Annotated in this window: 317 protein-coding genes, 4 tRNA genes, 1 pseudogene and 1 riboswitch; of the genes and pseudogenes, 265 read left to right on the forward strand and 57 right to left on the reverse strand. The window is 46.3% G+C overall.

From position 1 onward, the window contains the following. The 10 genes from QP794_RS33190 to QP794_RS19395 form a co-directional block, all read left to right on the forward strand. Positions 1–93 (forward strand): IS3 family transposase (locus tag QP794_RS33190; RefSeq protein ID WP_350338885.1); only part of this gene is annotated, 93 nt, incomplete at its 5' end. Between the two features lie 170 nt (positions 94–263). Then, positions 264–428 carry a hypothetical protein gene (locus QP794_RS19355; protein ID WP_167666091.1) on the forward strand — a complete coding sequence of 55 codons (165 nt, stop codon included), beginning with the start codon at positions 264–266 and terminating at the stop codon, positions 426–428. 71 nt (positions 429–499) lie between these two features. Further along, positions 500–573: transfer RNA gene (locus QP794_RS19360), tRNA-Met, on the forward strand. Between the two features lie 56 nt (positions 574–629). Further along, positions 630–703, forward strand: a tRNA-Ile gene (locus tag QP794_RS19365). Between the two features lie 256 nt (positions 704–959). Next, positions 960–1,160 (forward strand): hypothetical protein, encoded by a 201-nt coding sequence (locus tag QP794_RS19370; protein ID WP_094939053.1) that lies wholly within the window; start codon positions 960–962, stop codon positions 1,158–1,160. A gap of 215 nt (positions 1,161–1,375) precedes the next feature. Then, on the forward strand, positions 1,376–2,935 hold the full coding sequence (locus QP794_RS19375; RefSeq protein WP_285078706.1) for a tetratricopeptide repeat protein: 1,560 nt from the start codon (positions 1,376–1,378) through the stop codon (positions 2,933–2,935). An 86-nt stretch (positions 2,936–3,021) separates the two neighbouring features. Next, on the forward strand, positions 3,022–3,192 hold the full coding sequence (locus tag QP794_RS19380; protein WP_285078533.1) for a hypothetical protein: 171 nt from the start codon (positions 3,022–3,024) through the stop codon (positions 3,190–3,192). 169 nt (positions 3,193–3,361) lie between these two features. Beyond that, a complete protein-coding gene (locus tag QP794_RS19385) occupies positions 3,362–4,036 on the forward strand; it encodes a hypothetical protein (RefSeq protein WP_285078534.1) in 675 nt (224 codons plus the stop codon). Between the two features lie 116 nt (positions 4,037–4,152). Continuing rightward, positions 4,153–4,275: a sporulation protein YjcZ gene (locus QP794_RS19390; RefSeq protein ID WP_079696179.1), complete on the forward strand. Its 123-nt coding sequence runs from the start codon at positions 4,153–4,155 to the stop codon at positions 4,273–4,275. A 171-nt stretch (positions 4,276–4,446) separates the two neighbouring features. Further along, entirely contained in the window at positions 4,447–4,776 is a 330-nt protein-coding gene (locus QP794_RS19395) for a DUF1904 family protein (protein ID WP_024631208.1), read from the forward strand. A gap of 106 nt (positions 4,777–4,882) precedes the next feature. Here QP794_RS19395 and QP794_RS19400 read toward each other — a convergent pair whose 3' ends face one another. Together QP794_RS19400 and QP794_RS19405 are read right to left on the reverse strand one after the other, a co-directional pair. Continuing rightward, positions 4,883–6,079 (reverse strand): MFS transporter, encoded by a 1,197-nt coding sequence (locus QP794_RS19400; RefSeq protein ID WP_285078535.1) that lies wholly within the window; start codon positions 6,077–6,079, stop codon positions 4,883–4,885. A 144-nt stretch (positions 6,080–6,223) separates the two neighbouring features. After that, positions 6,224–6,412, reverse strand: coding sequence for a DUF6199 family natural product biosynthesis protein (locus QP794_RS19405; protein ID WP_024631206.1), 189 nt, complete (start codon positions 6,410–6,412; stop codon positions 6,224–6,226). A gap of 291 nt (positions 6,413–6,703) precedes the next feature. Between QP794_RS19405 and QP794_RS19410 the strand changes: the two genes are divergently transcribed. Beyond that, the gene (locus QP794_RS19410; RefSeq protein ID WP_285078536.1) at positions 6,704–7,852 is read left to right on the forward strand and encodes a sensor histidine kinase; all 1,149 of its coding nucleotides are present in this window, start codon (positions 6,704–6,706) and stop codon (positions 7,850–7,852) included. 142 nt (positions 7,853–7,994) lie between these two features. Further along, positions 7,995–8,441 carry a NucA/NucB deoxyribonuclease domain-containing protein gene (locus tag QP794_RS19415; protein WP_285078537.1) on the forward strand — a complete coding sequence of 149 codons (447 nt, stop codon included), beginning with the start codon at positions 7,995–7,997 and terminating at the stop codon, positions 8,439–8,441. A gap of 177 nt (positions 8,442–8,618) precedes the next feature. Here the strand turns inward: QP794_RS19415 and QP794_RS19420 are convergent, their stop codons facing one another. After that, positions 8,619–8,855: a hypothetical protein gene (locus QP794_RS19420; RefSeq protein WP_285078538.1), complete on the reverse strand. Its 237-nt coding sequence runs from the start codon at positions 8,853–8,855 to the stop codon at positions 8,619–8,621. Between the two features lie 206 nt (positions 8,856–9,061). Here QP794_RS19420 and QP794_RS19425 point away from each other — a divergent pair, with 206 nt between their 5' ends. Together QP794_RS19425 and QP794_RS19430 are read left to right on the forward strand one after the other, a co-directional pair. After that, complete coding sequence (locus QP794_RS19425) at positions 9,062–9,511, forward strand: general stress protein (protein ID WP_285078539.1); 450 nt, start codon at positions 9,062–9,064, stop codon at positions 9,509–9,511. Positions 9,512–9,758: 247 nt separating this feature from the next. Beyond that, positions 9,759–9,844 (forward strand) — tRNA-Leu (locus QP794_RS19430). A 139-nt stretch (positions 9,845–9,983) separates the two neighbouring features. Here the strand turns inward: QP794_RS19430 and QP794_RS19435 are convergent. Genes QP794_RS19435 through QP794_RS19450 form a run of 4 tightly spaced genes read right to left on the reverse strand, consistent with a single transcriptional unit; the run spans position 9,984 to position 14,258 of the window. Next, positions 9,984–10,169 carry a hypothetical protein gene (locus QP794_RS19435; protein WP_285078540.1) on the reverse strand — a complete coding sequence of 62 codons (186 nt, stop codon included), beginning with the start codon at positions 10,167–10,169 and terminating at the stop codon, positions 9,984–9,986. Next, positions 10,166–11,467 carry a Ger(x)C family spore germination protein gene (locus QP794_RS19440; RefSeq protein WP_285078541.1) on the reverse strand — a complete coding sequence of 434 codons (1,302 nt, stop codon included), beginning with the start codon at positions 11,465–11,467 and terminating at the stop codon, positions 10,166–10,168. The genes QP794_RS19435 and QP794_RS19440 overlap by 4 nt, the downstream gene beginning before the upstream one ends. Then, on the reverse strand, positions 11,464–12,564 hold the full coding sequence (locus tag QP794_RS19445; protein ID WP_285078542.1) for a GerAB/ArcD/ProY family transporter: 1,101 nt from the start codon (positions 12,562–12,564) through the stop codon (positions 11,464–11,466). The genes QP794_RS19440 and QP794_RS19445 overlap by 4 nt, the downstream gene beginning before the upstream one ends. Next, positions 12,561–14,258, reverse strand: coding sequence for a spore germination protein (locus QP794_RS19450; RefSeq protein ID WP_285078543.1), 1,698 nt, complete (start codon positions 14,256–14,258; stop codon positions 12,561–12,563). The genes QP794_RS19445 and QP794_RS19450 overlap by 4 nt, the downstream gene beginning before the upstream one ends. 357 nt (positions 14,259–14,615) lie before the next feature. Between QP794_RS19450 and QP794_RS19455 the strand changes: the two genes are divergently transcribed. After that, positions 14,616–17,537 (forward strand): insulinase family protein, encoded by a 2,922-nt coding sequence (locus QP794_RS19455; RefSeq protein WP_285078544.1) that lies wholly within the window; start codon positions 14,616–14,618, stop codon positions 17,535–17,537. A 163-nt stretch (positions 17,538–17,700) separates the two neighbouring features. Here QP794_RS19455 and QP794_RS19460 read toward each other — a convergent pair whose 3' ends face one another. Continuing rightward, positions 17,701–18,408 carry a helix-turn-helix domain-containing protein gene (locus tag QP794_RS19460; protein WP_285078545.1) on the reverse strand — a complete coding sequence of 236 codons (708 nt, stop codon included), beginning with the start codon at positions 18,406–18,408 and terminating at the stop codon, positions 17,701–17,703. A 248-nt stretch (positions 18,409–18,656) separates the two neighbouring features. Between QP794_RS19460 and QP794_RS19465 the strand changes: the two genes are divergently transcribed. From QP794_RS19465 to QP794_RS19485, 5 genes are all read left to right on the forward strand, one after another. Next, positions 18,657–19,877 (forward strand): MalY/PatB family protein, encoded by a 1,221-nt coding sequence (locus tag QP794_RS19465; protein WP_285078546.1) that lies wholly within the window; start codon positions 18,657–18,659, stop codon positions 19,875–19,877. Positions 19,878–20,107: 230 nt separating this feature from the next. Then, positions 20,108–20,776 carry a uracil-DNA glycosylase gene (ung, locus tag QP794_RS19470; protein ID WP_285078547.1) on the forward strand — a complete coding sequence of 223 codons (669 nt, stop codon included), beginning with the start codon at positions 20,108–20,110 and terminating at the stop codon, positions 20,774–20,776. A gap of 20 nt (positions 20,777–20,796) precedes the next feature. Beyond that, positions 20,797–21,216 carry a hypothetical protein gene (locus tag QP794_RS19475; RefSeq protein ID WP_024631192.1) on the forward strand — a complete coding sequence of 140 codons (420 nt, stop codon included), beginning with the start codon at positions 20,797–20,799 and terminating at the stop codon, positions 21,214–21,216. A gap of 234 nt (positions 21,217–21,450) precedes the next feature. Beyond that, complete coding sequence (locus QP794_RS19480) at positions 21,451–22,035, forward strand: LOG family protein (RefSeq protein WP_079349582.1); 585 nt, start codon at positions 21,451–21,453, stop codon at positions 22,033–22,035. 97 nt (positions 22,036–22,132) lie between these two features. Beyond that, entirely contained in the window at positions 22,133–22,264 is a 132-nt protein-coding gene (locus QP794_RS19485) for a YjcZ family sporulation protein (protein ID WP_217506391.1), read from the forward strand. 174 nt (positions 22,265–22,438) lie between these two features. On the opposite strand, the gene QP794_RS19490 is transcribed toward QP794_RS19485, so the two are convergent. Beyond that, positions 22,439–22,633, reverse strand: coding sequence for a hypothetical protein (locus QP794_RS19490; RefSeq protein WP_285078548.1), 195 nt, complete (start codon positions 22,631–22,633; stop codon positions 22,439–22,441). Positions 22,634–22,981: 348 nt separating this feature from the next. On the opposite strand from QP794_RS19490, the pseudogene QP794_RS19495 reads away from it, so the two are divergent. The 8 genes and pseudogenes from QP794_RS19495 (at position 22,982) to QP794_RS19530 (ending at position 29,982) form a co-directional block, all read left to right on the forward strand. After that, positions 22,982–23,718, forward strand: a pseudogene (locus tag QP794_RS19495) (glycerophosphodiester phosphodiesterase). Positions 23,719–24,013: 295 nt separating this feature from the next. Next, on the forward strand, positions 24,014–25,069 hold the full coding sequence (locus QP794_RS19500; protein ID WP_285078549.1) for a FecCD family ABC transporter permease: 1,056 nt from the start codon (positions 24,014–24,016) through the stop codon (positions 25,067–25,069). Positions 25,070–25,071: 2 nt separating this feature from the next. After that, the gene (locus tag QP794_RS19505) at positions 25,072–26,103 is read left to right on the forward strand and encodes a FecCD family ABC transporter permease (protein WP_285078550.1); all 1,032 of its coding nucleotides are present in this window, start codon (positions 25,072–25,074) and stop codon (positions 26,101–26,103) included. 44 nt (positions 26,104–26,147) lie between these two features. Continuing rightward, complete coding sequence (locus QP794_RS19510; RefSeq protein WP_285078551.1) at positions 26,148–27,863, forward strand: ABC transporter ATP-binding protein; 1,716 nt, start codon at positions 26,148–26,150, stop codon at positions 27,861–27,863. A gap of 325 nt (positions 27,864–28,188) precedes the next feature. After that, positions 28,189–28,503 carry a hypothetical protein gene (locus QP794_RS19515; protein WP_285078552.1) on the forward strand — a complete coding sequence of 105 codons (315 nt, stop codon included), beginning with the start codon at positions 28,189–28,191 and terminating at the stop codon, positions 28,501–28,503. Between the two features lie 179 nt (positions 28,504–28,682). Further along, positions 28,683–29,117: a DUF5071 domain-containing protein gene (locus tag QP794_RS19520; RefSeq protein WP_285078553.1), complete on the forward strand. Its 435-nt coding sequence runs from the start codon at positions 28,683–28,685 to the stop codon at positions 29,115–29,117. Between the two features lie 248 nt (positions 29,118–29,365). Then, complete coding sequence (locus tag QP794_RS19525) at positions 29,366–29,545, forward strand: CopG family transcriptional regulator (protein WP_079349576.1); 180 nt, start codon at positions 29,366–29,368, stop codon at positions 29,543–29,545. A gap of 143 nt (positions 29,546–29,688) precedes the next feature. Further along, positions 29,689–29,982 (forward strand): DUF6809 family protein, encoded by a 294-nt coding sequence (locus tag QP794_RS19530; RefSeq protein WP_285078554.1) that lies wholly within the window; start codon positions 29,689–29,691, stop codon positions 29,980–29,982. A 153-nt stretch (positions 29,983–30,135) separates the two neighbouring features. On the opposite strand, the gene QP794_RS19535 is transcribed toward QP794_RS19530, so the two are convergent. Then, positions 30,136–31,038, reverse strand: a complete 903-nt coding sequence (locus QP794_RS19535; RefSeq protein WP_285078555.1) for a manganese catalase family protein — start codon at positions 31,036–31,038, stop codon at positions 30,136–30,138. A 231-nt stretch (positions 31,039–31,269) separates the two neighbouring features. Between QP794_RS19535 and QP794_RS19540 the strand changes: the two genes are divergently transcribed. From QP794_RS19540 to QP794_RS19555, 4 genes are all read left to right on the forward strand, one after another. Continuing rightward, positions 31,270–31,563 (forward strand): hypothetical protein, encoded by a 294-nt coding sequence (locus tag QP794_RS19540; protein ID WP_285078556.1) that lies wholly within the window; start codon positions 31,270–31,272, stop codon positions 31,561–31,563. Positions 31,564–31,616: 53 nt separating this feature from the next. After that, the gene (locus QP794_RS19545) at positions 31,617–31,937 is read left to right on the forward strand and encodes a DUF3889 domain-containing protein (protein WP_285078557.1); all 321 of its coding nucleotides are present in this window, start codon (positions 31,617–31,619) and stop codon (positions 31,935–31,937) included. 216 nt (positions 31,938–32,153) lie between these two features. Beyond that, positions 32,154–32,366: a hypothetical protein gene (locus tag QP794_RS19550; protein WP_053784259.1), complete on the forward strand. Its 213-nt coding sequence runs from the start codon at positions 32,154–32,156 to the stop codon at positions 32,364–32,366. Beyond that, positions 32,360–32,638 carry a hypothetical protein gene (locus QP794_RS19555; RefSeq protein ID WP_285078558.1) on the forward strand — a complete coding sequence of 93 codons (279 nt, stop codon included), beginning with the start codon at positions 32,360–32,362 and terminating at the stop codon, positions 32,636–32,638. The genes QP794_RS19550 and QP794_RS19555 overlap by 7 nt, the downstream gene beginning before the upstream one ends. 65 nt (positions 32,639–32,703) lie before the next feature. On the opposite strand, the gene QP794_RS19560 is transcribed toward QP794_RS19555, so the two are convergent. The 3 genes from QP794_RS19560 to QP794_RS19570 form a co-directional block, all read right to left on the reverse strand. Continuing rightward, positions 32,704–32,940, reverse strand: coding sequence for a DUF3892 domain-containing protein (locus tag QP794_RS19560; RefSeq protein ID WP_024631175.1), 237 nt, complete (start codon positions 32,938–32,940; stop codon positions 32,704–32,706). A gap of 111 nt (positions 32,941–33,051) precedes the next feature. After that, positions 33,052–33,495 carry a GNAT family N-acetyltransferase gene (locus QP794_RS19565; protein WP_285078707.1) on the reverse strand — a complete coding sequence of 148 codons (444 nt, stop codon included), beginning with the start codon at positions 33,493–33,495 and terminating at the stop codon, positions 33,052–33,054. Positions 33,496–33,731: 236 nt separating this feature from the next. Beyond that, the gene (locus QP794_RS19570) at positions 33,732–33,986 is read right to left on the reverse strand and encodes a hypothetical protein (RefSeq protein WP_285078559.1); all 255 of its coding nucleotides are present in this window, start codon (positions 33,984–33,986) and stop codon (positions 33,732–33,734) included. A 144-nt stretch (positions 33,987–34,130) separates the two neighbouring features. Between QP794_RS19570 and QP794_RS19575 the strand changes: the two genes are divergently transcribed. Next, positions 34,131–34,203, forward strand: a tRNA-Val gene (locus QP794_RS19575). Positions 34,204–34,330: 127 nt separating this feature from the next. Here QP794_RS19575 and QP794_RS19580 read toward each other — a convergent pair. Further along, entirely contained in the window at positions 34,331–34,669 is a 339-nt protein-coding gene (locus tag QP794_RS19580; RefSeq protein WP_218831771.1) for a winged helix-turn-helix transcriptional regulator, read from the reverse strand. Between the two features lie 126 nt (positions 34,670–34,795). On the opposite strand from QP794_RS19580, the gene QP794_RS19585 reads away from it, so the two are divergent. The 9 genes from QP794_RS19585 (at position 34,796) to QP794_RS19625 (ending at position 40,859) form a co-directional block, all read left to right on the forward strand. After that, a complete protein-coding gene (locus QP794_RS19585) occupies positions 34,796–35,992 on the forward strand; it encodes an NADH-dependent flavin oxidoreductase (protein ID WP_285078560.1) in 1,197 nt (398 codons plus the stop codon). Between the two features lie 224 nt (positions 35,993–36,216). Then, positions 36,217–36,636 (forward strand): organic hydroperoxide resistance protein, encoded by a 420-nt coding sequence (locus tag QP794_RS19590; RefSeq protein ID WP_024631170.1) that lies wholly within the window; start codon positions 36,217–36,219, stop codon positions 36,634–36,636. Positions 36,637–36,865: 229 nt separating this feature from the next. Further along, positions 36,866–37,426 carry a DUF1541 domain-containing protein gene (locus QP794_RS19595; RefSeq protein ID WP_285078561.1) on the forward strand — a complete coding sequence of 187 codons (561 nt, stop codon included), beginning with the start codon at positions 36,866–36,868 and terminating at the stop codon, positions 37,424–37,426. A 126-nt stretch (positions 37,427–37,552) separates the two neighbouring features. Next, entirely contained in the window at positions 37,553–37,732 is a 180-nt protein-coding gene (locus QP794_RS19600) for a hypothetical protein (RefSeq protein ID WP_024631168.1), read from the forward strand. 275 nt (positions 37,733–38,007) lie between these two features. Further along, positions 38,008–38,622 (forward strand): TetR/AcrR family transcriptional regulator, encoded by a 615-nt coding sequence (locus tag QP794_RS19605; RefSeq protein ID WP_285078562.1) that lies wholly within the window; start codon positions 38,008–38,010, stop codon positions 38,620–38,622. Between the two features lie 6 nt (positions 38,623–38,628). Beyond that, positions 38,629–39,369 carry an SDR family oxidoreductase gene (locus tag QP794_RS19610; RefSeq protein WP_285078563.1) on the forward strand — a complete coding sequence of 247 codons (741 nt, stop codon included), beginning with the start codon at positions 38,629–38,631 and terminating at the stop codon, positions 39,367–39,369. 100 nt (positions 39,370–39,469) lie between these two features. Beyond that, positions 39,470–39,667 (forward strand): hypothetical protein, encoded by a 198-nt coding sequence (locus QP794_RS19615; RefSeq protein ID WP_285078564.1) that lies wholly within the window; start codon positions 39,470–39,472, stop codon positions 39,665–39,667. Between the two features lie 228 nt (positions 39,668–39,895). Next, positions 39,896–40,450, forward strand: a complete 555-nt coding sequence (locus tag QP794_RS19620) for a stalk domain-containing protein (protein WP_285078565.1) — start codon at positions 39,896–39,898, stop codon at positions 40,448–40,450. Positions 40,451–40,547: 97 nt separating this feature from the next. Further along, complete coding sequence (locus QP794_RS19625) at positions 40,548–40,859, forward strand: DUF1292 domain-containing protein (RefSeq protein WP_094939065.1); 312 nt, start codon at positions 40,548–40,550, stop codon at positions 40,857–40,859. Positions 40,860–41,099: 240 nt separating this feature from the next. On the opposite strand, the gene QP794_RS19630 is transcribed toward QP794_RS19625, so the two are convergent. Beyond that, positions 41,100–42,575, reverse strand: coding sequence for an aminotransferase class I/II-fold pyridoxal phosphate-dependent enzyme (locus tag QP794_RS19630; protein WP_094939068.1), 1,476 nt, complete (start codon positions 42,573–42,575; stop codon positions 41,100–41,102). Positions 42,576–42,873: 298 nt separating this feature from the next. Here QP794_RS19630 and QP794_RS19635 point away from each other — a divergent pair, with 298 nt between their 5' ends. From QP794_RS19635 to QP794_RS19650, 4 genes are all read left to right on the forward strand, one after another. Beyond that, the gene (locus tag QP794_RS19635; RefSeq protein ID WP_285078566.1) at positions 42,874–44,166 is read left to right on the forward strand and encodes an MFS transporter; all 1,293 of its coding nucleotides are present in this window, start codon (positions 42,874–42,876) and stop codon (positions 44,164–44,166) included. Positions 44,167–44,509: 343 nt separating this feature from the next. Then, complete coding sequence (locus tag QP794_RS19640; RefSeq protein ID WP_024631160.1) at positions 44,510–45,109, forward strand: hypothetical protein; 600 nt, start codon at positions 44,510–44,512, stop codon at positions 45,107–45,109. A 171-nt stretch (positions 45,110–45,280) separates the two neighbouring features. Then, positions 45,281–46,690, forward strand: a complete 1,410-nt coding sequence (gene gndA, locus QP794_RS19645) for an NADP-dependent phosphogluconate dehydrogenase (RefSeq protein ID WP_079349566.1) — start codon at positions 45,281–45,283, stop codon at positions 46,688–46,690. A gap of 520 nt (positions 46,691–47,210) precedes the next feature. Beyond that, a complete protein-coding gene (locus QP794_RS19650) occupies positions 47,211–47,720 on the forward strand; it encodes a shikimate kinase (protein WP_024631158.1) in 510 nt (169 codons plus the stop codon). Positions 47,721–47,904: 184 nt separating this feature from the next. Here QP794_RS19650 and QP794_RS19655 read toward each other — a convergent pair whose 3' ends face one another. After that, entirely contained in the window at positions 47,905–48,210 is a 306-nt protein-coding gene (locus QP794_RS19655; protein ID WP_024631157.1) for a rhodanese-like domain-containing protein, read from the reverse strand. 164 nt (positions 48,211–48,374) lie between these two features. On the opposite strand from QP794_RS19655, the gene aroA reads away from it, so the two are divergent. The 4 genes from aroA to ptsP all read left to right on the forward strand — a co-directional run bounded on the left by aroA (position 48,375) and on the right by ptsP (position 53,975). Next, positions 48,375–49,670: a 3-phosphoshikimate 1-carboxyvinyltransferase gene (gene aroA, locus QP794_RS19660; protein WP_285078567.1), complete on the forward strand. Its 1,296-nt coding sequence runs from the start codon at positions 48,375–48,377 to the stop codon at positions 49,668–49,670. Positions 49,671–49,706: 36 nt separating this feature from the next. Next, positions 49,707–50,141: a CoA-binding protein gene (locus QP794_RS19665; RefSeq protein ID WP_024631155.1), complete on the forward strand. Its 435-nt coding sequence runs from the start codon at positions 49,707–49,709 to the stop codon at positions 50,139–50,141. A 196-nt stretch (positions 50,142–50,337) separates the two neighbouring features. Beyond that, complete coding sequence (locus tag QP794_RS19670) at positions 50,338–52,218, forward strand: glucose PTS transporter subunit IIA (RefSeq protein ID WP_024631154.1); 1,881 nt, start codon at positions 50,338–50,340, stop codon at positions 52,216–52,218. Next, positions 52,215–53,975, forward strand: a complete 1,761-nt coding sequence (gene ptsP / locus QP794_RS19675) for a phosphoenolpyruvate--protein phosphotransferase (protein ID WP_079349563.1) — start codon at positions 52,215–52,217, stop codon at positions 53,973–53,975. Before QP794_RS19670 ends, ptsP begins: the two co-directional genes overlap by 4 nt. Before the next feature lie 116 nt (positions 53,976–54,091). Here the strand turns inward: ptsP and QP794_RS19680 are convergent, their stop codons facing one another. After that, entirely contained in the window at positions 54,092–54,616 is a 525-nt protein-coding gene (locus QP794_RS19680) for a type 1 glutamine amidotransferase domain-containing protein (protein ID WP_079349562.1), read from the reverse strand. Positions 54,617–54,891: 275 nt separating this feature from the next. On the opposite strand from QP794_RS19680, the gene QP794_RS19685 reads away from it, so the two are divergent. The 4 genes from QP794_RS19685 (at position 54,892) to QP794_RS19700 (ending at position 57,738) form a co-directional block, all read left to right on the forward strand. Then, the gene (locus QP794_RS19685; RefSeq protein WP_052016637.1) at positions 54,892–55,305 is read left to right on the forward strand and encodes a hypothetical protein; all 414 of its coding nucleotides are present in this window, start codon (positions 54,892–54,894) and stop codon (positions 55,303–55,305) included. A 122-nt stretch (positions 55,306–55,427) separates the two neighbouring features. Next, complete coding sequence (gene ytxJ / locus QP794_RS19690; RefSeq protein ID WP_024631150.1) at positions 55,428–55,775, forward strand: bacillithiol system redox-active protein YtxJ; 348 nt, start codon at positions 55,428–55,430, stop codon at positions 55,773–55,775. 92 nt (positions 55,776–55,867) lie between these two features. Continuing rightward, positions 55,868–56,881 carry a catabolite control protein A gene (gene ccpA / locus QP794_RS19695; protein ID WP_024631149.1) on the forward strand — a complete coding sequence of 338 codons (1,014 nt, stop codon included), beginning with the start codon at positions 55,868–55,870 and terminating at the stop codon, positions 56,879–56,881. Positions 56,882–57,042: 161 nt separating this feature from the next. Beyond that, positions 57,043–57,738, forward strand: coding sequence for a 5'-methylthioadenosine/adenosylhomocysteine nucleosidase (locus QP794_RS19700; RefSeq protein WP_285078568.1), 696 nt, complete (start codon positions 57,043–57,045; stop codon positions 57,736–57,738). Between the two features lie 152 nt (positions 57,739–57,890). Here QP794_RS19700 and QP794_RS19705 read toward each other — a convergent pair whose 3' ends face one another. Next, complete coding sequence (locus QP794_RS19705; RefSeq protein ID WP_285078569.1) at positions 57,891–58,523, reverse strand: GNAT family N-acetyltransferase; 633 nt, start codon at positions 58,521–58,523, stop codon at positions 57,891–57,893. Between the two features lie 270 nt (positions 58,524–58,793). Here QP794_RS19705 and acsA point away from each other — a divergent pair, with 270 nt between their 5' ends. Continuing rightward, positions 58,794–60,518: an acetate--CoA ligase gene (gene acsA / locus QP794_RS19710; RefSeq protein ID WP_285078570.1), complete on the forward strand. Its 1,725-nt coding sequence runs from the start codon at positions 58,794–58,796 to the stop codon at positions 60,516–60,518. A gap of 193 nt (positions 60,519–60,711) precedes the next feature. On the opposite strand, the gene QP794_RS19715 is transcribed toward acsA, so the two are convergent. Beyond that, entirely contained in the window at positions 60,712–63,831 is a 3,120-nt protein-coding gene (locus tag QP794_RS19715; protein ID WP_285078571.1) for a transglycosylase domain-containing protein, read from the reverse strand. Between the two features lie 359 nt (positions 63,832–64,190). After that, positions 64,191–64,790, reverse strand: coding sequence for a 30S ribosomal protein S4 (gene rpsD, locus QP794_RS19720; protein WP_024631144.1), 600 nt, complete (start codon positions 64,788–64,790; stop codon positions 64,191–64,193). A 463-nt stretch (positions 64,791–65,253) separates the two neighbouring features. Between rpsD and QP794_RS19725 the strand changes: the two genes are divergently transcribed. From QP794_RS19725 to QP794_RS19750, 6 genes are all read left to right on the forward strand, one after another. After that, positions 65,254–66,153: a hypothetical protein gene (locus QP794_RS19725; protein ID WP_285078572.1), complete on the forward strand. Its 900-nt coding sequence runs from the start codon at positions 65,254–65,256 to the stop codon at positions 66,151–66,153. Then, complete coding sequence (locus QP794_RS19730; protein ID WP_285078573.1) at positions 66,153–67,223, forward strand: sensor domain-containing diguanylate cyclase; 1,071 nt, start codon at positions 66,153–66,155, stop codon at positions 67,221–67,223. Before QP794_RS19725 ends, QP794_RS19730 begins: the two co-directional genes overlap by 1 nt. A 130-nt stretch (positions 67,224–67,353) precedes the next feature. Then, positions 67,354–68,220, forward strand: coding sequence for a hypothetical protein (locus tag QP794_RS19735; RefSeq protein ID WP_285078574.1), 867 nt, complete (start codon positions 67,354–67,356; stop codon positions 68,218–68,220). Between the two features lie 109 nt (positions 68,221–68,329). Beyond that, the gene (locus QP794_RS19740; RefSeq protein ID WP_285078575.1) at positions 68,330–69,445 is read left to right on the forward strand and encodes an aminopeptidase; all 1,116 of its coding nucleotides are present in this window, start codon (positions 68,330–68,332) and stop codon (positions 69,443–69,445) included. A gap of 96 nt (positions 69,446–69,541) precedes the next feature. Next, a complete protein-coding gene (locus QP794_RS19745; RefSeq protein WP_024631140.1) occupies positions 69,542–69,787 on the forward strand; it encodes an HPr family phosphocarrier protein in 246 nt (81 codons plus the stop codon). 225 nt (positions 69,788–70,012) lie between these two features. Next, a complete protein-coding gene (locus QP794_RS19750) occupies positions 70,013–70,306 on the forward strand; it encodes an Fpa/YlaN family protein (RefSeq protein WP_024631139.1) in 294 nt (97 codons plus the stop codon). Positions 70,307–70,492: 186 nt separating this feature from the next. Here the strand turns inward: QP794_RS19750 and cax are convergent, their stop codons facing one another. Next, positions 70,493–71,563, reverse strand: coding sequence for a calcium/proton exchanger (gene cax / locus QP794_RS19755; protein ID WP_285078576.1), 1,071 nt, complete (start codon positions 71,561–71,563; stop codon positions 70,493–70,495). A 185-nt stretch (positions 71,564–71,748) separates the two neighbouring features. Here cax and QP794_RS19760 point away from each other — a divergent pair, with 185 nt between their 5' ends. Continuing rightward, on the forward strand, positions 71,749–72,111 hold the full coding sequence (locus QP794_RS19760) for an Asp23/Gls24 family envelope stress response protein (protein WP_024631137.1): 363 nt from the start codon (positions 71,749–71,751) through the stop codon (positions 72,109–72,111). Between the two features lie 156 nt (positions 72,112–72,267). On the opposite strand, the gene ftsW is transcribed toward QP794_RS19760, so the two are convergent. Both ftsW and QP794_RS19770 read right to left on the reverse strand, forming a co-directional pair. After that, the gene (ftsW, locus tag QP794_RS19765; RefSeq protein WP_024631136.1) at positions 72,268–73,554 is read right to left on the reverse strand and encodes a putative lipid II flippase FtsW; all 1,287 of its coding nucleotides are present in this window, start codon (positions 73,552–73,554) and stop codon (positions 72,268–72,270) included. Positions 73,555–73,567: 13 nt separating this feature from the next. Then, on the reverse strand, positions 73,568–73,915 hold the full coding sequence (locus tag QP794_RS19770) for a YugN family protein (protein ID WP_024631135.1): 348 nt from the start codon (positions 73,913–73,915) through the stop codon (positions 73,568–73,570). Between the two features lie 213 nt (positions 73,916–74,128). Here QP794_RS19770 and QP794_RS19775 point away from each other — a divergent pair, with 213 nt between their 5' ends. The 8 genes from QP794_RS19775 (at position 74,129) to QP794_RS19810 (ending at position 82,745) form a co-directional block, all read left to right on the forward strand. Next, positions 74,129–75,298, forward strand: coding sequence for a M20 family metallopeptidase (locus QP794_RS19775; RefSeq protein WP_285078577.1), 1,170 nt, complete (start codon positions 74,129–74,131; stop codon positions 75,296–75,298). A 198-nt stretch (positions 75,299–75,496) separates the two neighbouring features. Further along, positions 75,497–77,173 carry a DNA repair helicase XPB gene (locus tag QP794_RS19780; protein WP_285078578.1) on the forward strand — a complete coding sequence of 559 codons (1,677 nt, stop codon included), beginning with the start codon at positions 75,497–75,499 and terminating at the stop codon, positions 77,171–77,173. Between the two features lie 162 nt (positions 77,174–77,335). Beyond that, entirely contained in the window at positions 77,336–79,147 is a 1,812-nt protein-coding gene (locus QP794_RS19785) for a helicase-associated domain-containing protein (RefSeq protein WP_285078579.1), read from the forward strand. 136 nt (positions 79,148–79,283) lie between these two features. After that, entirely contained in the window at positions 79,284–79,721 is a 438-nt protein-coding gene (locus QP794_RS19790; RefSeq protein WP_285078580.1) for a YlbF/YmcA family competence regulator, read from the forward strand. Between the two features lie 80 nt (positions 79,722–79,801). After that, complete coding sequence (locus tag QP794_RS19795) at positions 79,802–80,065, forward strand: YlbG family protein (protein ID WP_024631130.1); 264 nt, start codon at positions 79,802–79,804, stop codon at positions 80,063–80,065. A 221-nt stretch (positions 80,066–80,286) separates the two neighbouring features. Next, on the forward strand, positions 80,287–80,724 hold the full coding sequence (locus QP794_RS19800; RefSeq protein ID WP_285078581.1) for a hypothetical protein: 438 nt from the start codon (positions 80,287–80,289) through the stop codon (positions 80,722–80,724). Positions 80,725–80,855: 131 nt separating this feature from the next. Then, the gene (locus QP794_RS19805; RefSeq protein WP_285078582.1) at positions 80,856–81,773 is read left to right on the forward strand and encodes a selenium metabolism-associated LysR family transcriptional regulator; all 918 of its coding nucleotides are present in this window, start codon (positions 80,856–80,858) and stop codon (positions 81,771–81,773) included. A 111-nt stretch (positions 81,774–81,884) separates the two neighbouring features. Then, complete coding sequence (locus QP794_RS19810; protein WP_285078583.1) at positions 81,885–82,745, forward strand: PHP domain-containing protein; 861 nt, start codon at positions 81,885–81,887, stop codon at positions 82,743–82,745. 345 nt (positions 82,746–83,090) lie between these two features. Here the strand turns inward: QP794_RS19810 and QP794_RS19815 are convergent, their stop codons facing one another. Beyond that, entirely contained in the window at positions 83,091–84,857 is a 1,767-nt protein-coding gene (locus QP794_RS19815; protein WP_285078584.1) for an Rqc2 family fibronectin-binding protein, read from the reverse strand. Positions 84,858–85,170: 313 nt separating this feature from the next. Here QP794_RS19815 and QP794_RS19820 point away from each other — a divergent pair, with 313 nt between their 5' ends. From QP794_RS19820 to QP794_RS19915, 20 genes are all read left to right on the forward strand, one after another. Next, a complete protein-coding gene (locus QP794_RS19820; protein ID WP_285078585.1) occupies positions 85,171–88,095 on the forward strand; it encodes a cation-translocating P-type ATPase in 2,925 nt (974 codons plus the stop codon). A 187-nt stretch (positions 88,096–88,282) separates the two neighbouring features. Next, a complete protein-coding gene (gene dapF, locus QP794_RS19825; RefSeq protein WP_285078708.1) occupies positions 88,283–89,116 on the forward strand; it encodes a diaminopimelate epimerase in 834 nt (277 codons plus the stop codon). A 177-nt stretch (positions 89,117–89,293) separates the two neighbouring features. Further along, positions 89,294–91,183: a bifunctional homocysteine S-methyltransferase/methylenetetrahydrofolate reductase gene (locus QP794_RS19830; RefSeq protein ID WP_285078586.1), complete on the forward strand. Its 1,890-nt coding sequence runs from the start codon at positions 89,294–89,296 to the stop codon at positions 91,181–91,183. A 19-nt stretch (positions 91,184–91,202) separates the two neighbouring features. Then, positions 91,203–92,102 carry a YicC/YloC family endoribonuclease gene (locus tag QP794_RS19835; protein ID WP_285078587.1) on the forward strand — a complete coding sequence of 300 codons (900 nt, stop codon included), beginning with the start codon at positions 91,203–91,205 and terminating at the stop codon, positions 92,100–92,102. A 50-nt stretch (positions 92,103–92,152) separates the two neighbouring features. Next, on the forward strand, positions 92,153–92,413 hold the full coding sequence (gene remA, locus QP794_RS19840; protein WP_006209218.1) for an extracellular matrix/biofilm regulator RemA: 261 nt from the start codon (positions 92,153–92,155) through the stop codon (positions 92,411–92,413). Between the two features lie 13 nt (positions 92,414–92,426). Beyond that, positions 92,427–92,999 (forward strand): guanylate kinase, encoded by a 573-nt coding sequence (gmk, locus tag QP794_RS19845; protein WP_024631121.1) that lies wholly within the window; start codon positions 92,427–92,429, stop codon positions 92,997–92,999. A 157-nt stretch (positions 93,000–93,156) separates the two neighbouring features. Continuing rightward, positions 93,157–93,372 carry a DNA-directed RNA polymerase subunit omega gene (gene rpoZ / locus QP794_RS19850; protein WP_024631120.1) on the forward strand — a complete coding sequence of 72 codons (216 nt, stop codon included), beginning with the start codon at positions 93,157–93,159 and terminating at the stop codon, positions 93,370–93,372. A gap of 120 nt (positions 93,373–93,492) precedes the next feature. Beyond that, positions 93,493–94,728 (forward strand): bifunctional phosphopantothenoylcysteine decarboxylase/phosphopantothenate--cysteine ligase CoaBC, encoded by a 1,236-nt coding sequence (gene coaBC, locus QP794_RS19855; RefSeq protein WP_285078588.1) that lies wholly within the window; start codon positions 93,493–93,495, stop codon positions 94,726–94,728. A gap of 1 nt (position 94,729) precedes the next feature. Then, complete coding sequence (gene priA / locus QP794_RS19860; RefSeq protein ID WP_285078589.1) at positions 94,730–97,279, forward strand: primosomal protein N'; 2,550 nt, start codon at positions 94,730–94,732, stop codon at positions 97,277–97,279. Between the two features lie 183 nt (positions 97,280–97,462). Next, entirely contained in the window at positions 97,463–97,951 is a 489-nt protein-coding gene (def, locus tag QP794_RS19865; protein WP_285078590.1) for a peptide deformylase, read from the forward strand. Positions 97,952–97,963: 12 nt separating this feature from the next. After that, positions 97,964–98,917, forward strand: a complete 954-nt coding sequence (gene fmt, locus QP794_RS19870; protein WP_285078591.1) for a methionyl-tRNA formyltransferase — start codon at positions 97,964–97,966, stop codon at positions 98,915–98,917. Further along, positions 98,914–100,434: a 16S rRNA (cytosine(967)-C(5))-methyltransferase RsmB gene (gene rsmB, locus QP794_RS19875; protein ID WP_285078592.1), complete on the forward strand. Its 1,521-nt coding sequence runs from the start codon at positions 98,914–98,916 to the stop codon at positions 100,432–100,434. Before fmt ends, rsmB begins: the two co-directional genes overlap by 4 nt. 254 nt (positions 100,435–100,688) lie before the next feature. Then, complete coding sequence (gene rlmN / locus QP794_RS19880) at positions 100,689–101,729, forward strand: dual-specificity RNA methyltransferase RlmN (protein ID WP_024631114.1); 1,041 nt, start codon at positions 100,689–100,691, stop codon at positions 101,727–101,729. 7 nt (positions 101,730–101,736) lie between these two features. Continuing rightward, positions 101,737–102,513 (forward strand): Stp1/IreP family PP2C-type Ser/Thr phosphatase, encoded by a 777-nt coding sequence (locus QP794_RS19885; RefSeq protein WP_024631113.1) that lies wholly within the window; start codon positions 101,737–101,739, stop codon positions 102,511–102,513. Next, on the forward strand, positions 102,510–104,720 hold the full coding sequence (pknB, locus tag QP794_RS19890; RefSeq protein WP_285078593.1) for a Stk1 family PASTA domain-containing Ser/Thr kinase: 2,211 nt from the start codon (positions 102,510–102,512) through the stop codon (positions 104,718–104,720). The genes QP794_RS19885 and pknB overlap by 4 nt, the downstream gene beginning before the upstream one ends. Positions 104,721–104,782: 62 nt before the next feature. Then, on the forward strand, positions 104,783–105,700 hold the full coding sequence (gene rsgA, locus QP794_RS19895; RefSeq protein ID WP_285078594.1) for a ribosome small subunit-dependent GTPase A: 918 nt from the start codon (positions 104,783–104,785) through the stop codon (positions 105,698–105,700). A gap of 1 nt (position 105,701) precedes the next feature. After that, the gene (rpe, locus tag QP794_RS19900; protein ID WP_285078595.1) at positions 105,702–106,361 is read left to right on the forward strand and encodes a ribulose-phosphate 3-epimerase; all 660 of its coding nucleotides are present in this window, start codon (positions 105,702–105,704) and stop codon (positions 106,359–106,361) included. 2 nt (positions 106,362–106,363) lie between these two features. Then, a complete protein-coding gene (locus tag QP794_RS19905; RefSeq protein ID WP_024631109.1) occupies positions 106,364–106,615 on the forward strand; it encodes a hypothetical protein in 252 nt (83 codons plus the stop codon). Positions 106,616–106,782: 167 nt separating this feature from the next. Continuing rightward, the gene (gene spoVM, locus QP794_RS19910; RefSeq protein WP_019424875.1) at positions 106,783–106,863 is read left to right on the forward strand and encodes a stage V sporulation protein SpoVM; all 81 of its coding nucleotides are present in this window, start codon (positions 106,783–106,785) and stop codon (positions 106,861–106,863) included. A gap of 1 nt (position 106,864) precedes the next feature. Then, positions 106,865–107,059 (forward strand): hypothetical protein, encoded by a 195-nt coding sequence (locus QP794_RS19915; protein WP_024631108.1) that lies wholly within the window; start codon positions 106,865–106,867, stop codon positions 107,057–107,059. Here the strand turns inward: QP794_RS19915 and rpmB are convergent, their stop codons facing one another. After that, entirely contained in the window at positions 107,060–107,248 is a 189-nt protein-coding gene (gene rpmB / locus QP794_RS19920) for a 50S ribosomal protein L28 (protein ID WP_024631107.1), read from the reverse strand. Between the two features lie 641 nt (positions 107,249–107,889). Here rpmB and QP794_RS19925 point away from each other — a divergent pair. The 4 genes from QP794_RS19925 (at position 107,890) to QP794_RS19940 (ending at position 113,097) form a co-directional block, all read left to right on the forward strand. After that, positions 107,890–109,698 carry a DAK2 domain-containing protein gene (locus QP794_RS19925; RefSeq protein WP_285078596.1) on the forward strand — a complete coding sequence of 603 codons (1,809 nt, stop codon included), beginning with the start codon at positions 107,890–107,892 and terminating at the stop codon, positions 109,696–109,698. A 78-nt stretch (positions 109,699–109,776) separates the two neighbouring features. Further along, positions 109,777–110,640 carry a DegV family protein gene (locus tag QP794_RS19930; protein ID WP_024631105.1) on the forward strand — a complete coding sequence of 288 codons (864 nt, stop codon included), beginning with the start codon at positions 109,777–109,779 and terminating at the stop codon, positions 110,638–110,640. Between the two features lie 10 nt (positions 110,641–110,650). Further along, positions 110,651–112,696, forward strand: coding sequence for an ATP-dependent DNA helicase RecG (gene recG / locus QP794_RS19935; RefSeq protein WP_024631104.1), 2,046 nt, complete (start codon positions 110,651–110,653; stop codon positions 112,694–112,696). A gap of 113 nt (positions 112,697–112,809) precedes the next feature. Beyond that, positions 112,810–113,097, forward strand: coding sequence for a stage VI sporulation protein F (locus QP794_RS19940; protein ID WP_024631103.1), 288 nt, complete (start codon positions 112,810–112,812; stop codon positions 113,095–113,097). 349 nt (positions 113,098–113,446) lie between these two features. On the opposite strand, the gene QP794_RS19945 is transcribed toward QP794_RS19940, so the two are convergent. Further along, complete coding sequence (locus QP794_RS19945; protein WP_285078597.1) at positions 113,447–114,016, reverse strand: hypothetical protein; 570 nt, start codon at positions 114,014–114,016, stop codon at positions 113,447–113,449. Positions 114,017–114,737: 721 nt separating this feature from the next. Between QP794_RS19945 and QP794_RS19950 the strand changes: the two genes are divergently transcribed. From QP794_RS19950 to glsA, 5 genes are all read left to right on the forward strand, one after another. Beyond that, positions 114,738–116,390, forward strand: coding sequence for a sensor histidine kinase (locus tag QP794_RS19950; RefSeq protein WP_285078709.1), 1,653 nt, complete (start codon positions 114,738–114,740; stop codon positions 116,388–116,390). A gap of 10 nt (positions 116,391–116,400) precedes the next feature. Beyond that, a complete protein-coding gene (locus tag QP794_RS19955) occupies positions 116,401–117,213 on the forward strand; it encodes a LytR/AlgR family response regulator transcription factor (protein WP_285078598.1) in 813 nt (270 codons plus the stop codon). 120 nt (positions 117,214–117,333) lie between these two features. Further along, entirely contained in the window at positions 117,334–118,617 is a 1,284-nt protein-coding gene (locus QP794_RS19960) for an L-lactate MFS transporter (RefSeq protein ID WP_285078599.1), read from the forward strand. Between the two features lie 205 nt (positions 118,618–118,822). Then, entirely contained in the window at positions 118,823–119,305 is a 483-nt protein-coding gene (locus QP794_RS19965; RefSeq protein ID WP_285078600.1) for a GNAT family N-acetyltransferase, read from the forward strand. A 114-nt stretch (positions 119,306–119,419) separates the two neighbouring features. After that, the gene (gene glsA / locus QP794_RS19970; RefSeq protein ID WP_285078601.1) at positions 119,420–120,361 is read left to right on the forward strand and encodes a glutaminase A; all 942 of its coding nucleotides are present in this window, start codon (positions 119,420–119,422) and stop codon (positions 120,359–120,361) included. Here glsA and QP794_RS19975 read toward each other — a convergent pair. Genes QP794_RS19975 through QP794_RS19985 form a run of 3 tightly spaced genes read right to left on the reverse strand, consistent with a single transcriptional unit; the run spans position 120,353 to position 122,150 of the window. Next, positions 120,353–120,535 carry a hypothetical protein gene (locus QP794_RS19975; RefSeq protein ID WP_285078602.1) on the reverse strand — a complete coding sequence of 61 codons (183 nt, stop codon included), beginning with the start codon at positions 120,533–120,535 and terminating at the stop codon, positions 120,353–120,355. The genes glsA and QP794_RS19975 overlap by 9 nt on opposite strands. Before the next feature lie 32 nt (positions 120,536–120,567). Further along, complete coding sequence (locus QP794_RS19980; protein ID WP_285078603.1) at positions 120,568–120,909, reverse strand: YolD-like family protein; 342 nt, start codon at positions 120,907–120,909, stop codon at positions 120,568–120,570. Then, positions 120,906–122,150, reverse strand: coding sequence for a DNA polymerase IV (locus QP794_RS19985; protein WP_285078604.1), 1,245 nt, complete (start codon positions 122,148–122,150; stop codon positions 120,906–120,908). The genes QP794_RS19980 and QP794_RS19985 overlap by 4 nt, the downstream gene beginning before the upstream one ends. An 859-nt stretch (positions 122,151–123,009) precedes the next feature. Here QP794_RS19985 and QP794_RS19990 point away from each other — a divergent pair. From QP794_RS19990 to QP794_RS20015, 6 genes are all read left to right on the forward strand, one after another. After that, positions 123,010–125,235, forward strand: a complete 2,226-nt coding sequence (locus QP794_RS19990) for a hypothetical protein (protein WP_285078605.1) — start codon at positions 123,010–123,012, stop codon at positions 125,233–125,235. Between the two features lie 26 nt (positions 125,236–125,261). Continuing rightward, entirely contained in the window at positions 125,262–126,473 is a 1,212-nt protein-coding gene (locus QP794_RS19995; protein ID WP_285078606.1) for a HEAT repeat domain-containing protein, read from the forward strand. 22 nt (positions 126,474–126,495) lie between these two features. Further along, the gene (locus QP794_RS20000; RefSeq protein ID WP_179132809.1) at positions 126,496–127,893 is read left to right on the forward strand and encodes a glycosyltransferase family 2 protein; all 1,398 of its coding nucleotides are present in this window, start codon (positions 126,496–126,498) and stop codon (positions 127,891–127,893) included. 68 nt (positions 127,894–127,961) lie between these two features. After that, positions 127,962–128,765: a response regulator transcription factor gene (locus tag QP794_RS20005; protein ID WP_079349530.1), complete on the forward strand. Its 804-nt coding sequence runs from the start codon at positions 127,962–127,964 to the stop codon at positions 128,763–128,765. Positions 128,766–128,899: 134 nt separating this feature from the next. Then, a complete protein-coding gene (locus tag QP794_RS20010) occupies positions 128,900–130,267 on the forward strand; it encodes a nucleotide sugar dehydrogenase (protein WP_024631090.1) in 1,368 nt (455 codons plus the stop codon). A gap of 8 nt (positions 130,268–130,275) precedes the next feature. After that, complete coding sequence (locus QP794_RS20015; protein WP_285078607.1) at positions 130,276–131,199, forward strand: hypothetical protein; 924 nt, start codon at positions 130,276–130,278, stop codon at positions 131,197–131,199. A 143-nt stretch (positions 131,200–131,342) separates the two neighbouring features. Here the strand turns inward: QP794_RS20015 and QP794_RS20020 are convergent, their stop codons facing one another. Then, on the reverse strand, positions 131,343–132,215 hold the full coding sequence (locus tag QP794_RS20020; protein WP_079349527.1) for a helix-turn-helix transcriptional regulator: 873 nt from the start codon (positions 132,213–132,215) through the stop codon (positions 131,343–131,345). Positions 132,216–132,656: 441 nt separating this feature from the next. On the opposite strand from QP794_RS20020, the gene QP794_RS20025 reads away from it, so the two are divergent. The 10 genes from QP794_RS20025 to QP794_RS33200 all read left to right on the forward strand — a co-directional run bounded on the left by QP794_RS20025 (position 132,657) and on the right by QP794_RS33200 (position 143,166). Next, the gene (locus tag QP794_RS20025) at positions 132,657–133,865 is read left to right on the forward strand and encodes an LLM class flavin-dependent oxidoreductase (protein ID WP_285078608.1); all 1,209 of its coding nucleotides are present in this window, start codon (positions 132,657–132,659) and stop codon (positions 133,863–133,865) included. Between the two features lie 246 nt (positions 133,866–134,111). Continuing rightward, positions 134,112–135,386: an ABC transporter substrate-binding protein gene (locus tag QP794_RS20030; protein WP_285078609.1), complete on the forward strand. Its 1,275-nt coding sequence runs from the start codon at positions 134,112–134,114 to the stop codon at positions 135,384–135,386. 3 nt (positions 135,387–135,389) lie between these two features. After that, the gene (locus QP794_RS20035; RefSeq protein ID WP_175383100.1) at positions 135,390–136,262 is read left to right on the forward strand and encodes a carbohydrate ABC transporter permease; all 873 of its coding nucleotides are present in this window, start codon (positions 135,390–135,392) and stop codon (positions 136,260–136,262) included. 99 nt (positions 136,263–136,361) lie between these two features. After that, on the forward strand, positions 136,362–137,177 hold the full coding sequence (locus QP794_RS20040; RefSeq protein ID WP_285078610.1) for a carbohydrate ABC transporter permease: 816 nt from the start codon (positions 136,362–136,364) through the stop codon (positions 137,175–137,177). A gap of 114 nt (positions 137,178–137,291) precedes the next feature. Continuing rightward, a complete protein-coding gene (locus QP794_RS20045; protein WP_285078611.1) occupies positions 137,292–138,509 on the forward strand; it encodes an MFS transporter in 1,218 nt (405 codons plus the stop codon). 752 nt (positions 138,510–139,261) lie between these two features. After that, on the forward strand, positions 139,262–139,849 hold the full coding sequence (locus tag QP794_RS33350; RefSeq protein ID WP_483311932.1) for a cell wall hydrolase: 588 nt from the start codon (positions 139,262–139,264) through the stop codon (positions 139,847–139,849). Positions 139,850–140,191: 342 nt separating this feature from the next. After that, positions 140,192–140,944, forward strand: coding sequence for a peroxide stress protein YaaA (yaaA, locus tag QP794_RS20055; RefSeq protein ID WP_285078613.1), 753 nt, complete (start codon positions 140,192–140,194; stop codon positions 140,942–140,944). A gap of 770 nt (positions 140,945–141,714) precedes the next feature. Next, positions 141,715–142,473 carry a hypothetical protein gene (locus QP794_RS20060; RefSeq protein WP_285078614.1) on the forward strand — a complete coding sequence of 253 codons (759 nt, stop codon included), beginning with the start codon at positions 141,715–141,717 and terminating at the stop codon, positions 142,471–142,473. 145 nt (positions 142,474–142,618) lie between these two features. Then, positions 142,619–142,822 carry a hypothetical protein gene (locus QP794_RS33195; protein WP_350338882.1) on the forward strand — a complete coding sequence of 68 codons (204 nt, stop codon included), beginning with the start codon at positions 142,619–142,621 and terminating at the stop codon, positions 142,820–142,822. 62 nt (positions 142,823–142,884) lie between these two features. Next, on the forward strand, positions 142,885–143,166 hold the full coding sequence (locus QP794_RS33200) for a DNA methyltransferase (RefSeq protein WP_350338883.1): 282 nt from the start codon (positions 142,885–142,887) through the stop codon (positions 143,164–143,166). Between the two features lie 135 nt (positions 143,167–143,301). Here QP794_RS33200 and QP794_RS20070 read toward each other — a convergent pair whose 3' ends face one another. After that, positions 143,302–143,529: a hypothetical protein gene (locus tag QP794_RS20070; protein WP_079349515.1), complete on the reverse strand. Its 228-nt coding sequence runs from the start codon at positions 143,527–143,529 to the stop codon at positions 143,302–143,304. Between the two features lie 594 nt (positions 143,530–144,123). Between QP794_RS20070 and QP794_RS20075 the strand changes: the two genes are divergently transcribed. After that, entirely contained in the window at positions 144,124–144,405 is a 282-nt protein-coding gene (locus QP794_RS20075) for a DUF6809 family protein (protein ID WP_285078615.1), read from the forward strand. Between the two features lie 159 nt (positions 144,406–144,564). Here the strand turns inward: QP794_RS20075 and QP794_RS20080 are convergent, their stop codons facing one another. Beyond that, complete coding sequence (locus QP794_RS20080; RefSeq protein WP_285078710.1) at positions 144,565–145,788, reverse strand: right-handed parallel beta-helix repeat-containing protein; 1,224 nt, start codon at positions 145,786–145,788, stop codon at positions 144,565–144,567. Between the two features lie 607 nt (positions 145,789–146,395). Beyond that, a complete protein-coding gene (locus QP794_RS20085; protein ID WP_285078711.1) occupies positions 146,396–147,991 on the reverse strand; it encodes a catalase in 1,596 nt (531 codons plus the stop codon). 172 nt (positions 147,992–148,163) lie between these two features. On the opposite strand from QP794_RS20085, the gene QP794_RS20090 reads away from it, so the two are divergent. Next, on the forward strand, positions 148,164–150,146 hold the full coding sequence (locus tag QP794_RS20090) for an ATP-dependent DNA helicase (RefSeq protein WP_285078616.1): 1,983 nt from the start codon (positions 148,164–148,166) through the stop codon (positions 150,144–150,146). A gap of 135 nt (positions 150,147–150,281) precedes the next feature. Here QP794_RS20090 and cysK read toward each other — a convergent pair whose 3' ends face one another. The 4 genes from cysK to QP794_RS20110 all read right to left on the reverse strand — a co-directional run bounded on the left by cysK (position 150,282) and on the right by QP794_RS20110 (position 153,591). Continuing rightward, positions 150,282–151,241, reverse strand: coding sequence for a cysteine synthase A (gene cysK / locus QP794_RS20095; protein WP_285078712.1), 960 nt, complete (start codon positions 151,239–151,241; stop codon positions 150,282–150,284). A gap of 303 nt (positions 151,242–151,544) precedes the next feature. After that, complete coding sequence (locus QP794_RS20100; protein ID WP_483311931.1) at positions 151,545–151,928, reverse strand: YhjD family protein; 384 nt, start codon at positions 151,926–151,928, stop codon at positions 151,545–151,547. Between the two features lie 395 nt (positions 151,929–152,323). Then, the gene (locus tag QP794_RS20105) at positions 152,324–152,557 is read right to left on the reverse strand and encodes a hypothetical protein (RefSeq protein ID WP_053784364.1); all 234 of its coding nucleotides are present in this window, start codon (positions 152,555–152,557) and stop codon (positions 152,324–152,326) included. Beyond that, positions 152,554–153,591: a nucleotide-binding protein gene (locus tag QP794_RS20110; RefSeq protein ID WP_285078618.1), complete on the reverse strand. Its 1,038-nt coding sequence runs from the start codon at positions 153,589–153,591 to the stop codon at positions 152,554–152,556. The genes QP794_RS20105 and QP794_RS20110 overlap by 4 nt, the downstream gene beginning before the upstream one ends. Positions 153,592–154,515: 924 nt before the next feature. Here QP794_RS20110 and QP794_RS20115 point away from each other — a divergent pair. Then, positions 154,516–155,238 (forward strand): YitT family protein, encoded by a 723-nt coding sequence (locus QP794_RS20115; protein WP_024631049.1) that lies wholly within the window; start codon positions 154,516–154,518, stop codon positions 155,236–155,238. Positions 155,239–155,427: 189 nt separating this feature from the next. Here QP794_RS20115 and QP794_RS20120 read toward each other — a convergent pair whose 3' ends face one another. Continuing rightward, the gene (locus tag QP794_RS20120; RefSeq protein ID WP_094938549.1) at positions 155,428–155,901 is read right to left on the reverse strand and encodes a DUF2188 domain-containing protein; all 474 of its coding nucleotides are present in this window, start codon (positions 155,899–155,901) and stop codon (positions 155,428–155,430) included. Positions 155,902–156,124: 223 nt separating this feature from the next. On the opposite strand from QP794_RS20120, the gene QP794_RS20125 reads away from it, so the two are divergent. Beyond that, a complete protein-coding gene (locus QP794_RS20125; protein WP_094938550.1) occupies positions 156,125–156,925 on the forward strand; it encodes a lipid II flippase Amj family protein in 801 nt (266 codons plus the stop codon). 187 nt (positions 156,926–157,112) lie between these two features. On the opposite strand, the gene msrA is transcribed toward QP794_RS20125, so the two are convergent. Next, complete coding sequence (msrA, locus tag QP794_RS20130; RefSeq protein ID WP_285078619.1) at positions 157,113–158,075, reverse strand: peptide-methionine (S)-S-oxide reductase MsrA; 963 nt, start codon at positions 158,073–158,075, stop codon at positions 157,113–157,115. Between the two features lie 128 nt (positions 158,076–158,203). After that, a complete protein-coding gene (locus QP794_RS20135; RefSeq protein ID WP_024631045.1) occupies positions 158,204–158,815 on the reverse strand; it encodes a TVP38/TMEM64 family protein in 612 nt (203 codons plus the stop codon). Positions 158,816–159,015: 200 nt separating this feature from the next. Between QP794_RS20135 and QP794_RS20140 the strand changes: the two genes are divergently transcribed. After that, positions 159,016–159,954, forward strand: a complete 939-nt coding sequence (locus QP794_RS20140) for a Gfo/Idh/MocA family protein (protein WP_285078620.1) — start codon at positions 159,016–159,018, stop codon at positions 159,952–159,954. Positions 159,955–160,038: 84 nt separating this feature from the next. Further along, positions 160,039–160,353 carry a hypothetical protein gene (locus QP794_RS20145; protein ID WP_024631043.1) on the forward strand — a complete coding sequence of 105 codons (315 nt, stop codon included), beginning with the start codon at positions 160,039–160,041 and terminating at the stop codon, positions 160,351–160,353. 40 nt (positions 160,354–160,393) lie between these two features. Here QP794_RS20145 and QP794_RS20150 read toward each other — a convergent pair whose 3' ends face one another. Further along, positions 160,394–161,212, reverse strand: coding sequence for an AraC family transcriptional regulator (locus QP794_RS20150; RefSeq protein ID WP_285078621.1), 819 nt, complete (start codon positions 161,210–161,212; stop codon positions 160,394–160,396). Between the two features lie 188 nt (positions 161,213–161,400). On the opposite strand from QP794_RS20150, the gene QP794_RS20155 reads away from it, so the two are divergent. The 7 genes from QP794_RS20155 (at position 161,401) to QP794_RS20185 (ending at position 168,096) form a co-directional block, all read left to right on the forward strand. Continuing rightward, complete coding sequence (locus QP794_RS20155; protein WP_285078622.1) at positions 161,401–162,513, forward strand: Gfo/Idh/MocA family protein; 1,113 nt, start codon at positions 161,401–161,403, stop codon at positions 162,511–162,513. 172 nt (positions 162,514–162,685) lie between these two features. Then, entirely contained in the window at positions 162,686–163,768 is a 1,083-nt protein-coding gene (locus tag QP794_RS20160) for a Gfo/Idh/MocA family protein (RefSeq protein ID WP_079349503.1), read from the forward strand. Between the two features lie 179 nt (positions 163,769–163,947). After that, a complete protein-coding gene (locus QP794_RS20165) occupies positions 163,948–164,916 on the forward strand; it encodes a sugar phosphate isomerase/epimerase family protein (RefSeq protein ID WP_024631039.1) in 969 nt (322 codons plus the stop codon). A 24-nt stretch (positions 164,917–164,940) separates the two neighbouring features. Next, complete coding sequence (locus QP794_RS20170) at positions 164,941–165,669, forward strand: ThuA domain-containing protein (protein ID WP_024631038.1); 729 nt, start codon at positions 164,941–164,943, stop codon at positions 165,667–165,669. 321 nt (positions 165,670–165,990) lie between these two features. Continuing rightward, a complete protein-coding gene (locus tag QP794_RS20175; protein WP_148661829.1) occupies positions 165,991–166,287 on the forward strand; it encodes a winged helix-turn-helix transcriptional regulator in 297 nt (98 codons plus the stop codon). A gap of 168 nt (positions 166,288–166,455) precedes the next feature. Beyond that, complete coding sequence (locus QP794_RS20180) at positions 166,456–167,187, forward strand: hypothetical protein (protein WP_094938555.1); 732 nt, start codon at positions 166,456–166,458, stop codon at positions 167,185–167,187. Between the two features lie 195 nt (positions 167,188–167,382). Further along, entirely contained in the window at positions 167,383–168,096 is a 714-nt protein-coding gene (locus QP794_RS20185; RefSeq protein ID WP_094938556.1) for a hypothetical protein, read from the forward strand. An 81-nt stretch (positions 168,097–168,177) separates the two neighbouring features. Here the strand turns inward: QP794_RS20185 and QP794_RS20190 are convergent, their stop codons facing one another. Continuing rightward, positions 168,178–168,894 carry a Crp/Fnr family transcriptional regulator gene (locus QP794_RS20190; protein WP_285078623.1) on the reverse strand — a complete coding sequence of 239 codons (717 nt, stop codon included), beginning with the start codon at positions 168,892–168,894 and terminating at the stop codon, positions 168,178–168,180. Positions 168,895–169,323: 429 nt separating this feature from the next. Here QP794_RS20190 and adhE point away from each other — a divergent pair, with 429 nt between their 5' ends. The 17 genes from adhE (at position 169,324) to QP794_RS20275 (ending at position 194,208) form a co-directional block, all read left to right on the forward strand. Continuing rightward, a complete protein-coding gene (gene adhE, locus QP794_RS20195) occupies positions 169,324–171,936 on the forward strand; it encodes a bifunctional acetaldehyde-CoA/alcohol dehydrogenase (protein WP_285078624.1) in 2,613 nt (870 codons plus the stop codon). A gap of 538 nt (positions 171,937–172,474) precedes the next feature. After that, on the forward strand, positions 172,475–174,733 hold the full coding sequence (gene pflB / locus QP794_RS20200; RefSeq protein WP_285078625.1) for a formate C-acetyltransferase: 2,259 nt from the start codon (positions 172,475–172,477) through the stop codon (positions 174,731–174,733). Between the two features lie 83 nt (positions 174,734–174,816). Beyond that, complete coding sequence (pflA, locus tag QP794_RS20205; protein ID WP_285078713.1) at positions 174,817–175,569, forward strand: pyruvate formate-lyase-activating protein; 753 nt, start codon at positions 174,817–174,819, stop codon at positions 175,567–175,569. Positions 175,570–175,779: 210 nt separating this feature from the next. Then, on the forward strand, positions 175,780–177,144 hold the full coding sequence (locus QP794_RS20210; RefSeq protein WP_024631030.1) for an extracellular solute-binding protein: 1,365 nt from the start codon (positions 175,780–175,782) through the stop codon (positions 177,142–177,144). Positions 177,145–177,306: 162 nt separating this feature from the next. Continuing rightward, positions 177,307–178,191: a carbohydrate ABC transporter permease gene (locus tag QP794_RS20215; protein ID WP_024631029.1), complete on the forward strand. Its 885-nt coding sequence runs from the start codon at positions 177,307–177,309 to the stop codon at positions 178,189–178,191. After that, positions 178,191–179,021 carry a carbohydrate ABC transporter permease gene (locus tag QP794_RS20220; protein WP_024631028.1) on the forward strand — a complete coding sequence of 277 codons (831 nt, stop codon included), beginning with the start codon at positions 178,191–178,193 and terminating at the stop codon, positions 179,019–179,021. Before QP794_RS20215 ends, QP794_RS20220 begins: the two co-directional genes overlap by 1 nt. 31 nt (positions 179,022–179,052) lie before the next feature. After that, positions 179,053–180,894 carry a cache domain-containing sensor histidine kinase gene (locus QP794_RS20225; protein ID WP_285078626.1) on the forward strand — a complete coding sequence of 614 codons (1,842 nt, stop codon included), beginning with the start codon at positions 179,053–179,055 and terminating at the stop codon, positions 180,892–180,894. Then, the gene (locus tag QP794_RS20230) at positions 180,891–182,525 is read left to right on the forward strand and encodes a response regulator (protein WP_285078627.1); all 1,635 of its coding nucleotides are present in this window, start codon (positions 180,891–180,893) and stop codon (positions 182,523–182,525) included. The genes QP794_RS20225 and QP794_RS20230 overlap by 4 nt, the downstream gene beginning before the upstream one ends. 20 nt (positions 182,526–182,545) lie before the next feature. Continuing rightward, a complete protein-coding gene (gene nagZ / locus QP794_RS20235) occupies positions 182,546–184,201 on the forward strand; it encodes a beta-N-acetylhexosaminidase (protein ID WP_285078714.1) in 1,656 nt (551 codons plus the stop codon). Positions 184,202–184,476: 275 nt separating this feature from the next. Beyond that, entirely contained in the window at positions 184,477–186,732 is a 2,256-nt protein-coding gene (locus tag QP794_RS20240; protein ID WP_024631024.1) for a stalk domain-containing protein, read from the forward strand. 374 nt (positions 186,733–187,106) lie between these two features. Beyond that, on the forward strand, positions 187,107–187,571 hold the full coding sequence (locus QP794_RS20245) for a Fur family transcriptional regulator (RefSeq protein WP_079349492.1): 465 nt from the start codon (positions 187,107–187,109) through the stop codon (positions 187,569–187,571). A 2-nt stretch (positions 187,572–187,573) separates the two neighbouring features. After that, positions 187,574–187,825 carry a membrane protein insertion efficiency factor YidD gene (yidD, locus tag QP794_RS20250; RefSeq protein WP_053784390.1) on the forward strand — a complete coding sequence of 84 codons (252 nt, stop codon included), beginning with the start codon at positions 187,574–187,576 and terminating at the stop codon, positions 187,823–187,825. A gap of 598 nt (positions 187,826–188,423) precedes the next feature. Further along, the gene (metG, locus tag QP794_RS20255; protein ID WP_285078715.1) at positions 188,424–190,475 is read left to right on the forward strand and encodes a methionine--tRNA ligase; all 2,052 of its coding nucleotides are present in this window, start codon (positions 188,424–188,426) and stop codon (positions 190,473–190,475) included. Positions 190,476–190,786: 311 nt separating this feature from the next. Beyond that, positions 190,787–191,779 (forward strand): metal ABC transporter solute-binding protein, Zn/Mn family, encoded by a 993-nt coding sequence (locus tag QP794_RS20260; RefSeq protein WP_285078628.1) that lies wholly within the window; start codon positions 190,787–190,789, stop codon positions 191,777–191,779. A 37-nt stretch (positions 191,780–191,816) separates the two neighbouring features. Continuing rightward, complete coding sequence (locus tag QP794_RS20265) at positions 191,817–192,593, forward strand: metal ABC transporter ATP-binding protein (protein ID WP_285078629.1); 777 nt, start codon at positions 191,817–191,819, stop codon at positions 192,591–192,593. Positions 192,594–192,642: 49 nt separating this feature from the next. Then, positions 192,643–193,446: a metal ABC transporter permease gene (locus tag QP794_RS20270; protein ID WP_024631018.1), complete on the forward strand. Its 804-nt coding sequence runs from the start codon at positions 192,643–192,645 to the stop codon at positions 193,444–193,446. A 48-nt stretch (positions 193,447–193,494) separates the two neighbouring features. After that, positions 193,495–194,208, forward strand: a complete 714-nt coding sequence (locus tag QP794_RS20275) for a cytochrome c biogenesis CcdA family protein (protein ID WP_024631017.1) — start codon at positions 193,495–193,497, stop codon at positions 194,206–194,208. 147 nt (positions 194,209–194,355) lie between these two features. Here QP794_RS20275 and splB read toward each other — a convergent pair whose 3' ends face one another. Next, entirely contained in the window at positions 194,356–195,426 is a 1,071-nt protein-coding gene (gene splB / locus QP794_RS20280) for a spore photoproduct lyase (protein ID WP_285078630.1), read from the reverse strand. A 232-nt stretch (positions 195,427–195,658) separates the two neighbouring features. Between splB and mntR the strand changes: the two genes are divergently transcribed. The 3 genes from mntR to QP794_RS20295 all read left to right on the forward strand — a co-directional run bounded on the left by mntR (position 195,659) and on the right by QP794_RS20295 (position 198,981). Next, positions 195,659–196,087 (forward strand): transcriptional regulator MntR, encoded by a 429-nt coding sequence (gene mntR / locus QP794_RS20285; protein ID WP_024631015.1) that lies wholly within the window; start codon positions 195,659–195,661, stop codon positions 196,085–196,087. Between the two features lie 209 nt (positions 196,088–196,296). After that, positions 196,297–197,895: a family 10 glycosylhydrolase gene (locus QP794_RS20290; RefSeq protein ID WP_285078631.1), complete on the forward strand. Its 1,599-nt coding sequence runs from the start codon at positions 196,297–196,299 to the stop codon at positions 197,893–197,895. Between the two features lie 84 nt (positions 197,896–197,979). Next, on the forward strand, positions 197,980–198,981 hold the full coding sequence (locus QP794_RS20295) for a patatin-like phospholipase family protein (protein WP_285078632.1): 1,002 nt from the start codon (positions 197,980–197,982) through the stop codon (positions 198,979–198,981). 63 nt (positions 198,982–199,044) lie between these two features. Here the strand turns inward: QP794_RS20295 and QP794_RS20300 are convergent, their stop codons facing one another. Beyond that, positions 199,045–199,377: a hypothetical protein gene (locus QP794_RS20300; RefSeq protein ID WP_024631012.1), complete on the reverse strand. Its 333-nt coding sequence runs from the start codon at positions 199,375–199,377 to the stop codon at positions 199,045–199,047. A 5-nt stretch (positions 199,378–199,382) separates the two neighbouring features. Beyond that, positions 199,383–200,375 (reverse strand): DUF1385 domain-containing protein, encoded by a 993-nt coding sequence (locus QP794_RS20305; RefSeq protein ID WP_024631011.1) that lies wholly within the window; start codon positions 200,373–200,375, stop codon positions 199,383–199,385. Positions 200,376–200,591: 216 nt separating this feature from the next. Between QP794_RS20305 and QP794_RS20310 the strand changes: the two genes are divergently transcribed. From QP794_RS20310 to QP794_RS20330, 5 genes are all read left to right on the forward strand, one after another. Further along, positions 200,592–201,170: a YqhR family membrane protein gene (locus QP794_RS20310; protein WP_079349487.1), complete on the forward strand. Its 579-nt coding sequence runs from the start codon at positions 200,592–200,594 to the stop codon at positions 201,168–201,170. A 77-nt stretch (positions 201,171–201,247) separates the two neighbouring features. After that, positions 201,248–201,685 carry a type II 3-dehydroquinate dehydratase gene (gene aroQ, locus QP794_RS20315; protein ID WP_285078633.1) on the forward strand — a complete coding sequence of 146 codons (438 nt, stop codon included), beginning with the start codon at positions 201,248–201,250 and terminating at the stop codon, positions 201,683–201,685. A 45-nt stretch (positions 201,686–201,730) separates the two neighbouring features. Continuing rightward, positions 201,731–202,804: a M24 family metallopeptidase gene (locus QP794_RS20320; protein ID WP_285078634.1), complete on the forward strand. Its 1,074-nt coding sequence runs from the start codon at positions 201,731–201,733 to the stop codon at positions 202,802–202,804. Positions 202,805–203,122: 318 nt separating this feature from the next. After that, positions 203,123–203,680: an elongation factor P gene (gene efp, locus QP794_RS20325; protein ID WP_024631007.1), complete on the forward strand. Its 558-nt coding sequence runs from the start codon at positions 203,123–203,125 to the stop codon at positions 203,678–203,680. A 190-nt stretch (positions 203,681–203,870) separates the two neighbouring features. Next, positions 203,871–205,124 carry an aspartate kinase gene (locus QP794_RS20330; RefSeq protein ID WP_024631006.1) on the forward strand — a complete coding sequence of 418 codons (1,254 nt, stop codon included), beginning with the start codon at positions 203,871–203,873 and terminating at the stop codon, positions 205,122–205,124. Positions 205,125–205,203: 79 nt separating this feature from the next. On the opposite strand, the gene QP794_RS20335 is transcribed toward QP794_RS20330, so the two are convergent. Then, positions 205,204–205,953, reverse strand: a complete 750-nt coding sequence (locus QP794_RS20335; protein WP_285078635.1) for a 2-phosphosulfolactate phosphatase — start codon at positions 205,951–205,953, stop codon at positions 205,204–205,206. Positions 205,954–206,228: 275 nt separating this feature from the next. Here QP794_RS20335 and spoIIIAA point away from each other — a divergent pair, with 275 nt between their 5' ends. The 25 genes from spoIIIAA to spo0A all read left to right on the forward strand — a co-directional run bounded on the left by spoIIIAA (position 206,229) and on the right by spo0A (position 228,251). Next, positions 206,229–207,233 (forward strand): stage III sporulation protein AA, encoded by a 1,005-nt coding sequence (spoIIIAA, locus tag QP794_RS20340; RefSeq protein WP_024631004.1) that lies wholly within the window; start codon positions 206,229–206,231, stop codon positions 207,231–207,233. Continuing rightward, positions 207,226–207,744, forward strand: a complete 519-nt coding sequence (gene spoIIIAB, locus QP794_RS20345) for a stage III sporulation protein SpoIIIAB (RefSeq protein WP_285078636.1) — start codon at positions 207,226–207,228, stop codon at positions 207,742–207,744. Before spoIIIAA ends, spoIIIAB begins: the two co-directional genes overlap by 8 nt. 29 nt (positions 207,745–207,773) lie before the next feature. Beyond that, positions 207,774–207,977: a stage III sporulation protein AC gene (gene spoIIIAC / locus QP794_RS20350; protein WP_017687585.1), complete on the forward strand. Its 204-nt coding sequence runs from the start codon at positions 207,774–207,776 to the stop codon at positions 207,975–207,977. Between the two features lie 32 nt (positions 207,978–208,009). After that, the gene (gene spoIIIAD / locus QP794_RS20355) at positions 208,010–208,399 is read left to right on the forward strand and encodes a stage III sporulation protein AD (RefSeq protein WP_017687586.1); all 390 of its coding nucleotides are present in this window, start codon (positions 208,010–208,012) and stop codon (positions 208,397–208,399) included. 21 nt (positions 208,400–208,420) lie between these two features. Continuing rightward, positions 208,421–209,611, forward strand: coding sequence for a stage III sporulation protein AE (gene spoIIIAE, locus QP794_RS20360; RefSeq protein WP_285078637.1), 1,191 nt, complete (start codon positions 208,421–208,423; stop codon positions 209,609–209,611). Between the two features lie 31 nt (positions 209,612–209,642). After that, on the forward strand, positions 209,643–210,524 hold the full coding sequence (spoIIIAF, locus tag QP794_RS20365; RefSeq protein WP_285078638.1) for a stage III sporulation protein AF: 882 nt from the start codon (positions 209,643–209,645) through the stop codon (positions 210,522–210,524). A gap of 15 nt (positions 210,525–210,539) precedes the next feature. Then, positions 210,540–211,178: a stage III sporulation protein AG gene (gene spoIIIAG, locus QP794_RS20370; RefSeq protein ID WP_285078639.1), complete on the forward strand. Its 639-nt coding sequence runs from the start codon at positions 210,540–210,542 to the stop codon at positions 211,176–211,178. Positions 211,179–211,244: 66 nt separating this feature from the next. Further along, the gene (locus QP794_RS20375) at positions 211,245–212,084 is read left to right on the forward strand and encodes a SpoIIIAH-like family protein (protein WP_285078640.1); all 840 of its coding nucleotides are present in this window, start codon (positions 211,245–211,247) and stop codon (positions 212,082–212,084) included. Positions 212,085–212,223: 139 nt separating this feature from the next. Continuing rightward, positions 212,224–212,688, forward strand: coding sequence for an acetyl-CoA carboxylase biotin carboxyl carrier protein (accB, locus tag QP794_RS20380; protein WP_063565765.1), 465 nt, complete (start codon positions 212,224–212,226; stop codon positions 212,686–212,688). Positions 212,689–212,743: 55 nt separating this feature from the next. Next, positions 212,744–214,087, forward strand: coding sequence for an acetyl-CoA carboxylase biotin carboxylase subunit (gene accC / locus QP794_RS20385; RefSeq protein WP_285078641.1), 1,344 nt, complete (start codon positions 212,744–212,746; stop codon positions 214,085–214,087). Between the two features lie 226 nt (positions 214,088–214,313). Further along, positions 214,314–214,724: an Asp23/Gls24 family envelope stress response protein gene (locus QP794_RS20390; protein ID WP_024630996.1), complete on the forward strand. Its 411-nt coding sequence runs from the start codon at positions 214,314–214,316 to the stop codon at positions 214,722–214,724. Positions 214,725–214,871: 147 nt separating this feature from the next. After that, positions 214,872–215,411, forward strand: a complete 540-nt coding sequence (gene amaP, locus QP794_RS20395; protein WP_285078642.1) for an alkaline shock response membrane anchor protein AmaP — start codon at positions 214,872–214,874, stop codon at positions 215,409–215,411. Between the two features lie 14 nt (positions 215,412–215,425). Further along, a complete protein-coding gene (locus QP794_RS20400) occupies positions 215,426–215,659 on the forward strand; it encodes a DUF2273 domain-containing protein (RefSeq protein ID WP_094936964.1) in 234 nt (77 codons plus the stop codon). Between the two features lie 195 nt (positions 215,660–215,854). Next, entirely contained in the window at positions 215,855–216,307 is a 453-nt protein-coding gene (nusB, locus tag QP794_RS20405) for a transcription antitermination factor NusB (RefSeq protein ID WP_024630993.1), read from the forward strand. A gap of 90 nt (positions 216,308–216,397) precedes the next feature. Continuing rightward, positions 216,398–217,255 carry a bifunctional methylenetetrahydrofolate dehydrogenase/methenyltetrahydrofolate cyclohydrolase FolD gene (folD, locus tag QP794_RS20410; protein WP_285078643.1) on the forward strand — a complete coding sequence of 286 codons (858 nt, stop codon included), beginning with the start codon at positions 216,398–216,400 and terminating at the stop codon, positions 217,253–217,255. Between the two features lie 9 nt (positions 217,256–217,264). After that, positions 217,265–218,629, forward strand: coding sequence for an exodeoxyribonuclease VII large subunit (xseA, locus tag QP794_RS20415; RefSeq protein WP_024630991.1), 1,365 nt, complete (start codon positions 217,265–217,267; stop codon positions 218,627–218,629). Next, positions 218,619–218,876 carry an exodeoxyribonuclease VII small subunit gene (xseB, locus tag QP794_RS20420; protein WP_024630990.1) on the forward strand — a complete coding sequence of 86 codons (258 nt, stop codon included), beginning with the start codon at positions 218,619–218,621 and terminating at the stop codon, positions 218,874–218,876. The genes xseA and xseB overlap by 11 nt, the downstream gene beginning before the upstream one ends. Beyond that, positions 218,869–219,774 (forward strand): polyprenyl synthetase family protein, encoded by a 906-nt coding sequence (locus tag QP794_RS20425; RefSeq protein WP_285078644.1) that lies wholly within the window; start codon positions 218,869–218,871, stop codon positions 219,772–219,774. Before xseB ends, QP794_RS20425 begins: the two co-directional genes overlap by 8 nt. A 279-nt stretch (positions 219,775–220,053) precedes the next feature. Then, on the forward strand, positions 220,054–221,961 hold the full coding sequence (gene dxs / locus QP794_RS20430) for a 1-deoxy-D-xylulose-5-phosphate synthase (protein ID WP_285078645.1): 1,908 nt from the start codon (positions 220,054–220,056) through the stop codon (positions 221,959–221,961). 68 nt (positions 221,962–222,029) lie between these two features. Next, entirely contained in the window at positions 222,030–222,875 is an 846-nt protein-coding gene (locus QP794_RS20435; protein WP_094936961.1) for a TlyA family RNA methyltransferase, read from the forward strand. 81 nt (positions 222,876–222,956) lie between these two features. Then, on the forward strand, positions 222,957–223,445 hold the full coding sequence (locus QP794_RS20440) for a hypothetical protein (RefSeq protein WP_285078646.1): 489 nt from the start codon (positions 222,957–222,959) through the stop codon (positions 223,443–223,445). A 121-nt stretch (positions 223,446–223,566) separates the two neighbouring features. Further along, positions 223,567–224,016 carry a transcriptional regulator AhrC/ArgR gene (ahrC, locus tag QP794_RS20445; RefSeq protein ID WP_079349472.1) on the forward strand — a complete coding sequence of 150 codons (450 nt, stop codon included), beginning with the start codon at positions 223,567–223,569 and terminating at the stop codon, positions 224,014–224,016. Positions 224,017–224,072: 56 nt separating this feature from the next. Beyond that, a complete protein-coding gene (recN, locus tag QP794_RS20450) occupies positions 224,073–225,791 on the forward strand; it encodes a DNA repair protein RecN (RefSeq protein ID WP_053784420.1) in 1,719 nt (572 codons plus the stop codon). Between the two features lie 120 nt (positions 225,792–225,911). After that, positions 225,912–227,243, forward strand: coding sequence for a SpoIVB peptidase (gene spoIVB / locus QP794_RS20455; RefSeq protein ID WP_079349471.1), 1,332 nt, complete (start codon positions 225,912–225,914; stop codon positions 227,241–227,243). A gap of 192 nt (positions 227,244–227,435) precedes the next feature. After that, a complete protein-coding gene (spo0A, locus tag QP794_RS20460) occupies positions 227,436–228,251 on the forward strand; it encodes a sporulation transcription factor Spo0A (protein ID WP_024630982.1) in 816 nt (271 codons plus the stop codon). A 198-nt stretch (positions 228,252–228,449) separates the two neighbouring features. Here the strand turns inward: spo0A and QP794_RS20465 are convergent, their stop codons facing one another. Continuing rightward, on the reverse strand, positions 228,450–229,565 hold the full coding sequence (locus QP794_RS20465; RefSeq protein WP_285078647.1) for an acyltransferase family protein: 1,116 nt from the start codon (positions 229,563–229,565) through the stop codon (positions 228,450–228,452). Between the two features lie 372 nt (positions 229,566–229,937). Between QP794_RS20465 and QP794_RS20470 the strand changes: the two genes are divergently transcribed. Both QP794_RS20470 and QP794_RS20475 read left to right on the forward strand, forming a co-directional pair. Continuing rightward, positions 229,938–230,804 carry an EAL domain-containing protein gene (locus QP794_RS20470; protein ID WP_285078648.1) on the forward strand — a complete coding sequence of 289 codons (867 nt, stop codon included), beginning with the start codon at positions 229,938–229,940 and terminating at the stop codon, positions 230,802–230,804. 190 nt (positions 230,805–230,994) lie between these two features. Next, a complete protein-coding gene (locus QP794_RS20475; RefSeq protein WP_285078649.1) occupies positions 230,995–231,801 on the forward strand; it encodes a GGDEF domain-containing protein in 807 nt (268 codons plus the stop codon). 110 nt (positions 231,802–231,911) lie between these two features. Here the strand turns inward: QP794_RS20475 and QP794_RS20480 are convergent, their stop codons facing one another. Then, complete coding sequence (locus QP794_RS20480) at positions 231,912–232,721, reverse strand: hypothetical protein (protein ID WP_285078650.1); 810 nt, start codon at positions 232,719–232,721, stop codon at positions 231,912–231,914. A 198-nt stretch (positions 232,722–232,919) separates the two neighbouring features. Here QP794_RS20480 and QP794_RS20485 point away from each other — a divergent pair, with 198 nt between their 5' ends. The 5 genes from QP794_RS20485 to QP794_RS20505 all read left to right on the forward strand — a co-directional run bounded on the left by QP794_RS20485 (position 232,920) and on the right by QP794_RS20505 (position 240,121). Then, positions 232,920–234,878, forward strand: a complete 1,959-nt coding sequence (locus QP794_RS20485) for an AraC family transcriptional regulator (protein WP_285078651.1) — start codon at positions 232,920–232,922, stop codon at positions 234,876–234,878. Positions 234,879–235,070: 192 nt separating this feature from the next. Beyond that, on the forward strand, positions 235,071–237,047 hold the full coding sequence (locus QP794_RS20490) for an AraC family transcriptional regulator (RefSeq protein ID WP_285078652.1): 1,977 nt from the start codon (positions 235,071–235,073) through the stop codon (positions 237,045–237,047). 151 nt (positions 237,048–237,198) lie between these two features. Beyond that, positions 237,199–238,236, forward strand: a complete 1,038-nt coding sequence (locus QP794_RS20495; protein ID WP_024630977.1) for an NAD(P)/FAD-dependent oxidoreductase — start codon at positions 237,199–237,201, stop codon at positions 238,234–238,236. Between the two features lie 225 nt (positions 238,237–238,461). Next, entirely contained in the window at positions 238,462–239,106 is a 645-nt protein-coding gene (locus QP794_RS20500) for a hypothetical protein (RefSeq protein ID WP_285078653.1), read from the forward strand. 538 nt (positions 239,107–239,644) lie between these two features. Continuing rightward, entirely contained in the window at positions 239,645–240,121 is a 477-nt protein-coding gene (locus tag QP794_RS20505; RefSeq protein ID WP_024630975.1) for a hypothetical protein, read from the forward strand. 218 nt (positions 240,122–240,339) lie between these two features. Here the strand turns inward: QP794_RS20505 and QP794_RS20510 are convergent, their stop codons facing one another. Further along, the gene (locus tag QP794_RS20510; RefSeq protein WP_024630974.1) at positions 240,340–240,933 is read right to left on the reverse strand and encodes a thymidine kinase; all 594 of its coding nucleotides are present in this window, start codon (positions 240,931–240,933) and stop codon (positions 240,340–240,342) included. Between the two features lie 184 nt (positions 240,934–241,117). Here QP794_RS20510 and QP794_RS20515 point away from each other — a divergent pair, with 184 nt between their 5' ends. Next, positions 241,118–241,330, forward strand: coding sequence for a hypothetical protein (locus QP794_RS20515; protein WP_285078654.1), 213 nt, complete (start codon positions 241,118–241,120; stop codon positions 241,328–241,330). Between the two features lie 220 nt (positions 241,331–241,550). Here QP794_RS20515 and QP794_RS20520 read toward each other — a convergent pair whose 3' ends face one another. Further along, complete coding sequence (locus tag QP794_RS20520; protein ID WP_029881018.1) at positions 241,551–241,874, reverse strand: DUF2627 domain-containing protein; 324 nt, start codon at positions 241,872–241,874, stop codon at positions 241,551–241,553. A 234-nt stretch (positions 241,875–242,108) separates the two neighbouring features. On the opposite strand from QP794_RS20520, the gene lpdA reads away from it, so the two are divergent. The 5 genes from lpdA to lipB all read left to right on the forward strand — a co-directional run bounded on the left by lpdA (position 242,109) and on the right by lipB (position 248,060). Next, positions 242,109–243,533 (forward strand): dihydrolipoyl dehydrogenase, encoded by a 1,425-nt coding sequence (lpdA, locus tag QP794_RS20525; protein WP_285078655.1) that lies wholly within the window; start codon positions 242,109–242,111, stop codon positions 243,531–243,533. A gap of 139 nt (positions 243,534–243,672) precedes the next feature. Continuing rightward, positions 243,673–244,701: a thiamine pyrophosphate-dependent dehydrogenase E1 component subunit alpha gene (locus QP794_RS20530; protein WP_024630969.1), complete on the forward strand. Its 1,029-nt coding sequence runs from the start codon at positions 243,673–243,675 to the stop codon at positions 244,699–244,701. A gap of 2 nt (positions 244,702–244,703) precedes the next feature. Continuing rightward, a complete protein-coding gene (locus QP794_RS20535) occupies positions 244,704–245,690 on the forward strand; it encodes an alpha-ketoacid dehydrogenase subunit beta (protein ID WP_285078656.1) in 987 nt (328 codons plus the stop codon). 48 nt (positions 245,691–245,738) lie between these two features. Continuing rightward, positions 245,739–247,190, forward strand: a complete 1,452-nt coding sequence (locus QP794_RS20540) for a dihydrolipoamide acetyltransferase family protein (protein ID WP_285078657.1) — start codon at positions 245,739–245,741, stop codon at positions 247,188–247,190. Between the two features lie 162 nt (positions 247,191–247,352). Continuing rightward, entirely contained in the window at positions 247,353–248,060 is a 708-nt protein-coding gene (gene lipB / locus QP794_RS20545) for a lipoyl(octanoyl) transferase LipB (RefSeq protein ID WP_079349460.1), read from the forward strand. A gap of 27 nt (positions 248,061–248,087) precedes the next feature. Here the strand turns inward: lipB and prli42 are convergent, their stop codons facing one another. Then, complete coding sequence (prli42, locus tag QP794_RS20550) at positions 248,088–248,189, reverse strand: stressosome-associated protein Prli42 (RefSeq protein ID WP_090810668.1); 102 nt, start codon at positions 248,187–248,189, stop codon at positions 248,088–248,090. Positions 248,190–248,272: 83 nt separating this feature from the next. Between prli42 and QP794_RS20555 the strand changes: the two genes are divergently transcribed. Further along, positions 248,273–249,406 carry a M20/M25/M40 family metallo-hydrolase gene (locus QP794_RS20555; protein ID WP_285078658.1) on the forward strand — a complete coding sequence of 378 codons (1,134 nt, stop codon included), beginning with the start codon at positions 248,273–248,275 and terminating at the stop codon, positions 249,404–249,406. 125 nt (positions 249,407–249,531) lie between these two features. Here QP794_RS20555 and QP794_RS20560 read toward each other — a convergent pair whose 3' ends face one another. After that, a complete protein-coding gene (locus QP794_RS20560) occupies positions 249,532–249,666 on the reverse strand; it encodes a Z-ring formation inhibitor MciZ (RefSeq protein ID WP_143805505.1) in 135 nt (44 codons plus the stop codon). Between the two features lie 121 nt (positions 249,667–249,787). Between QP794_RS20560 and QP794_RS20565 the strand changes: the two genes are divergently transcribed. The 11 genes from QP794_RS20565 to sigF all read left to right on the forward strand — a co-directional run bounded on the left by QP794_RS20565 (position 249,788) and on the right by sigF (position 258,488). After that, positions 249,788–250,363, forward strand: coding sequence for an NUDIX domain-containing protein (locus tag QP794_RS20565; protein WP_024630964.1), 576 nt, complete (start codon positions 249,788–249,790; stop codon positions 250,361–250,363). A gap of 2 nt (positions 250,364–250,365) precedes the next feature. After that, positions 250,366–251,583, forward strand: coding sequence for an endonuclease Q family protein (locus tag QP794_RS20570; RefSeq protein WP_285078659.1), 1,218 nt, complete (start codon positions 250,366–250,368; stop codon positions 251,581–251,583). 185 nt (positions 251,584–251,768) lie between these two features. Next, positions 251,769–252,398 (forward strand): stage II sporulation protein M, encoded by a 630-nt coding sequence (spoIIM, locus tag QP794_RS20575; protein ID WP_053784440.1) that lies wholly within the window; start codon positions 251,769–251,771, stop codon positions 252,396–252,398. Between the two features lie 108 nt (positions 252,399–252,506). After that, positions 252,507–252,974 carry a ferric iron uptake transcriptional regulator gene (gene fur / locus QP794_RS20580; protein WP_024630961.1) on the forward strand — a complete coding sequence of 156 codons (468 nt, stop codon included), beginning with the start codon at positions 252,507–252,509 and terminating at the stop codon, positions 252,972–252,974. Positions 252,975–253,130: 156 nt separating this feature from the next. Beyond that, on the forward strand, positions 253,131–253,373 hold the full coding sequence (locus QP794_RS20585; protein ID WP_024630960.1) for a DUF4227 family protein: 243 nt from the start codon (positions 253,131–253,133) through the stop codon (positions 253,371–253,373). 73 nt (positions 253,374–253,446) lie between these two features. Further along, the gene (locus QP794_RS20590; RefSeq protein ID WP_079349456.1) at positions 253,447–254,337 is read left to right on the forward strand and encodes a tyrosine recombinase; all 891 of its coding nucleotides are present in this window, start codon (positions 253,447–253,449) and stop codon (positions 254,335–254,337) included. Between the two features lie 179 nt (positions 254,338–254,516). Continuing rightward, entirely contained in the window at positions 254,517–255,341 is an 825-nt protein-coding gene (locus QP794_RS20595) for a purine-nucleoside phosphorylase (RefSeq protein ID WP_076291905.1), read from the forward strand. A 303-nt stretch (positions 255,342–255,644) separates the two neighbouring features. After that, complete coding sequence (locus QP794_RS20600; protein ID WP_285078716.1) at positions 255,645–256,769, forward strand: D-alanyl-D-alanine carboxypeptidase family protein; 1,125 nt, start codon at positions 255,645–255,647, stop codon at positions 256,767–256,769. A 143-nt stretch (positions 256,770–256,912) separates the two neighbouring features. Then, positions 256,913–257,266 (forward strand): anti-sigma F factor antagonist, encoded by a 354-nt coding sequence (spoIIAA, locus tag QP794_RS20605; protein WP_036663380.1) that lies wholly within the window; start codon positions 256,913–256,915, stop codon positions 257,264–257,266. After that, complete coding sequence (gene spoIIAB, locus QP794_RS20610; RefSeq protein ID WP_024630955.1) at positions 257,263–257,718, forward strand: anti-sigma F factor; 456 nt, start codon at positions 257,263–257,265, stop codon at positions 257,716–257,718. Before spoIIAA ends, spoIIAB begins: the two co-directional genes overlap by 4 nt. A gap of 14 nt (positions 257,719–257,732) precedes the next feature. Beyond that, positions 257,733–258,488, forward strand: a complete 756-nt coding sequence (gene sigF / locus QP794_RS20615; protein ID WP_285078660.1) for an RNA polymerase sporulation sigma factor SigF — start codon at positions 257,733–257,735, stop codon at positions 258,486–258,488. Positions 258,489–258,577: 89 nt separating this feature from the next. Here sigF and QP794_RS20620 read toward each other — a convergent pair whose 3' ends face one another. Beyond that, positions 258,578–259,516, reverse strand: coding sequence for a DMT family transporter (locus QP794_RS20620; protein WP_285078661.1), 939 nt, complete (start codon positions 259,514–259,516; stop codon positions 258,578–258,580). A 108-nt stretch (positions 259,517–259,624) separates the two neighbouring features. Between QP794_RS20620 and QP794_RS20625 the strand changes: the two genes are divergently transcribed. From QP794_RS20625 to QP794_RS20700, 16 genes are all read left to right on the forward strand, one after another. Next, positions 259,625–260,536 carry an AraC family transcriptional regulator gene (locus QP794_RS20625; protein ID WP_285078662.1) on the forward strand — a complete coding sequence of 304 codons (912 nt, stop codon included), beginning with the start codon at positions 259,625–259,627 and terminating at the stop codon, positions 260,534–260,536. A gap of 677 nt (positions 260,537–261,213) precedes the next feature. Continuing rightward, positions 261,214–261,870 carry a stage V sporulation protein AA gene (locus QP794_RS20630; protein WP_285078663.1) on the forward strand — a complete coding sequence of 219 codons (657 nt, stop codon included), beginning with the start codon at positions 261,214–261,216 and terminating at the stop codon, positions 261,868–261,870. Next, the gene (locus QP794_RS20635; RefSeq protein WP_024630950.1) at positions 261,857–262,279 is read left to right on the forward strand and encodes a stage V sporulation protein AB; all 423 of its coding nucleotides are present in this window, start codon (positions 261,857–261,859) and stop codon (positions 262,277–262,279) included. Before QP794_RS20630 ends, QP794_RS20635 begins: the two co-directional genes overlap by 14 nt. A gap of 86 nt (positions 262,280–262,365) precedes the next feature. Further along, positions 262,366–263,973 carry a spore germination protein gene (locus QP794_RS20640; RefSeq protein ID WP_483311933.1) on the forward strand — a complete coding sequence of 536 codons (1,608 nt, stop codon included), beginning with the start codon at positions 262,366–262,368 and terminating at the stop codon, positions 263,971–263,973. 104 nt (positions 263,974–264,077) lie between these two features. Continuing rightward, a complete protein-coding gene (gene lysA / locus QP794_RS20645; RefSeq protein WP_285078665.1) occupies positions 264,078–265,409 on the forward strand; it encodes a diaminopimelate decarboxylase in 1,332 nt (443 codons plus the stop codon). A gap of 222 nt (positions 265,410–265,631) precedes the next feature. After that, entirely contained in the window at positions 265,632–266,063 is a 432-nt protein-coding gene (locus QP794_RS20650; RefSeq protein WP_024630947.1) for a peptidylprolyl isomerase, read from the forward strand. A 148-nt stretch (positions 266,064–266,211) separates the two neighbouring features. Next, positions 266,212–266,375: riboswitch (FMN riboswitch) on the forward strand. Positions 266,376–266,732: 357 nt separating this feature from the next. Further along, positions 266,733–267,836 carry a bifunctional diaminohydroxyphosphoribosylaminopyrimidine deaminase/5-amino-6-(5-phosphoribosylamino)uracil reductase RibD gene (gene ribD / locus QP794_RS20655; protein WP_179282958.1) on the forward strand — a complete coding sequence of 368 codons (1,104 nt, stop codon included), beginning with the start codon at positions 266,733–266,735 and terminating at the stop codon, positions 267,834–267,836. Positions 267,837–267,876: 40 nt separating this feature from the next. After that, a complete protein-coding gene (gene ribE / locus QP794_RS20660) occupies positions 267,877–268,545 on the forward strand; it encodes a riboflavin synthase (protein WP_079349448.1) in 669 nt (222 codons plus the stop codon). Positions 268,546–268,606: 61 nt separating this feature from the next. Beyond that, entirely contained in the window at positions 268,607–269,845 is a 1,239-nt protein-coding gene (locus tag QP794_RS20665; protein ID WP_024630944.1) for a bifunctional 3,4-dihydroxy-2-butanone-4-phosphate synthase/GTP cyclohydrolase II, read from the forward strand. Positions 269,846–269,935: 90 nt separating this feature from the next. Then, positions 269,936–270,403, forward strand: a complete 468-nt coding sequence (gene ribH, locus QP794_RS20670) for a 6,7-dimethyl-8-ribityllumazine synthase (protein ID WP_024630943.1) — start codon at positions 269,936–269,938, stop codon at positions 270,401–270,403. Positions 270,404–270,505: 102 nt separating this feature from the next. Beyond that, entirely contained in the window at positions 270,506–271,306 is an 801-nt protein-coding gene (locus QP794_RS20675; protein WP_024630942.1) for a segregation and condensation protein A, read from the forward strand. Beyond that, entirely contained in the window at positions 271,275–271,937 is a 663-nt protein-coding gene (gene scpB / locus QP794_RS20680) for an SMC-Scp complex subunit ScpB (protein ID WP_285078666.1), read from the forward strand. The genes QP794_RS20675 and scpB overlap by 32 nt, the downstream gene beginning before the upstream one ends. Positions 271,938–272,124: 187 nt before the next feature. Further along, a complete protein-coding gene (locus QP794_RS20685) occupies positions 272,125–272,856 on the forward strand; it encodes a DUF2953 domain-containing protein (protein WP_285078667.1) in 732 nt (243 codons plus the stop codon). A gap of 179 nt (positions 272,857–273,035) precedes the next feature. Beyond that, positions 273,036–273,521, forward strand: a complete 486-nt coding sequence (gene ytfJ, locus QP794_RS20690) for a GerW family sporulation protein (protein ID WP_285078668.1) — start codon at positions 273,036–273,038, stop codon at positions 273,519–273,521. Between the two features lie 138 nt (positions 273,522–273,659). Continuing rightward, positions 273,660–274,112 (forward strand): phage holin family protein, encoded by a 453-nt coding sequence (locus tag QP794_RS20695; RefSeq protein ID WP_285078669.1) that lies wholly within the window; start codon positions 273,660–273,662, stop codon positions 274,110–274,112. Next, complete coding sequence (locus QP794_RS20700; RefSeq protein ID WP_285078670.1) at positions 274,112–274,867, forward strand: peptidoglycan recognition protein family protein; 756 nt, start codon at positions 274,112–274,114, stop codon at positions 274,865–274,867. The genes QP794_RS20695 and QP794_RS20700 overlap by 1 nt, the downstream gene beginning before the upstream one ends. A 24-nt stretch (positions 274,868–274,891) precedes the next feature. Here the strand turns inward: QP794_RS20700 and QP794_RS20705 are convergent, their stop codons facing one another. From QP794_RS20705 to QP794_RS20720, 4 genes are all read right to left on the reverse strand, one after another. After that, positions 274,892–275,080 carry a hypothetical protein gene (locus tag QP794_RS20705; RefSeq protein ID WP_285078671.1) on the reverse strand — a complete coding sequence of 63 codons (189 nt, stop codon included), beginning with the start codon at positions 275,078–275,080 and terminating at the stop codon, positions 274,892–274,894. A gap of 217 nt (positions 275,081–275,297) precedes the next feature. Next, positions 275,298–275,534, reverse strand: a complete 237-nt coding sequence (locus QP794_RS20710; RefSeq protein ID WP_285078672.1) for a hypothetical protein — start codon at positions 275,532–275,534, stop codon at positions 275,298–275,300. A 201-nt stretch (positions 275,535–275,735) separates the two neighbouring features. Beyond that, a complete protein-coding gene (locus tag QP794_RS20715) occupies positions 275,736–276,005 on the reverse strand; it encodes a hypothetical protein (protein WP_094936936.1) in 270 nt (89 codons plus the stop codon). Positions 276,006–276,189: 184 nt separating this feature from the next. Beyond that, entirely contained in the window at positions 276,190–276,930 is a 741-nt protein-coding gene (locus tag QP794_RS20720) for a GT-D fold domain-containing protein (protein ID WP_285078673.1), read from the reverse strand. Positions 276,931–277,117: 187 nt separating this feature from the next. On the opposite strand from QP794_RS20720, the gene QP794_RS20725 reads away from it, so the two are divergent. The 46 genes from QP794_RS20725 to QP794_RS20950 form a co-directional block, all read left to right on the forward strand. After that, positions 277,118–277,777 (forward strand): glycosyltransferase family 2 protein, encoded by a 660-nt coding sequence (locus QP794_RS20725; protein WP_285078674.1) that lies wholly within the window; start codon positions 277,118–277,120, stop codon positions 277,775–277,777. Then, positions 277,755–278,861 carry a glycosyltransferase gene (locus tag QP794_RS20730; RefSeq protein WP_285078675.1) on the forward strand — a complete coding sequence of 369 codons (1,107 nt, stop codon included), beginning with the start codon at positions 277,755–277,757 and terminating at the stop codon, positions 278,859–278,861. The genes QP794_RS20725 and QP794_RS20730 overlap by 23 nt, the downstream gene beginning before the upstream one ends. Continuing rightward, entirely contained in the window at positions 278,830–279,468 is a 639-nt protein-coding gene (locus tag QP794_RS20735; protein WP_285078676.1) for a hypothetical protein, read from the forward strand. Before QP794_RS20730 ends, QP794_RS20735 begins: the two co-directional genes overlap by 32 nt. A gap of 261 nt (positions 279,469–279,729) precedes the next feature. After that, on the forward strand, positions 279,730–280,551 hold the full coding sequence (locus tag QP794_RS20740) for a hypothetical protein (protein WP_285078677.1): 822 nt from the start codon (positions 279,730–279,732) through the stop codon (positions 280,549–280,551). Between the two features lie 126 nt (positions 280,552–280,677). Next, positions 280,678–281,163: a hypothetical protein gene (locus QP794_RS20745; RefSeq protein WP_285078678.1), complete on the forward strand. Its 486-nt coding sequence runs from the start codon at positions 280,678–280,680 to the stop codon at positions 281,161–281,163. 200 nt (positions 281,164–281,363) lie between these two features. Beyond that, complete coding sequence (locus QP794_RS20750) at positions 281,364–281,519, forward strand: hypothetical protein (protein ID WP_236703702.1); 156 nt, start codon at positions 281,364–281,366, stop codon at positions 281,517–281,519. 67 nt (positions 281,520–281,586) lie between these two features. Next, on the forward strand, positions 281,587–283,767 hold the full coding sequence (locus QP794_RS20755; RefSeq protein ID WP_285078679.1) for a hypothetical protein: 2,181 nt from the start codon (positions 281,587–281,589) through the stop codon (positions 283,765–283,767). Beyond that, positions 283,764–285,392 carry a hypothetical protein gene (locus tag QP794_RS20760; protein WP_285078680.1) on the forward strand — a complete coding sequence of 543 codons (1,629 nt, stop codon included), beginning with the start codon at positions 283,764–283,766 and terminating at the stop codon, positions 285,390–285,392. Before QP794_RS20755 ends, QP794_RS20760 begins: the two co-directional genes overlap by 4 nt. A gap of 14 nt (positions 285,393–285,406) precedes the next feature. Then, positions 285,407–286,057: an S-layer homology domain-containing protein gene (locus tag QP794_RS20765; protein ID WP_053784469.1), complete on the forward strand. Its 651-nt coding sequence runs from the start codon at positions 285,407–285,409 to the stop codon at positions 286,055–286,057. Between the two features lie 100 nt (positions 286,058–286,157). Further along, positions 286,158–287,522, forward strand: a complete 1,365-nt coding sequence (locus QP794_RS20770; RefSeq protein ID WP_285078681.1) for a hypothetical protein — start codon at positions 286,158–286,160, stop codon at positions 287,520–287,522. 14 nt (positions 287,523–287,536) lie between these two features. Then, positions 287,537–290,662, forward strand: coding sequence for a M23 family metallopeptidase (locus QP794_RS20775; protein WP_285078682.1), 3,126 nt, complete (start codon positions 287,537–287,539; stop codon positions 290,660–290,662). After that, entirely contained in the window at positions 290,662–291,078 is a 417-nt protein-coding gene (locus QP794_RS20780) for a hypothetical protein (protein ID WP_072735265.1), read from the forward strand. The genes QP794_RS20775 and QP794_RS20780 overlap by 1 nt, the downstream gene beginning before the upstream one ends. Positions 291,079–291,096: 18 nt before the next feature. After that, entirely contained in the window at positions 291,097–291,507 is a 411-nt protein-coding gene (locus tag QP794_RS20785) for a hypothetical protein (protein WP_285078683.1), read from the forward strand. 11 nt (positions 291,508–291,518) lie between these two features. Continuing rightward, positions 291,519–293,438, forward strand: a complete 1,920-nt coding sequence (locus tag QP794_RS20790) for a hypothetical protein (RefSeq protein WP_285078684.1) — start codon at positions 291,519–291,521, stop codon at positions 293,436–293,438. A 16-nt stretch (positions 293,439–293,454) separates the two neighbouring features. Beyond that, positions 293,455–294,588 carry a hypothetical protein gene (locus QP794_RS20795; RefSeq protein ID WP_094936924.1) on the forward strand — a complete coding sequence of 378 codons (1,134 nt, stop codon included), beginning with the start codon at positions 293,455–293,457 and terminating at the stop codon, positions 294,586–294,588. A gap of 101 nt (positions 294,589–294,689) precedes the next feature. After that, a complete protein-coding gene (locus tag QP794_RS20800) occupies positions 294,690–300,587 on the forward strand; it encodes a hypothetical protein (protein WP_285078685.1) in 5,898 nt (1,965 codons plus the stop codon). 45 nt (positions 300,588–300,632) lie between these two features. Then, a complete protein-coding gene (locus QP794_RS20805) occupies positions 300,633–305,276 on the forward strand; it encodes a hypothetical protein (protein ID WP_285078686.1) in 4,644 nt (1,547 codons plus the stop codon). A 16-nt stretch (positions 305,277–305,292) separates the two neighbouring features. Continuing rightward, positions 305,293–306,432, forward strand: a complete 1,140-nt coding sequence (locus QP794_RS20810; RefSeq protein WP_053784478.1) for a hypothetical protein — start codon at positions 305,293–305,295, stop codon at positions 306,430–306,432. Positions 306,433–306,491: 59 nt separating this feature from the next. Next, complete coding sequence (locus QP794_RS20815; RefSeq protein ID WP_285078687.1) at positions 306,492–308,258, forward strand: toxin-antitoxin system YwqK family antitoxin; 1,767 nt, start codon at positions 306,492–306,494, stop codon at positions 308,256–308,258. Between the two features lie 46 nt (positions 308,259–308,304). Then, positions 308,305–308,607, forward strand: coding sequence for a hypothetical protein (locus QP794_RS20820; protein ID WP_285078688.1), 303 nt, complete (start codon positions 308,305–308,307; stop codon positions 308,605–308,607). A 12-nt stretch (positions 308,608–308,619) separates the two neighbouring features. Continuing rightward, positions 308,620–309,681: a hypothetical protein gene (locus tag QP794_RS20825; RefSeq protein ID WP_285078689.1), complete on the forward strand. Its 1,062-nt coding sequence runs from the start codon at positions 308,620–308,622 to the stop codon at positions 309,679–309,681. A gap of 3 nt (positions 309,682–309,684) precedes the next feature. Further along, complete coding sequence (locus QP794_RS20830) at positions 309,685–310,638, forward strand: hypothetical protein (RefSeq protein ID WP_285078690.1); 954 nt, start codon at positions 309,685–309,687, stop codon at positions 310,636–310,638. A gap of 16 nt (positions 310,639–310,654) precedes the next feature. Next, the gene (locus tag QP794_RS20835) at positions 310,655–311,446 is read left to right on the forward strand and encodes a hypothetical protein (protein ID WP_285078691.1); all 792 of its coding nucleotides are present in this window, start codon (positions 310,655–310,657) and stop codon (positions 311,444–311,446) included. A 14-nt stretch (positions 311,447–311,460) separates the two neighbouring features. Continuing rightward, positions 311,461–312,021, forward strand: a complete 561-nt coding sequence (locus tag QP794_RS20840; protein WP_285078692.1) for a hypothetical protein — start codon at positions 311,461–311,463, stop codon at positions 312,019–312,021. Next, positions 312,018–312,413: a hypothetical protein gene (locus tag QP794_RS20845; protein WP_285078693.1), complete on the forward strand. Its 396-nt coding sequence runs from the start codon at positions 312,018–312,020 to the stop codon at positions 312,411–312,413. Before QP794_RS20840 ends, QP794_RS20845 begins: the two co-directional genes overlap by 4 nt. 10 nt (positions 312,414–312,423) lie before the next feature. After that, entirely contained in the window at positions 312,424–313,338 is a 915-nt protein-coding gene (locus tag QP794_RS20850) for a hypothetical protein (protein WP_285078694.1), read from the forward strand. Between the two features lie 180 nt (positions 313,339–313,518). After that, positions 313,519–313,842 carry a hypothetical protein gene (locus QP794_RS20855; protein ID WP_053784487.1) on the forward strand — a complete coding sequence of 108 codons (324 nt, stop codon included), beginning with the start codon at positions 313,519–313,521 and terminating at the stop codon, positions 313,840–313,842. Beyond that, positions 313,811–314,008 (forward strand): hypothetical protein, encoded by a 198-nt coding sequence (locus tag QP794_RS20860; protein ID WP_024634039.1) that lies wholly within the window; start codon positions 313,811–313,813, stop codon positions 314,006–314,008. Before QP794_RS20855 ends, QP794_RS20860 begins: the two co-directional genes overlap by 32 nt. 185 nt (positions 314,009–314,193) lie before the next feature. Then, entirely contained in the window at positions 314,194–314,661 is a 468-nt protein-coding gene (locus QP794_RS20865) for a Na-translocating system protein MpsC family protein (protein ID WP_152532778.1), read from the forward strand. Positions 314,662–315,394: 733 nt separating this feature from the next. Further along, positions 315,395–315,961 (forward strand): sigma-70 family RNA polymerase sigma factor, encoded by a 567-nt coding sequence (locus QP794_RS20870; RefSeq protein WP_179282955.1) that lies wholly within the window; start codon positions 315,395–315,397, stop codon positions 315,959–315,961. Between the two features lie 97 nt (positions 315,962–316,058). After that, positions 316,059–316,496: a hypothetical protein gene (locus QP794_RS20875; RefSeq protein ID WP_285078695.1), complete on the forward strand. Its 438-nt coding sequence runs from the start codon at positions 316,059–316,061 to the stop codon at positions 316,494–316,496. An 85-nt stretch (positions 316,497–316,581) separates the two neighbouring features. Further along, positions 316,582–317,025, forward strand: coding sequence for a hypothetical protein (locus QP794_RS20880; RefSeq protein ID WP_285078696.1), 444 nt, complete (start codon positions 316,582–316,584; stop codon positions 317,023–317,025). Then, a complete protein-coding gene (locus tag QP794_RS20885; protein WP_285078697.1) occupies positions 317,026–317,241 on the forward strand; it encodes a hypothetical protein in 216 nt (71 codons plus the stop codon). A 132-nt stretch (positions 317,242–317,373) separates the two neighbouring features. Further along, entirely contained in the window at positions 317,374–318,003 is a 630-nt protein-coding gene (locus QP794_RS20890; protein ID WP_285078698.1) for a lytic transglycosylase domain-containing protein, read from the forward strand. A gap of 166 nt (positions 318,004–318,169) precedes the next feature. Next, entirely contained in the window at positions 318,170–318,841 is a 672-nt protein-coding gene (locus QP794_RS20895) for a sigma-70 family RNA polymerase sigma factor (protein ID WP_285078699.1), read from the forward strand. Positions 318,842–318,999: 158 nt separating this feature from the next. Then, on the forward strand, positions 319,000–320,187 hold the full coding sequence (locus QP794_RS20900; RefSeq protein ID WP_285078700.1) for a D-alanyl-D-alanine carboxypeptidase family protein: 1,188 nt from the start codon (positions 319,000–319,002) through the stop codon (positions 320,185–320,187). A gap of 18 nt (positions 320,188–320,205) precedes the next feature. Further along, positions 320,206–320,832 carry a nucleoside recognition domain-containing protein gene (locus QP794_RS20905; RefSeq protein WP_285078701.1) on the forward strand — a complete coding sequence of 209 codons (627 nt, stop codon included), beginning with the start codon at positions 320,206–320,208 and terminating at the stop codon, positions 320,830–320,832. A 6-nt stretch (positions 320,833–320,838) separates the two neighbouring features. Further along, positions 320,839–321,372, forward strand: a complete 534-nt coding sequence (locus tag QP794_RS20910) for a spore maturation protein (protein ID WP_024634049.1) — start codon at positions 320,839–320,841, stop codon at positions 321,370–321,372. A gap of 65 nt (positions 321,373–321,437) precedes the next feature. Beyond that, positions 321,438–322,256 (forward strand): S1 family peptidase, encoded by an 819-nt coding sequence (locus tag QP794_RS20915; RefSeq protein ID WP_285078702.1) that lies wholly within the window; start codon positions 321,438–321,440, stop codon positions 322,254–322,256. Positions 322,257–322,476: 220 nt separating this feature from the next. Further along, on the forward strand, positions 322,477–323,226 hold the full coding sequence (locus QP794_RS20920; protein WP_024634051.1) for a pseudouridine synthase: 750 nt from the start codon (positions 322,477–322,479) through the stop codon (positions 323,224–323,226). A gap of 133 nt (positions 323,227–323,359) precedes the next feature. Further along, positions 323,360–323,887, forward strand: a complete 528-nt coding sequence (locus tag QP794_RS20925; RefSeq protein WP_285078703.1) for a redoxin domain-containing protein — start codon at positions 323,360–323,362, stop codon at positions 323,885–323,887. 14 nt (positions 323,888–323,901) lie between these two features. Then, the gene (resB, locus tag QP794_RS20930) at positions 323,902–325,575 is read left to right on the forward strand and encodes a cytochrome c biogenesis protein ResB (RefSeq protein ID WP_285078704.1); all 1,674 of its coding nucleotides are present in this window, start codon (positions 323,902–323,904) and stop codon (positions 325,573–325,575) included. Beyond that, a complete protein-coding gene (gene ccsA, locus QP794_RS20935; RefSeq protein WP_024634054.1) occupies positions 325,572–326,834 on the forward strand; it encodes a cytochrome c biogenesis protein CcsA in 1,263 nt (420 codons plus the stop codon). Before resB ends, ccsA begins: the two co-directional genes overlap by 4 nt. Positions 326,835–326,982: 148 nt before the next feature. After that, the gene (locus QP794_RS20940; protein ID WP_017687664.1) at positions 326,983–327,699 is read left to right on the forward strand and encodes a response regulator transcription factor; all 717 of its coding nucleotides are present in this window, start codon (positions 326,983–326,985) and stop codon (positions 327,697–327,699) included. A gap of 55 nt (positions 327,700–327,754) precedes the next feature. Beyond that, positions 327,755–329,152, forward strand: coding sequence for an ATP-binding protein (locus tag QP794_RS20945; RefSeq protein WP_024634055.1), 1,398 nt, complete (start codon positions 327,755–327,757; stop codon positions 329,150–329,152). A gap of 216 nt (positions 329,153–329,368) precedes the next feature. Then, a partial coding sequence (locus QP794_RS20950) for a collagen-like repeat preface domain-containing protein (protein WP_285078705.1) occupies positions 329,369–331,659 on the forward strand: 2,291 nt, incomplete at its 3' end.

Consider the following 331,659-nt stretch of genomic DNA (forward strand, 5'->3'; position numbering starts at 1 on the left):
AGCTACATGATCTATTACAATCATTATCGAGGTCAATGGAACTTAAAGAAGCTGCCGCCTGCGCGTTACAGGCAGCAGCTTGAAGTGGCCTAACCTTTTTTTAATTGTCCTTTACAAGGGGTACATTTTAAAGGTTAAATGATCTTGTCATAAAATCATAGAGGTAGCCGCTGGAGATTTAGTTCTTTGGCGGCTATTTTTATGGAATTGGGGTATTCTACAAAAGCAGGGAAAAATGATGACACCAGGAAAGGACGAGTGGAATGCACTGGGTATATTTTAGCAAATTGTATGCAACCAAATTTCAGGCAGGGTGTCTTGCGAAGCGAATGGAGCAGGATGGGTGGATTTACGGTCATAACGAGCCAGCTGAAGTGGAAGTATATCGTTCAAAAAAGGGGCGGTATGGTGTACGTTTCATTCCCTAACATTACCCCTTGACTTATGGCATAGGAATGGTGTATATTAATTAAGTCGCTGTTTTAATATTTCTTACTGACGCGGGGTGGAGCAGCCCGGTAGCTCGTCGGGCTCATAACCCGAAGGCCGCAGGTTCAAATCCTGCCCCCGCAATTTAGCTTTACTGGATGATTCACAGCCATCATCTGAACGTTATACGTTTTTGTTCAGGGCCCTTAGCTCAGTTGGTTAGAGCGGTCGGCTCATAACCGATTGGTCACAGGTTCGAGTCCTGTAGGGCCCATTCTCTCAAAACCCTTGCGAAGCAAGGGTTTTTTTCTGTTGTTACAACTGAAATATCTACGAAAACCTGCAAAACTTGAAGGTGATGAACGTAATGATCTGTTCTGGTTTAGTAAGGTTTTTTTGTTGTATTCCCTTTTCCGGCACAGAATCGTACTACTTTGAAGACCTTTGCGAATCGCAGACTCACGACAACTTCGTTTGAATATATGGTATAATTTTGAAATATATGCAGTGAAGGTGGTGGAATTAAAACGATGGACGGCGGTGCAAGTGCAGTGAGTTTTGCGGGGATTTTGATGATATTTATTTTCATCGCTCTGGTTGGTTTGATATTATATGCAGTGTTCTCATTGGCTATAAAAAGATCTGGTTTAAGAAAGGAAATTTCGGGCTTGAAGCAGGAGGTTAGATTATTAAAAGAGAGAATGGAAAAAAAGGAACATAATCTTGATTAAGCCATTCTAACTAACGTTGAGCGTCCTTGCCACAGTTCGGTTATCGATTAACCATGGATGTATTAACGAATAGTGCCTGTCTTGAAAGGCAGGTTTTTTCTTTTTAGGGGAGTACAATATTGGCCTTGATTTGACCAGACTAAGTTTATGTTATAATGCGTTAGAGATTGAAGGGTCGGTCTATGAAATTAGAATGGAAAGCAGGGTTACAATTAATGATGCAAAACGAAGGACAGCGATTCCGCTTCAGTGAAGCTCCGGTGTGGGATTGGCAGCGTGCATATTATGAACAAAAAGGGCTGCATGCTTGGACAGAGAATCAGGTACCGCAATACATAACGAGTAATCCGATGATTGCAACGGCGTATGCCGAGATGATTTTTGGCTTTCTTCAGGACCTCGCAAGCAAAGGGAAGACAACCGAAACGGTGACCATTCTGGAGCTTGGAGCAGGTGTTGGGCGCTTAGCGCACCAAATTTTGCTCAAACTGATAGCGTTGAAGGATTTTGCAGGCTTGGAGCTGCCTGCTTTTCGATATGTAATGACCGATCTGGTAGAAGATAATGTGTTGGGATGGAGAGCGCATCCGTCCATGCAATCCTTCATTGATCAAGGAATCCTGGATTTTGCACGATTTGACGCAATACAGGATACTGAATTGGACCTGGTGGTGGCGGGTACAGTTATTCGACCTGGTGATTTGAAACAACCCTTGCTGTTGATTGCCAATTACTTCTTTGACAGTATTCCACAGGAGTTAATTTATGTTGGGGAGGGTGAGATATATGAATGTGATGTACTCGTCCAATCTTCAGAACCTTCTTCTCTTTATTCCAAACCTGCCGAGCTGCTGGAAAATATGACACTGAGTTATGAGTACCGTCGTGCACCTGAGTACAGTGCAGAAAACTATCCGTATCATGAACTTATTGCACTGTACAAGGAAGAGTTGGAGGATTCGCACATTCTGTTCCCGTCGATTGGCCTGTCCTGTCTTGAACGGTTGAACACGTTATCAGAATCAGGGTATGTGTTGATTACTGCGGACAAAGGGGACCATCGACTGGACAACTGGAAGTTTGCTGAGCCGCCTGAATTCGTTCTCCATGGAAGTTTTTCTTTGACAGCGAATTATCATGCCATTCAATATATATTGGAACAGCAGGGAGCTCACACTCGTTTCACAACACATCATTATAAGGATCTGAACGTGGGATGTATGTTGATGTTGGACGAACCACTGGGGTACGTAAACACACGGTTGACATATCACCGATTTGTTGAACGTTTTGGACCCGATGATTTTTTCAGTATAAAGGAATGGATGGATGATCAGGTAGAACGGATGGAGCTGAAGCAAATTTTACCTTTTTGGCGTCTGGGCGGGTATGATGCTGAGTTTTTGATCCATAGTGCCAACCGGATTTCGAGTCTTCTACCTGATGCAAGTGATGAGGAAATACTTGATATTCAGTCTGGAATCCACATCATGTGGTCTTCTTATTATGCAATGGAGCGCCAAGGAGATATAGCGTTTCTTGCAGGTCAGCTGTTATATGGGATGTATATGTATGAGGATGCTAAGCGTTTTCTGGAACTGTCCCTGGATGCGGATCCGAAAAAACAAAATTCTGCTGTGCTGTACGACTTGTCAGTGTGTTGTTATGAACTTGAACTGGAAGAAGAAACGCTGGCTTACACTCGGAAAGTACTGGCTTTGGAACCTGAGCATGAAGAAGCCATGGATTTGCTGAATAGCTTCGAATGTTTATAAAGATTGTTGAAACTCACTCTCCTCTTCATCGTATTATTAGGATAATCACACAATAATTTCCGGTAAACGGAAGAGGAGATGAGAAGATGAAGAAGGTTCTGACCATTCTATTCTATCCATTTTTGGCAGTTCTGGGAGTACTGGGTGCGAATTCAGCTGCGACCGCTGATGTTATACTGTTGACTAAGGATATAACTACAGATCGAGGTTATGACGGGCAGGAGATTTATGATAGAATCGAGCACAGAAATTCCTAATTACATATCATTTAAACTGTAAAAGTAATTGTTAGACGGAGCGGTATTCTAAAGACAATTACTCTTGAAGCGAAGTGCGATGAGCAGGAATCCTGCCTGTACAACCTTTAAGTCGGTTTCGTACCTGATTTAGGTGTGAACCGGCTTTTATTCATGAGGGGGATAACCGTTGAAGATTATAATTGGACAGCCCAAGCTGGAACAGCAGTTACTGCAGCTGGAAGCGGAATTGAAGCAACATCCGGAAGCGGACGTATTGTTTTTTCCTGAAGGTTATCTGAATCAGAACGTGGAAGAGGCCAGTCGGCTGGCAGCTGCATATGGAACGATAATTGTGTCAGGTTATCACAGGTTGAATGAACGCCCCAAGGACCGTTCGATCATTATTAACAAGGCTGGGGAGACTGTATTGGAGAAAGCGAAGTATACCTCTGCTGGGGTCGTTAAGGAACAGGAGTGGGCCATCAGCACCTTGTTGTGTGACGAGCTGGTGTTACAAGGTTTTCATAACGAGAATATTGGCAGAGTGGATATAATCATGCATTCCATTGGTGTAGGGATGTTCAGTGAAGAGCAGTATACAGAGTGGATGGAAGAAGCGCGGCGGCTGGCGGTACAAAATCAATGTATCGTTATGGGGACCAGCCATGCGGACGGTACGTATCGTGATAGTGAAATTTCAATTCCAATCGCTTATTGTATTGCCCCGGATGGGCAAGTGGTCTTGGCGTCCAGAAACGATACGCGTACTCGTTTGATTATCCTGGACAAGCAAAATACAGCAGAACGCTGTCATGGAGCACCAGGAAATGATGTGAACATTCACGTCGTTCCTTTGGCATAATTCAACGGACAAAATAGGCAATGTTTGGGCCTGTGAGCTTGCCGAATAGCCCGGTCATTGATGTTAGAATCGACATATGTTATGGCATACCTTTAAATTCAAAGGAGGCCAATCAAATGAGTGAAGTTGGATACGGTTGTGGCGGCAATGTTGGTGGATTTGGTGGATGGACTTCCACAAGCGCAATTCTCGTACTCTTCATCCTGCTCGTAATCATCACTAAATCTTTCTGGCTGTAAGCCACAGCAGAACAAAGTTGAAAGACGGGTTACGTGTACGCTCCGCTGAGAGTTCAGCGGGGCATTTTCCCGTTTCTATGAAAGAATGATATGATGAAAGAGATTTGACAACCGAAAACAATGTGCTTAAAATCACATAAGAGACTAATAATAGAGATTGAAGGGATAGCAATGCCGTTTATTCGTTTTAAAGGATTCACAGGACCCCAACTGGAGGAAGTTGTACCCCGCATCACGGAGCAATTTGCGTTGATCACCAATATTCCGCAGGAGAGAATGAAGGCAGAACGTCATGACGTACAAGCACTTACACCTTCTCCGGCTTCAGTAGAGATCCTGATGTTCCAACGTGATCAGGAGATTCATAATCGGATTGCTTCCTCAATGCAAGATATTTTGGAAGAAGCGGATTTGCCTGATGTGCATATTTTCTTTAATATACTGTCACCAGCGCTGTATTATAAGCAAGGCAAGCCGTTGACAGATTACCGATTGGATTGAGAATAAAAGGGCTGCTCCGATCATGTTCGGAAGCAGTGAAGACGAGCAGATGTGTGCTCGTCTTTTATTTTTGACTTCATCATCTTTACGTATCAGTTTCGTATCACTACTTCGCTTTGATACGATGTAATCGGAAAGAGCAAATGGAGGATACAATGAATAAACCACCGCCAATCAAATACACCAGTCGAACACCCATTTGATCAGCAATCAGTCCGAAGATTACCGTGGATATACTCATAGCAGCTGAGAGAACATTACCATGTGCTGCGTATACCTTGGAGAGGGATTCGACAGGCACGCTGCTCTGAAAAGCCGTTTGCTGAGCAACATAGCGGATCTGATAAGCGGGACCCATAAGCACACACAATACAAGAGCAAGCCAGGGAAGGCTGTTTAAACCGTAAGCGATGGTCAGCAAGCTGAAGAGGAGAGAACCTATTGCCATACTGGATATCAGGTGCTTCTGTATGCGCGTGGCCAGGGCGATGGCCAGAATTCCTCCCAGAATGGTGCCGACAGAAAAGCTGGAGTTGATAAGCCCCCACCAACCTTCTTCTTGGCCCAAAGCTTCTTTCACAAAAGCAAGCGTAATAGCGCCGATCCATATGGAACCGGCGATACTTTCAACCAGGTCCATAAAAGTAATGAGGCGCAACGATCGATTTTTCCAAAGGATAAGCCAACCTTCCCTTAACACATCCCAACTGGAAGTGGAATTCTCAACTTTTCCTTGAATATCGCGGGTAAGTGAGCTAATCATAATCATCAGAATCAGGACAGCCCAGGATAAGGCTGTAGCCGCCCAGAATGTTTGTGAGGCACCCCAGTACATAACGATGAATCCGGTCATCGCATATCCGATAATTGTCATGGTCTGCGTAGAGAAGGAGAGAAAACTGTTCGCCTTCACCAGATCTTCTCCTTGAACCAATCGGGGAGTTAACGTGTTTAACATTGGAGCTTCCCATCCGTCCAGAAACGACAGAATCGCTACTCCCACAAGCAGAAGGGGAATATGCGCAGTGAGACCAGTAAATGCGATGGCGATCCCGGTAATCATCAATGTTTTGGCTAAAGGAATGGTAACCATCAGCCTCGAGAATGCGAAACGGTTCACAAGCAAGGGTGCAGTAAATCCTGCCACGATACGTGCGGACATTTGTATAAACGGAAACAGCGCAGCGATAAGGATAGACCCCGTCTGTCCGTAAATAAATGTCGTGATAACCATGATATATATAACATTAATGAGAGAGAGCAGTGTTTTGGCAGCCCAAAATGGATAAAATGCGATGTTCATGCTAAGGTGTCCTTTCCACAACGATAATTATATATTACGGGTATCGTTGTGAACGCACCACAAACAAAGTTATCATTTTCCCGTCATTGAAGCAGCAGAAAGACAGCTATCCCAAGGGATAGCTGTCTTTCTGTTTTCTATAATTCAAGCCACGACGAGCGAAAAAGCGATAAGCAGCATCAGCAAACTGGTCATTCTGGTCATAGCCATATACGGTCTGCTGGGCTCAGCCTCTCCCCGGGAAATCCAGCCATAACGCAGGTACCAGCCAAACTTAGGGAAGCAAAAATTGATGATACAAAGTGTCATGAATATAAAAAAGAGGGTTCTCATACCCGATCTTCCTTCCTCATTTTACATGACCGCCTCAAAATTAACGCTTACGTCTTGTGAAGAAGAAAACAATCAAAATAATAATAATGACAATTAATAGAAATTTCATAAGTGACCCTCCTGATGGTATGATGAATATTTGTGAATGTATTTATCAGTTATTACCCAAGGAACACATGTCTTGAATAACTATGTTACAATTAATTATATTGTTTTTATATAAACACATACCATCGGGTTATCGATAGCTTCAATAATTACAATAAAGTTTGGTGAGATGAAGGAGGAAGCATGACTAACTACAATCAACTCGCTATACAATGGGAATTTATTATCTCTAAAATTAAATCTTCCGTGACCGTAGTCGATGCTACCTTGCCTGATTTTCCACTTATGTTTGTAAATGAATATTTTACTCAATTAACCGGATATCGTGCGGAAGAGTCGATTGGACAGAATTGTCGGTTCCTCCAAGGGCCGGATACGGACCCGGAAACCGTACAGCATATTCGCGAAGCATTGAAAAAGCAGCAGTCAATCAAGACAGAGATTCTGAACTATACGAAGGATGGACAGAAGTTCTGGAATGAACTGAATATTGATCCTATTTTCGATGAAGCAGGGAAATGTCTGTTTTTTGTGGGCATTCAATACGATATTTCGGAGCGGAAATATGCTGAGCAGCAGTTGCGGATGGCAGCTTCGATGACTGAAATGAACAGCAGGGGACAGCTGGAGTTTATTGGTAAGCTGAATCATGAACTTCGCACGCCACTGAACGGGATTATGGGCATGATTGAACTTGTCAGCATGGGTGACAACAGTGTGGAGCAGAAGGAGTACCTGGAGCTTGCGCGTCAGTCCGGGGAAGCTCTTCTGAATATTGTCAACAATAGTCTTGATATGGCCAAGCTGGGCAGAGGGAAAATGAGAGTGGAGCAAATCGAATTCCAGCCGTTGAAGCTGATTCAACAGATTATTAAAACGCATGAACCTGCTGCGCGGAATAAACAAATTCGCTTGCACTGTCAGGCGGATCTGACTATTCCTGACGTACTCACGGGTGATCCTCTGCGTCTCCGGCAAGTGCTGGATAACCTGCTCAGTAACGCTATTAAATTCACGGAACAAGGTGAAGTGCGCATACAGATGGATGTACAGGAGCGGCGAGGGGATACCGTTATCCTCGTATTCAATGTACATGACACGGGAATTGGCATTCCGGAACATAAAATCAATCAATTGTTCGAAGCCTTCACGCAGACGGACGTCTCTCATGCACGCAAATTTGGCGGGAGTGGACTTGGACTCACCATCTGCAAAGAGTTGCTCGAGTTGATGAGTGGTCAAATTTCGGTGGAAAGTATCGAGGGAAAAGGGACGAAGTTTGAGGTTACCGTACCCTTACTTCGACAACGGGCGATTCCTAACGTGGGATAGTCTGTGCAGAACAGCCGGGAAATACCGGCTGTTTTTTTGTGCTTATATATTGTTTAGCGAACTGGCGTTCTGGTATAATGCAAGTGTTGAATGGGGGAGAAGCAGCATGAGTAAAAGGCGCAGAAGGAGAAAGAACAAAGGCATGCAACGATTTAAAAAGCAGATATTGACGTTAGTGGCAATGTTAATCGTCGCCCTGTATGCATGGGTTGGGGGAGAATGGCCACTGGATATACCATCCCAATTCAGGGGAAGCGACCGGAGTGTGGATCATACCATCACATTTCCTGCCGATCGTTATCCCGAAACGGCCAATCATATCAAGACGGCGATCAAGGCAGGTCATTCGGATGTATGCACCATTGATCGCAGTGGGGCTGAGGGTAATCGGGATTTGTCCCTCAAAGGTGTTCCGGTCAAAAAGGGGAAAGATCGGGATGAATGGCCCATGGCGATGTGTGCGGAAGGCGGAGCAGGTGCGGATATCCAATATATTAGTCCCAAAGATAATCGTGGTGCAGGGTCATGGGTGGGAAACCAACTAAGTACATATCCGGATGGAACACGAGTAAAGTTTGTGGTGAAATAAACGTCAGAGGATGAATAAGAAAGTAATTGTTACAGAAATGCCCTGGCTTTGAAAAAGTGAGGCATAGAATGTAGGACAAGAATAAAACCAGACGTCTATGCGTCTGGTTTTATGGTATGAAGATCGAAATAAACACGTCTTGTTCACGTATAAATACATGAAGTGGTTGTTCCTTATTTACAGATCAGCCGTAGATAACTGCATTCCACTTAAATGATGAGAGCGGATGCTTAACAACCGTGTGATTTGCTCTACTTCGTCGAATGGAATCCACAGGCTTCCGTGGACTGTCCGTAAGGACAGAATGGACTCGTCGGCGGTACGCTCCGGAAATCCAGTTACCGTTTGACCGCTTGTATTACGGACGATGATCTGTTGTTTGCGCCGAATGGCAATTTCTACCTCTTTTTTCATATGTCATTGCTCCTGGTTATGGAATAGTAATTCGATATGTCAATAATTTCAATGGTTAATTTGTCTTCTTTATCTAGTCTATCAGAACTAGGTATAGATTTCCAGATCAGAAATTATATTTTACATAGGTGAAAGGACTTATTTTGTTCTACCCGTTTTTGAAGAAGCAACTAGGGTTATATAAGGGTAAAAGGAGGGGCACGGAAATGACACAATTGCTGATTGGACTTGCACACACAGAGAATGAAGCCATTATCATGCTGAATAAACTGAAAGAGGAAGGCATAGCAGATAAATATTTGGGAGCGGTAGCCAAGGAACAGGTCAATTTAGAAGTGGTAAGTGAGAAGGCGGGTTTACCTAAGCCTATGAAGGGTGCAGGAACAGATGGCGCTTTAGGGGTATTTAAAGGGGTACTCGCTGGTCTGGGCAAACGAATGGATCAGACGATGTCCATAGGGAAAGCGGTACGCAAACTTGCAGGCAACGAGATCGGAAGTGAGACGGATGATCTGGTACTTACCTTGACAGAAGCAGGGGTCTCGGAAGAAGATGCTAATTACTATGAAGATTGGCTGTTGCAGGGGCATATCCTGGTAATTGTAGAATGCGGTGAGGAAGAGGCGGACCGAATTGCCCCTATTCTTCTTTTTTAGTTTAATTTAAGCCTGATTTTAGGTTTCTTTAATGTTGGGGAGGTATTCTTATTTTACACCTCCCTTAATATAGATGGTTTATAGAAAGTTCGGGACCGCAACTCGAACTTTCTAGGCACTGCTCGCTAACGCTGGCAGTGCCTGTTTCATTTATTTTGGATTATTTTATATTAAGGTATTGCAAAGTCATAAATTTCATGGTAAGATATTTCTTGTCGCCTGAAGTGATGAAGCAATACATACATATGCCGGGGTGGCGGAATTGGCAGACGCACAGGACTTAAAATCCTGCGGTAGGTGACTACCGTACCGGTTCGATCCCGGTCCTCGGCATCCATCGGTTTACCCTCTTGTATGGAGGGATTTAAGCCATAACAAGAAAGATCCTGTGTGATTTTACCAATCACACAGGATCTTTTTTTATTCATCCTGAAAATATATCCCACCCCACTTCTCTCAACGCAGTGCGTTTCTAATTATTTCTCATCAGTGTAAAAGCCACCGGCAGAATCATAGTCAATCCCGCCAGTATGGCTGTACCTGCTGCGCCCCTGTAGTTCTTTTGTTTCCAGAGTCTTGGAGCCAGACTTCCAATATAGACGCCTGCCCACAAGGAAAGCACGCCTAATATAGAGAGTTTTACAATTACAGCCGTCATTTTGTTAGTTCATCTCCTTCCACGGCAGGACTGACCTGATCTCCATGCCTTTTCATGTGAAAACGAATATTCAAATGGTATTTCGTTTCTTTGATATGTTCTCGCCATTTATAAGCGTACCACTCCTGAAGTGTGGGGAAAGTCGCACGGAGGCGGTTTCCAATATGGATACAATCCACATTCCATGTATAGAGTGTTTTATTCAGAAGTTCCGAAGCCATAGATGTCAGTTGTTCCTGAACCGAATCTTCTAACAGCTTAATATTTTGGGGCAACGTGTAGTCCACCTTGGACATGGAGCCTATCAACTCTCCAACCATATGGGGAGACAGGGAGATGTTGATTTGGTCGTCTTTCCGTGTCAAAGTAAGCGGGTTTTTTTTCAACGAATCCATACTGATCGTCAGATTGTACTTCGGATCAACCGGATCATGGAATTCCATAACGGTTTCTTCAAACTCCCCACGCAAAATATTGAGCATTTTGCTTTCCAACCCAGTAAGGTAACCGACCAGCTTTTGCCCCTTATATACCGCACTTCCAAAAAAATCGATGGGGGTTTCGCCCTTTCTGGGAACATCACCGGCATAGGTATTACTCGTAATTGGCGGCTCGCCTTTGGCATTTGATGAAGAGTGCTCTTCCTTGTGCCACTTCCGGGTACCTTTCTCTACATCAGGACGTTCGGCGGATAGAATCGTTGTGCCTCCGGTACCGGGTTGTTCAACATCCAGGACAAAATCGTGGAAGCGGGATCGCTTGGGCGTGATGGCTCCTGTATTATGGGGGTCCATTTCAAGCTCAAACCACAGATCAATATCATCCTCCATTATAGGTTTAATATTCTGGATGAAGGTGTCGGCACGACCTTTTGTTGTAATTACATTGACTGTTCGCCTGAATTCCGAATTACGGACAGTCTCACCAAGGATGGGCATAACGCCCTGACGAGCAACGCCATCTCCCAGGATAAAGGCTTTGGAATGGATGAGGGTAAGCCTTCGGGCGACATAACTTTGACTTGTAAGCATTGCGGAAGACAGGCTCGAACTCTCTTGAGAAAAAACATTGACGATATTTTTGGATTCAGATTTGCTTGCGCTGCTTGTGCTGCTGCTTGACTTCGGCATGGCAACGGCAAAAGTATAGATATAATCGTTCCTTGGACCGGTATCGACGCCTACAGCCATAATGAATGCCATGTTTTCCGGGTCCAGTCGGTCCCAACACCCCGTCAGCAGCGGAAAAATCAAGATAAGGAGGAGGGAACACTTGCTGATGTACTGGAATCGTATCATGTTGAGCGCCTCCTCATTTTCATTTTAATGATGCCGACAAACCATGTGATCATGGGCAAACCGATGGAGATGATGGACCCGTACGTGCGCAGAAATTTTCCGTCCCAGGCGACCGCTCTCATTTCACTGGCGGGTAGTAAAGCAAAGGCATAGACAAGCAGGGACAGAGGGAAAATAAGCGGCTTAACCTTCGTCAGCTTCAAAACCTGGGACAATGTCGCAGCAGCGCAATATAATCCAATAGCCAGCTTGATCACGGCGCTGATTAGCCATGCAATAAGGAACAGACTCTCCAGACGCTGAATCCATCGCCCAAAAATAATTAAACGGCTTACTTCAAACATCGGGACATTAAGCCTGATTGCTGTGGGATAGGGGAAAACAAACAGATATACAATGGTGGTGCCGAATAGCATGATTGAAGAAATCAAAATGCACCACCATGCGGCCCGTCCCCATTCCTGTTTTTTGCGCAAACGTGGCAGAAGGAATCCAAAGACAAGCATTTCCGAAAACAATGAACTTTTGATAATCCCGAATTTGAACACCTCTGCTCGTCCCGTTCCCCAGAAGGGAGATAGCGCATTGACTTCCGAATGGGTCATTAATCCGCCCATGAGTACAATAACTACACTGCCTACAATCAGGAAGATGGCGATCCAGCATAAGCGTCCAATCGCCTCAATGCCAGAATGGACCATAAAGGCAATCGAGATTAGCAGCGAGACTTGAATAATGTTAATCGGTGTCCGTGGCAAAATATCGGAAGTGAGCAGTTCCGAAAATTCACGCAGAACCAGAAAGGTAATCATGAAAAAGAAGCAGAAATAGATGATATTCAGTAACGTACCGATCAGCGAGCCCCAGATTTCTTCCGTCGCTTCAATCAGCGTGGAGCCTTCAGCAGCATTTTGCAGCACCCCCCGGATTGACCACCATGTCAGCGGACAGAGAGCGGCTCCGATCAGAACAATGATCCATGCCGCAGTCCCCCCGAGTTCAGCAAGTGATCTTTGAAATGGCAAAAAGATTTTGGTGATGATGAAAATGATCCCGATGGATGCAGCTTCATACACACCAATATAATTTTTTTTCACGAAGGACCTCCTTCTTCTCCCGAAGGAGAGGATGGAGTTATTGCCTCTGGTTCTCCCATTTTGTTTTTCTTTTGAGGGCGCAGTGAAGCAGGTCTGCGAGTCTGGTGATGCCATGGATTACGGAGCAGGGAGTTATCACCCGGATGCTTTGGGCTAATTGGAGCCAAGCTGGGTACACCGAATCGGTTGGTGGCAATCCAGTCTGTCCATAGAATCATCGACAGCAACAAAATGCCAATCAACCCCATAAACGAAGCACAGGCCAAATAAACAAACCTGAGGATTCGGGTTGCGAATTGCATGTTATAGTTGGGAATGGTGTAGGAGGCAAGTGCCGTCGCCGCCGTGATAATAACCATGATTGGACTTACAATGTTGGCCTGAACAGCAGCCTGTCCCAAAATCAACGCTCCGACAATGCCTATGGTCGGACCGATCACACTTGGAATGCGTACACCTGCTTCCCGAATCAGCTCGAACATCGCTTCCAGAAGGAAGGCTTCGGCGGCGACGGGCAGCGGAATGGATTCCCGTGTACTTGCAATCGCAAGCACAAGTGTAGTCGGTATCATCTCTTGATGGAAATTCGCAATGGCTACAAACAGTGCGGGCAAATACAACGAAAGAAAAAAGCCAACCAACCGAATTATGCGAAGAAAAGAGCTGTATTGCCAGCGAAGATTGTTGTCTTCAGCCGTTTGCAAAAATAAGGGAAACTGACTAGGCACAATTAGTGCAAAAGGGGAGTTATCCACCAGGATACACACATAGCCATCCACGATTTGACTTGCTGCACGGTCCGGTCTTTCTGTACTTAACATCCCGGGATAGATGGAATTGGGTCTGTCCTCAATCAATTGCTCCAACATTCCGCTGTCCCCGATGTAATCCATCTTAATGTTAGCGATGCGTCTGCGTACTTCATTAACAAGGGCGGTATTGGCGATAGATTGCAGATAAACAATCGAAATGGAGGTGCGGGAGATGGTGCCGACAACACCGGATTCAACCATCAGATCGGGCGATTGCAGACGTCTTTTGATTAAGGACAGATTGGTTTGTATATTTTCCGTAAAGCCAACCTGGGATCCGAGGATTACATTTTCCGTTTTGGGACTCTCCAGGCCTCGTTCATTCCCGTCTTTAACGTCCACGATCACCGCTTGATCCAGTCCGTTTACCATGACGATTGCTGACCCCTTGAGAATGTCTTGCACGATATGTTCAAGAGAAGAGGTCGCATTCTGTTTGCAGTTCGTCAAAACTTCGTTCCTCAGCGTTTCGATCTCCAGTGGCCGGTCCATGGATAGATTCGCCCTCAACAAGGGATGAATAACGGTCTCGTAGAGCAGCTTTGCATCCACCTGACTTTCCATAAAGATGACCATACCCTCAGTGGCCTGAGAGCCAATCGCAACAGGGTGAAAAATTAGACCGCTACTCTGAGGGTAAGAAAACTGTTTGCTTAACCAATCTATATTTTCTTTCATAACCAAAGACAGTAACGGAGCTTTTTTATCACTACTCCATGGTTGGGCCTGAGGCATTTCTACGTGCTCATCCTGCGATGAGGGCTGACTCGGCTCTCCTTTGTTTTCAGTATTCCAGTGTCCAAGGGAGAAGGTTTGATCAGAGTTGGGGCCCTCCGACAAGTCAGCGATCACGTATTTTTTGAATTTTTTCCAGCCACTCATCTGTCTCATCTCCTGGGAAAAGCGAGTCAGCGCTCGCAGTATGATTAATATATTGGTAATTGTAGTGTCTCTTCCCAATTTCATATTTATGCGGCGTTGAGGGTTAGAACTTGTATCTCACGTCTGTTGAAAGGGCAAAAAAAGATTTTTCATTATAATGAAAATCTTTTTCGTGTCAGCGATTATTTTATGGTGGAGTTCATAATACATATCAGAAGACGCCTATGGCTGCCCGTTAGGAAGACATGCAACGATGGTGTATAATATCCATAGGCATAAATTACCTTTATCTCTGAACTTGAAGAACTTAAGGTTGTATATCAAAATAAACAATTTTATGGACGGAGGACTCGACCCATGTTGAAACAGCTTAAGCCCTATAAGGTGCTGCAGGAACGCAGAATCGAAGAGTTGAAATCAGATGCGTATCTCCTGGAACATCAGAAATCCGGTGCCAAAATTGTACTCTTATCTAATCAGGATGATAATAAAGTGTTCAGTATCGGTTTCCGTACTCCTCCGGAAGACAATACAGGTGTAGCTCACATTCTGGAACATTCCGTGCTTTGTGGCTCGAAGAAATTTCCGGCCAAGGATTCCTTTGTTGAATTGCTAAAGGGTTCACTCAATACATTTCTGAATGCGATGACCTATCCCGATAAAACGATCTATCCGATTGCAAGCCGGAATGATCATGATTTCCATAACCTGATGGATATTTATCTGGATGCGGTACTGCACACCAATATTTATAATAATGAAAAAATATTTCTGCAGGAGGGCTGGAATTACAACCTGACCTCAGCTGAAGATGAGTTAACCTATAACGGTGTTGTATATAACGAGATGAAGGGTGCATTTTCTTCACCGGAACGGATTGTACGCAGAGAAGTTCTGAATTCACTTTTCCCGGATAACACATATTCCTGTGAATCAGGCGGATTTCCCGATGCCATTCCCGATCTGACCTATCAAGGATTGCTGGATTTCCACTCCAGATATTATCATCCGTCCAACAGCTTCATTTATTTGTACGGGGATATGGATATGGAAGAGAAGTTGCAGTGGCTGGATGAGAACTATCTGAGCGAATATGATCGAATCGAGATTGATTCTGCCATTCAGCTCCAGCCTGCATTCGGAGAAAGAGTGGATGCCGTCAAGACATACTCTGCCGGAAGTACCGAATCGGAAGTGGATAACAGCTTCTTGACCTATAATGCGGTCATTGGAACAAGTCTGGACAAGGAATTGAATATCTCTTTTCAGATTTTGCTGTACGCACTGCTTAACGCTCCGGGAGCGGTTCTGAAGCAAGCCTTGCTGGATAAGGGCATTGCAAAGGATGTATATGGCACGTATGATGACAGCCTGTATCAGCCCGTGTTCACCGTTGGATTGAAGAAGAGCAATCTGTCGAGTAAAGAAGATTTTCTGGGAACTGTAAAAGAGGTGCTGGAGCGTATTGTGAAGGAAGGCTTCGATCCAAAAGCGCTGCTCGCAGGCATTAATTCCTATGAGTTCAATCACCGGGAAGCGGATTATGGAAGAATGCCCAAAGGGCTAATCTACGGTTTCTCCTCATTGCAAAGCTGGCTGTATGATGTCGAAGCTCCATTTACACATTTGGAAGCGAATGACGTATTTGCCGAGCTGAGAACGAAGATGAACGAGGGTTATTTTGAGAAGTTGATTGAGAAGTATTTACTGCAAAATACGCATACTTCTTTTGTCGCTGTCACGCCGGATAAAGGGTTGAACGCCCGTAAAGAGGAAGCGCTGAAAGCACATCTGAAATCGGTTCAGGCAGGATTGAGTCCGGAAGAAATTCAGCAGCTCATTCAGAGAACCGAGGCTCTCGCCGAGTACCAGAATGCACCTTCAACCAAGGAACAACAGCAGGTGATTCCGACGTTGTCGATAGAGGATATTGAACCGAAAGCTTCCACTCTGTATCAGACGGTAAATCAGGTTGAAGGTACAACCGTTCTGCATCACAACATCTATACCAATGGGATCGGTTATCTCCGACTGTTGTTTGATATTAAGGAAGTCCCACGGCGTCTGCTGCCCTATGTTGGATTGTTGAAAAGTGTGCTGGGTTACGTCGACACTCAAAATTACTCGTTTAACGAATTGTCGAATGAAATTCACATTCATTCCGGCGGCATTCATAGTGGCATTGGTACGTATGCAAACGCGCATGATCACCATGATTTCAAGGCTACCTATGAATTCAACGCCAAAGTGCTGTATGACAAGCTTGGATTTGCTTTTGACATGATCAAAGAGATTGTGTTTACTTCCAAATTCGATGATTCGAAGCGTTTATACGAAATTATCGCCCAATTGAAGGGCAACCTGCAGCGCAATCTGATCAGCGGAGGGCATTCAGCGGGAATTGGCCGCTCTACCTCTAAACACTCGGCTGTTGCCAACTTCAGGGAAGCCGTTAGCGGCATCGCCTTTTACCAGTGGCTGGAGGATCTACAGGCGAACTTTGAGGCAAGAAAAGAAGAGTTGTCGACCAGTCTTCAATCGCTGACAGGCTTTATTTTCAGACCGGAAAACTTGCTGGTGAGTTACACTGCAGATGATCAGGGATATGCGGGGTTGGAGGAGCAGGTGTCTGATTTAAAAGCAAAGCTGTTCACACAAGACGTTGCGAAGGAAAAAGCAGCATTTACACCTGTGCAGCACAAAGAAGGATTCAGATCACCATCTGAAGTCCAATATGTCGTTCAAACAGGCAATTTTATCGATAAAGGGTATGCATACACTGGCTCGCTTCGTGTCTTGCAGGGGATTTTATCTCTGGATTACTTGTGGAACAATATCAGGGCCAAAGGCGGAGCATATGGCTGCATGTCAGGCTTCAGACGTAATGGAGACAGCTATGTAGCATCGTATCGCGACCCGAATCTCGAAAAAACATATAAGATTTATGAAGAGATGCCGCAATACTTGAAGGATTTCAAAGCAGATACGCGGGAAATGACGAGATATATCATTGGTGCCATCCAGGATCTCGATACGCCGAGAACACCTCATGGCGAAGGGTCATTCTCCCTGGAGTGTTATCTGTCCAATGTTACCGAGGCCGATCTCCAGAAAGAACGGGATGAAGTGCTGAGCACAACGGAAAGTGATATTATCGGTTTTGCTGAACTGATATCCTCCATATTGGAACAGCAGCAACGCTGTGTTATCGGTAATGAAAATAAGATTGAGGACCAAAAGCAATTATTTGACGAAACGCTTGATCTGATCAAGAACTAATGTGTGAATTGAAGGCTGCAACAAGGTTGAAGGCTTGAAAGGAATGCACAAACATATGATCCAAAGGGCGCTTTTATGAGCTGGAATAGCTTATAACTGCCGCCCTTTTCTTGTTGTAGGGGTGCTTTCTCAAATGCAATCTGATCAAGTTTATGTTGAAGGTTTAAGTGACGGCGAGCATATTATAGATCTTTAACGTACGCAGGTCTTCTTTGGAAATTTTTAGCTCATTATATAACTCCTGATTCTCAGGCAAGGGTGTTCGAGAGAATAACATTTTCAAGGCGATGGGCATAAAGGGACGGAAGGAGACACCGGCCATCAATCCCCACTTTTTCTCAGATTCCTGAAAAGACGCCAGAATGTTAATGTACAGCTTTTCCAGCGGTGTGGCCTGATTTTTCAAAACCAGAGTGGTGAGTGTGTCGTAATGCTCGGTGTGACCCCAATACATATTTTCGCATTCCTGATAATTCTCAAAGTTCTTCACATTCATATACATTACGGTTCGATAACAATTGGCATCTGACTGTGCCATCATGTCAATGACACAACGGATGAGGCTATTGTTGCGCCCGTCATAAAAATACGAATAAAATCTGGTGGAGTTTTTGAAAAAGCTGGACGGTACCGTATTCATCAGGGGAGAGGCTTGTTTGGGCTCAATATACAACAGTTGCTCCACTTGGATATTCAATGAATCTGCAATTTGATGCAGCGTGACGACATCAAGCGTAATATCGCCGCTCTCATATTTGGACAAGGTAGCTTTGCTTTTGTGAATCTGATCCGCCAGCTGCTGGACCGTCAACCCTTTCCATTTGCGAAAATTACGGATTTTCTTACCCACTTCTTTGTTGATGGTGTTCATATTCGGATCTCCTTCTGCTAAGTTTCTTAAGAATATGAGAAAAGGTGAAACCCGTTGGGAAAATCAATCTCTACGAAGAATATAACACTTTTATCTTCGAAAAACCTATTGTGAAGAAACATTAAGAACTATTTGTTTCTTTTGAATAGATTGTATTACGTTTGATGTAGCTTACGTGCCATGAAATAATACATCTAACAGAAACTCATTCCAGGATGGACAACAGAGAGAAAGAGGCGTAGAAGGCTATGAAGTATGATTTTGATGAGATAATTGATCGTACAGGAACTAATGCCATGAATACGGATGGTTTCCGTCAATATATTTTTAACGCAACAGAAGATATGAAATTTCCCTTTAAGGATGAAGAATTTATACGGATGTGGATCGCAGATATGGAGTTTGCCACACCTCCCGAAATACGGGAAGCAGTCAAGGAGCGCCTGGACCGAAAAATTATGGGATACTCCCAGGTGTTCGATCCCGCATACTATGAGGCTGTCTCCAACTGGATGAACAGATACTACGACTGGTTTTTTCCCAAAGAGCATCTGGAGACATCCCATGGGATCATTCCTGCTCTATATGAATTAGTTGAATATATTTGCAAACCGAATGAGAAGGTACTGATTGTAACGCCTTCCTATGGTTTTTTCAAATCGGCTGCGGAGCATAATCATCTTGAACTGGTTTGCTCAGATTTGATCAACGAGCAGGGGCATTACGCGATAGACTTTGCAGATTTTGAAGCCAAAGCCAGCGATGAACAAGTCACATTGTGTATTTTCTGTAATCCTCATAATCCGTCCGGACGGGTATGGACGACAGAAGAGTTACAACGTGTGGGCGAGATCTGTCTCAAGCATAACGTGTGGGTGATCTCGGATGAAATTCACTGTGATTTGCTGCGTACAGGAAGGAAGCATACGCCGCTTGCCAAGCTGTTCCCGGATACGGATCGAATCGTTACCTGTATGTCACCAAGCAAAACATTCAATATGGCTGGTCTGATGTTCTCCAACGTGATTATTGCAAATGAAGGACTCCGAACGATCTGGCAAACCCGGCACTATGGATTCAAAAATCCGCTTAGCATTGCTGCGACTCAAGCTGCTTACGAACATGGCGACGAATGGCTGAAGCAGTTAAAAACATATCTCGACGACAATTTTGCCTTTGTGGATCAATATGTGAAACGTTATCTGCCGCAGGCGGTCTTTCATATTCCGGAAGCTACGTATCTGGCATGGATTGATATTAGTGCATACGTCCCCAAAGATGTAAACCTGCCTTTATTTTTCGCTGAACAAGCGGGGGTATTACTCGAAGATGGTCATATGTTTGTTGCTAATGGAGGTGGGTGTATCCGCCTAAATTTGGCTTGCCCACGTTCGGTTCTTGAAGAGGGGCTCAGAAGAATAAGCGCTGTATTGGTCAATAAAAGTAAGAGCGAAGCCGTTCAGGTCTGATTTTAGTTATCTATAGACCACGCGCTGGGTTACTTTTACTCTGAAGTACAAATTCAAAGCGTGCGGATGTTACAGGCAACCCTAACCCTGATGTACACTTCTGGTCTGCCGTCCCCGGTTATGTTAAAATGGTGGATAGTCTCTGAGTCGTAGGATACGGCTCTCGCAAGTGGCAGTTCGTTATGTGGACTGCACGGATATGTATTTATGAGGGAAAGGAGCCTTTACATATGTTTGGAAATGATTGGGACACTGTGCTTCAGGAAGAGACTGAAGCCGAGTATTTCAACAACATTCGTTATGCACTCGCCGCCGAGTATAAAACACAGACCATCTTTCCACCCAAGGAAGATTTGTTCTCGGCTCTAAAACTGACCCCGTATCATAAGGTCAAGGCTGTTATTATCGGTCAGGACCCTTATCACGGAGTGGGCCAGGCTCAAGGATTAAGTTTTTCGGTCAGACCGGGGGTACGGATTCCTCCTTCTTTGAAAAATATATATAAGGAGCTCCACGCGGATCTGGGCCTACCGATTCCGAAGCACGGATCGCTGGTTCATTGGGCAGAGCAGGGTGTGCTGCTGCTTAATGCCGTCCTGACGGTACGGGAAGGGCAGCCGAACTCCCATCAGGGACTGGGTTGGCAGACGTTTACGGACGCTGTCATCCGGGCATTGAATGAACGAACAGAACCGATGGTATTTATGCTGTGGGGCAGTCATGCTCAGAAGAAAGGGGCATTCATTAACCGGGATAAGCACCTGGTGCTGGAGTCTACACATCCAAGTCCGCTTGCAGCGCATCGTGGCTTCCTGGGCAGTCGTCCTTTTTCCAAAGCCAATGAATTCTTGACCTCCAAAGGTATTGAACCGATTGATTGGACGATACCGGAAAACTAGACAAACGGGGGGTGAAGGCATTGCGACATTGGGTAGGACGGAAAGTAGCCGTATATCGTGCAACCGGCATACGAGAGCCACTGAAAGGAACACTGGTCGAGTGGGATGAAGAAGCGGATTGTGTACGAATCGGACCGAAACGGATTAAGGTATCGTTCGACAATATCGCAATGATCCGGCCTCTGCCTGAAGAGAGCCTTCCCTTGAAAAAAGCGCGTTCCGAGGTGCATAAGGTTGGATATGTGATAAAAAAGGCCGTACAGTTTGAAAATGCCATCTATTTCAAATCACAGGTTATGATTTGGCGTCGGGCCAAAATTGTAGTATTATCCACAACGATTATACGCCATGATGATGATCAGGTTGAGCTTGCAGACGGCCGGATTCTTCGCAAGGACAAGCATATGTTTGTGGTGCGCTCACGACGTGGAATACGATAAGTCACTCATATTTAATATTCATTTCATGCAAAGATCATATGGATTTAATGTTCGGCCTTTATAGTAAACAGTATAACAACCCCTTCTAAATGATGTGTATGAATTATGGGAGCCCGGCCGGCTGCAAACGGTCGGGTTTTTTTTTATTCACTTGTGTATGAGGGGTGATGTAACATAGTATTTACATTTATGTTATACACTAATGAAATAGTTAATGAGAAGGAGTGAAACCCATTGAAACGTATATGTGTTTTTGCAGGCTCCAATCCGGGAAATCACCCCGATTACACACAGCAGGCTATTAAATTGGGTAAACAGATCGCGGATAACGGGTACGCACTCGTCTATGGCGGTTCTTGTATGGGACTAATGGGTGCAGTCGCCGATGCTGCTCTGGAACAGGGTGGAGAAGTGATTGGCGTCATGCCAACTGGCCTGTTCCGGGGAGAGGTCGTACATGGAGGTCTTACACAGCTGATTGAAGTGGGAACGATGCATGAACGCAAGGCGACGATGGCCGAGCTGTCCGACGGATTTGTGGCGCTTCCTGGTGGTATGGGAACATTTGAAGAATTGTTCGAGGTTCTTTGCTGGGCCCAAATCGGCATACATCGTAAACCCGTTGGTTTGTTAAATGTAAACGGATATTATGAGCCGCTGATGAAAATGGTTGAGCACAGCGTGCAGGAAGGGTTCTCCAATACTTCACATCTCAGTCTATGGAGCCTGGAATCGGACCCGGCTGAACTGTTGAACCGGATGTCATCCTATATTCCGGCACAGTTGACCCAGAAGTGGTCCCAGCTTCAAGATAAATAACTACCCGCTCCAGCGGAAACTTTCAAGTGTGCCCAATCAAGTTCCCTCCCCAAACATAGTCTATAGTGTACTTTCTTAAAAGAGGGGAGTGTCACTCATGAGCGAAATCAAAGGCACAGGATACGGTTACGGATACGGCGGCTTTGGCGGTGGAGCATGGACATCAACAGGCGCGATTCTGGTGTTGTTCATCCTGCTCGTTATCATTTCTCGTACATTCATTCTGTAATTCGATCAGCCATTCCGGGACGGTGACTTCATCGCCGTGGCAGCACCCGATGAAGAAATGGCCTTTCCAAAGAGACGCCGGTGGTGCTGGCGTCTCAGGGGAACGGTTTTTTTCTGTCTGCAAAAAAAGAACTCCGCCTCCATGGAAAAGAGAGACAGAGTGGAGCACGAGGAGCTAGACCGTTATCACCGTATCACCAGGCAAACTGAGAGTTTTCCAGGCAATGTATAGTCCAATTACAGCTGCAATAAGAACAAGGATGGCAGCGATAACAGCCAACTGATCCAAACCATGTTGTGTGTCATTAACAGATGATTGATTACTCGTTTTGTTGGGAATAGTCAGCCCTCGAACGGATGCCTTTTTCATATGTTGACGTGGTCCAGGGGGAGTTCGTGTTTTACGGCCGGGTTTGCTGGATCTGCTTTTTGCAGAAATTCTGGGTAAGGGAGCTCTTTTGGAGGAAGATTTGGAAGATATCGAGCTCTTCTTCGTTAAGGGTTTCAATGGGCGACCTCCTTACAGCGGAGTGCAGTTGTCTATGACTGATACTATATTATGTCTGCTTTACAGATTGAGTTCACAAAATGAGTGAATCCCCAGCTCTTCAAGATGTTGCCCTTCACACGGACATTAAACGCTCTGTTAATACAGGTATGACAAACTGCGTATATAGTGAGAATCATAGAGTTCATGTTACACTCAGGAGGCGCTGGAATGAAAAAAATTGAAAATATCGCCCACAGGGGAGCATCTGCCGTATGCCCCGAAAATACGATGGTTGCATTTGAACGCAGCTTGGAACTTGGAGCGTCTGGCATTGAAACGGACGTACAGTTGTCCAGTGATGGTACACTGGTGTTGATACATGATGAGACGTTGAGCCGCACGCTGGAGCAGAAGGCTGGGTTAAGGATAAATCGGTTGAAGAATTGCGTACACTTGACGCAGGCGCTTGGTTCCATGCTGATTTTGCTGGAGAACGTATTCCATCTTTGGATGAATTATTTGATCTGGTTCGAGGCAAAAACATTCTACTTAACTTGGAATTGAAAAATGGTATTATAAGTTATAAGGGAATGGAAGAAAAGATCATACAAGCGATTCGGGATTGGGACATGCAGCAGCAAGTCATTCTGTCCAGCTTCAATCATGCCTCATTAGTGAGATGCAAACGTCTTGCCCCGGAGATTCGCACAGCACTTCTATATATGGAAAAGCTCTACCGCCCATATGATTATGCCGCCAGACTGGAAGCCTCTGCGCTGCATCCCTACAAGCTGGCTGTAACACGTGAAGAAGTTATTGCTGCGCTGGCTCAGGGAATTGCTACACATCCGTTCACAGTAAATGATCCTGCCGAAATGCAGGAACTGATTGACATGGGCGTGCAAGCGATTATTACCGATGTGCCTGATGTCCTGGCAGCACTGACTGCGGTACAGGCTCGTTAAGAATTACACCAATACAAGTGAAGTTAGTCCAAAATAAAGTGGGAATTGCAGACGAACAACTCGTTTGCAGTTCCTTTTTTTTGCGAGCTACGATGCTTCGTGCAGCCCTTTTTACGTATAAAAATTCATTTATGCAATAAACTTGTCCCATTTGTCCATTGCCAGAGACAGTTCGTTGACATACAATGATCTATGGGAATGAGAATCAATATCATTATCAGTTTTGTATTAATAGAGAGGTGATTGTTATGTACATAGGGTCTGTCTACGCCACTCATAACAAGGGTGGAGACATATGAGCTCGAAAGTTTCACCGGAAAATCAGCCTGCGGAATCACCGACAGCCAAAATACACACTCGTCCCTGGGCTGCCACATTGATCCTGACCGGGGGGATTCTGCTGCTCGCGCTGGGGATGGCGTTGTCCATTTCGTTTGGTGCCGCAGATATCAAGCTGGGCGTTGTATGGCAGGCGATTTTCAACTTCAATCCTGATCTGACTCCGCATCAGATCATATGGGAGATTCGGTTACCGCGTATTCTGGGCGGAGCGATGGTTGGTGCCTGCTTCGCTGTAGCTGGTGCGATTATGCAGGGGATGACCCGTAACCCGCTGGCAGATTCCGGGTTGCTCGGACTGAATGCTGGCGCAGGATTTGCACTCGCTATCTGCTTTGCCTTTTTCCCGGGCATGCCATATATGTATATCATTTTGTACTCCTTCGTCGGGGCAGGACTTGGGGTATTATTGGTTTATGGTTTCGGTGCTGCGTCCAAATCTGGACTTACACCTCTCCGGCTCGTTCTCGCGGGAGCGGCAGTATCTGCCATGTTGTCCGCGCTGAGTGAAGGGATTGCGTTGTATTTCAAAATTGGACAAGACCTCGCATTCTGGACAGCGGGCGGTGTGGCCGGGACGAAGTGGTCCCAGTTGGAAGTCATGTTCCCATGGGTTTTGGCTGCGCTTATTGCAGGGATTATTATCTCTCGTTCCATTACGCTGCTTAGCTTGGGAGAAGACATCGCCGTTGGATTGGGGCAACGTACTGGCCTGATCAAGCTGGTTGGTCTGGTTGTCGTACTGATCCTCGCAGGTACAGCCGTATCCGTGGTTGGTGCGGTTGGTTTTGTAGGACTGATCATTCCCCATCTGACTCGTAAATTGGTTGGGGTCGATTATCGCTGGATTATTCCATGTTCCGCAGTGATGGGCAGTCTGCTGCTCGTGTTCGCGGATCTGGCTGCACGTATGATTAACCCGCCATACGAGACGCCAATTGGCGCCCTGGTTGCCCTGATTGGGGTACCCTTCTTCCTCTATCTGGCGCGTAAAGAAAGGAGGACGCTGTAACGATGGAATCCTCAACTCTGGTTGGAGCGGAACGCAAAAAGAGAACAAAAAGCACCATTGTCTTGATTGTGCTTGGTGCGTTGATTATTACAGCTTTTATTATCAGTATGAATACAGGCTTCACTCGGCTTTCTCCACTTGAGGTCATGCGTACCTTGTTTGGTGGTGGGACGGATAAGCAAGAGCTGATCCTGTTTGAATTCCGTTTGCCACGTATCGTCATTTCGGTTTTGGTCGGTGCAGGACTTGCGCTGTCCGGCTGTATTTTGCAGGGGGTGTCCCGAAATCCTCTGGCTGATCCAGGGATTCTCGGCATCAACGCTGGAGCCGGATTGGTTGTTATGCTGTTCGTTTCCTTTTTCCCAACAACGACGGCTGCTCCCGTATTTTTACTGCCGATCCTGGCCCTGATTGGGGCAACCTTTGCAGCCTTCCTGATTTATGTGCTCTCTTACAAAAAGGGAGAAGGTCTCATGCCTACGCGCATGCTGCTTACAGGGATTGGTGTGGCAGCAGGGATTAGCTCTGCTATGATCGTGCTTACTCTTCGGCTTAGCCCGGAGAAGTATCAATTTGTGGCGACCTGGATGGCAGGAAGCATCTGGGGTTCGAATTGGAAATTCGTTAAGGCATTACTGCCATTTCTCCTGGTGTTAGTACCGCTTGTTCTGTATAAGGCTCGTGTGCTGAACGTACTGAACCTTGGGGATCAAACAGCGAGCGGTCTTGGCGCTCCGGTTGAGCGTGAAAGACTGATCCTGCTCGCTGCTGCCGTGGGACTGGCCGGTTCTTGCGTATCCGTCAGTGGCGGAATTGGTTTTGTGGGTCTGATCGGTCCACATCTGGCACGTCGTCTCGTGGGGCCGAAACATCAGTTCCTTTTGCCTGCATCCGCACTGGTCGGTTCATTGCTTGTGCTTGTTGCAGATACGCTCGGGCGTGTCATTCTACAGCCTTCTGAGATTCCAGCAGGGATTCTGGTTGCAATCATTGGAGCCCCATACTTCCTGTATCTCTTGAGCAAAACGAAATAGAAAGCAATCATGCGGTATGGTTGCTATAAGGAGGGCTTCAGCCCATGCTTCGCCGTTTCTTTGCCTACTACAGGCCGTACAAAAAGCTGTTCATTCTGGACTTTAGCTGCGCGATTTTCGTAGCTCTGCTGGAGCTGGCCTTTCCGCTGGCAGTTAATAGAGTCGTGGATGACCTGTTGCCAGGGGGACGCTGGGACTGGATATTATGGGCATGTCTTGCATTGCTCGCGATCTATCTGTTGAGTTCTTTCCTTAACTTTGTGGTGACCTATTGGGGACATAAACTTGGGATTAACATCGAGACCGATATGCGTAAGGCGCTGTTTAATCATGTACAGAAGCTGTCGTTCCGTTTCTTTGACAATACCAAAACCGGGCACCTGGTCTCCCGCATGACCAATGATCTGATGGATATCGGGGAGATTGCCCACCATGGTCCGGAGGATGCCTTTATTGCGGTGATGACCTTGATTGGTGCATTCAGCATTATGATGAGCATCAATGGAAATCTGGCCGTGTTAACATTTATCATCGTACCGCTCATTATTTATCTTTCCCTGTATTTTGGCAGCAAGATGTCCAAGGCCTTTAGCCGAATGTTCGGGGATATTGCAGACTTCAATGCACGTGTTGAAAACAATGTAAGTGGTATCCGTGTTGTTCAGGCTTTTGCCAATGAAGAACATGAAAAAGCTCAATTCGCTGTAAACAACAGTCGTTTCCGCCAAACGAAGCTGATTGCGTACAAAATCATGGCCTGGAACTCTTCCGTCAGTTATATGCTGATGAAGCTGGTCTCCCTCTTTGTACTCGTATGTGGAACATGGTTTGTCATTCAAGGCAGTATGAGCTACGGTCAATTTATCGCATTTATTATGTTATCCAACGTGTTCCTGACACCAATCCAGAAGATCAACTCCGTGATTGAGACGTATCCCAAAGGAATTGCGGGTTTCAAACGTTATACGGAACTGCTCGATATGGAACCGGATGTTGAAGACCGTCCGGGTGCCGTTAAGGTATCCCACCTGCGTGGAAATATCCGTTATGAGCAAGTGACGTTTGGTTATTCGGATCAGGAGCCTGTTCTCAAAGGAATCGACCTGAATATCCAGGCTGGTGAAACGGTAGCCCTGGTTGGACCATCGGGTGCAGGGAAAACAACGCTGTGCAGTCTGCTGCCTCGTTTCTATGATGTGCTGGAAGGTCGCATCACGATCGATGGTCAGGAGATTCAGGACATGACGCTGGATTCATTGCGCAGCCAGATTGGAATTGTTCAGCAGGATGTGTTCCTGTTCGATGGAACCATTCGTGAGAACATTGCCTATGGCAAGCTGGATGCAACCGAAGAAGACATCTGGATGGCGGCTCGCCGTGCGCAGATGGAAACACTTATTACTTCCATGCCGGAAGGATTGGACACGTTAATTGGTGAACGCGGCGTGAAGCTGTCCGGCGGACAGAAACAGCGTTTGTCGATTGCACGCATGTTCCTGAAGAATCCACCGATTCTCATTCTGGATGAAGCTACATCTGCACTCGACACGGAAACCGAAGCTGCAATCCAGCAATCGCTTGCTGAATTGTCTGAGGGACGGACTACCCTGGTCATTGCCCACAGATTGGCTACCATCAAAAATGCGGATCGCATTATTGTCGTTGCCGAGCAGGGAATTACGGAGCAGGGGCGTCACGAGGAATTGCTTGCAGCGGGTGGAGTATACAGCCGTCTGCATTATGCACAGTTTGGTGCGTAAATGTGACACGGTGTGTTTTATAACAGCTAAATAATGATGAAAAATAACGACTTCGTTCTACTACTTTATATGAGTAAGGACGAGGGCGTCTTTTTTGATTTTTAATCTGTCCGATAATGCTCCTGTCGGCAAGCTTAATGAAAATAATGCGTTTTCGTTTGGCTGTACCAGAATGTCTGCCTTTGTGATCCGAAAAACGTATAAATGTTGATATCCTTTGTTCTGGTTTGCTTAAGTTGGGTTGGTGGTAATATTCATTAAAAGGGTACCAAATTTGCGTGCTGCTTTTATCGTTAAGGTTCATGCTAAGGGAGGGGAACATCATATGCTATACATTTTCATAACTTGGCTAATATTGATTTTATCGCTGATTTTCTTGGCTCAAGGCATCGAGAAGAACTCCAAAGATGGAGGGGAATCTGTTTCTAAACGTTGGGGCGGATGGTTGATCGGACTTTTTGTTGTAGGCAGCGTACCTTTGGGTTATGCGTTATATACGGAGCTACGCGGGGGCTATATTGGGGCCAACATCGGGTTGGGACTGGCTTTATTTTTCACCTGGGGATTTTGTGCAATTTTGTTATGTGTGGCATTGATTATATGGGTTAGGTACTGGTACAAGAGGAATAGAGTAGAGTAATTGATGTAGTCAGCACGGTTGTTAAATTACATTTATTGGAAATTTTATCATATGTGAAACGTATTTTCAAGATAATGCACAAGAGAAGAAGGCTTCACTGGTTATGTGGTTGAGAGCAAAGATGATTTGTTGATCCTGTATTTGAAGATTTAAGTGCCAGTGGGGGAGCAGAAGTAAGAATGATGGAATTCCTTCATGGAGTTAGAAGTAGAAAAGAGGAAATCTGTATGGATATTAGGGAATGGCTTCCCCGAGACAAGCATGATGTTAAGGCCATACGTAAGTTAAGTAAATGTAGTGATGCAGAATTAAAGAAGATCATTCCCGAACTTATGGAGTGGTTACAAGATGGAAATTGGCCCATTTCTAAATCCGTAGAAGATTTACTTTTGAGATTCGGAGAAGAACTAATTCCCCATATCCAAAATGTATTTAAAACAAAAGATCCACAGTGGGAATATTTTATGCTCAGTGGTTTAATCAGTAGGTTGCCTTCGCAATATCTAATAATATTGAAGGATGATTTGGAAAGAATTTTGAAAAATCCTACAAAAAGTGAGACACTTGAGGAATTGGATGAGGTTATAGTGCCGCTACTGAATAAAATACAATAACAAGCTGTTCAGTGATTCAGGAAAGTTCATACTGAGGAGCAGCCCTTAACAACCTTGAACGGCTTAATGCCTTTCAGGGTTGTTTTTTGTCAAGCATATAACTTGAGTAATATTTTTCTGAGTTGAACTGAGATCCATTTGTGTTTAATTTGGAAACCACAAAAAACGAACGTATGTTTTACAATTGAATTGACTTTTTGTTGCTACAATAATATATTTATTATGGACACAAAAAGTGGGGTGAAGCGATGTCGTCCAAAAAGATGGGGCGTCCACTATCTGACAATCCCAAAAGTGAATTAATTCGAGTACGTGCCGATCAGGCCATTCTGAGTAAGCTTGATGCTTGCACCGAAAAGCTGAACACCACTCGCTCGGATGTTATTCGTAAAGGGATTGAAAAGGTGTACGACGAACTCCAAAAATAAAAAAAGAAAGCAGCGTTCGTCCCACGAAGAACAGCGCTGCTTCCTATCCCGCAATCACTAAGAATGAGCTGACTGCATAAATATCCTACCATGTGCAGAAGGCTCATTCAAGTCGATGCGATTACATTCCTAGGAGGATGCACATGAATTCGATATTGGAAGCACTTTATAACGGGCGACTTCGCCCGGATGAGACGATGATGCCAACTCATCCTGAATATCAATTATTAGGCCGACAAATTGCAACTATGACAGAACAATGGAAAAATCGATTGAGCGAGGAAGAATTCCGTGAGCTTGAACAGTTGTTTGACTTGTGTGGTCAATGTGATGGTATGCATAGCGAAGCTGCATTTGTTCAGGGGTTTCGACTGGGAGCCAACATGCTGATTGAAGTGATGAGCCGACGTGAAGAGTCAGTTCTGGCGACTTCATAGGCTTCTGAGTGAACATGAGTTAAGTTTTACTTCAAATATGCACATATAAAAACAAGCCCTCGATCCTGCCACCAAAGCAGCAAAATCCGAGGGCTTTATCTATTTTTCATGCCATATCAACAACAACTAATACATCCACTACATAACGCTACCTTAATCCGCAATATTCCCCGCCATCTTCAGACGACGTGCAATTTCCTTGAAGTCTTCGTGCGAAATGCCTGGGGCGAATTCTTCTTCCACCGCAGGAGCTTCGGGGATCGGGAACCCTTCAGGTACGCCTTGAATGACTTCCAGGGGTTGTCCATCTTCGGGGTGTGTGCCTTTCCAGATCTGACTGATCGCAGTAAAGTCTTTATCACTATAGGTATACAGCTTGGTGTGTAGGCCTTTTTCTTCGTATTTCCACGCTTCGTTAAAGGATTTATTGCTCAGGGATGGAATCGGCACCAATTTGGTTACATTTACTCCGGTTGCAATCTCAAGCGCCTTGGCATAAGCAACCACATGCACACCGCCGCGTACCAGCAGGTAACCAACTACCGCCCGGGCTGCAGGGTGATCGGTCATTTCGTAAACTTTCATCTTATGAGTACGTGCTCCGCATTCGAGGAAAAAGTTATGCAGCAGATCTTCGACCAGATTGCCACTGTTGAAGACATGTGCGCCTGTCCATGGATTGCCCATGGAGTCGAAAGGCATGGCTCCCTGTGCACCAGCCAGGAAATGATAGGACAGACGAGTATCCTTCACGGAACCAAGCGGTGTATCGTCAGGCTCTTTGTACTCGGTTGAACCTCTGAGGCATTTGTTAATGCCATGAGACACAAGTTCCACATGCCCCAATTCTTCGGCGGTGATACTCATCACCAGGTCGTAGAAGGGTTTCAATTTTTCCTTGGAGCGAAAATTAAACGATTGATAGAGGTAGTTGTTCAACGTTGACATCTCTCCGAATTTACCACCCAGCAATTCTTGGATCGCTGCCGCTGCATTCGGGTCTGGTTTCTCGACATTTGGGATTTCAATTGCGATTTCATCCATACGTTTGAACATTCGGGTGTAACCTCCTCAAAATGATTGTTCAGAATAATGAAGTGATGCCGTCAAGGCCTATTACACGTATATTCACTATGCTAAACCCATAATTATGCAAATGAGGCTTTAGACGTATACTATGGAGTCTACATTTGTTATTTCCAATCTCATGTTATTTATGTACAATCAGGACGAATGAAGTATATCTGGTTGTGATGATGTTATTTAAATGAAGGAGAAACAGGAGAAATGCACAAACGTTGGTTTATGGTGGGATGGAGTGTTCTATTATTTGTAGTTTTGGGCTGTAGTGATGTCACGGCATATGCAGAGGCTCCGATCGAGTTGGATCAGCAAACACGAGATGCGCTTATAGAAAAATACGGTTTGGAAAAGCCGGAAGATCCATCAACGCGAAATCTGTTATCGGAGGGTGAATGGGGGATCAGCTTCAGTTCTCCAATCGAACGGTATAAGATGGCGATAAGTACAGTTCAAACGCTCCAGCAACCGGTTACGATTATCCTTCGTTTACTGGTGTAAAATAAACTTCTACAGGGCAGGCTAACGTAAACGTTGCCCAAGGAGTGAATGATATGAGAATGCTCATTGTTGCACTGATGACGGTGGTACTAAGTTTAAGTGGACTAACAACAAGTTCAGCAACCGCGATCCCTGACTATGCGAAGTGGGGAATCATTGCAGTGAAGGAAACGCAAACCAAGTACAATGTGGACATTTTGGATTACAAACATATCGGCCGCACCTCGCTTACAGCAGACCAATCCCGTGAACAGTTCAAGTTATGGGTACGTAATAAAGAGGGCAAACAATTTGCTGTATATGTGAATGTAGATTTTAATCCGTCTACCCAGCAGCTGAAAAAAGTAGAATTCACGGAATCAGATCGAAGATGAGGTCGATGAGGTCGATGAGGTCGTATAACAGTAGCGCGAAAGGTATAAAAGATTGATTGCTTGCTTAGCAAGCTGGATAAGAACCAGACTTCCCTATAAAAAGGGGGGAGTCTGGTTTTTTGATTTCAATAAAATCCTTTTTTTAGTTGTTGAATAAAGAACTTATGTTCGCATATAATAATAAAACAAACACATGTTCTTATTGGAGGGATGATTATGCTAGGGAAATATATTGGTCAGATGGTGGAACTCGTCTACATGGATCGTGCAGGGCATATTACACAGCGGCAGATTCGAATCAACAGTGTACGAGGAGGGATGATCAGAGCATCCGCAGGAAAAGAAGGGGCCCCCCGAACGTTTCTGGAACAAGGTATTCTGGCATGGCGTCCCGTTCTCCATAAGGAAGGGAAGGAAGAAATATGCTGAATGATTTTGAGCGCAAAATTTTGCGTATTATTGTTAATTATGCAGGGCAGCGTCGCCGAGTGCCTCGAATGGATGAGCTGGAGAATAAGACAGGAAGAAGCAAGGCGTTCATTCACGAGTCATTGCTGGAGCTTGAGCGCAGGCAGCATATTGTGTGGGAGAACAAGTCTACACTGGAAGGTATATTAATTCTGCAGGCATGGGAGGAATCACAGCCCATTCGCAAAAGCCAGCCTGCTGGCGATGCCGTGAAATATTTTACCGAATATTAAAACGAAAGAAAAAACGCCAACCCGGAAAGCCGGATTGGCGCCTTGTTAAGCAGCAAGCATCTATTTTAGAAAATTGGAAGTTGATCAAGGTTATTGGTCGGGTCGCCGTCTGCGTCACCACGAATGTACATTTCGCCATCTCTGCCTTTAAAGACGTTCACACCTGCAATTGATCCTGCTTTGACTTCCGCCAGTGCCTGTTGGTAATCCAGCACACGTCCAGATGAAGTTTGAAACGCCGTCAGATCGCCGTCACCATTTTTTTGTACTGCTGTGAAGCTTTCGCGTGTCGTTTGATCCATGAAGTCACACTCTCCTTTATCTGACCAAATAGGAATCTGGTTTCCTCTTTAGCATGTCCGGAACAAAAAAAAGTATGCACAACATGGCTTCATATTGCACTAAAAGGATAGTTACAGGCTCTTTTGCATACGAACGTGCAGAATGTCTGCATCATAAAAAGGCTCTTCCGAGATCACTTCATATCCGAGCTTTTCATAGAACTTTTGCGCCTGACATTGGGCATCCAAAATGGAGTAAACCAATCCCAATTCGCGAGCTCGTTCTTCCATGGCTAACAGAAGTACACGACCATAGCCGAATGCACGATGAGATTGGAGCACAGCGATCCGCTGCATTTTGGCAGTATCCTTGGTGTAATAGATCAGACGCCCTGTGGCTACAGCCTGTCCATCCGTACTCAACAATACGTGATGCACATCAGGACTGATGATATCATATTGATCAATCTCAATGTCAGCAGGCACCTGCTGCTCGATCACAAAAACATGATTGCGAATCTCCAGCGCTTTCTGGAGTTGTTCTTCAGTCGTTACATAACTAATCTCAGCTGCCAATTCCATTCCTTCTTTCTGCTCTACGCTATCAGTCTGAATTATACAAAAAAATGCTTTTCCTGTATAGTTAAGTCTGGAACATACTGGGAGATGAGGTGCTAACCATGGGCATGGCAGGAGTGATGGCAATCACACTTTTGATGTCGGCCGGAATGATAGCTTTATTGTATTATGTGACCAAGAAGGCTTACTCCAAAAAGTGGGACGAAGACGAGTGAAATGCGATATCATGTTCCTCAGGGTAAGACTTCAACATTGCCTTGTGGAGAGTAAACATCATGCACAACAGACTTGGAATACACATCCAGCCAGACAGGCAGATCATCGTTAACCTCATTGGGCTCCTTTAATTGTTGGAATTGTACCGTATGTTCATCCCGCTCTAAACTGCAACCGACAGCAGCGCTGATTAGTACAACAAGCACAAGTAAACAGATTAAGTTTTTGGCAGTTAAATATAAACGTATTTTGCGTTCTCTATTGTTTCTCAACTGGAAGTCACCTCGTCATCGAAATGGTAATCATTCCTTTATTGTGCACCAATACGGATAAAATATTACCAATTAAACGATTGACAATGAACACGGTTACTTGGTATGATACTGTTACTTGATTGGAAAACAATTAAATATCATGATCTGTTAGCTCAGCTGGGAGAGCACTATCTTGACAGGGTAGGGGTCAGTGGTTCGAGCCCACTACAGATCATAACAAAAAGTCCTTGCGCAGCAAGGGCTTTTTTCTTTTTGTCTGGTTTATGAATAGGCATTATGGAAGTCTTGGGGGACAATTGGGGGAGAAAAGTAAAAGAAATACATCCTTCACTGCAGTACGTTCACTGAGTTTTCTGCAAATCAGCAAGATTCTGTCTTCCCCAATTGCAGAGAACTTCCAGTACAGGCATCAGCGTTAAACCTTCACAAGACAAAGAATATTCTACTTTTGGTGGTAATTGTGGGTACTCTTTACGGATAATTAATCGATCTGACTCTAATTCTTTCAGTTGAGAGCTTAGCATTTTATGCGTAATGCCTCCCAACGCTCTTTTTAATTCTCCATAACGTAATGTTTTATTTTTCCACAGCCAAAACAAGATATGCATTTTCCATTTTCCGCCGATCATCGACATGGCATGTGAAAATGGTTTAACGTTTACTTCCTCCATCATTCCCATATTCACTCTCCTTTTAGATAGTATCTATCTTTTAAGTGCATACTATACTCGTGTTTCACCCTACTATACAATAACTCATGAAACAGAGACAAGGGTGAACAAGCCTGAAAGAAGGAGAGAATATATATGGAAAAAAGTAATCGTAATTTCTTACAGCCTTATACATTTGCGAATGGTTTTACGTTGAAAAATAGAGTGGTTATGGCGCCGATGACAACGATGTCCAGTTTCTTCGATGGTTCAATCACCAATGATGAAGTTGATTATTATGCAGAACGTGCTGGTGGCCCTGGTATGATCATTACGGGTGTTGCGTATGTAACTGATGGAGGAAAAGGCTTCGAAGGTGAGCTTTCCATCGCAAGCGATTCTACAATTAAAGGACTTTCCAAAATTGCAAGAGCTATTCAGAAGGACGGAACCAAAGCGATTGCACAAATCTTTCATGCAGGACGTAAAACGAATTCCAAAACGCTAAGAGGTGTTCAACCCACCAGTGCGAGCGCAATCGCTTCCGTACATCCAACAGGCTCGGAGACGCCGCGCGAGCTGACTTCCGAAGAAATCGAAAGCATTATCAAAGACTTCGGCAGAGCAACCTTACGCGCGATTCATGCCGGTTTTGACGGGGTAGAGCTTCACGGGGCGAACACGTATCTTTTGCAACAATTTTTCTCCGTGAATTCCAATCAACGGACGGATCAATGGGGCGGCAGCTTTGAGAATCGCATGCGATTTCCGCTGGCGGTCATACATGAGGTCGCATCGATTATCGATGCCCATGCGGATAAACCCTTTATTCTCGGTTACCGGATTTCACCGGAAGAAATTCATATGCCGGGCATCCAACTCGAAGACTCCTTGGCTTTTGCCCAAGCGCTGACAGACACTCGGGTTGATTACATTCATCTGTCGATGGGCAGCTACAAACGAACATCCTTAAATCAACCTGAGGACAAGGAGCCGATCTTAGCCAAATTCGTCCGGGTTTTGGACAATAAGAAGCCTCTGATTGGCATTGGATCGATTGAACGGCCAGAAGATGCGGAAGAAGTCATCCATGCCGGGGCAACCTTGGCTGCACTCGGCCGGGAATTGATTCGCGAGCCAAAATGGGTGCAGAAGGTGGAAGCAGGAGACCTTGCCAGCATTCGCTATCAAATATCTCCATATGATATGGATGAATTGCGCATTCCATTGGCGATGCAGACTTATCTGGAGGGCTCGTTCCGGGAGGTCATGCACTTCACCACCGACGGTCAGGTGGATAATGACTACCAGAATTCGCTTGCGCCGATGGAGGGTTTCGAGAAGAAGATGTAATGGATCGAATATATAAATAGGTGAATTCAACTTTTGGATAAGTAACAGACATTTATCTATTAAGAAGCAACCATTTCCTTGTATTACACGAGGGGGTGGTTTTTTTTAATTTTACAATAATGATTTACAAACACAATTAAATTGTGTACAATTTAATTGTTAGCTAAACAAAAAGAACATCATCATCACAAAATAAATCAAAACATACAGAGGAGCCAAACCAAATGAAAACATTATATGAAACGACAGTAATCAATACAGGTGGACGTCAAGGAATTGTACAATCGCCAGATAACGTATTTATGCTTGATGTCGCTGCCCCACCTGAGCTGGGAGGCAAAGTAACGACAGCTACGAATCCAGAGCAATTGTTTGCAGCAGGCTACAGTGCTTGCTTTAATTCCGCGCTGGAGTTTCAGTTGAAGAAACACAAAGTCGAAATTGAGAAAAGTACGGTATCTGCAACGGTTATGCTTGTGACGGACCCTACGGATAATGGTGTGAAGCTGGAAGTGGAACTTGAAGTTAAAATTGAGGGGCTGGACGAGGAGACTGCACAGAAGTTTGTCAAACTTGCTCATGACTACTGTCCGTACTCCAAAGGCATCAAAGGAAATGTTAATGTTTCCGTGGAACTGGCATAATTACTGCGTTGGTCATATTGGAAGGTCGAAGTAATGCGTAAACTACATGATTGCATTTTGTTGTTCATTCTAAGCCTCCGAGAAATCGGGGGTTTTTCGTATTATGTTACTCTCTGGTCAATGTCTCGGGGCACTAGGGAAATAAATGATAGAACTCAATTTTGATTGAAATATACCCATATGGGGTATATTATAGACGTAGAATTAAAAACCTAAAGGAGTGCAACTCATGAAAAAGTATGCAATGTTATTACTGACTACGGTGATTACGGGCAGTCTGATGTTAAGTGGATGTGGCAAGAATGCTGAGCAGGACAATAACAGTAGTGACAGTCATACAGCGAGCACAGGCGAGATGCACCACTCCGAATCAGGGGAGTTACCGGAAGGAATTCACGTAAAGAGCAACCCTACATATCCAGTAGGCAGCCAAGCCATAATGAGCGCGGACCATATGCCAGGAATGAAAGGTGCAGAAGCGAAAATTGTGGGGGCTTATGAGACGACGGCGTATGCAGTCTCGTACACACCAACCACAGGTGGAGATCCAGTGGAAAATCATAAATGGGTTATTCAAGAGGAAATTCAGGACCATACAGATCAACCGTATGCAGCAGGAACAGAGGTTGTGCTGAACGCTGATCATATGCCAGGAATGAAAGGCGCTAAAGCCATAATTGACTCGGCAGAGCAAACCACGGTATATATGGTTGATTATACACCAACTACAGGTGGAGATCCGGTGAAGAATCATAAATGGGTCACGGAAGAAGAATTGTCTGCAAAATAAAAGAGTTTCAATAGATACTAGCGTAGCTCGTTTATATCTTCTTTTTTGAGAATTAACAAATTTTCATTCAATTATGGGTTATAATGGAATGAGAATAAACCAAAGCTGCTGGAAAGGAGAATGCATATGATGGACTTCAGCAAGCCACCTCATGCCTCCGAGTCACATACACACAAACAGCGTCATGAAGAAAAGGAACAACAGCTTTTAGCCGGAGGGAAAAGCATTTGGTGGGAAATCAGTAACTGGCTGATTCTCGGTGGCATACTCGCGGTGATCTTCGTATTGTTTAAGTACGTTTTCTAGTAAAGAATAATCGTTGAATTTAATCTAATAATGTATGTATGAATAGTTCAATACTCAAAACTCCATCCTTAAAATGGAGCATATATACAATCATGTAGGAGAAATTAAAACGTTGTAAAAGGGCCATATTAAATGGGCTCTTTTTTCTTTTATGGATAAAATGACATCTCAAGCCCATAACAAATGACAAAAATAAATATTTGTCATTTGTTATGGGCTATGTTAATCTAATTTCAACGGAGGTGACTTGAGGATGGTGTAACCATCTTATTCATATGGAAAAGGATAAAACTTCTGAATTTTTAACCAAAATACAAATCATCGCAGCAACGCAGGAAACGCTCAGACGTTTCGGTGTTGCCAAGACATCTGTTACGGATGTCGCCAAATTGCTCGGGGTCAGTCACGGAACCATTTACAGGCACTATAAAAGCAAGAAAGAATTACTTGAAGGCGTGACTGCACAATGGCTCGAAGATGAGATTATCGCGCCTTTGACAGCAATAACTAAGGATCAGAGTTATAGCGGAGAGGGAATACGTCATCTTAAAGTATATATAGAAGCATTAATTCATCGTAAACGTCATTATGCCGAATCCGATGCAGAGTTGTTTGAGATGTACGCACGGGTGACACAGGAATCGGCAGAGATCATCGATAAACATGTGCAGCATCTTATACGTCATTTGAGTGAGATCATCCAGCAGGAGAACCAGTTCAAAATCAACAATCCAGATGTGGTTGCAACGGCGATTCTTCAAGCTACAGCTCGTTTTCATCATCCGGCACACGCCTATGAGTGGCTAAGCCCTACCATTGATGCGGAATTTGCACAGGTATGGTTGTTGTTAGAAAAAGGATTATTACATTTGGATCAAGAGGGGGAGTAATCGTAAATGAAAAAGCTAACAGGTAAAGTGGCCATTGTAACAGGCTCATCCCGGGGCATAGGACGTGCCATTGCGGAGCAGCTCGCTGAATTGGGAGCGGATGTCGTCATCAACTATGCGAGCAGTCCCGACAAAGCAGAACAAGTGGCGGACATTGCTCGCCAAAAAGGAGTACGTGCCATTACCGTTCAGGCTGACCTTGCCCGGAAGGATGATGTGGAGCGTTTATTTTCCCAAACGATGAGTGAGCTCGGTAAAGTTGATATTCTCATCAACAATGCAGGTATTATGAAGACGACGCCTTTAGCGGATGTAACAGAGGAAGAATTCGATCAGCAGTTTGCAATCAATGTGAAAGGTACGTTCTTTGCCTGCCAGCAAGCGCTGAAACATATGGAGGACCAAGGACGAATTGTTAACTTCTCCACCTCTGTAACGGGACAGATGTTTCCGGGGTACAGCGTGTATGCAGGAACCAAAGGAGCAGTAGAACAGATCACCCGTCAGCTTGCCAAAGAATTTGGTTCAAGACAAATCACCATCAATGCCGTTGCACCAGGCCCGGTGAATACCGAATTGTTTTCTGTTGGCAAGACGGAGCAACAGCTTGAAGGCATGCGTAAAATGAATGCCTTTGGTCGTCTGGGTGAGCCGGAAGACATCGCAAATGTGATCTCTTTCCTCGTCAGTGCAGAGTCTCAGTGGGTTACAGGACAGACGTTGCGTGCAAACGGTGGCTTCATTTAACGATTTCATGCACGAAGTTTATTCCTTTTGACACACAACCGGGCGAATTCCCATATGATGCATTACATCAGCAAGCAATTGGGGAAATGGGGAATCCGGGATGGCAAAAGCAAAGGTAAAAAAGGCTCCCGTGTTAAAGAGTGACAAACTTCGTGTATCGATGAAGTTGGTTACTTCGGATGTATGTGAGCGTTGCAAGACCCCCTGTACACGAGGAATGGATTATGCAGCACGGATGCGAACGGATGGAGCTGTAGGCAAGGGTGTACCTTGTATATTGACTCGTCATACTTCGTAGTTCCAGCAGTATAATAAGGGACTCACAAGAAGTTCGTATAATTACGCATTGTCAACAACTATACTATAGAGGCACCCTTTAATAGGGAACGCCTCTTTTTGATCGTTCCAAGGGGTGGAAAATATTCTGGATAAAAAATGAAAAATGATGAAAAACAGCGCAACTTTGTGGCTGAATCTGCAGTATAAATGTACAACAGCTAGCAGCAGGGGAGGGAATATTGACGGAATGAAATGGAAAAGAATTTTGCTGTGTGTCACGGTATTCTCCTTGCTCGGCGGGTCTTTATTGTTTGCAGATTCAGTGAACGAGAAGATTCGGGTTCTCATAAACGGCAAGGAAGCAGCTGACGGTGGTTATCTCATTGACGGAACGACCTATGTACCTGTAAGGGAAGCGGGAGGAATCGCCAGATGGGATAGCACAAACAAGAGAGTAACGGTTATCAAACCGAATGTACATATTTTTCTCTTCAAGGGAGATACTGTGTTTGGCAACGTAAACGTGGGTAAGCTGAAATTTAATGTGTTCTCACAAGTCGACAGTTTGACAACAGATATAGCTGCCGTGAAGGTGACGATTACCAATCCAAGTGGTGATGTTAAGGATATACAGTCCCAGGAGCTTAAGACCCAGAAGGATAACTTCTGGTTCCGAACGTACGATTTTACGTATGACTTCAGCCGGGCTGGCAAGTACCAAGTCGGTTTTTATATTAAAGAAAATGCAAACAGTAATTATGTGCTGGCAGCTGAGAAAATGATTACCGCGCTGAACGAATGAAGCAAAAATAACGTTGTCGGTTAAATTGACCTGGCCCTATGAACATGTTACGATATGCAAGGTTACACAATATCTATTTATAAAGCGAGGTATTTCAATGAGCGATCACACACATGAACACGGCGATGCCTGCGGTCACGACCACGACCACGACCACGAGCATGAAGAAGTTCTTCTGACACTGACAGACGAGAACGGAAATGACGTGGAGATGGTTTTGGTGGAGACGTTTGACGTGGAGAAGCATGTTTATGCGCTCCTGCTGGAACGTAACAATCCTGAAGCTGACGGCATCATTCTGCGTATGGAAGAAGAAGACGAGGAAATGGTGCTCTACAATATTGAAGACGAAGAAGAGTGGACCCGTGTTGAAGCGGCGTACAACGAACTCGTTGCAAGCCAAGAATAGTCATCCTTTTGGAATAAAGCAAGAAGGCTCCTTGATCACAGGGGGCCTTTTGTTTGCTTTTTATTAGGCTTAAATGCTGCTTTTTCTTGCGAGAGGGACAGTGGAATAGGTGGAAAAATGCAAACAATACAGCGATCATAAGCCCATGGCAGTTCAATCTTCTTGGAGAAAAAAATAAAAAGGACCAAGCATCCTGCTTGGTCCGTAGAGATCGATTAACCCCATGTAGAAATGGCTGTTTTAGAAAATGGCATCTGCTTCCACAATGACTTTCACGTTGGTTACGCTGCGGTCCTCGGGTCCTTTTACAGGAAGTCCCACTTCAACATGATCAATGATGTAATCGATGTTTTCCTGAGTGATAACCTCACCTGGCAGCAGAATCGGAATTCCTGGTGGATAGACATAGATGAATTCCGAAATAATCCGGCCCGCGGATTCCTTGAATGGAATGACTTCGGTATCACCGTAGAACGCATCACGTGGAGTCAGCATCAACTGTGGTACATCAGGTACCTTGACTACCAGCTCATGGGCTGGATTCACTTGATAATACGTACGGGATAGATCTTGCAGGGCGTTCAGCAAGATTTCTATGGAATCATCCGTATCTCCAGGCGTGATGAGGCACAGAATATTATACATATCACTGAGCTCCACCTCGATTTTGTAATGCTCACGTAGCCAGTTCTCTGTTTCGTAGCCTGTAATGCCCAGGTGGCGAACATGAATGGTTACTTTAGTTGGGTCGTAATTAAAGGTAGCCTCTGTGCCCAGCAGCTCTCTGCCGAAGCAATACAGTCCGTCCATATCATTAATGGAGCGTCTTGCAAACTCAGCCAGATCAATGGCTTTCTGTGCCATCTGATGGCCATTCAGAGCCAGATTACGTCTCGACGTGTCGAGCGAAGCCAGCAGGATGTAAGAAGTCGACGTTGAAGTCAACATACTCAGAATGGTTTGAACACGTTGTGGATTCACATATCCATTCTTGGTGTTCAGATTGAGTACAGAACTCTGTGTCATCGAACCACCCAGCTTGTGCACACTCGTTGCAGCCATATCAGCCCCGGCGGCCATGGCAGAGAGCGGCAGATCTTCATGGAAATGAATGAGTACGCCATGCGCTTCATCCACAAGTACTGGGACCTGATAGCTATGCGCCAGTTCTACAATTTCTTTCAGATCGGTACATACGCCGAAGTACGTTGGGTTAATGACGAGCAAGGCCTTGGCATCAGGATGACGCTCAAGGGCACGTCGGATCGCGCCTGTAGTAACACCGTGATCAATCCCCAGATTGGCATCCTGCGCAGGAGAGACGAACACGGGTTTCGCTCCTGAGAAAATAATGGCAGACATGACCGATTTATGCACATTACGGGGCACAATAATCTTGTCACCCGGCTCACATACCGACAGAATCATGGTCATGATGGCACTGCTTGTGCCCTGTACACTAAAATAGGTATAATCGGCTCCGAAGGCATCGGCTGCCAAAATCTGCGCTTCCTCAATGACACCGGTTGGCTGATGCAAATCATCTAGCGGAGCGATGTTAATCAAATCTATGGAGAGGGCATTATCGCCGATAAATTCACGAAATTCGGTATCCGTTCCCAATCCTTTTTTATGTCCCGGAATATGAAATTGCACCGGATTGAGTGCCGCGTGATTTTTTAAAGCGGTAAACAGCGGCGTACGGCGGTGATCCATCAGTGCTGTCACAACCTTTCCTAATTATAATTTGTAAGAAAAACGTCTTTCGACGTAAATTCTATGAAGACAGACCGCATGTAGCGGAAGTTTTTCTTGCGATCACGGATGGATTTAGTTCAGCTTCGCTGAGAACTTATCATTTTGTAATCTTAAACAAATTTGAGTATAGCAAATTAAGAACCGAATGCAAGCAGTATTGCTTGACAATTTTTCGAATTGCTGAGATTTGGACACATCCCCGAGGGTTACAGTAAGCATAGGAGATGGGGAAGCAAGCATCGAAAGGGGAAAAAGAATGCAAACTAATACAAAACCAGCCAAAATCTTGCGATCACCTTTTTTTATCGCTATGTGGCTAACGCTTTTTCTAGTTGAAATTATCAAGGGTGCCTTGCTGGTCGCTGTATTGCCCGTGTATATGGACAATATTCTGGGCCTGTCCGCTGGCGTGATTGGTGTGGCCTTTGCCCTTCAATATTTGGGTGATAATCTGTTCCGGGCTCCCTCTGGCTGGGCAGCAGAACGAATCGGGTTCCGTGCCACGATGGTAACGGCCCTAATTTGTACATTAGTCGCTGTAATCATGATTATCTTTTTCAAAAGTGCATTTGGACTTGCCATGGCTTGTCTCATTCTTGGAATTGGTACGTCCCCCCTTTGGCCGTGTGCCATGACAGGTGTGACGGCGATGTCGGGGCCGCAGAACAAGAACGGTACAGCTATGGGTGCGCTGGAGATGGCGGCTCTTGGAGGGACCGGACTTGGTCCAATCGGTATGAACTGGCTGCTGGAACGGACGCATCACGATTATCGCACCATTTTCCTGGTATTGATGGGTGTTGCCATTATGGTCATTCTGGTCGCGCTGATTTTGCCCGGACGTGTCGTTGTTGAGGGAGAGCATGCGGAAGGTGAGAGTAAGCGGGCGGATATGAAATATCCGGCTAAACCGAACTTGCTTACGCCTTTCATTCGACTCAAAAAGAGCGTCCAGGGCACACTGCAACGGGTACGTAGTACTCTGAATGTGAATCCGCTTGTATATCCTGCACTGTTTATGCAGTCCTTTGTAATTGGTCTGCTCAGTCCGGTGATCACGCTGTACACACGCACAGACCTGCATATCTCACCCAACCTGTACAGCCTGTTGCTGATAGCAGGGGGTGGGATTACGGTTATTGCACTGCTGCCTGTAGGGAAAATGGTAGACCGGTTTGGAACAGCACCATTCCTGAACATCGGTTTTTTGATGGCAGCAGCAAGTCTGTTTGCTTTTTCTTCCATTACGTCTATTCCTGTGGTGTTCGGCGTCGTTATGTTGGTAGGTGTCAGCTATGCGATGATTCTTCCGGCTTGGAATGCGTTTGTAGCCACATTGATTCCTCAGGGAGAACGCGGAGCGATCTGGGGGTTCTTCCTGACCCTTCAGGGGTCAGGCATGGTCGTAGGGCCGATTGTATCCGGACTGCTGTGGGATCACATTAGTCATCCGGCTCCATTTATCGGAAGTGCTGTCGTTATGACTGGACTTGCTGTTGTGCACTATGTGTTATCCCGTAAACCGTATCGTACGGCCCCTGCCAAATGATGCGATTGAAGTCCGGAGGATGAGTTGATAAGAAAAGGGAGTTCCAACGACCGTACAGGTTGTGGAACTCCCTTTTTGTGTAGATAATGCATCCATTCGGCTAATGACCAGAAGGTAATTCTGCCCGTGTATACCTTCATTTCGCGTCCATCATAGCATGAAAATCGGGGGCTTGCCCCTGTGCAACTGCGGAAAGCTGCGATCCCTCAGATCAATCGGTGAAAAATAGTCAAATAACCAAGTACCCTTACATAAAATGAAGTATAAAATAGGGTAAGCCGATTGAGTAGAAGCGATTGAAGAAGATGGCCGGAGCATCTCCGGTACAGATGGAGGGAGTGCCGTGAATAAGAGTTATGAAGTTGAATATTGCAATCTGGAGCTGCGGTTCAACCGTCGGCATATCCAAAATTTGATCAAAGACCTTATTCGTGAGGGGTATTCACTATATTGGAGCGAGGACGAATCCTTTTTTATTCTGTCAGTCCGCACCGGACGCAAGCTGGTAAAGCTCCGTTTTCAACAGACGCGCAGTGGGAATTACAAGATGACGGGAGATTATATTATCAAGGATGCAAAGCTTGCGGAATGGTTGGAGAAGCTGATTGGGGATACGCGCGGGCATGCCGTTGTGAAACGGTTTAAGGATCAGCAGATGACCGTGGAGAACATTTTGTTTGGTGAAGTCATCCGTCTCGTTGAAGTGTCCGGGTTCAAACAGCGCGTTATTTTTCAAAAGGAACCTGCGCCGACGGCGGAAGAAATGGAAGAGATGTTCCTCTCGCGCGAAGGGGAAGAGCGCCTCCTGCTGCTGCGTATGGAAGTGGACGATGAACTGGAGCGTCTGCATGCCGCTATTCAGATGGATAATATCGAAAAAGCAGATGCCTGTCGTAAAGTCCTAAAGCAGTTGTCAGGGCATATGTTGATGCTGGAAGGCTGACATTTAACGCTGTATTTATGAAAATACGATGAACACCTCAGGCAATTGGGGTGTTTTCTCGCTGTGCGACCATGGTCCGGGGTTCACTTCTATGCGTAAAACCGTTAAAATGAGGGTATTGTTGAGAGTACATTTCAATAAAATTAATTGGAGCAAAGGATGGAGGACCAGATGGCGAAACAACAGATCGGTGTCATTGGACTTGCAGTAATGGGCAAAAATTTGGCCCTTAACATTGAAAGCAGAGGTTTCTCGGTATCGGTATTTAACCGTTCCCCGGAGAAAACCAACGATCTTCTGAAAGAAGCCGAAGGTAAAAACCTGACAGGCACATTCTCCATTGAAGAGTTTGTGGCATCCCTGGAATCCCCGCGCAAAATCCTGATCATGGTACAAGCCGGTTACGCAACCGATGCAACCATTGAGCAACTGCTTCCTCATTTGGATGAGGGCGACATCATCATTGATGGCGGTAACGCCTATTTCCCTGACACTCAACGTCGCAGCAAAGAGCTGGAAGACAAAGGCATTCGCTTCATCGGTACAGGCGTATCCGGTGGGGAAGAAGGCGCGTTGAAAGGCCCGGCAATCATGCCAGGTGGACAAGAGAGTGCGTACAAGCTGGTTGAACCAATCCTGACAGCCATTTCGGCCAAAGTCGGTGACGATCCTTGTTGTACATATATCGGACCAGACGGTGCCGGACACTATGTGAAAATGGTGCACAACGGTATCGAATACGGAGACATGCAGTTGATTGGTGAAGCGTACCACCTGCTCAAATCCGTGTTGAATGTGTCCGTTGAGGAGCTTCATGCCATCTTTACAGAATGGAATCAGGGAGAGCTGGACAGCTACCTGATCGAAATCACGGCAGACATCTTCTCCAAATACGATCCGGAAACGGGTAAACCAATGGTTGATGTCATTCTGGATGCAGCCGGACAAAAAGGAACAGGCAAATGGACAAGCCAAAGCGCACTGGATCTGGGCGTACCTCTGTCCATGATTACGGAATCCGTATTCTCCCGCTTCCTGTCTGCGATGAAAGACGAGCGTGTGGCAGCGAGCAAAATCCTGAACGGACCTGCGGTTGAAGCATTCTCCGGTGACAAAAAAGCGTTCATCGAGAATGTGCGCAAAGCGCTGTTTGCAAGTAAAATCGTATCCTACGCACAAGGCTTTGCCCAAATGCGCGCTGCTTCGGACGAGTACGGCTGGGATCTGAAGTACGGCAACATCGCGATGATCTTCCGTGGTGGCTGCATCATCCGTTCGCAGTTCCTGCAAAACATTAAAGAAGCGTATGACAAGGATGCAGCACTGAAAAACCTGCTTCTGGACCCATACTTCCAAAACATTGTTGAATCCTACCAAGGTGCATGGCGTGAAGTTGTAGCTGCTGCAGTAACTCAAGGGGTTCCAGTTCCTGGATTCTCCAGTGCATTGTCCTACTACGATAGTTATCGCACAGAGCGTTTGCCTGCAAACCTGTTGCAAGCACAACGTGACTACTTCGGTGCACATACGTTCAAACGTCTGGACAAAGAAGGCAGCTTCCACCACAACTGGATGGAATAGTAATGTATAAACGCAAGTCCGTGAGTTTGGCTAAAGCGTCCTGAATCAGGAGCCTTGGCTGGAAGAAAGGCATGGACGAACGCTTGGAAAAGGGGACTTGGAGAGTCGGTTCATACCGATGAACTCCAGGTCTCTTTTTTAACCGCATGTGTAAGCTGGTCCTACATCTTACGAACTCGAGAAGCTCTATCTCGTGGATATGAGCCTTTTCTATTCTCTAACGAACTCAGAAGGTCCTATTTAGATCATTTGGAGCGAAATTTCGCTGTTTTGAGGGTGTTTTAGAAAAATAAGTTTTCTGAGATTCGTTACAATTTTATAATCGCCTAAAATTCAGAAATAAGCTCATCTGAGTTCGTTAGAAATCTATGGAGTAAATGGACATGCTTAGAGATACCTTAGAAGTGCTTGTGGCTACTGGAGGGGAGTCGTTAGTAGGATAGCCTTCCCCAGTCCGCAGGGCTGTGTTATGATAGGACAAAAGTGCTCACGAATTGCTTGAATTAAAGGAGTGTACACCTTGAGCAAGTCTAATAATATTATTCTCATCGGCATGATGGGAACTGGCAAATCAACCGTCGCTGATATGCTCGCTCGAGAGCTGGGCTACCGACTGATTGATGTGGACGCTGCGGTGGAGAAAGAGGAAGGCTGTACGATTCCTGAATTGTTCACAGGCAAGGGAGAGACGTATTTCCGCGATGCCGAAAGCCGTATGCTGTGCTCGGTGCTGGAGAAGAAGTCGCAGGTGATTGCAACCGGAGGCGGTGTCGTTCTGCGTTCGGATAACTGTGATGTCATGTCGAAGAACGGCTGGGTGGTTGCCCTGACTGCCGATCCGGCAGTGATTGTAGAACGTGTCAGCGGCTGTGAAAATCGTCCGCTCTTGGCAGGCAATGCGGAGGAACGCATTCAGACCATTATGCAGGAACGGAAGGACGCATATCGGTTTGCGCATTACACGGTGGATACAACCGAGTTATCCGCTTCTGAAGTGACTCGTTTAATTTTAGCGCATTACCGCGTCTAAGCTTGTAATTGTTTTTATGCCGAAGGATGTTAGTGGTGAACGGGGTCGTGTAATTCTGGCGGATAGATGTGAAAAACGGGCCGATTGGCCCGTTTGACTGACTGTAAGGATCAGAATGTACAGGGCTTATGATGAACTGCTGATTGCAGCTATCCTAACCCCTATATTCCGATCCTGATGCTTTTTAGTCTTCCTGCTGCCATTGCAGCATGCCGCCAACCATATTGGTGCAGCCATCATATCCGAGCTGCTGCAAATACTCACAGGCACGCTCGCTGCGGTAACCGCTGCGGCAGATCAGAACAATCTCACCGGACTTTTGAATTTCAGACAGTCTGTCCGGAATCTGTCCGAGTGGGATGTGTTTGGCTCCCTCGATCATGCCTTGTGCGACTTCATCGTCCTCACGGACGTCTATCATCTGCAGCTTCTCTCCCGCCTGCAAACGGCGGCGCAGCTCAGAAGGTTCAATTTCAGCAATTTGTGTCATATTCAGGTCCTCTTTTCTGTATGGACTTAACGCCTATAATGATACCCAAGCGATGTATGGAATGTCAATTTGGCAGTATAGCATCACCACATGTATCCTGAACCAAATACGCAGCAGGATCATCTAACGAAGCACATTATAATCAATGAAGGAGAATTTCATCCATGGACGTTATCGTTAAACCGACCCCATCCCTGAACGGGGAAATTGGAGCTTTGTCTTCCAAAAACTACACTACACGCTACCTGCTTGCTGCCGCATTGGCAGATGGCACGAGTACGATCCATTACCCGGCCCATAGTGAAGATAGTGACGCAATGCGCAGATGTATTCGTGATCTTGGAGCAGTCCTTGAAGAAGATGACAGCAAAATCGTCATCAAGGGCTTTGGCAGCCATCCACGGGATGTGCGTGAATTGAATGTAGGCAATGCGGGTGCAGTGCTCCGTTTCCTGATGGGAGTAACTGCACTTTGTCCTGAGGTTACGTTTGTGAATACGTACCCGGATTCTCTTGGCAAACGCCCGCATGATGACCTGATCGATGCACTTGGTCAGCTTGGTGTTGACGTACAGCACGAACAAGGGCGCTTGCCGATCACGATCAAAGGGGGTCAGGCCAAGGGAGGACATATCCGGGTATCCGGTTCGGTCAGCTCCCAGTACTTGAGCGCATTACTGTTTGTAACGCCTCTTCTGGCCGAAGACAGCACCATTGAAGTATTGAACGACCTGAAATCCAAAGTGGTCATTGGTCAGACGCTGGAAGTACTGGAACAGGCGGGCATCGTCATTCATGCGAGTGATGATTACATGTCCTTCCGCGTACCTGGCGGTCAAGCCTATAAACCACAAACATATACGGTTCAAGGAGACTACCCGGGGTCAGCAGCGGTTCTCGCGGCCGCGGCTGTTACCCAATCGGATGTTAAAATTTTGCGATTGATGGAACAGAGCAAACAGGGTGAACGTGCCATTGTTGACGTTCTGCGCATGATGGAAGTGCCGTTGACGCACGAGAACGATGTGGTACACGTTCAAGGTAACGGTAGATTGAAAGCCGTGGAATTCGACGGAGATGCCGCGACAGACGCGGTTTTGGCAATGGTAGCGGCAGCTGTGTTTGCGGAAGGCACCTCACGGTTCTATAATGTAGAGAACTTACGTTACAAGGAATGTGACCGAATTACGGATTATTTGAACGAACTGCGGAAAGCAGGAGCCAACGTTGAGGAACGCCAAGCCGAAATTATCGTACATGGTCGTCCGGAAGGCGTTGAAGGCGGCGTTGAGATTAATGCTCACTACGATCATCGCGTAATTATGGCACTGACCGTTGTCGGTCTGCGTTCCAAAGAACCGCTTCGTATTCGGGATGCACACCATGTAGCGAAGTCTTATCCGCAATATTTTGATCATTTGCAGGCGCTTGGCGCCTCGGTTCAATGGGTAAAAGAGTAAAATAACACGTTAAGCAGAAAAGGATGGTGCTTGAACATGGAATTTAACAACCCTACTCGTGAAGAAATTGGACAAATTTTGCGCAAGGCAGGCAACATCGCAGTCGTCGGCTTATCGGACAAATCAGATCGTACTTCCTATATGGTAGCGGAAGCCATGCAAAGCAGAGGGTATCGCATCATCCCGGTTAATCCACAGGTACAAGGTGAGATTCTCGGTGAGACCGTATATGCAACTCTTGCGGATATCCCTGAGCCAGTCGATATCGTGAACGTATTCCGCCGCGATGAATATTGCGCGGATGTCGCTCGTGAAGCTGCCGCGATCAAAGCAAATGTATTGTGGCTTCAGCTTGGTATCCACAGTGATGAGGCCGTACAGATTGCTGCTGAGAACGGCATGACAGCAGTGACGAATCGTTGTATCAAGGTGGAAGATTCCATCGTTCTGCGCGGAGCTGGACGCGGTTAAATCTCGATCAAGCAAAAATCCCGTCAACGTTGACGGGATTTTTTCTGTTGAATAATTGAAACACAGAATATAGTTTACAAAAGAGGGTCGCATAAAGTTAAATCCAAGCGGTAACCAAATTGCCAACAGCTTACTGTTTTGCTTTGACAAAACGTTGCGTAAAGCTTACCATCTAGGATAGAAAGGAGAGGTCGCCATGAATTGGCTCGGATCCTTGCAGCAGCTCGGACGAGCGGTAATGCTGCCTACAATGGTCCTGCCCGCCGCCGCAATTTTGCTGAGTGTTGGCAGTTTGCCCTGGGACGCCTGGGGATTGAAAGTTGTTGGTGAAGTGTCTACCGTGGCCGGACACGGTATTTTTTATTTTTTGCCGTATTTGTTTGCTGTCGGCGTAGCGCTGGGACTCTCCAACCAGGCCGGACAAGCGGGACTCGCCGCTCTGGCTGGTATTGTGATATATGATCAGGTGACTCGCAACTTCGGCGATGGCACCGTTCAACCTGCTTCCTTAATCGGAATTATTCTCGGCGCACTTGCCGGGGTGACGCATAATCGGTTCAAAAGCATTAAACTGCCTGAAATTTTACAATTTTTCGGTGGTTCCAGGTTTGTTTTGCTCATTGTTGGACTCTGCTCAGCCCTGTTTTCCTTCTTTATGTTATGGATTGCACCCATTCTTCAACATGGATTGAACGCCATCGCCACCTGGGAATACAGTCTCGGCGGTTTTGGGCTGTTCATTTATGGGGTCCTGTACAGGGTATTGGTTGCCTTCGGATTGCACCATCTGCTTAACAATGTATTTTGGTTCCAACTGGGGACGTATGAGACAGCAGATGGAAACATTGTTCAAGGGGATTTACCGCGATTTTTTGCAGGTGATCCAACAGCAGGATTTTTTATGGCTGGTTTGTTCCCGATCATGATGTTTGCGATTCCAGCGATTGCCTTTGCGATCATTCAGGAGGCAAGGGAAGACCTGAAGCCGAAAATCAAAAAAACATTTCTTACTTCCGCACTCGTTTGTTTCCTGACAGGGGTGTCGGAGCAGATCGAATTTGCCTTTTTGTTCGCGGCACCTTATCTGTTCATCGTGCATGCAGTCATGTCGGGGCTTGCGATGTGGATCAGTTACTGGCTTGATATACGCCATGGGTTCTCTTATTCGGCTGGCATTATTGATTACATACTCAATTTCCATCTATCGGAGAATGCTTGGAAGCTCATACCGATTGGCATACTATATGGGTTGGTCTATTATTTCCTGTTCAGGTGGGCGATTCGCACGTTCAAGATTCCGACTCCAGGGCGTGAAGAGGGCTCCATGCTGGAAGATTGGGTAGGTAACATTCCTTATCAGGCTCCTCTCATTTTGGAAGCGCTGGGTGGGAAAGAAAACATTGTGCAGGTGGAGGCCTGCATTACGCGACTTCGCCTCACGGTGCATAATGATCGGTTAATCGATACAGGTGCAATGAAGAGTATGGGGTCCGCAGGTCTCATCAAGCTGGGTGGCGGTAACGTACAAGTGGTATTTGGCACCTACTCGGAATTGATTCGGGAAGAGATTGCGAAGCTGCTCGAACGCGATCTGCAGCAGGTTCTGTTCTGCGCTCCTGTGCAGGGTAAAATGTTACCGATTGAAGAGGTGCCGGATCAGATATTTGCAGCCAAGCTTGTGGGCGATGGCGTAGCCTTTGTCCCGGAAAAGGGAGAGCTCGTCTCACCCGTGTATGGAACAATTATGCACCTGTATCCGACGATGCATGCTCTGGGCATTTCAACCCGGGAAGGACTTGAAGTCCTGCTTCATATCGGTATCGATACCTCCCAACTCAAAGGGCATTTTGAAGCCTTTGTTCAGGAAGGGGATACGGTGGAGCCGGGGCAATTGTTAATCAAATTTGACCTGGCTGTATTGCGAGCCGAGGCGGCATCGCTGACGACACCAATGGTAATTACGAATCCAGATCGAGTCAAATCATGGAGCTTTGCTCCATTTAAGCAAGTTAAGAAAGGTCAGGCATCCGTTATGTCCGTGGTGCTCTATGACAGGAACGTTGGAGGGGTAGAATGAAGATACAAGGCATCAACGGCGCTGCAGGCATAGCCATCGGCAAAGCATTTGTCCTGCCCAGTTGGGAATGGGATCTGCCGGATCAGAAGATGGATTCGGTGGATCTCGCCCAAGAGTTCGAACGGCTGTACGAGGGCATACGGACATCAAAGGATGAGATTGAATATATCAAGAACGAGTTCAAGGAAGTGGTCGGTCCTGAAGAGTCCAGCATCTTTGATGCACATCTGGCCATTCTGGAAGATCCGGTATTCATGAACGAAATTCGCGGTATTATTGAACGGCAGTACAAGGCAGCAGAAGTAGCCGTCAAAGAAGCCATCGACCATTTTGTCACCATGTTTGACCTGCTCGACGACGAGTATATGAAGGAACGGGCCATCGACATTAAGGACGTGGGTAACCGCTTGTTAAAACATCTGCTGGGCGCACCGGAAATTACGCTCCCATCAGATACCCAGCCTTATATACTCGTGGCCAAAGAGCTGTCACCCTCTCAATTGGCGCATTTGAATCCAAGCCACGTGCTGGGCATTGTGACACTCATCGGAGGCAAAACGTCACATTCGGCCATTATGGCTCGTGCCCTTGGTATTCCTCTCGTTTCCGGTCTGGAAGCGAGTCTTGGCATGCCTGTAGAGACCGGAGATATGTTGGTTGTGGATGGAGATAACGGCCTCGTCTTTACGGAGCCGGATCGCAAGACGATTGAGCGTTACACGATGATTCGCAGCAAACAATTGAAGAAAAAAGAACAGCTGCAGGTACTTGCAACAGTCGATGCCGTAACCAAAGACGGTTCCGTTCTGCATCTGGCTTCCAATATCAGCTCCGTTAAGGAACTGGATTTGGCACTGAAACACGGGGCCAAGGGAGTCGGCTTGTTCCGGACAGAGTTCCTGTACATGGATCGGGCTACGTTCCCGGGTGAGCAGGAACAGTATGAGGTTTATCGTCTTGTCGCTGAGAAAACTGCAGGTCAGTCTGTCGTTATTCGTACGCTCGATATTGGTGGTGACAAGCAGCTCGACTATTTCGAACTTCCCGAAGAAGATAACCCGTTTCTGGGATATCGAGCGATTCGGATCAGCCTGGACCGTAAAGATCTGTTCAAAACACAGCTTACAGCCATTCTGCGCGCCAGTGCTGCGGGCAATGTCAAAATTATGTACCCGATGATCTCTTCGGTAGAAGAACTTCAGGAGGCCAATGAAATCCTGCGTGAAGCGATGTCTGATCTGGATGAGCGCCAATTGCCGTATGATCCGCATATTCAGGTGGGCATCATGATTGAGGTTCCGGCAGCGGTGATGATAGCGGACCTGCTTGCCGAGGAAGCTGATTTCTTCAGTATCGGTACGAATGATCTCGTGCAGTATGTATTGGCGGTAGATCGAATGAATGAGCAGATTGCACATATGTATCATCCGTATCATCCGGCTGTACTGCGCATGCTGCGCGCGACAGTGGATGCGGCCCATACGGCAGGGATTGATATCAGTGTGTGTGGAGAGATGGCAGGAGACGAACGTTCAATTCCCCTGTGGCTTGAGCTTGGAATTAGCAATCTGAGCATGTCCCCGCAATCCTTGCTGCGTGTCAAGCACAGGGTCTTGAATACAACAGCCGCTGCTGCCAAAGAGGCAGCATCTGAATGCTTCACCTTGCGGACAAGTGCGGATATCGAACAACGTCTGCAGGTCTTCAATGATTCGATGGGCAGTCCGGATGAACAGAGTGGATCGAATGCATCTTGAACAGGATATTTTCAAATAAATACCTTTAAGTGAAAATATTAACTTTTGTACAATTTTGGAAAATAGTCTTTATTTCATAGGATAAAGCCCCACACCATATGGTGTGGGGCTTTGCTTTATTTGTCAGCAAGTGCATCGCAAAATGCTTTGCCATACGGAGGAAGGTCAGGTGGACGACGAGCTGAAATGATGTGACCATCCACAACAACGGCTTCATCTTTCCAGATAGCCCCGGCATTTTCCATGTCATCTCTGATTCCAGGCGTAGATGTGACCGTAACCCCATCCAGTATTTTAGCTGAGATCAGCACCCACCCTGCGTGACAGATCTGTCCGATGGGCTTACGCTCCGCGTGCATTTCCTTAACCAGTTCAATTACTTTAGGGTAGCGCCGAAGCTTGTCCGGAGCCCAACCCCCGGGTACAAGAATACCATCGTATTGTGAACTATCCAGTTCATCAAAACTGTATTCTGCTTCGGCGGGAACACCATATTTCCCGATGTAGATTTTACCTTTTTTCTCTCCGGCGAGATGCACCTCAGCGCCTTCCTCACGGACACGATGCACCGGATACCACAGTTCCAGATCTTCGAATTCTTCATCGACCAGGGCGATGACTTTTTTGCCTGTTAATCTCATTCATCATCTCTCCTTTTGCGGTAATTAGTACATAGCGTCCTTATTGTAACAGATTCTCACAGTGACTTCATTGTCATGCATTTTCTCCATCACGTAAGCGATTCCAACTCAATGTATGCCTGCATTCGACAACCTTCATCTGGAGGTAGTGGTAATTTGTGCAACCTATGGTTTATAGCAGGATTTGAGCGGAAATAGGTCGAATGGTATCTATATAAGAGTATAGAACGAATGAGGTGATGACTGTGCGTAAGACGTGCAGATGCGGACATGTAATGGAACTTGAATTAAGAACGGTGGTATACGCCAAAAAGGTGGAGATTCGTAACGTACCTGTATTTGCTTGTACAGACTGCGTTTCCTATGAAGTGCTTCAGCCGGTCAAGCCGGATTTGAAAGAGTGCATCAGTACACTTGGGGAACAACCTGCCAAACAGGATGTATCGTTTGGAGAGCGAAATGAACTTGCAGACCTTTTTCATGAGCAGCTGCTGGCCTGGCCTGACGCTACGGATCGAGAGATGGAGCATCGGATGCAATGTGCTGTGGAAGAGCGAATTAACCTGCTGCTGGACATTATGGGGTACGCCCAAAAGTCTAATGATGAGGAATGGATCGAAACAACACAGCGCAGATTGGGTCAATTATCCGGATTTGTATGGCAGGCGCATTTCTCGAATGCTGTCTAATTTTGACGTGCAAAATGCTTGTTTTCATGAAAATTGGCTTTTTCGCCCGCTTTTTGTTAAGATATCGTAGAGTGAAAACGCTCAACATAGCGGTATTCCTGGTAAAGGGGGATGTATATCAAATGGCTGACATGACTAAAATGACAAGTATTGAACAGCTAAACTCCGCAGTGGAGGCTACCGAGGATCAACCCTTGCTTCTGTTTAAGCACAGTACACGCTGCCCGATCAGCGCGAACGCCTATCAGGAGATGAACGATTATTTGCAAAATAGTCCAAATGAACAAGTGAAATACGGTATCATCTATGTAGTGGAAGATCGCCCTGTATCCAACGAAGCAGCGGACAAGCTGGGTGTTAAGCACGAATCTCCGCAGGCGATTCTAGTCAAAAAGGGAATTCCTGTATGGCATACTTCCCACTCGGATATTACTTCAACCACAATCACGAAAGCACTGCGTGAGTCCTAAAGCCTATTTTAATTGATTAATGCATAAATTTGTCGTAATATAAATCTTAATGAAAATGGTATGAAAATTTACTGGTAATGGAGAGAAGTACTGTGACGGTAACCATTTATGATGTGGCACGTGAAGCCGGTGTCTCTATGGCAACGGTATCACGGGTTGTTAATAATAACCCTAATGTGAAGCCACAGACGCGCAAAAAAGTATATGAAGCCATCGATCGGTTGGGATATCGTCCGAATGCGGTAGCCAGAGGTTTGGCGAGCAAGAAGACAACCACGGTCGGGGTCGTTATTCCGGACATTTCGAACTCAACCTTTGCAGAGATTGCCCGCGGGATTGAAGATATCGCGAATATGTATCACTACAACATTATTTTGTGTAACGCGGACAAGAAGAAAGAAAAAGAAATTCGTGTAATTAACACGCTGCTGGAGAAACAGGTAGACGGTCTGCTCTTCATGGGTGGAACGGTAACGGACGAGCATATTCAGGCGTTCCAGTCAGCGGCTGTGCCGATCGTTCTCTGTGCAACAAGTGACGAGAAGGGCACGTATCCTTCTGTAGATATCGATCATGAAGCTGCGGCATTTGACGCTGTAAACACGTTGATTCGTCATGGACACAAGGAAATCGCAATGATCAGTGGTACATTGCAGGATCCTGCCAACGGTTATGCTCGTTTCCAAGGCTACAAGAAAGCACTTGAAGCAGCAGGTATGGAATACCAGGAAGATCTCGTACGCATTGGTAACTATCGTTATGAGTCTGGTGTGGAAGCGATGAAGTATTTCCTCGGATTGAAGAAAAAACCATCGGCAATCTTCGCTGCAACAGATGAGATGGCGATCGGTGCTATTCACAGCATTCAGGATGAAGGTCTGAAAGTACCGGATGACTTCTCCATCATCAGTGTGGATAACATCCGTATGGCTTCCATGGTCCGTCCTCAGCTGACTACTGTAGCTCAACCGATGTATGACCTGGGCGCTGTAGCAATGCGTTTGCTGACCAAGCTGATGAAGAAGGAAAATGTGGAGAACCCACGGGTTATTTTGCCGCATGAAACGATTCTCCGTCTGTCTGTAAGCCACGCAGATGTAGTTTAAATAAGAAAGGGAGAAGACATTCTCTCTACATAGTGGAATTACGGAAGCTCCGGAAACGGAGCTTTTGTGCTGAATGGGGCTTTGAGCTTAAAGGGAAAATTACATCTGGATGGGACAAGGTCAGGTTTTCAACATGCAGAATGTATACAGGAGGTCAGAACATGCGTGAAACGATCGGCATTATTGGTGCAATGGATGAGGAAGTAGAACTTCTCCTGGCTGGTATGAAGCAACTGGAGACTGTAAAACAAACCGGAATTACCTATGTCGCTGGCGAATGGTTGGGTAAGCAGATAGTGGTCTGCAAATCAGGCGTAGGTAAAGTGAATGCGGCTGTGACGACACAGATTCTAATTGATCGTTTTCAGGTAAACCGTATTATTTTTACAGGTGTCGCGGGCGCGGTTAATCCCGAATTAAACATTGGGGATATGGTTATCTCGTCGGTATGTGTACAGCATGATATGGATGTGACCCCACTTGGATTCGAGCGCGGAGTTATACCTTATCAGGAGACGTCTGCCTTCCCGGCGGAAGCATCACTTATCACATTAGCTGAAGAAGCCTGCAAAGCGCAGGGAGCGAACTATCTGATCGGTAAAGTGCTGTCAGGAGATCAATTCATTGCAAGCAAGGATACCGTGAAAATGCTGTATACTGAAATGGATGGGGCATGTGCGGAGATGGAAGGGGCTGCCGTAGCGCAAGTAAGCTTCATGAACCGTGTTCCCTTCGTTATACTTCGTGCTATGTCTGACAAAGCCGATGGATCAGCGCATGTAAACTTTGCCGAGTTTACGGTGGCGTCTTCCCAGCGTTCCCACCGAATTGTGGAACATATGCTGGAACATATGTAGACCCTAAGATATGCATGTTTTGAGTGTGACAGAGGGTTAAAAGGGCAACAAAAAACCGCTTCTTCGTAGCAGATCATTCATGATGAAACTGTTCACGAAGGGGCGGTTTTTATATGTATGCCTATTTCAAAATCATCAATGTGGATTCGTAATCAGTACATAAAACGATGGCGGAATCGCACGCGGTCGAATTGTTCTTCCGATTCAAGAGGCACTTGGCTGCCAATACGGACCATGAGGCAGTTTGCCGGATGTGAACAGATCTCGGGATCATCGGTGGCGTACCAGGTCATGTCTACGGTTTGCATCAATTTCTCCATCATCTTGCGGTAATCCCATACGGAAAGGGCGCTGCCTTTCAAATCCCAATGCCAGTAATATTCCGTTGTGAATATGATATATTTCTCCATCTGTCCGTTTTCAAACGCAGTGAGCAGCATTTCGCGTCCAATCCCGAGAGAACGATAGGAATCGGCAACCTCGATGGCGCCCAGCTCAATCAGATCGGTCATGTTGCCTTCCGACCAACGCTCGCATTCATCTGCATAATGAAAAGTCACATAACCGACAATGGTCTCATTTTCCCGTGCAATGATGATTCGACCTTCGGGCAAGGCGGCAATTTCGGCTAATGCCTCCTGCTGTTCCGAAGGGCGCCTGAAGGCATCGAGATCGGTATGAAATTCAAGCTGCTTAATCGTGTCGGCCTGAACAGGTCCCTCAATGATGATTCGGTGGCCGGACTTGAAGATGGAACGCATATGATGCTCCTTAATATGCTCCATGGTTCATGCTCCTCTCTCCCCCTACTTATAGCAAAAAACCAAAAATTTGAAAAGCCATAGACGATGATTGAAAAGATTTGCTATAATTGCGTAGACAAAAAATGTTCACAATTCAACTGCAGTTTGGGTTCATCGGTTTGGCCAGACAAGTACATGATGAGAAGTTCTCTCTACTAATGTAAGCGCTAACTGGAAGTTCAGTCAACACAAAGGCAATCAGAAGTACCCATAATGGGAATCGAAATGTCGAGTTGAAGGAGGCTGGCAAGCATGAGTCAAGCACATGGTGAGATGCTGCAAACGGTTGTGTCTGAATCTAATCTGGGCGATTACACGGAGGCCCGAAGCCGGTTTGATTGGGAATTGGTTGAAAGGCACTTTACGTGGCACGCCAGCGGGAAAGTCAACATGGCGCATGAAGCGATAGATCGTCATGTGCTGGAAGGAAGAGGCGGAAGAACGGCACTGTTATACAGTGATGCTTCTCGTGAAGAGGCGTACACGTTTGCTGACTTGAGCGAGCAGTCGAGTCGCTTCGGTAACGTACTGCGCAAATATGGCATAGCCAAGGGAGAACGGGTATTTATTTTTATGCCTCGCAGTCCTGAGCTCTATTTCAGTCTGTTAGGCATATTAAAGGTTGGAGCTATTGCAGGTCCGCTATTTGAAGCCTTTATGGAAACTGCGGTGAAGGATCGGCTGGAGGATAGCGGAGCTGTGGCACTGGTGACGACCCCTCAATTGCTGGGACGAATTAAACGTTCCGAACTGCCGGAACTCAAGCATATCTTTGTTGTGGGTGGCGGTCCGCAGACGGAAGAAGGGCTCATCGACTTTGATGCTGAGATGTCGCAAGCTTCGGACGATATGGAAGTGGAATGGCTGACTCGTGAAGATGGTCTGCTGATTCACTATACATCCGGCTCTACTGGTAAACCCAAAGGTGTATATCATGTGCAGAATGCGATGATTCAGCATTATTATACCGGCAAGGTTGTGCTGGATTTGCGCGAGGATGACGTGTACTGGTGCACAGCTGATCCGGGGTGGGTCACAGGTACATCCTACGGGATCTTTGCACCCTGGTTGAATGGCGTGACCAACGTTATTCGAGGGGGACGATTTAGTCCAGGAGACTGGTACAGCACCATTGAGAAAAATAAAGTCACCGTATGGTACAGTGCGCCGACTGCTTTCCGGATGCTGATGGGTGCGGGCGAAGAGACCATTGCCCAGCATGATCTGAGCAGTCTTCGTCACGTCATGTCCGTCGGTGAACCTCTTAATCCGGAGGTCGTTCGTTGGGGCTGGAAAGCCTATGGTCAGCGAATTCACGATACCTGGTGGATGACGGAGACGGGTGGACAGCTGATTTGTAATTATCCGGGCATGCCGATCAAACCAGGTTCCATGGGTCGTCCATTACCGGGAATTGATGCAGCCATTATTGATGATCAAGGACAGGAATTGCCACCATACAGTATGGGGAACCTGGCGATTCGTACATCCTGGCCGTCCATGATGGCGAAGATCTGGAATAACCCGGCCAAATACGAGGAGTATTTCCGGCTTTCTGGGTGGTATGTATCCGGTGATTCTGCGTATATGGACGAAGATGGCTACTTCTGGTTTCAGGGCCGGATTGATGATGTCATTAATTCTTCAGGGGAACGAATTGGCCCCTTTGAGGTGGAGAGCAAGCTTGTAGAGCATCCTGCGGTAGCAGAGGCAGGTGTTATCGGCAAACCGGATGTAACTCGTGGAGAGATCATCAAGGCCTTTGTGGCACTGCGTGAGGGGTATGAGCCGACACCGGAGCTGAAGGAAGAGATCTATCGATTTGTAAAAGAAGGCTTGTCTGCCCACGCCGCTCCCCGTGAGATTGAGTTCAAGGATAAACTTCCCAAGACCCGTTCCGGCAAGATTATGCGCCGTGTGTTGAAAGCCTGGGAGCTGGATCTGCCAACAGGCGATCTATCGACCATTGAAGACTAAAGAGTAAACGAGTAGGATGCAGCGCGTCCGCCTGTCCATGTTTCCAATGCAAAGCCTGATCCGTGTTTCATTGCGGATCAGGCTTTTGCTTTTGGGTTCAATGCTTAAATGCTTAAATGCTTCAATGCAAAACAAAAAACCCATCCTCAACATACGAGAATGGGGTTAAAAGTGGAATCTTGATAACTCTGTATTACGGTTGGAAAAGCACGGCACTGGACGCTTCAGATTCGCCTATACTGTTGCTGGCAGATACCTTGAACCATCCACTGGTGGATGCAGGCACTCCGTAGTCCATGGAGGTACCTGAAGTTGTGCCAATTTTGGTGTATGGGGCTGCGCCGGTTTCACTAAAATATACAGCATAACTTTGAACGCCATCCGATTCCGGATTGGAGGCCCACTGAATGCGAAGTCCTTGGGAGAGCGCCGACACGCTCACTTGGCCCGGTGTAGCCGGAGCCGTAGTTACGGCGTTCTCGTTCTGGGAATCTTCCGGTGTAACGACCGTTCCCGGAACATTAATCGGTTCATTTATCTCTTCATCTGGAGGAGGCTGTGCTACTCCTGCACTGCTAACTGCTGCACTAGGAGCGGACTCTCGGCCAGCGACATCCACTGCAGTAACGTAGAATGCAAAGTCCCCACCTTGTGCATAAGCGCTGAATGATCTGGACTCACCTGTCAGGACAACCTGCCCCTGATTTTGGAATCCGGCACCATTTACTGAGCGATACAGGCGATAACCAACCACATCACTTTCCGGTGTGGCATTAAACGTAATGACGGCGTTCCCGTTACCAACGGAAATTCTTACATTGCCTGGTGCATCCGGTGCCTTGCCGTTATCTGTTCTTGGATCAATCTGTGTCGGCATGTCTGCATCGGCATCTTCCGGCAGGTAATAAGCCAATGATTCGTGACGGCTCATGCGTGAGAATGCACTTTGAAGTTCCTTGATGAGATCAGAGATCGGTTTTTTGCGCTTGACGACCGTTTTCTCCTTCGTCATGTCTCCAGGCGTTTCATCACGCGGAATGTAGTTGACACCATTGTAAGTGATATATTTGGCTTTTGCGACGCCATCATCGCTATCCTTCGGCACAAATTTGCTATTGAAAATATCAGTGACAAATCTGTCCGTCAGAGATGTTGGCAATTTGCCGCTATAAGCCGATACGGTTCTTGTCTCGATTCCGGATGGTTTCTTGAACGAATCGGTTACAAACATCTCTTTATCTGTAGCAATGACTTGATTCATAATTTGGGTCCACAGCTGCTGGGCACGTTTCTTCTGTGATCTGGTTTCAAGCGTGTTTACCGGCTGTTTGTATCCCACCCATACACCTAGTGTGACATCCGGCGTATAGCCTTCAAACCAGACATCTGCATAGTTTTGGGTTGAACCCGTTTTGCCTACGATCGGCACACTCTTGGAGTACTTATAATTTTCACGAACTTTATCGGCTGTACCTTCCGTAATAACGGTGCGAAGCATATCTGTCATCAGGTATGCCGTCTGTTCTGAGAAGGCCTGAACAGGTGCTACATCGTGTTTATATACGATGTTGCCATTGGAGTCTACAATTTTGCTGATCATATAGGAATCATTGTATACACCATTGTTGGCAATGGCTCCATAGGCATTGGTAAGCTCCTCGACGGTAACACCGTACTGAAGTCCTCCAAGAACACCAGTCTGAGCTTGGTAATCAATCGGCTGGATGGTAGTGATCCCCAGCTTCTTGGCAAAAGCCCATGATTTGTCGATGCCAACTTCTTCGTTGAACAGCTTCAATGCAGGCACATTCAGCGAGTAGTTGAGTGCTCTGCGGGCAGTCACAAGTCCTTGGTAGCGATTGTTGGCATTTTTCGGAATATGGAATCCATTCGGACCGTCCTTCAGAATAATCGGTGAATCATCGATTATGGAAGCGGGTTGAACAAGTCCTTCATCCAGTGCAGGCAGATAAGCAGCTATAGGTTTCATGGTTGAACCTGGCTGACGCACCATCTGGGTTGCATAGTTCATCTGCTCATCCTGGAAATCACGGCCTTCAATCATGCCGAGAATAGCGCCTGTTTTGTGATTAATCAACATGGCAGCCGTCTGTTCCTTTCCCTTCACGGGATCGTCAGCAGAGAAATTACTGTCATCTTCAGCAATGGTACGCATGGTTTTGTAGATACTCTTGTTGATGGTCGTGTAGATACGATATCCGCCAGTACGCAATTGCTGCTGGGCTTCCTCCAGCAAGGCACTGCTTTCTTTTTGCGGTGTATCGGTATCCGTATCCTTGGCAGTATCCGCTTTGGCATCCGTGCTTTCAGCTTTATCCGAATTGAGTTGCATTAAAATCTGTGCTGCTTGTCGTTCCGTTTCCATCATAAGGTATGGATAAGTATTGTAAGCTTTGATGGTTTTGGGTGCGAGTGAACTCTTGATGTCAAAAGCAAGAGCTTCGTCATACTCGGATTGATCGATTTTGCCCAGTTCCAGCATACGGCGCAAGACCAGATGCTGACGATTGATTGCACGCTCAAAATTATCCTCAACAAAATCGCCTTTTCCATTAAAGGCAGAGTAAGAGGAGGGGAGCTGAGGCAAACCTGCAAGATAAGCAGCCTGAGCTGTGTTTAATTTGCTCAAATCATTGATATTGAACAGTCCTTTGGCAGCTGCCTTGACTCCATATACATTATATCCACTGGAGCCATTACCAAAAGGAACCTTGTTCAGATACGCTGTCATAATTTCGTCTTTGGTCAGGAAACGTTCGAGTCGGAGCGAGAGTAATATTTCTTTCACTTTCCGGTCCTCGGTTCGATCCAGATTGAGGAATACACGCCGGGCCAATTGTTGAGTCAGTGTGCTTCCGCCCGTTTGAACAGATTCTTTCAGCACTTTCTGTTTCACGGCACGGAGCGTTCCGCTCATGTCTACACCTTTATGTTCGTAAAAATGATTGTCTTCAATCGAAATGACTGCATCAATAACCTTTTGTGGAATCTGGTCAAACGTGACCGGACGCCTGTCTTCTTCTGTTCGTAATTGACCGATCGGGCTGCCGTCGGCAAAGTAAGCAAAGCCTGTGATGGAGTTTTCGCTGACTTTTTGTTCAATCAGCGCCCTTGAACGGACGGGTTCGTCTTTCACAATGGAACTGACGTATCCCATCAGAGCACCGCCTACAAATAGTACCCCCATGAATCCCAGGACAACCATCCATTTGACGAAACTCCCCAGTCTGCGGGCAAAGCTGCGCTTGCGTGCAGGCTGTTCATCGGGCTTATTCTTATTAACATCAACCATTCAGTGTCTTCCTCCTTTTAACAGCACTTATTATAGCATAAAAAGGCGGGTTTGCATGCCTGAGAAATACAAGCAATGGTCGAAAATTGCCATTCTTTCTTGGATTATGATATATATCATACGGAATTGAATTACATATCATGAGAAGACGTGGAGAATTTCAGTAAAACGTGGAAGTATTGAGCATGCAAGTGCGGATGAAAATAGATGACTAACCATACGAAGGAGGCCGTATCCATGCATTAGGTGCAGGTACGACCTTCTTGTTCTTTCCCTGTTGTTTCTTTTGTAATAAAAAAAACAGCTGCCGAGAAAATCTCGACAGCTGTTTGGAGTAAAGCTTAATGAAATTCCAACGATTAACGGTTGTAGAACTCGACGATTTGTTTTTCGTCGATGTCTTGGGACAATTCCGAACGCTCAGGCAAACGAATAAATTTACCTTCCAGAGCAGTATCGTTGAATTCTACGTATGCCGGAAGATGCGAACGGTTTTCAATAGCTTCCTTAACGGAAGAAAGACCGCGGCTTCTTTCACGCAGGCTGATAACGTCGCCAGTGCTTACTTGGTAAGAAGCGATGTCAACTTTTTTGCCGTTTACAGTTACGTGACCGTGGGATACCAACTGACGCGAACCAGCGCGGGAGTTAGCGAATCCAAGGCGATATACGAGGTTATCCAGGCGGCTCTCAAGCAAGAACATGAAGTTTTCACCCGCGATACCTTGCATTTTTTGCGCTTTAGCAAAGAGAGTGCGGAATTGCTTCTCGCCCAAACCGTACATGTGACGCAGTTTTTGTTTTTCTTGCAATTGCATACCGTAGTTGCTGATTTTTCTCCGTTGGTTAGCTCCGTGCTGACCTGGAGGGAAAGGACGTTTCAATTCTTTGCCTGTTCCGCTCAGGGAAATGCCGAGGCGACGGCTCAATTTAAATTTAGGACCAGTGTAACGTGCCATGTTTAAAGTAGCTCCTTTTTAGTTAAAGTTCATATAGGGCTCTGTTTGCGCTCCAATTTGTTGATGCGGGCTAAGCCTCGCATAAAACGATCAGGAAAGTTCAGCCGCTGTCCTGAAAGCAACAAAAAGAATGAGGGTGACACAACCGGTAATGCCCAAATTTAAAGACCCATTAGTAGTCTTCATCAACAATTTATTTTACAGTTTACTAGAACCAAAGTCAAGCATGTGATAAAAGCAAAAAAACGTCTAAATTTGTCGATAGGTCCTTAGGCCCAAAATAATGGGACAATTTTCTGAAATATGGATGCAAAAAACCTTTAAAGAGAGTAAAATAGATTGTATCTTAACTTTAAATGATCTTATTCATTAAGGTTATCGCATAGAATTTGCAGGTTTGCGATAACGTCTGCAGATTAATGCATCCGAGTGGATGCAAAAACGGTGCAAAGGAGCGCCTGACATGTTAGAACATCTAAGAAGTAAACCCGCCAGCTTTAATTCGCGAAGTTCGGGCGATTCCGCATCTTCTGCCGCTCCTCACGAAGCGCATGTATTCTGGATGCAAAAAATGGATATCACACCTTTTGATTTTTCATATCTGGGAAGCCTTCTGCAGCAAGCGTATACCGACTGGTATACCCAACGACGGCCACACTCAGACAGATCATCGATAATATACAACGTATGGAATACAGAAGGGATCTGTATGGGGCAAGGGAGTGAAGGGGCTCCTCCGCTGGACGTACATTCGACTGTAATGCAATGTCTTGAATCTGGACAGGCACAGTCGTTACGTGGAACCACTGAAAATGGAGAATATCATCTAATGGCTGAGCCACTTTTCTCCAGGACAAACAAGGATATGTTTGCTGTCTTCACTGCTGTAACCTACGAGCAAAATCGAGATGACACGTCTGAAGCCGTTGTTCGATCGGAGGCATTGCATTATCGTACCTGCTTTTACCGAAGATTTGAATACATATTTATGACGGACATGTTACATGCTCATGAACAAACTGCCCGTGAAGAACACCGAAGGTCGATTCTGTTCCAAATCGTTCAACGGATGCATGACAAGATGGATGTGGACGCCATTTTGGATGAAGTGTTTGACAGCATTGACTACTTATATCCAACGACGGGCATGACACTGTATATGTCTCAGGATCAGAGCAGCCTTAACCCACGCATCAAGCCGCTGCTTGTTCATGAACGTGGAGAAGACATCTGTGTACAATCGTTCATGGAGGGCAAGCTCATTGTTGTTCGGGCACGTGAAGGTGAGCATCGCATTCTGGAGGTTGGCCTTCCTCTAAAAGGCAAGCAAGGGATCTATGGTGTATTTCACATTAGGAGTTAATGGAAGATTCGGATCTGCAACTCATTACGATGATGGCGGATACAGCCGGAACTGCCTTTGAAAATGCCAAGCTGCACGAGCAATCGAATATGTTAATCCAGGAACTTCGTCTAATCAATGATCTGACACAACGTTTGAATAAGAGCCTGCAGCTGATGGAGATCTATCAATTCTCCGAGCAGGAGTTGAAGGACATCTTTCAGGCTGAATCCTGCTGTATCCTTCAACTGGATGACAGTACGAGTCATTTCGAAGTGATGTCATCCAATGTAAATGAGTTATGCCGCAAATCATTTCCAATAGACTACGGAATCGCAGGGGTGCTGTATGAGACAGAAGAACCGCTCATTCTATCCAATTATGCGGATTATGATAAAGTGTCATCCGTCTTCATGGATATTACCGGTTCAATGTCACTAATAGCCTCGCCCGTTCGGGTGAATGGTGAAGTGAAGGGCGCCATTCTGCTGGGACATCCCAAAACACAGTATTTTTCGTACGAAAATTATCGTCTGTTGCAGATGCTGTCCATTCATATAGGACTTGCACTTTCCAATGCAACACTTCATGCTGAGGTACGACGCTTGGCAAACCTAGATATGCTCACAGGGCTGTATGTAAGGCATTATCTGGATAGTGTGATCCATGAACGTCAGGCCCATGATTTCTGTGGGGCGCTGGTGGTCGTGGACATTGACCAGTTCAAGCAGGTGAATGACACATTTGGGCACCAAACAGGTGATCAGGTATTGAAGCAGGTGAGCGATATTGTAACGAGTTCTGTCAGACCTGAGGACATCTGCGCCCGATGGGGCGGGGAAGAGCTGGCCATCTATATGCCCCAGATTGGTGCTCGTCAGGCACTGGAATATGCAGAGATCATTCGCACGAGGGTTGCTGAAGAGACAAGGCCTCCGGTGACCGTATCCAGTGGTATTGCGGAATGGAACTGGATGGATGAGAAAGTCAGTGTGGAATCGTTATTTTACCGGTCTGATATGGCTCTGTACGATGCGAAGCATGGTGGTCGAAACCGGATCGTCATGGAAGAACAGGAAGTTACACGTTAAGAGAGGACTATTCCGATTGCGGAGTCGTCCTCTCTTTATTTTTTGAAATGGCGATGCCAAAGGAAGGAAGTATAAGCAAATAAGGGAGGGGCAGGCTATGGAGAAAGTTGACGGAAGGGTGGAATAAAACATGTTGAAGCGTCGGTCTATACGTGGGCTATTGTTGATTCTAAGTATTGTTGTGTTGTGTGCTCCTGGTTGTGGATTGTTAGAGCATGATCGAAGTCCCGAGGAATTATTCTCACTGGCTTTATCAGGAATAGCAGGCAAAGAAAAGCTGAGTTTTGACGGAGAAGCGGGACTCCGACGTGAAAGCAGCGGGTTGTTCGAAAATCAGTTCAAATTTGAAGGCAAGCTGGAGGATCATGACCGCTTGACCTTGCAAACGAGACTGCCTGGAGCTGTGACTGCTGCCGGAACGGGAATGAAAGGAGTGAATGCCAAGGCTGTTAACAATAGCGGTCAACCAAGCGGATTTAGCGCTTCTTTTGTACGAAAACAAGGACAATGGATGGCTTTAACTGCCGAGCATGAGCCTCTCCGCGGCTCGCTGTCCCGCTTTAATCCCATTGCTCAAATGGAAAGTATCGATCGGTTGAACAAAACGATAAAGTCCGAATACGGTTCAGGCCGTCGAACAAAAATACTGCGGATTGAACTCGAACCGAAAGATGCCAAAACCTGGGCGCTCGCGCAGCTTAACGACGAGATGAACGCAATCCGGGCAGAGTATATGCATAAGGCAGCTACAGTTAAGGGAGGTAGTCAGGAGGAGCTTGAGAAGGATCTGAGCAAAGTGTGGGAGCAAGGGGAAACATCGATGCAAGAGATGATGAAACAGGCCGAGGTACATACGGTGTATCATCTAACCGTGGATCGGAAAACCAGCTTGCCCTTGCGTCTGTCCTCAGAAAGCCAGGTGAGCTATAAGGATATGAACAGCAAAAAGAATAAAGAAGCCCTTGTCACAGATGTAAACTTCAGGTCCTATGAGTAAATGAATTGCGGGACTGCCTGCTGACGGGATGGTTGTAGCGTGCTACAATAGTATCGTAATTTACCGTTGTTCAATTCAGGAATGGCAGATGACAGGAGGAGTTTACAAGATGAAGGACCCAAGAATTCAGAAGCTCGCAGCCAATCTGGTGGGCTATTCTGTAGATGTACAACCCGGCGAGAATGTGCTGGTAGAGATGATCGGTACAGAACGTGATCTGATTAATGCAATTATTGAAGAAGTAGGCAAAAAGGGCGGTAACGTCTTTGTACAGCTGACTGATAAGACAGTACAGCGTGCCATGTTCAAAAATGCGACAGAAGAGATGATGAAAACCTGGGCAGAGATCGATCTGAACCGGATGAAACAAATGGATTGTTACATTGGTATTCGTGCAGGGGAGAACGTAAATGATCTGTCCGATGTACCGGAAGAAAAAATGAAAATGTACAATTCACTTTATTCCCATCCGGTACATAGCGAGCAACGGGTAAAACATACGAAATGGGTTGTGCTTCGTTACCCGAATGCAAGCATGGCACAGTTGGCTAATACGAGCACAGAAGCGTTTGAGGATTTCTACTTTGACGTATGCAACCTGGATTATGCCAAAATGGATAAAGCGCAGGATTCACTGGCTAACCTGATGAAACGCACAGACAAAGTGCGTATCACTGGACCGGGAACAGACCTGAGCTTCTCCATTAAAGATATCGGTGCAGAGAAATGTTCTGGTCAAAAAAATATTCCGGATGGTGAAGTGTACAGTGCCCCTGTACGTAATTCCGTGAACGGAACAATTAGTTATAACACGCCAACGCTGTATAACGGAATTACTTTTGAGAATATCAAATTCACCTTCAAAGACGGTAAAATTGTTGAAGCAACGAGCAACGACACAGAACGTCTAAATGAAATTCTGAATTCAGATGATGGTGCTCGTCATATCGGTGAATTCGCGATTGGATTCAATCCACATATCCTGCATCCGATGAAGGACATTCTATTTGACGAAAAAATCGCAGGCAGCCTGCACTTTACGCCAGGACAGGCTTATGAAGAAACAGATAATGGAAACCGCTCATCCATTCACTGGGATCTGGTGTTGATCCAGCGTCCGGACTACGGCGGTGGCGAGATTTATTTTGACGATGTATTGATCCGTAAAGACGGTATTTTCGTTATTCCTGAGCTGGAATGCCTTAATCCGGATAACCTGAAGTAGGAACAGTATTTTGCTGTTGCTAGGAAAGCGGATTCACGGTATCATGTAGTGGTAATTAATAGATGATACCAAAAGTGAAAAGACGGAGGGATTCCTATGTCGAGTAATAACGCAGCGGTAGTTGAAATTGCTCAAACAGCGAGCAAATTTACTTCTTCAATCGTACTTCATTCAGAGAACAAGTATATCGATGTAAAAAGTATTCTCGGGCTGTTTACAACGCTGATCAGCACGCACAGCTATGAACTGCACGTTCATGGCCCGGATGCAGCTGAAGCCAAAGCAGCTATGTCAGAAGTATTTGCCAAACATGGACTGAATGTGAGTATCGCATCCGAGTAATGGCACTAAGAAGCATCTCTGCCTATTATGGCAGAGGTGCTTTTTTGGCATGAGATCATTCAGGTGTTCGGCAAGACCTCTGTAAAATAGGGGGATTATGCAGGAATAAAGCTCTTCAGAATGTATGGTTATTTTGGTCAGGTTCTTGTATTAGCTCCTGATTTCGTCTAATATTAGAGGTAGAACGTCTTTACGCGATTTTTGGGACATAGGGGGGAAAAATGCATGACTTCATCTGATCTGCAGGACCAGTTGCACTTGAAAGCGATCAGTCTTCTTCAAGAAGATGCAGATAAAATACAGAAGCTTATTGAAGTACAGATGGAGAATCTGGCTACCCGCTACTGCCCTCTCTATGAGGAAGTATTGGATACACAGATGTATGGGTTCTCCAAGGAAGTCGATTTTGCTGTTCGTGCAGGGCTTCTTCCAGAAGGTGCTGGTAAGCAGCTGGTAAGCGCGCTTGAGCGGAATCTGGCAATTCTATATGAAGCTTTGAACAAGAAGAATGAGCAATAGCCTGCAATAGCGCGGGTCAGAATAGAAGGCATGCAGGTATTTGCATGCTTTTTTTGTGCGGTTGAATTGGATAGATAGATTAATGGGATAGGGGCAGAGGGATAAATGAAAAAAACAACCTGGAAAATGCGTTTCCAGGCTGCCTTTTGCGCTAAATGGTCTATCACATCGTACGAGTGAAGTATGTTATACCAGAAAGAACGATACACCCAAAATAATATACACAACCATCAGGAGCAGACCTTCGTACCAGTTCGTTGAACCGTCCTGGGTGATGGATTTGGCTATAAATACGGCTACGCCAATGGCTACCAGCTCAATCGTTGTAAACACAATGTCCATCGTTCTGCCTGTGAAGTAGCTAACAAAAACGAGCACAGGAGCAACAAAGAGTGCGATTTGCAAACTGCTGCCGACCGCAATCTCTACGGCGGCGCCAATTTTGTTTTTCATGGCAAGCATGATGGCTGCACTATGCTCTGCGGCGTTACCGATAATGGCAACGAGGAACGCACCGACGAACAGTTCACTGAGTCCGAATTGTTCAGTAAACACCTCAAGTGTGCCAACAAGCCATTCACTGACGAAGGCAACCATGACAGTGGCAAGAACGAGATAGAGAATTGATTTTTTCTTGGACCACTCGGGTGCATGTTCATGCGGCAACTCTTCATCTGCATCCACAGTGACATCTGCGAGATAGTTCTTGTGTGTTACCATCGAGAACACTAACCAAGCTATGTAAGCAAGGATCAGCAAACCTGCGACAATGAGACTGAGTGTATTGGTATCCTTCTGTGTGATGGAATGGGTATTCAGGAAGACAGCTGGAATAAACAGCGCAATGATGGCTACAATCATGAGAGAGCCGTTTAGACCGGCAAGTGATACATTGTAATTCTGAATTTTGAACTTGAGTCCTCCCGCAAAAATACTTAAACCAAGCACCAGCAGCAGGTTACCAATAATCGAGCCTGTTAAACTGGCCTTAACCATGTCAAACAGTCCTTCTTTGACGAGAAAAATGGCGATAATCAATTCGGCGGCATTACCGAATGTTGCATTCAAAAATCCGCCTAACCGCTGTCCGGCATAATGGGCTACATTTTCGGTGGCTTTTCCTAAAAAACCGGCCACAAAAATAACCGAAATCGCTGAAATGACGAATTGCAGAATCGAATCCCATTTCATGTAGTGGGCGACGGCGCTGAGCGCAAAAAAAGCAATCAGCAAAATGGATGAAATCCGGTTTCTCACAACTAACACCTCGGTTATCTAATTATTTTGTTTTAAACGACATCATAGAACGGTTTATGAGAATATTTTCATATTTCAATATAACCAAATCGTTGTAGGTTGTAAACGCATCTTTTTGAGTTTAATTTGCTTTTTGGGGTGGAAAGGATTTAAAATACGAGTAACGAAGTGAAGGAGGATGTGGCATGGCAGAACAACTTCAACTAGAGGGCGGAAACATCCGGATTGCCGATGACGTAGTGGCGAAAATTGCCGGAATGGCTGCGATGGAGACACCCGGAATTGCCGCAATGTCTGGAGGATTGTCAGAGGGCTGGGCCAAGCGCCTGAGCGGTAAAAACGTACAGAAAGGCGTAGGCGTAGAGGTCGGCCAGCTGGAAGCAGCCATTGATCTGCGCATCATCGTCCTGTACGAGACACCGATTCATGAAGTTTCCCGCATGCTTCAACAGAATGTAAGAGAAGCGGTAGAGACCATGACGGGATTACGTGTTGTTGAAGTCAATGTAAAGGTAGAAGGCGTATCTTTCAGAGGCGACGATCTGTAAACTTTAGCAATCCGCGATGGAAGAACAGCGGTACATTGAACCTGTTCTCCATCTAGATAGACAACACCAAAAAGACTTCGCATCGAATTCGATGCGAAGTCTTTTTGGTGTTTACTTCATTTTGTTCCAAAACCATTCGTATACCGTTCCTTCTCATTACCGAATTCGGCGAATGGATTCACGTGAACGAAGTGCGGGAGAGGTACGTGATGTTTGAACCGTCACCGACTTTGTTTTTTCTTCCTTGATGACGTCCAAATTATTGGTACGAGAGATGCTGAGCAGAATACCCATGGCTACCATCATGACAAAGAGTGAGGTACCGCCATAACTGATGAACGGAAGGGTAACCCCTGTCACCGGAATGGTCTGGGTCACGCCACCAATGTTAATAAAGGCCTGGATCGCAATTAATCCCATAATCCCAATACCGACCAGTGTCCCAAATGGATCGGGACAGCGAAGGGAGACGATAATGCCTCGCCAAATGAAGTAAAGGTAGACCAACAGGAACAGGGCTGTTCCAACAAAGCCAAGCTCTTCTCCAATGACAGAGAAAATGAAGTCGTTATAGGCATTTGGCAAGTAATGCAGCTTCATCGTACCTTGTCCGATCCCGGAGCCGGTGATGCCTCCATCCCCGATGGCAACAAGGGAGCGATAGAGGTTAAGGCTTCCGCCTGTCGTATCGGATAATGGATCAAGGAATGCCTGAATCCGCCCGATTTTGTAGTTCTGTGAAGCCTCCGTAGTTGTGGTGTTATCTACAGTATCTGAAGAAGCCATAGAAGAAAACAGGGCGTTCGCTCCCAGCGCCAATGCAGCTCCCAGCACAACCAGCAGGATGGAACCCATAATATGTTTCATGCTGGCGCCACCTGCATAGATGACCAGACCGCAAGTAGCCACGAGAATGAAGCATGTACCAAAGTCCGGCTGCAGCATAATTAGTCCGGCAATAAACCCGACAATGACCAGCACAGGAATATATCCTGTCTTAAGATCCCTGAACCTTTCCCCTTTTTTGGTAATAAGTGCAGCGAGGTACAGAATAATAGCGATTTTGGCAAACTCTGCGGGCTGTATACTAAAGCCAAAAATGTGAATCCAGCTTCGTGCGCCGTTCAGCACCTTGCCTGAAACCAAAACAATCAGGAGTAGTACCGTGGTGAACAGGAAAAACGGTGCATAAAGTTTTTTGTATTTGTTAAATCGGATATTCATGGCAAAAAACATGCCCACTAAACCGATAACCGCCCACATAAGTTGTTTTTTCGTGAAGTACAGGGCATCATTGTTGAAACTTTTGTTTGCAATTGCAATGCTGGAACTGGAGCTGAACACCATCACCAGTCCGAAGCCCACCAACAATAAAGTGAGGATTAGCAGTTGAAAATCCGGCGTGCCTCTCTTCGTTTTCGTTTGGGCCGTTTGTTGTTTCATGGTTCGGCCCAGCCTAAGCTTCCAGCAGTTCTTTAAGCTGCTGTAATTTTTGGGCCGCCAGCTTCACGACTGGCTGCGGTACGGTAGATTCATAATCCAGACCATGCGGAAAGGTACCTTTTCCAAGATAAACAGCTTCAACTGCGAGAACCGTATCCGGTTTTTCGAGTTTGCCATCGATCGCACGGGTATTAATACGTACAAAGTATTCCGATTTGGTTTGTTCATCTTCAATTTTGTAGTCATATGTAGCACGATAATATTCCCATTGCCACCGGACAAATCCGACTTTCTCGGCGCTCTCATCCAGGTATGCCAAGTCGCTCTTCAAGCCATCCAAGCCTGTATTCTCAAAAATCATAAGCGTCTGATCCTCCTCATAAGCTTCCGAGATTATAAATTCTCGTTCTTTTCTCTAGTTTATGATAGTATGTTTCCCCTTCCCGTGCAAGCTTTCAAGCGGTGATTCGTATCGGTTTTCTTCCAATTCTGCTACAATATACAGCAATAGGTTTCAAGAGGAAGGTTCGGGCTTGATGAAAGTCCCGTTCAGAGAGCGAAAGGATGGAGTGACATGACAAATAATATATGGTGGGATGATCTGCAGATCCACATGGTAGAATGGCGTCGTCATCTTCATCGGAATCCTGAGGTTTCCTTTCATGAGGAGAAGACATCCTCTTTTGTAGCGGGTATGCTGGAGAGCTTTGGCGTTGAAGTGAAACAACACGTGGGCGGGCACGGGGTTATAGGCACCATCCGTGGGGACAAGCCAGGACCTGTCGTAATGCTACGTGCGGATATGGATGCACTTCCGATTCAGGATGAGAAGGATGTGGAATACGCATCGCAGCAAGCAGGAGCCATGCATGCCTGTGGCCATGATGGGCACATATCCATTTTGCTAGGCACGGCACTGTATTTCAGTCGCCATAAACATGAGATTAAGGGTGAGATTCGTTTTTTGTTCCAACCTGCAGAGGAATTGCTTCCAGGTGGGGCGCTCAAGGTCATTGCAGACGGTGGACTGGAAGGGGTAGATGTCATCTATGGCATTCATCTGTGGACCCCACTTCCAGTTGGCGTAGCTGCGAGTACCCCGGGGCCGATGATGGCAGCGGCAGATGATTTCTATATTGAAATCAAAGGAAAAGGCGGTCATGGCGGCATGCCGCAATCTACAGTGGACAGTCTGGTAGCGGGATCGGCTCTTGTGATGCAATTGCAGACGGTTGTCAGTCGCTCGGTGGATCCGTTGCGTCCAGCGGTGTTAACGATTGGTACAATGCAGGCGGGGTCTGCACAGAATATCATCGCCGAGTCGTGCAAAATGACGGGTACGGTGAGAACGTTCGACGAAGAGACACGCAGTATCATGAAAGAACGTGTGCATACGGTCGTTGCTCAGACAGGGGCAATCTATGGTGCAGAGACACAATTGAACTATATTATAGGGTATCCTCCAGTCGTGAATGATGAGCAGGAAACGGCACGATTTTTCAGGGAAGCAGTGGATGTATTTGGTGCAGACCAAGTACAGAAATCACCGATGCTTATGCCTGCTGAAGATTTCGCGTATTACCTGCAGCAGATTCCGGGCTGCTTTATGTTTGTCGGAGCAGGCAACCCGGAGAAGAATGCCGTCTATCCGCATCATCATCCCAAGTTTGACTTTGATGAGGATGCCATGCAGAATGCTGTAAAACTATTTATAGCAATGGCTAAAGGATATACAGCCGAATGATTTGAGTATAGTTGGGCATCCTATTCATACGAAAGTATGAGCAGGGTGCTTTTTTTGTAGGGTCTACCTAATGGTTAAGGTAAGGTCCAACTGTTGTACTAAACAGGTTCAATTTCGGAAGACACCGGAACTGAACTTTTTGTGATGCCTTTCATTTAGAAAACAGATAGCTCAATTTCAAAATAAGGAGGAAGCGGAATGGGGAAAACGGATGCCTGCATTGTCCAGCGGGATTTTACAGTATTGCTTGAAGTGGGTCATCCTGGATTTGATCAGGCCCGAGCTCAACTGGGGATGTATGCCGAACTGGTGAAGACACCTGCGGCTTTTCATACCTATCGTATAACTGCATTATCGCTGTGGAACGCTGCTGCACTTGGATGGAGTGCTGATCAAGTGATTGCAAGTCTGGAATTAGTGTCACGTTGGAATGTTCCTGCCGCCCTTATTCAGGATATCCAACGGATTATTGATCAATATGGAAAGTTGAAATTGCAGCCAGAGGCCGATCACATGAGGATGCGTCTCGTGAGTGAAGATGAGGGGTTACTGGATGAATTAAGCGGTATGAAGACCATCTCGGCTTTTCGGATGGAACGTGTCGATCCCCATGAGCTCGTGCTTGGCGGGGAGCAGCGCGGACTACTGAAGCGTGAATTGACCCGTTTGGGGTATCCAGTGCTGGATTATGCGGGATATCGAGAAGGAACAAGCCTTCCGTTTGAATGGAGAGCGAATACTTCAGGCGGAAGTTCAGAAGGTTTCGGGTTGCGTCCGTATCAGCGAGATGCTGTGGATGCTTTTGAAGGTAGCGAGGGCATGGGTGGAAGTGGCTTGCTTGTTCTTCCCTGCGGTGCAGGCAAAACGGTTATTGGGATGGCCGTATTGGAACGTCTGCAGTGTGAATGCCTTATTTTGACCTCGAATACCACATCTGTGAGGCAATGGATTCAGGAATTGCAGGACAAAACAACGATAACGAGTGAACAGATTGGTGAGTATTCCGGTCAGAAAAAACAGGTTAAACCTGTGACTGTGGCTACCTATCAGATTCTTACGCATAGAAAATCCAAAGATGCTGATTTTACGCATATCAAATTGCTCAGTGAACGCCAGTGGGGGCTTATCATTTATGATGAGGTCCATCTGCTGCCAGCGCCTGTATTCCGTGCTACTGCAGATATTCAGGCAACAAGAAGACTGGGATTAACAGCAACATTGGTGCGTGAGGATGGCTGTGAACAGGATGTATTCTCACTTATTGGCCCGAAATTATATGACATGCCGTGGAAAGAATTGGAGCAACAAGGTTGGATTGCTGATGTACAGTGTCAGGAGATACGTATCCCGTTCACTCCTGAACTACGATCAAACTATCTGGAAGCTGAGGTGAAGCATCAGTTTCGTCTTGCAGCCGAAAATCCGGCCAAATTGGCTGTGATCAAACGGATATTGGAGCATCATGAAGGGGTGCCGGCACTTGTTATCGGACAGTATTTGGATCAGCTTGAGAGCATTGCCCGGGAAATTGAAGCACCCCTCATTTCAGGCACGATGTCCCAGCAAGAACGGGTAAAATGGTATGCAGCGTTCAGACGGGGGGAGATCAAAACGATAGTGGTATCCAAGGTTGCCAACTTTGCCGTAGATCTGCCAGATGCAGCTGTTGCACTTGAAATATCCGGAAGTTTCGGTTCAAGGCAGGAAGAAGCCCAGCGATTGGGGCGGATTCTAAGGCCGAAGTCTGGAGAAAATAAAGCTTATTTCTATGCCCTTGTATCTGAGGATAGTAAAGAACAGGAGTTTGCATTACGGCGACAAATGTTTCTGGTCGAGCAAGGATATGAATACAAAATTGTTCATGAATTGCAATGAAAAGATCTGTTCACATCACCAACTAAAATAATGGGAAAGGCAAGATAAGCCATGCATACACAAAGTAATCTGGATATGAATTCATTCCAAGAGCTATCATGCGTTGAAAGAACGGTACTTGGAGTGATTTTTTGCAAATATGCCGGACAACCCTTTTCCAACATGATGACACCAGCAGAGTGGGCAGCGGATGGTCTTAGTAGAGCTGAAGCGGTGACAGCCTTTATAACACTTCGGCACAAAGGATGGATCAATGCTGTGCGCAAGTCGTGGGGCGAACGTCTGTATTACATACCGGATTCACTGCTTTCTTTGTTAACAATTCCCTATGCAGCAAGGGTTGGAACGTTTGTTCAGCAGAAGGTGAATGTAATACAGGATGAACCTGCACAAAATAAGTCCGTATCCAGTTATGAAGTCCGAAGTGTGAAGATTGTTCGAGAGGGAAAGCCCCATATTGCTGCTGAGCTTCTTCATGTATTGGCTTGGATGCTAAGAGAAGGTCAAGCGCAAGGAGGACTTCCATTAACAAGTAAAGGGACTATCCACAAGAGAATGGTGCAGCGATTAAGTCGCATGACAGTTCTGGCACCTGAAGACTTCTCTGGATTAGGTGTGCGCTACGATCACGCAGATGTGTATCCAGTCCATGTAGCCATTATGTTTGATATGCTGCTCCGTCTGGGTTTGATTGAAAAGACGCACAACCGGATGCAGGTGTCCCGTAACCGTCTTGATCATTGGTTAACATTGTCGTGGTCTTCAATGCATCGAGAAATCTATAGTGTATGCATGGACCGATATGGCTTAGCAGAGCCCAATCTTCAGCATTTTCGTTATCAATTAATGATGTTTGATTTCCGAGAGAATGATTGGTTGAGTATTATGGCAGGAACCGTAGATATTGTTGGGTTTGGAGAGGAAAATGAGATTAGAGAGAGTGAAGGTGCTTCAGGATCAGGATCATCCTTCCTGACATTGATCCGGGGATGGCTTAATGCTCTGGCGGGTTTGGGGTATGGTGAGGTAGGGGAGTCCGCTGAGGGAGGGTTATATTATCGTTGGCAGATTGAACCTGACATTTTAAAGGATTTTGCGAAGGACGAAGCAGAAAATGCTGGGGGGAATTTGATTTTTGTACAGCCTGATTTTGAAATTATGGTTCCGCCAGATGTAACCCCACAGGTCCGTTGGGTTCTGGAAATGGGTACAGAGCTTATAAGCCGTGATCGCATGTCCATATACCGAATGACGAAGGAACGAATCATCGCTGCATCAGAGCTCGGTCTTACAGCCGATGGAATGATAAACTTCCTTAGGCGATATGCTGGATCGGGTGTGCCTGAGCATGTGGAACTAGCGATCCAGCAGTGGGGATTGGAGGCAGACAGACTTCACATGGACGCTGGGCAGACTGTTGATCTGGATGAGTCGGTGGATAAAGCCAACAAAAAGGATACATGGACATATGAATCAAGAAGTGCAATACATGAGAAGCTGAACCGGCCAGGTTCGGGAGCCTTTGCAGATGAGTCCATAGTCGGAGCAGATGAGTTCAATGTCGGACGTGAGGTAGAGAAGGAATTCTTTTATATGCGTGGAAGAGTAGGGCTCATTGAAGGTGAACTTAATCTGCATGCGTATGAACCGGATCATTCCATTACAGAGCAATCGGGTCTGTTTCCCGGATACGGAGAGATCCCGGAAATGTGGCATAACGAGTGGCGAGGATATCATGTGTCCACAGCTCGTCAGATTGCTGCAAAAGCCATTGAATGGCAGACAAAACTGGGTCTGAAGCTGGACAGTGATATCGTTTATGTTATCCCCGATCAGATTCATGGTCATGAAAATTGGACATTAACGGGCTGGTCCATATCAGATAGGGGGACAAATCACGCCGAACGTCGCTCTTTTTCGCCTAACGAATGGAATCAGATACGACTGATTATTCCGGACCATGCTCAAACTTGAATCGACTTTGCAAAAGCAGATCCCTTGTTCCCCTTATTTCTATTTGCAGGAAAAACTCTTCTTAACTTTTCAGGGATATGATATGATGAAATAGTCTACGTTAAGTAGAACTTTATATATAGATAGGATGAATTTCATGAGCGTAGCGGAAATGAACACGGTCGATATGGCCCAAGTGTTAACGGGCGCATATGAACTGGGCGACATGATTAACCAATCAGCCGAAGTATCGGATTATTTATATTGGAAACAGCAAGTGGAGACGAACCCTGACATTCAGGCGGGAATACGCAAGCTGAACGCCAAGAAGGAATTATTTGAAGAAACCCAGCGTTTTGGGCATTTTCACCCGGACTATCACGCGGCAAAAGATCAGGTTCAGGCTTTGGAGCTGGAGTTGGAGCGTTTCGAGGCGGTAGCCCGCTTCAAACAGGCGGAGAAGGCATTGGACGATATGTTGTTCCAGATGTCGGAGACGATTGCATTCGCGGTGTCAACGACCATTAAGGTACCGAGCAATGATCCCAATCCGAAGGGCGGCTGCGGTAGCGGAGGCAAGTGCGGTTGCAGCTAAGGCTGCATAAGAAAAAAAATTCATGACAGACCGGACCTTTCCGAGGATCCGGTCTCCATTATAGAGAGGCGGGGAAAATGATGTTTGCGGAAAGGACAGGATTCATCATATGGGTCAGTGATTTGAAAGCGGCTCGTAATCTCGAAAAGTATGGTACCGTTCATTACATCTCCCGCCGTATGCATTATGTCGTCATGTATGTTAATGCAGAGCGGGCTGAAGATACGATGAAAAATGTGAACAGACTTTCCTATGTGCGCAAGGTCGAACGTTCTTACCGGAATGAGATCAAAACAGAGTATGCCAGCAAAACATTGGACAAAACAAGTTTTTACGGGATATAACAAAATGGTTTGGGAATGTATAGGGAACTTCTCTTGTTGCTACTGAACATTTCGAAACGATTAACCAGAGGGGTCCTTCGGGACCGCTCTTTTATTGAATTGGGCATAAACTGGATTTTGTGAAAAAATCTGAACTTACGCCTTGAGGTTGCGGGACTTATGTTGTAATATATTGGGTAAATAAATAGATAGAAAGTCCTATCTGGTGGAGAGTGATTCCCATGCGTGATAAGGTGATGCAACGTTGGAACACGTACGAGCCTTTTTTCGTGGCTCTTGGAGACAAAAAAGTGGCCGACATCGTCATTACCCATCATGCCAAGATGCGGTATGCAGACCGTATTGAGCCGGCACGTGATGATGATGACCATATTGCGGCATGGTTATGGGAGTGTCTGAAGCAGGACCGTATTACACCATACTACCGTAATGAGCAGGATGTCTACCTTATCGACGAGGATCTGGTCGTGGTTGCTGAATTTTCCGAACTTGAAGGGGAATATGATATTGCTGGCAATCCGCTTCATAAGATGATTGTCGTTACATTTCTGGGGAAAATGTCCGAGACGATTGAACTGCGGGATCTGAAATCGTATTATTCCTGGCTGAGACATTCAAGACGAATGACTCTGGTCAAAAACAGTCGCAAGCATAAGTGAGTTTGGAATAATCCATATTTTTGAATGAATAGATCCAGGTTACATCGCATGCAGACAAGCTGCATGCTTTTTTTGTTGGAATTCAGGAAATCGGCTACAATGGGGAAAGCGTACAGAAGAGGGGCGAAGATATGAATTTTCATCAATTGCATATTTTTTATACCGTTGCAGAAAAGGGGAGTTTTTCAGCGGCTGCGCAAGCACTACATATGACACAACCTGCGGTAACGATGCAGATCCAATCGCTTGAGGATTATTTTGGGACCAAGCTGCTGCACCGTTCTACCAAGAAAATAGAATTATCCGAAGCGGGTCGGACATTATTGCCTCATGCCAAACGCAGTGTAGAGTTGGTCAGACAGACCGATGAGGCAATGTCTGCATTTACGCAGATGCTGCAAGGGAGATTGCAGCTCGGGGCAAGCCTGACGATTGGTGAGTATGTGCTGCCGCGGATGCTGGGTCCTTTTGCTCGCCAATACCCGGATATCTCGATCGTCATGAAAGTGATGAATACGACGCAAATTATGGACGATATCTTGAAGCATCAGCTAAACTTCGGACTCATTGAGGCACCAGTTCACCACCCGGATATGATTGTAGAGCCGGTCATGCAGGATGAATTGAAGCTGGTTGTTCCGGCGGGGCATGCATTGGCAGATCGTGGGGAAGTAGAGCTGGAAGATGTGCTGAGCTACGCATTTGTGCTGCGGGAAAAAGGTTCGGGTACCCGTCAGGTGATGGAGGATCAGTTACAAAAGAGAAATATAGATCCACAGGACATGAATGTGGTGATGGAACTTGGCAGTACAGGAGCCGTGAAATCTGCCGTGGAAGCGGGTGTGGGTATCACGATGTTATCTCCGTCATCGGTTCAGCATGAATTGGCCCTTGGCCTGGTTCATATGGTGGATATTCGTGGACTTGAGTTTAAAAGACAGTTCTATGCTATACATCTGAAATCTTCATTGCTTCCCCTGTCAGCAGTAGCTTTCCTGAATTATTTGCGTCAGCATGAGCAGACAGCATCAGAAGGACAGGCGGAATAGGGACAATAAATGCAGAGCTGGAATAATGCATGATTGATCCAAAGAATGGTGGAGTGCAATAAATTGCAATGGTCTGACCTATAATGAGCCGATTAAAGGGAGTTGTTATTTATGAATCATCATAAAGGACGTTGTGATCTTCATACCCATAGCCAAGCTTCGGACGGAATGCAGCCACCTGCCGAGAATGTGAAGCTCGCCAAACAAAGAGGACTGTCTGCGGTTGCACTGACGGATCACGATACAGTAGCGGGTGTAGCTGAGGCACAGCGGGCTGGCCGTGAATATGGGATTGACGTTGTTGCAGGAGTAGAGATCAGTACTCGCGCGGGTGGCAAGGATATTCATGTGCTGGGGTATTATGTGAATACAGAAGATAAGCAATTTCTGGAGCGACTGCACGGGCTTCGGGAAGCGAGGGAAGAACGCAATCATCTGATCATTGCCAAGCTGCAAGAGCTTGGACTTGAAATTAGCTGGCAGGAAGTCATTGATGGCCTTGGCCGACCGCTGGAACCGGATGAAAGCATCGGTAGACCTCATATGGCCGATGTGTTGGTACGGAAAGGATATGCCGCTGATATGAGGGATGCGTTCAATCGTTATCTGGCTGAAGGCCAACCTGGATTTGTGTCGGTTCCCCGAGTTGCACCGGAAGATGCATGCCAATGGATTAAAGATGCGGGTGGTGCTGCGGTTATTGCCCATCCTGGTTTATATGGAGACGATGAATTGGTTCGGCGCATTCTGGTGGACTCCCATCCTGACGGGATTGAAGTGGTTCATTCGGATCACGGACCGGAAGAAGAGCACAGATATGCGGAGTTGGCACAGGAATTTGGACTCATTCAGACGGGTGGTTCTGATTACCATGGAGTAAGACAAGGAGTAGTTTTCCACGGAGATCTGGGTAGCAAAACTGTATCCATTGATGTGCTCGATAAGCTTCGCGCTGCAGCTGGAAAGTCTTGATTTGGAAACTTTTCATCTATTGTGAGAGATTGGGATAGAAGAAATCGGTTGTTACCGTGCGAAATGGAATGGGAAAATGATAAAAGGACATAGAAATGGGGTGACCTTTAGTCACTAGCCATGTCTCTATGTCCTTTTTTTGAATCCACTATAATTAGGTGATGGAATAATTCACCCAAGTGCCTCGATCAGCTCCAAGCTTCCGTCACAAACAAGTCATTCATAATGGCAATGCGGTTTGCCTTCATCGTGCTATAGGTAATAAGTTGATTTATAGAAAATCCCCCGAACATTCTTTTGTTCCGGGGGATTTTACGTTGTGTAACAGGATCGAAAGCAAGCATTCTATCCATTTTTGATGGTGGATGGCAGACTCTTAACCAGTTCTTCGTTCGGCGTCACAAACAGGGTCTTCTGGTGGTCATAAATGACAAAGCCTGGTTTGGAGCCACTTGGCTTGCGTACATGTCGGATAAAGGTGTAATCCACCGGCACGCTGCTCGATTCTTTGGCCTGACTGAAGTAAGCTGCAAGTTGAGCAGCTTCTTCCAGGGTAGCTTCGCCAAAGTCTGTGCTGCGAATGACGACGTGTGAACCCGGGATGTCTTTGGTATGCAACCAGGTGTCATTGGAAGAAGCCAGACGGTTGGTGACGTACTCATTTTGCAGATTGTTTTTGCCTACGAGAAGTTCAATTCCCTCCGAAGAAGTAAACTGATGCACTGTAGGTCGGTCGTTTTTCTTTTTCTTTTTGCCTTTTTTGTTGCGGTCACGAAGATACCCCTGTTGTACAAGCTCCTCACGAATTTCCTCGATGTCGTTCATGGATGCGATAGACAGCTGCTGCAGCAGATTGTCGAGATAGTCGATCTCGTCTTTCGTTTTACCAAGTTGCTCATGAATAACAGCCAGACTGTTCTTATATTTGTTATATCGCTTGAAATAACGCTGTGCGTTGTCAGACGGAGTTAGTAATGGGTCAAGCTGAATGGTAATGTTGGCTTGGTCTTCATCATAGAAGTTCACAAGCTCCACACTTTTGTCCCCTTTACTAACCTGATGCAGGGAGGCAAACAGCAGCTCACCCCATAATCTGAATTTATCCGCATCGTCGGCTTCCAGCAGATCCTTGTTCAAGTTGTCCAGCTTTTTGATGTTTTTACTGCGCTCATTTTGCAGAAAACGCAGCAGATCGCTCACTCTTTGCTTGACCGTATCCCGCTCAGCCTTGTCTCCGTAATAATCCTCCATACACTTGCTCATCGTGTCATAGGTTTTCTCCGCGTCCTGAATGCTTTGAAGCTGAACGGCTGAGAAAATCATTTTGCCTTTGGCATTCAGCCCGGTCACAGGCGTGTAGCTGTTATCTCTAACTGTCCCCATGATGGACTCAAAAGCATTCCATAGGGCATCGGCTTCGATTCGAGCATCCCCTTCGCTTGCAGCTTGATCAGCTCCTGGATCGGCAGATACCCGAGAGGTAATCTCTCCTGCGATCAGCGGACTAAGACCGCTGAATGAATTTACCAGCCAACGAGAGGCCTCTTCTTCAGCAGCAGTATAGCTATTTTCGAATTCAGTGCTGCTCACTTCCAGTGGATTGCTCTTATGCTGCTCTGGTGGTTCAGTGTACGAAAATCCAGGCATAATGACCCGGTAACTGCTGATGGACGGAGTTACGTGGTGAATACCATCCAGAATCGTTCCCGTTATCGGATCGACCAGAACAATATTACTGTGACGTCCCATCAGTTCAATGATGATCCGTTTGACCGAAACATCACCAAGCTCATCGCGCTGACGCACGTCAATATGGATAATCCGCTCCATGCCAATCTGACGAATCTCCTCAATGATCGCTCCTTCACAGTGCTTGCGGAGCAGCATGCAGAACATCGGAGCTTCAGTAGGATTAACAAACGTTTTCTCTGTAAAGTGCACACGCGGATATGTTGGGCTGGCCGAAATTAGCAATTTGCTATTTCCACGCTGAGCACGGAGGGTCAAAACAACATCATGGCCGTTAGGTTGATGTATTTTGCTGATCCGTCCGCCCTTGCAGCCTTGCAGTTCATGTACGATGGCTCGTGTTACGATGCCGTCCAATGCCATTTTTTTCAACGTCCTCTCTATCTATAACTGAAATGAACACCGGGATATGTAAAAAAGAACCCGTTGCAGATTCGTATTCGTTTGCACAGCAAAAATCGGATTTCCCCTGCGTTTATAACCACAGACCTTTATTTTAGCTTATTCTGCCCATCAGGGAAAGGATTCGCCATCGGGTGCTAATTAGGGTCCTGTCCGAATACATATAGAGCAGGTAGTTTGTCCGGCATCGCGTACAACCTGTTGATTAACATAGCCGGTGTAGTATGTGTGACGTTTTACAGAGGAAATACAGACTGGGAGGGAATTTTGAAGCATGGAACATACCAAGTGGCATCAACTAAGCGTTGAAGAGCTTCGCAACACTCTTGGCGTCAGTCTCGAGGACGGGTTAACTGAAGAGACTGCAACAGAGAAGAGGAAAGACGCAGGTTCGAATGAACTGAGTGAAGGAAAGCGCATATCTCCAATTACATTATTGCTTAATCAATTTAAGGATTTCATGGTTCTGGTGTTGATGGGGGCCACACTGGTGTCCGGATTGCTTGGAGAATATTTGGATGCTGTAACGATTGTTGCCATTATCGTGCTTAATGCCATTCTTGGTTTTGTGCAGGAATTCCGGGCAGAGCGTTCCCTTCGTGCACTGAAACAATTGTCGGCACCACTGGCCAAAGTGCTCAGGTCGGGTCAGGAGGTACATCTTGCGGCCAAGCTTCTGGTGCCAGGGGATATCGTGCTTGTGGAGAGCGGTGATCGCATACCTGCCGATGTGCGCTGGCTGTCCACGAACAGCCTCGATGTGGAGGAATCTGCACTGACCGGGGAATCAGTTCCTGTAAGCAAACATTGCCATCCCATAGCTGCAGATGACGTGCCGCTTGGAGATCAGAAGAACATTGGATTTATGGGGACGATGGTCACTCGCGGTACGGCTAAGGGCGTTGTAGTTCGAACTGGCATGGATACAGAGATGGGCAAAATCGCCGATCTGATCCAGAATACAGAGGAACAGGAAACACCGCTGCAACACAGATTGGAGCAGTTGGGTAAAATTTTGATTTTTGTCGCGCTTGGATTAACCGTCATGGTTGTTGTTGCAGGTATTCTGCATGGACAACCGGCAGTAGGCATGTTTCTGGCAGGGGTCAGCCTCGCAGTCGCTGCCATACCAGAGGGGCTGCCAGCGATTGTAACGATTGCGCTAGCTCTGGGTGTACAGCGCATGATCAAGCGCAAAGCGATTGTACGCAAGCTTCCTTCCGTGGAAACCCTTGGTTGTGCCTCGGTCATCTGTTCGGATAAAACGGGTACGTTGACCCAAAACAAGATGACAGTTACGGACGTGTGGCTGGAGGGACGCAGCATCAAGGTAACCGGGGATGGTTATGCTCCGGAAGGGCAGATGCTGGAGAATGGTCGTACCTTGGAGCTGAAGAGTGATCAAACATTGCGAAGAATGCTCCAAATCAGTGCACTATGCAATAATGCCAGTATTATCGAGAGTGTTGCGGATGAGATGCGGAACAAAAAGAAAGGCAAAGAGACGAAAAAGGATAGTAAGAAAGAAGCAAAGAAAGAAGCAAAGAAAGAAGCAAAGAAAGAAGCAAAGAAAGAAGCAAAGAAAGAAGCAAAGAAAGAAGCAAACAAAGAGCATATTAATGAAACGGTCAAGGAAGACAGCGTCATATGGGAGCTGAAAGGCGATCCTACGGAAGGGGCCCTTGTAACACTGGCTTCCAAAATGGGTCTTACCCCTGCTGGGCTCAAAGAGTTATATGCACGTGAGCAGGAATTCCCGTTCGACTCTGATCGGAAACGGATGTCTGTTCTGGTTCATCATCAGGGTGGGCGCATGATCTACACCAAAGGTGCACCGGATGTGCTGATTGGGCATTGCAGCTACATTTTGTGGGAAGGCAATGTTGTACCATTCACAGGAACACTGCGGCAGAAAGTCATGGCGGCGAATGAGAGCATGGCTGGGGCTGCGCTGCGGGTTCTCGGGATGGCTTATCGCGATGTACGGCCGGAAGAAAAAGTGGAGAATGAGCATGCTGCCGAGCACCAACTCGTCTTTGTCGGACTTGCAGGCATGATTGATCCACCGCGACGTGAGGCACGGGATGCCATTGCCACTTGCCGCAGAGCAGGCATACGTACCGTTATGATTACCGGCGATCATGGCACGACGGCAGAGGCGATCGCCCAGCAGCTGGGTATCCTCCCCCGGGGTGGGTCTTCCCTTAGCGGCCAGCAATTGGCGGGCATGACGGACGAGCAGCTGGATAAACAGGTGGAGGGCATCTACGTATTCTCACGAGTATCGCCTGAGCACAAACTGCGAATTGTGAAATCATTGCAGCGCAAAGGACATGTCGTAGCAATGACCGGAGATGGTGTGAACGACGCACCGGCCATCAAAGCAGCAGATATCGGTATTGCGATGGGGATTACAGGCACGGATGTGACAAAGGAAGCATCGGCATTAATTCTGAGTGATGATAATTTTTCTACCATAGTAGCTGCAATCGAAGAAGGGCGTAATATTTATGAGAACATTCGCAAGTTTATCCGGTATTTGCTGGCATCGAATGTAGGCGAGATTTTAACGATGTTTTTCGCGATGATGATGGGTTTGCCATTGCCACTTGTGCCGATCCAGATTCTATGGGTTAACCTGGTGACGGATGGATTGCCAGCGATGGCGCTCGGTGTGGATCAGCCGGAAAAAGATCTGATGGAACATAAGCCGCGTGGCTCCAAGGAAAATATTTTTGCCAGACGACTGGGCTGGAAAATCGTCAGTCGGGGTGTATTGATCGGACTTTGTACACTCGGCGCGTTCTGGCTCACCCTACAGGCTGCACCAGATCAACCGGGTCAGCTCATTAAAGCTCAATCTGTGGCCTTTGCTACTCTCGTGTTGGCGCAGCTCATTCATGTATTTGACTGCCGGAGTTCCCGTTCCATTTTCCATCGGAATCCATTGCAGAACAAGTACCTGGTTTTTGCAGTCATTTCATCCGTCGTGCTAATGCTGGCGGTTATGTATGTAGAACCATTGCAGCCTATCTTCAAAACAGTACCACTGGGTATGCGTGAATGGGCCATTTCCATCGTTGCCGCAGGTATTCCGACCTTCCTCATGGGAATTGGCAGCGTGTGGGGAGGTCGCCGCAACCGTCGCCGGATGGGCCCTGGGCGCTTCGTACCGAAAAGTACAAAGTTTTCGGCATAAAATCAATAGCAATTGCTTATCGTTTTCGTTATGCTATCCTCAAAATGATTCGAGGCGAGAATCCTCGGCATTTTGCAGGATAGCTTTTTCTATTGGGGAATGTTGGATATGGATGTTCCTGGGGTATCCTGTAGAGGAGCAAGAATAACGCTTTGGCAGCAGACTGCCAAAAGGAGTGGGCAAGATGATGGAATTTACAAAAATGCATGGACTCGGCAACGATTTTATTGTTGTATTTGGAGAGAAACAGCTTCCGGCTGATGCAGCAGAATTGGCTGTAAAATGGTGCAATCGATTTTTCGGCATCGGTGCGGATGGCCTGGTTTATATACTGCCTTCGGAGAAGGCGGATTTTCAGATGCGCATCATGAACTCGGACGGTTCGGAAGCAGAGCAATGTGGCAATGCCATCCGCTGTGTATCCAAATATGTATATGATCACGGCCATGTGACACAAGAACAGATTACAATTGAAACCATCGGCGCAGGTGTACAACCAGTCAGCCTGAACATTCAAGATGGTAATGTGGAAACCGTTCGTGTGGATATGGGAGAGCCTATCCTGAATGGCCTTCAGGTTCCAACAACTGTCGATGCCAATCCGGTGGTGGATCATTCCATTGAAGCCAATGGACAGGAGTTCAAATTTACGGCTGTATCCATGGGTAATCCTCACGCAGTTATCTATGTGGAGGATGCTGTGAATTTTGATCTCTCGACATGGGGACCACTTCTTGAAGTTCATCCCATGTTCCCGAAAAAAATCAATGTAGAGTTCGCAACGGTTCGCGATCGCGGATATGTGGACATGCGTGTGTGGGAACGCGGTGCTGGGCCGACACTCGCCTGTGGAACTGGAGCTTGCGCAACCCTGGTATCCTCCGTTCTGAACGGACATACAGATCGAACAGCGGTGATCAGCCTCAAGGGCGGCGATCTTCATATTGAGTGGAGCGAAGCCGACAACCACGTTTACATGACTGGACCTGCTGAAGTTGTTTTCAAAGGAGTCATTTCGTAAAGAAGACGTTTAAATGAGGAGGCCTAAGGCCTCTTTTTTTGCATTAATATGAGAATTCCTACTGGTTCAGATGGTTATGGAGACTGGATTTCACGAAAAACCTGTGTTTTTCTTCGTTTTCAGATGTTTTTTGTGTTACATTAGTATGAAATGATCAGTCAGGCAGGGGGAAAAGGGATGAAGGCGGATTTGCGGAGTGTAATGCAGGAACGGGTCCTCATTGGGGATGGGGCAATGGGAACATTCCTGTATCAGATGGGATTCCCGGTAGGGATTTCTTATGAAGAGCTGAACTTGATTTCACCTGAAGTAGTGGCAGATGTGCATCGTCGTTATCGCGATGCGGGTACGGAAATTCACGAAACGAATACGTACTCTGCCAATTACGACAAGTTGTCCAAGTTTGGTCTGGAGTCCAAGGTGGAGGATGTTAACCGTGCCGGTGTGCGCATTGCCAAAGAAGTAGCTGGTGCGAACGGTTATGTTCTGGGTGCGGTTGGTTCCATCCGTGGAGGGAAGCGGACGAACGTTTCAACGAGTGAATTGAAGCGTTTCTACCAACAACAAATTTTTGCGCTGCTCGATGAAGGAGTTGACGGCATTCTGCTCGAAACCTTCTATGATATTGAGGAGATGGATATCGCCCTTCTGCAGGCACGCAAGTTGAGTGATCTACCGGTAATTGGACAGTTTGCTGTTGAGGATGTAGGGCACACACTGGACGGATATACAATGCCTGAAGCTTTCCGTATCATGCGTGAGCAAGGGGCTGACGTTATTGGTTTTAACTGCCGTTCCGGTCCAAACGGAATTATGCGCGCGATGGAAACAGTGTCAGGCCGTATCGGAATCCCGATGTCCGTATACCCGAATGCGGGTGCAGCGGACTACGTCGATGGTCAGTTCCGTTATGGAGCGTCCCCGGAATACTTCGGGCAGACTGCCGTGCAATTCGCTGATCTGGGTGCGCGTATCATTGGAGGATGCTGTGGTACGACGCCTGATCATATCTCGGCCATTGCAAAGGCTCTTGTTGAATACACACCTGTGCCGATACTGGAACCAGATCCATCCGAGTCAAAACCGCGTATTATCCTGCATGAGAATGTAGATGAACGCTCTGGACGAGGTGGGCAGCCTACGATTGTGGATCTGGTCAAACAACGCCATACGGTCATCGTCGAACTTGACCCTCCGCGTGATCTCGACATTGCGAAATTTATGAAAGGTGCCGAGACACTGAAAGCGGCTGGTGCAGATGCGTTAACATTGGCGGATAATTCCCTGGCGGTTACCCGGATGAGTAATATGGCTCTCGGCCATCTGGTTCAGGATCGCACTGGATTGCGCCCCCTGGTGCATATTGCATGTCGTGACCGGAATCTGATCGGGACACAGTCGCACATGATGGGGTTTGATGCTCTCGGCATTAATCATGTACTCGCTGTAACAGGTGACCCTGCACGATTTGGTGACTTACCCGGATCGAGCTCGGTATACGATCTGACTTCTTTTGAAATTATACGTATGATCAAGCAGTTGAACGACGGCGTGTCCTTCTCCGGTAAACCACTTAAGCAGAAGGCAGGCTTTGTTATTGGTGCCGCATTTAACCCGAATGTGAAACATCTGGATAAAGCCGTACAGCGGCTTGAGAAAAAAATGGCTTCCGGAGCCGATTATATTATGACGCAGCCGATATACGATCCCGAACTAATCGTAGCCATGCATGAAGCGACCAAGCATCTGGATGTGCCGATCTTTGTAGGGGTGATGCCGCTAGCCAGTGGCCGAAATGCAGAATATCTGCATAATGAGGTTCCAGGTATTCAGCTGTCGGATGAAGTGCGCTCCCGGATGGCCGGTCTCGAAGGTGAAGAAGGTCGGGCCATGGGTGTGAAGATCGCCAAGGAGCTTCTGGATGTAGCAACAGCGCACTTTAAAGGAATCTATCTCATGACTCCATTTATGTTCTATAGTATGACGGCCGAACTGACCCAATATGTGTGGGAGAAGTCGGAGCATCAATGTCCTACTTGTTTCAACCCTAATAATCAATTACAATAGTGTAACGGATGTGATGCCGATGTCATTCAGTATGACCGGATACGGTCAATCCGCCTTTCATTTTGGAGGCTATAAGGTACAATTGGAAATCAAGTCTGTCAATCATCGTTATTGCGAAGTGATGATGCGTCTCCCGAGAGAGTGGACGTGTTATGAAGATGGATTGAGGAAAAAGGTACAGAGCCGATTGAAACGTGGGCGGATTGATGTTTATGTAATGAAAGAAAAAGATGAAGACCAGGCTCTTCCCGCTGTTCTGAATGAGCAGGCGGTCAGGGCCTATCTTCAGGCCGCAGAGCAATTGGAGAGCCGCTATGGTATGCAGGGCAAACCGAGCATTATGGATATGCTGGCACTTCCAGAGGTCATGGTTCATTCGGATGGGACGAGTTCGCTTCCGGAAGAGCAGAAGGACAAATGGGAGCGTGTCCTGCAGCAGGGGTTGGAAGAGGCTTTGTCCGGTCTGGAACAGATGCGCGCCCGCGAGGGTCTTCATCTGGCCAGTGATCTGGAACGACGAATCAGTCGTCTGGAATCACTGCATACCGAGATGCTTGATCTTGCGCCGACTGTGGTGAGCGATCATCGCAACAAGTTAAGACAACGACTTACGGAAATGCAGGAAGAAGGCTCTTTCCCTTTTGACGAGCATAAATTGGGTATGGAAATTGCTATGTTTGCCGATCGTTCTAACATAGAGGAAGAGCTTACGCGTCTACTGAGTCACTTTGGACAGAGCAGGGAACTGCTGAAAAGTGATGAGCCAGTAGGCCGCAAGTTGGACTTTCTTATTCAGGAAATGAATAGGGAAGTTAATACGATTGGATCAAAAGCCAACCATTTGGCTCTGGTGAACCGTGTTGTCGAGATGAAGGCGGAACTGGAGAAGATTCGTGAGCAAGCGGCGAATATCGAATGAACGGTCATATTTCGGCAAAGAGTCGCATGTATAGGGGGAAGAACCTGATTATGGCAATCAAACTCATTAACATTGGATTCGGTAACATCGTATCGGCGAACCGGATTATATCCATCGTGAGTCCGGAATCTGCGCCGATCAAGAGGATTATACAAGAGGCAAGAGACCGTCATATGCTGATAGACGCAACGTACGGAAGACGTACTCGTGCCGTTATTATTACGGATAGCGATCATGTCATTCTGTCTGCGGTTCAGCCAGAAACGGTCGCCCATCGTCTTTCTTCGAAAGATGATGACAACGACGAATAAAATGGAGTGTAATATGTCTAAGGGATTACTGGTAGTGTTGTCCGGCCCATCTGGGGTCGGGAAGGGTACAGTATGCAGCGCTTTGCGCAAACGGGTGCCGGAATTGATTTATTCTGTATCGGCAACGACTCGTCAGCCTCGTCTGGGTGAGGAACATGGCGTCAATTATTTCTTCAGAAGCCATGAAGAATTCCTGAACATGATTGCTGAAGATCAATTGCTGGAACACGCAGAATATGTTGGGAACTATTACGGAACACCGCGTGATTTTGTGGAGAAAACGATTAACGAAGGCCGGGACATCATTCTTGAGATTGAAGTTCAAGGCGCGTTAAAAGTGAAAGAAAAGTTCCCGGAGGGGATCTTTGTATTTCTGTTGCCTCCTTCATTGGACGAGCTTAAAGATCGCATTCAGGGCCGTGGTACGGAAAGTCAGGCGACGATTGATCATCGGATGTCCGTCGCGGTAGATGAGATCAGTCTGCTGGAGCAGTATGATTACGCTGTCGTTAATGATGAAATTGATTTGGCGTGTAAACGAATAGAAAGCATCATTATCGCCGAACATTGTAAGATCAATAAATAATCCATTTGCCGCCGCAAAATGCGATAATCAGTGGAGCTGCTGACATAGGATATATAGGTAGAGCAGTTCCAATCTGATTAGCGTAACCAGCGGAGCACCATGATTCCGTCAGGCGGGCAATTGTGATTATACTAATGCAAAGAGGTGTTTTGTAAATATGCTGTATCCTTCTATTGATGAAATGATGAACAAAGTCGACAGCAAGTATTCTCTTGTTGTTGCCGCTTCCCGCCGTGCCAGACAGCTTCGTGAAGGTGAGAAAACGGATTTGAGAAATGCCAGATCCCATAAACAGGTTGGCGTTGCACTTGAAGAAATTTATGGTGATCTGCTCGTTGTCATCAAAGGACAGGACGAAGAGGAAGAAGAGTAAGCCGCCTGCGGCTGCTCTTCAACTGCATACGGCGTAAGCCGGATTTATTTGACAACCGCGAGGTTGTTATTTTTTTCTCTATTCATCCTTTTAAATGTAGTATATATCGGGGGGATAACCATGTTGAACGGTAAAAAAATCGTGCTTGGTGTGACTGGCGGCATAGCCGCATACAAGGCGGCTACATTATGCAGCAGGCTGGTGCAAAAAGGAGCGGACGTTCATGTCATTATGACGAATTCCGCCAAACAGTTTATTACCGAATTAACGCTGCAAACCTTGACCCGAAATGTAGTATATAGTGATACATTTGATGAGCGGGAGCCTTCCGTGGTCTCGCATATCCATCTGGCCGATATGGCCGATCTTGTTTTGGTTGCTCCGGCAACGGCAAATGTAATTGCCAAAATGGCACATGGCATGGCCGATGATATGCTCTCCACAACCCTGCTTGCAACCACGGCACCGGTGATGATTGCGCCAGCGATGAATGTACATATGTATGATCATCCGGCTGTACAGCATAATATGTGCCTGTTAACCGAGCGCGGAACGATGATGATTGAACCGGGTGAAGGACAGCTGGCGTGTGGCTATGTGGGCAAAGGTCGTTTGGAAGAGCCGGAAACGATTGTCGATGTGGTCGAACGTTTTTTTGAACAGCAGGAGTCTGCCAAACGGGAACGCAATGAACAGCTTTCTTTGTTAAGTGGCAAGAAGGTTGTGGTCACTGCAGGAGGTACCATTGAACGCATTGATCCAGTGAGATATATTACCAATGATTCTTCTGGGAAAATGGGTTTTGCCATTGCAGCGGTTGCGCGTGATCTGGGAGCGGATGTAACCTTGGTTATGGGAAATACCCAGGTTCAGCCACCAGCGAATGTACATGTAATCCCGGTAAAGTCAGCGCAGGATATGTATGATGCGGTAGCGGGCCAATGGGATGATGCAGATATCGTTGTTAAGGCGGCAGCTGTTGCGGATTATCGCCCCAAGGAAGTGTACACGGAGAAAATCAAGAAGAAAGGCGATACGTTATCGCTTGAACTTGTTAAAAATATAGATATTCTTGAAACATTGGGCAAGCAGAAGAGCCATCAGTTTTTGATTGGTTTTGCAGCCGAGACGAATTCGATGGAAATGTATGCTCGTGAGAAACTGGAACGGAAAAACTGTGATCTGATCGTAGCCAATGATGTCACCCGGGCGGGTGTCGGATTTGGAACAGATACCAACGCGGTGCACATTTATGACCGTGAAGGATTGGTGGAAGAGCTTCAGATGGTGGCGAAGGAAGAGGTCGCTCGCCGGTTGCTTTCAATTGCGGCGGAGCGCATTGCCGGGAGGAATTAATATGGAGATCGCCAAGGTTATTGTCGATGTTCCTGTGAAGCAGACGGACCGGCCCTTTGATTATCTGGTGCCGGAATCCATGCGTGAATGGATTGAGATTGGCAGCAGGGTAGGTGTACCTTTTGGTCATCGGACGGTGCAGGGGTTTGTCATTGATTTGGTGCCTCGTACGGGTGCGGAGTCTTTCAAACTCAAACCGATTCAGGAGCTGTTGGATATCGTTCCACCGTTGTCTGAAGATTTGGTGGAATTGGCCGAATGGATGAGTGAGCGTTATGCCAGCAACCGCATTTTGTCTTTGCAGGTGATGGTGCCGACCGCGCTGAAAGGCAAAGCGGAACGGTATATTTCGCTTGGAGATGGTCTTGACGGACAAAAGGCTGGTTCGGAGTCTGGTGAAGAAGTCCTTTTTGTGTGGGGAGAGGAATCGACATCAGAGAAAGTGCAGCAAGATATTATTCGTTTTGTGAAGAGTCGTGGGCAGGTTCCCTTACAACAACTGAGTCGCAAGTACCCCAATCATGCTGCGCTGATCAAGAAGTTGTTACTTAGTGGTGTCCTGCTGGAAAGCCAGGCGATCAAGGACAAGCTGAATAAAAAAACGATGAAGTCAATTGATCTGGCTGTGGATGTGGCAGCTGCGGAAGAGGCGTTGAATTCGTTTCCTGCAAAGGCCCAGCGGCAGAAGGAAGTTCTGGCTTTTTTGCTGGAGATGAAAGAACTGCTGCCCATGGCGATGAAAGAATTGCTGGCTACACTTCAGGTATCAGCGGCTACAGTCAAAGGGCTGGAGGAGAAAGGGTTGGTTGTAACGGAGGACGTCGAAGTCTTTCGTGATCCCTATCAGGGCCGTAAGTTCCGTGCGACGGAGCCACTGAATCTGACCGACGAGCAGCAGCATGTGTATAACAATATCAATGGTCGATTGCAGGAGAGACGCCATGGCGTCTTTTTGCTTCATGGTGTAACAGGCAGCGGCAAGACGGAAGTCTACCTTCAGACCATTCAGCGCTGTATTGAACAGGATCGACAGGCGATTGTGCTTGTACCTGAGATTGCGCTGACACCGCAGATGGTGGAGCGTTTCAAAGGACGCTTTGGCGATCAGGTCGCTGTGATGCACAGTCGTCTGTCTGGCGGAGAGCGTTATGATGAGTGGCGTAAAATTCGGGAAGGCCAGGTGACGGTTGCCATTGGTGCCCGGTCAGCCGTTTTTGCTCCATTCAGTCGTCTTGGCCTGATCATTATGGACGAGGAGCATGAGACTTCATATAAACAGGAAGAAACCCCGAAATATCATGCCCGTGATGTAGCGGTAAAAAGAGCACAGCAGCATCAGGCGGTCGTTGTTCTTGGTTCGGCGACACCCTCGCTGGAAAGTTACTATGCTGCGCGTTCACAGAGTAATGATGATTTTGCACCACTTTTGCTGGAGATGCCTACCCGCGCACTGGGGAACAAGCTGCCAGAGGTGCGGATTGTTGATATGCGGGAAGAGCTGAAGGATGGAAATCGCTCGATGTTCAGCCGCGCCTTGCACAAAGGGCTGGAGGAGCGGTTGGAGCGTGGGGAACAGACGGTGCTTCTGCTGAATCGACGCGGATATTCCACCTTTGTGATGTGTCGCAGTTGTGGATACGTTGCAGGCTGTCCCGAGTGTGATATTTCACTAACCTATCATCAGCGCTCCAACAATCTTCGTTGTCACTATTGTGGATATGCGGAAGCAGCACCAGAGGTATGTCCGGATTGCGGCAGTGAGCATATTCGATATTTCGGTACGGGTACACAGCGGGTAGAGGAAGAATTGGCCAAGCTGTTCCCGGGTATTCGCGTTATTCGGATGGACGTGGATACAACGAGCGAAAAAGGGTCACATGAGAAGCTGTTGAAGCAGTTTCGTGAGAAAAAGGCAGACGTTCTGCTGGGGACCCAGATGGTCGCCAAAGGGCTTGATTTTCCGGATGTCACCCTGGTTGGTGTTATAACAGCGGACTCGGCACTCAATTTGCCTGATTTCCGGGCTGCCGAAAAAACATTTCAGCTGCTCACTCAAGTGGCGGGCCGTGCAGGTCGACATCAACTGCCGGGTGAAGTATTTGTTCAGTCCTACACACCAGAGCACTATTCGATTGGGCATGCGAGCCAGCATGACTATGTTTCGTTTGTCCGTGAGGAATTATTGCATCGGCGCAATTTGCAGTACCCGCCATACTGTCGTCTGATTCTGGTGACATTCTCGCATGAACAGCTTCCGGTACTGATCCGGCTGGCAGAGAACTACACACGAATATTGAAAGAAAAGGCGAATGCGGCTGGCTGGCTGGGAAGTCTGGATCGTTTCAGCAATGAAGCCTTTGACGTGTTGGGCCCGGTAGCATCGCCCATTCCTCGGATCAAGAATAGATACCGATTCCAATGTATGATAAAATGGCGGGGGGATGTCGACGCCATTGGACTGGCGCTCGCGACGGCCCGGCGTATGGACGACGATGTTCAGGCGCAGAAGCTGCAAATTAGTCTGGATGTAGACCCGCAAATGTTAATGTAAGCATTTTGTAGTAAAATGCGGATGCAAACAAGCGGTATAAACATAGATTAAAAACAACATGAATGATGGCTCGATCTTTAAAATCAGTTTTTGATACCTGCTACATAGCAGAAAATCAGTACTTGTTTTTGAATGAGCCTGATGTCCTGAAATTATGATGAGGATTAGGAAGGTGCTTACAACATGTCGATTCGTATTATCGTGAAAGAACCGGATGATGTGCTACACAAAAGAGCTAAAGAAGTAACTAAAGTTACACCGAATGTTCAGAAGCTGCTGGATGATATGGCAGATACAATGTATGACGCAGAAGGCGTAGGTCTTGCTGCACCACAGGTTGGTATTTTGAAGCGCCTCATTGTGATTGATTGCGGAGATGAGCAGGGCCTGATCAAGATGATCAATCCGGAGATCATTTCGAGCGAGGGAGAGCAATTTGGACCCGAAGGCTGCTTGAGTATCCCTGGAATTAACGGTGATGTGCGTCGTTTTGAGACGGTTACCGTAAAGGGACTGGACCGTGAAGGCAAAGAACTGATTATTACGGGAAGTGGCTTGTTGTCTCGTGCGTTCCAGCATGAGATTGACCATTTGGATGGCGTACTCTTTACGGATATTGCTGAAAAGGTGTACGAAATTGCAGCCGATCAAACCGGGCCGCGTCGTAACTAAGGAGTGATTGATTTGAATATTGTTTTTATGGGAACGCCTGAATTTGCAGTTCCGTCTCTCGACATGCTTATCGCCGAGGGATATAACGTGGTTGGTGTAGTGACACAGCCGGATAAACCACAGGGCCGCAAAAAGGTGCTTACACCAACACCAGTCAAGGCTGCGGCAGAACGCCACGGCCTGCCTGTATTTCAACCAGTGAAACTGCGTGCTCCAGAAGCTGTAGCCCGATTGGCTGAATGGAAACCGGATCTGATTGTGACTGCGGCTTTTGGGCAGATTCTGCCCAAAGCTGTGCTGGATATGCCCGTTCGTGGTTGTGTGAACGTGCATGGTTCTCTTTTGCCCAAATATCGCGGTGGCGCCCCGATTCAACGTTCCATTATTAATGGAGAGTCGGTGACGGGAGTTACGCTGATGTTCATGGCGGAAGGCCTGGATACGGGGGATATGATCTCACGTGTGGAAGTGGCGATTACGGATGAAGATACATCAGGCTCCATGTTTGTGAAGCTTAGTGAAGCAGGCTCCAAATTGCTTCAGGAAGAAATGCCGCGTCTGGTTGCAGGCGAAACAACGGCTGTCCCTCAGGATGAAGCCGAGGCTTCGTATGCTCGCAATCTGACTCGGGATGACGAGAAGATGGACTGGAATCGAACGTCGCGTGAATTGTTCAATCAAATTCGCGGTCTTGTACCGTTCTCGGGTGCATTTACGATGTGGGATGAGCAGGTCTTCAAGGTCTGGGCAGCAGCAAATCCGAGGCAGGCGGATCTACTCACGTCTTCCGATGCTGGACAAGCCGAGCCGGGAACGGTATTACAATTGGGCAAGAATGGTATTGAAGTTCGCACAGGTGACGGTTCTCTCTGGCTTACTGAGGTTCAGCCTGCGGGTAAAAAGGTAATGCAAGCTGCTGACTTTGCACGTGGCGGAACCCTGAAACCGGGAACGGTGCTGCAATGAGCGGAAATACACCGGGCCGCCCGTCAGGAACTGGTCATAAAGTCGCAGGAAATACATCCGGGCGCGGAGGAAACCAGGGTCGTCCAAACTCCGGGAAATCTGGTGGTGCAGGGAACAGGTCTGCATCCCAGTCCGCTGCAAATGGTGTCTCACGCACTCCGCGGCCCAAAACCTCCGCGCGTGCACTCGCAGTGAAGGTGCTCAGCGCCGTTGAGCAAGAAGGGGCTTACAGCAACCTTGAGCTGAACCGGCGTTTGAAGGAAGCCGAGCTTAGTCCGGCAGATGCTGGACTGGCAACAGAACTGGTCTATGGTACGATCGCGCGACGGAATACCCTTGATTATTTTTTGGAAAGATACGTAGCCAAAGGTGTATCCAAACTGCAACCCTGGGTTCGCAGCTTGCTGCGCATTAGCGTATATCAGATGCTGTATCTGGACCGTATTCCGGAACACGCCGTGGTGAGTGAAGCTGTCAATTTGGCTAAGAAATTGGGACATCAGGGTATCTCCGGCATGGTGAACGGTGTTCTGCGGAACATGATCCGCAATCGGGATGAACTGCGAATTCCCGAACATCTGCCTGCTGCTGAACGTATCTCACTTGAGCACTCTCACCCGCTGTGGATGGTTGAACGCTGGATCAGTCAATATGGCGAAGAGAAAGCGGAAGCGATCTGTCGTGCAAATAATGAGCCGCCTGCGGTTAGTGTTCGTGTGAACACGACAATGACGACACGCGAGAAAATGATGCAAGAGATGGAGAGCACGGGGGCAGTCGTGGAACCTTCCCGGCTTAGTCCCGACGGCATTCTCGTTCGCAGTGGTGGTAATATGGCACTTACGTCCTGGTATCGGGATGGCCTATTATCCGTACAGGATGAGAGTTCGATGCTTGTAGCTGAGGCTGTTGGACCTGAGGAAGGTGAGACGGTACTGGACTGCTGTGCAGCTCCTGGTGGCAAGACAGCCCATATGGCAGAGAAAATGCAGGACCGTGGACGGATTGTTGCCAATGATGTACATGCTCATAAACGTCAGTTGATCATGGATCAGGCAGATCGTCTCGGACTCAGCTGTATTGATGCGGTGACAGGTGATGCCCTTGATCTGGATGAGCGTTATCCAGAGGCAACGTTTGACCGCATCCTGCTGGATGCGCCGTGTTCCGGTCTGGGTGTTATTCGCCGCAAGCCGGATGTCAAATGGACCAAAACTGCTGAAGACATTCAGGATATCTCCAATCTGCAGCGTGAACTGCTGGATCGAGTTGCACCACTATTAAAGCCAGGTGGTATTCTGGTATATAGCACGTGTACAATCGAGCCTGCGGAGAACGAGCATAGGGTTGCTGACTTTTTGGACCGGCATCCGGAATACAGGGCGGCTGAAGAGTCAGCCTGGTCTGGTATGGAAACAGCCGAGTGGAAGGTTGTGAACGGTGGTGTGCAGATTCTGCCACAGTACGCTCACAGTGACGGTTTTTTCATTGCCAGGTTGACAAGGATAGCGGATTAACAGTTTAATAGAGCACTGAAGGACAGCCGCCGAGGGGAACTTCGGCGGATTTCTTTGTGATAAGACTGAAGGTTAATAATCAGTTAAAAGTGATGATAGGGTGCGAGGCAGGCATTGAGGTGTTATAATGCATGAAGTAAAGGCATCAAGGGTATACATGGATGTAAAGTGGTCTTTGTGATAGAATAGGACGAATGGAACGAAAAAAAGGAAGCCAAACGAAAAGAAAAGAAGGAATAGGTGTTGACAACAAAATGAAACCTTTTATATATGATTATTCCCTGGAGGAGCTGCAACAATGGGCTATTGAGAACGGGGAACCGGCATTTCGCGGTGGTCAGATCTTCGACTGGATTTATGTGAAACGTGTGAATGATTTCAGTGAAATGACGAATCTGTCCAAAGCGCTCCGTGAAAAGCTGACTGAACAATTTGAATTTGTTACACTTACTGAAATTACGAAGTTTGAATCCAAGGATGGAACAGTGAAATTCCTGTTTGGTTTGCATGATGAACATGCGATCGAAACAGTTATCATGAAGCACAACTATGGTAACAGCATCTGTGTAACGACACAGGTTGGCTGCCGGATTGGCTGTACGTTCTGTGCCTCCACGCTGGGCGGACTCAAGCGTAACCTTACAGCTGGCGAAATTGTCGCTCAGGTTGTGCAAGCCCAAAAAATTCTGGATGAACGCGGTGAGCGGGTCAGCAGTATCGTGATCATGGGTTCAGGGGAGCCTTTTGAAAACTATGAAGCCACGATGACGTTCCTGCGGATCATGATTCACGAAAAAGGGCTGAATATCGGTCAGCGCCATATCACCGTGTCTACAAGTGGAATCGTACCGAACATCTATAAATTTGCAGATGAAGATACGCAGATTAACCTGGCGATTTCCATCCATGCGCCAAATGATGCTTTGCGTTCCAAGTTGATGCCGGTAAACCGCCGTTTTCCTTTCGAAGATGTAATGGAGTCTTTGCGTTATTATTTGGCTAAAACGGGTCGCAGAATTACGTTTGAGTACGCACTTATCGGCGGTGTGAATGATCAGCCGGAACATGCGGCAGAATTGGCAGGCGTGCTTAAGAACATGCTGTGCCACGTAAACCTGATTCCGGTCAACCATGTACCTGAGCGCAAGTACGTAAGAACATCCAGAAGCGACATTTTCAATTTTCAGAAGATTCTCTCGGAGCAGGGTGTTAATGTAACCATTCGTCGTGAACAGGGACATGATATTGCTGCCGCTTGCGGTCAGCTTCGTGCAAAGCATATGGAGTTGAGGTGAGAACGTTTTGATCAAAACAGTTCATGTGAGCCATATCGGACGGGTGCGTTCGGTGAATGAAGATTCAGCCTGGATTCGAAATCTCGATACAGGTTATATTCTGGGTATTGTTGCCGATGGTATGGGCGGTCATCTTGCAGGAGATACGGCGAGCCGTCTGGCGGTCGAGACGTTGGTGCAGGATCTGGGGACACTTGAGCCGGGTCTTTCACATGCGTCTTTGTCAGCCGCATTGAGCGATGCTATTTTGCATGCCAACGAAGTGATCTTCCGAACGGCGTCTACGGATGATAATTACCATAACATGGGGACCACCGTAGTTGCGGCATTGCTGAATGATACGGAAGGCGTTATTGGTCACATCGGTGACAGCAGGGCATACAAAATTGCAAATAAACATGTGATCCAGTTGACCGAGGACCATACACTGGTGAATGAATTGTTCAAAAATGGTCAGATCAGCAAAGAAGATGTCTCTCATCATCCGCGTCGCAATGTGCTCACACGTGCACTTGGGACAGATGCTGAAGTGAAGGTGGATCTGGATACCGTCAAGCTGGAAGAAGGCGAAGTTCTTCTCTTGTGCAGCGACGGGCTTAGTAATCTGGTCAGCAATGAGCAGATCATTCAGGTCGCAGGTAATCTGGAACTGGCGTTGGAAGATCGGGCTGATCGCTTACTTCAGCTGGCTTTGCTTGCGGGTGGAGATGACAATATCACGATAGCTTTGTTTGAACTGCAAAAGGAAGGTTCCGTGATATCGGAAACGGGGTGTGAGTCATGATTGGGCACCAGCTAGGCGGACGCTATGAAGTGATCGAGCGTGTCGGCGGCGGCGGCATGGCTCTTGTGTATAAGGCCCAGGATCTGTTGCTCAACCGGAATGTTGCCATCAAAGTGTTAAGACAGCAATTTGTCCACGACGAAGAATTTATTCGCCGTTTCCGCAGGGAAGCACAATCCGCAGCATCGCTGTCTCACCCTAACGTGGTCAGTATCTATGATGTGGGTCAGGAAGATGAAGTTCATTACATTGTTATGGAGTATGTCGAAGGCAAAAACCTGAATGAAATTATTAAAGAACGGGCGCCTTTGCAGGTGGACGAAGCGGTTCGAATCGGCTCCCAGATTGCAGATGCTCTCGATCATGCACATCATAATCAGATCATTCATCGGGATATCAAACCCCATAATATTTTAATTGGCCGTAATGGTCGTGTGAAAGTAACAGATTTCGGGATAGCCCGTGCGGTTACGTCCACAACGATTACACAGACCGGCTCGGTAGTCGGTTCCGTTCATTACTTCTCACCTGAGCATGCCAAAGGCATTGTGACTGGCGAGAAATCGGACTTATATTCTCTTGGTATCGTACTCTATCAAATGCTAACTGGGCAGCTTCCGTTCCTGGGAGAAAGTCCGATCAGCGTTGCTTTGAAGCATTTACAGGAAGAGTTTGATGAACCGCGCAAATTCAATCCGCTGATTCCGCAAAGCGTTGAGAACGTTATTCTGAAATCCATGCGCAAAAATCCGCAGGAGCGATACCAATCTGCGAAAGAAATGCAGACAGATCTGGAAACCTGCCTGATGCCGGAAAGACGTAATGAAGCGAAGATTGATTTTCCGGATGAGGATGATATCGATCAGACACGTGTCATGCCGGCGATCAAGCCGGAGCCACGAGGGGTTACATCTACAGGTGCTGCACCCGTGATAGAGTCTGACGATGATCACAACAAGGGCAAACCCAAAACAAAGAATTGGAAGAAGCCAGCGCTGCTGATCTCGTTGACGGTGCTTATTCTTATCGCGATGGTTGGAGTTGTATGGTACGTGAGAGGCATGCTTGTTGTGCCTGATGTGAAGGTGCCCAATGTTGTGAGTCAGACCGAAGAAAAGGCTCGTCAAATGCTGCAGGATAACGGACTTGTTGTCAGTGATAATGTCATCCGGGAGTACAAGGAAGGCATTGAGCCCGGTATTGTATTCGATCAGAGCAGGGATGAAGGCGATATCGTCAAAGAAGGCTCTGAGGTCCAGCTGAGTGTCGGGGCTGAAAAAGAACTGACCAAAATGATCAGTGTTGAAGGCAATACCTATGATGAGGCTGTCAAGAAGTTGATCGCTCTTGGTATCAATGGGGATCAGATCAAACGGAAGGATGATTTCTCGAATGACATTGCATCCGGGAACGTGATCTCCCAGACCCCAGGAGTCAATGAAGAATTTGATCCCGAAGCGACTGAAATTGTTCTGACTGTGAGCCAAGGCTCCAAAACAGTAAAAATGCCTGACTTGAAAAATCACACTCGAAGTGAGGCGGAGAGTATACTTAAATCCGCTGGCTTAGTCCTTGCACAGGTTCAGGAAGAACCGAGTTACACCGTAGATAAAGGCAAAGTGACACAACAATGGCCTGTGGAAGCTGGTACAGACGTGAATCCTGGTGATAAAATTACCATTTTCATTAGTACTGGATATCCGCCAGAGGCATTGAACTACACCTATAACATTAACGTCTCGCCAAAAGAAGTAGGAAAGAGCAGCAAAATTCGAATTACTTTCGAAGATGCTCGTGGCAAAAGTCAGGAATGGGGAACCCGGACAATCAAGTCTGCCCAGATGTTGACAATTCCGCTTATTCTGGCTCCAAACGTCGATGGTGTTGTCTCTGTCTACCGGGATGGCCAATTCCTGGATACGTATCTGGTGTCCTATAGTGAAGCCAAAAACGGAACGGTAGTTGTGCCTACCATTGAGCCCGAGAAGGGTGCAGAGCCGCCTCCAACAACGGAGGAGCCTGATCAAGGTGGCGGTGGCGATGACGAAGGCACCGTGGATACACATCAGGAAGGTGAACCGGATACACCTGTAGAGGGTGAAGGGGACAACGAAGAGGCAGATACTTCTGCGATGAAGAACGGTAATGGTCACGTCAAGGGAAAAGATAAGAAAAAGGAAGTCGTTAACGCATCAAGCCGTCCATAAGGGCGGCTTATTGCTGACGTTCAGGGTAGATGTACTGTAAATTAAAGGAGGGCGACGGAGCTATGCCAGAAGGTATCATCGTTAAAGCGCTAAGCGGTTACTATTATGTCATGCCACTGGAAGACAGCGGGGTGCCTTCGGTTGAAGGCTCCGCCGTTCAATGCCGGGCCAGAGGCATCTTCAGAAAACGAGGTACCTCACCGCTTGTGGGTGACCGAGTCAGCTATATGCTGACAGAGAACGGGGAAGGAACAGTAGATGAGATTCGAAAACGTGAGACGGAGTTGATTCGTCCCCCGGTAGCCAATGTAAGTCTGGCTGTTCTGTTATTTTCCGTTAAGGAACCGGACATGAATCTCAATCTGCTGGACAAATTCCTGGTACATATCGAGCAAGCCGGACTGGATGCACTGATTGTGCTCACCAAGCAGGACCTGGCTGATCCGGAAAACGATGCACGTGATACAGTAGCCGAAGTAAAGGCATTATACGAGCAGATCGGATATGAAGTTATCTCGACCAGTTCACGAACTGGTGAAGGCAATGAACAGCTCAAGAAGCGTCTTGCCGGCAAGATTAGTGTATTCTCTGGGCAATCCGGTGTAGGTAAATCTTCCATGCTAAACGCCTTGATGCCAGGCCTGACGCTGGAGACCAGTGCAATCAGTATGCGTCTAGGCCGAGGGAAACACACCACCAGACACGTGGAGCTCATACCCCTGGATAATGGTGGCTTTGTCGCCGATACGCCGGGATTCAGCCAACTGGACTTTCTGGAGATTGGTGTGGAGGAGCTATCCACTTGTTTCCGGGAGTTCGCTCAATATGCGGACCAGTGTAAGTTTCGAGGCTGTACGCATACGCATGAACCAGGTTGCCGAGTGCTTGCAGCCAAAGCGGAGGGAATGATCTCCGAAAGCCGTTATCACCATTACGAACAATTCCTTACAGAAATGAAAGACAAGAAGCGGAGGTACTAACATGATTAAAATTGCCCCATCTATTTTATCTGCGGATTTTGCCCGTCTCGGCGCGGAAGTGGCGGAAGCCCAAGCTGCTGGCGGAGACTGGATTCATGTTGATGTCATGGACGGTCATTTCGTCCCTAATATTACGCTTGGACCTGCGATTGTAAAAGCGATCGCTCCACATACAAGCTTGCCACTTGATGTTCATTTGATGATTGAGAATCCGGAGCGTTATGTCGAGGAATTCGCGAAAGCTGGTGCTGCCGTCATTACGGTTCATGCCGAGGCTTGTGTGCATCTGCACCGGGTTATTCATCTGATCAAGGAGCAGGGAGTCAAAGCAGGGGTTGCCCTTAATCCGGGAACTCCGGCGAGTGCTATTCAGGAAGTGCTGGACGATGTGGATATGGTGCTTGTCATGACCGTAAATCCAGGTTTTGGTGGACAGGCTTTCATCTCCGGCACCATGAACAAAATCAAGCAAATTCGCAGCTGGCTGAACGAAAAAGGACGTCATGATGTGCATATTGAAGTGGACGGCGGTATTGCTGCAGACACGGCTCCACTTGTGGTTGAAGCGGGAGCGGATGTGCTTGTTGCGGGAAGTGCTGTATTTGGACGTGAAGATCGGTCTGCCGCGATTGCCGAAATTCGCAGTAGCTACGGAGGCTGAGCATGAACCTCAAGGAGACGCTGTGGACAATGGCTGCAAGTCTCGTTACGGGACTGGTGCTGGCTATGTTTGCGGTTATTCAATCCCCTTATAATGCGATTACGTCATTGATCGGGGTTGGTGTTGTCATTATGTACTTCCGCAAATTTGACCGTACAGGACTTCGGGTTACTTTTGTGATATTCAGCATACTGTATTACTTATTGAGTGTATTCATGATAGCTGTCTATCAATATATCCCTACCCAAACCTAAATGACCTGATAACCGGGCTCGTCATTGTGGAATAGGGACAGAGGGTTCCGCATAAATATGGTTACATGAGCAGGTTTCTCATGTAGCCTTTTTTGTCGTGTTTAACGTAAAGAAGGCCTGGAGCATAGGATACGGCGGATGCATGAGCATGATGGGGAGGGTGAAGTATGAAATTTTACACATTCAAACTGCCGAAGTTTTTGGGAGGGTTTGTAAAGGCAATTCTTAATACGTTTCAAAAGAACTGACATGATTAAATGGTTACATTGGCGAATACCGCCGCTTTGGCTTCAGGATCATCTGGAATTCGGACCTGCGAAGCGCCATGCGGCGGCCATTCACATGCTGATGTGTGTATTCATGATTTTATTTCTGAATACCAAAAAAGCACCTGCAAGGAACAAGGTGCTTTTTGCTTACCCGATTTATAGTAGCTGTGCGTGATTATACGCGAGTCACTTTACCGGCTTTCAGTGCACGGGTGCTTACGTATACACGTTTTGGTTTACCGTTCACGAGAATACGGACCTTCTGAACGTTTACGCCCCAAGAACGACGGTTACGGTTGTTAGCGTGGGATACGTGGTTACCGGTGCCCGGTTTCTTACCTGTCACATAACATTTGCGAGACATAGATTACACCTCCTATCCTAAAATAACCAGTTGCCCTCCGGAGACACGAATGTCATTCCATAAGGACTAAAATTGTTCTTCCTGACCGCAATGGCCAGGTTCCAGTAGCTAATGGTGTGTTCAAGCCGGCATAGCCGGATCATTTCCATTACTAAACCTGCATAAAACAATACTTGAATATAATATCATATTGAAAAAAGCTTCGTCAACTGATCCAAAAACTTTATTTATTTCTCCTGTCTAATATAGTACAATGTTGAATAGTCCATAATACAGTGGTGAACAGGCTGTTGCCGCGGGGTAGCCGGAGAAAAAACCGGCCTTAGAGGTCGGTGGTCTGCTTTTTTGGCAACGCTGTGAGCTGCGGCATTCCATCATTGGCACCAGTCTCCATGCGGCATTCATGCCGGCTCTTGATACCGGTGCATATCCGTATGCCCCGAATTAGGGGTTACAGAGCAATTGCAGGATATCGGTTGCCCGGCCGCCCAGACCGTTAATCCGGCTGACATTATGTATTGTATGCCTGTGCCGGACAAGGTATGGACGAAGAATAACGCGATATGCGTTTGCGCATGAACAGACCAGATACATCTTGGTGCAAGATGTTCGTGTATCAAGCTAGGAAGGGGAATTCTCACTTGAGTATACGTTCTTTAAATGGAACAGATTTCACCGCAATGGTACTTGCCGGAGCGGAACAACTTGGACAGCATGCAGAGCACGTCAATTCCCTGAATGTTTTCCCTGTGCCGGATGGCGACACGGGAACGAACATGAATTTGACAATGAGTGCAGGAGTCGCAGAGATTAAACGCAAGAGTTCTGCCTCCATCGGAGAAGCTGCCGGTATTTTATCGAAAGGCCTGCTTATGGGTGCACGGGGGAACTCCGGAGTAATTTTATCTCAATTGTTCCGTGGATTCAGTCGTTCAGCTGCTCCTTACGAGGAACTGAATACACTCCAGTTCGCCGCAGCCCTGCAGAACGGTGTGGACGCAGCTTACAAAGCTGTAGTGAAACCCGTTGAAGGGACCATTCTTACCGTAGCCAAGGAAGCGGCGAAACATGCCAGCTACTACGCAAGACGGACGAATGATATAACTGAATTAATGAATGAAGTTTTGTTAAAAGCAAAAGAAGCACTGGCAATGACTCCGGAACTGCTGCCTGTATTGAAACAGGTCGGCGTTGTGGATTCAGGCGGCCAGGGGCTTGTATATATTTACGAGGGCTTTATGGACGTTCTGTTGCAAACGGACGGGGCTAGTCGCACATCCTTTCAGAAAGACGTACAGCCAACCGTAGCTTCATCTGCAATGAAACCGGCTGCACCGTCAGAAGTAATTCCTGCGAAGCCTGCACAGCAGGTAATCGTGCCGGAGATGCCAATGTCTGCTCAGGCGAGACTGGAAACGGAAGATATTGAGTTCCTGTATGACATGGAGTTCTTTATTAATCGCGAGCTGGGAGAGAACGCAGGCGTTGCATTCGATGACGAGGCATTCCGGAAAGCGTTGTCAGTTAACGGAGATTCCATCATTATTATTGCTGACGATGAAGTGATTAAGGTTCACGTGCATTCCAAGACACCTGGGGATGTATTAAACCTGGCCCTCCGTTATGGAGAAATCACACAAATTCACATTCTCAATATGCGTGAGCAGCATCGTGATCTGCTGACTGCTGGCATGGACATAGCGCCATCGCCTGAATTGTTCGCAGAGATCCCGCCTGAAGCAACACGCAGTCTGGAGCAAGCGGAGCCACCAGCAGATGAGATGGCGCCATATGGCTTTATCGCGGTATCTTCCGGTGATGGCATTGCAGAGATTTTCAAGAGTCTCGGCGTGGATGTTGTTCTGTCTGGTGGACAGACGATGAATCCGAGCACTGAAGATTTTGTGAAAGCGGTGCGTTCGATTGCAGCGGAACAGGTATTTATTTTGCCGAACAACTCCAACATTGTACTTGCTGCGCAGCAGGCTGGAGAGTTGCTTGAAGATGAGCGCCGAATTACTGTCATTCCGAGCAAGACGATTCCTCAGGGCATGGCAGCGGCTTTTGCTTTCCAGGAGGATGAGTCTGCGGAAACCAACCGTGACCATATGCTTGAGGCGATTAGCCGGGTGCAGTCTGGTCAAGTGACTCATGCGGTCAGAGATACGCAATATGATGAGCTTGATATCAAAGCAGGACACTACATCGGTATCCACAATTCCAAGATCGTGGCAACAGACGAAAGCATGCTGCACGCATGTGAAGGCTTGCTGCAACAGATGATGGAGAGCGGAGATGAAGTGATTACCATTCTTGAAGGGGACGAGGCGACCCCTGAGATTACTGATGCGCTTGTAGCTTGGCTCGAAGAACAATATCCTGATGCTGAGGTAGAGGTGCATCTTGGAGGACAGCCGGTTTATTATTATTTGTTCTCTGTAGAGTCCTAATAGAGATTGTTCAATAAGTCCCCAATGGATCACTATTTGAACATGCACTATAGCACTTAAGCAAAGAGGAGGGATCTCATGAGCCACAAGGTTGCGATCGTAACCGACAGTACCGCGGATATACCCGAAGAATTGGTACGTAAATACGGGATTCATGTTGTTCCGCTGCGTGTTCTGTTTGGGGAAGAAGCTTATGCAGACGGTGTTGATCTGACTTCAGAACAGTTCTATGCAAAGTTGGAGAAGGCATCTGTGCTGCCTACAACCTCACAGCCTTCTCCCACCGATTTTATGAATATCTATAACACACTGTTGGATGAGGACCCCGAACGGTCCATTGTATCGATTCATTTGTCTTCCGGTATGAGTGGTACTTATCAATCGGCGCTGCTTGGCAAATCGTTGCTGGAACGTGAAGGTGATATAACGGTACTGGATTCGAAGTCTGCATCCTATGGATATGGTTTATTGGTCGTACAGGCTGCCGAGCTTGCCGAACAGGGCAAATCCGCAGCTGAGATCGCTGCGGCTGTAGCAGCCATGCAGCGGAGCCGCAAGCTGTTCTTTCTTGTAGACACCTTGGAGTATTTACAGAAAGGCGGTCGGATCGGCAAGGCTGCGGCCATCTTGGGAACACTGCTGAATATTAAACCGATCTTGTCCATTGACGAGGAAGGCGTTATTTACGCAGTGGAGAAAGTCAGAGGTCACAAAAAAGCCATGGCACGCATTATTGAGCTGTTTCAGCAGGATCTGGCGGGTCAACGTGTTAATCTGGCGGTAGGTCATACCGCAGACCCCGGATCAGCGATCGCTTGTGCAGAGCAGTTGCGTGGGCATTTTACACTGAATGAAGTGGTGTATACCAATATTGGAGCCGTCATTGGCAGCCATGTTGGGCCAGGCGTAATTGCCATCTTTATGTGGCCTGTTCCGGAATGAGGGATTAGACATGAAATGGGAAGAAATATCGGTTAAACAAATTAGCGGCGTGAGTGCTCTCAAAGAGGGAGAGCTTCACGCCTTTGGCATCTCTACTGTAAAAGACCTGCTTGAATATTATCCGTTCCGTTATGAGGACTATCGTCTGCGTTCGCTCAGCGAAGTGAAGGATGGGGACAAAATTACGGTACAGGGCAAAGTGATGGGTATCCCGGTTTTGCAGCGTTATGGGAAAAAGTCACGCCTTACCTGTAAGGTAATGACGGAAGAGTGGATGATTTCAGCCACTTGGTTCAATCGGCATTTTTTGAAGGAGCAGCTTACACCCAACCGCGAGATTGTGATTACGGGGAAATGGGAACAGAAGCGTATGCAGATGACCGTAACAGATTCGGAATTCCCGGATAAAGGGGAAGGACGATCGGGCACACTGCAGCCTGTGTATTCGGTAACCGGTAAGCTTACACAGTCATGGATGCGCAAAACGATTAATCAGGGGTTAGTCCAGTTCGGGGACATGATCCCCGAAATTTTGCCTCAATCACTCATGAAGAAATATGGATTCATGCCCCGCAAACAGGCGATTGCCGGAATTCATCGCCCACAGGATAACCGGGAAGGCCAGCAGGCCAGACAGCGGATGGTGTATGAGGAACTATTTTTGTTTCAACTCAAGATGCAGGCTTATCGTGCATTGAACCGGGACCGTATGGATGGTGTAGTGCATACAACGGATAATACAACGATTCGCGAGTTTGTTCGCAGTCTGCCATTTGAACTGACGGATGCACAGAAGAAGGTAGAGCTTGAAATTCTGCATGATATGCGTTCACCGTATTCGATGAACCGTCTGTTGCAAGGCGATGTAGGCTCTGGAAAAACGGTTATTGCGGCAATTGCCCTGTATACAACCGTTCGTTCCGGTTTTCAAGGAGCTCTGATGGTCCCTACGGAGATTCTGGCAGAACAGCATATGCGCTCATTGCAAAAGCTGTTTGAACCTTTTGGCGTAACGGTGGGGCTGTTAACGGGCAGTGTCAATGGACGGAAGCGCAAAGATCTGATTGCATCCTTACAGATGGGCATGATCGACATCGTGGTGGGTACACATGCTTTAATTCAGGAGGATGTATTTTTTCGCGACCTGGGTCTTGTTGTTACGGATGAGCAGCATCGCTTCGGTGTGAACCAGCGCAGCATTTTGCGGCGTAAAGGGTACAACCCGGATGTGTTAACGATGACGGCGACACCAATTCCCCGAACACTAGCCATTACGGCTTTTGGTGATATTGAAGTATCGACCATCTCGGAACGTCCAAAAGGAAGGATTCCAATCTCGACGTACTGGGTTAAGCATGACATGATGGACCGGGTGCTTGGCTTTATTTCGCGAGAAGTGGACCAGGGACGCCAGGCCTATCTGATCTGTCCGCTCATTGAAGAGTCGGAGAAGCTGGATGTACAGAATGCGATTGACCTGCATATCCAGATGCAGCAAAATTTTCCGAAGTACCGTGTAGGTCTGCTGCATGGACGGATGACGGCTGGCGAGAAGGAAGAGATGATGCGTGACTTTTACAGCAACGATATTCAGCTTCTCGTCTCGACAACAGTCGTGGAGGTCGGGGTCGATGTGCCTAACGCAACACTGATGGTCATTATGGATGCGGACCGCTTCGGTCTCTCGCAGCTGCATCAGCTTCGTGGCCGGGTCGGTCGGGGCGCTCATGCCTCCTATTGTGTGCTCATTGCTGATCCCAAGACAGAAGTAGGACAGGAGCGCATGAAGGTTATGACAGAAACCGAAGATGGATTCGAAGTATCCCGTCGAGATCTGGATCTGCGGGGACCGGGTGATTTCTTTGGCACAAAGCAAAGTGGATTACCCGAGTTCCGTCTTGCCGACATGGTTGCAGATTTTGCCGTATTGGAGCAGGCCCGGGATGACGTGTCCAGTCTGATTGCGGATGCAAGCTTCTGGACCTCTGTTGACTACGCGCCTTTACGTGATTTTTTACAGCAGCAGCAAGTATTCCAGGGGGATCTGATCGATTGATTGGGCTGCCGAGTTGTGGTTTTCCACATTTTCCGTGGGAATATGTCAAGTGTACAGGCCCTTCTGTCATATGAATAAGAAGTGAGTTCATTATTCAGGAGGTGCTGTACGTTTTGGGTTACCAACAATATGGAATCAGTCCGCAGCTGGTGGAGCGGATCAAAACGAAGATGAAAAATCCCGCTGTCAAAGAGCGTATCAAAAAGTTGATAGATGGGGTCTCCAAGTCTGATTTGCAGGATAAGGCCAAGGTGAGAAGATTGGTCAAGTCGTCAGCGGTCATTTTGAATGAGAATTTTTCTACGGCTCAGGAGGAACAATTCGTTGCTTTTGTCCTTGCGCAGAAGATCGATCCGAACAATACGTTTCATTTGATTAAGCTGTGGGGCATGTTTAGGTAGGGATTCGATGTATTGTTGGGTGGTATAAAATGAACTACAGGGCGTTGTTACACGTGGCCACTCCGAGTGCAGTACCATCTTCCGATCGCTGTTACCCCCGGATTTTTAGATTAGAATTTCAAAAGGGTAAAATCCGGGGATAAAGGCGAGCGCTTCGCTTCTCCAGATTGGTTCTGCACTCTCCGTTACTATGTAACTGGAAGTTCACTTTATAAAACCAAATTACATCGAATGTGTATGAAGTAATTTAGTGGAAGGGGGTTCCATAAGTCAGGAAGATGACTTATGGAACCCCTTTTTATTTTTAGCAGCATGATACAAAACACTGTAGTGGGAATTAATCTATATTTTAAATACCCCATTCCCCTTTTTCGTTTTTAGTAAAGAAGTAGGTAATACCTTGATTCTCAATACTTCCGTCTGAGGATTTTCTTGCAAAGCGTACACCTGCTCTAATTTGTTCTGGATGATCGAGTTTTTCTAAAAGATCTAACTCATAGAACATGAATTGGTCGGCTGTGTTTTTGTAATAAAAGCCTTCTCTGATGGATTCCAAAGATTTTTTATTCAGATTCTGTTTAAACTTCTTTTCGTTATTCTCTACAACCGATTCAAGATTATTACTTAACTTGGAGATAATCTTTTCGTCAAAGAAGCTGCTTTTATATTTATCGAAATTAATATAGACACCTTTCTTAAAATCAGCCGCTGTGATGTCCTTAATTGCTTCAATCTCTGTTAGTCCAATCAGACGTTCAATGTTTGTTGGTGTAATGTTGGTTGAAGGGATTTGGTTTGTTGTGTTGTTAGGTTTTTCGTTATTGGAAAGGGTGTTATTATCGTCTGATTTTCCGCAAGCAGAAAGAAAGAAGCCTCCAATTAAACATAGAGATAAAATACCATAAGAGAGATTTTTCATTAAGTAAATTCCTCCTTGGAATACGAGATAAACGAGCTGTTGATTATAAGGCAGTTTTAATAGAAGAACTTTAGATAATTTTTTAAGACTTTGCATGTAGCTAGAGAAAAAAATTGTACCATCTCATCACTCTTTATTCTTAACAAAGAATGAACTGGTAGCTATTAAGGATGCAATAAATACTAAAATTAAAATATTGTTAGAAGGGACTGTTTTATATATGTAGTTTTCAGCTATTAGTACGAGGGTCGAAATACTTAAAATCACTCTCAGCACATGAGCTGAGGAACGATTAGGGTTTTTGGTGCGTTTCGAGATAAAGTAAACGATGTACCACAAACCACTAAAAAGCAGAAGTGAGCCTATCAATAACATTATAAACATGTAATACACCTTTCTTAAATAAATTACATTGAACCAATTAGCATAATGTTCCAATTAATTATAACATAGTGGATTTATGGAAGTGGCATTTTATGTGTAGAGAAGAGAATCAATTGGAATAAAATGAATTCTGTTTCATCTATTCAACAGGTTAGAGACTGTCCACTACATTCTTTTACATCTCATTTTCACAGGATTGACTTTGCTTTCCTCCTGGGGGAGCGGTAAACTGTTGCATACGAGCATATATGGACTCAAGATGAGAAAACGCTGCTGCGATCATGGGCGTTTATTTTTGTCGGATGTGGAGGAAGTCAGATTGACGGAGATGTTTACGATGCTGTTGGGGTTGTTTGAACGGGCGGCACTGCTGATTATATTTTTATTCTTTCTGTCGAGGATACCGCGGTTTAGGCAGATTTTGCAAAAGGGAAAATTGAGATGGCAGGAGTACATTGCGGTTACGTTGTTATTCTGTGCGTTTGCCATCTTTGGAACCTATACCGGTATTAATGTGGAAGGCTCGCTGGTGAATGTGCGCATTATTGCGATCATGTCTGGCGGCATTTTGTTTGGAGCGCCTGTGGGCATCATTACCGGGATTGTCTCCGGGGTGCATCGGTACTTGATCGATATGGATGGGATTACGGCGATCCCCTGTCTGATTACGAGTATCCTGGCAGGTCTGGTGTCCGGTTATATACATAAGTATACGCCCAAGTCGAAGCGCTGGATGGTTGGTATTGCGGCCGGAATGATCTGTGAGGCACTCACGATGATGCTGATTCTGTTGTATTCTTACCCTGATCCCTTGGGGGCGGATATTGTCTCGAAGATTGCATTGCCGATGATATTGGGTGAGATGAATATTGGGCTGATCGTGCTGCTGGTGCAGAGTGTGGAAGGGGAAAAGGAAATGATTGCGGCTCGTCAGGCCAAGCTGGCGCTGGAGATTGCGAACAAGACCTTGCCCTACTTCCGTTCCATTGACGAAGATTCCTTGCGGAAGATATGCCGGATTATTCAGGAGGATATTCAGGCGGATGCGGTTGCGATTACGGATACCCGAAATGTACTGGCTTATGTGGGATTTGGTGAGGAACGATATCATATCGGGAATGAAATTATTAGTGAGATGACGAAGAAAACGATCTCCAGCGGAGAGATTACGATTAGTAATGATGTAATTGATGAAAAAACGCCGGATATTCACTCCCTCCTCATCATTCCGCTCAAAGAGCGGGGAGAAGTGACGGGGGCTCTGAAAATTTATTACCGCAAAGCGTACAAGATCACGTATCCGTTGCAAACAATGGCTGTGGGCCTGTCTCAGATTATTTCCACCCAGATGGAAGTATCTCGTGTAGAGGAGATTAAGGCTGCGGCCAATAAAGCGGAGCTGCGTGCATTACAGACCACGATTCATCCTCATTTTCTATTCAATGCGCTGAACGCCATTGCTTCATCGATTCGCACTAAGCCGGATCGGGCACGTGAGTTGATCGTTAATCTGTCGGGATATATGCGCTATAACCTGGAGCTGTCAGATGAGCTTATTGATATTCATAAGGAACTGGAGCAGGTCCGCAATTATGTAGAAATTGAGAAGGCTCGCTTCGGCAGCAGGCTTAACGTCATCTATGACATTGATGAGGTGGCTGTGCATATTCCAAGTCTGGTCATCCAGCCGCTTGTGGAAAATGCCATTATCCACGGCATTCTCAAGGTAAAAGGACCCGGGACTGTACGGATTCGGGTACAGGATTATCCTGACTTTGTGCGAATTGGGGTCAGTGACACAGGAGCAGGTATTGGAGCCGACATTATTGAGCGTGTGTACCATGACCGGATGCCTGCCAACCAAATCGGTTTGTACAACGTACATCGGCGGGTGAAGCTCATTTATGGGCAGGGGCTAACAATTACGAGGCTGGAGCAAGGAACCGATATTTTATTTGATGTACCCAAAGGAGATGTAGTGACAAGGTGATGAACGGTTAATGAGAGCCCTTATTGTTGAAGATGAAATTCCGGCAAGTGAGGAACTGAATTATTTGATACAGGAACATAGCCAAATTGAAGTGGTAGATTGTCTGGAAGATGGACTGGATGTGCTGAAGTTTCTGCAGGAGCAGGAAGTCGACGTTATTTTTCTAGACATAAACATTCCTTCGCTGGACGGCATGATGCTGGCACATCATATTGGGAAGTTTGCAAGCAAGCCATATATCGTATTTACAACAGCCTATAAGGAACATGCGGCAGAAGCATTTGAGCTGGAGGCGTTTGACTATATTCTGAAGCCTTATGATGAGAAACGGATTGCTGCGATGGTGAATAAACTTGAAACGGCGTTCAGACGGGATCATGAGCAGGTGAAACGTGAACGTGGCAGCGACGATGGACAGGCTCACCATGCGGCTCAAGTGAACGATGAATGGCCTGCATCCACGATGCAGGCGCGGGAATCCAATGCACAGACGGGACGACGTATCAATCTGCTGCGCAATGACAATATTATTGTGACAGACACCACCGATATTTATTATGCGGAAGCACAAGAGAAAGTCACGAAGGTGTATACCAAAAACGGTGAGTTTACGATGCCGGTCAGTATTTCGGATTTTCACGGCCGTTTGCCGCAAGAGACCTTTTTCCGCTGTCATCGCTCTTACGTGGTGAATTTGTCTCAAATCCGTGAAATTGTGCCCTGGTTTAACAATACGTATCTGCTTAGCCTGCGCGATCTGGAGGCTGAAGTGCCTGTTAGCCGGGGCAAGGTCAAGGAATTCAGGCAGCTCATGCGCATCTAGAGGCATTTCATTCCGCCTCTGATGCAACTCATGCTCAAATCGGTGTAATGAATCCCCTTTCATGTATGATTAGCTTGTGAACGCATTCATATATATGACATCGGCAAAGGGGAGATCACGATGAAAGCAGCTATTTCATCCACACCTAATTCTACATCTATGAAAATGAACCGCTGGCTTATTGTACTGGGCACCATTATTGTACAAATGGGTCTCGGAACCATCTACACCTGGAGTTTATTTAATCAACCGCTGTCTGATCGTTTCGGATGGGACGTCAGCTCGGTCGCGATAACTTTTTCGATAACCAGTTTTGCTTTGGCATTTGCCACACTGTTTGCAGGACGACTGCAAGAACGATGGGGGCTTCGTCGCCTGATTCGGGTAGCCGGTGTGGTGCTTGGTCTGGGACTCGTGCTTAGTTCTCAAGTGAGTTCGTTGACACTGCTTTACATCCTGGCCGGATTTGTGGTTGGATTCGCGGATGGTACGGCATATATTACTTCCCTGTCCAACCTGATCAAATGGTTCCCTGAGCGAAAAGGTCTGATCTCGGGTATTTCGGTCGGGGCCTTTGGTACGGGTAGTCTGTTGTTCAAATACGTGAACTCTGCATTAATCGGTGCCGTTGGTCCTGCTCAAGCCTTTATGTACTGGGGCATTATTGTATTGGTATTGATTGTGGGCGGCTCGTTCCTGATCCGTGAAGCGGTAGTTCGTGAACAAGCTCCAGCAAGCAGCGCCGAAGGTGCGAAGCAACAAGAAGTACGTCATGATTATACGGTCAAAGAAATGCTGCGTACGAAAGAAGCTTACATGCTGTTCGTTATTTTCTTCACGGCATGTATGAGTGGACTGTATCTGATCGGTATTGTGAAAGACATCGGTGTACAGCTGGCAGGACTTAACGTGGCTACAGCTGCCAATGCGGTAGCGATGGTTGCTATCTTTAACACCGCTGGACGTATCATTTTGGGTGCGCTGTCGGATAAAGTAGGACGGATGAAAGTCATTGCGGGAGCACTGCTGGTTACGGCTGTTGCCGTAATGACGCTGAGTCTGGTACCGCTGAGCTTTAGTATCTTCTTCGCCTGTGTAGCCGCTATCGCGTTCTGCTTTGGTGGCAATATCACGGTCTTCCCGGCGATTGTGGCAGATTACTTCGGACTGAAAAATCAGAGCAAAAACTACGGCGTCATCTATCAGGGATTTGGATTGGGTGCCTTGGCCGGATCGTTTATCAGCGCCCTGCTGGGCGGATTCCATCTTACCTTTATTGTGATCGCTGTACTGTGTGCCGTCTCGCTCCTGCTGGCGTTGATTATTACGCCTCCGGGTCAGGGACGTCATACACGTCAACGTGAACAGCAGATGAATCTTAACCCTTCATCCCGGGCAAGCTGATCGTATGGGGACGAAGTTCTATTTTATAAAAAGCAAGCTGGGCGGTCTCTGTGGAGGCCGCTTTTTTGGTACCAGCTCAACCGGAGAGGAGAGAGACTTCTGTACATGAAGCGGTTGTGTGCAATGCATACTTTGCTTCTGGTATACTCTAGGTGAAATCAAAAGAGCAAGTTCTTGTTAGCCATTTAGAGGAGGTATGTCCGTCATGAATTTCTTGAAATATGCATCATCTGATTTTGCTGATTATTATGCTCTTGTGTCCAATATTGAAGTTATGCAACAAATTACCGAACGTGCTCTGCCTGAGCATGAAGCTACAGCGGAATTTGAATCCATGCTGAATTATAATCAGGGGAATGACTGCGGATATTATCGCATATCCGGTGAAGACGGGGTAGGGATGGCCTACGCTAAACTGATCCCAGATGAATCCGATCCATCCCGGGCGGAAATGGGTTATATGATTCTGCCTGAATACTGGGGGAAAGGACACGGGACTTCTATTGCAGCTCGGCTGATTATTCAGGCACAGGCGGCAGGGATTGCTGTACTCTATGCGGTTATCGATCCGTCCAATGCGGCATCCCGTCAAATATTGCTCAGACAGAACTTTGTATCCACATGGGTGGGGGATTATGAGGGATTACCTGGCGAGATTCTGGAGCTGAATCTTCAGGTGAAGCGCTAAGGGATCAGGCTTGCGGGTAATACATACTATCCCGGGCATTTTGCATCACTTCGATGGGAACTCATCATTCGAAAGCATGCGAAATGCTCATACAGAGATTTGGAGGAGATGGAGATGAGTAATGCTGCAATGGAACAATTGAATTTATTGCTGCCGGAATGGCTGGAGACCAGCCGTTTGCACACCGGACAGGGGAAAGTAGCTTCTTATATTCCCGAGTTGTTCAAGGCTTCGCAGGACGAACTGGGTATACATATCATGAACGCCGAAGGCAATCATGTGTCAGCCGGAGATTGTGGTATCCCGTTTACGATGCAAAGTATCTCCAAGGTATTTACACTTATTCTGGCTCTGATGGATCATGGGGAGGAAGCGGTCTTCTTTAATGTAGGAAAAGAACCTACCGGGGATGATTATGATTCCATGATCAAGCTCGAACTAGTGGAACCGGGCATTCCGTTTAATCCATTGATCAATGCGGGCGCGATTACGGTATCATCCCTGATTGGCGGGGATTGCAAAGAGGAGAAGTCCCGGCGCATTTTGGAATTTTTCCGTAAGCTGGCGAATAATGATCGACTGGACTACAACGAAGCGGTATATCGGTCCGAATGGGAAACAGGCCATCTGAACCGCTCGCTTGGTTATTTTCTGAAGCACAATGGTGTACTCAAGGATGATGTTGAAGATGTGCTTGCCGTCTATTTCCGCCATTGCTCCATCGAGGTGACTTGTGCTGACCTGGCCCGTATGGCACTGGTGCTTGCTTATGACGGGACAGATCCCATCACCGGAAATGAGCTTATTCCTCGTCGTTATGTACAGATTGCCAAAACGTTCATGACCACCTGCGGTATGTATAATGCATCCGGCGAATTTGCGATTCAGGTCGGACTGCCTGCCAAGAGTGGAGTGTCCGGTGGAATACTGACCCTGGTTCCAGGACAGTTTGGCATCGGTCTTGTAGGTCCGGCTCTGAATCGGAAAGGAAACAGCATTGCAGGCGTGCATCTGCTCGAGCGTCTTTCCAAGGAATTTGACTGGAGTTTATTCTAATGAAGTCACCTTTGAAGTCATCTCTTTATCCTCCTGAGTAGTCGATGAATCACCAATCCGTCCTTTTGCTTCTTTGGAACGAAATGCCCCATGTGGATATGGCTTGTCGGCTGCTTCAGTCCTGCAACAGGGTGTGTAGGAAAACGGTCCTGCATGGCAACGGCCATGCTGCATCTATACCGGTGTACCCGCAATGCCAGCCCGCATCATTCATTCGCGAGTACCACATCTGAAATGAGATTCATCTGAATGTCCCGGGTCCCGCTCTCCATCAGCAGCTTAAGGGTACGGGCAGGGGAGTCCAATCGGAGCACCTGTCCGGTAAAGCGGATATCATCATGTTCATGGAACAGGGTGATGGTGACAGCATCCCCGAGCACCATCGAGTTACTAAGCAAACGGGACATTTCTTCCGCTGCCTGGGCATCCAGGGATGGACGGGTACGGGGAGCGAGCTGCTCCTGATGAATGATATAGGCCTCCCGGTGTTCGGGAAGCATCATGCGCGAGGACTCAAAGATTCCGTTTTGCTGCAATTTTTTACTCATTTATAGTGACCTCCAATTTTATGAGAACGGTCCTGTGCCTGTGCGGACGAGCAGAGCGAGGAGGCCCGCATAATCGCGGTATCTCCGAACTTGCGCTTGATGTCATCCGTGGCGCGTTCCAGTTCTCTTTTACGTTCACGGTCATCGAACCAGGATAGCTGTACTTCGGAATCGGGCACGAGTCCGGTCAATGACACGCTGATGCGGCGAATGGGTAATCCGTCCCAATGGCGCAGAAACAGAGCAGCTGCCGCATCGTATACTTCATCGGTGATGTTGGTAGGTTCATTCACCTTCATCTGGCGGGAGAAGCCGGTTGGACGATCATAATCCTGCCCCCGACATCCTACAGAGACGACATTACCCATGAGCGATTTGTCCCGGGAACGCCGGCTGACCAGCTCTGCCAGTTCAAGCAGTACCACCTTGATGTCTGCCCACGATTCATAGTCCCGAGGCAATGTCATCTGATGTCCAATGCCCTGCTGCTGGTGAGCATATGTCCCGGGTTTGACCGGAGAATCATCGATCCCACGGGCAATACGCCACAATACCTCACCGTTTACCCCCCAACGCTCTCTCAGCCGGGACAACGGAGTCTGCGCCAGATCACCGATCGTATGAACCCCCATCTTGTAGAGATGCTGCGCCATTCGGGAACCGACCATAAACATGTCTCGAACAGGTTTATTCCACAGCGTTTTCTGCATGTCCTTGCGGGGCAGTGTATAGATACCTCCCGGGACTTTTTTGGCATACAGGTCACAGGCCATCTTGCTAACAACCTTGGTGTCGCTGATGCCAACGCGGATATAGACGCCAGTCTCTTCCATGACCCTGTCCTGAATGCTGCGGGCAATGGTTTCAGGGCTGCCGAACAGATCCAAACTTCCGGTGACATCGAGAAACTGCTCATCAATACTATACGGTTCAACCAGATCGGTATAGGACTGAAGGATACGGGTAATGTGTAGGGAAACACGAATATATTCAGCCATCCGGGGACGAATGACGACAACATCGGGGCATTTGGCGAGAGCCTCACCCAGCCGTTCTGCTGTAGTAATTCCATAGGACTTGGCGAGTGGGCAGGCTGCCAGAATAATACCCGAACGGCGTGCAGGATCTCCCGCAACAACAAGCGGACGGTCTCTGTATTCGGGATGTGCAGACTTCTCTACACTGGCATAAAACGACTGGCAATCGGCCAGCATAATGACACGTCCGTCTTTGCGGGGCATAGTACTTCTCTCCTTTTACTCATAAATCGGCTACTTCTGTACAACGATGGAACTCATTCAGCCAACGTTATTTTACAGTTTACTTACAGTATGGAACAAGTGTTCCTGTTTTATAAGCATATCTGACAATGTCAGATGCGGCAACCGGAATTATTTTGCAAATTGGACACAATTATTGAACGGACCTAATAGAGTCAAAATTTAGGAAATAAGATGTATTTTTTTACATTTCGTGTAAGAGATCCGTGACTTCCGGGTGATGACCGGGTGTTCATACAGCTTTATGTAAAAGTAATATAAATGGGCACAGTCCTATAAGGGGGGACTGATGTCCTTTTTTCATTTTCTGCACTTTTCAGAAAACCTTGATAGGGCGCGGGTTTTCAAGGATACGTTATCGGACTATAGTATCAATTTTGTAATCTTTATGGTTAATACTGTAAAAATGTCCGCAACTTTAAAATATCATTAGCGTTTAATGGGGTAAGCGTTCAAGCGGAAACAGATCTCACAATCCGCGTTGCATATAACAATAACGGGTAGAGATGTGCAAGGCTGGAAGAACCTCAAACGGACGGTTAAAGTAGCCTATATTCGTGTTCATGGAGGATAAGGGCCGGAAGGTCACCTGGATGCTAGTTGATGGTGCTTTTTACGAATTATGGGCAGAATGTTGCAGTTTACGTTTGCTTCCATCAGCCTAGTTACAAATGCAGAGACTTAGAGCTATAGTGAGAACACACCGCTGACATCTCTACCCAAAGCGGACATCCGAAGCGGGATTCCCCGCATACCTTCATGTCATTCAAGATCTGAACTGAAGCAGGATGCATACTAGAGAGGTGAGCAAGTAAGAACCATGAGCAGACGAAGACGTAAGCGCTGGTTGTTGACGATGTTGACCGGAGCGGCCGTAGTGACGGGAGGAATATTTGCCGGCTGGCACTACATGCAACCTCAACTGGTTACGTACACAGCGGAGAACGGTACGGAGATGAAATTCAGAACCGATGGAGACCGGTTCATGGAATATGGACCCGATGGCACATGGCGGGAGATGTTCGTCAAAGGGGTAAACCTGGGCGCAACATCACCGGGACATTACCCGGGCGAATTTCCGTTGACCAAAGAGGATTACTTGAGGTGGTTCCAGCAGATTGAGGATCTTGGAGCCAATGTGATCCGGGTGTATACGGTGCATGAGCCGATTTTTTACACAGCATTGGTTGATTATAATCGCGGCAGGGAGCAACCGTTATATTTTATACAGGGCATATGGTCGCCGGAAGAAGAACTGATTGAGAAGCAGGATGCCTATGCTGACTCTATTGAGCAGACGTTCAAGCAGGAGATTGAAAAGGCGGTATCCGCTGTATATGGCGATGCGGACATTCCCGATAAACCGGGCGAGTCAAGCGGTAAATACAAGACGAATGCCGGGAAATACCTGATGGCTTGGCATGTGGGTACCGAGTGGGACCCTTCGATGGTGAACAACACGAATGAGAGCCATCCCGATGTGCCGCAGTATAAGGGCGTTCATTTTTCGGGGACGCAGGATGCATCTCCGTTTGAAAATTGGCTGGCCGAGCTGCTGGACTATACCGCTGTATTGGAGAAGAAATACGGATGGGAGCATCCGATGACCTTCACCAACTGGGTAACTACTGACGTGTTGGATCATCCGGGCGAGCCGCTATTCGAGGAGGATCTGGTCAGTGTAGATGCACGCCATATTCAACCGGAAGAGTGGCAGGGTGGATATTTTGCAGCATACCATGTGTACCCTTATTACCCGGATTTGTTCCACACGGACCAGACACTTCAGACCATCAAGGACGAGAACGGCGAGTACAACACGTACAAAAGTTATCTACGCAAGCTCAAAGCCGAGTTTTCCGATATGCCTGTAATGGTTACAGAGTACGGTGTACCGTCTTCGCTGGGAATTTCCCATCTGGGTATGGGAGGCCGGGATCAGGGCGGACATAACGAGGTGGAGCAAGGAGAAATCGACGCATCGCTGACTCAGGATATTTATGACGAAGGGTATGCGGGAGCGATTTTGTTCATGTGGCAGGATGAGTGGTTCAAGAAAACCTGGAACACAATGCCGTTGGAAATTCCAGCTGATCGGCGTGCCTACTGGTTGAACGTGCTGACGAATGAGAAAATGTTTGGTCTGCTCGCCATGGACCCTGGTAAACAGGAACAGCTAACCATAGACGGTAAACTGGATGACTGGAATGCGCTGAAGAAGGAAGAGGTCACCGTCTGGCAAGGCAAGGTCGATGGCATCAAGGAAATGAAGATGACTCATGATGAAGCATACCTGTACATCGGCATGACGCTGGATCAGCCTTTTGACCCGGATCAGACCTTGCTGCGCATTGGAACGAATACACTGGATGGTGGAAATCAGCCAGGTACGAGGCTTCCGGATCGAACACTCAGTGATGGTCTTGAAACGGTGATCACACTGGGACAGGATGCTGAATCGCAAGTGGAGATCGCCAAAGACTATGACTTTAACCAGCGGCTTTATGGCAAGGACGGTTACGGGATGCTGCCGGAAGAGCAAAAGAATGCAGCAGATCCATTCCATCCATGGAATCTGGCGGTCAGCCTGCGGATGACCCCACCGGATACCCGATCTGCCCAACCGTTCATGAATGAAACAGTGGGTACATTGAAGCGGGGAACGACAGCTCCGGATCAGTCCGATACCGATTCGTTAACCGCCTGGCAATATAACGGTAATCAGGTTGAGATGCGTATTCCCTGGATGCTGCTTGGATTCGGTGACCCAAGTTCACTGCAAGCGATCAAGTATGGTGCGCTGAAGGGTGGACGGGAATTCGAAACGGTCGCAGTCAAGGGCGTCACTCTGGTTCCGTGGCTAATGGATCGTTCTACTGGAGATATCTCTTGGCCCGGTGGTGAACAGAAGGTACTGGATGTGAAGACATTGCCTGTATACAGCTGGCAGCCATGGGAGCAAGTACAGTACAGTGAGCGACTGAAACTGAGCTACGAGGAAATGCAGAAACGGTATGAACAAATTCCAAGTTTTCAGACCGAATAAATGAGTATAAAGGAGGACCTTTTCACATGTTTCCGAATTTGGCTTTGGCTTATCTATTTCTATACATCTGTACAGCGCTCGTCGTTGTGGGGGTGATCCTGCTGTTTGCCATGAAAATGTCCCACAACGGCAAACGGCGCAAGATTGAATTTTATAAATTAAAACAGCGTGATTACTTTACGTATCTCCAGACGGCGCTGACAGAGGACAGTCCGCTGCGATTGCCACCTGGGAAGCTGGCTCGGCTCGAGCGCCGGGTCATTCAGAGCAAGCTTATTGAATGGATTGATCAGTTCAAGGGAGAGTATCGCAACAAATTGATTGTACTCTGCCGTGAAGCTGGATTTGTAGAGCAAGATCTGAAGGAACTGAGCCGCATTCGTTACGGACGCCAAATTGATGCGGCTTATCGATTGGGCGGCATGCGTTGTCCAGAGGCTGTTCCAGGTTTGATGGAATTGCTTAAGGATGAGAAGCCGGGTCCGATGGCGATTATGATTGGTCGTTCGATCGCAAGATGTACCACCCGCCAGGGTGAACTGAAAGACATGCTCGCGCTGCTGTTAACCAAAGGAAAATCGATTCATCATCTGGCAGCAGATATTTTGCTCGAAACCAGTCTGGATACAAGCCGAATTCTCATTGAATTGCTGGAAGACCGCAATCCTGACTTTGTCAAAGTGGGACTTGTAGCGATGTGGGGACAGGCTGTACCGGAAGTGATGCCAGCACTCGACAGACTCGTAGGTGCAGAACATCAGGATGTACGGGCAGAAGCGGTGAAGCTGTATCTCAGCGCAAGTCCGGCACTTCAGGACGAGACCATTCTGAAGCTTATGCAGGATTCGGACCCGGAGGTGCGTGCCGAAGTGGTTCTGGCGCTCGGTTCGAAACATGCGGCAGGCAGCATTCCACTGCTGCGCAAAGCGCTGCGTGACGAAGACTGGGGTGTACGCTATAACAGTGCAGAGAGCCTGAGCAAGTTGGGCGAACCGGGATTTGAAGCCTTGTGTCAGGCCGCCGTGCAGGGTACAGGTGCTGAAAGAGAGATTGCCATGCAACAGATTGAGAGCACGATGCAGCACTCAGGAACAGACCACAAAGCCGTTGACCAGATGATTGCACATAACAAAAAAAGGCTGCTGTATGATCGGTACTTCGGTCCCGTACGCGGGAACCGGACAATAAGCAAGAAACGTACAGGTGTGGCTGCGGTAGGAGGGGATTACACTGCTTAGAGATCTACTATTAATCTATGGCATGGTCGCAATCTACTATGTCGTTGCTGTAAATACGCTCTATTTTTCCATTCTGGCCTTATCATTCCGCAATATTTGGACGATCTTCAGGCGGTCGCACTATTCCAAATACAATACGTTATCGGGCTCGGAACTCGTACCATCGGTTTCCTTGCTGGTGCCTGCATACAACGAGGAACTGACGATTATTGAAAATGTGAACTGCCTGATGACGCTGAATTATCCAACATATGAGGTCATCGTGGTGAATGATGGCTCCAGCGATACCACCTTAAAGGTGTTGCTGGAAGAATATCGACTTAAGCCAGTACCGAACACGAAGATCCGGGGCAAGATTTCCTGTCAGAAAATACGCGGGATCTACCACAATCCGGAATTCCCGGACCTGTATGTCATTGATAAGGAAAACGGCGGGAAGGCCGATTCCCTCAATGCTGGAATCAACCTGTCTCATTACCCGCTGATCTCTTCGATTGATGCCGACTCTTTGCTGGAGAAGGATGCCCTGATTCGCATGGCTCGCATGTATATGGAGAATCCGGAAGAGACGGTTGCTATTGGCGGGGATGTACGGATAGCTAACGGCTGCAAAATCGAAAACGGGGCAGTGCAGGACGTTTCACTGCCTCGTAAGATTTGGCCGATGTTCCAGTCCATCGAGTATCTCAAAGCTTTTCTCGGCGGACGGATCGGCTGGAGTCACATGAATGGTCTGATTATCGTCTCAGGTGCCTTCGGTATGTTCCGCAAGGATGCGGTTATCGCCGTTGGGGGATACCGGGACGGTTATCCGGGTGAAGACATGAACATTATCATCAAGCTTCACCGTTATATGCTGGAGAACAAATTGAAATACCGCGTAGCCTTCTGCCCTGAGGCCGTGTGCTGGACACAGGCGCCGGATTCCTACCGGATCTTGTCCAGTCAGCGCAAGCGCTGGGGACGCGGAAATCTGAAGAACATGCTTGAGAACCGCGGCATGTTGTTCAACCCGAAATATAAAGTCATGGGCATGCTGACCATGCCGTACAACATCCTTTTTGAAGCGCTGAATCCGTATTTCCGTATTACCGGACTTCTCGCTCTCACGGGATATGTACTAATGGATATGACCCAGTGGCCGATACTTGTGCTCTTTGGATCGCTCAACATTGTGAGTGGTTATCTGCTCAGTGTGGGAGCTCTTGTGCTCGAGGAAATTGCATTCAAGCGGTATAACAAGCTGTCCGATCTGGTCAAAATGCTGTTCTACTCCGCTCTGAAATTCGTCGGCTATCATCAGCTTGGCGTGCTGTGGAGATTGCAGGGGCACATTCAGTTCATGCAAAAAAACAATTCATGGGGTACCATGACACGCCAGAGCTGGTCCGAGGAAGAGAAAACAAGCGAGGCGGCCTAAGCACAGCGTAATCAAAGTAATACAGCAGAAACAATATAGATAACCGAGGGAGAAGGGTGGAAAAGAACATGCCAAATACGGCGACATTGCAGCGTGAGGCTGCCGTTAATGTGTACCGCAGTGTAGAACAGGGATTGAAGGAAACGGGTGCCGAAACATGCGGCTTAATGTTCATCCATTGTGCAGGGCAGTCTCAGCCGGAGCAGCAGGTCAGGACACATCTGGAGCAGACCGGTGAGTCTGCGTTTCAGGTGTGGGTGGATGGAGCCACACAGGCGATAGCTGTCCTGCTGCCAGGGTTGACACTGGATGAGGTTCATTATGAGGGGCTTCGCATCAAGCATGAACTGCAGGAGACGGTACCTGGTGCCGATCCGCAAATCACGCTGGCAAGTTTCCCGGCAGGTGAGCGTCCTTCCAAGGCAACCATTCAACATATGGCTGAGTCCGCGAAGCTGGTAGACCCGTCGGAGATTCATATCTACACGCTGGACAAGACGGCAGACGAGCCGGAACGAATTTTGATTGTGGACAACGATCCGACGGTACGCGAGTTTCTGCAATTGCGGCTGAAGATGCAAGGGTATGAAACCTATGAAGCGGTGGATGGGCTGGCTGCATTGGAGCTGATTGAGAAAATCACGCCCGATCTGGTGCTGACCGAATTGAATCTGTATGGCATTGATGGCCTGCCGTTCATTCAACATATCCAGAACCTTGATGTGGAGCAGCCGCCCAAAATCGTCGTTTTGACGGAGCAGCGTGTAGAACAGACGATCAGCCAATGCTTCCGCAGCGGGGTCGATGATTATATGACCAAACCGTTCTCACCTGTGGAGCTGGATGCCCGAATCAGGCGTTGCCTGCATTAGACGCAATCACCAGCACAACCAGGAGAGACAGTAGCCTGTTAATCTCGATCAAAACAAATAAGAACATTTACAGACAAACATCTATCAAATGGATTCGTCAATCAACCAAACAAATACACTTTGGAGGGAATATCATGGAGAATCAACAATTCCACACATTACTGAATGCGATTGAAAATAAAGAAGCGGTGCTCGGCGTGGTCGGGCTCGGTTACGTAGGGTTACCACTTGCGGTGGAAATGGTTAATCAGGGTTTCACGGTAATCGGAATTGATCTGGATGCATCCAAAGTGGAGAGCATCTATCAGGGAGATTCCTATATTCACGACATTTCGTCCGAGGAATTGAAAAAAGTAATGCAAAGCGGCCGCTTCCAGCCAACAACGGACTACAGCATGCTGCGCGTGATCGACGCACTGAGCATCTGCGTACCTACACCGCTTAGTGAAAACCAGGACCCGGATACGTCTTATATCGAGACGGTTGTGGATCAGATCAAACTGCACATGAAACCAGGTATGCTGATTACGCTGGAGAGCACCACTTATCCAGGTACAACCGAAGAACTGATTCAGGATGAGCTGGACAAGATCGGACAAGAAGCAGGAAAAGATTACTTCCTGTGCTTCTCGCCTGAACGTGTAGACCCGTCCAACGGACGATTCACTACCTTTAATACACCGAAAGTAATCGGTGGAACAACGGAAGCTTGCCTCAAGCTGGGAACAGCATTGTACAGCAAATACGTTGAAACGGTTGTACCTGTATCTTCGCCAAAAGTGGCTGAAATGTCCAAACTGCTGGAAAATACGTTCCGCAGCGTAAACATTGCCTTTGTTAATGAAATGGCGATGATGTGTGATCGTATGGGCATCGATATCTGGGAAGTTATCGACGCAGCTGCGACGAAGCCGTTTGGCTTCATGCCATTCTATCCGGGCCCTGGCATCGGCGGTCACTGCATTCCGCTTGACCCGATGTACTTGTCCTGGAAGGCCAAAGGATTCCGTTTCTACAGCAAATTCATCGAGCTGGCACAATCCACCAATGACAACATGCCATATTATGTACTGAACAAAACATCTACGATCCTGAATGAGTACGCGAAATCCGTACGTAAATCCAACATTCTGTTGCTCGGTATGTCGTACAAGCCGAATATTGCCGATTTGCGTGAATCTCCTGGACTGGAAGTCTATGAACTGTTCAAGGAAGGTGGAGCCAATGTCAGCTATTATGATCCACATGCTGAATCGTTCCTGGACAAGCATGGAGAGACGGTATATAGCGAAGTGTTCAACCTTGAGCAGTTCAAGAAGTACGATTGCATCGTGCTGATCACCAACCACAGCGATTTGCCTTACTTTGATATTGCCGAGATGGGTGTGCCGATTCTGGATACACGTAATGCGTTCAAAACGTACACACATCCGCACATTTACAAGATTGGTCATTCGGTACAGCACCCTGTGCTTGAGCCAAGTGAAGCGTTGCTCGTCTGAGGAATATAATGAACAAGTGGGGCAAACTGTCGGTGAAGGCAAAATGGGCCATTCTGGCCCTGCTGTTCTGCCTGCTGCTTCTGCCCTGGCTACTCAAATGGTTCTCACATGAGGAACACAAAGCGACCTGGCTGTGGGACGCTTCCATTATTGCAGAGCAGACGCCCGAGATTATCTCCTTCTCCAAAGCACAGGGCGTAGATACCATTTTCCTGCAAATCCAGGACGAGGTTTCGGATGAGACGTACCGCAAATTCATTGCGGCTGCCCGGCAGGCTGAGATCGAAGTGCATGCTCTGAACGGTCATGCAGACTGGGCTTATACGGAGAAGCGGGAAGAGGGACTTGCGTTTATTGAAAAAGTACGAGCCTATAATGCGGCTTCGGCCAAAAATGAACGCTTTGAGGGCATTCAGCTGGATGTGGAGCCTTATCAGCTAAAACGCTGGGAGAACGAGCAGAACAGCGTGATTGCGGAGTGGAGCGACAACATGAAGGCCTGGACCCAAGCCGGATCTGATGCCGGACTGCACATGAGCGCCGCGATCCCTTTCTGGCTGGATGATCGTGAGTCGGCAGAAGGCGGAGATACATTCAGCCGCTGGGTGATCGACCATTTTGATGCAGTAGCCATTATGGCTTATCGTGATAGTGGTCAACAGATGTATGATCTGTCCAAGGAAGAGCTGGACGAAGCGGATGAGCTTGGCAAGAAAGTTTGGGTTGGAGCCGAGCTGGCAGACACGCATGAAGGCGATCATCTAACCTTTTTCAGCAAATCCATCACCAATATGGACGAAGAAATGAAGAAGGTGTTTGATCTTGGCGCTTCTCATTCCTCTTTTGCTGGTGTCGCTGTGCATCATTATGAAGCATGGTATGCGAAGGAAAACGGCATTCCGCTGGCTCGAAAGAGCGAGGAGAAGAAGTAGCAGGAGCATATGCATAGGCATGTGGTTAACAGGAAGATCGTTGTGAATTGTAAATGGGAAAAGGCAGGTCTCCGTCAAGGAGGCTTGCCTTTTTGCTTTGGGTAGTTTTAGGTAGCTTTCAGTAGCGGGCGATTGGCGACAAATCAGCTTTTGTTGTTCTCGGCTGTTCGATATCGGTTGGGAGGCAGACCGACCTGCTTTTTGAATGCTTTGGAGAAGGAAAACAGGTCGGGGTAACCTACCGAGTGCGCTACTTCAGTTAACGTTAAAGGGGTCTGCACAAGCAGCCGTTTGGCCTGATTCATTTTGAGACGTTGAATATACTGGACAGGAGACAGACCATAAGCTTTGCGGAATTGTTTGGCAAAATGGGTCCGATCCACGCCAGCGTGTGCAGATACACCTTCCACAGTAATGCCGCCAGCAAAGTGAATATCCATGTACTCTTTGCCCTTTTGCAACCATGGGGTGGCAGAGTCTGGTTGAAGCACTCGGGTAGCGGGCGATTTGGCAATTCGATCAAACAATCCGAGAAAACGGGTCAGTCGTCCCAGGTCGCTTGCGCCTCCCTGAGGTTTGCGAACCTCTTCCATAAAGGCGCGCATGCCACTTGCCGTCTCCGGGGTGAGTACACCGGAACGATGCGGCGCGTCCGGGGTAAGCCCGATTCGTGCCAGAAGTTCGGCTGCATGTTTTCCGTCAAAGGCAATGAAAATTTTGTGCAAAGACTCCTTCGGATCAGACCAGTACTCATGGGTAACCTGTGGATACAGGCAGAAAGCATCACGGGCACGCAGGGAATAACGATGTCCGTTCTGTATGAATGTTCCCTCGCCCTCCAGAACAAAGATCAAATAATGAAAAGGCGTCGTTCGCGGGCCAATATGATAGTTGCTCTTGGCTATATTACGGCCGATTCGAATCGGCCAAGCTCCACCGGCTTTCTCGAATTCGGACGGAGTAAAAAAAATAATATCCAAAAACTCGTGGTGGTCCTCCTTCATGCTCTCGATCATCAGGAACACCTCTTTAATATAAGTATAGTTTGTAATCTCTGAAAGTTTCTCTTATAACCTATTATACAGGTGGGTTTTGTAAATATTCAAGATGAGAAAGACTTATTCCTGTGAATTCACCACAAAATGACAAAATAAAATTGCCGCGAAATGACATTGATCACAGACAAATCAATTGATATGATGTCCATACCTATTAAACCAAGTTAATTAATCGGCATTTGGAAGTATTCGCACTTATAAAATGATTAGAAATTAGGCGCACTTTAAAAATAAGGTTTAACGAGTGCGAACGTAGTGGAGGGTACGAAATCGATTCTGAAGAAACGCAATGTTTGCCTTTATAACAGTGATCGAAAGAACGATTCGTAACCGGAACGGCCAATGTGCACAACACTGGTCTTATTTTTAACATGAGACTTTATTTATTCATAGAAGGGAATGACTTGTGTGAGCGAACAGGAAGAGATGAAATTTGGCTGGTTTTTGCCTACAGCAGGAGACGGGAAATATGTGGGGGTTGCCCCGGAACGGGAACCGAGCCTAGATTATTTAGTTCAAGTGGCGCAGACGGCGGAGACGGCAGGTTTTGAATTTGTATTGATTCCGACAGGAGGAGCTTGTCTCGATGCGTGGGTTGTGGGTTCGGCTGTCATGAGTCACACGAAAACATTGCGTCCGCTTGTGGCTATTCGCCCAGGTCTGGTCACCCCTGTATTGGCTGCACGAATGGGAGCGGCACTGGATCAACTGTCTGGTGGTCGTGCCATGATCAATGTAGTGACAGGCAGCTCGGTTCGGGATCTGGAGGAACTGGGAGATCCACTGGCTCATGCCCATGATGAACGTTATGAACGCGCGAGTGAGTACATGGAAGTGATGAAGCGTTCATGGACGCAATCGACCGGCCTCAATCTGACCGAGTTTGCTGGAAGTGGTGCTCAGGCGAATCAGGAAGCATCCGATGATAATCAGGAGTTTAACGGTAAATATTACAATTTCAAAGCCCCGGTAGGTATGCCTGAAACGGTGCAAAAGCCGTATCCGCCATTCTACCTCGGAGGAAGTTCACGGATTGCAAAACGGGTAGCTGTTGAACATGCAGATACATTCCTCATGTGGGGCGAGCCGCATGACTGGATTCAGGAGCAGATTGAAGAAATTGAAGTCATTCGTGAACAGATCAAAGAGGAAACCGGACAAGATCGCCAGTTGCGTTACGGCATGCGAGCACAGGTACTCATCCGGGATACGGAAGAAGAGGCATGGGCGGCGGCTTGGGAGATTATAAGCAAAGTCCCACCTGAAGCAATCGAGAAAGCCAAAGCTGCCTTCGCGGAGACGGATGCAACCAATCAACGCAGGCAAAATGAGCTGCGGGAACTGTCCGAGAAGCAGCAGTTCGTCGTAGGTCCAAACCTGTGGACAGGTTTGTCTGTTGTGCGTTCCGGCGGAGCGATCCTCATTGTGGGTACAGCCGAACAGGTTGCAGAACGGTTGATGGAATATGGAGATTTGGGAGTGACCACATTTATCCTTTCGGGATATCCGCATCTGGAAGAAGCCGAAATTTTTGGACGGACGGTTATGCCGATCATTCGTGAGAAGTGGAAAACAAGACAAAAACAGCATTCAGTTACTACCAATTAAGTGAGTTAACCCTTTTTTTACACTTTAACGGAGAGAGTAGAACCGATCTGAAGAAGCGAAGCGTTCGCCTGAAAGCTTTCTGAAAGAAAGCTACATCGGAAGCATACGCTATCCCCGGATTTCTCCTTTAATAGAATTGAAGAAATCCGGGGGTAACAGCGATTGGAAGATTGTTATAAATACGTAGTGTTCAGTGTAAATTTAGTCGTTTAACTTACATCAAATATCTTCAGGAGGTCTTCTTTCATGAGAAAAAAACAAAAATATATCCTGCCCCTCGTCAGTATGCTGGTGATGTCCATCCTGTTGTCTGCTTGCGGCGGCGGGGATACTGCTTCATCAGGAGAGGGCGGCTCCTCCGGTTCAGGCAAAGTAACAATCAGCTTCATGCACTGGCGTGGAGAGGATGTGGAGGCGCTGAACAAGACGATTGATGCGTTTGAAAAGGAAAACCCGAACATCCATGTAGAAATGCAAACTCTTCCTTCGGACCAATATCAATCCACTGTACAATCCAAAATCAGTGACGGTTCGGTTGGGGATGTATTTGCTTCCTTCCCTGGTGCACAGTTCGAAGCCTTCACCAAAGCCGGATTGTTTACGGATTTGACTGGATCGTCGTTTCTGTCAGCCTACAATCCAAAGCTGATTGAAGCAGGCCAGCACGATGGCAAACAATATGCAATTCCTTATCAACTCGTATACAACGATCCAATCTACAATGTGAAGCTGTTTGAAAAATACGGACTGACCCCGCCGACGGATTGGGAAGGTTTTCTAGCGCTTTGTCAGACACTGAAAGACAACGGCATTATTCCGATTGCATTTGCTGGAGCGGATATTGGTCCGGGCCAATTCATGAATACGATGGTGATGAACAATGCGCCGAGTGACGACATTTTTACCAAAGTGGAAGCTGGCGAAGCAAAACTGACGGATGAGTTTTGGGTGAAAACATTGACTCAAATTAAAGAACTGAACGACAAAGGTTACTTCCAGCAGGATGCACTGGGAACGAAAGACCCGGCAGCGGGAGCACTCTTCATCCAAGAGAAAGCGGCGATACTGGCAAGCGGATCGTATCAGTTGGCACAGAACAAGCTGCAAAATCCGAATTTGGAGCAAAAATTGCTCGCACCGATTACCGTAAGTGCCGATCAGGCGAAATATGAAGGGGTGCACACCACTACATTCATGCTCGCGGTGAATAGCAAGTCCAAACACCCGGAAGAAGCGAAGAAGTTCCTCGAATTCCTGAGCAGTCCGGAAGTGGCTGGCCAATATGCCAACCAGACAGGACAGAACGTGACAGTGAACGATGTAAAGTACGATACACCCGAGCTTCAGGTTGCCGGAGATTGGGCGAGCAAAAAGACCGTGTTCCAGCCACGGTTCACCATCCTGAATGGAGATAATCAGAAAGCGGTGACGAACTCCATTCAGGCTGTACTGAGCGGCACTTCTCCTGAAGAAGCAGCACAGCAGGCACAGGCGATCATTGATCAGCATATCGGGAAATAAACGATGAAGAACCGTATTCAGCTATCCCTGTTTCTGTTACCCGGGTTGCTGCTGTACGTTGCACTGTTCGTATTTCCTACATTGACGGGGCTGTTCTACTCCTTTACGGATTGGGACGGGGTATCCCCGTCGTATGCATTTGTAGGGCTGGATAATTACAAGGACAGTCTCAGCAGCATCGTATTTCGCAAAGCCTTTGGCAATAACGTTGAATTCATGTTAACGGTTGTTATAGCGCAAACCTTTATTTCACTTGTCCTGGCGCTGCTTCTGGTACGTAACACAAAGACACGCATCGCGCTCCGGGCACTGTATTTTCTGCCTGCGATTCTGTCCTCCGTATCGGTGGGGTTGATCTGGGCATTTATGTACGATCCTTCGATCGGGCTCATTAACTATGGTTTGAACGAGGCAGGTATGGGGAGCATGGCCCACAACTGGATTGGTGATCCCAAGATCGCCATCTACTCGATTGCCGCGGTACAGGTCTGGGCGCATGCCGGGCAGATGATGATTGTGTTTATCGCAGGTCTGCAAGGCATTCCGGCAGAGCTGTATGAAGCAGCACGTATGGATGGCGGCAGCAAATGGCAGGTATTTCGTACCGTGACCTGGCCGCTGCTGGCACCTTCGGCAACAATTGTTGTGGCCTATACGACTATTCAGTCGTTCAAGGCATTTGACCTCATTTTCACGATGACGGACGGAGGCCCGAACTACGCAACTGAAATTTTAACGACATATATCTATCATACCGCCTTTGGCAGTTACTCCTTTGGCCTCGCTTCTGCAGGTTCGATGATTTTCCTGGTTCTGCTGGCGCTGCTGACACTATTACAGTTCAAAGCGCTGCGTGCCGACCGAGTAAGCTATTAACGATTGGACGGATTGAAATGCTCGTGAGTACGTGAATAATTAAGTTTTACTCTGCCCAGCAGCATCCAAGCAACCCAAGGAAGAAGGGAGGGAATTTATATGTTTTTAAAATGGTTCAATCGACTGATCTTATTGGTATACGCGCTGCTGATTATCGTGCCGCTGTACTTTGTATTTGTGTCATCGTTCAAAACCAGCAGCAACTTCTTTAGCAGTCCATTTAGCTGGCCGGACCCGTTTACATGGGATAATCTCACGGGAATGTTCCGCAACCAGCCGATGTGGCAGTATTTCGGAGACAGTCTGGTTGTAACGCTGGGCACGGTTGCGATTGAGTTGTTGCTCAGCAGCATGATTGCTTATGCCATTGTTCGCTGGGGTGGCAGCGTGGGCAAAATTGTGTTTGCACTGTTCGTTGCGGGACTGATTGTTCCTTCCCAGGTGAGCATGCTGCCGATCTATTCCCTGACGCGTACGCTTGGGTGGTCGGACAGTCTGACGGGACTCATAGTAGTATCAGCTGCAATGTTGATGCCGGTCTCCGTATTTATGCTGACGGGCTTCATGCGTATGCTGAATGCGGAAATACTGGAAGCGGGCAGCATGGATGGAGCAAGCGAGTGGAGGCTCTATACACGGATTGCGTTACCACTGGCTGCACCTTCTTTGGCAGCTACAGCTACGTTCCTGCTTGTGATGGTGTGGAATGATCTGCTCATTCCGATGCTGATGCTCAGCAGTAAGTCTAAGCTCACATTGCCTCTCGCGCTCATGCAGTTCCGCGGGGAATACGTGACCAACTATCCGATGATGCTCACAGGTGTGCTGGTAACAGCCATTCCGATGATCGTGCTGTTCATTCTGCTTCAACGTTATTTTGTTGCAGGTCTGACAGCGGGTTCACTCAAGGGGTAATGTATGGGAAGAAGATCAGCGGATATGCGTATTTTGCATTGATTTCTGGATCATTCTGCATAATAATGGTTTAGTGTCAGAATGATTATATAGAGATCAAGGGAGCTATAAGTGATGAGCAAACTGGAAGTATTGCGGAATCCCAAGCAGCGTAAGCTGCTGTTCAGTGCCGGCATGAGCTGGCTGTTTGATGCAATGGAAGTCGGCATGATTTCCTTCATCGTGGCTGCACTCGCCAAGGAATGGAGTCTCAGTCCCGGACAAGTCGGGGTGCTTACAAGTATCAACTCGATTGGTATGGCGCTAGGTGCATTGCTTGCGGGGGCACTTGCGGACCGTTTCGGGCGTAAGGCCATTTTGATGTGGACATTACTAATCTTTACGATCGCTAGTGGTCTGTCAGCTCTGGCGACCGGATTCGCCGTATTGTGTGTACTGCGTCTGATTGCCGGTATTGGCCTTGGCGGAGAGCTGCCCGTAGCATCTACATTGGTATCGGAGTCGATGCCTACGGCAGAACGCGGACGTGCAGTTGTACTGCTGGAGAGCTTCTGGGCAGGCGGTTGGATAGTATCGGCACTCATTGCCAACTTTGTGATCCCGGAATATGGCTGGAGAATTGCATTTGCCATTGGTGCTGTTCCGGCGTTCTATGCGCTGTACCTGCGCCGTGCCATTCAGGACCCGCCGCGTTACAAGAACAATACTAAAATTAAGAAAATCACGTTCCGCGAAAAGGTATCCACGGTCTGGTCGGCACCGCATCGCCGCACAACGTTGATGCTCTGGATCTTGTGGTTTACCGTCATTTTCTCTTATTACGGCATGTTCCTGTGGCTGCCTTCGGTTGTCATGGCGAAAGGCTTTACGCTGGTCAAAAGCTTCCAATACGTGCTGATTATGACGATCGCGCAGCTGCCAGGTTACTTCACAGCGGCGTACTTCATTGAGCGGTTTGGTCGCAAATTTGTACTTGTCGTTTATCTTACATTGACAGCAGTAAGTGCGATTGCTTTTGGACTGGCGACAACGGAAGCGACGATTCTGACCGCAGGTATCTGCCTTTCCTTCTTCAATCTGGGAGCATGGGGCGGTCTGTACGCGTATAGTCCGGAATTGTACCCCACTTCTGTTCGTTCCACAGGTGTGGGCCTCGCCACATCGGTAGGCCGGATTGGGGGCGTGCTTGCGCCATTAATGGTTGGTATGCTGGTTCAGCGTGAAGTCGCAATCAGCCTGATATTCACGATTTTCTTCGTGACCATCCTTATTGGCGCAGCCGCTGTGCTGTTCTTGGGCCGGGAAACGAAGGGTCTGGAACTGGCCGAATAAATGTCAATAAATACAACGCAACTTTTGTACGGGTCAACCTGCCTACGGAAATGATGGGCTGTACAAGCGGAAGGAAGTTGATACAAGAAGAGGCATGACCATGGTGTGACCATGGGCTCATGCCTCTTTTTGTTATGTTTGGAGTGGATTTTCGCCTGCGCCATCGGTCCGATAGACGTCACTTTTTCTATATCCTATAATGACACTCGGGATGTCCAACCGTGAGAATTCAGGGGGAAGAAGTGGGATCTGGATTCAGAAAAGTGGAGGTTAATTTAATCATGAAGAACAATATTGAAATGGATCAGACGCGTAAAATGAATGAAGTGAATGCAGAGAATATGATGAATGAAAAGCATATGATGAGTGGACAGAATTGCGTGTGTGAAGTAGTACGTGTGACTGATAATGTCGGGATGAATGTGATGTACAGTTATAGTGGCAACGATAAGATAAGTGAGATGAACGGGAGATATGATGTGATTGATCTTACTCCTGTTAAAGAGATGAGAGAAATGAAACAGATGAAGATAAAGAGCTATATCTACAGCCTTGATGAAGAAGTTAGTTTAAATCGCGGGGATGAGAGGCTTGAATTGTATAATCTGTATGATCTGCACACAAGTACTGACCACATGGGCCCTATTACCGTTAGCCGGAAAGTCACCCATCGCAGGGGGAAAAAGACTGGCAAAAGAGCAGGACGAGTCAGTGTGCTTCTCGGTGCCTTCGCGATGGCTCTCGGACTTACGATGGCAGCTCCTTCTGCTGGAGCACAGAAGCTGGAGCAGGGCGTTCGCGGCGAACATGTGCTGCAATTGCAGGAGCAATTAAGCGAACTGGGGTATTTTAAGGCCGGAATGACCGGATATTACGGTTCTATTACCAAAGGAGCTGTCCGTAAGTTCCAGCAGGCGCAGGGGTTGAGTGCGGATGGGATTGCAGGTCCGGCAACACTGAACAGACTGAACAAGAAGGCTGCAGCCCAAGGTAACACGCTGCGCCAGTTGGCAAAGCTGATTCATGGGGAAGCACGCGGAGAGTCCTTTGAAGGACAGGTTGCTGTAGGAGCGGTCGTCTTGAATCGTGTGCATTCAAATGCATTCCCGTCATCAATCCCGAAAGTAATTTTCCAGAAAGGGCAGTTCACGGCCATAGACGATGGACAGTTTAATACAAAGCCAACCCAGACTTCCTATCAGGCAGCACGTAAAGCCTTGAATGGCACTGATCCGACACACGGAGCCCTCTATTATTACAATCCGAAGATTGCAACGTCGTTGTGGAGCAAGAGCAGACCAACGTTGCTGACGATTGGGCAGCATGATTTTACACAGTAAGTTTACACATTAAGTAAGGTTGGTAGGCATTTAAAATAGTAGACAGTGTTGGATACCATAATCCAACCCCGGTGGTTGCTGCTAAGTGCAGATCAACACCGGGGTTTTATTGTTGGCGAAAAGAGTTGGACGAGAATACGATTATTAGTCACAGCTCGTCGTAGTAAGATGTCACTATATCCAGTTGTCGTCAAATTAAAGAGAAATTCACAGGTATTGTTCTCTTTTGGTCCCTTTCAAAGGCAACATGATGCAGTGGATGTAGTTCGCCATTGGATTCATCTGTCCAATCCTGTACAATGAATAACGACAAAAACAACGGTAGATTAAGGATGGATCAGCATGATACGAATTATAATTTCACCTGCCAAAAAGATGAAGATCGACACCGATCTTATGGCTTGTGAGCAGCCGCAGTTTATAAACGAATCCGAACAGCTACTCCGTTTGATTCAAAAGTTATCATATGACGAACTCAAAGCGTTGTGGAAGTGTAACGATGCAATCGCCGAACTAAATATTGATCGGATTCGGAATATGAATTTAAAGAATAATCTGACGCCAGCCATCTATGCCTATGAGGGGATTCAGTATCAATATATGGCGCCGGGTATTTTTCAAAAGGAAGAACTGGAGTATCTGGAGCAGCATTTGCGCATATTATCCGGTTTTTATGGTATGTTACGGCCTTTGGATGGTGTTACACCTTATCGGTTGGAGATGCAGGGCAAATTGCAAGGTCCGGGCTTCAAGTCCCTATATCAATTTTGGGGTAGCAAACTAGCAGATCAGCTTCAATCGGAAAGCAACTGCATTCTAAATCTGGCTTCCAAAGAGTATAGCAAGAACATCGTGCCTTTTCTGAGGGAGGAAACCCGGTTTATTACTTGTGTATTCGGTCAAATGGTCGAAGGGAAAGTCATTGAAAAGGCAACCTGGGCCAAGATGGCCAGAGGCGAAATGGTACGTTATATGGCAGAGCACAAGATTACAGATATAAAGGACGTTAGGAGCTTTGATCGGCTAAACTTTAGTTTTTCAGAAGAACGATCCGACGAGAATACGTTTGTCTTCGTACAAGAAGAGGGAAAATAGTCAGCTCTATACCGGTGAGTTTCCTGTACATATTGTGAAAAGGATGTTGGCACGTCCGGAAGGAACATGTTGAATCAGGAGAACGATCTTCAGTGGAGTGTTTACTTAAACTTCTAACCGAAACTAAGAACCCTCTCATAAGAAAAGAGTTTGCAATTGTACTAAAAGTCATTGGCGATAATAGGGGGAGAAATTGCTATTTGAGGCGTTGCAGGTCCGATAAACTGAACAGACTGAACCAAGAAAACTAAGACGAAGGTAATATGCTGCACCCGTTGGCGAAACTGATTCATGGGGAAGTACGCCGAGAATCTTTTGAAGTTCGATTGCTGAAAGAGCGGTCGTCTTGAGCCGATTGCAGTTGTTGAACGAGCCTGAAAGATTTTTGGGCTCGTTTTGCTTTAATAAAGTATCACGTGTGATAACTAAAAATTATATTTTGAACCCTAGCATACTGGCTTCATCATGAGATCAAGTTGAACTCCATTTGACCATTTTTCAGTGACACTAGGAGGATAGAAAAAGTCGGGAATGAAACACACAGCTGCAATAGCGACATATGACTGGGGCGTTCCTCTTCTCACTTTAAATATGGTTACTAAATGCTAATTATGAACATATAATGGATATATGAATATATAACTGTAAATTTTATGTAAAATTTATATAAAAATCATTGTTTGATTAGGATAATTATGGAACAATTGTAATTGATCGTTTAGATCAAAAAAATTGCTGAGGTGGTTTTATTGTCTAGGGAAAGGAAGTTTTTGTTAGTAGCATTGAGTTTAGTTCTCTTCCTAACGATTGTTGGTTTCCAGCAAGCTAGGGCCTCAGAAGCTACAATTGATGAACAAGAAACAAAGGTGGTGGTTCCCGATGAACTTCTTATTAAAACCTCAGAAGGGGTCAAAGGAATTGAAATTAAAACTCCTGACGGAAAAATAGAAGTCAAAAGGGCTATCGTTACAGAGTATGTTCCTGTTAACTCGACTGCTTATTTGCTAGCTACTGGCCAAGATCCAATTGAAAACAAACTAATCAAAGTGGTGGATGTTACTTACCTTGATGAAGCAAAGAATGACGACTGGAAACATGAAGTAGCACCTGCAGCAATCGGTGACTTATATGCTAAAAATCCGAGCGCTGAATATGCAACAGTTAACCCTAACTATGTAGTTGCTTCCGTAGAAGAGACCGGAAGTTCTGGCGGTACATTAACACTTTCTCAATCTGTGACGGTTGGTAACTCCTTTAATGCTAGCGTAGGTATCAGCGCATCAGTTGTGTCTGCAACTGTTGGTTATAACGTATCTCAAAGTTGGACATCAACCGCATCCTTCAGTGAGAGCATCGCGAAGGACAATCACAAGACGGTGATTAATGCATACAATCGTTACATGACAAGACACTACGAAGTTTGGAAGAAGGGACTTTTCTCTGATAGTTTGGAAACTCATGGTACTTCAGATCGTCACGTTGGCTTCAGATTTGATGTACTCCGAATTCCTGGTTATCCTAGTATGTAATGAAATTGTGATTAAATTAAAGGAAACGACGGGTTTGTCCGTATTATCGGGACTCACCCGTTTTTTTGTTCCTTGACACCCGCCGTACAACGTTGCCGTTGAAAGTGACTCTTCCCGCCTGGCCGCTGACGGGAGGGAGACAATAATGAACGACAAAAAGCCCGCAGAGTTTGCGGGCTTTTTGCATTCCGTATTTGAGAGGTATGCCGAACATATGGTGCCAACGGCGGGGATATACGTTTTTCATCCATCTTCTTACCAGTGCCAGTTCGAGGTCGCCATGAACGCGGCAGGCATTGTAATCCGGAGTCAATGCGTATGGGTGAAGAACGCGGCTTCATACGGTTGATCACAGTACCGTTGGCAGCATGAGCCGGTATTCTACGCTCATTTAAAAGGAAAGGCCCCAGATTGGTACGGCGACCGCCGACAGACTATGGTATGGCGCGCTGGCCTCCTTTGGAGGAACCTGAACCATCCACGGTCTGGGAAGTGTCCCGTCGTGATGTCGGCAAGTACGTTCATCCGACACAAAAGCCGCTAGAGTTGCTGGCAATACCGATCAAGAACAGCAGTCGTCCAGGCAACTCAGTGGCGGATTTCTTCGGCGGAAGCGGATATACTTTGATGACTTGTGACCAACTGGACCGGCCGTACCATGGAGATCGATCCGAAGTTCTGCGACGTTATTAAACGGCGGTACCGGGAAGCAACCGGCATCAAGCCTGTGCTAGTTTGTCGTGTTGGTTCTGAACAATAAGCCAGATGATAAAAAGCTGTTTGGATCAATATGCAAGCTTTCAAATTCAAACAGCTAACATATTTACCTTAATACATCTGAGGTAATGGAGTTCCTGGAGGTCTCCACCAAGATTCAACGGTTCTCCAAGCAGTATCAAAATCGTAGCCTTTTCCCATTAAATATCCAATGGCAACAGCTTCTGTTAATGCATGTTGATACCCAAGGTACTGGGCTTCTCGTAATCCATGTCTAACAACCGGGCTTATGGTTACAAGAGTTTGATGTTGAAGATGTTGTTGGTTAGTCATATTCATTTTTTTACTCCTCACTTTTAATAAATGATTTTTAATAATATATGAGGGTATAGGTAAATGCGGAACTTGTCTTTTAAATATATCAACTGAGATTGTGCGGCTGATCGTTCAACTAATGGAACACGATAACTCAATAAAAATCAGATTAGCAATTACAAATTCAAATTTGGCTACCGAGGACTTAATGAATAGTAAGAGATATTCGAACTGACTCGGAAACCTTTATTGTTTAGATGTAAACGTCTTTACCAGGGCTATTTGGTTTTGCTTTCAGCATGAAAGGACTTAGCAACGGGTTTTTAAAACTCAAGCCGAATCACTTTGATGGATGTGGCCTTCTTACATCTGTCCGATTTAAAAGATAATCTGTACTTGATAGTCAGCCAATTTAATCAGTATAGCCGTTGGAATGTCCAACTCGCCACGTTCGTAGTTGCTATATATGCGTTGACTACAGCATGATAAGCTTCATTTGGTGTTTGAGGCATAGTTTAACTTTAACTTTGACTAAATAAAAAAACACTAGCGGATTTCCCGCTAAATTCGCATCTGGCCTCATTCCTTAATGTACAATCTTCCTGAGGTGACTTTACCATGAAGGATAATATGTCAAACCTGATCGAAGATTTGTTTCATGGAAACCTGCGATTGGATGAGTCGATTCATCCTGAGCAAGCTGAGTATCTGGAGATCAATCGTCAGATATCAGACCTCATGCAGGACTACAAAACACGTCTTACGGGGAACGAGTACGATGCTTTAGAGCAACTGATAGACTTGATCGGACAATCTACATCTATGTATGTGGAAGCTGCGTTTGAGCAAGGTTTTCGCACAGGCGGTAAACTCATCATTGAGGTTTTATGCAAAACGTGAGTATCTATTAGGGTATGCACAGCAACTCAAAAATCCCTTTCACCAACACCAGCAATTCGGCTGGCATAGGGAAGGGGATTTCATGTTTAATCCGTGTCTTTTACTCCACATGTACACTTAACACACATATCTTACTCTAACTCCAAACTACGCTACAACCTACCGCGCACCAATATTTATACCCGACGGCGTACCCGAGCCAATCAGATCACTGCCAGTGGCAAGCTTCAGGAAGTTGCCCAGCACAGGCGTTCCATCCGTGCTACGCGTCACCGAAGGCACAAGGGAGACAAAGTCGGCTGCGCTGGCGAGCAAGCCTTTGGCGTTTTCGCTTTTTTTGTTTTTCCACCAGACGTTGGTACTGCTGACGTCGGTTCCGCTGGTTTTGTCGCTGGCGCCGCCTTCGAAGGACAGGTTGTTGGTGAAGATGTGTGTGCCCACATCAAAGGCAAAGTTACTTTGACCATTTTGCCAGGATGTATTGTTTTTCATCTGAATGGAACCGGGATTGCTGTTATAGGTGAAGCCGTGCTTTTTATTTTGAAAAGCAATGCTGTTCTCCACAATGTGATTTACCGCGATTTTCTCGCCGCCCAGCTTGAAGCCATTACCGTCACTGTTGGAGGTGGATGTCCCATCCGAAGTTTGCCCGTTGTGATGGGCAATGCTGTTGCGGATCGTGACGACGCCAATGGCGCCTGTGTCCGTTTTGCTGTACAGATCCCAGCCATCATCCACATTATAGGCAGCGATACAACCGTCGAACAGGTTACCCGGGCCTACCGTCAATTTGGCAGCAAAACCGTCTGCATCTTCTCCGTCATCTGGATCATAGTTATCATGGGAATAGGAGCGAATAATTTCATTATAGGTAGGCCATTCGCTGTTTGCAGCAGTAGAGGCATAACGACCGAGCTGAATGCCAGTATCCCGGTTATGATGGGCTTCGATCTGTTCCAGGCGGTTGTAGCTGCCTCCGATAAAGATACCGTTGTCGCCCGCACCCTTCACTTCAAGCCCTTTGACGAGCCAGTAGTCTCCGAACATTTGCAGCCCACGATTGGTGGAGGCGAAGGCTTGGGCCGAGAAATCAAAGACAGGTTTTTCTGAACCATATGACACCAGATTTTTGCGCTGTCCCGATGTGCCGCTGTTGCCTCGCTCAATCGTAACGGTTTCCGAGAAACTGTACGTGCCGCCGCGCAGATATATCGTTTTGCCCGGTGCAATTTGTGTCAGCGCGTTAGCCAGTGACGTAGGACTCGCAAGGGTTCCGGGGTTACTTGCTGAGCCACCAGGAGCGACGTATAGATCACCTGCAGCGAGTGCAGTGCTGGACACGGCAACGGATTCAGAGGGATTTTGCAAGCTGCTCTCGATCATTTTCGCGGCACCAGCCGTTCCACCACTGAGCAATAATAGAGGGAAAGCAGCACTCAGACAGATGTGAGTCATTTTTGATTTCAGCGAACGTTGAGATGTTGCATGTGCATAAGTAGAAGCAGGGGTGAATAGTTTCATTACGCAAACCTCCTTAGTAATTGGGAAATGAAGTCCTAGAGGACACAGGTTCATGGTAAATGTTGTAAACGTTATCATCAATAATCATTTGATCAGATGGACTCAACCTGCTGACAAGCCTTGTATAACTGGTCGGAAATGGAAATTGATAGGAGTAGCGCATAATCCTGCGCTCAGTTCATGTTCCTCATTTAACAGGGGATCATCTGAAATGAACATAGGAAGAGCCTCTTTTCCCAGCAAACAGCATAATCCATACCTCCAATCAGCCGAAATCAACTTTAACAATATTTAAAATGGAAGTGTCCGCGTGATCAGCTCACAGGCTGCTCTGGATGGAACGCCAAATACCCCCGATAGCAGGCTGCATCAAGCAGTCTTAGCTACCAGGGGTTATGAAACGAACCTATATGTTGCTATAAAACATGTCCGTTGCCTTTAAATAAGCATTAGCTCAATCATCCAGTCCTTAATACGGATCGGCTTCATGGCTGTCTTTAGCTGCCTGTTCAATAGTAGGCTCATGTTTAGGTTGAACTGTGGCGCTGTCATCGGTTGAAACAGCGGATAATCCTTCGGCTACCCGACGTCCATAATCGGCATCCGCTTGTGTGAAATAGGAGATCATGCGCTCACGAATATCCGGCTTGCATGTAGCTAAAGCATCTACCAGATTGCTAATCAACTCGTCTCGCTCCCAATCTTTAAATGAACGGTAGGTATCACCGGCTTGTCCGAAGTCATTGGTACGCTCAATTTTTTCACGAACAAGATGACCTTCAATAAGAGGTTCATGTTCCTTGCCGCGCGGAGCTGCTTCCTTTAAGCCACCCAATGAGGAAGGCTCATAGTTGACGTGTGGATTTTGACCCGGCGCACGATCGACCTGATATTGCATCTGCCCGCCGCTCTGGTTGGTGGCAACGCGATTTTTGGGTGCATTTACAGGCAATTGCAGATAGTTGGCACCGACCCGGTGACGCTGGGTATCCGAGTAGGAGAAAGTCCGTCCTTGCAGCAGCTTGTCATCCGAGAAATCCAGTCCATCCACAAGCACACCTGTGCCAAAAGCCGCTTGTTCCACTTCATTAAAGTAGTCCTCGGGATTACGGTTTAAGGTCATTTTTCCAACAGGCAAAAACGGAAACTGCTCTGGCGGCCACAGCTTGGTTGGGTCCAGCGGATCGAAATCCAGTTCAGGATGCTCGCTGTCCTCCATAACCTGAACACACAACTCCCATTCGGGGTAGTCTCCGCGTTCGATTGCCTGATACAGGTCCAGGGTGGCATGGTTGAAGTTCTGTCCCTGAATATCGCTGGCGTCCTTCTGAAGAAGGTTCCGTATCCCTTGATTGAGCGGTTCCCAGTGATATTTAATGAGCACGCCTGTGCCTTCCTGATTCACCCATTTGTATGTATTGACGCCCGAACCCTGCATTTGCCGATAGTTGGCCGGAATTCCCCATGGGGAGAAGAGGAACGTAATCATATGGGTAGCTTCAGGGCTGAGGGAGACAAAATCGAAAAATCGTTCCATATCCTGTGCATTGGTCAAAGGGTCCGGCTTGAACGCATGTACCATGTCCGGGAACTTGAGCGGGTCACGAATGAAAAAGATTTTCAGATTGTTGCCCACCAGATCCCAATTGCCGTCCTCGGTATAGAATTTCACAGCAAATCCGCGCGGGTCCCGCAGCGTCTCCGGGGAATGTCCGCCGTGAATAACCGTGGAGAACCGAACGAAGACGGGCGTTTCTTTACCTTTTTCCTGAAACAGACGTGCGCGTGTATACTTCGATACCGGTTCATTCCCGGCCGTCCCATAAGCCTGAAATACACCGTGAGCGCCAGCGCCGCGGGCATGCACTACCCGTTCCGGAATACGTTCGCGGTCAAAATGGGTGATCTTTTCGAGAAAGTGATAGTTCTCCAGCGTAGTCGGTCCCCGGCTGCCGACGGTTCGAACATTCTGATTGTCCGTAATAGGGTGACCCTGACGATCCGTTAATGTCTCAGACGCTGATTCGGGGGAATGCTTTGATTGAGAGTCATCGTGTTTCAAGATGGAACACCGCCTTTCCTTATGATGGATTCAAATATATATTTTCCCTGCGAGCCGGTTCTATACATTAATCCCATTAAAAAAAGCTTGTCACCCACCCCATCGCGTGGGATAATTAACTTTTGCCCAGTGGCCTTTTTTGAACGGAAAATAAAATCGGACCGCTTGTATAAGAATGGAGGCTGACCTAGGATTGTCTACACAACGTTATCCTTTTGCATATGATCCGGCAGAGCCCTTTGTATCCCGTTTAGGGGAATGGGTTGCCGATGTTTTTTACGATATTTTACCTGAGTCCGGCTTCGAGGTACGGGATGAACAGATTTTTATGGCGTACCAGCTTGAACGGGCCTATGGAGATAAAAAGACCATTATGGCTGAGGCCGGTGTAGGAACAGGCAAGACGTTAGTCTATCTGCTCTACGCGGTCTGTTATGCACGTTATACAGGTAAACCGGCGGTCATCGCCTGTGCCGATGAGTCCTTGATTGAACAATTGGTGAAGCCGGGCGGAGATATTGCGAAGCTGGCTGCACATCTGGATTTGGAAGTGGACGCACGTCTGGGCAAATCACCCGACCAATACGTCTGTCTGAACAAATTAAGTGCGATGAGATTTGCAGATGAAGATGCGCCTGTCATTGAAGAAGTGCATGAGAGTCTTCCGGATTTTGTGAATACGCCGGGTACGCTTCAAGCGTTCCATCCGTATGGTGACCGCAAACAGTATCCGCATCTGAATGATCGCCAGTGGAACAAAATCAACTGGGACCCTTTTCAAGACTGCTTCGTTTGTCCAAAAAGACAACGCTGCGGTCTGACGCTGTCGCGTGACCATTACCGTCGTTCTAAGGACATCATTATTTGTTCCCATGATTACTACATGGAGCATGTGTGGACCTATGAAGCGCGCAAACGCGAGGGTCAATTGCCATTGCTGCCTGATCACAGCTCCGTTGTATTTGATGAAGGACATTTGCTGGAAGAAGCGGCTCTGAACGCACTGAGCTACAAATTGAAACACCGCATCTTCGAGGAACTGGTGACCCGTCTGCTTGAAGGGGAGATCCGTGAATCCCTTGCGGAGCGTGTGGATGAAGCGATTGAGAGCAGTGAACGATTGTTTGCGTTGCTGGATACGTATACGGTGGCAATTCCCGGATCGGAACGAAAAGAAGTACGGGTAGAACCGCCGCTGCTGCGTGAGATTGAACGGCTGACCAGTGTACTGGATGCGATCGGCGAAGAATTGGTATTTGAGAGCGGCTTGTTCTCGCTGGATGGTTATCAGATGCGGGTCGTGGAAGAACATCTGGACATGATTCAGTCCGCACTTGCGTTGTTCCGTAAGGAAGATGGGTACATCTGCTGGGCCGAAGAGAGCGAGGACGAAACAACCTTATCCATCATGCCGCGTACCGTGAAGGAAATTCTGAACGAGCGCGTGTTTAATACAGGCATTCCGATTGTCTTCTCTTCTGCAACGTTATCTGTGGACAGTTCATTCCGTTATGTGGCAGATAGCCTGGGGATTGATGATTTTGTATCGTTCTCCGTGGCTTCCCCATATGACTACGCGGACAAAATGCAGATGAAGATAACAGATGAAACCGTACCTGGTCACCCGGAAAACGAAAATCGGTTGCGTGACGCCGTATCGCTGCTTCAGGAGAGTGGAGGCCGTGCGCTGATCCTGTTCCGTACGATGGAGGAATTGCGTGCGTTCAAGCAAGACATTGCTCAGGTCCCTGAGGCACAAGGATTACGCTTTATGTATGAGGGTGATCGGGAGATCAGTGACCTGATTGCGGCTTTCCAACAGGATGAGGAGAGTGTGCTATGCTCCGTCAATCTGTGGGAAGGGCTGGACGTTCCAGGACCGTCATTATCCAATGTCATGATCTGGTCGCTTCCATATCCTCCGCAAGACCCTGTCTTTAATGCCAAACGCAGTGCATCGGCAGCGCCTTACGAGGAGGTCGATCTTCCGTACATGCTGCTGCGTGTGAAGCAAGGTCTGGGGCGTTTGATTCGGACGAGCAGTGATTCGGGGTCAGCCGCGATTCTCGACGAATCGTTGTACAGCAAAAAGGAAGCCAAAGACCGCATTGCGGCCCTGCTTCCCGAAGGTGTAGAATGGACAACCCTGACACACTAGTTCACATTCATATTTAGATTCTTTAACTGGCTCCTTTCCAGAGTAAGTACTTGTACGCTGCGGATTCAACGTCCGGCTGTGATCAAGCGCTCATTTTGGAGGGGAGCCTTTGACTTGTGTTAGAATTCTTCTTAGTTAAAAAATACCCATGCTCAAATACCGTTCCCCGGTATCAGGCGCAATACAGAGCACCCGGTGACCCGGCCCCAGTTCCCGCGCGATGCGCAGGGAGGCCCACACCGAAGCGCCAGAGGAAGGGCCGAGCAGCAGCCCTTCCCGGGCAGCAAGCTGCCGCATCGTATCCAGTGCATCCTCATCGGACACCTGGATAATGGCATCCCACACGTCGGTATTCAGAATGTCCGGAATGAACCCCGGACTTGTACCGACGAGCTTGTGAGGTCCGGGCTCGCCACCGGACAGCACCGGAGAACCTTTCGGCTCCACCGCATAGATGCGAATGTCCGGCAGCTGCTTGCGCAGCTCTTCGCCTGTTCCGGTAATGGTGCCGCCAGTTCCCGCCGTGGCAATGAAGGCGTCGAGCTTGCCTTCCATCTGCTGCATAATTTCGGGAGCCGTGGTAATCCGGTGAATATCCGGGTTCGCCTGATTCTCGAATTGCTGGGGAATGAAGCTTCCCGGAATGTCGGCCTGAAGCTCTTTGGCCTTGCGAATCGCACCGGGCATCCGCTCTGCCGCAGGGGTGAGCACCACATCTGCGCCGTAGGCTTTCAGAATATTGATGCGTTCCTTGGACATGTTGTCCGGCATGATTAGAATGGCTTTATATCCTTTGGCAGCCGCGTTCATCGCAAGACCGATCCCGGTATTGCCGCTGGTCGGCTCGATGATGGTTGCGCCGGGAAGAAGAAGCCCAGCCCGTTCGGCCTGAACGATCAGGTTATAGGCGGCACGGTCTTTAACGCTGCCGCTGGGATTGAAATATTCCAGCTTGACGTATACGTCAGCGGAATGGCTGCCTGTAAGTCTGTTCAGTCTGACGGCAGGTGTCTGGCCGATCAGTTCGGTAACATCTGCGGCAATGCCTGTATTTGCGGGTGTTTGATTTTTAATTAAATGCGGATTCAAGTCCATGAAGTACAACTCCTTGATTGATAAGACGTTGAGAGCTAATCCGGTTGAAATCAAGTCCACTGAACAAGTCTGTCCCGCCATATTGGCTGGCAGGCTTGTTTTTTGTATTAGGAATTGAATTCAGACCCTGCCTTATTGGAATGGTTGGATATATCTCTATTCTATCTTAATGAACAGAGTCTCCCCGGGTCAACTTGTTTCATGTAAGGAGGAGAGATCCGAATTTGAGCGGGCATATGACGAGAAGGTCCAGCGGATCATTCAGCCAGAATCATGTCTGGGTACAATATGGTCCGAGTTGCATCAAGTCTGCGTCAAGTCCATATCCAGATGACGACTAAGCTCTTTTTTGACTTCATTCCGCGCAAACGTCCACAGCATATAGAACCGCTGCAAATATCCTCTGCACAGATACTGGGTTTCGATCCCATCGACTTGCCGTTTCTCCTCCAGAACCTTGACGCCACGGGTTCTCATCTGTTTGCGAAGCGTCAGCATTTCCTTGAGTACTTGATTCTGAATACGGGTTAGAGACAGAATGTAGACTTCTGGCATTTTGAGCTGCAACGTATCCAGCGTGCGAATATCCCGTTCAAGTACATCCAGCAGCAGAGTGCGTACAACCATGCATTTAATCAAACGGTGGTCTTCATCCGCAGGGGATGGGGCGGAAGAGGAGGATGACATACTTTCACTTCCTTAACCATGGATTCGGACATGTTCTTGTTTACAGAACGTATGTTCTTATATTATAATCAATATATGCAATGATGATACACAATACAACCGAGAAATACTGGAAGTAGTCCAAACCCGATTTATGCTGAGGTTGGAGGCATTCAAATAGGGACAAGCCTTCTCCAAAATAAGGTATAATTTTTGGGTTTTGCAGGAAACCTAAGGGCATAAAGAAAACAACTTAATGCATCAGAGGAAGAGATGAAGAGCTCTTAGTCCGTTGGTACTAGCGAAGGTTATGAAGGGATTGCCGAAGCATTGCAACAAAAAAGCCCCTGCCTTGGGCGGCGGGGCCAGATGATCTGCCGAACCAGACGGCAGAGTTGTATATGAGCATAAAGCGGTTAAGCAAGATACTGAGGCTTCTCGTAAAGAGCCTCTTTTTCCAGAATCACTTTGTAAGGTCTTTCCTTACCCTTCAGGGAAGGGCCAATCGTAGTCAGCGGTACGGCCGGTTTGTGGAAACGATCTTCTTCCTTGGGTTCCGGAACCGGTCGTGATGCTTCGGGCGCAGAACTGAGGCGTACCTTTTTCTCGCTGCCCCAGCGCTTGCTTATTTTTTTCGTTTCCGGTTTCATTCCGGTTCGCCTCCTAACAAATCGTTGATGGCGTTGAACAGATGACGATTCTCCAAGTCAATCTGCTGAAATATCGCCTCATCCGCTTCAATATGTCCAATAATGTGGACTGTAATTACATATCTCTTGGCTACAGGATAGCATAGCAGATACTCTTTCTCAAGGTAATCGTCGTAGAGATTGATCTTGATTTTGTTTTCCAGGTAAGAATCAATGACCAGAATACGCTTCGGGTCATCGGGCTGCTTGTCGTCATTGGCGGACAAGTTATATTTTCTCCCCGGTTCCCCAACATTACCACATAATTGCTCAATATGACCACTATCATCTGTACGGTATATGGCCGTTCCGCGTACAGCGAATGGAGGATGAGAGACGAAGGCACTGCGAAGTGCATCGCTCATTCGCTCCAACATTACCGAGTCTGCTTTGCGGGTACGCAGCAATTCTCTGAAGAATCGAAGCAGCTTGAGCAGCTGTAACCGTGCCTCCCCCTCAGACATTTTGTGCTTCTCGATGATTTTTTCCACTTCGGGATCACTCCAGCGTCCCTGTTCTTCGATACTGTCGGCGATTTTGGAGCAGGCCACCGAAACGGCTGGCGCCCATTTCCCGTCTGAACGAATTTCATAAACGAGTGGATTTAACCCCAACAGGTCTGTAGGCATGCGTAAACCTTCAATTTTGGAGGTGTCTTTGATGTCCGTAATATCCTCAGGAAGAATGAAAAAAATGCGCTTTCGTCCCAGACGACCCATAAACAAACCCATTTCCAGCATTGTATTATCACGGACAGAGGCATAGTACTTCCCGCGAATTTTCGATATATCATCCGGATGAAAAATAAAAATGGCAAAGTCAGTCGTCCGCACTTCTGTTTCCAGATCGTCCATAGTATAACTGCTTGGATTAAAAACTCCGGAGTACCAAGGGGTAACTTCGGCCGAGAAACGCAAGTTTTCGTGTACTGCGGCTGCAATCGGCTTCGCTTCCAGCGAGCAGCCAATAAAGACTCTTGGCTTTAACGTTTTCATCAATCCGCCTCGCTTAAACGGTAGTGGGAATCAATTGTTATATTATACCATAAAAAGCAGAGTAAGTCTGGAAACGTTTAACTGGACCAAAGATAAGCCGATTACATCTGCTATAGTGTATGTGCAAGAGGAAAATGATTCCTTTAAAATCCGCGGAAAAATAAAAAAATGGACCCAAATTGTCACAGTTGGGTGACTGGACAGTTATATTTGGAAGCTTCAATCATAGAATGAAGGAGCAGGTTGCACTATTAGGTAGAGAAGCTTGTCCTGGTGTGGCTGTTTGACGGCTTATGCAGGACTAAGTGTGCTTTTTGCTCATATTTGAAGGGCCGACTGTTTCGACCCAATCACATCGGTGTTATATAATAGAAGAATAAGCAAGTTAGCTTTGGTGTTTAAGCAGAATGAACGATTACACGCTTTGAATCATGTTGAACTTACATTCACACAGGAACGAAGAGTGCAGAACCCGTCTGTAGAAGCGAAGCGCTCGCCTTTATCAACGAATTTTCCCATTTGAAATATGGGATCAGAAAAATTCGTGGATAACAGCGATCGAAAGAGGGTACTGCAATCGAAGTGGGTTAAGTGTGATATCAGACGTTCGACTTTGTGCATAGTGTAATATTTCAATTCGTTTAACCAAGCACAGCTAACCACCAACAGACAGAAAGGATCAGGATACCATGAGTTCCCGAAGGATAATCTCCCCAAGGACGATCTGGAAACGTTACGATCTCTCTTACACTTAGCGCCCCTTGTAGAGTACACCACCGTAAAGAAAAAAAACGGCTGACTCTGCGAAAGAGGGGATTGGAATGAATACTATTCGAAGGACAAATACGATGATTTCTTCCAGGCTTGCCTTTTGCAGGGTACGGTCGGTGCAAACCAACCTTTACAAACTGCGAGGGAACCTGAATGAAGAGAAAATCGTTAACCTTACAACAAGTTAAGACAGAGGCGGGAAAGTTCGCCATTATGCTGCTCGGAACATTTATTTTGGCATTTGCCTACTATCACATTAATTTTCAGAATCATTTATCGGAGGGCGGATTTGTCGGTCTGGCCCTGCTTGGAAAATACGCGACAGGCTTGTCACCTGCCATCGGCATGCTTCTGCTGGATATTCCAGTCATGATTCTGGCCTGGTTCCTCAAGGGCTGGAAGTTCATGATTCAGGCGCTGCTGGGTGTGGCTGCATTCTCATTGTTCTATGACGGGTTTGAGCGGTACTCCACCTTGGTCATTCCGTTTCACGGTAATCTGTGGATTCCGGCAGTCCTGTCCGGTGTGATCACCGGCGTGGGCGCTGGCATGGTGCTTCGATTCGGAGGAGCGACAGGCGGAGATGACATTCTGGCGGTGCTCATTAGCCGTTGGAAGGGCTGGAAGCTGGGAACGGTTTTCTTTGTCAGCGATGCGTTTGTACTCGGATTGTCGCTTTTCTTTCTACCGGTAAAAGAAACTTTATATACCATTCTAGCCGTATGGATTGCCAGTAAAGTGATTACGTACATGGTCAGTTTCCCGGCTCGTCGTACAGTTACGACTTCTGCTGTAAAGCTGCCCGTGTCAACTGCAGCCAAAGTAGTCAGCGGTGCTTCACAACGAGCTCCGGTGGCTAGAGGGGTTTCGCATTAAACGAAACAACCACCTTATTCGTAATGAATGTTGTTCGAGTAAGGTGGGCTTGCGTCATACCAAAAGCAAAGCCCTTTTGCATGCTTGATGGGAATCATTCCATTAGCGGCGAAAGGGCTTTTTGCTTGCTCAAGTAAACGAATAGACGTAGTACGTTCACGATATATTCTTTTTAACAATCAGCTCCACTTAAGGCTTGATGGAAGAAGCAATTTGACCATCTTCATTATGGATAATAGCCCGAATGTTCTGCTTTTCACTCTTTTCTTTGGCAGCATCCACAGCTTCGGCTTTCGTTCGGAACGTAGCTAGAGATTTGGATTGACCTTCTTCCTTGATGGCCCAGCCAGAGTCGGTAGGAACCACATGAATATTATCATGGCTTTTGGAAGAAGAGACAGGCTCGGAATGACGGCGTGGAGATGAAGATTTACCATGGTCCGATTTGCTGTCTGATGAAGACTGTTTCGTGTCATGCTTGGAGCCCTCTGACTTGGGATGATTCTCATCCCATTCTTCTGCTTTTGCAGTAGCGATTGCAATGGAGCGTCCTTCCTCATAACCGTCATCCAGTAGTGCATTGGCAATTTCGATGGCCTTATGTCTGACACGAGGCTCCAGATTTTTCATGGAAACGGGATAATCCTGTTTGTTCCACGGCATATTGATTCCCTCCTGTACAATATAAGTTATTTGTATATTACCCTGTACCGGGATGAATAAACGAATGTCTTGCAGAACCTCAAAGCTTTTGCTTAGATTAAGTACATTCTTCCGTTCAACTTCTCTGCGATTTTCTATACTTTTATGTGGATGAGGAGTATAATGCTTCCATACTTACAAATACAGTAGAATCACATTAGGAAAATGATAAGGAGATTTACATATGTTTAGTTTGAGCCTGGCCATCCCTATGTTGTTTACGATGCTTATTCATGCGGCTGACAGTCTGTCCTATGCGCTGCGCCTTGGCGGATTGCGTACTCGCAGAATTGCGCTGGCCTTGTCCCTGTCCGGGATTTTGCTGCTGGTGTCGCGTACCTCCAATATGGCCCAAGGGCCAATGGTAGGCAATTTGGTGGACACAGCGACAAGCGGTGGAAACCCACACTTTGCAGCGCAACTGCACTGGCTAATGGGTGCGGCTACGGCTGGAACAGCCATAGCGATAGTATGTTTTCCAACCATGGTCAAACTCGCTTCCCGAATGGTCGTTCATTTTGAAGCGGCAGGGTCGATTCCTTCCATGGTTCGAGGCATGTTAAAGCGCAGCAAGATCAAAAATGCAACGTATTATATTACCCCGCCATCTTGGAAGATGGCGAAGCGATTAGTACAACATGGCATGCCCAGACGTCTAATGACGTTGAACATAGCGGTGACAGCAATTTATACGACCGGGGTCCTGTCCAGTCTTTACGCTGCGTATCTTTATCCGGGGCAGGCTGTAGCAGCATCACAATCCACCGGACTCATTAATGGAGTAGCGACCATTCTGTTAACCATCCTGATTGATCCCCGTATCTCGTTGCTCAGCGACAAATCACTGCGCGGTGAGATTCGGCTGGATCGAATGAATCAGATCTATGGCTGTATGCTCGTATCCCGTTTATTTGGCACATTGCTGGCTCAGTTGTTATTGATTCCATTTGCCTACTGGATCGGCTGGATTGTAAGTATGATGTGATAGCCCCTGTAAAGAGGTAGGTAAGAAGTTGAAGATGTGACCCTGATTCGGATCTATACAAAAAGGCACATCAAAAAGGGGATTTCCCATATGTCATAAACATGACGGGAATCCCCTTTTTGGTGTATTGCTCAGCGGTCGATTCGTTAGCGCTTCATGAAATTCCGTTACTTCATTGAGTCGTTACTTATTTAAACAGTACGGCGTACTCGGCGTATCCTTCTTTCTCCAGATCCTCTTTGGGTACAAAACGAAGGGCTGCGGAATTGATGCAATAACGCATTCCACCCGCTTCGGCAGGGCCGTCGTTGAACAGATGACCCAGATGGGAATCTCCTTCACGACTTCTCACCTCGGTACGAATCATGAAGTGGCTGAGATCCGTTTTTTCCTTCACATTGTAGTCACGCAGTGGACGAGTGAAGCTTGGCCAGCCGCAGCCGGAATCGTATTTATCAGTGGAACTGAACAGTGGCTCACCGGATACGATGTCCACGTAAATTCCGTCACCGTGGTGATCCCAGAATTCGTTGTGGAATGCTGGTTCGGTTGCGTTGTTCTGGGTAACTTCGTATTGCAGCGGCGTCAGGCGCTCTTTCAGGTCGTCTTTATCCACTTTGCCGGACCAATTGCGTTCGATAAAGTCTTCACGTCCAGAACCTTTACGGTACCGTTTATAGTGCGCAGGGTTTTTGTGATGATAACCTTGGTGATGCTCCTCTGCTTCATAGAACGTTTTCGCTGGCAAAATCGGTGTGAAGATGGGTTTGTCAAAACGTCCGCTTTGTGCCAAAGCTTCTTTGGAAGCTTCTGCAATCTGGCGCTGCTCTTCGCTGTGATAGAAGATGGCCGTCTGATAAGATGAGCCACGGTCATGGAATTGCCCACCGGTATCCGTTGGATCAATCTGTTGCCAGAACAATTCAACGAGCTTTTCATAGGGGAAGATAGCCGGGTCGAACGTAATTTGAACAGCCTCTACGTGACCTGTCGTTTCCGAGCAGACCTCCTCATATGTTGGGTTCTCCGTATGTCCTCCTGTATAACCCGATACAATCTTGTGAATGCCGGGCAGTTCCTCGAAGGGGGATACCATACACCAGAAGCACCCGCCTGCAAAAGTTGCTTTTTCACTTGAATGTTGTTCCATGCTATAGTCACTCCATTTCTGATGAAGAATGATATTTTGGCTTACTCTTCTATTATATCCCGAATTGGCAAGCCAACCAAGCAGGATCGTAAAGAGGATGAATCAAAACTGTTTCTGACTGGTCCGATTTAGACTTTTTTACGAGAGCGCAGGCGAAACAAGAGCAACATGATCGTCATGAACACCAGATAACCACCAAGGATCAAAAGACTCAGCCAGATCGATGATTCTGCTTGCGCACCCACGTAGGCAAAAACAAAAATCGCAGGCAGTTTGCCAATCGCCGTCGCGACCATAAAGACCCAGAAGGGGGTGTAGGTAATGCCCGCATAGATATTAACCGCCATTTGGGGCACGATGGGCAGCAGCCGCATAGACATGATACCCATGAAGGGATGAGCTTCCATCCATGTTGTAAATCGATTCAAACCTCGAATGCGTTCGAGGTAGGATCTGGCTTGATTTCTGAATATCGTTCTCGCTCCAGTGTATACCAACAGTGCAGCAAGTGTGGTTCCAAGCCAGCATATCCAGGCTGCTGTTGCGGTACCGTAACTATAGCCAAAGGCAATAATGACGATTTTGTACGGAATTACGGGTACAAGAGCAAATAACGTCGCCATGGCGAGTAAAAGTGGAATGGACTGATGCAGATCGGTCCAAGCCAGCAGTTCATATCTGTAAATAAACGTGACTCCGGCAAGTAAAACATATAAGAGGAGCCATAACCATTTTCGCAAAATCCCAAACGCTCCTTTCAGACCAGGAAAGTCCATCTTCATCCCGATCCGTATCACTTTCTCTCTAAAGTTTACCACGTTCGACTAACGGATGGACAATTCGCGCAGGCTCTGGCCTCAATCACTGGCATGTTGCTGCCCGAAGGGTTACACTATAGGACGTAGAATTATAGAACTCATCTGAAGGTGGAATGATCATAATGGAAACAACCAAGCGAACCCGTGCTGCGATCATCGGACTCGGGGATATTGCACGTAAAGTATATTTACCGCTGTTGACTGCCCACTCGAACGTGGAAATCACGGGGATTATGAACCGTTCTCCCGAGCCGGTGAAGGAAATTCAGCATACCTATAGATTGAACAATGGCACAACGGATATGAAAGAATTGTTGTCCTGGGATCTGGATGCAGTGTTTGTACATACAGCGACAGAAGCTCATTTTGACATTGTCATGCAATGTCTGGAGCGGGGGCTGGCTGTATATGTGGACAAACCTCTGTCCTATACGTTGCGGGAGTCGGAAGAAATGACCGCTTTTGCCGAAGCGCAAGGCCTGTTGCTGGCCGTAGGATTTAACCGGAGATTGGCACCATTGTATCAAAACGCGAAAGATTGGATGCAGGCTGGACAAGGCTTCGAATCCCTGACAGTCACGAAGCATCGGACGGGTATTCAGGATCGTCCGGCTGCGGAAACCATTTATGATGATCTGATCCATATCCTTGACCTGATGTTATGGTATTCGGATCACAATGTGCAGCTGCTGCATCAGTGGATACGCAAAAATGAACTGGACCGATTACTGCATGCGGCAGGATCAGCCAAGCTGGGTAGAACGGCTTATGGCAGATTTGATATGGTACGGCAAGCTGGAGCTGATTTGGAGAAGCTTGAGTTGTATGGCGGGGGAAGATCGGTAGAAGTGATGAACATGGAAATAGCAAAGTATGAGGAACGCGGTGAACAGGAACGCAAGGAAACCTTTGGCAGTTGGGAAAGTATTTTGACCCGAAGAGGCTTCACGGGAGCCATTAATCAATTTTTGGCAAACCTGGAGACCCCGGATGACTGTGCAATCAGTGCGAGTCACGTCATGGACAGCCATGACTTGGCTGAACAGCTGATCCGCGGTTGATCTTGCAGCAGGGTAGTGCGGGAGTGTGAATGTAGACTTCCGCACCAATGATTCATTAAACGATATTGGAGGAACAATAACACCATGGATGAATATGAAAAAGAACGCAACAAACAGATTGAGGAAGCGGTAATTGAGACGTATAAACAGGAAGAGGAAATGATGATTCTGGTATTTGCCCAGTGGTGTGTTAATCAAGGACTGGATCCGGAAGAGATGTACCGGCAAGCCTACCCGGAACAGCTGAGCAACGAGCGTTTGCAGCAGGTGCTGAAGCTGGTTGTATCCAAGGAGGAAGCCGGTGACATACCGGACGATACCGTATTGGGCGTACTGTCCATGTTTGGCAACGAAGATTTGGCGATGGTTGTATCTGAGGCGATTGCCGCCCGCAAATAAGTTTCGGTTACGAATAATACGTATTAATGAAGTGAAGCGATTACATCTGTTCCCGGTGAATGACTCGGAATTCTTTGGGCGACATGCCAAAACGGGAGCGAAACACCCGATGGAAATACGTATAATTGTTAAAGCCGGAAGATTCGGCTACATGTTCAAGCGTCATAGGACTGAAAATAATCCGTTCTCTGGCCATATTCAGCCGTACATCAAGCGTATACTGCATAATGCTTTTACCAAACGCTTCTTTGAAAAGATGAACTCCCCGTGAAACACTGATTCCAATATGGGTAGCAATATCTTCAAGCTTGAATAGAGAAGAAGCGTTCTCCTCAATGTAACTTTTAATCTCATACGCCACATAGTTGGTATTGGTATTCGTCGGATGCTCCGAGAGCAAGCGATCCACTTCAAGACATAGAATGCGCATATAATAACTGGAGATTTCAGGGTAAGGATTGGAAATACGGCGCTGCTCCAGTACGAGCTGGCGAAACAGGGTGAGCAGGCTTTCAGTCAGCTGCACCTTGATCCGGTTCGGCCTCTTGTGATGCTGCCACCACTCATCCACCCAGTCCCCATTGAAGAAAATGTGGTAATCACCACTCTCCACAAGTCGTTCACCCATCGGATTTTTCTCTTTGTCTACTCTTAGTTCATACGGTTCATCAGGATTATAAAGAAGCAGATCACCCGCATCAACAAGCGACATGACGCCGTCTATACGAGCTCGGCAGCGTCCATCCGTCTGGAGCCTCATCAGGTAATTCTTTACTCCCTCAGGGTGCAAGCCTATATAAGGTTTGCGATGAAACGAGAAGCCTGCTGTAAGAACCTGGCAGGAATAATCAGTCGGCATTGGCATACTCCTTGCAATTTGAAAATTATGACCAGATAGTTCATGTTTCGATCATATTATTCATTTTAATTGAAGCCGAAACGGAATACCATAGTATTAAATTCAAGTGCAACAATCTAGCGCAAAACCTTCAATTACAAATATGCAAATTATAGGTTCTCACCACGCATAAGGAGATGAACACCACTGTGGAGAAAATGAAAGCAGGCATTATTGGTTGCGGTAACATTAGCGCCATTTATCTGGAAAATTTAAAAGATAATCCTCTTATTGAAGTGGTGGCTGTTGCGGATTTGATCCGTGACCGGGCACAAGTACGCGCTGATGAATTCAATATCGCAAACGTTTACAATGTAGATGAAATGCTGCAAGATAACGAAATTGAGCTTGTGCTAAACCTAACGGTTCCTGGCAGTCATGCCATGACGGATCTGGCTGTGCTTGGAGCAGGCAAACATGTGTATGCCGAGAAACCACTGGCAATCTCTCTAGAGGATGGTCGCAAGGTAATTGAATTGGCTGAGGAAAAAGGTCTGTATGTCGGTTCAGCACCGGATACGTTCCTTGGATCGGGCATTCAGACTGCACGCAAGGCCATTGAAGAAGGGCTGATCGGCAAGCCGATTGCAGCAACTTCATTCTTCATGGGTGGAGGACCCGAGGCTTGGCATCCGGATCCAGAGTTCTTTTATGTCGCTGGTGGCGGACCTATGTTCGATATGGGACCTTACTATTTGACCGCTCTGATTACTCTCCTTGGACCGATTCGCAGAATCAGTTCCTCTGCAGGTGTACAGATTACAGATCGTGTTATTGGTTCCGGACCGAAGGAAGGTACACCTCTTCAGGTACAGACGCCAACACATCTGGCAGGAACGATTGATTTCGAGGAAGGTGCCATTGCAACAATGATCACCAGCTTCGATATCCGGGGTGCTTCGGATTTGCCGCGAATTGAAATTTACGGTACTGAAGGCACTATGAGTATACCGGACCCCAATTTTTTTAATGGGGAAGTGAAGCTGCGCAGATTCGGTCAGGACACATGGGAGACTGTGAAGCCTGCTTTTGAAAGCAGACAGAACGAGCGCGGGATCGGCGTTACAGAAATGGTTGAATCCATTCGAGCCGGACGCGAACACAAGGCCAGTGGCAAGCTTGCCTACCATGTGCTTGAAGCTATGCATGCGTTCCAGCGCTCCTCGCTTGAGGGCAAACACATCCAGCTGGAGAGCTCTTATGAAGCAGCAGCGGGAAACAATACCGATGGAAATCAGTCAGAGGCTGTACAATCACACTAATTGATTTCGGATGAACCAGCCGTCGTTAAACGCGATGTATGATACCGTAACCGCTTTCTATCTGCAAGTGGAGCTGGATTCGTGTTGGGCTCACGCCGCAGGCCCCCCAACAGAGGTCATTAGAACAGTATGAACTGAATTAGAAAATATGCCGCTAATGGAGGACTTGTTCATGTCTAAAGTACTTAATATCGCCATCGTTGGTTGTGGCGGAATCGCCAAAGGTAAACATATGCCCAGCTTGTCCAAACAATCTCAGGGCCGTATGGTCGCTTTCTGTGACATTGTGAAGGAACGTGCGGAGGAGGCAGCAGCAGAATTTGGTGCTGAGGGAGCCAAAGTATACACCGATTATAACGAGATGCTGAAGGATGAGAGCATTGATGTGGTACACGTGTGTACACCAAACGACTCCCATTCCGTCATCACGGTCGCTTCTCTTGAGGCAGGCAAACATGTTATGTGTGAAAAGCCAATGGCGAAGACTTCTGCACAAGCGCAGGCTATGCTGGAAGCCGCACAACGTACAGGCAAAAAGCTGTCCATTGCATATCAGAACCGTTTCCGCAATGACAGCCAGTATCTGAAACAAATGTGCGAAGAAGGCGAGCTAGGCGATATCTATTTCGGTAAGGCGATTGCACTTCGCCGCCGTGCTGTACCAACCTGGGGTGTATTTCTTGACGAAGAGAAACAGGGTGGCGGACCGTTGATTGATATCGGTACGCATGCACTGGATCTGACACTTTGGTTGATGGACAATTACAAGCCGAAGAGTGTCATGGGCTCTACTTTCCACAAGCTGGGTCAGCGTGAAAATGCGGCTAACGCTTTTGGACCGTGGGACCCGGAACAATTCAAGGTGGAAGATTCTGCATTCGGATTTGTGACGATGGAGAATGGTGCCACGATCATTATCGAGTCCAGCTGGGCATTGAATGTAGCTGAGTTCGGTGAAGCCAAATCACTGCTCTGCGGTACAGAAGGTGGCGCGGATATGAACGATGGTCTGCGGATCAATGGCGAGAAGCGCAGTCGTCTTTATGAAACCAAGGTGGACCTGGACGCAGGTGGAGTTGCTTTTTATTCCGGCAGTGCAGAAAATGAAGCGGATCGTGAAGCGAGAATGTGGCTTGAAGCGATTATTGAAGACAAGGATCCGGTTGTAAAACCAGAGCAGGCGATTGTTGTCACTCAAATTCTTGAAGCAATCTACGAGTCTGCTCAGACAGGCAAAGCGGTTTATTTCGACTAAACCGGCAGGGTGTCATTTCCAATGAAATAACCAGTATTCTTACGTTTAATTTCAGGATAGAATAGCTCTTGATTTTCCACAATAATGATACAATGATGTGATCTGAACGGTATGTTATGCAGTTCATAGTTCATAAAACCAGCAATTAATATGATATCTAATCTAGGGAGGAATCGCACTTGAAACTCGGCGTATTTTTGGTATTATTCGGAGGACGTAAATTGGAGGATGCACTCGACTATGTAGCATCCAAAGGCTTGAAAGCAGTAGAAATCGGAACAGGTGGACATCCAGGAAATGCGCATTGCAAACCGGATGAGCTTCTGAGCAACCCGACAGCATTGAAAAACTTCAAAAATGCAGTAGAATCCCGTGGTCTGACCATCAGCGCATTGAGCTGTCACGGTAACCCGCTTCATCCACAAAAGGATATTGCAAAGGGATTTCACGATGATTTTGTTAAAACGGTAGAACTGGCTGAGAAGCTGGAAGTGCCTGTCGTAAATACATTCTCCGGTTGTCCGGGAGACCATGAGGATGCCAAATATCCGAACTGGCCTGTTGCACCATGGCCGAATGACTTCCAGGAAGTTCTCAAATGGCAATGGGACAACAAAGTTATCCCTTACTGGACAGAGTGGGGTAAGTTCGCTGCGGATCACAATGTAAAAGTGGGACTGGAACTGCACGGTGGATTCTCGGTGCATACACCAGCTACCTTGCTGAGACTGCGTGAAGCAGCAGGTGAAGTGATTGGCGCGAACCTGGACCCAAGCCACATGTGGTGGCAAGGGATTGATCCGGTACAAGCGATCCACATTCTGGGACGTGAAGGTGCGATTCATCACTTCCACGCGAAAGATACAACGATTGATCCAATTAACGTAAACAAATATGGTGTAACGGATATGCAGGATTACACCAACATGCTTGATCGTGCTTGGCAATTCCGCTCGGTCGGTTATGGTCATGATAACAAGACTTGGGCTGATATTATTAGTGCTCTGCGTCTGGTCGGATATGATTATGTTGTAAGTATTGAACACGAAGATGGTCTGATGTCGGTAGAAGAAGGATTCTCTAAAGCAGTGCAAAATCTCCAACAAGTATTGATTGAAGAACCGCTGGGAGATATGTGGTGGGTTTAGAGTTACACTAGGGGGAAATTGAATATGATTAACGTCACCATTTGGAATGAATTTGTCCATGAGAAAATTCACGATGAAGTAAGAGAAGTCTATCCAGAAGGTTTGCACATGGCGTTGGCAAACGGACTGGGAGGCGAAGGTTTTGCTATTCGCACGGCAACACTGGATCAGCCTGAGCATGGATTAAGTGATGAGGTGCTGAATTCTACAGATGTGCTCATATGGTGGGGACATATGGCACATGATCGCGTGAGCGACGAGATTACCCAGAAGGTTGCACAGCGGGTCCTGGATGGTATGGGAATGATTGTGCTGCACTCCGGTCACTTCTCCAAGCCATTCAAGGCGTTGATGGGGACAAGTTGTGATCTGAAATGGCGTGAAGCCAATGAGCAGGAGATTATCTGGTGTGTGAATCCGTCCCACCCGATTGCCGAGGGTATCAATAGCAAGATTATTTTGGAAAAAGAAGAAATGTACGGGGAATTCTTCGATATTCCAGTGCCGGATGAGCTGGTGTTTGTAAGCAACTTCCAAGGCGGAGAGGTATTCCGGAGTGGATGTACGTTCCTCCGCGGTTCAGGAAAAATCTTTTATTTCCGCCCAGGTCACGAAACATACCCGACCTTCTACAACCCGGAAATTCTAAAAGTAATCAGCAATGGAGTGAAGTGGGCATATCCTGCGCGCAACGTTAAGCCGGAATTTGGCTTCAGCGAGCCTGTAAGAGCGCTTGGAAACGTACTGGTTTAAGCCCTAAATTGGCTTTGTGAATGCATAAATAAACGATATACCAGAGAACCCTTCTCCAAGTCGAGTATGACTGTGGCAGCTGGGTTCTTTTTGGGTAAGATAGGTACATGGGAGTTAGACGATATTTTCCCATGGTTCCTCTGTCCCATGTGATGTATACTGAGTTGTATCATCGAAGTTGAGTTATGCCCCTAAAATTTTAACTTTTTAGCGGCAGACGTTTTCTTTGAGACTTAAATATGTTATTATGAAATATACTAACTAAACGTAAGTTGAGTGATCTCTAAAGAGGTGATTAATGTGGAAGGCCAAGATCTGCGGATGTGTCCGCGCTTTGAGACAGCGTTTTCCTTTCTGGGTAAGCGCTGGAACGGTCTGATTATTCAAACGTTGATGAGTGGTTCGAAGCGATTCAAGGATATCTCCAACCTGATTCCATCGATGAGTGACAAGATGTTGTCAGAGCGGATGAAGGATCTGGAGAGCGAAGGCATTCTGATCCGCCATGTCTATCCAGAGACGCCGGTTCGTATCGAATATGAACTGACAGAGAAAGGCAAGGCGCTACAGCCCGTTATGAATCAAATTCAAGACTGGGCAGAGCAGTGGGTTGAGTAGTAACTGATCCCTTAGCTCAAACTAAATGAACTGATGGGATAAAGGCTCTTGATTTCCAGTGGAAATCAGGAGTTTTTGTCTTAAGGGTTCTGCACATGTTGTCGCGAGTTGTAGTATAATTGTAAAATAAAATGGCCGCAGGCGGCCGGAGCGAGGAGGCCACTTGTCATGAGAGAAGAAAGCTTATCCCGTGAAGTACGCTACGGCAAGCAAGATATTGCAGAACTTGAGAGCGCATCCATTCAGGTACATCTGATCTACAAAAAAGCTGCGGAGCTATTTAATCGCACTGTATATTCCCCGTCGGTGAAGGATGATGTCGCAGGAGAGAAGACTCATTCCACGAATAGCAATGGTCAGGGAACGGCTCCGGCGGTACTGCAAAAATGGATTCAGACAGCAAGAGGCTGGAAATGTATCGGATGTGAGCTGAAACAACCCGATTCCATCGGGGTGCAGGCCGAAGCTACCTTTCATGAAGAACGTATGTATCTGGGGGTGGGCGAAGGTCGTTTTGTTCGAGCGGAGATGCTGATTCAGGCGATTGTATGGTCACAATATGAGAAGATTCGCATGTTCGCTCCCTGGCTGGGTGATGACACCTTTTACACAGTACAGGAGCTTGATGTGATTGCACGTTATATTGTACCTACCTATTTCTCTGAACGGCCGCTGCATGAGCAAGGCAAGGTCTCCAAGGTTCACCATCCATCTGGTCAAATTCCACTTTACCAGGAATATGTGGATGCACCTTCATTCTGCGTACAGGTGGACGGTGGGTTGCTCGAAGGGCGTTTGTTGACAGGGGTGTATGTGTCGGAGGAACAGTTCTTTGGACTTAATCCTTATCTGAAGGATGGAGACGGAGGCCGCACCTATATGCAGGCTTGTGTCCAGTAATAACGTACCTAATAGACTGTAGTGATGATTGGAGCCAAAGAGCCTGCTTGCAGGCTCTTTGTGTTGTACCACCCAGTTATGGACGCTACTGGAGGAAAAGTAACGGCATTGACACTTTTTTTGCATGAATGTTGTGCCATAATAGAGGTTATGGACAACAGGGTGAATGATTTTACGCAGGGTGGTGTTACCTACATGAAGAAGAGAATCCCCGGTTACATAGGTATATGTCTGCTTATTCTGGTTATATTGGCCGGGTGTAGCGAGACACAGCCTTCCGAACAGCCTATCGTCAAAGAGACCGAATCACAGAATACAATTACAGTGGCAGTGGATGGCAGTACTTTTTTGCCTGACGCAACGAAGTCTATTAAGCGAGATTTTAGTGAAGGTCTGACGCTCAAGAAAGCACTATTGAACAGTGGACTTGTTGATTTTACGGCAGATGGAAAGCGGATCCAATCCGTTGGGGAAGTTTCGTTGGATTCCTCGCTCAGCTGGGCTGTCAAATTGAACGGCAAGGATATTGACCCCGAAAATTGGGACATGGAGCTTCATGCCAAAGATGAAGTGATCATATATGTGAAAGCCGCTGACAATGGGGGAGACGATGTTGCTTACCAAACAACATTGCTCAAGGTGAGCGGCGGAAATATTATGCCGAATCTCAATCGTCAATATGCCGGGGTGTATGTTCAGGAATGTACGGTGCGTGATGTATTAAAGTCCAGTGGGATTGTAAGAATGTCGGAGAACAACAAATTTGTTGTTTCCGTTGAAAATGTAATTCCCCGGATGAATCAACGCTGGATGATCATGGTGAATGACAAGGAACTGATGGAAAACGGTTTGGACATGAAGTTGAATCCACGTGATGCAGTAAAGCTCGAGTTGACTACTGTATCTTAAGCATAACAAAAGCCCATCTTCTGTAACGAAGATTGGGCTTTTTTCATTTGCATATCAGGGGGTGCCAGGGCGGGGGAAGCATCAGATCCGGCAAATCTCGTTAGGACACAGTTCGCAGTGGCAGATGCCCTGCAGCATGTGCAGATCCTTGATGACGATCATACCGTTGTCATATTCAATGGCATCTTTTTTGCGCAGATCGCTTAACATGCGGTTGACACTTTCTCGGGTCGCTCCAATCATATTGGACAAATCCGTGTGGGTTATTTTTTTATGAATGATGACATGATTTCCATGAGGCTCACCATATGAATTGGACAACCGAATCAGCGTGGAGCAGAGCGCGCCCGGTTTGCCATATAACATCAAATCACGGAATTTTGTCTGGGTCAACCGGTGATGGATACCCATCCATTTCATAAAATCGATGGCGAAGTCGCAATGTTGGCAGATCAGCATCTCCAGGTCTTTGTGCTCCAGTACTCCGATTTCACTATCCTCAAGTACCTCGGCCGAAAAGCTGTGTTTGGACCCGAAGAACGGGTCAGCCTGACCAATCATATCCCCGGACTGATACATGTACATAATCAATTCCTTGCCTTCATCCGTGGATTTGGTAATCTGTGCCCGGCCCCGTTTCATATAATAAAGTTTGTCAGAGACATCTCCTTCCCAATACAGATGGGTTCCTTCCGGATAGGTTCTGTCCTTCATCGTTACGAGCAGATGGTTGAAATTCGCTTCCGAGAAACAGTTGGTATTGCCGCGTTTTTCCAGTACACTCAGTTGTTCTCTCATAAGTCTATCTCCCCTTTGTGTCCATCGGACGGCCTTCTGTAGCTTGGTCCGGCCCCCGTGGTTCGCCGCAAACCGTTGCCGTCCTGATCAGGGTCATCTCTCGGCCGGGAAGGACGGTACAAATTGCGGTGGTTCAATTTTTAAGTTCAGTATATACCTTATCTTGCCGTTTGAGGGGCATGGAAAGGGGGCAAAAATGGCGAAATTTCAAACATTGTGATTAAATTCACTTTCTAAAGGGGAGGATGAATCTGACAGCCCTATAATTTAAATAGGAAGAATAAATGGCGGTGGGGAGACATTAAAAAACTTAAATTAAATTTGTTATACTTTGTGAAAAAAATCACATAATTTACCCTTTACCCATGGTACGATGTGAATGTAAAGAAGAGAGACAAACCAATACGAACCTTTAGGAGGATGAGGGAGATGGCTGTAAAGAACGAAGTCGCCCCAGTAAAAGAACCGACAGCAGGTCAGTATATTCAAACGTTAATTGACAAAGCGAATAAAGCACACGCAGCATTCATGTCCATGGATCAGAAACAGATTGACCGCATCGTGCAAGCAATGGCACTGGCAGGTCTGGACAAACATATGATGCTCGCCAAAATGGCCGTGGAAGAAACAGGCCGGGGTGTGTATGAGGATAAAATCACCAAAAATATATTTGCAACAGAATATGTGTATCATAGCATTAAATATGACAAAACAGTAGGGGTTATTGAAGATAACGAATACGAAAGCTTCCAGAAAATTGCGGAGCCTGTCGGCATAATCATGGGGATTACCCCGGTAACGAATCCGACATCCACCACAATGTTCAAAGCACTGATCTCCATCAAAACGCGTAACCCGATCATCTTCGGTTTCCACCCATCTGCACAGAACTGTAGCCGGGAAGCCGCGGAAATTCTTCTTGATGCTGCAGTGAAGCATGGCGCTCCAGCGGATTGTATCCAGTGGATTGACGATCCTTCCATGGATCGCACAAATGCGCTGATGAATCATAATGATGTGGCACTCATTCTGGCAACAGGCGGATCAGGCATGGTACGGGCTGCATACAGCTGTGGTAAACCGGCACTGGGCGTAGGGCCAGGGAACGTTCCTTGCTTTATTGAAAAAAGTGCAGATATCAATCAAGCGGTAACGGATCTGATTTTGTCCAAATCGTTTGATAACGGCATGATCTGTGCTTCCGAGCAAGCGGTCATCATCGAGGAACCGATCTTTGATCAGGTGAAAAAGAAAATGATCGCCAACGGCTGTTACTTTGTGAACAAGGATGAGGCTGCGAAACTGACCGCAGGTGCGATTAACGCTGAGAAATGTGCGGTGAATCCGGCGATTGTGGGTCAATCTGCAGTCAGCATTGCGAAAATGTGCGGTATCGAGGTTCCTGCTGGCACCAAAATTCTCGTAGCCGAGATTGAAGGTGTAGGCACGAAATTCCCATTGTCGGCTGAAAAACTAAGCCCGGTACTGGCTTGTTACAAAGTGAAAACGGCAGCTGAAGGGATTGAGCGTGCAGCAGAAGTGGTTGCTTTTGGCGGCATGGGTCACTCCTCCGTTATTCATTCGACGAACGAAGAAGTGATTGGCAAATTCGCAGATCGTCTGCAAACCGGACGGATTATCGTGAATTCACCATCCACACACGGCGCCATCGGTGACATCTACAACACCAATATGCCTTCACTGACACTGGGCTGCGGATCGTACGGACGTAACTCGACTTCTTCCAACGTAACCGCTGTGAACTTAATCAACGTGAAAAGGGTGGCTCGCCGTACCGTGAATATGCAGTGGTTCAAAGTGCCGAACAAAGTCTACTTCGAAAAAGGTGCAACACAGTATCTTGCCAAAATGCCGGACATCACACGCGTAGCTATTATTACGGATGCCATGATGGTCAAACTCGGTTATGTGGAAAAAGTAGAGCACTATCTGCGTCAACGTCAAATGCCAGTAGCCATTGAAGTGTTCTCTGATGTAGAACCCGATCCATCGACAACAACGGTAGACCGCGGTACGGAAATGATGCGCCGCTTCCAACCAGACTGCATTATCGCACTCGGCGGGGGATCACCGATGGATGCTGCCAAAGCGATGTGGTTGTTCTATGAATATCCGGACACAGACTTCAACGACTTGAAACAAAAATTCATGGATATCCGCAAACGGATCTACAAATATCCACGTCTCGGCGTGAAAGCGAAATTCGTAGCCATCCCGACAACTTCGGGCACAGGTTCGGAAGTAACATCGTTCGCGGTCATCACAGACAAGAACCAAGGGAACACCAAATATCCGCTGGCAGATTACGAGTTAACACCAGACGTAGCCATCGTAGACCCGGAATTCGTATACTCTCTGCCTAAAACCGCTGTTGCAGATACTGGTATGGACGTATTGACTCACGCCATTGAAGCGTATGTATCCGTCATGGCGAATGATTACACGGATGGTCTCGCGATCAAAGCGATTCAACTGGTATTCCAGTATCTCGAGCAATCGGCGCTGCAAGGTGACAAATTGGCTCGTGAGAAAATGCATAATGCTTCGACAATTGCTGGTATGGCTTTTGCCAACGCATTCTTGGGCATCAACCACAGCTTGGCACATAAATGGGGCGGTCAGTACCATACCGCACATGGACGTACCAATGCGATCCTGATGCCGCACGTTATTCGCTACAATGCGAAGAAACCGACGAAGTTTGCATCGTTCCCGAAATATTCGCACTTTGTTGCAGATGAGCGCTATGCCGAGATTGCCCGCATTCTGGGATTGCCTGCACGTACGACAGAAGAAGGGGTTACCAGTCTCATCAATGCGATTCGCAAACTGAACAAAACATTGGGTATTGAAGAATCGTTCCAGGAAATCGGATTTGACGCCAAAGACTTTGAAGCACATGTCGAGTATCTGGCAGACCGCGCATTCGAGGACCAATGTACAACCGCCAATCCAAAAATGCCGCTCGTAACTGAACTGGCAGATGTATACCGCAATGCATTCTACGGCAAGTTTGAATAAAGAGTAGTAAACAACTGGTTAAGGTTGAGGCAATATGTTCAGGGTTCCCCGAAATGGGGAGCCCCGATTGCCGTCTTTTCTGTAAAAAGGTATACGGAATCCTTGGGGTAGCCATTGAATTTAACACTTTACACGATAACGGAGGGGTAGAAATAACCTGAAAAAGCGAAGCGTTCGCCTTTATCCCCGGATTTCACCTTTTTCAAAGGGGATCAAAAAAATCTGGGGATAACAGCGATTGGAAGGTTGTTCTGCCACGCAGTGATCCTGTGTAAAGTGTTAAATTCACCTTGATACAGCATAGGTGAAGTGAGGATGGTCACAAACTTTGTGATATAAATCACAGATGTTGAAAGAGCGAAGACGTATACTGAAAATGTAAGAAAAACATTCATCCGCGGTTCCGGTTCCCAAGTAGAGAGAACATGTTCCGGCTCACATGTGAAATTTATCACATTAATCGCGGCTCTGGGCACAGATGAGACGAGTGAAGCATCCTGTCATGTGTCCGGAAATCCAAATTTGTGGAGGGATTACTATGTCGGTGATCGAAAAAGATGTCAAACAACAAACAGGCTGGAGAAACTTTACCAAAGGAACATGGACGAAATCCGTAGATGTGAATGATTTTCTGGCACGCAACTTATCACCCTACTATGGCGACGAAGCATTTCTTGCAGGTGCAACCCAAAATACGAAAGAGTTATGGGATATCGTTTCCGATCTTACCAAAAAAGAACGCGATAACGGCGGGGTACTCGATGTTGACGTAAATACGCCAGCAACGATTGTTTCTCACCAACCCGGTTATCTGGATAAATCCAAAGAACAGATTGTTGGTGTTCAAACGGATGCTCCATTCAAACGTTCCATTCAGCCATTTGGTGGAATTCGCATGATGATTGATGCTTGTGAAGCTTATGGTTTTGAGATGCCACAAGGCGTCATTGATATATTTACGAACATCCGCAAAACACATAACCAAGGCGTATTTGATGCTTATACATCCGACATGCGTGCAGCACGTAAAGCAGGCATTATTACCGGTCTGCCGGATGCTTACGGCCGTGGCCGGATCATCGGTGACTATCGCCGGGTAGCTCTCTATGGTGTGGACTTCCTGATTCGGAATAAAAAAGGCGAACTGAATGCACTTGAAGTCGATGTGATTGATGAAGATGTCATTCGCCTGCGTGAAGAACTGTCCGAACAGATTCGTGCATTGCAGGAATTGAAACAACTGGGTGAAATGCACGGTTTCGATATTTCCTTGCCAGCCACAACCGCCAAAGAAGCGTTCCAATGGCTCTACTTCGGTTACCTGGCTGCGATCAAAGAGCAAAACGGTGCGGCGATGTCCCTTGGACGTGTTTCTTCGTTCCTTGATATTTACATCGAGCGTGATTTGCAAGAAGGCTTGCTAACTGAGGAACAAGCTCAGGAACTGGTTGACCATTTTGTAATGAAACTGCGGATTGTTAAGTTCCTGCGTACGCCGGATTATAACGAATTGTTCAGTGGAGACCCAACATGGGTAACCGAATCCATCGGCGGTATGTCCGTAAATGGAGAAACCCGTGTTACGAAAAACAGCTTCCGTTTCCTGCATACTCTGAACAACCTCGGTCCTGCACCTGAGCCGAACCTGACTGTACTCTGGTCCACCAAGCTTCCGGAAGCGTTCAAACAATACTGTACGAAAGTATCCATTGAAACAAGCTCCATCCAGTATGAAAATGATGATCTGATGCGTCCGATCTACGGAGATGATTACGGTATTGCTTGCTGCGTATCTGCGATGAAGATCGGGAAACAAATGCAGTTCTTCGGCGCTCGTGCCAACCTGGCAAAGGCATTGCTGTATGCAATCAACGGCGGTCGTGACGAGAAATCGGGTGCACAAGTCGGCCCTGAATATCCAGCAATTACGAGCGAAGTACTGGATTACAATGAAGTGATGAAACGTTTCAAACCGATGATGGAATGGCTTGCCAAACTGTATATGAACTCACTCAACGTCATTCACTACATGCATGACAAATACAGCTACGAGCGTATCGAAATGGCCCTGCATGACCGTGACATCGTTCGTACGATGGCTTGCGGTATTGCTGGTCTCTCGGTTGCAGCAGATTCTCTGAGTGCAATCAAGTATGCTAAAGTCAAACCGATCCGTAACGAACAAGGCATCGCAATTGATTTTGAAATTGAAGGCGAGTTCCCTTGTTACGGTAACAATGAAGACAGTGTTGACAGCATCGCGGTTGAACTGGTGGAAAGCTTCATGGGCATGATTCGCAAACACAAAGCGTATCGTAATGCAATTCCAACTCAATCTGTACTGACGATCACATCGAACGTAGTGTACGGCAAGAAAACAGGTACAACACCGGATGGCCGTAAAGCAGGTGAACCGTTTGCACCTGGGGCGAACCCAATGCATGGTCGGGATAAAAAAGGTGCATTGGCATCCCTTGGCTCAGTAGCCAAACTGCCGTACGAACACAGCCTTGATGGAATTTCTAACACATTCTCCATCGTGCCTAAAGCACTCGGAAAAGAGTCAGACACACGCAAATCCAATCTGGTTGCCATGATGGACGGTTATTTTGGTCAAGGGGCACACCATCTGAACGTGAACGTATTTGATCGTCAGCAGTTGATTGACGCAATGGATCACCCGGAAAACTATCCACAGCTGACTGTACGGGTCTCTGGCTACGCGGTTAACTTCATTAAACTGACGCGTGAGCAACAACTTGATGTCATTAACCGGACCTTCCACGGTTCGATGTAATTTGGGCTTAACTCAACGGTTCACAGCAGTAGAATCTCTATAATAACGCATAGCGGATGCGGATACAGAAAGGAAGAGGCAGCATGGTTAGTGGACATATTCATTCACTCGAAACTTTCGGGACGGTTGACGGCCCAGGCATCCGCTTCGTGCTTTTTATGCAGGGATGTCTGCTCAAATGCCAGTATTGTCATAATCCTGATACATGGGCACTGGATGGTGGCAGGGAAATGAGCGTGGAGGAGGTACTGGCTGAAATTGAGCCGTACCTCTCCTACTACCGCAGTTCCGGCGGAGGGCTTACGGTATCCGGCGGAGAGCCGACATTGCAGGCTCATTTTGTAGCCGAAGTTTTCAAAGAAGCGAAACGCCGCTGGGGATTGCACACTACGCTGGACAGTAACGGTTTTAATGAACCGGATCGGATTCATGATTTGTTAGATAATACGGATTTGGTTCTGCTGGATCTGAAGCACATCAATGATGAGAAGCATATCAAGCTGACGGGCAAATCCAACGAGAGAACATTGCGCACCGCACAGTGGTTATCAGACAATGGACGGAAAATGTGGATTCGCCATGTGTATGTGCCCGGGATTCACAACGAGGAAGAAGATTTGCTTAATCTGGGGCGGTTTATTGGAACGCTAAATGGTGTTGAGAAGTTCGAAATCCTGCCTTATCATCAGATGGGTATTTACAAATGGCAGGCGCTTGGGAAGGCCTATCCGCTCGATGGTGTTCCTTCTCCGAGTGATGAGGAAGTAGAGCGGGCGTATCGTTTGATTGAACAAGGTCGTACAGAAACAGCGGGCGTGGCTTGCTCCAATAAGTAACAACATTTATATCCCAACCAAGCAGTCTTTGCGAACAAGTTTCGCAGGGGCTGTTTTTTTGCTGTTACCAAATTGTAAACACAAGATTAATTGTCCAGTGAAGGATTTTATCCCTCCATTGATGAATTGTCATCCTTACGATGTTAGCTACAACTTTTTATAATCAGAGTGTAAAGCCAAATGCTCAATATCTTGAGGAGGGTCATACGAATGAAAAAAGGAATGACATTGCTGCTTTCATTATTGCTCATCACTTCATGGACGCTGGCGGGATGTTCAAGCTCCAGCAGCGAACCACAGCAGGGAGCAGGCAATACGCCTGCAGAGACAAGCAAGGAACCGGTTGAGATGCTTCTCCGTCACACTCAGGTGGGTGCCGACAAACAAAAAAGGCTGGCCATTCTGCAGGACGTTGTTGCCAAAGTGGAGAGCGAAGTACCTAACCTGACCTTTACACTGGACGGCGTTGAATCCGATGTAAACCGCAAAGAGAAACTTCGCGGAGAGATGGCAGCGGGCAATCCGCCGGATATCTTCGAATTGTTCGGCAGTCCGGACTCCAAAGTATATGCCAAGGAAGGCATGTTGTTGGATCTCACACCGATTCTGCAAGAGCTGGGCATTCAAGACCAATTTTCATCACTTGAACCATTCACCTATGAAGGCAAAGTGTACGGACTGCCTATTGGGGGATCGGGTGAAGGTTTCTTCTACAATAAAGAGTATTTTACACAAAAAGGTTGGAAAGCGCCTTCAACAATGGCTGAGCTGGATAATATGCTCGCTGAGATCAAGGCTGACGGCAAGGTGCCACTTGCTTCTGCATCCAAGGCAGGCTGGGTTCCACTCATGTTAACGAACCATCTTTGGTCCCGTTATGCCGGACCTGATATTACGGCGAAGTTTGCTACAGGTGAAGCCAAGTGGACTGATCCAGGCGTAGTCGCAGGATTCGCGAAACATAAGGAATGGGTGGATAAAGGTTACTTCAAAAAAGGCGAGCTTGGCTATGAATATGCTGAATATACAACTCAATTTACGAGCGGTGAAGCGATTCTGATGTATGACGGAACGTGGAAATCGTCTGTATTTAAGGAAGGACAGAGCGGGGAGTCACTCATTGGCAAAGTTGGTTTCTTTAATATGCCTCCGGTAGAGAACGGTGTAGGAGATCAGACAGCGCTTATGCGTGACGTCAATAATGGATACGGTTTCTCCGCAGCGGCTGCGGATGACCCGCAGAAGCTGGCGGCTGTTAAAGCGTTTATCAAAAACTTCTACAACGAAGATATGCAAGTACGTGGGCTCGTAGAAGATGGTGTGTTACCGGCGATGAAACTGGATGAAAAAGTGCTGACAGACAGTATCACCGACGATTTGATGAAAGAAATCGTAGCGGTTCTGAATGCATCCCAGACTTCGTTCCCGGCATTTGATGCACTCGTTCAAGCTGATGTTACGACAGAGATCGGCAACCTGCAAATTCAGAAGCTGGTTGGTGGACAGACGACGCCAGAGAAAATGGCTGAAGAATTGCAAAAGGTTCAGGAAGAGGCTAATGCTTCCGTAGAATAAATGATCTTTCAAGCAAAGAAGCGTACCTATTAACACCATGCTGGTTTACCCCGGTTGGAACACGGCCGGGGTATAACCCTTGGTCCGTTCTAAAGAATTACTGCTGAGGAATCTGCTCTATATATGAGCATAAGAAGTTGAAGTCACTGAAGGAGGTAGATCATGAATACTTCACTCCGCAGCCCGTTGATCTATACGTTGTTTGTGTTGCCGGCACTGATCTTGTTTATCATGTTTTTCCTGTATCCTATCGGCAGTTCACTCTATTACAGTCTGACCAGTTGGAACGGGGTATCCGCAGAGCCGCGTTTTGTGGGACTGTCCAATTATACAAAAGCACTGACAGACGAACGTTTTTGGATTTCTACTCGTAATAACGGTTTCTTTATCGCATTTTCCGTTTTGATTCAGGTGCCGATCATTGTGCTGTTTTCCCTGCTCATTGCGAACGTAAAGAAATTGAAAGGTTTGTACAAAACAGCCGTCTTTTTGCCGTCCATTATGTCAACGGCAGTCATCGGTATTCTGTGGGGCTTCATCTACGAGCCTAACATCGGCCTGTTGAATCAGTTACTTGGAACCGTAGGTATTTCGCCGGTCTATTGGCTGTCTGATAACCGGTTCGCAATGATATCTATTCTCGTAACCAATGCTTGGCAATGGACGGGATTCTATATTGTCATGGTTTTGGCGGCCATTCTGGCTATTCCAAAAGATCTGGATGAAGCGGCAGCCATTGATGGTGCCACAGCTGTACAAAGAGCGTTTAAAATTACATTACCACTAATCAGACCTATCATTTCCGTCGTCATTATGTTGTCCATTGCCGGAGCGATGAAGGCAGCTGACATTGTTCTGGTTATGACCAAAGGTGGACCCGCAGGCTCTACCGAAGTGCTTGCTACGTATATGATCAAATATGCGATTACCAACTTTAAATACGGCTATGGCAATACGATTGCGGTTCTGATCTTTGCTCTGACGCTTGTGCTCACCGCGGTATATCAGTTGCTGGTGGCGAGACACAACGAAAGGGTGGAATATTGATGACAAAGAGCATAAAAGGCAGTATACCTCATGTGTTGTTGATGTTGTATCTACTTGCAATTCTGTTTCCCTTTTTATTCGTAATCTTTTCTTCATTTAAGCAGGATAACAACGAGATTGCACTGAATCCGTTTGGTCTGCCTTCCACCTGGGAGTTTAATAACTACGTGGAAGCCTGGGTAAATGCCAAGATTGGAACGTATTTCTGGAACAGTATGTACATTTCGGTCTTGTCCTCAGTGGGAACCATTGTGCTTGGTGCCATGTTTGCTTTTGCTATAACACGTATGAGACACCGTAAATGGAGCATGTTTTTCTACAGTCTCATTTTGGCGGGCATGCTGATTCCAAACAATGCGCTCATGCTGCCAATATACTTACTTGTCCGCAAGCTCGGCATTTTGGATACTCATTTGGCGCTGATCATTCCTTATGTTGCCAATGCAATTCCGTTCACGATTATTATTTTGGCTGCCTTTATGCGGTCGCTCCCTGGAGAAATTGAGGAAGCGGCGGTTATGGATGGGTTGAGGGCTCCGGGTATCTTTGCTAGAATAGTGATACCCCTTACAGTTCCAGCCATTGTTACAGTCTTTATCGTGAATTTCCTCGGCAACTGGAACGAATTTTTACTCGCCAACTATTTTTTATCCACCGATAAACTGCGTACACTGCCTGTCGGCATGGTCCAGTTTCGTGATCAGTATCAGATGAATTATGCCCAGATGTCAGCAGGCATTGTATACAGTGTTGTACCGGTTGTTGTGATCTACGCTATATTGCAGGAAAAAATTATTGAAGGTGTAACAGCAGGTAGCGTAAAAGGCTAATTAATGAAGCGTTATATAGGGAGAACGGGAAATGAACTTGCGGATGAAGCTGGCCATGGCATTTCTATTGCTCATCATTGTACCGATGTGCACGCTTGGAATCGGCATGTTCTTGGTCACATCACATACGATTGAGAAAAAATACAATCAACAGTCTGAATATGCACTCCAGGCGATTAGCTATAATATCGAGAATGTTTTTCAACAGATCAACAATGTCACGGACAACGGCATTGCCACATCGGTATTCCAGATGGCTTTGAACGCCAAAGATCCGAGCAAGCAAGATCTTGGAACCGGTAATCAGTTGTCGCTGAATGCCAGCCAGCGTAATTTCCGTTCCCTTTTATACAACTACCCGTTCATTAGTTATGCCTTCTTGTATGATTTGCGTTCACGTTCGTCTCAAGATAACCAGATTGTCTCTATATTCACGAAGGAAAACTTTCAAGCACTTCCTTTTCAGCAATTTAAAGTTCATCCAATATTCAAAGAAATCCAGGAACTCAACGGCGTACCCAAATGGCTGGCCCCTCTGGAATATCCTGAACTGACGGGCGTAGAGCCTGTATTTACTCAGATTCGGTTGGTCAAGGAGCTCAGTTATTTTCAGAATATCGGGGTTCTGGTCGTTCAGATTAAAAAAGGGGAGATGGACCGCATCTTCCGCCATTTAAAAATAAGTGATCCTGCACAGGATACTTCGTTCCTGCTGATCAATGAAGAGGGTCTGATCGTATACGATCCTTCCGGACGCTACAGCGGCGAGAAGATGGAGAATCTGGGTGTGCGTTCTGGCATTTACGGACCGGGGTTCAGCAGCACCAGAGCCGTGTTCGATGGCAGTGAAAGCATCATTTCACAATATCATCTGAAAAACTATAACTGGAGTCTGGTCAGTGTCACTTCATGGGAAGCATTATCCGCAGAGACGAATGTGTTTGCAGGCTGGTCCATTATCATCATTCTGCTGTGTCTGCTTGCTGCGATGGTTTTCAACGTGTTCTTCATGAACCGGATTACAGGTAATATTGCGGTTCTCGTACGATTCATGAGACGTGTAGATGACGGGGACTTTAATGCCCGAGTTGAAGGAAGTGGCTTTGACGAGATGCAGCTGCTCGCCCAAGGGTTCAATGAATTACTGGATCGCATCGGAGGCCTGTTCCGACGTGTGCGTGCCGAGCAGCAGCAGAAGGCCAAGGCAGAACTGCGCGTGCTTCAAGCCCAGATCAAACCTCATTTTCTGTTTAACACACTGGAATCCATTAACGGACTAGCCATGAGGGGAGAAGGGCGTAAAGTAAGTGAAATGGTGACAAGACTGGGCAATATGCTGCGAATCAGCATTCAGGATCAGGAGGAAATTTCGCTCAGTGAGGAGCTAAGGCACCTGCAGAGCTATCTTGAGATCCAGCATTACAGATTCAGTGATTTGTTCCGGTATGAGATCGACATTCCATCTCATCTGTACACATCATCCATGCTCAAGCTCACTCTCCAACCTCTTGTGGAAAATAGTATTCAGCATGGGTTTGAGGGAATTGAATATCAGGGTGTACTTCGGATCAGCGCATTTGTGGAACGGAATAATCTGGTGCTGCGAGTTGAGGATAATGGTATCGGTATTCCCCAGGAAATGTTGGCTCGATTCGAATACATGGCAGATGACCCGCCTGAATACATCATGGCAGAGGGAACGAAGCCCCTATCTTCAATGGCAGAGCGCCGAGGGCTGGGATTAAGAAGTGTGGCAGATCGGATACGGATTCAATATGGGGCCGGATACGGGGTGTTTATATGTTCATCTCCGGGGCATGGCACCATCATTCAATGTATTATTCCACAATATGAGCAGGGGGAAGATGAATGAATCTAACCGCGTTGCTGGTTGACGATGAGCTGCCGATTTTGGAGAATTTGAGTTTTATTTTGCCGTGGGAAGACATGGGCATTGAAATTGTGGGTACGGCCAGAAGCGGGTCTGAAGCGCTGGATAAAGTTGCAGAATATCACCCTGACATCATGTTGTGTGATATTCGCATGCCCTCTATGGATGGTCTGGAGCTGATTCGAATGCTGCGGGAACAAGGTGAAACTTGTGAGATTATTTTGCTGACAGGATATCAGCAGTTCGAGTATGCCCGTACGGCCATTCGTTACAATGTCCATGAATACATATGCAAGCCAATTGATTATCTGGATCTCGAACATAAACTGCGTGAGCTTGCCGGGCAGATTCAGAAGAAACGGTTGGAAATGGAGGCCGAACGCCACCGCAAATTGGAGATGGAAGTATGGGTAAGACACAAACATATCATTGACCTGATGCGTAAAGAAGAAGATACGTTATTTTCTTCCCCTCCTTCTTCCCCGGAACCACAGGCATCTTCGTTACGGTATGTCCTTCTGCTTATCGATGTGTCGGGTTATTTCAAGCATTCGATCGGATGGTCCGGGGCCCGGCACCAAAGCTGGCATGGAATGATCCGTTCCAGACTTAGAGAGGTTACAGACGGGATCTGTGAAGGAACTTTGCTGATTTCTGCCCGTAAGGGAGAATGGTGTATCCTGGTGGAGGCGTCAGATGAATGGGAACTGCGGGCAGCTGCATTAGCTCAACAGGTCCTGTTGGAATTAGATGCGACATTTGAGCCTGGTTCAGGCATGAAAACAAGAGTCATTCAGGATGTTATGCCTGTGAGGCTGGATGATCAGATGGCTGAGCGATATCGGCACTGTCAGCGATTGCTGATTATGAATGATTCTGATCAGCGCAGCGATGTGCTGGAATCAGAAACTGGTGAGCCCTCCATCATGTCATCCAAAGAACCTTCCAGAAGGGCAACGCTGTGGATTACAAAAGAAGATTTGGACTTGATCACCCGCTGGATCAGACAGGGAAACAAACAGGGATTGATTGACCTGCTCGTTACACTCAAACACCGGATAAGTGAGCATAAGAGTACGCTGGATGGCGTAGCCGAAAACAGCCTGCGTTTTTTGCTTGTACATATGCTTCGTGAATTGCGCGAAGTACATGTCATGGCTGAACAAGACGAAATACACTTCTGGAGTGCATTGCATTCAGCAACCTCCATTAAGGAATTAATCGAACTGGCGGAGGCACTTGCTTTTGCTTGTCATGATAAGAAAAGTACGCCTCGCCCTTCTGTGTCTGAGCTGATTATGTCTGCGTGCGAGTATATGAACGCCAGGCTGGAATGTGATCTGGGGATTGATGAGGTAGCTGATTGGTTGGGAATCAGTCCGGGCTACTTTTGCCAGTTGTTCAAAAATCAGATGGGGGTCACCTTTGTAGAATATATGACCCATAAGCGGATGGAGAGCGCAGCTTTATTATTAAGTACAACAGAATGGAGTATTACAGCGATCGGGGAAGCGACAGGGTACAAGGAGCGTCGATATTTCTCCAAAGTGTTCCATAAACATTTTCACATGAAACCTTCGGAATTCAGATCAAACCTAAGAGCAGGTTCATAATGGGGAGGGGAAGCATGCATATGAAATCGATGGATCAGCTTTCGTTGGAACAGCGGGTAGGGCAGATGTTTATGTGTGGGTTCCATGGACAGCATGCGGATGAACAGATCAATCAACTGATCCGTAATTATCATGTTGGAGGCGTCATTTATTTCAGACGGAATGTGGAGAGCGTAGACCAGCTAAATCAATTGTCTGCCGACTTGCAAGCAATTGCGGCGGAAGCAGGGGAATTGCCTCTGATGATCTCCGTGGATCAAGAGGGTGGTATGGTGGCCCGGATTGACAAAGAGGGAGTAACCCAGGTGCCAGGGAACATGGCGCTTGGAGCAACGGGTAAGCCGGACTATACCCTCGAATGTGCTCAAATTTTGGGTCATGAGTTGAAAAGCATCGGTATTGATATGAACCTTGCTCCCGTGTTAGACGTGAATAACAATATTCTGAACCCAGTCATTGGGGTGCGCTCCTATGGCGAGAATGCGGAGAGCGTAGCTGATCATGGCGCAGCAGCCATCAAAGGATATCAGTCCCGAGGTGTTGCTGCGACAGCCAAACATTTTCCCGGACACGGAGATACAGCGGTGGATTCACATCTCGGTATGGTCACCGTACCTCATGAACGTAGCAGGCTGGATCAGGTGGAGCTTCTACCGTTCCGTCGGGCGATTGAGGCTGGAGTGGATGCCATTATGACTGCTCACGTCATCTTTCCGGCGATTGAACCGGAGCCGATTCCAGCTACACTGTCCCGTAAAGTATTGACGGGTCTGTTACGCGAGGAAATGGGCTTTGACGGCATTATTATTACAGACTGTCTGGAAATGCATGCGATATCCAAGCCATATGGTGTGGCCGAGGCAGCCATTCGTGCTGTAGAGGCAGGTGCTGATCTAATTCTGGTCAGTCATACACTGCAAGATCAAGTCTCTGCTGTTGAAGCCGTTGTTGAAGCCGTTCGCACTGGGCGAATTGAAGAAGCAACCATAAATCAGGCATTGGAACGTATTATTTCATGGAAGACAGCGCGTTGTGGTCAGTGGGAGCATACGTTTGTTTCCATGGAAGAGGATGATGCTGTACCTGATCGATCCGATGAAGATGGTGTCGATTTCTCAACAATAGAAAAAGATGAATTACCAAAGTCGCTGGCCTCTATCGAATCCACGTTGGATGAGATCGCCTCCAATAGCATTACTGTGGTTCATAATGATGGATTACTTCCTTTAGACCCTGAAAAAAATGTGTATGTCATCTGGCCTGAAGTTGTGCAACGGACAGAAGTGGATGAACCTTGGTCTCATACAGATTCACTTGGCGTGGCGTTATCGCAGCTGAGAGGCGGAGTTCGGGAGCATAAAATAACGACACAGCCGACCTATGATGAAGCGGACCTGATCCTTAATAATGTGTCGGAAGATGATCAAATTATCATATGTACTTATACTTCCGCAGGGCATCTTCCGAAAGGACAGCATCATTTGGTTCAAAAACTTAGTGAGAAGTATTCCCTGATTGTAGTCGCTCTGCGTAATCCATATGATCTATTGGAGATTCCGACGCCGGGAAGTTATATATGTACGTACGAGAATACTCCTGCAGTGGTTCGCGCATTGTCTCTTGTCTTAACAGGTGAATTGCAGCCGACAGGACGCTTACCTGTCAGTTTGCGTTAGCAAGTTCGATATCCATCTCTCTTTGGCATGGTGCTTTTTCAGCCATGTCCTGGAGGGATTTTTTTTATTGGAATTTGCGGCAGGTTTTAAAACCGATTTCACTCCAAATCGAAAAGTATAATAGATAACTATTTTCATAGTATTTTCGCTCTATTAAAAGTTTACAATTCTTATCAATTAATTTTAGCAACTTTTCCCGGCTGCAAGCGTCTAATAGTATGACTTTTTGAGGGGGATATTTATAAAATGGGAGCAGAAGGAGCCAAAGACAAAGAATGAATTTGAAGAAGAAATTATCCGTACTTACCGCTTTAGCTGTATTCCAAGCGTTTGCAGCGATTCCAGCGAATGTACTAGCAGCCGATCAAAGTGATACAACAACAACAAATACAGCCAATGTTAAATCCGTGGAGGTTGTGAAGAAAGAACAAACCATCGCGGAATCGGATGTAAAGTCCGGGTCAGATTCAAAACAGTCTGATAACAATGAAGTTGAAGGAACAAACCCGGTGACCAATGAAACTACGGGAACAGATGTTACTCCGGTTGACCCTGTTACAGACCCTGCTGATGAAGAGGGTTCGGAAGAGGAAACAACAGTACCTACGACTCCGGTTGAGGTTGAGCAACCATCTACAAGCGGTCAATCTGTAGCCGGAAGTAAAGGCGGAGATCTGACACTTTACATGAATAGCAATAAAATGATGCAAGACGGCAAAACATATCTTGCAGGACAGCCGATGGCTGTTAAAAATGGTGTATCATATGTAGCGATCCGCGCACTGGTTGATCGGGTTGGATATGATGTGAAATATGACAATACAACCAAAGAAACCATTATTATTAGTGGCGAAGATGAGCTTCGCTTCAAAACGAATAGCACTATTTACACAGTAAACGGTGAATCCAGAACGATGAAGGGCCCTGCCTATCAACAAAAAAATACGTTCATGGTGCCACTGACGTCGATTACGCAGGCACTCAACATTACTTATAAAGTGAATCAGTCTGCGAAGACTGTTGTACTGAACCTGAGTACCAAACCGGTAGCCAGCTTCACGGTACCAAAAGAGATTTTTGCAGGAGACACGGTGACATACAACACTAAATCCAGCTCTCCCAAGGGACTGGACATTATAGACGAGCGCTGGACGGGCCGTCAGGATTCGTTTGATCAACCAGGTACATATACGGTAACGTATGCTGTCCAGGATTCGAGCGGACAATGGAGTGATCCGTACTCTGTTACGATTCAGGTTCAGAAACCCAATCTTCCTCCTGTAGCGATGTTTATGACAGACAAGGAAGAATACAAAATGGGTGAAAAGATCACGTACATTGATCAAAGCACCGATGATGAAAATGCCATTGTGAAAACAGAATGGGAAAACAATGCTTTGGCATTCTTTGTTCCGGGACCAAAGACGGTAACGATTACCGTTACGGACAAACATGGTGCTAGTAACAGCTATACCAAGAATGTTAATATCACCAATGAAACACTGTATACTATCTCTGACTTTAATCAGTTGTTCACGCCGGTAGGTGATAAGTTCAGCTTCAACGGCAGTGAAGTTCCTGCCATTGAGAAAGTTCCGTACACTTATTACGATGAGCAAAGTGTGCTGATTCGCAGTAACAGCCCGGAAACCGTTAACTCTGAAGGGATTGTGTACAAAGAGTCTTCAATCGGTCAGACCCGTTTCATGATTCACCATGTGAACAATACAGGCAAAAACGTGAAAATGTACGTTGTTGCTACGAATAATAATATGTACGCAGCAACATTAGAGCAGCAAAACATGGGCTTTGCAGGTCCGTCACCAATAGCAACTGCGGCAGGTAAATTGTCCATTGATCGCTGGTTCCAGTCTATACAGAACGGTACGGGACAAAAGAAAGTGTACATCCAACCTGGAGAGAGCAAGCTAATTCTGACCGAATTGAGTGTTCTTCCTATGAAGCAAGGGCAAGTTATTTCACTGTATTCTGATGTTTTCAGCGACTACAGGCTGGATTACAACATTATCATGATCGAAGAAAATAAAGATCCGATGACGGTATGGTCCACCCTGCCTGTTCTGGATCGTGATGGTGTTCATAACCGGGGAACATACCCGAATGCAACACGTATCATTACGTACGACCAAGAAGTGGGGTCGAAGCCTGCACGTCTGCCGCTCGGCGACAATGCAAGTGACCCGAATCTGGTCGGAACAGATCCAATGGCGTATACAGATGCTTCTAACGCGGGTAACTTCGGTGTTCTCTACAAAATTACACTGAACAATGTTGCTCCTCGCACTTTAATCTCGTTCAACCCACGTGGTGGTAAATACTCGGGTGTAGCGCTCGTTAATGGAGAAGTTGTACAGATTTCGAACGGCAAATCCGTAAGCGCTCCGAATGAACAAAGTGTACTCTATCGTACAGGCTCGTATGGTCAAAGTGTAACGATTCTGTTCTCCGCAGCACCAGGAAGCAATCTTCCTGTCAACTTGCTGTTCACACCGCTTCCGACAGAGAAATAATTGTTTCTCCTGTCACCAGAAACGGACGGTTTGGAGTGAAAGCTTATATGCTATATATCCTGTCACCCCAAAAGTCGCCCGAAGGATTAATTATCTGAACCGTCAGGAAAGGACTCCATGTTTATGGGGTCCTTTTTCATTGTGACTGTAGAATCAGCGGGATCAGGTCCGTTCGTTGACTATGAACTTCATTTAAGGCATTATTAGTAGTATATAAATCAAGCATAAGTAACAGCATTTTGCATAATTTGATTTCACACGCTAACGGGTACAGTACCTAGACGAATAGACCCATTTCGATATAGGTGTTGCTGAATTGAATTCGCTCTTTGGATTTATGCAGAATGCTCGTATGACAGGAGGTGCTTTAGGTCATGCTGTCGACAGAACAGATTATTAATACCATGTCCTCGCAGGGGCTCCGCATTACGGATCAGCGGAAGACACTGGCCCGGTTATTTGCCGAATCCCCCGGGTATTTGACACCCAAGGACGTCTATGAATATATGGGTAAGACTTACAGCGGACTGAGTTTTGACACGGTGTACCGGAATTTGCGTGTCATGCAGGAATTGGGTGTACTGGAGCAGGTCATCTTTGAAGATGGGGTGAAGTTCAGAGCACATTGCAGTGAGGATCATCACCACCACCATATGATTTGTCTGAAATGCCAAAAGACATATCCAATCGTTTTTTGCCCGATGCAGCTTGCAGATGCGCCTGAGCAATTCCAGGTCGTCGATCATAAATTTGAAGTTTTCGGGTACTGTAAGGACTGTGCCGAACATATGCCAGCCAAAGTGTCATCCGGACATCAGCACACTCACGGGAAGCACTGACGATGAAGTTATCCCGCAGATTGGTTCAGGCTCCCATTCGGGTGTATCGAAGCTATATCTCTCCATTGAAGCCGCCGACATGTCGTTTCTACCCTACCTGCTCGGCTTACGCTATGGAGGCAATTGAGGTCCATGGTGCGCTCAAAGGGTCACTGCTTGCGGCTAAGCGCATTGCGAAATGCCATCCGTTTCATCCAGGCGGAGTGGATTTGGTGCCACCGAAGGCAGAAAAGTCTGTGATGGTATCCGATTAATGATCCAATGGTTGTTTTTGCAGGATTGAGTTGATTTAAGAATTGCTGTCCACTTGACAAAGGAGGCAGTATTTCAGTATATTTTTGGTATGTATAGCTGTTCAAAAAGTTTGGTTTTCAGTACCAAGAAGAGGGGATGAAGCTAGAAATGGAGTAGCGGAGCGTAGGGAAACTACGTGAGCAACGGACATTTCGGCTGAATTTCATATTCGATGCTGATGATGCCCTTAGGCATCATTCGTAATCAAAATTGGACTTTTTGAACAACTTCTATATGATTTCCAGTGAAGGGATAAGTACAGACACACCCCCAGTGCAGAGAGCCGGATGAGCTGAGAACCGGTCTGGGAGGAGGATGGAATATGGTCCCGGAGGAACCTCTTTCGAGCGTGCAGACGTTGATTTAGAACGGGCTGTCGTAAGGCTGAGGCGTGATCCAGCGTTAATGGGCGGTCGAAGGACCGGCAGAGCCTGTGTTTTGTGAAAAGCACGGGGAATTTGGGTGGTAACACGTGAGAGCAACTCTCGTCCCATATAGGGACGGGAGTTTTTTGTGTTCTTTTTTAGGCAAAAGCAAGCAATGAAAATGCAGGACCATATGAAGGAGGAGAAGTCATTTATGGCTGATCAAAAAACATTTTATCTGACAACACCGATTTATTATCCGAGTGACAAACTGCATATCGGACACGCGTACACGACTGTGGCGGGTGATGCTATGGTTCGTTACAAACGTCTGCGCGGTTATGCTGTTCACTATCTGACAGGAACCGATGAGCATGGTCAGAAGATTGAGCGCAAGGCACAAGAGAAAGGACAGTCGCCACAAGCCTTTATCGACGACATCGTTGTGGGTATCAAGGAACTGTGGAACAAGCTGGACATCTCCAATGACGACTTCATTCGGACTACGGAAGAACGCCACAAAACAGTGGTACAGGATATCTTTGACCGTTTATTGAAACAAGGGGATATCTACAAGGGTGAGTACGAAGGCTGGTACAGTATCCCGGATGAGACCTACTACACGGAAACCCAGCTGGTTGATGTGGAGAAGAATGACAAGGGCGTTATTATCTCGGCCAAAAGTCCGGATAGCGGACATCCGGTGGAGCTGGTAAAAGAAGAATCCTACTTCTTCCGGATGAGCAAGTATGCCGATCGTTTGCTGAAATATTATGAAGAGAATCCGGGTTTTATTCAGCCGGAGTCACGTAAAAATGAAATGATTAACAACTTCATCAAGCCGGGTCTGGAAGACTTGGCTGTATCGCGGACGACTTTCGAATGGGGCGTCAAAGTTAAAGGCGATCCGAAACACGTTGTATATGTCTGGATTGATGCGTTATCCAACTATATTACAGCTCTTGGTTATGGATCATCCGACGAATCGCTGTACAACAAATTCTGGCCAGCGGATGTACATCTGGTAGGGAAGGAAATTGTTCGTTTCCATACGATATACTGGCCGATTATGCTGATGGCACTGGATCTACCTTTACCGAAGAAAGTATTCGCTCACGGCTGGCTGTTGATGAAGGACGGCAAAATGTCCAAATCCAAAGGCAATGTCGTTGACCCGGTAACCCTGATTGACCGTTATGGTCTGGATGCACTTCGTTATTACCTGCTGCGTGAAGTTCCATTTGGTTCAGATGGTACGTTTACTCCAGAAAGCTTTGTAGAGCGTGTGAACTCCGACCTGGCAAATGACCTTGGAAACCTGTTGAATCGTACGGTAGCCATGGTGGACAAATATTTCGAAGGCAGAGCGCCTGAGTTTACTTCCGGTGTGACCGAATTCGATTCATCTCTTGAAGAAGCGGGTCTTGCTGTTGTGGAGAAAGTGGAGCAGGCCATGGAAAATCTGCAATTTTCCGTAGCGTTGACAGCGATCAGTCAGTTTGTGAGCCGCAGCAACAAATACATTGACGAGACTCAGCCTTGGGCTCTTGCTCGTGATGAAGCAAAACGGAATGAACTGGCATCGGTAATGTCGCATCTGATTGAAAGCTTGCGGATTTCTTCCATCCTCTTGCAGCCGTTCCTAACACGTGCTCCGCGCAAAATCTGGGAACAGCTCGGCATTCAGGAAGGTGAACTGACGGCCTGGGATTCAGCGAAGCAATGGGGCGTTATTCCGGCTGGCAACGCTTTGCAGAAGGGTGACCCGATCTTCCCACGTTTGGACTCTGAACAGGAAATTGCTTATATTGCTGAAGCGATGACTGGAGGCAAAAAAGTTGAAGCGCAGCCTGGGGCAGCTCAAGTTGATGCTGGAGGCGCTTCTGAAGCCGCTCAACCCGTCACAGCACCAGAAGGCACAGAAGAGATCGGTATTGATGATTTCGCCAAAGTGGAACTGCGTGTCGCTCAAGTAATTGCCTGTGAACCGGTCAAGAAAGCCGATAAATTGCTGAAACTGCAGCTGGATCTTGGCTATGAGCAACGTCAGGTTGTATCGGGAATTGCGAAGTTTTATTCCCCAGAAGATATGGTTGGACGCAAAGTCATCTGTGTCACGAACCTCAAGCCTGTGAAATTGCGCGGTGAACTGTCCCAAGGCATGATCCTGGCAGCATCCCACGGAGACCAGCTTACACTGGCAACGGTACCGGACAACATGCCTAATGGCGCACAAGTAAAATAGGACTTTGACCCTGTAACCAATATATAGTTTGTATCGCTGTAATATAAGGTGGCCTAATGAAAATCGGGTCACTTTTTATTTTGGACGAAATCAGATCTGATGCGAAGAAAACAAGCATATACTGTTATGAACTCCGTGCTCAAGGAAAGAATGAATAGGACAGAGCGGCTTGACAAGTTCGTGCAGGTTACCTATAATTCTTTCAGTAATGTTTACGATTAAGAGATGCGGAGTGAATACTAGTGAAATTTTATAATGGAAGAAATCTAGACAAGGTAAACCGGACTCTAGCAACAGGTAGAAGAGGACAGATGAAATGGATGCTCAGCGGTCTGCTTGTTCTTAGTTTGCTCATATTGTCGGCATGCGGTCAGAGTAATAATTCAGAGAGTGCCAAGCTGGTGGAAGGTAAAGTGAATGTGATCACGAGCTTCTATCCTGTCTATGCGTTTACTGCGACAATTGGCGGAGACGATGCGAATGTCATTAATTTGCTGCCAACAGGTGTTGAACCACATGATTGGACGCCGAAGAGCCAAGATATTGTGAATACATCCAAAGCTCAGTTATTCCTATACAATGGTGCAGGCCTGGAAGGATGGGTCCCCAACTTCCTGAAGTCACTGAATAGCGATACCAAGGTGAAGTCAGTTGCAGTAAGTGAAGGGGTTACTCTATTAACTGCTGAGGGTGATGATGGACACGGTCATGGTGAAGAACAGGTCGATGAACATAGTGACGAACATGCTGATGAAGCTAACGCAGAGGATATTGCAGACCATCATGTGGACCCCCATACATGGGTAAGTCCCAAATCGGCAATGATAATGGCTGAAAATATCAAAAACAGCCTGGTTGAAGTAGACCCTGCCCATAAAGAAGGATATGAACAACGCTATGAAGAGCTGCGGAGCAAGCTGGAAACGCTGGATCAGCACTTTACGGACGAATTGTCCAACGTTCCCAACAAGGAAATTGTCGTTTCGCATCAGGCTTTTGGTTACCTAGCACGTGATTATGGGTTAACCCAGCATGCCATTATGGGACTTTCTCCAGATGCGGAGCCCACAGGTCAAGATATTGTGAATTTGGCTAAGCTGGTGAAGGATGAAGGGATTAAATACATTTTCTTCGAAGAGCTGGTATCTGACAAACTGGCAAAAACCCTCGCCAATGAAGCGGGAGTAGAGACAATGGTCCTGAATCCTGTAGAAGGTTTAACCAAAGAACAGGTCACAAACGGGGATGATTATTTCACCCTGATGGAGAAAAATTTGCAAAATCTGCTGATCGCATTAAAATAAGATAGACTGAAGGATTCGTTTGAAATCCTTATATATAATGAAGGGCGGCTTTGCCATGCAGCAAATCATGCCATTGTGTCATGATCCAATTATAGAGATCGAGAAACTATCATTTTCCTACGGTGACCAGCGAGTGATCGAAAATCTTGATTTTATGGTCCAGGAAAGGGATTTTGTCGGGATTATCGGTTCAAACGGGGCGGGCAAAACGACATTGCTGCGAATGTTGGTTGGACTGTTGCCTCCAGCCGAGGGAGACATCAAGCTGTTCGGACAGTCGATTCGCCGATTCAAGGATTGGGAACGGATTGGTTATGTTCCGCAAAAAAATGCGTTTAATCCATTGTTCCCTGCAACGGTTAGGGAAGTAGTCATGTCCGGCTTGTACAATAACAAGAATATGTTCCGTCGCATGTCCCGTAAATGTCATCAGCAGTGCACAGATGCTATGCAGGTGATGCGGATTGAGGATTTGGCGAACAAACGGATCGGACAATTGTCTGGCGGACAGCAGCAGCGCGTGTTTTTGGCACGGGCACTTATTAATCACCCTGATCTGCTGATTCTGGATGAACCGACGGTGGGCATCGATGCCGAGTCCCAGGCCAGCTTTTTTGAACTCATTACCCATATGCATGAACACCACCGGATGACATTCCTGATGGTATCACATGATATGGACCGGATGGAGAGTTATCTCGGTTCAAAAGCAGCGGTGACGAACGGAAAGATACATTTCCATGTCCGTCATTCCCATGAGGTGGAAGACTGTGCCGAGACGAATTTGCAGCATACCACCACCCAGGTTCGTTAGAGCGAGTACACAACCAGATTAGAGCAAGGCCGAAGGAGTCGTGTGTGTTATGGAAATTTTAATGAGTGATTTTTTTCAGCGGGCGCTGGCGGGGGGATTGCTAATTGGCATCACAGCACCCTTGATCGGATTGTTTCTGGTGCTGCGACGTTTATCCATGATCGGCGATACTCTGTCTCATGTAACTATAGCCGGGGTTGCACTCGGATTCCTTATCGAAGTGTATCCGATTGCGGTGGGGCTGATATTTGCTGTGCTCGCATCATTTGCCATAGAGAAACTGCGTAAGGCCTATAAGAGTTACGCCGAATTATCGATTGCGATCATCATGTCCGGTGGAGTGGCGCTGGCTTCGTTGTTCTTCACGCTGGGCAAAGGGTATAATACAGATGTTATGAGTTACCTGTTCGGCAGTATTTATACACTGGATTCCACGGATTTGAAGCTGGTTGGTGTGGTCACGCTGATCGTGGTCATCGTTGTAGCGTTGTTACATAAGGAGTTTTTCCTGCTCAGCTTTGAGGAGGATGCCGCAGCGGTTACCGGGTTGCCTGTGAAACTGCTGAATATGCTGATTACCGTAATGACAGCCCTTGTCATTAGTACGGCGATCAAAATCGTCGGCGCATTGCTGGTATCGGCATTGCTGACCATTCCGGTAGCTGTAAGCTTACTGATGGCACGAAGTTTCAAATCGGCGATTATATTGTCTGTGGTTATTGGCGAAATTGCCGTAGTTATTGGACTGGTTGTGGCCGGGATCTGGAACCTTGCGCCAGGAGCAACGATTGTACTTCTGCTTATCATGATGCTGATTCTTACGATGATTGGAAAAAAAGGGTTCCGAGCCTGATTTTGAACGTAAGCAAGTGAGCCCCCAGGGAAGGGAGATATCCGCTTCATGCCTGATGTTAATGTGTGGCTGGCTTTTGTAGCAGGATTAGCTTCGTTTATATCGCCTTGCTGTCTTCCGCTGTATCCTTCGTATCTTTCCTACATTACGGGGATGACAGTACAACGGTTAAAGGATGAACGCAATCAGCGTGAAGTTCGCTTCAAGACATTGACTCATACGCTGGCGTTTATTTTGGGCTTCTCGGCTGTGTTTTATTCGCTGGGGCTGGGAGCCGGATTATTTGGTCAATTTTTCAATGATAACCGTGATCTTATTCGTCAATTATCCGCGATTTTGATTATGTTAATGGGTTTATTCTTGCTGGGGTTGTTCAAACCACAGTTTCTGATGAAAGAGCGTAAGATGGATATGAAATGGAAACCAGCGGGTTACTTGGGCTCATTTATTTTTGGCATTGGTTTCTCAGCAGGCTGGTCACCTTGCATTGGACCGATCTTGACTGCCATCATCGCGATGGCTGCGAGCGAACCAACCACCTGGTTGGCATTAATTACGGGTTACACGGCCGGCTTTGCGTTACCTTTCTTCATTCTGGCCTTTTTCATCGGTTCTACCCGCTGGATCTTGCGTTATTCCAATATCATGATGAAAGCCGGGGGCGCATTAATGTTGTTCCTTGGTGTGCTGTTATTTACGGATCAGATGACCAAAATAACGATCTGGTTACAGCAGATAACACCAGACTGGATGATTATATAACCTTATATAGCCATCAACGAGTGGTTGTTTTATTCATGGATTATTCCAAATAAGAACAAAGCAGGCTACATGAGCCCAGATTGATTCTGGTCCATGTAACCTGCTTTTTTAATCAAAGGTTCTTTAATATAAGGGCCAGCTCTACGCTTAGGTGAAATAATCAATGTTGGCCAGTGGGAAATGCTCAAAAATGCGCTCAGCAATAAACTCGCGCAGGGCATCCTGCTGATCATCCTTATACACATATTTATACTGTCCCCATCGGCCCCATTTCATTTTTCGCTTTTCGATATCCATCTCCAGCTTGGTTTTGGGATATCGCTTCTCAATGGTAGCTTTTGCCGTTTTGGTAAAACGGTGCTGGATCATCTCAAAGGTTAGATCCTTGGTTGCTTCTTCAGGAAGTGTATCGGCAAGCTTTTGTAAAAGCTCAGAATATCCTTCTTCCCATCCGTCATACCACATGATTGGGGCAATAATGAATCCGAGCGGATAACCGGCATGAGCTATTTTGCCTGCAGCTTCAATACGCTCTTCAAACCGTGAGGTGGCTGGCTCAAAATTTTTGATCACATAATCGGAATTCACGCTGAAACGGATACGAGTGTGTCCGTTATGCTTGATGTTTAATAAAGGCTCAACGTGATGGTATTTGGTCACAAAGCGAAGTCGTCCGTGTTCCTCATCCGCCATAAAACGAATCAGGTCACCGAGGTTTCCCGTAATATGCTCCAGTCCTACGGGATCGGATGTACAAGCTGCTTCGAAACGGGTAATTTCAGGCGCACGTTCCTCAATGTAACCTTTGGCAGCCTGAATGATCTCCTCGGTGTTTACATAGACACGGACATAGGGCTTGGCCCCAAGTGTCGTTTGAAGATAACAATAATGACAGTGACCCATACAGCCTGTGGAAATGGGAATGGCATATTCGGCTGAGGGCTTCGATTGGTCAAACTTAAGTGTTTTACGCACGCCGACAACAAGGGTTCGCTTGGCCATTCGGTACTTTTCTTGTTCCGTTTCGCCAGGGAGATTGGTGATTCGATTATGGGATGTCGTCATCTGATAAGGAATATCCCTGGAGGTGACCCATTCCATAATCCTTTTACCTTTCTCATATTCCAGCGCACCGGGTTCAAAATACACCAAATCGGGAATAAAGGGTTTAGTGCCTTTTGTTTTGCGAACGGGTGGATGCGCTACACTTGTACTCACGAAATCACTCCTTTCAATCCGGAACCTTGCTTAGTTTGCCTCGTTTGGGGATAAGTCACCCTTACCAATACTTGCGCAATGGTAACGGAAAATGAGGTCTGAAAAGCGCTTTACGGTCAGTAAGTAGTGAAGGAATTGTGCAGGACTTGCCAATGCGTATTGATAACATGTATCATTATAAGATAGGGACCAGGCAAGAATATTGCCGGTCAGAGAGAAGAGAGGGAAGCAGATGCCAACGCCCAGTATGGAAGATTATTTGGAGCGTATATACAAATTAATTGATGAAAAGGGCTATGCTCGTGTGTCTGATATAGCTGAAGGTTTGGAAGTGCATCCTTCATCGGTGACGAAGATGATCCAAAAGCTGGACAAAGACGAGTACCTGATCTATGAGAAGTACCGCGGGCTAGTGCTTACGCCAAAAGGCAAAAAGATGGGCAAACGTTTGATGGAGCGCCATCATCTGCTTGAACAGTTTTTAACGACCATTGGTGTTCAGGAGGAAAATATCTATCAGGATGTCGAAGGAATTGAGCACCATCTGAGCTGGGATTCCATTACCTGCATCGAGTCTTTGGTAGAATATTTCCGCCAGGATGAGAGTCGATTGCGTGATCTGAAAAGTATTCAGGAAGACATGAGCAACACCGAATCCTAAGCCTTAAAAGCCAGACTCACCTGGAAAATTGCAACGCATATCCATTCAAAAATCAGAGGATGCACCTGCCGCTAAAACGGTAGGGAGCGTCCTTTTGCTTTTTCTCGTCCAAAATTTGGCGATTTTTCGCAACTTAATAATCATTAGGAGCGTCTATTAAACTAGCAGAATTTGCCGCGAATTTATAATTATTTTGGAGGATTGCACTGATGAAGCTTCGAAAAGGATTGATCCTGCTGCTCATTTTTGTTCTGGGTTTACAAACTGCAGGACTAACAGCGCAGGCAGCTAGTCAAAAGGGAATTATCATTTATTTGGATGGTCAACGATTGGAATCGGATGTATCGCCTTACATTTTGCCCAAAGTAAATGTAACGATGGTTCCTCTGCGTGTCATTAGCGAAGGTCTGGGTGCTTCTGTTCTATGGTCACAGGCTACGCGCACCGTCACTATCAAGAAGTCCGATTCTGTCATTACGATGACGAGTGGACGCCAGCAGGCAACAGTAGATGGGGCCGTGGTTGATCTTGATGCCTCGGTAGAATTGAAGCAGGGCCGTGTAATGGTACCGATTCGATTTGTCAGTGAGAACCTTGGAATCCAGGTTACCTGGAACCAATCTGCGCAGACCATTGATTTGACCACAGGCAATGCTCCTAACCCTAATCCAGTCACACCAGCAGAACCTGGTGGAACGGGAACTACGCCAAGTACGGATGAGATGCGGGGAGCATGGATCTCGACCGTAAATGGAGACTGGCCTTCATCTGGAGCCAAAGGAAACGTGGAGAAACAAAAGTTGGAGTTCATTCAGCAGCTAGATACGTTGAAGGATATGGGAATCAACGCCGTATTTGTTCAGGTGCGGGCCAATGGGGATGCGATCTATCCATCAGGTCTTGTACCCTGGAATAGTGTATTGACAGGAACACAGGGGAAAGACCCCGGTTATGATCCACTTGCATTCATGGTTGAGGAAGCTCACAAACGTGGCCTTGAGTTCCATGCCTGGTTCAACCCTTTCCGGGCTACCAATTCGGCAAGTACAACCGGGCTCGCAGTCAATCATGTATCCAAGCTTCACCCGGACTGGATGGTTAATGCTTCAGGTAAATTGTATATTAACCCGGGTATTCCCGAAGCGAGACAGCATATTATTGATACCATCATGGAAGTAGTCAATCAGTACGATGTTGATGGCGTACATTTGGATGATTATTTCTATCCTTCCAATGTAACATTTAATGATGATGCGGCTTTCAAAGCATACAACACATTGAATACAAGTGACCGTGCGGAATGGCGCCGGGACAACATTAATCAATTTGTCAAGCAGCTTGGAGAGAGCATCCACAAAGTAAAAGCTGGCGTACAATATGGCATTAGCCCATTTGGTGTGTGGCGTAACAAATCGGTTGATATGACCGGTTCGGATACAAAAGCCGGAGTAACCGCTTATGACAGCATGAATGCGGATGTACGGACATGGATCAAGCAGGAGTGGATCGACTATGTTGCACCCCAAGTGTACTGGAGCATGACACTCAGTGCAGCACGATATGATAAGGTGGTAGACTGGTGGGCCAATGAAGTGGCAAATACCGATGTGAAATTGTACATTGGACACTCACCTTACAAGCTGGGCACACCGGAAATCGGGTGGCAGACATCACAGGAAATTATTGATCAGCTTATATATAATGAGAAATATGATACGGTGAAAGGGGATATTTTCTTTAGTTCACAGTATCTGACGAAAAACCCACTTGGCTTGATTGCCAAATTAAAAGCCTATTATGGACTGTAAAACATTTTAACGTAATAAGACCAACCCCTGTTCTCATACAGTGGCAGTAGTAGCATGGACTGCCTGGAGAACGGGGGTTTTATTGTGTTGATTAATGGAGTTTTTGAAGGCGGCGGCGTAAAGGGGATTTCACTCGCCGGCGCTGTAAAGGGTGCAGAGGATCATGGTGTTGAGTTCAATCGCGTAGCGGGCACGTCATCGGGTTCTATCGTAGCTGCTTTGCTAGCCGCGGGCTATTCGGCGGAAGAGATGAAAGGCATTATCGAGAATACGCCGTTCGCTTCGTTGCTGCGACGTTCTCCCATATTTGATACCAAGTGGATCGGCCCCGCAGCAAGGCTGTTTTTGAAGAAGGGGCTATATTCTGGGGAAGCGCTGGAATGCTGGATTCGGGATATGCTGAAAAAAAAGGGGGTTCGGACGTTTGCTGATCTGCCTTCAGGAAAGTTATTAATTATTGCATCCGACATCTCGAATGGTACCATTTTGGTGCTGCCGGATGATATTAAACGATTCGGAATAGATCCTTCGAAACTGGAGGTAGCCAAGGCCGTACGCATGAGTTGCAGTATCCCCTATTTCTTCGACCCGGTAGCCATTCGCAGATCCCCTATCCTGTCTAAGGGTTTACGTTTTGCGGACCAGTTTGTTTATATCGTCGATGGAGCATTACTGAGCAATTTTCCGCTCTGGCTGTTTGATGGGGAGCGTACAGAGCGTGGAGGAGAAATCATACCTGTAGTTGGTTTTAAAATGGTTGGTAAAACCGAAGGAGAACCGGCTAGAATAAGGGGTCCCCTAAGTATGCTTCAAGCTTTGGTAGAAACGATGCTTACTGCTCACGACGAACGATATATCGAACAGATCAATCGATTCCGTACGGTGAAAATCCCTACCCTTGGAATTAAACCTACGGAGTTTAACCTTTCTGTACAGGACAGTACAGCTTTATATCAATCTGGGGTTAACGCCGGGACTGAATTTTTCAGTGGATGGAACACCAAGAACTATGGTGACCAGCTGGACAAACAGAGACGAGAGCTAAGAAAGAAAGAAGCGGAGATACCACCACTGACTCCTGTATAAAAGAAAAAGCAATTCTCCGCATGTTGGGAGAATTGCTTTTCTGTGTTTAGTCGAAATAGTTCTTTAATGATACTTGGGTACGTCCTCATCGCTTTTACCCTTTTGTCCCTGGATAACCTGGAAAGGATAATCCTTGCGTTTTTTGGAAGATGAGCTGCTTTTCCGGGCACCAGACTGCGCGTTAACTTTAGCCATGGTTTTAGCTGATGGTTTGATCTTCGGTGATGATGCTTTGCTTGCCCAACGCCGGGGCGGATACTTATAGAGCAGGAACACAACCCCGAATACGATCAGGGGTATCACAATTCGAGATATACCTCCACTCAACAGCCAATTCAAAATTCCAATAGCAGCGAGTGCAATGAGCGTCCAAAAAATGATGGCCTGCCTTTTCATATCATTCACCCTTTCACAGGATCAAATGTTGCAACAGGAACTTCCGATGTTGCCGATACGTTTGCAAGCTTGGCATCCAGTTCACGCATACGGTTAAATGAAGCGATGGATACTTCTACCTGTTCATTAGTCGGCTCTTTGGTTGTCAGCAATTGCAGCCATAGTCCCGGGTATCCGAGATAACGCAGTACAGGGATATCACGAACCGAATTGGTCAATTTCAACAATTCGAACGAAATACCGAGCACAACGGGTAACAACAGCAGCCGCTGTCCCATACGTTCCCAGAGATTATCGTATGTGAAGAGCGAGTACAAAAATACGCCGATAATGACAGTCAGCATAATAAAACTGCTTCCGCAACGATAATGCAGACGGCTATACTTTTGCACATTTTCTGGCGTAAGCTCTTCTCCGGCTTCGTGAGCACTAATGACTTTATGTTCTGCACCATGGTATTGGAACAAACGTTTAATCATCGGTGTCTGGGAAATCAGCCACAGATAGGCAAGCAACAGGATCAGCTTAATTCCGCCTTCCAGTAAATTATGCAGAAACTGATTGTCGAATGCATTTTTGAACAGAAAATTCTCAATTACAACCGGCAACAATGTGAGCACAATTTTACCAAAGAGAAACGAAAGGATAGCTACTGCGGTGACGCCGATAATCATGCTTAGGCTCCAACCTGAGCCTTCTTTTTCTTTTTGCTTTGCTTTTTCTTCAGGTTCCAGTTCATCATCAGCATATGCGTCAGCAGAATAATTGAGATGTTTGCTTCCTTTGACGCTCGAATCTATAATGCTGACAATTCCGCGCAGTAGTGGAATCCGCCGCAATTTCATGACCCAGGACTTGTCTTGCTTGGGAACTTCCAGATACGTAATTTCGCCGTCTTTTCTTCGCACAGCTGTAACGTTGACATGTTTACCGCCGAACATTACGCCCTCAATGACAGCTTGCCCCCCGTAGCTGACAGGCTTGGATTGTTGAGGCAAATTATTCACCTTCCTATTCTGTTCTAGGCCTTCATGGTCGAAGGCAGTTTAATATCCCTATTGTATCGAATTTTGAGAGCAATTTCTAGTTTGCGAGTCGATCCAAGGGCGATGTTGTTAACTTTGTCCTGATTTGTACATACTACCCGGTAGAGTTAGGACAAAATTGGAGATTTAACCGCAGGTTTTGCAAACTGATTGTGAAGGAGAATATCGATGACAGAGTATACCGGTGAACGCACATCACATAAGGAAAATCAACGTGCTGACAAAGGAGAGCCAAAGGACCGGGGCAAGCGTCCTACCCAGCGGCAAGGCCAAGCGCATTATCTTACCAAGCCGTTACCTTTTGCAGTGGAGCTTGGTTTTTTCGCAGGTTTTATCTGGGGAGGTTTGCATTGGCTGTCTTATCTGCTTCATTTTACGATTGTACCTTTAGGATTTTTGGCTGAACCGTTTTTTAAACACAATTTTATATATACTGCAGCAGGACATTTGACTGGCTGGTTGTTTTTTATTGTCTTTTCTCTTATCGCATCTCTGATCTACACGTTCACTTTAAAAAAATTCAAAGGCCCGATTCCAGGTATGATCTACGGCATTGTTTGGTGGCTGATTATCTTTGTCCTGGTAGGTCCAAAACTGGATATGGTAAAGCCCTTAAACCGCTTAACCTGGGATTCCATCATTACAGAATTTTGTTTCTTCTTGCTGTGGGGACTGTTTATCGGGTACACCGTAGCCATGGAGTTCACGGATGAACGGAAACGTGAGCCAGAGCAAGCGGGAGCATAGCCGCAAAAAAGCTTCTCAATCCGGCAATGGCTGTGTTAAAATAGCAGATGGTTATTTGCAGAAAGGGTGGAGTAGCTATGAAACGGATTGTTGTAATCAATGGCCCGAACCTGAACATGCTCGGCGTACGTGAACCTGGCATCTATGGAACGCTTAGTCTGAAGGATATTGAGGACAAAATTCGCAGACAGGCAGAGGAGCTGGGCGTCTCCATCACTTTTTATCAATCCAATCACGAAGGGGACATCATTGATCGTATTCATGCAGCGATGGGCGATGCAGACGGAATCATGCTGAATGCCGGAGCGCTGACCCATTACAGCTATGCTGTGCGTGATGCCATCAATGCCGTAAAAGTTCCTACAGTAGAAGTACATCTATCCAACATTCATGCACGCGAAGCGTTCAGACATCATTCAGTAATTGCTGCAGAAACAATCGGGCAGATTGCCGGATTTGGCGAAGTAAGCTACGAACTGGGATTGCTGGCTCTCGTACGTCATCTGGACAAGTAAACCTGAGCCGGGGACCCGGGAATGTGAGAGAAAGAAGGGTTACCGATGGAAAACAAACGAGTAAATAAGTTACGTGAGGCCATGCATGAACATGAACTCACGGCTATGCTGATTACAAATCCGATTAACCGTCGTTATATGACGGGTTTTACAGGCTCAGCGGGATATGTGCTGATCACGGAACAGGAAGCCTATTTGCTTACCGACTTCCGTTATATGACACAGGCCCCGCAACAAGCCAAAGGATTTACCGTTGTTGAACATGGACCGAAACCGTTGGAATCCGTTCGCGATTTGCTAGCATCGGCGAATATCAAGCAGGTTGGCTTTGAGCAGGATCATGTCACCTATGGCACGCATACTGCTTATGCTGAAGCGCTTCAGTCTATTGAATTGAAAGCTGTATCCAGTATCGTGGAGCAACTTCGCATGTTCAAGGACGAAGATGAGATCGCTGTAATGCAAAGAGCTGCGGATCTGGCAGATGCAACATTCAGTCACGTTTTGCAATTCGCAAAACCGGGTATGACTGAACGTGAAGTGGATTTGGAGATGGAGTTTTTCATGCGCAAACATGGAGCAACTTCCTCTTCGTTCGACACCATCGTTGCATCGGGTGAACGTTCTGCTATGCCTCACGGTGTAGCAAGTGGCAAAGTCATCGGACAAAATGAGTTAATTACATTTGACTTCGGTGCGCTTTTGGATGGATACTGTTCAGATCTGACACGTACCATCGCAACTGGCACGCCTGTACCTGAACTGCGTAAAATTTACGATATCGTACTGGAAGCCCAGTTACATACGCTGGCGAACCTGAAACCGGGTATGACCGGACGGGAAGCAGATGCATTGGCACGTGATATTATTGCAGGGCACGGATATGGAGAGCAATTCGGACACAGCACGGGCCACGGTCTGGGTATGGAAGTCCATGAGGCTCCCCGTTTGTCCAAGCTTAGCGACGATGTATTGAAACCGGGCATGGTTGTAACCGTTGAGCCGGGTATCTACATTGACGGTCTTGGCGGCGTGCGTATTGAGGATGACGTGGTGATTACCGAGACAGGTATTCACATTTTGACGAATTCGGACAAGAAGTTCACCGTAATCGGCTAATTTACAGCCACTGGTGATATAAGACGATTTTTAATTTATAGGTATTTGGGGTATTCACTACTAACCCAGACAAGCGTAAGCGTAGTGAAGGGAGCGGAATCGATTCTGAAGAAGCGAAGCGCTCGCCTTTGTCTCCTCATTTTAAACCTTATCAAAATCTAATCGGGAAAATGAGGAGACAACAGCGATCGGAGGAACGATCCGATCCCGAAACGGTCACGTCGCACACGATTACCAGGTGTATAGTATGAATCCATCTATAAATTAACCCATCGTCTCATATCACCTACTTTTCAACCATATCAGGAGGGATTTTTTGTGATTTCAGTAAACGATTTTAAAACAGGCTTGACTGTCCAAGTGGACAACGACATCTATACCGTACTTGATTTCCAACATGTTAAACCAGGTAAGGGTGCGGCTTTCGTACGTTCCAAACTGAAAAACCTGCGCAATGGTAACACTGTTGAGAAAACATTCCGTGCGGGCGAAACCATTGGCCGTGCGATCATTGAAAACCGTGGCGTATCCTACCTGTACGCTAGCGGTACAGAGCACACGTTCATGGACAACGAAACATATGATCAGTTTACACTGACAAGCGACCAACTGGAGTGGGAATTGAACTTCCTCAAAGAAAACATGAACGTAAAAATCGTTAGCTACCAAGGTGAAATCCTCGGTATCGACTTGCCTACAAGCGTAGAGTTGAAAGTTATTGAAACAGAGCCAAGCGTAAAAGGCAACACTGCACAAGGCGCTACCAAAAATGCTAAAGTGGAAACAGGCCTGAATGTACAAGTACCTTTGTTCATCAACGAAGGCGATGTTCTGCTGATCGATACGCGTGAAGGTAAATACTCTTCCCGAGCGTAACGTTCACTTGGTTAAGCAAAATAAAGCATGAATTCAACCCTTTGCCTTTTCTCCGGCAAAGGGTTTTTTCGAAAAAAGATTAGCCTATCAGACGCTTTCGTAATATACTGGGTTAAAGTCATTTTTCGGAGAGAATAATGACGATGGACATCAATTATGCATACTGCACAAGGTAGGGAGTGGATTTGCGTTGTCATTGTACGTCATGAAATTTGGGGGCAGCTCGGTCGGAGATACAGAACGCATGAAGCGTGTAGCCGGACGTGTTGTAGAAAAAGCGGATGAAGGACATCAGTGTGTAGTCGTGGTTTCGGCCATGGGGGATACCACGGATGATCTGATTGATCAGGCGAAACAGCTGAACAGTGAACTGCCTGCACGTGAGATGGATATGCTGTTGACTACGGGAGAACAGATCTCGATTTCATTGTTATCCATGGCAATTCAGGCGCTGGGACGCAAAGCCATTTCATTTACAGGCTGGCAAGCGGGATTCCGGACGGAGCCGGTACACGGCAAAGCACGGATTAACGATATTCATCCGGAACGAGTGAATCAGGCGCTGGCAGAAGGCAACATCGTTATCGTTGCAGGCTTCCAGGGCATGACGGAAGACGGCGAGATTACGACGCTTGGTCGCGGCGGATCTGATACAACGGCAGTAGCCTTGGCAGCAGCCATCAAGGCGGACGCTTGCGAGATTTACACGGATGTAGACGGTATCTATTCTACCGATCCGCGAATTGTAAAGGTTGCACGCAAGCTCAAGGAAATATCGTACGACGAAATGCTGGAACTGGCCAATCTGGGAGCAGCGGTATTGCATCCGCGTGCAGTTGAATACGCGAAGCATTCGGGTGTGCCTTTGATTGTAAGATCCAGCTTTAACCATAATGAAGGAACGGTTGTGAAGGAGGAAGCAACAATGGAACAAGGCGTGGTAGTTAGTGGAATTGCCTATGACAAAAACGTGGCTCGCATCAGTATTCTGGGTGTACCAGACGTACCGGGGGTTCTCGCTGAGGTATTTGGTGCCCTGGCATCTGAACAGCTGGATGTTGACATTATCGTACAGAGCGGTGTGATGGACGGCAAGGCAGACTTCTCGTTCTCTGTTGCACTGTCCGATCGTGAGAACGCATTGCGTGTCATTGAGGCTCTTCACAGCCGCCTGCCTTACCGTGAAGTCACTTCGGAAGAAAACCTTGTTAAGGTCTCGATCGTCGGTGCAGGAATGGTTAGCCATCCGGGTGTTGCTGCGAAGATGTTCCAAGTCATCTCGGGCGAAGGTGTGAGCATCAAGATGGTTAGCACTTCCGAGATCAAAGTATCCTGTGTTATTGACGGAGAGAAGCTTCATGATGTAATTAAGGCCCTACACACAGCGTATGATCTGGATACGGCAGAACAAGCCGTGATTGGCGGACCGCAAGTTCGTAGATAAAAACCGATATAGCTGTAAAGATACAACAAAGGTGTACTGTGTATTCCCATCCGGGAAGCAGTACACCTTTTTAGGTTGTTCACAACAATTTAAACATTCTTTCCTTACGTGTTCCTCGGAATGGTTGCATCCGGTTCCCTTCACCCATCTCTGGGACGCAGTCCAGCAAGTTCAATTGGGTGCAATACGTTACGTCATGCATTCTGCCCAGCCTCTCCAGCCTTCGGCCACCAGAGGATACTCGAACCAGATCTGGCAATTTGTCTTCGGCATGGGTTGCAGCCTGATGAAGCACCAGGCCCAGATCGTTGAGCATGATGGGAAATGGGGATTGCCGGTACAATTCTTCAATAATGCTGCCTGCACACAGGCCATCTTCCATTGCAAACTCATCCTGATCCCCGGCACATAACAATAGGATATCCCTGCGCAGCTCGCACAGAACAGCCGCTACAGCCTTCACATTGAGAAATGAGCCTGCAAGCACATGCTTGGCCTTGGATGCTTTGATGAGGGCGCGTGTACCATCTGTAGTAGTCAGAATAATGGTTTTGCCCACAATACTCGGCGTCATATATTCATAGGGGGAATTGCCCGCCTCGAATCCTGAAATTTTTTTATCAAAACGTTCCCCGCCACGAATGGCATCCTTCACGTTCAATTGTTTCGCTTGAGGAACCGTCTCTACAGCAATCACATCCGCCGCATCATATGCCAGTGCTGTAACAATCGTACTGGTCGTTCGCAACACATCAATTACAACCACACATCGTCCTGCAATATCCATTCTGCGAACTTCATTCACATTGCCTACCACATCAACTCTCACTCCCCACAACTCCTTTCTGTACTTGGGGTAGGTGGTTCTGTCCTTTTTTATCCCGGAATGAATATCACCTGTCTGCAAGCACTATATGCAATTGGATCTAGACGGGTGCCTAGATTTAGAACAGCAGGCTGATCTATGATTTTTAACTCTCATCGCTATTTTGAAGAAAATGATAGATTTCAGCGTCATAAAATCAATGTACACACATAAACTTGAGATATGAACAAGCACCAGGAACGCTACAAAACCGAAATCAAGGTTGGAGGGGCCTATTCATGATGGTGAACTGGAAGGATATCTTTCCGGAACCGATTCGAACCATTCTGGGAAGAATGCCGCCCGCTTTATTAGATAAAGTGGAGGAAGTACGTATCCGTGAAGGAAGACCACTGGAAATCAATGCAGGAGATACCTACCACTTCCTCACACCCCAGGGCAGTCCGACTTCGAAGCCTGATGAAGCCTATATTCCCTTAAAAGAGGTAACACACAGGCTGCTGGATCTGATCAGCAATCATTCGCTTTATACATTGGAAGAGGAGCTGCGTAAAGGATTCATCACCATTCCTGGCGGGCATCGAATCGGTCTGGCTGGCCGGACAGTGCTAAGTGGCGGTCGCGTGGAATACTTGCGTGATATCAATGGATTCAATGTCAGGGTTGCCCGAGAGATTCACGGAGTCGCTGATCGCATTCTGCCTTATTTGCTGGACATGAAGAGTGGACAGGTCATGCACACCTTAATTCTTTCTCCCCCACAGCAAGGCAAGACCACATTACTGCGGGATTTGGCAAGACAGATTAGCAGTGGAACCAAACTTACGGGTGTCAATGAGCTAGTTCAGGGTATACGTCCGCGTTTAAAGGTTGGCATCGTTGATGAGCGATCTGAAATCGCTGGTAGTTACAAGGGCGTACCGGGATTTGACGTGGGACCCCGCACCGATGTCATGGACGGTTGTCCAAAGGCAGAAGGCATGATGATGATGCTTCGCTCCATGTCTCCCGATGTCCTGATTGTGGACGAGATAGGCCGTCCTGAAGATGCGGAGGCAGTGATGGAGGCACTCCATGCTGGCGTATCTGTCATTGCTACTGCACATGGTCGTGACTTGGCCGAGCTTTCTTCCAGACCTGCGCTGAGAACCCTGATCGTCGAGCAGATGTTTCAGCGCTATGTACAGCTGCAGCGGACGAGCCGGGGCATGACCTTTCGATTGGCCGATGGTAAAATGCGTGGCCTCCAGCAGACAGAAGTGGGAGGTGAGGCATTTGCTTAACATGCTCGGTGCCGTCATCATTCTGCTGGCCAGTACGCTCGCCGGATTCTACAAGGCAAGGCAGTATGCCTTGAGGCCCAGACAACTGCGAGAATTAATCGCCGCTCTCCAGCGGCTGATGACCGAGATTAACTACGGGCTGACCCCGTTGCCTGATGCAATGGGGAAAATGGGAGCCCAAACGAAAGAACCTGTTCGAACGCTGTTCCTCCACGCAGCCAGGCAGATGGAACCTCCCCATGGTCACACTGCTCTCGAGAGTCTGCAGTCTGGGATAGAAGAGTCGTGGGGAAGATCAGCCATGAAGGCAGACGAGCGGGAGGTCATGCTGCAATTGAGCTTCAGCCTTGGCACCAGTGATCGTCAGGATCAGACCAAGCACATCTCGTTAGCCATTCAGCAACTCATGCATGAGGAATCCCGTGCCCAAGCCGATCAAATGAAATATGAACGAATGTGCCGCAGTCTCGGGATGCTTGTCGGAGCGTTAATCGTCATTCTGATCTTCTGAAATAGCCGGGATAGTGAGGTGCCAAGGTCATGAATTTAGAAGTGAACGCAATCTTTCAAATTGCGGGCATCGGAATCATCATTGCGATGATTCATACGGTGCTGAAACAAATGGGAAAGGAAGATATGGCTCACTGGGTGACCGTGATCGGATTTGTCGTTGTATTGTTCATGGTGGTCCGTATGCTGGACAGCCTGCTGCAAGAGATCAAATCGATATTTCTTTTTCAATGAGAACGGTCATGAAGCCGGGATGGTGGTGACCTGTGGAAATTATCCAAGTTGTAGGTCTGGCGCTCATCGCAACGGTGCTCATTTTAGTTATCAAAGAACAGAAGCCCATGTTCGCTTTTCTGATTGCTGCCGCGACTGGCATTGTGATCTTCATGCTGCTGATTGGCAAGATTGGCGCGGTAATCGAAGTGTTGAAACGGCTTGCCGAGAATTCAGGCATGGAGAGCATTTATCTGAAAACCGTACTGAAAATTATAGGTATAGCGTACATTGCTGAATTCGGGGCACAGATTGTCAGGGATGCAGGCCAGGAGAGCATTGCTTCCAAAATTGAACTTGCTGGCAAGGTGCTGATCCTTGTACTCGCCATACCGATCATCAGCATTATTATCGAAACCGTCATGAAGCTGATGCCGGTGTAGAGGGAGGCGTGCGGACTTCATATGAAAATGATGCATTACAAGCCGCAGTGGCGCCTTACCTTCGTGCTGACGCTGTGTTTTCTGTTTGCGATCATAGGACAGGTTGCCGCTGGTTCTCCCTCAGGAGAGTGGATGCAGCAGCAGGCTGACCAGCTTCCTAAGGATCAGGTGGAAAAATATTGGGATCAACTCATGCAGCAATACGGCGGTTTTTTCCCGGAAGGAAAAACACCTTCCTTTATGGATATGTTAATGCCCGGCAATGAAGGGTTCAGCCTGAAGTCGGTGTTTATAGCGATAGGAACCTTCATGCTGCATGAGATTTTATATAATGGCAAACTTCTGGTCACGATTGTGATGCTAAGTGTGCTAAGCATGATTCTGGAGACGTTGCAAACCGCTTTTGAGAAAAACAACATTAGCAAAATCGCTTACTCCATCTGTTACATGGTCATTATCATCATCGCCATCAACAGCTTCAGTGTAGCCATTGGATACGCCAAGGATGCTATAGCTAGCATGATCAACTTTATGATGGCAATGGTGCCCCTGCTGTTTACGCTGCTGGCTTCAATGGGAAATGTCATTACCGTTTCTGTGACCCATCCGCTCATTATTTTCATGATCCATCTGGTAGGTACGTTGATTCACCTCCTGGTGTTCCCGCTGCTCTTCTTCTCGGCAGTATTGCATCTCGTCAGTTCCTTGTCCGACAAATACAAGCTGACACAGCTGGCAGATCTGTTACGAAACATTAGTGTGGCTCTGCTCGGTATACTGCTTACGATGTTCCTGGGTGTCATTTCGGTGCAGGGTGCATCAGGCTCCGTGGCAGATGGTGTTAGTCTGAAAGCGGCGAAGTACATCGCAGGCAACTTTGTCCCCATTGTCGGCAGAACGTTTGCGGATGCAACCGATACGGTGATCACCGCGTCACTGCTGGTGAAAAATGCAATCGGATTGACGGGTGTCATCATCATCTTGTTTTTATGCGCGTTTCCCGCGCTTAAAATTTTGACACTAGCCCTGATCTACAACATCACTGGCGCGATCATGCAACCGCTAGGCGATACGCCGATTGTAGGGTGTCTGCAGGCAATTGGCAAAAGTATGATCTATGTATTTGCAGCACTGGCGGCCGTTGGACTGATGTTTTTTCTGGCAATTACGATCCTGCTAACCGCAGGCAATCTGACTGTCATGATGAGATGAGGGGCTGCTCAAGAGAAAGGGGGGTGGAAGGATGGGGTGGCTGAGCAGCTGGCTCCGGGAATTGATTATGATCGTTCTGCTGGCGACTTTCGTGGATATGCTGTTGCCTAATCGATCCATGGAACGCTATGTCAAGCTTGTGCTGAGCCTTCTTATCCTGCTGACCTTGTTATCTCCCATAACGAAGCTCTTGAAGAGTGATCCGGTTGGTGAGCTTAAGCGAGCGATGACCGCCATGGATTCGCCGTCCGATGGAAGTGCAACACTTGAACAGATTTTGGCTCAAGGCAAGCGGCTGCAATCCAATGAACAGGAACAGTCGCTGCAATGGACAGCCAAAGAACTGGCTAACGTAATGAAAGGGCAGATTGAAGAAACAACCGGGGAGCGAGTTCAGTCCGTCGAGGTAAAGCTCGCCATGGATACAACCAAACCGGAGACAGATTTGGCATCCTCGGTGGAACTTCCCGTGATCCAGTATGTTTTGGTGGAGATGGCAGGTGAGACTACAACGGGCAAAGGTAGTTCCAACACAGGTCAACAGGAAGCAGTGGCAAGTACAGCACCGTCACTCGGCTCTGATTTGGAATCTGAACCCACTGAATCGACTCCAGTACAAGAGCCAATCCAGATCGGTCAGATTGAGGTCCCAGATGTACAGATCGAGGTGAACAGCGGCAGCAATCGTGAAAGTGGCCGCGTGAGTAACGGGAATTCTGGCGATTCGCCAAATGGACAGGAAGCTGACTCCACACCTGTTTCGGGTGAACAGGCAGAGACAAATCCTCAGCAAGGACAGACAGCCTCCCGGTCAGAACGTGCAGTACAAATTATTACGCTATTGACGGAGAAGTGGGATATTGATGCAAACAAAGTACAGGTGAAAGAAAATAAAAGCGCTTCGGCGCTGTGAGAAGGAGGGTATCCGATGAGGCAATGGCTCAAAAAGATGGAAAGCTGGTTTGGTGGCGGAGAAGGTGGACAACGACGCAGTCAATCCTTTCGCTGGCTTATTATCCTTGGTTTGATCGGAGTGGGAATTATGTTGTTCAACTCCTTCGTCAATGTCAAAAAGATTGATTCCGAAAATATCGGTCGCGAGCCTCCAGATCCGACTACATCCATGGCTTCTATACAGACGGACCTGACGGATCAGAACCCATTTCAGGCGATAGAGGTTGCATTCGAGGACAAGATCAAGGGTGTGCTGGAAAATATCGTAGGTGTGGGGACCGTTGATGTGATGGTTACCGTGGATTCTACTGAAGAGCTTGTTGTACAGCGTAATGTGAAGGATTCGCAGCAGCTCACCGAAGAAACGGATGCCAACGGGGGCAAACGACATATGACGCAGTATACCCGGGATGGTGAAATTATTACGTATGAAATATCAGGGGATCAGACGCCGATTGTCACGAAAAAGCTCAAACCGCAAATCCGGGGCGTGCTTGTCGTTGCCAGAGGTGCAGAGAACAAGGTTGTGAAGGACCTGATTACAGATGCTGTGGAAAAAGGATTGAATGTTGCGGCCTACCGAATTTCGGTTGTTCCGCGCAAGCAGGATTAGTCCGGGACCCTGTATCACAAGATTTGATCGTCACAAGAATGAAGCCAATTCGAGGAGGAAGTTCTAATGAATAACAAACGTCAAACGGTATGGCTCGTATCCATGCTGAGTCTGATGGTCATTTTGTCCGCCTATTACCTGTTCACTGAAGATTCCGGTCCGGTTAATGCGCCTGTAGCTGAGAGCACGCAGGTGGATGGGATGAAGCAGGGAGAAACAAAGGAAACAGCTGGAATCCTTGATCCGACAGAAGGTTTGGTTGTGAATGAAGTGGTCAATAGCGGTGAAGTTACAGGGACAGAGGGAGACCAAGCTGCAACTGAATCTGTTGATAATCCGGCGGTTGTAGACGGTAAAGAAGCTGGAGACACGGAGAAATCACCGGCTGCGGAACCGGGAGAGAAACAAGGTGAGGCAGGTAAAGGCAGCGAAAAAGGGACAGACAAAGGCACAGCAACCACTCCTGAGACAAATGCCGGAACAGACGGTAGTGCAACGAAAACCGATGAGGACGTCCTTAAGGAGATGGAGGAGCAGAATACGGCGGCGTCCGCGAGCAGCCAGTTCCAAAACTACCAGTGGCAGCGTGAGGAGAGCAACAACCGCAAATATGAGGAACTCATGACCGTTGCGGGCGATCTGAGCAAAACGCCAGAGGAAAATGCCAAGGCAACAGAACAGCTTCGTACGCTTGAAGAAAAAGAAGCCAAAATCAATGGCATTGAAGAAACACTGTCGCAGCAGTTTGCCAATGCCATCGTTCAAGAGGATGCCGACAAGTATAAAGTTGTTGTTCTTAGTGACAAACTGGATGTAAAACAGGCGGTTTCCATTGTGGATCTGGTGATGAAAGAACTGGCTGTATCCCAAAATAAAATCAGCGTGCAATACGTGACAGAACAGTAATCCAAATCATGGAAAAGTAGCCCCGAGAGCTGGATCAGATCTCGGGCTCTTTCCATTTTTATCGATTATGATATAATACATAAAGCCATATGACCGTCCTAGTGAGACTGGCATGATGCCGAAGGAGTGAATAATGGAAATGTTTAAATTGAGTGAGATCAAAGAACTGATCAAACTGGTAGATGAAAGTTCCGTTCAAGAGTTGGAAATTGAAAACGAAGGATCACGGTTGTCGATTCGCAAACCGGGTAAAACCGAGTATGTGCAGGCAGCTGCTATTCAACCGCAAATGATTGCTGCACCACAGGTGCAACCGGCTGCAGTGGTAGCTGAGGCTGCTCCGCAAGTCGATACTACAAGTCATTTACATAAAATCGTATCTCCGATGGTAGGTACTTTTTACAGAGCTTCCTCGCCGGAAGCAGGTCCTTTTGTAAGCGCTGGTGATAAAGTTGTTGAGAAAACAACGGTATGTATCATTGAGGCGATGAAGCTGATGAACGAGCTTGATGCTGACATCAAGGGAGAAATCGTTGAAGTGCTGGTTGAGAACGGACAGCTGGTTGAGTATGGACAACCCCTGTTCCTGGTAAAACCGGAATAACGGTTATAGCCGCAATAACGCAACTGCATGAGCTTCGAAGGAGGACAAAAACGAAATGAAATTTCAAAAAATACTGATTGCGAACCGTGGTGAAATTGCGGTACGTATTATTCGTGCCTGTCGTGAAATCGGCATTTCGACGGTAGCAGTCTATTCGGAAGCGGATAAAGACTCCCTGCATGTTCGTCTTGCAGATGAAGCGTATTGTATCGGGCCTACACTTTCGAAAGACAGTTATCTAAACTTCACCAACCTGATGAGTGTAGCTACACTGACGGATTGTGATGCGATCCATCCCGGGTACGGATTCCTGGCAGAGAACGCTGATTTTGCAGAAATCTGTGGTTCCTGCAATATTACGTTCATCGGCCCTTCTCCGGAAGCTATTACCAAAATGGGAGATAAGGCTGTAGCCAAACAAACGATGAAGGATGCAGGTGTACCTGTAATTCCGGGATCTGACGGTTTGGTTGAAAATATGAATGAAGCCATTATGATTGCTAGAGATATTGGATATCCTGTCATTATCAAAGCTACCGCTGGTGGCGGAGGTAAAGGGATTCGTATCGCTGAAGATGAGGAAACGCTGATCAAGCAGATTACAGCGGCCCAGCAGGAAGCACAGAAAGCTTTTGGCAATGCCGGAGTGTATCTGGAGAAATTCCTGACAGGCATGAAACATGTAGAGATTCAGATCATTGCAGACAAACATGGGAATGCAGTGCATCTGGGCGAGCGTGATTGTTCCGTTCAGCGTCGACGTCAAAAGCTGGTGGAAGAAGCACCTTGTCCAATTATCTCTGAAGACGTGCGTACATCGATGGGAGAAGCCGCAGTCCGGGCAGCACTTGCCGTGGATTACTCTGGAGCAGGTACGCTTGAGTTCTTGCTCAGCCCTAACGGTGAATTCTATTTCATGGAAATGAATACACGTATTCAGGTGGAACACCCTGTAACAGAGATGGTTACAGGTGTGGATCTGATCCGCGAAATGATCTCGGTAGCTGAAGGCAATCCGCTTTCTTTCCGTCAGGAAGATGTTGTGATCAACGGTTGGTCCATTGAATGCCGTATCAACGCAGAAGATCCAGACCGTAACTTTATGCCTTCACCAGGTAAAATTGGTTTCTACCTTGCACCAGGAGGTCCGGGTGTACGTGTAGATAGTGCAGCTTATCCGGGCTACACCATCTCTCCTTACTATGACTCCATGATTGCCAAATTGATCGTGTGGGGAGCAAATCGGGAAGAGGCCATCGCGAAGATGAAGCGTGCATTGGCTGAATTTGCGATTGAAGGCATTTCCACTACGATTCCTTTTCATCAGAAATTGCTGGAGCATCCAACGTTCGTTCGTGGTGACTTTGATATCAAATTTCTTGAGGAAAATGAGATTTAAAAGGTATATTGGGCTTGTTTGTCATAATGTAGCCCAAATGATATAGTATGTAATAATAAGAGCGCATGTCTCCTGCAGAGGATAAGCCGTAGGTAATAAGCGGATAAAGGTTGCAGGAGTTCCGGTAAAGCCGGACCGGAAGGGTTCTGAAGGTCAGTTTGGCCTGAATACCAGCGCCCTGACGGATGGCCGCAAACTTATTTCGCGAAAGGTGTGTTGAACAGTTATGAGTACACTGCCGACAGAATTTGAACGAACGGATATCGGTGAAATCCAGATCGCACCTGAAGTTATTGAAGTGATCGCTGGGCTGGCTACAGTTGAAGTCAAAGGTGTTGCAGGCATGAGTGGCGGATTCGCTGGTGGATTTGCTGAATTGCTTGGTCGCAAAAACCTTTCCAAAGGCGTTAAGGTTGAAGTAGGTCAGCGTGAAGCTGCAGTGGATGTTTCCGTTATTATTGAATATGGGTACCGTCTGCCACAGGTGGCTACCGAAATTCAACAGAACGTGAAGCGCTCCATTGAGAACATGACAGGATTGAATGTGAATGAAGTGAACGTGCACATTCATGACGTACAGTTCAAGAGCACCGAGAAAGTAGAAGAAATCGACCTGAACAGTCAGCGCGTAAAATAAAAGAAGACAGATTCCCCCGGCATCACTGCCGGGGGTTATCCCGTCTTGGACAGGTCTTCATAGAAAGCGAAAGCTTGCACCTGAGGATCACTTTTTGCCAATGGGCAGGTTAAGCCATGTTAGTGAGCAAGGGAGGCTGTGCAGTTCGTGGCTAAAATACTGGATCGGCTTCTGTTGTTTATATACAGCATAAGCGTTGGAGCAATATCGGCAGCAGTCATACTTCTTATCAGTGGTGTGCTGCCTTACGAATTGAATTACCAGCAGGAACAAAACGTTATTGTTGCGGCGGTTGTTGCAGCAGCGATTTTGTTTATCCTGAGTTTGCGATTTTTCTACATCTCGGTTCGGCGTGATCGTGCTTCATTGCCGTCTGTAGATCAGCGTACCGAGTATGGTGATGTACAGATTTCGATGGAAACGATTGAAAATCTCTGTCTCAAAGCAACTTCCCGTTTCCGGGGAGTGCGTGATGTTAAAGCTCGTATTCGTGTGGATGAATCCGGACTGGAGATTATGATTCGCGCGGTAGTGGATGGTGAGACTCCAATCCCGACGCTGACATCCGATCTGCAGAAGGCAATACATGATCATGTACAGGAGATTACGGGTATCCCGGTTTCTTTTGTCACCGTGTATATCGCTAACGTTACCCAGTCGCCTAACTACAAGAGTCGAGTGGAATGAGGTGAGTTTCACTGATGCTGTGGAGAGAGATTTGGGATAGTCATAGAGGCCGAATTACCGGAATTATCGGCGGCATCTTTTTTGGATTTCTTTATGTATGGATCGGTTTTTGGGATATGTTGTTCTTTGCACTCTTGGTGTTCATCGGTTATACGTTAGGCAGACGAAGCGACTCGAAGCTGGGCTCGTTCATTCCCTGGAGGGAATGGGGGCAATGGCTCGGTGATCGCTGGCGTCCCTTTAAGTGAGCCACCTGAACCCTGCAATATGTTTCTTCCGAAAATAGAGCTGTAGTTTAGGTTGCCCGTTTTTTGGAGGAAACGATTGCAGGTTTTTTTGTGAAAAGGGATAACAATATAATAAGATCTCTGATTCCATCAAAGATTTTATATTTTAAAATAAGCATGATGACGCTCCAGAGGGAGCGCTGCAGGAGGCAGGAAATGAAAAGACGTTTGGCAAGGGAAATTGCAGTACAAAGTCTGTATCAGATGGAAATGAATGAAGTGGGCGCAGCTGAAGCCGTGAATATGTTGATCAATGAAGCCGCTGAAGACAATGAAACCGAAGTGGTTATTCGTGATGCAGATGTGATGCGTACCTACGTGACCGAAATGGTACAGGGCGCATGGAACAATAAAGAAGCGATTGACGGCTTACTCGTCGATTATTTGAAAGGCTGGCAGATAAGTCGTCTGTCGCGGGTAGATCGCCAGATTTTACGGCTTTCAACGTATGAAATGGTGTTCCGTGATGATATTCCGGCAAAGGTATCCGTCAATGAAGCGATTGAATTGTCCAAATATTTTGGTACAGATGAATCCGGTAAATTCGTTAATGGTGTACTTGGGCGCATGATTCAGGAAGTCGACACCATCAAAGCAAAAATGTCTTAAGTTACAATTAACTATAGTTTGTTTTCAAAAAGACCGGTTTTCAGTACCGATTCTAAATCATATGTTCACATAAGGGAGAGAGAGAGTACAGTGACAGCATCTATTATTAACGGTAAAGAAGTATCCCAAGAAATCCGCGCAAGCATGACAACTGAAGTAAAACAGCTTAGCGAACAGGGAGTAGTACCTGGTCTGGCTGTTGTGCTCGTCGGGGAAGATCCGGCATCCCAAGTATATGTGCGTAATAAAGAAAAAGCATGCCACGACCTCGGTTTCTATTCCGAAGTTCATCGTCTGGATGCAAGCACGTCCCAAGAGGAACTGCTCGCTCTGGTGGACAAGCTGAACAAGCAGGAATCCATTAATGGCATTTTGGTTCAGCTCCCACTACCGAAACATATCGAAGAGAAAGCGGTTATCGATGCGATCGCCGTGGACAAAGATGTGGACGGCTTCCACCCGGTTAATGTGGGTAATCTCGTCATTGGTGATGATAGCCTGTTGCCATGTACCCCTGCGGGCGTAATCGAGCTGATCAAGCGTACGGGTCTCGAAATGTCGGGCAAACATGCTGTAGTTATCGGACGCAGCAACATTGTCGGCAAACCGGTATCCTTGCTGCTTCAACGTGAGAACGCAACGGTAACCATGTGTCATTCCCGTACAGCGAACATGAAAGAGATCACACGCCAAGCAGATATTCTTGTGGTTGCCATTGGACGTGCAAACTTTGTGGATGCCGATTTCGTTAAACCAGGTGCGGTTGTAATTGATGTTGGGATGAACCGCTTGGATAACGGCAAACTGGCAGGGGATGTGGATTTCGAAAGCGTGAAGACGGTATCTGGTCCAATTACACCCGTTCCTGGAGGCGTTGGTCCAATGACGATTACTATGTTGATGCAAAATACACTGATCGCTGCCAAACGCGCTCACGGATTGGCCTAGGTCGAATCTGTGGCAGATCAAAAAATCTACTCCATTAAAGACCTGAACCGATACATCCGGATGAAGCTGGAATCGGATCAGGTACTGTCGGATGTATGGCTACGCGGAGAGATCTCCAACTTTACACATCACTCCAGTGGTCATATGTATTTCACATTGAAGGACAAGGACAGCCGAATTAAATCCATTATGTTTGCTTCCCATAATCAACGATTGCCCTTTGTACCGAAGGAGGGTGCAAGGGTTATTGCTCGTGGCAATGTCTCAGTGTATGAACGGGATGGACAATATCAATTCTACGCTACACATATGCAACCGGATGGTATCGGAAGTCTGTATTTGGCCTATGAGCAGCTGAAAAAAAAGCTGGAGGACGAGGGACTGTTCTCTGCATCACGGAAAAGGCAGATTCCCCGTTTCCCACAGACAATTGGTGTGGTCACTTCTCCTACAGGTGCAGCGGTAAGGGATATCATGATTACCTTACAACGCAGATATCCCTCTGCCCAAGTGATTCTATATCCTGTTCTCGTTCAGGGTAAAGGCGCGGCTCCTTCCATTGTGAAGGCCATCAACAATCTGAACCGAATGGGCGAAGCCGATGTGCTGATTGTCGGACGAGGCGGTGGATCATTGGAGGAGTTGTGGGCTTTCAACGAGGAGATCGTGGCAAGAGCGATTGTGGGCTCGGCCATTCCAGTGATCTCAGCAGTTGGGCATGAAACGGATTTTACGATTGCCGATTTTGCTGCGGATCTGCGTGCAGCAACGCCTACGGCTGCTGCCGAACTGGCAGTGCCCAATCGAGCTGAACTGCTTGATCAGATTGCTCAGCGTCAGCGTCAGCTGCAGCACAGTTTACGTCAGCGTGCTGTTCATAATCGCGAGCGACTGGCCAGGTTGCAACGTTCACCTGTACTTGTGCACCCAAGGCGTACCTTGATGCAGCATACGGAGCGACTGGACATGCTGCAACAACGACTTCTGAGAACCGTAAATACGCGTATGAAATGGACAGCTGAGAAGCAGGAGCGTCTGCGTGCGGCATTGCAGCGGTTTAATCCTCGTGAACAGGTAAATGCAGCAAGACGCGAGAATGCATCAGCCCGGCGTCAGCTGGAGGTTGCCATCCGATCTATTACGAGAGCGAAGCAGCAGCAATGGAAATCATCTGTGCGGCATCTGGATGCGCTTAGCCCGCTCAAAGTCATGTCACGAGGTTACAGCCTTGTATATGACGAACAGGAGCAACGATTGATCAAATCGATGAAGGATGTACAGCCTGGAGATTCGATAAAGATTAAATTAACAGACGGGCAGCTGGACTGTCAGGTTTGGGGAATGAAGGAGGACGACAATACCCATGGCGAATGAACCGGAATTGAATTTTGAAGAGGCAATGGCGGCATTGGAAGACATCGTAGGCCAGCTAGAGCATGGTGATGTTCCACTGGAACAGGCCATTGATTTGTTTCAGCGAGGAATGAAGCTTTCACAACTTTGCGGTTTGAAGCTGGAACAAGTGGAACGTAAGATCGAAATGATCGTAGAAGAGGATGGGGAACTTCGCAAGAAACCGTTCGGCACTGCCGTCGACGAAAGCGGTGAAGTCAATGAGTAATCGTCCTTCGTTTGAAATGTATCTTGAGGAAGTCACAGCTGAAGTGACGGGAGAGTTGAAGCAGACTCTTCCTGTTCACTGGGATGTGCCTCAGTCACTGGTTGACGCGATGCAGTATTCACTTATGGCCGGGGGCAAACGCCTTCGTCCACTTCTGGTCGTTGCTGCGGCGGAAGCCTTCGGTGCACAGCGTTCAGCTGCACTGCCGGTAGCCTGCGCCGTGGAGATGGTTCATACCTATTCGTTGATCCACGATGACCTCCCTGCAATGGATAATGACGACTATCGCAGGGGAAAATTAACGAATCACAAAGTATTTGGTGAAGCGACAGCTATATTGGCTGGTGATGCACTGTTAACGCATGCTTTTTATAGTATCGTTCAGGCAGGTCGTCGCAGCGGTGTGTCAGCAGAAGCATTGTTGTCCATTGTGGAGGAATTGTCCGAACTGGCTGGAGCCAGAGGCATGGTTGGCGGACAAGTGGCTGATATGGAAGGCGAGCAGGGGATGACTGATCTTGCCCAACTGCAATACATTCATCTGCATAAGACCGGAGATTTAATTGTGTTTTCCCTCATTGCTGGAGCTCGCATTGGTGGTGCAACAGAAGGCCAATTGGAATCACTGCGGGTATTTGGCAGAGACCTGGGGCTGGCTTTCCAGATTCAGGATGATATTCTTGACCTGACGGGTGACGAGCAGAAAATGGGCAAGAAGACGCAAAGTGATGTGAATCAGCAAAAGGTTACCTATCCTTATTTTATTGGTATGGATGCATCCCTTCATGAGGTGAAATCCCTTACGCAATCTGCAAAAGATGCGCTTGTTAGAGCGGAGTTACCGGACCCTTCCAGACTGATGGAGATTGCTGATTATCTGATGAGTCGTGATCATTAGTTTCGGGAGAACATCACTGTTTCAAATCACTCAGAATAGTGTAATCCTTTTAATGTGCTTTTTCTGGGTTCATGAGTAGAGTGTCCCAAATGAATTGGGGAATACATATGGAGGAAGATCATACGTACGTTGCTGGCGAAAATGCTCGTTATCTGGAGTATAGTGCCGTAAATTATGATTCTTGTTCTTTTATGTTATAATGTTTTAATGTGATTTAATAAACTGTATATATATCGTTTACAAAACAATCAAACAATCTAGGAAAGCGGGGAGATTCTCGTGCTGCTTCCACAAATTAAACAACCCAGTGATCTAAAGTCGATGTCTCAGGATGATCTCGTTCTTTTGTCGGCAGAGATCCGGCAGTTTCTGATTGAGAAGCTGTCCGTTACAGGGGGCCATCTTGCACCAAACTTAGGAGTGGTTGAGCTCACGGTAGCCCTGCATTATTGCTATAACAGCCCTGTGGACAAAATGATTTTCGATGTAGGGCATCAGGCATATGTGCACAAGGTTCTAACGGGGCGGATGGATCGCTTTGATACACTGCGTCAGCACAACGGCATGTGCGGATTTGTTAAACGTAACGAGAGTGAACATGATGTATGGGAAGCTGGCCACAGCAGTACATCGTTGTCTGCTGCAATGGGAATGGCGCTTGCCCGTGATCTTAAAGGTGAAGACAATCAGGTTATTGCGATGATCGGGGATGGAGCGCTTACAGGTGGTATGGCCTTTGAAGCTCTCAATCACATTGGTCATGAGCAGAAAAAACTGATGGTCATCCTCAATGATAATGAAATGTCCATTGCTCCGAATGTTGGGGCTATGCATAAATATTTGAGCAAAATCCGTTCGGATCGTCATTATTTGAAAGCCAAGGACGAAGTGGAAGGAATGCTCAAAAAAATTCCTGCCATCGGGGATCGTTTGGCCAAATCAGCGAGCTGGATTAAAGATAGTGTCAAATACATGATGGTTCCAGGAGTTCTGTTCGAAGAGCTGGGCTTCACCTATTTGGGACCTATTGATGGACACGACATTCCTAAATTGATTGAAACGTTCAAACAGGCGGATAACGTGGATGGCCCTGTAATGGTCCATGTACTGACCACCAAAGGTAAAGGCTATCAGCCAGCTGAGGCCGATTCACACAAATGGCACGGCATTTCTCCGTACAAGATTGAATCAGGTCAAGTGCTAAAAGCTGTAGGCAAACCGATGTATACTGAAGTGTTCGGTAAAACGTTGATTGATCTTGCCAAGCAGGATAAACGAATTGTAGCGGTGACACCAGCCATGCCAACAGGTTCGGGACTTATTCCTTTCAGTAAGGAATTCCCTGATCGCATGATTGACGTGGGTATTGCTGAACAGCATGCGGCAACCATGTGTGCAGCACTGGCCATGGAAGGGTTAAAACCCGTATTTGCTGTTTATTCAACGTTTATGCAGCGTGCATATGATCAGATTGTACATGATATTTGTCGTCATAACGCCAATGTTATGTTCGCTATTGACCGTGCCGGATTTGTCGGGCCGGATGGCGAAACGCATCAGGGTGTGTACGATGTGGCGTTTATGCGTCATATTCCAAATATCGTTCTGATGATGCCGAAAGATGAGAATGAATTGCGTCATATGATGAAGACGGCGCTTGAATATAATGAAGGTCCAATTGCTTATCGTTATCCACGAAACAATGTGGTAGGCGTACCTCTAGACAATGAACTCATTCCAATTCCAATCGGTACGTGGGAGCAGCTTCGTCCATCTGAAGGTTATGCGATTATCGCATCGGGATCGATGGTACAGCTTGCTGAAGAAGCTGCGGAGACGGTTAAAAGAGAAGGTATTACGGTTGGCGTAATTAACGCACGCTTCCTTAAACCGCTTGATGAGCAGATGCTGCGTGATCTGGCTGTCCGAGGCACGAAGTTGATTGTGCTTGAAGAAGCATCACAAGCTGGCAGTATGGGCAGTGCAGTTCTGGAATTCTATGCCGAACAAGGGCTGCATGATGTTCACGTGCAACTGATGGGGATCCCGGATCGATTCATTGAACATGGCAGCATTGGGGAACAGAGAGCTGAAGTGGGACTCACGGTCGAGAATGTGAGCTCGGAGCTGCGCAGTATGGCAGCCCAATCTTCATATGGCATGTCCAGAACTCGGTTCCCTTCGTAACAGGAGCAATTAGAGTAACTGGAACACATGATTGATTAATTAGGATTACTACATGATAGGAGAAAGACATGTCACTCCCGAAAGAACGAATTGATGTTCTGCTGGTTGAGCAGGGATATTACGAAAGTCGTGAGAAGGCAAAAGCTGCAATCATGGCTGGACTGGTATATGCCAACAATGAGCGGATTGAAAAAGCGGGCATGAAGATTCCAAGGGAAGCCGAACTTAAAGTAAAGGGTTCAGTACACCCCTATGTCGGTAGAGGCGGATTAAAGCTTGAAAAAGCGATCCGTCACTTCGATCTCAATATGAATGGACTTGTGATGCTTGATATCGGTTCATCGACTGGTGGATTTACCGATTGTGCTCTACAGCATGGTGCATCTCATGTATATGCCATCGATGTAGGATATAACCAGCTGGATTGGTCACTCCGTAATGATGAACGGGTTACTGTAATGGAAAGAACGAATTTCCGTTATGTGACTCCGGAAGATTTAAATGGACCTGTACCGAATTTTGCCAGTATCGATGTATCCTTTATTTCGCTGAGAATTATTTTACCCCCGTTGTTGGCACTTCTGAAGCAGCCGGCAGACATTGTAGCGTTGATTAAACCTCAGTTTGAAGCAGGCCGTGAGAAAGTCGGCAAGTCTGGCGTCGTTCGTGATTCTAAGGTTCACAAGGATGTTTTGCAGACGATGCTCCGTTTCGCTAATGAACTTGGGTTGAAGCTGAAGGGTTTAACTTTCTCGCCGATTACAGGCGGAGAAGGCAATATCGAATTTCTCGCGCATTGGCGTCTGGAAGAACCGGAGGCAACACAACAAGAGAACGTTCAGGCTTCACTTGATGCACTTGCAGATCAAGTTGCAATGGAAGCTGCTCATACTTTTACAGGAAACTCATCATAAGATGGGTTTCTTTTCGCTGGAAAGGTGACATTCTAAAAGGAAATCGGTTGTCGAATCTCGAATATGTCTTCGAGGTGAGCGATGATGGATGGGCAATATGACACAATTGTTATTGGTGTACTTGCTGTCTGCTTGATATTATGGCTGTTCTTTGGCTTTCGAAATTGGGTTAATCGTCCGATTCCGGTAAGTTTGTCGGGTATGCAACTGAATTCAGAAATCCAGGACTCACCGGCATTGGATCTGCTTGAAGCGGAAGGATATGAAGTCATCGGAGGTAAAATGAAGGTTCCACTTGCCTTTGAAGCGAATGAGTCTGTTTACTACAGCAGGCTGTTCATTGATTATGTGGCAGAGCGTGATGAGGAAAGATATCTGGTAAAGACGTCTCGTCGCAGACAACCACTTGAACTTACTGGCCCATCCCTGCGAGACCGTTTCCTATATTATTTGTTGTTATATCCTGGCTGTGAAGGTTTGCTGTATGTGGACATGGAGGAATCGGATATCAAGATCATCAGGCTCATGGATTATCAGGAAGACGTATACGATGGAGATGATCTGGACTAAGGGTATTGATATAACCTGGAAGTTGCTTATATAACGAATAACGAATTGCAGCATGGCAAAATACGAAAAATTAAAATTTGCCGTCTATTGCAATATATTGAACTTTTAACTGGAGGCATGTATGAAAGGACAACGACACATTAAGATACGTGAAATTATTAGTCAAAACGAAATAGAAACCCAGGACGATCTGGTTGAAGCTTTGCGTAAATCCGGATTTCAGGTGACTCAAGCTACAGTATCCCGGGATATCAAGGAACTCCTTTTAATCAAGATCCCGATGGATGATGGACGTTACAAGTATTCGCTGCCGACAGACCAACGATATAATCCGATTCAGAAGCTGAAACGTGCCCTGGTGGACAACTTCTTACACATCGATCATTCAAACAATCTGGTCGTGATGAAGTGTTTGCCTGGCACAGCGAACTCCATTGCTGCGTTGCTCGATAATATCGAGTGGACCGAAGTGATGGGGACTATCTGTGGAGATGATACCATACTCATCATTTGCCGGACGGAAAGTAACAGTGTGACCGTTATTGAGCGGATTATGGGTTATATTTCCTAGAATATAATGGTTCAAAAACATAATTTCTGAGGAGTCATCCGGAGGTGTTTTTGCAGATGTTAGTTACATTATCGATTCGTAATCTGGCTGTTGTGGAAGAGGTTGATGTTGTTTTTCACCCGGGATTTCATGTTTTGTCTGGTGAAACAGGGGCGGGTAAATCAATTATTATTGATGCGCTGGGTTTAATTGCAGGTGGACGAAGCTCGGCCGATCTGATCCGGTATGGATGTGAGAAGGCCGAGATGGAGGCTCTGTTTGAAATGGAGCCAAGCCATCCCGTATGGGAGACGCTGGAGAAGCTTGGTATCCATTGTGAGCCGGAGGAGCATCTGGTGATCCGTCGTGAATTGAACACGCAAGGTAAAAGTACATCTCGTATTAACGGCCAACTGGTCAATTTGACGATGCTTCGTGAAGTCGGAGAGAAATTAATTAATATTCATGGGCAGCATGAGCACCAAAGTTTGTTACGCGCAGAGAGTCATCTGGGGCTTCTGGATACATACGGGGCAGCCATCATAGGTCCAGTCAAAGCGGAGTATCAGGAGCGCTACAGTAAATTTATTACTGCGGAAAAAGAACTGCGTGCGCTTCAGGAATCCAGTCAACGGGCATATCAATTGCTGGACATGTATCGCTTTCAGCTGGAAGAGATTGCGGCTGCTTCTTTAACACAGGGTGAGGATGAATTACTCGGAGAAGAACGGGTCAAACTATCCCATAGTGAGAAAATGATGGACAGTGTAGCCGGTGCCTATGATCTGCTTAGCGGTCAACGTGGGTTAGAAGCTGTGAGCATCGCTCTGTCACGCATTGAAGATATATCGGGCTATGACAGCAAAGGGCTGCAGCCTATTGTTGAACAGCTCCAATCAGCATTTTATCAGCTGGAAGACGCCACGTTTCAGTTACGCGATTATCGGGAGAAGATCGAATTTAACCCAGGTAGACTGGAAGAAGTGGAACAGCGACTGAATCTGATTTCTGGCCTCAGACGGAAATACGGCGACAGTGTAGAACTTATTTTGAATTATTATGAACAAATTAGCCATGAAACTGACCAGCTGGAGAACAAGGATGAACGTCTGGAGAAGCTGCGTAATGAACGGGACAAATTGCTCAAATTGGTTATGGAGTCTGCCGAGGAACTTAGCCGTGTTCGTAAACAATGTGCAGAAGAACTTGCAGCGCAGGTGGAAAGTGAGCTTAAGGATCTACAGATGGAGAGAACAACGTTACGAGTTCAGATTACTCCTTTTGAAGATTCAAAAGGGATCGAATGGAATGGGCGTCGCATTCGTCTAACGCGTCAGGGTGCAGATAATGCGGAATTCCTCATTTCTCCGAATCCTGGTGAGCCTTTACGTCCGCTCGGCAAGATTGCCTCTGGTGGAGAGTTGTCCCGAATGATGCTGGCGATGAAGAGTATCTTCGCACGTCATGATCGGATACCGGTGTTGATTTTTGACGAGGTGGATACGGGTGTGAGTGGAAGAGCAGCACAATCCATTGCGGAGAAATTATACCGTCTGTCCTCCACTTGCCAAGTTTTCTCTATTACTCACTTGCCGCAAGTGGCTTGTATGGCGGATCATCAGTACCTCATCGAGAAGCATGTCTATGACGGTCGCACAATGACACAAGTGGAATCGCTGTCAGACGAAGGCAGAGTGAAAGAATTGGCACGTATGCTGGGCGGTGTGGAAATTACAGAAAAAACGCTGCATCACGCACAGGAAATGTTGAATTTGGCGGAAGCCAAAAAAGGGTGAAACGAGCGACTGGCGTAATGATTGACAGTAATAAAAGCCTGGGGGCGAGGTTATCTTATAGGTACGCAATTGGCGACCACCTTTCGTCAAGCGAAAGAAGCAAAGGGAGTGTGACAGCCATTGAATTCCCCCCTCAGGAAGAAATTGCTAGGTCTTTTATTTGCCTTCTTTCTATGTGTGATCAGCCAGGCCATTCAGCCTGTGCAAAGTTATGCTTCATTACCTGATGAGGTACAGGTATTTGCAGGCAGGCAGGCTGATGTTCATCTTGCTGTACCGGCTGCTTCAAGCGCTGTTGTGGATCGCCCTGACATCGTCGGTTTCGATGGAAAGGAAACTGCGGTCCACGTAACGAAGGAACAACCTTTGCATCTTCATCCCCAGCAAACGGGACAGGCCAAATTAACGTTAAAGTTGTGGGGCAAAATTCCGGTAAAAACGGTTAACGTAAACGTGATTCCGGATTTGCGTGTAGTGCCCGGTGGTCAAACCATTGGCGTTAAAGTAAAATCTGCAGGGATACTGGTTGTAGGGCACCATCTCGTCCGTTCTGGTCAGGATGAACGTGTATCCCCTGGAGAATCAGCAGGCATCAAGCTTGGAGATCTGATTACCCATATGGACGGTAAGCGTCTGGATGGTGTATCGGGTGTTGCTGAAGCTGTTGAGCTTGCAGGCAAGAATAAAAAAGGAATTGATGTCGTATTAAAACGCGGCAAAGAAACGGTTAAAACGCGTTTGACACCTGCTTATGATGCTGAAGATAAAGCCTGGAGGCTCGGATTGTACATTCGTGACTCCGCAGCAGGTGTAGGGACATTAACCTTCTATGCTCCGGATCAGGGCGTGTATGGCGCGCTGGGACATGTCATTACGGATATGAATACTCAAACCTCCATCGTTGTCGGTAGTGGTCAGATCGTTCAGTCCAATGTAACGTCGATTTCCAAGAGTGAATCCGGTGATCCGGGTGAGAAACGCGCTCATTTCCTGAAAGAAAGTAAAATTTTGGGCAATATTGAACGCAATACGGCTTTTGGTATCTTTGGTAAAATGTCCGGTAATCCTGAACATAGTTTGTATTCCAAAGGCATTCCCGTTGCTTTCTCCCATGAAGTAAAGGAAGGTCCTGCAGAAATTCTCACTGTCGTTGAGGGCCAGCAAGTGGAACGTTTCGCGATTGATATTGTTCATGTTGCCGACCAATCCGAACCGGCAACGAAAGGTCTGGTGCTTCGTATTACAGATCCGAAGCTGTTGGATAAGACCGGAGGTATTGTACAAGGCATGAGTGGCAGTCCAATTGTTCAAAATGGAAAATTGATTGGTGCTGTGACCCATGTATTCGTCAATGATCCGAAATCAGGTTATGGCTGTTTCATTGAATGGATGTTACAGGATGCAGGAGTCATGATGAAGAAGGATAATGCAAAAAACCTTAAGGCGGGTTAACCTCCTTAAGGTTTTTTTGTCGAATGGAAACATAAAACATCAGATAATGAAATAAAATATTTATTATATAGCAACGAGAAAAAAAAATAAAGAAAAATAATATTCGACAGAAGGAATTTCCTCTGCTGTGTCGAAAATTTAACCTGTAAGGAAATGTACGAAACGATGTTTAAATTAAAGGAGGATACCGTTTTGCAAAAAATTGAGGTACTGCTGGCCGATGATAATCGTGAATTTACGAATTTGCTTGCCGAATATATATCCGAACAGGAAGATATGGAAGTGACTGGGATTGCTTACAATGGAGAAGAAGTGCTGCAACTGCTGGAGCAGACACGCGATGTACCAGATGTACTGATTCTGGATATTATTATGCCTCATCTGGATGGACTGGGTGTGTTGGAGCGTCTGCGCAACCTGAATCTGTCTCCACAGCCCAAAGTCATTATGCTTACGGCTTTCGGACAAGAGAATATCACGCAGCGTGCCGTGCAACTCGGAGCTTCTTATTACATCCTGAAACCGTTTGACATGGAAGTACTCGCGAATCGTGTTCGTCAACTCGTTGGCACACAAACCACGATCTCCACAGGCGGTGGTAGCGGTTCATCGATGTTTATGAACAAGTCCAACGTGGTGCCAATGGGTAAACACAAAAATTTGGATGCAAGCATTACGTCCATCATACATGAAATCGGCGTTCCTGCGCATATTAAAGGATATCAGTATTTACGCGAAGCCATCACCATGGTATATAACAATATCGAAATTTTGGGAGCCATCACCAAAACCCTCTATCCAGCGATTGCCGAAAAGTTCAAAACAACGCCGTCTCGCGTCGAACGTGCGATCCGTCATGCCATTGAAGTGGCTTGGACCCGTGGCAACATCGACAGCATCAGCCACCTGTTTGGCTATACCATCAACATCAGCAAGTCGAAACCGACGAACTCCGAGTTCATCGCGATGGTCGCTGACAAGCTCAGAATTGAGCATAAGGTGTCCTGAAAGGATCAGGAATAAGGGTAATCTGACATAATAAAATTATTGTTAAAAAACTAGAAGGCTTCTAGACGTTATGAGAAAAAGTGAAACTATGGGTAAATCAAGCAAATTTAAAAACGCATGTCTCCTCAGAGACATGCGTTTTTGTCTTATTAAATTAATCAATTGAATGATGATGTGGCAATTTCCTTTCTAACTCGTTTATACCTTTATTTCTGTTTCTACCCAATTATTATTCTGCTTATTTGCTTTGTTTGCACTTGAAAAACTAACTCCGATCTTACCCACGAAATAACTTCCAATCTTTAACTTGTGAAGCAGGTACGTGAGAAGGATGGATAAACTAGTACTTAATATAAAAGTTAAAGGGAGGTTCACAAAAGCATTTAGTCCATAAAAAAATTTGCTGATGGTTTGCACAAACATTAGGTGTAACAGATAGATACCAAAGGAGTATCTGCTTATTTGATCAATAACCCAAGGGATTCGTTTTAATTTTGAAGCGAGATAAAAAATAACAAAGATCATACTTAACGCATAAAACAAGATGTCTATTCTTTTTGAATTGGCTTCAGGAAGTATCATTGTAAATGTTAAAGATGTTATAGCAAGGAAAGTTAGTATAGGGAGTAATATAATCCACTTTATATTTCGATTTAGAAATTCTTTAAAAGCAGCATAGTTTTTACCGCATTGATATGCTACTGAAAAATAGAATAACCAACCAGGGAAAGCTACCCAATAAAGACGCGTCCATATGTACTCGGCTCCAGGAATAAATTGAAGAGGCGGGACAAAGTTGAAAAAACCGAGATAGAGTAAATTAATCGCTAGACATAGGGGAATAAAAAGCTTGGGTGATAGAGCTTGAAAGTATTTAGTAAAAATTATGTGCAAGATATAAAATTGAAATATAACAATAATGAAGTATGCAATATAATCTGCTACAACAATGTTTCTAAGAATTTTCACAATTAAAGAATATGTTGTTAGTTCATCTGATCTAATTAAGCTATAGAAAGCATAGACTACAGCCATGGTAAAGTAAGGAATCAAAATATACCGGACACGCTTCCATAAGAATTTATCAGGTATATAAGTAGAGTATGATCTTGCTAAGAGAAACTCTGAGATGAAAACAAAAGCCGGTGTTCCAAACAAAAGTCCAAGTTTTATGACTTCTAATAAAGTAACTGTCTGACTAGCGAGAGATCCTTCATAATTTGTGAATGTCAAATTGATGCAATGAATGGCAACAATAGCAAGGCAAGCGATGCACCTAAGCCATATAACTTCTGGGACCAGTTCTTTTTTCAAATTATCATATCCTTCCATACTTTTTGATACAAATTGTATCATTAAGGGATGACAAATAAAAGTTATTTTCATTCGGAATTATGTATTGGAATTCTTTTTGTTTGCGAGATTTACTTTAGCCCCCTTTAAGACTGAAAATCTCGATAAATCATATTAACTCAAATACTAAACCGATGAATTCTGAGTTCATCGCGATGTTTGCTGACAAGATAAGAATTGGGCATAGTGTCCTGAAAGGAATTTCTCAGAATGTATACTTCGAATGGTGAAATTTTTTACAAACATTTACTTGCAGTTAACGCTTTCTCAGCAAGAAAGTGGTACGATGTGACCACTGACAAGATCACATTATAGGTATAAAGGATGAATGATATGAAGAAAACCACTTTTCTCTATACATACAAAAACGAACTATACAATTCTCTGAGATATGTACATAAATCGCTTCAACAATCTATTCTTAGTTACAGGCAGTTCACCGGACTGCAAAAAATTATGCGGGATAGAATGCTTACTACATATTTTCAGCCAATCTTGAATCTGCAGAATGGGAGATGTCTTGGTTACGAAATATTAAACCGTCCTCCCATATCTAACCTTTTTCCAAATGCAGAAACTTTTTATCAATTCATTGGTCATACGGATCAAGTTTTCGCGTTTGAACGCTTTTGTCGTGAGATTTCGATTGAAAGATTCAGAGCCTCTTTAACTACAGAACGGTATCCCGAAAATACTGTCGTTTTTTTAAATATACATCCTCAGGTTTTAGCCGATTCCACCTACCGCAGTGGAGAAACCATCAGTCTACTGAACAGTTATGGTCTATCCCCTGAACAAGTGGTCTTCGAGCTAACTGAAAAACAGGCCGTTCATGATTATGTGGAATTCGAACGGATCCTCTCAAATTATCGATCTCAGGGCTTTCGGATTGCCATTGATGATGCAGGTTCCGGTTACAGCAGTCTCAAGGCGATTGTAAGCCTCAAACCGGATTTTATTAAATTAGACAGAGCGTTGATTAGTCGAGTGGACACACATCCGGATCAGCAGCACATTGTAAGGATTCTTAAACAATTTGCAGTCGACTCGGGCACCAGTATCATCGCAGAAGGTATCGAGCGTTACGAAGAAATTCAATTTTTGCGTCGTGAAGGTATTGAATATGGTCAGGGTTACGCACTTGGAAGGCCAGACACCGTATTAAAGCCGTCTCCCTTATCTTTTCCCAAGGGCAATTAAAGATTTAAAAAAGTAGATGGTATAGCTATGTATAGAGGAGGCGAATGGTATATTTACGCAAATAGGTGAGATAGCCGATACGATTCCTGTAGTAGCGCCAGAAACAAAATGTGATATCGTCTATAATCTTTTTAAGTCCAATCCCAATCTGGAAGGTGTGGCTATTATGGGAGAACAGGGCGTGTCATTAATGATGCGAGCTCGTTTCTTCCAGCAGATTGGGACACAATACGGCTATAATTTGTACATGGGACGCCCGGTGGAACTGGTTATGAACGTTCGGGCACTGGTCGTCGATTACGCTGAACAGATTACGGATGTAAGCGTGCTGGCAATGAATCGATCTGAAGAAGAATTATACGATCTGGTGCTTATAACGGCTGAAGGCGTTTTGTATGGAGCGGTTAGTATCCGACGTTTGCTGCTTGCAGTTGCGGATGTTCGAGCCGAGATGGCGATTTTCATGAATCCCTTGACAGGGCTTCCGGGTAACCGAATCATAGATGAACGATTAGATCAGTTACTCCAGCTTGATTATTTTAGCGTTCTATACATAGATTTGGATCACTTTAAATCCTACAATGATAGCTATGGGTTCAAAATGGGGGATCAGCTTATTCAAGCTACTGCTAATCTGCTCCGGAAGCTTTTTGTTTTTCCAGAAGCTTTTCTGGGCCATATCGGAGGCGACGATTTTATTGGAATATTAAATCATCATGACTTTAGGGAAGTCTGTGAAGAGGTGATAGCAGGTTTTGAGAAGATCAAGCGAATGTTCTACAATCAGGATGACTTGGATAATCAATATGTTTTGGGCGAAGGACGTTCTGGACTGAATCGACCGATACCACTCGTGTCGGTATCAATCGCTGTGGTTACGAACCGTGGACAACAGTATGAAAATATTGATCAAATTGTGAGTGAGGCGACCCGGATTAAAAAAGTATGTAAATCGGTGAATGGCAGCATCATTTGCGGAAATGAGGAAGCTGTATAACGATAATTGTGGGAGAGATTCATCGGATGCGGAAAACCGTTATTTATCAGGGGAAATTGACCTGTAAATAACGGTTTTTTACTGAGAATTTAATCCTTATATGTAACTGGTTAAACCCGAATGTCAAGTGAAACATAGGAGGGGGCAGAGGATGTATTTGATTTCGTTTCTTGAATTTTCCCCGGGTCTTTATCATTCTGTGTACCATTGGAAATCTTCGATTTATTTTCTGCCTTATTTTCTTTATTCACTTCCTGAACTTCATTTGCATGAGATGGTGGAATCGAATCGGCAACTTCTGTTGGTACCGGTTGGTTTATTTCTTTTAATTTTTCTCCAATTGACTCATCAACCTTGCGAATTTGAGAATCAATCACTTGGACCATTTCACGCTTCATTTGAAAAACAGTTTGTTCTGCGTTTTCCAACATCATTGACTTGCCCATGTCATTTCCCGAGTCGCTATCGAGAACGATCCGGTCGAATCGGGTTTCACCTTCTAATGTTTGAATAGACCCGTGCATGCGATCACGCAAACCGACAAGTTTACCTAACTGATCATAAGTCTGGCTATTTTTGATTAGATGACCCATTGCCGGAGCGTGATTTTCGTCGGTGACCTCAGACGGTTGAGGCTGTTGTTGCTTAGGTTGATCAGACTGTTTTAATTTATTTTTTTCTTGAAGCTCCTCGCTTTTGATTTGGGCAATTTGATTATCGACCTGTTGGATGAAACTCGTTATAGATTTAACCCGTTCAGCCTTAATTTTGGAGTCCAATTGATCATTGGATTTGACAGATTGCAGTTCTTCATTAAGCCTGATTTTTTGTTTCATAAGTCCTTGAATTTCCTTATCTCTGCTGGAGACTTGGCTCCCGGGGGTGAAGCTGCTTTTGGCGGCAGGTGAAATTGAGTTCATGATCTGTTTCCCTTCTTCGTTATATCGTGGATCTACTTACATATATCGGATGTTACAAGAAGCAAATGAATATACACGGGCTAATAAGTTCACTTTCACTTGTGTATTTGCTTACTTACTGATAATAATTGATAATGGTTATCAATGAGTGAGGGATAGTTTCGTCACAATCTATTTAGACGGGGTTGGGTTAGTGAAATGTGGAATAATTATTACATACTCTGGAACTATGCTGCTGTGAGTATTGCGGATATACGTTATATGGAGTTAAGCCCCTATGAGGAGCTAACATATACATTTCCTGCAAGCACGTTTGTATTCACCATCCAGGGTAAGGCCTATGTGACAATGAATGACCAGAAGCATGAGGTGAGTCGTTTTTATGTTCTCCATGGTGGAAAAGGAAGTATGCTGCATATTGAGGCTGGACAATCTGGATTGGACCTGTTTTACCTTATGTACAGAGCAAGCTTGCCAAGTGGAGGAAGAACCGATCTGGGGAAAATGATGGAGCACATGAATCCATTTCAGCTAACTTATGGTTATGCTCCAAAGTCACCAGCTGTGCTTTATGAGCAAGTGAAACAGATGCACTCTTTGTGGGATCAAAAGAACCCTATTCATCATTTCCAGGCAAAAAGCCTGTTCTATCCCTTCGTAGAACAAATATCAGCACAGATTCCGCAATCTGCGAATCGCTATTCATATACGAATCAAGTCAGCCATGTCATTGAAATTGTGGAATCCTCCTATGCCGAGCCGCTAACGCTGCACGTTTTGGCAGAGAAGATCGGCAGCAGTTCCAGAAGTCTGTCTCGCAAGTTCAAGCAAGCGACGGGTTATAGTCCAATCGACTACTTGACCCAGTTTCGCTTGTTCAAGGCCAAGGAGATGCTGCTGCACACCGACGCTACTTTGGATGAGATTGCAGCTGGCATCGGTTATCCGGACGGATATTATCTGGGACGCATGTTCAAAAAACATACAGGCGTTTCTCCCCTTCAATACAAGGAAAAGACGTCTGGACCGCTAAAATGGCCTGATCTGACATCGGCCCTGGCGCGAAATGACATTTCCAGCGGCAGAGCCGAAAGGTATGTTTATAACGATGATGATAATCATTATCAATATAAACACGGAGGGTCAATGTACATGAATAGACAGACAAGAACGGGAATGCTGCTTACTATTTTATTAAGTCTTACTCTACTGCTTAGTGCCTGCTCGCCAGGGACAACTAGTAATTCTGGGGGAGAAGCAGCTGGAGGCAAAGGGACTTCGAGTGCCACCAGCACAGTAACGGCAGATAGCCAATCGAACACTTCCGAGCCTCGTACCATCACGACGGTCAAGGGAGATATCACGGTCCCGGCTGAACCCAAACGAATTGTGGTTGATTTATATTTGGGCAGCCTGATTGCTTTGGGTATCAAGCCAGTAGGTACACCGGAGATGAACCTGAAGAATCCCTACTTTATCGAATCACTTGAGGGCGTAGAGAATATTGGGGAATACGAAACGATTTCTCTTGAAAAGGTGTTGGAACTGCAACCAGATCTGATTGTCACCGGTGATCCGGATTTGTTTGATTCTTTTAGCAAAATTGCTCCGACTCTGGTTGTTCCTTATGGAGAGTTGAAAAATACCCATGAGGAGATTGCTTATTTTGGTAAAGCACTGAATAAAGAAAAAGAGGCTGAGGCATGGTTAGCCAACTATGACTCACGAATTGCAGACGCAAAGAAGCAAGTTCATGATGCCATTGATGTGGATGCAGAAGTTTCGATCATGCAGTTTTATGATAAAGGACCCTTGGCTTTTGGTGATAATTTTGGTCGGGGAGGTCAGGCCGTATACAGTGCACTTGGATTAAATCCTCCAGCAGATAAAAAAGAGGTATTAATGAAGGATCAGCTTGTTGAAGTGTCTTCCGAGGCGATTCCTGAATTTGCTGGGGATTACATTATTCTGACAGCAGATAATCTAACTGTGGATGAGTTGAAAACCAAACCGGTGTGGAGTTCGCTTGAGGCTGTCAAGAATGATCGAGTGTATATATGGAGTCCAGATCGTTCATGGTACTTTGACCCGATCGCAACGTTGGATCAGACCGAAGAATTGGCAGCTTGGTTCACAAAAATTTCGGATAAAAAATAATGGACCTAAGTGGTATGTAATTTGGCGAAATCTAATCCTTGTTAAAAACCAGTTGATAATGAAAATTATTATCATCTATAATGAAGGCATAATAGTGAACCTCTGCTAACGCTTTGGTTAGAGGATGGTTTACAGAACGATGGCCTGTACATGGTCTTTGTTCCGGGTGAGACTGGGATTGGAGAGTAATCGATGCAATTAAATGAACAGATGCAATGCTGGAATCAAGCGGCTGTTAAAATTCTGGATATACGCCGGATCGTTATGGAGGCAGGGCAAATACAGGAGTCATATTTGCTTCCGGCAAACGCTTTTATATACAGCATTCGTGGTGCAGCTCAACTTAAATTGGATGGAAAAACATACGAAGCACAGCGATTCTGTATTCTGCATGGTGGTAAAGGTTCATCACTGGATATTCGGGTGAGCGAAAAGTTTGAATATTATTTACTGTTCTACAGGGCTTTCCTTGTGTTTCCAAGTCATCGTAAAACATGGCGGTTGCCACAACCTCAGGTTGCTCCGTTTTCTTTGCAATACGGGTTTACGCCGAGTGATCCGCTTACGTTAATGCGCTATTTTGGTGCGCTGGAGAAAGCTTGGGATCAGGCAGACAGCCTGGACTTACTTCAAGTGAAAAGTTTGTTCTACCAAATTATTCATGAATTATCGTTTCAATTGGCACAGCAGGAGATCAGAACGGTGCTTCCAGACCCTATTGAGCAAACACTCCGCTACATACAGCAGCATTATAGGGAACAGGTCACTTTGGATTTTCTGGCTGAACAATTCAATTACAGCTCCCGTCATTTATCCATGCAATTTAAACGAAAGACAGGACACAGTCCGATTGATTATCTCATTCAAACAAGACTGGCCGAGGCCCGGAATCTGCTTATGCGATCGGATGCAACCCTGCGTGAAATCGCGGCAGAAGTGGGATACGCGGATGTGTATTATTTCAGCCGTATTTTCAAAAAACATGTAGGCCTTTCTCCCACGCTCTATCAGCGAAAAATAAGAGATCAGAGTCTGGCAGAGGATCATCCATTACAATTCTCCGAATCGTCCATTGGCTGGAGATGGATGCGAGGATATATTGATTATGAGAATCATTATCAATATATAGACGGAGGGTCTACATTAATGAAAAGAAGAAAAACAAGCTCCAGCATGATTATGGTTGCACTTTTGAGCATCACATTGCTTTTATCAGCCTGTTCAGCAGGTTCCGCAACAACGCCGACAACGGGAGAAGGCACCAATGCCAACTCATCCAGCAGCACAGCGGCATCCTCGTCATCAGAATCAGGTAACCAAACGAATAATGAAAATGGAACGCGCACGGTTCCCACGGTTAAGGGTGATGTTGTTGTTCCGGCAAATCCTAAACGGGTTGTTGTACTCTATCTCCAAGGAGACGTCGTTGCACTTGGAATTAAGCCCATTGCTACATCGGACGTATACGACGGGGCTGCATATAAGAATGAGCTTGAAGGTGTAAATTCACTGGGCACCTGGTTTGAACCAAATCCTGAAGCTGTCATTGATCTGGACCCAGATTTGATTATTGTTCCTTCAGAAGAGACTTACACGTTATTAAAAGATATTGCACCAACGGTGTATGTCCCATATGAGAAAATGACAACAGAAGAAAGACTCCACAGTATAGCCAGCATTTTTGGCAAAAAGCAGGAAGCTGACGTTTTAATTAATAATCTCAACAGCAAAGTAGAGGAAAGCAAACAAAAGCTGGCAGATGCTGGTATATTGGACAAAACGGTTTCCATTGTCGAGGGTGGTCTCAAAAGCATGTCGATTGCAGAAAGCAAGCAATATGGACGAGGCTCACAAGCTATTTATGAGTACTTGGAAATGAAAGCACCCGAAAAGGTTCAACAAAAAATAGATAAAGTATCAGAAGCTGCAGCTTCAACGGTATCCATGGAAGTTCTTCCCCAATACTTGGGCGACTACGTGTTTCGTTCGGTATATGAAGGGGCGGATAATCTGAAGGATAACCCGGTATGGAGCAGTGTACCTGCTGTCAAAGAAGGTCGTTTAATTGAAATTGATTTTGATTTTTTCTATTATTCGGATGTATATTCAATCAACAAACAGCTCGATTTTGTCGTCGAACATTTACTGGCAGCTCCCAAAGTGAAATAGCGGACCAACGGGATGGCAGTTTTGTATAAGAAATGTTTGAATTTTAGCCATTGTAATTTGATAAGTTTCCCATTAGACTAGAAAAATAGTGATAATGAGAATCGATATCAAATAGTCGAGCGCTTTGGATCGAACTGATGGAGGTAACGAAATGGATCAGCATTTGGAATTATATGATGTAACCATTATCGGCGGGGGACCTGCCGGCATGTATTCTGCATTTTACAGCGGGATGCGTGATATGAAGACCAAATTGATTGAGGCGCGGGATAAATTGGGTGGTCGCATGCTCTTTTATCCAGAGAAAATGATCTGGGATGTTGGTGGTGTTACCCCCATTCTGTGTGAAAATTTGATCAAACAGCTGGAAGAACAGGCGAGAACATTTGAGCCAACGATTGTGTTTGAACAGCAAATTGAAGGATTTGAGCGTCAGCCAGATGGCACGATTCTGCTGACATCGGCTACAGGAGAACAACACTGGACACGTACCGTCATATTGGCGATCGGGTATGGTATATATAAAATGGCCAAGCTGGAGCTTGAAGGCGCTGACCGTTATGAGGTTACCAATCTTCACTATACGGTACAAGAGCTGGAACCCTTCCGTGGCAAACGTGTACTGATCTCTGGTGGAGGTGACTCCGCTGTGGATTGGGCGAATGAGCTTGAAGCACTGGCAGAACAAGTAACGGTTGTGCATCGTCGTGACCGCTTTGGCGGATTGGAGCGCAATGTACTGCGGATGAGAGAATCCTCAGTGGATATTCGTACACCGTATGCCGTTGATACTTTGCACAGTCAAAGTGGTGAAAGCATCGAACAGGTGACAATATCCCATGTGGAGACAGGTGATAGCGAAATTCTTGATGTGGATGCGATTATCGTCAACCATGGCATGAAGAGTGATTTTGGTCCGATCCGGGATTGGGGACTTGATCTTGGTGAATGGCATGTCAGCACAACAGAGAAGCTGCAAACGAATATCCCAGGTGTCTTCGCCGCAGGAGACTTTGTCGATTACGGAAGTAAACTGTATCTGATTGCTGGTACATTTACGGATGCAGCACTCGCGGTAAACAGCGCCAAACTGTATATGGATCCTGAAGCGGAGAAAGTTGCTTATGTGTCTTCCCATAACAGCCGTTTTAAGGAGAAAAATAAAGCGCTTGGTGTTGTGGAAGAATAGAATCTCTTCATAACTAAGTTTAACTCAAATAGTTTAACTCAAACGAAGTAGTTCCGGCTAATGCCGGAACTGCTTTTTTTAGCATCGGTTTGGGTATGAACTTCCCCTAATTGCACAACATAAATAGGCACCGGAATTGAACCCGCATCATCAACTGTCTATAATGAGCCGTAGAAGTGAAAAAAACATCAAAAAATGTAAAACAGATAGAGTGGAGTGCAGAATATGAAAAAAGAATTTCAACGTATATCCACATTGATTCATCGTTGGTTCAAAGACCCTGAGAAAAAACGAATCAAATGGTCTGAAATTTATCTCGCTGTTGCTGGGAAAATGCACCGACTGCTGGTGGAGGGACGTCGCACACGTTCAGCAGCGAGAAGGCTTCATCAGGATTTACCAATTACAGCTTTGGGCCAGATGAAGCTGGAGCCGGGGGATATTGTGTATACGCCAAGTTCGGAATCGACTTATTACGCCGGGCATATGGGGATTATTGGGCTCGATGGTAAAGTGTATCACGTTCACCCTTACGGACCTGTATTTGCCGATTCAATGGACTGGTACATTACCCGCTTTTATGAAGGGGATCGTTTTATTGTATTTCGCTCCAGATTGAATCAGGCGGGGGTAAAGGCTGCGGAGTGGGTACAGGAACATTACAAACAGGTGAAATACTATCGTCTGCAGACGAATCTGCATAGTATTGAACGCAATTATTGTTCCAAGTTTGTCTATCAGGCGTACCAATTTACATCTGGTCTTGACCTGTGGAGTCGCAAGTTTGCCAAGCTGAATCTGGGATATATCTATCCATTTCGAATTGAGCGCTCCTCTGAGCTTGAAGTTCTTGGGACGTTTTATAAATAAAGGTCCACCGATGACGCCTGCTCTATTCTTTATTAAGAAGCTGGAGCGGGTTCTGTCGGTTTTTTTTATATGCCTAGTGATTAAAAACAGGAAAAAGGCTCAAAACGTCGAATAGATTATGAGATAGACATGCAACTTGGAATCGTATACATAACCCATTGTAGGATCAATTATTGCCCAAGCATAAGCAATTCTCCCCCTCAGAAGGCAATCAAGGAAGAGAGAGAAAGAGATGAAATGGCTGAACTTCGTGCGTAGATTCAAATCAAACTCAAATGTAGTAAACCTATCCGATTATACTCCCAAGAAGGAAAGGAGGTACCATTGTTCCATTTGTAATAAAAAAGTGAAGTCCATCGTGCATTATGCGACTTCCCAGGGAAATGTTACAGGTGTATGCAGTTCTTGTAAATCATTGGCGGAACATCGAGGAATGTTACCCATTTAATAAGGAAGAGATGCGCTCAGGAAATAACATTGCTTTGATTTATGAGCGTTTTTGTAGTACATTAGCAAATGTATTCGAAGGAGGATTCTAATGTACTCAGGTAGACAAGACGATACTTTATACATCATGACCTACACCTTAAACAGCGGTATCAAGGGTACGGTTCCACTGTCAAATAAGCAGATTATTGAGTGGCTGGATTGCTACAGAAATGAGAAGCGCTTCGTGACCGAAATCGGCAAGGAGTTTTTTGGATTGAATGCAGGATTGGTAGCAGATTTTAAAGTTCAGAATCATTTATCGGATTATCAGCAGACAATTATGCCTACACAGCAGCAGGATAACATGGAACGCTTGTCTAGCGCATATAAATCAACCGAGTTATTAATGAAGATTGATTGCAAATGTGGCACGGCATATGTTACGGAATCTCCATATAAGCGCACCAAATGGTACTGCACCAAGTGCAAAGAAATTGTATTTTTGGATGCCAAAAAAGGAATGGTAGAAACGTCGCGTGGCGACGCTTACTACATGACCAACAAATATTTTGTTTCCCGGGACTAGCGGGAGATGACGGATGGGAAGCATCGCTGCGAGGCGGTGCTTTTTGTGTACAGAAAGAATTAACTATCGAGATAAGGAGAGGTATATTAAGGGTATGCTGGTAAAATAGGAGCTATAGCAAAAAAAGCCCTCAGGGCTTTTTTAAAATCTCAAGGAAAACTGTAGCTGCAGATACCGCTGATCAGATCTATAGACGAATCATTGTAAGCTGAATCAGCTCAGCATTCAACTTTGTGAGGAGGGATGAAGCAGCAGCGGCAGCGTGGCTCGTAAGCCTCTGAATCGCCAATCATGACAACCGGGCCAAGCGTCACAGGCTCTCCATTAACGATACGCTGGGTAAAAGCCGCATCCGGGCTTCCACATACGGCACAGAATGCCGACAGCTTCTCGATGTCATCCGCCATGGCGAGTAAACCGCCCACATATCCGAATTCCTTGCCACGGTAATCCATATTCAATCCATCCACGATGACATGTTTGCCACAGTAGGCAAGCTCGGAGACCAGTTCCATGATAGCACTGCTGAAAAATTGCACTTCATCAAATGCAACAACATCAGCATCTTTGGTCTGAGTCAGGATCATCTCAACAGATTCCGGGGTCAATTGCCGGGGAATGGAATGGGCAGGCAGACGATAGCCGATACGGCTAACAATCTCGTCTTGGGCAAATCGATCATCTTCAGCAGGTTTGTAAGCAACGACCTTTTTACGGCCAAATTGTATTAATTTTTGACAACGGCGAATGAGTTCACCGGATTTTTCACTAAACATAGGTCCTGTAATTACGGTAATTCGTCCTGTTTGCACAGTTCTGCTACTCCTCTCACATACGGGATTCAACAAAAAAAAGCGACCATTACAGAGTACCACAAAATCTTTAGTAAGAGCCAGAACTAATCTGAGCAGCTTTGTGTTACTATATGGATTGTTAAGCTGTTGGTTACGGCAGAGTAGTGCATGAACCAGGAGCGATTGAAAAGAGGTGTTAACGATGAGTGAAGCATTATCCGAATTGCAGAAGCGATATGAACGTTTGAAAGGGCAGTCGGCCCTTGACGAAGCTGCGCAGACGTTGTTTGCAGATTTATTCGCTGAAGCGGAGCGGCTGCAAGCCAGTAATCTGACGTTGCGCAGAACGATTCTGAAGTCCTCTTCCAAAGAGTCACGCATGTCTACCAAGCTGCGGGATGCATTATACGAATAACCCGGAGACTACTCCGGGTTCTCTTCTGTCTGCAATTTACGGGGAAATAGAATACCTGCTGTAATTTTGGCAATCATGGCGAAGGTAAGGGCAAGAAGTAGAGGGCATCCATCCAGTGCAGCCCTTCAATATGGGTGTGAAGTAACATGCCCGAAAGCAGTGGCGCGCCGTAGTTAATTTAATACAAATGGAACCGGAAAAAATGACAAAAAGCCCGGACTCAGGAAGTCGTACCGGGCGTGTCTGCTTTATCGGCTGCGGGTGCGCTTTTGGACCGAAAACGGGGTCCTACATAATTACGCTTGCGGTCACGGAATAGAATCCAGCCTCCCAGAAAGCTCATGCCTGCGGCAAACAGGACAAGTCCTCCACCGAAGGAGAGCCATTGAAAACCTGGGGAGATCTGCTCGTTCCCATGCTCGGCATAATACAGGAAAAGGGCGTCTTTCATCATCAGAAATCCCTTCATGGCCATTAACCCGGGAATGACCAGAACAAGAATCGCCACAAAGCGTGCAAAGACAAGTCTAGTATTCATCACCATTAAACTCCTTCTGGTTGAAGTTGACGTAAAATAAAGGTTGCGCTTACAGGTCATACCTGATTCCATCATAGCTTGGTTTCCAGAAGCTGTCCATGCGTTTCAGAGTCAAATTTTGAGTTGGCTGCTCAAGGGGAGTACAATGGAATACAGATAAATGTCTATGAAACAGAGAATCATCCGAATCATCATCTTACAAATTCATCGAAATTATATTTATAGAGGAGAACATAAGAGATGCCAATTACATGTGATGTTGCCATTCTTGGAGGAGGAACCGGAGGGTACATTGCTGCCATCCGTGCTGCACAGTTAGGGAAACAGGTCGTTATTATCGAGAAGGATAAGCTGGGGGGCACCTGTCTGCATCGTGGCTGTATTCCGAGCAAGGCATTGCTGCGAAGTGCGGAAGTGTATGCGGAGATTCAAGAGAGTGAAGCTTACGGTATTGAGACAGCTGGGGCAACACTTGTATTTCCGAAAGTGCAGGCGCGCAAGGATGCGATTGTAGAGCAGCTTCATCAAGGTGTGCAGTATTTAATGAAAAAAAATAAAATTCAGGTCGTTCACGCCAATGGGCGCGTCATCGGACCTTCCATTTTCTCTCCTCAGAGCGGTGCAGTGGCTGTCGAGTTCGAAGATGGCGAGATGGATACAGTGGTGCCAACCAATCTCATTATTGCAACCGGTTCTCGCCCGCGGGTGCTACCAGGCCTTGAGCCAGACGGCAGGTACATCATGAGCAGTGATGAGGCTCTGCGTATGGACGAACTTCCAGCATCTCTGATCATTGTAGGTGGTGGTGTTATTGGCCTCGAATGGGCCTCCATGCTGAATGATTTTGGGGTTGAAGTTACAGTTGTTGAAGCCGCCGATCATGTATTGCCAGCAGAGGATGAAGATGTAGCGAAGGAAATGCAGAGACTGCTTGGCAAACGCGGTGTTCGTTTCCTGACAGGGGCCAGCGTCCTGATGGAGACATATAGCGTGGAGAAAGACGGTATTCAGATTGATGTCAAGCTGGGGGACGAGAAGCACGAGACCCTGAGAGCAGACAAGATGCTGGTGTCAGTTGGTCGTCAGGCCAATGTCGAAAATATCGGACTCGAAAATACGGATATCAAGCTTGACCGTGGCTTCATTGCCGTGAACAACCATTTGCAAACCGGTGAGGGACATATTTATGCCATCGGCGATGTTATCGGCGGATTACAGCTTGCACATGCGGCGAGTCATGAAGGCATTCTGGCTGTGAATCATCTGACGGGTGAAACGGTACATGCTGTCGAATCGCATCGAATCCCGCGTTGTGTCTATACACGTCCGGAAGCAGCAAGTATCGGATTCACGGAGCGTGAAGCCAAAGAGCGCGGTTACGAAGTCAAAACAGGCAAGTTCCCGTTCCAGGCGATTGGAAAATCCTTGGTTCATGGAAGCCGGGATGGATTCGTGAAGGTAATCGCCGATGCTAAGACGAATGATATATTGGGTGTACATATGATCGGTACCCATGTGACGGAACTGATCGCTGAGGCCTCTCTGGCTCAGATGCTGGATGCCACACCTTGGGAAGTGGGACAGACGATCCATCCTCACCCTTCTTTATCGGAAATCATGGGTGAAGCTATGTTGGCAGTTGACGGAAAAGCGATTGGAATGTAAGCCGGACAGGCTTATGAGAAAGGTCCTTTCCTTTTTTGGGCAAATGGGATTATAATAAGGTTAAGCCAAGTCTTAGTACCAGGTTATAAGATCGGGTAGTAAGACGGGCACAGGCTCTGATTAAAGGGAGGTACCTCATATGAGTTCACAAGGTACTGCAGACGCGGTCCATCGGCATGAACAGCTGGGACTTAGCGATGGTGAAGTATTGGATATGTACAAATACATGCTGCTCGCACGTAAGTTTGACGAGCGTTGCTTGCTCTTGCAACGGGCCGGCAAAATTAACTTTCACGTATCCGGTGTAGGTCAGGAAGCTGCGCAAGTAGGCGCTGCCTTCGGTCTGGACCGGGATCACGATTATTATTTACCGTATTACCGGGATTATGGCTTTGTACTGGCAGTGGGCATGACTCCACGTGAGCTGATGCTGTCTGCTTTTGCAAAGGCGGAAGATCCGAATAGTGGCGGACGGCAAATGCCGGGTCACTTTGGGCACAAAAAGCTGCGGATTGTTACGGGCTCCAGCCCGGTTACCACACAGGTTCCGCACGCTGTAGGGTTTGCACTTGCTGCCAAAATGAAGAAGAAAGAATTCGTTTCTTTTGTAACTTTTGGCGAAGGGTCAAGCAACCAGGGCGATTTCCACGAAGGTGCCAATTTCGCAGGGGTTCATAAACTTCCTGTGATTATTATGTGTGAGAACAATCAGTATGCCATCTCGGTTCCGATCCACAAGCAGCTTAGTGGTAAAATATCGGATCGTGCACTTGGCTACGGGTTCCCCGGACTTCGTGTAGACGGAAACGATGCGCTGGAAGTATACGGTGCAGTCAAAGAAGCTCGCCGCCGCGCAATTGCTGGTGAAGGACCTACGCTTATTGAAGCGATGATGTATCGTTTGTCTCCACATTCCACTTCCGACAATGATCTAGCTTACCGGACGAAGGAAGAGGTTGAAGAGAACTGGAAGAAGGACGGCGTCCTTCGCATGAAGAACTATCTGATCGATTGCGGCATCTGGGACGAAGCCCGGGATGCGGATCTGGCTTCCCAGCTTGCGTTGGAAATGAAAGAAGCGACTGAATATGCAGACAACGCGCCATATCCAAAACCTGAGGACACTCTGACGCACGTTTATGCGGACAGCGAAGAAGGGGGACGGTAAGCATGGCGGTTATGGAATATATTGATGCAATCCGTCTCGCGATGAAAGAAGAGATGGAGCGGGATGAAAATGTCTTTATCCTTGGTGAGGATGTAGGGGTCAAAGGCGGCGTGTTCACTACAACCAAAGGGTTGCAGGATCAGTTTGGTGAAATGCGTGTCATGGACACACCTTTGTCCGAATCAGCCATTGCAGGTGTAGCCATTGGTGCTGCGATGTATGGCATGAAACCTATTGCCGAAATGCAATATTCGGATTTCATGCTGCCTGCAACGAATCAGATTATTAGTGAAGCGGCCAAAATCCGCTATCGCTCCAACAATGACTGGAGTTGTCCGATCGTTATTCGTGCGCCGATTGGCGGCGGTATTTTCGGTGGGTTGTATCATTCCCAATGTCCGGAATCGATCTTCTTTGGCACACCGGGTCTGAAAATTATAGCTCCTTACTCGGCATACGATGCGAAGGGACTGCTCAAGGCAGCCATTCGCGACCCGGATCCGGTACTCTTTTTTGAGAACAAAAAATGCTACAAGCTGATCAAGGAAGATGTGCCTGAGGATGATTACATCGTTCCGATTGGTAAAGCCAACGTGATTCGTGAAGGAGCAGATATTACAGTTATCGGTTACAGCCAGCCGCTTCATTTTGTCATGCAGGCTGCCGAGGAGCTGGAGCGTGAAGAAGGCATTACTGCTCACGTTCTGGATCTGCGCACATTACAGCCGCTTGATCGCGAAGCCATCATTGCATCCGCTCGTCTGACAGGCAAAGTGTTGATTGTGCACGAAGATAATAAAACTGGTGGTGTAGGAGCTGAAGTGGCAGCTATCATTAGTGAAGAATGCCTGTTCGAACTGGATGCGCCGATTCAGCGTCTCTGCGGACCGGATGTACCGGCAATGCCGATTAGCCCAACATTGGAGAAATTTTATATGCTGAGCAAGGATAAAGCCAAGGAAGCGATGCGTACGCTTGCCGAGTATTAATTCGTGTAGTGAGATCGTTTAAAAGCAAAGTTTGGAGTGATAAAACCAATGAGTATGAAATGGATCGAGGTCATTATGCCGCAGCTGGCGGAATCGCTGGTCTCGGCTACCATTGCCAAATGGTTGAAAAAACCGGGTGACCGGGTTGAACAATACGAGCCAATCTGTGAAGTCATTACGGATAAAGTCAACGCAGAAATTCCGTCAACCGTGGATGGAATTATGGGTGACCTGTTGGTCGAAGAAGGCACGACCATTGCTGTTGGAGAAGCGATCTGCCGTATGCAGGTTGCTGCTTCCGATGAGGAAGCCTCAGAGCAGGTAACACCAACCACGCAGCAACATAATGAGGCCCAAGGCCATGTACAACAACGTGCGAGTTATACACCTGCGGCAGGTGCAGCGAGTACGGCAGTTCATGAACCCAATCAGCCAATGCGTAACCGGTATTCCCCTGCGGTGCAGACACTCGCAGCCGAACATGGCTTGAACTTGCAGAATATTCAGGGTTCTGGAGCAGGTGGTCGGATTACCCGTAAGGATGTGCTGGCTTACGTTGCACAAGGAGGTAACACAAGTGCTGTGCCAGTAGAGTCTTCTGTTTCAGGCCAGCATGCACCTTCAGGGGCGCCTTCTTCTTCACCGTTCAGCGGCCTGAACCGGAGCGTCGGAGAAACCGGCCCATCTACGGCGGAGTCTATCCCTGCAGCTGATGCAGGCGTTCCTGTAAGACATTCCGGTATACATCTGACTGAAAGTCCGAAAATCCCGCAAATCGAAGTCGAGGGTGGCGGCCAAGGAAGATCCGAATATTTCATCGACGTTACCCCTGTTCGCAATGCTATTGCACGTAATATGCGTCAAAGCGTATCAGAAATTCCGCACGCATGGACGATGATTGAAGTGGACGTGACCAATCTGGTAATGCTGCGCAACAAACTCAAGGATGAGTTTAAGCGTAAGGAAGGCATTAACCTGACGTATCTGTCCTTCATGATGAAGGGCGTCGTCAACGCCATTAAAGACTATCCAATCATGAACTCCGTTTGGGCTGTCGACAAAATTATTGTGAAACGGGATATCAACCTGTCCATGGCAGTCGGTACAGAAGATTCTGTACTGACACCTGTAATCAAACACGCGGATCAGCGCAATATTGCAGGGTTGGCCCGGGAAGTGGATGAGCTGGCACGTAAAACACGTGAAGGTACTTTGAAGCTGGACCATATGCAGGGCGGTACGTTCACGGTGAACAATACGGGATCATTTGGTTCGATTCTGTCGCAACCTATTATTAACTACCCGCAGGCGGCGATTCTTACATTTGAGTCCATCGTGAAGAAACCTGTGGTCATCAATGACATGATTGCTGTCCGTTCCATGGCGAACCTTTGTCTTTCCCTGGATCATCGTATTTTGGATGGGGTTATCAGCGGACGTTTCCTGCAACGTGTAAAAGAGAATCTTGAAGGATACACGATGGAATCGAAAGTGTATTAAGAGAGAGCGTATGCATCATTTCAATGACTTATTAATGATGCCCCGGCGCTGAATAGATGGATATTGGGAAAGTGTATGTGCCAAAGGCCGTGCACTTTTCCCGTTTTCTTCAATAATGCTCATCAGGCAATGAACATTGAAACAGAAGGGTGTGGAGAAATCATGAGCAAGCCGCTGGATGTTGTATACATACCGATGCTTGATTATGAAGAGGCTTGGAACCGCCAGAAAGCGATTGTGCAGCAACTGGATGAGGGAGAAGGAGCGGAACAGATGCTGTTGCTCCAGCATCCACCGACGTATACGATCGGTTCACAGAATCACCCGGAGCACCTGCTTCTCAGTGAAGATGAACTGCGGGAGCAAGGCATCTCCTTGTTTCAAATTGACCGCGGCGGTGATATTACTTATCATGGCCCTGGCCAATTGGTAGGTTACCCGCTGCTTGTTCTTGGACGGGATGAAGCTTTGGACTTACATGGCTATTTACGGTGTCTGGAGCAGATGATTATTGATTACCTGGCTGATCAGGGTATTGAAGCGGGACGCAAAGAGGGTTACACGGGTGTATGGATCGGAGATCTGAAAATTGCCGCCATCGGCGTGAAGTTCAATCGGTGTAAACATCGGCGTGGCTTCGTGACGAGTCACGGATTTGCTTTTAATATCACCTCAGGCATTCAGCACGCAGGTTTCCAGGGAATTATTCCTTGCGGCATTGAGCAGTATGGTGTGACCTCGCTCGAGGATATTACAGGCAAAACCTACACTGTGGAACAGGTTGCACAGGATATCGTTCCATACTTTAACCGGATTTTCCCGTATGAGATTACCTGGATTACAGAAAAAGAAGCCCTTCTCCGTCTGTAAGTCAGACAGTCAAAAGGCTTCAGGTTTCTATCCGAACAATAAAGGTTCGAGCGCAATGAAAAGGGTGGACCCAATCATGGCGAGCAGCATGAGATAGATAATGATGCGGAACCATTTCTTTTTTTGCATGATGAGAGAACTCCTTTCAACAAATGAATAAACAGACCATAGTAATTGTATTGTAACGTATTGACGAAAGGTAGGAAAGTCCTATGATAAAACAGCAGCGCGTTATTGATCAGTTTATGGAACTGGTGCAGATTGATAGTGAGACAACCCATGAACAGAATATATCCAAAGTGTTAAAAGAACAATTCACCCAGCTTGGCCTCAGCGTATATGAGGACGACACGATGGAGAAAACCGGACATGGCGCGGGTAATCTCGTGATTACCTGGGAAGCCGAGGGTGCGGAAGAAGCAGCGTCCATCTTTTTCACCTGTCATATGGATACCGTAACTCCTGGACAGGGAATTAAACCTGAGCTGGGTGAAGACGGCTGGATTCGCAGTGATGGCACGACCATTCTGGGTGCAGATGACAAGGCGGGAATTGCCGCTTTATTTGAAGCGATTCGAGCCATTCAAGAGAACAACATCCCTCACGGGAAAATTCAATTCGTAATTACTGTCGGTGAAGAATCGGGTCTGGTTGGTGCACGTGCAATGAATCCGAAGGATATTGAAGCCGAGTTCGGTTATGCCCTGGATTCCAACGGAGCTGTGGGTACAATTTGTGTGGCTGCTCCAGCCAGAGCGGAAATTCAAATGAACATCTATGGGAAATCCGCACATGCGGGCGTGAATCCGGAAGACGGCATCAGTGCCATTCAAGTGGCCGCCAAAGCAATTGCGGCGATGAAGCTGGGACGGATTGATGATGAGACTACGGCGAACATTGGCAAATTCCAGGGCGGTTCAGCACTGAACGTTGTCTGTGATTTTGTGCAGATCGAGGCTGAGGCACGCAGTATTGTGCAGGAGAAGGTAGAACTGCAAGTAGCTCAGTTGCGTGAAGCTCTGGAAACGACATGCAGCAAATATGGTGCAACCGCTGAATTCCGAAGTGAGATTCTGTATCCTGCATTTGGCTTCCATGATGAACACGAGGTTGTTCAGCTTGCACAGCGTGCTATTCGAAGCCTGGGGTTGGAGACCAGCACGTTTGCATCCGGTGGTGGCAGTGATGCCAACATTTTTAATGGGTTCAACATACCTACGGTCAACTTGGCTGTAGGCTATGAAGACATCCATACGACAAAAGAACGCATCCGCGCCGAGGATATTGTGAAGCTGGCCCAAGTAGTTGTGGCCATTATTCAGGAAACGGCTGCAAGTAAAAAGTAATTCAAGGAGACGGGGCTTAAACTCCCCGTCCTTCAACCAAAAAGTCCGAATCCGGTACAAACCGAGTTCGGACTTTTTGGCAAAACCATGTTATATTTCATGGGTACGACAGACCCTGAACAGAATCATTTGCGTCCAGCGAGCATATCGATTAATTTGGCTTCGGGACCCCACTCACGAACCCATTGTTTGAGGATGAGCTGGACTTGTCTGGCTTGTCCGACCACGTGTACGGATTGCGGTGTTAAATAACTGTTCATTGGTTGTCCCCCTGATTCGTTATATTGGCTTGAAATGGCTATAAGCTCACCATATGCCAAAAAACAGAGGTTTATACGTATAAAGAGAACCAAAATTTGAAGAAGTGGAGTTGAAGATCAGATGAACTCAACCAATCCTAAGCACCTGGCCAATCCAAAACTTGATGAAGAGACGATATCCACAGAGCCCATTTTCAAGGGTAAAGTCATTTCGCTACAGGTTGACACCGTGAAGCTGCCCAACGGCCAAACCGCTACCCGTGAGATTATCCGTCATCCTGGAGCAGTCGCAGTGCTCGCCCTGAATGGCGATCGCATGTTGGTGGTAGATCAGTATCGTCAAGCCATGGGACGTACCGAAGTGGAAATTCCGGCAGGCAAGCTGGACCCGGGAGAAGAACCTGAAGTGGCAGCAGCACGCGAATTGCGTGAAGAGACTGGTTATGTAGCCAAATCACTGCGGCATCTGCGTTCATTTTATACGTCACCAGGATTTGCGGATGAGATCATCCATTTGTACATCGCCGAAGAGCTGGAAGCAGGAGACATGGCTTTGGACGAAGATGAATTTCTCGAAGTGTCCGAGATTACGATTGAAGAGGCATACGAGTTGATGGATCAGAATCGGATTAGTGATGCCAAAACGATGATGGCTGTGTATGCATGGGATCTTTACAGAACGACAGGACGGTTTTAACGATGAATGAGCAACGGGCAGCGTCTGCGGGTTGGGATCCCTGTTATGCAGACCTCCACATTCACATTGGCCGAACCTCACGTGGTGAAGCTGTCAAAATCAGCGGCAGCCGGGATCTGACATTTGAGAACATTGCCAGGGAAGCCTCGGATCGCAAAGGAATTCATTTACTCGGTGTCATTGATTGCCACTCTCCGGTTGTGCAAATGGACATCGAACAGCTGCTGGAGAATGGCACGATGTCCGAACTTGAGGGAGGGGGCATTGCTTATCAGGATACAACCATCCTGCTGGGTACGGAATTGGAGCTGCGTGAACCGGGGATGCGGGAGTTTCATATGCTGGCCTACTTCCGTGATCTGAAAACGATGAAGTCCTTCACGGACTGGATGAAACGTTATATGAAAAATGTGAACCTGAGCTCTCAGCGGGTGTATGTCCCTGCGCTTGAGATGCAAGCCGAGATTAAAGCGCGGGGTGGTCTTGTTGTGCCAGCGCATGCTTTTACTCCGCATAAAGGCATATATGGCAGCACAGCCCCTCGTATGGCTGATGTGCTGGACCCAAGCCTGATCGATGCCGTCGAGCTTGGACTCAGCTCCGATTCATCCATGGCCAGCTACATTCGGGAGCTGGATCAAGTTCCTTTTCTGACCAACTCGGATGCTCATTCTCTGGGCAAGATTGGACGAGAGTATAACGAGTTGCAACTCGCAAAGCCTTCCTTTGACGAATTCAACATGGCACTCAAGGGACAGGAAGGCAGAAACATTACGGCCAACTATGGCTTGGATCCGAGACTTGGCAAATATCATCGTACCTATTGTGCAGCCTGTGGAAGCATTATGGATGAGCAAGCGATGTCGGCTGAACGCTGTCCACACTGTGGCAGTGTGAAGCTAGTGCAGGGTGTACTTGATCGCATATTGGCCATCGCTGATCGGGAGAGTCCGCATGTTCCAGCAAACCGGCCTGCTTATCACTATCAGGTGCCGTTGGAATTCATTCCAGGTTTGGGGAAAGCCAAGCTGCGCCAGCTGCTGGACCGTTTTGGTACGGAAATGAACGTATTGCATCGTACAAGTGAGGATGAACTTGCAAAGGTCGTTGGACCTGTTCTCGCAGGCCTTATCGTGGCGGCACGGAATGGTCAACTGGAATTGTCATCCGGAGGCGGAGGCACTTACGGAAAGGTGTCTAACAAGGAAAGAACAGAGTAGAGAAGTTTGCAGTAGGCTCATAAAGTGATTTAGCTAATGGGGTGTAGAAACGGTATTGGTCATGAAGAAGGAAGCTGAATCTTGGACAAGAGTCATACGTGTGCATTCCGGTTCATAAGAATGACTATGAGGATTACATTCGAAATCCTTGCAGCATGATAACCGGAAAGGGGACTCGCACCTGTATGCGCTCTGCCTACTTCACATTCAAAGGCCAAACCTCGTTATATGTATTCGTGGCTGTTTTGTTTCTGGTGGGTGTCATTTTTGGCGCCCTGATGGTCAACGCCCTGTCCCTTGAACAACGCCAGGATCTTGAAGGATATCTGGGCAATTTTTTCATGACGGTACAGCATAGCGGACAAGTCGTTGAAACCGGGACCTATTGGGACATTGCCATGCTTCATCTAAAATGGGTAGGTCTGATCTTCATTCTGGGTTTATCGGTCATCGGCCTGCCGGGCATACTGGTTCTGGATTTTCTGAAAGGTGTGCTTATTGGATTTACAGTGGGTTACCTTGTCGGACAGTATTCCTGGAAAGGGTTATTGTTTGCTCTGGTTTCCGTTGCACCTCATAATTTATTTGTGATTCCGGTACTGCTGATTTGCAGTGTGTCGGCCATGACCTTTTCCTTATATATTATTCGGAACCGTGTTCTGATGCAGCGGACGCCAGGCCGTCAGAAACCTTTTGCTTCTTACATGGTGTTGACTCTCGTTATGGCAGCGCTGCTGTTAGGGGTTGCGTCATTTGAAACATGGGTCACACCTGCGATGATGCGCTGGGTCACGCCGATGTTACTACCTGCTTAGCTTGCGCGGTGAACGTGTAAAATGTTGACTTTAATTATGTACTCCCCCTATAATGAAAGAAGTGGGTTAAGTTGCAGTGTGCAGTGATTTCCTAGGGGGAGGGAGAAAATGGAAGCACGGATCGATAAAATTAAGCAGCAACTACAGTCCCAAGGATATAAATTAACGCCCCAGCGGGAAGCCACCGTAAGAGTACTTCTTGAGAATGAAGAAGATCATCTGAGCGCAGAAGACGTATTCATGCTCGTGAAAGAAAAGGCTCCCGAAATCGGTCTGGCAACCGTGTACCGTACCCTCGAACTGCTGAGTGAGCTGCATGTTGTAGAGAAAATCAACTTCGGCGACGGTGTAGCGCGTTATGATCTACGCGGAGATACATCCAAGCATCACCATCATCACTTAATCTGTGTTCAATGCGGAAGTATGGATGAAATACGTGAAGACTGGCTTGGACCGCTTGAAGAGCGACTGGAGCGGGAATTTAACTTTTCGGTAGTAGATCACCGACTGGATTTCCATGGGATTTGTTACCGTTGCAAAGCTAAAAATGACCAGAAGCCCAAAGATGAAGAATAACATAGCATATCTTCAAGCTCTCACCGGCGGTTTTGACGGGAGAGCTTTTTTGGTCCAGCGTGTGATGTGAGGTTTACCCTGAATGTCATATTCCTGTGTTTGCGGACATACCCTGATTCTAGACGAATCAGTTCGAACCAGGAGGGGGTACAACCCATGATTATATCGCTGCGGAGAGGGCTCCGTTTTATTCGATTTATCGTATTTTTTGCTGCATTAGTTTATCTGTTCTATCATGTCCTGGATTTGTTCAACGGCTGGATCTCACCTGTGGACCAATATCAGATGCCAACAGGAAATGCGGTTAAAGTATTTCAGGAAACGGTTTGGCCTAGTAACGGGGAAGGACGTCCTACGATGGCAGAGCGTCTCCGTTTATTCTACTGGTACGGAGAGTAGCTGGACAGCCAGGGATGCAAATACTGAAGCAGGGTGCCCGTGTGGCAGTCCTGTCAGATGAGGAGCGTTGTGCATGAAGCAGACGATACACGCCTATGCCTTATACTTGGAAGAGGATAAAGGGATGTCGAGCAGCACGCTGGAATCGTATCTTCGGGACGTGGACAAGTTCATCGAATTTGCGGATAAAGAATACGGTATCCGGGAAGCGGAGCAGGTACGCCGGACGCATGTGATCCTGTTTATAGGTCAGCTGAAACAGGCAGGTCGTGCGAATGCTACCATTGCTCGCAGTGTCGTATCCCTGCGCTCCTATTTTCATTTTTTGATGCGGCGTGGTGAGATATTACAGGACCCCACGTTTGATGTGGAGGCTCCAAAAGCAGACAAGACACCACCACAGGTGTTAACCATCCAAGAGATCGAATTGTTGCTCGCATCCCCCGATACTCGTTCACCGCAGGGGGTTCGTGACCGGGCCATGCTGGAACTATTGTATGCAACAGGCATTCGCGTCTCCGAACTGATTGCGCTGGACGTTAGGGATGTACAACCAGGTATGCGCTTTATCCGTTGTGGAGGTGCCGGCAAAGAACGAATTTTGCCCATAGGTGCGCCCGCAGCGCAGTGGGCGAGTGTTTATGTGAATGAGTATCGCAACCTGTTAATCAAAAATGAGGCGGACGAGCAGGCTCTCTTTGTCAACGTGTCCGGCAGAAGATTAACCCGTCAGGGCTTCTGGAAGTTGCTCAAAAAAGCAGCGGTGGATGCGGGAATCTCAGGCGAAATTACGCCGCATACGCTGCGTCACTCCTTTGCCGCTCATCTGATTGCCAGTGGGGCAGATACACGTGCGGTGCAGGACATGCTCGGTCATGTGGAGCAGCCTGGGCAGCAGTATGGACATCATGGTCGCAAAACGATGAAAGAGATATATGAATCTCATCATCCGCGGGCAAAATAGTTTTTATATGGTTATAAATCTGCAAAAAAAAGCGGAACAATAGACCGATTTAGGATAAAATAAATTGAACACAAGTAAACGCCGTTATACATAAGCAAATGCATCAATTCAGTGTGTATGATTCGATTGTTGCATTTGCGGATACAGACGGAACGTTTCAACTCAAGGGGGAACATCTTATGACAGCATTAAACCAACAGATGATTTTGGAAGCGGCATCTTACATCCAAAGCAAAAGTTCCATTAAGCCGGAAGTCGGTTTGATTTTAGGTTCAGGACTTGGCATTTTGGCAGAACTGATTGAAGATGGCGTCAGCATCGCCTATCAGGATATTCCGCATTTTCCGGTGTCCACAGTCGAGGGACATGAAGGCGAATTACTGGTTGGAACCATTAAAGGCCGTCCGGTCGTCATGATGAAAGGTCGTTTCCACATGTACGAAGGATATGGCCCTGAACTGACAGCCTTCCCGGTACGTGTTATGAAAGAACTGGGTGTGACTTCCTTGCTCGTAACGAACGCAGCAGGTGGTGTGAATACCTCATATGAAGCCGGTGACCTGATGCTGATCTCGGATCATCTGAATCTCACAGGCAAGAATCCGTTAATCGGACCGAATGACTCCGCCTTGGGTGTGCGCTTCCCGGATCTGTCCGAAGCCTATAGCCGTCGTTTACGCGCGCTGGCGAAGGACACGGCCGCTTCACAAGGTTTTGATGTACGTGAAGGTGTATACGCAGGTATGCTCGGTCCGAACTACGAGACACCAGCTGAGATCGTGATGCTGCGTACACTGGGTGCAGATGCTGTGGGCATGTCGACGGTTTCCGAAGTCATCGTGGCACGCCACGCCGGCCTGGAAGTGCTGGGTATCTCCTGTATCAGCAACATGGCTGCCGGCATTCTGGACCAGCCGTTATCGCATGATGAGGTTATGGAGACGACAGAGCGTGTTCGTGAATCTTTCTTGGCCCTTGTTCTGGCTGTTATTCCACAAATGTAAGTTGTAATATAGATAAGCAATCTTCCCTCGTGAGAATCATTGGGGCAGATTGCTTTTTTTATTGCTTTGCTGTAACAAGCTGCTCATCAACGAAGTGAGTACAGGCTCGTTTTTTTGTATTTCACACCGATTACATAAAAAGTTCGGGAAATCATTCTTTACATGGAATAATTTAGTCCAAACGGGCCGACAATGATTAGCAGTACATGCATGGAACATGCAGTAAGCAAGTCATTTGAGGAGGTAACCCTAGTGAAGAAACGAATAATGGCATCGTTCATGACCCTTTGTATTCTGCTGCCCATGGTGGCATCAACAGCGCTGGCTGAAGAAAAACCGAAAGCTGCGGGAGGAGCAGATCTGGCCCCGTCGGCACGCTCCGCCATTTTGATGGATGCGGATACGGGCACGGTTATTTTTGAAAAAAACAGTCATGATCAGCTGCCTCCGGCGAGCATTACGAAGATTATGACCATGCTGCTCACCATTGAAGCGGTCGACTCGGGCAAGCTAAAGATGACGGATAAAGTGAGAACGAGTGAATATGCCGCATCCATGGGTGGATCACAGATTTTTCTGGAGCCTGGAGAAGAGATGACGGTCGATGATATGTTAAAAGGCATTGCCATGGCATCCGGTAATGATGCCTCTGTAGCGATGGCCGAAAAAATTGCCGGCTCCGAGGAAGCCTTTGTGCAGCTAATGAATGAGCGCGCGAAGGAGCTCGGCATGAAGGATACTCATTTTTCCAACTGTAACGGCTTGCCAGTAGAGAACCACTATTCTTCCGCCCATGACATTGCGGTCATGAGTCGTGAGCTGCTGAAGCATCCCGGGATCACGAAATATACAGGAGCATACCAGGACTACCTTCGTAAAGATAGCGAGAAGCCATTTTGGCTGGTAAATACCAACAAGTTAGTTCGTTTCTACTCCGGTGCAGACGGATTGAAGACAGGATATACATCCGAAGCCAAGTTCTGTCTTTCGGCTACAGCGATGAAGGACGGGCTGCGTACCATCGCGGTTGTACTTGGAGAACCCAATACGAAAACACGGAACAGTGAAGTTTCCTCGATGTTTGACTATGCTTTTGGGCAATACACGATGAAAGCTCTGTACAAGTCAGGGGACCTGCTGGGCAGCTTGAAAATTGAAAAAGGTGAAGTGTCCGAATTGCCGCTGAATGCAACGCAAAATTATAGTGTTCTGATGCGCAAAGGTGCGAAATCGGATGAGATTCGTCATGAATTGCTGATGGCAAAAGAATTAAAAGCTCCGGTTAAAGCAGGTCAGAGTGTAGGTAAACTTGTCGTCTACCAGGGCAACGAGGTAATTAAGGAATTCGACATTCAGGCTCCGCAGGATGTGAACAAGGCTGGCTGGTGGAAGCTGTTTAAACGCACAACCTCCAAGTTGTTCGATTAAGTGGCGATTGATGCAGGGTACGTACATCCTTTGAACATATTTTGTAGTTAAATAGGGGTTTTCTTCTAGTTTTGTCGGGGGGCAGGAAAAGCCTTCGGAAACGTAGAAATCTTTGTTCAAGACAGGGAGGAGAGTGAGCAAACGTGAACTTGCATGTGGAAATGGAACATCACCGCGGGATTCTGATTGTGCGATTATCCGGGGAGCTGGATCACCATACAGCTGACATGGTACGGATGCAGATGGATGAAGCTATTCAGCGCAGACAATGCGAGCATCTGGTACTCAGCCTGAAAGATCTGCAATTTATGGACAGTTCGGGTCTGGGTGTCATTTTGGGAAGATACAAGCTCATTAAGAATAAAGGCGGCAAGATGGTTGTCTGTGATGTTAATCCGCCAGTGTATCGTTTGCTGGAAATGTCGGGATTGTTCAAGATTATGCCGATTTACGAAAATGAGGGAACTGCTCTCTCAGGTCTGGAGGTCGTCTCATGAATGAAGGAACGGGGGCAAATTTCATGAATCTGCAATTCGCGGCCAAGTCGGAGAACGAATCGTTCGCCCGGGTGACGGTTGCTGCCTTCATCTCCCAGCTTGATCCTACGATGGACGAGCTCAGTGATCTGAAGACGGTCATCTCGGAAGCCGTAACGAACAGCATCATCCACGGTTACAATAACAATCCGGAAGGTGTCGTGTCCATTCAAGCCGAGATTCGCGATGACATGATTACCATTATTGTGGAAGACCGCGGTGAAGGCATCGAAGATCTTGAACTGGCCAAACAGCCGCTTTATACGTCCAAACCCGAACTTGAGCGCTCGGGCATGGGTTTCACCATTATGGAAAACTTCATGGATGAATTCGAAGTCAGCAGTGAGCCCGGCAGAGGCACCTCCATCAAGATGAAGAAGAGGATCGAATCCAAGAAAGCATTGTATAATTAGGGGTTGGTGTTCTTATGGATGCTGAAGTGAAACAGTCTTCACAGACCTATTTGGACGATGCCGAGGTCAAACGGCTGATTGCGCTCAGTCAGTCGGGTGACAATGTCGCGCGGGATACGCTGGTGAACTGCAACATCAGACTCGTCTGGTCCGTCGTACAACGTTTTATGAACAGGGGATATGAGCCGGAAGATCTATTCCAGATTGGTTGTATCGGGCTGCTCAAATCGGTGGATAAATTCGATCTCAGTTATGATGTGAAATTCTCCACCTATGCGGTACCAATGATCATCGGAGAAATTCAGCGCTTCCTGCGGGATGACGGTACGCTTAAGGTCAGTCGTTCACTCAAGGAAATGGCGAATAAAGTCCGTAAAAAAAGGGACGAACTGTCCAAACACCTCGATCGTCTGCCAACGATTAAGGAAGTGGCTGAAGAGCTGGGGGTTACCCCGGAGGAAGTGGTATTTGCCCAGGAAGCCAACAAACCGCCGACATCCATTCATGAGACAGTGTTTGAGAATGACGGCGATCCGATTACATTGATGGACCAGATTGCTGACGAGTCTCAGGAACGGTGGTTTGACAAACTGGCTCTAAACGAAGCGATCGGTGGTCTCAGTGAACGGGAACGGCTGATTGTATACCTCCGGTATTATCGGGATCAGACCCAGTCCGAGGTCGCCAGCAGGCTGGGCATATCCCAGGTGCAGGTGTCACGGCTGGAGAAAAAAATACTTCAATCCATCCGCGACCAGATCGCACAGTGATTTGTGGATTACAGACAACAATATTGGTGATAAATCATCAATATACGACAACTAACAACCTTCTATCGCACGTTAATATGCGAAGAAGGTTATTTGTCGTTGACCTGGATGGGTTTGGGTTTGGAGCGATTTGATTGCAATAGTACGATCAATCCAATGATACATGCAGTCCCCAGCCATTGAAATAAACCAAAAGGTTCATTCAACCAGATCACTGTCGTGCCAACAGCAGCAAGAGGTTCAGCGCTTCCCATTAGACTTGTTTCTTTCGCTGTCAGGCTTTTTAAACTTTCGATATAGAACCAGAATGCAATCATCGTTCCAAAAATAATGGTAAATGCCAAGTATCCGTAGGTTTCCATACGCAAGCTGACAAAGTCCATTTTCCACGGTGGGTGGATGAGACTCAATGCAGCCCCTCCGATAATCATTGCCCAGCCTACCACAACGAGTGAATCAAACTTTTCAATCAGTTTCACAGCATAGAGGGTATAGAAGGCAGCAGCAACTCCGGATAAAAGTCCCCACAATACTGCGGGTAACGCCACAGACAATTGAGAGAGAGAACCATTGGTCAGCAGAAGAAAACACCCGCTTAGTGCCAGAATCGCCGACGTAACATCCTTTCTGGTCAGAGCAGCCTGTCTTCGCCAGATCATATAGATCATGATCATAACAGGTGACAGATATTGAAGGAGGGTGGCTACTGCGGAGTTGCCATGTTGAATGGACGCCATGTACGTATACTGAACAGCCAGCATCCCGAATAAACCGAAAATGATTAGCTGCAAGGCTGTTTTTCTGCTTTTCCACATATCAAAAATTTGCGAGCGCCGTGGTGTTAAGGATTGCACTCCGAGAAGCAGTATGCCGGCAATCAGCAGTCGTACCGTTACAAACCAGTTGACCTCGATTCCGTATTGTTGAAACAGCTTTTGAGAAACCGTTCCGCCAATGCCCCAGCATATCGCTCCTGTAAGAACGAAGCAGATGCCTGTTTTTCTAGATCTTTGAATAGGTATTTTCATGGATAGTGCCCTCACCTTGATATAAGAATAGTGATATCTTAAGATGAAATAGGCTATAATAATATCAATATCGCACAGATAAATATAAATATATTGAGATGAGAGAATATGCTTAAGACAGAATTCAGGATTGATCAAAACGGGAGGGAGCTGACGGAGCATCGTACGGTTACACTGCCTGTGGCGTGTTATAAAACCACAATTGTACGCAATGTTCACGGGCATATTCCTTTACACTGGCATGATGAATTGCAGTTTGTCTTGGTTGTCCAGGGAGAAGCTCTTTTCCATGTGAATGATCAAAAGATCGTTGTGTCGCAAGGCGACGGGCTGTTTATCAACAGTGGTTCCATGCATATGGCAGAAGACAAACGTAAGAACGATAATTGTATTTATCTCTGTTTGAACCTGTCTCCCTATTTTGTCGTCCCTTCTGAGTTATATGTGCAGTATGTTCATCCTTACATCTCAGCCACGAATTTACCTTATCTTCTGATCAAAGAAGAACTACCTTGGGGAGCTCAAATCCTGGACGCCATCCGTGATATTAAAAAGAATCTGGATGAGCAGCCTCCATTGTACGAAATAAATGTAGCTTCACACCTCTTGACGATGTGGAAACATCTGATTACGAGTGGCTATGCGCTGGAATATGATCCATCAGAAGTCCTCAAAAGCAGGCGAATGAAGGACATGGTCGAATGGATTCACATGCACTTTGCTGATTCAATCAAACTGGAGGATATAGCAAGGGCGGGTCAGTTAAGCCGTTCGGAGACATGCCGTTATTTCAAGCAAATGTTGAAGACGACACCCATGCAATATGTTATCGATTATCGCATCCGAAAGAGCGTGGAGCTGTTACAAATCCCAGATTATAGCATTACTCAGATTGCTTATGAAGTCGGTTTTAATAGCACGAGTTATTTTATCAACCAATTTCGCAAAAGCATGCAAATCACCCCGTTAAAGTTCAGAAGGGAATTGGAGTTGAGAAATAAGGAGGGGATTAGACATTGAACAAAAAAAGCCCGATCCCCAAGTTTCTTACCAGTCTATCCATAAGATTTTCTCCTCTCAATAAGTCGCTATAGCGGCTTTTTTTAATCTGAAAAAAGGGTTCTAACAAAAAAATATAGCCTTAATTCTCAGCTTATAAATCCTACTACCACCCCCAGAATATTTATTGCAGACCTTTGGAAAAAAAGGGAGCCGTGCAGCGGAGGGATGGAATCGGACAAAGGAGCGAAGCCTCGAGGTGGTTTCTAATACACTAGCAACGTAAGCGGCAGAATAAACCTGAAGAAGCGAAGCGTTCGCCTTTGTCTCCAAATTTATACACTAGTAGAAATCAATCAAGAAAATTTGGAGACAACAGCGATCGGAAGGTTGGTCTGCTGCTGGAGTGCCCGCGTGTTTTTCCTCATACCTCACCCCTGAAAGTTTATTACAGACCTTTGGAAAAAAGGACCCGTGCAGCGGAGGGATGGAATCGGACAAAGGAGCGAAGCGTTCGCCTTTAGCACCGGATTTCCTCCTTGATAAAGGAGATTCAAGAAATCCGGGGATAACAGCGACCGTGGCCGATCCATCCCGAAGCGCCCGCAGGGTCCACACAACCTTTTTCCAACAGAATGTAATAAATTTGCACATTCTTCAAATACTAACCTAAATTACGCAGTAAAGGAGTGTTTCGGATGTCACTGACACCCACTCCAACGGTCTATGTTCGTTTGCGCAGCCGTATTCGCATCCAGAGGGGCCGAAGCGTCAAGCTTGGAGATGTCGCTCACTTGCTCACCTCTCCCGAAGAACAGGAAAGAAAGCTGCTTGAGCTCGAATTGCTGCGCCCCGGACCGGAGGACGGCAATCTAATCCTCATTGATATATTGCAGATCATTCCTCAGATCCGTCGGGTCTTGCCAGATGTCACCGTTGAATTAATCGGATCGGGCCATACGCTCGTTGAGGTGGTTGTGGGAAGTGGCAAGCCTTCCAAATCTCTGTTTATCTTGGTGTGGCTGCTGCTTTTCTTTGGATCAGCATTGACTATTATGAATTTTCATGCAGACGTCAACATGCAGGAAGTTCAGATTCGAATTGTAGAGATGATTACAGGCCGCCGGGATGAGCATCCGTATCTGTTTCAGGTGGCGTATTCTATCGGGATCGGGTTTGGTATGGCCGTGTTCTTCAATCATTTATTCAAGAAAAAGTGGAATGAAGAACCTACCCCTTTGGAAGTAGAAATGTTCCTATATCAGCAAAATGTAGACAAGTACGTAGTGATTGAAGAAACCGAACGTATACATGAAGAGGAACGCAGGGAGATGAATGCGGATGAGCGTTCTTAACGGAGCAATCAGCATTGTGCTGGGAATTGCGGGGGGAATCGCCGTAGGAAGTGGTGTAATTGCGCTGATTCTCGTGCTCGATATGATCCCCAGATTGGCACAGCTTACGCGTACTTACGATAAAACCCATTGGTATGAAGGGGCCTTGATTGGAGGTTCGCTGCTCGGTACCGTTGCGGATTTTTGGCACTGGAAAGTTCATGGCGTACTGCTGCTCAGCCCGATCATCGGACTATTTTGCGGTGTGTTCATTGGTCTGCTTGCTGCGGCACTCACGGAAGTGCTTAATGTGCTTCCTGTACTGGCGAAACGACTGGGCATGAAATCTTATTTGTTTGGATTGCTGCTTGCCATGATTTTGGGGAAGATGACAGGCTCCCTGTTTGACTTTTTTGTATACCAGCGTTAGAACGTTAGGCCAAAGGAGGATGGGAAATGGACGTACGATCGGGCAACGACGGGCAGGACTCCAACGAAGCAGCATCCGAAGAGAAGATGCATCAATCTAATTATGAGATTCAGGAGGAAGAAGAAAAGAAGGCTCACCAAAAGAAGAAGCAAAATGAAATGTCTGACAGTATCGAGGAATCGGTGAAATATTGGCAGGAAAACGACGATATCTCCCCTCGCATGAGTGATAACAAATATACGCTTCAGCAAGTGTTGGGACTTGGAGAGTCCTTCGATGTGAATATGAGGGAAATGGTCTTGGGCGGCAAACGCGTTGGATTGTTGCTGCTGACTGGATTTGCGAAAGATGAGATTCTGCTCGAAGTATTAAAAAGGTTAACCTATCTTACACCGGAGCAAGTGTCCGGACATGCATTAAAGTCGTATTTCGAATGTTACATTCCTCATATTCAAGTTGAGCGAGTGGAGAAAATGAGTGCCGTCATCAACAAGGTCCTCACAGGCATGAGTGCCATGTTTGTTGAAGGGGACCGTTCCGTCATTATTATGGATACGCGCAGCTATCCAGTACGCTCACCAGAGGAACCTTCGCTGGAGAGAGTGGTGCGTGGTTCAAGAGACGGGTTCACGGAGACACTTCTGACCAACGTGGCGTTAGTGCGTCGAAGAATACGGGACCCTGGATTAAAATTTGAAATTATGCAGGTAGGCCGGAGATCTCAAACGGATGTCTGTGTTGTATATATTGACGATATCGTGGACAAGGTTCAGGTGGATTCCGTTCGTGAAAAGATCAAACGTGTGAATATCGACGGCATCCCTGCTGCCGATAAGCAGCTTGAAGAGGCGATTATTAACAAGGGATGGCACCCGTATCCGTTAGTTCGCTATTCGGAAAGACCGGATGTGACGGCTTCCCATCTGATTGACGGACGGGTTGTTATTTTTGTAGATACATCACCCAGTGTGATGATTCTGCCGACGACTTTTTTTGACTTATGCGAGCATGCGGAAGAGAACAGACAGACAGCGTTTATGGGAACCTATCTGCGCTGGGTACGATTTGGAGGTATTCTGATTTCGCTTTTCCTGCTGCCGTTATGGTTGTTGATGGTTATTGACCCTGCCATCAAACCAACAGGAATGGAGTTCATCGGTCCTCACGAGAATGCAAAATTGCCGCTGATTTTGCAGTTCCTGCTTATTGAATTCGGGGTGGATTTATTACGGATGGCAGCAGTACATACCCCTACGCCACTCGCTTCGGCCATGGGTTTGATTGCGGCCATTTTGGTCGGGGATATCGCTGTGAAAACGGGTTATTTTGTGAATGAAGTTGTACTGTATATGGCTATCGCCGCGATCGGCATGTTTGCAACCCCCAGTTATGAGCTTGGTTTGGCGAATCGGTTGGTCAGGTTGTTCTTGTTAGTGGCTGTGGCGATCTTCAAGGTTCCTGGATTCGTTGTCGGGACGACGTTTATTATCGTAGCTCTCACCTTGCATCGCTCGTACAACTCTTCGTATCTCTGGCCGTTCATACCGTTTAATGCAAAGGCTTTGGGTAACTTTTTGTTCCGTTTACCGCTATTGGAGAATAAAAAACGTCCTTCAATCAATAAAACGCGTGACAATACCAAAATGGACGATGATCCAGACGGGAAACTGGAAAAAAGTAAAAAACACAAATGATCAGCCGAAAAATCCATTCTTCTCATTTTCTAATTTGATATACTGGTGTAAAATCATTGGAATAACAGCTGTTCCAGTATATAAAAAAGTGAGGAATGCAGAATATGTATTTACATGGTACAAGTAAAATAAATGCACAGGGGCATCTGGAAATTGGCGGAGTCGATGCAACTGACCTGAAAGAACAATTTGGAACTCCCCTGTATGTTGTGGACGAGCAATTGGTTCGCGAGCGCTGCAGAGAGTACATGGAAGCATTCCGAGCTTCAGGCCTGGGCTTCCAGGTGGCTTATGCAAGTAAAGCATTCTGCGTAATGGCAATGTGTGCTCTTGCTGCGGAAGAAGGACTTTCCCTGGATGTCGTATCCGATGGGGAATTGTTTACGGCATTGCAAGCTGGCTTCCCGGCTGAGCGCATTCACTTCCACGGTAACAACAAAACGCTGGAAGAGATCGAAATGGCGCTTGATGCAGAGATTGGCTGCTTCGTTGTGGATAACTTCAATGAACTGCACTTGCTGCAAGCTGTAGCCGCAGACAAAAATCGCAAGGTGAACATCTTACTGCGTGTGACGCCTGGTGTTGAAGCGCACACGCATGAATATATCTCGACAGGACAAACGGATTCCAAATTTGGATTCGATATCGGAAACGGAACGGCATTTGAAGCTATTGAATTGGCTTCCAAGCAGTCTAATCTGGTATTGCTCGGGGTGCATTCACACATCGGATCGCAAATTTTTGAGGTTGAAGGCTTCCAAATGGCTGTTCAGCGCGTTGCAGAGTTTGCAGCAGATGTGTATGAGCGCCTTAACGTTGCTTTCAAAGTGGTTAACCTGGGCGGTGGCTTCGGTATCCGTTATATCGATGGAGATACGCCACTTGAAGTTTCACAGTACGTGAAAGCCATCACGGATGCAGTGAAAAATCATTTTGCCCAAATCGGCTATGCTGTGCCTGAGATCTGGGTTGAACCAGGCCGCAGTATCGTGGGTGAAGCTGGAACAACGCTTTACACCGTTGGAACGAGCAAAGATATTCCGGGGGTTCGTAAATACGTGGCAGTGGATGGTGGGATGACCGATAATCCACGTCCAGCACTGTATGAGTCCAAATATGAAGCTGTATTGGCTAACCGTGCACATGAAGCTGCCCAGGAGACCGTATCTGTTGCAGGTAAATGCTGTGAGAGCGGCGATATGTTGATCTGGGATCTGGACCTGCCTAAAGTGCAAAGCGGAGATTTGCTCGCAGTAGCTTGCACAGGCGCGTATAACTACTCCATGGCCAGCAACTATAACCGGATCCGTCGTCCGGCAGTGGTGTTTGTCAAAGATGGTCAAGGGGATGTTGTCGTACGCCGTGAGACGTATCAGGACATCATTCAGAATGATCTGGTACCTGAGCGCATTGCCAAACAGCCAGTTATCCGTTAATTGAAGTGTAAATAGCGGAGCATTATATGAAGAAGACAAAAAAGGACAATCCTTTTTTGTCTTCTTTTGCGTCTTTAGGCCAGGATTTCGAAAAAATCTTGCTGATTATTTTGCGATCAATCCCATTTCGGTGTACACTAAGAAAAGTGCTATAAAGCTTGGCCCAGGGTCATGCGTTCTGGCACCATTAACGATGGTCAATACGAAAGGAGTCATTTACATATGGCGAAACAAGCGAAAATCAAAATGGCAAACGGCGGAGAAGTTGTAATCGATCTGTTCGATCAAGAAGCTCCAAACACAGTGGCAAACTTTGAGAAACTGGCTAACTCCGGTTTCTACAACGGTCTTGTATTCCACCGTGTTATTCCGGGCTTTGTAGCTCAAGGCGGCTGCCCTAACGGTAGCGGTGCAGGCGGTCCAGGTTACACAATCAACTGTGAAATCAACCCGAACAAACATGAGCGCGGAACATTGGCTATGGCACATGCAGGCCGTAACACAGGCGGAAGCCAGTTCTACATCTGCTACCAACCGCAACCACATTTGGATGGACAACATACTGTATTTGGTAAAGTAACCAAAGGTATGGAGTTCGTAGACGCTTTCGAAGGTCGCGACAAAATGGAAACTGTTGAAGTTGTAGAAGCTTAATCCATAAGATCTTACACAAACCGTTTCGCAATTAGCGAAGCGGTTTTTATTTACACTTAAGCTTATTAAAAGTTAGTATGTGACAAAAAGGAACAAAAAACAATTGATTTTTTGGCGTTAAAGTGCTAACATCCAATTAATAACGCAACGAATCCTTCAGGGCAGGGTGTAATTCCCTACCGGCGGTGATGCAGTATGTGAGGATATCTATCCAGCATTGATGCAAAGTCCGTGACCCGTCTGCCTGTGGCAGATGGCTGATCTGGTGTAATTCCAGAACCGACAGTATAGTCTGGATGGGAGAAGGAGAGGGTGCTGTCCTAATGGGCCGCATTCCGCAGTAGTGTTGCTGTACAGTTTGTGACGAATTCATTTCCTGTGCAGGGAGAAATCCGGTTAATTCCGGCAATCTTCATACATATGCCACATCATAGAAGCTCTTTACCTGTAATTGAAGTTCATTAAGGTATGTGTCTGCTTTCACTTGCCTGAAATGAAGCTTTGGGCGAAGTGTTGTTGGCCTGTATCCATACTACTGCTGGTGACACATGTCTCTCATCATCCCCATCGAACGGTTTGTTCGACGGGGATTTTTTATTGGATATGGAACATGCCTCTCTGTTGGAAGGGAGGTCTATAACTGAGATTTTAACCGTGGGGTGAACGGACTTGGAAATGATTAATGATGAATTTTATATGGCGTTGGCACTGGATATGGCAGAACGGGCACAAGGACAGACCGGAATCAATCCGGTAGTAGGTTGTGTCGTTGTAAAAGAAGGACGTATCGTGGGCCTCGGAAGTCATCTCAAACGGGGGACGGGCCATGCAGAGGTTCATGCATTGAACATGGCGGGCAATGATGCAGAAGGCAGTACAGTGTACGTTACACTCGAACCTTGTAGTCATTACGGCAAGACTCCACCATGCAGCGAACGCCTTATTCATGAAAAAGTGAAACGTGTCGTCGTATGCTGCGAAGATCCGAATCCGCAAGTATCCGGCAGAGGCATCAGCATGCTGCGTCAACAAGGGATTGAAGTCGAAGTTGGTGTACTGCGTGAGCGCGGCAGACGCATGAATGAGAAATTCATTAAATACATTACAACAGGTCTCCCCTTTGTGACTTTAAAGACTGCCTCTACACTGGATGGCAAAATTGCAACTCGTAGCGGGGACAGCAAATGGATCTCCAACGAGTCGGCTCGGGAGATCGTGCATGCCCTTCGTCATCGACATCAGGGCATTATGGTTGGTGTAGAAACCGTGATTGCAGACAATCCGGAGCTCACGACAAGATTGCAAGTGGAAGGCATCAGCCCGGTGCGAATCGTAGTAGATTCCAAGCTGCGTCTGCCTGTAGGCTCTAAAATGGTCAAGGATGGACTTGTACCGACATGGGTGCTTACAACGGATGAGGCAAGTCCTGAAGCGGCTGAGCGACTGGAAGCCTACGGTGTGGAAATTATCCGCTGTGGTCCTGGACCACGTGTAGATCTACTAAATGCACTCAGCAAGCTCGGTGAGCGTGAGATCGGATCGATTCTGCTTGAAGGCGGGGGCACATTGAATGGGGCCATGCTGGAAGCGCGATTGGTAGACCGACTGCTTATGTTCATTGCTCCGAAAATTGTCGGAGGATACGATACGCCAGGCAGTTTCCGCTTCGAGGGAGTTGAGCGCATGAGCCAGGCGATTCAATTACATCAGCTGGAAATTGAGCAAGTTGGAGATAATATTAGCATTGGCGGAATTCCGGTTTGGCCTGAATAAATGAGCTTGTTATAACGAAATAAATAAAGGAGGCGGCAGCATGTTTACCGGTTTGGTGGAAGAAGTCGGTCAGATCCGGCGCATTGGTCGGAAAGGCGAAGCGATGGTCCTGAATATCGGAGCTTCCGCCATCATGAACGACTTGAAGATTGGTGATAGCGTAGCTGTAAACGGGGTATGCTTAACTGCGACAACCCTGGAGGGTGATGGTTTTACTGCCGATGTGATGCCTGAAACATATCGACATACCAATCTCAGTCAATTGCAATCCGGCAGCAAAGTCAATTTGGAGCGAGCCATGCTCTCAGGTGGTCGTTTTGGCGGGCATATCGTTCAGGGCCATGTCGATGGTACCGGAGTCATTGGCAGCATTACTCGTGACCAGAATGCGATTGTTTTCGAGATCAAACCTGATGATACGCAGTTGTTTAAATATTTAATACCCAAGGGGTCTGTAACCCTGGATGGAATCAGTCTAACGGTTGTGCAAACTTCACAGACTGCATTCACAGTATCCATTATTCCACATACGATTGGTGAGACCGTATTAAATGTCAAAAAGACAGGCGATACCATCAATATCGAGTGTGATATTCTGGGTAAATATGTGGATCATCTGCTCCACTATGGTAAGGGACATCAGGAGAACGGTGCAGGTAAGCCGCGAAGTATCAGTGAGGATTTTCTCGCTAATCACGGATTTGCTTAATTCATCCGTTCAATACAAATACAAATACAAATATATTGAAATGGAAACTGGAGGGGGACCTATGTCAGAGCAGTCCATTCTGAATTCTATAGAGGAAGCTATCTACGATCTCATGCGGGGAAAACCCGTCATCGTGGTGGATGATGAAGATCGGGAGAATGAAGGCGACTTTATCGCTTTGGCCGAAAAGGCTACACCTGAAGTGATCAATTTCATGATTACAGAAGGCAGAGGTCTGGTGTGTGTTCCCATTACGCAGCAACGTGCTGACGAACTCAACCTGAAACCCATGGTTCAGCAAAATACAGATTTTCATGGGACAGCTTTCACCGTCTCTGTAGACCATAAAGACACCACAACGGGCATCTCGGCTCATGAACGCTCCATTACCGTGAAAGGTCTGATTGATCCCGAAGCGAAAAGTGGAGATTTCCGCAAGCCGGGCCACATGTTCCCACTCATCGCTAAAGATGGCGGTGTACTGCGGCGCGCCGGACATACTGAAGCGGCTGTAGATCTCGCCATTATGTGTGGTTCCTATCCGGCTGGTGTAATTTGTGAAGTGATCAAGGAAGATGGCACGATGGCCAGACTTCCGGATCTGCAGGAGATCGCTCGCAAACATGATCTGAAGTTGATCAGCATTCAGGACATGATTCGTTATCGGAATGAAAAGGAACAGCTGGTTCAACGCGAAGTGGCTGTGCGCATGCCAACGGACTTCGGTGAATTCCAGGCGGTTGCTTATACAAATGCGGTGGACAACAAAGAGCATATCGCTTTGGTTAAAGGCGAAATTGACGGTTCCAAGCCTGTTCTGGTCCGAGTACACTCCGAATGTCTCACAGGAGATGTGTTCCATTCTCATCGCTGTGACTGTGGTCCACAATTCGATGCAGCATTGAAACAGATTCATGACGAAGGCAACGGCGTTCTGCTTTATATGAGACAGGAAGGCCGTGGTATTGGACTGATCAACAAGCTCAAAGCCTACAAGCTGCAAGAGGAAGGTCTGGACACGGTGGATGCCAATCTGAAGCTTGGATTTGCCGCCGATCTTCGTGATTATGGCATTGGAGCCCAAATTCTCAAGGATCTTGGCGTTCGTCAAATTAGGTTGTTAACCAACAATCCACGGAAAATTAAAGGACTCGAAGGTTACGGGCTTGAAGTGGTGGAACGAGTTTCGATTCAGATGGAAGAGAACGAGGATAATACGGTCTACTTGCACACGAAGCAGGCGAAGCTTGGTCATATGTTGAAGTTCGACGATATCGAGCAGAATGAAGAAAAAAACTGAGCAGCTTTTCTGATGGTAAAAAAGAGTTGAAATTTTTTGCCCGAAGATCAGCAGTGTACATCATAAAAAATAATTAGGGAGATGACTTGAATGCCACACTTTTTTGAAGGACATTTGGTATCGGAAGGATTAAAATATGGAGTAGTCGTAGGACGTTTTAACGAGTTCATTACTAGCAAATTGCTTAGCGGAGCGCTGGATGCATTCAAACGTCACGGTGTTCAAGATGATGAAGTGGATGTAGCCTGGGTTCCGGGTGCCTTTGAAATCCCGTTGATTGCACAAAAAATGGCCGAAAGTGGCAAATACGATGCTGTCATTACGTTGGGAACGGTGATCCGCGGTTCAACGACACATTATGATTATGTGTGCAATGAGATGGCTAAGGGTGTAGCCGCAATTAACCTGAAAACAGGCGTGCCAACCATCTTCGGCTTGGTTACGACGGAGAATATCGAACAGGCCATCGAGCGTGCCGGAACAAAGGCAGGAAACAAAGGCTGGGATGCAGCTACTGCCGCAATTGAAATGGCGAACTTGACGAAACAGCTAAAATAGTGCTTATTTAATATAGTGCCCTGCTCTGCGCAGACGAAAACGGGAGACCGGATTCGGCGGCTTAGCGGGGGTTTTTATTTTTCTGGCGGGAGGATTCGTCTAGTGACGGTAGTTACATACAAACTGGAGACTTTTGAAGGGCCTTTGGATCTGCTGCTTCATCTGATCGATAAGGCAGAGATTCATATCCAGGATATTCCCATCAGCGATATTACCGATCAATATATGGCGTATCTGCATTCGATGCAGGAGCTGGAGCTGGATATTACGAGTGAATTTCTGGTAATGGCGGCGACTCTTCTGTCGATCAAGAGCAAACTATTACTGCCCAAACCACCGGTAATCGAGGACTTTGAGGATTATGCATATATGGAAGATGAAGATTATGATCCACGTGCAGAACTGATTGCACGTCTGATTGAATATCGCAAATACAAGGGAATTGCGCGTCACTTGCACGAACGGGAGTGGGAACGCAGCCTTATTTTCTCCAAAGAGCCCGAGGATTTGCGACCGTATATGCCTGTAGAAGCACAATCAAATCCGGTCGAGGGTTTGCATACCTCGGATCTGATTGCAGCCTTCCAGAAGGCGCTACGTAAAGCGGAGAAGCGTACAACCGTAACTCGCATCCAACGGGATGAGATTTCGGTTAAGGATCGCATTCGCGATGTCATCGGTGCGTTGGAAAGTATGGGACCGGGAGGCAGACTGTTATTCTCCAAGCTGCTGGATAACCAAATTTATCGGCATGAGATTGTCGTGACCTTTTTGGCGGTGCTGGAGCTGATGAAGATGAAGCAGATTGTCTGTTATCAGGAGCGGATGTTTGAGGATATCGTTATGGAGTGGAGAGGGGAAACAAAGAATCATGGATTTTCCGAAATTGAAATCGATTATTGAAGGCCTGCTGTTTTTGTCCGGAGAAGAAGGTCTGAGTATCAAACAAATCGCCGAAATCGTGGATCAACGTACCGAACTGGTGTCGGATGCGATAGAGGAAATGATCGCTGAATTTGCCAATCAGGGACGTGGTGTACAAATTCTTAAAATTGCAGGGGTAGTCCAACTGGGTACGTTACCGGAACATGCGGCTTATTTTGAGAAATTGGCCTATTCTCCATCACGTACCTCTTTATCCCAGGCAGCTTTGGAGACACTCGCTATTGTGGCTTATCGTCAACCTATCACGCGGGTAGAGATTGAAGAAATCCGTGGTGTGAAATCCGAACGCGCCATCCATACGCTTGTGAACAAGGATCTCATTCAGGAAGTGGGACGAGCTGAAGCGATTGGACGCCCGATTCTATACGGCACTACCAAGTCTTTCCTGGATTACTTTGGTTTGGCTTCGCTCAAAGATCTGCCTGAGCCAGGATTGTTTGAAGATTCCGAAAATCTGGAGGAAGAAACTCAGCTGCTCTTTGAAAAATTGGATGTGCAGCATGTGGATCTGGACCTAGACAATTCGAGCCTGGAAGACGATGCAAATACAATCGATATAACTAATCAAGATGATCCTATGGATTCATAACGTTGAAGCTGGATCGATCCAAAACCGGTACCCTGTCGGGGTGCCGGTTTTTTTGACGTGTTATCGGAATGGATTGCAAGGTGATGTTTCAAAGAATAAATGGAATTTTCAGGTCGGACGTGAATTTTTTCCTATATAGAGTGTCATACTAGACGAGAAAAGAATTGAGGGCTTGGAGGTAAGGCCTGTGTGGATTTGGCTTGGAGGAATCGGCTTGTTGATCGCACTGCTTCTTGTCGCAGTCCTCATCTCGTATGTTCATGTGCATTTTACATTCAGGAAACATAATCATGATGATTATGCCAAGATTACGGTTCGTCTGCTATATGGCATTGTGCGTATTAACTATGAAATTCCCAGCATCGTCTTTCGCAATATGAAGGAAGGTTTTCTGGTGAAGACGGAGCAGCGTATGAGTCATTCGAGGGGAGAAGCCCAGAGCAACGAGCGTGTTAACAAACGTAAAGTCAAAAAGTGGGCTAAGGATGTAAAAGTCATGCTCAGGGCAACGGAAGCATTGAAGCTCTGGATCAAGCAAACACTTTCTCGTGTACATATGACTGATCTGTCCTGGTCTACCCGTGTTGGCATCGGCGATGCAGCGTATACGGCTGTTCTCATAGGTTGGGTGTGGAGTATCAAGTCCATCATCATTGGATACATCTCTTATCAAATCCATTTTGAACAAACGCCAAAGTTACAGGTTGTGCCTGTGTGGGAAGATGAAATGGAGTTCCAAACCGAGCTGGATTGGAAGCTGAAAATTCGGATTACAGCAGTCCTAATCGCAGGACTTACGTTGTTAACCCGGGTGCTCCAGGTTGAGGGAGGATGGCGTATGTGGTTCAAACTTTTAAAAGAGCAGCGGCGCAGACGCAAGATAAAGCTCAAAAGACAACACAGCAAAGCGCACACATAAGTGTGTGAATTAGCGGATATTTTCCACAGTTTGTTCCAACTGGCGGGTTTTATTTTAACGAGTCAGCAGTTTCAAGTTTAGAGGTTTTGTTAAATGGCTGGCTTACATAAGTCCCTTCAACTTTGGGGATGATATGGTTAGATCAAACCTAGCTTAAATTGAAACTGGAGGGAATTTAAATGTCAGATCATCCAATTCAAGGCTTAATGGAAACCGCAATGGAAAATATCAAGGCCATGGTGGATGTCAATACAATCGTGGGCGATGCGGTTGAAACACCTGACGGTACCGTAATCCTGCCAATTAGTAAAGTGGGATTCGGATTTGCTGCCGGTGGCAGTGATTTTCATGTAAATGAAGGAAGCAGCAAAGGGGGAAGCGGGGGGACCAGTACAACTGAGCATGCCAGCTCTGCTTCGGTTGCCTCACCATTTGGAGGCGGAAGCGGGGGCGGCGTATCCATTCGTCCTATCGCGTTCCTGGTGGTTGGCAAACAGGGCGTTCACATCGTTCCGCTTGACAATTCAACTCACCTGTTCGAGAAACTGATCGATTCCACCCCATATGTGATGGATAGAATTCAGGACATGTTCCGCAGTCGGAATACAGCACAAACTCCAGAGTCAGGCATTCCTGTCACACCTGATCCTTCTACGTTCAGCTAATGATTCAGAGAAGATCCCTTCCGCAGCGAATATGCGAAAGGGATTTTTGCTGTTCACATAGTGGAATGCTGAGGAGAATAAACAAAGGCAACAACATCTCATGAGACTTATCCCCTTGTTCCGCCTAACCTAAACAACATGAAAAAGATATTGAAGGGGGAAGGCAATTTGCAAAGAGATACGATCTTTACGGTTTTATGTGGATGGCTGTTGTCTGCCATGGTGTACTTGGTTGGAGGGATGGATCACCTGTTTATTGCAGTAACGATTTTTGTGGGGTTGGATTACATGACAGGTGTGTTATCTGCTTGGTACAAAAAGGAACTTTCCAGCAGGGTTGGATGGTGGGGACTTGCTCGCAAGTCACTGACATTTGTATTCGTCATTATTGCTCATCAACTGGATATAGTTTCGGGCAATTCCAACGACTTTATGAGAGATGCCATGCTGATGTTCATCATCGGTACTGAAGGAATAAGTATTCTCGAGAACATGGGAAAATTAGGACTTCCTGTACCGAAATTTATCACTTCTGCTCTTTTCAAGCTTCGGGGTGAGGAAGATCAATCTGAAGGGAAGGAGAAGATGTAATGCTTCCGATTACCAAGGACTACATACCTGTTAATAAATATAGTCGAGCGGGAATGAAACTGAAGGCTAAACGAGGAATTGTTATGCATTATACGGCTTCTCCAGGAGCATCGGCAAGAAACATTAGTAAATATTTTGCGAGCTTAGCACAGCAAATTGGGAAAGGTCGTTATGCAAGTGCACATTACTCTGTAGATCGAACTTCCATCTATAATAGCCTTCCAGATGATGAACTTGCATACCATTGCGGGAGTGAGACGTATACAAAGGAAGCTTTATCCCATCTTGGAACGTATCCAAACAATAGCACAGTGGGAATTGAAATGTGTATTGAGAAGGACGGCAGCATTCATGAGGATACATTTAATAACGTTGTAGACCTTGCAGTCTATTTGATTAGTGAACGTGGCTTTCCCAATGTGTTCTTTACACATAAAGAAGTTGTTGGGTGGAAGGAATGTCCATTACCTTGGATCAAAAAACCTGAGGAATATGAAAGGTTTAAGCAAGCAGTCAATTCTAAATTAAGTCCACTTAAGGAAGAAGTGGCTACGGAGGATTATGATATGAATAAAGTGCTGGATTATGCTCAATGGACATGGAATGAACTTGATAAATACATAGGAGATGCCTATAACGACAAAATCATTGACGAATGGGCATGGGTGGAGAAAGTGCGCAAGAAGAAGCTCACCTACGGGGAATTGCTCATGTTGAAGGTTTTGATTGATGAACGAAGACGCCAAAAAGCTTGAGTGGACGATAAGGTAAAGAGAGGATTATTCGCAACGTTCTTTTAACCAATCATTAAAATGAGCCGCGTCTTTCAAAAAATAATAATTTTGTATGATCACAATTTTGGTAGGATGTTCATGCTCATATTGTGAGTGAAACAAGGTTGAATCCACCACTCCAATTACTGAGTGATTTAAATGGTCTGTAACATGTTCTACACCTGCTTGGTTCATATAACCATCCTTTCGTTAAATAGGTCATGTTGAAGAAGGAGATATCCGTGATGTCTCCTTCATGTTCTATACGAGTTCAGAGGAAGGATGTTAAGCCGTCTGATGTAAAACAGAAAAAAGTAGAGCCCCAAGTCCAATGACTTGAGGCTCTACTTTTTTGGCTTCGTTTTGCAAAAAAACATATATCCGGTCAATTCTAAATACTGAAACTGTATAGCTAATCTTGTAAAAAAGCGGAAAGGGCTTCATCTGCAAAATCGAGTTCTGCAAAGGCTCTGCACACTTTCTGGAAGGATCTAATGGTATTGGTTTCGTATAAAATGTTAATGGGATCGAAACCTAGCATAACTAGCGAATCAACAAGTTCTGTCTGGTCCACTTCGATATGGTGCAGTGCTTCAAGCATGGTTTCAATGACTGCTAAAAATAGAATTGCTTTATTTACTTGATCCATACGTGTTGCTCCCTTCGTTAATTCCTTTTCTCCTGTCATTCTGCCAAGGTCTATTCTTAGAATAAGCAGGGTGAGATGGAAAATAACGCGAAGCACATAAGCAAGCCAATATAAACTAAATAAATCTGAAATGAGGGGGAGAACAAAAAAACAAAATAAAAGGTCAGATGGATTTCAATGAATCTCCCCTAGTATGTAAGATTAGGCGTTCTCGTTTACCTCATTGATGATTGAATCAATTAACTCATCATCAACCAATGTACTGGCTTTTTCAAGTGCTGATAAAATGCCTTGCGGATTATCAAAAAAAACATTAAACAGAATGGGAGCGACGTCGTCTATGTTAATTTTCTGAGCTTTAACCATACTAATCAGAGCAACAACGATTTCGTGCCCCTCTACATTGCCTTCCATGAATCTATTTCTTAAGTGAGTTGCCACTGCTTCGGTCTTTGACTGCGAGTACGCCATTACATTCCCTCCAACGATTGAATAGTCTAAGTAGTGCTCCTCTTTTTATGCAAGTCTAAACCAGGTTAGATTAGGAGTTATCTTAACAATAATAAGTCAGTTAGTTCAATTTATCAATAACTACTACAGCAATGAATTTCACATAAATTCTGTCTATACTCAACAAAAAAAGACCCTTGAAGGGTCATTTTTTTGGTCTTCCTTCCCAATAATCGGGAAATCCCTCGTAGTCCCAAGCGTACAGATTTTCGCTGTCTGCCTGAATGGCAACATCTGCTCCTGAACCGAAATCAACACCTACAGAGCCAAGTTCTTTTGATTTAATGGCTAATACTTTGCCAGGTGCCCCTGCACATACAAGAGCCAGTTTCCAAGGTGTTTTTTTATGGATGTTTTCCATTTCTTTAGAGGCTGCGCTCACATGAGACCAAGAGGGACAGTCCACAGTTGCTACGATACCTGTCCAACCGTAACGGCGTTCCAGAACTTCTTTGTATTGTTCGGCCTTGGCTCCACAGATGAGTATGGGCATGGTTTTGAACGTTTCATAGAACAGCTTAAACCGGGCGATGTAATTATTTTCAAACGCGTAAAATGTCTTCTTGGGCTTAATCTTGTAATACGCTAGACACATATCAAACAAGGGTCTGAAATACCAGTGATCCGTCTGTGTCAAGTGACCAACATAATCGGCTTCTCTCAGGCAGTGTACAATGATCTCTCTTGCTCCTGCATTGGGTAGCGTAATGCCACAGTATGTGGGATCATTCACCCACCCGTAATGGGATTGGATGAAATCCATGGTTAGGACAGTTCCATGGGCCAGAATAGTATTGGAAGCATCCCCGAATCGAACGGAAGCATGAGGTTCTCCATCCGAAGCCTTTTGGAACCAGTTATGAATTAATTCAACGCTCCCAAGCACGCTTTTCACCCTCTTTTTGATTGAAATGATTCAAGTCCTTGTTGTACATGTTCATCAGCTCCTTCTTTTATAGAATAGAAGAAACGGTTCATTCTCTCTCCTCTTTTGAGTGAAAAGTCTTTTTTGTTGGACACGCTGAAGATTGGCGAAGATCGGTCTACACTATGTGAAAGGGGAGGGATGAACGGTGGCTAACATATTCATAGGTGCTCCTGTGAGAAACCGGGCATGGATTATGGAGCGGCACTTGCAGTCGCTCAAGCAACAGAAAGTAGACAAGCGATTTTTTTACATTTTGAATGATAGTGAAGATCAGACAGAACAAATTTTAAATGATCATCAAATCTCGTACATGACTCATAACTTGGGCAAGACATACGGTAATTTGCGCGGTCAATACTCCTATCACCATCTGGCGCAACTAAGAAATATACTTTTGGATGAGTTTCTGAAATCAGATTGTGATTATCTGTTTTCCATTGATACAGATATCATTATTCCTGAACAGAGCCTGGAGCGCATACTCGAAAATGAAAAGGACATCTGTGCCATGCTGATTCGAAATCACCCAAGATTAAAGGCTCATAATGCAATGATTGGTGGAAAGCACGTACAAAAATTCAGCGAGGGCGTAATCCCCGTTGATTTGACAGGTGCCGTGTATCTGATTAAACGCGAAGTTATTGAAGCGGGAGTTCGATATGGTTCACATCCGATTGGTGAGGATGCTCCTTTCTGTGAGCAGGCTCAGCAGCTTGGTTATGGACTATATGTGGATACACGGCTTCGTCCGGTTCATGCCTATGAGGAAGGAGTGGAGTTGGTTGCTGAATTGGCTGGTACATAGAAGTAGGCAGAAAAACGCATGTTTTGAAAGCATTGAAATGACGATCATATATCCGCCTGCACTCGATTGGAATCTGTTGTTTCAACGTCCACAGCAATTAATGACGGCATTTTCCAAGATTCCAGGGGTGCGTGCTATTTTTATTAACGAAGAAACGTATAAGAAACAGAGCCGTCCGATTGAAAAATTGAATGACGACCTCTTCCTTGTGCAAAAGGGTATTAACTATGACCATCTAGTCAAAGGAAAAAAGGTACTCTGGTTCTCAAGTCCAGGTCAGTATAACTATAGGGATGGTCGTAATTTTGATTTTACCGTATTTGACTACTTGGACAATTCAGCCGATGAATTTGCGGTGTGGAAGGATTACATTCCAAAATGTTTTGAACGAGCAGATCTTATTGCTACAACGGCTAAGGTGATGTACGAAGCTCATAAAAATGACGGCAAACCGATCTTTATGTGCCCGAATGGGGCGGATTATGAGCACTTTAAGAAAGCGCGTGTATCACTCCCCATACCGGCAGACTTTCCCGAAGTTAAGGAGGAACAAAAGGTTGTGGGATTCCATGGGGCTATGGCTTCATGGGTGGACTATTCACTTATTACCGACATTGCAGACAAGGGATATCATGTAGTTCTGATAGGAAACAATGCTCTGTATCAAAAGAACATTGTGCATCCGAATATAACTTGTCTTCCACATAAGGATTACAGAGTTCTTCCCGCTTATATTGCCCAATTTGATGTTTGTATTGTGCCATTCAAGCTGACAGAAATGATCCGTGGATGTGACCCGATTAAATATTACGAATATTTGTCTGCGGGCAAGCCTGTTATAACGACACGTATGGAGGAAATCGTCAATAAATACAGTGATGTAACCTACTTTATGGATCGTCATAATTGTGGGCAGATGCTTCAGAAAGCAATTAGTGAGAATAGCGAGGCCAAAATCGCTGCCCGTGCAAAGGTGGCAAGAGCTAATGGCTGGGACAGCAGGGCTATGGAAGCTGTCAAAATGATCAATCAGGTGATAGGAGGCAACGCGGATGAAACAGATGTTCAAACGAATTTTCGGTAGCCAGGCGGCTAAGCCGCCAATTGAAGTTGAAAAAATAGAGGTTCAAATGAGTGAGTTCAATTTTGAAAAATATGTGCCCAAAACCAATACAACCATTGTATATCTGCCTGCTATAGATTTTCACAGTGAACGATTTGGGCGTCGGCCACAACGACTGTTAAGAGAACTTGCGGCGATTGGTTATCATGTGATTTATATAAATTCCAGTGATGAGTTTTATCAGGTGGATGCATTGGAGTATCCTCAACCTGAGCTTCCGAATTTTGTCGTGGCTCGTGTTGGTCAGAATGTTCGTCCGTTGTTTCAGGGTGAAAGAGTCATCTATTGGGTGAATGACAGCCGCTTGGCAAGTTCGGTGGAGACATCATATCCTAATCTGGTTGTATTCGATTCACTTACGGATCCCGACCGATTTGAAAAAGACAAGCACAAGATGGAAGCTGTTGCTGACGTTGTGTTTATTACACCAGAGCGAATTTATGAGCATGGCAAATACTGCTCTCATGTTCATCTGATTACTGCCGATGAATATGAAATAAAGGAACGAGCAGAACAGGTCGCTCAAATTATAGATGAATTGCCCAATAGACCGGCCCCTCTAATGTAGGGGTCTTTTCTGTTTATTTGATCTTAATAGAAGCTGTTCAGCTTGCAGAGAAATCCCGTTTAAACTTTCGTTCAACGTATTCAGTGATATGTGTTAGGGAATGAGATTAGCGTTCTACACTATGAAAAGCAGAGACAGCCACCAGCCAAACTGCTTGGAGGAAAGAAATTCTGATCTTTTCAATCCTTCGACCAGCCGCAGGCTCATGTAAGTCTCGGTAGCTAAATAATGATATTACAAATCTAAGGAGTGGACTGTTCAATGGCTAAAAAAATGATTATCAAAGGTGTAGGTACATTCATGGCGAAGCGTTACCCTACAGACCCGCTGGGTGCAATTGAAGTAATTACACTAGGTACCCTGCAAGATCTGAAAATTGACCTCAATGTAGAGCTGGAGGACATCTTTGGTGGTGATGGCCTGTTTGCCATCGACGTACTGGTGAAGTCGAAGTCCATTGAAGTATCTGCTACAGATGCCAAATTCGATCTGGATGCGATTCAGCTGATGATGGGTTCAACCGTACAGGAACAAGTGAAGTCCTACGTATGGGTTTTGAATGAGCAGGATACTGCAACTACTGGCGCAAATAATTCCGGATTTGTTGAAGTCAAACCCAAATATGCAAGTTCAATTTATGAAAATAACGGAGATATTACGGTTCGTCTCAAAGACTCTAACAAGTTGCTGAAACAACTTAGTTCGAAGGCTGCAGCTGTGGCACCGGATGAATTCTTCTATGATGAAGCAAATGATGTTGTAGTTCTGAACGCTGCGCATATCAGTAAAGAAATTGTGCTCAACTACAAACGCGAAGAAGTGGTAGACATGGTTGATTTGCTGGTTGACGAAGTGCCTTTCCCAATCTCTGTGATTCATCATGGTACATTCCAGCAAAAAGATGGCTCTTTTGCAGGAGTTGAAACCGAACTGTACATGTGCCGTGCCAAAGGTACATTCAGCATCAATGCTCAGCGCGCAGCAGCATCGGCGTCTGCGATTTCCTTGCAGATTCTTGATCCTGAACGTGCAGATGGCAAATTGGGAAGCATCAAACGCTTTAGCGCACCAAGCAAAATCTAAGATCTTATACGATGTTCCATTGCTCCTGGCAAGGTATTTTACGGTGTCTGTGTCCTCCCCTACACAGACCCTTGCCTTGCCAGGTTCTTTATTTTACAGGGGAGAGAATGTTCAGGGGAGGTTCTAATGATGGTGGAAACAGAACAGGAAAAGGCTGAGCGTGAGCTGGCGGAACAATTGAACGAGGAAGCTGCCGAACGAATCAAAAATGATCCGGCGAATAAACGGGTAACCCCCGAGGAAGCCGAAGCTGCTGAACGGGCATTCTTCGAAGATGATGAGATTATAACACTGCGTGATCGGCGGAAGTACCGCATCCCGCCATGTAACCTGAAGGATGCACGTCGTCTGATGAAACTGCTGAAAACGGTGAACATCGACGCCATTATTCTTAACTTTATTCCAACAGAGAATGATGAACTGGATGCAAAACGACAACAGGACTTATTTGATGTGTTGGCTATGGCGTTTAAAAACTATCCGCACATTGTGACCAAAGATGAACAGGGTGAGTATGTCATTAATCGAGAATATCTGGATGAGTACCTTGATTTAAATACGGCTCGAAAAGTCATTGATATGCTCATTGGTCTAAATGGTCTAAAAAAGTAGAACGCGCCGAGGGTGAGCCTCTGGAGGGAACCGAAATCCGTGATGAGGAAACGCAAGAGCCAATTCACTGGGGAGAAATCTTCTTTACCCTTCACAAGCACTGTGGGCTGAACAAGTGGGAGATCTGGGAGTACACACTCCCTCAGGTCGCGGAGCTGTGCAAGTCAGCCGAGAAATATATTCAATTTGAGGTTGAATTAATGACGGCACCTCTTCGCATGTTCGGTGGCGGCAGAGGGGAAGAGGAAGTTGGGGAAGATGGAAGTATTAGACGTAAACGGACCTTTGATGACGCGGACTACACAGAAATATCCGAGGATGACATCGGTTTGCTTGCACAAGCACTTGGAGGATAAGTGAGAGACGTCCCGTTTTGCCTACACTAAGGTAGAACGGGATTTATGTATAAAGGTGGTGATGAATTTGGCTAATACAGAAGAACAAAAACACTCTTTAACCCAAGAGATATTAACGGATGTGGAACAGTCTGATATCCAAACCGCAGACCTGAAAGATGGAAATCGATCAGGCATTCAATCCCTTGTTCAGCGTGTTGAAGAGATGAGGGACGATATGCAGTCCCAAATGATTGCAACGTTAACCAAAGATTTGGAGACATTTTATCGTGGGGCTTTCAATGAAATGAAAGATCTGCCGGAAGCTGGTTCACAGGAGCTATTGAACTCCATGGGCAACATGATGAAATATATCTCCTCAGGCGAAGCCAGAGGGTACTCACCCACTATGCTGAAGGAATCACTTGAGTCGTCACGTCAAATGGATGACCAGATGACCAAGGCCAATCAAAATTTCGAGATCAGATCATCAGGTCAGACAGGTCAAACAGACGGGATCGTCAAGGACCTGCAACGGATTGCACTGCAGCATGGCATGGATCAGGAGGATGTGGGTCTCGCATATCGCATTGGTTCCCGTTCCTATGATAATCCTGAGGAAGCCACAGCCTTTGCTAAAGAAGTCGCCAAGTTGAATTCGTTTGACAATGTGGATGTAGAGAAGACTACTACGGGATTGGAAGGTATTTCCTCTGCTTGGGAACTGAGTGGTTATGATCTATCCAAAGTGACGGACATGATGCTTAAGGCTGCAACTATCTCACAGATAAACATCCAGGATCTGATCAAGGCCATGCAACAAACGGTGCCTGCATCGGGTGAACGTGATGGTGAAGTAACAAAAGAAGATGCTCTTGCCCGTTTCATGGCTACGTCTTCATTGTCTCTTCAGGAGAAAGGCCATTCAACGAATGGTGGTTTAGCTCAGGATCAAGCATCAGTTGGCGCTCTTACGGAGCAACTAAAGACAGTTGACGAGAATAAAGCTTCCATGGTTCCGCGGACAGAGACAAAAGATAACTTGCAATTTCGTCAAAGCCAGTTCCGTACTGCATTCCAAATCTCTACATATGAAGCCATGAAGGGGTTAAAAGAGGATTTTTCTGGGCTCCAGACCTATCTTATTTCGTTCTTGCGATTAATTGGAGACCAAGCCAGCGGTATTTCAGATCATATGGAACTGATTAATCGGATTATGGAAGAAGCAGGTGTTCAAGTGGCCTGGGACAAGTTCGCCGATGTGATGAACAAAGGAGAACAGACACGTTATGGTATGGGTGATACAGGTACAGTGAAGAGCGAAAGCTCAGGAAGCAACACATCCTACCCAATCGGAGTTGCCGATGTGCACCGTGCGGGTGTAACGCAGGAAAGGGCAAGACAGCAAAACCGTCTTCGTGCTCAAGGTACCCGTAAAGCGGAGATACAGACAAGGGCAACTGCCAAGCAAGAAGAAGTGTTCAAGCTACATACTAGACGAGATGAACAACAATCACTCTATGAGCAGGCAATCCAGAATGGGAATTCAGCAGCTTCCACCTTTCACGCAGGGGAACGTGACCAAGCGGAGAAGGAAGCCAAGGCCGAAAGCAGGGAACTTCGTCTGTTGCGTGAGGAAATGGATTCACTCGATGAACAGATTGCGAAGACAAAACGGAGTCTTGAATTTCTAAGCCGTGAGTTGGATGAGAACGGAAAAGCGATTATTCAGCTTGAACATCAAGCGAGAATGTTGATGTTGGCGATGGATGATATGGATCTGGATGCAGTGGAGCTTCGAAATAAGTTGTATTTCCTGAATGCCGAGTTCCTTTATGGCTCAACCGATGTTCAGCGTTACGAATCCGAGATCCAGAAACTGCGCAAACAATCGATTCTGTTAAATGATGTGCTATCCAAATTAAGAGGTGAAGTGAATGCCCTGAATGCCTCATTCAGACAGGGATCAATGGATGCTGCGGCATATATCTCCAAATTGAAGGAGCTTGAGCAGGCTCAATTGGCAGCGATGATGAACTCTTCTGGAGGATTACTGGTCGTTCCGGGTACGGGAAGTGCAGGTGCCGGATCAGCTGCAAAAGATGATAAAGATGAAGCGAAGAATAAAACCTTTGTGGCTCGACATGAAGACCTGATTAAGGATGTCATGAAAGATGCGATAATGGATGAATTCAATCCGGGGGGCGATTCCAAAAAGGAAATCAAAAGACCAAAAAAAGGGGCCTACTTTCCAGATTTAAGGACATGAAAGAGACAGGCAATCGTAAAGCATTTTTTGACAGCAATGCCCCGACTCGTGATGAAGGTGGAAATATTCTTCGAGATAGACAAGGTAATTTGATTACTCAGCGTGCTATCAATGCGGAGCGTGCTGCACGTGGGATTAAAACACCGGGAAAACTTTCGAAATTAGTGAAAACCGGCTCAAGGTTCTTAAGACCTTTAAAAGCAGTACCAGGGCTTGGTGTTGCAATGGGGGCCATGGATGTAATTACAGGCCTTGTTGATCCGCTTAGCAATATGGGCAAGTCTGAAGCGGAGAAGCAGAATATTCGGGCTACAAACAAGGAAGAGCTGGCAAAACAATTCAAAGATGTGGAGCAGTCATCTTTTATAGGGAAAGTATGGAAGGGACTTAACCTGGGGATGGATGCCGCTATATCCGGGACAATGAGTACGGTATTTGGAGACAATGCTACCAATAACAAGTTTGGCGATTATGTGGATGGATTCAAAGCTTTGTGGACTGAAAATGGCGGAGATGCGGTCGAGAAAAAGTTGGCCAAAGAGTATAACTACGAGCAAGAGAAAAAAGAGTCCCAGCTTCAAATGGACAAGGAGTCCGGCAAGGCGCCTGAGCAGAACACTCAACCACAATATGTGCAGCCTCAGATTCAGTACATTCCTGCTGCTGGCGGAATGGGTACCATTGCTAACGGGTATACACCTCAGCCGCAAAGCAATGGCATTGATGAAATGATCGCCAAGATCAATCGTCAGCTCAACAAGTCAACAAGTGACAACGAAACGAATTATCAAGTTGCTCGATCCCGTCTGTTAATTAGCGGTGTCCGCGAGGATTCTGGACAGATGCGCGCTCTGATGGAGAAATATTTGCAAGAAAATATCAAGTTTTTTGATAAGGCGATTGCTAGTTTGCAGAAGACGTATGACAAGATGGCTGAGGGCAAGGAAAAAGACGAACTCGGTCTGGAGATTAATGAGAAGAAACAGCAAAAGGCACAATCAGAGCTTGAACTGAACGGTGTTAAAAACAGTAAAATTGATGAACTCAGACGCAAGATGAATGATCAGCTTGAGCTGACACAGTTGGATTATGACAAACGAATGTACGATCTCTTGGCGGCCAATGGCGGTAAGGAAGATGCACCAGAATTGATTGCATTGAACAAATCTCGTGCATCTGAGCTGAACTCACAAATGAGTTCGATCAAGCAAGAATGGCAGAATTTGCTGAAAAGTGGCGTGTTTAAACCGGGCTCGGATGAATATATGGAAATTTTTAAACAAATCCAATCATTGGGTGTAGAACAGTCCAAGAATCTGGCCGAAATCAGCAAAAAAATGGATAAACCTATATCTACATTCAACATTCCAGCAGGACTTAAAGTCATGGATTACTTTGATTATATGACGACAAACAATACACATAAAAGTGTGATGGTTGGGGCGGGCGATGTCACGGTGCATGTGAATATCGACAATATGACTGGCAGTACAAAAGATGTGGAGAAACTGACGTCGTCACTGGATAAGACACTACGGCAGAACAACCCGGGTCTCGTAAACAGGATGGCTAGTAATGTCGGTGCAAGAATGGGGAGCAATTATCCCGTATCTTTTATTAGGTAAGGAGGGCATCTGATATGTCACAGCAAGACCCGTTTGGCTTAGTTAATGACCGGTATAAAAGAAAGCTGTATGTCGATACAGGGATGAAGTTCGAACCTGTGATGGGTCGGATTATTGATCCGTACTCTTCGCCGTCGCCCAATCCGCAAGTGAGGGAAATTAAAATGATTAATGCTCCCTCGCATTTCCATCAGATGGGTGTGTCTTCGTACAAGTCCATCATTAACATCCTGTTTAAAGACAAGCAGTCCTATCATGACTACGCCATGTACGTAGGCTGGACGCACAAATTTTATGATGAAAAGGGCAATATTTATGTTGGTGTTGTAGAGTCCATCAAAGTCGACCCTATCTTCTATCATCAGGATACGATGGATAAAGATCAGAAAGGGTACAAGGTCGAACTGACCATGACCCTGATCAAAAAAGATGGATATGACCGCAAGAGTGCGGTTCAGTTTCAGGATTTACAGACGACAGAAGGTAAGAATCACTGGGCAAGACATTCCATTGAACGCATGGCTGATTTGGGGCTGACTGTTGTAACAGAATTGGACGGCACACCCATTCTATACTTCAGGCCGGAAGATTTTATAACCAGAGCAGAGTTTGTTACTTTCCTGATGCGCACCAAGCGTCTGTTGGAACGAACAATTCGAGAGTAGGGTGACCTACTCTCTTTTCTGTCTATTCTAAAGATAGGGGGTGTTTATCATACGAAAATGGGTTGATGTAAACGAAGGGGACTGGTTCTATAACGATGTTATGGAAGCCACGAATATGGTTTTGGAAGATGGTGAAGTCTTTGTTGCGGGGATCAACTATAACAAGTTTGAGGAGGGTAAGCCTTTTGTATATGAGGAAATCAAGGGGCAAGTGGGGCAAACCTCATTTAGTCTGCCTGTTCTGATCAAGCCGACAGATAACAATCCACTGTATGTGTTTATTGATGGTGTTCAAACGATCTACCAAACGGCTGAAACCAATAGCAAGGGTTTAACGGATGTAGAGTTGTATACCGGTGTGAAAGCAGGTCAGGTGGTGTCCTTCTGTAGTTATGGAGAACCGTTGCTGGACAGTGATTGGAAGAGGCCACCCGTGTCCTGGACTGGAGATCTGCCCAGAGCTGCACTTAGTGCAGCGACGACATATTTCTACGATCCATTCAGTCGTAATCATCAGGAATATTTGTATGCAGCAGGGCAGCCGCTTCGCAGACTCAGTATTCCTTCCGAGGTATGGGCAGATACCATGGGGGATGCAGCGGCAGTAACCAAAATTGCAACAAAGGCAATCGGTTATCGAACAGATGTCTATTGTGTCAGTCCTGGGGGATCAGTGTTTCTTCCCTTTAATCTGAATGGTGTCACTTGTAAGTTCAACTATTGGACGAAGAATAGCGGTGGCGCATTCAAATTCAAGAGTGAAGACATTAAAGCGACAACCCTCAAGCCGGCATACAATAACTGTTTCTTTCCTAATGCGATTATACAGCGGGGAGAAGCCTTTCATCTGATTAACAAGCTACGCAAGGTATTCTATGCCAGATTTACGGACAAGGAAGCACCAACGACGGGTATAAATGAGCCTATTACGGCATTTCAGGGACAACGGGTGTTTAGACTTAACGGCAATTATCCAGCAGGTAAAAATAAACTTAAAGTTACAGTGAAATTCAAAGAAGAAAAAAAAGATAAAGTCCAAGAAACTCCGGCTTATTCGGAAATTGACAACCATACGGTTGTCTTCAATCAACCTTTCTCAGAAGGCGACGAAGTGACTTTCTATTATCTCAAGGATGTGAGCGAAAGGTTCGCAGACGTCGGAAAAGATTCGGCCATTTACTATCAGAACAAAGATGAGCGAGTCGTACAGAACAAGGATGCATTCTGGAAAATGGCTGTCTCTGAAATGGAAGACGAAACATTTGCCAATAATGATCCGCTGATTGCAGGCATCAATATCAAGAAAAAGGTGGATGGTGCAGCAGTGGTAACGAATATGGGCAGACCTGTAGGTGGTACGGAACCGGATGAGACATGGTTTTTGGGTAACTCTGCTATGACACGGGCTGAAGCCGTGGCCTTCCTGGACCGATTCATGAAGTGGACCATTGAGCGATTCAAGTAAGGGGGAGATAATATATGATTCCAATTTCGGATGAGGTTATGAATGTGCTGTCCCAGCGTCTGAAGCTGGGGGAAGGAGCACTTCCCAATATCCGGGTTGAAGTGGACAGGCTGGCATTTATCCCGGGACGGACAGAAGAGTTCAGGCATATGGTTTCTGAGCTAGTACCTGTCATCAGTACACAATCCGTTTGGGTGGATGAGTCGAGTAACGGAATTTATAATGGCTCGACCGAAGCTACCGCCCAGGATATTTGTTTTCCGATCAAGGGTAAAACGCTGATTACCACCGAGGTTACAGATGAATTTGGTGCTCCTCGTAAAAGCGCGTCAAAAATTCACCGAGGCATCGATTTATGGGAGCAGATCGGAACGCCAATTCTGGCTGCATGGGCGGGAAAAGTAGTCCGCATATCCCTGAATAAAACAGAAGGTGCCGGTAATGCCGTGAATATAAGACATGATAATGGTATTATTACCAAATATTTTCATTTGAAAGAAATTCTCTGTTCGGTGGATGATGAAGTAGCTCAAGGGGCGGTCATTGGAACACTAGGCAATACGGGTGGCGTATATACCAATGGCCATAAGGTTTCTGCTGCTGAACGTGCAGCGGGTAAAGGGAGACATCTACATTTTGAAATTTGGGAAGGGGTTAATCCAACAACGAAAACCGGAGAAGGTGGTAAGGCGGTTAATCCCAGATTATATCTGAGCGGACAGCGCAAACTGCACGGAAATGCGAAAACAACATTTACTGATGTAGTGCCGGTTCAGGTTGAAGGATATCCAGGAGAGATTAAATTGAATGAGAAATTTGATAAACGGAACTGGTATGAGAAAAGCGTTTATTCAACCGGATTAAAATTTTCGGATTACGCCAAGATTGAATCGGGCTGGACCCTGTTTGATTCGGGAGGCAAGTTGCTATATACGTTTGAAGGCAAAGCCGCGGTAGCCGAATTTGAGATTAACGTGACTAAACTGAGCATGCCTACTCAAGGGCTTCTTAGTATTGGCATGGGGACTAATTTTAGTGAAGCGGAAGGGGATTCTTTCGCTGTGGTGATTGATGGTAAAACGTATGCTTATGTCAATAAGTTCACCGGGGCATATGACCTGACCAAACTAACGGAATTGAATAATATTGTGATCCCCGCAAAGGCCAAAAGCATCAAAATTAAGGTGACTTATGGGGGCAAACAAAACACCACTGTTCCACCTGGCACGGTTCCTGCTTCGAAGGTGAAATACAAAAAATTCGCCATTGATTATATTCGTATACAAGAGTTGTTGCCTGCTCAGTTGAAGAATCAAAAGAGTGAAGAAGGACTTGATCCGTCCAAAGGCTATTATCAAACGAATAGCTATGAAGGTTTTGTCATGAACAATAGGCCAGAATCGGATGTTATTCAGGTTGGATCTTTTGTCTATATGGACACGCAAGTTCTTCCCAATATCATTAGTGCCGAAATTGATGATCAGTTTGACTCTGAAGCCAGGGAAGCACGGCTGACCATCTCCAATCCCAGAGGATTCTTTTCCCCGGATTATAATCCTGCCCATTTTCCCGAGCTTGGGGGCGTCCCATCTCCATGGTCTTATTTTGCCAATGGATTCCATGTTGGAGTTCTGAGTGAAAACACACCGATACGCATTTACATGGGCTACGGTCAGCATATGATGCGGGTATTTACCGGATTGATCGACAAAGTCGACATTAATGGTGAGGGCTCTACCCTGGAGATCACGGCTCGAGATATGTACAAGCGCATTATCGAGAAAGTCATTTCGGAGAAAAAAGCTTATCCAGAGGTAGATGAGATTGATAATGTGCCGGATCCGGTGCCGCCTGCAGCGGTAGGGACGGACCGGACATCAACCATTATTCAGGCTGCCCAAGCTCAAGCTGCAACTTATGGTGTACCGGATCACAAATTTTTGCTTGCAATATGCAAGCATGAGACCGTACTTGGCACACAAGGCATGGGTAAGGAAGAGAACGGCAGTTTTATTCTTGGATACGGAATCCCTAAGAAGGAATACGAAGGTATTCAGGAGCAGATGAAACGTGGAGCAGAACGGATGTCCAAAGCACTGGCTTCCAGAGGGAAGAAAGTGACTTCCAAGGCGGATGTACTGTATTTCCATAATGGAGGAGACATCGCTCCAATGATCTGGAGTGAAGATCGTGATAATTGGGTGAACAAGGTATGGACCTTTTATCAGGAGATGCTCGCAGACCCGGCAAGCTGGACCATTACATCTACATCCACACCGGCGGTTACACCGACACCAGCTCAGCCTGTGGAACTTGAAAAGCCGGCCTGGGTTAAATCCACGGTTGTACTAGATCTGGTTAAACATGCAGGTATGGTGGGGTGGAGGGCAACCAGTGAGGATCGCTCTTATCCTGACTATGTGATCGACGAGACCTATCTGATTGAGGTGAATCAGAAGACGGGCAGAGTCATTGTTCCGGTACCGGGACAGGAGGGTGAGTTTGAAGTCAAGGATGCAAGTACGGTACTTACGCCCAATGGATGGCTTAATCCATTCATTGAGGAGTATGGCAAAACGTTTGAGCAATGGTCCGCCAAAGTTACGGAAGCCGTTCAGGATATTATTTCGGAGATTCCTTATCGAAGCTACTGTGACCGTTATGGTACATACCGATTGGAGCGCTTGAATTATGACAAACCGGTCGTTGCCGAGTTTTCCGAGAATGACAATCTGATCTCCATTACCAAATCGACGGATTGGTCCAGAGGAAGAAGTCACATCGTGGTTATCGACTCGAATCAGAAACAAAGCAGTTTTGTGGACAAGGAGATCTTGCTCGAACTCAAAGGTGAGATCCGAACTATGGTGCTAGCGGTTCCTTGGGCGAAGACGGTTGAGGCCAAGAGGCAGGTGGCAGAGCGAGCTTTTTTTGATATGAAACGTATGTGCCGTACGCTACAGGTATCCATTCCTGCGAATCCTGCTCTTGATCTGCTTGACAACGTTATCGTGACGGATAAAACGACTACCACCCGCTCTGTATACACGATTAAAAGTATCAAAACAAGCTATTCCGTGGATCGGGGCATGCTTCAGGTCATTGATATGATGTGGGCAAGAAAGGGAGTGATGGTGTAATGGCCGGCATCGTGAATGAAAATATTGTTTTTCCTGTGCTGGATCTAATCCACCGGGAATTACGCAAGTATAGCAGTACTTCAAATTCGAACAGTTCTCCTCTTGAGGGGGAACCTTCTGTTACATTATATCGGGAACACATGCAGGACCCGGACAGGGTGACTGGAGCAGACCTCTTCTACGAATCGGAATGGAAGGTTTCGATCTGGATGAAGTTCGGTTCTGAGGAAGAGGAAGACTTTCCTTCCGGGGTGGGCTATTCCCACCCGGATTATGAATACTACAAGTATTTCAGGTTAACACAGGTGACTGCCCGCACATTTGATCCAAGTGGAGAGTCGATGTTCACCTACAATATTGGTCTAAATTATGATGACGAAGGACGCTTAACTGGAACGAGCGTAAATCGTATATAGCATTTAGGAGGTGGTTCCATGGCATTTAATGTTTCTTACATCGCGGGTGGCGTCATCGACAAAGTGCGCGAGCTGCCGTACCCACACTTCAGTAAAAAAACGATCCCATTCATTCGGGGACAGATGTTGGACATTCCGGCGGCCAAGACCACCAAGTCCGATACGTTCACCTTGGCGTATGACACGGAGTTTCTGAGCATTGCGTTTGCTGCGAGTCACTACTGTGTCGGCGATTACTGGGAACTGACGATCGGAACTGAAAAGGTGTGCCACACCATCTATGCGAAGGAGCTTCCTGAGTCGGTATCCATGGGTAACAGTTTCGGAATTGTCTACCCGATTCCGGCGGGAACGACCATTAAGTTTGATTTCTTCAACGCGGTGGCTGAAGCCAAGTCGGTCTGGTACAACATCAAATTTTTGAGATAAGGAGGGTGACGATGGCACTGCAAAAACCGCAGACGAACTTTGCCGCCTATATTGACGGAGAGTCGGAAGCACAAAATCTGATCAACACGTTGGCCGATGAAATTGTGAGTGCTGACATTCCCAGAGTAGAAGGCGGGATTGACGCAAATCGTTGGGAAAAAGTCTATGAGGCTGAACAAGATTATTGGGTAACATACACCCCAAAGACTCGTCCTAACATTCAAGGGAAGTACCTTCATACGGATGGTAACTTGTATGACGTGGTTAAAATTCCTGACTACAGTAAACTTAAATTCAAGAATGGAACACCTGCTGTTGAAAAAGATGGATTTCTCTATGAAGTAAGGTCAATTTATTGGGATCCAGTTGTAGAGGGCAGCGAAGTTCCTAAAGTAAGAGATAAGGATTATGGTAACTACAAGACGGGAAGAAAGATTCAGGTCGTTCAGTTTTCTTATACTGATAAGTTGGGGGCTACTATTTTTGTAGATGTTCCTAATCAGCTTGCAATTTTGGTTACAGATCTTACTAAACCTGATGGTGTTTCTGCGTATATTGTAAAGCAGAGACAGACTCTTAGTACCGGTGAGGTAGTTTATTTGGATGACTGGAATGAATTCGAACTGGTTACGGAACTTCCAGATGATTGGAACTATGCGCTGAAGACGGCTTATCAGTGGGAGTATGTGAGATATTACGATTATTATAGTCCGTGGACAACGTTAAAGAACAGTCTCGTAGAGCCTAGTAAATCCAAATATACGTTTACTGAGCGTTATTATACTGCTGATCCGGTCAATGATGTGCCTTCAAGAGTAGTAGTTAAAGGTACACCAACGGTACCCACAGGAATTCCTGTTCGAGAGTACTCCGTTATGTTTGAGCAACCTACGAATGACTGGAACTACATTAACATTTATTATGGCGAAGACTTTGAGGGTATTAACGCAAGTGGAGATTCGTCGACCACATATACAGGGGCTTGTGATCCAGCTACGGTTAAACCGGGTTTAACGCCTATAGTAATAGATCAAGCCAAAGCACAAGCAATCTATGAGATGTGGAATACTGATACGATTGTCAAAACTTTCATCCCACCATCCACGAAGTGGAAGTTGGACTACGACGGGAAAACAGAAATTGTCAGCCCGGCGGCTCGCTTTTTCCATGGGCGAGATTCTACAACGTCTTGGCTGCCTAACAAAAAACGCAGACCAGATTACCTGGTAGCCTACACGCTATCGGTAAATAATGATCGGGTTATCGTTGTTCTTGAAGGTGATCCTTCACCGAATATCCACAGCTATTATCGAAGTTTTGGATACATAGGCAAAATTGTTCCGTTCAATGACTTTGACCATGGCGGGAACTTCGGGGTTACGGTTGGTATGGGTGATTTGCGGACGGATATGACAGGTTATACGAAAAAAGATATTTTAACCGACCTTAATCCGGATCTGTACGCCAAATATGGGGAGTACACTTCAAATGGCATGGATTCCATGTCCATGTTGAAGACACGGAGTAATGTCCTGTTCCAACGTTATTACCCGGCCTTTATTTCGCATCTCCCGAATTACCCTTCTGTCGGTACGCTTCCTCCGGGGCTGTCCAAACTTGTTGTCGATACGGACGGTTTCCAGAAGTCCCTCTGGACAGGAAAGTATCACGCCAGTCCAATCTACCTTGTTCATCAGGCTGAGGGGTATCGGGGATATATGGATGGTGTGGTCGCGATTTACGATCATAATCTGGTTAATCGTGATGAATTAATCGTAGATACAGAGATTTTGAAAGATAAGTCTAACCCTTCTCTGGGCACATGGACAGAAGTTTATAAATTTTTCAGTATCAAGAGCCCGTTGAACCTCTTCAAGCATTCGCCATCACCAGACGTTATTACCATTGCATTTTTGAAAGAGATAAAATAAGGAGGACTACTATACAATGGCAAACTTTAAATATGTAGAGACAATCACCACTTCCCAGGACTTGTTGACAAAACTGAAAGAGGAAGTCACGGGCTTTAAGAGCTTCCCTTTTGAGTCAACTGCGAGTGAGACCCAGGAACAAAATCTGTGGGAAGTATTCTATGAGGAAAAGGATAGCAACGATCGCGTTCAGGAACTCATCCTTCGTGGAGTTATGACGATCGGTACTCAAGCAACTCCAATCACCAAAAAATTCTATGTTAGCTTCATCAATCACGCTTTGGTACCACGAGTCGTTGCACCTGTTCCGGCTTATGAAGAGCATAGTACTCTAACTGTACAGTTGCTTGAAGGACTCGAGGGCAGTGAGCCAACTACATTACCGGTTACAACCCGACCTACATTCAAGCTGACAGGTCATCCGGTACTTTATCAATGGGCATTGGAAAACTATACACCAACGGATCGAAATAAAGAGAAACCTGTATATATGTATGTCAATGTCATGAACAATCGCTTGGCGATGGTTCTTGTTGCAGACCCTGCGGTGAACTTCCTTGATTACAAAAAATCTTTCCTGTATGCAGGTGCCTTGAAACCGTTCAAATACAACCTGAATGATGTAGACGGTAATGTGATGCTCACAGCCGGTGCCGTGATTGAGGAACCCGATATTTCTCAGATTGCCAAAACAGGAACATACTATTATGGTCAATATACTTCTGCAGGTAATAACACACTTCAGATGTTGAAAACTAAATCAGGTATTGAATTCCAGCAGCATTACCCTTCCTTTATTACACAAGCTCCACCGAAAGGTAAAGCTTATCTTGATCCGGAATTGGGGGATACAGGTCTGGAATTGGAACCACAAGGCTTCCAGGCATCGAAATGGACTTCCAAATATCACTTGTCTCCAATCTATGTGGTACACCCTTATGAGGGCTACCGCGGTCAATTCGATAACTGTATTGCAGTTACGAAGCATAATATCCTTCACCTCGATGAGTTGATCATTGATGTGGAAGGTAAGTCTTGGAACCAAGAAGTGTATCGTTACTTCGATACAGATACAGCACAGAACTTTATGAATCTATCTGCCAACCAACGCATGGGCGTGGCCATTCTGAAGGAAGTACGCTACTTGTAAGTTGAACTGAATGAAAGCTGAATCGTATAGATTCAGTGAGAGGGAACTTTCTGAGACTCCACTCAGGGGTTCCCTTTTTTTCATTGGAAGGGGGCAGTGACGTGAGTCAAGTAGTTAACCAGTACGATTTTACCGTAATAGATTATACGACAACTCAGTACGGCTACCTGTTCACTGTTGGAACCACAGGAAGCAGGCCTGAGGATTATCGATTTATATATATGCCTTACAGCCGTTATCCAAGTGTCCTGATGCTTGATTTCTACATGGCAAGATCGATTTCTCATGGGTTCAATCATCAACTTGTGGAAGCAATTCGCAAGGATCTTGAAGGAGAAGAACGGTTTATTGTGCTGGGTGATGCCAAACAGGGTAAAGAAGGCATTCTACCTCGCTCTTCAGAAGGATCGGGCTCGACAACTAAGCAAGGCAATATTATGGATTTTTCATTTGAGATGGAGAGATCTGCGTTAATTGAAGCTTTGGAGATGGATCATCGGCAAGAAGGTCATAGGCTAAATGAAGAGAAAATATCAGCCGTCGATGAAGATATGACAGAAGGCTGGCGGGTGGATAACGACAAAGAGCTGAAAATTGTGCGGAATTTGGGTCTTACCCGTAACTTTGTAAAGAATTTGGACAAGCTGGAGCCCGGCAAAATCAGTTTCAGGGTCAGTAATTTTGGGATGATTGCCGACTATGCAGATAGCGCAGAGGAAGACAGTCAATCCGAATTGGTGATTAAGCAATTAGTGCACTCCGTCAGAAATGATAAACCGGATATGGATGTGGCAGAGGTTTTCGAGGAAGTGAAGAAGATTATCGAACGATCAACGGAGAACAATTTTCTGTTGCAAGCACTCCAAGATAATCTTAGGACTACAGTACTCGGGGAGAGTATTCAGTCTCAGAAGGTGAGCAGACAAAATGTAGAGCTTCTGTATCAGGACTTGCTTGGGCTAAGGGAGAGCGGTAAGGAGACATTTAGCGAGGAAGCTACCATCATCGGGGCGAGGATCTACAATGACCAGCAGTTATCTATTTTTTCAGAAATGTCTACAGCTTTTATTCGCCGATTTCAGGAAATAAAGTATATGCATATTGATCGGACGAGCCCTCAAGGTACAAGAGTGTATAACACTTCCCAGCTGGCTCTCATGCGAACACTGGGTAGTGCTATACGAGAGACTACATTTAGTGGTAAGACCACGGGGAAAATTGCCCAAGCATTCAGGGACATTGAAGAGAGTATATTCCAGTCACAATTGAATCAAGCTACTCGCGACATTGAGTATGAGATGATGACTCATGAGAATGTGCTTGCCAAATTGAAGGACCGTCAATACCCGACATTTCTCCATACGGATATAAGAGGTGTACGCCAAGTCGATAAGAGACTTCATCTCCAAGATGATCTCGGTCAAAGCAGCCGTGATCGATATCGATATGAGCCAGTACTTCGTCCAAGTGATATTCTCTGGCATCCGATTAAAGCTCACAGAATTATAAACAAACATCCTTCAACTATAGAATCGGACATTATTTTCGCCAAAAGGGATATAGAGTCAATTACCGATGTGGAAAGGCAATTTCCATGGGCTGTTCGAAGTCATGCTGAAGATATGAACATCATAAATGATCTGACTACTGCTCAGAGAGTTTATCTGAAGAGCATGTATATTGAATATGAGCGCCCTGAGGCTCGACGGATTTATGTGGTGCAAAGTACTGTTGATCGTGATGCGGATCAGGCTTACCGCGAAAGTACAGAGTATGGTTTCGTTTTCAGAGATCTGCAAGAAAGCAGACGAATCAGCAAAATTCCAGGGTATGTGGAAAGGGAAAGTACAATAGGTAAACGAGTGTTCGTAGAGGCTCTTGAATTACTTAGTAATCTTTCTCTAGGTGAAAGACAGAGTAAGCTCGAAACCTATATCGAGGAAAGATTCCATACTGCAAAATTAGAACAAAAGAAACTTTTCATACCCAACATTGAGGAAAGTGCAGACAGAAAAAAATCCTTTAATGGTTACAAGACAGAATTAACAACGGCAGAGAGAGCGCTGGCCCATGATTTATGGTTACCTGAGTTTGAGGAACATCTGGCTGAGAAAGAAGTGATACGTCCTTCCCTGTTCGAAAATTTAAAAACGTTTGGAAAGAACGATAATCAGAAGCAACTGCATCTAACAGATAAACCACTTGAATCTCACCGAGATCGTAAGAAGATGGATATGGAAGCCATTCTTCAGTCTATTCGAGATATGGGTCGGCCAACTATGATTCGAGACGAACTTTTGGACAAATTGGTTGGTGGAGGCTGGTTGGGGAATAAAGCGTACCCTGGATATCTGGACGAGGAATTCATCGTTGGGGAGATCTTGCAGAACAGTCCTGCTGTCATTCTGGAAATGATGATGGAGGCTGTGAATGATGATCGTGCTGCTAGTTACTTTGACGAAAATTTCCTGATTGGGGTTAGGGAACGGATAGATGCGTTAATCGACTGTGGGATCTTGACAGCTGACAAAGAAGGAGCAAGGTCAGGTATTATTTCCTTTAATTTCGAAGGTTCGAAGAAATCTCAGATTGGTGTTATTGGGAAGGAACTTGCAGAAGCATCGAAAAATTTGAGTGAAACAATACTTGAAGATGAATCCCTATCGGCTGAAATGAACAGACGTAGGTCCACTTTAGAGGCAGACGATTTCGAGGGAGTAAAAGTGAAGGAGAATCTGCATGGCGAAATTACGGAAGTCATTTATGGGGCAGATTTTAATGCAAGGCCGGCTATTATTGAGGCTGAAGATCCATTAGGCTACCTGATCCCAGGCGGGGGATTATATCCAGACGATCCGGCGTATGAGGGAAGTGAGGTTAAACGTAGAGGACAAGCCTCTGCCGAGTATACGCCAGGAGCAAAATTTGAACGTGATGGAGCGACTCTCGATTATGGTGTCATGGGTTCCAGCGGAAATCGTGAAAGTGTACATCATACCGAATTCAATATGGGTGGGGCTTCCCGCGACCGTTATGGAATCATCAATCAAGAATACACACTGGGTGGCACGAACTTGCGCCAGATGCTTTTAAACACTGAAAATCTCATTGGAACACCAGTGCTTCGTGAGGGATATTCGAAAGAACATGAGGCTATGGGAACAATTCCAACAAGAGAAGCTCTATTTACTGAAGAGTACTCCATAGGTACAGCCAAGATTAGACAGTTGTATTTTAATGAGAGCTATTCTATTGGATGGATTGAACCACGCCAAGCAGCTATTGATATAGATTATTCTCTGGCTACATTGATATGGAGACCGTCTTTGCTTAGCGAGGATTATTCCATAAGCAGCGCAAAATCCCGAGATGGAGAAGCAGAGATTAGAAATACATTCGGTTCCTTGTGGGCAAGGGAAAGTGCGATGGATATTGAGTTTAATGCAGGAATGCGCCAAACTTGGGAATCGACTTTGGAAAGTGTCGCTCCTGTAGGGAACCGGGGAGATCTTTATGGTATGCTGCAAAATGAGGTATCTCTGGCATTTACAGAAATGAAAACTGCTGACCTTGACGATATTCTGTTGGCTGATTCAATTAAACGCGAGGGCCAATTGAGCGTTGATATCATTTCGGATAACATAAACAGATTGTCCTTCATGCTTGAAGAAAACCATTCCACAAGAAGCATGAAACATGCATCAGTCCATGAGGTTGAGAGTGAAGTAGTTAAATTACGCTTCACCCAGTTGGATGATGAGGCTATGTACGGTGGCAAAGGTATTAGGGATGCGGACTTCATTGAACTGATTTATGAAGCGATAAAGGGTAAAAAGGATTCGACACTGGAAGATACCTTGGTTATAGGATCGAAGGGTACACGTATAGCCTTAATGGAGGAGTCCCTACTTTCCATTCATCTGTATAGAGATGCTATAAATTTCGATAATGATGTTGTCTTTGCCTGCAAGAATACTCAGGATGCTTACCTTCATGAGACAACAGAGAGCGTTATAGAAAAGATTGCTAATCTTGAAGAACAACTCGTAGCGGACAAACCGCAATATGGTTACCTTGATCCTGTATTGCCACTGGGCGGTACAAATCTGAAGTATGGTGATGTCCCAGTGGAATTGGTGGGGGGCACAGGCCTCAGCTATGGAGATATACCTATAGAAATTGTTGGCGGAACGAATTTGAAATACGGTGATGTTCCTGTTGAAGTTGTAGGTGGGACTAACCTGAAGTACGGAGCGATCGAGAATGTGCTTTCAGCGGATAAGCCCCGGTATGGCAATATGGAAGAGAATCTGTTGGCCGACAAACCGCAATATGGACATTTGGAAGAAAATATTTTCGGATTGAAAAATGCCAAAGATTCGTTGCTTCATTCACAGCTTGTCGGCTTGAAGAATGGTAAAGAAGCTGACTTGATCCAAACTATTGATTTAAATAAAGAGGGTAGATCAGCATTCCAGCATGACAACCTTTTCGGGAGGAAAGGTGAACGATGGGCACATACCCATGAGATGGTCGATGATGTAATGAAACTGCGAAATGGATCGCTGGATCAGGACATGTTTTACGGAAACAAAGAGCTAAGAGAATCCATTTTGGAGATGGAACTTGTTGGATTCCAATATAAGCAGCTGGACCTAATCCAAAGTGAATATGCTTATCTTAAAACGAGAGATGGTCACATTGAGGAGGATTCGTTCATCAGTTCCAGAATTTCTTATGAAGCTTATAACCATCAATTGGATGCTGGGATGAGCCTGTTAAGAAGCGCGACTCTCGATTGGGAGCATGTCACAGCAAGGAAAGCCGATCGACATGGTCATTCACATGAGATGGAGAGTGGAGTTACAGATAAACGAGCCGGAGACCATTTCGACGGAATTTATGGGACGACATTTCAGAGGTTTGCTTTCTCAGATGCAGAGGTAAGCTACGGACATAGTTCTCCATATACAAGCTACATTGTTAATGATGGCGAGACTTTTGGCAGCAAGTTAATAGACCCAGGTTATCTCAGTAAGAATGATTTTAAAGGGATAACTGAGGAACGGGAAACTAGCATAGAGAGAGAGTTGCCGACAGGAATTGCCAATGCCAGACTGTCTGAAATTGAGGATCCTGATCGGCTCATGGCCTCATTTGAGGAACGTTGTTCTCAAGTCATCACAGGTTTTATTTTCGCTGAAAGGCCTGAGAAGAGAGCAGAATATTTGGAACAGTTACACGCGTTTCTTCCTGAGAGAACGACTCATCTAATGGAGATTTATCATGAAGCCAAGATGGAACCCCGTGATAGCTTCACACTGACTGATCATCCGGTGGCGCACCGTGAATCCGCTGATGCTTACATACCGATGATGGATACGATGGCACAGGGACTCATATTCGATTACTCAGATGATTTGCTGGATCGAGGGATGGATCCTGAAGATTGGGAGGGAGGCTTGGGCGTACCAGAGGACTACGATCCGAATGATCCGTTCAATGTATACTATCCTTACTCCAAGGATATGGATGCGTTGGAGCTATCCCAGTCTGATGACTGGAACAAATTCGGTAAGGGTGATTGGGATCGGGACCGATTGATTGGAAAGTTTTATTCCAAAGAAGATTCGAAGGACATCAGTGGATGGTATCGTAATAATTTTCTGGCAGAGACCTACAAGTTCTCCGTTGACTTCAAGGTTGATACGGACACGGATGGTGACGGTGCAGGGATTTTATTCAAATACTTTGATGAAAATAATTATTGGATGTTTATGGTTCACGGAGGAGACAGTGATAACAGCCTGGATATGAGGACACCGATGCAGTTATATAAAATCGTTGCTGGCAATCCAACTGCAGTAGGTTCTCCGATGCAACCGTTTAAGTGGGAGAAGAATAAATGGTATACATTGTCCGTATCAGTCATGGAAAACAAGCTCCAGATCTACACGGACTCGAAATTACAACAATATGATCTTACGGGCACCGATTAACTCGGTGCTCTTTTTGTCGTATAGAGAGATTGGGAGGTGATTGGTATGGGTCATACATTTGGTTTGTTCTCCAAGTCACAGAAAGGTGTATTGTTCGCGAATATGAGGGCGAAGATTGCGGACGAAAGTTACGGCAGCCCTAATAACCCTGCGTATTTACCGCAGAGTCCCAATGCACCTAGGAGCGAAACCGATCGGCATGGTGAAGAAAATAACCCTATTCTGGGTGATCCAGGTTACGGTCAAATAGGACGATGGCAGACGGTTCAATTGGATGCGCTAGAGAACAGTATTGATCAAATCATTGAGCAATACCTGAGAGATAAGTCATGGTATGCGGGTGTGCGATGTCGCGAAGCGTTATGGAATATGTACCGCAGGATTGAATGGTGGGTGGAACAGCAGCAGCCTCCAGACAAAACACAATATCAGCGGGTACTGCAAATGATTAAAGATTGTATTCACAAGATTCTTGAAAATGCACAGAAGCCTGGAGGAAGCCATCAAGGTGTGTCATTGCCAGTCTGTCCGGCACCCTACTACCATCATTTTAGTGGAAATTACTTCAATCATTTTGATGCTACCGTATATGAGATACCGCTCTTTTCGATGAAAAAGGATGTACCCTTCTCAAATAAATTTCCTGATTTCTTTAGATATGTCTCATCGACGGAGGATCAGGAATGGGTGACTGTTCACTCGGTAGGTAAAAATGAACAATCCGGTTCCGAAATGATATTGAAGCTCGATCTAGGGCTTCTGGAAATTGGAAACTCCTCCAAAATTACATTTAACTGGCGTGTGAAGCGTTATGGACAGATCAGGTTCAAGTACTTGGCTAGTTCCAAGCGCGGTAATGGCATGCTGTTCTATATCAACGGGCAGCAAGTCGGAGGCGAATGGAGCGAGAATAGCGGTTGGCAGGAAGCAGCGTTTACGCTGCAGCCAGGACAGATGTACAAGTTCGACTGGCTGATTCGCAAAATGAGACCTGAAGTATGGCAAAACAATGGCATCTATATCAAGGATGTTGAAGTGGTTGAGATTGTGGATACACGCAAGCCGCCCGCTCCTCTGGATATTGAACTGGATGGGGAGCAAGGGGATAGTGATTGGTATGTAAAGTCATCACAAAGCATTGCACAAGCCCACTTTCAAGCTCAGTTCATTACAGATGAAGAGCGAAGTAAAACGATGAAAATGAATTTGGACAATGAATGTGATGGTACAGTTTCTTTTGCTTACTACATGGGAGTAGACGAAGAATCTTATCCAACTAAAGATTATGAACTGTTTTTTGATGACATTTTCAAATCCCGAACTCAGTATGGGGAAAGCAGGCATGGTAGTCATGCTCAATCTTTACACGGTGTAGAGTGGATTCTCAATGAGGAATATGCCGAAACAACTGCCAATCAAGCCAAGATTGAATATGAACTTGTAACAGGCCCTGAGGCGACTGTAGATTTAAAAGGTGTAGTTGAAGTCATTTGTCCAACGTATGAGATTGATCATTGGAAAGCGTCACTCCATGGTAAAGGGATTGGGAATTATCAGTGGCAGATGTCGGGCAGCCCGCAATGGGTAAGAGCAGGGTATATATTACGGCTGGATGATCCTGTAGAAGGGGATATGATTGCTCAAACCGAAGTGAACTTGCAAGATGAAGGTTGGTTCTTGTTCAGTTATTCTCATCAATTACGTGCCACGGAATCGTTCGAGGTGACTGTAAATGGCATGCTTGAATACTATTCAACCATGCATAGCCAGGGGCAGCAGATACGTATTCCGTTAGAGACAGGATCAAATATCATTCAATTCTATATTCGAGATCATTTCACTGAGCAGCCTTACATCGATAACATAGCAAAATTATTTACGTATGGGAACAATACTGGCAATACTTATCGGACTAAAACTGATCTAGGTTCGTACGTTGATGTGACACGTGGATGGGATGTAACCGATGCGGGAGCTAGAACAGAAAAATCTGGTGATATGATTAGATATAATGCAGAATTAAATCCCGGAGCTAAATTTAGTATTCAAGAGCATATGCGTATCTATCCAGCGATGGACTCTTCATACAATCCAGACAAGGGGATTACAAGAGATTTTAACGTTTTCGAAGAATTGTTTAATAAGGAAGGAAAGTATCATGAAGCATTGAGATTTTCTGGAAATTGGGAGTGGAAGAAAATTGTGAACGGCGATGGGGTCATGTGGGCACAGGGGCATGATCAGGATTTTATCTGTGATTTCGAAGCGCATTTGGACAATTCTGGCTATATCTGCTGGCAATATGGAGGGCTATTTGATCCCGGAGAAAAATTGGAACTACAAATTGATGGTATCTCCGTATGGACAGGAAGCCAGTCGAATGACCGTGAAGGAACCAATTGTATGTATCCTCTACCTTCGGGGAATCATCATTTCCGATGGAGATACCGAGACGGTAAAAAATATACTCCAGAGAACGGAGAAGGTGATTCTGGAAACGGCTCGGGAACTTCTACTGGAACAGGTACGGGAAATGACCAGCAAGGTGGTACAAAGAAAGATCCATATGGAGTGAAGTGTTATCCAGCAGGTTCAAAAACGTATAATATTAACTATGGGCAAAAAGCATATGGAGGAAATTCACCACAAGCTGCCAAGTGGGATGCAACCAATACGGGGCAAGTTTTCTCATCCTCTGGTCAGGCATACGCAGTAGGGGGCTTAGAACAAAAATCAACGATTGTTCGCAGTTTTACTGCCCCCGAGATTGGAAATTTTAATTTCTCTGAATTACTGAAAGTCTATCCGGTGACCAAAAGAAGAGTGTTTGAGAAGAGAGTGCTTAATAATAAAGAGGCTAAATATGAGGGTGCTGAGAAAATTTCTAAATCAGATGATGCAGTGGACTATTACTCATTGGATGTTTCTGGTAACAATCCTCGAAGTCGGGAATATAGTTTATTTGGCCCAGCTACCAAGAAGATAATTTTTAATTTCTATTGTGTTGAATCATTTGATATTAGTTTCAAATATTTGTGTTATTTGTTGGAAAATTCAATTCAAGCCGGGCGATTTAGGGTTGCTTATTATCCTAAAGATAAAGAAAGTCAAGCGGTAACGATTCTTGATCGTAATGATAATTATGGAGACCAAATAGGATTTCATAGCAAAAATATAGATGGAACACAGTGGAAAAATGCTGAAAAATTTTCTATTCCAATTACAGTAGAGAAACCTGGTCAATATACATTAATTATAGGCCTTACTGATACTATTAGTGGGCGTGAAAAAGGAAAAGCAGGTCATTACTATTATGCAGCCATCAAAGACCTTGTGGTTCGTACTGATGATCCTGATGGTGTGAATCAAAATAAACTGCTTAATCCAGTCTTAGTGGATCGAACGACTTATGTAAACGTGCAGTGGTTTGATTTAACAGACGCCAAAAATAAATTTGATCCGGTAAAAATATACGTTGAAAATGGCCAAGGAGTTAGCGAGTATATCAACAGTCCTCCTTCATTAAAGCCAGGACATAAATATAAAGTGATATATACCCTCAATAAAGATAAAACTTCAACCAACGCCACAGGTCTTGATGCAGGCGGGTTTACATTAAGTCAAGGCAGTTTTTCCGAGAGGTGGCCTGCTTACTGTATTGATGCTAAGGGGAAAATGTTCAGTGAAGGCAATTCTCCACACCCTGGCCAAGAGCCATGGACCCCCCCGGACACTTCAGCACCAGATGGTGGGAGTCATGCATGGCTAGACGTTATTCGATTATACAAGAACACAAGCAGAGCATGTTCGGGGACTAAAATTGTTATTGATACCTTCGAAGAAGGGCAATTGCTTCACTCCCGAGATGTGACGAATCAAGATGACACATTGATTACAATTGAAGTGGAAAACACCTCAGATGAGAAGCGGAAGTATGAAGTTCAAGTTCGTTTTGTACAAGGATGTCCAGGAGATGGCGCCATGATCTGGGGAGGGAAACTGAATATTGATGACATTATCAAAGTTGATCCTTCTTGGGCTGAAGTGACTCACTTTGAAGTATGGGATAACAAACCGATCTGGATGGGCGGCTGTGATAATAGTAATATGCAAGTGAAAATTACTAGAGAAGATGGAAAGGTACTTCTAGATGAAAAGTATTACGGCAATGGTTTCCGTGGCTTTAATCTGAATGACCTGGCTCCCAAACCCTATAGTAAATATAAAGTGGTAATCACTACCGATCAGAAAGGAAAGATTAGCGAAGTGACCGGTAGGCGTTATCTGACCACCTTCCGTCTGCATGACTTCAAAGCCTACGAAAAATGGGTATGGGTACCTGAGCCGTTTGATTGTCAGCTGGATTTTTTCATAGACGGAGAGTTAATCAAAACATTTACCAAAGAGGGTGGTTACTATACCTTCTCACATCCGGTTACTAAAGGTAAACATGAATTCAAATGGGTATTCACCTCACTACAGGAAGCTGGCACGCGGAGTTATGAATACGCGAATTTGGACTGGATGGAACTGACCAACTGGATCTGCGATGACGTCTATGTCATTCCTTACTGCGAAGGTGGAGGTGGAGACCAGTGTGTAGAAGCACTCATCAAGTGCTTGCTGGAAGTTTGGAAAGCAAGGCCCAAGATGTGTGTGATCGGTAAACGTATCTGGCTATTCACGTAATGAAAGGAGGATCTTTATGGGTGTTGCAAGATTGAAAGAGTCGGGCAGGATTTACGAGGAAGACTTTGCAAATTCCAACTCCAGCCTTGATTTCAAATGGGAAGTGCTGCCTAACGACCCTGCCCGCTATGACGCGGGTAGAGGTAGCTTAGTGCTGAAACATGGCTCCGATCCACTGTACATGTTCTACAAACCTTTAACGGATATCAAGCAATTTGTGATGGATGTGAGGAACAGCTACAATCCTGATACGGAGGGGTGTTACGGAGGCGTTATCGTTTTTGTGGACGAGCATAATTTCATGGAGATTGAAGAGTTTCTGGATATGTCTTTACCAACACCTTTGTTGAAAACTTATCCATGGATTCGGTTAGTACGGGACTACAACTATTATACGGCATATTGGTCAGATGATGGCCTGCTGTGGAACATTATAGGTTCAGTTGAATTGGCGGGAGCGCCCAAGATTGGTCTCTATTTAAAAGGGGATGGAGATCATCCAATGCAAGTTCAGTATATTCGAATTAACAAAGGGACGTCTGTTGCCGTAGATAATCTGACCAAAGGAACTGTGGTTGATCTGATTGACAAGAACGGCATTGTGCTCGAATCAAGAGTATGTCGGTCCGAAGAAACGGTTGTACATTTTGATATGGGGCAATATTCGTATCCGTTTGAGGGGAATTTCGGGGTTAAGCTTCCCGATGGCAATCGTTTTCAGGCCATGGATTCCATAAAGCTCTTTAGAGGTGACCAAATGTATTTCGAGGTTACTCCAGATTTATATTATAAAGAGTCAAATCCTGAAACCGGAGAAGATTTCGATGTGCTCCTTTATCCCAATACGGATCGTTTCCTTGGTTATTTAACAGCAGGTGGTTCTGCAACTCAAGAAGTTCGAATGTTCGCCAAAAATCCCATGATGTCAGGAGAATTTAGAGATGTAACCTTTGCGCTCACAACAGGCACGGAAAAAGTACAAATTGCTCCTGACGTTGGAGGTATCCCAGGTGCTTTCAGTTACTCAATCACGGCCTTTAGTATTTCGCCGGGAGCCTCCTATCCATTTTGGCTGCGAATGGAGAGGGAAGAATCACAAGACAGATATGCCTCCCAAGTTAAATTTTCTCTGCAAATGTATTCGACATACATCTAGCTTAATTTTGTTGAAACCATTACGTATAGATTATGTAAGGCAAGAATGGAGGTGGTCAAATGTCAGTAAGAATTAACCAGTCTCATACATCGTCCGCCAGAAGTCATAAGGAACTAAGTGATATCGGGGTTAGAACGCATACTGAGATTGATTCCTGTCTTGCAGAATTGGATGACGCCAGAGGTTCTGAGGTTAGTCTGGGTGATCGAATTACCCTAGTAGAAGAATCTGCAAATGTTAGCCGGGATAAGGTAATTGATCATGAGCAGAGACTAGGCGATGTGGAGACTACAGTTACTTCGAACATCTCGCGACTTGATGATGTTCAGAAGGACATTCTGACGGTAAGAGCAGATGTCAACGTCCTTTCGAAGAATCAGGATGATCATGAGAAAAGATTAAGTTTGGCAGAGATAGAAATTAAGGAAGCGCGTGGAGCAGAGTCGTCCATAGATCACCGGTTTGATACGTTGGAGAAAGCCGTTGAGGTTGTATCAAAGCAGCCCATTCAGGATCTCGGTATTACGAATCCTACATATCTGAGTATGTATAACAGTGTTCAAGTTACGATTAATGCCGGTAGAGCAAGTATCAACAAGGTTATTGTGGATCAATTTTCCCAAACATTCAGCATTCCGGACATCACGGCAAATACATCTTATTATATTTTTCTGCATGAGGACGGCAGGTACTCCTATAGTTTGAAAAAAGAGGAGCCACAAGATGCCATAATTATTGGTGGACTTGATGTCGGGGTATCACCAACGACTTCACTCACGGCTATGGATTTCAGATATTTCCTAACCAAGGGCTCTATCGAAAATGACATGTCTGCACTAGGAGAACGTGTATCTGATCTGGAAACAACTGTTGGCAAGCATACCACAACAATCGTTACACATGATGCAACGATCAAAGCCATGCAGACCGAATTGGAAACCACTTCAAATGAGGTTGTTGTTTCACGGGAAGATAAAAATGGAGTCGTCTATGATGCTCTCAAAGACAGACTCGACAACATGCAGAGCCGACTGGAGTTAGCTGAAAGCCGAGGTACCATGGAACATCAATCGGTATTTCACTTCACATCGTCTCCTAACAGCAGATTGTCGATTACCAGGGATTTTCAGGTACCACGATACGTGATTGGTTCGAATTCCGCAGAGGTATTTCTGGACGGAATACGTATGGATGTAGGAGACGATTACATTGAATATAGTGATACGCTTATTCGGTTTAGATTTGACGTGCCCAAGGAAGCCAGAGTAACTGTCATTGGCCGTGGGTCTGTTATTAACACAACTTCGGTAACGGACTATACCTACTATACCGATGGAAAAGTCCATATAGAAAAGGTTAATGGAGGAATTAATCGTACTATTGAGTACTTCTACAGCATGGATGGAAACCTGGAACGACAAGAGATTACTGAAAGTAACGGACAGATCAAGTCTATTGAGTATCAGCGTGATCTTACAGGTAAGGTCCTGAGGGAAATTAACAATGGAGCTGAGTATTACGTGCTTCAAGGGGGAGATACCTTTGATGATACGGACATCCGCAGAAGAATTGATTTTCTCGAAGGATCTGCGCTGGAGCTAGACGTCGTATATAACTATTATTCAAATGGTGACATCGAGTCCGAAGAAGTGTACTCTGTGAACGCCACTCCGCAGCTTTTGAAAAGAACATCTTTTACCTACAATACGGACGGTACGGTTAAGACCGAAACCTTGATTTATGACGGCCGGGGAGTTCATAAAGCATTTGAATATGACGCTATCGGTAATATAAAACAAGTAAAAATCAGAAAGGTTGTGATTTGAAGTGACGAGGACTGTACAGGATGTCAAATTTGCACTCCATACCATTATGGATAAGTTAGTGGGCAATAATTCGGAGCCGTTCAATACAGAGGAAATTGAAGTGCTGATTTTCGCTTTTGAAAGCCATATTCTGTTTGATAATGTAGCACATAAGTTTTTGTCCTCGCTTAAAGGGCTACCAGAAGTTCATGAGGCTGATATGGAGTTAGAGGATAAAGCTGGAGGAGAAGAAGAGCAGTTTTATCAAGAGAATCTCATAAAAGAGAGAAGTGACATGGTGAAAGCAGTCTTGTTTACTGTTATTAAAGAACATATTTTTCGTGATATAAGTTTAAGATTTGGGACTTAAGGAGGCATTAGATTGGCTGAGAATATTCTACTAAGCGCGTTGCGAAGATACGAGTTTTATTCTTACTCTTCCACATTTATTTCAGAACTCTATAAAACTGTAAGCCAAGAGTTATATGGAGATACCCACTGGGAATGGGAATACAATACAACGAATGAATATGCAATTCCAAGAAGCTGGAATAGTACCAGTAGACTTACAGGAAACCAAGGAACGATAACGGCAAAAAATAAAATTGACCCAAGTTTATTTTTTACAATAAGTATGAACATATCAAGATTTTACACTAGTTATAACAATAGTGACTACACCCGGAGTTATTTACTTAGGATGGGATATAGAAATAATGGTTCAGTAGTTAAACCTGATCTTTATACAGAAGTAGGCTCTGTATCAGAAATTCCATTAAATACATGCATTAATGAGGCGTATTCGAATACAAATAATGCCCCAAATGTATACTGGAAATGGAGCTTGTTCATTTCACAACATTATATTTTTATGATAGGTGAACCGCAGAATTATACTGACGTAGCTTATCCAGTAAGATTGTATCTTGGAAGATTGAAACCTTACGAAAATGAGGACCCTTTAGTAGCTAACGATTTTGTAGGGGTTTTCGGGCATTATCCTCTAGGGCTGAATATGTCGGACGACGAATTAAAGTATAGTACAGGGCGAGGCTATGTGAGAACATCAAGAAATGGCACAGCAAATGCGCTATATCACTTTTCAACAAGCTCTCAAGTCTCTTCTCCAGGTTTGGGTGGGAGGTACTTTGTTTCGCCCTTCTATGTATGGCATGAATCAGAAGGTGTTCGTGGAGAGTTTTATGGTATTCGAACAGCCGTTTTAAGGGATGCAGGTATGTATCCCGATGGCTCTATTCTCGATCTTGGAGAGGAACGCTATTATGTTTTCCATGTTATGAATCAACAGCATCCAGCAACACATCAAGGGTTTTATACAAGCAATGGAGCTTACTATAGTGGTCAACCATACTTCTTCGATTCCCCTTTACTTCTCGGTGGCGGACAGCGAGTGCTGTTGTTCGAGATTGAAAAGGAGGTTTAGCGCATGACCATGATTCGTAGACACGAATTTATCAGCACCCTGAGTCTATTTGCTACTACACTTGTTAGCACGTTAAAAGATGCTCTGGATCCCTATTGGGATACGATATATACGTCTGAAACTACCTATGCCAACTGGGGAAATGCGCTGCTTACCAATAAAAAAAATTCATCCATGCGTTTTACGATGTGTGTATGGGCGCACGCCAGAGGAGTCAATATTCGTTGGGGACTGAAGAACCTTGGAAGTAATGTAGCATCGCCAGATCTATTCGTAAATCCGCCAGTAGATACAGATAAATTCATGTTGGAAACTCCCTTTTTGTGTCATAACGGACAGTATAATGTGAACTATAAATGGTCTGTGATTACAAACGAAGATATCTTGTTCATCCACGGGGAGAGTCTGAACTACCCGGAACGAGCTTACCCAGTACGGATATTTCTAGGCAAATGCCAGTCATTAGAACAAGAAGATCCGGCAATCGCCAATAAGTTCTATGGTGTATTCCCACATATGCCTTTCAATACTTCGGATAACAACACAGCAGATCAATATGATACACCAAGGGGTGTCGTAATGACTTCCCGGAATGGAACAGAATACGCGCTATACAACTTTGGAACGGAGTCCATTCCTTCTCCAGGTGTTGGCTCAAGGTACTATGTCACTCCGTTCATGGTCTACCATCCATTAGAAGGTGCGCGGGGTGAATTCAAAGGCATGCGGTCCATTGTTTTCAAAAATAGTACACAGCACCCGGACGGATCGATACTCGACCTTGGCAACGATGGCAAGTATTACGTGTTTCATGTTGTGGATCAAGATTATCCCAATACGGATTATGGACGTTATTACCACAATACGAATCTGGTTACTGTGTATGGCAGGCCTAAGTTTTTCCACGGTGCCAGGCTGCTTGGTGGCGGGCAAAGAGCATTACTTTTCCAAATATAGGAGGTGTTTATGAGGTATGGCCAATTTCTCAGGTAGAGTTAAAATGAATGAATTATTCGCAAATATGGTGCAGGGGTTTAAAACGATTGCGGGTTCGTCTTGGTCGATCTTTTATGAAACAGCCAGTGTGATCGTGCTCAAATCAGTTGGTACGACAGGTACTGACAAGTTGTTCTTCAGACTTGAGGTTGGAAACACGAAGGGGACTGCGGGGAATAAACTGACAGTAAGCGTTGCTGAAGATGTAATGGCAACAGACGGCAGCATCCCGGTGGGCAGAACTGAAGTGAAAAAGGACTTTCTATGTCATACAAGCATTGTGGACACGAATCTATTAATCGATTATCAGGTTTCCGTCCAAGCGAACCGAATCATTATTTATTTGCAGGGTGATGTGAACTCGGTTACGGGGATCTCCAATCTAGGCTACTTCGGAATTTTGAACAGGTATGCGACAGAAGCGGATTCCTCAAGTTTGGGTATCGGCCTCAGTTACAACGGGGACAACGGCATCCGAACGTTAAGGGATAAAGATAAACAGATGGTCAACAACATCTATGATGCTTATTCTGCAATGCTTCCGGTTAATCCAGGTTGGGGTTCTCTTTATCATCTTGCTCCGGTTATTATGTGCAATGGTGTGGAAGGACCCAGAGGTGAACTCATTGATATTTATGCGGTACCTTCTGCCGGTGTTTCCCATGGAGACGAGATCAAAGTAGGTACCAAAACATATAAGGTGTACTCGTTGTCCATCGGTGGACAAAGCTTCTTATCAGGCGCTACGGTTGCTGTTCTGATGAATTAAGGTGGTGAGTGGACATGACTGTACATCAAGGAAACGTTGTAGGAACCGCCGCGAGCGGTTCTCTTTTTACCCAAAGTAAGGCGGGAGTTTCTCATCGTGTTGGATACGATCTAGAAGCTGTTCCGTTAACCTTTGAAGGTAAGGAAATGATCTTCTCTGTAGGTACTTTAAACACTACTGCAGAACTGGTTGATATTTACCGATGGGGTACATGGCGGATACTTGACACCCATGGTGATCATCTCATCGGATACGTTTCGGACAAGTATATTTACGGAGCAAGAACCAGGATGGGAATTCCTTACGAAAAAAATATGATTCTGAAACACAAGTTCTTGACTCAATCTAGTGGAGTAGGCTTAATCCGAGAAACGATCAGAGGACTGAAAGTAAAGCAGAATTATGCGGGTCTCGATTGGTGTATCAAAGTCAAAATTCCAGTTAACCAGTCCGGATTGGTAGGAAAGACGTGGGGAGATTGGTCTTACAGCGGTGATGGAAATACGTCCAGTGCTCATCTTCGTCCACGGAAATATCCGGATACACATATTCCTAGAAGGAGGGAAGAGTCTTGAATCGAACATGGAAACTGATGGAGGAGATGAGAAAAGTGTTATTGCCAGTTTCGTTTGCCCGAAAAGTAGAGTATGTTGGCGGAGGGGCAAAGGCGTTGATCGATATTCCGATGGAACATCCTCGATTCATGATTAAAACGATCAGGGTCATTCCGTCCAGAGAAACAAATGTGGAAGTTCATGTACTGAATAGCGCTGGCCCTCATCCAGAAGTTCTGTATTCCAATAATGCCCAATACTCGACGGGAAATTTTATGGAAGGCATTTACGATATGATCGATTTGCCTTATGAGGACGTTGACGGGACTTCTACACTTCACTTGTCGTTGAAAAATTTGGGAACAGATGTGGCCAACTTCGATGTTGAGGTCGTTGGTTTGACTACAAGGTAGGAGGGATACCATGGACATTGTTTCATTCAGCAAAGCTGCCAAGGTAGAACGTGAAGTCAAACAAGCCAGAGATTCCTTTGCCACGCTTGATGGAAGGCTGGACGCAGTGTCCACTGGCAATGTTGTTTCGGTGAGATTAAAGACGGAGCTGCCGACCATAGGTGAAGCAGGAAGATTATATCTGGTACGCCAGGACTCAAGCAATCAGAATACCTCAACAACGTATACATACAGTGGTGGGGAATATGTGAAGGTTGGCGGTGACCGAGTTTCTAATCATATCGATAACGGAGCCGTGAATATCAATGGTACCAAAACGTTGATATACTCCCACCCCGACACACACAGTGCGGATATTTTGATAGATGGAAACACGAAAGTAGTTATGACCCCACAAGAGCGTGAGAAGCTGTTCAATGTAGAGAGTGAAGCGAATCATTATATTCATCCCGATACACATAGCGCAGATATGATCATCGATGGCGCAACCCATGTGAGCATGACTGTATCCGAGCGCAAACGCTTGAGTGTGATGGACCCTTGGGATGCAATCAGTGATTTGGTGGATTATACAGACGTAGTTACTTATTTTGCTTTTGATATGGAAGGCCGGGTCATTCGACAAGTCGTCACAGACAATTACACGGAGCAGGTAGTCACAGAGTCATTGCTGACCATGCCGATTTCGACAGATGGGTATGTGCAAAATGATTCGTTCTTGGTGATTTCCATTGGTGAAGTCCATCGGTTTGATGGAAAAGCATTCGTGCAGCTGCCGACCTTGGTCGATGTTATATATCAATATGATGATGAGGGAAAACTGGAATCAAAGTCCATCACCAGAATGGCAGTCACCCCAATTCAAATTAATTTCAAATACATCTATGACTCTCTGGGCAATCGTATAGCGGTTAAGAAATATTAAGGGATAGCTTATGCTGTCCTTTTTTTGTTTGAAAAAGAGAATTCCGACTGAACAGGATTTAACATCCTGACGATGAGGACGTATAGAGAGAATAGTGAAGGTATGAAGGCTAACACTTGAATTTTATTTTTTATTTCCTAGTACGTTAGAACACTATTTTTGCCCAGGAGGTATTATTAGATGAATATTGGACTCACCGCTCATTTCTATTTCAAGGGAAGTGGCAAAAAGAAAACAGTAACATGGATTGAGGATAATCCCAGGCTGCAACAGAAAGAGAAGGATTCCGATAAAGTTGTTCGCGAGATTCCTTTAACTGCTGATGAGGTCAAACAAGAGTATCGCAGGCTTTTTACCAAACATAAAAATGAGGGAAAGTCGATCACTTTGGAAGATACAGATCAGATTGTGCACATCATTGATCTCACCGATGTTCGTAATATAGAGCTTACTTCGAAGGAGGAGAACACCGATGCTGTACAGACTGACCTTTGCGCTGAATAATGAGGAAATTGTCACAATGGAGATGACCACGGAGAAGGACGATCTAGTTGGTGCAACGGAAGAGGCTTTCGATGTGATTGAGAGGGAGTATGGTGCCACTGTGGTTTTGAATCTGGTAGCGTTCAGTCTGCTCAAAGTTGATGTACCCAATGAACAACAAAGTTAAAAATAGCTAATTAAAAGAAACTGTTTAGTTCTCAGCGTAAAGTTCTGCTTTATTTGCATAATTGTAAACCATAGTAAAACCAGTGATATACCCCAAGCCTACTTCTGGGGTCTATTCCTTTTTCTGAAAAGATACCGGGAACTTTAGTCCATAAACGCATTGAAACTTGTCTTGTATAAGGAGTTTTGATTAAATTAGGTTTGATTATTGTATTCAGGGCAATAGGAGGAAAAAGGATGATTGTAGGGAGGGATGTGAACATTGAGATAAAAGACTTGGAAAGAGAACTCGCGAAAATGGCATCAAGAATAAGAAAAGATTTTACTGAACGCGGGCCAGTAGATACCAGAGTCGTCATCATGAATCATTTTATCATCCTGAAGTTTACAGCAAAATTCACCAAACCTGAAGCGTTCATGCTTGAACACATGCAATCGCATTCCAGTCAGATCTTTGCCGAATACAAGCTGAAGCTTGCACAAATGATGAGAGAAGATTTCAGTCCTGTTTTCTCCTATATTCACCTGGGTTTAAAAATTGAAGATATTGAAACCATGTTCTTTGGTACTGATTTTGCTGAACAGGTGACCGTCTTTAAAATGAACAAGGATATTGAGGGGCTGCTAAAAAATGATGCCATAAACATGCCTTAAGACCTAATAAATTTCGTTTTGTTATTGGATAGGTTCTTCGGAACTAATTTTAATGTTGACAATATCCTACATATTTCCTTATACTACCCTTATGGCGATCAGATAGAATTAATAATCTTGACGAAGCCTGTAACTGTATTAGAGAGCTTCAAGACCATATCTTCGGTAATTGGAACGAAATAGATGTCAGACCAAGACCGACACATTCCACCATTTTGGTATTTTCCTAGTGGTGCGCTCTGTGTTGGTCTTTTTGTTTGCAAAAAACGGGCTTTACGTTTCGTAGTTGGCTTCGTATATAGTGGGTAAAAGGTGTATAGACGAAGCTGATAAAAATATGTTGCGAACATTAGTTCGTATTTGTTATTCTGAATGTAATAGGTTGGAAAATTGACACTGAACAAATTTTCTTTGCTTTATTTTGAAAGTTAGGATTCAATCTTGTTGTTGTGGATATCGGAATGGGGAGGTGAATCATTTACGAAATTTTTATGCATTGCAAAAGACTTATCTAGCTTTAAGCTTCGCCTGAAGAAGATGTTTCATATTTACGAAGAAGTGATACCACTACATATTAGATATGGTTTTTTTGGATATCGGCAAGTCATTTATAAAGTTTGGTTATGGTGAGAGATGCTAGATTGTGAGTGAAAGAATTGATGATAATTATAACTATAGGAATACAAGTTAAAGTTTAACTAAACAACTAAATAATCATTGGGGGAAAATGATAATGTCTGCTACGACTGCTATGGGGTTTGATGATTTATTTGAAATTGGGGATATAGATACGTTCTTGAACAAAGCACAGGAAAAATGTCGCCATAAGCTTAGAGGCAAAACGTTTGCAGGGATGGAAAAAGAGGATGTAACGCAGGAGATCATGATTAAGTTATATAACGCGCTGGACAAGTATGATGCTGAAAAAGCAAAAATGTCGACGTTTGTTGATCACTTGATCGAGAATAAAATCAAGGATATGTATCGCAAATGCATGTCTGAGAAAAACCTCAGTGTCGTTAACGCTGTCCAGCTTGTGTGTACTGATCTTGGCTCCAGTGATGAAAGTGAGGGAACAGATACAGCGCTAACACTTGGGCACGCCGGGTTTGCTTTTGAGAATTTTGAATTCGTGACCGACATCATGGAGAATATGAAGCTTAATGAGCGGGAGAAAGAGATTTTTAAACTTCGAACCTCGGGGTACGAGTTTGTAGAAATTGCAGCAATGTTAGGTGTATCCAAGGCACGCATATCACAGTTGTGGAAAGCGATTCGTGAGAAATACGAAGCTCTGTAGTATCAAATTAAATGGCAATTAATAGCCGAAGCTTGTTGCAGATTGATCATCAAAACGATACATATCATTAAAAGCACCCTTAACGGGGTGCTTTTTTATGTCGTATAGAGTAATTGATCGATTGAATAATGGAGGGTGGAAGAAAAATATGCTCAGTGTTGTTGTGTTGGGATTTACGTTGGAAAGTCTGTCGGCATTTCCTGATATTGCTTGGGCCCACCATGATTCGTCTACCGCTTCCGACCTAAGTAACCGGGAGTATGCGTTGATTATTGAGAAGGTTGTCTTTCAAGCAGATGCGTTGCTAGTTAATCTTGATGTGGAAAAGCTGACTCCTACTGAGGTAGTGATCTTACATCATGCGTATATGCAAAATAAACCGATTATGGGTGTAGGACTTAGGGTATGGGAGCCTGTGATTGAGGAAATGTTGTCCAAGCGAATGAATGACCTAAATCGGGCAGTTGTTCATATTCGAACGTATTATACGCTCATTAGTGGTGCCCCAGATATTTCTCCTGTATTAAAACGTTAACTGTCAATGATACAACGCGTATAGAGCAATTGAAGAGCTGAAAAGCCAGACTCAAGATATTTTGAATATATGGAGGAATGACCGTATGACACAAATGATAAAAGCAAAAGACGATACATTAACCGAAGAGTTGGTTGCAGGTCTAGTTGGAAAATGCGTTCACGCACCAACAAATATGCATGAGATTCAAACGCCCACAGGCGCAACAACAAAAGTCAATGTTTGGTTTGCGGGTACTGTAGCTGGCTATGAAAAAGCAGTTATTGGATTCAACTATGAAGCGGACGAATTTCACGAGAAACCGCAAACCTACTACAACGTCCATTTAACAGATGGTATGGGATATATTCTCACAAGTGCATTTGAACTGGAGATATATGAGTTGACTCAAGAGGAATTTGCTCAGTTGATCGAGGAGAAAAAGAAAGAAGAGAACACCGAGAACATCAACCAATCCCTTTCCGATGTGCTGAGCAATAAAGAAACAAACGAAGAATTAAATCCCGAGCTTCTTATCGGTAATGAATAAATGAACATGAAAAATTATGCCGTAGATATTGCTGTAAAGATGTTTTTATCCCCATCACCCCTGGATCTAGAGGAACAGATCAACACCTGGATGAATGTCAAACCAAATGTATTGGTTGTTGGGTTGGATGTTACTTCCGCCTACGATCCAGCAAACAGCAGGTTAGAATATACAGCAATCTTGGCATATCAAACCAGTGAACGAGATGAGCCTTAATAGGAAAAAGGAGACCTATAAACTTGCAACAACAGACCTATAAATTATTGGGGTACAAGTTCGTGCAAGCAGGCATAAACTACGGTTTCCTTCTATTATATAAGGTTCAACCTAAGGAGGTGAGCAATCCCGTTGGTTATATTTGAAAAAATCGGGATGATCATTACGGTGGTACTGGCATCTATAACGTTATATGGCGGGCTGATTGCACCAACGGCTTCTAATTCAATTGGAGAACAACATACAAAACATGCCCTCAAAGTGAAATCAGATCCGGATTCTACGTCTCATAAAGAAATGGTAGATATGTTGGAGCAATATATTGAATCGTATCAAGAGAAGATGGTAAGCCAGGCTAAATTGTTGAAGTATGTGAAGTGGGTAGATCAATATATTGAAGGCTCCAATATAGACTCTCTGTGGATATTCGCCATGATGTGGCAGGAGAGCCGCTTAATAGAGGATAGCACATCAAATCATGGAGCCATCGGGCTCCTTCAAATACTGCCGAGTACGGCCAAAACGTTTGGTGTTACAGGCAGTGACTTATACAAGCCTGAAGTTAACATCAAAACCAGCATTAAATATATGGAATATCTGTTGGGGAAATATGATGGAAACCTTCGTACAGCAACGATTGCGTACAATCAAGGGGAAGGAAATGTCGATAAGGGTAAGGCTCGCCCCTGGTATTTTAACCAAGTGAAGAAACACCATAGCAAGATGATTCAGATGTTAAGAAAAATTAAGAAAGAACGTTAGGATTGTTGGTGAACTTCCACAACATTTACATAGGGAGATCTAGATGGATAAATTTTCAGAACATATTAACATGAATTTGAAGTTGGACAAGAAATTTTACTCTATGGACCTTGTAGGAAATATTGAACGATGTCAAGTCGATGAACATTTTCTAGGAGATAGCATCTTGGTTAACGAGAACTTGATTTGGCATTCCGTACATAAATACATTGGAAAACCGGAAGTCATTATCAAAAATCATTGTGTGGAAAAAGACGATATTCTTCAATTGGGTCGCCTTGGTTTCATTAAAGCGGTCAAAGCATTTGACACGGGGCGTGGTGTGAAATTTAGTTCGTTTGCGGTTACTGCCATTGTAAGGGAAATCCGATGTTTTCTGAGAGATAGCGCAAGCATCATTCGACCCACTCGTACAGCTACTGAATTAATTAACCGAATCAATCGGCTGGAGCATGATATGGGGTATCTCCCGACAGCTCATGAAATCGCCTTGTTGCTCGACGAAGAAGAGGAGAAAATCAACAAGGCGCTTCAAGTGGGCAAGGGAGTCAAATACCTGGATGAGCCTGTCGGAGCAGATGATCAGCAAGCTCAAGCAGTTACGTTGATGGATACCATCTATAGTGGGGGAAACATTGAGGATGGAGTGGTAGACCGAATTTATGTTGACGCCGTTATTGACTCAGTGAAGCGCAAGTTAAGCGAGAAGGAAGTCACTGTCCTGAAACATCGGGTAGACGGCTTTAATCAAACACAAACAGCGGAGATGGAAGACATTAGCCAGATGAGAGTCTCCAGAATTATGCGAAAAGTGGCCAAGATGCTGGATAATAACTAATTTTAATCACGCCTGGCAACTCCTCTTTAAGACTACAAAATCCCTTCCGCAGCGCATATGCGAAAGGGATTTTTGCTGTTTTCTAACACTGGGACATACTTCGGGTTGTCCAGACATAAGCTAGTACAAGATTCCAAGCGACCCGGAGGAATGAATCGATGCGAAAAATAATGAAATTTATGGCATGTATGCTGGTACCCTTGTTCCTGTTTCCCTCATTTGGGCTTGCTGAAGCCCAGGGAACAATACCTGGCCCTTCAACCCATGCGCAAAGCGCTGCTCTCATTGACGTGACATCGGGCCGAATATTGTACAGCAAAGATGGGGATAAGGAACTCCGAATTGCCAGCTTGACCAAAATCATGACGGCAATTGTAGCGATTGAACACGGTAAACTGGATGACAAAGTAAAAGTGACTTCCTCGGCGTTTGCCAAAGAAGGATCATCCATCTATCTCAAGCTGGGTGAAGAAATGACGCTGGAAAACATGCTGTATGGGCTAATGCTGCGATCAGGCAACGATGCGGCCTCGGCAATTGCTGAACATGTCGGTGGATCTGAAGAAGGATTTGTCCTGTTAATGAACAAAAAGGCAGAGCAAATTGGTTTGACCCATTCTCATTTTATGAATCCTCACGGACTTGACGCCGATGGACATTATTCCACTGCCAATGATCTGGCACGGTTAACCGCGTATGCGCTCAAGAATCCGGTATTCAAACGTATTGTAGCGACAGAGAACAAGTCTGCCCCCAATCCAAATGAGAGCTGGGATTACTCCTGGCAAAACAAAAATAAAATGCTGCGACTGTACGAGGGAGCCGATGGCGTAAAGACAGGATATACCAAGAAGGCATTTCGCTGTCTGGTCAGCTCTGCTACTCGCAATGGTCAACAACTTGCTGGGGTAACCCTGAACGACGGCGATGACTGGAATGATCATGCGCGTATGCTGGATTTCGGCTTTGAAAATTTCCCTTTGGTGGAAATTGCAAAAAAAGAACAGCCTGTACAGAACACGGATGTGGTTACAGGCCGCGGGTTCACTTATCCTCTGGCGAAGAGTGAGACATCCTCATTGACGAAAAAGCTGATTTTACTCGAAAGCCGTGTCCAAAAGAGTACAGAGGGTGATGCAAAATCGACAGATCCTTCTTTTGGCTTGGCAGGTCGAATTGATATGCAACTTGATGGGAAGCTGGTGGGTTCAATTCCTGTGTATCGCAAAGGTAGTTATATTCCGCCGGAGCCGAAAACTGAGGATGCAACTCTGGGGGGAATCGGTGAAATTTCTAATTGGGCTTCCGCATGGCGTGCAGTATTAAGTCATCTGTTATCTCCATAATGAGGGGAGGGTTATCCTTTGATCAATTTAATCTGGCTTCTCATGATTGTAACCGGCTTTGCTTTTGCAGCAGCGCAGGGCAAAATTGAAGTCGTAACCCAGGCGGCTTTTGATGGAGCAGCAACGGGGGTAACGGTATGTTTTGGACTGATCAGTGTGCTCGTATTCTGGATGGGTATGATGAAAATGGCTGAGGATGCCGGGCTGCTGGGCCGGATTGCGAAGCTCCTGGGTCCGGTTGTCGGCTTTTTGTTTCCTGATGTTCCACGGAACCATCCTGCTATGGGCTACATTTTATCCAACATGAGTGCCAATCTGCTTGGCCTCGGGAATGCGGCTACCCCAATGGGGATTAAAGCGATGCAGCAACTGCAAGAGCTGAATCCGGATAAACAGACGGCGTCCCCTGCCATGTGCACCTTGCTGGCCCTGAATACGGCGAGCATCACCATTATTCCGACAACTCTGATAGCCATTCGACTTAATTATCATTCTGCGAATGCCACGGAAATTGTAGGCACAACGCTAATGGCAACCATAGTTGCGACATTTGCAGCTATCGCAGCAGATCGCTGGTACCGAAACAGGTCGCTTCACAGGCCGCCACGTGTACATAAAAGTGACAATCCCGGTATGAAAGGATGAGTAGCGTTGTTAACCTTCATCAACTGGATTTCCGTCTGGGCCATTCCGGTTATTATCGCGTTTGTTCCATTATATGCGTTTACCAAAAAGGTCCCGGTCTACGAATCCTTTGTTGATGGGGCCAAAGATGGATTCTCTACGGCAATCAGCATTATTCCCCATCTGGTAGGCATGATGGTAGCGATCAGTGTTTTCCGGGCTTCAGGTGCACTGGATTATGTGATCAGTCTGATCGCCCCACTCGTGTCCTGGATGGGAGTTCCGGGAGAAGTATTACCGCTTGGCATTTTGCGTCCCTTGACCGGGACAGGCTCGCTCGCCTTTACGACAGATCTGATCAAAACCTATGGTCCCGACTCTATGATTGGCCGCATGGCTTCTACGATTCAAGGGAGTACGGATACAACTCTGTATGTTTTGACTGTTTATTTTGGAGCCGTAGGTATACGTAATGGCCGCTATGCTCTCAAAGTCGGGTTGTTTTCCGATGTGGTTGGTTTTATTGCTGCCTTGGTCATTTGTTTAATCGTTTTTGGATAAAAAATAAGTCCTCTCCTTCCGATATACTAGTTATGCTAGAATAATAGCGGAGGAGAGTGAGGATCATGCAGAAGAGTTGGAAACGAATGCTCCGCATTGGAATGTTAAGTGTGGTTGCCATTGCACTGATTGCAGGACAAACAGGTTTTGCGGCGGCTCAAGCCGTCAATACGATTCAATTTACGGGTTACTTTGATAAACAGTTGCGTGCTCAGCTGGCCGTTTTAGCGGATTCTTTTCCAGTTGTGAACGTACGCTTGGTCAAAAAGGCTGAACCCGATACGGTATATTATGATGTGGGTACCTCAATACTGATCTCCAAGGATGAAGTGCTTACCAACTATCATGTCGTTCAGGATTTTGCTGAATTGTCTGATGGGGATAAAGGCACATTGACTGTAGCGAGCCCAGGTAAGCTGGACAAGCCAGTGAAAGCCAAAATCATCAAAACAGATCCGGTGACGGATATGGCATTGCTGAAGCTGGACAAAGAAATCGATGCACAACCAGTGACGTTTGCTAATGCGAGAGATAATCAAATTGTGTATACTATCGGATTTCCTAAAAATTCAGCTGGGGAACTTGTACTATTGGACGACGATTTTCCTACAACTTACAATACGATAGCCAAGAGCCGAGTATTTAATTCACAGGATACGGACGTTCCAGGCAAGAAGGGTATTGGCAGTATCGTAAAATCAGTGGCACAAGGCAATTCAGGTGGCCCTGTTCTGGATCAGAATAATCGGGTTATTGGCATGATGACCTTTGTATACGGTGGACGCACTTATTTTATTACTTCAAAAACGCTGCAATCCTTCATTAAAGACAGTTCAACCCCCGCCAAAAAACCAGTTGCTGTTAACGGTAAAGTAGCCAGCTAACCTTATTCAATGTTCAGTGGTTACATACGGTTCAAATTGAACGGCTCACCTTATGCTCCTGCTGCAAATAGGCAGTGAGAGGGTGAGCTTTTTTGGCATAAATTCATAGCTAAAAACAGCTCAAAAGGCGTTTTCAACTCCCGCGTTTACAAAATCGATGGATTATCCTTGTGATTTCCTGCCCTGATGGGTATCATTAGTGTGAGGTGACATGACAAACATGGAAAGATTACAAAAAATTATCGCACAGGCAGGCATTGCATCCCGCCGCAAGAGCGAGGAACTGATCCTGTCCGGCAAAGTTGAAGTTAACGGGGAGGTCGTAACCGAACTGGGTACGAAAGCAAACCCCGAAGAGGATATGATTACGGTTAATGGTAAACCGATCCGCAGTGAAAAGAAAGTGTACATGATGTTGAACAAACCGAAAGGTGTTATCACAAGTGCTTCAGACCCGGAAGGTCGGAAAATTGTATCCGACTATCTTAAAGGTGTCAAAGAACGTGTGTATCCTGTTGGTCGTTTGGATTATGACACAGAAGGCTTGCTGATTCTGACCAATGATGGGGAATTTGCTCATTTGTTGACCCATCCAAAGCATCACGTACCGAAAACGTACCTGGCGACTGTTAAAGGGGTCCCTCATGGTACTGCTCTGGAAAAATTAAAGACAGGCATTATGCTGGATGACGGTATGACAGCTCCTGCAGAGGTTGAGTACAAGGATGTTGACACCGCAGGAAATGAAGCTGTAATCTCCATCACCATTTACGAAGGGCGTAACCGTCAGGTTAGACGTATGTTCGAGGCGATTAACCATCCGGTAACACGTCTGAAGCGGATCTCGTTTGGTGGTATTTTGCTGCAAAACCTGAAACGGGGGCTGACACGCAATTTGACCAAAGAAGAAGTCAACAACCTGATTACGCTCGCAAAATCAGAACCCGCCAAAAAAATGAAAAAAAGGTAATGTGAGGACACATAATTTTCATAAAAGCGCCGCAGATTTGTGACGAAATTCGCTATAATTGTTCATAGGATGTTCACAGAGTTGTCCGAGAACGTAATATGCGAAAGCTAGTCACTTAAAAGGGGAGCAGCACATGGGCAAATCAAGAAGAGCGGTGCAAATCGTCATTTTGTTATTGATCCTGGTGTTGGGCGGATACGCGATTACTACATCCGTATCCGGCTCGAATGGCAAGCCAAAAGAAGGGGACAAGGCTCCTTCTTTTGAACTGCTGGGCCTGGATGGACAAGTTCATACGTCTGAGGAATACAAAGGTAAAGCCATGGTAATCAACTTCTGGGGAACATGGTGTGAGCCTTGTGTCAAAGAGATGCCTGCACTTCAAGCGCAAGCGGACAAATGGAAGGACCAGGGTGTTCAATTTGTTGGTATCAATGTTGGGGAAGACCAGATGACCGTGGAAAATTTTGTGCAGCAGGTGGGCGTTACGTTTCCGATTATGCTCGACCGTGACAAAAACTCGATTCGGGATTTTGGCATATCACCGATGCCAACGACATTTTTTGTCTCCGACACGGGTGAAATCTCCACCATTCATATCGGTCAACTAGACTTGGACACACTTGACGCTCAAATTTCACAACTGGCGAAACAGCCCTGACAGGAGGTCTAGTCGTGTTCCAAAATACGAAGTGTGAGTGCGGACACCAGAATCCGGTGGGCACTGTACTATGTGAAGCATGCGGCAAGCCGCTGCTGGAGGCCGAGGTCAAATCGGATGAAGTATTGGAAATGCGTTATGATGGCATGGCACGCCGTTCGCAGCGTATGAATCCTAAAATTATTGACCGCATATGGAACTTTTTCTCCTCGGTCAAAATTGCGGTTTACATGATTGTGTTTACGCTTGTAGGTTCCATGCTGGGCACGATCTATCCACAAGAAAGTACGTTTCTGAATATTGATCCATCCGTATATTACAAGGACACATACGGTCAGTTGGGTCATATCTATTATCTGCTGGGTCTGTCCCATACATACGAATCCTGGTGGTTTATTTTGCTACTGGTGCTGATCGGTGCCTCACTGGTCATATGCAGTCTTGACCGGGTACTTCCACTATACAAAGCGCTGAACAAACAGAAAATACGTAAACACATGCAGTTTCTTACACGCCAGCGTCTGGTATACCAAGGCTCCATAGATGAGGCATCAGAAGACTGGATTAAGAAAGCGGTTACTCCGCTTAAAAAGAAAGGTTATCGTGTGCACACCGAGGGTACGGCATTACTGGCTGAGAAACAGCGATTCAGCCGCTGGGGGCCTTATGTCCTTCATATCGGATTGATTATCTTTCTGTTGGCTGTTCTTGTTCGCGGAATTCCTGGTCTGAATCTGGATGAGCATGTTGCTTTTCCCGAAGGGGAGATCAAAAAAATCCCGAACACGTCCATGTATTTGAAGAATGAACAGTTTAATGTTGAATTTTACAGTGAAGATGAAGTCCCGGAACAATTTCGGAATCTGAATAAAACCGTTCCAAAACTGTTTGTAACCAAAGTGGTATTGTATGAATGTACAGCAGTTTGTTCGGATCCTTCAAAGAAACCTCAGTTGTCCGAGGTGGCCCGACATGATGTTCGAGTGAACCATCCACTGAATTACAACGGATTGAAAGCATATCAGTTTGATTATGATCTGACGCCAACGATTCGCTCAGTAACGCCTGATCTGGTCAATGCCCAGACGGGTGAGAAGTACGGAGCAATCCAAATTGCCATGATGGATACGCAGCGAACGTTTGAAGCAGGCCCCTATAGTTTGACTGTAAAAGAGAAATATATGGATTTTGGATTGGATGAAAATGGAGAGCCCAAATCAAAGTCTCCTTCGCCTAATGCGCCTGCCTTTCTATTTAACATCAAGGGGCCCGATTTACCCAAAGAGGGAATGCAGTACTTGTATTTTGCGAAGCAGGTGGATAAGCAGCGTTTTCAACAGGATGCAATTAACAAACAGCTAAATGGAGGAGAAATTCCTTTGCAGCTGGAGGTCGACAGCATGGACAAGGTTGATATCATTCAATCCGTAAGTTACCTCAATATACGTATTGATAAGGCTATGCCTTTTGTATGGGTTGGGGCAGGAATCGTCATGTTGGGTCTGGTTATGGGCTTTTACTGGCATCACCGTCGTATTTGGATTCGGATTGATGATAGACAGCTTACCCTAGGCGGCCATACCAACAAAAACTGGTTTGGATTCAGGCGTGAAGTTGCAGCTGTGTTAAAACAGTTGAATGTGGAAGTGGATGAGAAGTCGTTGGATAACGGGGGGAACCAAGCATGAGTTTATTGGATTTCAGCAGCGACGCATTTATCGTATCTTTTTTTCTATATTGTGCTGCATTTATGTTATATGGCGTTGCCGTCATGGGCAAGAAATGGAGTAATCGCGACCCGCAAGCTCATGTAGATCGATGGGGAAAGCGAGCCTTTATTGCATCAACTGTAGCACTAGCTGCACATCTTATCTTTTTTGGTACACGCTGGGCAGGGGCAGGACATATTCCGGTAAGTAATATGTATGAATTTATGAGCTTTCTATCCATGATGATTATGGTGGCATTTATCGTAGTCTATGCAATCTATCGCAAGTCATTGCTGGGACTGTTCGCATTGCCCCTAACCATCCTTATTATGGCCTATGCAGCCGTATTTCCTCAGGAAGTACAGCCGCTAATTCCTGCTTTGCAGTCGATATGGCTCAAGATTCACGTGACGTTGGCAGCGCTTGGAGAGGCATTCTTCGCCGTTGGCTTTGCGGCAGGATTCATGTACTTGTTACGCACGGTCGATTTCAGTGGCAAGGACAAGTCCTCCAGACGCCAGCGTGGGTGGGTTGAGTTTACATTAATTACGATCGTTGTTGTTGTCGGGTTTATCGGGTCTGTATTTGCTTTCCGTGCATCCGGATATGAGGCGGTTTTTGTTAAGCAGACCACTAGCATTGACACAGAGGTACAGGAAAATAGTACAATAGAGAAAGTGATTTATCGCATGCCTCCTATATTTGCACCTTATGATAGCGAAGTGGAGAGCATAAAACCGTTTCTTGGCATGAAGGAACCTTTGCTTGAGACGCCTTCCTGGATGAACGGAGTTAATGCTGGACGTAAACTGAATACGGTAGTCTGGTCGTTGATTGTAGGGCTACTCCTGTATGGACTTATTCGTTTAATTGTAAGAAGACCGCTTGGACAAGCTCTGCAACCGATGCTGGATGGTATTGATGAAGATGATCTGGATGAGATTAGTTATCGTGCAATTGCTATCGGATTCCCTATATTTACATTGGGAGCATTAATTTTCGCCATGATTTGGGCCCAGATTGCCTGGAGCCGCTTCTGGGGATGGGACCCCAAAGAGGTGTGGGCACTGATAACATGGTTATATTACAGTGTGTACCTGCATTTGCGTTTGTCCAGAGGCTGGCAGGGCCGCAAGTCTGCCTGGCTTGCAGTACTTGGATTTTTGGTCGTTATGTTTACGCTCGTTGGTGTGAATTTGATCATTGCCGGGTTGCATTCCTACGCAGGGGCAGACTAGGATAGGTCGTTTCGTTTTGTAAAGTTCCGGAGAGAAGTCCATGAAACATATATGTAAGCCCCTGCTTCAATAGGGGCTTTCAAATATTGTTCGCCAGATCGAACATAATAGAAGTGATGAGGAGTTATTGTAAAGGGGCTGGAGTGGAATGGCTGAACATGAGAACCGTATACTGGTCGTGGATGACGAGGAGAGAATCCGCCGACTTTTGAAAATGTATCTCGAAAAAGAAGGTTATGAAATTGATGAAGCAGAAGACGGGGAAACTGCGCTGCGAAAAGCAACTGCAGGTGACTATGGTCTGATTTTGCTTGATGTGATGTTGCCGGGCATGGACGGCGTTGAAGTATGTACTCGTCTGCGTCAGGTAAAATCAACCCCGGTGTTGATGCTTACTGCAAAAGGCGAAGAAATTAATCGTGTTCAGGGCTTCGAAGTGGGAGCTGATGACTATGTTGTTAAACCGTTCAGTCCACGTGAAGTGATTTATCGGGTTAAGGCGATTCTGCGTCGTTCTTCTGCGACAGCCTATCTGTCCAAAGAGAGTAATTCAAGCAACAATATTGTGTTTCCTCATTTGGTCATCGAACATGATGCTCACCGTGTAACCGCAGGAGGGGAAGAGATCAGTTTAACACCGAAAGAATATGAACTGTTGCATTATCTCGCGACATCTCCAGATAAAGTTTTCTCCAGAGAAGAGCTGCTGAAGGATGTATGGAACTATGAATTCTTTGGTGATCTTCGTACGGTGGATACACATGTGAAGCGACTTCGCGAGAAGTTAAACAAGGTGTCGCCAGAATCAGCGGCGATGATTACGACGGTTTGGGGTGTGGGTTATAAACTGGAAGTACCGAAGTAGTTTTAGTTTCTGGAGATCGCTGGTCGGGAAGTTATGGATTACGATTATTTGCCTCGTGGGCTGTGTACTCATAGCATTGGGTCTTTTTTTGCTGCCGTATATTGATACGAATTTTGCGGAGTCTGAGTCGAGAGATATCAAACGTTTGTTCACGTATGTTTGTATTATCGGCTTCAGCTTGACGACCTTTTTTGCGCTGTTTCTTTTTACGAAAATTACGCAGCCGATGCAGCAGTTAATTCAGGCAGCCAATGCGATTCGGAAAGGAAACTACGGTACGCGTCTCTCTCTTGTAACGAGCGATGAGATTGGAGAATTAGGTAATACATTTAACCATATGGCTGCACAGCTGGAAGATAACATTCGCAACCTTAACCATGAGAAAGAACATTTGGCGAGCGTACTTCGAAGCATGACCGATGCGGTAGTTACTTTCGACGGGGAGGGCAAGGTTATTTTAACGAACCCCCCTGGAGAGAAAATCATGCAGGCTTGGTGTGATTTGGACTGGGCACAGATGGGCGAGGGACAGGATTCGGAGAATTCTGTGAGTTCTTCTCGAGAGGTGCCGGAACCGCTCGTTCCTTTGTTCAAAATGGTGATGGAGCAAGGTGGCGATCAGAACTCTAACGTGCATGTTCAACAGGGAGTCTGGTCTGTTCAGATGGCACCTTTATACGCAGATAGTGTCGTACGGGGCGCTGTAGCTGTGCTTCGTGATGTAACAGAAGAAGTACGACTAGAGAAGATGCGCCGTGATTTTGTTGCAAACGTATCTCACGAGATACGTACTCCGCTATCCATGATGCAAGGGTATAGTGAAGCTCTTTTGGATGGGATGGCGGCTTCTCCGGAAGAAAGTGAAGAGTTGATTCAAGTAATTCATGATGAGTCCTTGCGTATGGGCCGATTGGTTAAAGATCTTCTTGATCTTGCTCGAATGGAAGCGGGTCATACGGATATGGCCGTGAAGGAAGTGGATCTGGTTGAACTACTGGAACGAGTGTACAGAAAGTTCTCGGTACGTTCCAAAGAACAGGGGATCCATCTTCGGTTTGAGTGCAGACAGACTTTCATTGAACTTCACCAGGCAGATGAGGATCGTCTTGAACAGGTATTTACCAATTTACTAGATAATGCGTTTCGTCACACCCCATCAGGCAAAAATGTTCTTATCTCGGCAGAATTGTTAACGGATACTCGAACACCTGTAGCTAAAGTGATTGTAAAAGATGAGGGCGTAGGCATACCTTCTTCTGATTTACCATTCATCTTTGAACGTTTTTACAAAGCAGATAAGGCTCGGGTACGGGGTGAAAGTGTCGGTACGGGACTTGGGCTCGCAATTGTAAAAAATATTGTGGATGCCCATCACGGCACCATTATCGTTAATAGTGTACTTGGCGAAGGTACAGAGTTTATTTTACAATTTCCTGTGGATTCTTCGAAATAGCCCGATTTCATACAAAAAGTGCGAAAGCATCCTCATGCTGAGGGTGCTTTTTTGTTGAACACTACCGTTTAATCTTGTTCAACGTGGAACAGTATGTTCGCTTTTTTTATCTCAAAAAATGTGTCCAAGATAATTTTGCCTCTTATTAAACATAAGCTTGAAAAGCGAAGTAGTTAAAGGAGGAGTGGATTAGGCATGCCTGATGAAAGAAAAAGGGTGAATATAAAAGCTTTTCTAGAAGGAAGATCATTTCGAGCAGGATCGCCGTTTATTCCCATAACATCGAGTGAAGTGGAGCAGTTGGAATCCATATTGAAAGCACTGGCCGTGACTATTCCTGCAGCTGTCAGTCAGCCTACAGCGTCTAATATTCTCGCATTGCAAAACAGTTTACGGAGCTTGCTGACCTTTGTTAATACCTCTAGTTTTCGAGCTGGGGTGAAAGCGGAGTTGCAATCCGTACTGGAACTAACCATAGCAGGTTCTGAAGTTGTACCTGTAGCCGTCATCAATCTGGCTGGTAACTTGCAAAATTTGCTCGATGATTTATTAAGTGTAACGTTGCTTCTGGAAGTTCCGCCTGCAGAAAAAGATAAACTGGTTGGGGTGATTCGGTCTATATCCGTATCATTGAGTCGTGCCACCAGTTCGTTTGGAACCCTTGGGACCCCAGGCCCACCAGGTCTCCCCGGAGTTCCAGGGGTTCCAGGCGTACCGGGCGTGCCAGGTCCTGCCGGGCCAAGAGGAGCCGCAGGAGCTGTAGGGCCAGTAGGTCCTGTAGGTCCTGTAGGTCCTGTAGGACCTGTAGGACCCCAAGGCGTACCAGGTCCACAGGGGTTACCTGGAGTTGGACTGAATGATATTTTCGTTTTTGATCCAGCTCAGGCACCTGGCTTTGTGGAAGGTCAAGTGGTGTCATATAGTGGCAGTCTTTATGTTGTTAATGCGAATGGGCCCACGGGTATACCCGGAAGTTCTCCGGATTACACGTTGTTTTTGTCAGGTGGAACCACTGGAGCAACAGGGGGAGGTTTAACGGGCTCGGTTCCGTTTGATCCGACGCTTGCAGCAGCTTATCCGGCAGGACAAATTGTAACACTCGGTGGAAGTACCTACATTGCTAATGTGGCGTCACCAACGGGAAACCCAGGTAGTTCACCAGATTATACTTTACTAGCAGCGGCCGGAGCTACTGGAGCTACCGGGGCTACAGGTGTGGGACTCAGTGGCTCTTTACCGTTTGACCCTGCAGTAGCACCAACGTATCCAGCGGGTCAGATCGTAACATTTGACGGCAGCACCTATATTACTAGTGTGGCTTCACCAACGGGAACACCTGGAACATCACCAGATTATACATTGATTGCAGGGGCAGGAGCTACCGGTACAACCGGAGCAACAGGCGTAGGCTTGAATGGAGCAGTTCCGTTTGACCCAGCAGTGGCCCCAACGTTCCCGGCCGGTCAAGTTGTAACTTTTGATGGCAGTACCTATATTACAAATGTGGCATCGCCGACGGGAACGCCGGGAACATCACCGGATTATACATTAATTGCAGGTGCAGGTCCTGCTGGACCTACGGGTGTAACGGGGGCGACTGGAGTAGGGCTGAGCGGGATTGTTCCATTCGATCCGGCAGTAGCGCCAACGTATCCAGCGGGTCAGGTGGTTACTTTTGATGGCAGTACGTATATTGCAAACGTGGCATCGCCAACAGGCACGCCGGGAACCTCACCGGATTACACGTTGCTAGCCGGCGCAGGAGCCACCGGTGCGACTGGAGCAACGAGAGTAGGAGTAACCGGGGAAACAGGGGATGCAGGTCCAACGGGAGCTACCGGAGTAGGGCTGAGCGGGATCGTTCCATTCGATCCGGTAGTAGCGCCAACATATCCAGCGGGTCAAGTGGTAACGTTTGATGGCAGTACGTATATTGCAAACGTGGCATCGCCAGCAGGTACGCCGGGCACATCCCCGGATTACACGTTGCTAGCCGGCGCAGGAGCCACCGGTGCGACTGGAGCAACGGGAGCAACGGGAGTAGGAGTAACCGGCGCAACAGGGGATGTAGGTCCAACGGGAGCTACCGGAGTAGGTTTGAGCGGGATCGTTCCATTCGATCCGGCAGTAGCGCCAACGTATCCAGCGGGTCAAGTGGTAACGTTTGACGGCAGTACGTATATTGCAAACGTGGCATCGCCAACAGGCACGCCGGGCACCTCCCCGGATTACACGTTGCTGGCTGGCGCAGGAGCCACCGGTGCGACAGGTGCAACGGGAGTAGGATTAACGGGTAGTACTGGTGATACGGGGGTAACCGGGTCGACTGGAGTTACGGGAGACACAGGAGCAACTGGAATTACCGGAGCTACTGGCGTTAGTGTAACGGGAAGCACAGGGGCAACAGGTGATCCCGGAGTCACCGGAGCGACTGGAATTACCGGAGCTACTGGCGTTAGTGTAACGGGAAGCACAGGGGCAACAGGTGATCCCGGAGTCACCGGAGC

The sequence above is a fragment of the Paenibacillus sp. UMB7766-LJ446 genome (assembly GCF_030226665.1).
GTDB lineage: Bacteria > Bacillota > Bacilli > Paenibacillales > Paenibacillaceae > Paenibacillus > Paenibacillus vandeheii.

Bases quoted from the DNA above. Each gene is read 5' to 3' on its own strand.
- QP794_RS19355 (WP_167666091.1), top strand. From the start codon at position 264: ATGCACTGGGTATATTTTAGCAAATTGTATGCAACCAAATTTCAGGCA.
- QP794_RS19370 (WP_094939053.1), top strand. From the start codon at position 960: ATGGACGGCGGTGCAAGTGCAGTGAGTTTTGCGGGGATTTTGATGATA.
- QP794_RS19375 (WP_285078706.1), top strand. From the start codon at position 1,376: ATGATGCAAAACGAAGGACAGCGATTCCGCTTCAGTGAAGCTCCGGTG.
- QP794_RS19380 (WP_285078533.1), top strand. From the start codon at position 3,022: ATGAAGAAGGTTCTGACCATTCTATTCTATCCATTTTTGGCAGTTCTG.
- QP794_RS19390 (WP_079696179.1), top strand. From the start codon at position 4,153: ATGAGTGAAGTTGGATACGGTTGTGGCGGCAATGTTGGTGGATTTGGT.
- QP794_RS19395 (WP_024631208.1), top strand. From the start codon at position 4,447: ATGCCGTTTATTCGTTTTAAAGGATTCACAGGACCCCAACTGGAGGAA.
- QP794_RS19400 (WP_285078535.1), bottom strand. From the start codon at position 6,079: ATGAACATCGCATTTTATCCATTTTGGGCTGCCAAAACACTGCTCTCT.
- QP794_RS19405 (WP_024631206.1), bottom strand. From the start codon at position 6,412: ATGAGAACCCTCTTTTTTATATTCATGACACTTTGTATCATCAATTTT.
- QP794_RS19410 (WP_285078536.1), top strand. From the start codon at position 6,704: ATGACTAACTACAATCAACTCGCTATACAATGGGAATTTATTATCTCT.
- QP794_RS19415 (WP_285078537.1), top strand. From the start codon at position 7,995: ATGCAACGATTTAAAAAGCAGATATTGACGTTAGTGGCAATGTTAATC.
- QP794_RS19420 (WP_285078538.1), bottom strand. From the start codon at position 8,855: ATGAAAAAAGAGGTAGAAATTGCCATTCGGCGCAAACAACAGATCATC.
- QP794_RS19425 (WP_285078539.1), top strand. From the start codon at position 9,062: ATGACACAATTGCTGATTGGACTTGCACACACAGAGAATGAAGCCATT.
- QP794_RS19435 (WP_285078540.1), bottom strand. From the start codon at position 10,169: ATGACGGCTGTAATTGTAAAACTCTCTATATTAGGCGTGCTTTCCTTG.
- QP794_RS19440 (WP_285078541.1), bottom strand. From the start codon at position 11,467: ATGATACGATTCCAGTACATCAGCAAGTGTTCCCTCCTCCTTATCTTG.
- QP794_RS19450 (WP_285078543.1), bottom strand. From the start codon at position 14,258: ATGAGTGGCTGGAAAAAATTCAAAAAATACGTGATCGCTGACTTGTCG.
- QP794_RS19455 (WP_285078544.1), top strand. From the start codon at position 14,616: ATGTTGAAACAGCTTAAGCCCTATAAGGTGCTGCAGGAACGCAGAATC.
- QP794_RS19460 (WP_285078545.1), bottom strand. From the start codon at position 18,408: ATGAACACCATCAACAAAGAAGTGGGTAAGAAAATCCGTAATTTTCGC.
- QP794_RS19465 (WP_285078546.1), top strand. From the start codon at position 18,657: ATGAAGTATGATTTTGATGAGATAATTGATCGTACAGGAACTAATGCC.
- ung (WP_285078547.1), top strand. From the start codon at position 20,108: ATGTTTGGAAATGATTGGGACACTGTGCTTCAGGAAGAGACTGAAGCC.
- QP794_RS19485 (WP_217506391.1), top strand. From the start codon at position 22,133: ATGAGCGAAATCAAAGGCACAGGATACGGTTACGGATACGGCGGCTTT.
- QP794_RS19490 (WP_285078548.1), bottom strand. From the start codon at position 22,633: ATGAAAAAGGCATCCGTTCGAGGGCTGACTATTCCCAACAAAACGAGT.
- QP794_RS19500 (WP_285078549.1), top strand. From the start codon at position 24,014: ATGAGCTCGAAAGTTTCACCGGAAAATCAGCCTGCGGAATCACCGACA.
- QP794_RS19505 (WP_285078550.1), top strand. From the start codon at position 25,072: ATGGAATCCTCAACTCTGGTTGGAGCGGAACGCAAAAAGAGAACAAAA.
- QP794_RS19510 (WP_285078551.1), top strand. From the start codon at position 26,148: ATGCTTCGCCGTTTCTTTGCCTACTACAGGCCGTACAAAAAGCTGTTC.
- QP794_RS19515 (WP_285078552.1), top strand. From the start codon at position 28,189: ATGCTATACATTTTCATAACTTGGCTAATATTGATTTTATCGCTGATT.
- QP794_RS19520 (WP_285078553.1), top strand. From the start codon at position 28,683: ATGATGGAATTCCTTCATGGAGTTAGAAGTAGAAAAGAGGAAATCTGT.
- QP794_RS19525 (WP_079349576.1), top strand. From the start codon at position 29,366: ATGTCGTCCAAAAAGATGGGGCGTCCACTATCTGACAATCCCAAAAGT.
- QP794_RS19530 (WP_285078554.1), top strand. From the start codon at position 29,689: ATGAATTCGATATTGGAAGCACTTTATAACGGGCGACTTCGCCCGGAT.
- QP794_RS19535 (WP_285078555.1), bottom strand. From the start codon at position 31,038: ATGTTCAAACGTATGGATGAAATCGCAATTGAAATCCCAAATGTCGAG.
- QP794_RS19540 (WP_285078556.1), top strand. From the start codon at position 31,270: ATGCACAAACGTTGGTTTATGGTGGGATGGAGTGTTCTATTATTTGTA.
- QP794_RS19545 (WP_285078557.1), top strand. From the start codon at position 31,617: ATGAGAATGCTCATTGTTGCACTGATGACGGTGGTACTAAGTTTAAGT.
- QP794_RS19550 (WP_053784259.1), top strand. From the start codon at position 32,154: ATGCTAGGGAAATATATTGGTCAGATGGTGGAACTCGTCTACATGGAT.
- QP794_RS19555 (WP_285078558.1), top strand. From the start codon at position 32,360: ATGCTGAATGATTTTGAGCGCAAAATTTTGCGTATTATTGTTAATTAT.
- QP794_RS19560 (WP_024631175.1), bottom strand. From the start codon at position 32,940: ATGGATCAAACGACACGCGAAAGCTTCACAGCAGTACAAAAAAATGGT.
- QP794_RS19580 (WP_218831771.1), bottom strand. From the start codon at position 34,669: ATGGGAATGATGGAGGAAGTAAACGTTAAACCATTTTCACATGCCATG.
- QP794_RS19585 (WP_285078560.1), top strand. From the start codon at position 34,796: ATGGAAAAAAGTAATCGTAATTTCTTACAGCCTTATACATTTGCGAAT.
- QP794_RS19590 (WP_024631170.1), top strand. From the start codon at position 36,217: ATGAAAACATTATATGAAACGACAGTAATCAATACAGGTGGACGTCAA.
- QP794_RS19595 (WP_285078561.1), top strand. From the start codon at position 36,866: ATGAAAAAGTATGCAATGTTATTACTGACTACGGTGATTACGGGCAGT.
- QP794_RS19600 (WP_024631168.1), top strand. From the start codon at position 37,553: ATGATGGACTTCAGCAAGCCACCTCATGCCTCCGAGTCACATACACAC.
- QP794_RS19605 (WP_285078562.1), top strand. From the start codon at position 38,008: ATGGAAAAGGATAAAACTTCTGAATTTTTAACCAAAATACAAATCATC.
- QP794_RS19610 (WP_285078563.1), top strand. From the start codon at position 38,629: ATGAAAAAGCTAACAGGTAAAGTGGCCATTGTAACAGGCTCATCCCGG.
- QP794_RS19615 (WP_285078564.1), top strand. From the start codon at position 39,470: ATGGCAAAAGCAAAGGTAAAAAAGGCTCCCGTGTTAAAGAGTGACAAA.
- QP794_RS19620 (WP_285078565.1), top strand. From the start codon at position 39,896: ATGAAATGGAAAAGAATTTTGCTGTGTGTCACGGTATTCTCCTTGCTC.
- QP794_RS19625 (WP_094939065.1), top strand. From the start codon at position 40,548: ATGAGCGATCACACACATGAACACGGCGATGCCTGCGGTCACGACCAC.
- QP794_RS19630 (WP_094939068.1), bottom strand. From the start codon at position 42,575: ATGGATCACCGCCGTACGCCGCTGTTTACCGCTTTAAAAAATCACGCG.
- QP794_RS19635 (WP_285078566.1), top strand. From the start codon at position 42,874: ATGCAAACTAATACAAAACCAGCCAAAATCTTGCGATCACCTTTTTTT.
- gndA (WP_079349566.1), top strand. From the start codon at position 45,281: ATGGCGAAACAACAGATCGGTGTCATTGGACTTGCAGTAATGGGCAAA.
- QP794_RS19655 (WP_024631157.1), bottom strand. From the start codon at position 48,210: ATGACACAAATTGCTGAAATTGAACCTTCTGAGCTGCGCCGCCGTTTG.
- aroA (WP_285078567.1), top strand. From the start codon at position 48,375: ATGGACGTTATCGTTAAACCGACCCCATCCCTGAACGGGGAAATTGGA.
- QP794_RS19665 (WP_024631155.1), top strand. From the start codon at position 49,707: ATGGAATTTAACAACCCTACTCGTGAAGAAATTGGACAAATTTTGCGC.
- QP794_RS19670 (WP_024631154.1), top strand. From the start codon at position 50,338: ATGAATTGGCTCGGATCCTTGCAGCAGCTCGGACGAGCGGTAATGCTG.
- ptsP (WP_079349563.1), top strand. From the start codon at position 52,215: ATGAAGATACAAGGCATCAACGGCGCTGCAGGCATAGCCATCGGCAAA.
- QP794_RS19680 (WP_079349562.1), bottom strand. From the start codon at position 54,616: ATGAGATTAACAGGCAAAAAAGTCATCGCCCTGGTCGATGAAGAATTC.
- QP794_RS19685 (WP_052016637.1), top strand. From the start codon at position 54,892: ATGGAACTTGAATTAAGAACGGTGGTATACGCCAAAAAGGTGGAGATT.
- ytxJ (WP_024631150.1), top strand. From the start codon at position 55,428: ATGGCTGACATGACTAAAATGACAAGTATTGAACAGCTAAACTCCGCA.
- QP794_RS19700 (WP_285078568.1), top strand. From the start codon at position 57,043: ATGCGTGAAACGATCGGCATTATTGGTGCAATGGATGAGGAAGTAGAA.
- QP794_RS19705 (WP_285078569.1), bottom strand. From the start codon at position 58,523: ATGGAGCATATTAAGGAGCATCATATGCGTTCCATCTTCAAGTCCGGC.
- acsA (WP_285078570.1), top strand. From the start codon at position 58,794: ATGAGTCAAGCACATGGTGAGATGCTGCAAACGGTTGTGTCTGAATCT.
- QP794_RS19715 (WP_285078571.1), bottom strand. From the start codon at position 63,831: ATGGTTGATGTTAATAAGAATAAGCCCGATGAACAGCCTGCACGCAAG.
- rpsD (WP_024631144.1), bottom strand. From the start codon at position 64,790: ATGGCACGTTACACTGGTCCTAAATTTAAATTGAGCCGTCGCCTCGGC.
- QP794_RS19725 (WP_285078572.1), top strand. From the start codon at position 65,254: ATGTTAGAACATCTAAGAAGTAAACCCGCCAGCTTTAATTCGCGAAGT.
- QP794_RS19730 (WP_285078573.1), top strand. From the start codon at position 66,153: ATGGAAGATTCGGATCTGCAACTCATTACGATGATGGCGGATACAGCC.
- QP794_RS19735 (WP_285078574.1), top strand. From the start codon at position 67,354: ATGTTGAAGCGTCGGTCTATACGTGGGCTATTGTTGATTCTAAGTATT.
- QP794_RS19740 (WP_285078575.1), top strand. From the start codon at position 68,330: ATGAAGGACCCAAGAATTCAGAAGCTCGCAGCCAATCTGGTGGGCTAT.
- QP794_RS19745 (WP_024631140.1), top strand. From the start codon at position 69,542: ATGTCGAGTAATAACGCAGCGGTAGTTGAAATTGCTCAAACAGCGAGC.
- QP794_RS19750 (WP_024631139.1), top strand. From the start codon at position 70,013: ATGACTTCATCTGATCTGCAGGACCAGTTGCACTTGAAAGCGATCAGT.
- QP794_RS19760 (WP_024631137.1), top strand. From the start codon at position 71,749: ATGGCAGAACAACTTCAACTAGAGGGCGGAAACATCCGGATTGCCGAT.
- ftsW (WP_024631136.1), bottom strand. From the start codon at position 73,554: ATGAAACAACAAACGGCCCAAACGAAAACGAAGAGAGGCACGCCGGAT.
- QP794_RS19770 (WP_024631135.1), bottom strand. From the start codon at position 73,915: ATGATTTTTGAGAATACAGGCTTGGATGGCTTGAAGAGCGACTTGGCA.
- QP794_RS19775 (WP_285078577.1), top strand. From the start codon at position 74,129: ATGACAAATAATATATGGTGGGATGATCTGCAGATCCACATGGTAGAA.
- QP794_RS19780 (WP_285078578.1), top strand. From the start codon at position 75,497: ATGGGGAAAACGGATGCCTGCATTGTCCAGCGGGATTTTACAGTATTG.
- QP794_RS19785 (WP_285078579.1), top strand. From the start codon at position 77,336: ATGATGACACCAGCAGAGTGGGCAGCGGATGGTCTTAGTAGAGCTGAA.
- QP794_RS19790 (WP_285078580.1), top strand. From the start codon at position 79,284: ATGAGCGTAGCGGAAATGAACACGGTCGATATGGCCCAAGTGTTAACG.
- QP794_RS19795 (WP_024631130.1), top strand. From the start codon at position 79,802: ATGTTTGCGGAAAGGACAGGATTCATCATATGGGTCAGTGATTTGAAA.
- QP794_RS19800 (WP_285078581.1), top strand. From the start codon at position 80,287: ATGCGTGATAAGGTGATGCAACGTTGGAACACGTACGAGCCTTTTTTC.
- QP794_RS19805 (WP_285078582.1), top strand. From the start codon at position 80,856: ATGAATTTTCATCAATTGCATATTTTTTATACCGTTGCAGAAAAGGGG.
- QP794_RS19810 (WP_285078583.1), top strand. From the start codon at position 81,885: ATGAATCATCATAAAGGACGTTGTGATCTTCATACCCATAGCCAAGCT.
- QP794_RS19815 (WP_285078584.1), bottom strand. From the start codon at position 84,857: ATGGCATTGGACGGCATCGTAACACGAGCCATCGTACATGAACTGCAA.
- QP794_RS19820 (WP_285078585.1), top strand. From the start codon at position 85,171: ATGGAACATACCAAGTGGCATCAACTAAGCGTTGAAGAGCTTCGCAAC.
- dapF (WP_285078708.1), top strand. From the start codon at position 88,283: ATGGAATTTACAAAAATGCATGGACTCGGCAACGATTTTATTGTTGTA.
- QP794_RS19830 (WP_285078586.1), top strand. From the start codon at position 89,294: ATGAAGGCGGATTTGCGGAGTGTAATGCAGGAACGGGTCCTCATTGGG.
- QP794_RS19835 (WP_285078587.1), top strand. From the start codon at position 91,203: ATGTCATTCAGTATGACCGGATACGGTCAATCCGCCTTTCATTTTGGA.
- remA (WP_006209218.1), top strand. From the start codon at position 92,153: ATGGCAATCAAACTCATTAACATTGGATTCGGTAACATCGTATCGGCG.
- gmk (WP_024631121.1), top strand. From the start codon at position 92,427: ATGTCTAAGGGATTACTGGTAGTGTTGTCCGGCCCATCTGGGGTCGGG.
- rpoZ (WP_024631120.1), top strand. From the start codon at position 93,157: ATGCTGTATCCTTCTATTGATGAAATGATGAACAAAGTCGACAGCAAG.
- coaBC (WP_285078588.1), top strand. From the start codon at position 93,493: ATGTTGAACGGTAAAAAAATCGTGCTTGGTGTGACTGGCGGCATAGCC.
- priA (WP_285078589.1), top strand. From the start codon at position 94,730: ATGGAGATCGCCAAGGTTATTGTCGATGTTCCTGTGAAGCAGACGGAC.
- def (WP_285078590.1), top strand. From the start codon at position 97,463: ATGTCGATTCGTATTATCGTGAAAGAACCGGATGATGTGCTACACAAA.
- rsmB (WP_285078592.1), top strand. From the start codon at position 98,914: ATGAGCGGAAATACACCGGGCCGCCCGTCAGGAACTGGTCATAAAGTC.
- rlmN (WP_024631114.1), top strand. From the start codon at position 100,689: ATGAAACCTTTTATATATGATTATTCCCTGGAGGAGCTGCAACAATGG.
- pknB (WP_285078593.1), top strand. From the start codon at position 102,510: ATGATTGGGCACCAGCTAGGCGGACGCTATGAAGTGATCGAGCGTGTC.
- rsgA (WP_285078594.1), top strand. From the start codon at position 104,783: ATGCCAGAAGGTATCATCGTTAAAGCGCTAAGCGGTTACTATTATGTC.
- rpe (WP_285078595.1), top strand. From the start codon at position 105,702: ATGATTAAAATTGCCCCATCTATTTTATCTGCGGATTTTGCCCGTCTC.
- QP794_RS19905 (WP_024631109.1), top strand. From the start codon at position 106,364: ATGAACCTCAAGGAGACGCTGTGGACAATGGCTGCAAGTCTCGTTACG.
- spoVM (WP_019424875.1), top strand. From the start codon at position 106,783: ATGAAATTTTACACATTCAAACTGCCGAAGTTTTTGGGAGGGTTTGTA.
- QP794_RS19915 (WP_024631108.1), top strand. From the start codon at position 106,865: ATGATTAAATGGTTACATTGGCGAATACCGCCGCTTTGGCTTCAGGAT.
- rpmB (WP_024631107.1), bottom strand. From the start codon at position 107,248: ATGTCTCGCAAATGTTATGTGACAGGTAAGAAACCGGGCACCGGTAAC.
- QP794_RS19930 (WP_024631105.1), top strand. From the start codon at position 109,777: ATGAGCCACAAGGTTGCGATCGTAACCGACAGTACCGCGGATATACCC.
- recG (WP_024631104.1), top strand. From the start codon at position 110,651: ATGAAATGGGAAGAAATATCGGTTAAACAAATTAGCGGCGTGAGTGCT.
- QP794_RS19945 (WP_285078597.1), bottom strand. From the start codon at position 114,016: ATGAAAAATCTCTCTTATGGTATTTTATCTCTATGTTTAATTGGAGGC.
- QP794_RS19950 (WP_285078709.1), top strand. From the start codon at position 114,738: ATGCTGTTGGGGTTGTTTGAACGGGCGGCACTGCTGATTATATTTTTA.
- QP794_RS19955 (WP_285078598.1), top strand. From the start codon at position 116,401: ATGAGAGCCCTTATTGTTGAAGATGAAATTCCGGCAAGTGAGGAACTG.
- QP794_RS19960 (WP_285078599.1), top strand. From the start codon at position 117,334: ATGAAAGCAGCTATTTCATCCACACCTAATTCTACATCTATGAAAATG.
- QP794_RS19965 (WP_285078600.1), top strand. From the start codon at position 118,823: ATGAATTTCTTGAAATATGCATCATCTGATTTTGCTGATTATTATGCT.
- glsA (WP_285078601.1), top strand. From the start codon at position 119,420: ATGAGTAATGCTGCAATGGAACAATTGAATTTATTGCTGCCGGAATGG.
- QP794_RS19975 (WP_285078602.1), bottom strand. From the start codon at position 120,535: ATGCAGCATGGCCGTTGCCATGCAGGACCGTTTTCCTACACACCCTGT.
- QP794_RS19980 (WP_285078603.1), bottom strand. From the start codon at position 120,909: ATGAGTAAAAAATTGCAGCAAAACGGAATCTTTGAGTCCTCGCGCATG.
- QP794_RS19985 (WP_285078604.1), bottom strand. From the start codon at position 122,150: ATGCCCCGCAAAGACGGACGTGTCATTATGCTGGCCGATTGCCAGTCG.
- QP794_RS19990 (WP_285078605.1), top strand. From the start codon at position 123,010: ATGAGCAGACGAAGACGTAAGCGCTGGTTGTTGACGATGTTGACCGGA.
- QP794_RS19995 (WP_285078606.1), top strand. From the start codon at position 125,262: ATGTTTCCGAATTTGGCTTTGGCTTATCTATTTCTATACATCTGTACA.
- QP794_RS20000 (WP_179132809.1), top strand. From the start codon at position 126,496: ATGGTCGCAATCTACTATGTCGTTGCTGTAAATACGCTCTATTTTTCC.
- QP794_RS20005 (WP_079349530.1), top strand. From the start codon at position 127,962: ATGCCAAATACGGCGACATTGCAGCGTGAGGCTGCCGTTAATGTGTAC.
- QP794_RS20010 (WP_024631090.1), top strand. From the start codon at position 128,900: ATGGAGAATCAACAATTCCACACATTACTGAATGCGATTGAAAATAAA.
- QP794_RS20015 (WP_285078607.1), top strand. From the start codon at position 130,276: ATGAACAAGTGGGGCAAACTGTCGGTGAAGGCAAAATGGGCCATTCTG.
- QP794_RS20020 (WP_079349527.1), bottom strand. From the start codon at position 132,215: ATGATCGAGAGCATGAAGGAGGACCACCACGAGTTTTTGGATATTATT.
- QP794_RS20025 (WP_285078608.1), top strand. From the start codon at position 132,657: ATGACTTGTGTGAGCGAACAGGAAGAGATGAAATTTGGCTGGTTTTTG.
- QP794_RS20030 (WP_285078609.1), top strand. From the start codon at position 134,112: ATGAGAAAAAAACAAAAATATATCCTGCCCCTCGTCAGTATGCTGGTG.
- QP794_RS20035 (WP_175383100.1), top strand. From the start codon at position 135,390: ATGAAGAACCGTATTCAGCTATCCCTGTTTCTGTTACCCGGGTTGCTG.
- QP794_RS20040 (WP_285078610.1), top strand. From the start codon at position 136,362: ATGTTTTTAAAATGGTTCAATCGACTGATCTTATTGGTATACGCGCTG.
- QP794_RS20045 (WP_285078611.1), top strand. From the start codon at position 137,292: ATGAGCAAACTGGAAGTATTGCGGAATCCCAAGCAGCGTAAGCTGCTG.
- QP794_RS33350 (WP_483311932.1), top strand. From the start codon at position 139,262: ATGGCAGCTCCTTCTGCTGGAGCACAGAAGCTGGAGCAGGGCGTTCGC.
- yaaA (WP_285078613.1), top strand. From the start codon at position 140,192: ATGATACGAATTATAATTTCACCTGCCAAAAAGATGAAGATCGACACC.
- QP794_RS33195 (WP_350338882.1), top strand. From the start codon at position 142,619: ATGAACGACAAAAAGCCCGCAGAGTTTGCGGGCTTTTTGCATTCCGTA.
- QP794_RS20070 (WP_079349515.1), bottom strand. From the start codon at position 143,529: ATGAATATGACTAACCAACAACATCTTCAACATCAAACTCTTGTAACC.
- QP794_RS20075 (WP_285078615.1), top strand. From the start codon at position 144,124: ATGAAGGATAATATGTCAAACCTGATCGAAGATTTGTTTCATGGAAAC.
- QP794_RS20080 (WP_285078710.1), bottom strand. From the start codon at position 145,788: ATGATCGAGAGCAGCTTGCAAAATCCCTCTGAATCCGTTGCCGTGTCC.
- QP794_RS20090 (WP_285078616.1), top strand. From the start codon at position 148,164: ATGGAGGCTGACCTAGGATTGTCTACACAACGTTATCCTTTTGCATAT.
- cysK (WP_285078712.1), bottom strand. From the start codon at position 151,241: ATGGACTTGAATCCGCATTTAATTAAAAATCAAACACCCGCAAATACA.
- QP794_RS20100 (WP_483311931.1), bottom strand. From the start codon at position 151,928: ATGTCATCCTCCTCTTCCGCCCCATCCCCTGCGGATGAAGACCACCGT.
- QP794_RS20105 (WP_053784364.1), bottom strand. From the start codon at position 152,557: ATGAAACCGGAAACGAAAAAAATAAGCAAGCGCTGGGGCAGCGAGAAA.
- QP794_RS20110 (WP_285078618.1), bottom strand. From the start codon at position 153,591: ATGAAAACGTTAAAGCCAAGAGTCTTTATTGGCTGCTCGCTGGAAGCG.
- QP794_RS20115 (WP_024631049.1), top strand. From the start codon at position 154,516: ATGAAGAGAAAATCGTTAACCTTACAACAAGTTAAGACAGAGGCGGGA.
- QP794_RS20120 (WP_094938549.1), bottom strand. From the start codon at position 155,901: ATGCCGTGGAACAAACAGGATTATCCCGTTTCCATGAAAAATCTGGAG.
- QP794_RS20125 (WP_094938550.1), top strand. From the start codon at position 156,125: ATGTTTAGTTTGAGCCTGGCCATCCCTATGTTGTTTACGATGCTTATT.
- msrA (WP_285078619.1), bottom strand. From the start codon at position 158,075: ATGGAACAACATTCAAGTGAAAAAGCAACTTTTGCAGGCGGGTGCTTC.
- QP794_RS20140 (WP_285078620.1), top strand. From the start codon at position 159,016: ATGGAAACAACCAAGCGAACCCGTGCTGCGATCATCGGACTCGGGGAT.
- QP794_RS20145 (WP_024631043.1), top strand. From the start codon at position 160,039: ATGGATGAATATGAAAAAGAACGCAACAAACAGATTGAGGAAGCGGTA.
- QP794_RS20150 (WP_285078621.1), bottom strand. From the start codon at position 161,212: ATGCCGACTGATTATTCCTGCCAGGTTCTTACAGCAGGCTTCTCGTTT.
- QP794_RS20160 (WP_079349503.1), top strand. From the start codon at position 162,686: ATGTCTAAAGTACTTAATATCGCCATCGTTGGTTGTGGCGGAATCGCC.
- QP794_RS20170 (WP_024631038.1), top strand. From the start codon at position 164,941: ATGATTAACGTCACCATTTGGAATGAATTTGTCCATGAGAAAATTCAC.
- QP794_RS20175 (WP_148661829.1), top strand. From the start codon at position 165,991: ATGTGTCCGCGCTTTGAGACAGCGTTTTCCTTTCTGGGTAAGCGCTGG.
- QP794_RS20180 (WP_094938555.1), top strand. From the start codon at position 166,456: ATGAGAGAAGAAAGCTTATCCCGTGAAGTACGCTACGGCAAGCAAGAT.
- QP794_RS20185 (WP_094938556.1), top strand. From the start codon at position 167,383: ATGAAGAAGAGAATCCCCGGTTACATAGGTATATGTCTGCTTATTCTG.
- QP794_RS20190 (WP_285078623.1), bottom strand. From the start codon at position 168,894: ATGAGAGAACAACTGAGTGTACTGGAAAAACGCGGCAATACCAACTGT.
- adhE (WP_285078624.1), top strand. From the start codon at position 169,324: ATGGCTGTAAAGAACGAAGTCGCCCCAGTAAAAGAACCGACAGCAGGT.
- pflB (WP_285078625.1), top strand. From the start codon at position 172,475: ATGTCGGTGATCGAAAAAGATGTCAAACAACAAACAGGCTGGAGAAAC.
- pflA (WP_285078713.1), top strand. From the start codon at position 174,817: ATGGTTAGTGGACATATTCATTCACTCGAAACTTTCGGGACGGTTGAC.
- QP794_RS20210 (WP_024631030.1), top strand. From the start codon at position 175,780: ATGAAAAAAGGAATGACATTGCTGCTTTCATTATTGCTCATCACTTCA.
- QP794_RS20215 (WP_024631029.1), top strand. From the start codon at position 177,307: ATGAATACTTCACTCCGCAGCCCGTTGATCTATACGTTGTTTGTGTTG.
- QP794_RS20220 (WP_024631028.1), top strand. From the start codon at position 178,191: ATGACAAAGAGCATAAAAGGCAGTATACCTCATGTGTTGTTGATGTTG.
- QP794_RS20225 (WP_285078626.1), top strand. From the start codon at position 179,053: ATGAACTTGCGGATGAAGCTGGCCATGGCATTTCTATTGCTCATCATT.
- QP794_RS20230 (WP_285078627.1), top strand. From the start codon at position 180,891: ATGAATCTAACCGCGTTGCTGGTTGACGATGAGCTGCCGATTTTGGAG.
- nagZ (WP_285078714.1), top strand. From the start codon at position 182,546: ATGAAATCGATGGATCAGCTTTCGTTGGAACAGCGGGTAGGGCAGATG.
- QP794_RS20240 (WP_024631024.1), top strand. From the start codon at position 184,477: ATGAATTTGAAGAAGAAATTATCCGTACTTACCGCTTTAGCTGTATTC.
- QP794_RS20245 (WP_079349492.1), top strand. From the start codon at position 187,107: ATGCTGTCGACAGAACAGATTATTAATACCATGTCCTCGCAGGGGCTC.
- yidD (WP_053784390.1), top strand. From the start codon at position 187,574: ATGAAGTTATCCCGCAGATTGGTTCAGGCTCCCATTCGGGTGTATCGA.
- metG (WP_285078715.1), top strand. From the start codon at position 188,424: ATGAAGGAGGAGAAGTCATTTATGGCTGATCAAAAAACATTTTATCTG.
- QP794_RS20260 (WP_285078628.1), top strand. From the start codon at position 190,787: ATGAAATGGATGCTCAGCGGTCTGCTTGTTCTTAGTTTGCTCATATTG.
- QP794_RS20265 (WP_285078629.1), top strand. From the start codon at position 191,817: ATGAAGGGCGGCTTTGCCATGCAGCAAATCATGCCATTGTGTCATGAT.
- QP794_RS20270 (WP_024631018.1), top strand. From the start codon at position 192,643: ATGGAAATTTTAATGAGTGATTTTTTTCAGCGGGCGCTGGCGGGGGGA.
- QP794_RS20275 (WP_024631017.1), top strand. From the start codon at position 193,495: ATGCCTGATGTTAATGTGTGGCTGGCTTTTGTAGCAGGATTAGCTTCG.
- mntR (WP_024631015.1), top strand. From the start codon at position 195,659: ATGCCAACGCCCAGTATGGAAGATTATTTGGAGCGTATATACAAATTA.
- QP794_RS20290 (WP_285078631.1), top strand. From the start codon at position 196,297: ATGAAGCTTCGAAAAGGATTGATCCTGCTGCTCATTTTTGTTCTGGGT.
- QP794_RS20300 (WP_024631012.1), bottom strand. From the start codon at position 199,377: ATGAAAAGGCAGGCCATCATTTTTTGGACGCTCATTGCACTCGCTGCT.
- QP794_RS20310 (WP_079349487.1), top strand. From the start codon at position 200,592: ATGACAGAGTATACCGGTGAACGCACATCACATAAGGAAAATCAACGT.
- aroQ (WP_285078633.1), top strand. From the start codon at position 201,248: ATGAAACGGATTGTTGTAATCAATGGCCCGAACCTGAACATGCTCGGC.
- QP794_RS20320 (WP_285078634.1), top strand. From the start codon at position 201,731: ATGGAAAACAAACGAGTAAATAAGTTACGTGAGGCCATGCATGAACAT.
- spoIIIAA (WP_024631004.1), top strand. From the start codon at position 206,229: ATGATGGTGAACTGGAAGGATATCTTTCCGGAACCGATTCGAACCATT.
- spoIIIAC (WP_017687585.1), top strand. From the start codon at position 207,774: ATGAATTTAGAAGTGAACGCAATCTTTCAAATTGCGGGCATCGGAATC.
- spoIIIAE (WP_285078637.1), top strand. From the start codon at position 208,421: ATGAAAATGATGCATTACAAGCCGCAGTGGCGCCTTACCTTCGTGCTG.
- spoIIIAF (WP_285078638.1), top strand. From the start codon at position 209,643: ATGGGGTGGCTGAGCAGCTGGCTCCGGGAATTGATTATGATCGTTCTG.
- spoIIIAG (WP_285078639.1), top strand. From the start codon at position 210,540: ATGAGGCAATGGCTCAAAAAGATGGAAAGCTGGTTTGGTGGCGGAGAA.
- QP794_RS20375 (WP_285078640.1), top strand. From the start codon at position 211,245: ATGAATAACAAACGTCAAACGGTATGGCTCGTATCCATGCTGAGTCTG.
- accB (WP_063565765.1), top strand. From the start codon at position 212,224: ATGTTTAAATTGAGTGAGATCAAAGAACTGATCAAACTGGTAGATGAA.
- accC (WP_285078641.1), top strand. From the start codon at position 212,744: ATGAAATTTCAAAAAATACTGATTGCGAACCGTGGTGAAATTGCGGTA.
- QP794_RS20390 (WP_024630996.1), top strand. From the start codon at position 214,314: ATGAGTACACTGCCGACAGAATTTGAACGAACGGATATCGGTGAAATC.
- QP794_RS20400 (WP_094936964.1), top strand. From the start codon at position 215,426: ATGCTGTGGAGAGAGATTTGGGATAGTCATAGAGGCCGAATTACCGGA.
- nusB (WP_024630993.1), top strand. From the start codon at position 215,855: ATGAAAAGACGTTTGGCAAGGGAAATTGCAGTACAAAGTCTGTATCAG.
- xseB (WP_024630990.1), top strand. From the start codon at position 218,619: ATGGCGAATGAACCGGAATTGAATTTTGAAGAGGCAATGGCGGCATTG.
- QP794_RS20425 (WP_285078644.1), top strand. From the start codon at position 218,869: ATGAGTAATCGTCCTTCGTTTGAAATGTATCTTGAGGAAGTCACAGCT.
- QP794_RS20435 (WP_094936961.1), top strand. From the start codon at position 222,030: ATGTCACTCCCGAAAGAACGAATTGATGTTCTGCTGGTTGAGCAGGGA.
- QP794_RS20440 (WP_285078646.1), top strand. From the start codon at position 222,957: ATGATGGATGGGCAATATGACACAATTGTTATTGGTGTACTTGCTGTC.
- ahrC (WP_079349472.1), top strand. From the start codon at position 223,567: ATGAAAGGACAACGACACATTAAGATACGTGAAATTATTAGTCAAAAC.
- recN (WP_053784420.1), top strand. From the start codon at position 224,073: ATGTTAGTTACATTATCGATTCGTAATCTGGCTGTTGTGGAAGAGGTT.
- QP794_RS20470 (WP_285078648.1), top strand. From the start codon at position 229,938: ATGAAGAAAACCACTTTTCTCTATACATACAAAAACGAACTATACAAT.
- QP794_RS20475 (WP_285078649.1), top strand. From the start codon at position 230,995: ATGATGCGAGCTCGTTTCTTCCAGCAGATTGGGACACAATACGGCTAT.
- QP794_RS20480 (WP_285078650.1), bottom strand. From the start codon at position 232,721: ATGAACTCAATTTCACCTGCCGCCAAAAGCAGCTTCACCCCCGGGAGC.
- QP794_RS20485 (WP_285078651.1), top strand. From the start codon at position 232,920: ATGTGGAATAATTATTACATACTCTGGAACTATGCTGCTGTGAGTATT.
- QP794_RS20490 (WP_285078652.1), top strand. From the start codon at position 235,071: ATGCAATTAAATGAACAGATGCAATGCTGGAATCAAGCGGCTGTTAAA.
- QP794_RS20495 (WP_024630977.1), top strand. From the start codon at position 237,199: ATGGATCAGCATTTGGAATTATATGATGTAACCATTATCGGCGGGGGA.
- QP794_RS20500 (WP_285078653.1), top strand. From the start codon at position 238,462: ATGAAAAAAGAATTTCAACGTATATCCACATTGATTCATCGTTGGTTC.
- QP794_RS20505 (WP_024630975.1), top strand. From the start codon at position 239,645: ATGTACTCAGGTAGACAAGACGATACTTTATACATCATGACCTACACC.
- QP794_RS20515 (WP_285078654.1), top strand. From the start codon at position 241,118: ATGAGTGAAGCATTATCCGAATTGCAGAAGCGATATGAACGTTTGAAA.
- QP794_RS20520 (WP_029881018.1), bottom strand. From the start codon at position 241,874: ATGGTGATGAATACTAGACTTGTCTTTGCACGCTTTGTGGCGATTCTT.
- lpdA (WP_285078655.1), top strand. From the start codon at position 242,109: ATGCCAATTACATGTGATGTTGCCATTCTTGGAGGAGGAACCGGAGGG.
- QP794_RS20530 (WP_024630969.1), top strand. From the start codon at position 243,673: ATGAGTTCACAAGGTACTGCAGACGCGGTCCATCGGCATGAACAGCTG.
- QP794_RS20535 (WP_285078656.1), top strand. From the start codon at position 244,704: ATGGCGGTTATGGAATATATTGATGCAATCCGTCTCGCGATGAAAGAA.
- QP794_RS20540 (WP_285078657.1), top strand. From the start codon at position 245,739: ATGAGTATGAAATGGATCGAGGTCATTATGCCGCAGCTGGCGGAATCG.
- lipB (WP_079349460.1), top strand. From the start codon at position 247,353: ATGAGCAAGCCGCTGGATGTTGTATACATACCGATGCTTGATTATGAA.
- prli42 (WP_090810668.1), bottom strand. From the start codon at position 248,189: ATGCAAAAAAAGAAATGGTTCCGCATCATTATCTATCTCATGCTGCTC.
- QP794_RS20555 (WP_285078658.1), top strand. From the start codon at position 248,273: ATGATAAAACAGCAGCGCGTTATTGATCAGTTTATGGAACTGGTGCAG.
- QP794_RS20560 (WP_143805505.1), bottom strand. From the start codon at position 249,666: ATGAACAGTTATTTAACACCGCAATCCGTACACGTGGTCGGACAAGCC.
- QP794_RS20565 (WP_024630964.1), top strand. From the start codon at position 249,788: ATGAACTCAACCAATCCTAAGCACCTGGCCAATCCAAAACTTGATGAA.
- QP794_RS20570 (WP_285078659.1), top strand. From the start codon at position 250,366: ATGAATGAGCAACGGGCAGCGTCTGCGGGTTGGGATCCCTGTTATGCA.
- spoIIM (WP_053784440.1), top strand. From the start codon at position 251,769: ATGCGCTCTGCCTACTTCACATTCAAAGGCCAAACCTCGTTATATGTA.
- fur (WP_024630961.1), top strand. From the start codon at position 252,507: ATGGAAGCACGGATCGATAAAATTAAGCAGCAACTACAGTCCCAAGGA.
- QP794_RS20585 (WP_024630960.1), top strand. From the start codon at position 253,131: ATGATTATATCGCTGCGGAGAGGGCTCCGTTTTATTCGATTTATCGTA.
- QP794_RS20590 (WP_079349456.1), top strand. From the start codon at position 253,447: ATGAAGCAGACGATACACGCCTATGCCTTATACTTGGAAGAGGATAAA.
- QP794_RS20595 (WP_076291905.1), top strand. From the start codon at position 254,517: ATGACAGCATTAAACCAACAGATGATTTTGGAAGCGGCATCTTACATC.
- QP794_RS20600 (WP_285078716.1), top strand. From the start codon at position 255,645: ATGGTGGCATCAACAGCGCTGGCTGAAGAAAAACCGAAAGCTGCGGGA.
- spoIIAB (WP_024630955.1), top strand. From the start codon at position 257,263: ATGAATGAAGGAACGGGGGCAAATTTCATGAATCTGCAATTCGCGGCC.
- sigF (WP_285078660.1), top strand. From the start codon at position 257,733: ATGGATGCTGAAGTGAAACAGTCTTCACAGACCTATTTGGACGATGCC.
- QP794_RS20620 (WP_285078661.1), bottom strand. From the start codon at position 259,516: ATGAAAATACCTATTCAAAGATCTAGAAAAACAGGCATCTGCTTCGTT.
- QP794_RS20625 (WP_285078662.1), top strand. From the start codon at position 259,625: ATGCTTAAGACAGAATTCAGGATTGATCAAAACGGGAGGGAGCTGACG.
- QP794_RS20630 (WP_285078663.1), top strand. From the start codon at position 261,214: ATGTCACTGACACCCACTCCAACGGTCTATGTTCGTTTGCGCAGCCGT.
- QP794_RS20635 (WP_024630950.1), top strand. From the start codon at position 261,857: ATGAGCGTTCTTAACGGAGCAATCAGCATTGTGCTGGGAATTGCGGGG.
- QP794_RS20640 (WP_483311933.1), top strand. From the start codon at position 262,366: ATGCATCAATCTAATTATGAGATTCAGGAGGAAGAAGAAAAGAAGGCT.
- lysA (WP_285078665.1), top strand. From the start codon at position 264,078: ATGTATTTACATGGTACAAGTAAAATAAATGCACAGGGGCATCTGGAA.
- QP794_RS20650 (WP_024630947.1), top strand. From the start codon at position 265,632: ATGGCGAAACAAGCGAAAATCAAAATGGCAAACGGCGGAGAAGTTGTA.
- ribE (WP_079349448.1), top strand. From the start codon at position 267,877: ATGTTTACCGGTTTGGTGGAAGAAGTCGGTCAGATCCGGCGCATTGGT.
- QP794_RS20665 (WP_024630944.1), top strand. From the start codon at position 268,607: ATGTCAGAGCAGTCCATTCTGAATTCTATAGAGGAAGCTATCTACGAT.
- ribH (WP_024630943.1), top strand. From the start codon at position 269,936: ATGCCACACTTTTTTGAAGGACATTTGGTATCGGAAGGATTAAAATAT.
- scpB (WP_285078666.1), top strand. From the start codon at position 271,275: ATGGATTTTCCGAAATTGAAATCGATTATTGAAGGCCTGCTGTTTTTG.
- ytfJ (WP_285078668.1), top strand. From the start codon at position 273,036: ATGTCAGATCATCCAATTCAAGGCTTAATGGAAACCGCAATGGAAAAT.
- QP794_RS20695 (WP_285078669.1), top strand. From the start codon at position 273,660: ATGAAAAAGATATTGAAGGGGGAAGGCAATTTGCAAAGAGATACGATC.
- QP794_RS20700 (WP_285078670.1), top strand. From the start codon at position 274,112: ATGCTTCCGATTACCAAGGACTACATACCTGTTAATAAATATAGTCGA.
- QP794_RS20705 (WP_285078671.1), bottom strand. From the start codon at position 275,080: ATGAACCAAGCAGGTGTAGAACATGTTACAGACCATTTAAATCACTCA.
- QP794_RS20710 (WP_285078672.1), bottom strand. From the start codon at position 275,534: ATGGATCAAGTAAATAAAGCAATTCTATTTTTAGCAGTCATTGAAACC.
- QP794_RS20715 (WP_094936936.1), bottom strand. From the start codon at position 276,005: ATGGCGTACTCGCAGTCAAAGACCGAAGCAGTGGCAACTCACTTAAGA.
- QP794_RS20735 (WP_285078676.1), top strand. From the start codon at position 278,830: ATGAAACAGATGTTCAAACGAATTTTCGGTAGCCAGGCGGCTAAGCCG.
- QP794_RS20740 (WP_285078677.1), top strand. From the start codon at position 279,730: ATGGCTAAAAAAATGATTATCAAAGGTGTAGGTACATTCATGGCGAAG.
- QP794_RS20745 (WP_285078678.1), top strand. From the start codon at position 280,678: ATGATGGTGGAAACAGAACAGGAAAAGGCTGAGCGTGAGCTGGCGGAA.
- QP794_RS20750 (WP_236703702.1), top strand. From the start codon at position 281,364: ATGACGGCACCTCTTCGCATGTTCGGTGGCGGCAGAGGGGAAGAGGAA.
- QP794_RS20760 (WP_285078680.1), top strand. From the start codon at position 283,764: ATGAAAGAGACAGGCAATCGTAAAGCATTTTTTGACAGCAATGCCCCG.
- QP794_RS20765 (WP_053784469.1), top strand. From the start codon at position 285,407: ATGTCACAGCAAGACCCGTTTGGCTTAGTTAATGACCGGTATAAAAGA.
- QP794_RS20770 (WP_285078681.1), top strand. From the start codon at position 286,158: ATGGAAGCCACGAATATGGTTTTGGAAGATGGTGAAGTCTTTGTTGCG.
- QP794_RS20775 (WP_285078682.1), top strand. From the start codon at position 287,537: ATGATTCCAATTTCGGATGAGGTTATGAATGTGCTGTCCCAGCGTCTG.
- QP794_RS20780 (WP_072735265.1), top strand. From the start codon at position 290,662: ATGGCCGGCATCGTGAATGAAAATATTGTTTTTCCTGTGCTGGATCTA.
- QP794_RS20785 (WP_285078683.1), top strand. From the start codon at position 291,097: ATGGCATTTAATGTTTCTTACATCGCGGGTGGCGTCATCGACAAAGTG.
- QP794_RS20790 (WP_285078684.1), top strand. From the start codon at position 291,519: ATGGCACTGCAAAAACCGCAGACGAACTTTGCCGCCTATATTGACGGA.
- QP794_RS20795 (WP_094936924.1), top strand. From the start codon at position 293,455: ATGGCAAACTTTAAATATGTAGAGACAATCACCACTTCCCAGGACTTG.
- QP794_RS20805 (WP_285078686.1), top strand. From the start codon at position 300,633: ATGGGTCATACATTTGGTTTGTTCTCCAAGTCACAGAAAGGTGTATTG.
- QP794_RS20810 (WP_053784478.1), top strand. From the start codon at position 305,293: ATGGGTGTTGCAAGATTGAAAGAGTCGGGCAGGATTTACGAGGAAGAC.
- QP794_RS20815 (WP_285078687.1), top strand. From the start codon at position 306,492: ATGTCAGTAAGAATTAACCAGTCTCATACATCGTCCGCCAGAAGTCAT.
- QP794_RS20820 (WP_285078688.1), top strand. From the start codon at position 308,305: ATGGATAAGTTAGTGGGCAATAATTCGGAGCCGTTCAATACAGAGGAA.
- QP794_RS20830 (WP_285078690.1), top strand. From the start codon at position 309,685: ATGACCATGATTCGTAGACACGAATTTATCAGCACCCTGAGTCTATTT.
- QP794_RS20835 (WP_285078691.1), top strand. From the start codon at position 310,655: ATGGCCAATTTCTCAGGTAGAGTTAAAATGAATGAATTATTCGCAAAT.
- QP794_RS20840 (WP_285078692.1), top strand. From the start codon at position 311,461: ATGACTGTACATCAAGGAAACGTTGTAGGAACCGCCGCGAGCGGTTCT.
- QP794_RS20850 (WP_285078694.1), top strand. From the start codon at position 312,424: ATGGACATTGTTTCATTCAGCAAAGCTGCCAAGGTAGAACGTGAAGTC.
- QP794_RS20855 (WP_053784487.1), top strand. From the start codon at position 313,519: ATGAATATTGGACTCACCGCTCATTTCTATTTCAAGGGAAGTGGCAAA.
- QP794_RS20860 (WP_024634039.1), top strand. From the start codon at position 313,811: ATGCTGTACAGACTGACCTTTGCGCTGAATAATGAGGAAATTGTCACA.
- QP794_RS20870 (WP_179282955.1), top strand. From the start codon at position 315,395: ATGTCTGCTACGACTGCTATGGGGTTTGATGATTTATTTGAAATTGGG.
- QP794_RS20875 (WP_285078695.1), top strand. From the start codon at position 316,059: ATGTCGTATAGAGTAATTGATCGATTGAATAATGGAGGGTGGAAGAAA.
- QP794_RS20880 (WP_285078696.1), top strand. From the start codon at position 316,582: ATGACACAAATGATAAAAGCAAAAGACGATACATTAACCGAAGAGTTG.
- QP794_RS20885 (WP_285078697.1), top strand. From the start codon at position 317,026: ATGAACATGAAAAATTATGCCGTAGATATTGCTGTAAAGATGTTTTTA.
- QP794_RS20900 (WP_285078700.1), top strand. From the start codon at position 319,000: ATGCGAAAAATAATGAAATTTATGGCATGTATGCTGGTACCCTTGTTC.
- QP794_RS20915 (WP_285078702.1), top strand. From the start codon at position 321,438: ATGCAGAAGAGTTGGAAACGAATGCTCCGCATTGGAATGTTAAGTGTG.
- QP794_RS20920 (WP_024634051.1), top strand. From the start codon at position 322,477: ATGGAAAGATTACAAAAAATTATCGCACAGGCAGGCATTGCATCCCGC.
- QP794_RS20925 (WP_285078703.1), top strand. From the start codon at position 323,360: ATGGGCAAATCAAGAAGAGCGGTGCAAATCGTCATTTTGTTATTGATC.
- ccsA (WP_024634054.1), top strand. From the start codon at position 325,572: ATGAGTTTATTGGATTTCAGCAGCGACGCATTTATCGTATCTTTTTTT.
- QP794_RS20940 (WP_017687664.1), top strand. From the start codon at position 326,983: ATGGCTGAACATGAGAACCGTATACTGGTCGTGGATGACGAGGAGAGA.